At 62.2% G+C, this 327,011-nt stretch carries 309 protein-coding genes, 1 tRNA gene, 9 pseudogenes, 2 riboswitches and 1 other annotated feature; of the genes and pseudogenes, 177 read left to right on the top strand and 142 right to left on the bottom strand.

Annotated features, from left to right (window positions below):
- Positions 1–242 precede the first annotated feature (242 nt).
- Complete coding sequence (gene glmS, locus ILFOPFJJ_RS23890) at positions 243–2,069, top strand: glutamine--fructose-6-phosphate transaminase (isomerizing) (protein ID WP_173513016.1); 1,827 nt, start codon at positions 243–245, stop codon at positions 2,067–2,069.
- Positions 2,070–2,924: 855 nt separating this feature from the next.
- On the opposite strand, the pseudogene ILFOPFJJ_RS35195 reads toward glmS, so the two are convergent.
- A pseudogene (locus ILFOPFJJ_RS35195) lies at positions 2,925–3,087 on the bottom strand (IS30 family transposase); the annotation flags it as partial.
- A 153-nt stretch (positions 3,088–3,240) separates the two neighbouring features.
- On the opposite strand from ILFOPFJJ_RS35195, the pseudogene ILFOPFJJ_RS23895 reads away from it, so the two are divergent.
- A pseudogene (locus ILFOPFJJ_RS23895) lies at positions 3,241–4,002 on the top strand (efflux RND transporter periplasmic adaptor subunit); the annotation flags it as partial.
- On the opposite strand, the gene ILFOPFJJ_RS23900 reads toward ILFOPFJJ_RS23895, so the two are convergent.
- The 6 genes from ILFOPFJJ_RS23900 to ILFOPFJJ_RS23925 form a co-directional block, all read right to left on the bottom strand.
- Positions 3,888–4,553 (bottom strand): HWE histidine kinase domain-containing protein, encoded by a 666-nt coding sequence (locus tag ILFOPFJJ_RS23900; RefSeq protein ID WP_246299772.1) that lies wholly within the window; start codon positions 4,551–4,553, stop codon positions 3,888–3,890. The pseudogene ILFOPFJJ_RS23895 and the gene ILFOPFJJ_RS23900 sit on opposite strands and share 115 nt — an antisense overlap.
- Before the next feature lie 248 nt (positions 4,554–4,801).
- Positions 4,802–5,251: a pyridoxamine 5'-phosphate oxidase family protein gene (locus tag ILFOPFJJ_RS23905; RefSeq protein ID WP_173513017.1), complete on the bottom strand. Its 450-nt coding sequence runs from the start codon at positions 5,249–5,251 to the stop codon at positions 4,802–4,804.
- 397 nt (positions 5,252–5,648) lie between these two features.
- A complete protein-coding gene (locus ILFOPFJJ_RS23910; RefSeq protein WP_173513018.1) occupies positions 5,649–5,921 on the bottom strand; it encodes a hypothetical protein in 273 nt (90 codons plus the stop codon).
- Between the two features lie 106 nt (positions 5,922–6,027).
- The gene (locus tag ILFOPFJJ_RS23915) at positions 6,028–6,309 is read right to left on the bottom strand and encodes a hypothetical protein (protein ID WP_173513019.1); all 282 of its coding nucleotides are present in this window, start codon (positions 6,307–6,309) and stop codon (positions 6,028–6,030) included.
- A 345-nt stretch (positions 6,310–6,654) separates the two neighbouring features.
- On the bottom strand, positions 6,655–6,969 hold the full coding sequence (locus ILFOPFJJ_RS23920; RefSeq protein WP_173513345.1) for a hypothetical protein: 315 nt from the start codon (positions 6,967–6,969) through the stop codon (positions 6,655–6,657).
- A 1,199-nt stretch (positions 6,970–8,168) separates the two neighbouring features.
- On the bottom strand, positions 8,169–8,852 hold the full coding sequence (locus tag ILFOPFJJ_RS23925; RefSeq protein ID WP_173513020.1) for a LexA family transcriptional regulator: 684 nt from the start codon (positions 8,850–8,852) through the stop codon (positions 8,169–8,171).
- A gap of 898 nt (positions 8,853–9,750) precedes the next feature.
- On the opposite strand from ILFOPFJJ_RS23925, the gene ILFOPFJJ_RS23930 reads away from it, so the two are divergent.
- The 4 genes from ILFOPFJJ_RS23930 to ILFOPFJJ_RS23945 all read left to right on the top strand — a co-directional run bounded on the left by ILFOPFJJ_RS23930 (position 9,751) and on the right by ILFOPFJJ_RS23945 (position 13,251).
- Entirely contained in the window at positions 9,751–10,821 is a 1,071-nt protein-coding gene (locus ILFOPFJJ_RS23930; RefSeq protein WP_173513021.1) for a hypothetical protein, read from the top strand.
- Positions 10,790–11,254, top strand: a complete 465-nt coding sequence (locus ILFOPFJJ_RS23935; protein ID WP_173513022.1) for a hypothetical protein — start codon at positions 10,790–10,792, stop codon at positions 11,252–11,254. The genes ILFOPFJJ_RS23930 and ILFOPFJJ_RS23935 overlap by 32 nt, the downstream gene beginning before the upstream one ends.
- 501 nt (positions 11,255–11,755) lie before the next feature.
- Positions 11,756–12,271 (top strand): helix-turn-helix domain-containing protein, encoded by a 516-nt coding sequence (locus ILFOPFJJ_RS23940; protein ID WP_173513023.1) that lies wholly within the window; start codon positions 11,756–11,758, stop codon positions 12,269–12,271.
- Between the two features lie 359 nt (positions 12,272–12,630).
- The gene (locus tag ILFOPFJJ_RS23945) at positions 12,631–13,251 is read left to right on the top strand and encodes a hypothetical protein (protein ID WP_173513024.1); all 621 of its coding nucleotides are present in this window, start codon (positions 12,631–12,633) and stop codon (positions 13,249–13,251) included.
- Positions 13,252–14,464: 1,213 nt separating this feature from the next.
- Here the strand turns inward: ILFOPFJJ_RS23945 and ILFOPFJJ_RS23950 are convergent.
- On the bottom strand, positions 14,465–14,755 hold the full coding sequence (locus ILFOPFJJ_RS23950) for a GIY-YIG nuclease family protein (RefSeq protein ID WP_173513346.1): 291 nt from the start codon (positions 14,753–14,755) through the stop codon (positions 14,465–14,467).
- Positions 14,756–15,416: 661 nt separating this feature from the next.
- Here ILFOPFJJ_RS23950 and ILFOPFJJ_RS23955 point away from each other — a divergent pair.
- Together ILFOPFJJ_RS23955 and ILFOPFJJ_RS23960 are read left to right on the top strand one after the other, a co-directional pair.
- Positions 15,417–16,220, top strand: a complete 804-nt coding sequence (locus ILFOPFJJ_RS23955; protein ID WP_173513025.1) for a class I SAM-dependent methyltransferase — start codon at positions 15,417–15,419, stop codon at positions 16,218–16,220.
- 278 nt (positions 16,221–16,498) lie between these two features.
- Complete coding sequence (locus ILFOPFJJ_RS23960; RefSeq protein ID WP_173513347.1) at positions 16,499–16,876, top strand: VOC family protein; 378 nt, start codon at positions 16,499–16,501, stop codon at positions 16,874–16,876.
- 109 nt (positions 16,877–16,985) lie between these two features.
- On the opposite strand, the gene ILFOPFJJ_RS23965 is transcribed toward ILFOPFJJ_RS23960, so the two are convergent.
- Positions 16,986–17,288, bottom strand: coding sequence for a hypothetical protein (locus tag ILFOPFJJ_RS23965; RefSeq protein ID WP_173513026.1), 303 nt, complete (start codon positions 17,286–17,288; stop codon positions 16,986–16,988).
- Positions 17,289–17,458: 170 nt separating this feature from the next.
- Entirely contained in the window at positions 17,459–18,013 is a 555-nt protein-coding gene (locus ILFOPFJJ_RS23970; RefSeq protein WP_173513027.1) for a L,D-transpeptidase family protein, read from the bottom strand.
- Between the two features lie 508 nt (positions 18,014–18,521).
- On the opposite strand from ILFOPFJJ_RS23970, the gene ILFOPFJJ_RS23975 reads away from it, so the two are divergent.
- From ILFOPFJJ_RS23975 to ILFOPFJJ_RS23995, 5 genes are all read left to right on the top strand, one after another.
- Entirely contained in the window at positions 18,522–19,028 is a 507-nt protein-coding gene (locus ILFOPFJJ_RS23975; protein WP_173513028.1) for a BA14K family protein, read from the top strand.
- Positions 19,029–19,475: 447 nt separating this feature from the next.
- Positions 19,476–19,919, top strand: a complete 444-nt coding sequence (locus ILFOPFJJ_RS23980; protein WP_210267534.1) for a BA14K family protein — start codon at positions 19,476–19,478, stop codon at positions 19,917–19,919.
- A 133-nt stretch (positions 19,920–20,052) separates the two neighbouring features.
- Entirely contained in the window at positions 20,053–20,535 is a 483-nt protein-coding gene (locus tag ILFOPFJJ_RS23985; protein WP_173513029.1) for an SRPBCC family protein, read from the top strand.
- 159 nt (positions 20,536–20,694) lie between these two features.
- Positions 20,695–20,750: a sequence feature (sul1 is cis-regulatory element that is thought to sense ions involved in sulfur or methionine metabolism; They are found in Alphaproteobacteria), on the top strand.
- Between the two features lie 123 nt (positions 20,751–20,873).
- Entirely contained in the window at positions 20,874–22,358 is a 1,485-nt protein-coding gene (locus tag ILFOPFJJ_RS23990) for a SulP family inorganic anion transporter (protein WP_173513030.1), read from the top strand.
- A 242-nt stretch (positions 22,359–22,600) separates the two neighbouring features.
- Positions 22,601–23,410 (top strand): class I SAM-dependent methyltransferase, encoded by an 810-nt coding sequence (locus ILFOPFJJ_RS23995; RefSeq protein WP_173513031.1) that lies wholly within the window; start codon positions 22,601–22,603, stop codon positions 23,408–23,410.
- A gap of 442 nt (positions 23,411–23,852) precedes the next feature.
- Here ILFOPFJJ_RS23995 and ILFOPFJJ_RS24000 read toward each other — a convergent pair whose 3' ends face one another.
- Entirely contained in the window at positions 23,853–24,662 is an 810-nt protein-coding gene (locus ILFOPFJJ_RS24000) for a class I SAM-dependent methyltransferase (protein ID WP_173513032.1), read from the bottom strand.
- Between the two features lie 203 nt (positions 24,663–24,865).
- Between ILFOPFJJ_RS24000 and ILFOPFJJ_RS24005 the strand changes: the two genes are divergently transcribed.
- On the top strand, positions 24,866–26,164 hold the full coding sequence (locus ILFOPFJJ_RS24005; RefSeq protein WP_173513033.1) for a PQQ-dependent sugar dehydrogenase: 1,299 nt from the start codon (positions 24,866–24,868) through the stop codon (positions 26,162–26,164).
- Positions 26,165–26,215: 51 nt separating this feature from the next.
- Here ILFOPFJJ_RS24005 and ILFOPFJJ_RS24010 read toward each other — a convergent pair whose 3' ends face one another.
- Genes ILFOPFJJ_RS24010 through kdpF form a run of 6 tightly spaced genes read right to left on the bottom strand, consistent with a single transcriptional unit; the run spans position 26,216 to position 34,065 of the window.
- Positions 26,216–26,908: a response regulator gene (locus tag ILFOPFJJ_RS24010; protein ID WP_173513034.1), complete on the bottom strand. Its 693-nt coding sequence runs from the start codon at positions 26,906–26,908 to the stop codon at positions 26,216–26,218.
- A gap of 2 nt (positions 26,909–26,910) precedes the next feature.
- On the bottom strand, positions 26,911–29,601 hold the full coding sequence (locus ILFOPFJJ_RS24015; RefSeq protein ID WP_173513035.1) for a DUF4118 domain-containing protein: 2,691 nt from the start codon (positions 29,599–29,601) through the stop codon (positions 26,911–26,913).
- Between the two features lie 18 nt (positions 29,602–29,619).
- The gene (gene kdpC, locus ILFOPFJJ_RS24020; protein WP_173513036.1) at positions 29,620–30,189 is read right to left on the bottom strand and encodes a potassium-transporting ATPase subunit KdpC; all 570 of its coding nucleotides are present in this window, start codon (positions 30,187–30,189) and stop codon (positions 29,620–29,622) included.
- Between the two features lie 2 nt (positions 30,190–30,191).
- Positions 30,192–32,234, bottom strand: coding sequence for a potassium-transporting ATPase subunit KdpB (kdpB, locus tag ILFOPFJJ_RS24025; RefSeq protein WP_173513037.1), 2,043 nt, complete (start codon positions 32,232–32,234; stop codon positions 30,192–30,194).
- Between the two features lie 11 nt (positions 32,235–32,245).
- On the bottom strand, positions 32,246–33,955 hold the full coding sequence (kdpA, locus tag ILFOPFJJ_RS24030) for a potassium-transporting ATPase subunit KdpA (protein ID WP_173513038.1): 1,710 nt from the start codon (positions 33,953–33,955) through the stop codon (positions 32,246–32,248).
- Between the two features lie 23 nt (positions 33,956–33,978).
- Positions 33,979–34,065 carry a K(+)-transporting ATPase subunit F gene (gene kdpF, locus ILFOPFJJ_RS36515; protein WP_173513349.1) on the bottom strand — a complete coding sequence of 29 codons (87 nt, stop codon included), beginning with the start codon at positions 34,063–34,065 and terminating at the stop codon, positions 33,979–33,981.
- A gap of 443 nt (positions 34,066–34,508) precedes the next feature.
- On the opposite strand from kdpF, the gene ILFOPFJJ_RS24040 reads away from it, so the two are divergent.
- A complete protein-coding gene (locus ILFOPFJJ_RS24040; RefSeq protein ID WP_173513039.1) occupies positions 34,509–35,834 on the top strand; it encodes an MFS transporter in 1,326 nt (441 codons plus the stop codon).
- A gap of 323 nt (positions 35,835–36,157) precedes the next feature.
- Here ILFOPFJJ_RS24040 and ILFOPFJJ_RS24045 read toward each other — a convergent pair whose 3' ends face one another.
- From ILFOPFJJ_RS24045 to ILFOPFJJ_RS24055, 3 genes are all read right to left on the bottom strand, one after another.
- Complete coding sequence (locus tag ILFOPFJJ_RS24045) at positions 36,158–36,769, bottom strand: class I SAM-dependent methyltransferase (protein ID WP_173513040.1); 612 nt, start codon at positions 36,767–36,769, stop codon at positions 36,158–36,160.
- A gap of 344 nt (positions 36,770–37,113) precedes the next feature.
- A complete protein-coding gene (locus ILFOPFJJ_RS24050; RefSeq protein WP_173513041.1) occupies positions 37,114–38,871 on the bottom strand; it encodes an adenylate/guanylate cyclase domain-containing protein in 1,758 nt (585 codons plus the stop codon).
- Positions 38,872–39,391: 520 nt separating this feature from the next.
- On the bottom strand, positions 39,392–39,766 hold the full coding sequence (locus ILFOPFJJ_RS24055) for a VOC family protein (RefSeq protein WP_173513042.1): 375 nt from the start codon (positions 39,764–39,766) through the stop codon (positions 39,392–39,394).
- Between the two features lie 480 nt (positions 39,767–40,246).
- On the opposite strand from ILFOPFJJ_RS24055, the pseudogene ILFOPFJJ_RS36520 reads away from it, so the two are divergent.
- From ILFOPFJJ_RS36520 to ILFOPFJJ_RS24080, 5 genes and pseudogenes are all read left to right on the top strand, one after another.
- Positions 40,247–40,570 (top strand): annotated as a pseudogene (locus ILFOPFJJ_RS36520) (DUF4238 domain-containing protein); the annotation flags it as partial.
- A 146-nt stretch (positions 40,571–40,716) separates the two neighbouring features.
- A pseudogene (locus ILFOPFJJ_RS36030) lies at positions 40,717–41,292 on the top strand (DUF4238 domain-containing protein); the annotation flags it as partial.
- A gap of 260 nt (positions 41,293–41,552) precedes the next feature.
- Positions 41,553–42,011, top strand: a complete 459-nt coding sequence (locus ILFOPFJJ_RS24070) for an Rrf2 family transcriptional regulator (RefSeq protein WP_173513045.1) — start codon at positions 41,553–41,555, stop codon at positions 42,009–42,011.
- Positions 42,001–42,882, top strand: a complete 882-nt coding sequence (locus ILFOPFJJ_RS24075; RefSeq protein WP_173513046.1) for an NAD(P)/FAD-dependent oxidoreductase — start codon at positions 42,001–42,003, stop codon at positions 42,880–42,882. Before ILFOPFJJ_RS24070 ends, ILFOPFJJ_RS24075 begins: the two co-directional genes overlap by 11 nt.
- 117 nt (positions 42,883–42,999) lie before the next feature.
- Complete coding sequence (locus ILFOPFJJ_RS24080; RefSeq protein ID WP_173513047.1) at positions 43,000–43,392, top strand: VOC family protein; 393 nt, start codon at positions 43,000–43,002, stop codon at positions 43,390–43,392.
- 85 nt (positions 43,393–43,477) lie between these two features.
- Here ILFOPFJJ_RS24080 and ILFOPFJJ_RS24085 read toward each other — a convergent pair.
- Both ILFOPFJJ_RS24085 and ILFOPFJJ_RS24090 read right to left on the bottom strand, forming a co-directional pair.
- Positions 43,478–43,618: pseudogene (locus ILFOPFJJ_RS24085) on the bottom strand (class I SAM-dependent methyltransferase); the annotation flags it as partial.
- A 9-nt stretch (positions 43,619–43,627) separates the two neighbouring features.
- Positions 43,628–44,557 (bottom strand): LysR family transcriptional regulator, encoded by a 930-nt coding sequence (locus ILFOPFJJ_RS24090; RefSeq protein ID WP_173513048.1) that lies wholly within the window; start codon positions 44,555–44,557, stop codon positions 43,628–43,630.
- Between the two features lie 152 nt (positions 44,558–44,709).
- Here ILFOPFJJ_RS24090 and ILFOPFJJ_RS24095 point away from each other — a divergent pair, with 152 nt between their 5' ends.
- On the top strand, positions 44,710–45,588 hold the full coding sequence (locus ILFOPFJJ_RS24095; RefSeq protein ID WP_173513049.1) for an arginase family protein: 879 nt from the start codon (positions 44,710–44,712) through the stop codon (positions 45,586–45,588).
- 90 nt (positions 45,589–45,678) lie between these two features.
- On the opposite strand, the gene ILFOPFJJ_RS24100 is transcribed toward ILFOPFJJ_RS24095, so the two are convergent.
- Positions 45,679–46,446, bottom strand: a complete 768-nt coding sequence (locus ILFOPFJJ_RS24100; protein WP_173513050.1) for a helix-turn-helix domain-containing protein — start codon at positions 46,444–46,446, stop codon at positions 45,679–45,681.
- 94 nt (positions 46,447–46,540) lie between these two features.
- Here ILFOPFJJ_RS24100 and ILFOPFJJ_RS24105 point away from each other — a divergent pair, with 94 nt between their 5' ends.
- A complete protein-coding gene (locus ILFOPFJJ_RS24105) occupies positions 46,541–47,077 on the top strand; it encodes a peroxiredoxin-like family protein (protein ID WP_173513051.1) in 537 nt (178 codons plus the stop codon).
- A gap of 71 nt (positions 47,078–47,148) precedes the next feature.
- Here the strand turns inward: ILFOPFJJ_RS24105 and ILFOPFJJ_RS36265 are convergent, their stop codons facing one another.
- Positions 47,149–47,457, bottom strand: coding sequence for a DNA-3-methyladenine glycosylase I (locus tag ILFOPFJJ_RS36265; protein WP_312032734.1), 309 nt, complete (start codon positions 47,455–47,457; stop codon positions 47,149–47,151).
- Between ILFOPFJJ_RS36265 and ILFOPFJJ_RS24115 the strand changes: the two genes are divergently transcribed.
- The 5 genes from ILFOPFJJ_RS24115 to ILFOPFJJ_RS24135 all read left to right on the top strand — a co-directional run bounded on the left by ILFOPFJJ_RS24115 (position 47,353) and on the right by ILFOPFJJ_RS24135 (position 51,478).
- Entirely contained in the window at positions 47,353–47,928 is a 576-nt protein-coding gene (locus ILFOPFJJ_RS24115; RefSeq protein WP_173513052.1) for a TetR/AcrR family transcriptional regulator, read from the top strand. The two genes, ILFOPFJJ_RS36265 and ILFOPFJJ_RS24115, sit on opposite strands and share 105 nt — an antisense overlap.
- A gap of 61 nt (positions 47,929–47,989) precedes the next feature.
- Positions 47,990–48,919, top strand: coding sequence for a DMT family transporter (locus ILFOPFJJ_RS24120; protein ID WP_173513053.1), 930 nt, complete (start codon positions 47,990–47,992; stop codon positions 48,917–48,919).
- 173 nt (positions 48,920–49,092) lie between these two features.
- Positions 49,093–50,088 carry an NAD-dependent epimerase/dehydratase family protein gene (locus ILFOPFJJ_RS24125; RefSeq protein ID WP_173513054.1) on the top strand — a complete coding sequence of 332 codons (996 nt, stop codon included), beginning with the start codon at positions 49,093–49,095 and terminating at the stop codon, positions 50,086–50,088.
- 217 nt (positions 50,089–50,305) lie between these two features.
- Positions 50,306–50,818, top strand: coding sequence for a DUF1801 domain-containing protein (locus ILFOPFJJ_RS24130; RefSeq protein ID WP_173513055.1), 513 nt, complete (start codon positions 50,306–50,308; stop codon positions 50,816–50,818).
- Between the two features lie 207 nt (positions 50,819–51,025).
- A complete protein-coding gene (locus ILFOPFJJ_RS24135; RefSeq protein ID WP_173513056.1) occupies positions 51,026–51,478 on the top strand; it encodes a DUF1801 domain-containing protein in 453 nt (150 codons plus the stop codon).
- Positions 51,479–51,829: 351 nt separating this feature from the next.
- On the opposite strand, the gene ILFOPFJJ_RS24140 is transcribed toward ILFOPFJJ_RS24135, so the two are convergent.
- Entirely contained in the window at positions 51,830–52,324 is a 495-nt protein-coding gene (locus ILFOPFJJ_RS24140) for a MarR family winged helix-turn-helix transcriptional regulator (protein ID WP_173513057.1), read from the bottom strand.
- 143 nt (positions 52,325–52,467) lie between these two features.
- Here ILFOPFJJ_RS24140 and ILFOPFJJ_RS24145 point away from each other — a divergent pair, with 143 nt between their 5' ends.
- Complete coding sequence (locus ILFOPFJJ_RS24145; protein ID WP_173513058.1) at positions 52,468–52,863, top strand: Ohr family peroxiredoxin; 396 nt, start codon at positions 52,468–52,470, stop codon at positions 52,861–52,863.
- A 109-nt stretch (positions 52,864–52,972) separates the two neighbouring features.
- Here ILFOPFJJ_RS24145 and ILFOPFJJ_RS24150 read toward each other — a convergent pair whose 3' ends face one another.
- The 4 genes from ILFOPFJJ_RS24150 to ILFOPFJJ_RS24165 form a co-directional block, all read right to left on the bottom strand.
- Entirely contained in the window at positions 52,973–53,299 is a 327-nt protein-coding gene (locus ILFOPFJJ_RS24150; protein ID WP_173513059.1) for an antibiotic biosynthesis monooxygenase family protein, read from the bottom strand.
- Between the two features lie 63 nt (positions 53,300–53,362).
- On the bottom strand, positions 53,363–54,241 hold the full coding sequence (locus ILFOPFJJ_RS24155; protein ID WP_173513060.1) for an alpha/beta fold hydrolase: 879 nt from the start codon (positions 54,239–54,241) through the stop codon (positions 53,363–53,365).
- Positions 54,242–54,607: 366 nt separating this feature from the next.
- A complete protein-coding gene (locus ILFOPFJJ_RS24160; RefSeq protein ID WP_173513061.1) occupies positions 54,608–54,787 on the bottom strand; it encodes a hypothetical protein in 180 nt (59 codons plus the stop codon).
- Between the two features lie 535 nt (positions 54,788–55,322).
- Complete coding sequence (locus ILFOPFJJ_RS24165; protein ID WP_173513062.1) at positions 55,323–56,636, bottom strand: calcium-binding protein; 1,314 nt, start codon at positions 56,634–56,636, stop codon at positions 55,323–55,325.
- A 362-nt stretch (positions 56,637–56,998) separates the two neighbouring features.
- Between ILFOPFJJ_RS24165 and ILFOPFJJ_RS24170 the strand changes: the two genes are divergently transcribed.
- Positions 56,999–57,259 carry a hypothetical protein gene (locus ILFOPFJJ_RS24170; protein ID WP_173513063.1) on the top strand — a complete coding sequence of 87 codons (261 nt, stop codon included), beginning with the start codon at positions 56,999–57,001 and terminating at the stop codon, positions 57,257–57,259.
- Between the two features lie 337 nt (positions 57,260–57,596).
- On the opposite strand, the gene ILFOPFJJ_RS24175 is transcribed toward ILFOPFJJ_RS24170, so the two are convergent.
- The gene (locus ILFOPFJJ_RS24175; RefSeq protein ID WP_173513064.1) at positions 57,597–57,791 is read right to left on the bottom strand and encodes a hypothetical protein; all 195 of its coding nucleotides are present in this window, start codon (positions 57,789–57,791) and stop codon (positions 57,597–57,599) included.
- A gap of 930 nt (positions 57,792–58,721) precedes the next feature.
- Between ILFOPFJJ_RS24175 and ILFOPFJJ_RS24180 the strand changes: the two genes are divergently transcribed.
- Positions 58,722–59,246: a hypothetical protein gene (locus tag ILFOPFJJ_RS24180; protein WP_173513065.1), complete on the top strand. Its 525-nt coding sequence runs from the start codon at positions 58,722–58,724 to the stop codon at positions 59,244–59,246.
- 48 nt (positions 59,247–59,294) lie between these two features.
- Here the strand turns inward: ILFOPFJJ_RS24180 and ILFOPFJJ_RS24185 are convergent, their stop codons facing one another.
- Positions 59,295–59,711 carry a hypothetical protein gene (locus ILFOPFJJ_RS24185; protein WP_173513066.1) on the bottom strand — a complete coding sequence of 139 codons (417 nt, stop codon included), beginning with the start codon at positions 59,709–59,711 and terminating at the stop codon, positions 59,295–59,297.
- Between the two features lie 176 nt (positions 59,712–59,887).
- Between ILFOPFJJ_RS24185 and ILFOPFJJ_RS24190 the strand changes: the two genes are divergently transcribed.
- Positions 59,888–60,310: a hypothetical protein gene (locus ILFOPFJJ_RS24190; protein ID WP_173513067.1), complete on the top strand. Its 423-nt coding sequence runs from the start codon at positions 59,888–59,890 to the stop codon at positions 60,308–60,310.
- Positions 60,311–60,456: 146 nt separating this feature from the next.
- On the opposite strand, the gene ILFOPFJJ_RS24195 is transcribed toward ILFOPFJJ_RS24190, so the two are convergent.
- On the bottom strand, positions 60,457–60,861 hold the full coding sequence (locus ILFOPFJJ_RS24195; protein WP_173513068.1) for a hypothetical protein: 405 nt from the start codon (positions 60,859–60,861) through the stop codon (positions 60,457–60,459).
- A gap of 316 nt (positions 60,862–61,177) precedes the next feature.
- Here ILFOPFJJ_RS24195 and ILFOPFJJ_RS24200 point away from each other — a divergent pair, with 316 nt between their 5' ends.
- Positions 61,178–61,333 (top strand): DUF3309 family protein, encoded by a 156-nt coding sequence (locus tag ILFOPFJJ_RS24200; protein WP_173513069.1) that lies wholly within the window; start codon positions 61,178–61,180, stop codon positions 61,331–61,333.
- A 36-nt stretch (positions 61,334–61,369) separates the two neighbouring features.
- Here the strand turns inward: ILFOPFJJ_RS24200 and ILFOPFJJ_RS24205 are convergent, their stop codons facing one another.
- Together ILFOPFJJ_RS24205 and ILFOPFJJ_RS24210 are read right to left on the bottom strand one after the other, a co-directional pair.
- Positions 61,370–61,711, bottom strand: a complete 342-nt coding sequence (locus ILFOPFJJ_RS24205; protein WP_173513070.1) for a GFA family protein — start codon at positions 61,709–61,711, stop codon at positions 61,370–61,372.
- 274 nt (positions 61,712–61,985) lie between these two features.
- The gene (locus tag ILFOPFJJ_RS24210; protein WP_173513071.1) at positions 61,986–62,132 is read right to left on the bottom strand and encodes a hypothetical protein; all 147 of its coding nucleotides are present in this window, start codon (positions 62,130–62,132) and stop codon (positions 61,986–61,988) included.
- A gap of 657 nt (positions 62,133–62,789) precedes the next feature.
- Here ILFOPFJJ_RS24210 and ILFOPFJJ_RS24215 point away from each other — a divergent pair.
- Positions 62,790–64,147 (top strand): annotated as a pseudogene (locus ILFOPFJJ_RS24215) (terminase large subunit domain-containing protein).
- A gap of 172 nt (positions 64,148–64,319) precedes the next feature.
- Here ILFOPFJJ_RS24215 and ILFOPFJJ_RS36040 read toward each other — a convergent pair.
- The 5 genes from ILFOPFJJ_RS36040 to ILFOPFJJ_RS24235 all read right to left on the bottom strand — a co-directional run bounded on the left by ILFOPFJJ_RS36040 (position 64,320) and on the right by ILFOPFJJ_RS24235 (position 66,092).
- A complete protein-coding gene (locus tag ILFOPFJJ_RS36040) occupies positions 64,320–64,448 on the bottom strand; it encodes a hypothetical protein (RefSeq protein ID WP_269283084.1) in 129 nt (42 codons plus the stop codon).
- Positions 64,449–64,533: 85 nt separating this feature from the next.
- On the bottom strand, positions 64,534–64,713 hold the full coding sequence (locus tag ILFOPFJJ_RS24220) for a hypothetical protein (protein WP_173513072.1): 180 nt from the start codon (positions 64,711–64,713) through the stop codon (positions 64,534–64,536).
- Between the two features lie 592 nt (positions 64,714–65,305).
- Positions 65,306–65,539, bottom strand: coding sequence for a hypothetical protein (locus ILFOPFJJ_RS24225; RefSeq protein WP_173513073.1), 234 nt, complete (start codon positions 65,537–65,539; stop codon positions 65,306–65,308).
- Between the two features lie 160 nt (positions 65,540–65,699).
- Positions 65,700–65,873: a hypothetical protein gene (locus ILFOPFJJ_RS24230; protein ID WP_173513074.1), complete on the bottom strand. Its 174-nt coding sequence runs from the start codon at positions 65,871–65,873 to the stop codon at positions 65,700–65,702.
- 36 nt (positions 65,874–65,909) lie between these two features.
- Positions 65,910–66,092 (bottom strand): hypothetical protein, encoded by a 183-nt coding sequence (locus ILFOPFJJ_RS24235; protein WP_173513075.1) that lies wholly within the window; start codon positions 66,090–66,092, stop codon positions 65,910–65,912.
- A 126-nt stretch (positions 66,093–66,218) separates the two neighbouring features.
- Between ILFOPFJJ_RS24235 and ILFOPFJJ_RS24240 the strand changes: the two genes are divergently transcribed.
- From ILFOPFJJ_RS24240 to ILFOPFJJ_RS24270, 7 genes are all read left to right on the top strand, one after another.
- Positions 66,219–68,273 carry a portal protein gene (locus ILFOPFJJ_RS24240; protein WP_173513076.1) on the top strand — a complete coding sequence of 685 codons (2,055 nt, stop codon included), beginning with the start codon at positions 66,219–66,221 and terminating at the stop codon, positions 68,271–68,273.
- A 38-nt stretch (positions 68,274–68,311) separates the two neighbouring features.
- Entirely contained in the window at positions 68,312–68,935 is a 624-nt protein-coding gene (locus ILFOPFJJ_RS24245) for a hypothetical protein (protein WP_173513077.1), read from the top strand.
- A 4-nt stretch (positions 68,936–68,939) separates the two neighbouring features.
- Positions 68,940–69,338 (top strand): DUF6258 family protein, encoded by a 399-nt coding sequence (locus ILFOPFJJ_RS24250; RefSeq protein ID WP_173513078.1) that lies wholly within the window; start codon positions 68,940–68,942, stop codon positions 69,336–69,338.
- A 367-nt stretch (positions 69,339–69,705) separates the two neighbouring features.
- Positions 69,706–70,860, top strand: a complete 1,155-nt coding sequence (locus ILFOPFJJ_RS24255; protein ID WP_173513079.1) for an amidohydrolase — start codon at positions 69,706–69,708, stop codon at positions 70,858–70,860.
- 40 nt (positions 70,861–70,900) lie between these two features.
- Positions 70,901–71,173, top strand: coding sequence for a hypothetical protein (locus ILFOPFJJ_RS24260; RefSeq protein WP_173512524.1), 273 nt, complete (start codon positions 70,901–70,903; stop codon positions 71,171–71,173).
- 153 nt (positions 71,174–71,326) lie between these two features.
- Positions 71,327–71,896 carry a hypothetical protein gene (locus tag ILFOPFJJ_RS24265; protein ID WP_173513080.1) on the top strand — a complete coding sequence of 190 codons (570 nt, stop codon included), beginning with the start codon at positions 71,327–71,329 and terminating at the stop codon, positions 71,894–71,896.
- A gap of 175 nt (positions 71,897–72,071) precedes the next feature.
- On the top strand, positions 72,072–72,440 hold the full coding sequence (locus tag ILFOPFJJ_RS24270) for a hypothetical protein (RefSeq protein ID WP_173513081.1): 369 nt from the start codon (positions 72,072–72,074) through the stop codon (positions 72,438–72,440).
- Between the two features lie 41 nt (positions 72,441–72,481).
- Here ILFOPFJJ_RS24270 and ILFOPFJJ_RS24275 read toward each other — a convergent pair whose 3' ends face one another.
- Positions 72,482–72,778, bottom strand: a complete 297-nt coding sequence (locus ILFOPFJJ_RS24275) for a hypothetical protein (RefSeq protein ID WP_173513082.1) — start codon at positions 72,776–72,778, stop codon at positions 72,482–72,484.
- Positions 72,779–72,980: 202 nt separating this feature from the next.
- Between ILFOPFJJ_RS24275 and ILFOPFJJ_RS24280 the strand changes: the two genes are divergently transcribed.
- The 20 genes and pseudogenes from ILFOPFJJ_RS24280 to ILFOPFJJ_RS24370 all read left to right on the top strand — a co-directional run bounded on the left by ILFOPFJJ_RS24280 (position 72,981) and on the right by ILFOPFJJ_RS24370 (position 90,113).
- Positions 72,981–73,217: a hypothetical protein gene (locus tag ILFOPFJJ_RS24280; protein WP_173513083.1), complete on the top strand. Its 237-nt coding sequence runs from the start codon at positions 72,981–72,983 to the stop codon at positions 73,215–73,217.
- A 200-nt stretch (positions 73,218–73,417) separates the two neighbouring features.
- On the top strand, positions 73,418–74,368 hold the full coding sequence (locus tag ILFOPFJJ_RS24285; protein ID WP_173513084.1) for a hypothetical protein: 951 nt from the start codon (positions 73,418–73,420) through the stop codon (positions 74,366–74,368).
- 236 nt (positions 74,369–74,604) lie between these two features.
- Positions 74,605–75,600: a DUF5309 domain-containing protein gene (locus ILFOPFJJ_RS24290; RefSeq protein ID WP_173513085.1), complete on the top strand. Its 996-nt coding sequence runs from the start codon at positions 74,605–74,607 to the stop codon at positions 75,598–75,600.
- Between the two features lie 69 nt (positions 75,601–75,669).
- Positions 75,670–76,116: a DUF2778 domain-containing protein gene (locus tag ILFOPFJJ_RS24295; RefSeq protein WP_173513086.1), complete on the top strand. Its 447-nt coding sequence runs from the start codon at positions 75,670–75,672 to the stop codon at positions 76,114–76,116.
- A gap of 334 nt (positions 76,117–76,450) precedes the next feature.
- Complete coding sequence (locus ILFOPFJJ_RS24300) at positions 76,451–77,131, top strand: hypothetical protein (protein ID WP_173513087.1); 681 nt, start codon at positions 76,451–76,453, stop codon at positions 77,129–77,131.
- Between the two features lie 1,284 nt (positions 77,132–78,415).
- Positions 78,416–79,654 (top strand): hypothetical protein, encoded by a 1,239-nt coding sequence (locus ILFOPFJJ_RS24305; RefSeq protein ID WP_173513088.1) that lies wholly within the window; start codon positions 78,416–78,418, stop codon positions 79,652–79,654.
- Positions 79,655–79,855: 201 nt separating this feature from the next.
- Positions 79,856–80,722 (top strand): phage tail tip lysozyme, encoded by an 867-nt coding sequence (locus ILFOPFJJ_RS24310; RefSeq protein ID WP_173513089.1) that lies wholly within the window; start codon positions 79,856–79,858, stop codon positions 80,720–80,722.
- Positions 80,723–80,788: 66 nt separating this feature from the next.
- Entirely contained in the window at positions 80,789–80,956 is a 168-nt protein-coding gene (locus ILFOPFJJ_RS24315; protein WP_173513090.1) for a hypothetical protein, read from the top strand.
- 2 nt (positions 80,957–80,958) lie between these two features.
- A complete protein-coding gene (locus ILFOPFJJ_RS24320) occupies positions 80,959–81,282 on the top strand; it encodes a hypothetical protein (protein ID WP_173513091.1) in 324 nt (107 codons plus the stop codon).
- Positions 81,279–81,875, top strand: a complete 597-nt coding sequence (locus ILFOPFJJ_RS24325; protein ID WP_173513092.1) for a phage adaptor protein — start codon at positions 81,279–81,281, stop codon at positions 81,873–81,875. Before ILFOPFJJ_RS24320 ends, ILFOPFJJ_RS24325 begins: the two co-directional genes overlap by 4 nt.
- The gene (locus tag ILFOPFJJ_RS24330) at positions 81,872–82,474 is read left to right on the top strand and encodes a hypothetical protein (RefSeq protein WP_173513093.1); all 603 of its coding nucleotides are present in this window, start codon (positions 81,872–81,874) and stop codon (positions 82,472–82,474) included. The genes ILFOPFJJ_RS24325 and ILFOPFJJ_RS24330 overlap by 4 nt, the downstream gene beginning before the upstream one ends.
- Positions 82,471–84,099, top strand: a complete 1,629-nt coding sequence (locus tag ILFOPFJJ_RS24335) for a hypothetical protein (protein WP_376741446.1) — start codon at positions 82,471–82,473, stop codon at positions 84,097–84,099. The genes ILFOPFJJ_RS24330 and ILFOPFJJ_RS24335 overlap by 4 nt, the downstream gene beginning before the upstream one ends.
- Entirely contained in the window at positions 84,096–84,542 is a 447-nt protein-coding gene (locus tag ILFOPFJJ_RS24340) for a GNAT family N-acetyltransferase (protein WP_173513094.1), read from the top strand. Before ILFOPFJJ_RS24335 ends, ILFOPFJJ_RS24340 begins: the two co-directional genes overlap by 4 nt.
- Before the next feature lie 7 nt (positions 84,543–84,549).
- A complete protein-coding gene (locus ILFOPFJJ_RS24345; protein WP_173513351.1) occupies positions 84,550–85,899 on the top strand; it encodes a tail fiber domain-containing protein in 1,350 nt (449 codons plus the stop codon).
- 84 nt (positions 85,900–85,983) lie between these two features.
- The gene (locus ILFOPFJJ_RS24350; protein ID WP_173513095.1) at positions 85,984–86,649 is read left to right on the top strand and encodes a hypothetical protein; all 666 of its coding nucleotides are present in this window, start codon (positions 85,984–85,986) and stop codon (positions 86,647–86,649) included.
- 205 nt (positions 86,650–86,854) lie between these two features.
- Positions 86,855–87,016: a hypothetical protein gene (locus tag ILFOPFJJ_RS24355; protein ID WP_173513096.1), complete on the top strand. Its 162-nt coding sequence runs from the start codon at positions 86,855–86,857 to the stop codon at positions 87,014–87,016.
- A 134-nt stretch (positions 87,017–87,150) separates the two neighbouring features.
- The gene (locus ILFOPFJJ_RS24360) at positions 87,151–88,245 is read left to right on the top strand and encodes a hypothetical protein (protein WP_246299746.1); all 1,095 of its coding nucleotides are present in this window, start codon (positions 87,151–87,153) and stop codon (positions 88,243–88,245) included.
- On the top strand, positions 88,245–88,739 hold the full coding sequence (locus tag ILFOPFJJ_RS24365) for a hypothetical protein (RefSeq protein WP_173513098.1): 495 nt from the start codon (positions 88,245–88,247) through the stop codon (positions 88,737–88,739). The genes ILFOPFJJ_RS24360 and ILFOPFJJ_RS24365 overlap by 1 nt, the downstream gene beginning before the upstream one ends.
- Before the next feature lie 177 nt (positions 88,740–88,916).
- Positions 88,917–89,180 (top strand): annotated as a pseudogene (locus ILFOPFJJ_RS36525) (glycosyltransferase family 2 protein); the annotation flags it as partial.
- A gap of 57 nt (positions 89,181–89,237) precedes the next feature.
- Complete coding sequence (locus ILFOPFJJ_RS24370; protein ID WP_246299747.1) at positions 89,238–90,113, top strand: hypothetical protein; 876 nt, start codon at positions 89,238–89,240, stop codon at positions 90,111–90,113.
- 48 nt (positions 90,114–90,161) lie between these two features.
- Here the strand turns inward: ILFOPFJJ_RS24370 and ILFOPFJJ_RS24375 are convergent, their stop codons facing one another.
- Together ILFOPFJJ_RS24375 and ILFOPFJJ_RS24380 are read right to left on the bottom strand one after the other, a co-directional pair.
- The gene (locus ILFOPFJJ_RS24375; RefSeq protein WP_173513100.1) at positions 90,162–90,461 is read right to left on the bottom strand and encodes a HigA family addiction module antitoxin; all 300 of its coding nucleotides are present in this window, start codon (positions 90,459–90,461) and stop codon (positions 90,162–90,164) included.
- Positions 90,462–90,488: 27 nt separating this feature from the next.
- Complete coding sequence (locus tag ILFOPFJJ_RS24380; RefSeq protein ID WP_173513101.1) at positions 90,489–90,770, bottom strand: type II toxin-antitoxin system RelE/ParE family toxin; 282 nt, start codon at positions 90,768–90,770, stop codon at positions 90,489–90,491.
- Between the two features lie 120 nt (positions 90,771–90,890).
- Between ILFOPFJJ_RS24380 and ILFOPFJJ_RS24385 the strand changes: the two genes are divergently transcribed.
- The 4 genes from ILFOPFJJ_RS24385 to ILFOPFJJ_RS24400 all read left to right on the top strand — a co-directional run bounded on the left by ILFOPFJJ_RS24385 (position 90,891) and on the right by ILFOPFJJ_RS24400 (position 92,939).
- Positions 90,891–91,724, top strand: coding sequence for a lysozyme family protein (locus ILFOPFJJ_RS24385; RefSeq protein WP_173513102.1), 834 nt, complete (start codon positions 90,891–90,893; stop codon positions 91,722–91,724).
- A 120-nt stretch (positions 91,725–91,844) separates the two neighbouring features.
- Positions 91,845–92,096, top strand: coding sequence for a hypothetical protein (locus tag ILFOPFJJ_RS24390; RefSeq protein ID WP_173513103.1), 252 nt, complete (start codon positions 91,845–91,847; stop codon positions 92,094–92,096).
- Positions 92,089–92,427, top strand: coding sequence for a DUF1515 family protein (locus ILFOPFJJ_RS24395; protein WP_173513104.1), 339 nt, complete (start codon positions 92,089–92,091; stop codon positions 92,425–92,427). The genes ILFOPFJJ_RS24390 and ILFOPFJJ_RS24395 overlap by 8 nt, the downstream gene beginning before the upstream one ends.
- A gap of 263 nt (positions 92,428–92,690) precedes the next feature.
- Complete coding sequence (locus ILFOPFJJ_RS24400) at positions 92,691–92,939, top strand: hypothetical protein (RefSeq protein ID WP_173513105.1); 249 nt, start codon at positions 92,691–92,693, stop codon at positions 92,937–92,939.
- Positions 92,940–93,145: 206 nt separating this feature from the next.
- Here the strand turns inward: ILFOPFJJ_RS24400 and ILFOPFJJ_RS24405 are convergent, their stop codons facing one another.
- The 5 genes from ILFOPFJJ_RS24405 to ILFOPFJJ_RS24425 form a co-directional block, all read right to left on the bottom strand.
- On the bottom strand, positions 93,146–93,445 hold the full coding sequence (locus ILFOPFJJ_RS24405) for a hypothetical protein (RefSeq protein WP_173513352.1): 300 nt from the start codon (positions 93,443–93,445) through the stop codon (positions 93,146–93,148).
- A gap of 544 nt (positions 93,446–93,989) precedes the next feature.
- Positions 93,990–94,343, bottom strand: a complete 354-nt coding sequence (locus ILFOPFJJ_RS24410; protein ID WP_173513106.1) for a VOC family protein — start codon at positions 94,341–94,343, stop codon at positions 93,990–93,992.
- Between the two features lie 27 nt (positions 94,344–94,370).
- The gene (locus tag ILFOPFJJ_RS24415; protein ID WP_173513107.1) at positions 94,371–94,775 is read right to left on the bottom strand and encodes an SRPBCC family protein; all 405 of its coding nucleotides are present in this window, start codon (positions 94,773–94,775) and stop codon (positions 94,371–94,373) included.
- 108 nt (positions 94,776–94,883) lie between these two features.
- Complete coding sequence (locus ILFOPFJJ_RS24420) at positions 94,884–95,759, bottom strand: helix-turn-helix domain-containing protein (protein WP_173513108.1); 876 nt, start codon at positions 95,757–95,759, stop codon at positions 94,884–94,886.
- A 252-nt stretch (positions 95,760–96,011) separates the two neighbouring features.
- Entirely contained in the window at positions 96,012–97,430 is a 1,419-nt protein-coding gene (locus ILFOPFJJ_RS24425; RefSeq protein WP_173513109.1) for an alanine/glycine:cation symporter family protein, read from the bottom strand.
- Positions 97,431–97,613: 183 nt separating this feature from the next.
- Between ILFOPFJJ_RS24425 and ccoG the strand changes: the two genes are divergently transcribed.
- The 6 genes from ccoG to ILFOPFJJ_RS24455 all read left to right on the top strand — a co-directional run bounded on the left by ccoG (position 97,614) and on the right by ILFOPFJJ_RS24455 (position 104,137).
- A complete protein-coding gene (gene ccoG / locus ILFOPFJJ_RS24430) occupies positions 97,614–99,188 on the top strand; it encodes a cytochrome c oxidase accessory protein CcoG (protein ID WP_173513110.1) in 1,575 nt (524 codons plus the stop codon).
- Positions 99,185–99,679: a FixH family protein gene (locus ILFOPFJJ_RS24435; protein WP_173513111.1), complete on the top strand. Its 495-nt coding sequence runs from the start codon at positions 99,185–99,187 to the stop codon at positions 99,677–99,679. The genes ccoG and ILFOPFJJ_RS24435 overlap by 4 nt, the downstream gene beginning before the upstream one ends.
- Positions 99,676–101,961, top strand: a complete 2,286-nt coding sequence (locus ILFOPFJJ_RS24440) for a cation-translocating P-type ATPase (protein ID WP_173513112.1) — start codon at positions 99,676–99,678, stop codon at positions 101,959–101,961. The genes ILFOPFJJ_RS24435 and ILFOPFJJ_RS24440 overlap by 4 nt, the downstream gene beginning before the upstream one ends.
- Positions 101,958–102,116, top strand: a complete 159-nt coding sequence (ccoS, locus tag ILFOPFJJ_RS35205) for a cbb3-type cytochrome oxidase assembly protein CcoS (protein WP_173513113.1) — start codon at positions 101,958–101,960, stop codon at positions 102,114–102,116. The genes ILFOPFJJ_RS24440 and ccoS overlap by 4 nt, the downstream gene beginning before the upstream one ends.
- Before the next feature lie 178 nt (positions 102,117–102,294).
- Positions 102,295–103,725, top strand: a complete 1,431-nt coding sequence (gene gnd / locus ILFOPFJJ_RS24450; protein ID WP_173513353.1) for an NADP-dependent phosphogluconate dehydrogenase — start codon at positions 102,295–102,297, stop codon at positions 103,723–103,725.
- Positions 103,726–103,867: 142 nt separating this feature from the next.
- Positions 103,868–104,137, top strand: a complete 270-nt coding sequence (locus tag ILFOPFJJ_RS24455) for a hypothetical protein (RefSeq protein ID WP_173513114.1) — start codon at positions 103,868–103,870, stop codon at positions 104,135–104,137.
- 136 nt (positions 104,138–104,273) lie between these two features.
- Here ILFOPFJJ_RS24455 and ILFOPFJJ_RS24460 read toward each other — a convergent pair whose 3' ends face one another.
- Both ILFOPFJJ_RS24460 and ILFOPFJJ_RS24465 read right to left on the bottom strand, forming a co-directional pair.
- Entirely contained in the window at positions 104,274–104,579 is a 306-nt protein-coding gene (locus ILFOPFJJ_RS24460; RefSeq protein WP_173513115.1) for an ABM domain-containing protein, read from the bottom strand.
- Between the two features lie 223 nt (positions 104,580–104,802).
- Positions 104,803–105,864: a LacI family transcriptional regulator gene (locus ILFOPFJJ_RS24465; RefSeq protein WP_173513116.1), complete on the bottom strand. Its 1,062-nt coding sequence runs from the start codon at positions 105,862–105,864 to the stop codon at positions 104,803–104,805.
- 523 nt (positions 105,865–106,387) lie between these two features.
- Here ILFOPFJJ_RS24465 and ILFOPFJJ_RS24470 point away from each other — a divergent pair.
- The 10 genes from ILFOPFJJ_RS24470 to ILFOPFJJ_RS24515 all read left to right on the top strand — a co-directional run bounded on the left by ILFOPFJJ_RS24470 (position 106,388) and on the right by ILFOPFJJ_RS24515 (position 118,687).
- Positions 106,388–107,623 carry an ABC transporter substrate-binding protein gene (locus tag ILFOPFJJ_RS24470; RefSeq protein WP_173513117.1) on the top strand — a complete coding sequence of 412 codons (1,236 nt, stop codon included), beginning with the start codon at positions 106,388–106,390 and terminating at the stop codon, positions 107,621–107,623.
- Positions 107,624–107,907: 284 nt separating this feature from the next.
- Positions 107,908–108,816, top strand: a complete 909-nt coding sequence (locus tag ILFOPFJJ_RS24475; protein WP_173513118.1) for a carbohydrate ABC transporter permease — start codon at positions 107,908–107,910, stop codon at positions 108,814–108,816.
- A 52-nt stretch (positions 108,817–108,868) separates the two neighbouring features.
- Positions 108,869–109,753 carry a carbohydrate ABC transporter permease gene (locus ILFOPFJJ_RS24480; protein WP_269284618.1) on the top strand — a complete coding sequence of 295 codons (885 nt, stop codon included), beginning with the start codon at positions 108,869–108,871 and terminating at the stop codon, positions 109,751–109,753.
- A 6-nt stretch (positions 109,754–109,759) separates the two neighbouring features.
- Positions 109,760–110,845 carry an ABC transporter ATP-binding protein gene (locus ILFOPFJJ_RS24485; RefSeq protein WP_173513120.1) on the top strand — a complete coding sequence of 362 codons (1,086 nt, stop codon included), beginning with the start codon at positions 109,760–109,762 and terminating at the stop codon, positions 110,843–110,845.
- Positions 110,846–110,938: 93 nt separating this feature from the next.
- The gene (locus ILFOPFJJ_RS24490) at positions 110,939–113,413 is read left to right on the top strand and encodes a beta-mannosidase (protein ID WP_173513121.1); all 2,475 of its coding nucleotides are present in this window, start codon (positions 110,939–110,941) and stop codon (positions 113,411–113,413) included.
- A gap of 5 nt (positions 113,414–113,418) precedes the next feature.
- Positions 113,419–114,117: a D-lyxose/D-mannose family sugar isomerase gene (locus tag ILFOPFJJ_RS24495; RefSeq protein ID WP_173513122.1), complete on the top strand. Its 699-nt coding sequence runs from the start codon at positions 113,419–113,421 to the stop codon at positions 114,115–114,117.
- A 57-nt stretch (positions 114,118–114,174) separates the two neighbouring features.
- A complete protein-coding gene (locus ILFOPFJJ_RS24500) occupies positions 114,175–114,936 on the top strand; it encodes a sugar phosphate isomerase/epimerase family protein (protein WP_173513123.1) in 762 nt (253 codons plus the stop codon).
- A gap of 14 nt (positions 114,937–114,950) precedes the next feature.
- Positions 114,951–116,087: a Gfo/Idh/MocA family protein gene (locus ILFOPFJJ_RS24505; protein WP_173513124.1), complete on the top strand. Its 1,137-nt coding sequence runs from the start codon at positions 114,951–114,953 to the stop codon at positions 116,085–116,087.
- 180 nt (positions 116,088–116,267) lie between these two features.
- The gene (gene mgrA, locus ILFOPFJJ_RS24510; RefSeq protein ID WP_173513125.1) at positions 116,268–117,296 is read left to right on the top strand and encodes an L-glyceraldehyde 3-phosphate reductase; all 1,029 of its coding nucleotides are present in this window, start codon (positions 116,268–116,270) and stop codon (positions 117,294–117,296) included.
- 284 nt (positions 117,297–117,580) lie between these two features.
- Positions 117,581–118,687 (top strand): TRAP transporter substrate-binding protein, encoded by a 1,107-nt coding sequence (locus ILFOPFJJ_RS24515; RefSeq protein WP_173513126.1) that lies wholly within the window; start codon positions 117,581–117,583, stop codon positions 118,685–118,687.
- Between the two features lie 226 nt (positions 118,688–118,913).
- Here the strand turns inward: ILFOPFJJ_RS24515 and ILFOPFJJ_RS24520 are convergent, their stop codons facing one another.
- Both ILFOPFJJ_RS24520 and ILFOPFJJ_RS24525 read right to left on the bottom strand, forming a co-directional pair.
- Positions 118,914–120,731, bottom strand: a complete 1,818-nt coding sequence (locus tag ILFOPFJJ_RS24520) for a TRAP transporter large permease (protein WP_173513127.1) — start codon at positions 120,729–120,731, stop codon at positions 118,914–118,916.
- Positions 120,728–121,303 carry a TRAP transporter small permease subunit gene (locus ILFOPFJJ_RS24525; protein ID WP_173513128.1) on the bottom strand — a complete coding sequence of 192 codons (576 nt, stop codon included), beginning with the start codon at positions 121,301–121,303 and terminating at the stop codon, positions 120,728–120,730. The genes ILFOPFJJ_RS24520 and ILFOPFJJ_RS24525 overlap by 4 nt, the downstream gene beginning before the upstream one ends.
- A 359-nt stretch (positions 121,304–121,662) precedes the next feature.
- Between ILFOPFJJ_RS24525 and ILFOPFJJ_RS24530 the strand changes: the two genes are divergently transcribed.
- Together ILFOPFJJ_RS24530 and ILFOPFJJ_RS24535 are read left to right on the top strand one after the other, a co-directional pair.
- Complete coding sequence (locus ILFOPFJJ_RS24530; RefSeq protein WP_173513129.1) at positions 121,663–123,285, top strand: glycoside hydrolase family 43 protein; 1,623 nt, start codon at positions 121,663–121,665, stop codon at positions 123,283–123,285.
- Between the two features lie 127 nt (positions 123,286–123,412).
- Positions 123,413–123,781, top strand: a complete 369-nt coding sequence (locus ILFOPFJJ_RS24535; RefSeq protein WP_173513130.1) for an RcnB family protein — start codon at positions 123,413–123,415, stop codon at positions 123,779–123,781.
- Positions 123,782–123,897: 116 nt separating this feature from the next.
- Here the strand turns inward: ILFOPFJJ_RS24535 and znuA are convergent, their stop codons facing one another.
- Positions 123,898–124,902, bottom strand: coding sequence for a zinc ABC transporter substrate-binding protein ZnuA (gene znuA, locus ILFOPFJJ_RS24540; RefSeq protein ID WP_173513131.1), 1,005 nt, complete (start codon positions 124,900–124,902; stop codon positions 123,898–123,900).
- 150 nt (positions 124,903–125,052) lie between these two features.
- Here znuA and ILFOPFJJ_RS24545 point away from each other — a divergent pair, with 150 nt between their 5' ends.
- From ILFOPFJJ_RS24545 to ILFOPFJJ_RS24555, 3 genes are read left to right on the top strand one after another with little or no spacing between them, the layout of a single operon-like run.
- Positions 125,053–125,961 carry an ATP-binding cassette domain-containing protein gene (locus tag ILFOPFJJ_RS24545; RefSeq protein WP_173513132.1) on the top strand — a complete coding sequence of 303 codons (909 nt, stop codon included), beginning with the start codon at positions 125,053–125,055 and terminating at the stop codon, positions 125,959–125,961.
- Positions 125,954–126,781 (top strand): zinc ABC transporter permease subunit ZnuB, encoded by an 828-nt coding sequence (gene znuB, locus ILFOPFJJ_RS24550; RefSeq protein WP_173513133.1) that lies wholly within the window; start codon positions 125,954–125,956, stop codon positions 126,779–126,781. The genes ILFOPFJJ_RS24545 and znuB overlap by 8 nt, the downstream gene beginning before the upstream one ends.
- Positions 126,781–127,179 carry a Fur family transcriptional regulator gene (locus tag ILFOPFJJ_RS24555; protein ID WP_173513134.1) on the top strand — a complete coding sequence of 133 codons (399 nt, stop codon included), beginning with the start codon at positions 126,781–126,783 and terminating at the stop codon, positions 127,177–127,179. Before znuB ends, ILFOPFJJ_RS24555 begins: the two co-directional genes overlap by 1 nt.
- An 18-nt stretch (positions 127,180–127,197) precedes the next feature.
- On the opposite strand, the gene ILFOPFJJ_RS24560 is transcribed toward ILFOPFJJ_RS24555, so the two are convergent.
- The 4 genes from ILFOPFJJ_RS24560 to ILFOPFJJ_RS24575 all read right to left on the bottom strand — a co-directional run bounded on the left by ILFOPFJJ_RS24560 (position 127,198) and on the right by ILFOPFJJ_RS24575 (position 129,533).
- Complete coding sequence (locus ILFOPFJJ_RS24560) at positions 127,198–127,728, bottom strand: gamma carbonic anhydrase family protein (protein ID WP_173513135.1); 531 nt, start codon at positions 127,726–127,728, stop codon at positions 127,198–127,200.
- Positions 127,729–127,799: 71 nt separating this feature from the next.
- A complete protein-coding gene (locus tag ILFOPFJJ_RS24565) occupies positions 127,800–128,486 on the bottom strand; it encodes a fumarylacetoacetate hydrolase family protein (RefSeq protein WP_173513136.1) in 687 nt (228 codons plus the stop codon).
- A gap of 291 nt (positions 128,487–128,777) precedes the next feature.
- The gene (locus ILFOPFJJ_RS24570; protein WP_173513137.1) at positions 128,778–128,984 is read right to left on the bottom strand and encodes a hypothetical protein; all 207 of its coding nucleotides are present in this window, start codon (positions 128,982–128,984) and stop codon (positions 128,778–128,780) included.
- 309 nt (positions 128,985–129,293) lie between these two features.
- Positions 129,294–129,533, bottom strand: a complete 240-nt coding sequence (locus ILFOPFJJ_RS24575) for a DUF982 domain-containing protein (protein ID WP_173513138.1) — start codon at positions 129,531–129,533, stop codon at positions 129,294–129,296.
- A gap of 389 nt (positions 129,534–129,922) precedes the next feature.
- On the opposite strand from ILFOPFJJ_RS24575, the gene ILFOPFJJ_RS24580 reads away from it, so the two are divergent.
- Positions 129,923–130,354 (top strand): DUF4174 domain-containing protein, encoded by a 432-nt coding sequence (locus tag ILFOPFJJ_RS24580; protein ID WP_173513139.1) that lies wholly within the window; start codon positions 129,923–129,925, stop codon positions 130,352–130,354.
- Positions 130,355–130,375: 21 nt separating this feature from the next.
- On the opposite strand, the gene ILFOPFJJ_RS24585 is transcribed toward ILFOPFJJ_RS24580, so the two are convergent.
- A complete protein-coding gene (locus ILFOPFJJ_RS24585) occupies positions 130,376–130,615 on the bottom strand; it encodes a hypothetical protein (RefSeq protein ID WP_173513140.1) in 240 nt (79 codons plus the stop codon).
- Positions 130,616–130,962: 347 nt separating this feature from the next.
- Here ILFOPFJJ_RS24585 and dusA point away from each other — a divergent pair, with 347 nt between their 5' ends.
- A complete protein-coding gene (gene dusA / locus ILFOPFJJ_RS24590) occupies positions 130,963–132,102 on the top strand; it encodes a tRNA dihydrouridine(20/20a) synthase DusA (RefSeq protein ID WP_173513141.1) in 1,140 nt (379 codons plus the stop codon).
- A 289-nt stretch (positions 132,103–132,391) separates the two neighbouring features.
- On the opposite strand, the gene ILFOPFJJ_RS24595 is transcribed toward dusA, so the two are convergent.
- Positions 132,392–132,604 (bottom strand): cold-shock protein, encoded by a 213-nt coding sequence (locus ILFOPFJJ_RS24595; RefSeq protein ID WP_173513142.1) that lies wholly within the window; start codon positions 132,602–132,604, stop codon positions 132,392–132,394.
- 513 nt (positions 132,605–133,117) lie between these two features.
- Between ILFOPFJJ_RS24595 and ILFOPFJJ_RS24600 the strand changes: the two genes are divergently transcribed.
- Positions 133,118–133,699 (top strand): J domain-containing protein, encoded by a 582-nt coding sequence (locus tag ILFOPFJJ_RS24600; protein ID WP_173513143.1) that lies wholly within the window; start codon positions 133,118–133,120, stop codon positions 133,697–133,699.
- Between the two features lie 331 nt (positions 133,700–134,030).
- Here ILFOPFJJ_RS24600 and ILFOPFJJ_RS24605 read toward each other — a convergent pair whose 3' ends face one another.
- Entirely contained in the window at positions 134,031–134,684 is a 654-nt protein-coding gene (locus tag ILFOPFJJ_RS24605) for a hypothetical protein (RefSeq protein ID WP_173513144.1), read from the bottom strand.
- Positions 134,685–135,013: 329 nt separating this feature from the next.
- On the opposite strand from ILFOPFJJ_RS24605, the pseudogene ILFOPFJJ_RS24610 reads away from it, so the two are divergent.
- Positions 135,014–135,210: pseudogene (locus tag ILFOPFJJ_RS24610) on the top strand (molecular chaperone DnaJ); the annotation flags it as partial.
- A 287-nt stretch (positions 135,211–135,497) separates the two neighbouring features.
- Here the strand turns inward: ILFOPFJJ_RS24610 and uvrB are convergent.
- Positions 135,498–138,611 (bottom strand): excinuclease ABC subunit UvrB, encoded by a 3,114-nt coding sequence (gene uvrB / locus ILFOPFJJ_RS24615; RefSeq protein ID WP_173513145.1) that lies wholly within the window; start codon positions 138,609–138,611, stop codon positions 135,498–135,500.
- Between uvrB and ILFOPFJJ_RS24620 the strand changes: the two genes are divergently transcribed.
- The gene (locus ILFOPFJJ_RS24620) at positions 138,569–139,777 is read left to right on the top strand and encodes a DUF3137 domain-containing protein (RefSeq protein ID WP_173513146.1); all 1,209 of its coding nucleotides are present in this window, start codon (positions 138,569–138,571) and stop codon (positions 139,775–139,777) included. The genes uvrB and ILFOPFJJ_RS24620 overlap by 43 nt on opposite strands.
- A gap of 77 nt (positions 139,778–139,854) precedes the next feature.
- Positions 139,855–140,208, top strand: a complete 354-nt coding sequence (locus tag ILFOPFJJ_RS24625) for a DMT family protein (protein WP_173513147.1) — start codon at positions 139,855–139,857, stop codon at positions 140,206–140,208.
- Between the two features lie 196 nt (positions 140,209–140,404).
- Here ILFOPFJJ_RS24625 and ILFOPFJJ_RS24630 read toward each other — a convergent pair whose 3' ends face one another.
- Positions 140,405–140,995 (bottom strand): hypothetical protein, encoded by a 591-nt coding sequence (locus ILFOPFJJ_RS24630; RefSeq protein ID WP_173513148.1) that lies wholly within the window; start codon positions 140,993–140,995, stop codon positions 140,405–140,407.
- Positions 140,996–141,003: 8 nt separating this feature from the next.
- Positions 141,004–141,390, bottom strand: a complete 387-nt coding sequence (locus ILFOPFJJ_RS24635) for an acyl-CoA thioesterase (RefSeq protein ID WP_173513149.1) — start codon at positions 141,388–141,390, stop codon at positions 141,004–141,006.
- A 211-nt stretch (positions 141,391–141,601) separates the two neighbouring features.
- On the opposite strand from ILFOPFJJ_RS24635, the gene ILFOPFJJ_RS24640 reads away from it, so the two are divergent.
- The 6 genes from ILFOPFJJ_RS24640 (at position 141,602) to bigR (ending at position 148,127) form a co-directional block, all read left to right on the top strand.
- Positions 141,602–143,416: a methyl-accepting chemotaxis protein gene (locus ILFOPFJJ_RS24640; protein ID WP_173513150.1), complete on the top strand. Its 1,815-nt coding sequence runs from the start codon at positions 141,602–141,604 to the stop codon at positions 143,414–143,416.
- Positions 143,417–143,677: 261 nt separating this feature from the next.
- The gene (locus ILFOPFJJ_RS24645; RefSeq protein ID WP_173513354.1) at positions 143,678–144,178 is read left to right on the top strand and encodes a Kazal-type serine protease inhibitor domain-containing protein; all 501 of its coding nucleotides are present in this window, start codon (positions 143,678–143,680) and stop codon (positions 144,176–144,178) included.
- A gap of 267 nt (positions 144,179–144,445) precedes the next feature.
- The gene (locus ILFOPFJJ_RS24650) at positions 144,446–145,687 is read left to right on the top strand and encodes an extensin-like domain-containing protein (RefSeq protein WP_173513355.1); all 1,242 of its coding nucleotides are present in this window, start codon (positions 144,446–144,448) and stop codon (positions 145,685–145,687) included.
- A gap of 248 nt (positions 145,688–145,935) precedes the next feature.
- Positions 145,936–146,757: a sulfite exporter TauE/SafE family protein gene (locus tag ILFOPFJJ_RS24655; protein WP_173513151.1), complete on the top strand. Its 822-nt coding sequence runs from the start codon at positions 145,936–145,938 to the stop codon at positions 146,755–146,757.
- A 133-nt stretch (positions 146,758–146,890) separates the two neighbouring features.
- Positions 146,891–147,781, top strand: a complete 891-nt coding sequence (locus tag ILFOPFJJ_RS24660; RefSeq protein WP_173513152.1) for an MBL fold metallo-hydrolase — start codon at positions 146,891–146,893, stop codon at positions 147,779–147,781.
- 13 nt (positions 147,782–147,794) lie between these two features.
- Positions 147,795–148,127, top strand: a complete 333-nt coding sequence (gene bigR / locus ILFOPFJJ_RS24665) for a sulfite-sensing transcriptional repressor BigR (RefSeq protein ID WP_173513153.1) — start codon at positions 147,795–147,797, stop codon at positions 148,125–148,127.
- Here the strand turns inward: bigR and ILFOPFJJ_RS24670 are convergent.
- Positions 148,124–148,426 carry a hypothetical protein gene (locus ILFOPFJJ_RS24670; RefSeq protein WP_173513154.1) on the bottom strand — a complete coding sequence of 101 codons (303 nt, stop codon included), beginning with the start codon at positions 148,424–148,426 and terminating at the stop codon, positions 148,124–148,126. The genes bigR and ILFOPFJJ_RS24670 overlap by 4 nt on opposite strands.
- A 36-nt stretch (positions 148,427–148,462) precedes the next feature.
- Between ILFOPFJJ_RS24670 and ILFOPFJJ_RS24675 the strand changes: the two genes are divergently transcribed.
- Both ILFOPFJJ_RS24675 and ILFOPFJJ_RS24680 read left to right on the top strand, forming a co-directional pair.
- On the top strand, positions 148,463–149,389 hold the full coding sequence (locus ILFOPFJJ_RS24675; protein WP_173513155.1) for an ABC transporter ATP-binding protein: 927 nt from the start codon (positions 148,463–148,465) through the stop codon (positions 149,387–149,389).
- Entirely contained in the window at positions 149,386–150,147 is a 762-nt protein-coding gene (locus ILFOPFJJ_RS24680) for an ABC transporter permease (protein WP_173513156.1), read from the top strand. Before ILFOPFJJ_RS24675 ends, ILFOPFJJ_RS24680 begins: the two co-directional genes overlap by 4 nt.
- Positions 150,148–150,256: 109 nt before the next feature.
- Here the strand turns inward: ILFOPFJJ_RS24680 and ILFOPFJJ_RS24685 are convergent, their stop codons facing one another.
- The 3 genes from ILFOPFJJ_RS24685 to ILFOPFJJ_RS24695 all read right to left on the bottom strand — a co-directional run bounded on the left by ILFOPFJJ_RS24685 (position 150,257) and on the right by ILFOPFJJ_RS24695 (position 152,145).
- The gene (locus tag ILFOPFJJ_RS24685) at positions 150,257–150,958 is read right to left on the bottom strand and encodes a TIGR02281 family clan AA aspartic protease (RefSeq protein WP_173513157.1); all 702 of its coding nucleotides are present in this window, start codon (positions 150,956–150,958) and stop codon (positions 150,257–150,259) included.
- Positions 150,955–151,176, bottom strand: a complete 222-nt coding sequence (locus ILFOPFJJ_RS24690; protein ID WP_173513158.1) for a DUF1289 domain-containing protein — start codon at positions 151,174–151,176, stop codon at positions 150,955–150,957. Before ILFOPFJJ_RS24690 ends, ILFOPFJJ_RS24685 begins: the two co-directional genes overlap by 4 nt.
- Positions 151,177–151,356: 180 nt before the next feature.
- Positions 151,357–152,145 (bottom strand): adenosylcobinamide-GDP ribazoletransferase, encoded by a 789-nt coding sequence (locus tag ILFOPFJJ_RS24695; protein ID WP_173513159.1) that lies wholly within the window; start codon positions 152,143–152,145, stop codon positions 151,357–151,359.
- Between the two features lie 234 nt (positions 152,146–152,379).
- Here ILFOPFJJ_RS24695 and cobT point away from each other — a divergent pair, with 234 nt between their 5' ends.
- Both cobT and ILFOPFJJ_RS24705 read left to right on the top strand, forming a co-directional pair.
- A complete protein-coding gene (gene cobT / locus ILFOPFJJ_RS24700) occupies positions 152,380–153,396 on the top strand; it encodes a nicotinate-nucleotide--dimethylbenzimidazole phosphoribosyltransferase (protein ID WP_173513160.1) in 1,017 nt (338 codons plus the stop codon).
- A 261-nt stretch (positions 153,397–153,657) separates the two neighbouring features.
- Positions 153,658–154,071, top strand: a complete 414-nt coding sequence (locus ILFOPFJJ_RS24705) for a diacylglycerol kinase (RefSeq protein ID WP_173513161.1) — start codon at positions 153,658–153,660, stop codon at positions 154,069–154,071.
- Positions 154,072–154,095: 24 nt separating this feature from the next.
- On the opposite strand, the gene ILFOPFJJ_RS24710 is transcribed toward ILFOPFJJ_RS24705, so the two are convergent.
- Entirely contained in the window at positions 154,096–155,631 is a 1,536-nt protein-coding gene (locus ILFOPFJJ_RS24710; protein ID WP_173513162.1) for a sensor histidine kinase, read from the bottom strand.
- A gap of 154 nt (positions 155,632–155,785) precedes the next feature.
- Between ILFOPFJJ_RS24710 and ILFOPFJJ_RS24715 the strand changes: the two genes are divergently transcribed.
- From ILFOPFJJ_RS24715 to ILFOPFJJ_RS24725, 3 genes are all read left to right on the top strand, one after another.
- Positions 155,786–156,508, top strand: a complete 723-nt coding sequence (locus ILFOPFJJ_RS24715) for a thermonuclease family protein (protein ID WP_173513163.1) — start codon at positions 155,786–155,788, stop codon at positions 156,506–156,508.
- Positions 156,498–157,136 (top strand): uracil-DNA glycosylase family protein, encoded by a 639-nt coding sequence (locus tag ILFOPFJJ_RS24720; protein WP_173513164.1) that lies wholly within the window; start codon positions 156,498–156,500, stop codon positions 157,134–157,136. Before ILFOPFJJ_RS24715 ends, ILFOPFJJ_RS24720 begins: the two co-directional genes overlap by 11 nt.
- Positions 157,137–157,200: 64 nt before the next feature.
- A complete protein-coding gene (locus ILFOPFJJ_RS24725; RefSeq protein WP_173513165.1) occupies positions 157,201–157,689 on the top strand; it encodes an Lrp/AsnC family transcriptional regulator in 489 nt (162 codons plus the stop codon).
- Between the two features lie 9 nt (positions 157,690–157,698).
- On the opposite strand, the gene ILFOPFJJ_RS24730 is transcribed toward ILFOPFJJ_RS24725, so the two are convergent.
- From ILFOPFJJ_RS24730 to ILFOPFJJ_RS24740, 3 genes are all read right to left on the bottom strand, one after another.
- A complete protein-coding gene (locus ILFOPFJJ_RS24730; RefSeq protein WP_173513166.1) occupies positions 157,699–158,397 on the bottom strand; it encodes a DNA alkylation repair protein in 699 nt (232 codons plus the stop codon).
- Positions 158,394–159,263, bottom strand: coding sequence for an NAD(P)-dependent oxidoreductase (locus ILFOPFJJ_RS24735; RefSeq protein ID WP_173513167.1), 870 nt, complete (start codon positions 159,261–159,263; stop codon positions 158,394–158,396). Before ILFOPFJJ_RS24735 ends, ILFOPFJJ_RS24730 begins: the two co-directional genes overlap by 4 nt.
- Before the next feature lie 108 nt (positions 159,264–159,371).
- Complete coding sequence (locus ILFOPFJJ_RS24740) at positions 159,372–160,199, bottom strand: class I SAM-dependent DNA methyltransferase (protein ID WP_173513168.1); 828 nt, start codon at positions 160,197–160,199, stop codon at positions 159,372–159,374.
- A gap of 212 nt (positions 160,200–160,411) precedes the next feature.
- Here ILFOPFJJ_RS24740 and ILFOPFJJ_RS24745 point away from each other — a divergent pair, with 212 nt between their 5' ends.
- The gene (locus ILFOPFJJ_RS24745; protein ID WP_173513169.1) at positions 160,412–161,143 is read left to right on the top strand and encodes a DUF2270 domain-containing protein; all 732 of its coding nucleotides are present in this window, start codon (positions 160,412–160,414) and stop codon (positions 161,141–161,143) included.
- Positions 161,144–161,425: 282 nt separating this feature from the next.
- On the top strand, positions 161,426–162,130 hold the full coding sequence (locus tag ILFOPFJJ_RS24750) for an SDR family oxidoreductase (protein ID WP_173513170.1): 705 nt from the start codon (positions 161,426–161,428) through the stop codon (positions 162,128–162,130).
- Positions 162,131–162,155: 25 nt separating this feature from the next.
- On the opposite strand, the gene ILFOPFJJ_RS24755 is transcribed toward ILFOPFJJ_RS24750, so the two are convergent.
- The 4 genes from ILFOPFJJ_RS24755 to ILFOPFJJ_RS24770 form a co-directional block, all read right to left on the bottom strand.
- A complete protein-coding gene (locus ILFOPFJJ_RS24755) occupies positions 162,156–162,422 on the bottom strand; it encodes an usg protein (RefSeq protein ID WP_173513171.1) in 267 nt (88 codons plus the stop codon).
- Positions 162,423–162,646: 224 nt separating this feature from the next.
- Entirely contained in the window at positions 162,647–163,477 is an 831-nt protein-coding gene (locus ILFOPFJJ_RS24760) for an ABC transporter permease (RefSeq protein WP_173513172.1), read from the bottom strand.
- On the bottom strand, positions 163,474–164,277 hold the full coding sequence (locus ILFOPFJJ_RS24765; protein WP_173513173.1) for an ABC transporter permease: 804 nt from the start codon (positions 164,275–164,277) through the stop codon (positions 163,474–163,476). The genes ILFOPFJJ_RS24760 and ILFOPFJJ_RS24765 overlap by 4 nt, the downstream gene beginning before the upstream one ends.
- Positions 164,278–164,546: 269 nt before the next feature.
- Entirely contained in the window at positions 164,547–165,329 is a 783-nt protein-coding gene (locus tag ILFOPFJJ_RS24770; protein ID WP_173513174.1) for an ABC transporter substrate-binding protein, read from the bottom strand.
- Positions 165,330–165,723: 394 nt separating this feature from the next.
- Here ILFOPFJJ_RS24770 and ILFOPFJJ_RS24775 point away from each other — a divergent pair, with 394 nt between their 5' ends.
- Positions 165,724–167,907: an OmpA family protein gene (locus tag ILFOPFJJ_RS24775; protein WP_173513175.1), complete on the top strand. Its 2,184-nt coding sequence runs from the start codon at positions 165,724–165,726 to the stop codon at positions 167,905–167,907.
- 111 nt (positions 167,908–168,018) lie between these two features.
- Here ILFOPFJJ_RS24775 and mobB read toward each other — a convergent pair whose 3' ends face one another.
- From mobB to ILFOPFJJ_RS24790, 3 genes are read right to left on the bottom strand one after another with little or no spacing between them, the layout of a single operon-like run.
- Positions 168,019–168,531, bottom strand: coding sequence for a molybdopterin-guanine dinucleotide biosynthesis protein B (mobB, locus tag ILFOPFJJ_RS24780; RefSeq protein ID WP_173513176.1), 513 nt, complete (start codon positions 168,529–168,531; stop codon positions 168,019–168,021).
- On the bottom strand, positions 168,528–169,187 hold the full coding sequence (mobA, locus tag ILFOPFJJ_RS24785; protein ID WP_173513177.1) for a molybdenum cofactor guanylyltransferase MobA: 660 nt from the start codon (positions 169,185–169,187) through the stop codon (positions 168,528–168,530). Before mobA ends, mobB begins: the two co-directional genes overlap by 4 nt.
- Positions 169,188–169,199: 12 nt before the next feature.
- Positions 169,200–170,108: a DMT family transporter gene (locus ILFOPFJJ_RS24790; protein WP_173513178.1), complete on the bottom strand. Its 909-nt coding sequence runs from the start codon at positions 170,106–170,108 to the stop codon at positions 169,200–169,202.
- Between the two features lie 435 nt (positions 170,109–170,543).
- Here ILFOPFJJ_RS24790 and ILFOPFJJ_RS24795 point away from each other — a divergent pair, with 435 nt between their 5' ends.
- Positions 170,544–173,093: a methyl-accepting chemotaxis protein gene (locus tag ILFOPFJJ_RS24795; protein ID WP_173513179.1), complete on the top strand. Its 2,550-nt coding sequence runs from the start codon at positions 170,544–170,546 to the stop codon at positions 173,091–173,093.
- Positions 173,094–173,169: 76 nt separating this feature from the next.
- Here the strand turns inward: ILFOPFJJ_RS24795 and moaA are convergent, their stop codons facing one another.
- Positions 173,170–174,219, bottom strand: a complete 1,050-nt coding sequence (gene moaA / locus ILFOPFJJ_RS24800; protein WP_173513180.1) for a GTP 3',8-cyclase MoaA — start codon at positions 174,217–174,219, stop codon at positions 173,170–173,172.
- 277 nt (positions 174,220–174,496) lie between these two features.
- Here moaA and ILFOPFJJ_RS24805 point away from each other — a divergent pair, with 277 nt between their 5' ends.
- Complete coding sequence (locus tag ILFOPFJJ_RS24805) at positions 174,497–174,871, top strand: gamma-butyrobetaine hydroxylase family protein (protein ID WP_173513181.1); 375 nt, start codon at positions 174,497–174,499, stop codon at positions 174,869–174,871.
- A gap of 15 nt (positions 174,872–174,886) precedes the next feature.
- On the opposite strand, the gene ILFOPFJJ_RS24810 is transcribed toward ILFOPFJJ_RS24805, so the two are convergent.
- A complete protein-coding gene (locus tag ILFOPFJJ_RS24810) occupies positions 174,887–175,366 on the bottom strand; it encodes a MarR family winged helix-turn-helix transcriptional regulator (protein WP_173513182.1) in 480 nt (159 codons plus the stop codon).
- Positions 175,367–175,413: 47 nt separating this feature from the next.
- Between ILFOPFJJ_RS24810 and ILFOPFJJ_RS24815 the strand changes: the two genes are divergently transcribed.
- Together ILFOPFJJ_RS24815 and ILFOPFJJ_RS24820 are read left to right on the top strand one after the other, a co-directional pair.
- A complete protein-coding gene (locus tag ILFOPFJJ_RS24815) occupies positions 175,414–176,331 on the top strand; it encodes an alpha/beta fold hydrolase (protein WP_173513183.1) in 918 nt (305 codons plus the stop codon).
- A gap of 67 nt (positions 176,332–176,398) precedes the next feature.
- Complete coding sequence (locus ILFOPFJJ_RS24820) at positions 176,399–177,007, top strand: pyridoxamine 5'-phosphate oxidase family protein (protein ID WP_173513184.1); 609 nt, start codon at positions 176,399–176,401, stop codon at positions 177,005–177,007.
- Between the two features lie 54 nt (positions 177,008–177,061).
- Here ILFOPFJJ_RS24820 and ILFOPFJJ_RS24825 read toward each other — a convergent pair whose 3' ends face one another.
- On the bottom strand, positions 177,062–178,132 hold the full coding sequence (locus tag ILFOPFJJ_RS24825; RefSeq protein WP_173513185.1) for a GGDEF domain-containing protein: 1,071 nt from the start codon (positions 178,130–178,132) through the stop codon (positions 177,062–177,064).
- Between the two features lie 195 nt (positions 178,133–178,327).
- Positions 178,328–179,719, bottom strand: coding sequence for a class II fumarate hydratase (fumC, locus tag ILFOPFJJ_RS24830; protein WP_173513186.1), 1,392 nt, complete (start codon positions 179,717–179,719; stop codon positions 178,328–178,330).
- A gap of 521 nt (positions 179,720–180,240) precedes the next feature.
- Here fumC and ILFOPFJJ_RS24835 point away from each other — a divergent pair.
- Positions 180,241–182,139 (top strand): L,D-transpeptidase family protein, encoded by a 1,899-nt coding sequence (locus tag ILFOPFJJ_RS24835; RefSeq protein WP_173513187.1) that lies wholly within the window; start codon positions 180,241–180,243, stop codon positions 182,137–182,139.
- Positions 182,140–182,168: 29 nt separating this feature from the next.
- Here ILFOPFJJ_RS24835 and ILFOPFJJ_RS24840 read toward each other — a convergent pair whose 3' ends face one another.
- Positions 182,169–182,852: an HAD family hydrolase gene (locus ILFOPFJJ_RS24840; protein ID WP_173513188.1), complete on the bottom strand. Its 684-nt coding sequence runs from the start codon at positions 182,850–182,852 to the stop codon at positions 182,169–182,171.
- A gap of 222 nt (positions 182,853–183,074) precedes the next feature.
- On the opposite strand from ILFOPFJJ_RS24840, the gene rpiA reads away from it, so the two are divergent.
- The 5 genes from rpiA (at position 183,075) to ILFOPFJJ_RS24865 (ending at position 188,197) form a co-directional block, all read left to right on the top strand.
- Positions 183,075–183,770 (top strand): ribose-5-phosphate isomerase RpiA, encoded by a 696-nt coding sequence (gene rpiA / locus ILFOPFJJ_RS24845; protein ID WP_173513189.1) that lies wholly within the window; start codon positions 183,075–183,077, stop codon positions 183,768–183,770.
- 119 nt (positions 183,771–183,889) lie between these two features.
- A complete protein-coding gene (locus ILFOPFJJ_RS24850; protein ID WP_173513190.1) occupies positions 183,890–184,435 on the top strand; it encodes a DUF2059 domain-containing protein in 546 nt (181 codons plus the stop codon).
- Between the two features lie 164 nt (positions 184,436–184,599).
- Positions 184,600–185,991: a glutathione-disulfide reductase gene (gene gor, locus ILFOPFJJ_RS24855; protein ID WP_173513191.1), complete on the top strand. Its 1,392-nt coding sequence runs from the start codon at positions 184,600–184,602 to the stop codon at positions 185,989–185,991.
- Positions 185,992–186,198: 207 nt separating this feature from the next.
- Entirely contained in the window at positions 186,199–187,572 is a 1,374-nt protein-coding gene (locus ILFOPFJJ_RS24860; protein ID WP_173513192.1) for a class II 3-deoxy-7-phosphoheptulonate synthase, read from the top strand.
- Between the two features lie 229 nt (positions 187,573–187,801).
- Positions 187,802–188,197: a GFA family protein gene (locus ILFOPFJJ_RS24865; RefSeq protein WP_173513193.1), complete on the top strand. Its 396-nt coding sequence runs from the start codon at positions 187,802–187,804 to the stop codon at positions 188,195–188,197.
- 10 nt (positions 188,198–188,207) lie between these two features.
- On the opposite strand, the gene ILFOPFJJ_RS24870 is transcribed toward ILFOPFJJ_RS24865, so the two are convergent.
- The 4 genes from ILFOPFJJ_RS24870 to ILFOPFJJ_RS24885 form a co-directional block, all read right to left on the bottom strand.
- Positions 188,208–189,113 (bottom strand): hypothetical protein, encoded by a 906-nt coding sequence (locus ILFOPFJJ_RS24870; RefSeq protein WP_173513194.1) that lies wholly within the window; start codon positions 189,111–189,113, stop codon positions 188,208–188,210.
- 249 nt (positions 189,114–189,362) lie between these two features.
- Entirely contained in the window at positions 189,363–191,096 is a 1,734-nt protein-coding gene (locus ILFOPFJJ_RS24875) for a TadG family pilus assembly protein (RefSeq protein ID WP_246299753.1), read from the bottom strand.
- A gap of 1 nt (position 191,097) precedes the next feature.
- A complete protein-coding gene (locus ILFOPFJJ_RS24880) occupies positions 191,098–191,520 on the bottom strand; it encodes a TadE/TadG family type IV pilus assembly protein (protein WP_173513195.1) in 423 nt (140 codons plus the stop codon).
- Between the two features lie 416 nt (positions 191,521–191,936).
- A complete protein-coding gene (locus tag ILFOPFJJ_RS24885; RefSeq protein WP_173513196.1) occupies positions 191,937–193,859 on the bottom strand; it encodes an LTA synthase family protein in 1,923 nt (640 codons plus the stop codon).
- 267 nt (positions 193,860–194,126) lie between these two features.
- Between ILFOPFJJ_RS24885 and ILFOPFJJ_RS24890 the strand changes: the two genes are divergently transcribed.
- Both ILFOPFJJ_RS24890 and ILFOPFJJ_RS24895 read left to right on the top strand, forming a co-directional pair.
- On the top strand, positions 194,127–195,809 hold the full coding sequence (locus tag ILFOPFJJ_RS24890) for an NAD+ synthase (protein ID WP_173513197.1): 1,683 nt from the start codon (positions 194,127–194,129) through the stop codon (positions 195,807–195,809).
- 2 nt (positions 195,810–195,811) lie between these two features.
- Positions 195,812–196,636, top strand: coding sequence for a TolB family protein (locus ILFOPFJJ_RS24895; RefSeq protein WP_173513198.1), 825 nt, complete (start codon positions 195,812–195,814; stop codon positions 196,634–196,636).
- Between the two features lie 24 nt (positions 196,637–196,660).
- Here ILFOPFJJ_RS24895 and ILFOPFJJ_RS24900 read toward each other — a convergent pair whose 3' ends face one another.
- On the bottom strand, positions 196,661–197,677 hold the full coding sequence (locus ILFOPFJJ_RS24900) for a LacI family DNA-binding transcriptional regulator (protein WP_173513199.1): 1,017 nt from the start codon (positions 197,675–197,677) through the stop codon (positions 196,661–196,663).
- A gap of 97 nt (positions 197,678–197,774) precedes the next feature.
- Here ILFOPFJJ_RS24900 and ILFOPFJJ_RS24905 point away from each other — a divergent pair, with 97 nt between their 5' ends.
- The 3 genes from ILFOPFJJ_RS24905 to bluB all read left to right on the top strand — a co-directional run bounded on the left by ILFOPFJJ_RS24905 (position 197,775) and on the right by bluB (position 200,889).
- On the top strand, positions 197,775–198,968 hold the full coding sequence (locus ILFOPFJJ_RS24905; protein ID WP_173513200.1) for a phytanoyl-CoA dioxygenase family protein: 1,194 nt from the start codon (positions 197,775–197,777) through the stop codon (positions 198,966–198,968).
- A 73-nt stretch (positions 198,969–199,041) separates the two neighbouring features.
- Complete coding sequence (locus tag ILFOPFJJ_RS24910; RefSeq protein WP_173513201.1) at positions 199,042–199,863, top strand: SDR family oxidoreductase; 822 nt, start codon at positions 199,042–199,044, stop codon at positions 199,861–199,863.
- Between the two features lie 82 nt (positions 199,864–199,945).
- Positions 199,946–200,158: riboswitch (cobalamin riboswitch) on the top strand.
- A gap of 44 nt (positions 200,159–200,202) precedes the next feature.
- A complete protein-coding gene (bluB, locus tag ILFOPFJJ_RS24915; RefSeq protein ID WP_173513202.1) occupies positions 200,203–200,889 on the top strand; it encodes a 5,6-dimethylbenzimidazole synthase in 687 nt (228 codons plus the stop codon).
- Positions 200,890–200,994: 105 nt separating this feature from the next.
- Here the strand turns inward: bluB and ILFOPFJJ_RS24920 are convergent, their stop codons facing one another.
- The 4 genes from ILFOPFJJ_RS24920 to ILFOPFJJ_RS24935 all read right to left on the bottom strand — a co-directional run bounded on the left by ILFOPFJJ_RS24920 (position 200,995) and on the right by ILFOPFJJ_RS24935 (position 206,402).
- Complete coding sequence (locus ILFOPFJJ_RS24920) at positions 200,995–202,065, bottom strand: DUF2865 domain-containing protein (protein ID WP_246299754.1); 1,071 nt, start codon at positions 202,063–202,065, stop codon at positions 200,995–200,997.
- Between the two features lie 315 nt (positions 202,066–202,380).
- A complete protein-coding gene (locus tag ILFOPFJJ_RS24925; RefSeq protein ID WP_173513204.1) occupies positions 202,381–203,025 on the bottom strand; it encodes an acyl-homoserine-lactone synthase in 645 nt (214 codons plus the stop codon).
- Positions 203,026–203,180: 155 nt separating this feature from the next.
- Positions 203,181–203,918 (bottom strand): LuxR C-terminal-related transcriptional regulator, encoded by a 738-nt coding sequence (locus ILFOPFJJ_RS24930; RefSeq protein ID WP_173513205.1) that lies wholly within the window; start codon positions 203,916–203,918, stop codon positions 203,181–203,183.
- 171 nt (positions 203,919–204,089) lie between these two features.
- Entirely contained in the window at positions 204,090–206,402 is a 2,313-nt protein-coding gene (locus ILFOPFJJ_RS24935) for an NADP-dependent malic enzyme (protein ID WP_173513206.1), read from the bottom strand.
- A gap of 175 nt (positions 206,403–206,577) precedes the next feature.
- Between ILFOPFJJ_RS24935 and ILFOPFJJ_RS24940 the strand changes: the two genes are divergently transcribed.
- Entirely contained in the window at positions 206,578–207,423 is an 846-nt protein-coding gene (locus tag ILFOPFJJ_RS24940; RefSeq protein WP_173513207.1) for a UDP-2,3-diacylglucosamine diphosphatase, read from the top strand.
- Between the two features lie 137 nt (positions 207,424–207,560).
- On the top strand, positions 207,561–208,781 hold the full coding sequence (locus tag ILFOPFJJ_RS24945) for an MFS transporter (protein WP_173513208.1): 1,221 nt from the start codon (positions 207,561–207,563) through the stop codon (positions 208,779–208,781).
- On the opposite strand, the gene dgcA is transcribed toward ILFOPFJJ_RS24945, so the two are convergent.
- On the bottom strand, positions 208,733–209,716 hold the full coding sequence (gene dgcA / locus ILFOPFJJ_RS24950; protein ID WP_173513209.1) for an N-acetyl-D-Glu racemase DgcA: 984 nt from the start codon (positions 209,714–209,716) through the stop codon (positions 208,733–208,735). The two genes, ILFOPFJJ_RS24945 and dgcA, sit on opposite strands and share 49 nt — an antisense overlap.
- 203 nt (positions 209,717–209,919) lie before the next feature.
- Here dgcA and ILFOPFJJ_RS24955 point away from each other — a divergent pair, with 203 nt between their 5' ends.
- The 4 genes from ILFOPFJJ_RS24955 to ILFOPFJJ_RS24970 all read left to right on the top strand — a co-directional run bounded on the left by ILFOPFJJ_RS24955 (position 209,920) and on the right by ILFOPFJJ_RS24970 (position 214,067).
- On the top strand, positions 209,920–211,074 hold the full coding sequence (locus tag ILFOPFJJ_RS24955; protein ID WP_173513210.1) for an ABC transporter permease: 1,155 nt from the start codon (positions 209,920–209,922) through the stop codon (positions 211,072–211,074).
- A gap of 10 nt (positions 211,075–211,084) precedes the next feature.
- Positions 211,085–211,894 (top strand): ABC transporter ATP-binding protein, encoded by an 810-nt coding sequence (locus ILFOPFJJ_RS24960; protein ID WP_173513211.1) that lies wholly within the window; start codon positions 211,085–211,087, stop codon positions 211,892–211,894.
- Positions 211,895–211,991: 97 nt separating this feature from the next.
- Positions 211,992–213,362, top strand: a complete 1,371-nt coding sequence (locus ILFOPFJJ_RS24965; protein ID WP_173513212.1) for an MlaD family protein — start codon at positions 211,992–211,994, stop codon at positions 213,360–213,362.
- An 87-nt stretch (positions 213,363–213,449) separates the two neighbouring features.
- Positions 213,450–214,067: an ABC-type transport auxiliary lipoprotein family protein gene (locus ILFOPFJJ_RS24970; protein ID WP_173513213.1), complete on the top strand. Its 618-nt coding sequence runs from the start codon at positions 213,450–213,452 to the stop codon at positions 214,065–214,067.
- A gap of 60 nt (positions 214,068–214,127) precedes the next feature.
- Here ILFOPFJJ_RS24970 and ILFOPFJJ_RS24975 read toward each other — a convergent pair whose 3' ends face one another.
- Positions 214,128–214,406 carry a BON domain-containing protein gene (locus ILFOPFJJ_RS24975; protein ID WP_173513214.1) on the bottom strand — a complete coding sequence of 93 codons (279 nt, stop codon included), beginning with the start codon at positions 214,404–214,406 and terminating at the stop codon, positions 214,128–214,130.
- A gap of 90 nt (positions 214,407–214,496) precedes the next feature.
- A complete protein-coding gene (gene hemF / locus ILFOPFJJ_RS24980) occupies positions 214,497–215,408 on the bottom strand; it encodes an oxygen-dependent coproporphyrinogen oxidase (RefSeq protein WP_173513215.1) in 912 nt (303 codons plus the stop codon).
- A gap of 241 nt (positions 215,409–215,649) precedes the next feature.
- Between hemF and ILFOPFJJ_RS24985 the strand changes: the two genes are divergently transcribed.
- Together ILFOPFJJ_RS24985 and ILFOPFJJ_RS24990 are read left to right on the top strand one after the other, a co-directional pair.
- Complete coding sequence (locus tag ILFOPFJJ_RS24985; protein ID WP_173513216.1) at positions 215,650–215,910, top strand: hypothetical protein; 261 nt, start codon at positions 215,650–215,652, stop codon at positions 215,908–215,910.
- A gap of 190 nt (positions 215,911–216,100) precedes the next feature.
- Positions 216,101–217,282: an MFS transporter gene (locus tag ILFOPFJJ_RS24990; RefSeq protein ID WP_173513357.1), complete on the top strand. Its 1,182-nt coding sequence runs from the start codon at positions 216,101–216,103 to the stop codon at positions 217,280–217,282.
- Here ILFOPFJJ_RS24990 and soxR read toward each other — a convergent pair.
- The gene (gene soxR, locus ILFOPFJJ_RS24995; RefSeq protein ID WP_173513217.1) at positions 217,279–217,752 is read right to left on the bottom strand and encodes a redox-sensitive transcriptional activator SoxR; all 474 of its coding nucleotides are present in this window, start codon (positions 217,750–217,752) and stop codon (positions 217,279–217,281) included. The genes ILFOPFJJ_RS24990 and soxR overlap by 4 nt on opposite strands.
- Positions 217,753–217,832: 80 nt before the next feature.
- On the opposite strand from soxR, the gene ILFOPFJJ_RS25000 reads away from it, so the two are divergent.
- Positions 217,833–218,408, top strand: a complete 576-nt coding sequence (locus ILFOPFJJ_RS25000; protein ID WP_173513218.1) for an NADPH-dependent FMN reductase — start codon at positions 217,833–217,835, stop codon at positions 218,406–218,408.
- Complete coding sequence (locus tag ILFOPFJJ_RS25005; protein WP_173513219.1) at positions 218,405–219,643, top strand: MFS transporter; 1,239 nt, start codon at positions 218,405–218,407, stop codon at positions 219,641–219,643. Before ILFOPFJJ_RS25000 ends, ILFOPFJJ_RS25005 begins: the two co-directional genes overlap by 4 nt.
- Positions 219,644–219,660: 17 nt before the next feature.
- Here the strand turns inward: ILFOPFJJ_RS25005 and ILFOPFJJ_RS25010 are convergent, their stop codons facing one another.
- Positions 219,661–220,122 carry a tRNA (cytidine(34)-2'-O)-methyltransferase gene (locus tag ILFOPFJJ_RS25010; RefSeq protein WP_173513220.1) on the bottom strand — a complete coding sequence of 154 codons (462 nt, stop codon included), beginning with the start codon at positions 220,120–220,122 and terminating at the stop codon, positions 219,661–219,663.
- A gap of 469 nt (positions 220,123–220,591) precedes the next feature.
- Here ILFOPFJJ_RS25010 and ILFOPFJJ_RS25015 point away from each other — a divergent pair, with 469 nt between their 5' ends.
- The 5 genes from ILFOPFJJ_RS25015 (at position 220,592) to ILFOPFJJ_RS25035 (ending at position 227,702) form a co-directional block, all read left to right on the top strand.
- Positions 220,592–222,445 (top strand): ABC transporter ATP-binding protein, encoded by a 1,854-nt coding sequence (locus ILFOPFJJ_RS25015; RefSeq protein ID WP_173513221.1) that lies wholly within the window; start codon positions 220,592–220,594, stop codon positions 222,443–222,445.
- 249 nt (positions 222,446–222,694) lie between these two features.
- The gene (locus ILFOPFJJ_RS25020; RefSeq protein WP_173513222.1) at positions 222,695–224,560 is read left to right on the top strand and encodes an ABC transporter ATP-binding protein; all 1,866 of its coding nucleotides are present in this window, start codon (positions 222,695–222,697) and stop codon (positions 224,558–224,560) included.
- Between the two features lie 363 nt (positions 224,561–224,923).
- A complete protein-coding gene (gene petA, locus ILFOPFJJ_RS25025; protein WP_173513223.1) occupies positions 224,924–225,502 on the top strand; it encodes a ubiquinol-cytochrome c reductase iron-sulfur subunit in 579 nt (192 codons plus the stop codon).
- A gap of 14 nt (positions 225,503–225,516) precedes the next feature.
- Positions 225,517–226,797, top strand: a complete 1,281-nt coding sequence (locus ILFOPFJJ_RS25030; RefSeq protein ID WP_173513224.1) for a cytochrome b — start codon at positions 225,517–225,519, stop codon at positions 226,795–226,797.
- 32 nt (positions 226,798–226,829) lie between these two features.
- A complete protein-coding gene (locus ILFOPFJJ_RS25035; protein WP_173513225.1) occupies positions 226,830–227,702 on the top strand; it encodes a cytochrome c1 in 873 nt (290 codons plus the stop codon).
- A gap of 321 nt (positions 227,703–228,023) precedes the next feature.
- On the opposite strand, the gene ILFOPFJJ_RS25040 is transcribed toward ILFOPFJJ_RS25035, so the two are convergent.
- Together ILFOPFJJ_RS25040 and ILFOPFJJ_RS25045 are read right to left on the bottom strand one after the other, a co-directional pair.
- A complete protein-coding gene (locus ILFOPFJJ_RS25040) occupies positions 228,024–228,446 on the bottom strand; it encodes a VOC family protein (protein WP_173513226.1) in 423 nt (140 codons plus the stop codon).
- Positions 228,447–228,989: 543 nt separating this feature from the next.
- Positions 228,990–235,307 carry an apolipoprotein A-IV repeat region-like domain-containing protein gene (locus ILFOPFJJ_RS25045; RefSeq protein WP_173513227.1) on the bottom strand — a complete coding sequence of 2,106 codons (6,318 nt, stop codon included), beginning with the start codon at positions 235,305–235,307 and terminating at the stop codon, positions 228,990–228,992.
- A gap of 517 nt (positions 235,308–235,824) precedes the next feature.
- On the opposite strand from ILFOPFJJ_RS25045, the gene ILFOPFJJ_RS25050 reads away from it, so the two are divergent.
- Both ILFOPFJJ_RS25050 and ILFOPFJJ_RS25055 read left to right on the top strand, forming a co-directional pair.
- On the top strand, positions 235,825–236,193 hold the full coding sequence (locus tag ILFOPFJJ_RS25050; protein ID WP_173513228.1) for an Hpt domain-containing protein: 369 nt from the start codon (positions 235,825–235,827) through the stop codon (positions 236,191–236,193).
- 206 nt (positions 236,194–236,399) lie between these two features.
- Positions 236,400–236,720 carry a 2Fe-2S iron-sulfur cluster-binding protein gene (locus tag ILFOPFJJ_RS25055; RefSeq protein WP_173513229.1) on the top strand — a complete coding sequence of 107 codons (321 nt, stop codon included), beginning with the start codon at positions 236,400–236,402 and terminating at the stop codon, positions 236,718–236,720.
- 512 nt (positions 236,721–237,232) lie between these two features.
- On the opposite strand, the gene ILFOPFJJ_RS25060 is transcribed toward ILFOPFJJ_RS25055, so the two are convergent.
- Positions 237,233–237,859 (bottom strand): DUF922 domain-containing Zn-dependent protease, encoded by a 627-nt coding sequence (locus ILFOPFJJ_RS25060; RefSeq protein WP_173513230.1) that lies wholly within the window; start codon positions 237,857–237,859, stop codon positions 237,233–237,235.
- A 208-nt stretch (positions 237,860–238,067) separates the two neighbouring features.
- Here ILFOPFJJ_RS25060 and folP point away from each other — a divergent pair, with 208 nt between their 5' ends.
- The 3 genes from folP to folK are packed head-to-tail and all read left to right on the top strand — an operon-like array spanning position 238,068 to position 239,816.
- The gene (gene folP, locus ILFOPFJJ_RS25065; RefSeq protein ID WP_173513231.1) at positions 238,068–238,919 is read left to right on the top strand and encodes a dihydropteroate synthase; all 852 of its coding nucleotides are present in this window, start codon (positions 238,068–238,070) and stop codon (positions 238,917–238,919) included.
- Positions 238,920–238,933: 14 nt separating this feature from the next.
- Positions 238,934–239,305 carry a dihydroneopterin aldolase gene (gene folB, locus ILFOPFJJ_RS25070; protein WP_136505573.1) on the top strand — a complete coding sequence of 124 codons (372 nt, stop codon included), beginning with the start codon at positions 238,934–238,936 and terminating at the stop codon, positions 239,303–239,305.
- Complete coding sequence (gene folK, locus ILFOPFJJ_RS25075; RefSeq protein ID WP_173513232.1) at positions 239,292–239,816, top strand: 2-amino-4-hydroxy-6-hydroxymethyldihydropteridine diphosphokinase; 525 nt, start codon at positions 239,292–239,294, stop codon at positions 239,814–239,816. Before folB ends, folK begins: the two co-directional genes overlap by 14 nt.
- A gap of 66 nt (positions 239,817–239,882) precedes the next feature.
- Here folK and ILFOPFJJ_RS25080 read toward each other — a convergent pair whose 3' ends face one another.
- Complete coding sequence (locus ILFOPFJJ_RS25080; RefSeq protein ID WP_173513233.1) at positions 239,883–240,434, bottom strand: hypothetical protein; 552 nt, start codon at positions 240,432–240,434, stop codon at positions 239,883–239,885.
- 238 nt (positions 240,435–240,672) lie between these two features.
- Here ILFOPFJJ_RS25080 and ILFOPFJJ_RS25085 point away from each other — a divergent pair, with 238 nt between their 5' ends.
- Positions 240,673–241,527, top strand: a complete 855-nt coding sequence (locus ILFOPFJJ_RS25085; protein WP_173513234.1) for a cytochrome b/b6 domain-containing protein — start codon at positions 240,673–240,675, stop codon at positions 241,525–241,527.
- A complete protein-coding gene (locus tag ILFOPFJJ_RS25090) occupies positions 241,524–242,315 on the top strand; it encodes a molybdopterin-binding protein (protein ID WP_173513235.1) in 792 nt (263 codons plus the stop codon). The genes ILFOPFJJ_RS25085 and ILFOPFJJ_RS25090 overlap by 4 nt, the downstream gene beginning before the upstream one ends.
- Positions 242,316–242,356: 41 nt before the next feature.
- Here ILFOPFJJ_RS25090 and ILFOPFJJ_RS25095 read toward each other — a convergent pair whose 3' ends face one another.
- The 3 genes from ILFOPFJJ_RS25095 to ILFOPFJJ_RS25105 form a co-directional block, all read right to left on the bottom strand.
- Positions 242,357–243,424: a YcjF family protein gene (locus tag ILFOPFJJ_RS25095; protein WP_173513236.1), complete on the bottom strand. Its 1,068-nt coding sequence runs from the start codon at positions 243,422–243,424 to the stop codon at positions 242,357–242,359.
- A complete protein-coding gene (locus ILFOPFJJ_RS25100; RefSeq protein ID WP_173513237.1) occupies positions 243,421–244,917 on the bottom strand; it encodes a YcjX family GTP-binding protein in 1,497 nt (498 codons plus the stop codon). Before ILFOPFJJ_RS25100 ends, ILFOPFJJ_RS25095 begins: the two co-directional genes overlap by 4 nt.
- A 166-nt stretch (positions 244,918–245,083) precedes the next feature.
- A complete protein-coding gene (locus tag ILFOPFJJ_RS25105; RefSeq protein WP_173513238.1) occupies positions 245,084–245,620 on the bottom strand; it encodes a SixA phosphatase family protein in 537 nt (178 codons plus the stop codon).
- Between the two features lie 401 nt (positions 245,621–246,021).
- Between ILFOPFJJ_RS25105 and dksA the strand changes: the two genes are divergently transcribed.
- Positions 246,022–246,441, top strand: coding sequence for an RNA polymerase-binding protein DksA (gene dksA, locus ILFOPFJJ_RS25110; protein ID WP_136505565.1), 420 nt, complete (start codon positions 246,022–246,024; stop codon positions 246,439–246,441).
- Positions 246,442–246,602: 161 nt separating this feature from the next.
- On the opposite strand, the gene ILFOPFJJ_RS25115 is transcribed toward dksA, so the two are convergent.
- The gene (locus ILFOPFJJ_RS25115; protein WP_173513239.1) at positions 246,603–247,580 is read right to left on the bottom strand and encodes a flagellar biosynthetic protein FliO; all 978 of its coding nucleotides are present in this window, start codon (positions 247,578–247,580) and stop codon (positions 246,603–246,605) included.
- A gap of 373 nt (positions 247,581–247,953) precedes the next feature.
- Between ILFOPFJJ_RS25115 and cckA the strand changes: the two genes are divergently transcribed.
- Complete coding sequence (cckA, locus tag ILFOPFJJ_RS25120) at positions 247,954–250,566, top strand: cell cycle histidine kinase CckA (protein WP_173513240.1); 2,613 nt, start codon at positions 247,954–247,956, stop codon at positions 250,564–250,566.
- A gap of 170 nt (positions 250,567–250,736) precedes the next feature.
- Here the strand turns inward: cckA and ILFOPFJJ_RS25125 are convergent, their stop codons facing one another.
- Entirely contained in the window at positions 250,737–251,666 is a 930-nt protein-coding gene (locus ILFOPFJJ_RS25125) for a pseudouridine-5'-phosphate glycosidase (protein WP_173513241.1), read from the bottom strand.
- Between the two features lie 131 nt (positions 251,667–251,797).
- Positions 251,798–252,745 (bottom strand): carbohydrate kinase family protein, encoded by a 948-nt coding sequence (locus ILFOPFJJ_RS25130; protein WP_173513242.1) that lies wholly within the window; start codon positions 252,743–252,745, stop codon positions 251,798–251,800.
- Between the two features lie 267 nt (positions 252,746–253,012).
- Here ILFOPFJJ_RS25130 and recA point away from each other — a divergent pair, with 267 nt between their 5' ends.
- The gene (recA, locus tag ILFOPFJJ_RS25135) at positions 253,013–254,104 is read left to right on the top strand and encodes a recombinase RecA (RefSeq protein ID WP_173513243.1); all 1,092 of its coding nucleotides are present in this window, start codon (positions 253,013–253,015) and stop codon (positions 254,102–254,104) included.
- Positions 254,105–254,327: 223 nt separating this feature from the next.
- Positions 254,328–256,991: an alanine--tRNA ligase gene (gene alaS, locus ILFOPFJJ_RS25140; RefSeq protein ID WP_173513244.1), complete on the top strand. Its 2,664-nt coding sequence runs from the start codon at positions 254,328–254,330 to the stop codon at positions 256,989–256,991.
- A gap of 45 nt (positions 256,992–257,036) precedes the next feature.
- On the opposite strand, the gene ILFOPFJJ_RS25145 is transcribed toward alaS, so the two are convergent.
- From ILFOPFJJ_RS25145 to ILFOPFJJ_RS25155, 3 genes are all read right to left on the bottom strand, one after another.
- Positions 257,037–258,695, bottom strand: a complete 1,659-nt coding sequence (locus tag ILFOPFJJ_RS25145) for a SulP family inorganic anion transporter (RefSeq protein WP_173513245.1) — start codon at positions 258,693–258,695, stop codon at positions 257,037–257,039.
- Between the two features lie 135 nt (positions 258,696–258,830).
- Positions 258,831–259,589, bottom strand: coding sequence for an HAD family hydrolase (locus ILFOPFJJ_RS25150; RefSeq protein WP_173513246.1), 759 nt, complete (start codon positions 259,587–259,589; stop codon positions 258,831–258,833).
- A gap of 99 nt (positions 259,590–259,688) precedes the next feature.
- The gene (locus ILFOPFJJ_RS25155; protein WP_173513247.1) at positions 259,689–260,903 is read right to left on the bottom strand and encodes an NADP-dependent isocitrate dehydrogenase; all 1,215 of its coding nucleotides are present in this window, start codon (positions 260,901–260,903) and stop codon (positions 259,689–259,691) included.
- Positions 260,904–261,209: 306 nt separating this feature from the next.
- Here ILFOPFJJ_RS25155 and ILFOPFJJ_RS25160 point away from each other — a divergent pair, with 306 nt between their 5' ends.
- The 7 genes from ILFOPFJJ_RS25160 to ILFOPFJJ_RS25190 all read left to right on the top strand — a co-directional run bounded on the left by ILFOPFJJ_RS25160 (position 261,210) and on the right by ILFOPFJJ_RS25190 (position 268,170).
- Positions 261,210–262,040 (top strand): RNA methyltransferase, encoded by an 831-nt coding sequence (locus ILFOPFJJ_RS25160; protein WP_173513248.1) that lies wholly within the window; start codon positions 261,210–261,212, stop codon positions 262,038–262,040.
- Positions 262,027–262,824, top strand: coding sequence for a glutamate racemase (murI, locus tag ILFOPFJJ_RS25165; RefSeq protein WP_173513249.1), 798 nt, complete (start codon positions 262,027–262,029; stop codon positions 262,822–262,824). Before ILFOPFJJ_RS25160 ends, murI begins: the two co-directional genes overlap by 14 nt.
- 114 nt (positions 262,825–262,938) lie before the next feature.
- A complete protein-coding gene (locus ILFOPFJJ_RS25170) occupies positions 262,939–264,453 on the top strand; it encodes a helicase HerA domain-containing protein (RefSeq protein ID WP_173513250.1) in 1,515 nt (504 codons plus the stop codon).
- Between the two features lie 248 nt (positions 264,454–264,701).
- The gene (gene rpsD, locus ILFOPFJJ_RS25175; RefSeq protein ID WP_173513251.1) at positions 264,702–265,319 is read left to right on the top strand and encodes a 30S ribosomal protein S4; all 618 of its coding nucleotides are present in this window, start codon (positions 264,702–264,704) and stop codon (positions 265,317–265,319) included.
- A gap of 94 nt (positions 265,320–265,413) precedes the next feature.
- Complete coding sequence (locus ILFOPFJJ_RS25180) at positions 265,414–266,361, top strand: glutaminase (RefSeq protein WP_173513252.1); 948 nt, start codon at positions 265,414–265,416, stop codon at positions 266,359–266,361.
- 103 nt (positions 266,362–266,464) lie between these two features.
- Entirely contained in the window at positions 266,465–267,349 is an 885-nt protein-coding gene (gene ttcA, locus ILFOPFJJ_RS25185; RefSeq protein WP_173513253.1) for a tRNA 2-thiocytidine(32) synthetase TtcA, read from the top strand.
- Positions 267,346–268,170 (top strand): inositol monophosphatase family protein, encoded by an 825-nt coding sequence (locus ILFOPFJJ_RS25190; RefSeq protein WP_173513254.1) that lies wholly within the window; start codon positions 267,346–267,348, stop codon positions 268,168–268,170. Before ttcA ends, ILFOPFJJ_RS25190 begins: the two co-directional genes overlap by 4 nt.
- A gap of 61 nt (positions 268,171–268,231) precedes the next feature.
- Here ILFOPFJJ_RS25190 and ILFOPFJJ_RS25195 read toward each other — a convergent pair whose 3' ends face one another.
- From ILFOPFJJ_RS25195 to ILFOPFJJ_RS25230, 8 genes are all read right to left on the bottom strand, one after another.
- Entirely contained in the window at positions 268,232–269,545 is a 1,314-nt protein-coding gene (locus ILFOPFJJ_RS25195) for a multidrug effflux MFS transporter (RefSeq protein ID WP_173513255.1), read from the bottom strand.
- Positions 269,546–269,632: 87 nt separating this feature from the next.
- Positions 269,633–270,871 (bottom strand): multidrug effflux MFS transporter, encoded by a 1,239-nt coding sequence (locus ILFOPFJJ_RS25200; RefSeq protein ID WP_173513256.1) that lies wholly within the window; start codon positions 270,869–270,871, stop codon positions 269,633–269,635.
- Positions 270,872–271,336: 465 nt separating this feature from the next.
- Entirely contained in the window at positions 271,337–271,672 is a 336-nt protein-coding gene (gene grxD, locus ILFOPFJJ_RS25205; protein ID WP_173513257.1) for a Grx4 family monothiol glutaredoxin, read from the bottom strand.
- A gap of 137 nt (positions 271,673–271,809) precedes the next feature.
- A complete protein-coding gene (locus ILFOPFJJ_RS25210) occupies positions 271,810–272,052 on the bottom strand; it encodes a hypothetical protein (RefSeq protein WP_173513258.1) in 243 nt (80 codons plus the stop codon).
- 6 nt (positions 272,053–272,058) lie between these two features.
- Positions 272,059–272,292 (bottom strand): BolA family protein, encoded by a 234-nt coding sequence (locus ILFOPFJJ_RS25215; protein ID WP_057248940.1) that lies wholly within the window; start codon positions 272,290–272,292, stop codon positions 272,059–272,061.
- A 227-nt stretch (positions 272,293–272,519) separates the two neighbouring features.
- Positions 272,520–274,751, bottom strand: a complete 2,232-nt coding sequence (gene purL, locus ILFOPFJJ_RS25220; RefSeq protein ID WP_173513259.1) for a phosphoribosylformylglycinamidine synthase subunit PurL — start codon at positions 274,749–274,751, stop codon at positions 272,520–272,522.
- Between the two features lie 294 nt (positions 274,752–275,045).
- On the bottom strand, positions 275,046–275,639 hold the full coding sequence (locus tag ILFOPFJJ_RS25225; RefSeq protein WP_173513260.1) for an acyloxyacyl hydrolase: 594 nt from the start codon (positions 275,637–275,639) through the stop codon (positions 275,046–275,048).
- Between the two features lie 94 nt (positions 275,640–275,733).
- Positions 275,734–277,152: an aminotransferase-like domain-containing protein gene (locus tag ILFOPFJJ_RS25230; RefSeq protein WP_173513261.1), complete on the bottom strand. Its 1,419-nt coding sequence runs from the start codon at positions 277,150–277,152 to the stop codon at positions 275,734–275,736.
- 81 nt (positions 277,153–277,233) lie between these two features.
- On the opposite strand from ILFOPFJJ_RS25230, the gene ILFOPFJJ_RS25235 reads away from it, so the two are divergent.
- Positions 277,234–277,491 (top strand): DUF1127 domain-containing protein, encoded by a 258-nt coding sequence (locus ILFOPFJJ_RS25235; protein WP_173513262.1) that lies wholly within the window; start codon positions 277,234–277,236, stop codon positions 277,489–277,491.
- A 97-nt stretch (positions 277,492–277,588) separates the two neighbouring features.
- On the opposite strand, the gene ILFOPFJJ_RS25240 is transcribed toward ILFOPFJJ_RS25235, so the two are convergent.
- The 4 genes from ILFOPFJJ_RS25240 to purC all read right to left on the bottom strand — a co-directional run bounded on the left by ILFOPFJJ_RS25240 (position 277,589) and on the right by purC (position 279,901).
- Positions 277,589–277,996 carry a hypothetical protein gene (locus ILFOPFJJ_RS25240; RefSeq protein WP_173513263.1) on the bottom strand — a complete coding sequence of 136 codons (408 nt, stop codon included), beginning with the start codon at positions 277,994–277,996 and terminating at the stop codon, positions 277,589–277,591.
- Between the two features lie 55 nt (positions 277,997–278,051).
- Positions 278,052–278,723, bottom strand: a complete 672-nt coding sequence (gene purQ, locus ILFOPFJJ_RS25245) for a phosphoribosylformylglycinamidine synthase subunit PurQ (RefSeq protein WP_173513264.1) — start codon at positions 278,721–278,723, stop codon at positions 278,052–278,054.
- Positions 278,724–278,876: 153 nt separating this feature from the next.
- Positions 278,877–279,119, bottom strand: coding sequence for a phosphoribosylformylglycinamidine synthase subunit PurS (gene purS, locus ILFOPFJJ_RS25250; protein WP_173513265.1), 243 nt, complete (start codon positions 279,117–279,119; stop codon positions 278,877–278,879).
- Between the two features lie 17 nt (positions 279,120–279,136).
- Positions 279,137–279,901, bottom strand: a complete 765-nt coding sequence (purC, locus tag ILFOPFJJ_RS25255; protein WP_173513266.1) for a phosphoribosylaminoimidazolesuccinocarboxamide synthase — start codon at positions 279,899–279,901, stop codon at positions 279,137–279,139.
- A gap of 233 nt (positions 279,902–280,134) precedes the next feature.
- Here purC and ILFOPFJJ_RS25260 point away from each other — a divergent pair, with 233 nt between their 5' ends.
- Positions 280,135–280,449: a DUF1476 domain-containing protein gene (locus ILFOPFJJ_RS25260; protein WP_173513267.1), complete on the top strand. Its 315-nt coding sequence runs from the start codon at positions 280,135–280,137 to the stop codon at positions 280,447–280,449.
- Between the two features lie 100 nt (positions 280,450–280,549).
- Here the strand turns inward: ILFOPFJJ_RS25260 and ILFOPFJJ_RS25265 are convergent, their stop codons facing one another.
- A complete protein-coding gene (locus tag ILFOPFJJ_RS25265; protein WP_173513268.1) occupies positions 280,550–283,096 on the bottom strand; it encodes a sensor domain-containing protein in 2,547 nt (848 codons plus the stop codon).
- 85 nt (positions 283,097–283,181) lie between these two features.
- Entirely contained in the window at positions 283,182–283,736 is a 555-nt protein-coding gene (locus tag ILFOPFJJ_RS25270; protein ID WP_173513269.1) for an RBBP9/YdeN family alpha/beta hydrolase, read from the bottom strand.
- Between the two features lie 156 nt (positions 283,737–283,892).
- On the opposite strand from ILFOPFJJ_RS25270, the gene ILFOPFJJ_RS25275 reads away from it, so the two are divergent.
- Positions 283,893–284,708 carry a DUF2189 domain-containing protein gene (locus tag ILFOPFJJ_RS25275; protein ID WP_173513270.1) on the top strand — a complete coding sequence of 272 codons (816 nt, stop codon included), beginning with the start codon at positions 283,893–283,895 and terminating at the stop codon, positions 284,706–284,708.
- A gap of 100 nt (positions 284,709–284,808) precedes the next feature.
- On the opposite strand, the gene ILFOPFJJ_RS25280 is transcribed toward ILFOPFJJ_RS25275, so the two are convergent.
- From ILFOPFJJ_RS25280 to ILFOPFJJ_RS25310, 7 genes and pseudogenes are all read right to left on the bottom strand, one after another.
- Entirely contained in the window at positions 284,809–285,117 is a 309-nt protein-coding gene (locus tag ILFOPFJJ_RS25280) for a PilZ domain-containing protein (RefSeq protein ID WP_173513271.1), read from the bottom strand.
- 238 nt (positions 285,118–285,355) lie between these two features.
- On the bottom strand, positions 285,356–286,657 hold the full coding sequence (purB, locus tag ILFOPFJJ_RS25285; protein WP_173513272.1) for an adenylosuccinate lyase: 1,302 nt from the start codon (positions 286,655–286,657) through the stop codon (positions 285,356–285,358).
- A gap of 64 nt (positions 286,658–286,721) precedes the next feature.
- Positions 286,722–287,282, bottom strand: coding sequence for a hypothetical protein (locus ILFOPFJJ_RS25290; RefSeq protein WP_376741447.1), 561 nt, complete (start codon positions 287,280–287,282; stop codon positions 286,722–286,724).
- Positions 287,279–288,021 (bottom strand): annotated as a pseudogene (locus ILFOPFJJ_RS25295) (DUF2259 domain-containing protein). The gene ILFOPFJJ_RS25290 and the pseudogene ILFOPFJJ_RS25295 overlap by 4 nt, the downstream one beginning before the upstream one ends.
- Positions 288,018–288,695: a ribulose-phosphate 3-epimerase gene (gene rpe / locus ILFOPFJJ_RS25300; protein WP_173513274.1), complete on the bottom strand. Its 678-nt coding sequence runs from the start codon at positions 288,693–288,695 to the stop codon at positions 288,018–288,020. Before rpe ends, ILFOPFJJ_RS25295 begins: the two are co-directional and overlap by 4 nt.
- A gap of 84 nt (positions 288,696–288,779) precedes the next feature.
- Positions 288,780–289,781, bottom strand: coding sequence for a P1 family peptidase (locus ILFOPFJJ_RS25305; RefSeq protein WP_173513358.1), 1,002 nt, complete (start codon positions 289,779–289,781; stop codon positions 288,780–288,782).
- Positions 289,778–290,866 carry a branched-chain amino acid ABC transporter substrate-binding protein gene (locus ILFOPFJJ_RS25310; RefSeq protein ID WP_173513275.1) on the bottom strand — a complete coding sequence of 363 codons (1,089 nt, stop codon included), beginning with the start codon at positions 290,864–290,866 and terminating at the stop codon, positions 289,778–289,780. Before ILFOPFJJ_RS25310 ends, ILFOPFJJ_RS25305 begins: the two co-directional genes overlap by 4 nt.
- A 262-nt stretch (positions 290,867–291,128) precedes the next feature.
- On the opposite strand from ILFOPFJJ_RS25310, the gene ILFOPFJJ_RS25315 reads away from it, so the two are divergent.
- From ILFOPFJJ_RS25315 to ILFOPFJJ_RS25345, 7 genes are read left to right on the top strand one after another with little or no spacing between them, the layout of a single operon-like run.
- The gene (locus ILFOPFJJ_RS25315) at positions 291,129–291,656 is read left to right on the top strand and encodes a flavin reductase (protein WP_173513276.1); all 528 of its coding nucleotides are present in this window, start codon (positions 291,129–291,131) and stop codon (positions 291,654–291,656) included.
- 25 nt (positions 291,657–291,681) lie between these two features.
- Complete coding sequence (locus ILFOPFJJ_RS25320; protein ID WP_173513277.1) at positions 291,682–292,611, top strand: AAA family ATPase; 930 nt, start codon at positions 291,682–291,684, stop codon at positions 292,609–292,611.
- Positions 292,612–292,616: 5 nt separating this feature from the next.
- Complete coding sequence (locus ILFOPFJJ_RS25325; protein WP_173513278.1) at positions 292,617–293,939, top strand: vWA domain-containing protein; 1,323 nt, start codon at positions 292,617–292,619, stop codon at positions 293,937–293,939.
- Positions 293,923–294,255, top strand: a complete 333-nt coding sequence (locus ILFOPFJJ_RS25330) for an XdhC family protein (RefSeq protein ID WP_173513279.1) — start codon at positions 293,923–293,925, stop codon at positions 294,253–294,255. Before ILFOPFJJ_RS25325 ends, ILFOPFJJ_RS25330 begins: the two co-directional genes overlap by 17 nt.
- A 2-nt stretch (positions 294,256–294,257) precedes the next feature.
- Positions 294,258–294,965 carry an XdhC family protein gene (locus ILFOPFJJ_RS25335; RefSeq protein WP_173513280.1) on the top strand — a complete coding sequence of 236 codons (708 nt, stop codon included), beginning with the start codon at positions 294,258–294,260 and terminating at the stop codon, positions 294,963–294,965.
- Complete coding sequence (locus ILFOPFJJ_RS25340) at positions 294,962–296,578, top strand: NTP transferase domain-containing protein (RefSeq protein WP_173513281.1); 1,617 nt, start codon at positions 294,962–294,964, stop codon at positions 296,576–296,578. Before ILFOPFJJ_RS25335 ends, ILFOPFJJ_RS25340 begins: the two co-directional genes overlap by 4 nt.
- A 3-nt stretch (positions 296,579–296,581) precedes the next feature.
- The gene (locus tag ILFOPFJJ_RS25345) at positions 296,582–296,899 is read left to right on the top strand and encodes a TfoX/Sxy family protein (protein ID WP_173513282.1); all 318 of its coding nucleotides are present in this window, start codon (positions 296,582–296,584) and stop codon (positions 296,897–296,899) included.
- An 85-nt stretch (positions 296,900–296,984) separates the two neighbouring features.
- Here ILFOPFJJ_RS25345 and ILFOPFJJ_RS25350 read toward each other — a convergent pair whose 3' ends face one another.
- The 5 genes from ILFOPFJJ_RS25350 to ILFOPFJJ_RS25370 all read right to left on the bottom strand — a co-directional run bounded on the left by ILFOPFJJ_RS25350 (position 296,985) and on the right by ILFOPFJJ_RS25370 (position 301,952).
- Entirely contained in the window at positions 296,985–297,392 is a 408-nt protein-coding gene (locus tag ILFOPFJJ_RS25350; protein ID WP_173513283.1) for an NUDIX hydrolase, read from the bottom strand.
- Between the two features lie 11 nt (positions 297,393–297,403).
- Positions 297,404–298,921, bottom strand: coding sequence for a DEAD/DEAH box helicase (locus tag ILFOPFJJ_RS25355; protein WP_173513284.1), 1,518 nt, complete (start codon positions 298,919–298,921; stop codon positions 297,404–297,406).
- Between the two features lie 197 nt (positions 298,922–299,118).
- Positions 299,119–300,444 carry a M23 family metallopeptidase gene (locus ILFOPFJJ_RS25360; RefSeq protein WP_173513285.1) on the bottom strand — a complete coding sequence of 442 codons (1,326 nt, stop codon included), beginning with the start codon at positions 300,442–300,444 and terminating at the stop codon, positions 299,119–299,121.
- A 93-nt stretch (positions 300,445–300,537) separates the two neighbouring features.
- Positions 300,538–301,365 (bottom strand): ferritin-like domain-containing protein, encoded by an 828-nt coding sequence (locus tag ILFOPFJJ_RS25365; RefSeq protein WP_173513286.1) that lies wholly within the window; start codon positions 301,363–301,365, stop codon positions 300,538–300,540.
- A 119-nt stretch (positions 301,366–301,484) separates the two neighbouring features.
- Positions 301,485–301,952, bottom strand: a complete 468-nt coding sequence (locus ILFOPFJJ_RS25370; protein WP_173513287.1) for a peroxiredoxin — start codon at positions 301,950–301,952, stop codon at positions 301,485–301,487.
- Between the two features lie 311 nt (positions 301,953–302,263).
- On the opposite strand from ILFOPFJJ_RS25370, the gene ILFOPFJJ_RS25375 reads away from it, so the two are divergent.
- On the top strand, positions 302,264–305,650 hold the full coding sequence (locus tag ILFOPFJJ_RS25375) for a YhdP family protein (protein ID WP_173513288.1): 3,387 nt from the start codon (positions 302,264–302,266) through the stop codon (positions 305,648–305,650).
- A 129-nt stretch (positions 305,651–305,779) separates the two neighbouring features.
- Here ILFOPFJJ_RS25375 and tyrS read toward each other — a convergent pair whose 3' ends face one another.
- Positions 305,780–307,030, bottom strand: a complete 1,251-nt coding sequence (gene tyrS / locus ILFOPFJJ_RS25380; protein WP_173513289.1) for a tyrosine--tRNA ligase — start codon at positions 307,028–307,030, stop codon at positions 305,780–305,782.
- Between the two features lie 170 nt (positions 307,031–307,200).
- Between tyrS and ILFOPFJJ_RS25385 the strand changes: the two genes are divergently transcribed.
- Both ILFOPFJJ_RS25385 and ILFOPFJJ_RS25390 read left to right on the top strand, forming a co-directional pair.
- Positions 307,201–308,355 (top strand): anhydro-N-acetylmuramic acid kinase, encoded by a 1,155-nt coding sequence (locus tag ILFOPFJJ_RS25385; protein WP_173513290.1) that lies wholly within the window; start codon positions 307,201–307,203, stop codon positions 308,353–308,355.
- A 148-nt stretch (positions 308,356–308,503) separates the two neighbouring features.
- Positions 308,504–309,703, top strand: coding sequence for a GGDEF domain-containing protein (locus ILFOPFJJ_RS25390; RefSeq protein ID WP_173513291.1), 1,200 nt, complete (start codon positions 308,504–308,506; stop codon positions 309,701–309,703).
- Positions 309,704–309,773: 70 nt separating this feature from the next.
- On the opposite strand, the gene ILFOPFJJ_RS25395 is transcribed toward ILFOPFJJ_RS25390, so the two are convergent.
- Complete coding sequence (locus ILFOPFJJ_RS25395; RefSeq protein ID WP_173513292.1) at positions 309,774–310,451, bottom strand: alpha/beta hydrolase; 678 nt, start codon at positions 310,449–310,451, stop codon at positions 309,774–309,776.
- 223 nt (positions 310,452–310,674) lie between these two features.
- Here ILFOPFJJ_RS25395 and ILFOPFJJ_RS25400 point away from each other — a divergent pair, with 223 nt between their 5' ends.
- From ILFOPFJJ_RS25400 to sufA, 7 genes are all read left to right on the top strand, one after another.
- The gene (locus ILFOPFJJ_RS25400) at positions 310,675–311,841 is read left to right on the top strand and encodes a cysteine desulfurase family protein (RefSeq protein ID WP_173513293.1); all 1,167 of its coding nucleotides are present in this window, start codon (positions 310,675–310,677) and stop codon (positions 311,839–311,841) included.
- 151 nt (positions 311,842–311,992) lie between these two features.
- On the top strand, positions 311,993–313,462 hold the full coding sequence (gene sufB, locus ILFOPFJJ_RS25405) for a Fe-S cluster assembly protein SufB (protein ID WP_173513294.1): 1,470 nt from the start codon (positions 311,993–311,995) through the stop codon (positions 313,460–313,462).
- An 81-nt stretch (positions 313,463–313,543) separates the two neighbouring features.
- Positions 313,544–314,299 (top strand): Fe-S cluster assembly ATPase SufC, encoded by a 756-nt coding sequence (gene sufC, locus ILFOPFJJ_RS25410; protein WP_173513295.1) that lies wholly within the window; start codon positions 313,544–313,546, stop codon positions 314,297–314,299.
- A gap of 22 nt (positions 314,300–314,321) precedes the next feature.
- On the top strand, positions 314,322–315,599 hold the full coding sequence (gene sufD, locus ILFOPFJJ_RS25415) for a Fe-S cluster assembly protein SufD (RefSeq protein WP_173513296.1): 1,278 nt from the start codon (positions 314,322–314,324) through the stop codon (positions 315,597–315,599).
- A 12-nt stretch (positions 315,600–315,611) separates the two neighbouring features.
- On the top strand, positions 315,612–316,853 hold the full coding sequence (locus ILFOPFJJ_RS25420) for a cysteine desulfurase (RefSeq protein WP_173513297.1): 1,242 nt from the start codon (positions 315,612–315,614) through the stop codon (positions 316,851–316,853).
- Between the two features lie 119 nt (positions 316,854–316,972).
- Positions 316,973–317,353, top strand: a complete 381-nt coding sequence (locus tag ILFOPFJJ_RS25425) for an SUF system Fe-S cluster assembly protein (protein ID WP_173513298.1) — start codon at positions 316,973–316,975, stop codon at positions 317,351–317,353.
- Between the two features lie 91 nt (positions 317,354–317,444).
- A complete protein-coding gene (sufA, locus tag ILFOPFJJ_RS25430; RefSeq protein WP_173513299.1) occupies positions 317,445–317,837 on the top strand; it encodes a Fe-S cluster assembly scaffold SufA in 393 nt (130 codons plus the stop codon).
- Between the two features lie 133 nt (positions 317,838–317,970).
- On the opposite strand, the gene gcvP is transcribed toward sufA, so the two are convergent.
- Genes gcvP through gcvT form a run of 3 tightly spaced genes read right to left on the bottom strand, consistent with a single transcriptional unit; the run spans position 317,971 to position 322,353 of the window.
- Entirely contained in the window at positions 317,971–320,835 is a 2,865-nt protein-coding gene (gene gcvP / locus ILFOPFJJ_RS25435; RefSeq protein WP_173513300.1) for an aminomethyl-transferring glycine dehydrogenase, read from the bottom strand.
- Complete coding sequence (gene gcvH, locus ILFOPFJJ_RS25440; RefSeq protein ID WP_173513301.1) at positions 320,835–321,197, bottom strand: glycine cleavage system protein GcvH; 363 nt, start codon at positions 321,195–321,197, stop codon at positions 320,835–320,837. Before gcvH ends, gcvP begins: the two co-directional genes overlap by 1 nt.
- 16 nt (positions 321,198–321,213) lie before the next feature.
- On the bottom strand, positions 321,214–322,353 hold the full coding sequence (gcvT, locus tag ILFOPFJJ_RS25445; protein WP_173513302.1) for a glycine cleavage system aminomethyltransferase GcvT: 1,140 nt from the start codon (positions 322,351–322,353) through the stop codon (positions 321,214–321,216).
- A 141-nt stretch (positions 322,354–322,494) separates the two neighbouring features.
- A riboswitch (glycine riboswitch) is annotated at positions 322,495–322,582 on the bottom strand.
- Between the two features lie 161 nt (positions 322,583–322,743).
- Between gcvT and ILFOPFJJ_RS25450 the strand changes: the two genes are divergently transcribed.
- Together ILFOPFJJ_RS25450 and ILFOPFJJ_RS25455 are read left to right on the top strand one after the other, a co-directional pair.
- Positions 322,744–323,151: a hypothetical protein gene (locus tag ILFOPFJJ_RS25450; RefSeq protein ID WP_173513303.1), complete on the top strand. Its 408-nt coding sequence runs from the start codon at positions 322,744–322,746 to the stop codon at positions 323,149–323,151.
- A gap of 84 nt (positions 323,152–323,235) precedes the next feature.
- The gene (locus ILFOPFJJ_RS25455; protein WP_173513304.1) at positions 323,236–324,204 is read left to right on the top strand and encodes a DUF1775 domain-containing protein; all 969 of its coding nucleotides are present in this window, start codon (positions 323,236–323,238) and stop codon (positions 324,202–324,204) included.
- Positions 324,205–324,219: 15 nt separating this feature from the next.
- On the opposite strand, the gene ILFOPFJJ_RS25460 is transcribed toward ILFOPFJJ_RS25455, so the two are convergent.
- Positions 324,220–324,597 carry a hypothetical protein gene (locus ILFOPFJJ_RS25460; protein ID WP_173513305.1) on the bottom strand — a complete coding sequence of 126 codons (378 nt, stop codon included), beginning with the start codon at positions 324,595–324,597 and terminating at the stop codon, positions 324,220–324,222.
- Between the two features lie 1,337 nt (positions 324,598–325,934).
- Positions 325,935–326,010 (bottom strand) — tRNA-Ala (locus ILFOPFJJ_RS25465).
- Positions 326,011–327,011 lie beyond the last annotated feature (1,001 nt).

A 327,011-nucleotide genomic window follows, 5' to 3' on the forward strand; every position in this document is an offset into this window, starting at 1 on the left:
AAGCGATCCTCGACATCTTCGCACGGCCACCGCCGCTCCGATGCCCTCACTGTGAGATGCTCCTCACAGAACGCCGCAAGCCAAAGGTGCCAAAGTAGTGTTAGAAGCGCCGAACTACAAATTAGGCGTCACGAAAGTTCGGCCAACAGGCACCGAAGAAATCATTGCGTGTTCCTGATGTAGCCTTACTCAGGTGCGGCGTGTGAGTAGGCGATCGGCATGGAAGGAGCTCGGAGAGGGATATGTGCGGTATCGTTGGCATCGTCGGCAGTCAGCCGGTGTCGGAGCGGTTGGTCGATGCGTTGAAGCGGCTGGAGTATCGCGGTTATGATTCGGCTGGTGTCGCAACCATCGAGGGGGGCCGGTTGGAGCGCCGCCGTGCCGAGGGGAAACTGTTCAACCTCGAAGCGAAGCTGAAAGAGGAGCCGCTGGACGGCAGCATCGGCATTGCCCACACGCGCTGGGCGACGCATGGTGCACCGACGGAGCGCAATGCGCATCCCCATTTCACCGACGGCGTTGCGGTGGTCCACAACGGCATCATCGAGAACTTCGCGGAATTGAAGGATGAACTTGCTGCGTTTGGCGTCGAGTTCCGCACCGATACCGATACGGAAGTCGTGGCGCATCTCCTGGCGAAATACCATCGCGATGGGATGGGACGCCGCGAAGCGATGCACGCGATGCTGAAGCGCGTTACCGGGGCCTATGCGCTGGCCGTGCTCTTTGAGGATGACCCATCGACGATCATGGCAGCCAGAAACGGGCCGCCGCTCGCGATCGGCCATGGCGACGGCGAAATGTTCCTGGGGTCGGATGCGATCGCCTTGGCGCCCTTCACCAATGAAATCACCTATCTGATCGATGGCGACTGGGCCGTTATCGGCAAGGCCGGTGCGCACATCTTCGACATCGAGGGCAATGTCGTCACGCGCCCACGTCAGATTTCGATGGCTGCAGCGTATATGGTCGATAAGGGCAATCATCGCCATTTCATGGAGAAGGAAATCTACGAGCAGCCGGAGGTCATCTCCCACGCGCTCGGCCACTACATCAACTTCATTGAAAACCGGGTGACGACCGTTTCCGATGCCATCGATTTCGCCAAAGTGCCGAGTCTTGCGCTTTCCGCCTGCGGTACCGCCTATCTCGCCGGACTGATCGGCAAGTACTGGTTTGAGCGTTATGCGCGTCTTCCGGTCGAAATCGATGTCGCTTCAGAGTTTCGCTATCGCGAGATCCCGCTCTCGCCGCAATCGGCCGCTCTCTTCATTTCGCAGTCTGGCGAAACGGCCGATACGCTGGCATCGCTGAGGTATTGCAAGGAACACGGTCTGAAAATCGGTGCCGTCGTCAATACCCGCGAATCGACGATCGCGCGGGAGTCCGACGCGGTCTTCCCGATCCTCGCCGGTCCCGAGATCGGCGTGGCATCGACCAAGGCCTTCACCTGCCAGCTTGCGGTGCTCGCCGCGCTTGCTGTCGGCGCTGGCCGGGCGCGAGGCACGGTCAGCGAACACGAAGAACAGGCGCTGGTGAGAAGTCTTGCCGAGTTGCCACGCATCATGGGCGAGGTGTTGAACAGCGTCCAACCGAAGATCGAGCTCCTGTCGCGTGAACTGTCGAAGTGCCGCGACGTGCTCTACCTCGGCCGCGGCACCAGCTTCCCGCTGGCGATGGAAGGCGCGCTGAAGCTCAAGGAGATTTCCTACATCCATGCGGAAGGCTACGCGGCCGGCGAGCTGAAGCACGGACCGATCGCGCTGATCGACGAGAATATGCCGGTGATCGTCATCGCGCCGCATGACCGGTTCTTCGACAAGACCGTCTCGAACATGCAGGAAGTTGCGGCCCGTGGCGGACGCATCATTCTGATTACGGACGAGACGGGGGCTGCCGCGTCGAAGCTCGACACGATGCATACGATCGTGTTGCCGAACGTCGACGAGATCATCGCACCGATGATCTTCGCGTTGCCGATCCAGCTTCTTGCCTATCACACGGCCGTGTTCATGGGCGCCGATGTCGACCAGCCGCGTAACTTGGCCAAGTCGGTAACCGTCGAATGATCATCAGGCCGGAAACGGGACGGGAGTCCATGTCGGCTGTGACGGCCGCCGCCTTGTGCCAACGTCGACCGGCACCCCGGCCCCGGTCATAGACCTGCAACCGCTATGCACCTGATTGCGGCTGAGACCAAACCACGCTTCTTCAAGCCGCCGGGCTTCCTCCTAGCGTCGCCCCAGAAGCGGACCATCGGTGTTCGAATGCGCCTCAACGATCATCGGAAGGGCGCGTGCCGTCGACTCCTCTCTGACGCGCCATTTGCCAATCGCAGCAACTGCCCGACATGGACCGGTCCGGGGACGGGCGCGATCACGGCGCAGACAAATCAAAGCGGCCGCAGCCTGGCTGGGGGCCTACAAGCGTTAGTTATGGAAGATCGGAAACCGGGCGAGGACGCCATGACAAGAGAGCGGGATTGAAGTCGAGAGGTTGGCCTTCCTGAGCGCTTCCCCTATCGATTTGCTCCAAGCGCTCCGAGCGCGCGGGCAAGGCTTCGTTCGACTACAGCGATAGTGCTCAGCGGCTCACTCGCCGGACGTCCGCTGATCGTCGACAGTTTCGCGGGAGGCGGCGAGTTCGAGCAGATGCAGATCGATGCCGGCAAGGTCGCTCCCCTGAATCAACGCGATCTCGGCGACAGATCTACCTTAGGACACCCACCGAAGGCACGATTTTTCGATGGGTGAGAGCATAGCTTCCCAAATCCAGTCGCCCGAATATGCGCCCCGTACTCGGGACCACCGGCCTCGGAAAGCGGGTGGCAGAACATCGCCGGCGAGAGGGATACTCTAGAGACGCCCATAAAATGCCGTGGAGAGTGCAACACTGACGTGTGAACGGTAGGCATCGCCCGCATTTCACAAATGCGCCATGGACACCTCGGCAGGTGTGCGGTAACCGAGGCACTTTCGCGGCAGCGAATCAGATGGTGGTGAGGGCGACAAGCTGTTGTTTCACGGCGGACAGATCGGTGCTGCCAAGCATGAAGCGGCGGATGCGCTCGTTGGCGTTCTCGACGGACGTCAACGATTTTGAGCGGCAAGCTCGACGTAAACGGATGCCTGCTTCACAGCCGGCTTCTCCCACATTACGAAAGTGTAATGATCTCAAGCTGTTCGCCGCCGCGTCGATCTCTATCTTGGGTGAACGACCGCTTGAGGATCGAGAAACCAAATGAGCAAGGAAGCCGAGACCATGGAAGACGCAGCGGCGCGTGGCCTCGCGAAGTTCACCATCATTCCCGCTCCCATGAAGCCGCCTCGTCGAAAGCGCCGATCGCGTCGCTGGATCCTTGCGCCGCTCATGCTCGCCGCAATCGGCGCGGGCTACCACGCGTGGAGCCGAAATGGCGGTGAGCCGGCCACCGCGATGATCACGCAGGCCGTCATGCGCGGAGACATCGAGAACAGCGTCACCGCCGTCGGCACGCTCGACGCGATCAATTCCGTCGACGCCGGCGCACAGGTTTCCGGCCAGTTGAAATCGCTCCACGTGGAGATCGGTGACAAGATCGAGGCAAACCAGCTCGTCGCCGAAATCGACCCGGCCACCATTGAAAACCGCATCGAGATCGATCAGGCGGAACTCGCCAATCTGGAGGCCCAGCTCGTCTCGAAGAAGGCGCAGCTCGTGCTGAAGCAGGCGAATATCGAGCGCCAGCGCAATCTGGTCGCGACCAACAGCGTCTCGCAATCCACGCTTGACCAGGCAGTCGCCGACCATGCGGCGGCCGCCGCCGACGTTGACGCCATCTCTGCCCAGATCCGCAAGCAGAAGGCGACGCTTGCCGGCGACAAGGTCGATCTCGGCTACACAAAGATTTATGCGCCTGTCGCCGGCACGATTGTCGCCAACCCGGCCAAGGAAGGCCAGACCTTGAACGCCAACCAGACGACGCCGACGATCGTCACCATCGCCGACCTTTCGACGATCACGAGCGCATTGAACCGGCCCATGAATGCGTCGCGATATTCCTCGCCGGAGCGATCCGCGGCGGTGGTCTGGCGCGCGATCGCCTGGACCAGCGCGAGCAGGTTCTTCATTCGATGCCGGAGTTCACCCAGGAGCACATCCTTCTCGGCCTCGCGCTGGCGTCGCTCCGTGGCATCGACGATCGAGAGCAGCAAGGTGCGGCTGTTGTCGTCGGGATGGAACAGCCGGTGCGCACTGACGAGCATCGTCCTCGGGCCGATGCTCGGAAAGTCTTGCTCGACCTCATAGTCCACAACCGCCGTGCTCTTCGGAATGACCTCTTCGAGCAGGCGGCGCAGCTCGGGGATGTCCCACTGCCCGTTGCCGAGTTCATAGATGTGCTGTCCGATCGTCTCATCGCGGCTGACCTTGAAGGTCGTGAAGAAGGCACGGCTCGCGCTCTGGACGCACAGGTTCTGGTCCAGGACAAGCAAAGGATCGGGTACCGTGTCGACTATGCCTTGCGCCTGCACATGGCCATTGCGCAACAGGCGATAGAGGTCTTCCAGCGTCATCACCACCCCGCACGTTGACCTTCCTGGGGATATTACAACATGCCGTCAGAGGCATGCAAAGGGCGTTGTTGCCGGGCAGGGCGACAGAACGGGGCCCGATGGGCAGAATTGCGCGTCCGCGCTTTTCCTCATCCCGTGGTCTCTTGGACGCGGGATGGGACGGAAAACCGCTTCGCACTTTTCCTCATCCCGTGGTCTCCTAGGCGCGGGATGGACGAAAAACCGCTTCACACTTTTCCTCATCCCGCTCAGTCCGCCATCGCCGCCCGTCCCGTCATCTCCTCGATGTCGATCGAGTAGAAGACGTGCGGCGAGGCGCCGGCGATCGGCTGCTCGCCGGGCTTCAGGCCGCCGGGCTCCCACCAGTTGACGTGTTTCTCAAGCAGCGACCAGGCATGCAGGCGCTCGCGGTGCCATTGCTCGGTGTCCGGCAGTTCCTGGTAACGGCCGGTGATGACCACGCTCTTCCATTGGTCCTGGCCGGAAAACTCGTCGACCTCGATGCAGACGCAAGGATTGGCGCGCATCCACTCGATCTTCTGGCCGAGCATGGAGAAGCCATAGAGGCATTTGCCGGCGAGCGCATACTGGATCGGAACGATATAGGGCCGGCCCTCCCGGCAGCAGGCGAGCCGGCCGAGGCGGCCCGAGGCGACAAGCGCGACGCATTCCTGCTCGCTCATTTCCCTGACGAACATGAGATCCTCCTCGAACGACAGCGCCTCGCGTCCTGTCGGACGTACAGTGCACGACAGCAGCCTTTCCCGGGACGCGTTGCTTGCCGTCCACGGCAAAAACTTTAGGCGCTCACTGGGCTCGCGCCCTTGACACGGATCAAGGAGGGTGGGGCGAGGGACGTTATTTTTTTAGAGAAGGGCGCCGCTACAGGCTCGTGGCGGCGCTACGGCGCCGCGCTTCCAATCGGACGCGCAAAGATCGCTGTAGCACTTTGAATTGCCGCAAGATTTCCTAGATCGTTGAGGAATCATGCCGTGGCGGCCTGCATTAAAGGGCGTCGCATTCAATTGGAGTCACGCGACGCGCTTCATGCATCTCGTTGTCCCGATACCGCTGCACACTTTCGGGCGACATGCATCAGTAGCGGTAATATCCGTAGATCGGGCGAGCGCCGCGCTTGCACTTGATCTCTTCCTTGTACTCGTCGTCGTCCCATTTCCGCTCGATCTTGCACCGGCCGCGACGATATTCTTCCTTGTAGGCCCGGCGTTCATAGCGGGGTCCATCGTAATAGCCGCCCCCACGCCAGCGCCCATGGCCGCTTTCGTCCTTCCAGGGATCGGCAAACGCGTTCCCGGCGCATACAGTCAGTGCCACGCCGGCTGCGGCTGCGATGGTCAAAAACTTCATGGCTCGGGCTCCTTCGGCATTTATCCAGATCAACGCATATTTCGTTGCTTAGTTTCATGGATCGAACCTGAACGCCAGATGAACCTTGGCAACGCGCTGACGCGGCTCAAGAACGCCAGGAGGATTCGCCGGCGCGGTCCGACACGAGCTTCAGAGCAGGGGCTGTCTTCGTCGCTGATGGAGGCGCGGTGCCGGCCGGCTGCCTGGCCTCGACGTTCCCATGGCCGGGCTCCTGTTCGAGCGCGGCGGCGATCTTCTTCAGCATTTCCCTCACACGAAAGGCATGCCTGGCGGCAGCTTCGGCTTCGGTCGCGTAATAGGCGGCGCTCATCGCCTCGATCAGGTTCAAGGCGGCGAGATTGACGACGGCGTAGGTTTCGGCGCGCATTGGGGGCTCCAGAGCAATTCCAGGAAAGGTGTGAAGCGGTTTTCCGTCCGGAATTGCGTAGGTTGAGAGCAATTCCAGGAGAAGTGTGAAGCGGTTTTCCGTCCGAAATTGCGTAGGTTGAGAGCAATTCCAGGAAAAGTGTGAAGCGGTTTTCCGTCCGGAATTGCGTAGGTTGAGAGCAATTCCAGGAAAAGTGTGAAGCGGTTTTCCGTCCGGAATTGCGTAGGTTGAGAGCAATTCCAGGAAAAGTGTGAAGCGGTTTTCCGTCCGGAATTGCGTAGGTTGAGAGCAATTCCAGGAAAAGTGTGAAGCGGTTTTCCGTCCGGAATTGCGTCATCAAAGAATCTAAAACTGCTGGCGGTGATTGTGGGTTCCGACGAGGCGCTGGTTCATGCCGGTGCCACCGCCGGAAAATTCGCGCTCGCGGTTGAGCTCGAAGAAGGCGTCGTCGGTAAGCTCGGAGGCGGGCAGGGCCTCGCGCTGAAAGACATTGCCGTCCGCGCCGAGGTGCCAGGCAAGCGAAGCGAGGCTGGAATAGACGCACGCCAGAAAAGTCTTCAGCGCCTGCTGGTTCTCGGCATCGCTCGACCGGCGGAGATCGGCGGAAAAGAGTTCGTCGATGTGGCTGTGCAGGTGGGATCTGATCGTCAGGATGGACATATGGCCGCGCTCGGTCTCCGGTGTCCGACGACCGGGTGTGCCGGGCATCGATCATGTCGTTCGTGTTGAATGCAACATCGCGCACGACACGAATGGTGTCAACACGGAGCGTGTTGTTTATGGTGTTACCGACATGGTTTGTGTTTGAGGGGAATCGAGGGCGGTGGCGTCTCGCGGGAGGCAAAGATGGGTTGGGCATCCAGCGGTTTTCGGCGGGATTGAGTCTCTTGCGCCCAAGGACTTGGGCGCGCTGGATTCCTGTGACGAGCACAGGAATGAGGGGAGTTTTTGGCTGCGGCTGAAGCAGTTTCGCGCCGAAGGCTCGGCAGTTGGTCTCTCACGCCGTCGATCACGCGCACCTTGTTCCGGGGATGGGTGAAGGGACGTGCCGAGGGAATGAGGAAATTTGAAAATTGCTGTTCAAGACAGTCGGGGAGGCTCGGCCGTTGATGTTCGTTGGCCAACCCGGAACTCCCTCATTCCTGTGCTTGTCACAGGAATCCAGCGACGGCGCGTCCGCGCCGTGAACAAACATGTTTCAGCCGAAGAAATGGGAACCGCGTGAACTGATCTCTCGCGCCCAAGGACTTGGGCGCACTGGATTCCTGTGACGAGCACAAGGAATGAGGGGGAGATTTTGGCTACGGCTGAAGCAGTTTCGCGCCGAAGGCTCGGCAGTTGGTCTCTCATCACCCGCCGTCAATCACGCGCACCTTGTTCCGGGGATGGGTGAAGGGACGTGCAGAGGGAATGAGGAAATTTGAAAAGTGCTGTTCAAGGCAGTCGGGGAGGCTCGGCCGTTGATGCTCGTTGGCCAACCCGGAACTCCCTCATTCCTGTGCTTGTCTCAGGAATCCAGCCACGGCGCGTTGGCGCCGTGAACAACTCATGTTTCAGCCGAAGAAATGGGAGCCGCGTGGACCGAGTCTCTCGCGCCCAAGGACTCGGGCGCACTGGATTCCTGTGACGAGCACAGGAATGAGGGGGAGATTTTGTTTACCGCATTCTCACCCAGCGGTTCGATGCTGTTTGTTGCATCCGGTGCATGAGCCGCAGGGCCTGCGTTGTGATTTTCACTCGGGCCTAGCCCAAATTCCCTCATTCCTGTGCTCGTCAGGAATCCAGCCACGGCGCGTCGGCGCCGTGATTGAGCAGGTACGGAGGCGCCCGCTGCTGCGGCGGCGAGGGGCCCGTCCGCCTCACGCATTCCCGGCGAGTGCGATGTAGTGGACGCTGTGGACGGTGTTGGCGTCGAAGCGGAGTTCCTTCGGCGGGTTGAACTGCTCGAGCACCAGTTCGGCGCTGTTGTGGCGGACGAACTTCTTGACGTAGGCAAGCAGCGCGCCGTTTTCCTCGAGCCGGATCTGGGCGATCACATAGTCGCCGCGCTTCACCCGGCGGCTGGGGTCGACGAAGCAGACCTCGCCGTCCTCGTAGCGCGGAGACATGGAATCGCCGGAAACCGAGACCGCGTAGGCGCCGGAAATGTCCGAGAGGATCGGCGGCGCCATGACTTCGTACAACACATTGCCATTCATTAGGAATTCACCGTCCACTCCGCCTACGGCCTGGCCGAAGACGGGGATCTTTTTGCCCTGGCCGACGATCCGGGCGCCAACCTCGGCGTTCGGCCTGTCGACCCCCGCGGGCCTCGTAGGCGCGGCGCCGTTCACTTCGCGGCGGTCGCCGTCCAGCAGCCAGACCGGATCGACATTGAAGCGGCGGCCGTAGATCTTGGCCTCGGCGAGTTCGAAGTCGTTCTGGCCGTTTTCGTGGGCGCGGTAGGTCGAGGCGATGACGCCAAGCGCGTTCGCGGCGTCGGAGGCAAACCGATAGCCGGCCTTCAGGCGCGCCTCGCGCAATCTTTCAGCTTTGTCGCTCATGGCTCGCAGCTTTGTTGCTCATAACTCGGAAGATAGCGACACGAATAACACAAATCATGTTGACATGGCAACACGAGTAATGTCATTCATGACGAGGTGAAACGCAACCGGGAGGAGGGCGGTTGATGAAGGGCCGGCGTAAGATTTTACTGACCTTCGTCCGCTTCACGCCTTTCAAGGCGTTGGCCGCGCCCTAGATCAGTCTCGTGGGCATCCGCGCCAAGGATGCCCCAGGAATGTCCCAAGGGGGACTGGGCGGGGTTAGCAGAAAATCGTTTTGCGCCTATTCCTCCCGCCTTTGGGCTGCAGGTGCAGACGGAACCGCGTTGCACGTTCCTGCCCCGGGGTTTTCTTGGGTGCGGGGTGCGGACGCTTTCCCTGCACTCCGGGGTTCCCACGGGATGCGGGGTGCGGGCGGAAAACCGCTTCGCACTTTTCCTGCACCGGGGGTTCTCGTGGGATGCGGGGTGCGGGCGGAAAACCGCTTCGCACTTTTCCTGCACCCGGGGTTCCCGCGGGATGCGGGGTGCGGACGGAAAACCGCTTCGCACTTTTCCTGCACCCGGGTTCCCCTGGGATGCGGGGTGCGGGCGGAAAACCGCTTCGCACTTTTCCTGCACCCCGCGGGAACTGATCGCCGCTCTCCTCCCCGGCGATCAGCGCGAAGCCCTGTCGGCTGGTTTCAACCGACAGGGCTTCGCCTCCTGGATGGGGCGCCCGGGATGTGCCGCGCGGTCTCGGCCGGACGCGTGCGAGGGAGGTTCCGGCGGGCGGCGCGGTCCGACGGGGATTCGTGAACATGGATGGGTAGGCGCAGCGAATTCGGCGTCGCGGCGGGGGGTTCCGAGCGTCTCGGAAGATGCGGCGCTGCCGGTGAAAGGTGGAACAGGGAATGCGGATGAGCGGCATGCGGATCTCGGCGATCGTGGAGGCGCTGGTGACGGCGGGGGCGACGCCCGAAATGATCCTTTCGGCGGTCTCGGCCGCGGAGGCGCATTCGCTCGAAGCACTCGAGCGGCGCCGGGCCTCCGACCGCGCCCGCCAGCAGCGCCGCCGGCAGAGGGTGGCGCACGAGGCGATGGCAGTTGACGGGGCGGAAGGCGAGAGCGAGGCGGCATGTCACGGGACTGTGGGTGACAGCCACGTGACCGGCCGTGACGCGCCCCTTCCCGATAAAGAAAGATCCCCCGCACCCCCTAAAGAAATTAACCCAACCCGAAACCCAATTTCCGCTGGCGCGGTCCCTGCCGGTTCGATGCCGGCTGGTTCTCGGTGCCCTGACGTCCGGGGCGAAGCCGCCGGGATCCTCCCGGCCGGACCTCGGGAAGGCGAGCATCCGGCGGTGGGGCATGGGCAAGGCGGGGATGGGCAAGGCGGGTCTCGGGCGGCCGGGCATCGGGACGCTCTGCATTGCGGGGCCGAGGCCGCAGCTGCGGGCGCCGGACGCCGTGAAGGCGCGCATGGGCAAGCCGGACGTTCGGAGGCGAGGTGGGGCGAGGGCAAACGCGGCGAGGGCCAACGGGCCGAGGGCAAACGGGCCGAGGATAAGCGGCGGGCGACGCGGCTGCCGGAGAGGTTTATCCCCGATTGGGCTTTTGCCGCCGGCGAAGGTTTTGGCCCGGCGGAGGCCGAGGCCGAGTTCGAAAAGTTCCGCGACTACTGGAGCGCCAAGGCGGGGCGCGAGGCGACCAAGCTCGACTGGCTGGCGACCTGGCGCAACTGGATCCGCAATGCCGGTCGGCCAAGGCCCTTCGGCGGACGGGCGCCGCCCCGGGGCGGGCTCAGACCGAAAGGCGATTTCTGGGCGCACCAGGACGAGGTGCAGCGCGAACTGGACAGGGCGCTTGGACGGACATTGGGACGGGCAGGGGCATCGGGGCGATCAGGGGAATGGGGAGCGGCAGGCGATGACGACTTTACCGGCACGACTTTCGAGCTTGAGCGAGGAGATTGGCAGGCTCGCCGATAGGCTGCGGCCGGCGCCGCCGGAGCGCGTGGCCGAGTGCCTCGACGCACTGAAACGCGGCGGCATGGTGGCCCCCGCCGGCATCGCGCCTGCCGACTTCCTGCGCGAATACGTGCTCGCGCTTTCGAACGTGCCGGCCTGCGGGCTCATGGCGGCGATCGTGAAGCTGAAGCGCGGCGAATATGCAGCGGTCAGGCCCGGCTTCATGCCGGTGCCGGCGGAGCTTGCGGCCCTTGCCCGGCAGGAGGCGCGCGGCGCCAGGGAAGACATGGCCCGGGCGCGGGCGACGGCGGAAACCCTGCGGGCGCTCTCGAAGCCGCCGCCGCCCTCGCCGGAAAGCAAGGCGAGGGTGCGGGCGCTTCACGCCCGTTTTCGCGCGCAGGTGAGTGCGGATCGGGCCGAGGCCACGCCGCCTTCGGCCGGGCAGGGCCAATGATGGGGGTGCGCGCGGCTGCCGCCGCTCACACTTGGAACTGCATGTCTGTGACGAACACAGGGATGACGGAAACCCGGTTGGCTGCACGGAGAGCATTAACCGCCGAACAGTTCTCGGTTGGCTCGACCTTGCTCAGCCGTCGCCCAATCTCCCTCATTCCTGTGCTTGTCACAGGAATCCAGCGCGCCCAAGTCCTTGGGCGCGGGAGAATCTTGCGTGGAGTCGATCGGTGGCGCCGCTTTCGCAGCGTCGATGTTGCGGCCAGACGGCGTCATTCACGGCGCAGACGCGCCGTGGCTGGATTCCTGTGACAGCCACAGGAATGAGGGAGACCTGGGGTTGGGCGCACAAGACAAGTACGGGAATGAGGGCGGATAGGGCCTAGCGATGAAGTTCGGCCAGGCAGAAAACATTAGCCGGCGAAATAATTGGGCCCTTCAGGGGGCACGGAAACACGAAACGAGGCCGGAATCGCGCCGGCAGGGGAAACAGGAGTAAGCAATGACGAACCATTCGGAAGGGACACAGTCGCAGCGGGCGCGGCAGCAGCGGCACTACGGCGCCGTGCGCGAGCGGCTGATGCGGCCGGCGAACGCGGTCGTCTCGGCCGCCGCGGCGGCGGAGCTCGAAAGGCGGCTGGCGGCGCTTGCGACCGATAACGCGGCCAAGGCGCGCCGGATCGCGGCGCTCGAGACGGAGCTTGCGGACGCCGGGGCACGGCTCGTTGCCCAGGCGCAGGCGCTGCTCACGGGGCGGGCCGGGGAGGCCGAGGGCGGCGACCGCCGGCCGCCGGTCGAGGAGATCGTCGCCGCGGTGCTTGAAGGTTTTCCGGGGGTGACCTGGGAGGACATCATCAGCGTGCGCCGCGAGCGCCGGCTGGTCGAGCCCCGGCACGCCTGCATGCGCGCGGTCTACGAGGCGCGCAAGGATCTCTCGCTGCCGCTGATCGGCCGCATCTTCCGCCGCAACCACACGACCGTGCTCGGCGTGGTGCAGCGGCGGTCCGCCGATGCTTGAGGCGGGCGTGGTACCGGCGATTGGAGCAATTGTTTCAATGGTTTGCGCGTGGTTCCGGAGAAATCGAATCATGTCACCCCGATCGGGACGGGCAGCCGCAAAATTGTCTCACCCTGGCCGGATTTCCGCCGGCGCGAGGCGAGACGGAAAACCGCTTCACACTTTTCCTCACCCCCGCTTCTTTGGTGTGACGCGGGGTGGGACGGAAAACCGGAAACCACTTTTCCTCACCCCGCTTCTTTGTCGACGCGGGGTGGACGGAAAACCGGAAACCACATTTCCTACCCCGCTTCCTTGTCGACGCGGGGTGGACGGAAACCGCTTCACACTTTCCTACCCCGCTTGAAAGGACCCCGAAAATGACGAGCAAAGCCCAGAAACTCCGTGCGAAGCGCAAGGCGCAGCTTGGACGCCCGCGCAAGGCCAATGCCGAGCGCTTCGCCTGCGGCAAGATCCGGCCGGAATGGTCGAGGCAGGAGAGCGAGAAGGAGGCAATGGCGGTGGCGCTTGCCGCGCGCAAGCGCATGCACGGGCTCGACACGACGAGCGCCTTCGCCGGCTACACGCTCGGCCGCCTGTTCCTCGATGGTCGCATCACCGCCGAGCAGCGCGAGGCCGGCGACGACTATGCCGCGGCGATGGCGCGCTACTATCACCTGAACGGCATCCCTTACCCGAGCGTTCGCGCCCAGGCGCTCGACCGGGTGGCGGGGCATCCCGGCGAGACGAGCGAGGAACGCGCCCGGATGGCGCTGAAGGCGGCCGACCGGATGATGCGGCTCGAGGGCGTGCTTGCCGGCTGCGAGGAGGGCCGGCAGGTGAAAACGACGATCTTCAACGTCTGCGTCATGGACTACGAGGGCCTGCGGCTGATGCCAGAGCCGCAGCTCGCGTGGCTGAGGCGCGGACTGAACGCGCTCATCTTCGACAAGGGCTTGCGTGAATATGGGGAGGGCGGTGCTTCGTTTGAGCAGCGATAGGAATATATTCCCTGCAGATTGCGGCGCGGGAGTTCCACTCATCACGTCCAGAGCTGATCCGGCCAGCAATACAGATGCTCTCGTCCCTGTGCTCGTCACAGGGATGAGCGGCCCAGGTCGGCGGTGCGGGAGGCTCGGTCTCGACAGCCGTGGCGGCGTCGGATCGCCAAATGCGTATCGGGTGGCAGCCGCCGATCGTTCAAGCCCTTGCCTTGTCGGCATATCCGACGTCAATCACGGCGCCGACGCGCCGTGGCTGGATCCCTGTGACGAGCACAGGGATGAGGGAGTTCTGGGGTGGCCGCCCAACCAGCATCGACCGCCGAGCATTCCTCGGCTGGCTCGATCTTGCTCGGCCATGGCCGCGGTTGGCTCATTCCTGCGCGCATGCGGACGAGGGAGTGTGTTGTCATGGCTGACGAAAAAATGAAGGCGGTGCTCGGAGGGCTGTTGGCCGCCTGCGGCTGACCATCCGCACCTCTCGACGCGAGGATGTAGACATAGCCTTTCATGTTTCTCAGCTTGATTGAAGAATTCGGCATGAGCAAGCAGGAGTTGCTTGCGGCGCGCGTGCGCTGGTACGCGTTGCAGTTTGGCGGGCGCGAACCGCGCTGGCCAGAGAGATCATTCGGCCCGGCCCCGCGCCGGCGGCGCGGGAGACTCCCGCTTGATCAATGGCCCGAACGGCCGCGGCGTCGCGTCACCCTTCAGCCGACCGTCGTCCAGAGCCCCTTGCCTTGTTGGCATATCCGACGTCAATCACGGCGCCGACGCGTCGTGGCTGGATCCCTGTGACGAGCACAGGGATGAGGGAATTTTGGGTTGGCCGCCCAACCAGCATCAACCGCCGAACATTCCTCGGCTGGCTCGATCTTGCTCGGCCATGGCCGCGGTTGGCTCGTTCCTGTGCGCGTCATGCGGATGAGGGAGTGTGTTGTCATGGCAGGGGAAACGAAGGCGGGGAGTGTTCGGAGGTCGCTGTTGGCCACCTGCGGCTGACCGTCCGCACCTCATTCCTGTGCTCGTCACAGGAATCCAGCCGCGGCCCAAGTCGGCGGCGCGTGAGTTCCACTCATCACGTCCAGAGCTGATCCGGCCAGCAATACAGATGCTCTCGTCCCTGTGTCACAGGGATGAGCGGCCCAGGCGGTGCGGGAGGCTCTGTCTCGACAGCCGTGGCGGCGTCGGATCGCCACATGCGTATCGCGTGGCCTCACAGGCCGTGCAAATAGTGCGAGATGTCCTGCCATTCCGGATTCATGGCCTCGATGAGGTTCAGCTTCCACTGCCGTGGCCATTTCTTCATGGTCTTTTCCCGCGTGATCGCAGCCGTCAAAAGGTCGAATTCCTCGAACCAGACCAAGGTCTTGACGCCGTATTTCGATGTGAAACCGGGTGTGAGCTCCTGCTGGTGCTCAAGGAGGCGGCGGGCCAGGTCGCGAGTGACGCCTGTGTAAAGCGTGCCGTTTCGTTTCGACGCGAGGATGTAGACATAGCCTTTCATGTCTCTCAGCTTGATTGAAGAATTCGGCATGAGCAAGCAGGAGTTGCTTGCGGCGCGCGGGCGCTGGTACGCGTTGCAGTTTGGCGGGCGCGATCCGCGCTGGCTCATTGTTGGAGCGAGTCTCGCACGCGCCGCCGACGCGACGCGGCTGGATTCCTGTGACGAGCACAGGAATGAGGTGCGGATGGTCAGCCGCAGGCGGCCAACAGCGACCTCCGAACACTCCCCGCCTTCATTTTTCCTCTGCCACCACAACACACTCCCGCATCCGCATGACGCGCACAGGAATGAACCGACCCGGCCATGGCCGAGCACGATCGAGCCAGCCGAGGCATGTTCGGCGGTTGATGCTGGTTGGGCGGCCAACCCAGAACTCCCTCATCCCTGTGCTCGTCACAGGGATCCAGCCACGGCGCGTCGGCGCCGTGATTGACGTCGGATATGCCTAAAACGGGACGACCGGCCGGCTAAAGGGCGACGCGACGCCGCGGCTATTCGCGCCATTGATCAAGCGGAGTCTCCCGCGCCGCAGGTGCAGCGCCGGGCTGAATGACGTCTCTGGCCATCCGTCGATCGCCTGTCACGAAATCCCGATATTCCGGTTTCAGCGCTGCTGCATTGATTCCGCACGCGTTTGCAAACCACATCTCCGGGCGCACCCATGGTCACACAAGGAATGCGATACAACTCCGCCATTATCGACTTTCAAAGAAAGCGCGGGGGCGATTCCATCGCGTTTTTCGTGCCGTTTCTCACGCGCGATATGGACCTGCTCGACGTCGGTTGCGGGCCGGGCACGATCACGGCCGGCTTCGCCGATGTCGTGCGGACTGTTACCGGCCTTGACCTGGAGCCGAAAGCCATTGCCGCCGCCAATCAGATGGTCGCGGCAGCAGGCCATGCCAATCTGGGCTTTGTGGTAGGCGACATGACTTCGCTGCCATTCGAGGACGGCAGTTTCGACGCGGTGTTCTTCCACGCGGTGCTCTATCACCTCGGTGCTGCGAAACTCCGGAAAACGCTCGCGGAAGCCTTGCGGGTGCTGAAGCCGGGCGGGCTGATCGTCACGCGCGATGCCGATGCCGGCGGCAATGTCATCTACCCGGAGACGTCAGGCATCCTGCTTTCCCTGGACCTGTGGCAGCGCTGGTACGAGCACTCATCGATCGACGCCGTTTATTTCGGGCGGCGTCAGGAGGCTGTCCTGCGATCTCATGGTTTCGTGCCGGTCTGGAGCGGCGCAAGCCATGTCAATCACAGCGCCGATGCGCCGACCCGGCGGGAAACCGTTGAGGACGCGAAAAGGAGTCTCGAAAGCCTCTCCGAAGGCCTCGTTCAACGGGGTCTCGCCGACCGCCAGGAGATCGAGACGGCGCTCTCGGCCTGGGACCGGTGGGGCAGCGATCCGGATGCGGTCTACCTGCGTTGTCGATGCGAATGCGTCGCGACAGTGCCGCGCGTCTGATCAGGCGCGCAAGGGTCGCTGTCGGTCTTTGAACTGCACACATGCAGTAAAACCTTTGGCTGCGGCTCGATGACCTGCTCCCCGAACGGCGTGACAGGCGCAGCGCCCAAGGCTGTGGCCGACGTGTGAATGGCTTCGGAATCGATTGGCCCATCCCAGTCAGGTGTGTCTCGCGCGCCGCCGACGTAGCGCCGATTGTGGAATGCGAGCCTCAGCGCCCGTTGCGGACCATCGAAAATCAGTTAATGGATGGGGAGCTCATTGGAGGGTTTCTGATTGTGCGCCTGAATCAGGTGACAGTTACGATGCCGGACTTGGACGCGGGATGGCATTTCTATTGCACGCTGGGCCTCAAGCCCGTGGTTGACGCGCGTCCCCGGTATGCACGTTTTGTTTGCCCGGACGGAGAGAGCACCTTTTCCCTGGTTCAGGGCGAAGGCGGTGGCCGCGGAACAACCGTGTATTTCGAGTGCGAGAATCTGGACGCAACGGTCCGCGCTCTTCGCGACGTCGGCCTCCAGTTCGCAAGCGAGCCCGAGGATAAGAGCTGGCTTTGGCGAGAGGCCGAGCTATTCGACCCCGGCGGAAACCGAGTGGTCCTTTACTTTGCCGGACGGAATCGCCTCGATCCTCCGTGGCGCGTGTTCCCAAGGTGAGGCGACACGGACATACTTGTGACGAGGCTTCATCCTTGTGACAAGGTTTCCGGACGAAAAACCGCTACAGCCTTTCCCGGAATTGCTCTAACTACGCCCGGTCACCCGCTCAGGGAGCTGTCGGCGGGGGCGTGACTCCCAGGTAGTAATCGCCCTGGTGGCTACCCTGGTATTCGTTGGTGTAGCGATCGCGGGCCGCGCCGAGGTTGGCCGGCGGTATCCGCTCGACGTAGATGCTGCCGGTCGGCGCCGGATCGACGTAGATGACTTCCGGAGGTGCCGGCTCGACATAGACGCTGCCGGTCGGCGCACGATCCACATAGTACATGTCGGCAAAGGCCGGTCCGGCCGCGCCGAGAAGGGCTGCGGAGAGGACGAATGCAGCGGATGATGTTCTCAGGGATACTCTCATGGCATTGCTCCTGTTCCGTTCGGCATCCGGCCGCGGCACGTCCCTTCGGACATGCAAAGGCCGCTTCGATGCTGCGGTCGGAGGAATAACGCCTTATCGGTCAGACCGTTCCGACGGCTGCGAGAACTCCGGGGGGTTGCGGATAGGGATTCCGGCAAATTCCTGTTCCGTCATCCCGCAATCCGGATCGGCGTGCCGTCCGGCACCCGCGACCAGATTTCGCGCATTTCCTCGTCGGTGACGGCGATGCAGCCGTCGGTCCAGTCGAGGAAGAGGTGGAGCCGGCCGATGAAGCCCCAGCCATTCGGCAGGCCGTGGATCATGATGTCGCCGCCGGGGTTTTCGCCGGCGGCGGCGGCGCGGGTCTTGTCGGCTGCGTCGGGATAGGAGATGTGGAGGCTCAGGTGGTAGCGCGAATTCGGGTTGCGCCAGTCGATCAGGTAGTCGCCCTCCGGCGTCCGCCGGTCGCCCTGGCGCTCCTTGTGGCCCAACGGATTGCCGCCGAGCGACACACTGTATTCGCCAAGCGTCGTTCCGTCGCGCAGGAGCCGCAGGGTGCGCTCGGACTTGTCGACCAGCACTTCCTTTGCCTGGAGCTCGGGCGCCGCCATTTCGGGCGGGGTGCCGGAGCCGTGGTTTCCCGCCGAAAGCGTGTAAACGCCGGCGCCGGCGATGAGGAATATCGCCGCCAAAACCGTTTGCTTCAATGTCCGTAACACCGTCATCGAACGTCCGTTATCGAGAACTAAAAAGCGGGGTGAGGAAAAGTGGGAAGCGGTTTTCCGTTCCACCCCGCGCCAAAAAAAGCGGGGTGAGGAAAAGTGTGAAGCGGTTTTCCGTCCCACCCCGCGCCGACCATGTTTGCCTAAAGGATAAAAACATGCAGCAGTTCAAAGTGCTACAGCGATTTTGTGCGTCTGAAAGCATGCACGGCGCTGCACGCATCGCTATGCAACCTACGTGCCGGTTTCGCGTTGTTCTACTACATGGCGGCCGTCTCAATCGGTGCGTGTGATCGGCGCGTTTTGCGAGCGACAAAATCGCGATTTTTCGCGCCGGGCGACGCTCCACCGCGATTCGGCCATTATTGACAGGAATGATTTCCTGTTGCTGCATAATTGCTTGAACCGGAACAGGATTTCGGGACAGAATTATGCGGCAGGTTAAAGGTGCTGCGGCGTCCTTCGCGCGTCATGTCCGACGGCAGGCGCCGTAGAGGAAAAGGTGAAGCCAATGAAGAGGCTAGCAATCATTGCCTTGTCGCTGGCGACGGCGCTGACCAGCGTCCCGCCCGCCATGGCGTTTCCTACCATTGTCGTGCCGAAGATCGATGTTCAGGAGGCAGAGCCGGTCCAGTACAGGCGCTACCGTGGCGGCTATCGCGGCGGCTACCGTGGTGGTTATCGCGGCGGCTATTACGGGCATCGACGCCATTACGACGATGACGATGACGAATTGGGCTGGGCGCTCGGCGGGTTAGCGGCCGGCGCGATCCTCGGCGGCCTGTTGGCGCAGCCGAGGTATTACGGCCCAAGCTACTACGATCCTGGCTACTATGGCTCGGGCTACCCGGCCTATCGCCCGCGCTACTATGGTGCGCCGCGTTATTATCGCCCGGCCTATGGCGGCAATGCGCACACGCGCTGGTGCTTTGCGCGCTACCGGTCCTACAGGGCTTACGACAACACGTTCCAGCCCTATTACGGCCCGCGCCAGCCCTGCGTCTCGCCCTACTATTGACGGCGAGCCTGCGTGAGGCGATCTCAAGCGCCGTGCGCCCTTCCGGGCGCGCGAAGGTCTCGGTCGCGACGGTCCGAAGCTTTTGACGCCCGCGTCATCGAGCCGGAAGGAGCCTTGAAGCGCCGCCGACTTGCGGCGCTGCCGGATTCCGGTGATGAGCGCAGGAAGAGGGCGTTAGTGGCTGCGGCCGGGCAAAAAAACCGGCCACGCGGCGGACGGTAAATGGTCATCGTCCGCGGGCGGTTTTTACCGCACACCTCATTCCCGTTACTCGGCGCGTCGGCGCCTGAGCGAGTCCTTTGGCACCGGACGCGCGGCGCCATAGGGCGAGCGGGCGCTTTTCCGAATCGTGCGTCCTTTCGCCGGCAGATGGTATAAGGTGGCGCGTTGGATCATTTCCTCCATGAAAATCGTTCCCTCTTGAGAGAAGGGAAAAGGTGAAGCCCGTTGAAGATTGCAGCCACCATCGCGCTTGTGCTTATAACCGCCGCCTCCAGCGTGCCGCCGGTCGCGGCCCAGACGACGTGCATCGGCATATGCCCGCCGCTCAGGGGCGATTACGGAAAGACCTACCGGAACAACCCCGGGGGTCCCTCCCGCCACGAGCTCTTCATCGACCGGGAGTACCGCGACTTCCTCAACAGGCGCTATCCGAGCTATGGCGGACGCTTTCGCGGCCAGCGCTACGACATCGGCATCGGCCCGGGCGCCATCGTCGGCGGCCCGCCGCCCGCCGCGCTCGACCGGGGCCGCGTGCGCCAGCGGCTCCGCTACGACGCCACCGCGCATGCCCGCTGGTGCCGCCAGCGCTACATCTCGTACCGGTCGACCGACAACACGTTCCAGCCCTTCGACGGGCCGCGGCGGAGCTGTGACTCACCGTATAATTGAGGCTGGGTAGACAGCGCCGGAGTGTGTTGCCGCCGGAATCGGGCGAGGCCGTTGAGGGAAGGGCGCCTCGCTTGCGACCTACGCGTCTAAATCGACTGCGATTCAAGCGGTAGCTGGACGAGGAGAAAATCCGGTGACCAGCGAAAAGACTGAAGGATACGAGCTCCGGCTGGAGCGCCTCCTGGATGCGCCGCGCGCGAAAGTGTGGCGCTGCTGGACGGAGCCCAGGCTCCTAGAGCAATGGTTCGCGCCGCAGTCCTGGACGACCGAGGTGAAGACGCTGGAGCCGCGCCCCGGCGGCACGTCTCACATCGTCATGCGCGGCCCGAACGGCGAGGAGTCCGACGGCGTCGGCGTGTTCCTGGAAGCGGTTCCGGAGCGTCGGCTGGTGTTCACCAACGCCTTTGCCCCGGGCTGGATCCCCTCCGCCCAACCGGCGGTCGTTCCCTTCATGACCACGATCGTCGAGATGTCCGATGAAGGCGGCAAGACCCGCCATGTGGTGCGCGCCCTGCACTGGACCGAGGAGGCGCGCAAACAGCACGAGGAGAGGGGCTTTTATGAAGGCTGGCGACAGACGACCGGCCAGCTCGAAGCTCTCGCCCGGACGCTCTGAACCGGCCCCCAAGGATAACGGAAGGCCGCACACCACGGTCGCCGCCGAGCCGGGCCTGACCGGTAGCGCCGCTTCAATGTTGCCCGGATCAAGTCGATGCGGCAGCGCACAATGGCGGTTGTCCTTGACGGCTCATTTTCATATAAGGGCACCACTCACCACGGACCCGGTGAAACTCCGGGTGGCTCTTCTGGCCGCCGATCCGCCAGACAACGCAACAGCATCAAATCCAAGCAAGCCGGACCTCCCGCCTGCGGCGATAGAGAGTGTTACAGCGACCTTTGTGCGTCCGAAAAGACGCATGGCGCCGTAGCGCAGCACTTTTGCGAAGAAAAATCATGAAATTGACAATTGCCAGCTACAAACGCGAATGGTTCTCCAACATCCGCGCCGACGTCCTTTCGGGCATCGTCGTGGCGCTTGCCCTGATACCGGAGGCGATCGGCTTCTCGGTCATCGCGGGCGTCGATCCGAAGGTGGGGCTGTTCGCCTCCTTCGCCATTGCCTGTGTTTCCGCCTTCGCCGGCGGCCGTCCGGGCATGATTTCGGCGGCGACCGCCGCTACCGCCGTGCTGATGGTCACGCTCGTCAAGGAGCACGGCCTCGAATACCTCTTCGCCGCAACGCTGCTGATGGGCCTCATCCAGATCGCAGCCGGCTTCCTGAAGCTCGGCCGGGTCATGCGCTTTGTCTCTCGCTCGGTCATCACCGGCTTCGTCAACGCGCTTGCCATCCTGATCTTCATGGCGCAGCTTCCCGAACTCGTCGGCGTGCCGCAGGCGACTTATGTGATGATCGCGGCGGGATTGGCGATCATCTATCTCTTCCCCTATGTCACAAAGGCCGTTCCTTCGCCTCTGGTCGCGATCGCCGTTCTGACCGGCATCGCCTACTGGACCGGCATGGATATCCGCACCGTCGGCGATCTTGGCGAATTGCCCTCGAGCCTGCCGATCCTTGCCCTGCCTCACGTGCCGTTCACGCTCGAGACGCTGCAGATCATCTTCCCCTATTCGGTGGCGCTGGCCGCGGTGGGGCTGCTTGAATCCCTGCTGACCGCCCAGATCGTCGACGACATGACGGACACGACGAGCAACAAGAGCCAGGAATGCATCGGCCAGGGGGCGAGCAACATCGCTTCCGGCCTCATCGGCGGGATGGGCGGCTGCGCCATGATCGGCCAGTCGGTCATCAATGTCAGTTCCGGCGGGCGAGGGCGGCTCTCGACCTTCGTCGCCGGCGCCTTTCTCCTCTTCCTCATCCTCGTTCTCGACGATCTCGTGCGGATCATTCCGATGGCCGCTCTCGTCGCCGTCATGATCATGGTGTCGATCGGCACCTTCTCCTGGCGCTCGATCCTCGATCTCGGCCGCAATCCGCTGCCGTCCTCCGTCGTCATGCTTGCGACGGTCGTAACCACGGTCGGCACGCACGATCTGGCCAAGGGGGTGCTCGTCGGCGTGCTGCTCTCCGGCGTGTTCTTTGCCGGCAAGGTCGCGCGCCTCTTCCATGTGCGCTCGACGGTCGACGAGAGCGGGAAGGTGCGCACCTATCATGTCGACGGCGAGATCTTCTTCGCTTCGACCGAGGCCTTCATCGCTGCCTTCGACTTCGCCGAGCCGCTCGAGAAGGCCGTCATCGATGTCAGCGAGGCGCATCTCTGGGACATCACCGCCGTCGGCGCGCTCGACAAGGTGGTGCTCAAATTCCGCCGCCATAACGTCGCCGTCGAGGTCATCGGCCTCAACGAGGCGAGCGCGCATATGCTCGACCGGTTCGCCGTGCACGACAAGGGTGAGGGCGGGGCACTGACGGCGCATTGAGCGGGCCGGCAACGGAACCCACATGGCAGTCGCGGCCCTTCCGGCTGGAAACCGGCGATGGCTGGCAGGTGGGTTCCTGCCGTGCGTTTTTCTTTCTTCGGGCAGTTTCCTGCTTGGAAACGCACCTTCTCCGATCGCCGTAGCGCCGCAAGCGTCCGGCGGAGGGCTCCAATGGCCTGCGTACCTGGCGGTGTGGTAAGGTCGCCGTTCGGCCCATCTGGAGAGGCCATCTGGAGAGTGCCATGACGGGTGCATCGACGTTCAACGCCAGCACTGGTGAGGGTTATGAGCTGCAGATGGGGCGTTGGAGCCGCCGGCTTGCTGTTCCATTTCTGGCATTCGCCGGGGCCTCGAGCGGTGAACGCGTGCTGGACGTCGGCTGCGGCACCGGCAGCCTCACGTTTCTATTGTCCGAGCGGTCCGACCTCGAAGCGATCTGCGGAATAGACTACGCGCCCGCCTACATCGAGCACGCCGCCCGCAGCAATTCGGATCCGCGCGTCTCCTTCCGCGTCGGCGACGCATGCGCTCTGCCTTTCCCGGACGCGGCGTTCGACCGGGTCCTGTCGCTCCTGATGCTGCACTTCGTTTCCGAGCCGCATCGGGCCGTGGCGGAGATGCGCCGCGTCGCGCGGCCGGGAGCGACGGTCGCGGCCACCGTATGGGATGCACGCGGCGGCTTCGTGGCGGGTCGCATGTTCCTCGATACCGCGGCTGCGCTTGATCCCACCGCTGGATTGCTTCGGGCGCGCGCCTGCACGCGTCCGATGACCCGGCCGGGCGAACTGGAATCGGCCTGGCGTCAGGCCGGCCTTGCCGAGGTCGAGACGGCAGAGCTTGCGATACGCATGGAGTACTCTTCCTTCGACGACTACTGGGCGCCATACCTCGGCAAGGATGGGCCGGGTGCCGAATATGTCGCGACACTCGATGACAAGGCACGCATGAGACTGCGCGATGCGGTCCGTTCCGCTTACCTCGACGGTGACGTCGATGGTCCGCGATCCTACATGGCGGTCGCCTGGGCCGTGAAGGGAATCGTGGCGCCCTGAGCCTGCGAAGCGCGCATGTGCTCGATCGGCTCGCCGTGCATGATAAAGGCGAGGGCGGGGCGGCGCAGCGCCCCCTCATTCCTGTGCTCGTCACAGGAATCCAGCAGCGGCCAAGTCCTTGGGCGCGAAAGACTCCGCTGGATCGCCAGCGCTCGGCCGTTCCAGGCCCTATTCCACGGTCCGGCTTCCGATGTGTCCCCCGCCACGTCCAGGCGCTGAATGCAAGTCATTCACGGCGCGGACGCGCCGTGGCTGGACTCCTGTGACAAGCACAGGAGTGAGGGCGGGAGAGAGCACTGTCGGCCGGTACGGGAACGGGAGCTCTCCGCAGTTCCGGACGGAAGCTGGAATTGCTTACAGCGCCGCGCGTCCAACCGGACGCGCAAAGATCGCTGTAGCACTTTGAATTGCTGCATGATTTTGTCCTTAAATCGATTCCGATTTAAGGAATCATGCAGGAGGCCGGACGCTCCGCCATCACCAGCAGCAGGAAGGCGGCGAGGTCTCGCCAGCGGGTGAACCGGGGAACGGCGTCGCAGGCCTCGGGCGATGGCTGCGGCTCTTCAATTAGCCTGATCCGGAACCCGGCCGCGGCGATCGCGTTGAGGTAATCGCCGATCGTTCGGGGAAAGCGCGGCACGGCGAACGGCACGACCTCCTCGTCTTTCGGACGATCTCCGAAGCGCCAGTGCTCGGTGAAGCTGGTCCGGTCGAAATAGTTCGACACGCAGAGCGCCACCGTGCCTCCTTCGCGATCCTTCTCCCAATGCAGCCCTGGCGTGATGAAGCAGGGATGAAGAACACTGAAGGCAATGAAGCCGCCGGGGCGCAGCAGCCGATGGGCCTCCTTCATCGCGCCTTCGAAATCGGGTCCGTCCATCAACGCCATGGTGGAAAGGACGGCATCGAAGGAAGCATCGGGAAACCCTGTGTCGGCGCTGTAGGACGACACCCTGTAGCTGATCCCCAGCGGGTCGGCCTCTTCCTCCCGGCGGGCGTGATCGATCAGCCGTTCGGAAATGTCGATGCCGGTCAGCCGGGCTCCCATCCGTGCGAGCCGCCGCGTGTTCGTGCCCTCGCCACAGCCGAAATCGATGACGTCAAGGCCATCGAGCGGCGGCAGGAATTCCTGAAATGCAGGGAAGGTGAAGCGGTCGCGGTAAACGTCGTAGCCACCCCGGACATCGCGCGTCCACTGATCGGCATTCGCGTTCCAGCGCGCGGCCACTTCGGCGTGAGACCCATCCGTCATTGCGCAACCTCCTGCTGCATGATTCCTTAAATCGGAATCGATTCATGGGCAAAGCCATGCGGAAATTCAAAGTGCCACCGGTTACGTGCCAGGCGGAGGCAGCGCGCTCCCAATCCGGCGAAGTGTCCACAGAAACAATGCAGTTTGAGGATACCCACCCGCAGGCGCTTCGGGTAGCGTGCGCATCAGGATTAGGAGGATACATGGGCCTATCAGATATTTTCGGTCGACTGGTCGCACTGATCGGCGCCGTAGCAATCCGTTTGCGGCACCAGGACGGTGATTCTCTGGAACCGGCCTATGGCAGCGCACCGAAAATCCCGAGAGCCAAGCCGCAGGGCATTCCGACCCTGAAGATGCCGACAGCCAGGGGATGGACAGCGGAGCAAGTGCCGATTGCGGCGGCCGGGCTCAAGGTGAACGCATTTGCGGCCGGGCTCAAACATCCCCGTTGGATTCACGTGTTGCCGAATGGCGACGTGCTGGTCGCCGAGGCACTGAGCGAGCCGGGGGGCATCAAATCCGCCTTCGACTACGCCATGTTCAGCACAATGAAGCGCGCCGCCGCAGTGGGCGCAAGTCCGAACCGCATCACGCTGTTGCGGGATGCGGATGGCGACGGCGAGGCCGAGACACGTACGGCATTTCTCGAGGGACTCAATCAGCCGTTCGGCATGGCGTTGCTGGGCGATACGTTGTACGTCGGCAACACGGACGGGGTGGTTGCATTCCCGTATGCAGCGGGCGACACGCGTATCGGCGCGACGGGGCGAAAGCTGACGGACTTCAAGCCCGGCGGGCATTGGACGCGGAGCCTGCTTGCGAGTCGCGATGGACGAAAGCTTTTCATCGGCGTCGGTTCGCTCAGCAACATAGGCGAGCGCGGCATGGCGGCAGAGGAAGGCCGGGCCGCCATCCACGAGCTTGACCTCGAGAGTGGCGAGTGCCGCATATTTGCCTCCGGCCTGCGCAACCCGGTGGGCATGGCGTGGGAGCCAACGACGGATGCGCTCTGGACGGTGGTCAATGAGCGCGACGGCCTGGGCGACGAAACGCCGCCCGACTATCTGACATCAGTGCGCGACGGCGGCTTCTACGGATGGCCCTATTGCTACTGGGGGCAGATCGTGGACGACCGGGTGCCGCAGGACCCGGCGATGGTCGCAACCGCACTGACGCCGGACTATGCCTTGGGCGGGCACACTGCATCGCTCGGCCTTTGCTGGCTTCCCGCCGGCACTCTGCCCGGCTTCCCGGACGGTATGGTCATCGGGCAGCATGGCTCCTGGAACCGCAGCACGCTGCGCGGCTACAAGGTTGTCTTCGTGCCGTTCGTGAATGGACGTCCAGCCGGGCCTCCGCGCGACATTCTGACCGGTTTCCTTTCGCCTGACGAGCGGGCGTCCTATGGGCGGCCGGTTGGGGTTACCATCGGCCCGGACGGCTCGCTGTTGGTGGCGGACGATGTCGGCGATGTGATCTGGCGCGTGACGGGCGAGTGAGGCTGAACGCGCAACGGGTGCCGCGCAGCGCAGGGGGGCGTTGCGCGCTTGTCAATCTTCGTCGCCGATAAAGCGGTATCCAACGCCCGGCTCCGTGCGGATGATCCTCGGGTCGGCCGGATCGCGTTCGATCTTCCCACGCAGCTGGCCTATGAAAACTCTGAGGTAGTGCAGGTCTTCGCCGTGCGCCACACCCCAGACCGAGGTGAGCAGCGCCTTGTGGGTGACAACGCGGCCGGCATGCCGCGCGAGCATGACGAGCAGGTCGTATTCCTTCGGCGTCAGCCGCAGCGCCTTGCCGTCACGGCTCACCAGCCGCTTGACGATATCGATCGTCAGTCCGTCGGCAGCAAGGCTCGTTTGGCCGCCCTCCATCTGGATACGGTGGCGCAACGCCGTGCGAATGCGTGCGGTCAACTCGCCGATGCCGAAAGGCTTTTCGATATAATCATCAGCACCGAGATCGAGTGCCGCAACCTTTTCGCTTTCCCGATCACGCGCCGAAAGAATGATGATCGGCACATTCGACCAGGCGCGTAAATTGGTGACAACGTCCTTGCCGTCCATGTCCGGCAGCCCGAGATCAAGGATAATCACATCGGGTACGCACGTCGCGGCTGCCTTCAGCGCCTCGCCGCCGGTGATCGCCTCAACAACTTCGTATCCGGCAGCCCCGAGGGCAGGGCGGAGAAACCGCTGGATTTGCGGTTCGTCGTCGACCACCAGAATGCGCGCAGCCTTCATCGCTACTCCTTCTCCGGCAGCTGATGCTGGGCTGCGGGCAGGCGCATGGAAATGCGCGTGCCGCGCCGCCGGACTGCAGGGCTTTCGGCCTTGATCTGCCCACCCATCGCCTCAATGAAGCCCTTGGCTATCGCAAGCCCGAGCCCCGTCCCGAGCGAGCGGCCGTCCGGTTTTCCCTTCCGGAAAAACTTGTCGAAGATTCGTTCGAGATCGCCCGGCGGGATGCCCTTGCCGAGGTCGGTCACGGCAAGGACCAGCTCGTCGCCCTCGCGTCGGGCGTAGATGCTGACCGGCTCATCGCCACCGAAGCGGTTCGCGTTGTCGAGCACGTTGAAGAGCACCTGGCCGAGCAGCACGCTATCGCCGCGTATGAACGGCAGATCGGCGGAGATGCTCGTTTCAAAGACGCGGTCGGGGAAATACTTTCGCGCTCGCTCCACGGCCGAACGAACGATATCCGCGACATCGACCCAGTCACGCTTGGCGTTCACCGTTCCCGCCTCGACGCGCGTCATGTCAAGCAGGTTGGCGACGAAACGCGTCAGCCTCTCGCTTTCTTCCTCGATCGATTTCAGCAGATCGTCCCGACTTTCGGCGGGCATCCGGTTGCCGAGCTGTCGAAGGCTCGTCACCGCGCCGGTGATTGTCGCCAGCGGCGTTCTCAGATCGTGCGACATGGAGGAGAGCAGCGCGGCCCGAAACCTGTCCCCCTCGAGCTGCGCAGCCCGATCGAGGCTCTCGCGGGAAAGCCGCGCGCGATCGATTGCGATGGCCGCCTGGTCGAGGACCGGTGCGAGCGCCCGCTCCTCATCGGCGTCCAGTGGCCGGCCCTTTTGCAGGAAACCGCATACTCCGACAACACCGTGCGGACTGAGAAGCGGCCGGAACTGGAACGAGATGTTCGGCAGTGTTCCGGTGTCGTCGCCGGCTGCCTCGCTTTTTTCGAATGCCCAGCGTGCAGCCATCATGTCGGTCATTCCGAGCTCGGTGTCCGGCGGCCAGGCGGCCTTCAGGGCAATGTCGCCATCTTCCGGCACCAGAAGCACGGCGTTGCGCCTTAGCGTGGTCTGTATCTGGGTGACTGCGGCCCACAGCACATCCTCGGCATTGGCGGTACCGGAGAGCTTTCGGGAGAAATCATAGAGCGCCTGCATTGCCGCCGCGCGCCGCTGGGCCGCCTTTGCCTGGTCGCGCACGCGAGATGCCAGCCCGCCGGCAAGGATGGCGGCGGCGAGAAAGATGAAGAGGGCGAAGACCTCGTGCGGCTCGGCCACGGTGAAAGTACCGATGGGCTCAATGAAGAAGAAATTGTAAGCAAGCACCGACAGCAGTGCCGCCCCGATCGCCGCGATGTAGCCGGCATAAGTAGCCGAGATGAGCACCGCCAGCAGGTACAGAAGCGAAATATTTTGCAGAACAATGAAGCGCTCGATCAGCAACCCGATCACCGTGGCCGCTGCGGCGGAGGCGCCGGCGATGGCGAGCGCGCGCGCTGTATTCTTGGGAAGCGTCGGAAACCGCGGTCTCTTTGGCTTTTGAACCGGCTCATCCTTGTCGGTGACGAGGTGAATCCCTATTCCCGACGCCCGCGCCGCCAAGGCATCCGGCAGAGAGCGCCGGACAAGTCGAAGCGGGAACCGGTGGCGCCGCGTGCCGATGACGATCTGCGTCGCATGCTCCCGCCTGGCGACTTTGAGAATCTCCTCGACGAAATCGCTGCCTATGATGCGGCGCGTCTCCGCACCCAGTTGCTCGGCGAGCCGAAAGGTCTCGTCGAGCTGCCGCATCGCCTCGGTGTCTGCCACCTCATGGTCCGCCCGTTCGATGGAAACCACGATCCAGTCGGCGTTCAGGCCCGAAGCGAGCCGGCTTGCCGTCCTCACCACCTTGTCCGACAGCCGGTCCGGCCCGATGCAGACGATAAGCCTTTCGCCGGCCGCCCAGGGGCCTTCGATGGCGTTCTGCCGGAGGTAGTCGACCATCTGGTCGTCGACCCGGTCGGCGGTGCGCCTGAGCGCCAGTTCCCGCAGCGCCGTCAGGTTGCCGAGCCGGAAGAAACGGTCCACGGCGCGCTTGGCGTTGTCGGGCAGGTAGACCTTGCCCTCCTTCAGCCGCTCGATGAGCTCGGCCGGCGGCACGTCGACCAGAATGACATCGTCGGCGCGTTTCAGCACCGTATCGGGGATGCGCTCGCGCACCGGGACGCCGGCGATCTGGGCGACGACATCGGACAGGCTTTCCAGGTGCTGAATGTTGACGGCCGTCCACACATCGATGCCCGCGTCGACAAGCTCCTCGATGTCCTGATAGCGCTTTGGATGGCGGCATTCGCCGATATTGGTGTGGGCGATCTCGTCGACGACGATGACGCGCGGACGGCGGGCGAGCGCCGCGTCGAGATCGAATTCGGAAAAAGTGCGGCCGCCATGGACGACCTCGCGGCGCGGCAGCACCTCCAGCCCTTCGAGGAGCGCAGCCGTCTCGCCGCGGCCATGCGTCTCCACGAGCCCGATGACGATATCGGCGCCCTCTTCCTTCAGGCGCCGCGCCCGCAGGAGCATGGCATAGGTCTTGCCGACGCCGGGTGCGGCGCCGAGGAATACCGTCAGTTTCCCTCTGTTGCCCTGTTCCGCCAGCGCCAGCAGGGCATCGGGATCGGGGCGGCTCGTCAGCTCGCGGTCATTCTCGGGCATTCAACATCTCGAAGTCGCTCAGGCCCCGGACGCGTCCAGGGCGAGGTTCAGTTCTAGCACATTGACGCGCGGCTCGCCTATGATCCCGAAGAGGCGGCGCTCCGTTGTCCTCTCGACGAGAGAGGCGACGTCGGCTTCGGAAAACCCCCTTGCTTTCGCGACGCGGGCGACCTGGGCTCTTGCGAATTCCGGCGATATGTGCGGATCGAGACCTGATCCCGACGCCGTGGCGGCGTCGGCGGGAACATCGCTGCCGATGCCTGTGGCGCGGAGCCGTTCGATATCGGCGGCAACCCGCTCCTTGAGCTTGACGGATGTGGTGCCGAGATTGGAGCCGCTGGACGCACCGGCATTGTAGGCATCCGGGCCCGTCGCCGAAGGACGCGGCCAGAAATATTCTTCCGCGGCGAAGTTCTGGCCGATCAGGTCGGAACCGATGACGGCGCCATGCTTCAGGATCAGGCTGCCATTGGCCCCAGCCGGCATCAACGCCTGCGCAGCGCCGGTGATCGCCAGCGGATAGGCGAGACCCGTGATCGCAGGCAGGCCCAGGATGAAGACGAGGGCGGGGCGAAGTTGCTTGAACATGATCACACCAGATTGAGGTTGGAGACGACGACGTCGATGAGCTTGATCCCGGCGAAGGGCAGCACGAGACCGCCGAGGCCGTAAACCAGCAGGTTGCGGCGCAGGAGCGCGGCCGCGCCGACGGGACGGTATGTGACGCCCTTCAGCGCCAGCGGAATGAGCGCCACGATGATCAACGCGTTGAAGATGACGGCCGAGAGGATCGCCGACTGCGGCGAGCCGAGGCCCATGAGGTTGAGCGCGCCGAGTGCCGGATAGGTCGTCACGAACAGCGCCGGGATGATGGCGAAATACTTCGCCACGTCGTTGGCGATCGAGAAGGTGGTGAGAGAGCCGCGCGTCATCAGCAATTGCTTGCCGATCCCGACGATCTCGATGAGCTTGGTCGGGCTCGAATCGAGGTCGACCATGTTCGCCGCCTCGCGGGCGGCCTGTGTCCCGGTCTGCATGGCGACACCGACATCGGCCTGGGCAAGCGCCGGTGCGTCGTTGGTGCCGTCGCCGCACATGGCGATGAGCCTGCCGCCCTTCTGCTCCTTGCGGATATAGGCGAGCTTGTCCTCCGGCGTCGCTTCCGCGAGGAAATCGTCGACGCCCGCCTCGGAGGCGATTGCCGCAGCGGTGATCGGGTTGTCGCCGGTCACCATCACCGTGCGGATGCCCATGGCGCGCAGCGCTGCGAAGCGCTCCTTGATGCCGGGCTTGACGATGTCCTTCAGGTGGATGACGCCGAGAAGCCCGCTGCCGTCCGCCACCGCGAGCGGCGTGCCGCCGGTGCGGGCTATCCGGTCGACCGCCTGGCGGAACTCGACGGGGACCTTATCCTCAGTGAGGCCGGCGAATTTCAGGACCGAGTCCACCGCCCCCTTGCGCAGCCGGCGACCGCCATGGTCGACGCCGGAAAGCCGGGTTTCGGCGGCGAAGGGAATGATCGCGTCGATTCTCGCATCGGGCGCCCGCCGTCCGAACTCGCCGGTTGCGAGCGCGACGATCGAGCGGCCCTCCGGTGTCTCGTCCGCGAGACTGGCGAGCAGCGCCGCATCGGCAAGCTCCGCCTCGGTGACGCCCGGCACGGGCAGGAAATCGCTCGCCATGCGGTTGCCGAAGGTGATCGTGCCGGTCTTGTCGAGGAGCAGCGTGTCCACGTCGCCGGCGGCTTCGACGGCGCGGCCGGAGGTGGCGATGACGTTGAACCGCACCAGCCGGTCCATGCCGGCAATGCCGATCGCCGATAGTAGCCCGCCTATGGTCGTCGGGATCAGGGTGACAAGCAGTGCGGCGAGCACCGTGACCGAAAGCACGGTCGCGGAATAGCCGGCAAGGCCCCAAAGCGTGACGACGGCGATCAGGAAGATCAGGGTCAGGCCGGAGAGCAGGATCGACAGCGCGATCTCGTTCGGTGTCTTCTGCCGCTGCGCCCCCTCGATGAGGGCGATCATGCGGTCGACGAAGGTCGAGCCGGGCGCCGTGGTGATGCGGACCTTGATCCAGTCGGAAAGCACCTCCGTGCCGCCGGTGACGGCAGAACGGTCGCCGCCAGCCTCGCGGATCACCGGCGCCGACTCGCCGGTGATCGCGCTCTCGTTGACCGAAGCCACGCCTTCGATGACTTCGCCGTCGCCGGGGATCAGTTCGCCGGGCTCGACGAGGACGAGGTCGCCAACCTTCAGCATGGTGGCCGGGATCTCCTCCGTCTCCCGCCCCTCGGGGGACAGAAGCTTGCGTGCGGCGAGCTCCGATTTGGTGCGGCGCAGGAAGTCGGCCTGGGCCTTGCCGCGCCCCTCGGCGACCGCTTCGGCGAAGGTGGCGAAGAGCACCGTGAACCACAGCCAGGCGGCGATCTGGCCCGAAAAGAGCGGGCTTCCGCCAGCCGTGACGAGATCGCGGACGAAGATGAGCGTGACCATCGCCGCCACGACCTCGGTCACGAAGATCACGGGGTTGCGCACGAGCTGGCGCGGGTCGAGCTTGATAAAGGCTGCCTTTGCCGCCGGCAGAAGGATCGCCGGATCGACAACGCCCGCAGCCATTGCCTTCTTGGACATGGTGGTTTCCTTCAAAAGGTCTGGCCCGCGAGCATGGCGAAATGCTCGATGATCGGACCGAGGGCGAGCGCCGGGAAGAATTGCAGCCCGCCGAGAATGAGGATGGTGCCGATCAGGAGGCCGACAAAGAGTGGCGTGTCGGTCGGGAAGGTGCCCTTCGAGGCCGGGACGCGCGCCTTGGCGGCAATGGAGCCGGCGATCGCGAGCACGGGGACGGCATAGGCGAAGCGGCCGAGCAGCATCGCGACGCCAAGCGTCGTATTGTACCAGAGCGTATTGCCCGAAAGCCCGCCGAAGGCCGAACCGTTGTTGCCGGCGGCGGAGGTGAAGGCATAGAGGATTTCCGAAAGGCCGTGTGGGCCGACCGTGCCGATGCTGGCGACGGCCGAAGGCAGGACGGCGGAAATCGCCGTGAAGCCGAGGATTGCGAGGGGCAGGATGAGCACCGCGAACATCGCATATTTCATTTCGCGCGCTTCGATCTTCTTGCCGAGCAGCTCCGGCGTGCGGCCGACCATCAGGCCGGCGACGAAAACGGCGAGGATCGCGAAGACAATCATGCCGTAGAGGCCGGAGCCGGCGCCGCCGGGCAGAACCTCGCCGAGTTGGATGAGGAACATCGGAACGAGGCCGCCGAGACCGGTGAACGAGCCGTGCATGCCGTTGACGCCGCCGTCTGAAAGACCGGTTGTGACCGTCGCATAAAGCGCCGTCATGGCCTGGCCGAAGCGGACTTCCTTGCCCTCCATGTTGCCCTGCGCCGGATCGACCCCGAGCGCGGTGAGGATCTGGTTGCCGGCCGCCTCCGCCCAATAGACGACGCCGACGCCGACGATCAGGAAGGCGAAGGTAACGGCGATGAAGGCCCAGCCCTGGCGGCGGTTGCCGACGAGCTGACCGAAGGTGTAGAGCAGCGCCGCCGAGATCGACAGCATGGCCAAGATGTTGAGATAGTTCGATAGCGCCGTCGGGTTCTCGAAGGGATGCGCGGCATTGACGTTGAAGAAGCCGCCGCCATTGGTGCCCAATTGCTTGATCGCCTCCTGGCTGGCAACCGGACCGAGCGCGATCGTCTGCCTTACGCCTTCAAGCGTCGTCGCCTCTACGGACGCGCGAAATGTCTGCGGTAGGCCCATTGCCACGAAGGCGAGCGCCACGACGACGGCGATCGGCAGGAGCACGTACAGGGTCGCGCGGGTGAGGTCGACCCAGAAGTTGCCGACCGTCGACACGGCCGAGCGTGCGAAAGCCCTCGTCACGGCAAGCGCGATCGCGATGCCGCTCGCGGCGGAAACGAAGTTCTGCACCGTCAGGCCCGCCATCTGGCTGAAGTGGCTGAGCGTCGTCTCGCCACCGTAGTTCTGCCAGTTGGTGTTGGTGACGAAGCTGACGGCGGTGTTGAAGGCGAGATCCGGTGGCACATTGCCGAAGCGCTGCGGGTTGAGGGGCAGCAAGGCCTGGCATCTCAGGATCGCGTAGAGCGACACAAAGCCCGCCATGCTGAAGGCGAGCATGGACAGGGTGTAGGCGAGCCAGCCCTGCTCTTTCGCCGGATCGACGCCGGCGGCGGCATAGAGGCCGCGCTCGACGGGACCGAAAATCGGCGAGAAGACGTTGCGCCCGCCGGAAAGGACCTCAGCCATGTAAAGCCCCAGCGGCTTGATGACGATCAGGACGGCGAGGAAGAGGAGGCTGATCTGCAGCCACCCGATGATAGTCATGGGAAATTCTCCGTGGAGGCGGGTCAGAAACGTTCGGGCCGAACGAGCGTCACGAGCAGGTAGGCCGCGAGCGCAATGGCAACGGCGAGGCCGATGAGGGCTTCGAACATCGAACCCTCCTAGAGCCGGCTGAGCGTGCGCGCGTATACCGCAAGCACGACAAAACCGCCGATGCTGGCGGCAACGAAAAGAACGTCGGACATGGGCATTCTCCGATTGTCTGTGACATCCGGATGATGCTCCTGCCTCGGGTCAAATATCGATTGGGATCATTGGGCGGCCGCGTAAGGGAAAGATAAAGAGCCGCAATGGGCGCGGGAGCACAATTACGTGCGGGCGCGGACAGGTAGGGCGCCATTTTTCCGTGAAGTAATTGATCCGTGAAGTAGAATTTGGCGGTGACGAGAGCATCTGTCGCAAAGTCAGGAATTTCGGGGCGCCTTTACTTCCGCGGGCTCGCCTGCCGGAGCAATGCCCGGTTTTGATCGAGTTACTTTCGTGCTAGAGTAGCCGAAAAATTCGGGGGCCATGTCTTGAAACGGGAGGAAGAAACATGGCTATTCAGGTCCCGACGGATTTCCGCCGTGTGATCATTGCCGCGTCGGTTGGAAACATTATCGAATGGTATGACTTCTATATTTTCGGGAGCCTGGCCGCGGTTCTGTCGGTCAAGTTCTTCGAACAGTCGCACCCGGTCGCAGCTCTGTTGAGTACGATTGCGCTGTTCACCGCGGGCTTCCTGATCCGTCCGCTGGGGGCGTTTCTCTTCGGCTGGATGGGTGACAGGGTCGGCCGCAAATACACGTTCCTCATCACGCTGAGCGGCATGGGGCTCGGCACCGGCGCGATCGGGCTGATCCCGACCTACGAGGCGATCGGCCTCACCGCCGCGTTCCTTCTCTTCGGCCTGAGGATGATCCAGGGCCTGTGCCTGGGGGGCGAGTATGGCGGCGCCATCACCTATGTCGCCGAGCATGTGCCCGACGAACGCCGCGGCTACTATACCGGCTGGCTGCAGACTTCGCCGACGCTCGGGATCGTGGTGTCGCTCGCCGTGATCATCGCGACGCGCACCTATTTCGGCAACGAGGTCTTCGACGCCTGGGCATGGCGCGTGCCGTTCCTGGTGTCGTTCCTGCTGGTTGCGGTCGCCATCTACATCCGGCTGCAGCTCCAGGAGACGCCGATCTTCGAGGAGATCAAGGCCAAGGGGCAGATGACGCGCAATCCCTGGAAGGAAGCCTTCCTCAGCTCCAACATCAAATATGTCGGGATCGCCACCATCGTGCTGATCGGGCAGGGGGTGGTCTGGTACAGCGGCCAGTTCTGGGCCCTGTACTTCCTGCAGCAGGTTTCCAAGGTGGATGCGCTGAGCTCCTCCTACATCGTCGGCGCAGCGCTGCTCATCGCAACGCCGAGCCTGATCTTCTTCGGCTGGCTCTCCGACATCATCGGCCGCAAGCCGGTGATCCTCGGCGGCATGCTGCTTGCGGCGATCACCTACTATCCGCTCTATCTGTGGCTCGGAACCGTGACGCAGCCCGACAACATCAACTATCCGACCGCGATCTTCATCATCTTCATCCTCGTCTGCTATGTCGGGATGGTCTATGGCCCGGTCGGGGCGTTCCTGGCGGAATACTTCCCCGGCAGGATCCGCTACACCTCGGTGTCGGTGCCCTATCACATCGGCAACGGCTGGGGCGGCGGCCTGGTGCCCTTCGTCACCTCGGCGGCCTTCGCGGCCACCAACAGCATCGGCTACGCGCTGATCTATCCGATCGCGGTGCCTGCCGTGTGCTTCCTGCTCGCCCTGTACCTGATGCCCGAAACCCGGCAGGTCAGCATATGGAACCCGGTCGAGCCTAAAGTGGGGTGAGGCTCGGAATTGCGTGGACTGATGGAGAGGATGGCGGCCCCATCCTCTCCGGAGCCTTCGCCTCCTGACCGTATTACAGCTTTGGGGCAGCCGCGATTCTCCCGCGCCGCAGACGCGGCGCTGCTGGATTCCTGTGACGAGCACAGGAATGAGGAGAGTGGGGGTGTGGCAGAGCGAAAGAAGCTGGCGCGGAGTGTTCGGCGGCCGGTGCGTCGATGCAGCTATTCGAAGTGCGACTGCATCCTTTGCGGCGCTGTAGCGGCAGAGCAATGGCCGCCAACGGCGCGTTGGTTTTCGCTGTCCCGGCCGGCGGCCGCGTTGTCTCACCTCGGCCGGGCGCTGCCTTCGTACATGAAGGTCATCGGCTTTGGTCCGGCCATGTAGCCGGTCTCGACACGATCGATCCGAAAGCCGGCGCCCTCGATCATCGAGCGGATCGGCCGGTTGAGGTGACAGCCGCCGCCGATGCGCCGCCAGATCGGCGTGAGGCAATTCTGGCACCAGCGCACGCCGCGGTCGGGCGACAGCCCGTGTTCGACAAACAGCAGCGTCCCTTCCGGCCGCAGCACGCGGCGCATTTCCGAAAGAGCCGCGTCGGCCCCCGGAATCGTGCATAGCGTCCAGGTCGTCACCACCGTGTCGACGCTGCCGTCGTCGAGCGGGATCGCCTCGGCGGAGGCTTCGATGAAATCGACCCGAACCCCGGAATGCGGCGCGCGGCGAGCCATCTCCAGGAGGCTCGGGGAGGGCTCGAGCGCCAGGACTTCCCGGACCGTGGTACGATAGAAAGGCAGGTTGAGGCCGGACCCGGCGCCGATTTCCAGGACACGGCCCGCCGCCGCGCCGATCACCCGCCGGCGATAGGGGTGCAGGCGGTCGTTGCGCATGGAACGATCGCAGAGTTTCGGCAGGATGACGTCGCGGTAGATGCCCATATGCGCCCCTCCCGTTCCAATTCTCCCGCAGGTTCCGCCTTCTGACAAGCCGGCGCCCGCAAAGCCTGTCATAACCGGGCAAGAGCGCCGACTACGCCCAAACAGGACGACATCCGCCCCCGAGGCAGGGACACAGGCGTCCCTGCCAAAGCCAGTGTCAGAGAGGCGCGAGCCGCGACACATTTCCTTGGAATTGGCGTCCGCTTTGCGCCGATGTCGGCCGTAGCCGCTGCCCGCAAGCAGACATCTGCGGCGACCATGCTGAAGGCCGTGGTTGCGCCATGAACGGACGTTCTTGGCTCACAAGTTCATTTCGCGGATGCCACAGAGGTCAATCCAACCCGTCAATTCAGGCCGGCACGGGCAAGTCCCTCGATCAGGCGCGCCCGATCCTCGGCGCGGACGAAAGAAGATGTTGCTCCGACCGCGTCCCGTGAGATGTCAGGGACTAGCGACTTGAGCCGTCCGAGCAAGTCCGTGGCAGCCTCCTGGTTGTCCAGAAGTCCGGCACAGGCCGTGCCGATGATCAGCGGAACCGCGTGGCCGGACCGCAAGCGATGCGCCTCCCGTGCATAACTCAATCCAAGCTCGTAATTCGCGCCCTGGAAGTAAGCCATGGCGTAGTAGAACTGAAAGTCGCCGAGAAAAGCCTCGCGCGGGCTCAGTCTGAGGGCGTAGTCGATGCAAGGAATGGCGTCCGCCGCGCGGCCCCCGTTGGCATGCGCAAGTCCCAACTGGCCGTGTGCAAACGCGGAGTTGGGGTTGATCGCGACAGCCTGGCTGATCGCCGCCATCGCCAGGACATTGTCACGCGTCGCAAAGGCTATCATCGCCTGCGCAAGGTAAGCCCACGGTTCCTTATCGTCCGCGGCAATGGCTTGTTGGACGATATCCCTGGCAAGGGCCAGGGCGTGTCCCATGTGCTCCCATCCCTGGAACGCGCGCCACACCGTAATCCAACCTTTCATGGCGAGTGCCTGGGCATAATCGGGAGCCAGTCCGATTGCCCGATCGAGCAGGGGGAGCATCTTCCGGCTGCTCTCCTCAGACAACTGGGAACACAGGAACACCGCCCGCACGACACATTCCCAGGCATCAAGGCCATGATGCGGCTTGGGGCTTTCGCGGGCATGCTCTGCCGCCAGGAGTTCCGGCCCGATGCGGCCGACGACGCTTGCGGTGATTTCGTCCTGAATGACGAAGATGTCGCCGAGGTCGCGGTCGTACCTCTCGGCCCAGAGATGGGCTTCGGAGGCCGCATCGATGAGCTGCGCGGTCACCCTCAGGCGGTTGCCGGACTTGCGGACACTCCCCTCGAGAACATAGCGGATCCCGAGTTCGCGCCCGATGGCGCGCACATCCACGGGCTTTCCCTTGTAGGTGAACATCGTGTTGCGGGCGATCACGAAGAAGCCCTTGAGCCTGGATAGCGCGGTGGTGATGTCCTCAGTGAGCCCGTCGCTGAAGAAGTCCTGCTCCGGGTCGGCGCTCATGGCGTTGAACGGCAGCACGGCAATGGATGGTCGGTCCGGAAGTGCGGGCCTGGGCGATGCCGTTCGTGCGGTCGTCCCTTCCAGAAGGGGGCGGTACAGTCGCACCGGCCGCTCCATGTTCTTGAGCGCGCGTTCGCCGACGTACTCGTAGTCGCAGTCAAGCTTCCCCTGGAGGTGATCGTACGCCGTGCCGGAAATGCAAATGCCGCCTGGATCCGCCAAGGTCTGGAGGCGGGCCGCGATGTTGACGCCATCGCCGTAGAGATCCCCATCAACCTCGTGGATCACATCACCGAGATTGACGCCGATCCGGAAGATGATGCGTCGCTCCGTTGGGATATCGGCCTGGTTCTCGGCAACGCCCTTCTGGATGGCGACCGCGCACGCGACGGCATCGACGACCGAACCGAACTCCACGAGCGCACCGTCGCCCATCAGCTTGACAATACGGCCCTGATGCTCGGCCAGCAGCGGATCGATCACCTCCCGGCGCAGAACCTTCAGGGCCGACAACGTCCCAGCCTCGTCATGTTCGACGAGGCGTGAATAGCCGACGACGTCAGCGGCCAGGATCGCGGCCAGCCGCCGTTCCGCTCTTGCAGTTGCCATGGCTGTCTCTCCCTCAGGAGATCCGCCGGATGAAGCCCAGGCGATTGACGCGACATGCACCATCCGGCTGCCCGACACCGCGACCGTGCTGGTTCATGATACCACTGAGACGGCCATGTTGCGACGCTTCACGAGAGTGCCGCCTTCAACAGGAACAGGATCCGCGAAGCGGTCACTGCAAAGGTCTGTTGCGGTCCAATGGAAGGACGGCGTCATTCGAAGGAAGGTCCGTTTTCGGGACTTCGAACCCACTGGCGAGCTGAACTTGCCGAAGCGGTTTCTTCCGTCGTTGCCGGTGGGAACAATCGCTCCGTCTCCAATTCTCCGCAGGTTCCGGCTTCTGACAAGCCGGCACCCGCAAGGCGAGGCACAGCGCCGCGGGGCAGGCGGCTTGGCGGGAGGCGGACGTCCGCGTGGCCGCTGAAGTTGCCGCATGTCTCATCATACGGCTTGACGTTCGACGTGAGGGGCGGCCGCAAGTGGGCGAAGCCCGCTTGTGAACGTTGCCTCGATGGAAGGATCAGACCTCGGGCTCGTGGCAAACCACTTCGATGTTGTGGCCGTCCGGACCAATGACGAAAGCCGCATAGTAGTTCGCGTGGTAGTGCGGGCGCAGACCGGGCGCACCATTGTCTTTGCCACCCGCCTGCAGAGCCGCGCGATAGAAAGCTTCGACTTGCTGGCGATTTTCGGCCGTGAACGCCAAGTGAAGATGCGCCGGCTTCTCCTCGGTTTGGTACAGGCACAGGGAAGCCTTCCCCTTTGGGCTAAGCTCGACGCCGTACGAAGGCGGCCCCTCCGAGACCACAGCTACGCCGAGCGGTTCGAGTGCCCTGAGGAAGAACGCCTTGCTCGCCGCATAGTCGCTGACTCCGAATTTGACGTGGTCGAACATGAGTCCTCCTGAAGTGTGGGTCCTCGCGAGGCCTAACGCGGTTTGCAGGCATGGGCAAGCGGACGTGCCTACTGAATGTTTCCTTAAATCCTAGCCGATTTAAGGATAAAAACATTCAGCAATTCAAAGTGCTACATGTGGAGCCTCAACAGGTTGTCCTCGCCAGGGAGCGTTTCGGCGATAGCTGGAGCGACCTTCGTGTTGGCAACTTTGTTGCGGCGGCCGCGAGAACATTGAGGATGCGCTGGAATTGGCGGAGCACACCGAGATCTAAAAATGTGCGGCCTCGCACCTAGCGGGGTCGTCGTCTCGGCACAAGCAGCTATGCGCCTTCATTCTTGCCATTTGAGGGACTATGCAGACTCCTGACAGCAGCATTCGGCCTAGTCAACCTTAGCGATGCTTGTGCGAAAGGGTGACGCACGCCGACAGACACAACATGTTGCGTCTTCGGCCGAAGCGAGACATCATCCGGCCGCCATGCCCGCCAACAAGTCCCAGCACTTCGTACCCCGTTGTTATCTCCGCGCTTTCTGCGCGGACGGTGAAGGCGCAGCCATCAATCTGTTCAACATGGCCCGTGAGCGGTCAATCGAATCGGCACCGACGAAAGGGCAGTGCGCAAAACCATATTTCTATGGGCGCGACGGCGCCTTGGAGCGTGCGTTGCAGGGGCCCGAAGGTGAATACGGCGAGATTATGCGGCGCGTCGTCGACGATCCCCATGCCGCGACACAGGCAGACATTCGACGTCTCCACACCTTCATGCTGTTGCAGTCCTATAGGAGCGCGGCGTGGATTGAGGGCGAAATCCGGCTAGCGGAGGCGGAACGGGCGATGGTGGCCGACGAGGCCACACCGGAGTTACTGGAAAGCCTAGTTATTACGCACGAGATGGCCCTTCAGCTCGCGCTGAACGCTTTCAGGAACAGCACAGGACGGCTCACCTACAGACGCGAATCATCCTCAATCGGACGGCGGTGCCATTCTTCACGTCCGATGATCCGGTGGTTTACAGCAACCGCTTCCACTTGCAAAAGGACGTGTTGGGAGGTGCGGGTCTTGGCAGTCCGGGCGCCATGCTGCTCATGCCGCTGACGCCGCAGCTCCTGCTGTTGTCATTCGACCCGGCCATCTACCGCCTAGAGAAAAGGCTGGGCGAACTTGGCGTCATCGACCGTGTCGCGGACGTGGCCGCCTTCAACGACCTGCAGGCGGTCCGTGGTCATGCGAATCTCTATTTCCGGAACTGGAGCGACCGGGCGCTGGTCGAGTCGACTTATCATAAGGCCAGGTCGCGCCGCAGGGAGAAGTGGTATGACGTGGAAACCCTGCAGGAGACAGCTCCGGGCAGCCATACCTTTGTTGCCGTAGCGAGCGGCTGGATACATCACCCTGACCGCAGGGAAATACTTCATACGCAGTGCAACATACCCGCGCCCGCCGCGTGGCCTTTGTTGTTGACCTACACTGAGCACGCTCGCCGCGCCAGACGCGGCGTCGACCAGGCCAGTCTGTGGGAATAATCCCCACGAATGGGAAGCCCCTGCCAAAGACCGTCATTCTGCTACCGGCCCACGATTGGCAACCGAACCTCGACCCTCTGAACGTCTGTCATCATTAGTTCCTCACCTGAACCTGCTAGTCGGCTTACGGCCCCAATTCCGGTCAACCTCACTCCGTCGAACGTCTCAGATGGGTCATTTGCGGACGTATGCACGTCTCCAGCTGTCACGAGCCGCACGATCGCTTGCCATCCGCGACGACTCGTAATAATTAAAGTTACATGAAACGCGACAGCCGCCTCTCGTCCGTCCTCCACGCGCTCCTGCACATGGCCGAGCATGACGGACCCATGACGTCGGAGACGCTTGCGGAGTGCATGAACACCAATCCCGTGGTGGTGCGCCGCACGATGGGGCTCCTCAGGGAGGCCGGGATTGTGGCCTCCGCGCGCGGGCATGCCGGGGGATGGACCATCACGGCCGACCTTGGCACCGTCACGCTCCGCCAGTTGCACGAAGTGCTGGGCGAGCCTGCGATCTTTGCCATCGGCAACCGCAACGAGACGCCGGACTGTCTCGTCGAGCAATCGGTGAACGCCGCGCTGGACGCGGCCTTCACTGAAGCCGAGGCGCTGCTGCTCGACCGCTTTGCCGATGTCACCCTCGCCGATCTTGCCGCCGACTTTGCCCGTCGGCACGCGGAGCGGCGCGCCAGAAAAGGAGTGGGTAATGCAAAATGACGTGATCGTCGTCGGGGGCAGCTATGCCGGCATGGCCGCCGCCCTCCAGCTTCTCCGTGCCCGGCGCCGCGTCCTCGTGATCGATGCCGGGCTCAGGCGGAACCGCTTCGCCAGCCACTCCCACGGCTTTCTCGGCCAGGATGGCGTGAACCCCGCCGAAATCGCGGCGAAGGCGCGGGCGCAACTCAGCGCCTATCCGACGCTGACATGGATCGACGGCCATGCGGAAGCGGCCGCGGGGAGCAAGGATGCCTTTACAGTCACGATGGCGGACGGCGCGCGGCAGGAAGGGCGGCGGCTGCTCTTTGCCGTCGGCGTGACGGACAGGCTGCCCGAGATCGACGGCGTGGCGGAACGCTGGGGGCGAAGCATCTTCCACTGCCCCTATTGCCACGGCTACGAACTCGACCGGGGCCGGATCGGCGTGATCGCGACCGGGCCGATGTCGGTGCATCAGGCCCAGCTCATTCCCGAATGGGGCGAGGTGACCTTTTTTACAAATGGCGCGGTGACGCTCGATGCGGCGGCCAGCGGCGACCTGAAGGCGCGGGGCGTAACGATCGAGGACACGCCCATCACGCGGATCGAGGGCCACGCCGACGTCCTCCTTGCGGACGGGCGGAGCCTGTCCTTTGCCGGGCTCTTCACCGCCTCGCGCAACGCCCCTGCGACGCCGATTGCCGCGTCGCTCGGCTGCGAGATCGAGGAGACGCCGGTCGGCACGCAGATCCGCACCGATGCCGCGAAGGAAACGACCGTTCCTGGCGCTTTTGCCTGCGGCGACGCGGCGCGCACGCCTCACTCGGTCTCGCTCGCCGTCGGCGACGGAGCCTGGGCGGGCGCGCAATTGCACCGGTCGCTGGTGTTCTGATTTCGGTGAGGAGCGCCCGCGGTTCGGAACAAGGGGCGGGGCCGGGGCGTTAACCGGGCCTCCGTCGCGTTTGTAGCTTCCCTACAGTACCACGCGTCTTACTTCCGAGAGACCAAGATGGCCATCCACTTCAATCATACCATCCTGTCGGCGCGCGACAGCAAGGCGTCGGCGGAGTTCCTGGCCGAGATGCTGGGGTTGCCGGCGCCGCGGCGCTGGGGGCCGTTCCACATGGTCACGACCGACAACGACGCCAATCTCGACTATATGGATACGCAAGGCGAGATCGGACGCCAACACTACGCCTTCCTGGTCGGCGACGCTGAATTCGACGCGATATTCGATCGAATCCGCGCACGGAACCTCGAATATTGGGCTGACCCCGGCCAGCGGAGGCCCGGCGAGACCAACGACCACGACGGTGGGCGCGGCCTCTATTTCGAAGATCCGAACGGCCACCTGCTCGAAATCATCACGCGCCCCTATGGCAGCGGCGGCTGGAATCCCTGAGCCTGGCGTAAACCTAGCCGTCCTCGATGCCGACTATGCGGTCGAGCAACGCCTAACGGATGCAGCCTCGCCTTGCTCCAGGAAATCACGCAGCCCGCTTCACCAGCCGGAACACGATTTTGGTCCCGGTGTAGTATTCGAGCGCGTCGGCGAAATCCGGCGTCCAGCCGTCCTCGACGAAGGGGATGAAGCCGTCATATTCAAGCTCGCGCCCCGACACCTCGAAGCGCACCCATCACCGTTTGCCGGCGGCGCTGGCTGCGAGAGGTCGGCTTGTCTTGCCGAAGCGCTCCACGAGCCACTGGATGAAGGCCTTCAGTCTGGCGCTCTGATGCCTGCCGGGCGGATAGACGACATGGAACGGCAAGGGCGGGTGGCTCCATTCGGAAAGGATCTCGACGAGTTGCCCCGACTGCAGATAGGGCATGAGGAAGGACTTGAGGTTTTGCCCCACACCTAGTCCCGCCAGCATCATCGCGATCTGGCCATTGTCTTCATTGGTCGAGAACTGCAGATCGCTGACGACGTGTCTGCGGTCGGGCTTCATGAAGACCAGCGGCTTCATCCTGCCGTCGGCGTGGGAGAAGAAGCCGACCTTGGCGTGCTTGCTGTCGAGGTCCTCCGGCGTCATGGGCGTCCCCATCCGCTCCAGGTAGGCAGGCGACGCGCATGTGACGAACTCGGCATCGAAGAGGTGCCTTGCGACCAGGGATACATCGCCGATTTCCCCGGCGCGGATGGCGCAGTCGACGCCTTCTCCCATGATGTTCGCGGTTCGATTGCCAATGCCCAATGCGATGGAGACGTGCGGATACCGCCGATGGAAATCCGGCAGATCAGGGATCAGAACATTCTGCGCGAAGGTCGGGTGAGATTCGATGCGAAGATGTCCTCTGGGCGCAAGCTTCTTGCCGCGCACGGCGCTGTCGGCCTCGTCGACCTCCGCGACCAAGCGCGCGGCATATCGGTAGTATTCCTCGCCCTCCGGCGTCACCACGATGCTGCGCGTGGTCCTGTGCATCAGCCTTGTCCCGAGATGTCTTTCGAGATCCGTCACAAGTTTGCTGACGGTCGAGCGCGGCACCAGAAGCTGATTGGCGGCTCCCCGGAAAGACCCTGATTCAACGACCCGCACGAACGCTCGCATCGCAAGCAACTGGTTCATCGCGTTTCTCCAAGTATGGGAGATTGTCCACGTTCATGGACAGATATGTCACGGATGAGCCATTTTGTTTCCGATTTCAATCACCAGCTATGTCCTGCTTCGGCCAGAGCGCCGATCAGAACTCCAGACTTCTGACAGGAAAGAGCGAGACCATGACAATCGATCCGAAAAAAATTTTGCGCCTGAACCTGCCGCAATGGCAGGGTGGGGACCACCCTGACTACAGAACAGGCGCGCGTGTCCTCGCGGCGATCGCCCCGGAAGCGCCGGGACCGGAGGAAACGGTGGCGGTCCCCGAAGCCCGTGACGATGTCAGGCCGGTCGAGCAGGGCATCGTTTCCCGCCGGCCGCTTCTCGATCTCATTGCTGCCGCCAGCGCGGCGATCGACCGGCACAAGCCCGACGCCGTCGTCACCCTCGGAGGCGACTGCCTCGTGGATCTCGCGCCGATCGCCTATCTCAGCGAGCGATACGGCGACGATCTGGCGGTTCTGTGGGTGGACGCCCACCCCGACGTGATGGGGCCGCAGCAGTTCAGAAACGCCCATGCGCATGTCCTTGCCATGCTGATGGGAATAGGCGATCCGGATTTCGTGGCCTCGGTGCCGAGGCCGGTGAAGGGGGATCGAATCCTTTATGTCGGCCTGACCGAGACCACGCCGTTCGAAACCGACTTCATCGTGAAGCATGGAATGGCGCGTCTCAGTCCGGAAGATCTGGCCGGCTCGGCGGAGCCGGTGCTCGCGTGGCTGCGTGCCTCGGGCGCGACGAAGGTAGCGGTGCATTTCGACCTGGATGTGCTCGATCCCTCGCTCTACGACTTCCTTCTCTCCCAGGATCCCGCCGCCGCGCCGGATGCCTTCGAAGGCATCGCGAAAGGGCGGATGCGCTTCGAGGAGGTCGCGGGGATCCTGAGAGCAGTGGATGCCGAAGCGGACGTCGTGGGGCTGGCGATCACCGAATACATGCCCTGGAGCGCGATGCAACTGTCGAAGTCGCTGCAGACGCTCCCGCTTCTCGGCGAGCGGTAGACGGGGTACGTCACGGGCGGGGCCGCGAAAGCCCCGCCTGTCCATGCAATTCCGGCCGGAAAGCCGTTGCACACTTTTCCTGGAGTTGCCCTAAATGGAAACCGGCCTCTCGAGCGATGGCCAGTCTCCAAATTTGCGCAAGTAGGCGCGGGAGAATGCCGCAGCGCTGCCGAATCCGACTTCCCGCGCCACTGCCTTCACCTTGGCCCCCTTGGATAGCTTCCGCCGGGCAATGGTCAAGCGCCATCCCGTCAGATAAGCCAGTGGCGTCGTGCCGACCACGTCGCGAAAAAGAGCCATAAAATGGCTTCGCGACATTCCTGCCGCGGCAGCAAGCTCTTCGCTGTTCCAAGAGCGGGTCGGCGCATCATGCATTGCTGCCAATGCGCGGTGCAACGCGGGGTGGGACAGGCCCGCCAGCAACCCGGGTCGGGTGGCCCCGCGGTCAATTGCCGAGCGTAAAATAAGCAAAACCATCACTTCGCAGAGCCGATTGAGTGCCGCGCTCCGCCCGCAACGGGATTCCAGGGCCTCTGCCAAGAAAGCGGCTGTCGTGTCGCGCAGGGCCGGTATGTCGTTGATCTCGACCCGGACTTGATCCGGCAAGGCGTTCATGAGCGGGTTATGCGCACCCTCGAAATCGACGGCTACAGTCACGAGAACCGGCGGCTCGGGCGTTGCGTCGCCACGCACACAAAGGATGACTTCTTCTGCGGGGCCTCCGGGTGCACCTACGACAAACAGCATCGCTTGGCCGTCGCTGGCACGGGCCGGCTCTAACGAGGCCGCCAGCTCGAACATGTCGAAGAAGGCTGAGAGGCGATCTCTTTTCGGGTGGGAAATCAGATTTTCGATCATGTTTTTCGGACCAACGATTGCTTCAGGTATGGAAGGTTAAAGGCCCGACGTCAACGCAGCAGCGTCGGCAGCATCACACCAATGGAGTTAATCAATGTTAATCCCGAGAATGCCGGCCCCTGGCCTGACGGTCAGAACTCTCGATCATGGAACCTTCGATCTCGCCAGCGAAGCGCCCTCGCTCATGACGCTGGTGTGCTTCTACCGTGGCCTCCACTGCCCCCTGTGCGCAACGTATCTGAAGGAGCTTGATCGACTGACGCCATCCTTCGCGGAACGAGGCGTCAGCACAATCGCCATAAGCTCCGACGGCGAAGAACGCGCCCGGCAAATGGCGAACAAGATCGGTGCCGAGCACCTCCGCGTCGGCTACGGGCTCCCATTGGGCGTGGCGCGGCAATGGGGACTTTACGTTTCGACCTCGCGCGGCAAGACGTCTCTTGGTATCGAGGAGCCCGAACTATTCTCCGAGCCGGGGATCTTTTTGGTTAAGCCGGACCAAACGGTTTATTGGCTCTCCGTGCAGTCCATGCCGTTCGCTCGACCCAATTTCGCTGAAATGGTGCAAGCGTTGGATTTCGTGATCAAGAACGACTACCCGGCACGCGGCGAGTATACCGGCGAGGTGTGATCCTCGCCTGCCGCTATCCGTCCCCCGCTCACGTCGATGGCATTCGGACGCCGGAACGCAGCTCTGGCGCATTAGACCTCGTTTCGGATCGTGCAACCTTCGGCGTGATCATTGATCGGGCCCATCGCCTGCATGAAGGCATAAACCGTAGTGGGGTGGCCCGCCGCGAACCTTCGGGTGCTTCTCCTCCGGTGAAGCGCGATCAATGCATCGGAGGGATTGACAGACCTCATAAATAGGTAGATCGGTCTACATAGTGGTTTTGGAGAGACGACGTGACCGGGAAGACGCCAGCCAGGGAGCGCCTGCTGAACGCCGCAGCCGAGCTGTTCTATCGCGAGGGTGTCGGGGCGACGGGCATCGATGCGATAACCGCCCATGCGGGGGTCGCGAAAATGAGCCTCTACAACAACTTTTCGTCCAAGGCCGATCTCGTCGAAGCCTATATGCAGAGGCGCCTCGATGAATGGAGGGAACTCCTTCAGGAGCGGCTGAGCCATGCGGCGACGCCTCGGGAGCGCGTGCTGGCGGTCTTTGATTCCTATGTGGACCATGCGGCCCTTGCCTATGCGTGGGGATTTCGCGGATGCGGCCTCCTCAATGCTGCCGGGGAACTCGCCGTAGGCGATCCCGGCCGGGCGGTCGTCGCCTTCCAGAAGGAAGAAGTGGAGCGGCTGTTCAGGGAACATCTTCTCGACATGCGGCCGGCGGCCGGCACCTCGATCGATGAGACGGCGCAACATCTCTCCTTTCTGCTCGAAGGCGCGATGTCCCGCGCCGGCCTCGAGGGGAATGACGCGCGGCTGAAAACGGCGCGCAAGATCGCTGTCTCGATTTTGGAACAGCTATGACGTCGAGGTTCCCGCGACGTCGGGACCGTGCCTCCTGCCACCAGAAACCGGATCCCCATCGATGAGTGAAGCTGTTGCCACGGCCCCGTGCCGTCCGAGGAGCGGAATCTCGGCGATTGTCATCCTCGTCATCCTCGAGGCGGCGCTGGTGATTTCCTGGAGCGCGGGGTTCGTCGGCATCCGGTGTGCGATCGACCATGCTCCGATCTTCCTGATCCTTCTGTGGCGAAGCCTGTTGTCCGGGCTGATCCTGCTTCCCTTCGCGCTCGCGATGGGCCCGGCGATCCGGTGGAAGGACGCGCTTCCGCAGATGCTGTTCGGCGCGCTCGCCATGTCCGGTTATCTCGCCGGCTTCGCGCTGGCGATCTCCCATGGCGTCCCGACGGGTCTCGTCGCCCTGATTACCGACATGCTGCCGCTGGCGGTGGCGATATTGTCCTGGCCGGTTCTCGGGCAGGCGCTGACCGCGCGCCAGTGGTTCGGCTCGTTTATCGGTCTTGCAGGCGTTCTGATCGCTTCGGGCTGGTCTCTCGACATGGGTGACGTGCCGCTCTGGGCCTACGGCCTGCCTGTTCTCGGCACGCTTTCGCTGGCAATGGCGACGCTGCTTCAGAAACGCAGCCCGACCAGTTCCATGCCTGTCTATCAGAGCCTGTGCATCCAGTGCCTTTCGGCATCGGCGATCTTCGCCGTGTTCGCCTGGCACGAGGGAGGCGTTCTTCCGGTGCTCGACGCGGGCTTTATCGGCGGCATTCTCTGGCTCGTCTTCGTGGCGACGTTCGGGGCGTGGAGCCTCTACTACATCGCGCTTCGGAAATCGTCTCCGGCGCGGGTCACGGCGATCCTGTATCTGAGCCCGCCGGTGACGATGATCTGGGCCTGGGTGATGTTTGGCGAACCATTGTCCTTTGCGATGGCAGGGGGACTGGTCGTTTCACTGTTCGGCATCATCATCGTCGCGAGATCGCAGAAGCCGGGTGATGCGGTTTAGCCGCATGGCTCTGCAGGACGGCGCTTGCAACACGGCGTGGCAACAAAGAGCTTGGCATGGCGTGTTCGGCGGCCATTGTGCGTCCGATCGGACGCACGGACCCCGGTATCTTGAACTGCTGCATACACCCGAACGCATTGACAGCGGTGACCTGGGGCGGAACACTCCGGGGCATGGCTTCTGCTTTCATCATCGGCGGTACCGGACAGATTGGCATCGCGGTCGCCAGGCGCCTGGCGGAGGAGGGCTGGGCGGTGCGGCTCGGTTCGCGCACGCCGCCACCAGCTGAAGGCCCATGGCAGCACGTCCCTTTCGACCGCAGCGCTCCAGACGCGCTGAAGACCGCGATCGGCGACGGTGCGGATCTATTGATGGACTGCATAGCGTTCGACGAAGCGGATGCGGACGGACTGCTCTCGGCGCAGGCGTCCGTTGGTCACATTATCGCGGTGTCCAGCGCGAGCGTCTATCGCGATGAGCAAGGCCGCACCCTGGATGAAGCCGGTGAGCGCGGCTTCCCGCGTCTTCCTGTTCCAATCCGCGAAGATCAGCCGACAGTTGATCCGGGCCCCGGCACCTATTCCACCAGGAAGGCAGCCATGGAGAGGCGGCTCCTCGATCGCGCGCAATGCCGCGCCACCATCCTTCGTCCTGCGGCGATCCACGGGCCCTACAGCAAGCACGCGCGGGAGTGGTGGTTTGTGCGCCGGCTGCTCGATGGCCGGCAGCGCATTCCGTTGGCCTATGGGGGGCGAAGCCGGTTTCAAACGACCTCGGTCGCCGCAATCGCCGAGGCGGTGGTGTGGGCGGTTGCAGGAGACAGGCCGCCGATCCTCAACGTCGCCGACGCCGACGCGCCGACGGCTGCTGAAATCGGCCGCGCCATCATGGCCGCGATGGGGCGCAGTGCCGAGATCGTCGGGCTTTCCGACGAGCCCTATCCGCCATCCGCCGGAATGAGTCCGTGGTCGGTCGCAGGTCCTTTCGTCTGCTCGAGCCTCGCGCCGAACGCCGGTACCTATGCGCAGACCGTGCGCGATGCGGTCATCTGGCTTACCGAGGCGACACGCGGGCGAGATTGGCGAAGCGTCCTCCCGCAGCTCGCTGCCTATCCCTGGGACCTGTTCGACTATGAAGGCGAGGACCGCGTTCTGAGTGCGGCGCGATGACCGGCGCGAGCGGTTTCAGGCGGCTTCCGAAAGCAGGCGCCTTGAAGAACTCGGCCAATTGAGTCCACACTTTCAAGATCAGGTATGCCTGACCGTCTATCCGTCCACTGCATGTTTTCTTAAACGATCTAAGGATAAAACATGCAGCAATTCAAAGTGCTACAGCGTCCTTTGCGCGCTTCACAAGACGCGCGGCGCTTCAGGTGGAGTGAACGCAATGGCTGATAAGTCATCCGTCAAATCAACGAAGGCCGCAAAGACGCCGGCGGCTGCGAAGGCGGCCAAGACGGCCAAGACCACGGCAGCCAAGGACGCCGCGATGGGCGCGAAGCCGACGCTTCTGTCAGGCGGCAACCCTCAGATCGCCAAGGCCGATGGCGATGCGCCCGTGCAGGCCTATATCGCGGCGATGCCGGGCTGGAAAAGCGACGTCGGGCGCCGCCTCGACGCGCTCATCGTGCGCACGGTCCCCGGCGTGCTGAAGGCGGTCAAATGGAACTCGCCGTTTTACGGAGTCGAGGGCCAGGGCTGGTTCCTGAGCTTCCATTGCTTCACCAGGTACATCAAGGTGACCTTCTTCCACGGTGCGTCGCTCAGTCCCGTTCCGCCCGTCGAGTCCAAGGACAAGAACGTGCGCTACTTCCACATCCACGAGGATGAGGAGATCGACGAGGAGCTGGTGGCGCGCTGGATCCGGCAGGCTTCGGAGCTGCCCGGCTGGGTGCCGTAACGCAAACGGCTCAAGTGCTGACGGCAGCGCGGTTGCGTCTTCTCGGACGCACAAAGATCGCTGCAGCAAGAAATGCGGTGTCGATGCCGGACCGTTTCACCGTTTTCTTGAAACAGTGAAATGGTCTAACTCTTTGGAACTGCGCAATTCCGGACGGAAGCACACTTTTCCTGGGATTGCTGTGAAGCGACGGGGAGCGACAACAAGATGAAGAAAGCGACACCCATGGAGAATGGAAAGAGCAGCTTGAATGAAGGAGACGCTTCTCCCTCCGAGCTGATAAACGCGAGAATCGAGGAGCTGAGTGACTGGCGGGGCGAGACGCTCGCGCGGATCAGGATGCTGATCAAGCAAGCCGATCCCGAAGTGGTCGAGGAGTGGAAGTGGAGAGGGGTTCCGGTTTGGTCGCATGCCGGAATCATCTGCACCGGAGAGACCTACAAGGCCGTGGTGAAGATGACGTTCGCCAAGGGCGCCTCGCTGGAGGACCCGTCGGGCCTCTTCAACTCCAGCCTCGAAGGCAACACCAGGCGAGCCATCGATTTCCATGAGGGCGAGAAGATCGACGAAGAGGCGCTGAAGGCGCTCATTCGCGCCGCCGTGGCGCTGAACACGTCGGTACAGGCTGCGCGCTCCAGGAAGAAAACGAAGAGCGCTTGAGGAAGGATAACCCGAGGTGCGTCGCTCACGTTTCCTCCTGGTTCGCCTTGCTACCAGCGAGCGAGCATGATGGTGGCATCCCTGCGCTTGTCACGGGCAGGAGGTGTTGTGGCGCAACTTCGGATGGAAAACCGGTACGCAATTTTCCCCGGAACTAATTCGTTTTAGCTAATAGACATTGCAATTCTGATTATGCAAAGTGATTCGGCTACAACTTTGTAGCGTCGACCATTACCCAATCCTTTTCAGTAGCAATTTAGAGCAGAGCCCCTGATAGAAGACTGGGGGCTCTGTTTGCTCATGCGCGCGGGTGGGCCTGCCGAAGGGCTTATTGCCCGTCGCAAGGAGCAGTCACGGTTTTTCCGGGTCGCCCTGCGTGGCGCGCAGGAGATTGTCGCGCAGCCTCGCCACGTTCCTCTGCACGTTCTCAAGGTCGTCTCCGAGCCCGGTGGCGTCGATCAGCGATGCGGCGGCATCGGTTTCAAGAAGCTGGCGGCCGGCGGGTGTCAGGGTCACGCGCACCTGCCGCTCGTCGTCGAGATCGCGGCGGCGCCGGATGTAGCCGACCGACTCGAGCTTCTTCAGGATCGGCGTCAGCGTGTTGGATTCCAGAAACAGCTTTTCGCCGAGCTCCCGCACGGTCTGGTCATCCTCCTCGGAGAGCGCCTGCAGGGCAATGTACTGGGTGTAGGTCAGGCCGAGCTCGTCCAGGATCGGCTTGTAGGCGCGACCAAAGGCGAGGTTCGCCGAATAGATGGCGAAGCACAGGAAATTCGAAAGCTTCGGGCCTTTGCCGCCGGCCTGCGGGGATTGGGGCGGCGCCTTCGTTTTCTTGGAAGTGGGCATATTCACGGGTCCTTGTTGTTCGATCCAGATATAAATCGGATCCGATTAAATTGGAAGCGCTTGACATCGGATTCCGTTTCGCTTATTTAACTCGCATCCGAATGAATCGGATCCGATCAAAATTGAACAGAAAGGATTTCGCCATGACCGAGAAGCTTCTTTTCACAGGTAAGACCCACAACACCGGCGGCCGTGACGGCGGCACCCGCAGCAGCGACGGCAAGCTCGACCTCAGGCTGTCGCAACCGCATCCGGCTGCGGAAAACCTCTTCGGCGCCGCCTGGTCGGCCTGCTACATCGGGGCGCTGGAGCTTGCTGCCTCCCAGCGAAACATCAAGCTTCCGGCGGGTACCGCGGTCGATGCCGAGATCGATCTCAACGTCGACGATGGATCCTATTTCCTGCGGGCGCGCCTCAATGTCAGCGTGCCGGGTATCGAGCGCGAGCTCGCGCAGGAGCTGATCGAGGCGGCGCACGGGATCTGCCCTTACTCCAAGGCGACCCACGGCAACATCGACGTCGCCACGAGCCTGGTCTGACGGGCCAGGGCCGCCGCAATTCAAAGCGTTCCAGCACCGTGCGCCTGAAAAGACGCACGGTGCCGTCCGGCACACTTGACCGACAACTTGCCCGACAGGGGCGGACGGGTCAGCGAAGGCTCTGTTCGTCGACGAGAATTTGATGGATCTCGATGCGCTCGGGCAGCGCAATGAGGAATTCGGGGTCGCGGTCGAGGTGGTGGACCTCGGTCGGCTCGCCCTTGGTGAACGAGGTCATGGCCTCCATGTCGGCCCAGTAGGAGATCGTGGTGAACCAGATCTCCTCGTCGCGATCCTCGCGGAAGAGCTGAACGCCGAGCGCTGTCTTCTCGAGCGGCGGGATGCCCTCGGCGAGGATGTAACGCTCGTATTCATCGGCGACATCAGGGCGGGTACGGCCGCGCCAGATGCGGGCGATGGTCGGCTTGGTCGGCATGGCATTCTCCTTCGTGCAGGCAGGTGCCACAGCGCCCCGGCGCCGGCCGGGACGGCGCGGCAGTCAGGCGTGGTGACGGGTGAGAAAGTCGCGAACGAGCGGCAGCGCCGCGTCGAAATGGGTTTCCAGGAGCCAGTGGCCGGCCTCCTGAATCAGATGCAGTTCGGCATCCGGCAGATCGCGGAGATAGGCCCGGGCGGATTCGGCGGGCATGTAGCCGTCCTCCGGTCCCCAGACGACCGCCGTCGGCGGACCATGGTCGCGAAGGTACGCCTGATAGCGCGGGAACCAGGCAAGGTTCGCCTCCAGCTTCTCCATCAGCCCGACCGCCACCTGCCGGCGTACAGCGCTGTCCATCAGGGGCCAGTGCAGCTTCCATAGGTCGGGCGGGACCCGTGCGGCCACTTCTTCGGATACCTCGCCGACGAACTCGGCGCGGAAGCCTTCCTCGCTCACCGCCTTCTCGAGCGGGCGGTGCTTCTCATCGCTCTTGTCCGCCCACCAGGCCTTGATGGTCTTGTACTTCGGGCCAAGCACATCCTCGTAGATGTCGCCGTTCTGGATAATGAGCGCGGCGGTGCGCTCGGGATGGGTGATCGCGTGACGCAGGCCGATCTGCGAGCCGTAATCGTGGAGCCACAGCGCATAGCGATCGAGGCCAAGATGGTTGGCAACCGCCGTCAGCACGCCTTCGTAGGCGTCGAAGTCGTAGCCGAACGAGGCCGGGTCGGGTGTATCGCTGTAACCGAAGCTGGGCCAATCGAATGCCACGGTCCGCCAACGATCAGCGAGCGCCGGCATGAGGCGGCGGAACTGGTAGGACGAGCAGGGATAGCCGTGCGGCAGGAGCAGCACCGGCGCGCCGGCCGGCCCGGCCTCGCGCAGGAACAGGCGGTGTTGGCCGATTGTCTCATGGCGGTGTTCGACGAAGCAGTTCTGCATCGGGCTTCTCCGCTGGGTGCACCGGCCAAACGCATTTAGCCGGTCCCGGTTCCGAGCGGTTCGCCGGGCATACGGAGGAGCGGCAAAAAATCGTTGTCAGGCGTCAGCAAGCCGACCGTCGCGAAACCACCACCGCCGACGCGGGATGCAAGCCGGAAAACCGCTGCGCACTTTTCCTCATCCCGCAGTTTTTCAGACGCGGGATGCGAGCCGGAAAACCGCTGCGCACTTTTCCTCATCCCGCAGTTTCTTGGACGCGGGATGCGAGCCGGAAAACCGCTTCGCGCTTTTCCTCATCCCGCAGTTTTGAGACGCGGGATGCGAGCCGGAAAACCGCTTCGCACTTTTCCTCATCCCGCTTGGGGATCAGCCGCGTCTCTCGAGGAGCTTCTTCGCCGCATGGGCGGCGGCCTGCGCCTGGAGCGGGGAGGCAAATTGACCCTCGGCCGGATAGGTCACGCCGCGATAGGTGAGCACGAAGGCCCAGCGGCCGTTTGCTCGCTTCTCGACCTTGATGGTGGCGTCGGGCGTGTTGTCGGCGTTCAAAGCAGTTTCCTCGAAAATTCACGTCGCGTCGGGCAGGGCCCATTCGCGCGTAACTTGCCCATTCGCGGGCGAAAGGCAAGACGGGAAGGGGCGGCATGCCGCCTTCATCGATGCTCCAACAGTACGCTTACGCCGGGGCGCGGTTTTTCTTCGCCCGATTTTCCATTTCTTAAGAAGAACCCATCAAGTTACTGCATGATTTCCGAGGTCGCGGACGATTTAAGGAATCGCACAGTAATTCAAAGCTTTACAGCGACCTCTGCGCCTCGGGAGAGACGCGCGGCGCTGTAAGGCGACGTGAGTGTTCGGAGCACATGATGGGCTACGATTGGACCGGCGAGAAAACCCGGCGAATGAAAATGTTGCGCGCCTGCGCCTATGCGGTGCTCTGCGGCGCCGTTGCCGCCTTCATCGTCACGGCGGTTGTCCGATGACCAATGCGGTGCGGTGCGTCTTTCCGATGCAGCAGGCAATGAAAAACCCCGCCGAAGCGGGGTTTCGTCTGGTTATTGCATGTAGATGACGCAAGTCGGCTTCACAGGATGAAATAATCCTTCGTCAGCGTGACAGCGTCGTCGAGATGGATCTTGAGGTCGGCAACCTTGTCGCCGTTCACGTCGGCATAGATGTAGGTGTCGGATAGGTGTTTCTCGTAGCGAAGCTCCCCCGCGACACCCTTGAAGGCCGCCGTGCCGACGAAGCTGAACGTCTGGTTGCCCGTCAGTTTGGTGCTGGCGTCGATGGCCGAAAGATCGATCCTGTCCTGCTCGCTCGTGAGAAAGTCGTAGATCGAATCATAGGACGTTCCGGCGGATTCGCTCGTGGCCTTGAAAACGAACCGGTCGGCGCCGGTGCCGCCGTAAAGCAGGTCGCGGCCGGCGCCGCCATAAAGCAGGTCGTTGCCGGCATAGCCCGCCAGCAGGTCGTTGCCGGTGCCGCCGGTCAGGCCGTTGGCGACGGCATTGCCGTAGAGCTTGTCCGCGTAGCTCGTGCCGATAAGGCTTTCCACCTCGGAATAGATGTCGCCCCTGGCGTCGTTGGTGTTTGCCGCAGCGCTCGTAAGATTGGCGACCACGCCGGCCGTCGCACCCGCATAGGAGACGGTGTCGGTGCCGCCGCGGCCATAGAGCCTGTCCGCACCGGCGCCGCCGATGAGCGTGTCGTTGCCGAGCCCGCCGTCGAGCGTGTTGGCGCCGACATTGCCGGTGAGCACGTCGTTGTAGCTCGACCCGGTGAGGTTCTCGATCGAGGAGTAGGCGTCGCCCCTGGCGTCGTTGGTGTTTGCCGCAGCGGTGGTGAGATTGGCGACCACGCCGAGCGAAGCGCCGGCGTAGGAGGCGGTGTCCGTGCCGGTGCCGCCATAGAGTTTGTCTCCGCCGGTGCCGCCGATCAGCGTGTCGTTGCCGTCGTCGCCGACGAGCGTGTCATAACCGGCGTTGCCGTACAACGCGTCGCTTCCGGCGAAGCCCTGGAGGTAATCGGCTAAGCCTCCGCCTTTCAGCACGTCGTTGCCTGCGAGCGCCGCGCGTATCACGGCTATGTCGTCGCTGGTTGTGTCCGTTGAGTAGGCAGCGTCAACGATGCTTGCAACCGAGATGCTGGCGCCGTCCATGTACAGGACCGGGATACCGTTGTAGAAGACTCCGTAGCTCTTGACGGTTCCGCTAACCGGAACGCCATAGTAATAGACGAAGCCGCTGCCCCTGAACTCTTCCGCGCCATCGCTGCCATAATACGCGACGAAGACCGTGGAGCTGTAGCTGTATGCGTCTGCATACAGCACCCCTTCGAAGTCGATTCCGCGCATGTCCAGGCCGTAGCCACTATTCACCGTAATTGTGACACCCATTTATCGCCCCTCAAAGAACCCAATAAACCAGAGGGTTATGGGGTTTTCTCGCCCGGGGCAACCTTAAATTTAATAGATGATTAACTACACCAGCGGTGCGGCTGGCGGTCTCGGTATTCCGAATAAAGTCGAGCGGAAACGCGATGCCCGGAGTTTGGGACGTCCGCTTACCGGCAATCAGATCTCCGTCGTAGCGGGTGCATTCAGGTACTTTCTGGAACTTTTTCCTAGCACTGCCAGTTAACTCACTCCACGTCGTCATCAGACGCGGAAGGGATGCTGTAACGCTTTGAATTGCTGCATGCTTTTATCCTTAACCGGGAAAACATGCAGTAGTTCGTCGAAAGAATGCGAGCGTTGGCATGGATTTGCAGAAGGCAGGGATGGCCAGGCTGCTCTTGGCAGCCCCTGAATTGCGAGACAGTCCTTGGATGATGCAGGATCTCGTATTCCTGCATCTGTGCGAGGTGTACGAGCATGCGTGCCTGCGGCGCGATGCCATGCGATGCTCTCCCGAGAAAGACGATGAGACCCTGCTCCGGTTCGAGGAGGAGTGCAGAGCCCTGCAGGCTGCGGCAGTCGCTTACATCCGCGAGCAGCGGAAATTTTCCGGCATTGTCTGAACGGCGACGTCGATCAGGGGAGCAGCGTTGCGATCATTAACGCCGCGACGAGAGCGAATGCGGCAACCACTGCGATCCACTCGATCATCCTGGCACGCCGGACAGGAATCATTGCCAGTCCTCCGTACTTTTGGGCGCATGCACTGTTGCAGGCTGCAAGGAAACGTTCGGCGAGCAAAAATGTTCATGTCACCGCTGCTCGACACGGCAACACGGCGATGAAATCTTCCACGCTCGGCTGCGACAGACGACGCCACAACACGATCGGCCGGAAGCGCCAGCGTGCTTTCCGGCCGATTGCTATGCGGATTCAATTCAAGGACTGGCTGCGCGGCGGCTATTCCACCGAGCGCGCGGGGCCGAAGCGTTCCATGACGAACGAGGCCTGGACGGCGGGGCCCTGGACGCGGTCTGTCTTTTCGAGTTTTACCGTCGGCATCCCGGTCGGCGGCGTGCGCTGCCAGGAGGTGGCGAGAAACAGGCCGGCGCCGGCAACAAATCCTAAAGCAACATAGATCCAGTGATTACGCATGACTGAAACTCCTTCTGTCGGAAGGCAAATGCGTGGAGGGCTTGTCTGGTTCCCCCGGTATCGGTCCGGGAGCCATGGGGTTATCAAAGACTAAAATATATGCGCCGCACCGTCATTTCTTGGCATTACAAGTATAAATATCTATCGGCTTGCCGGTTTTTCTAGCCTCGCTCACGCGTTTTTTACCGGCAGGTCAGGCAATGGCTTCCCTGGGCACGCGCATCGGCTCGCCATCGGCCTCAAAGGCGCGATCGCTCTTCCGTCGCTCTGCTTGCGGAGATTTCCACCAGTATAATCATGCCCAAGCCCCTTGAGCATCGACCCGTTTTCGATTGAAGCAGAGGGCTTTGTCTTATGCAAGAAAATTATAATATACGTTCGTACAACAACGGCTTGAGCCGGATTTGCGTGCTCGCGGCGTGAGGCAATCCCACGGCGACCAAGGCCAGGGGAGGTGCGGGCTGCGGGGTCTGGGCGGGCAAGGCGTGAGCGGCGGCGGGCAAAATTGCTGTCGCTAAATGGGCGATCGGAAGCTTTGTCCTTTGCCGGCTCTTGCAAGGGCGAGGTGAATCGGATTATTCCGTAAATCAAGGATAGGAATTTTGTCCTGACACGGCGGCTGCTTCGGCAGCCGTTTCGATTCCGGCGGCTGATTGCCGGATGAGCTTATCAAACCATCGTCAAACAACGGATTACGGCAGCCGCCGCGCGTCTCACGCTGCGGCGCGGCGCCGTATGCGGCCGGTGATGCGCCTGAACGGAACAGCGACCTTGAGGCGTCCGAAAGGATGCGCGGCGCTGCGGCCCTGGCGGCATCACCGGCCGCCCCGCAGCCGCCCGGCCGATCGCAAGGCGCAAGACGCTTGAACGACGTTGACACAGAGGCGCGACGCGACGGCCGGGCGGGCTGCGGAGAACGAGGAGAAGATAATGACCGACTGGAAACGTTCGTTGGGGCAGGGTTCCCCGGCTGACAAGGTTGAACGGCGGACGCTGGCCGCGTCCAATGCCAGCTACATCAGTCCGGAAGATGCGAGAGCCTACGCGGAGAGTTTGCTTCAAGGTGCCCTTTACGGCCGGAAGGCCTACTCTCCGGAGGGGCTTAGGAAGCCTCTTGGAAGGCTTTCGAAGGAGCCATGGAGCGATGAAGCATTTACGCCCGGCCCCCGAGTGGGACTGAGTGGTCTGCAGAGAAATCTGGAGGACGCAAAAACGGAGCTGAAGCGCCTGCTGCCGAAGGTTTCGAACCATGACGGCGTATCCGCCTTGAATGGCATTATTTCGTCGATACAGGCGACGCAGGACAGGCTGGACGACGATGAGCGGAAGAGAGTCTACGAGGAACCGTATAAAAGCGAGCCTCAACTGAGAGGTGAAGAAGGGTCGCCTTGGGACAATCCAAACCGGATGCGCCCTATCTCTTTGCGAGAGGCACTTTCCAAATGGGTCGAATGATCCGGCCAAATGGGTCGAATGATCCGGCCAAATAGGTCGATGATCCGGCTACCGCAAATCCTCGAGTGCGATGAAGAGCGTGCCGAATTCCACGCGACCCTTGTCCGCGAGCGCATCGGGGAGCCGAAAATAGAGCTTCTCGGCGTGTGGCGATCCTCCGCCGACGAAAACCTCTTCGGACCTGTTGGCGAAGACGCAGCAGGTGGCGGGGTCGTCGGGCGTTGCGCCCACGCTCAAGCGGTAGCTCTCGCCCGACAGAAAGAACCGAATGCGGATATCGTGCTCGCCGACTTTGAGCGTGCAAAGGTCGCCGGTGCCGCACCAGCCGGTCGCGTGTACGAAACTCTTGTCGTATTTCTGAATCCACGCCTTGACGAGGTAGCGCGGGTCGCCGGTCTGACCCTCTGCCAAGGCCGGGGAGCCGCATAGGGTGGCCAAAGTGGCCGTGGCAAGAACCTTCAGCATGTTGCTGCTCCGTGACATTGCTGCGTGCCGAGTCCGTATCCAGGGGGTTGCGGGTGGTCGCGAGCTAATCTGAGTCGCGATTCTGGCGCAATTGTGGGTAGCGAAGCGCGAACTGTTGCACGTTCGTTCGCGGGAACTCCCGGCGGATAGAGACGGATGCAAAAGAGGCGGTGCAGATGATCGACGACGATTTCTCGAGCATGCCTTCGGGCGAAGCAATCAACGACGTTGTCGACGAGACTAATGTCGGTCCTACGTGTGCCGCGAAGGGCTCGCGGACCCGGCTCGGCGGAGCCTTCCTCGAGGCGGTGCAAGCGGATTTCGAGGCGCATGGGGTCGACGTGATCGCGCGGCTGCGCGAGGAGAAGCCGGAATCCTATCTGAAGCTCCTGGCCTCGATCCTGCCCAAGGATCTGTCGGCAAATGCCAACGCGCTGGACGAGCTTACGGATGAAGAGCTTGTGCGGCGCATCCGGATGCTCGATCAGACGATCCGGCCGCTGATCGAAGCGCCGGCGAAGGCCAGCGCGGCGCGAAAACCCGCGCGGACGCGGCGCCCCGCGGGGCGGTGCCCCGGATCGGAGCGGGCCCGGGGCTGAATCCTGCGGCAATTTCAAAGTGCTGCAGGGAGTCTTTAATGTCAGGCGGACGTGTGGCGCTGCGGGTGGATCTGCGCAGATTGCTTCAGGATTTCAGCCTTAACACGCAGGTAGGATGAGGTGGAGGCCACCTCATCCCGATTGCATCAGCGCACCGGCGAGACACCGGCCGGAACCTTGGCCTCGCTGCTCGAGAAGATGATGACCGCAAACATCAGGACGCCGGCGAAGGCGATGAGCGAGGAAATGGCGACGACAGGCTCCATCGCGGCGTTTCCGGAAAGCATCAGGTAAAGCGACGGGATCAGCACGGCGACGCCGAAGGTGTAGACGACATACTGGATCATCGCCAGGCGCTTCTCGGCCTTTCGCGGATTGAGCGCGTGGTAGACGCCGAAGAGCGCCATGGTGACCCAGCCGAGCAGGTTGGCGTGGGCGTGGGCGCCGGTTGGCGCGTGATTACCCGAAATCGACATGTGAAGGCCGATCGAGATGCCGGCGATCAGGAAAATGATGGCGGTTTTGAAAAAAAGATTTGCGATACGTGGCATTGGTTCTCCCCCTCTTTTTGCCGAAGGAATTTTAGCACGTTCTCAAGGGTCTGAGAACGAACCGATAAAAGGATCTTTGGCGCGCCGGCGCTGTTACCGATGTTACATCCGAAATAGCGCCGCGCGGCGAGCGGGCGAGTGGGATTTACCTGACCGCCGGGCGTGCGGTTCGCCGGAACTTATTGCTCCGGTAGGCATTCGTTAGGAATGACAACCATCCGCTGCGGCAGCGCGTCCGCGCCAATAATTGCCGCGGCACGTTGCATTGCTGCAGGAATTCGTCCGCGGGTCGAATCATGCAGCGGAGGACCGCGACATGCTTGGAACCGTACTTCTTGTTATTCTGATCCTGCTTTTGATCGGCGCCATCCCCACATGGCCGTATTCGAGCGGCTGGGGCTATGGCCCCTCCGGTATTCTCGGCATTCTGGTGATCGTGCTGATCGTCCTCCTGTTGATGGGCAGGATCTGAGCGGGGGAGGACAGGCCAAGGCGCGAGACGCGCCGGCTACCAGGTTGCGCCGTCGATCAGCCGGTGGGGGATTTCCTCCCAGACCGAACGGTCGAACATCCGCATGTTGACGCCCATGCGGGTGCCGTCGCGCCCGCGCGGCGACCAATGGGTCGTGCAGCCGCAGCGACCGCAATGGTGCATGGTCAGGCTCGCGTCGCCCTGGACGTAGCCGACGAGCGTTTTGTGCTCGTCGCTGACCGTGACGTCGTTCACAGGATAATAGCCCCAAAGCGCGCCGAGCCGGCTGCAGAGCGAGCAGTTGCAATCGCCGAGCGTCTCGGGGCGGCTGGGAACGGTGATGCGCACCGACCTGCAATGGCAATGACCTTCGATCATGGGAATGCCTCCTTCCGTGACCCGGCTCGTCCAAGCATTGGCCAGTGCCAGTGGAAGCGCAAGGGGCTTCGAAGATTTGGCGAAGCGAGACCGGGCATGGAACCGAGGCTGGGGCCCGGACGTTTTCAGGGCAAGTACGAAGGCCCAGCGCGGCCACGGCGCCCGCGTGTCCTAGCAGGCGCGCAAAGGTTGCTGGAACATGTAGATTGCTGCATGCAGCAGGCCGCGCCAGAGCCCCGTCCAGCCGGGCCTTCCCGGACGGGGTCCGTTCACATCATCGCGGGATCGACGAGGTGATTTCGCCTGACACGGCGGGGACAGCGCCTGTGCGGTATTGGGACAGCGCGAAATGGAGAACACCGGCGACAACCAGCGAGAAGGTGAGAGCGGCTAACGAAGCGCCAAGACCTGTTTTTACCATGCCATACCCCCTTCAAGGGCCACGTTTTCGGCCCGTTGTCTTCAGATCGTGACATGGAGTTATTCTTGTGGCGCCGGTCGCTCTGTTCCCCGAGTAACGCGAAACATGGTTAACGGGCGGTTTAAGACCAATTCGGCCGGCGCGTGAAATGCGCTGCGCGCGCGGCGCGTGAGCGCAGCGCCGTTTGTTGCGGCGTCCTTTGCGCGTCGAGCGCGCGGCACACGCGGGTGGCTTATTTTGTGGTGACGCCGTGGTCGGGAGCGCCTGCGCTCGACCAGCAGGAGCAGGGTTCGCCGGCCGGACCGGTGCCATAGTAGCACTGCGTCTGGCGGGTCGTGCATTGCCGCGGGGAATTATCCACGACGGCGGCGGCCACCTTGGGGCGGCGCGTGGGCGCGGGGGCGTCGGCGATCTCGGTGCACGAGGACGCCAGCGCCGAGAGGCAGAGCGTAATCAATAAGGTACGGCTGATTCTCATTCCGATGGAATTTCCACGCCTGATCGCCAAAGGCAAGAGCCAATAATGGAACAATGCGCGAACCGGCGGGGAAAAACGTGTCAAACCGATCCTGCGACCCCCTGACCGCAACGCCTGAAGCCTCGTCGCGCCCCGAGCCCTCCGATCTGCACGCGCTGCTGAAGGAGCAGGCTGTGCTGATGGCGGAGCTCGACCGCCGGCGGCGCACCAATATTCTCGCCGGCTACCGGCCCTATGCCAGGCAGCGCGAATTCCATGCGGCGGGTGCCACCTTTCGCGAACGCCTGTTCATGGCCGGAAACCAGCTCGGCAAGACGCTGGCCGGCGCGGCGGAAGCGGCGATGCACCTGACGGGGCGCTACCCAAACTGGTGGGTGGGCCGGCGGTTCGACAAGCCGATCGTGATGCTGGCGGGCTCGGAATCCTATGAGCTGACGCGCGACGGCGTACAGCGCTTGCTCGTCGGCCCGCCGCTCAACGAGGAGGACTGGGGCACCGGCTTCATCCCGAAGGCGGCGATCCAGGCGACCACGCGGCGTTCCGGCGCCTCCGGCGCGCTCGACAGCGTGACGGTGCGCCATGTCACGGGAAGCACCTCGACTCTGCTCTTCAAGGCTTATGAGCAGGGGCGCGGCAAATGGCAGGCGAATACGGTCGACTATGTCTGGTTCGACGAGGAGCCGCCGGAGGACGTCTATTTCGAGGGGATCACGCGCACCAATGCGACGCGCGGATCGGTTGCCGTCACCTTCACGCCGCTCAAGGGCCTGAGCAGCGTGGTGGCGCGATATCTCATGGAAAGTCGCCGGATCGCGAGGTCATCACCATGACGATCGAGGATGCCGAGCACTACACGGCGGAGGAGCGGCAGCGCATCATCGACAGCTATCCGGCGCATGAGCGCGAGGCGCGCACGAAAGGCGTGCCGGCGCTCGGTTCGGGGCGCGTCTTCCCGATGGCGGAGGAGGCGATCCGCGTCGATCCCTTCGAGATCCCGAAGCACTGGGTGCAGATCGGCGGGCTCGACTTCGGCTGGGACCACCCCTTCGCGGCCACGGCCTGTGCCTGGGATCGGGACGCCGACGTTTTTTATGTGACGAGAACCTATCGTGAGCGCGAGGCGACGCCGATCATCCATGCGGCGGCGCTGAAACCCTGGGGGCCGTGGCTGCCCTTCGCCTGGCCGCATGACGGCTTGCAGCACGACAAGGGCAGCGGCGAACAGCTTGCCGCGCAATATCGCGGGCAGGGACTGGCGCTGCTTCCCGACCGGGCGACCTTCGACGACGGCACCAACGGCGTCGAGGCGGGGCTTTCCGACATGCTGCAGCGGATGCAGACCGGGCGCTGGAAAGTGTTTTCCACCTTGACCGACTGGTTCGAGGAATTCCGCCTCTACCACCGCAAGGACGGCCGGATCGTCAAGGAACGCGACGACCTCATCTCCGCCTCGCGCTACGCGCTGATGATGAAACGGTTCGCAAAGGTGAAGACCGATGCCGCGGCGTGGAAGTTCACGGATCGGAAGGTGGTTTGAGGGGGATGCCGACGAAGCGGCGGATGAGGGATTAGCCCACAGGGAGTAGAGATCCACGCTTCGTTCGCGAAGCGTTCCTTCGGCGTTCGTAATTACTTGAGCCGAGCGTTGTGTAAGCGGCGAGCAACGGGCGTGGCGAACTGCGCAATCGCGGACGGAATTGCTTCCAAATCTAGTTTTCCGGAATGATTGGCGGCGTGGTGGGCGGCTGTGGCGCTTCAGGTTTGAACGCGAGGATGCTCACCACCAGAGCGATGAGGATGAGTATGAGCGCCAGAAACGCGATGCCTGCCTTGTCCATTTCCCATCATGGGGAACCGAATGTGAGCAAATCTAGGCATGATGGGCTCGCGGGACGCAAAAGCCTCGTTTTCAGGTCCAGCCTGTCATTGCGCCTGGGTCTGGGCAGCCGGCAAGTAAACCTTGGCGGCGGCGTGCTCCTCGCTGGTCAAGGATCCTGCGAGTAGAAGATAGCCTGATATGGCGACCGCAGAGAGCAGTAGAATGCTCACGGGCAGGCCCGTCGAAGCGTGATATTCCGGTCCTCGGTAGTCTTTTCCAGCCATGATAACGAACTCCACTCTTGCACATACGACAACGTGCCATCTGCGCGGCTGGTTCCGGCACGATGGTTGGTTATGGATAACAAAGGTCGAGGCTTTGTAACGCACCGGCATTATACCATGCCGGTCAGCGTACGGCCGGAGATTACGGGTGATGGGCAGCCATCTGCCGCCACAAGTTCACTATCTGTTCGTAGCTATTCCTGGTAACGCCAGGAATCAAGGAAACATGCAGCGGGGTGGTCGCCTTTACCGACATCACTGCGTCAAGCGATCGGACTGGTTGATTTGATCTGCCGTTGGCGGCGTTTTGTAGCCGGTAAAGATGGTAGGCTCCGGTCGGAAGGCCCAAACCACCATGATGCTTATCGTGACGAGGATCAGAGAGAAAACAAGACGATGTGGTGGAGCGCTGGGAATGCAGGTTTCAGCATTCGTCGCCGTTGTCAGGTCAGGCATCTCTGGCAAGGAAACGCGCGAGCGGCTTCTTAAGTCCTCGCGGGCCGTGCGGCTCAGGAATGGTCGCCGCATGGCAACACGAGTGGGAGCGTAGCATGTTCTTTGCTTGCCGTCCCTGACCGTGGTCGCGGCAGCCTCAAATTATCAATTGCACGATATGGGAGAAGGGCGTCATCGCCCACTTGCCGCTATCGTCCTTCGCCGTCTTGTAGATGATGAAGTCCCGGCCGACGGTGAACTTTCCGTGCATGGTGATCTCATTGCCGGTCGAGAGAATTGCTCGAAGTTCGTTCGTGTGGCGTTGCTCGATTTGGGCACTGATCAGATCGGCGAGGACCTGATCCAGAGTATCCGGTTTCGTATCGGTCATTGGAAGCCCCAGAGCGTGTTGCGACAGGCAGGCTGTTGATGGCGCCATAAATCGAGGCGGTAGGCAAGGGTTACGCGGTTTCTCGAACTATCGCCATCCCATTCACGAGGAGGCGGCCGATCGCTCGCCAGCCTCTCCGCAACCATTTCGCAACGGCCGTTCAAGGCGTCGGCAATCGTTCAACGATGTCGAAGCGCTGGCATGTGCTGGCTGCCGGCACGATATCGAGGCGATCACCGATCTTGTAGCCGTCCTCCGGGACGCCCAGTTCCACGGCCGCTTCGCATTGATAGGTCTTTCGGTTGTGCGTCCTGGTGAATGAAATCGTGCCCACCGTGACAGTCTTTCGCCGGCCGGGGTCCAAACCTCGTTATCTGACGGCAATCACCTCGTCACGTACGCTCGTGACCGTTGCGACCGAATGCGGGAAACTGTTCACGCGCCATGCCCAGAAGGCAAGGCAAAGCGCGAGAAAGATCGCGGCGCTTCCGCAGAACGCGCCGTAAACGGCAAGGCTTATCGCCTTCCGGTCTTTGTCAACAATCTCAGTCATTTGTGCCCCCGCAACCGATGCGCAAGCTAACGGCTCGCGCAGGCCAAGCGCGCCGAGGCGAAGCCCCATGCGCAGGCGCACCATCACAACACAAACTGGACATCCCACCGCCCGAAAGGTTCTCCGATGGCTGCAATGACCGATGAACGCCTGGCCCCACTGGTCAGCCAACTGGTGAAGGACTGCGAAGACTATCGCGATACGCTCGCGGTCGATCGCATCAAGGCGATGGAATATTACGACGGCACGATGAGGGACGTGCCGGCGGACGCCAACCGCTCGAAAGTGGTTTCGCGTGATTGCCGCGCGGCGATCAAGAAGGTGCTGCCGTCGCTGATCCGCACCATCCTCGGCAACGACAAGGTGGTGGAATACGCGCCCGTCAACGAGGGCGACGAGGCGGCGGCGGAACAGGCGACCGACTACATCAACTACATCGTCTTTCCCGAAAGCGACGGCTACGACGCCGTGCAGGACGCGGCGCACGACGCCTTGAAGCTCCGCAACGGCGTGATCCGCTGGTGGTACGAGAACAAGATTTCCGTCGCGGTCTCCACCCATACGGGGCTCGACGAGACGGCGCTCGTCCAGCTCGTCGGCGATGACTCGGTGGAGGTGCTCGAGCAGTCGCAGACGATCGAAAAGATCCAGACACTCGAGGGCGTGATCGAGCAGCCGAGCTACAGCGTGAAGATCCGCCGAAAGGTGGAGCGCGGCACGCCGCGGCTGGCGGCGGTGCCGCTCGAAGAGTTCATGATCCATCCGGACGCGCTCTCGATCGAGGAGAGCCCGATCACCGGCATTGCCACACGCATGCGCCGCTCGGATCTCATCGCGATGGGGCATGACCGCGACCTCATCGAAGGCCTGCCGGCCTCGACCGGCGATAGCGGCCGCGACGACGAAGAGTTCATCCGACGGCGCGATGCCTTCGCCGCAAGGGATGCGGTGCCGAAGGCGCTGGAGGAGGTGGATTATTACGAGCTCTACGTGAAGGTCGACGCGGACGACGACGGCATTGCGGAACTGCGACGCCTTGTCTTTGCCGGCGGCACCGGCGCGGAGAACCTGCTTTCGAACGACGAATGGGACGAGGTGCCCTTCGCCGACTTGATCGTCGAGCGGCGGCCGCACCAGCGCGAGGGCGGCTCCGTCACCGACGACATGGCGGAAATCCAGCGGGTGAAGACCGTGCTGATGCGCCAGACGCTCGACAATCTCTACTGGCAGAACAACCAGCAGCCGATCGTCCAGGAAGGGGCGATCGCCAATCCGGAAGCCGTGCTCAACCCGAAATTCGGCCAGCCGATCCGCGTCAGCCAGGGCATCGATGCGCGCGCGGCGCTCGGCTACACGATGGTGCCGTTCGTCGCGAAAGAGTCTTTCGCGATGCTTTCCTATCTTGACCAGGAGGCGACAGACCGCACCGGCATTTCCGACGCCTCGAGCGGGCTTGCCCCGGACGCGCTTCAGAACATGACGGCGCGGGCGACGGCGCTGGTCGAGCAGGCGGGGATCGGCCAGACGGAACTGATGGTGCGCACCTTTGCGCAAGGGTTGCGGCGCGTGTTCAAGGGGCTGCTCAGGCTTGTCATCAAGCACCAGGACCGGCCGCGCACAGTCAGGCTGCGCGGCCAATGGGCGAGCTTCGACCCGCGCCACTGGAACGCCGAGATGGACGCGACCGTCAATACCGGGCTCGGCGCCGGCACCCGCGAGCGCGACATGATGATGATCCAGATGATCCAGCAGCTGCAGGAAAAGCTTCTGATGACGCTCGGGCCGGACAATCCTTATGTCTCGCCGGACAACCTCTACAACGGCATTGCCAAATCGGTGGAGGCGGCCGGGCTGAAGTCGCCCGATCTCTATTTCACCAAGCCGACGCCGGAGGAGATTGGGCGGCGGATGCAGGCAAGCGCCAGCCAGCCGAACCCGGAAATGCAGAAGCTGGAGATGCGGGCCAAAGCCGATGCCGAGAGGGCGCGGCTTTCAGCGGAGAACGACCGGCGGAAGCTGGAGATCGACCGCGAGCTGAGGCTTGCCGAGATCCAGCAGAAGGGTGCTCTCAAGCGCTACCAGATTGACGCGGAGCTGAACCTGAAACGCCAGCAGAACGCCGCGGAAATGATGGGCGGCGAGCCTCTGGCGGCGGCGCATATTGGGGGGATCCCGGGGTGAGGAGAATTAGCGACTTAGACGACTTTTGCGAAGCGCCGATGGGAATCGGCGGCGCCCTAGAACTGCGCGATTTCGGCGAGGGGGCGAGAAGCCACTTACCGACGTGGGGCCGCAGCGAGAGCCGGCATAGCTGGGGCGGCACTGAATTTGCCCAGGCTCGGCCGCCTGCAAGGCGCGGCCTCCCGGCAAGAACGCCGGCGCAAGAACAGATGGCGGATCAAATAGGGATCCTCATGGGGCAGATACGACACCTCAACCCCAACGAGGCGTTTCTGGAGCCGCCGGGCGGCTCCTCTTCCATTCAGGCGAGAGACAATTTGCAGCGGCGGCTGGAAGAGCTTCAAAGAGCTCAGACTGTGGATCCCCGCACCGGGCTACCCATTCAACGCTACATCCTCGACCCGAGAGGCAACATCGCCTTCGAACCGCTGGGAGGAAGTACGGTACCTGGCGCAAATCCTGTCGATACACACACGCGCTATCCGAATGGCTCGAACTATCACAGAATGAACCCGCAGGGGCATGGCTCCAGAAAAACGCCGCATGGACATGGACACCTGTTGGGCACTGGTACAGGCAAGACGTATCAGGGCCCTTCGATTGACATTTGGGGTAATGTGGTGCCGTACAACAGCCCTGATGCACATTGGCCGATGAGGTAAGAGAATGAAGCCCGACGAATTCCTGAACACGATCTACCTCGGCGACCGCGCCTGCAAGACCATCATGCTTGATGGTTGGAAGAAAGAGGTCAAAATCCAGGTCGACGCCATATCGCGGGTTCGCGGAGAGACCTGGGATTTCTATACGGCCGAAGATATTGAGGATGGCTTCTTGGTGTTCGAGGGGGTCGATTACATCTCATTCGATCCGCCTGGCATCATTCCGAATGACGATTTCGGTGATATCGAATTCCTGGGTTTTGACGACGGCCGATTCACGGTGATGATCAGTATGGGTTTTTGTGACGAAGCTGGAGTTTATGGTTCCGTGAAAACCAAAATCCGGGCGAAGGCGGTGGCCATCGAGAAGCCGGGCGAGGAAGATGCGCGGATTCGGGACTAGATTGGCGGCTGCAATTATCGGACGAGGCGAGTGCGCCTCCGTTGACCGTCCGGGGGCAAATCCTTAATCACCAATACGGAAGCCGTGCCTCAACCCAAAATCGGTCAGAGACTGGCCTACGATCCGGGCGGGGCAATGTCATCCTGGTGCCGGGACGGAACTTAACGCCATCACAGCGGCAACGTCGGGCGGCAGGATCCGACCGGTACCCAGACTCTCGTTATCGTCGCAACGACGAGGAATATAACGAGCGTAAATCTGCCGCAGCGAGGAGGCGAACGCGGAGTGGCCGTAGTCCATGCAGCCGTGGCGGCATTTCGGCGGAGGCCCTCGTCATCGGCGGTGCGTGCATTCGGGGAGTTGAAACATGTTTCTGGGCAGCGGCGAGTTGGAAGAGATCACGGCGTTTCGGCGCGCACTGCATCGTCGGCCCGAGCTTTCCGGCGCGGAGGCGGAGACTGCAAGGTCGGTCGCGGCGGCGCTTGAAGAAGCCGGCGCCGACGAGATCGTCACCGGGCTTGGCGGACACGGCGTGGCGGCGATCTACCGGGGGACCGGCGAGGGGCCGACGGTGATGATCCGCGCCGAGCTCGACGGGCTGCCGATCGAGGAGGTCTCCGACCTGCCGCACCGCTCGGAGGTTATCGGCAAGGGGCACCTCTGCGGGCATGACGGGCACATGGCAATCCTGATGGCGTTGGCGAGGGGGCTCGGCCGCTTGCGGCCGGCGCGCGGAAGGGCGATCCTCCTGTTCCAGCCGGCCGAGGAGAACGGGGCAGGGGCGGCGGCGGTGCTCGCCGATCCGAAGTTTCACGCGCTGAGGCCCGACTTCGTGTTCTCGCTGCACAATTTTCCCGGCCTGCCGCTTGGTCATGTCGCGCTCGCCGAGGGGCCGGTCAACTGCGCCTCGCGCGGCATGAAGATCACGCTTTCCGGCAAGACGGCGCACGCCTCCTCGCCTGAGGACGGGATCGCGCCGACCTTTGCGCTGGCGAAGCTCCTTAGCGGCCTGACCGCGCTTGGTGCTGGCGGGGCGCTCGACGAGAATTTCACGCTGGTGACAGTGACGCATGCGAAGCTCGGCGAGGAGGCCTTCGGCATCAGCCCCGGCTACGCCGAGATCTGGGCGACGCTGCGCACGCTGACGGACGAGAGGATGGCGGCGCTGGTGTCGGCTGCGGAGGTTCTCGTCCGCAAGGAGGCCGAGGCGGCGAAGCTCAAGGCGACGATCGGCTACGAGGACGTCTTCCACCAGTGCAGCAATGCGGCGCCGGCGGTCGACGAACTCAGGCGGGCGCTCGACGAGGAAGGCGTCAGCCATGATCCGGGCGCGGGCGCGCTGCCGATGAAGGCATCGGAGGATTTCGGCCTCTTCGGCCGGGTCGCGCCTTCGGCCATGTTCTTCCTCGGCGCCGGCGAAAACCATCCGCGGCTGCACAATCCGGATTATGATTTTCCCGACGCGCTGATCGGCATCGGCGCCCGTGTCTTCATGCGCGCGATCCGCAACCTGGCGGGGTGACTGCAGGCAGCAAGATCGTCGACCCGCGAAAGGGGATGCAATGAGATATGCCGTCCGTAAGTTCGCCCTTTCGTTCGCGTTCGCCGTTGCCAGTGCTGTGGCCGCGCTTTCGGCCGAGGTCGGGGCGGCCACAGGAACAAATCAAACGCAGGACGACAGCCTGAAGGAATTCATGGGCGCCAATCCGGATTGCCTGGAGTTCAACGACCAGTGTTCTTTCTGTGCGGTGGTGAACGGCGCGGCCGAGTGCTCGACGCCGCAGATCGCCTGTGTGAAGCAAAAGATCCGGTGCACCAAGCGGGCGGACAAATAGGCAAGCGATGTGCCGGCGTCGGCTGCCGCCTTGACCGGCGTCCGGACCGGGCGTGAATATAGCGGTGCATTTCATCGGGAAAATGGACCGACGGTTCAGCTACCCCTGGGGTTCCCTGGAAACGGCTCAACTCATCTGCTCGGTCACCGAGGTATGGCAATGGCAGGAAAGACGGAAATCGGCGGCGGACGGCACGGGCGGTTCTGGAGGACGACGCCCTGGGCAATCGCAGTGCTCCTGTTGCTGCTGCCCTGGCTGGCGATGCAGTTCACCGATGAAGTGAACTGGGATGTGACCGATTTCACTGTCTTCGGCACGATGCTGTTCGGTGCTTGCGGCGCCTGGGAACTGGCGGCGAGGATGACGAGCAATAGGGAGTACCGGGCCGCAGTCGGCATAGCGCTCGCGGCAGCATTCCTCCTCATATGGATAAACCTTGCCGTCGGCATCATCGGAACCGAGGATAACCCTGCCAACCTGATGTATGGCGGAGTGCTCGCCGTCGGGCTCATCGGCGCCGTCGTCGCGCGTTTCCAGCCACGTGGAATGGCGCGCGCGTTGATCGCGATGGCGCTCACTCAGGCGTCGATCGCCGTTATCGCGCTGATCGGCGGATTAGGCTCCACGGGGGCGAGCATCGTCCTGGCCGGGTTCTTCGTCGCGCTGTGGCTCCTGTCGGCCTCGCTGTTTGGCAAAGCGGCGCGGGCGCAAGCTTCCGCTTAGGTTCGCCCCGGCTACCGCTTTCATCCTTTGCGGTCCGAGACCGCGGTACGAGGATCGATGAGTCATGTTTGGCGACGTGTGGCGTCGCTCATCTTAGCAAACAGTGACGAAACCAGCATCCCGCCCGTCTCCATATGCGGGCGGGGCGTGGGCTTCGCGCAACAAGGAGAGTTTTATGTATCCTTTCTTGATCAAACGGCGACTGAAGAAGGTTGGCCGCAAGCTGGGTAAGTCTATGTTCAACGACACCCTCAACCCGGATGAAGCCTATGCGGATCGCATAGCGCGAGACTTCGGCATCGAATGGCACGATGCCCGTGATGCGTACCATCAGAATCCGGGGTTCTGGGAAGAGTCCTACAAGGAAGATCCGGTGGGTTCCCCCGGCGGCCCGGCAATGGCACCGTCGGAGCGTACGTCTCGACTACCTGCCGCGACTGTACCACCCGACGGCGTCTCTTCACCGGAGAAGAGCGGCATTTGGGATAAGCTGTTTCCCGGCAGAGTTTCCCTCAGGCGGGCGCAAGACGACTGGCGCGAATGATGCCAATGCGGGTCACGGAGAACCGCACGCTTTTCCTCGAGCTAGACCCCGCGGGTGAAGCTCAGATAGGCGACAAGGCAAAGCAGCCAGAAGAGCGCACCGGCAAACTTGCTCATGGTGGAACTGAGAAGGAAGCGGCCGGACGGAAGGCGCTTGAAACCCAGCCAGTTGAAGGCGATGTCGTCAGTATAGATTTCTTCGACTTTCACTCTACCGAAACTGACCAGCGGCACGACGATGCGCGCCGTCCGATGCAGGAAAAACTCGACGATGAGAAGGTCGAGGATATCGAGGATGAGGCCGACGACAGCATCGAACGCGAAGCCGATTTTCTTCATGTTTCAGGGACCCATTGGCGAAATTGCCGGATACAAACTTGATGCTCCAGCGGTCGTCGGGTTTTGAGGAACCTCTCCACAAGGACGATGCTGCGCATGCAAATGGGTAGTCCAGAACAAAACAGGAATCAATCCTGCCGTGTAGCGATTTTTTGGCACGGGAGCGCGCACGGCGCGGATCCTTCACGGGAGGCAACGTGACATGAAACCAGAGGAAAGGGCTGCCGCGGCGCGGGCGCTCATAGACAATCCGCTGTTCGATCGGCTGATGGACGAATTGGAAGCGGCGGCGATCAACGGCTGCATCAATGCGAAGACTACAGACCACGAGACGCGCGCGGCCTTTGCGGCGGAGGCGCGGGCGATCCGGAATTTCCGCGGCAAGCTCAGGTTCCTGACGGAGCAAGCCGGGGCCGAGGGAACGAGCGCGCCGGCGTAACGCGTATCATGGGCGGCGCGCCCGATGGCGCTTCGCCGTTGGCCGGTTTTATTGTCGGTTTGATTCAGGAAACCGATGTAGCCGTTTGAATTATCTCAAGGATTTCGCGAAGGGGCGTCTGCCGTTTCGCCGAGGTCCCTCTCTTTAGCGCATTTTGGGCGAATCCCACTTCGCCTGAAAATGCTTTGAAAGGTCATTCCATGATGAACGATAGTGCCAACCTGCCTTTCGGCGGGAGCAAAACCGTTGACGGATCGCTCGAGCCTGCAAGTTTCGACGACCTCGATTTCCGGGAGTTGCACGAGGCCAATCCGGACGACGAGGGTGAAGAGGCGTGGGGCGCAACGACCACGGAATACGCCGATGAGGATGACGATCCTGACACCCAAGGCGACGAGCCGGGCCTCGATGACGAGGAGCCGGCCAACGAAGCCGAGGATCTGGTCGTGACGCTCAAGGGCGGCGAGCAGGTTCCGCTTGAGGAACTGAAGCTCGGCTACATGCGCGACCGCGACTACCGCCACAAGACCCAGGACCTTGCCAATGGGCGCCGGGCACTGGAAACGATGAGCAGCCGTGTCGCGGCCACCGCCAACGCCGTTGCCGAACTCATCGCCGGCCAGATCCCGGACGAGCCGCCGGAGGAACTGAGGCTCTACGATCCGCAGGCCTATCAGCGCCAATGGGCGCTGCACCGGGCGGGGCTGGAACAGCTCTCCCAGGTGATGGCGCTTGGCGATGAGCCGGCAAGCGTCACGGCGGAACTTCAGGCCGCGGCGAACGAGGAGAGGCTCGAGGCGGAGAATGCCAGGCTTCTCGAAGCCTTCCCCGAGACGGGACACGACGAGGGGCGGCACGCCTTCTTCGCCGATGCCTTCGAGACGGCGCGCGAGCTCGGCTTCTCCGACGAGGAGGTGCGCGAGGCTGTCGACCATCGGCTTTTCAAGCTGGCGCACTACGCCCGGCTCGGCCTCATCGCCGAACGCTCGCGGGCGAAGGCCTTGCAGAAAGTGGCCGCGGCCCCCGCCGCAGCGCCGCGCATGAAGGCGAGAAACCAGGCGCAGCGCCACCAGCGCCAAAGTCGCGAGGCGATGCAGCGGCTGGCAAGGACCGGCTCGATCCGCGACGCGATGGCGGTCGATTTCGAGTAGCCCGCTCGCAGGGAGTTTTGCACGCCCCTCATCCGGCCTGCCGGCCACCTTCTCCCCGCCTGCGGGGCGAAGGAGACGCGTGGCGGTGCCTCGCCCAATTCTCCCCGCGTGCAGGGAGAGAGGGTCGGGCGAGGGGCAAGCCGGGCTGACACCGATCATTTCAACGACATCAAGGCTTTTCCCGCGTGAACTCCACGCGCGGGCGGCCGATCTCATTTTCACAGAAGGACCAGAAAATGGCAGTTCTCACCAATACGTTCCAGACCACCCAGGCCGTCGGCAACCGCGAGGAGCTTTCCGACGTCGTATCGCGCATCACGCCGGAAGATACGCCGATCTACTCGCTGATCGAAAAAGGCAAGTGCACCACCTATCATCCGGAATGGGAGACGGACGAACTGGCCGCGCCAGGCGCCAATATCCGCGAGGAAGGCGAGGAATACGCCTTCGGCGCGATCACGCCGCCGACGCGGCTCGGCAACTACACCCAGATCATGCGCAAGGACTGGATCATCTCCGCCACGCAAGAGGTGACGGCGGAGGCCGGCAACGTGCAGAAGCGCAAGTACCAGAAGCTGAAGAAGGGCGTCGAGATCCGCAAGGACGTGGAATTTGCGATCGCCGACACCAATGCCTCCGTCAGCGGCGCCACCCGCGAGTTCGGCTCACTCAGCACCTGGCTCACCTCCAACGTCTCACGCGGCGCCGGCGGCGCCAATGGCGGGTTCAATGCAGCCACCGGCCTGACGGTGGCGCCGACCGACGGCACGCAGCGCCCGTTCACCAAGGCGATCCTCGATACGGTGATGCAGCAGGGCTACCAGAACGGCGCGAACTTCCGCCATGTCTCGGTCTCGCCCTATGTCAAATCCGTGTTCGTCACCTTCATGTCCGACAGCAATGTCGCGCCGTTCCGCTATGCGGTTTCGCAGGGCGGCGAGCGCAACACCATCGTCGCGACGGCGGACTATTATGAAGGCCCGTTCGGCACGGTGATGATCCATCCGAACCGGGTGCAGGCGGTGAGCGCCGGGCTCGCGCGCAACGCCTTCTTCATCGACACCGACATGCTCTCCTTCCTGTGGCTGCGCCAGATCCAGGAGGACCGCGACGTCGCCAAGACCGGCGACGCCGACAAGGGCGTCATCATCGGCGAGGGCGCGCTGAAGGTGCACAACGAAAAGGGCCTCGGGGTTGCTGCCGATCTCTTCGGATTGAGCGACGCAAGCTGAGCGTAGCGGACTACTCCCCGGTTCCATCACCCCTGTCCAACACAGGGGTGATCATTGCAGGAGATGCAGATGGACAAGAGCAACATCAGGAAGCGCATAAAGCTCCACTTCGATGGAGAGCGCTTAACGGCGACCGAGAACGGCAGACATGCTGGCTCCTGGGCTGGGGTGAGCGGCAAAGAGGGTCTTCAAAAGCCGAATTTGCAGCACTTAGGGAATGAGGGCCCGATACCCGAGAGTGTATATTCAGTTGGACAACTGCAGTATCCGCCGGAAAAGGGTACTTGGGATCGGTTGTGGGGGCGCATGCACCACGGTACTTGGCCCGGTCTTGAAGCCGCGTGGGGGAACTCAAGAGCATGGCTAAAGCACAAATCCGGCGAGAACCCGGTCTTCCACTACCGGGGCAAAGACGGCTTCTCCATTCATGGCGGCGCCGAGGCGGGTTCGGCCGGATGTATTGATCTCACGGATCAAATGGATAGCTTCGCAGACTTTTACAGAAAAACGGGGTAGTCCGCGGATCTGATCGTGTCCTACCCCAACTACGACCCAGCATCGGACCCGGCGATCCAGTTTATACTAAGAAAGCAGTCAAGAGAGCAGCCAGAGATGAGGAGTCCGAGCGAAGAAAATCGATGGGAACCGGATCCAGCGTCAGAAACCCGACGTCCTTTCGGCGGTCTTTCGCTAAGGGATGCACTCAGGATTTTTGAGTGACGTTCGGCCTTGGTGCCAGCAGCCGGCTGACGTGTGAATATTTTCCTTCTCTCCTTGCGGTTGTTCCCGTAATGTTCTATTGCTTGGCGGATTTCGCGTAATTTTTGATGTCGGGGGCTGCAGAGGGGGAATGAAGAACTGGTTGCTGGGCACCCTCTATTTTTTTGTCGTGCTGTCGATCCTGGGCGGTGTGGCTTTAGGTGGCGCGATGCTTTGGTCCTCCTATCCTTATGGATATGAGGACCAAAGCCGCGCGGCCATTTGCAAGAGAAGCGCGGGGACGGCGCCCGAATGTGCGATGTTGCCAGAAAGCGCCGAGAAGGTGCTTGATGCCTTGCTTGCCTGTGACAACGACTTCTTCGAAGTTTTGAAGGAGGAAAGGGCGGCATTCGGCCGCGTCCCCGAGATTGTCCACATCAACAGGTACGGTTATCGCCGAACACACGTCGCTTTCGCTAAACCGATCGAAGCCTATGGTCTTCGCCTGACCGCCTACACGCAAGTCGCCGTCGACTCGGACCACGGATGGGCGCCGACGCAGTACGCTTGGGGGTTTCAAGTAATAGCGCTGCCAAAGGACGTCGCAAAGGCGATAGAGTTGCGGCGCCCGCAAATCGAAAAATTCAGAGAATACTATGGCGGGTGGCTGCAGGAGAGTGCGTTTGGAGCGCCGGTCAGCTTTATGATCCATGCCCGCCCGGATGAGCTCTTTCCGGGAACGTATCTCGAATGCAACGCGGGAGAGGAGGCTTCGGCGAAGATGGGGAAACTACCCCGGGTTTCGAAGCTTTTCCAGGTTTATGGCATGTGAGTTGTCCAATTTCCGAGGAAGGCCCGTCCCGCGCTGTTACCGGCGTAGACATGTCGACGCTAATGTAGCCCCTCTCTTACGCGAACGCGACGCGCTTTAGTGTCCACGCGGCGTGCCGGGTTGTGAATATATTCACTTTCTTATCCTGCGTGTGTCATGAAATGTTCTATCCCGCAACGATTTTGTAGAGGGGGCGCAAGACGCCAGGAGAACGCATGAGAAACTGGTTTTTGCGCATCCTCTATCTATTTGCTGGCGTCTTCGGGCTATTCCTCGTTCTGGGCGTCATGGTCTTCGCTACAATCGATCCATACTCGGACGAGGACATGAGTCGAGGCGGCATTTGTGAAAGAAGCGGAGATGTGGCACCAGAGTGCGCCATGCCGCCCGAGGACCCGGATAAGGTGCTTGACGCCTTGCTTGCCTGCGACGCCGGCTTCTTCAAGGTCCTCGCAGAAGAGAGGGCGGCTTTTGGGCGGACGGAAATTCAGCCGCTCGCCTACAACATGCTCGATTCCGAAGAGCCACGAGCAACTTTCGTGAGGTTCCGCGAGCCGGTGGAGGCTTACGGACTCCACCTGATCGGTTACCTGCAGGAGATGGATCCAAGCAACGTAAGTTGGGGTTTTCATGCGACCGAGAAGCCGGCCGACGTCGCGAGGGCAATCGAAGCACGGCACCCGGAGAAGGGCAGATTCAGCCAGCATGGCAACTCCTGGCGGCCGGAGGTATCGACGGCCAACGCGCCCCGCCAATGGAATCGTTATCAGCCCACCGAGCGAGGCCCTTCTTCCCGGAACGAGCCTTTATTGCCACCGCGCCCGGGGGACGGGTGCGATGGAAGAATTGCCCGATGGTTTCGATCTGTTACTGTCGCAAGGATTGGCAACGAATTTTGTCCGAAGGTTCGACGCGTTCACTGCTGCTGTCGAGAAGACGATTTTCGATTTCGCGCGATAATTGCGGTAATCGTTGGCGTCAGACCTGACGATGGCATCGGGGCGAAGTGGCTCCCCCGATTGAGACGTTGGAATTGCCCAAGATAACAAATGTGCAGTGCGGCGCCACCGCCGGCATGACCGGCGGCATGAATGCCCCGCCGGCACATCGCTCCTTGCCCGGCTATGAATATTCTCCGCGCGACTCTTGCGTGCGTTCTCTGTTTGTTCTACAACAAAAGGGTTGCGCGTTGGACTGTCAAGCGGCTCGTGGCACGGAGGGGGCCGGGCGGATGTTCGTTCCTGGGGGGCATCCGATCTGAAAGACGGCGTCGGCACACTGGCGATGGTCGCCGCGCAAACGGAAATGGTGTCTCACGCGTTTCCTGTCGGCCAGGGCACGGGCGATAGCGAGCGCGGAAACAAGCAGTTGAATTCATTTGCGTTGAGAGGAGCAATGTTGTTCAGGAGTTTCATCGCGGCCCGGGTCGCTCTCGTCGCACTCACTTTCGCCGCACTCACTTTCGCCGCACCGGCCTTTGCCGCGCCGGACCGGCTGCTCGATGCGCTGCTTTCCTGCAAGCCGGAGTTTTTCTCGGTGCTGAAGGAGGAAAGGGCGGCGCTGGGACCGGTAAGGATCGATTTCGATGAAGGCGAGAGCAACTCGCCGCACGGTCCGCCGCGGGAAAACTACTACAAGCAAATGGCGATCTTCGCAAAGCCGATCGCGATAGGTGGTTTCCCGATTATCGGTTATTCTCAAGACTACTCTGTTCGAAAAGGCGAGGCGCTCTCCTGGTATAATGTGTGGCTTCACGTTGCTTGGCCGCGGGACAAAGTTGTCCAAGCGCTCGAGGCACGAACGGGGATCACATTTGAGGAATCACGATATTACGACTGGAGGAGCAACGAGGCGAGGGAGGACGGTCGTGTATCACCGGAGTTCGCAGTTTCGGAAATGGATACCCCGGAGGGGCAGTCGATTTTGATATGTGACAGTGTTGGTGCCAACGACACGGAGGTCTTGCGGCTCCCCGATATTACGGAATTGTTTGGAGCGCCCGAACTGGGCCCGCTGCCGCTCGGCGACGCCGACCGGCTGATGAAGGGGTTGCTTTCCTGTACGCCGGAATTCTTCGATTTGTTGAAAGCCGAACAAGAAGCCTTCGGAGCGGTGCAAATTAGCCGCATATCTAGATGGGGCAAGAGCAGCGACCCGATTGAAACGCGGGTAAAGTTTCAATCGATCGTGCACGCGTGGGGACTCGATCTCACCGGCTATGTCCAAAGGGTAGATCGATCGGGCGGCAGGGAGAAGATTTCGTGGGGATTTGAAACAGCAGAATGGGTGCTCAAGCTCGAGCATACCATCGCAAAGCGCACCGGAAGCGTACACGTGGAGGGACAGGGATGGATGTTGAACCTGCCCACGGAAGCAACAGGCTACACGCCTTCACAGAGCTTCGCTATCGGTGATGCAGGTATCGAAGAGGGAGGACTCTTGTTCTGTTCATTCAGCTCGGGTGATTTTCCCGCGGCCGCCCTGCCTGAGCCCTCCGATTTGTTCCTGACGGCGGCGCGGTAGTTCAGAAAACTTACTGGTGCGTAGCCGCAATTGCGGCCGAGAGTATTTCCTGGAACTCCAGATTTTTCTCCGATCAGCCGACGGATTCTTTCGACAGTTGTGCAGTGGTGGCGGGCGACTTCTCAGGTCCTGAGACGTCTGGACCGGCCGTCGGCGCCTGCTCTGGATTCGTCGTTTCAATCCAATTGCTAAGGTGAATGAATGACCAAGCGAAAGTTAATGAATGCCGAAAGAAGCCTGAATTGGATGGGCTTCCCAGTGCAGAGCTATTCGATGCGCGACGCAATGGAGGATTTTGATGATCGTCCGACCGTTGACCTGAGGTGGATGAAAGAACTTGGCAACCGGGATAGCGGTGGCTCCCGTCCCTTTGCGCCGGACCATAGGCGGCTCGTCGAGCCAATGGCGAAAGCGCCGATGGATTATCGAGGAGCGTTGACGGAAACGACGGCATTTGGCAAGCGGGCGCAATTGCCGGCCGATCATTTTCAGAAGTTGAAGCCCACCGACATATTATCGGACAATATAGCCGCTCGGCTGAAGCGCGATTTTCAGCAAAAGCTGAAGATGAGCGAGGAGCAAGCTGCCGCCATCGTCGGAAACTCCGACCACGAGAGCGGTGGCTTCGGGCGAACCTTCGGCAACCTATGGCAGAACGGGCGTGTAGATAAGGACGCGTTTGGCTATGCGCAGTGGGACGGCAAGCGGAAGAAAGACTTCTTCGAGTGGGCGAGAGAGCGAGGATTGGATCCGCACTCCTACGAAGCCAACTATGGCTTCATGGAGCACGAATTCAAGAAAGGTGACGAATTCGACAATGGCAAAGAGCGCAGGGCACTCGCCGACTTCTATACGGCCGGGAACGTTGATGGGGCAACTGAACTGCTGGCTCGAGGGTATTTGCGTCCCGCCGACAAGAAGCTGCAGCTGCGTAAACGCCAGGCGGCAGCGAGAAACGCAATGAAGCTCCCGGACTACCAGAACGATATCCCTTATGACCATCCGCCGTGGCGAACGCCGGTCCCGGCGGCCCGCCCGGACTTTGATGGCAAGCCCTGGCGATATTGAGCGCGCATATCGAAACATCGTTAGCAAGGCGGTTCTTCGGAGCCGCCTTTTTCATTGGAGAAAGCAATGTCCGAAACAAAGAAGCCGGTGCCTGTCCGGCTGACCTATGACGTCTGGCTCAACGACGGCGAGCGGACCTCCGCCGGAACCGTCGTATCCTTGAGCCTCGGCGAGGCCAAGGCGCTGATCACCAACGGCAAGGCCGAGCGGGCCGATCCGCTGCCGGGAGAGTGACCATGGTGATCCGCGACGGCGAATGGAAGCTGTTCGACTATGATTTTCAGACCGGCCGCTCCGTCTGGGTGATGGAGGACGGCAACAGGACCCATTGGCGGACCGACTATCCGGTCGAGAACCTCGTCCGCCAGAACGAATTCACGCGCAACGCCACTGCCGGCAATGCCTTCGGCGAGTGGACGAAGGTCGCCTCGATCCCGCTCAACCTGGCGCATTCCGAAAACCTGGTGCGCGCGCATTCCGAAGGCGACGACCGCTATGTGAAGCGGTGGCTCAATGACGGCGACAACCACGCCTGGCGCAGCTTCGAGGGACATCTATGACCATATCCGACTATGCGTCGCTCCTCGTCGACGCCGGCGACTATTCCGGCCGCGACGAGATTGCCCACCTTTTCCCGCGCTTCCTCGTGATGTCCGAGCTCAAGCTCAACCGCGTCCTGCGCGTTGCCGACATGGAGAAGACAGTGGCGGTGCCACTGACCGAAGGCGAGGGCAGCCTGCCGGCGGATTTCCTGGAGGCGCGGCAGGTGCTTGCCGGCGACGGCCGGGCGCTGCGGGCGCTGCCGTTGCAGGAGCTCAGCGGTCACGGGACATCCGGCGGTCCGCCGATCGGTTACGCGATTGTCGGCAGCGCCATCAACGTGCGGCCGAAGGATGGCGAGGACATCCGCCTGACCTATTACGCGAAGATCCCGCCGCTGACGGCCGCCGCGCCACGCAACTGGCTGATCGAAAAAGCGCCGGACGTCTATCTCTACGCACTGGTCGAGGAGATCGCCATCTGGGAGCGCGATGCCGCCAAGGCGGGTGCTGCCGAGGCACTGAAGCGCCAGGCGATGGCGGCGCTGGGGCTTGCCGACGAGCGCCTGCGCTGGGGCAATTCCGAAATCGTCATCGGAGGGCTGACGCCATGACGCTGCTGACCGTGATCAACGAAGTCTCGGACATCGTCTCGCTCGACCGCTTCGACAGCGTCTACGGGACGAACGATCCGAATGCACAGACGATGGTGGCGCTGGCCGAGGAGGCGGGCGCGGAGATCGCACGGCGCGCCGACTGGAGGCGGATGCTGAAGACGCATGCCGTTTCCGGCTCGCCGGAGATGCTGCCCGGCGACTACCAGCGGCTGGCGCCCGGAGGACCGGTGCGGGCGGCGGATGGCCGCTTCTTCCGGCCGGTGAGCAACGTCGCGCAATGGGCCGTCATCGCTGGCGTCGCCTCGGCGGAACCCTATTGTCACCTCCGGGGCAGGGAGATGCTTTTCTCGCCAGCCGCTTCCGCCGCCGGCGCGACGATCGACTACGTGTCGAAGAACTGGGTGCTCGGCGATCCCTACGAAGAGCGCGATACGTTCCGGGCCGACGACGACACTACGCTCTTTCCCGAGCGGCTGCTGAAGAAGGGGCTGATCTGGCGCTGGAAGCGGCAGAAGGGCCTCTCCTTCGAGGATAACCTTGCCGAGTTCGAGGCGGATCTGCTGCAGGAGATCAATGCGGACAGGGGGACATCATGACGGAAGTTCGCATGATGACAGTTCGCCCTGGCCGCCTGCCGCAGACCAACCGCGGGCAGGCGAGCATCGGCCGGCCGCAGACCTCGCAATCGGTGACCTTTCCGGCGCCGAAACAAGGTCTCGTGACCACCGCCGACATGGCGTCGCAGACGCCGGGCTCGGCGACCGTGCTTACCAATTTCCTGCCGACCCTTGCCGGCTGCAAGATCCGCGGCGGCTCACGCAAGGTCGGGCTTGCGGCCGACGGCGGCGCCATCCGCAGCGCCTTCAAATACAAGTTCGGCAGCAACGAGAAGCTGTTCATGGCGACGGCAAGCGCGATCTACAACATGACCGCGCCGGCCGCCCCGCCGGCAACGACGGCAGCGGCGGTGAGCGGGCTTACCGGCGGTGACTGGTGCGCCTTCCAGCACACGACCGCCGGCGGCTCGTTTCTCGTCTGCCTGAACGGCGCCGACACGCGCCGCATCTATGATGGTACCACCTGGACGGCGACGCCGACGATCACGTTTTCGGATGCGACGACCATGGCTCAGCTCAACTACGGCTGGCTGTTCAAGAACCGCGAATTCTTCCTGAAGAACGCGACGCTCGACGCATACTACCTGCCGGTGAACGCGATCGGCGGCGCGGCGGCCGTGTTCCCGCTCGGCGGGGTGATGAAGAAGGGCGGGTCGCTCATCACCGGCTTTTCCTGGTCGCTCGAAAGCGGCGACGGCCTCTCGGATCTCTGCGTCTTCGTTTCGACCGAAGGGGAGATCGCGGTCTATGCCGGCTCCGACCCTTCGAGTGCCAGCGATTTCGCGCTGAAGGGCGTCTACCAGATCGGCAAGCCGCTCGGAAAGAACGCCTGGATCCGCGTCGGCGGCGACGTGCTGATTGCGACCTCGGACGGGCTGACGCCGATGTCGCAGGTGTTTCAGCGCGACCGGCAGGCGCTGAGCCAGGTTTCGGTCTCGCGACCGATCGAGGACGACTGGCGGCAGGCGGCAAACGCCACCGGATCCGGCTGGACGCTGAAACCCTGGGCCGAGCAGAACCTGGTCTTCGTTGCCTTTCCGGACAACAGCGTGGTCAGCGACAGGACATTCGTCTTGAATGTCTTGAGCGGGCGCTGGGCGACGATCAGCAACTGGCGGGCCAACTGCTTCGAGACGCTGCAGGGTGGGCTCTTCTTCGGCTCGCGAGAAGGCTATTGCTGGCAGGGCGACACCGGCGGCACCGACGACGGGCTCACCTTTGCCGCCACCTATCTCTCGCAGTTCACGCCGGCCGGACAATTCGGCCAGCGGACGGCGGCGACGATGGCGCACATGTATTTCCGCGCCAAGACGAAGCCGAAGGTACAGCTCTTCGCCCGCGCCGATTTCGACCGCACCGCGCCGCCCTTCGACCGGGTGACGGAAGGCGACGCGGCCTCGCCGGAATGGGACGTTGGCCTTTGGGACGTGGCGCGGTGGGACGGCGTTTCGGAAGCGCTGCGCTACGATTTTCGCCAGAACGTGCGCGCCAGCGGCGACATGCTGGCGGTCGGCTGCGTCATCACCTCCGGCGGCGCGGTGAAACTCGACATCGAAGTGGACCTCGCCACGCTGCAGGTGTCCGCCGGGGAGGCGAGCGCGTGATGATCATCTGGGGCGGGGCGGGCGACCCTGCGAAGAATGACGCGATCGCCGGCTTCGTCGCCGCCCATATCGACGGCTGCGAGAGAGGCTTTGCCGACTTCACCACGCTCGGCGTGACGGAGGAGGGCAGGCTCGTCGCCGGCGTCGTCTACCACAACTATTCGCCCGAAGCGGGCATCATCGAGCTTTCGGCCGCCGCCACCAGCAAACGCTGGCTGACGCGCCCGGTGCTGAAGGCCATGTTCGGTTATCCCTTCGACGAGATCGGCTGCCAGATGGCGGTGCTGCGCGTCTCCGAGGAGAACGCCGGCATGGTCGGGATCGCCCGGCGCTTCGGGTTCACGAGCCACCGCATTCCCCGCCTTCGCGGGCGGGAGGAGGCGGAAATCATCTTCACTCTGACAGACAACGACTGGCGGGCGCATCCCGTCAATCGAAGGTAGGTGTGCTATCGGAAAGTCAAAAGCTCCCACGCCCCCCGATCCGAAGGCGACGGCGGCGGCACAGACAGCGACCAATATCGGCACGGCGGTCGCCAACGGATACATGGGCAATGTCAACCAGGTGACGCCGGACGGCAGCCTCACTTACAGCTATGCGACGCAGAAATGGACCGATCCCTTAAGCGGGAACGTCTACGATCTGCCCGTGGCGACGGCGACGCAGAAGCTCTCGGAGATGCAGCAGAAGATCAAGGATCAGAACGATGCGGCGAACCTCAATCTCGCAACGCTCGCCACATCGCAATCGAGCCGGCTGAACGACCTGCTCGGCAAGCCGATGGACATTTCGAAGGCCCCGGCCGCCGGCGACCCTTCGAAGCTCCAGCTCCCGCAATACCAGCAGTTTTCCGGCGGGCCGGAGCTTCAAACTTCAATCGGCAATGCGGGCAACGTCACGCGCAGCTACGAGACGGATTTCGACACCTCGAAATACGAGAATGCGCTGATGGCGCGGCTCAACCCTGAGCTCGAGCGTGACCGCGCCGCGCTGGAAACGCGGCTTGCGAACCAGGGCCTGCAGCCGGGGTCGGAGGCCTATAACCGGGCGATCGACGAGGCGAACCGGACGTCCAACGACGCCCGCATCGCCGCCGTGCTGAACGCCGGCCAGGAACAGACGCGGCTTGCCAACCTCGCCAACCAGAAGGCAAGCTTCGAGAATTCGGCGCAGGCGCAGGCCTACGGGCAGGCGCTGCAGAACGCCGACTTCGGCAACAACGCCAGGCAGCAGATGCACCAGAACAGCCAGTCTGCGACGGCGGCGAACAATGCGCTCAAGGACCAGAGCTTCAATGCCGAACAGGCGCGGATCAACGCGCAGAACACCGCGCGCTCCAACTATCTCAACGAGCAATATGCGCAGCGCAACCAGCCGATCAACGAGATCTCGGCGCTGCTTTCCGGCGCGCAGGTGACGAACCCGAATTTCGTGCCCACGCAGGGGCAGTCGATCCAGCCGGTCGACTATGCCGGGCTGGTGCAGCAGAACTACCAGAACCAGATGGCGTCCTACAACGCCCGGCAGCAGGCAGGCGGCAACCTGCTCGATTCCCTGCTGAGCTTCCTCCCCAAGTCCGATCGCCGCGCCAAGAAGAACATCGAGAAGATCGGCAGGCTCAAGGGGCACAGCCTTTATGAGTTCCGCTACAAAGACGAGGCGGACTCCGGGCCGAAGCATATCGGCGTGATGGCGCAGGAGGTGGAGAAGACCCGCCCCGACGCCGTGGTACGCGGGCCGGACGGCATGCGCCGGGTGGATTATGGCCGGCTTTTTGCGGCGGGGAAGGGGCGGAAGTAGATAGCCTTAGATTTCATCTCGCGTTGTTTGGGAACCGAACGCGGCCGCTCGTGCAGCGGTCACAAGTACTAGAAAGGACTTTCAATGGATATGGGACCGCGGCCGCGAAGAAGCGATACGCCGCATTTGTTCGATCTTCAACAAACGATTGCAGACGCCGTGCGGCAGTCGATGACCATCGGCAAGGCACCGGCGACGTCGATCGATTCATTGAGCGCAGCGATGGACGCGGGCTTCCTTGATGAAGTTCGATCCGGAAAGGTCTCGACGGCGGAAGTTCGTGAGCGGCAGCGCCAACAGGAGGCGCTGAGGTTCAAGCGTGATGAGGCGCTTCGACGCAAGCAGGCCGAGTGGCAAGAGCGGAAGCGCCGGGAGATGATGGCAAGATTTGAAGAAATCGAGCGGTTGGAGGAGCGAGATCGCGTTGCAGCGATGGGCAATTTTGCGGAAGAGGGTGAAACCATCGGTAGCGTTTTTGGAGCCGTCGTCGGGCCTCTTGCGGGTCTGGCGAGCGCACCTTTCGTGAGCCCTGCCGGCGCCACCGTCATCGGAGAGGCCGCCGGTGAGGTTGGAAGCCGCGCCGGTGGTGCTCTCGGTCGGGCGATCGGCGAAAAAACCGGTCGCGGCGGCCCGAGAAACTACCAAAACTTCAACCCGATGGGCGACTTTACCGGTGACTATCGTCGGCGACGACCTGCCTTCGCCTTACCGGTTCCGGCGTTGACGGACAGGCAGAGCCACCTTCCGTGATTTGCGTGCCCCCTGCTTCCAGCTTACGGGAGCCTTCCTGCGCGCATTCAGTAAACCGAGATACGGCAAGAAAACCATTGGCGGCCTTTTCAATGTTGCCTATGGTTGTGACTCGATTGGCGTTCGCGCGAAATGGGCCGAAGCGAACATGGAGAGCTCGTCGGCACGACTTGTCGCAACGGAGCCGACGTTCCCGGGAGGAGTAATGAAGCATATCTATGTTGGCGTTGTAACTTTTGTTCTTTTGCAGTCGGCTCATTATGTCTTGCAGTACTTTGGCCTAAGGTTGTCCAAAGGTAGAGCTGCCTTGCTTTGGGCATTTGTTGGCGGCTTCTCCGCGGTGCTCGTTCGCTGGCTTTCCGCATGATCCGACACCTTGGCGGCGTCGAAGATTGGCTCCGATAACTGCGGGGAGCGGCGAAGGTCACGCAGCCACAATCATCACCATTTCCAATCTTTTTGGCGGCCTCCCATCGGGGGGCCTTTTTCATGGAGGCTATCTTGCCAAGAACAGGCGGAGTCTATTCCCCACCAGCCGGTACCAAGGGGGTGCCGAACACGACCATCCAGAGCGTTCCCTATAACGCGCTGATCGATGATCTCACGGCCGACGCCAATGCCGCGCGGCCGATCACCGCGGGCGGAACCGGTGCCACCAGCGCCAGCGCCGCCCGCACGGCACTCGGCGCGCAGACGGCCAGCGCGGCGCTGAGTTCGATCGCCGGGCTCGCGACCGGCGCGGACAAGACGATCTACACGACCGCGGCGGACGCCTATGCGACGACGGCGCTGACGCCGTTCGGTCGATCCCTGATCGACGACGCGGACGCGGCGACGGCGCGATCGACGCTCGGCCTCGTCATCGGCACGAATGTCCAGGCGTTCGACGCCGGGCTTCAGTCGATCGCCGGGCTGACGACGGCCGCTGACCGCATGATCTATACGACGGCGGCGGACACCTATGCCGTCGCCCCGCTCACGGCCTTTGCCCGCACGCTCCTCGACGACGCCGACGCGGCGACGGCGCGCTCGACGCTCGGCCTTGCGATCGGGACAAACGTCCAGGCCTACGACACCGGCCTCGCGGCCATCGCTGCGCTACCTGTCACGAACGGCAACTTCATCGTAGGCAACGGAACCACATGGGTCGCCGAAAGCGGCGCAACGGCCCGCGCCTCGATGGGGGCGGCATCAACCGCGACGACCATGACTGCCGGCAACGGACTGACCGGCGGCGGCGACCTCTCCGTAAGCCGCACGCTTACATTGGGCACCCCGTCAAGCATCACCAACGACACGACGAATAGCGTGACCAGCACCAGCCACACCCACGCGCTGGGGTTCACGGCGGCGGAGGTTTATACGGGGACCACGCAGGATGCGACGAGTCTGCCGATTGGCCATGTATTGAGTGCGTCCACGAATACATGGATCAACCGTAACCAGAGCGTCGGCATTTACATCTACACCGGCCAAGCGATGAGTTACGTCACCCAATACTATTCTGGTTTGGGAGCTCAATTGGCGGGCACATGGAGGGCGAGGGGCGTCGTTGCCGGTAACGATCAAATTCAATTGTTCCAGAGGACCGCGTGATGACTGAAATCTCCTTTGGAAAGCCGTCGCTTAACGCTGTGTATTCTGTGTATGCGACTGCCGAACACGGCGTCTTTGTACTTGACTGCAATGTCACCGACGCATTCGGTGAGACCTACGACGCAGTTCATTGTTATCGACCGGACGACTCTTACGGTTTAACTCAGCTCGCTGGGCAGTGGCTCGCGGACAACCCGTCATTTCCCGTGCAGCCGTATGTACCTCCTACGCCGGCACAAATTCGTGCGTCCATGTCGACCCTTACTGCGCGGCAGCTTCGTCTTGGTCTTCTGCATGCTGGGATTTCTCCCTCCCAGGTGGATACTGTCATCAACGCTTTGCCCACGGGACAGGCAAAAGAGAGTGCTCTGATCGAATGGGAATACGCGACGACCTTCTACCGAATGCATCCGCTTGTTTCCACGATAGGTGCCGCGCTGGGGCTAACTGACGACCAGATCGACTTGATGTGGAGCGCGGCGCTCGGTCTTTGATCTATACCCACATGTCTTGCCCTCCGTCTTCCGCGACCCGAAACCGATGCGGGAATTCTTCAGCGCATTAAAAGCGACCATCTGAGCCGCTGACGACCGCATTGCCCGTCGCGGCTGGATTGAAAGATCTGCCAACGTCCGATAGTTTCCCCGCCTCTTCTCCCGGTGAGGTTGTTAATGCCCCGATTCTCCATTGTTATCCCGTCACGCAATAGAGCGGACCTCGCTCTTAGTGCCCTGCAGAGCGTTCTTGAGCAGGACTTCCGCGATTTCGAGGTAATTGTCTCTGACAACTCCGACGAAGACGAATCCAAGGCGCTCTTCAGGGCACTTCAGCCGTTTTCCGCGGATCCGAGATTTCGCTACATCAAACCGCAGCGCCCATTGCCGATGACGGCTCACTGGGAATGGGCAGTTGCCCATGCGACCGGCGAATACGTCGGTATCCTCACCGATCGCATGATCCTCCGGCTGTATACGCTTTCGACCGTAGACGCCGTGATCGCTCACGGCAGCCCTAAGCTTGTCGCTTACGAGAGAACGAATCTCATTGAAACGGGAACTTCGTTCGCAGTCCCGCAAAAAGGCAGCGGCGCAGCACCGCTTGTGACAATCCGGAAAACGGCGCCAATCATCGAGGCCTTCAGCCGTTCGGACTTCAGTCCGATGGACACTCCCCGTTTCCTGAACAGTTTTGTTTCGGCGGCGTTTCTTGACCAGATCCGATCAGAGTACGGCTCTGTGTTTACCGGCGTTGCGCCCGACTACGGCTTCCTCATGCGCGTGCTTGATCAGGTTGATGAATTTCCCTTCATCGAAACACCTCTCTTGATCAAGCATTCCGAAGACCGCAGCAACGGCAAGAGCTTCACGCACTATAACCTCGATAAGGCTGGCAACGACTTCATCGCCTTCTCGCGAAGCGAGCAAGGGGAGTTTCTGAAATTCTCACCGGTGCCGGACGACCTCGTTATGATCACGAACGTGATGATGCGAGAGTACGAAATCGGCCGGCATAACCAACGCCGCGGCCATTTTCCGAACTTTGAGAAGCAGGCCTTTTATAACGAAAGCATGCGGCATCTGATCGTGTTGAAGCGCGAGGGGAAGGACGTTGCACTGCTTCTCGATCGGATGGAAAAATACCGAGCGGAAAACGGCCTTTCTCCATACCGACTTAGCAGCCGTGAACGGCGCAAGCACATCCGAGCCAAGATCCACAGGGTGCTCGGGCTTTCGCCTCGGAAAGGGAAGCCCAAGGTCGATGGCCCGACATTTCCAACAATTATCGATGCGCTGCGGATTGAGGCCCAAGAGAGGCGAAATCGCCTCGTCCTGCTGAACGAGGAACTGGTCTCGTTCGGCCAAGGATGACGGACGGATTGCAACGAGCCGGAGGCGTTGGCCGATGGCGGACCTCGGCTAAGCTGCAACCTCGAGTTCTGGAATTTCGGCCAGTTCATCCTTCAAAGCTGCCGCCGCGATCTTCAGGTCATAGCTCGCCTGCAGGTTCAACCAGAATTCGGGAGTCGTGCGGAAGAATTTCCCGAGTCGCAGTGCCGTGTCCGTAGTGACAGCGGTCTGTTCGGCTGCGAGGCGCTCGATCCGCGTGCGCGGAACCCTGAGCTTTTTTGCCAGGGAGCCTGCGCTCATATTAAGAGGCACAAGATATTCCTCCCGCAGGATCTCGCCCGGGTGGACCGGCGGCAAAATGGAACTCATGGCTCAAGCCTCCGCAGTTCGTACTGTTCAATGGTAATCCACGATTTCAACATCTTCGGCGCCTGCATCGGTCCAAACGAAGCAGATACGCCATTGATCGTTGATTCGGATCGAATGCTGGCCTTGCCTGTCACCTTTCAACGCTTCCAACCGATTGCCGGGCGGGGAGCGTAGGTCTTCAAGCGCAGCAGCGCTTTCAAGCATCGTTAGCTTGCGAACCGCCGATCGTAAGATTTCCTGGGGAAATCCCTTCGGCGCTCTCCCGGATGCTACTGTCCTGGTCGTGGCGTCCTTGAATGAGCGGATCACAGGCTATCCCTGAAGAGATGTATCATATCGTGATACATCTCTAAGTCAATCTATTTGTATCGTCTCGTGATACATCTTCCGCTTACCTGTACAGCGGGCGTTCCTAAAGGAAAAATCAAAATGCACAAAACCGTGCCTCCCGGCGCGGCGATTCTGCTTGACTTTATTCGGGAGACCGAGGTCGGGCGGAAAGACCGCGCGTCTTATGACGTGATCTATGCCAACAAGCAGAAGAGGCTGAGGCAGCCGCTGACGACCATGATCTTTGGCGATGTGGTGGACGCGCAAAGGTCGTGGTCGAAAAGCCATGGGTCGAGCGCCGCCGGCGCCTATCAGTTCATGCGGGCGACACTGATCGGCCTGGCGAGGGAAATGCCCTCCGTCGAGGAAACGGACATCTTTACGCCCGATCTGCAGGACCGCCTCGGCTACCATCTGCTGAAGCGCCGCGGTTACCGGGAGTTCGTGGCCGGCGAGCTGTCGTTGGTCGAATTCGGCAGGCGGCTCGCGCAGGAATGGGCGTCGCTTCCGGTTCTGGCCGACACCAGGGGCAATGAGCACGAGGTGAAGCGCGGTCAGTCCTACTACGCCGGCGATGGTCTCAACAGGGCGCTGGTGAAGCCGGAGAAGGTCGAAGCCGTGCTGCGCGATGTGCTGGCCGCGGCGCGGCGGCCGGCGAGGCTGGAAGAGGAAGGGGCCGCACCGGTCGTGCCGGGCGAACCCGCGGCGGTTCCCATGCGCCCGCCGTCGAAGCGCAAGGCGGTGGCGAGGTCCGGGCGCTTCTGGACGTGGCTGCTGACGGCCGGGGGCAGCATCGTCACGGGCTTGAAGGAGTTGAATCTCGTCACGCTCGACTGGCGGGTGCAACTCGTCATCCTGGCGGTGATCATCGGCTTTGCCGTCTATGCCATCTCCTCCATGCCCGTCGTGCGCGAGGCGCTGGGCCTCGAATGATGATGTTCTGGGGAAAGATCCTTGGCGGCGGGCTCGTCCTCGCTGCCATCTCCTGGGCCGTTCTCGAAATCCGCATGGACGGGGCCCAAGCGGTGAGACATGCAATCGAAAGGCAAAACAATGAAGCAGCGGATCGCGCTGACGCGAAGCGTCGCGCTTATGACGCCTGCCTTGATTCTGGCGGGGTGTGGGATTTCCGGACCGGCCGATGTGACGGGCCTGAGGCGCGTCATCGGCACTGATCTCCTCGGTGCCCGCGGCGCAACGCCGGCCGACCAGCGCCGCATAGACCGCACGGTCGTCGGCCTTTGTGCGGCGGCCCTATGGACCAGCGCCGAATGCGGCAGACATGGAGAGCGCGGAGATGATTGACGGGAGCGTTCACCAGCAGCTCGGGACGCTGATCGCCGAAGTGAAGAACCTGCGCGAGGATTTTCGGCGATCGGAGGACAGATCGGAGACGAGCCGCGCTTCGATGAACCACCGCATGGATGCGCTCTTCGCGCGGGTGGGGACACTCGAAGGGGCGCTGTCGCTCGCCAACGAAGACATTGCCGACATGAAGCCGGTGACCGAGGACGTGCGGAAATGGAAGCTGATGGGAATGGGCGCGCTCGGCGTCATCGGCATCGGCGGCGCGGCACTCGGGGTGACGTTTGCGGACGCGGCGAAACGGGTGCTGATGCTGTTGCGCGGCGGGTGAAATCGCTCGTGGCGACGCGCTTCGGGCCACTGCATCCATCGGCTGTCCATCGGCGCGGGACGCGGCGTCGGGTCGTGCGGAAATGTGAGGGAGCAATACTCCAGGTTGCGGCGTCTTGCGACCAAGCGTAGAGCGAGAACAGCCGCCTGCACTGGTTCAACATGGTTGTGGATATCAGTCCCGGATGGTGTTGCTTCCCTGAAATTCCCGGGTGCGATCAACGCGACTGCGGTTACCTTTCTGCCCGGGGGAGGACCAAGGGGATGGTGACTGTCGCCGACATCAATCTGACGTGGGTGGAGAAGCGGGCGGACGCTTATTGCGCCAAGCTTGGTGAGCATGAACTGGGCATCGTATTGAAGCGCCACGCGCGCGGAGACTGGGCCTGGACGATCTGGCACTTCAACGGATCCGGCAGTGGCGATTTCCATCACGCCGGGACGCTCGATGCGGCCCAGGCCGAAGTGCTGGCGGGCGTGAAGGACTGGTTCCGACAGGCCGGCTTTTCCTAAAACAAGGAGGAAATGCTCTCCGGCCGGTGCGACCCACTGCCTTCACAAAAGGGGTGGCGGCGGACCGCTCATATCAAAGACTCCGCTGCGAAGCTCCGCGTGGATGCAGCGACTTTGTGGCGGGTGCGGATACGGGAGGCCTGTGCCCATTCTGCGCCGCCGACCTGCCGGGCGGGGGCTTTAGGGAAGGTTCCCGGCGCGCGAGATCAGTCGAAGTTGAAGAAATCGTAGCGGTAGCGCCGGCTGACGAGGCGCAGCGAGCGGTCGGGCTCAATCACGTAGGTCTCATAGACGGTGCGCCCCGCGCGATCGTTGAACTGGTGCGGCACGATGCTGCCGATCGGCGCCTTGGTGAGCCTTGTCCGCGGCTGGCCGCCATAGGTAATGCTGCCGGGTATCGGCTCAAGATAGGGCGAATAGCCGAATGTGGTGGCCGTGGCCGTGCAGCCGCTCAAGCTCGAAGCGAGCAGGATGGCGGACAGCAAGGTGGGCAATAGCGCAGCCAGGGGGATCTTCATGGCTCTTCCTCGTCGCTCGATATCGCCTGCGAGGTGCCGGCGGCCTCGCAGGCTGTCAATCACGCCTCGTCCTTTGCGCGTCTGACGACAGCGCCGCGCGTCTTATCGGACGCGCAAAAGTCGCTGTAGCACTTTGAAATGCTGCGTGTCTTTGTCCTTGAATCGAAGTCGATTCAAGAGACATGCAGTAGACGCGCGGCGCTGTAGAAGGGCAAGAGGCCCCGCGTCTTGCAAGGGCGTGGGGCCTCCTGCTGTCGAACTCACGCGGAGGTTGGACTCGCTATTGCTGCCGGTTCGGTTCATCATCACGGGGAACCCTCGCTGGCGAGGGGCGTTCTGGTAAAGCGCCTCGGTGTGCGCCGGAACGCGGTGCGAGAGGCGCATAGCTTAGTGATACTCGAGAGGAGAAATCGAGATGTCACCAGAGTGGCCAATGTTCATTCTACAGTGCATCGTCGTCTTCGGCCTCGTCAGCGCGCTGTTCATTCGGTTCGGCGAGTAGCGAGCGCCACTCGCCTTCCATCCGCGGTACCTACTGGGCCGACCAGACCGCCAGCTCGTATCCGTCCGGGTCGGCGAAGTGGAAACGGCGGCCGCCGGGGAAGGAGTAGATCGGCTTGACGATCTTGCCGCCGGCCGCCTCGACCCGCCGCGCGGCCTCCTCCAGGTCGTCTGCATAGACGATGACGAGCGGCCCGCCGCTTCTGACAGGCCCAAGCGTCGTGAAGCCGCCGGTCAGGCGGCCGTCGGCGAATTCGCAATATTCCGGCCCGTAATCGGTGAAGGTCCAGCCGAAAGCGCGGCCATAAAAAGCCTTGCTCGCCTCGATGTTCGCCACGTTGAACTCGATATAGTCGATGCGGCGATCGTTGCCCTTGTTGCTCATGTGCGCCCGGTTCCTCCTGTTCGTTGCTTACCGCTCGGATTCCATGATGGACTTGAGCGTCGCGAGATCCTTTTCAACGGCTGCCGCATCGGCGGCGAATTGCTCGTCGTTCATGTCCGGTTGCCGCAGCAGGGTGAACATAACCTCGGCACCGTCGCCGTTCGGCACCACGCGCAGTGCGTTGTGGACTTTCAGACCGTTCTCGAGCGTCACCAGGTGATCGACGACGCCGAAGTCGTTGTGCGGTGCAAAGCGCACACGGGCGTTGCCCAGCGGACCGGGTGCGATCCATTCGTCGCCGTCGCGGGTGAGCCCCGTTGAAAGCCCGGCCGCCCAAAGCGGCATTTTCTCGTGATCGGCCATGAATGCATAGACGTCGCGCCAGTCGCGCGCGATCGATATGTGGATGATCCTGGCGGCCATGGTTGCCATGCGTTCACTCCCTTTGGCGCGCTATCGCTAACACGTCCCGCAACTGCCGTCTTGAACGAAACGGCCAAGCGTCGCTGCGTCGCTTTTCAACAGCAGAACCATTTCAGATCAAACTTTTACAGCGCCAATCTCAACTTGTTTCCTGGAATTGCGCTGAGACAGTTGCCTTTGGATCTCGCGTGGCGTCAGGGAGGTAAGCTGCCTCGTCTCCCGGGTAAGATGGGCCTGATCCGCATATCCGGCATCCATCGCAAGCATCGCCAGCTCTCCTTGCGACCGATGTCGGCAGACGGTGAAGAAGCGCTGCAAGCGAAGGATGCGGTCGAGGGTTTTCGCACCGTAGCCGAAATATTCATGACAGCGGCGTCGAAGCGTGCGTTCGCTGAGGCCGGTTTTCCAAGCGATGGCTCGAACAGGATCGGCTGCCGCCCCGCGCACTTCGTTCAAATGCTCGATGCATGCGGCGATATCCGGCGGAGAGGGTTGAACAGCCGCCAGGCGGCATCGGAGCGCAGCGGCAAGAACGACGAACCGCTCCGAAGCGCCACGCGCCTCCCGCATCTTGGCGTCGATCTCCCTAGCCTCGCGTCCCCAAAAGAAATCCAGCGGTAGGGTCTGGCCGGTGATTTCATGAAGCGGCACGCGCAGCCAGGGTGCCGCCGCGCCGATCCGAAAACGGGCGCCGAAGATGATCTCGCCTGCAGTGATTTTCGGACAAGCGGCGACCCTGTCGGGGCCGACGACCGCCAGGCCGCGGGACGTCCAGATGATATCGGCGCAGCCGTCGGGAACGACGGCGATGCGCGGCGACTCTCCTTCGGCGAACTGGTGTATCCACAGGCACTTCAGATGGGAGGCAAGCGGGGCCGTCGCCGGTCGTTCGAGATAGACACCCGAGCTTTGGGCCAAGCGGAGACCGGGGGCGTAGCGCGAGCGCCGAGCTGTTGGCTCCTGCTGCGGCCTGCGGAATGTGATCCCGTTCATGACTTCCGATCCGACTTGACGCATTGAAATGGCGCTCGCGTTTCTCTCCTTGAGTGTCGCCGAAATCGGGACGGGCGGCAACGGCCGCCTGTCGGCGGCACCCTACAGGGGGAATGAAAAGGCGCGCCAGAACCGGCGCGCCCCAAGTTCTGGAGCGCCGTGCGTTCGAATGAACGCGCAAACGACGCTCTAGCACTTTGATTCCAGAGCATCTTATCCGCTTTCGGTGATTCCACCTGAAAGCGGGATGCTCTAGTCGCGCGACCAGATCTCGCGATCGATCTTGCCCTGCAGCTCCGGATAATCCGCCGCGTGAAACACGGGAGCGAGTCCCTGCTTGCGCTGATCGAAATAGTCCTTGGTCAGCTTGGCGATCGTCCCGGAAAGAAAAAGGATCGCGATGAGATTAATCGTCGCCATGAATCCCATCGTAGCGTCCGCAGCGTCGAAAACGGTGCCGATGCTCTGATAGGCGCCCCAGACCACCATCGCCAGCACGGCGCAACGCATGACAGTGACCCCAAGCCGGTTTCCGCCGCCGAGATAGGTCAGGGCGTTCTCGGCGTAAGAATAGTTGCCAATGATCGAGGTGAACGCGAAGAAGAAGATCGCGATCGCGATGAAATAGGTGCCGGCTGCGCCGATATGGACGCTCATCGCGGCCTGTGTCAGTTGCGTTCCCGTAATGCCGGAACCGGGTTCCAGCGTGCCGGAAAGCAGGATCATCACCGACGTCGCCGTGCAGATGAGAATGGTGTCGATGAAGACGCCGAGCGATTGGACGAAGCCCTGAGAAGAGGGGTGATGCGGCACCGGGGTCGCGACAGCGGCGATGTTGGGGGCCGAGCCCATGCCTGCTTCGTTGGAGAAGAGGCCGCGCTTGACGCCGTTGAGCGTTGCCGCGGCAACTCCGCCGGTGATGCCGCCGGCCGCTTCCTGCAGCCCGAAGGCGCTCGAGATGATTGTCCAGATCACGTTCGGCACCAGCGCGGCGTTCGCGATGAGCACATAGACCGCCGTCAGCAGATAGGCGACCGCCATGAAGGGAACGACGACCTCGGCGACGCGGGCGATCTGCCGGATGCCGCCAAAGATGACAGCGCCGGAAAGAATGGCAACGGCGATGCCGACGGTCAGCTTCGGAACGCCGAAGGCGCCCTGGACCGCATCGGCGATCGAATTCGCCTGAACCGCGTTGAAGACCAGGCCGAAAGTGAGGATCAGGCAGACGGAGAAGATCGTCGCGGCCCAGGGGGCATTGAGGCCGTGGGCGATGTAGAAAGCCGGTCCGCCACGGTATTGGCCGTCCTCGTTGCGCACCTTGTAGAGTTGTGCCAGCGCGCTTTCCGCATAAGCCGTCGCCATGCCGACGAGCGCCACCATCCACATCCAGAAAGTCGCGCCCGGTCCGCCAAGATAGAGCGCGACCGCGACGCCGGCGAGATTGCCGGTTCCGACACGAGAGGCGAGGCTGACCATCAGTGCCTGGAAGGGGCTGATGCCGGCTGCGTCCTTGGTCCCGCCACTGCTCAAGACCCGAAACATCTCGCCGAAATGAGCGATCTGGGGAAAGCCGAGCCGAACGGTGAAATAGATGCCGACCGCCAGCAGACCATAGATGAGCACGTAGCCCCAGAAGATAGTGTTCAGAAAGCCGATGATCGTATCCATGCGGTCCTCGCTCCTTGATGTTTCGTCGATCTGGAGATGGCGCGTCGGGGTTAAATTCCCGTTTCGGTGGGTTCGACGCATGTGCGGCATTACGGCGCAAACTTGACGCAGATCAAGGTTTCGGGCGCGTAGATCGGGCAAAACATGGCCCGATCAGTGAGATATCCCGGGAATTTCGCATAAATGCGTCCTCAGCCTGTCACCAAAGCTGCATCCGTCGAACGGCTCGAAGCCGAACCGGTCAATGCCGCGCATGTGCGCAAACCGCTTTACGAAAAGCGCCGGAAGATCTTTCCGAAGCGCGCCGAGGGCCGCTTCCGCCGGTTCAAGTGGTTGGTGATGCTGGTTACGCTCGGCATCTATTACCTGACCCCGTGGATCCGCTGGGATCGTGGGGAGCATGCGCCGGACCAGGCCGTGCTTGTCGATCTCGCCGCGCGCCGCTTCTATTTCTTCTTCATCGAGATCTGGCCGCAGGAATTCTTCTTCGTCGCCGGTCTGCTCGTCATGGCAGGCTTCGGCCTGTTCCTCGTCACCTCCGCGGTCGGGCGCGCCTGGTGCGGCTACACCTGTCCGCAGACGGTCTGGGTCGATCTCTTCCTCGTGGTCGAGCGCTTCATCGAGGGCGACCGCAACGCGCGCATGCGCCTCGACGCGGGGCCGTGGACGCTCGACAAGATCTGGAAACGCGCCGTCAAGCACGCGACATGGCTGCTGATCGGGATCGCGACCGGCGGCGCCTGGATCTTCTATTTCGCCGACGCCCCGTCGTTGCTCAAGAGCTTCGTCATGCTCGAAGCGCCGCCCGTCGCCTACATGACGGTCGCGATCCTGACGGCGACGACCTATGTCTTCGGCGGTCTCATGCGTGAGCAGGTCTGCACCTACATGTGCCCATGGCCGCGTATCCAGGCGGCCATGCTGGACGAGAATTCGCTCGTCGTCACCTACAACGACTGGCGCGGCGAACCACGCTCGCGCCATGCCAAGAAGGCGGCGGCGGCGGGCGAGGTGGTCGGCGATTGCGTCGATTGCAACGCCTGCGTCGCAGTCTGTCCGATGGGCATCGACATTCGCGACGGCCAGCAGCTCGAATGCATCACCTGCGCGCTCTGCATCGACGCCTGCGACGGCGTGATGGACAAGCTCGGGCGCGAACGCGGCCTGATCGCCTATGCGACACTCAGCGACTACGCGTCAAACATGGCGCTCGCGACGAACAACGGCGCGACGGCGATCGACCCGACGCGCGTGCGCCATGCGGACGGCGCCTTCGTCGACAAGGTGCGTCAATTCAACTGGCGCATCGTCTTTCGGCCGCGCGTTCTTCTCTATTTCGGCGTCTGGGCGCTGGTCGGCATCGGTCTGCTCTATGCGCTGGTGTCGCGCGACCGGCTGGAGCTGAACGTGCTGCACGACCGCAATCCGCAATTCGTGATCGAGTCCGACGGCTCGGTACGCAACGGCTACATGGTCAAGCTTCTCAACATGATACCGGAGCAGCGGACGATCATGCTGACGCTCGACGGCATGCCCTCGGCGACGATGCGGATCGCCGGACAGGCGCCGGGCGATGGTCGCCGTTTCGCGGTCGGCGTCGATCCGGACAAGGTCACGGCGCTCAAGGTCTTCGTCACCCTGCCGAAGGAAAAACTCGCCGAGGCGGACGAGGGATTCACACTGACGGCCGAAGATCCGTCCAGTCATGAACGCGATGTCTATGAGGCCAACTTCAACCGTCCCGGAGAAGCAAGATGACAGAGGAACAGAGCGCGCCGCGGGGATTTACCGGCTGGCACATGCTGGGCGTGATGGGGCTTTTCTTCGGCACCATCATTTCGGTCAATCTGGTCATGGCCTGGAACGCCAGCCGCAGCTGGAGCGGCCTTGTCGTCGAGAACACCTATATCGCCAGTCAGCAGTTCAACGGCAAGGTGGCGAAGACGCGGGCGTTCGCGGCAAGCGGCATCGAAGGCGCGCTCGTCGCCGAACCGGGCTCCATCCGCTATGCCTTGACCCGCAACGGCGAGGCGGACCGGACGGCGGACAGGGTCGTCGCGGTATTCAAGCGTCCGGTAGAGGAACATGAGGACGTGCGTGTCGAACTCGACCGCGTTGGCCCCGGCGCCTTCGCCGCCGCGCGCGCGTTGAAGCCGGGCCAGTGGATCGCCGACGTGACAGCGATGGCGGGAGAGGAAATCGTCTATCGCCAGGCCATTCGCTTCACGGTGCCGGGAGAGCGCAAATGAGCTGCTGTGCCACAGGCGTCGAAGGCGCACTGGACATCGAACGGGCCGGGCAGGGGCTGCCTGCATCCGAGGAACTATGGCTTGCGAGCCGCGCGCTTGGAGACGGACTGCGCCAGACCGATCTCAGCGTACCCGGCGTCCACTGCGGTGCCTGCATCACGACAATCGAGGGCGCGCTTCGCACGCGGCCGGAGGTCGTGCGTGCGCGTGTCAATCTTTCGTCGCGCCGCGTTTCGATCGTCTGGAAGGAAGAGGTCGCCGGCATTCGCAGCGACCCGCGCGCGCTCGCCCGCGCTATCCGGGATTGCGGCTATGAAACGCATCTTTTCGCCGCGAGCGAAGAGGAGGGCGACGTCCTCATCAAGCAGCTGATCCGCGCCGTTGCCGTTTCCGGTTTCGCGGCGACCAATATCATGCTGCTGTCCGTTTCCGTCTGGTCGGGGGCCGATGCTGCGACCCGCGACCTGTTTCACTGGATCTCGGCGATGATCGCCGCACCGGCGATGATCTATTCGGGCCGCTTCTTCTACCAGTCGGCCTGGAACGCGCTTCGACATGGCCGCACCAATATGGATGTGCCGATCGCGCTCGCCGTGACGCTCTCCTACGGCATGTCGCTCTACGAGACGATCGGCCATGGCGCGCACGCCTGGTTTGACGCTTCTGTGACCCTGCTCTTCTTCCTGCTGATCGGCCGGACGCTCGATCATATGATGCGTGGTCGGGCGCGCTCGGCGATCAGCGGTCTTGCACGGCTGTCGCCGCGCGGTGCAACGGTCGTCAACCCGGACGGCTCGCGTGACTATCGCCTGGTCGACGAGATCAGGCCCGGCGAGCGCCTGCTTGTTGCAGCGGGCGAGCGCATTCCGGTCGACGGGCGCGTGCTCAAGGGCGCGAGCGACCTCGACCGCTCCGTCGTCAACGGCGAAAGTGCACCGGTCGCGGTGAGTGCTGGTGACACCGTGCAGGCGGGCACGCTCAACCTCACCGGCCCGCTGACGCTCGAGGCGACCGCGGCGGCGCGCGACTCGTTCCTGGCGGAAATCACGGGGCTGATGGAGGCTGCCGAAGGGGGCAGGGCGCGCTATCGCCGCATCGCCGACCGCGCCGCGCGCTATTATTCGCCGGCCGTGCACCTGCTGGCGCTTCTCTCCTTCATCGGCTGGATGCTGGTCGAGGGCGATGTCCGCCACGCCATGCTGATCGCGGTGGCGGTTCTGATCATCACTTGCCCCTGCGCACTCGGCCTCGCGGTGCCGGTTGTTCAGGTCGTTGCCGCCGGCCGGCTTTTCCAGGGCGGCGTCATGGTCAAGGACGGATCCGCGATGGAGCGCCTTGCCGAGATCGACACCGTGCTGCTGGACAAGACCGGCACGCTCACCATGGGCGAGCCGCGGCTGATCAATGCGGGCGAGGTCGATCCCGCCGCGCTTGCGGCGGCCGCCGCACTCGCTCTCCATTCGCGCCACCCGATCGCAACGGCGCTCCACGAGGTGTCGGGCGCCGTGCAGCCGCTTGTGGGCGAGGTCCGCGAAATACCGGGCGCCGGCATCGAGGCAGAGACCAGCGAAGGCGTCTACCGCCTCGGCAGCCGAGCCTTTGCCTGCGGCGAGGCTGGTACGGCAGGCGGACAGGCGGAAGCGGTCCTGTCGCTCGACGGCCGTGAGCTTGCCTGCTTCCGCTTCGAGGACCGCTTGCGTCCCGCCGCGCAAGAAAGCGTCGAGGCGCTTGACCGCCTTGGGCTTACGACGGGCATCCTTTCGGGCGACCGCGAGCCGGTCGTCGCCGCCATTGCCCGCAGGCTCGGCATCGAGAGCTGGCGGGCGGAGCTTTCGCCACGCGGCAAGGTCGAGGCCTGTGCCGCTACCGCCGAAGGCGGCCGCAGGGTGCTGATGGTCGGCGACGGCATCAACGACGCGCCGGCACTGAGGGCGGCGCATGTTTCGATGGCGCCGGCGACCGCGGCCGATGTCGGCCGGCAGGCCGCGGATTTCGTCTTCATGCATCAAAGCCTTGCCGCCGTTCCCTTTGCCATCGAGACGTCGCGGCGCGCCGGCCGGCTGATCCGGCAGAATTTCGCGCTGGCGATCGGCTATAACGTCATTGCGGTGCCGGTCGCGATCCTTGGCTATGCGACGCCGCTTGTTGCCGCCATCGCCATGTCGACCTCCTCGCTGATCGTCGTATGCAATGCCTTGCGGTTGAAGGGGCTCGGAACCGCTTCGGTCCCGGCGTCGTCACCGCATGCGGCTGCCTTGCGACCGGCAAGGAGCATGCCGTGAAAACGCTCGTCTATCTCATTCCGATCGCGCTCTTCCTTGGCGGTTTAGGGCTTGCGGCTTTTCTCTGGGCGCTGAAGAGCGGGCAATACGAAGACCTGGAGGGGGCCTCCTGGCGTGTCCTCGATGATGGCGACGGCAAGCCTGAAAGAGAGTGATTTTACCAGGAGTGGCTTGTCGTAAATCGATTTGAGTGCCAAAAGAACCTCCGCCGCCGCATGTTCCATTCGCCCAATCCGCTCGCGGAGCGGGCTGAGCATGCGCAAAACAATATCGAGGGGCTATCCGCGCGTTGTTCCGACCACGGCGGCTCTTCTTTCCAACGGAGGCAATTACGTGTCACAGGCGGAAATCGGGCTTATCGGCCTCGGCGTCATGGGGTCGAACCTCGCGCTCAACATCGCTGAAAAGGGCAACAAGATCGCGGTCTTCAACCGCACGGTCGAGGCGACGCGCAAGTTCTATTCCGAAGCGGGCGAACTCAAAGGGCAGATTGTTCCTTGCGAGACGATCGAGGAGTTCGTTGCCGCGATCCGTCCGCCGCGCCCGATCATCATCATGATCAAGGCCGGCGAAGCCGTCGATCAGCAGATGGAGATCCTGAAGCCCTACCTCTCCAAGGGCGACATCATGATCGACGCCGGCAACGCCAATTTCCGCGACACGATGCGCCGCTTCGACGCCTTGAAGGGTTCGGACCTCACTTTCATCGGCATGGGCGTTTCCGGTGGCGAGGAGGGAGCGCGCCATGGTCCGTCGATCATGGTCGGTGGCACGGAGGAATCCTACCGCCGCGTCGAAAAGGTGCTGACCTCGATCGCCGCGAAATACGAGAACGACCCTTGCGTCGCCTGGCTCGGTGAAAACGGCGCCGGCCACTTCGTCAAGACGATTCACAACGGCATCGAATATGCCGACATGCAGATGATCGCCGAAATCTACGGCATCCTGCGCGACGGGCTGAAGATGAGTGCCGCGGAGATCGGCGAGGTCTTCGGTACCTGGAACAAGGGCCGGCTCAACTCCTACCTGATCGAGATCACCGAAAAGGTGCTCAAAGCCGCCGACCCGCTGACCGGCAAGCCGATCGTCGACCTGATCCTCGACAAGGCGGGCCAGAAGGGCACCGGCAAATGGTCGGTCATCGAGGCGCAGAACATGGGCATTCCGGCAACCGGCATCGAAGCCGCCGTTGCCGCTCGCAGCATCTCCTCGATGAAGGAGGAGCGTGAAGCGGCCGAGAAGATCCTCGGCCTGCCACCGGTCGGCGAGTTCACGGTTGCCGACAGGCAGGCTTTCATCGAGGATCTTGAAAACGCGCTGCTTGCCGCCAAGATCGGCGCCTATGCGCAAGGATTCGCGGTGATGTCGGCCGCTTCGAAGGAGTTCGGCTGGAACCTGCCGATGCCGACGATCGCGAAGATCTGGCGCGCCGGCTGCATCATCCGCTCGCAGTTCCTCGACGAGATCACCACGGCCTTCACCAAGGCTCCGGACGTCGCCAATCTGATCGTAACGCCCGCCTTCGCGGCGATGGTCAAGGAAACCGACGGGGCGCTCCGCCGCGTCGTTTCCGCCGCCGTGCTCGGCGGCCTGCCGGTGCCGGCGCTCGCCTCGGCGCTCGGCTATTTCGACAGCTATCGCCGCGGCCGCGGCACGGCAAACGTCATCCAGGCGCAACGCGACTTCTTCGGCGCCCATGGCTTCGACCGCGTCGATGGCGCGGATAGCCATCACGGCCCGTGGGGCAGCGGCCTGAACGCATAGCCGGATCGGCCTTCGCGGCCAAAGGGGGGCGACTTATCCGCCCCTCTTTCGATGCGGGCGCTGCAGTCCAGAGCTTTTGAAACGACGCAATTCCCCAGGGACTTGCTCTAAATCCCATTCAGAAAACCATCGATAAACCAGCATGAAATTGAGAGTGATCGAAGGCGGCAAGGCCAATGAATCCATGTCCGCCGATAGAGAGGCAAGCATTCGCGCCGAGGCGGAGCGGCGCATTGAGGCAACGGGCTACGAGCAATGGCGGGTTCGAAGCCTTGCGACCGGCGCGCCGATCCCGAGGCCGATCCAGTACCTGAAGATGCAGATCGAATTCGTCGCCGAGAAGCTCGAAGCGCTCAATCCGATTCCGGGTGATTTCACCGACGACAAATACCGGCCGGCCACCAGCACGTGAGGAGGCGCCTGTCGCGACGCCCATCAGCCGCGTCGATAGCGCGGACAGTTTGATCTGATCGGTTAAACCCATGCCGGCTAAGCGCAAAGCTCGCAGCTACGAGCCGATTTTCGGGACGCCGTCGCCGCAGGGGGCGTCACCTGGCTGGCGTGCTCTCGTAGATCGCCTCGCCGGAAACAGCATCCGTGACATCTATGCTTTCGCCCTGCACCTCGAGGGAGTGGCGGAACTTGTCGAGATTGCTGATCATTTTCGGCCGCGCCGCGATGATGTGATCGTAACTTTCCCACTCGCCGATCGAGCAGTAGGAACGGTCGCCGGTCTTGATGAGCGCCATTTTCCGCAAGCCCTCGAAATCGCGCCGAAGTTTACAGAACCAGTCCTCGAACTCGTCTTCCAGCCCCGGTTTCGTTCGGAATCGAACCACGTTGTATGCTGTCATAACACCCTCCCGGTTCGCATCTTTCAGAAGCGAGCATACCATTAATGGTGGAGGTTGTTCCATCACTCAATTTATCCGGGACCGGCTTGCCGCGACATCGCCAGCCGCGACATCGCCATTGTATGGTCGCCGGCCATGGAGTATCTGCCACTTCGGGCAATAACGCATCGAAGCGTGTAATCCCGGGGGTGATGGGCACAGGGCGGTCTCCAGGCCGTGGCGCCTAAAACTTCCGCGACTTCGACATGGGCCGCTGGAATTCCGGCTGGCTGAGGCTTTGCAGCGTTTCGGTCGGCTTGCCTTCGATGCGGCCGATCACGGCCCTGGCGAGTTCGCGGCCGGCAACCCGGATATCCTCGTACATGGTCATGACCTCCGGGCGCAGCCAGCGCAGGAAGTCGCTCGGCACCTTGGAGACCATGTCGACATCCTCACCGAGCTTTTTCCCTGCCGCCTCGATCCCGGCGATCAGGGCGATCGCGCCGGAGCCGCTGCCGGAAACGATGCCGTCCGGGGCGTCGACCGAGCGCATCAGTTGCTCGAAGGCGTCGCGGATCGCGACAAGGCTGTGATCGATGTTGACGTGATGGAAGCTCACGGCTTCCGCGCCGAAATCCCTGAGGGCGCGTTCGAAGCCGGTGCGCATGTGGGAATGGAAGGTCAGGTTCGGCGGCGGCTCCAGGAGCACCAGCCGGCGCTTGCCGCGCTCAGTGAGCCGGCGCACGGCCTCGTAGGCGAAACGTTCGTTGTCGAAGTCATGGAAGGGGTGGACGATCCCCATTTCCGTGCGGCCGTGGGTGGCGAAGGGCAGGTGGCGCTCGGTCATCAGCGTGACGCGCGGGTCGTGCGGTTCGGTCCGCGAGATGATCACCCCGTCGGCGGCACCGGTGTCGAGGATATAACGGATCGGTCCGAGCGGATCCTTCGTGGAACTGTAAGGGGTCACCACCAGATGATACTGCGTGCCGGCGAGGATTTCGGTGATGCCGACGACCATGGGGCTGGTGATGCCCATGATCTCTTCCTCGAGCGTCAGCACCAGGCTGATGACATTGGTCTTGCCGGTTCTGAGGCGCACGCCGGCGCGGTTCGGCTGGTAGCCGATCTGCTTGGCGACGAGGCGCACCCTTTCCTTGGTTTCGGCGCCGATATCGGGCGCGTCCTTCAATGCGCGGGAAACGGTGGTGATCCCGAGCCCGGTCATGAAAGCGATCGTCTTCAGCGTCGGCCTGGCGCCGTCCGGTGGTGGCGTTGTCGCTGGCTTGTTCTTCGTCTTGCCGTCCATTCCGTCACCAGCCCCGTTCTCCTGAGACCCATTGCGCGAACCATCGCTATCCGGACCTACTAGCCCGGATCCTCGACATCGATGCGACCACGCCTGTCCGCCCCGCTTTCCCGCCTTATATACGAAATGTAACGGGTGGCCATATTCGTCCGCGGCGTGTCGCGGATTGAAATCTGTAACGATACAGTTGCGATGTCGAGCTTTTTCGTTGCTGCGGTGCGAAGAATGTAACCATCTGGTTGAATCCCGCGTTCGCGACGCGACATGTTGCGTTTGCGAAGCTCACGCGAAACCAAGAATGGTGGGGCGTAATGCAAAGAGGCATGAAATCAGTAGTTTAATGTCGCTTCTTGATGGTGCGCACGGCTGCCTCTTGGGCCGATATCGCCCTGCGCCAGCGCGCTTATTATGCACGCATAGGACGTATAGAAAATTAAATCTGGAATTAACCGTTGTGGGTGTTGCGTCCGAAAATCGTTTGAACTAAGTTTTTACGGCAACGTTACAGTGAGGGAGGAGACTCATGAAATTGCGTTCTCTGGCTGCCGCTTTGGCGGCAACCGTCGTCTTGCCATTCGGCGCAGCCAATGCCGTCGATCTCGAGGTCACGCACTGGTGGACTTCCGGTGGTGAGGCCGCGGCGGTCGCCGAACTGGCGAAGGCCTTCGATGCGACCGGCAACAAATGGGTCGACGGCGCGATCGCCGGATCCGGCGGTACCGCCCGCCCGATCATGATAAGCCGCATCACCGGGGGCGACCCGATGGCTGCAACCCAGTTCAATCATGGTCGCCAGGCGGAAGAACTGGTGCAGTCCGGCCTGATGCGTGATCTGACCGATGTCGCTACGCGCGAAAACTGGAAGGAAATCGTCAAGCCGGCAAGCCTGCTCGAGTCCTGCACGATCGAGGGCAAGATCTATTGCGCGCCCGTCAACATCCATTCCTGGCAGTGGCTGTGGCTTTCGAATGCAGCCTTCAAGCAGGCTGGCGTCCCCGTGCCGAAGAACTGGGATGAATTCGTCGCAGCGGCGCCGGCGCTTGAAAAGGCCGGTATCGTTCCGCTCGCCGTCGGCGGTCAGCCGTGGCAGGCCGCAGGCGCCTTCGACGTGCTGATGGTGGCGATCGCAGGGAAAGACACGTTCGAGAAGGTCTTCGCCCAGAAGGACGAGGAAGTGGCAGCCGGTCCTGATATCGGCAAGGTCTTCAAGGCCGCCGACGATGCGCGCCGCATGGCGAAGGGCAGCAACGTCCAGGACTGGAACCAGGCAACGAACCTGGTCATCACCGGCAAGGCCGGCGGCCAGATCATGGGTGACTGGGCGCAGGGCGAATTCCAGCTTGCAGGCCAGAAGGCCGGGGTGGACTACACCTGCCTTCCGGGACTCGGCGTCAACGAGGTGATCTCGACCGGTGGCGACGCGTTCTACTTCCCGCTGTTGGAGGATGAGGAAAAGTCGAAGGCGCAGGAGCAACTGGCGTCGACCCTGCTGAAGCCGGAGACGCAGGTTGCCTTCAACCTGAAGAAGGGCTCGCTGCCGGTGCGTGGCGACGTGGACCTCGCGGCCGCCAACGATTGCATGAAGAAGGGGCTCGACATCCTTGCCAAGGGCAATGTGATCAAAGGCACCGATCAGCTTCTGTCGGCTGACAGCCAGAAGCAGAAGGAAGACCTCTTCTCCGAGTTCTTCGCCAACCCGTCGATGACGCCGGAGGATGCGCAGAAGCGCTTCGCCGAAATCATCGCGGCGGCAGACTGATAGCCGTCGATTGAAGGCCCCGCACATTGGCGGGGCCACCCCTCTTGCCATTCGGCACGACGAGTTCGCGCCGGGCACGCCTGTCGGTGTCTGGTTGGCGTCGGCGCGCAGGAGCATCCCGCTTTCGAGCCGAATTTCGGAACGCGGATAAGATGGTCTGGGATCAAGGTGTTCGGAGCGTTCGTTGTGCGTTCGGCTGAGCGCGCACCCGGGCAGGGGACGTCGCGGCGGTGAGGCGGTTGGCACCGTCCATCGAAAACATTTGCAGTTGCGGAGGAGCAAACATGACAGGCCAAACACGCGGCTCGGCTCGCCCGAATCAGTGGTTGCGAAACCTGAATGCGAAGATCGCCTCTATTCCGATGATCCTGACAGCCGTGGTCATCTTCCTCGGCGGCACGGCCTGGACAGTCCTTTATTCCTTTACGAACTCCAAGCTGCTGCCGCGCCTTTCCTTCGTCGGCCTCGACCAATATGAGCGGCTCTGGGCGGCGCCACGCTGGCTCGTCTCGATCGAGAATCTCGCCATCTACGGCGTCTTGTCGCTGATCTTCAGTCTCGTCATCGGCTTCGTGCTCGCTGCACTGATGGATCAGAAGATCCGGTTCGAGAATACGTTTCGAACGATAATGCTCTATCCCTTCGCCCTGTCGTTCATCGTCACGGGCCTGGTCTGGCAGTGGCTGCTTAATCCGCAATACGGAATACAGTCGATCGTGCGGTCGCTTGGCTGGACGAGCTTCAACTTCGATCCCCTCTACAATTCCGACATCGTCATCTACGGCATCCTGATCGCGGCACTCTGGCAGGGCACCGGGCTCGTCATGTGCCTGATGCTCGCCGGCCTGCGCGGCATCGACGAGGATATCTGGAAGGCTGCGCGGGTCGACGGCATCCCGATGTGGAAGACCTATGTCCTCGTCATCATCCCGATGATGCGCGGCGTCTTCATCACGACGCTCGTCATCATCGCGAGCGGCATCGTCAAGGTTTACGACCTGGTCGTGGCGCAGACGAGCGGCGGCCCGGGCATCGCCTCGGAAGTGCCGGCCAAATACGTCTACGATTACATGTTCCAGGCCCAGAACCTGGGGCAGGGGTTTGCCGCCTCCACCATGATGCTCGTGACCGTCGCCATCATCATCGTGCCGTGGGCGTATCTGGAATTCGGAGGAGGTCGCAAGCGTGCTTAATCTCGTCGACAACAACAGCACGGTTACCGAACACGAAGCGGTTCCCGACAGGATCTCGTCCGGTCCGCGCGGCGCCAAGCCGCGCCGGACGCTCTCTCGCCGCAACATCGTCGTATACGGCACGTTGATCGTGGTCGCTCTCTATTACCTGCTGCCGCTCTACGTGATGATCATGACGTCGCTCAAGGGCATGCCGGAAATCCGCGTCGGCAATATCTTCGCCCCTCCGGTCGAAATCACCTTCGAGCCCTGGGTAAAGGCTTGGGCCCAGGCCTGCACCGGGCTCAATTGCGACGGGCTTTCACGCGGCTTCTGGAATTCCGTGCGCATCACGGTGCCCTCGACGATCATCTCCATCGCGGTCGCGTCGATCAACGGCTACGCGCTTGCGAACTGGCGCTTCAAAGGGGCCGATCTGTTTTTCACCATCCTGATCGTCGGCGCCTTCATTCCTTATCAGGTGATGATCTATCCGATCGTGATCGTGCTCAGAGAAATGGGTGTCTACGGCACGCTGACCGGTCTCATCATCGTGCATACGATCTTCGGCATGCCGATCCTGACGCTCCTGTTCCGCAACTACTTCGCCGGCTTGCCGGAGGAGCTGTTCAAGGCGGCACGCGTCGATGGCGCCGGGTTCTGGACGATCTATTTCAAGATCATGCTGCCGATGTCGCTGCCGATCTTCGTCGTCGCGATGATCCTTCAGGTGACCGGCATCTGGAACGACTTCCTGTTCGGCGTGGTTTTCACCCGGCCGGAGTACTACCCGATGACCGTGCAGCTCAACAACATCGTCAATTCGGTGCAGGGCGTGAAGGAATACAACGTCAACATGGCGGCGACGCTGCTGACCGGCCTCGTGCCGTTGACGATCTACTTCATCTCCGGCCGGCTGTTCGTGCGCGGCATCGCCGCCGGCGCAGTGAAAGGATAAGCAAGCATGACCAGTGTTTCAGTCAGGGACCTGTCGCTGAACTTCGGCGCCATCACCGTTCTCGACAGGCTCAATCTCGACATCAATCATGGCGAGTTCCTCGTCCTGCTCGGCTCGTCCGGATGCGGCAAGTCCACGCTTTTGAACTGCATCGCCGGCCTGCTTGATGTCTCGGAAGGGCAGATCTTCATCAAGGACCGCAACGTCACCTGGGAGGAGCCGAAGGACCGGGGCATCGGCATGGTGTTCCAGTCCTACGCGCTCTACCCGCAAATGTCGGTCGAGAAGAACCTTTCCTTCGGCCTCCGGGTCGCCAAGGTGCCGCAGGCCGAGATCGACAAGCGTGTGGCGCGGGCCGCGGAAATCCTGCAGATCCAGCCGCTTCTGAAGCGCAAGCCCGCCGAGCTTTCCGGTGGCCAGCGGCAGCGCGTGGCGATCGGACGCGCGCTTGTGCGCGATGTCGATGTCTTCCTCTTCGATGAGCCCCTGTCGAACCTCGACGCCAAGCTGCGCTCGGAACTGCGCGTCGAGATCAAGCGGCTGCACCAGTCGCTGAAGAATACGATGATCTACGTCACCCACGACCAGATCGAGGCGCTGACGCTCGCCGACCGCATCGCCGTCATGAAGAGCGGCGTCATCCAGCAGCTTGCCGACCCGATGACCATCTACAACGCGCCGGAGAACCTTTTCGTCGCCGGCTTCATCGGTTCGCCGTCGATGAACTTCTTCCGTGGCGAGGTTGCGGCCAGGGATGGCCGTAGCGTCGTGCAGGTCGACGGCACCGCTTTCGACGTCACCGCCTATCCCGCGCGCACAAAATTGCAGCCGGGCCAGAAGGTCGTGCTTGGTCTTCGGCCGGAGCACGTCAAGATCGACGAGGCCGGGGCAGGCGATGCAGCGCATCAGGCGGTCGTCGACATCGAAGAGCCGATGGGCGCCGACAACCTTTTGTGGCTCACTTTTGCCGGTCAATCGATGTCCGTGCGCATCGCCGGCCAGCGGCGTTACAAGCCCGGCAGCGCCGTGCGTCTTTCCTTCGACATGGGCGTCGCGTCGATTTTTGACGCCGCCAGCGAAAATCGCCTTTAAGACCTGATATCGAGCCCGGCCACGTAGTCCGGGTTCGCAATCAACGAGAGCTACGCCGGCCTTCATCGCCCGGTCGTGAATGGATCGAAGGAAATGCCCGCTGAAACCTTGAACCGCGACGCCATCCGCATCGACTTGTCCGGTGACTGGCTGCTCGCCTCGACCGATAACAGCCACGCGCTCACCATTGCGCTTCCCGGCGACGTGCACAGCGCCCTTGAGCAGGCCGGCATCATCCCGGATCCCTATGCCGGCCGGAACGAGGCGGATGTGCAGTGGGTCGCGCAGAAGGACTGGGTTCTGGAGCGCACCGTCGTCATCGACGCGGACGATCTCGACGGCTGCTGGTACCTCGATTTCGAGAGCATCGACACGATCGCTACGGCCTTCGTCAACGATCGCTTGGTGCTCCAGGCGGAAAACTGCTTCCGCCGCTATCGCCCGGATGTGTCAAGCGCACTCGTCGTCGGCGAAAACCGCATCCGCATCGTGCTGCAATCCTCTATTGCCGAGGGCGCGCGCCGGCAGGCGGCACAGCCTTTCTACGTGCCGTATCATGAGGGCAACTCGCCGATCGCCAATGGCAACCTGTTGCGCAAGCCGCAGTGCCATTTCGGTTGGGACTGGAACATCGCCATCGCGCCGCTCGGCATCTACGGCTCGCTGGCGCTTCGCCGGTTGGAGACGGCGCGCATCGAGCATGTCACGACACGCCAACTCTGGCTCGCCGACAGTTCGGTCGACCTGCAGGTGACCGTCACGCTCTTTGCCGGTGAGCCGGGCATCGTGCCCGTTCATTTCGAGCTCGACGGCCTGCGGGAGCGCCTGGATTGTGCGGTCGCCGCCGGCGAAACCCGCATCACGCACGTCTTCACCGTCGCAGAACCCAGATTGTGGTGGCCGGCGGGCGGCGGCGAACAGGCGCTCTCGGTGCTCAACGTCGAACTGCCGGACGAGAGCGTGACGCGCCAGATCGGTTTCCGCACGATCGAGCTCGTCACCGACAAGGACGAGGCAGGCAGTCGCTTTGCCTTCCGCATCAACGGCCGCGATATCTTCTGCCGCGGGGCGAACTGGATCCCGGCGGATGCGCTGATGTCGCGAGTGACGCCGCGAGGGGTCGCGGATCTCTTGCAATCGGCTATCGACGCGAACATGAACATGATCCGCGTCTGGGGCGGCGGCTTCTACGAGCCCGACTGGTTCTACGATCTCTGCGACAGGCTGGGACTGCTCGTCTGGCAGGACTTCATGTTCGCCTGCAACCTCTATCCTTCGACGCCGGATTTTCTCGACAATGTCGCGGCCGAGGTGGACTACCAGGTCAAGCGGCTGTCGTCCCATCCATCGATCGCGCTCTGGTGCGGCGACAACGAACTCGTCGGCGCGCTGACCTGGTTCGAGGAAAGCCGCAAGGACCGCGACCGTTATCTCGTCTCCTACGATCGACTGAACCGCACGGTCGAGACGGCGATGAAGGCGGCGTGCCCGGAGGCGATCTGGTGGCCGTCGAGCCCATCGGTCGGCTATCTCAATTTCGGCGATGCCTGGCATGCGGATGGCGCCGGCGACATGCACTACTGGTCGGTCTGGCACGAGAACAAGTCCTTCGACAACTACCGCGCCGTGCGACCGCGTTTCTGCTCGGAATTCGGCTTCCAGTCCTACACCTCGATGCCGATCGTCCGGCAATTCGCCGAGGCACGAGATCTCAACATCGCTTCGCCGGTGATGGAGGCACATCAGAAGAACGCCGGCGGCAACGAGCGGATCGCCGGCACGATGTTCCGCTATTTCCGCTTCCCGAGGGATTTTCCGAGTTTCGTCTATCTGAGCCAGATCCAGCAGGGGCTCGCGATCCGGACCGCCGTCGACTATTGGCGTTCGCTGAAACCGCACTGCATGGGCACGCTCTATTGGCAGCTTAACGATACCTGGCCGGTCGCCTCCTGGTCGAGCCTCGACTATGGCGGCAACTGGAAGGCCATGCATTACATGGCGCGCCGCTTCTTTCAGCCGGTCGCCGTCGCCGCCATTCCTTCTGCGGACGGTAAGGAAGTCATCTTCTCGATGGTGAACGACACCGCCGAGGCGGTGACGATCGAACTTGAGACCTTCCTCGTTTCGCTCGACGGCGAGCGTCGCCCTCTGGTCGCCGCAGCCGGCGCCTGTTCGCCGGACCATGCCACCACGCTCGTCGCCGTCGCAACCGGCGAGATCCCGGAAGGGGCGCTCCTCTTCTGGTCGTTCGAAGCCTCCAACGGCATGCGCGGCGAGGGACATCATGTCCAGGGCACCTACAAGGCGCTCGATCTCTCGCCGTCCGGCCTGACGGTGGAGACCGTGCCGCTGCCGGACGGCGCGTTCGACGTGATCATCGCGGCGAGCGGTCTCGCGCTGCACGTGATGGTCGAGGCGGATATCGAGGGGCGCTATTCGGACAATGCCTTCGACCTGACCGCCGGCGAGACGAAGTCGATCCGCTTCACACCGAAGGTGCCGCTCCCCGCAGGTATCGTGCCGAGCTTCAGCGCCTACGACCTTGAATCCTGCCAGGGCAAGGGGTGATCCGGATGAAACGCAGCCACGTCAACGAAATCATCCGTGAAAGCGACGCCTTCATGCGCAGCCACGGATTCGTGCTGCCGCCCTTCGCCTATTGGTCGCCGGAGGAATTGAAGGCGCGGGTCGCATCCGACAGTCCCGCGATCTTCGAGGCGCGGCTCGGCTGGGACATTACCGACTACGGCAAGGGCCGTTTCGATGAATTCGGCCTCGTCCTCTTCACCCTGAGGAACGGTGCGGCGGCTAATCTCGGCACGGGCAAGGGCATGGTCTATGCCGAGAAGCTGATGATCACGCGTGCCGGGCAGGTCAACCCGCTGCACCGGCATGCGGTGAAGACGGAAGACATCATCAATCGGGGCGGCGGCACGCTGGTGCTGCAGATGTACAATTCGCTGCCCGACGGCTCGGTCGACGAGGAAAGCGACGTCGAAGTGGCGTGTGACGCGCGCCTCACCTGCCGGAAGGCGGGCGACCTCCTGAAGCTCGAACCCGGCGAGAGCGTCACGCTTCTACCCGGGAACTGGCACGCCTTCTGGGCGGAGGGAGGCGACGTGCTGATGGGCGAAGTCTCCACCGTCAACGACGATCTCACCGACAATTACTTCCGCGAGCCTGTCGGCCGCTTCTCCGCGATCGACGAGGACGAACATCCGCTCCACTTGCTCGTTTCAGATTACGACACCTGGCTGAAGGCAAGCGTTTGAAATGCCCGAAGTCGCTTCCAAGTACCCGTTCCTGCGCATTCAATGAGGAGAGTTTTGATGAAAGACGTCAGTTTCCAACTCTACAGCGCCCGCAATTTCCCGCCGCTCGCCGATGTGCTCGCGGCTGTCGGCGAAGCCGGGTATACCCAGGTCGAGGGGTATGGCGCACTTTACGCGTCGCTCACCGACGAGGAAGTCGCGGAGTTCAAGCGCGGTCTCGAACGCAGCGGCGTCACCATGCCGACGGCGCATTTCGGGATCGACATGCTGGAGCAGGAGCCGGCGCGGGTGCTGCGGATCGCCAATGCGCTCGGCATCAGGGCAATCTACTGCCCGTATCTGATGCCGGACCAGCGCCCGAGCGATGCGGCCGGCTGGCATGCCTTCGGCGCGCGGCTGCAAGCGGCCGGCAAGCCCTTCCGGGATGCCGGGCTCGACTTCGGCTGGCACAATCATGATTTCGAATTCCATGCGCTTGGCGACGGTTCGGTGCCGCTCGACCACATCTTTGCCGGCGGTCCCGATCTCTCCTGGGAAGCCGATATCGCCTGGATCGTGCGCGGCGGAGCCGACCCCTTCGCCTGGATCGCGAAATACGGCAGCCGCATCACGGCGGTCCATGTCAAGGACATCGCGGCGAAGGGCGAGAAGACCGACGAGGACGGCTGGGCCGATGTCGGCCACGGCACGATCGATTGGAAGGGACTGGTCAAGGCGCTTTCGGCAACATCGGTCAAATATTTCATTGCGGAACATGACAATCCCAGCGATTTCCGGCGCTTTGCGCAACGTTCGCTGGCTTCCATCCAATCCTATTGAGTGACGGAAAAATCATGAAGACGAAGGAACTTGGCGTCGGCATCATCGGATGCGGCAACATCTCCACCACCTATTTCAAGCTCGCACCGCTCTTCAAGGGCATCAGAATCGTCGCCTGCGCCGACATCAACCCGGCAGCGGCGGAAGCACGCGGCGCCGAATATGACGTGACGGCCCAGAGCATCGAGGCGCTGCTCACCAATCCGGAAGTGGATATCATCGTCAATCTGACGATCCCGGACGCGCATTTTCCCGTTTCGAAGGCCATCCTCGAAGCCGGAAAACATGTCTATTCGGAAAAGCCCCTGGTTCTGTCGCTCGAACAGGGCGAGGAACTCAAGGCGATTGCCAAGGCGAAAGGACTGACGGTCGGCTGCGCACCGGATACCTTCCTTGGCGGCGCGCACCAGCTTGCCCGCGATTATATCGACGCCGGCAAGATCGGGCGCATCACCTCGGGCACCTGCCACGTCATGAGCCCCGGCATGGAGATGTGGCATCCGAACCCCGATTTCTTCTTCCTGCCGGGCGGCGGACCGGTGCTCGATCTCGGCCCTTATTACATCGCCAACCTCATCAACCTGATCGGTCCGGTGAAACGCGTCGCCGCGCTTTCCTCGATGGCGAGCGAGACGCGCACCATCACCAGCGCGCCGCGCAACGGCGAGATCATCCCGGTAAAGACGCCGACCAACATCCATGCGCTGCTTGAATTCCAGAACGGCGCGACGATCACGCTTTCGGCAAGCTGGGATGTCTGGTCGCACCGCCACGCCCACATGGAGCTCTACGGCACCGAAGGATCGCTGTTCGTGCCGGATCCGAATTTCTTCGGCGGCACGGTCGAGGCAAGCGGGCGCGACAAGAACATCCGGCCTCTCGAAATGTGGGACCACCCCTTCGCGGTCAACAACTGGGATCACCCGCAAGGGCCGATCTCCAACTACCGCACGGCAGGTCTCGCCGACATGGCGAACGCCATCCTCAACGGACGCGATACACGCTGCTCGCTCGACCGCGCGCTTCACGGCGTCGACGTGATGGTGTCGATCCTGAAGTCCGGCGAGGAGGGGCGGTTCGTCACGCTCTCGACCACCTGCATGCAGCCGGCGTCACTCGGTATCGAAGAGGCACGCGCGCTCCTGCGTTGAGCGTGAGCAAGGCCCCCTCCCGGCCACCCTCCCCACAAGGGGAGGGAAGACCCTGCCGCACCGGGGTTCGAGGCGATCGAGCGCCGGTGCTCCGAGGCATACGCGATCAAGCTCCGCCCCCTTGTGGGGAGGGGGTGGGGAGGGGTATCAAGCCCCACCCGAAACGAAGGAACATCACACATGGCCTGGCAACCGGCGGAAAACCGATACGAGAAGATGAAATACAACCGCTGCGGCAGGAGCGGACTGAAGCTGCCGGCAATCTCGCTCGGACTGTGGCACAATTTCGGTGGCGACACGCCGCATGACCGCAAGGTGGACATGTGCCGCACCGCCTTCGATCTCGGGATTACCCATTTCGATCTCGCCAACAACTACGGTCCGCCGCCCGGATCGGCCGAAACCGCCTTCGGCGAAATCATGCGCACCGATTTCGCCGGTCTGCGCGACGAACTGATCATCTCCTCCAAGGCCGGCTATGACATGTGGCCGGGGCCTTATGGCGAGTGGGGCAGCCGCAAATATCTGATCGCTTCCTGCGACCAGAGCCTGAAGCGGATGGGCCTCGACTATGTCGACATCTTCTATTCCCACCGCTTCGATCCGGAAACGCCGCTCGAGGAGACCTGCGGCGCGCTTGATCATATCGTCCGCTCGGGCAGGGCGCTCTATGTCGGTATCTCCTCCTATAATTCGCAGCGCACCCGCGAGGCGGCGGCGATCCTCAAGGATCTCGGCACGCCATGCCTGATCCACCAGCCGAGCTATTCCATGCTCAACCGCTGGGTCGAGGACGACGGGCTCGTCGATACGCTTGAAGACCTCGGCATCGGTTCGATCGTCTTCTCGCCGCTTGCCCAGGGCATGCTGACGACGAAGTATCTGAACGGCATCCCGGACGACAGCCGCGCAGCGCAGAACCACTTCCTCAAGAAGGACTTCATTCGCCCGGCTATCATCGACAATATCCGCAAGCTGAACGGCATCGCCGAACGCCGCGGCCAGACGCTGGCGCAGATGGCGCTTGCATGGGTGCTGCGCGGCGGTCGCATCACCTCGGCTCTGATCGGCGCCAGCCGTTCGGCGCAGATCGTCGATTGCGTCAAGGCGCTCGAGAACGACACCTTCACGGCGGAAGAACTGGCCGAGATCGATCGCTATGCCCGCGAGGCCGATATCAATCTCTGGGCTTCGTCGGCCGAGCGCTGATCCAGCGAATGCGTTGATTTGCCTGGATTTTAGGCAATTTTAAACGGTCTCCGGCGTCTTGGACAAAAGTCGAAGATGGCGCCGGAAAACCGCTGCTGGACATGCATTAGTGAATATGTATGGTGCAGTGGTGCCGGTTCCGCTTGCGCGACATTTTCGTGTGCGCGGCCGGCAAAACGAGGAGAAATGAGCCCTCGACGCGCTGGAGCGGGCCGAGGACGAGTTCGACGGGAGATGTCGCGGAGAGCGGCCGCAACCGTCATGGCGGGAAATAGGGAGGAATTATGGATCGCCGTTCATTCATCAAACACGCGAGCATCGGCGGCCTGGGTGCGGCTGCCGCTACGGCGCTCGCATCGCCGGCCATCGCGCAGGCAAACCCGAAGATCAACTGGCGTCTTGCCTCGTCGTTCCCGAAGTCGCTCGACACGATCTACGGCGGCGGTGAGGTGCTGTCGAAATATCTTTCCGAAGCGACCGACGGCAATTTCCAGATCCAGGTTTTCGCCGCAGGCGAAATCGTTCCCGGTCTGCAGGCCGCTGACGCCGCTGCTGCAGGAACCGTCGAGGCCTGCCACACGGTTGCCTATTATTATTGGGGCAAGGACCCGACCTGGGCGCTTGGCGCTGCAGTGCCCTTCGCGCTCAACGCGCGCGGCATGAACGCCTGGCATTATCATGGCGGCGGTATCGACCTCTTCAACGAGTTCCTTGCGACCCAGGGCCTCGTCGGCTTCCCGGGCGGGAACACCGGCGTGCAGATGGGTGGCTGGTTCCGCAAGGAGATCAAGACCGTTGCGGACATGCAGGGCCTCAAGATGCGCATCGGCGGTTTCGCCGGCAAGGTCGTCGAAAAGCTCGGCGTCGTACCGCAGCAGATCGCCGGCGGCGATATCTATCCGGCTCTCGAAAAGGGTACGATCGACGCCGCGGAGTGGGTCGGTCCGTATGACGACGAAAAGCTCGGCTTCTACAAGGTTGCGCCGTACTACTACTACCCCGGTTGGTGGGAAGGCGGTCCGACGGTGCATGCCATGTTCAACAAGGCGGCTTTCGACGGCTTGCCGAAGAACTATCAGTCGCTGCTGCGCACCGCCTGCCAGGCGACCGACGCGAACATGCTGCAGAAGTACGATTTCCTGAACCCGTCGGCCATCAAGCGTCTCGTGGCTTCCGGCGCGAAGCTCAGCCCGTTCAGCGCGGAAATTCTGTCCGCCTGTTTCGACAAGGCGAACGAAGTCTATGCGGAGATGGAAGCTGCCAATCCGACCTTCAAGAAGATCTGGGACTCGATCAAGGCCTTCCGCGCCGAGTACTATCTGAACGCGCAGATCGCCGAATACAACTACGATACCTTCATGATGATCCAGCAGCGGAACGGCAAGATCTGAGCCGCGGTTTCATTGCTGAAATAAGGAAACCCCCGGAGCAGTGCTCCGGGGGTTTTCTCTTTTCTTCAATTAACGGAAGTCGGGTGAGTTTGCCCCTCACCCTGGCCCTCTCCCCGCATGCGGGGAGAGGGGACTGGCGGGCGCGGCGCGCGTCCTTCTCCCCGCGGGCGGGGAGAAGGTGCCGGCAGGCGGATAAGGGGCAAAAACCGGAAAAGCTTCTGCCGCTCTAGTTGAACGAAGGCGGCGCGCTGAGATCCGGCGCCGGCTTGTTCTGCTGGGCAGGTGCGCCGTTCTGCTGAGCTGGCGCACCGTTCGGCTGGGCCGGCTGCTGCTGGCCGCCGTCGAGCGGGCTGCCGCCCGGCAGTTGCAGGCCGCCCGGAAGGCCGAGACCGCCGCCGTTGTCGGGCAGTGTGAGCCCGCCGCCACCGGTTCCGAAGCCAGGAACCTCGATCTTGATGGTGGACGGATCGACGCCCGCGCCGCTTCCCTTGTAGTGCATGACCATCTGCGGGAACATGATCGTCAGCGCCACCATCAGGATCTGGATGCCGACGAAAGGCACCGCACCCCAGTAGATCTGCCCCGTGGTGACCGGTTGCGTCATCTTGCCGGTCACCTTGTCGAGATATGGCACCCTGGCCGCGACCGAGCGCAGGTAGAAGAGCGCGAAGCCGAACGGCGGGTGCATGAAGCTCGTCTGCATGTTGATGCCGAGCAGCACGCCGAACCAGATCAGATCGATCCCGAGCTTGTCCGCTGCGGGTGCGAGCAGCGGCACGATGATGAAGGCGAGCTCGAAGAAATCGAGGAAGAACGCCAGGAAGAAGACCAGCAGGTTGACCGCAATCAGGAAGCCGGTCTCGCCACCCGGCATCGCCGTCAGTAGATGTTCCACCCAGAGGTGCCCGTTGACGCCATAGAAGGTCAGCGAGAAGACCCGCGCGCCGATCAGGATGAACAGCACGAAGGCGGAAAGGCGTGTCGTGGCGGTGAGTGCCCCGCGGACGACATCAAGGTTCAGCCGCCCCTTGGCAGCCGCCATGATCAAGGCGCCGACCGCGCCCATGGCGCCGCCTTCCGTCGGCGTCGCGATGCCGAGGAAGATCGTGCCGAGCACGAGGAAGATCAGCGCCAGGGGCGGGATCAGAACGATGATGACCTGTTGGGCCAGCCGCGAAAGCGCATTGATCTTGAGCGCGCGGTCGATCAGAGCGACCACGTAGATGACCGCCACGCCGACCGTCGCGCCGAGTATGTCCGCGTTCTCGCCCTGCGTCGGAGAGAGGTAGACGTGCGCCGCATAGGCGATGCCGGCTGCGGCTATGAGGGCGATGATCAGCGATGTGACGCCCGAACCCAGCGTGCGGGCCTCCAGCGGCAACGCCGGCATCGAATCGCGCTTCAGGAACGACATCAGCAGGACGTAGCCCATGTACAGGCCCGTCAGCACAAGACCCGGGATGAGGGCGCCGGCATACATGTCGCCGACAGAGCGGCCGAGCTGGTCGGCAAGGACGATCAGCACCAGCGACGGCGGGATGATCTGGGCGAGCGTGCCGGAGGCGGCGATGACGCCCGAGGCGACCCGCCGGTCGTAGCCGTAGCGCAGCATGATCGGCAGCGAGATCAGCCCCATTGCGATAACCGAGGCCGCAACCACGCCGGTGGTTGCCGCAAGCAGTGCGCCGACGAAGATGACCGCATAGGCAAGACCGCCGCGGACGGGACCGAAGAGCTGGCCGATCGTGTCGAGCAGATCCTCGGCCATGCCGGATTTCTCGAGCACGATGCCCATGAAGGTAAAGAAGGGGATGGCGAGCAACGTGTCGTTGGACATCACCCCCCAGAACCGTTCCGGCAGCGCGTTGAGCAGCGGCCAGGAAAGGTTGATCGAATCCGAAAGCGGCGCAAGCTCAACGCCGATGATGAAGAACAGCAGGCCGTTCGCCGCGAGCGAGAAGGCAACGGGATAACCCAGCATCAGGAACACGATCAGCGATACGAACATGATCGGTGCCAGGTTGTCGGCAATGAATGCAATCACGGGCGCACCTCCGGACCTACAGCTTCGTCAAGCGGCGCGTGCGTCGGCACATAGGGGGTGGGATCGTCCATGTTTCCCGTCATGATCGCGATCTTCTTGATGATTTCAGAAACCCCCTGCAGGGCAAGCAGGATGAAGCCGATGAGCAGGATGGCCTTGGCCGGCCAGATGATCAGGCCACCGGCGCTCGAAGAGCCTTCGCCCGACAGGTAGGACATGCGGACGTAGGGTACGAGGTAGTAGAGCATGAGCAGCACGAACGGCATCAGGAAGAAGACGTGACCGAAAAGGTCGATCCGGTGCTGAACGCGGCGCGAGAAACTGCCGTAGACGACGTCGATGCGGATGTGCTCGTTCTGGCTGAGCGTATAGGCGGCAGCGAACATGAAGGCTGCGCCGAAGAGGTACCATTGCGCCTCGAGCCAGGCATTCGACGACATGTTGAAGATTTTTCGGATGACGGCATTGCCGGCGCTGACGAGCACGGCGACCAGAATGAGCCAGCCGACCGCCTTGCCGATATTCTCGGTGATTGTGTCAATCAATCGGCTGAAGCCGAGTAACGGTTTCATCAAGATCCTCCCCGCAGTGGCTGTTTTTATCTTTTGCCAAGCACAGCCACAGTGCCGATTTCAAGCCTCCTTTCAAGTCTGATGCCTGTTTTTCTAGGATAGCGGCGGGGTCTCAGACGAAAGTCGAACATGCGTCGGCAAAAAGTGCCCAAGAGTTAGGCACAAGCGCGTGGAGATCGCCGTTTGCTCCATACTGGCGCTCCACAGAATGGACACCGGTTTCGCCCATGCTCAGGCGATTCGGAAGCAGGACAATTCCGCCTGCTCCTTCCTGCACAGGAACCGGCGTGACGGGGCTTGAAACGGTTGGGAGTTTCGGGCTGGATGCGCACGCCGAGAATCTGGGGAGGATGCAAGACATGGCCGCGACTATCCGCAACCCGATCCTGCCGGGTTTCAACCCGGACCCGTCGATCTGCCGCGTCGGCGACGATTATTACATCGCAACCTCGACCTTCGAATGGTATCCGGGCGTGCAGATCCACCATTCGCGCGATCTCGTGAACTGGCGGCTCGTGCGCCGACCGCTGGAGCGGGCAAGCCAGCTCGACATGCGCGGCAATCCCGACAGCTGCGGCATCTGGGCGCCGTGCCTTTCCTATTCCGACGGGCTGTTCTGGCTGGTCTATACCGACGTCAAACGCTTCGACGGCAATTTCAAGGATGCGCACAACTACATCGTCACGGCCGAAGCCGTAGAGGCGACCTGGTCCGATCCGGTCTACGTCAACTCCTCGGGCTTCGACCCTTCGCTCTTTCATGACGATGACGGCCGCAAGTGGTTCCTCAACATGCAATGGAACCACCGCACGGAGAGCTTCGGCGGCGCGCCGAAGAGCCCGGCATTCGACGGCATTCTGCTGCAGGAATGGGACGAGCGCACGCGCCGGCTCGTCGGACCGGTCAAGAACATCTTCGCCGGGAGCTCGCGAGGGCTGGTCGAGGGGCCGCATCTCTTCAAGCGCAACGGCTGGTACTATCTGTCGACAGCAGAAGGCGGGACGGGCTACGACCATGCGGTGACGATGGCGCGTTCGCGCAGCATCGACGGGCCCTACGAGATGCATCCGAACGTCCATCTCATTACTTCGAAGGACCACCCGCAGGCCATGCTGCAGCGAGCCGGTCACGGCCAATATGTCGAAACGCCGGACGGTCAGGCCTATCACACCCATCTCTGCGGCCGTCCGCTGCCGCCGCAACGCCGGTGCACTCTCGGCCGCGAGACGGCGCTGCAGAAATGCGTCTGGCGCGAGGATGACTGGCTTTATCTGGAAAACGGCGGCACGGTCCCGGACGTCACCGTTCCGGCGCCGGGCCAGACAGGTGACGTCGCCGCGCCAAGAGTGATCGAGACCGATTTCGACGGGGCCGAGCTTCCCTCCGAGTTCCAGTGGCTGCGCACGCCTGTGGCCGACCGCATCTTCTCGCTGACGTGGCGGGAAGGGCACCTCCGGCTCTTCGGACGGGAAAGCATCGGCAGCTGGTTCGAGCAGGCGCTGGTGGCGCGGCGGCAGGAGCATCATTCGTTCCGGGCCGAGACCGTGGTCGAGTTCGCGCCGGAGACCTATCAGCAGGTGGCCGGCCTGACGCATTACTACAACCGGCACAAGTTCCATGCGTTGGGCGTCACCTGGCACGAAAAGCTCGGTCGTGTAGTCACGATTCTTTCCTGCCCCGGCGATTTTCCGCATGGCCGCCTGCAGTTCCCGGCGGGCAGTGGCGTCGCGGTTCCGGACGGACCGATCCACCTCTCGATGGAAGTGCGGGACAACGACCTGCAGTTCTTCTGCCGGGCAACGGAGCGCGATACATGGCAGGCGATCGGCCCGGTGCTCGATGCCGGCGTTGTTTCAGACGAAGGCGGCCGCGGGGAGCACGGCTCCTTCACCGGCGCCTTCGCCGGCATGTTCGCCTTCGACACCTCGGGCAGCGCACTGCCCGCGGATTTCGATCGGTTTCGTTACGACGCACTTGTCTGAGCGAATTCAATTTATAAGGAAACAATCATAAACGCCGATTATCATTACATAATTGTAATGCGGCGTTTCATATTCGGTTCAGGAAGGGAGTTCTAGTTTCGAGGGGCATAACGAAAGGAAGCCCCTCATGAAACGTCTCATCATTGCCCTAGTCGCCAGTTCCTTCCTGGCAAGCCCCATGGCTCTCGCCCAGCCGTCCGGATCCTTCGAGGTTGCGCAGGCGCATGACCGTTATCGGTCCAAGTCTGTCGACCGCCACGTACATAAACGCGTCGAGAAGACCGTTGAGAAGCGCGTGATCATCAAGAAGCATCGCTGGGCGCGTGGACACCGGCTGAGCCCGGCCGAGCGCCGTCATATGGCGTATGTCCGTGACTACCGCCGTTACAGGTTGCGCACCCCGCCGCGCGGTCAGCAATGGGTGCGCGTCGACAATGATTTCCTGCTGATCAGCCTTGCAACCGGGGTGATCGTCGGCCTTGCCGGCGCTTACTGAGACGGGAATGAAAGAAAGGCGGGCTTTGGCAGCCCGCCCTTCGCCGCCTTGGGAGGACGACTTTTGGATTTCGCAATTCCGGACGGAAACCGCTACACGCTTTTTTTGGAACTGCTTCAGCTCGCCGAAGCGAGGCAGGATTTCATCGAAGCGCCGATATTCTCCATCATCTGGAAATAGAGGCCCGGGCCTGCATCGAGCGTTGCCGCCTCAGGATCGAGCGTTCCGGATTTCGCCGGGGTGCCCTCGATGACGACATTGATCAGCTTCGGCTCGAACTGCGGTTCGGCAAAGACGCAGGTCGCGCCCAGTTCCTTGATCTTGGCACGGATCTCCGAAAGCCGTTCGGCGCCGGGCAGGACTTCGGGACTGACGGTGATGGAGCCGGCGACCCGGACCTTGTAGCGATGTTCGAAATACTGATAGGCGTCGTGGAAGACGACGAAGGGCTTGTCCTGGACCGGCGCGACCGTCTCCGCAAGATGCTTGTCCAGCGCATCCAGTCGTTGGTTGAGCTTGGCTAGATTGGCCTCGTAGGCGGCGGCATTTTCCGGATCTACTTCGGCGAGCGCCTTTTCGATCTCGGCGGCCATTGCCTTGGCGTTCATCGGATCGAGCCACATATGCATGTCGAACTCGCCTTCTGCATGGTCGTGCTCGTGGGCGGCTTCCTGTTCGCCGGCATGCTCTTCGTGTCCTTCGTGGGCCGCCTCCTCGGCGCCGTGATCTTCGCCTTCATGGCCCTCCTCGTCATGCGCCTCGAACGCACCGCCCTCGCGGAATTTCAGCTTCTCGAGGCCGGGCGCCTCACCGAGTTCCACCACCTTGGCGTTGCTGCCGAGCGCATCGAGCGGTTTGTCGAGGAAGGCTTCGAGTCCGTGGCCGACCCAGAACACCACCTTGGCCTCCTGCAGTGCCGCGGCATTCGAGGGCTTCATGTTGTAGGTATGCGGGGAGGCGCCGCCCTCGACGATAAGCGACGGTTCTCCGACCCCCTCCATGATCGAAGCGACCAGCGAGTGGACAGGCTTGATGGAAGCCACCACATTGGGTGCATCCGCCCAGGCGGGAGAGGAGAGAAGAACTGTGGATGCAAAGAGCAGGGCAGGCGTCGATTTCATCGGGGTCTCCGAGCTTAACAGGTTCAAAGTGTTACGCAGCCTTTGCGCATTGGATGTTGCGCAGCATCGCCATGTAATGTTATTACATCAATTGCGTTATGCTATAACGTGTGCGATAGCCACTGGCAACCATCAATCCGGAATTTTTTGATGCTGAATTTCCGATCGCCAGAAACGAGGCCGCTCGTCAGCCTCAACAACACCGGGGTCCGCCGAAACGGGCGATGGCTCGTGCGCGGCGTCGAGTTTTCGATCGGCCGCGGCGAGATCGTCACCCTCATCGGGCCGAACGGGTCGGGAAAATCGACGACGGCGAAGACGGCGATCGGCGTGCTGAAGCCGGACGAGGGATATGTCGAGCGGATCGGCGGGCTCAAGGTCGGTTATGTGCCGCAGAAGCTCGCGATCGACTGGACCTTGCCCTTGACAGTCGAGCGGCTGATGACGCTGACGGGTCCCTTGAAGGCACGCGAAATCGAGGAGGCGCTCGCCGCAACCGGCATGCTGCACATGGCGAAAGCGGAAGTGCAGCATCTTTCGGGGGGCGAGTTCCAGCGCGCGCTTCTTGCCCGCGCAATCGCCCGCAAGCCTGACCTGCTTGTTCTCGATGAGCCGGTCCAGGGCGTCGATTTCTCCGGCGAGATCGCGCTTTACGAACTCATCAAGCAGATCCGCAACCGCACCGGCTGCGGGATCCTGCTGATCTCGCATGATCTTCATATCGTCATGGCGGAAACCGACACGGTCGTCTGCCTCAATGGCCATGTCTGCTGCCGCGGCACGCCGCAAGCGGTGAGCCAGAGCCCGGAATATCTGAAGCTCTTCGGCCGGCGGGCAGCGGGCACGCTCGCGGTCTACAGCCACCATCACGACCATACGCACCTGCCGGACGGGCGCGTGCTGCATGCGGACGGCAGCATCACCGAAAGCTGCTTCCCGGGCGACGGTCATCATCACCATGAGGAAGGCGAGGACGTGCACGACCACGATCCGGACTGCGGCTGCGGCCATCACGCGCGGCTCCACGGCTACGAACAGCCGGAGAAGCGCGATGCTTGACGATTTCTTCATCCGCGCACTCGTCGCCGGCATCGGCATCGCCATCGTCGCCGGGCCGCTCGGCTGTTTCGTCATCTGGCGGCGCATGGCCTATTTCGGCGACACCATGGCCCATTCGGCGCTGCTCGGCGTGGCGCTGTCGCTGCTCCTCGAACTCAATCTCATGGTCAGCGTCTTTATCGTCGCTTCCGTCGTCTCGCTGCTGCTCTTGTTCCTGCAGAAGCGCGGCGCGCTGTCGACGGATGCGCTGCTCGGCATCCTCTCGCATTCGGCGCTGTCGATCGGCCTCGTCATCGTCGCCTTCATGACCTGGGTGCGGATCGATCTGGTCGGCTTTCTCTTCGGTGACATCCTTGCTGTTTCCGAGGCCGACATCGACATCATCTGGGGCGGCGGCATTCTGGTCGTCTTCGCGCTCGTCTATCTCTGGCGGCCGCTGCTTGCCTCGACCGTCAATCCGGAACTGGCGGAAGCCGAAGGCCTGCGACCCGAGAGGGCGCGGCTTTTCTTCATGTTGCTGATGGCGCTGGTGATCGCCATTGCCATGAAGATCGTCGGCATTCTGCTGATCACGTCGCTTCTGATCATTCCGGCGGCGACGGCGCGTCGCTTTGCCGGGTCGCCGGAGATCATGGCCGTGCTTGCCTCGGTGATCGGCGCGCTCGCCGTTGCCGGCGGGCTTTTCGGCTCGCTCCACTTCGACACCCCGTCGGGACCGTCTATTGTGGTTGCGGCGCTTGCGCTGTTCGTGCTGAGTCTCCTGCCGGTCGGCAGAAGGCTCGAAAGCGCTTCACATTTTCCGAACGGAGGACACCAGTAATGGCCACGCCGCAATTGACGAAAAACCAATCGCTGGTGATGGGAGCGCTGGCCCATTCAGAAGGCCCGATGAGCGCCTACACGATTCTCGACAAGCTGCGCGACCAGGGATTTCGCGCGCCGCTGCAGGTCTATCGCGCGCTCGACAAGCTGCTCGAATACGGCCTCGTCCACAGGCTGGAGAGCCTGAACGCCTTCGTTGCCTGCACCTGCCCGCATGACCACGAACATGATCGCGGCGTCACCGCCTTCACCATCTGCGAGGGCTGCGGCCAGGTGACGGAGTTCCACGACGAAGCGATCGAAGAGCGCCTTTCGGCGCTCGTGCGCGCGCAGAATTTCAAGACCGAGAAGACGACGATCGAAATCCGCGGGCACTGCGGGAGCTGCGCCGCCTGATTTGTGCCGGTGTGAGCGTCAGTCCAGCCGCGTGAACTGGGCGGCATAGCGCTGCCAGTTCTTCACGTAATGTTCGGCGGAACGCTTCAGCCGCTCGACCGCGGCGTCATCCAGCGTGCGGATCACCTTGGCCGGCGAACCGAGGATCAGCGAATTGTCGGGAAATTCCTTGCCTTCGGTGACGAGCGCACTGGCGCCGACGAGGCAGTTCCTGCCGATTTTCGCGCCGTTCAACACGGTCGCGCCCATGCCGATCAGCGAATTGTCGCCGATCGAGCAGCCGTGGATGATTGCCCGATGACCGATGGTGCAGCCTTCGCCGATCGTCGTCGGGAAACCGGGGTCGACATGGATGATCACGGCTTCCTGGATGTTCGTGCGCGCACCGATGCGGATCGGCTCGTTGTCGCCGCGCAGCGTCGCGCCGAACCAGATGCCGACATCCTCGCCGATTTCCACCTGGCCGATGACGTTGGCGTCGGGGGCGACCCAATAGCTGCCTTCCGCCGGCTTTTGCGGCCGCAGCGGTCCGAGTGCGAAGAACGGCATGCGTGTTTCCTTCCTGGCTACTGCATGTTTCCTCAAATCCCAGCCGATTCAAGGATAAAAACATGTAGGCGTTAGACTACGATGACCGAAAGCGCGGCGACGCCATCGACGCCGCAGGTGACGATGTCGCCGCGCCGAACCGGCCCGACGCCTGCGGGTGTTCCGGTCATGATCACGTCGCCCGGCGCAAGCGTAAAGGTCCCGGAAAGCTCGGCGATGATCTCGGGTACCTTCCAGATCATCTGTTCGAGATCGCCCTGCTGACGCAGTTCGCCGTTGACCTTCAGCCAGATGTTGCCGTTGACCGGATGGCCGATCGCTTCGGCCGGCACGATCTCCGAGACCGGTGCGGAATGCTCGAAGGCCTTGGCGGCCGCCCACGGCTTGCCGGCCTTCTTCGCCTCCGCCTGCAGGTCGCGGCGCGTGAAATCGATGCCGACGGCGTATCCATAGACGTGGTTGACGGCTTCCTCGACGGGAATGTCGGCGCCGCCGCTGCGCAAGGCGACGATCAGCTCCACCTCATGGTGCACGTCGGAGGAGCGCGGCGGGTAGGGGAAGTTCGCGCCCGGCGGCAGCAGGTTGTTGGGATTCTTCTGGAAGAAGAATGGCGGTTCGCGGTCGGGATCATGTCCCATCTCGATCGCGTGGGCGGCATAGTTGCGGCCGACGCAATAGACACGTCGGACCGGAAAGCCCACGAGGCTGCCGGAGATCGGCAGCAGCACGGGCGGCGAGGGCGGTATGACAGTTTCCATGAATCCCCTTCTACCGCGATTGACCCGGCAATGAAAATCGACCCTACCGCATGTCTCCTTGAATCGACCTCGATTCAAGGACAAAGACATGCAGCATTTCAAAGTGCTACAGCGACCTTTGCGCGTCTGATAAGACGCGCGGCGCTGTAGAGCAGACGCGCGAAACGCCGCAACGCCTTCGCGTGTCGATTGGACGCGCGGCGCTGCGGCGAATCTGGAGGTGAAGGTTAGCAGCCGGAACGGCTGCCGCAAAAGGCAAAGTATGCCGAGGGCTTGATGCGGTGGCTGCGATCAGGCGCAGCGCACATAGTCTCTAAGCTGGTCGCGGGTCAGAAACCGGCCGTCCGAGCGCGAATTGAGTTCCGGGTGGCTGTATTCGAGGCTGGGTACTTCGGGAAGTTCAAGGGCCTGGCGGACGGTCATGATGCCGATATCCTTGCGGCCGCTTTCGCGCTTCATGCTCACTTCGACTATGCGATAGAGATGGCTCTCGCTCATGGTGGCTCTCCCGTTTTATTTTTCCCTTTTGGTGTGGACTAAAGCTCTCCGAAATTGGTTTTTATGAGGCACCTCAGAATATAACCGCAAGAAATGAACGCTTCGCGACAGAAATCGGGCAGTTTCGCGAAGATTTCTGTGTCATTTCGAGATGCGCGGGAACGAAAAAGTAGTACATTTCCGCCTGTGGTCGCTTCGGTCGGAAACTAATCTATGCGCAGATAGGCCGGGGCCAAGTTACCGCGGAAACAAAGAACAACGTCTTCGCCAGTTCGCGCGATATCGTACACAACGCCGTGCGTCGATGCCTCAATGCGTCTCTAAATGCGCCTCCTTAGCGGCGGAAATAAAGAGTTTGCGGGCTTCTTCGACGGTACGGCGGCCAGCGATCGCAGCGCGACAGGCGCTGCGGGCGGCGACGTAGTAAGGTCCACGGTGGGGCCATTGGTCCGCCAGGCACCTGAGCGCGTCGGACGGTCCCTTGACCGTGCGCACGTCATTACCGGTCAATCCAAGTTCAATCGGATGGCTCCACAACACTTGATGCATGCTTCTCCTCCTTGAGATCATGGACAACAACGTCGTCAGCAGGGTCCCGGTTCCGCGCTCCTCGGACGCGCACCTTGAGCCAGGTGCTTCAATGTAGCGCAGGAATTACGGTTTGTCCGCTAATTTGCGGGCGTGTCCTTCCTTGGGGGCGCGACGTTCCCGCGGGGCGCGGGGCGCGTAGAATTCCTGGCCGAGGGGACTTCCTGCCGGCTGAGGAACTATCGGCCTTCACATGGGTTTTGTTTCGGCAAGCTCGGAGGGGAGCGCCTTGATGATTGCGCCGGACTTTGAGGAGCCGGAGCGGACTGCCCCCAATGAGTTATGCGTGGTGGATCGCGTGCCATGTTGACATGGCGCGCCGATATTCTGTCGCATTAGGAAAAGCAAAGATGTGGACGAAATCGCTTGTTGCCGAAATTCTCGGCGAACCGTCGCTGTCGCAGACCGCCGGCAGCAGTCTGGCACAATTCGAATGGAGGAACCGCGTCATCGTCATCTTCTCCGACCTGACGAACGAGAAGGCGGCGCGGCAGGAGAAGCTGCTTCTTGCCAAGCACCGCGAACTTGCACGTCATGATGTTGTGGTCCTGCGCGTGCGGGACGGCTGCGTCGTACCTCTCTACGGAGCCGGCGGCGACCTCGACGCACGCCAGATCCGTGAAGACCTCGACGTGAATGAGGTTCGCGACTTCACCGTCGTGGTCGTGGGAAGAGATGGATCGGTGAGACTTCACGCGAACGAGCCGAAAAAACCGGATGAATTCTTCGCTTTGTTCGAGGGAGGCAACGCGGCGCCGAACCGGCATGCGCCCGGGGGTTGAGGCGGAACGCGGCCGTGGAGGTCAATGCAACGTCCTTGAAACCGCTGCCGAGACGCCTTGCTTCATTTCGGCATCCAAGCGCATGGCCATCACATAGTCCTCGGTCAATTCCATCAGAGCCAGCGCGATCTCCTGCCACGTCCAGCCTTCGCTCTCGGCCAAGGCGATCAGCAGGTGGAAATCGTCATCCAGCGCGCGTTGGCATTCAAGGTCGCGGTCGGGATGATCGTGGCGGATGTTTTGTGCAAGCGCTTTAGGCATTGTTCCTCCTTACTCCGAAAAGGAACTCCGGGAGCATCCCCGTGGTTCCATCGTGGCGAGCCCTTTTCCTGGAGAATACGTGGCGGATGGCGGAATGGTTGCAGCTGCCGGCGCGCGGTTGGAAAAGCCGGCGACCCGTCACGCGAGCACCGGCAAGGTGCCCAAAGGAGTGTCGTTTACCGGCGGCAATCAGCGACGGCTGCAGTCTCGCTTTACCTGGATTTGCGCGGTATAAGACCTCGCCCTAATTCTGCACTGCCGCTCCGATATGGCTCCGGCCGCGACAGATCCGTCGCGGCGCCCCGGGGCATCGTGCGAACCGATGAGACGTGAGAGACTTGCCGTCAATGGCTGAAAATCCGGGAAAACCCCGATACTTCAAGGCGCCCATCTTCGCCGTGGCGCCCATGATCGACTGGACGGATCGTCACTACCGCTTCTTCGCGCGGCAGCTCTCGCGCCATGCGCTGCTCTATACGGAGATGATCGTCGCCGACGCAATCCTGCGGGGCGATCGCGAGAAGCTGCTCGGCCATGACGCCTCGGAGAACCCGGTCGCCTTGCAGCTCGGCGGCAATGATCCCGCGAAGATGGCGGAGGCCGCGCGGATCGGCGAAGCTTTCGGCTACGACGAGATCAACATGAATGTCGGCTGTCCGTCCGACCGCGTGCAATCGGGCACCTTCGGCGCCTGCCTGATGCAGGAGCCGGCGCTCGTCGCCGAATGCGTCGCGGCGATGAAGGCGGCGGTCAGGATCCCCGTGACCGTCAAATGCCGAATCGGCGTCGACGACCAGAACCCGGAACTGGCGCTGCGCGACCTCGTCGCCCGCGCGAAGGATGCCGGCACGGATGCCGTCTGGGTGCATGCGCGCAAGGCCTGGCTGCAAGGCCTGAGCCCCAGGGAAAACCGCGAGGTCCCACCACTCGACTACGGCCTCGTGCATCGGCTGAAGGCGGAGCACCCGAATCTTTTCATAGGCCTCAACGGCGGTCTTCAGACACTGGATCAGGCGCTCTCGCATCTGGATCGTCGCCTGTTGCCGCCCGGCGCGGCCAACGCCCCAGCCCTCGAAGCCGAAGCTGGGCAAGCGCTGGACGGCGTCATGCTTGGCCGCGCCGCCTATCACGACAGTGGCCTCCTGACCGCTGCCGACGGTTATTTCGCCCATCCTCTGACAGGTGCCGCGCCGGACCCGATCGAGCCAGACACCTTCTCCGATCGCCACCATCGCCTGTCGCTCGATTTCTGGGCTGGCGTGCGCGACGCGATGGCGGACTACGCCGCTACCCATATTGCCAGCGGCGGCCGGCTGATCCACGTCACCCGGCACATGGTCGGCCTTTTCCAGGGCTGGCCCGGGGCCCGGCGCTACCGCCAGATCCTTTCCGCCGAAGCCACGCGCAAGGGCGCCGGTCCGGAGGTGATCCACGCCGCCTTCGACGCCGTGTTCGAGGCCGCGACCGCAAGGCAGGCGGCGGAGTAGGGCGCGCCGGTCTCTTTTCGAGCCGACCTCTCCTCTCGTCTCTCATTCCTGTGCTCGTCATTCACAGCGCGTCCGCGCTGTGAATGACTCCGTTCATTGAAAGACGGATTCTCCCGGCGTTGCTCGCCTAAGTATCTCCCGCGCCCAAGGACTTGGGCGCACTGGATTCCTGTGACGAGCACAGGAATGAGGGAGCACAGGGCGCGGTCGCGCCTCCGTAAGCGCACCCAACAAAAAACGGCGCCTCTTGCGAAGCGCCGTTCTTCAAATTCCGTCGGAAACGTCCGGCTTAGAGAGCCTGGAGGTTGACGGCCTTCGGGCCCTTGCCCATGCGATCCGGCTCGGTGTCGAAGGCAACCTGCTGGCCGTCCTTCAGGGTTGCGAGGCCGGCGGCCTGAACGGCGGAGATGTGGACGAATACGTCCTTCGCGCCGCCGTCCGGCGTGATGAAACCAAAGCCCTTGTCCTGGTTGAAGAATTTTACGATGCCCTTGGTGGCCATGGAAGAAGTCCTTTTCCTTCAGTCTGTCTTTTTTGCCGCAACCCAACGCTTCAATATCACGTATCGGCTGCTGCAGGTAGTGCCCGCGCCCCCGGAGGGATGCGAACGGGTCGTCTTCAGTGCTATCGGCACTGAAAGGCGTCGAGTGGTCACGATATCGGGGAAAAGACGTCTACGATGCCGCTTGCGGCAGTCCCGGCGAATGGCCGGGCTCAAACGAAAGTCCAGTCTCCGGGATTGAAAACGCCCGAACGGTTTAGAAGTGGCAGTATTCGCGAAAAAAGGCAAGGGGAGAGTTTCCGGCTGCCGCGACACCGGCCGCAACGCCTTGCCTGCCGCCGTTTACGTGGTTTCCCTCGAAGGCGCGTCGATGAGGAAATGTCGTGGATTGCCTCTTTCTGACCACATTTTCGTCCCGACGCTCGGCTGCAACCGCCATGGGCTTGCTGCGGCCGCAGCGAACCGGTAGGTCTGAACCGGAAGGAATACGCAGTTGATGAACAGGTGCCCCGCGTGATCGATCCCTATGTCCTCCTCGGAATTGAGCGCGACGCCGACGAGCGGGCGATCCGGACTGCCTACCGAAAGGCGGTGAAGACCGCGCATCCCGACCGCGGGGGCGATGCCGAGCAGTTCGGCAAGCTGCAGGCGGCCTATGACCTGCTCAAGGATCCGGTGCGGCGCAAGGTCTATGACGACACCGGCTACGATCCGCAGCTAGCCGACCCCAAGGACCTCAAGGGCCTGATGATGCTCGAAACACTGGTCAACGATTTCATCCTCGACGAGCGCGAGCCCGGCAGCTTCGATCCCGTCGCGGCGATGCGGCGCAAACTCTCCGACGACATCGTCAAGAACCGCTTCCACATCCTCGAACTCGAACGCCACCGCTCGCGTGTGCGCAAGCATCTCGACCGCCTCGGCCGGCGGCCGGAGACCGACGTGCTCGGCTCGATGCTCCGCGCCCGCAGCCAGTCGATCGCCGAGGCGATCAAGAATGCCGAGGCGCAGATCGAGGCGATCGAGCAGGCATATCAGATGCTGGAGGGGTATTCGTATGAGCTGGAGGCGATCGAGGTGAAGGCGGCGGAGTAGGGCAGGGTCGTCTCGATTCAAACGCGGTAGAATCGTCCGTCTGGCTGCAGGAGCATGTTTCCGACCGCCGTTTCGTCTTGTGTCTTCGCGCAGTCGTTGCGTCGTTCGCTATGGCCCACTGCTTCAAGGCGGCCCTTCTTTTGATGAAATGCGATGCACGCTGGAGGGTGTGTTTCAAGACGGACAGCCGGGTGGTTACCGGACCAGGCCCGGCGTCAACTTCGGGACCCGCTCCAGCCGCTGCTTTTTTCGGAACGGTGATGAGCAAGTCGCGCCAGCCGTGATCGGCCGGCGCGACTTGCCTGTTCATCTGGCGTGGGCGTGGATCTCCCTAATCCTGATCGTCGGCGTCGCCGTCACCGCCGCCATTGCCGGGATCACGGTCACCGTCGTCCGGATCATCGTCGCCGTTGCCGGGGTCACGGTCATCGTCGTCCGGATCATCGTCGCCGTTGTCGGGATCGCCGCCGCCGTTGTCGGGATCATCGTCGCCGTTGTCGGGATCGCCGCCGCCGTTGTCGGGATCATCGTCGTCGTCGCCGGGATCATCGCCGCCGCCGGGACCGCCGCCACCGCCACCGGGACCGCCACCGCCGCCGCCGGGACCGCCACCGCCGCCACCGGGACCGCCACCACCGCCGCCGGGACCACCGCCGCCGCCGCCGGGACCACCGCCACCGCCGCCGGAGCCGCCGCCACCATCTCTATCGAAGCCTTCGGTGGAGGTCGTGGAGAAGGGGTTCCCAATAGCCGCCGTGGATAACGGCGGACATTGGTTGATTTGGTCGGTCGTCAGGATATCGGCTCTGTTCCGAGCCACGCAGCAGGCCTCGTAGTTCGCCTCTGTCAGGGGACTGCACTGATCAGCCGTGAGTATCGGCCCCTCGAGGGCTTGGGCGCGTGCGGTACCCGTTGCCGGTATTAAAAAACCGACCGACATCAGGGCCAGGCCGGTGCTCTTTAAAAGTACATCTCGGGTTTTCATGTTTCTCTCCCTAATTTAGTGAGCACTTAAATTCGCAACTCGCGGGAATGTTCCCTAAAAAATCAGGGGTTTTCGGAAACTCATGGCTGCGCGTCACTACCGGAGGTTTTCAGATGAATGAGAAGATCGCGTGCGCATGATCGCGCGTTTCTCACCCATGAACCGCGACGTGCTCGTCGATTCGAGATCGTCCGTGTTGCAGGCACAACATGGGGCCCTCGGTGCGGAACCGTGCCGGGGCAAGTGTTTTTGGAAGTAAGTTACAGATGTTCTCCCTCTTCCAGCGGGAGATGCCCGGATGGGACAGAGGAGGCGGCTCCGATTATCGGCGGCGCAGCGTTCATGCCGGCCGCCGCTCACGACCGCAGCTCGCCGACCCAAGAATCTTAAGGGTGTGATGCTGCTTGAGACGCTGGTCGACGACTTCATCCTCGACGAGCGCGGGTCCGGCAACTTCGATCCCGTCGCAGCGATGTGGCGCAAACTCTCCGACAATATCGCCAGGAACCGCCTCCATATCCGCGAAGATTATGCGCGGGCGTCGTTTGAGTTTAACAGGGCCAAGGAACAGAAAGAGGTTGCTGCTTCTTGTGCATACCGACTTTATCTTGACGACTCTGAAAGGCTTGCAAGCATGGAAGTACTTGATCCACCCACGTTGCTCCCCCTCATCGAGGAAGCGCTGGGAGCAGCGGCGGCCTTGCAGTAGTCTGCTCTTGATACCTTTGGCGCTGTCGACGGGGTGATCGTGTACGTACAGCCGACGCGCGTTTGCGGTAGATGCCTCGGGCTAAGGGGGAGTTGTTACTGTTACTAACTTCCCGGCCGCCCCGTTTTCCCTTTCGTCCGCCCCTTGCGTCGCTTCTCCTCCGCCGGATCCTCATAGGACCCCACACCCGGCTTCGCCCGGACCAGCGGCTTCTCCGGCACCTTCCCGGCCACCGGCTTTTCCGTCCGTCCAACGGTCATCTCGTCGAGCGTATTCTTGCGGAACAGCGATTGCTCGCGACCGGATTTGGCAGCGGGGACGGCCACGTCGCGGCCCATTTCGTCGAGGTCGGGTTTGCGGAAGAGGGGGCGTTCGGTGTCGGTGCCCGGGCCCATGTTGTCTAGCGAGGGTTTGGCGAAGTAGCTCCCGGATGCTTCGTCGGTGGTTGACGGGGCGGTACCCCCCTCTGTCCTGCCGGACATCTCCCCCACAGGGGGGGAGATTGCGCTGGGAGCGCCCTTGCTGCCTCGCTTGCCGCTCTCCTGCGACCTGGCCTCTTCTTTTGGTTTCCCTGTCGCGCCTTCGGCGCTCCGGGCCTCTTCCCGTGCCATCGGGTCGTCGAGGGCGGCTAGTTCCGCCGCCTTGAGGCGCTTGATCTCGTCGCGGAGGCGGGCGGCGGTTTCGAAGTCGAGGTCGGCGGCGGCGTCGCGCATCTGTTTTTCGAGGGCGTTGAGATGCGCCTGGAGGTTGTTGCCGACGAGGTGGCCGCCATCGGCAAAGCCCTTGCCGGAGATGCCGGAAATGTCGGCGCGGACGTGGTCGCGCTCGTAGACCGAATCGAGGATGTCGGAGATCTTCGCCTTCACCGATTCCGGCGTGATGCCATGTTCGAGGTTGTAGGCCATCTGCTTTTCGCGGCGGCGGGCGGTTTCCTCCATCGCGCGGCTCATGGAGCCGGTGATGGTGTCGGCATAGAGGATGACCTTGCCGTCGACGTTACGGGCGGCGCGGCCGATCGTCTGGATGAGCGAGGTTTCCGAACGCAGGAAACCTTCCTTGTCGGCATCGAGGATGGCGACGAAGCCGCATTCGGGGATGTCCAGGCCCTCGCGCAGGAGGTTGATGCCGACCAGCACGTCGAAGGCGCCGAGGCGCAGGTCGCGAATGATCTCGATGCGCTCCAGCGTGTCGATGTCGGAGTGCATGTAGCGCACCCGCACGCCCTGCTCATGCAGGTATTCGGTGAGGTCCTCGGCCATGCGCTTGGTGAGCACCGTGACGAGCGTGCGGTAGCCGGCGGCGGCGGTCTCGCGGATTTCTCCCAGCACGTCGTCGACCTGCGTCTTGGCCGAGCGCACTTCGACCGGCGGGTCGATAAGGCCGGTCGGGCGGATCACCTGTTCGGCGAAGACGCCGCCGGACTGTTCCATCTCCCAGCCGCCGGGGGTGGCCGAAACCGCGATCGTGTCGGGGCGCATTGCGTCCCATTCCTCGAAGCGCAGCGGCCGGTTGTCCATGCATGAGGGCAGGCGGAAGCCGTATTCGGCGAGCGTCGCCTTGCGGCGGAAGTCGCCGCGATACATGCCGCCGATCTGCGGAATGGTGACGTGGCTCTCGTCGATGAAGATCAGCGCGTTATCAGGAATATATTCGAACAGCGTCGGCGGCGGCTCGCCCGGCTTGCGGCCGGTCAGGTAGCGCGAATAGTTCTCGATGCCCTGGCAGGAGCCGGTGGCTTCCAGCATTTCGACGTCGTAGCGGGTGCGCTGCTCCAGCCGCTGCGCCTCCAGCAGCCGACCGGCGCGCTCCAGCTCGGCGAGGCGCTGCGTCAGCTCGTCCTTGATCGCCTTGATGGCGGCGTTCAGCGTCGGCCGCGGCGTCACATAGTGCGAGTTGGCGTAGATCTTCACCGACTTCAGGTCGCCGGTCTTCTGGCCGGTCAGCGGGTCGAACTCGGTGATCGCGTCGATCTCGTCGCCGAACATGGAGATGCGCCATGCGGCATCCTCCAGGTGGGCGGGGAAGATCTCGATCGTGTCGCCGCGGACGCGGAAGGAGCCGCGCTGGAAATCCATGTCGCGGCGCTTGTATTGCTGCGCCACCAGGTCGGCCAATAGTTGCCGCTGGTCGAGCCGGTCGCCGACATTCATCTGGAAGGTCATGGCCGTATAGGTCTCGACCGAGCCGATACCGTAGATGCAGGAGACGGAGGCGACGATGATCACGTCGTCGCGCTCGAGCAGCGAGCGCGTCGCCGAGTGGCGCATGCGGTCGATCTGCTCGTTGATCGAGGATTCCTTCTCGATATAGGTGTCCGAGCGCGGCACATAGGCTTCCGGCTGGTAGTAGTCGTAGTAGGAGACGAAATACTCGACCGCGTTGTCGGGGAAGAAGTTCTTGAACTCGGAATAGAGCTGGGCGGCGAGCGTCTTGTTCGGCGCAAGGATGACCGCCGGGCGTTGCGTCGCCTCGATCACCTTGGCCATGGTGAAAGTCTTGCCCGAGCCGGTGACGCCAAGCAGCACCTGATTGCGCTCGCCGGAGGTGAGGCCGTCGACGAGGTCGGCGATCGCCGTCGGCTGGTCGCCCGCGGGCTCGTAGTCCGATTGCATGCGGATGGCGATGCCGCCTTCGGACTTTTCCGGCCGGGCAGGGCGGTGCGGCGTCCAGAGCTTGCCGTCCTTGAACAGCGGGTTCCCGCTCTCGATCAGCTTGGAGAGCGCCTCGACGGTGGCGGTGACGCCGGAGCCTGCGGTCAACTTGTCGGCATCCTCCAGCGCGACATCGAGGCCGGCAACCGGATTGAGCCCGGCGGCGGCGCGCGTCTTCGGGTCGGTCGATCCGCCCATGGACGTGCCGCGGGCGGTCTTTCCGCTCACCGTTTTTCCGCTCACGCTGTCGGCGCGTTGCGCCTTCGCTCCGCGAGGGCCTCGCGTCAGCTCGGACGCCCGTTCGGGCTCGCGGCCTTCGGCCGATTCCTTCTTGGTAGCTGCCGCTTTGGACGCGGCAATTTCCACCTTTTTGCGATGCTTACCCGCCTTGGAGGCAACCTCGCGCTGGCTTTCGAAGGCGCTTGCTTCCGCCTCCGCCTCGAGCTGTTTCACCCAGTCGGAAACATTGCCTGACAGCGGCGTGCCGGAAAGCGGCGCCTGCGGGGCTTCTTCGAAACCGCTGGGTGCCGGCGGCTTCTTTCGGGGATCTTTCGGGGAATTTGCCATGGCCGGAATATGGACAGAGTCAGGTCGAAAGAAAAGGGGGAGTGAGTACAAAAGGGAAACGAAGCAGGTGTTTTTCCGGTGGCTTTGGTGGCCGCCGCATGCACGCGGCGATTGCGCCGCCACATGGGCTGTGCAAGATCGCTCGGGATCGGTTTCTGGAGGCAAGGGTGGAAACAACGCAGGAAAACACGGCCAGAACTGCTTTCGACGAAATCGCCCTGGCGCCGAGCGGCGAAACCCTGGCGAATGTCCGCGCCGCGGTGGAAGAATACAATGCCGCGAGGCTGCTTCACCAGGAGAAAGCGCGTCGGCGAAAATGGGGGATGCTTGGTCTTTACGCGGTGGCTTGTGCGACGGCGTTCTTTTCGCTCGATGAGCAGATCGCGGAGCAATACTTTGGCTTGATCTGCGTAACGGTGGTGATCGGGGGATTTGGCGTTCTGGCTTGGGCGCAGCATCCGGTGAGAAGGGCACGGCAGGCCTTGCGCGATCGAATTCTGCCGCAGGTCTTCGGGTTTGTGGGCGCCGTCGAGTATAGCCACGGTGTAAGGCCGCCGTTTTCACATGCCTTCGACAGCCTGAAGCTCGCGCTTTACGACAGCGATGATTACGGCGACATTATCACTGGCGTCTACGAGGGTACGAATTTTGCTGTTGCCGAGTTGAGCCTCCGCCACGGCAAGACGCCCGTTTTCCGTGGTGTCCTGTTGTGCGTGCATTTGAGCAAGGCCTTCCCCGGCCGGCTGATTGGAATCGAGCGTCCAAGCCTGCCGGAGCGTTTCGTCCGGGTCTTTACACTTGATCATTGGACCGTTGTACCGAGCGGCAGCCCCGAGCGTGACGGCACGCATGAATTTCGCTCCGACAACCCGGCAGCGGCCAAAGCAGTGCTGCGCGGGTCCCTGCTGAAGGCGCTGCAGCACCTTTCCGAGACGTGGCCGGCCGGTACCGTCCGCTTGGGGCTCGCGAGCAATGATTGCTTCCTGCTCATTCCGACGAAACACGACTTCTTCGAATTGCCTGACATCGGAGAGCAGATCGACTGTGAGCAGCATGTACTGCGAATGATCCGCGAACTTCTCGTACTGCTCGCGACCGCGAAACTCGCAGGCCAGATTGGTTGGGATGAGCTTTTACCCGGGGAGACCCTGGAAAGTGCGGATTGAGCACGGTGAGCCGCTTGCGGTGGCGATCTCGATCGGCTCATTCTCGGGCAAATGATTCGCGCTCTCCCGAGGTTTTCATGCCGTTCGCCATCAATCCCGCCTATGTCTGGCCGGTGCTGCTTCTGCTTGTCTCCAACGTCTTCATGACCTTTGCCTGGTATGGTCACCTGAAGTTCACGTCATCGCCGCTCTACATCGTCATCGTCGCAAGCTGGGGCATCGCCTTTTTCGAATACTGGCTGGCCGTGCCGGCCAATCGCATCGGCCATTCGGTCTATTCGGCGGCGCAGCTGAAGACGATGCAGGAGGTGATCACGCTCACCATCTTCGTCATCTTTTCGATTTTCTGGTTGAAGGAATCGATCGGCTGGAACCATGTCATCGGCTTCGCGCTGATCGCCGCCGGCGCCTCGTTCATTTTCAAGGGGTGAGGTCGGTTTGCAATGCCCCTCATCCGCCTGCCGGCACCTTCTCCCCGCAAGCGGGGAGAAGGGACAAGCGGCTCGCTCCCGATTCCCCTCTCCCCGCGTGCGGGGAGAGGGCTAGGGTGAGGGGCAGGAGCGCCTACGTTGGCGAAAGCGCAGACGGCTATTGGATGGCTCGTCGCGAGGCGGAATTTCGGCGCCATCAACTAAGCAGATCAAAAGCGCGATAGATCCAGATCAGTTGGTAGAGCAGGCCACCGACGAGGAAGATCGCATGAAACCGCCTGTTCGGCGTCCAGGCGGCGGCGACGCACAGGATGATGTAGGCCGCGTTGCGCAGCGGATATTCGAGGCCGTAGCTTTCGAAATGGGCTTTGCCCTTGAGCGCCGTATCGAGGAGGTCGACCGCAAAGGCGACTGCGAGGAAGCCGAAGAACCACGCCCGCCGCGACAGGAAATACTCCTCGTAGCCGGCATATTCGTCCAGCGAGGTCGGAAACAGCAGCACGCAGAGAAAGAAGTAGATGCAGGCGTAGAGACTGACAAAGAGGTAGACGCTGAAATCGATCACTGCGAGCGAATGCAGGTAGTATTCCCACCACCAGAAATGCAGCAGGAAAACGAACATGAACAGCACCCAGCCAAGGTGAATCCAGTAGACCTTGGTCTTGCCGGGGTGCTGGACGAAAAGTGCCACGCCGCTCAGGAGCCGCGCCAGACTGAGGCTGATGATCATGCCCATGACGATGCGAATATGGGAGAAGATCGCCGGATCTGGCGCGGGCGCATCCATCCGGTTGCCTATTCTTCCGGTACCGGCGTCGGCTTGCCGGTGGAATCGAGCGCCACCATCACGAAGATCGCGTCCGTGACCTTCTCCATGACATGGGAGAGGTAACGCTGTGCCCAAGCCTCCACCTTCAAAGTCATCGACGTGCGCCCGACCTTGACGATGTCGGTGTAGATGCACAGCGTGTCGCCGATCTTCACGGGCATGGCGAAGGCCATTTCCTTGACCGCCGCCGTTACCACGCGGCCCCTGGCGCGTTCGGCGGCGCGGATGCCGCAGGAGAGGTCCATCTGGGCCATGACCCAGCCGCCGAAGATATCGCCGGCGGCATTGGCGTCGCCCGGCATGGCGAGTGTCCGCAAGGTAAGCTCGCCGTTCGGCTTGATCGCGTCGGTCATTAGCTTGTCTCCCTGTTGTCGAACAAGATCTATCGCATGGCCGGCGGGCAGGGAAAGAGCACCGGCCGACAAATCCGCGTGGAGTGAGGCCGTCGTGAAGTGTTCAACCGTTTTCAAGTCGTTAATTGAGCACCGCGAAAATTAGTGATTCTTTGTTAGGGGCTTTGCAAAGACCTGCTCCTATCCTGCAGTCTCAAAGTGGAGGCTGGGGATGAGAAAATTTCGGATTTCGGCGCGTCTCTACGCGCTGGTCGGGTTCGCGCTGCTGACGATGGCGGCGGCGCTGACGTTTAGTCTCGTGCAGGCGCAGGACAGGCTCGTCGCAGAGCGCAAGGCCATGCTTGCCGCAATGAACGAGAACGCGATCACGGTGTTCGACGCCTATTTCAAGCAGGAGCAGGCCGGAACGCTTTCGCGGGAGGAGGCGCAGAAGCGAGCCCTCGAAGCGGTCAAGGCTATGCGCTATCAGGGCAGCGGCTATTTCTGGGTAAACGACATGCATCCAACCATGGTCATGCATCCGATCAAGCCTGAGCTTGACGGCGCGGACCTGACGGCCAACAAGGACCCCAACGGCAAGTATCTCTTCGTGGAATTCGTGAAGACGGTGCAGGCGCACGGCAAGGGTTTCGTCGACTACTACTGGCCGAAGCCGGGCGCCGAGGAACCGGTGCTGAAATATTCCCATGTCGCCGGCTTCGAGCCCTGGGGCTGGGTGGTCGGCACGGGCGTCTATGCCGACGATCTCGCCGCGATGTTCCGCGAGCGCGCCTGGCAGATGGCCGGCATTCTCGCTGCAGCGGCGCTGGCGATCCTGATGGCGGCGCTTGCGATCGTGCGCAGCGTCGTGCGGCCGGTCGAGAAGCTGAAAGTCTCGATGCAGGCGATTGCCGACGAGGATCTTTCCTCCGACGTGCCGGAAACCGATCGCGGCGACGAAATCGGCCAGATGGCCAAGGTACTGGTCGTGCTTCGCGATTCGGTGCGGGAGCGGCTCGAATTGCGCTCGCGCGAAGCGGAGCAGCAGGACAGGCTGAATGCGGAACGGAGCAGCAGCGAGGAACGCCAGCGTGCCACCGCCGAGGCGCAGGCGGATGCGATGGACACGATCGGCGCGGCGCTGGAGCGGCTGGCGAGCGGCGACCTGACTGCCGAAGTCGAGCAGATCGCTCCGGAATACGCCAAGCTGCGGAAAGACTTCAACACCGCTGTCGCGGCGCTTCGCGATGTCATCGGCGCCATCTCGCAGTCGACTGAAATCGTCCACGGCAGCGCCGGGGATATCTCGGAGGCAGCCAACAATCTGTCCCGCCGCACCGAGCAGCAGGCGGCGGCCCTCGAGGAGACCGCGGCAGCTCTCGACGAGATCACCTCGATCGTTCGCCATGCCTCGGACCGCGCCCACGAGGCGCGCGACATGGTCAACGAGACGAAGGCAAGCGCGGCGAAATCCGGCGGCATCGTTCGCAATGCGATCGACGCCATGGGGCGGATCGAAGCATCCTCCAGCCGGATCAGCCAGATCATCGGCGTGATCGACGAAATCGCCTTCCAGACCAACCTGCTTGCGCTCAATGCCGGCGTCGAGGCGGCGCGGGCAGGCGAGGCGGGCCGCGGCTTCGCCGTCGTCGCCCAGGAGGTGCGCGAGCTTGCCCAGCGCTCGGCCGGTGCCGCCAAGGAGATCAAGGATCTCATCAGCGCCTCGGTCAAGGAAGTGGGCGCCGGGGTGGAACTGGTGCGCTCGACCGGCGATGCTCTGATGGAGATCGAAACCCTGGTCAATCGCGTAAACGAGCAGGTCGCATCGATCGCGACGGCCTCGCGGGAGCAGGCGACGGGCCTACAGGAGGTGAACACTGCCGTCAACAGCATGGACCAGATGACGCAACAGAATGCCGCGATGGTGGAGGAAACCACCGCCGCAAGCCAGACGCTGGCGCAGGAGAGCCGCGAGCTCAAGGTGCTGCTCGAGAAATTCTGCCTGCAGGAAAGACATCGTCAGGCGGTTTATGGCAGGGCGGCCTGAGAGATAAGAAGACGTCTTGCAAAAACTGGCCCGCGTTCCAACGCGGGCTTTTTTGCATGCGGACGCGATCCTATCGGCGGTTGTATGCGAAGGCGCGCAACTCGCGGCACTTGACGTAATAGCGCGGGCCGGGTCAGATGCGGTGGCGGAGGGGATTGGCCGTGGCAGGTCGGTCGCTTGGGGCCCATTGATTCGATCCGGAGGGGATTACCTGTGTCGCTTCTCAAGCTTTTCATCGCTCGGCCGTCCGCTGTCATCCTGATGGCAATTGCCTTCCTTTCGGCCTGCACCGTCGTGGTGGAGGAACCGCGGCCCGGCCCGGGGCCAATCCGCCCGCCGGGTCCGCCAATGTGCACCATGGAATTCGCCCCCGTTTGCGGTGAGCGCGGTAACCGGCTCAGAACATTCCCGAATGCCTGCCAGGCGCGGGCCGACGGCTTCCGCGTGGTGCATCGCGGCGAGTGCCGCCCCGACAATCGTCCGCCACAGCAAGCCTGCACACGCGAATTTGCACCCGTTTGCGGTCAGCGTGGGCCACGGACACAGACGTTCCCGAATGCCTGTGTGGCGCGCGCGGAGGGTTTCCGGGTGATCGCGCCGGGCGAATGCCGCGGTGGCGGCCGTCCTCCGGAGCAGCAGTTCTGCACGCGGGAATTCGCCCCGGTCTGCGGTCTGCGCAGCGGGCGCATGCGCACCTTCCCGAATGCGTGCGAGGCACGCGCCGACGGGTTCAGTGTCATCCATGGCGGAGAGTGCCGCTGACGTCCTGTAAGTATCGTTGATCTGGATTTCAGGCCCGCAGTCGAATGGGTGCGGGCCTTTTCACGTATCGGCTCGCGGCGGTTCGTTGCCCTGATATGGGAGGTTTCCGGAAAGGCTTCGTTTACCGTGTTTCCATAAAGTGCGAACGAGATCCGGCTTTTTAAGCCGTGCGCCAGCTTGACGACACAGGCGGCAGCGACGGTTACGGCTGGGGCGGCGGCGCATCGACAACGCTTCGGCTTGTCGTGGATGAAGGCGGCAATGAGTATGGCGTATGTTTCTCTTCTCCATCGGCCGTTGACGGCGCTGGTGCTGGCCGCGTCCCTGGTCGCCTGCACGACCGACGTCCTCGCGCCTTCGGCCCGGGTCGACGGAGGCGCCCGCGTCAGCGCCATCGAGCCGGTGCGTGCCGATAGCCGCCCGCAGCAGGAAATGGCGGCGGCTTACCCGTCAGGTGAACCCGTTGCGGCGTCAACCGGGAGTGTCGTGCCCGCCGAGCCGAGCGCGCAGACGGAGCGCGGGCTGCCGATGATCGATAGCGAGCCGATGCCGACGGCGGAAGCGCAAACGGCAGGCGCCGGTCCGACGGCGATACCCGCCGAAGGCGTCAACATGGACGCGATGCTCGGGGTTCAGCCGGTCGTCGGACTTGCCGAGGAGCAGAGCAACGAGATTGCCGAGGGTAATGCCAGCCAGCCCGTGGTCGCCGGCATCGGTGAGGACAATATACGTCAACTCGGCGGATCCGCGGGGCCGGTGCCCGTATCCGAACCGAACGTCGATTACGACCCCGACCTGCCGCCGTTGATGCCGGGACAGATCCCGGCAGAGGAAGCGAAGCAGCCGCGTTACATGGAACGGCAACGGGTCGTCCAGCCCGCGCAGGAACCCCAGCAGGTCGCCCTCCTGCCACGCGCGCGCAATCCGCTTTCCGCGCCGGAATACACCGGCGAAATGCCACGCGCGGAGATCGCCTGCCGCCAGCGCCTGAAAAAGCTCGGCGTCGTCTTCCGCGATGTCGCGCGCATCAGCAACGGGCCGTCCTGCGGCATCGATTATCCGATCGAGTTGAGTGGCCTCTCCGGCGGTATTGGCGTGAAACCGGCGGTGAAGCTCAACTGCCAGGTGACCGAAGCCTTCGCCAAATGGGTCAAATACGAACTCGCACCGTCTTCGCGCTACCGCTACTGGTCCGGCGTCAAGACGATCAAGCCGCTCGGCGGCTACTCCTGCCGTACGATGAACTCCCGACGCGGCAATCCGATGTCCGAACATGCGCGCGGCAATGCCATAGATGTCGGCAAATTCATTCTGAAGAATGGCAAGGAGATCGACGTCCGCAGGAAGGGCTTCTTCGCCTTTCGTGAACGCGGCCTCCTGAAAGCCGTGCGCTCCGACAGTTGCAAATATTTCAACACCGTGCTTGGCCCCGGCAGCGACCCGTTCCACAAGGACCATTTCCACTTCGACCTGAGGACGCGCAAATCCGGCTATAGGCATTGCGACTAGAAAGCCGTGCGTTCAAGCGAGCGCATAAGGCAGCTCCAGCGACGATTGCAGGCGGAAAAAAAGAGGCCGGCGGGGAAGCCGGCCAAACCCGGAGAATAGGGGGAGACTCCGGAGTGCAAATCACGGGAAGCGAGGGCTTCACGCCAGGTCAAAGTGATTGAAAAGCATCACCGTTTCATGACAGTGATAGGCAAGCAGTCCTGATCCGGATTGTTCTTTGCCGGATTCCAGCCAAATCGAGTTTCTTCATGCCGCCAGTTTCGGAATTGATGATGTTTGCACTGGCGCTGGCGGCGGCCGGCGTCGTCGCCGGCGTGCTCGCCGGGCTTTTCGGTATCGGCGGCGGGGCCATCCTCGTGCCGGTCTTCTATCAGGTCTTCGGCCTGCTCGGTATCGATGACGCGGTCAGGATGCATCTTTCCGTCGGCACGTCGCTCGCGATCATCGTTCCGACCTCGGTCCGGTCGTTTCTGGCGCATTATCGCCGCGGCGTGGTCGATCTCGACCTGTTGCGCAACTGGATCGTGGCAGTGCCGCTCGGCGCGATCCTCGCTTCGGTGATTGCGGCCCATGTCGGCAGCGAGACGCTGCGTCTGATCTTCGCGGTGATTGCGCTCGCCTTGGCCTTCCGGATGATCTTCAACCGTTCGAGTTGGCACATCGGCACGGATCTGCCGAAGAATCCGGTCAAATGGCTGGTCGGAGTCGCGATCGGCATTCTCTCCGGCCTCATGGGGATCGGCGGCGGCGTGCTCAACAACACCTTCATGACGCTGCACAACCGACCGATACACCAGGCGGTCGCCACGTCCGCCGGCGTTGGCGTGCTGATCTCCATCCCCGGCCTGTTCGGCTATGTCTGGGCGGGGTGGGGCGAGGCGGGCCTTCCGCCGCTTTCGACCGGCTTCATCAACTGGATCGCGGTGGCGCTGATCATCCCCATAACCTTGCTCGTCGCGCCGCTCGGGGTGCGGCTTGCCCATGCCATGGACAGACGACAGCTCGAGGCGGGATTCGGGATTTTCATGGTGCTCGTCGCCATCCGGTTCTTCTACAGCCTCTACGGCTGAACGGAACGAAACGTCACGTCTTCAATGAGTTGTGCACTTGGCCACCGTCGCGCCGCCGGTGGCGTTTTGTTTGCTCAGGTCCACAATATATAATGTACTTAATCATATATTATATGACTTTATGGAGGCGATCATGCCTGCAAACCTCATTGCAAAACCGGAGGTCAAAGGCTTCTACGAGTGCCGGACGGGAAGCATCCAGTATGTCGTTTCCGATCCGGCGACGAAGCGCTGCGTGATCATCGACCCCGTGCTTGATTTCGACGAGAAATCGGGAGCGACGGCGACGGTGCAGGCGGACCTGATCCTCGACTACGTCACCGGCAACGATCTGACTGTCGATTGGATCCTGGACACCCATCCTCACGCGGATCATTTTTCCGCCGCAGCCTATTTGAAGGGAAAGACCGGCGCGCCGATCGCGATTGGCGCCGAGATCCGCCAGGTGCAATGTCTCTGGAAGAAAATCTACAATTGGCCGGAGTTGGCGGCGGACGGCTCGCAGTGGGATCATCTCTTCGCCGATGGCGAACGCTTTTCCGTCGGTTCCATGGAAGCCTATGTCATCCATTCGCCGGGACACACGCTGGCGTCCGTGACCTATGTCATCGGCGACGCGGCCTTCGTGCACGATACGATCTTCATGCCGGACAGCGGCACTGCCCGGGCCGATTTTCCGGGCGGGGATGCGCGTCAGTTGTGGCGCTCGATCAATGCCATCCTTGCCCTGCCGGACGAGACCCGCGTCTTTACCGGCCATGACTACCGGCCGGATGGCCGCGAAGCACGCTGGGAAAGCACGGTCGGCGAAGAAAAGCGCTGCAATGCGCATGTGGTCGGCCTGACGGAGGACGACTTTGTTCAATTGCGCCAAGCGCGCGACAAGTCGTTGCCGATGCCGAAGCTGATCCTGCATGCGTTGCAGGTCAATATTTGCGGCGGTCGACTACCGGAGCCGGAGTCGAACGGTGCGCGCTACCTGAAGTTTCCGCTGAATGCGCTGCTGGGCGCGGCGTGGAACTGACGGGAGAATGACGATGGGTACCGTGATGAAATTGCGAAACGTGCGCCCGGACATGAGCGTGCGGGCCGGTGAGGCGGCGGCGCTGTTGAAGACGCTCGCCAACCAGAACCGACTGATGATCGTCTGCACGCTTGTCGAAGGAGAACACTCGGTCGGCCAGTTGGCGGAGATGCTTGGCATCCACCAGCCGACCTTGTCGCAGCAACTGACGGTGCTGCGCGAGGCCGGCATCGTGGCGACGCGGCGCGACGCCAAGCAGATCTTCTATCGTCTCGCCGAGGAAAAGGCCTCGCGGCTGGTGATGGCGCTTTACGAGATCTTCTGCCGCGAGGGCCGGAAGCGTTAACTGCTGACCATCGGAATGCGCTTGCAGGCGGCTGCTGATCGGCCTTTTCGCGGCGGTGCTGATGCGGGCGAACGCTCGCCGCGATATTCATGGATGGGAATGACTTGCGCCCTGATGGCGCCAAACTGCCTGGCGCGTTGCGCAGCCAGGCGACGTAGCGGTTCGCTAACCGCTTTGTCGAAAGTGCCGCCCGCGCCTGCGATAATCGCCGCGAATGCGATCGGTTTGCGGTGTGTCGCAGGGAATTTTGCCCTGCATGGGCTGCAATTCCCTGCGAATTGGCCCATATAGAGCGGCATCCTGCCACTCCTGCACCATTTCCCGGATCCCTTCGCATGGCGCCCATCGTTTCCGTTTCCAATCTCTCGAAGACCTATGCATCGGGCTTCAAGGCGCTGAAGGGCGTCGATCTCGATATTGAGCAAGGTGAAATCCTTGCGTTGCTCGGGCCGAACGGCGCAGGCAAGACGACGATGATTTCGATCATCTGCGGCATCGTCAATCCAAGCGGAGGCGAGGTCACCGTCGGCGGCCACGACGTCGTGCGCGACTTTCGCCAGACGCGGGCAATGATCGGCCTTGTGCCGCAGGAACTTACCACCGACGCCTTCGAGACTGTGTGGAATACCGTCTCCTTCTCGCGCGGGCTGCACGGCAAGAAGCCGGATCCCGCCCATATCGAGAAGGTGTTGAAGGATCTGTCGCTCTGGGACAAGAAGGACAACATGTTGCGCGAGCTTTCGGGCGGCATGAAGCGGCGCGTGCTGATCGCGAAGGCGCTCTCGCATGAACCGCGGGTGCTCTTCCTGGACGAGCCGACGGCTGGCGTGGACGTCAATCTGCGCAAGAGCATGTGGGACGTCGTCAGGCGGCTTCGCGCTTCAGGCGTGACGATCATTCTGACCACGCATTACATCGAAGAGGCGGAAGAGATCGCCGACCGGATCGCTGTTATCAACGGCGGGGAAATACTGCTGGTCGAGGACAAGGCCGCGCTGATGACGAAGCTCGGCCGCAAGCAGTTGCGCGTCGATCTCGCCCAACCGTTGGACCGCCTGCCCGATACGCTATCCACCTACAACCTGACGCTCGAGGGCGACGGCAACTGTCTGATCTATGACTACGACACGAGCGCCGAGCGGACCGGTATCACCTCGCTGCTCGCCGCGCTTGCCGAAGCGGGAATCAGGCTCAAGGACATTTCCACGCGACAGAGTTCGCTGGAGGACATTTTCGTCGAGATCGTGGGGGCAGAGCGATGAACATCGAGGCAGTCAAGTCGATCTATTTCTTCGAGATGGCGCGTACTCGCCGCACCCTGCTGCAGAGCGTCGTGTCGCCGGTCATATCCACCTCGCTTTATTTCATCGTCTTCGGCGCGGCGATCGGCGCACGTATCCAGGAGATCGACGGCATCTCCTATGGCGCCTTCATCACCCCCGGTCTGATGATGCTGACGCTTCTGACGCAATGCATCGGCAACGGTTCCTTCGGCATCTATTTCCCGAAGTTCACCGGCACGATTTATGAAGTGTTGTCGTCGCCGATATCGATGGTGGAAATCGTGCTTGGCTATGTCGGCGCGGCGGCAACCAAGGGGCTCATGATCGGCACGATCATCCTGGCGACAGCCTCGCTCTTCGTCGATCTCTCGATCGCCCATCCCTTCGTCATGCTGTTCTTCTTCGTGCTGACGGCGGTGACGTTCAGCCTGTTCGGCTTCATCATCGGCATCTGGGCCAAGGACTTCGAACAGCTGAACCTGATCCCGATGCTGGTCGTGCCGCCGCTCGTCTTTCTCGGCGGCAGCTTCTATTCCATCGACATGCTGCCGCCGTTCTGGCGCGCGGTCAGCCATTTCAACCCGGTGCTCTATCTGATCAGCGGCTTCCGCTGGAGTTTCTTCGAGATTTCCGACGTCAATCCGATCGCGAGCGCCGTCATCATCGTCGTCTTCCTGACGCTCTGCATGGCGGTGCTGACCTGGATCTTCCGGACCGGCTACAAACTTCGTAACTGACGGTCGGACTAGAGCGCCGTGCGTTCAAGTGAACGCACAAAGGACGCTCTAGCACTTTGATTCTAGAGCATCTTATCCGCTTTCGTGATCCACCCGAAAGCGGGATGCTCTAGTCGCGCAGCCTGAGTTCGTCCGCGCGCATCTGGAGGAAGTCGAGGGTCGAAATGAAGCTCATGCCGAGAAGGCTGCGGTCGAGCCTTCCCTCCGCCGCGACCATTGCGCGGATATTCCGGCGCTCGATCGGGCCGATGGCGATGTCCGACAGAATAACCGGGGCAGCGAGCGCCCGGCCATTCGCAGTCATCACCGTCACGGTGTAGCTGAGGTTCGCCGGATCGAGGCCGATCCTTTCGGCGTCTTCATAGGTGAGCGCGACACTGCTCGCGCCGGTATCGACCAGCATGCTGACGCCGTGGCCGTTGATCCTGGCGTCGGCGGCGAATTGGCCGTCGAGACGGCGTTGCAGCACAACCTCCTGCTGCCCCTCGCTGTCGGTAATCACCATCGCCCGTCCGGGCATCAGGCCTGTCAGCAGCCTGTCTCCGACCGACCGCAGTTCGAAACGGTAGACATAGACGGAGACCAGCGCGAGGGCGATCAGGAACCAGATGAAGATCTGGCGCAAGCCTTCGCCCAGGCGTCCCCGGCTGCGCAGGATGCCGGCGCTGAGCAGCGTGGCGAGGGCGCCGAGCGCAACAAGGCGCCCGAAATCATCATTGTTGATGCCGAAGGTTTGGCCGCTCTCGTGGTTGATGATCAGAAGCGCAAGGCCGATCGCGAGGATTGCCAGCAAAAGTATCAGACGATTCATGCGCCGCTTCGTTCCCGCGCCATGCGCGACCGGCGTGTCTCGCGCCGCGGCTTGCGCTCCACCGTATCGAGCCGCGCGGGCAGGGCCGCCATGATGCTGTGCCGTTGCGCGTCGGTGTAGAGCGTCCAGGCACCGATCTCTTCACGCGTGCGGCCGCAGCCGAAACAGTAGCCGGTTCTTTCGTCGATCGAACAAACGAGAATACAGGGGGATTCCATGGTTCAGGGCTTACTCTGTTTTGTGCCGAAGTGGTTCGCTGCCAGTATCCCGTTTTCACTCGGACCTGCTGCATGTTTCCTAAATCCTAGCCGATTTAAGGATAAAAACATGCAGCAATTCAAAGTGCTGTCCTTTGCGCGCCCAATCAAGACGCGGCGCTCTAAAACAATATTGGCGTTTCAGATCGCCAGCGCAAGGGCGCCGAGAATGGCGATCTCGGTCAACTGCTGGGTCGCGCCGATCGTATCGCCGGTATGGCCGCCGAGTTTGCGGGACGCGATCTTTCCAAAGGCCTTTACGGTGAGCGCGAAGGCGGCAAGCGCGAGCAGCACGGCGATGGTGGGAACGCCGGCCGCATAGAACAGGAGCAGCGAGAAAAGAACGGCGGATCCGAGCGCTGTAGACGTCGCGCGCGGGTCGGGCGTACCGGCCGATGCGGCCACTCCGTCGCGGCGCGCAGCCGGCAGGCGCGACCAGTGCCAGACCATGGCGCCGCGGGTCAGCGCGCTTACTGCGAGGAGCGCGAGCCCCGCGTCGATCGGCCCGAGCAGCGGCAGGAAGGACGCGAGCGCCGAGACGCGCAGGCCGACGGAAAGGATCAGAGCCAATGCGCCATAGGTCCCGACGCGGCTGTCCTTCATGATCTCGAGCGCGCTTTCGCGGTCGCGGCCGCCGCCAAAGCCATCGGCGGTGTCGCCGAGACCGTCCTCGTGCAAGGCTCCGGTGACGAGGGCTTGCACTGCGATCACAAGGAAGGCGGTGAAGAGTGAACTCACGTGAAGCGCCATCAGAGTTGCCGCCAGAACGGCCGCGGGCAGGGCGATCAGCATGCCGGCGAAGGGAAAGGCGCGCACGACACGTTCGAGCCGCCCGTCATGATCCACGAAATGGCGCTGCGGCATGGGAATGCGGCTGAGGAAGGCGACCGCCCTCGCCACGTCGTCCCAGAGATCGCCGATATATGTCATTGCCCCTCCTGCGACCCCTCTGCAGCGCCGCGCGGCTTACGCGCAAAGGACGCTGTAGTGCTTCGCTGCATGTCTTATCCTTAAATCGACTAAGGAAACATGCAGCAGGCCGAATCGTCGCGCCTCGCCCGATCATGCTCCGGCGACAGCATCTGGCGCAAATGCCGTTGCCGGACGCGGTCCCAGGCTCTATGACGTGCGCCAACCGACGCTTCTTACCTGCAAGGATTCTCCATGAGTGCCAGCGGCCTTCCGTTCGATGACTTCCGCGAATTGTTGCGCAACCTGCCGGGGCCGGACTCGGCGGCGCTCGTGGCCGCGCGCGAACGGGACGGGCAATTGACGAAGCCGCCGGGCGCGCTTGGGCGTCTCGAGGAAATCGCCTTCTGGCTCGCCGCCTGGACCGGCCGCGCGCCGGCAGTCACCCGGCCGCTGGTCGCGATCTTCGCCGGCAATCATGGTGTGACCCGCCAGGGTGTGACGCCCTTTCCACCGTCGGTGACGGCGCAGATGGTGGAGAATTTTGCCGCCGGCGGCGCGGCGATCAACCAGATCTGCATCAGCCATGATCTTGGCCTCAAGGTGTTCGATCTCGCGCTCGACTATCCGACCGGCGACATCACGGAGGAGGCTGCCCTTTCCGAGCGCGACTGCGCGGCGACCATGGCCTTCGGCATGGAAGCGATCGCCGGTGGAACCGATCTCCTCTGCATCGGCGAGATGGGTATCGGCAATACGACGATTGCGGCTGCGATCAACCTCGGCCTCTATGGCGGCACTGCGGAGGAGTGGGTCGGACCGGGAACGGGTTCGGAAGGCGAGGTGCTGAAGCGCAAGATCGCCGCGGTCGAGAAAGCCGTGGCGCTCCATCGCGACCACCTCTCGGATCCGCTCGAACTGATGCGCCGGCTCGGCGGACGCGAAATCGCGGCGATGGCCGGCGCGATTCTCGCCGCGCGCATCCAGAAGGTTCCCGTAATCATCGACGGTTACGTCGCAACGGCGGCGGCGGCGATTCTCAAGGCCGCGAATCCATCGGCACTCGATCATTGCCTGATAGGCCATGTCTCCGGCGAGCCTGGACATATGCGCGCGATCGAGAAGCTTGGCAAGACGCCGCTGCTGGCACTCGGCATGCGGCTTGGCGAAGGCACGGGTGCCGCGCTTGCAGCGGGCATCGTGAAGGCGGCGGCCGCCTGCCACAGCGGCATGGCGACCTTCGCCCAGGCCGGCGTCAGCAACAAGGGGTGAGTGGTCCGCGGCGGCAAGGTGGCAAATCGATTCCGAATTCGTGGAATCCTGCGGCAGCCTTGTTCTTGGCGCGACCACGTGCCACCGTTGCTGTCGATTGGCCGTCCGGCTCGGAAAGCTCCATCCTGGAGGGCTTGATGCGAGCGGGCCGCTCTCCTATCCAAAGGGCATGCGATCGGCGGTGGGCCTTGACCCGGGCTGCCTTGCATTCGCCTCAATCGCAATGTCGTAGCTGCCGCAGTTTTGAGCTGTCGAGATAAAATGGACGTCAACAACACCAATCCCCGTAACGCCAAGCCCGGACCTGTCGGCAAGCACACCGGTATCCGGCACCTCTTTGCTGCCGCCAGCTATTCTCTGGGCGGTGCGAAGCGGCTGATCGGGGAGGCGGCGTTCCGGCACGAGCTCATCGCTTTTGCGATTGCCATGGTCGCCTTCGCCATCGCAGGCGCGACGCTGTTTCAGTACGTCGCGATGGCGATTCTCTTCCTGCTGATGATGGCCTTCGAGGCGATCAACACGGCGATCGAGGAGATCGTCGATCGCGTCTCGCCGGAAATCTCGGAAATGGGCAAGAACGCCAAGGATCTCGGATCCTTCGCCTGTCTCTGCCTGATCCTGGCCAATGCGGCCTATGCCTTTTACGTGGTGTTCCTGGCCGGATTCATGAACTGAAGCAGGCGCAGAGTGCGTAACCGATCAGGCGAAGCTCTTGCGGCGCCGCGCAGGGGCGGGGACATCCTCGACTGGCGGGAGGCTCTCGAGCACGCGACGCGGCGGGAGGATGGCGATCGCTTCCGTTCCTTCACGGAGCTTCGAACGCAGGATGAACTGGCCGTTGTGCTTGGCGAGGATCGCCTGAACGATCGGCAGGCCGAGGCCGGTGCCCTGTTCGGCGCTCTTGATCGCGATCGAGCCCTGACCGAAGGCGGAAAGCACGATCGGGATTTCCTCTTCCGGGATGCCCGGACCGTTGTCCTTGATCGAGAGATATTGTCCGCCGCCGGCGGTCCAGCCCACCTTGACGGTGACCTCGCCGCCCGACGGAGTAAACTTGACTGCGTTCGAAAGCAGGTTGAGCGTCACCTGGCGTATTGCTTTCTCGTCGATCCACACGGCAGGCATGCCCAGCTCGAATTGCTCACCGATGGTGATGTTCTTCGACCGGGCGCGGAGCTGCACCATGCCGATGCAATCCTCGGCGATGTCGACGAGATTTACCGCCTCCTCGTTGAGGTCGTATTTGCCGGCCTCAATCCGCGAGAGGTCGAGGATCTCATTGATGAGATTGAGCAGGTGCTCGCCGGACCGGTGAATGTCGGACGTATATTCCTTATAGGTCGGATTGCTGAGAGGCCCGAGCACTTCGGTCGACATGACCTCGGAAAAGCCGAGAATGGCATTCAGCGGCGTGCGCAGCTCATGCGACATCGAGGCGAGGAAACGGGATTTTGCGAGGTTGGCTTCCTCGGCGCGCCGACGGGCTTCGTCCGACATGGATTTCGCGACTTCCAGTTCCGCGATGAGGTCGTCCTTTTCCGATTGCATGGAAAGAATATAAACGTTGGCGCGGTTCATCCGGCCGGTCATGAAGAGGAGGAACACGAGCGAAAGCGAGAGGATGCCGGTGAGACCAATGTCGACGGGGTTGCCGACCGTCACCGACGAGAAGGCGAGCGCGCCGACAACCGGCAGGAATGTGTAGAGCAGGGCGTTGCGCAACAGGAAGGTGCCCATGGCGGTCGCCGCGAGCGCAACCAGCAGGGTGGTGCCTTCGAAGAAGCCGAAGCGGATATCGCCGCAGGAGGCGCAGTCCTGGATGGCGAAAATCGCCCAGCAGAGCCCCATCAGCACCTGGCCGATCAGGAAGCGCCGGCGCCAGACGACAACCTTATCGGGGCCGATATCCTCCCGCTTCGCCTTGCGCGCAAGGAATACCATGACCGCATGGGCCGACAGCGCCATCAGGGCCCAGGCGGGGATGCCCAAGTCGCCGGTAAGATAGACGCCGGTGGCCGCAATCAGCGCAACAAGCAAGGGCAGGGCGATCGCGCCATGCAGGACGGAGTCGATGTGGAGGAGAAGCATTTCCCGCTCGAAGCCGGACGGAGCGGACGAGCCGGTTTGCAGCCGCGCGCGCGTCGCCCGGACGGTCTTCGAAACGGCCTTGTTTCGATGACTGCGCGACTTGTCGACAATGATCTTATCTGTCGATGTGCTGACGACGATACTCATGCTCTTGATCGAGGGATTGTGTCCAGCTTGCAGTCTAGGATGCAATCCTTAAGAAGTTGCTGCCCGGCATGAAGGAATTGAAAACCATTGTGGCGCGATTGCGTTTTTCGGGAGGCGGAACGAAGTTGGCGGTGTCGAGTTTCGAGGTGCGTGCGTGAGACCAGGGAACCGGAAGTTCCGGATCATCAACGGCACGGGAGCAAAGCCCCCCGCGCCGGGACGGCGGTTCGGATTTGGCCGGCCAGCGGGTGCCTTGCCGAGAAAACGCGCCGATGGGCGAGGCGGAATGATCGGTGGTTGGATGTTCCTCCTTCTGCTCAGCATCGGCGCCTATTTCGCGGCAAAGCTACCTCCGCCGGAACAGACGGTGACCGGCGAACTGCAGGGCGCAGCCTCGGCAAGCGACGGCGACAGCCTGAGGCTCGACGGACGGCGCGTGCGGCTTGAAGGCATCGACGCGCCCGAAATCGGCCAGACCTGCCGGCGCGGTGACGTCACATGGGACTGCGGCGCCGAAGCGCGTCAGCGCCTGAGGGCGCTCACCAGCGGACTTGCGACCGCCTGCCGCCTGCATGGCCACGACCGCTATGGCCGCGATCTCGGCGTCTGCGAGGCGGGGCAGCGCGATCTCGGCCGCGAGATGGTTCTCTCCGGCTACGCGGTCAGCTATGGCCGGTACCGGGACGAGGAAGAGGTGGCACGAGAGGGCCGCGTCGGTCTCTGGGCCGGTGATTTCGTTCGGCCGCAGGCGTGGCGCCGGTCGCATGGTGGCGCGGAGGAGACGCCGCATGAAGCGAGCGACCGGCTGGATCTCGCTTTTCAATGGCTCGAGGAGCAGGCCCGGGCGATTTTCAGGAGGATCGTCGATGGCGGATAGTGGCGCGCGTCACCTTGAGGAACTGCGCGCAGCGATTGCCTCATGCCGCATCTGTCGCGACAGTCCGGCGCGTGGTGACGAACATCGGCTGCCGCACGACCCGCGGCCCGTGGCTGTCATTTCGGATTCGGCGCGGATATTGATCGCCGGCCAGGCGCCGGGACTGCGGGTGCATGGGAGCGGTCTGCCCTTCAACGATGCTTCGGGCGATCGGCTGCGGCAGTGGCTCGCCGTCGACCGACCGACATTCTACGACCCGAAGAAATTCGCGATCGTCCCCATGGGATTCTGCTTCCCGGGATACGACCGCCACGGCAGCGATCTCCCGCCGCGGCGCGAATGTGCGCCGCTCTGGCGGCAACGGGTGATGGACGCCATGCCGCAGATCGAGCTGGTGCTGGCGATCGGCCATTATGCGCAGCGCTGGCATCTCGGACCGGATTGTCCAGCGTCTATGACCGAGACGGTGCAAAACTGGCAGCGATATGTCATGCGCAACAGCGGCCCGGCCGTCTTGGCACTGCCGCATCCGAGCTGGCGCAACACGGGTTGGCTGCGGAGAAATCCCTGGTTCGAGACGGACCTGCTGCCGTTTCTGCGTGCCCGCGTCGCTCTGTTGATTGCCTGAAACAATTTTCTTTATTTTCACGAAATCCACGTTATGAAGGGAAAAATATTCGAGAGGACCTTTCATGGATCGCCTAGACCGCAAGATCCTGCGCCTTCTGCAGGAAGACTCGACTCTGGCCGTTGCCGACCTCGCCAAGAAGGTCGGACTTTCGACCACGCCTTGCTGGCGGCGTATCCAGAAAATGGAAGAGGATGGTGTCATCCGCGGCCGGGTCGCTCTGCTCGATCCGGTGAAGATCAACACCAAGGTGACGGTGTTCGTTTCGATCCGCACCAATTCGCATTCGATGGAATGGCTGCGCCGTTTCTCCGAAGTGGTCGCCGATTTTCCGGAAGTGGTCGAATTCTACCGCATGAGCGGCGACGTGGATTACCTGCTTCGCGTCGTCGTCCCGGACATTGCCGCCTACGACGCGTTCTACAAGCGACTGATCGCCAAGATCGAGATCCGTGACGTGTCCTCGGCCTTCGCCATGGAGCAGATCAAGTACACGACCGAACTACCGCTCGATTACATGGTGATCGACCAGGCAAAGTCGAGCGAGGAATAACCGCCCGCCTCAGGCCGGAATGCCGAACCGGGCACGCACGCGATCGCTTTGAAGTTCGCGCACGGCGTCCTTCCCGACCCACCTTGCCGCACGGCTGTCGCTTGCGGCGAGCTTTTCCGCCAGCGCGCCCGCCGGTCCATGGCAGGCGGCGCTGCGTTTGCCGATCTGCCGTAGCGCCCAATTGACCGCCTTCTTCACGAAATTGCGTTCGTCGCCAGCATGCGCCTCGATCAGCGGCAGCCAGGCGACAAGCGCGGCATCCGGCTCCTGCTTCAGGTGAACCGCCGCGGTCGCGATCATTGCGAAAGCGATGCGGCGGACGAATTCCCGCTCGTCGGCGGCGAATTCCGGAACGAGCGTCCGCTCGAAGCGGGCGGCGACAAAGAGGTCGGCGACGGTATCGGCAAGCTCCCAGGAGTTGCAGTCAGCCGCCCAGTCCCGCGCCTCTTGCAAGGCGAGCGCATTCGGGTCGGCCGTGAAGACCGCGAGGAGACGCGCTTCGCGGATGTCCGATTGCCAAAGCTCCATTGCCCGGCCGTGGTCGACCTCCACTTGCCGGGCGATGCGATGCAGCTCGACATTGGAGAGGCCGAGCGCGGTTTGCGTGGCGATGCCGAACCGCGCCATGCCGGCCACGTTTTCCTTCGAGCCGAGCGCCCGCATGTATTCGATGATTTCGCCAGCTGTCGACGAGGGCGAAATCGTCATTTTTCGAGACGGGCCAGCAAGGACGAGGTATCCCAGCGATTGCCGCCGAGCGCCTGAATGTCGGCGTAGAACTGATCGACGAGCGCGGTCACCGGGAGCTTGGCGCCGTTGCGGCGCGCTTCGGCCAGCACGATGTCGAGATCCTTGCGCATCCAGTCGACGGCGAAGCCGAAATCGTATTTGCCGGCATTCATCGTCTTGTGGCGGTTCTCCATCTGCCAGGACCCCGCGGCGCCCTTGGATATGACGTCGATGACCTTCTCGATGTCGAGGCCCGCCTTCTTGCCGAAGTGGATGCCTTCGGCGAGTCCCTGCACAAGGCCGGCAATGCAGATCTGGTTGATCATTTTGGTGAGTTGGCCGGCGCCGACCGGCCCCATCAGGCCGACCATGCGGGCATAGACTGCTATCACGGGCTTGGCTCTGTCGAAGGCGTCTTCGTCGCCACCGCACATCACGGTCAGGACGCCGTTTTCGGCGCCAGCCTGTCCGCCGGAAACCGGCGCGTCGATAAAATGCGCATTCTTCGCGTGGGCCGCCGCATAGAGCTCGCGGGCGACCTCGGCGGAAGCCGTGGTATTGTCGATGAAGACAGCGCCCGGCTTGATTGTTTCGAAGGCGCCGTCCTTGCCGATGGTAACGGAGCGAAGATCATCGTCGTTGCCGACGCAGGAGAACACGAAATCCTGGCCGTCGGCTGCATCCGCCGGCGTCGCAGCCGTGCGGCCACCGAACGCGGTCGCCCACTTTTGCGCCTTCTCTGCGGTGCGGTTATAGACGGTCAGTTCGTGTCCGCCTCGGACCTTGAGGTGACCTGCCATGGGGTAACCCATGACGCCGAGACCGATGAATGCGACTTTGGCCATTTCCTGCAGACTCCCATTTGCTTCGGAGCAGGTGTAACCGATGGCCGGCGTGCATAAAAGAGCCGGGATGCGTTCGCCGTCGCATCCGCTGGTTTCACGCCCCTCGTCTCAGGGCTTGAAGCGGGCGACCACCAGCTGCCCGGCGATCGGCTCGCCTTCCTCCATGCGCACCGTGATATCACCGATCTCGATGATTTCGAACCCGGTCGCCGTCAGGCGATCGCGCAGGTAGGCTTCCGAATGGGCGAAGCGCTGATGCGGACCAACCTTGTAGTCGCGGCCGGCGAATGCTTCCGCGGGAAGCGTTTCGCTGGAGAAGATCAGCAGACCGCCCGGAACGAGATTGTCGACGGCACCGAAGAACAGCGCTTCGAGCGCTCCCATATAGGGCAGCACGTCGGTGGCGACGATCAGGTCGAAGGGGGCTTCGTCGTTATCGTCCAGGAAATCGACCGCTTCGGCGACGTAGAGCGTCTCGTAGAGATCCTTTTCGTGGGCGATCTCGACCATGTTTTCGGACAGGTCGATGCCGGTGATGTCTTCCGCCATGTCGCGCAGCGCGCCGCCGGTCAGGCCCGTGCCGCAGCCAAGATCGAGAACGCGCTGGAAGGGTCCGAGTTTCAGAGCCTGCAGGCGCTGGCGAACGAGCAGCGGTACGCAATAATCGAGCTGATCGACGAGGACGTTCTCGAAGACGTCGGCGTGCTGGTCGAAAAGCGTCGCGACATAGGCGTCGGGTGCCTTCAACGGCGTTTCGCCGCGACCAATCGATGCGAGGCGAACGGCAGCGCCGCCGTGATCCTCCGGGTCGAGTTCCAGCACTTCCGCATAAGCCGCTGCGGCCGCGTCGAGGTTGCCGGACTTCTCCAGCGTAAGCGCGCGATTGTACGCCTCCGCCAGGGCTTCCTCGTCGATTTTCTTGCTCTGTTGCGTCATGGGCGCTTCTTACGACCGTCCACAGGCTTTGGCAATCCGCCTTTCGCCGTGCGCTCCTGAGATGACGACTCATTCATCGAACGGCGTGCCTGAAACAAAAAACGAATATTTAGCGTTCGGTAAAAAATGACAATGCGCAAGCTCGACGGGATTTATCCGCGGCTGGAAAGGAGTCATCATCCATTCAACAACGAAGACCGGAGGAAATGCCGATGTCCGCTGAACTGAGCCCGCTGACATTGGAAACGGAAACCGAATTGCCGGAGCGGCAGGGGCCGCCGCTGCCGCAGACGACGCAAGAGACGATCAACACGATCGTGCACTATTATCGCGGCGAAATGGGGCGAATGGCCGGATGGCGGGACCGCATCGACCGCACGTCGAACTGGGCGATCACCGTTGTTGCGGCGATGCTTTCCGTATCTCTGTCGACGCCGTCCTCGCATCATGGTGTCCTGCTGTTCGCAATACTGCTGATAAGTTTGCTGCTGTTGATCGAAGCGCGACGTTATCGCTTCTTCGACGTCTATCGTGCGCGTGTGCGCCAACTCGAGCGTGGTTATTTCGCGCAAATTCTTGCGCCGGAGGGGATGCCGAGCCTCAAATGGTCGGCCTCGATTGCAAAAAGCCTGCGCAAGCCGGCCTTCCTGATGAGTTACCGCGAAGCCGTCTATCGGAGGCTCCAGCGCAACTATTGCTGGATGTACCTGATCTTGCTTTTGGCCTGGGCGCTGAAGATCTCGTCGCCGAAGATTTCCTCCAACGGCGAACCTTTCGGCCACGTTCGTTCCTGGGCCGACGTGACTGAAAATGCCGCGCTCGGGCCGCTGCCGGGCTGGACGGTGATGATCGGGGTCGCGCTGTTCTACGTCCTTGTTCTTTACGCGTCGCTGCACAAGGAACATCACGAGGGCGAACTCGCTCACGGCGAGGTGCATGTCTGACAGTGCGCATAGCGCATCGATGATGTGTGCATTTGTTGCTGTCATCAGAAATTGTCGTTTGCGGTCAGCGAAAATGACTGCTTCAACTGCATCCGCTCTCGGGGCAGCTTCGGCCAGGGAAGCATGCTTGGTTTGAAATCAACGCGACTTTTGCGCGCCCGGCGCATGCCGGAGACTACGGCGTCGAGCATCCTATCGGACGCGCAAAGGACGCACTCTGAATGCTGCATGTTTCCTTGAGCCGGCTACGATTTAAGGAAACTTGCAATAAAGGACGAGAAGATGAGTGGAGAGAAGGTAGCGATCATCACCGCAGGCGGCTCGGGCATGGGTGCGGTTGCAGCGCGAAGGATGGCGGCGGAGGGATATCGCGTCGCGATCCTCTCCTCATCCGGCAAGGGGGAGGCGCTGGCGCGCGAACTCGGCGGCATCGGCGTCACCGGCTCGAACCAGTCGAACGACGACCTGAAGCGCCTGGTCGACTCGGCCTATGACACCTGGGGCAGGGTCGATGCGCTGATCAACTCGGCCGGCCATGGGCCGCGCGCACCCGTATTGGAGTTGACCGACGAGGACTGGCACAAGGGAATGGAGGTCTACTTCCTCAACGCCGTGCGGCCGACCCGGTTGGTAACACCGATCATGGTCGAGCAGAAATCCGGCAGCATCGTCAACATCTCGACCTATGCGGCCTTCGAACCAGATCCTTTGTTTCCGACGTCGGGCGTCTTCCGTTCCGGTCTCGCCGCATTCACGAAGCTCTTTGCCGACCGCTATGCCGCCGACAACGTCCGTATGAACAATGTTCTGCCGGGCTTCATCGACAGCCTGCCGGAGACGGAAGAGAGGCGTAACCGCATTCCAATGGGACGCTACGGCACGTCGGAGGAAGTCGCTGAATTGATCGCGTTGCTCGCGACCGATCGCGGCGCCTATATCACCGGCCAGAACATCCGCATCGACGGCGGAATCACGCGTTCCGTGTGACGCCGGCAGGAAACCATGCCGGCGCTCAGTGGAGAATGAACTCTCCCTTGAGCGCCCGCCATTCGCTGGCGGATATCAGCTTGCGATGCACATAGCGCACTGAATGCAACGGGCCGTCCAGTTTCTCCTGCCAGAACTTCAGGAAGTGGCGCATCTCCGGAAACTCCGGCGCGATGTCGTAATGTTGCCAGATATAGGTCTGGAGGAAGGTCGGATGGTCGGGCATCCGGTAGAGAATCTGGGCCGTTGTCAGGCCATAACCCTTGAGCTGCAGCTCCATCTCACTCGTCATCAGGACCTCACTTCTCGCAAAGGTGGTCTCTATGATGAAACGCTCGATCTATTAATCAAGTCTTAATATTCGTATCGAAATGAGATTTCCTGCGGAATAACAAAGGCTTGTCAGCACTCGCTGATCAGTGCTGCCAAGCCTTTGGAGGAGCGGTGATCCTGCTCCACACCGGCCTCGGGCAACGCGGAAGGCAGCCAAGAGACCGCTGCAGTGTTGGCGTTGCGCTATCGCTTCAGATGCCGCGTCAGTCGTGCCTCGAACCAGGCCCAGATATTGCGCAGCAATTCGACCATCAGCAGGTAGAGAACCGCTGCCCAGACATACATCTGGTAGTCGAAGGTGCGGGAGAAGGCGCGGCGCGTCTCTCCCATCAGGTCCAGGACGGTGACGATTGCAACGATCGCCGAGCCCTTGATCATCAGGATGATCTCGTTGCCGTAGGGGCGCAGCGCGACGATCATCGCCTGCGGCAGAATGATCTTGAAGAACGCGACGCGCTGCGGCAGCCCAAGGGCCGCGGCGCCTTCGTGCTGGCCGCGTGGTACGCTCTGGATGGCACCACGCAGGATTTCGGCCTGGTAAGCGGCCGTGTTCAGCGTGAACGTAAAGAGCGCGCAGTTCCAGGCATCCCGGAAGAACCACCAGATCCCCACCGCTTCGAGCTGCGGACGGAAGCTGCCGAGGCCGTAATAGACGAGGAAGAGCTGAGTGATCAGCGGCGTGCCGCGAAAGAAATAGACATAGGCATAGGAAAGCCAGGACCAGATCTTGTTCTTCGACATGCGCCCGAGTGCCACCGGCAGCGACAGGATGGCGCCCATGATGATCGAGGAGATCACGAGCGTCAGCGTGACGCCGAGACCGGACAGGAAACTCGGTCCGTATCGCGAGAATTTCTCCGGGTCCCAGCCGTTGACGACGGTGAGGAAGATGCCGACGGCAAGCGCAAGCCAGATGCCGAGCGTAACGCTGCCGATGAAGCGCGAAAGCGTATAGGGCTTAGGCGGCGCCGGTGGCGGTGCCTGCGGTGGAATCATGGTTTCGGCAATGCTCATCGGCTCATCTCCGCGCGTTTGGTCCAGCGTTCGAGCGCCGAGAAGGCGACGGATGAAACCATCGCCAGGACGAGGAAGAGGATACAGGCGATGCCGAAGAACTCGAACGCGTGCTTGGTGACGCGGGCGGCGACGCCCGTCTGGCGGAGAATGTCGGGCAGCCCGACGACCGAGACGAGGGCGGTATCCTTGAGCAGCGCCATCCAGAGGTTGCCGAGGCCTGGAAGCGCGATGCGCACGAGCTGCGGCAGGATGATCAGTCGCATCGTCTTGCCGCGATGGAAGCCAAGCGCATCGCCGGCCTCATATTGCCCGTGCGGAATAGCCTTGAACGCGGAGAGCAGCACTTCCGAGCAGTAGGCGGAAAAGACGACCCCGAGCGCAATCATGCCTGCAACGAAGGCGTTGATCTCCACCGGGCCCTCGTAGCCGAGGGTCGCAAGGAACTGCTGCACGAGGATCTGCATGCCGTAGTAAACGATGAAGAGCGTCAACAGCTCGGGCAGGCCGCGAAAGATCGTCGTATAGATGTTGGCCGCAAGGCGCAGCGACTTCTCGTTCGATTGCTTGGCAAGCGCGATGAAGAAGCCGACAACCAGCCCGACTGGGAGGGTGGCGATTGCGAGGCTTGCAGTGACAAGAAATCCGTAGGCGATCTCGTCGCCCCATCCGGCGTCGCCGCACGCCAGAAGCGTGCCGGAGCCGAACCAACGAAATACTCCGACCGGACCGCAGAGCGGATCGATGATCGATCCGATCCAGGCGAAAACGGAGAAAAGGGCGGCGAACAGTCCGCTCATGCCAATAAATTCCCCTTGCAGCGTTCTTTTTGGCGTCAATGACGCTTATTTTCGAAGGTTCTTGTCAAACAAAAACGGCGGAAGGGCAAGCCATCCGCCGTTGCATTTTTTGCATCAACCGAGATTTCCCCGGCATGATCGGCACGAAAATCGAGCCTGCTGCATGTTCTCCTCAAATCGCAGTCGATTTACGGACAAAACATGCAGCCATTCAAAATGCTACAGCAACCTGTGCGCCAGAAGAGGCGCACGCGCTGTGGTGTCGTCGATCAACTGCCGTAGACGTCGAACGGGAAGTACTTTTCGTTGATTTCCTTGTACTTGCCGTTTGCGCGGATGGCTTCGATCGCCTTGTTGAGCTTTTCGCGCAGCGCGTCGTCGCCCTTGCGCACAGCGATGCCGGCACCTTCGCCGTTGATGACCGGGTCGATCGGCAGCGTGCCGAGCAGCTTGCAGCAGGCGCCGTCCTCGGTCTTCAGCCACTCCGAAAGTACGACGACGTCGTCGATGACGGCGTCGACGCGGCCATTGGCGATATCGAGCTTGTATTCGTCGGCGGTCGGGTAGAGTTTCACCTCAGACTCCTTCATATGCGCTTCGGCATAGTTGGAGTGGGTCGTGGAACCCTGAGCACCGAGCGTCTTGCCAGCGAGTGCGGCCTCGGTCGCCTCGGTGATCGGAGAGTCCTTCGGAACGACGATCGCCGGCGGCGTGTTGTAGTACTTGTTGGTGAAGTCGACCTGCTGCTTGCGTTCGTCGGTGATCGACATGGAAGCGATGATCGCGTCGAATTTCTTGGCGATGAGCGCCGGAATGATACCTTCCCAATCCTGGGTCACGAAGGTGCACTCGGCTTTCATTTCTTCGCAAAGCGCCTTTGCGATGTCGACGTCGAAACCAGTCAACGAGCCGTCCGATTCGAGAACATTGAAGGGCGGGTAGGCGCCTTCCGTGCCGATGACGACCTTTTCGCCTTCTGCCATGGCGGTGCTGGCCATGAGCACGAAAACGGCAGCCGATGCGGCGGCTGCCAACCGTCTGGAAATACGCATGATTATCCTCTCTGTTGGCTGACACCCGGTTTTTTCTTGTTCGCGGATGCCAAATAGGGCCGGGGCGTACGCCTCGGTTGGCGGGATATTCGTACTTCTCCTGCAAAAATCAACTGGAAAGCGCCATGGCCAACCGCGAACGGGGGATCACGCGCCGCTCGCCCTTGGGAGGGAAGATGAACGGCCCGTTCAGCGGAGGTTAATGTAGCCTCCGATAGGCCTTGAAGCGGAACCGATCCGCGACTGCAGCGTTGCGAGTACGACATAGACGAACACAAAAAAGTCGGAAACCGCGGATCATGGCCCTTTAGGTGCAGGCTTGCGGCCGTGACAGGTCGACTGGACAGGACGCGCGGCAAGCTACGGGACCTCCCCAATAAGAGGAAGGAAGACAATGTCGATTCGATCCAGACTTTTCGCGACAGTAGCCCTGCCGGTATTCGCGGCGAGCTTTGCCGTTCAGCCGGCACTTGCCGAGAGCCTGATGGCGCCGTTCGAAATTGCTCAGGAGGGCGCGGAGGAGCCGTCGCCCGAGGAGTTGCTGCTTAAGAAGCGCAGAAAGCAGCGTGCGGCCGAAGAAGAGCCCCAGGGGCAGGCTGAGGAGCAACAACGCCAGGCCGAGGAAGAGGCCCCCGTCCGCAAGAAGCGCCGACAGCAGGCCGAGGAACAGCAACCCGCCGCTGAGGAGGCTCCGCGGCAGGCTGAAGAGCAGCAGGCTCCGAGGCGCAAGAAGCGCCAGCAGCAGGCTGAGGAACAGCAACCCGCCGCCGAGGAGCGCGCTCCGGAGCAGGCCGAGGAGCAGCAGGCTCCCAGGCGCAAGAAGCGCCAGCAGCAGGCAGAGGAGCAGCAGCCCGCCGCCGAGGAGGGTGCTCCGCAGCAGGCCGAGGAGCAGCAGACTCCAAGGCGCAAGAAGCGCCAGCAGCAGGCTGAGGAACAGCAGCCCGCCGCCGAGGAAGCTCCGCAGCAGGCTGAAGAGCAGCAGGCCCCAGCGCGCAAGAAGCGTCAGCAGCAGGCTGAAGAACAGCAGCCCGCCGCCGAAGAGGGTGCTCCACAGCAGGCCGAGGAGCAGCAGGCTCCGGCACGCAAGAAGCGCCAGCAGCAGCAGGCTGAGGAAGGTCAACCCGCCGCCGAGGAGGGCGCTCCGCAGCAGGCCGAGGAGCAACAGGCTCCCGCCCGCAGGAAGCGCCAGCAGCAGGCTGAAGAACAGCGCCAGACGGATCAGCCAGCCGAACAGATTGGTGAAGGCGAACAGCCCGCTCCTGGCGCGGAAGCCCCGGCGACGGCAGAGGGTACCGGCGAACGGCCGCGTGGCCAGCGTGCTCCGGAAGTGGTCGATGAGCGCACGGAGGAAGAGAAGGTCAAGATCGCCAAGGACCCGGCGGCGAGCGACGACACAGTTGTGCTTCCGGTCGAAAACGGTGCGGCCGTTCTCGACAGCGACAAGGATGCCGACAATGTCGGCGGCAACCGTGCCCGCGAGGCTCGGCGCAAGCAGCGTGAGGAATTGCGCGCCAAGGAAGAAAGCGTAGCGCCTCCGACCGACGATGCCGCAGCCCAGGCGAAAATATCGACCGAGGTCCGGGAACAGATACCACAGAGGATCGAGGCCAATCTGAACGAGGAAGGACAGCGCATCGAAGAAGCGCCGGTCTTCGCCGTGCCTGAGACGACCAACATCGTCAACAACACCGTGATCAACAACACGACGAACAATGTCACCGAGGTGGAAGTGGTTGAGGAGGTCGATGACCGCGTGATCCTCGGCGTTGGCGACCGCATTTTCGTCCGCGGTGACGACCGGCCCCGTCTGCGGCGCGATTCGGAGGAAACCTTCTACGACCAGCTGCCGCGCGACCGCGTCCGTGAGACCATCGTTCGTCCGGGCGGCTATCGGATCGTCACGGTCTACAACCGCTATGGCGATATCGTGCAGCGCTCGCGTATCGACCGCGACGGCAACGAATATCTGCTGATCTACGCGCCCGAGTACGAGGAGGATCAGGACCGTCCGGCGATCGTCGACGTCGGTTACGAACTGCCGCCGATGCGCCTCACCATTCCGGTGGAGGATTACATCGTCGACTACGCCGATGATCCGGACCGGGATTACTACGAATTCCTGTCCGAGCCGCCGGTCGAGCAAGTCGAGCGCGTCTACACGATCGATGAGGTGCGCAACTCCGCCCGCCTGCGCGACAAGGTTCGCCGTATCGACCTCGACACGATCCACTTCGAGACGGGCAGCGCCGAGGTGTCGATGTCGCAGGCCAAGACGCTGCGCGGCGTCGCGGATGGCATGTCGAAGATCCTCGAGAAGGATCCGGGTGAAACCTTCTTCATCGAGGGCCACACGGATGCCGTCGGCTCGGACCGCTCGAACCTGGTTCTTTCCGACCAGCGTGCGGAATCGGTCGCGGTGCTCCTCAGCGAAGTCTATGGCGTCCCCGCGGAAAACCTCGTGACCCAGGGCTATGGTGAGCGCTTCCTGAAGGTGCGCACGCAAGATGAGGAGCAGGAGAACCGCCGCGTGACCATCCGCCGCGTGACTCCTCTCGTGCGGCCAGTTGCTCAGCGCTGACGACAGCCTGCTGCCACTGCTTGATGAAACGGGGCCGGGAGACCGGCCCCGTCTTTATGTATGGCGCAGGAAACCGTGATGTCGCTGGAGAAATGAGTTCGGTCCGGAGGTTCAGCCCCGCAGCCCCGTAACCTTTTCGACGAAGTCGGCGATTGTGACCGTATCGTCGAGATCGAAGACCGGCAGGTCGGTGTCGGTCACCGGATGATCAGCGGCGATGGCGACGATATGCGGGTCGGTCGGCGCCAGCGGCTGGCGGTTGGCTGATTCCAGGCGGCGTGCTTCGATCTTCGGGATCGGCTCGCGCTTGTAACCTTCGATCAGTACGAGATCGCAAGGTGCAAGCCGCGCCAGGACCTCTTCGAAGGACGGTTCCGGCGCACCACGCAATTCATGCATGATCGCGAATCGCGTCGAGGAGACGATCGTCACCTCATGCGCGCCGGCCTCCCGATGGCGGTAACTGTCGGCGCCGACCTTGTCGATGTCGAAGTCGTGGTGGGCGTGCTTGATCGTCGAGACGACATAGCCGCGCCGCGTCATTTCGCTGACGAGGCGGACCATGAGGCCGGTCTTGCCCGAATTCTTCCAGCCGGCGATGCCGAATATCTTGGGTTGTTTCATTGTTTGCGATCCTTGAGGCGTTGCAGCCATCCTTCGGCCTCTCGAAGCTCTTCCGGCGTATTGATATTGAAGAAGGGGTCGAGCGGACCAGCCTTCGTGTCGACCATCGGAAAGTCTACCGTTGACGACGGATGGCGCGCAATGAAAGCGCGTGCGCGCAACTTGCTGTCGGTGCGGATCCAGGCTTCCAGATCATCGGCGATTGCGATCGGCCACAGCGCAATCAGCGGATGCATCTCGCCGTCGGAACAGGCGACGGCAATCCTTCCCTCCAGGTCGGGCGCGGCGGAAAGCCGGGCGACGAGGTCATCGGGGAAAAACGGTGTGTCGGCCGGCACTGTCAGCACGTGGGCAGCATGTGGTGCGGCCTGCGCGGCGTGGCGCATGGCGGTCAGGATGCCGGCGAGAGGGCCGAAATAGCCAGGCACCGTGTCGGCAACCACGGCAAGACCGGGAGGCAGGTCGATGCCGGGAGCGGCATTGAGGTTGAGCGCAATAACGTCCGCTTGCGGGGCGAGACGCTCGACGATGCGATCGAGCATCGTTCGGCCATCGAGCACGAGGCCCACCTTCGGCCTGCCCATGCGCGAGGACCGGCCGCCGGCGAGGATGACGGCGGGCGGGCGCGGCGGTGCTTCTGGCGCATTCATGGCCATCGACGCGTTCCTCTATTCGAGAGGGCCGGCAAGGGAGCGTTGGGCAACGGCCTTCCTGCCGCGCAGGCTCTCGCGATAGAATGTGTAGAGGCCGGAACCGACGATAACGGCGACCCCCGCCAGCATCCAGCTATCCGGCGTTTCCGAGAAGAAGAAAATGCCGATCGCGACCGACCAGAGCAGGCTTGTGTAGCGGAATGGCGCGATCACGGAAATGTCGCCGTCACGCATCGCGAGCACGATCGTCTGATAGCCGAACATCAGGAGAATGCTGGCAATGGCAATGTGGGTGAGCGACGTCGCCGACATTGGCTGCCAGCCCCCGAACGGCACGATAAGCACAGCGCCGACGAGCGTCGTAATCAGGGCCGTGGTGACCGTGATGAAGAGCGACGGCACGTCGCTGCCGATGCGGCGGGTGCAGAGATCACGCGTCGCGGTGCAGAAGACGCAGGCGACGACGGTCAGTGCTGCCGTGGTAAAGCCTTCCGGTCCGGGTCTCAGCACGATCAGCACGCCGACGAAGCCGATGGCGATCGCCGCCCAGCGGCGCCAGCCGACGGGCTCGCGCAGGAAGAGCGCCGCGCCGAGCGTCACCGCCAGCGGCAACGCCTGCATGATCGCCGAGGCGTTTGCGAGTGGTAGCTGGCCGAGCGCGGAAATATAGGTGATAGACGCCAGCGCCTCCATGACGATGCGCAGGATGATCGCCGGCCGCAGGATCGTTCTGATCGGGCGAAACGCACGGAAGTGGACGGCGATGACCAGCACCATCACCGTGGTCAGAAGGCCGCGAACGAACATGATCTGGCCGGTATTCATGGCGCCGGTCACGGATTTGACGAGGGCGTCGTTGCAGGCAAAACTGACCATTGCAAGGCACATGAAAACGATGCCGCGGAAATTGGCAGATGAATGCATTCGTCTTTCCTGGTGGCCTCGGCCGAGGCCAATGCCGTGCTTGGCGGGAAGAGGCGAATCCGTCTGGCGAGATGCGCGCCCCATGGCCAAGCATTGACCGTCCTTTCGCGCAAACTCAAGCATCGTTTGTACAAAATCGCCCCTCCACAGGAGCGGTGAGCCGTGCCGACGCAAGATTCCTGGCTAGGCGCCACCGTGCCGCGCTTCCGACGAACATTCGCTGAATCTTAAGTTTCGCTGCCTATCGTCCCGATGATTCCGCAATCCAATCGCATGAAGCGATCGGTGGAGACGGCCTTCAAATCTTTTTGCGCCGTTGATCCGCGACGTGCCCGCTGGAGCCTGGGAGGTGCTTCGCCGGCATTTCACACCGCTTCCGTCAAGAGAAGCCACCGTGCGGGCATGTTCCTCATAAAAAAGAACCCGGGGTCCGCAATGTCTATGATCGATCGCCTCTTACAGCGCCTGCGTATCGTCACAAAAGTCCTCCTCTTCGTGGTTCCGCTCGTGGCCCTGATCGCCGGGATCGGTCTCGTCGGTTTCTTCACCGCCCGCACGCTCAACGGGCATATGACCGTGACGCGCGAGACCATCAATAATCTCTCGGATTTTCAGGCGCTGCGCAGCGCGTTGCAGGCCTTCGCTGACAGTCCGAGCGAGGAAGCGCGCGATGTCCTCGTGAAGCAGATCGATGAGCAGGAGCAGGGCGTCAGAACACTGGAAGGGCTGTTGGCACGCGAGGCGGACAGGGCGCAAATCGCCTCTGTCGTCGCCCTTGGCTCTCAGATGCGCAGCCAGACCGACAAGCTCTGGTCGGTAAAGATCGAGCAGGACACGGCGACGACGTCGCTCGAGGCGGCGCTCGCCGACATGACCGAGAAGGGCAACGGCGCCTACAAGCAGATCGATATCATCCGGACGGAATCGGGAGAGAAGGAAGCCTTTGCCAAGGCGCTGCTCTTCGATGCGGCTGCCTATCAGGGCGTCGCCGAACGGATCAAGAAATTCCGGCTGCCGGTGACGATGGCCGTCAATCCCGATGCCAAGATCGACCAGGCAAACAAGCTGCTGCCGCATCTGCTGAAGCAGATCGGTGAAGCCGAGAAGATCGCCTCCGAAAAGGTGCAGAAACCGATCGGCGAACTCAAGGCGCAGGCGCTGAAGATCCAAGCGATCCTCGCAAGCGCCGAGGAAAACGAGGCGAAGAAGAACGCGCTCGTGCCGATCCTCAGCAAGCTCTCGAAGTACGAGGCCGATTTTGCCAAGGAAGCGGTCAAGAATTCGGACACCGCAGCCAAGCGCTTCGTCGGGATGGACGAGGAAATTTCGACACTCAAGACGCTGATCGCTTTGATGAGCGATACCTTCAAGGGGCTCGACAATACCCGCTTTCATATCAGCGAGTTGCACCGTTCGCTCGACGCGGCGAGTCGCGACCTCGTGATTGCCGATATCAACGGCGTGCGTGAAACGGCCCTCAAACTTTCTGAGCTCGGCGGCAAGAATGCAGCGCTCCGCGACCTGCCGGCGAAGCTTGGCCCCTCGCTCGACAGCATAGACAAGGGTACGGCCGCATTGATCGATGTCGGCGGCCGCTGGCAGGCCGCCAAGGGCGAGGCCGCGACGCTCGTCGCCGATGCAAGCCGCACGCTTGAAAGCTTCGTCAGCAGCGCGCAGGAAGCCGGGAAGCAGGACAGCCAGCGCTCGGCGACCGTCTCGATCATCGCCATGGTTGCCGGAACGCTGCTTTCCATCATCGGTGGCCTGATGCTGGTCGAGACGCTGCGCGGCCCGCTGAAACGCGTCACCGAAACCATGACTCGGCTCGCCAACGGCGACCTCGAAGTGGCGATCGAAGGCCGCAACCGCGGCGACGAAATCGGCGACATGGTGCGCTCGGTCGCCGTCTTCCGCGACAACGCACTGGAAAACGTGCGGCTGGAACGCGAGGCGGAAGCCGCGCGGACCCTGTCGGCCGCGGAGGAGGCACGCCGCTCGCAGGAACGCGCGCGCATCGAAGCCGAGCAGATGCAGGCGCTCAATGCTCTTTCCGACGTTCTTGCCCAACTTGCCGCCGGCAACCTCGAAGAAGGCATGGCGGAGGATCTGCCTGCGGACTACGTGATCATGGCACGCACCTACAACAACGCCGTCGAAGCGCTGCGTGCGACGCTGACGGATGTACGCCTCGTCACGGAGGAGATCACCGGCGGTACCGGCAATCTCTCGGCCTCGGCCGACGATCTTGCCCGGCGTACAGAGCAGCAGGCGGCGGCGCTCGAGGAAAGCTCGCGCGCGCTCCGTCAGCTCACCGAACTCGTCCGCTCGACCGCCGAAAGCGCGCGCAGCACGACCATATCGGTCGATGAGACGAACAACTATGCCCAGCATTCCGGCCAGGTCGTCGCCAAGGCGATCGATGCCATGGCGGAAATCAATCGTTCGTCCGAGAAGATCAGCACGATCATCGGCGTGATCGACGAGATCGCCTTCCAGACCAACCTGCTGGCGCTGAACGCCGGGGTCGAGGCGGCCCGCGCCGGCGAGGCGGGCCGTGGCTTCGCCGTCGTTGCCCAGGAGGTGCGCGAACTGGCGCAGCGTTGCGCGGGAGCGGCCCGCGAGATCAAGGGGCTCATCTCGGCAAGCTCCGCCCAGGTGCGCAGCGGCGTCGCGCTGGTGCAGGAGACAGGCGACGCGCTGGCGGTGATCAACGATCACATCGCCACCATTCACCAGCTCGTCAGCAATATCGAGGCTTCCGCAGCGGAACAATATACCGGTCTCAGCGAGGTCAATTCAGCCGTTCACGAGGTCGAGCTGATCACGCAGCAGAACGCTGCGATGGTCGAGGAGAACACGGCGGAAATCCACGGCCTGCGCCGGCAGGTCGAAGCGCTGAACGAGAAGATCGAGCGTTTCAAGACTGGCACTGGCGGGCTGAGCGATCAGAGGCAGCTTCGTTACGGCTCGACCTACGCTGCCTGACCTATGTTGAAAGCAGAAGGCCCCGCGGTCGCCGACGACGGCGGGGCCTTCTGGTTTTTCTGGTTTTGGGAAAGCGTCAGCCGCCGGTTACGCTCATGTGCCGTGCGACGGCCGGGCGGTTGTGTTCGCGATCGATGATGAAGTCGTGGCCCTTCGGCTTGCGGGAGATCGCCTCATCGATAACGCGGGAGAGATAGGCATCGTCGTCGGTGGTGCGCAGGGCCGCACGGAGGTCGGCGGCGTCGTTCTGGCCGAGGCACATATAGAGGGTGCCGGTGCAGGTGAGCCGGACACGGTTGCAGCTTTCGCAGAAATTGTGCGTCATCGGCGTGATGAGTCCTAGGCGGCCACCGGTCTCCACCACCTCGACGTAGCGGGCAGGGCCGCCGGTCTTGTAGGCAATATCCTTCAGCGTGAACTGGGCTTCGAGACGCTCGCGCATCTCGGACAGCGGCAGGTAGTGGTCGGTCCGGTCCTCGTCCACTTCCCCCATCGGCATGGTCTCGATCAGCGTCAGGTCCATGCCGCGCCCGTGCGCCCAGCGCATCAGTTCGGGAATCTCGGCATCGTTGAAGCCCTTGAGCGCGACCGTATTGATCTTCACCTTCAGGCCGGCTGCCTGAGCCGCGTCGATCCCCTCGAGTACCTTCGAAAGCTCGCCCCAGCGGGTGATCTGGCGGAACTTGTCGTGATCGCGGGTATCGAGCGAAACGTTGATCCGCCGAACGCCGCAATCGGCAAGTTCCGCCGCGAATTTCGACAGCTGCGACCCGTTCGTCGTCAAGGTCAGCTCGTCCAGGCGGCCAGCGTGTATCTCCTTGCCGAGTTCGCGCACGAGGAACATGATGTTCTTGCGCACCAGCGGCTCGCCGCCGGTGAGCCGGAGCTTGCGCACGCCCTTCGCAATGAAAGCGGAACAGAGCCGGTGCAGTTCCTCGAGCGTCAGCAGATCCTTCTTCGGCAGGAAGGTCATGTGCTCCGCCATGCAATAGGTGCACCGGAAGTCGCAGCGGTCGGTGACCGAAACGCGCAAGTAACTGATGGTCCGGCCGAAAGGATCGACCATCGGCGTCTTCGAGCTGTCAAGCGGCTGTGCGCCGGTTCTGTCAATGGCGGCAGTGTTCAAGGTTCTTCTCCGAGCGCTTCCAATGTCGGGGGCAAAAACCCTCGCGTCAAGGCGCATACTGTCGCAAATTTCGGTGAAGCGGCATTCGGTCCCAGCGGTATCTCCTTGATGAGGCGTATTTGCGCCCGAAAGGGCTGGGAAGATTGAAAATGTTTCGGCTTTTCCAGAATATTTCTCCTTTTCGGAGGTGGAGACCTGGTCAGCCGGGTGCACGAATCTGGTAGGTCCTGGGCCTGAACTGGGGTAGTGCTCAGCGGATGAATGCGGAGTGAGCATCATGAGTGAATTCTGGCCGACCGAGCTGCGCGTATCGAAAGACCGCCACCGCCTGACTGTCGCATTCGACGACGGCGCTTCCTTCGACCTGTCGGCGGAGCTTCTGCGCGTGCTTTCGCCTTCGGCCGAGGTGCAGGGACACGGGCCGGGCCAGCGGGTCACCGTACCCGGCAAGCGCAATGTCCAGATCATTTCGGTACAGCCGACCGGCAACTATGCCGTGCGCATCGGCTTCGATGATTTCCACGACACCGGCATCTTCACCTGGAGCTATCTGCGCGAATTGGGAGAGAAGGGTCAGGAACTCTTCGCCGCCTATGAGCAGGAGCTGGCCGAGAAGGGCATGTCGCGCGACAAATCGGAAAAGCCGCGCTGAGCGGCGTCGATGCGCTCAGTCGGCGTCTTCCTTTAGCAAGACGGCGATGATGCGCTCCATCGACTGCGCGACCGTCATGCAGTCCTCGATCGGCGAACCGGTCAGCGACTTCTCGATCAGCGCCGTCTGGATCTCCATTGCATCCTCTGTGAGCGTACGGCCGGCCGGCGTCAGCGAGAGCCGCAGCACGCGCTTGTCACGTTCGTCTCCCCGCCGTTCTATGAGGCCGCGCTTCTCCAGTTGCGGTAGCAGCATGCTCATGTTCGAGCGGCCGACGAGCAACTTGCGGGCGAGTTCCTGCTGCGTGATGCCTTCGAAGCGATAGAGATTGATCAGGATGTCGAGATGCGGCGGCTTGATGTCGAGGTGGACGAGCTCCCGCGTCAACGTCTGCTGCATCAATTGGCAGGCACGGGCAACGGCGACCCAGCTTCGAAAGCGCGGATGATCCCAGGGGAAGTGATGATGTTCTGTTGTCACTTGCTTTTTGTTCATCGTTGTACAATTATGTTCAAAATTGAACATTTCATGAGAGTTTCACTATGGCATCCTTCGGGATCAAGGTCATCCGTACCGCACTGAAGGCGGTGTCCGCCGTCTCACCCGAGGCTGCCGGCAGGCTCGCCTTCAGAATCGTCTGTCTCACGCCGGGCCGCAAGCCGAAAAGCGGCAAGGAGGCGGCCTTGCTGAAAGCGGCGGCGCCGATCATGGAGCACTCGCGGAAGGTCACTCTGTCCTTTGCCGGCGGTTGGGTCGTTGCCCACCACTTCGCGCGGCGCGTCGATCCGGACGGGCCGCGGATCCTGCTCGCGCACGGCTGGGGATCGCGCAGCGACTATCTCGCGACCTTGATCGATGGCCTGCTCGCAGCCGGGGCGGAGGTGGTCGCACTCGACTGGCCGGGCCACGGTGCGTCGCCGGGACGGTCGCTGACCATGCCTCAGGCGGTGAGGGCGATCGATGCGGCCTGGCGCCACTTCGATGGCTTCGACGTGGCAGTCGGCCATTCCTTCGGCGGCGCGAGCCTCGCCTGCGCGGCTGGCGCGGTCGTGTGCGACGTGCCCGCGCGTGTGCCGGCAAAAATGGTGCTGATCGGCGCGCCAAGCGAAATGACCTGGCTCTTCAATGGTTTCGGCAAAATGATGGCTCTCGCGCCGGCGGCCCAGGCGGCATTCGAGGGCATGGTCGAACGCCTCTCGGGACGCCGGGTCGATGCCTTTGATGCGGCCCGCATTCTCGGCATGCTGAGGAAGCCGGTGCTCGTCGTCCATGCGGAGGACGACAAGGAGGTTTCCGCCACCCATGCCCGCCGCTACGGCGCGGCCGGGCCGAACGTCGAGTTGTACTGGGCGAACGGCTTCGGCCATCGCCGCATCGTTTCCGCGGATCCGGTCATCGACAGGATCAAGGCTTTCCTTAACGAAAGTAAAAAAGGTGCTCACCTGAGAAGAATCGCCTGATGCTGTCATCAGGGCGTCATGCTATCCATCGAAAGCGCGTGCAAGAGCAAGCGTCACGGAGGATGAAATGACGGTCATCAGCACGGTCGAGGAACTGAAGGCACTCTACGGCGACACGAGCGAAGCATCGGTGGTCAAGGTGACGAAGACGCTGACGGCCGAATACCGGCAGATGATCGAGGCGTCGCCCTTTGCCGCGCTTGCGACCGTCGGGCCGGAGGGGCTCGATTGCTCGCCGCGCGGCGACGATCGATGCGTCGTCCGGATCGCCGACGAGAAGACCGTACTGATGCCTGATTGGCGCGGCAACAACCGCGTCGATTCTCTTCTCAATATTGTCCGCGATCCGAGGGTGGCGCTGATGTTCCTCGTTCCCGGATCGAATACGACGATGCGCATCAATGGCACGGCCGTCGTCAGCGTCGATCCGGCGCTGACCAGTTCCTTCGAGGTCGACGGCAAGCATCCTCGCAGTGTCATCGTGGTCACGATCGAGGAGGTTTATTTCCAGTGCGCGCGGGCGCTCATCCGTTCGCAGCTCTGGAACCCGGATCGCTTCGTCGATCCGGCATCGCTGCCGACGCCGGGCACGCTGCTGAAAGCCGCAAAGGCCGATTTCGACAACGAAACTTACGACCGGGAATGGGCCGGACGCGCCGCCAAGACCATGTGGTAAGCGCCGCCGATCATTCGAGGGCGCGGCAGAACGCGGCTTGCATGATCACGGCGCCTAGCGGCGATAGATCAGCCAGTTGCGGCCGGAATCCTTGCGCATTCCTTCCTCGAAGAGGACCGTCCGGTTTCGCCCGGCATTCTTGGCCGAATAAAGAGCGATATCGGCCTTGTTGTAGAGATCGACCGGATCGTCCGCTTCGGTCGCCATGCAGACGCCGACGGAGAGGGTGATTGGGCCGTAATTAACGCCGGTCCTGGAATTCTTGAAGGGCGTGCCGGCAAGCACGGTGCGGATTCGGTCGGCCGCCTGCAGGCATTCTTCCTGGGTGCAATCGCTGAGAATGATGGCGAATTCCTCGCCGCCGGTGCGCGCGACGAACGCCTCCCGCCGCAAGTTGGCGCGGATGACATTGCCGACGGTGGCAAGAATCTTGTCGCCGACGGGATGACCGAACGTGTCGTTGACCTTCTTGAAATGATCGATATCGGCGACGAGCAGGCCGGTGAAGTTACGCACATGTTCGCTGTTGTAGACGGCAGCCAGGGTGTCGTCGAAGGCCCGCCGGTTGGCAAGACGCGTCAGCGAATCGGTGTTGGCGATGCGCTTGTATTCATCGAGCTCCTGCCGGATGACCTCCATCTCGAAGGACTTCTGGACGACGTTCTGAACGCGCTCCTTGCCCTGGTTCATCGTGTCGACGGTCGCTTCGGTCAGGATGCCGATGGCGTGGCGCAGAATGTCGGCGCTCGCGGCGCTCTTGCTGGTCATGTTGAGATAGGCTTCGTCGAGAACCTTGTTGTAATTCTCGAGCGCATATTGCTCGTCCTTCAAGAGGTTGACGAGCTCGGTCAGCTTGGCGGCAAGCGTGTTATGCGCCCGCTCGATGCCGTTCGGATGGTGAATATGGCTGAAGTATTGAGCGCCGATCGCGTCCAGTTCTTCCTGCGTCGCCCGGCTGCCAAGCGCCGCAAGCTCCTTGGACAGTTGCGGGTTCGAGCCGAGATAGGCCTCGTAATAAAGCTCGTAGTTGCGCGGTATCGGCGCGACCCCCATCATCCGCATCGCGTGGGTGACCTGCGCTGCAATATCGGGCGTCGGCGTCTTGTTTGAGGTTGCCGTTTGCATATGCAAACCTCCTTAATTTATCCAATTCTAAATTCTGGTGATTTTTAGGGGGAAATGATTTGTGAAGTCTTAACAATTGCTTGAGCGCATCGAGACAATTCGACCAATTTCGGTCTGATGCGCCGAGTGCCGCGATATGCCGGCGGGGGATGTTGCCGCGGCGCCGTAAACAGGGGCCGCGGCAATCGACATCGATCAGGCAGGGCTGATCATCGTTTCCGGACGAACGATCGCGTCGAACTCTTCGTTCGTCACATAACCGCCGCCGACGGCCTCCTCGCGAAGGGTCGTGCCGTTCTTGTGCGCAGTCTTGGCGATCTTCGCGGCATTGTCGTATCCGATCTTCGGCGCCAGTGCGGTGACGAGCATCAGCGAGCGGTCGAGCGCCGCCTTGATGTTGTCTTCGCGAGCCTCGATGCCGACGATGCAATTGTCGGTGAAGGAGACCGCGGCGTCAGCGAGAAGCTGTACCGACTGAAGGAAGTTGTAGGCCATCAGCGGATTGTAGACGTTGAGTTCGAAATGGCCCTGGCTGCCGGCGAAGGTCAGGGACGCATGGTTGCCGAACACCTGCACGCAAACCTGCGTCAGCGCTTCGCACTGAGTCGGGTTGACCTTGCCCGGCATGATCGAGGAGCCGGGCTCGTTCTCCGGCAATGACAGCTCGCCGAGGCCGGAGCGCGGACCGGAGCCCAGGAAGCGGATATCATTGGCGATCTTGAAGAGTGCGGCCGCGGTGGCGTTGATCGCACCGTGGCTGAAGACCATCGAATCGTGGGCCGCGAGCGCTTCGAACTTGTTCGGCGCGGATGTGAAGGCGATGCCGGTGATCGCGGCGATCTCTTGCGCCACCTTCTCGGCAAAGCCGACCGGCGCGTTGAGGCCGGTGCCGACGGCAGTGCCGCCCTGGGCGAGCTCGCAGAGACCGGGCAGGGTCATCTCGATGCGCTTGATCGATGAGGCGACCTGCGCGGCATAGCCGGAAAACTCCTGACCAAGCGTCAGCGGCGTCGCGTCCTGCGTGTGGGTGCGACCGATCTTGATGATGTGGTCGAAGGCCTTCACCTTTTCCTCGAGCGCCTTGTGCAGGTGCTTCAGCGCCGGCAGCAGGTCGTGGATGACGCGCTCCGCACAGGCGATGTGCATGGCCGTCGGATAGGTGTCGTTCGAGGACTGGCTCATGTTCACGTGGTCGTTCGGGTGAACGGGCTTCTTCGAACCCATCACGCCGCCGAGCAGTTCGATCGCCCGGTTGGAAATGACCTCGTTCGCATTCATGTTCGACTGCGTGCCGGAGCCGGTCTGCCAGACGACCAGCGGGAAATGATCATTGAGCTGGCCGTCGATGACTTCCTGCGCGGCCTTGACGATCGAATCGCCGATTGCCGGGTCGAGGCGGCCGAGCGCCATGTTGGCACGTGCCGCCGCCTGCTTGACGATGCCGAGCGCCCGGACGATCGCGACGGGTTGCTTTTCCCAGCCGATTTTGAAGTTGCCGAGCGAGCGTTGCGCCTGAGCGCCCCAGTAGCGGTCGTTCGCCACTTCAATGGGGCCGAACGTATCTGTTTCGGTGCGGGTCGATGTCATCGTGATACCTGCCTTCGTCTGCGGTTCATGAAGCCGAGGCGAGAAACGTGTCTCAGCCGGTCGTTCCACCCCGGTGTGCCGGGCATCTCTCTGCCCCGGTCACACAAGCTTGTAAAGGGGCGGCAAGTGCATCGCAGCGCCTACAATCGTTTGAATTGTTGCACCGCGGCAATTGCTCTGCTTCCGGCTGTGTCGGCTGATCCGAGGGGTCGCGGTCGCAGGGGTTGTGACCTTTCCGTCACATTGCGCGTTTTCCTTTTGAGGGGACGACTGTGCCCCGGGAAATATTGAGACGCGCGCGAGGAGGGAAAAATGAAATGCGAATCAATTTTTTATGACGCTTCACGCATCTTCCGAGGGATGTGTTTTGGGACAGGTTTTGGCGGGTGTCGGCCGCGCGGGGGCCGGGCGTTTCCTTTTCATTCACCATCCTTTTCTATAAGTCGGGGAGCACGAGGGCGTGGCGAGAATCTGGCAGCGGTCGAATTCGGCGGCAACGCGATACGGGGATCTATGTTCTAATGAAAATTATCAAATCGGCAGCGATTGTGGCGCTCATGACCGGGTGTGCGGTTGCAACGATCGATGTGCAGCCGGCATCGGCGATCACCCTGATGGACTTCATCCGCGGCGGCAAGAAAAGAACGTCGCCGGAGCGCGCCCGGCCTGCCCAGCCGCTGCCGGGCGTAGGCATGATGGTGCCGCAGCAGATCGACCCGCGAACAGCTGCCAAACCGCCGCGCGTCACCGGGCCGCGGTACTATAGCTATAAGCCCGAACCGCTCCGCCGGATTGCCACGGACCGCTTGCTCGATCCTGTTGTCACCGGCTCGGTGCAGAACGGCGCCTTGCCCCCGATGCTGCGTCAGCCGCTTTCGGATGCGCGGCAGTTTCTTCCCGAAATCAACGTCCGCGCCACGGCCGATGTCGCGAAGGCGGTCGAGAACTACTATGGCGCACGGACGGCCTTCGTGTGGATCGATGGCACCGGCGTCAGCGCGCGCGCCAAATCGGCACTTTCCGTACTCGCGCAAGCCGCCAAGGTCGGCCTCGACCCGCAGGACTATGCGGTTGATGTGCCGTCCGACACCTTCGATCGCGGCGACATGATCGCTCGCGAAAAGGCGCTGGTGCAGTTCGAAATAGCGATGTCCGTTGCGACCCTGACCTATGTCCAGGACACGGTGCGCGGGCGCATCGATCCGAACAAGATCTCCGGTTATCACGACTTCAAACGCAAGAGCGTCGATCTCTTCGCCTTCCTGGACAAGCTGGCGGGAAGCGATGATGTCGCGGTGTTGCTCGAGAGCCAGAATCCCAAGAGCACGCAATTCCTGGCGTTGAAGGCGGAATTGGAACGTCTGCGCGCGCAGACCGATGCGACGCCGCGCGTGGAAATCGCTGCTGGTACGCTCCTGAAGCCCGGCCAAAGCAACCCGGAACTCGCCAATGTCATCGCCGGCATCAAGCTCAAGGCGTCCGAAACGCTGAAGGCTGAACACTCCGTCGTGCTTGCCAGCTATAGCGGGACCCCGGACTATACGCCCGAACTGGTGTCCGTCGTCGAAGCCTTCCAGAAGGAGCACGGGCTGAAGGCCGATGGCGTCGTCGGCCAGGCCTCGATCCGCGCGCTGACGGGCGGCGACACGACCGCCAGCAAGATCAACAAGCTCGAGATCGCGATGGAGCAGGCGCGCTGGCTGCCGGACGGATTGGGCAGCCGCTACGTCTTCATCAACCAGCCGGCCTTCACGGCGTCCTATGCGGACCAGGGTGTCGAGCAGTTCTCCATGCGCGTCGTGGTCGGTTCGAAGACGAACCAGACCTACTTCTTCCAGGACGAGATCCAGACAGTGGAAGTCAATCCCTACTGGGGCGTGCCGCAGTCGATCATCGTCAACGAGATGCTGCCGAAGCTGCGCAGCGATCCCGGCTATCTCGACCGCATGGGCTATCAGGTCGAGGTGGGTGGCCGCGTCGTCTCGTCGTCCGCCGTCAATTGGTATGCATCGACCTCGTCGATCGCAGTGCGCCAGCCGCCGAGCAGCGACAACGCGCTTGGCGAACTCAAGATTCTCTTCCCGAACGCCCATGCGATCTACATGCACGACACGCCGTCGAAGAGCTTCTTCAAGCGCGACCAGCGGGCGCTCAGCCACGGCTGTGTTCGCCTCGCCGATCCCCGCCGAATGGCGGCCGCTGTCCTCGGCGTCAGCATGGACGAAGTCGGCAAGGAGATTGCCACGGGGCACAACCGGGCTCTGCCGGTGCCTCAGAAAGTGCCGGTCTATGTTTCCTATTTCACGGCATGGCCGAACAAGGATGGCAAGGTCGAGTATTTCAACGACGTCTATGACCGGGACATGTACATGAACCGGGCATTGGAGGCGACGCGCAACACGCGACGCGCCGAAGGTTAGAAAGGGAAGGGCCGCGCGAGCGGCCCTTTTCATTTGGGCTTCCGGCCGATTACCGTCTCGACCAGATGTGGCGTCAGTTCATCGAAATGCTGGATGATGCGATCGGGCGAGAGGCTTTCGATCGGCACGTCGGAATAGCCGAACGGTACGGCGATCGACGGAACGGCAGCGTTGCGGGCGACCAGGATATCGTTGAGGCTGTCGCCGACCATCACCGCTCGTCCCGCGATACCGCCGGCATTCGCGACCGTCGAGAGGAGGTGCTCGGCATGCGGCTTGCGCACGGTGAAGGTGTCGCCGCCCGAGACGGCCGCAAATCGGTCGAGCAGGCCGAGCCCTTCAAGCAGGCGTCTTGCCAGCATCTCAGGCTTGTTGGTGCAGACGGCGAGCTTAAGCCCGGCATCCTGCAGGCGGTCGAGTGCGGCGACCAGCCCCGGATAGGGAACGGATGTCCCCGGCATCGAGCCGTGGTAGAAATCCACGAACTCCTTCATCTGCCAGACAAGGTTCTCTTCGCTGAGTGCCTTGCCGCGTAGCGCAAACGTGCGCTCGATCATCGCACGGGCGCCATGACCGACGAGATGGGTCAGGTCGGCATAGGTGACGGGCTCGACGCCGGCCTGCGTGACGGCGTGATTGAGGCTGGCGACGAGGTCCGGAGCGGTGTCGACAAGTGTACCGTCGAGATCAAAGACGACAAGGGGAGGAGACACTGGGAACCTCGCGTTGGCGGAAATCGTAATGCTCGGGTAGGCGAAGTCCGCAAGAAAAGCAATGGCGCGGATCAGCGCAGCCGGCTTCTGGATTCCGGCAGAGCTCTCTTATTTTGACTTTTGTTTGCGGCGGCGGGCGTGTAAGTGTCTCAGCGGAAATTGGACAGTGGCTGGCCTGCATCGGCCCTGCCATCTGCGCGATCATGAGGGAGCGAGTGGCGCATGGACGCCCGCCAAATGAAGATCAGGGCCGCCGCTGCGGCGCTCGAATATGTCGAAAATGGCATGCGGCTTGGAATCGGTACCGGTTCGACCGCCGAAGAGTTCGTCCGGTTACTGGGCGAAAAGGTTGCGTCGGGCTTTCAGATCGTCGGCGTGCCGACGTCCGAGCGCACGGCCAGGCTCTGCCTCGAGCTCGGCGTGCCGTTGAAGTCGCTGGACGAGCTGCCGGAACTGGATCTCACGATCGACGGCGCCGATGAGGTGGATGGAAAGCTTCGATTGATCAAAGGCGGGGGCGGGGCGCTGCTGCGCGAGAAAATCGTCGCCAGTGCCTCTGCGCGGATGATCGTCATTGCCGACGAATCGAAGATTGTCGACGTGCTCGGCGCCTTCAAGCTGCCGATCGAGGTAAATCCGTTCGGGCAGGTCGCGACGCGGCTGGCGATCGAGAAGGTGGCATCCCGGCTGGGATTGACTGGCGATATCGCCGTTCGTGCCTCGGGCGACGGCCCCTTCATGACCGACGGAGGACACCTCATTCTCGATGCATCTTTTGGCCGTATTCCTGATGCAGATGCGCTCGCGGCAGAGCTGAATGCCATCCCCGGGGTGGTCGAGCACGGGCTTTTCATCGGGATTGCGTCATTGGCGATCATCGCCGGTCCGGAGGGAGCGCGTACCCTGACGGCGTCCTGAGCCGATCCGACGCTTCGATGAGGCTTTGCGGACGGCGCAGAAAATAGGTTTCCGCACATATCTGCCTGGCGGCGGCAATCGGCCGGGCGACATGTGCCAACACAGGAGCATGGATAAAAATGAACAAACTCACAGGTCTTGCCCGCACGTTCGCAGCTGCTGCCGTCCTCGTTTCGGTTGCGGTTCCGGCAGTTCGCGCCCAGGACGTGTCGGAAGATCAGATCAAGGCAGCCCGCGCGACCATCGCTGCGCTTGGCGTGACCAACACTTTCGACAACATTCTGCCGCGTCTCGCCGAACGCCTGAAGAATACGCTGATTCAGTCCTCGCCCAACCACCAGGAACTGATCACTGCGACGGTCGACGAGAAGGCGCTCGCTCTTGCTGCCCGGCGGGCGGACCTGGAGCGCGAGGCCGCTACCATTTACGCCAAGACCTTCTCGGTCGAAGAACTGAACGCGATCACCGAGTTCTATGCCTCGCCCGCCGGCAAGAAGCTGCTGAACGACGGTCCGATCGCTTCCCGCGAGTTGCTGAAGGCAGCCGATATCTGGGCCGCCGGCGTTTCGCGCGACCTGACCCAGGAGGCGACCAAGTCGCTCGATACGACCATCGGCGGCGCACCTGCAGCCGACGCTGGTACCGCCGCGCCGGCGCAGCAGTAATGCCGCAAGGCCGGCGACAGATCGATAAAGCCCGGAGCAATCCGGGCTTTTCTTTTTTTGCGCCGCAAGACTATATCAATGGCGAAGGGTGAGGCGGGGTTCGTGCCTTCCATCCTCCGATCCGACATTTTCGACTGATACGATTTTCACACCAGGAGCTCGCCATGACCGCTTTCGACTATGACCTCTTCGTGATCGGCGGTGGTTCGGGTGGCGTCAGAAGCGGGCGGCTGGCAGCGGCGCTCGGCAAGAAGGTGGCGATCGCGGAGGAGTTCCGTTACGGCGGCACTTGCGTGATCCGCGGTTGCGTACCGAAGAAGCTTTATGTCTACGCTTCGCAATATTCGGAACATTTCGAGGATGCGGCGGGCTTCGGCTGGACCGTTGGCGAAAGCCGCTTCGACTGGGCGAAGCTGGTTGCCGCCAAGGAGCAGGAAATCACTCGTCTGGAGGGCCTCTACCGCAAGGGGCTCGCCAATGCCGGCGCCGAAATGCTTGATACCCGCGCCGAACTCGCGGGACCCAACGCGGTGCGGCTCATGGCGAGCGGCAAGACGGTGACGGCCGAGCGAATCGTGATTGCCGCCGGCGGCCATCCGAGCCCGCACGAAGCGCTTCCGGGGCACGAGCTCTGCATCAGCTCCAACGAGGCTTTCGATCTCGCCGAACTGCCGAAATCGATCCTGATTGCCGGCGGCGGCTATATAGCTATCGAGTTCGCCAACATCTTCCACGGACTGGGCGTTGAGACGACGCTGATCTATCGCGGCAAGGAAATTCTCTCGCGCTTCGATCAGGACTTGCGGCGCGGCTTGCATGCGGCGATGGAAGAGAAGGGCATTCGCATCCTTTGCGAGGATATCATCCAGTCGGTATCGACCGACGCGCAAGGCCGACGCGTCGCTGAGACGATGAAGCACGGCGAGCTTGTCGTCGACCAGGTGATGCTCGCGCTCGGCCGCGTGCCGAACACTGCGAGGCTTGGTCTCGAGAATGCGGGCGTCAAGGTCAATGAACGCGGCGCAATCATCGTCGATGCCTTCTCGCGCACGAGCGCACCGGGTATCTACGCGCTCGGCGATGTGACCGACCGCGTACAACTGACGCCTGTGGCGATCCATGAGGCGATGTGCTTCATCGAAACGGAATACAAGAACAACCCGACCTCGCCTGATCACGACCTCATCGCGACGGCCGTCTTCTCGCAGCCGGAGATCGGCACGGTCGGCATGACGGAAGAAGATGCCGCGCGGAAATTCGATGAGCTCGAAGTCTACCGCGCCGAGTTCCGCCCGATGAAAGCCACGCTTTCGGGGCGCAAGGAAAAGATGATCATGAAGCTTGTGGTCAATGCGGCCGACCGCAAGGTGGTGGGCGCGCATATCCTCGGGCACGATGCAGGCGAAATGGCGCAACTGCTCGGAATTTCGCTGAAGGCCGGGTGCACCAAGGACGACTTCGACCGCACGATGGCCGTCCACCCGACGGCGTCCGAAGAACTGGTGACCATGTATCAGCCATCCTACCGGGTCAGAAAGGGCGAAAGGGTCGCTTGAGCCGCTTGAAGGCGGCAAAGCGGCCGCCGATGTTTTCTGGTAGAATGGCTTTTCAAGCCCCATGTTAACGTTTATAAGCCGCATCCGCGAAGTCATCGGCTCGGGGCGGGCGCGACGGCTTGGATCATCGAAATCCGAATACCGGGCGGTTTGAATGCCGCCGGCGCTACGTGCGCGGGCCCCCGCGTCAGACAACAGGTGATGGAAATGGCACAGACTTGGACTCCGAACAGCTGGCGGCAGAAACCCATTCAGCAGGTGCCGGATTATCCGGAACTCGCAGCGCTCGAGGCAGTGGAAGCACGCCTGGCGAAATATCCGCCGCTGGTCTTTGCCGGCGAGGCGCGGCGTCTGAAGACTGCTCTTGCCAATGTTGCCGAGGGCCGCGGTTTCCTGCTGCAGGGCGGCGACTGCGCGGAAAGCTTCGCCGAGCACGGCGCAGACACCATCCGCGACTTCTTCCGCGCCTTCCTGCAGATGGCCGTCGTTCTGACCTTCGGCGCACAGCAGCCGGTCGTCAAGGTCGGCCGCATCGCCGGCCAGTTCGCCAAGCCGCGCTCCTCGGGCGTCGAGAAGCAGGGTGACGTGACGCTGCCGAGCTACCGCGGCGACATCATCAACGGCATCGAGTTCACGGAAGAGGCCCGCGTGCCCAATCCGGAGCGGCAGATCATGGCTTACCGGCAGTCCGCCGCGACGCTGAACCTGCTGCGCGCCTTCGCAATGGGCGGCTACGCCAATCTCGAAAACGTGCATCAATGGATGCTGGGCTTCGTCAAGGACAGCCCGCAGGCAGAGCGTTACCGCAAGCTCGCCGACCGGATCTCCGAGACGATGGATTTCATGAAGGCGATCGGCATCACCTCGGAAAACCATCCGAGCCTGCGCGAGACCGATTTCTTCACCAGCCACGAGGCGCTGCTGCTTGGCTACGAGCAGGCGCTTACCCGCGTCGACTCGACCTCCGGCGACTGGTATGCGACCTCCGGCCACATGATCTGGATCGGCGACCGCACCCGTCAGGCCGACCATGCCCATGTCGAATACTGCCGTGGCATCAAGAACCCGCTCGGCCTCAAGTGCGGCCCGTCGCTGACCGCCGACGGCCTGCTGGAACTGATCGACCTGCTCAATCCGGCAAACGAGGCAGGCCGCTTGACCCTGATCTGCCGTTTCGGTCACGACAAGGTGGCCGAGCATCTGCCGCGCCTCATCCGCGCCGTCGAGCGCGAGGGCAAGAAGGTCGTGTGGTCCTGCGATCCGATGCACGGCAACACGATCACGCTCAACAACTACAAGACCCGGCCCTTCGAGCGGATCCTGTCGGAAGTCGAAAGCTTCTTCCAGATTCACCGTGCGGAAGGCACGCATCCGGGCGGCATCCACATCGAGATGACCGGCAACGACGTCACCGAATGCACCGGCGGCGCTCGTGCGCTTTCCGGCGACGATCTTGCCGACCGCTACCACACCCATTGCGATCCGCGCCTGAATGCGGATCAGGCTCTCGAACTTGCCTTCCTGCTCGCCGAGCGCATGAAGGGTGGCCGCGACGAGAAGAAGATGGTCGTCAACGGCTGACCGGAAGAGTGTAGTGCTACGGCATGTGTCCTTAAATCGAGTGGATTTAAGGACAGGAACATGCAGAGATCAAAGTGCCACTGCGACCTTGGCGCGTCTGAAAAGACGCACGGCGCTGTGGTTCAAAATTTCTGAACGACCAGCGCGTCATCTGAATTTGACAGAGCCGGGCCAGCCGATAAAGCTGGCCCGGCTTTTTTTCGACTTGGAAATGGGGATGGGGGACAGAATGGAGACTCATGAAGGCGGCTGCCTTTGCGGCGCTGTGCGGTTCAAGACGCGCGGGAAGCTCAGAGAGATCATCTTCTGCCATTGCTCGCAGTGCAGGAAACAGACAGGTCTCTATTACGCCGCCACGAATGTGCAGAACAGCGACATCGATGTCGAAGGGGCGGACAATGTCACCTGGTATCGTTCGAGCCCGGAAGCGCAGCGCGGCTTTTGCCGGTCCTGCGGATCGGCGCTTTTCTGGAAAGCCGATGGACTCGACTATACGTCGATCCTTGCAGGCACATTCGAGACGCCGACGCGGCTCGAACCCGGCTATCATATCTACTGCGCGGACAAGGGCGATTATTACGAAATCGACGACCGCTTGCCGCAGTTTGCCCAAGGGCGCGGTTGACGGGACCAGCCTATGGAGCCGGTTCCGTGGCCGCCCGCTCGAAAGCGCTCGCCAACGCTTCGAACTTGACGGCCTGCCAGAAGACATACTCGTCGATCAACTGTTCACTCAGCCAGAACCGGCCCCGCGTGCCGTCATCAGGCCTGCCGATGAAGCCGGACTTTTCTGCGTTTGAAAACAGCCGGCGGACATGGGTGTTCGATATCAGGTAATGCTCGGCGAGCGTCGCCAGATTGACGTTGATCCAAACTTTTCCGTCGACCGGAACAAGGCTTGACGGGCGCGCCATCAGGTCATCGAGCAGTATGCCGCCAGACTCCGACCAGACGAAGACGGCAACCCCTTGTGGAGGCTGCGTCCATTTCCTGTCAGCGAGGAGGCGCCGGGCCGCAAGCGGCTGAGCACGTTCAAAAATGGCCATATCGGCCTCTATGCGTTCCACCCTGGTTCCGCCGTCCAGCAGGTCGAGCGTCGTCATCTGGCTCTTGAACCAGAGCTGCATCGCATGCTGGCTGATTTCCGTCGGCTCAAGCGGGCGCGTCCTCCTCGTCCGCCCGCCGTTGGTCGGGCGGAGCATTTTATAGGCGACCAATTCGGCAAGAAAGGCTGTCGCGGTGTTGCGGCTCGCACCGCCGGTATCGCGCATCAGCTTCAGCAAGCGTGCCGCCGTGACGCCAGAGTCGGGATTGTTGCGGTCGCGTTCGAGGTGGAGCGCATAGGCCGCGTGGGTCAGCATCCACTTCTGGTGGGCCGCCACCATGCGTGCGACGCGGGGGAAGAGGTCATTCACCGCTATCAGGTTGCGTGCACCGACCTGCAGGACCGACCGAAATTCCGGGTTCTGCAGCAATGCCTCCACCGTGAAACCGGGTGGGCTCTTTTGCTCGACGCTTTCCTTCCCCGCAACCTGCTGCATCTGCACGCATGTCCCCAAGGGCGCTGCATCGGAACATGGCAATCGACGCGTGTTCCGGGGCAACACACAGCTCGCTCTGGTCGTTCACTAGCATTCCTACCTTGCGCCGAACGTGCAAGTCCGTTGTTTTGTTCAGACGAAATTTCCGCACGCCACGCCCGCAGTGGCGGCAGTTTGCCGATCGACTGGCTGAACACGCATCACGTTCACGCCGGCCATGTCATCGCGGCCAGTCGCTGCCAATGCCTGTCATTGGACCAGAACCGGTCGCTGGCACTTGACGCCGGTGACGCGCACATCGGCCTCGCCGACACGGACGCCGACCAATAGCAGCAGGTTGTAAAGCAGCTCGTCGACGGGTGCAGTGACGGAGCCCAGCGTCTGCGCCAGTGCCTGCTGCAGCAATGCCGGCGTTGCCAGCGACAGAGGCCCCACATGGATCTCGGCGTTCAGGTTGTTGAGCAGGGTTTTGGTGGTCGAGGTGAGAATATCCTTCGTCGATACGCTCTTGATCGTCCGCGACACGACTTCGTTCGGGCTGAAGCTCAGGCGCGACGCCTGAAGGTTCTTGGATTCGACATGGGCGATGGCGTCAATCTTGAGGACGGTCGCATCCACGAGACGCGCAGGCGTCACCCTCGCATCGGAAGAGAAGCTCGCGAGGACAGTGGGGTCGACGTCGCCGATGGCGATTTCGGCGATGCCGGGCACTGCATCGACGACAACAGCCGCGTTCTCCGGCGTTCGGCCGTAACAGCGAATGTCCGACAGCTTCGCTTCCGCATGGGCAAGCTCCACATAGATCGGCAGCCGGATGCGGATTCCGGCGAGGGCTGCGAGACCATCGACCCCGATCTCGACGGCAAGGCGCGTCTGTGCCGTGCGCACGGCGGCTCCGGGGGCGCCCAGGCGGTGGCTCGGGGTTTCCACCGGCGGTTCGCCGATCGCGAGCTTGACCTTCGCCGACGCGATACCCGGAAGACCGGCAACGGCATCCAGGGCAACCTGTCGGTCGCCATTGGCGATCGCTGCGGCCGCGGAAACGAGCTGCAAGGCGCTGACCTTCATCGCCCAATCCGATCCGGCATCGACGCTCAGGCTCTTCTTCGGGTCGATATTGAGGACCTGGGCCAGCGTGAAGGTCTGATTGTTGTCGGCGGCGGCGAGTTCGATCGCTTTCAGAGCGGAGGTAACGGTGCCGGACAGACCCTGCACAAGTCTCATCGACGCGAGCAACTGCGGCATCGTCAAATCGGCCGTCAGCACGTCCTCGTAGGATGCAGCGGTCAGGTTCAGGCGGGTGGCGATTATCTTCAGGAAAGGCTGGACATCGATATCGGCATCGATCAGCGCTTCGTAGTCCATCACCTTGAGCGAGACGGTGGTGCCAAGCATCTGTCCGAGAACGGCGTTCAGCAAGCCGCCATTGAGGCTGGCAAGTCGGGACCCCACGGAAAAGGCCGCGACCTTGGAGCTGGCAGCGGTACCCGTGACGCTCAGATCCGGCGGGCCGCTGAACATCGCGGCGAGGTAGAGGTCTCCCTTCTTTTCGAGAGTGACCTGGACCGCGTCGGCGGGGACCGCGTCCTTCATGAAGCGTTGGGCCGCAGCGATTGCGGGATCGGGGACATACCGGCCGCGTACGATGGTCGCCACGCCCTTGGCCGCAGTCTCGACGTCGTTCGGCAGCACCTTGCCGTCGACCGTCATCAGGCCCGCGGATGTCGATACGGCGTAGTCGAGGCCGTTGTTCTTGAAGTGGGCCAGCACGGCGTCATCCGCCGAACCGACATTGGCGGCGGCGGCGATTGCCGCGAGGTCGGCCACGGATTGCATGTCCTGCTTTTGCAGCGTGAGATAACCGTAATCGACGCCAAGTGCCATGGACGTGATGACGAGCGGCATCACCAAAGCGGCCGAAATACCGACGTTAGCGTCTCTGGCTTTCATGAAGTGGCGCATCTGCGCTGTCCTGATCGGCATTTCAGATGCCTCCCACGCGTATTGTCGCGTAACGCTCGATCTGCTCGCCCGGCAGCGCAAAGGTGAAAAGACTCCAGATGGGGAGGTCGCTCGCGTCGTATTTGATCGTGACGGTGAATTGGTTGGCGTTGTTTTGGTCGTCGCGGACCGTCACGTTCATCTGCGAGGACTTGATGAACGTCTGGTTCATCGTTGTCGTGCGGATGTAATCGATCGCGAGCTGTTCCCGTTCCTCCTCCGAGAGGCCGGCGATCGCCGTGCGCGCGGCATCCGCGGCGATCTGCTGAATCGAATGCGCTGCGCTCAGATAGATCCCGTAGGCAATCAGGGTCAGCACACACATGAAAAAGAGCGGTGCTATCACCGCAAATTCTATCGCGGCAGCGCCCTCACGGCGGCCGAGTAGACGCTTGAGAACCGACATACCAGCAGCATCTCCCCAGTTGCGTACCTTCAATCTCCCTGCATTTTCAGGTTGCGCGTCAAACGTTAACTTAACTCCCATAAGTTGTACACCTCTCCGATGGTTCACGGAAAGTTTAAATTTTACGTTGAATTAGAGATAATGCATGTTGATGCGATGCGCCGCGGACAGGCCGCTCCGCAGAGGAACGCTAGTTGTCGGTCCATTTCCGCTGCGAACGGCAACGCTTGGACTGCGCTATCCTGTGACTGAGTTTGGCAAGGTCGAAACGCGGTGCGGCGATCTCGCGAAGCAGCACGTCATTGACTTGTGGTGAAGCACGACCAATTCGACCTCGGTCGCGAGAATGGCGACCGGCGAAAGCGTGAGAGGCTTCGTCAGCGGCCGAGGGAGATTGCGCCTCGGCCGTCGAGATCTCAGGAGCCCACGGGGAAGAGTTCGGCGTGGGACTTGAAGAAGCGTTCGGTGCTGTACCGCTTGCCGAACATCATGTCGTGCTGGAGGAAGCGGTAATCGCGCAAGGACGCGGGTATCTTCGGCTGCCGCGACCACTCGGCAATGTCCTTGCCGTTCTTGCGAACCACCATATAGCGGTCGAGGATGCGGTACTGATCGTAAACCTTACCGAGGAAGCCGGTGTAATAGGGGTGCTCGTAGCCGGCCTGCTTGAGGATCTGATAGGAAAGGAAGGCCGGGCTGATCGTTCCGATGTTCTTCTTCGGGCCGGTCTTGTTCGACCAGACGACGAGCGGCGTTTCATGCTGCGCCTTCATCTGCTCCTTCGTACCCTTGCGCGACGCCGTCACGTCGTTCATGTAACCGGTATTGGTGTAGACGGTGTTGAGCGGCGGCAGATGATCGCCGAAGAGCACGATGATCGTCTCGCGGTCGCGGTTCTTCGCCCAGTCCATCAGCATTTTCAGGCTGTCGTCCGCTTCCTTGATGCCCTGCGCATAGGTAGCGAGCACCTGGCGGTCACTTTCGGGGAGATTGCCTTCGACCTTGATCGTGTTCTTCGCATAGCGGTTCGGCTCATAGGGGCCGTGGCCCTGCAGTGTCACCGTAAAGAAGAAGAAGGGGTCCTCCATGGCATCCGCCTGGCGCATGATTTCCTTCGTCAGCGCTTCATCCGAAGCAAAGATGCCGCGCTTCTGCATCACCGGCAGGTTCTCTTCCGACCGGAACGTGTCGAAGCCAAAGGCCTTGTAGACGGCGGTGCGGTTCCAGAACCAGCCCTGGAAGGGGTGGATGGCGCGCGAGACATAGCCTTCGCTGCGGAAGAAGGTCGCCAGCGAGGGGATCGGGTTGCGGATATATTGCTGGTAGGGAATGCTGCCATAGGGCAGGAACGCATTCGAAAACCCGGTCAGCGCCTCGAATTCGACATTGGCGGTCATGCCGCCGAACTCCGGCGAGAAGACGTTGCCCACCTGCATCTCGCGGACCGTCGGCATCGGGTCGGGCGAAAGCTTCACATTTGGAAGACGGGTCGGATCCCAGAAGGATTCGCTCATGAGCACGATCACGTCCGGCTTTCCGCGATGCGTCGTTCCGGCAGGCGTCGGCTTGACCGGAATGCGGTCGATCGCATCGGCCATATAGCCCGCAGGCGCGTTGACATTGGCCATCGGCAGGTTGATCGCGAAGGCAAGCGCAAAGCCGTTGTGGCGATAGTTCTCGGTCTGGTCCCACATGATGGGAATGACCCTCAGCCGGTCGCGGATCCACGAGAATTGGTTGTAATCCATGATCTGCCAGAAGGCGATGAGCAGGGGCAGGGCGAAGGCGGCGCGAACGATACGCTCCTTGCGCGTCAGCTTGGGGAAGTTCCGCCACGCATAGCGCAGGAGCAGGCCGATAACGGCGACCATGGCGATCAGCCCCAGGACGACGCCAAAGGCGGTCCACGGCCGGTCTTTAACGAGAACCGGCATCAGCTCCATGATTTGCCGGCCGAAGAGAAAATCGGTCGGATAAAGCGGATCGGAGAGGAAGACTTGCTTCTGTTGGCAGACAAAGGCCGGAAGAACGGCGAGCGGCACGACCAACAGGCCCGCCTTGTGCTCGCGGCCGAACAGCGCATCGATTGCGAGCAGAACGAGGAAGAATGCCGCAACCGTCGTCCAGGCCGGACGCATGGGATCGATGAAATAGGCGACGGTATCGGCAATGGATTGGCGTACGATCAGCTCGATCGCGAACACAAGCGCTGCAGCAATGAAAAGAGAGAGGAACGCGCTGCGCGTGCCGGCCAGTGTCTTGGCGCTTCTGACGGAGGAGCCAGACCTATCGACATAGGCCTGGGAGCGTCTCGCGGCGGCGGAATCGATACTGGCCAAGAGCTTCTCCAATTTCATAAATCTTTCGTCCAACTGTCATACGACTGTCATCTTGAACGGGGGATGAATGGGTAAACCAGCTTGGTTGGTTGCAAGTTCCGCGCGCGGCAAAAGATCGTCGTCTCCCCGCGTAAGGGGCGGGAAACGCAGAATTTTTCGGAATTTTTAAGTTGATTGCGATTGGCTGTGGGTTTTTTGTCGCGGTATGCGATAGAACATGCCGTACGTCAGAAAGTATTCGCTGAGAAAAGACCGACAGGCCCGCTCATGACTGCACAGAATGCCGTTCCCTCGACGCTACGGATCGCCGTGGCCCAGCTCAATCCAACGGTCGGCGACATCGCCGGCAATCTGGCGAAGGCACGCGAGGCGCGCGCGGATGCGGCGCGCCAGGATGCCGATTTGCTGGTGTTCACCGAACTCTTCATCTCTGGCTACCCGCCCGAGGATCTCGTGCTGAAACCTGCGTTTCTGAAGGCCTGCTTGCAGGCTGTCGAGAAGTTCGCCGCTGAAACGGCTGATGGCGGGCCGGGCGTCGTCATCGGCTTCCCCCGTCAGGCCGGAGCGCTCCGCCATAATTCGATCGCCGTCCTGGATGGAGGCAAGATCATCGCGATCCGCGACAAGGTGGATCTGCCGAATTACGGGGAGTTCGACGAAAAGCGCGTGTTCGACGCCGGAGGAATGCCCGGTCCCGTCAACTTCCGCGGCGTGCGCATCGGCATACCGATCTGCGAGGATATCTGGGGCGATCTCGGCGTCTGCGAGACCCTCAAGGAAAGCGGCGCCGAAATCCTGCTTTCCCCGAACGGTTCGCCCTATTATCGCGGCAAGGTCGATGTCCGCCATCAGGTTGTCCTGAAACAGGTCATCGAGACCGGCCTGCCGATGATCTATGCCAACCAGCTCGGCGGACAGGACGAGCTCATCTTCGACGGTGCGAGCTTCGCCTTCAATGCGGACAAGTCGCTGGCCTTCCAGATGAGCCAGTTCGAGGAAGCGGTCGCGGTCTCGGAATGGAGGCGAGGCGAAGACGGATGGGCTTCGTCCAACGGGCTCAATTCGCGCATCCCGGAAAGCGAAGAGGCGGATTACCGCGCCTGCATGCTGGGCCTCAGGGACTACGTCAACAAGAACGGCTTCAAGAATGTCGTGCTCGGCCTTTCGGGCGGCATCGATTCGGCGATCTGCACGGCGCTAGCGGTTGATGCACTTGGCGAGGAGCGTGTGCGCACGGTGATGCTGCCTTACCGATATACGTCGCAAGAATCGCTGAAGGACGCCGAGGCCTGCGCCAAGGCGCTCGGCTGCCGCTACGATATCGTTGCCATCGAGGAGCCGGTCGAGGGCTTCCTCAGCGCGCTCTCGGATGCATTCGAGGGCACCGAATCCGGGATCACGGAGGAGAACCTCCAGAGCCGCACGCGCGGGACGATCCTGATGGCGATCTCCAACAAGTTCGGTTCGATGGTGGTCACGACCGGCAACAAGTCCGAGATGTCGGTCGGCTACGCCACGCTCTATGGCGACATGAACGGCGGCTTCAACCCGATCAAGGATCTCTACAAGATGCAGGTCTATGCCCTTTCGCGCTGGCGCAACAGTGCGGTGCCGCCGGGCGCGCTCGGGCCTTCGGGTGAAGTCATCCCGCAGAACATCATCGACAAGGCCCCATCCGCCGAACTTCGGCCGAACCAGACCGACCAGGATTCGCTGCCTCCCTATCCGGTGCTCGACGACATCCTCGAATGCCTCGTGGAGAAGGAGATGAGCACCGAGGAAATCGTCGCCCGCGGGCATGACGAGCCGACGGTCCATCGCATCGAACACCTGCTTTACATTGCCGAATACAAGCGCCGACAGTCGGCTCCGGGCGTGAAGATCACCAAGAAGAACTTCGGTCGCGACCGGCGCTACCCGATTACCAATCGCTTCCGTGACAGGGGGTAGTGATGCGCAGCTCGGTGGAGATCTTCGACATCGGCAGCGGCGAGACGCGCGTCGTCTGGCAGACCGAGCGGCTGGTCGAGGCGCCGAATTGGTCGGCGGATGGACGCTATCTCATCATCAACGGCGATGGCCGGCTTTATCGTCTTGCGCTCGATGGTTCCGAACCGGTTGAGATCGACACCGGCTTTGCCCGGGAGTGCAACAACGACCATGGTATTTCCCCGGACGGGCAAACACTCGTCATCAGCGACAAGACCGAATTCGGCAAGTCGGCGATCTACGTCCTGCCGATCGAGGGCGGTTCGCCCCGCTTGGTGACGCCGAACCTGCCGTCCTACTGGCACGGCTGGTCGCCGGACGGGCGGACACTTGCCTATTGCGGCATCCGTGACCAGGTCTTCGACATCTACACGATCCCGGTCGAAGGCGGCGACGAGCGTCGACTGACGATGGGCGAGGGCCGCAATGACGGACCGGACTGGTCGCCGGACGGGCGCTGGATCTATTTCAATTCGAGCCGCACCGGTCGCATGCAGATCTGGCGCATTCGCCCTGATGGCAGCGACGTGCAACGCATCACCGACAGCCCTTATGGCGACTGGTTCCCTCATCCTTCGCCTGATGGCCGGCATCTTCTGGTGCTTTCCTACGACGGCGATGTCTTCGATCACCCGCGCGACCTTGACGTCAGGCTGCGCCTGATGGACCCGGAAGGCGGCAATGCGCGCGTTCTGTTCGAGCTCTTCGGCGGGCAGGGGACGATGAACGTTCCGAACTGGTCGCCGTCGGGCGAGGCATTCGCGTTCGTGCGATATCAGCCCGAGTGACTCCCCCGCAGCATGGACGCCGCCTCAGGCAAGCGGCAGATTGTAAGGGGTGATCACCTCGACCGCGGAAAGGCGTTGGCTTCCGGAGGCGGCGGGGGTCGCTCCTCTCCCCATGATGGCGCGAAATGCCGTTCGCGCGTCCGTCCTCAGGTCGTGATGCAGGACGAAATGCACGCGTCCGTCCCTCAGGAGTTCCAGATTATCCTGATCGAGGTCATGAGCAATGAAGATTGAGCAAGTGCGGTCGAGCCGACGGAAAGCGGCGAGCACGGCCCGGTTTCCACTGATCGAATAGGCGGCGTTGATCTCGGGATGGCACGTTAGCGCCTCAAGGGCGAGGGCGCCGGTTTCCTCGTTCTTGCCGTAACCCTCGCTGATCTCGACGATGCCGATCGAAGGGTAGCGTGCGCGCAATATCCGGCGGAAACCAATCTCCCGTTCTTCCTCCCCGCGGAAACGGTTGCTCGAGATCGTGACCAATACGGTCGCCGCCTGATGGGCAAAGCGCTCGCCGATCAGATAGGCGGCGGTCTCGCCGGCCGCGCGGTTGTCGGCACCGGCATAGGCCGTTCTGGCGGAGTGGGGCAGATCTGTGACGAGCGTCACCACCGCAATCCTTGCGCTTTCGAGCCGTGCCACGGCAGCGGTCACCTCCGGCACATCCGGTGCCTTGAGGACGATGCCATCGGTGCCGCGCAGGCGGATTCGGTCGAGCAATTGCGCGATCTCCTGCGACCGCATCGTTTCCGCGAAATGAAAACGGCAGCGGAAGATCGTCGGCATGAAGGTCGTCGCTTCGCTCTCGAAAGCGCGTCGCACCGCCTCGGTAAAGCGCTCCGGCGCTTCCATGACCACGTCGATTGCGTATTTCCGCCCCTGGAGTTCCATGCCGGCCTGTTTCTCAAGATCGCGGATCGCCGCCTTGACGCGGGCTATCGTCTGCGGGCGAACGCCCGCCCGATCATTGAGCACCCGGTCGACCGTGGCGGTGCTCACCCCTGCCTGGAATGCGATATCCTTGACGAGAAACGGGTGCGCCACGCCAGGGCCTCCTGATGGTTTTTTGATGGATTCCTGCTCTATCTCGGAATTGGGCGATACGTATAGTCGGTAAAGTGGTTTGTGAGGAGAATGCCCGATGAAGACCGACAACACGGCGAGGAGGCGCGTCGAACACGTATGGCTGACGGAGGATTCCTGCGGTATCGAGGCGTTTCGCGTCGAGGTCGAGCGCCGCACCAACCCGGCCGACTATCCGCATGCGGCCGATTGCCAGAAGAACATCCTTATCTACGACAGCGCCAGCCTTATTGCCGCTTGCGCGACGGACGATGGCCGGCGCGCGGCCCTGGCGGAGATTTGCGAGGCCCTTGCAGAAGGACCGGGCGTTGCCGTGTTCAAGCTCGCCTTCGCTGATACGAGCGTCATAGATGAGGCAAGCCGCATCTTCGACGACATCATCGAGGAGCAACACCGCACCAACAGCGGCGGTGGAGACCATTTCGCCAAACCGGGCGCCAACGACCGGATCTGGAATTCGCTGGAGAAGCATTGCCTGCGCTCTCCCGAAAACTTCGCGGCCTACTACGGCAACGCGGTCATCGCCCTCGCCAGCGAGGCCTGGCTCGGGCCGAACTACCAGATGACGGCGCAGGTGAACCGCGTCAATCCGGGCGGGGCCGCGCAATCGGCGCATCGCGACTATCATCTCGGCTTCCAGACGTCGGCGGTCATCGAGCGATATCCCGCGCACGTGCACAAGCTCTCACCGGTGCTGACGCTGCAAGGCGCCGTTGCCCATTGCGACATGCCGCTCGAAAGCGGGCCAACCTTGTTCCTGCCCTACAGCCAGACCTATGTGCCCGGCTATCTCGCGCTCAAGCGACCGGAATTCAAAGCCTACTTCGACGAGAACCACGTCCAGCTTCCGCTTGAGAAGGGCGATGCGGTGTTCTTCAACCCGGCGCTCTTCCATGCCGCCGGCACCAACCGCTCGGCCGACATCAAGCGTGTAGCAAATCTCCTTCAGGTCTCCTCCGCCTTCGGACGCGCAATGGAAACAGTCGACCGCGAGCGAATGTGCGGCGTGCTCTATCCCGCCCTGAAGGCGCTCGCCGCCGACGGGAAGCTCTCAGTCGCCGAGATCGCCAATGCGATTGCCTCCTGCGCCGAGGGTTACTCGTTCCCGACCAATCTCGATCGCGACCCACCGCTCGGCGGCCTGGCACCGAAGACGCAGGCACAGCTGATGCATGAAGCTCTCGCGGCGGGTTGGGACACCGGGACCTTCGTGGAGGCACTCGCCGCGCAGACAGCGAAGAAAAAAAGCTGAGGAAGGCCCGAGAGTTAAGGCTTCGGCCGCTGCGGGTGGAGCCTGAAACTGCAATCTATCCAAGGAGGATTTCATGAGCACGGATTATGGTCGTCTCGATGGCAAGATCGCCATCGTTACCGGTGGCACGCAAGGGCTCGGCGCGACGATTGCCGCGCTCTTTGCCGAACGGGGCGCGACCGGTATCGTCATCTGCGGGCGCAATGCCGCGAAAGGCGAGGCGAAAGCGACCGAAATCAGCAAGGCGACCGGTACCAAGGTGGTCTATGTCCCGGCCGATCTCGAGCGGGTGGAGGATGCCCGCCAGGTGGTCGCCACTTGCGACCGGGAGTTCGGCCGTGTGGACGCACTGGTGAACGCCGCCGCGATCACCGATCGCGGCACGATACTCGACACGACGCCGGAACTCTTCGACCGCATGTTCGCGATCAATGTGCGCGCGCCCTTCTTCCTGATGCAGGAAACCGTGAAGATGATGCGGCGCGAGAAGATCGAGGGCACCATCGTCAATATCGGCTCGATGTCGGCCAAGGCGGGCCAGCCCTTCATCGCCGCCTATTGCGCGTCGAAAGGCGCCCTGGAGACGCTGACCAAGAACACGGCTTATGCGGTTCTCCGCAACCGCATTCGCGTCAACGGGCTCAACATTGGGTGGATGGCGTCGGAGGGGGAGGATCGCATCCAGCGCGAATATCATGACGCACCGGCGGACTGGCTGGAGAAGGCGGCGGCGAACCAGCCTTTCGGCAGGCTTGTCGATCCGGCCGAGGTCGCGCGCGCCTGCGCCTATCTCTCCTCGGCGGAATCGGGCCTCATGACCGGTTCGGTGATCTGCTTCGACCAATCGATCTGGGGCGCCTATGACGGCTCGCCGCATCCGTCGGCGCCGCTCTGATCACCATGCCGCTCTGCGTTTGCCAGGCGAAGGCGTCGCACAGGCGAGGCGTTCGCTCGTCTTGCCTTTCGCCGGCGGCTGTGTCCATATACGGCCGCCAGGTGCCCGCTGCGGCGGGAGAATCGGGAAGCCGGTGCAAGTCCGGAACGTGCCCAACGCTGTGATGGGGACGGTCACGCCAAAATAAGGTTCTGTTTTGTTGCAGGGCTTTGCCACTGAATCTTGAAGCGATTTGGGAAGGCGGCGCGGCTGGATGATCCAAAGTCAGAAGACCGGCCTGGCAAGATAGACCGGCCCCGCGCGGACGGCGGGAGGTTGTGCATTGTTGGGGATCGAACGATGCGACCTGACCCGATTGGCTGTCTTGCGGCGGCCGGAGCCTTTTCGCCGGACGAGCGTGCCGCCGTCTATCGCGCCATCGAAACACGCCGCGACGTGCGGGACGAGTTCCTTCCCGATCCGCTGCCCGACGAACTCATTGCCCGACTGCTTGGTGCCGCCCACAGCGCGCCTTCGGTCGGCTTCATGCAGCCATGGAACTTCGTGCTCGTCCGTCAGGAGGAGACGCGCGAGAGGGTCTGGAAGGCCTTCGAGCGCGCCAATGAGGAAGCAGCCCTTATGTTCTCCGGCGAGGCGCAGACGAAATACCGCTCGCTGAAACTCGAAGGTATTCGCAAGGCGCCACTCAGCATCTGCGTCACCTGCGATCGCACACGCGGTGGAGCGGTCGTGCTTGGACGAACGCACAATTCGCAGATGGACGTCTATTCGACCGTCTGTGCGGTCCAGAACCTCTGGCTCGCCGCACGTGCGGAAGGTGTCGGCGTCGGTTGGGTCAGCATCTTCCACGAGCGGGAGATCAAGGCGATTCTCGGCATACCCGAGCATATCGAAATCGTCGCCTGGCTTTGTCTTGGATTCGTTGATCGGCTCTATCAGCAGCCGGAACTCGCGGTAAAAGGATGGCGTCAGCGCCTGCCGCTCGAGGATTTGGTCTTCGAGGAAGGGTGGGGCATCCAAGGATGAAAACGCGCTTTGTTTCAACGGGATAAACGCGATACCTGCACCGTTGTGGGAGTAGGCAATGCGGTGTCGGCGGGCGCTCGAACACTGGATCTGCGGCAGAGCGATTCAATTGCCCTGGACCGGCTGGTAACCCGGACCGAGCGGGTTCTTGAGATCGATAGCGCTTTCCTCCTGCGGCAGGAACGCCGGGCCTACGACACGGACCTTGCTGTTCTTCGGATCGTAGGGCCGCTCCTGCACGGGCTTGGCTTGCGCCGAACCCGCGGCCGGCTTCCGGTCGCTGTTGATGGTGATGACTGACGGTTCGCTGCCCATCGTGCCGAGATCCGTAGCCGGACCTTTCGGGATCTGGCAGCCACAGAGCCCCGGTGCACCGACGTCACGCGCGCGATAGGCAAATGCGGTCGGCAACTCGGTATACGGCCTGCCGGTCGAGGCCGAGACCATCTGGTCACTCTCTTCCGTCGCGAGGGCGTGGTAGTAGAGTTCCGTCTCCGCACCGGGGCAGCGTGCCTGGCAAAGTTCGGCATCGCGCGCAAAATCTGCCGGCGTTGCATTTGAAGAGATCGGGAAAAAGGCACCGTCGCAGGTCCTCACGCACATGGTCCTGAGACTGCCGGCCGGCTCTTCGCTGAGCAACGGAAAATCCTGCATTCCGGCATCGTCGTTCAGCAGCGGGTAATCTTCACTGTCAGGTGGGAGATCCCGGAGGATGTTGCGGGGGAGATCGGTGTCGGCGCTGGCGAATTCGTCCTGCCCTTCGACCGGCTCCGCGCCCGCCTCATCCTGGCAACCGTTCAACTCCAGCGCTGCGAGAATGCGCCGGCGCGCGTCGCCCGTGTCGCCCGATATCAGCGAGCGGCGGTGCGCCTTGAGCCTTTGAAGATTATCCTCCATGCGGGCGATCGTCTCATCGAGCGCGGCGCATGCCTCGTCATTGTCGCCCCCGATCACGACGACACTGCCGGTGTTGCACTCCATGCGACGGCGCTCATTTTTTGCCCGACGGAGCTCGATGTTCTGGCGGGAGACGGCGCCGGTGAAATCGCGCAGGTTGGCTCTCGGGGTAACGATTGTCGAAAGATCGATCAGTCGTGCGTTCAGGCGTTCACAAACGGGCGAGGCCGACGCGCCGTCAGCCATCGCCAGCAGCGCCGGGAGCAGGAGCACCGCCATGCGTTTGAAGTTCCGGGACACGACACTCCGGGACACTGGCTCTCGTCTCTTTCTGCAATCCGGCGCGATCCTTTTCAAGGACGTCGGAAACTCCGTTTTCCCTATCATAAAGGGCTGCCGTGACAGTGCAACGTCAAGGCGGAGTCTGCGTTAATGACAACTGCAGCAAAAGAGAAGAGGTCCGGACCGCGGAGCGGCCCGGCTACTGCATGTGTCCTTAGATCGTAGCCGACCTAAGGACGAAAACATGCAGCAATTCAAAGTACTACGACATATTCTTGCGCGTCTGATACGACGCGCGGCGCCGTAAGTTCGTCAGGCGGCCCGTGCGGTTTCGAGCGACATCGGGCGCTCAAGCACGGTTCCGTCGATCGCGGCGACATGCTTCATGGTATCGAGCAGTTCCCGCGTCACTTCCCACGCCACGGCCACGGCATAGACGGAGCCGATCCGGTGCGGCTCGGCAATGCGTTCTCCCGGGCACCCCATGCGCCGGAACATCCTTTCCAGGAAGACATCGGTGACCGTGACGATGTGGCTGATGCCGGAGGCAAGACCGAGTTCGCCGACGCCGCACATGAGTTCTGCGGCGGCGACCGTCACCTGGTTCGACGAGCGGTCCTGCGAGATATCCGGATCGATGCAGAAGCGGCTCGATTCCCAGACGGAGGCGCTGCGGATTTCGGGATTGTCGCCGAGCAGGATCGGGAATGTATCATCCAGCATATTCGGCCCAAGCGTCGGCAGCAGCCGCAGCGATCCGCGCAATTTTCCGGTTTCCGGTGAGTACGACATTACATAGAGAGGGTTCGCCTTGTCGTAGTGGTCGATTTCCCACTCGCCGTCGGTCTTCACGTCCCATTTGAGGAAGTCATGGAACACGCGCTTGCGCAGCCGGAACATTTCGTCGATGGCCCGCGGGTGCTGTCCGCGAGCGTTGCCGTTCAGAATCCTGATCATCTTTCGCTCCATCGTTTTTGCGCGATGGGCAGATGCTGTCAGGCTCAAGTGACACATGTAACTGTCTATAGTGACAGTTTAAATGCGGATTTTTTCCCACTAAATTTGCGGGGGTTTGGTCCGAGGTCTGACGGGTAACCGTGTGACCGAACCCGTCAGATCGTGGGGATCAGAGCGTGGCGAACCGCCTGCGCCACGGCCTGTGTATTGGAGACGACGTTCAATTTGCGGCGCGCATTGGTCATGAAGAAGCGGACTGTGCGCTCGGAAATGCCGAGGATCGTGGCGATTTCCCAGTAACTCTTGCCGGCAGCCGACCAGGTCAGCACTTCGGTCTCGCGGCCTGTCAGGCGCATGTCGCGCTCATCGATTGCGCCTGCCATGGCGGCATGTTCCAGCATCGACGCATGGAAGAGGTTGGCGGCCAACTGGAAGTCGCGCAAATGGCAACGCCGGTAGGCGGACCATTCCGCCGGCGACATATTGGCGTTAATTGCGAGGAGCGCCATGCGTCCTGCGGGTGACGGCAGCGGCAGCGCGACGCCCTCGGTCGAAAGGCCGATTTCCTCGGCTGCGTGAAAGAGCGGTTCGCATTCGGGAAAGCGCCGCCGCGCGGTCGTCCATTCGACAGGTCTTACGCCGCCAAGCGCAAGCCGCAGGATTGGGTCGATCCGGTAGAGGCCCTTCGAGAGATAGATCTCAGCGGCATAGGCGCCGAAGGTGTGGTGCAGTCGGCAGACCTTCAGGCCGTCGGCAAGCGGCTCCGCTTCAAGGTATAACAGATGCGCGATCTTGAAGGTCCGGCGCATCAACGCAAAGAATTGCTCCGGTTCGGCGCAGCCCCCGTACTCCACGATGTCCAGTAGATCGAGGACAGCCTGTTGATCAGTCATGCCGCAACACCGAATCTTGTCCTGCAACAAGCATGGTAAGGGGGGCATGCTTTGTCTAGTGTAATATTTCGCAAACGCTGCAACTGCTACCCCCTCCTCAATCCAAGGTTGAATTTCGACTGGAGTAAACGCCGGACCGCCCGATTGGCGGCCCGGCGGAGTATCTGTCCGCTATACCGGATGGCTCGCCTCCACGACCGCAAGTGCGGCCATGTTGACGACGCCGCGCGATGTGACGGACGGCGAAAGAATGTGTGCCGGCAGCGCCGAGCCGAGCAGGATTGGCCCGACATGGAGGCTGTCCGTCATGGTCTTGACCACGCCGAGCGTAATGTTGGCTGCGTCCAGATTCGGGAAGACGAGCAGATTGGCTTCGCCGTTCAGCGTGCTGTCCGGCATCACGCGCTGGCGGAGGATTTCGGAGATCGCCGAGTCGCCATGCATCTCGCCGTCGACTTCGAGGTCGGGCGCGAGTTCACGCACGAGATGCAACGCCTCACGCATTTTCGAGGCGCTTTCGGAATCGCGCGAACCGAAGTTCGAATGTGACACGAGCGCTGCGCGCGGCGTGATGCCGAAGCGGCGGATTTCTCCGGCCGCCATGGCCGTCGTCTGCGCGATCTGCTCGGCGCTCGGGTTGTAGCTCACATAGGTGTCGGTGAAGAAGGTTGCACCGCGCTGCGAGATAAGCAGGCTCAACGCCGAGAAATCGAGAACCCCGGACCGCTTGCCGATGATCTGCGAAACGTCGCGCAGGTGCTTGCTGTAGCGTCCTTCGACGCCGCAGATCAGCGCATCCGCTTCGCCGCGCTTGACCGCAAGGGCGCCGATCACAGTCGTGTTCGTGCGCACGATCGTGCGGGCCGCTTCCGGGATCACCCCGCGGCGACCTACGAGGGCGAAATAGTCGTCGACATAGTCGCGATAGCGCGGGTCTCCCTCGGGATTGACCACCTCGAAATCGACATCCGGACGGATTCGCAGGCCGTAGCGCCGAAGACGCGTCTCGATGATCTGCGGACGGCCGATCAGGATCGGCTTGGCGGTGCCTTCCTCAAGCAGGACCTGGGCGGCACGCAGCACCCGTTCATCCTCACCCTCCGCGAAGATGACGCGGTTCTTCGTAGCGTTCTTGGCCGCCGCGAAGACCGGCTTCATGATGAATCCGGAGCGGAAGACGAAGCGGTTCAATTTATCGAGGTAGGCGTCGAAATCCTGAATGGGGCGGCTCGCGACACCGCTTTCGGCCGCCGCCTTTGCAACAGCCGGAGCGATGCGCAGGATCAGCCGCTGATCGAATGGCGAGGGGATGAGGTAGTCGGGTCCGAAGATCGGCGTTTCGCCCGTATAGGCGCGCGCGGCGACGTCGGAAGGCTCCTCGCGCGCCAGGCCGGCGATTGCCCGAACGGCCGCCATCTTCATCTCTTCATTGATCGTGCGCGCACCGCAATCGAGCGCGCCGCGGAAGATGTGCGGAAAGCAGAGAACGTTGTTGACCTGGTTCGGGAAGTCCGACCGGCCGGTGCAGATCATCGCGTCCGGGCGCGCCGCGCGCGCAACTTCCGGCATGATCTCGGGCGTCGGGTTGGCAAGCGCCATGATCAGCGGCTTCTCGGCCATCTGGGCGAGCAGTTCAGGCTTGAGGACGCCGGCCGCCGAAAGACCGAGGAAGACGTCGGCCCCACCGATGCTGTCGGCGAGCACACGGTTGTCGCTCTCCTGTGCGTAGACGGCCTTCCACTCGTCCATCAGCGCCTCGCGACCCTTGTAGACAAGGCCCTCGATGTCGTGGACCCAGATATTCTCCCGTTTGGCGCCGAGCGTGACGAGCAGGTTGAGGCAGGCGAGCGCCGCCGCGCCCGCACCGGAGGCGACGATCTTCGCTTCGGCAATATCCTTGCCCGCGAGTTCGAGGCCGTTCAGAACGGCGGCGGCGACGATGATCGCGGTTCCATGCTGGTCGTCATGGAAGACCGGTATCTCCATCTTCTCGCGCAGACGCCGCTCCACCTCAAAGCATTCCGGCGCCTTTATGTCCTCGAGATTGATGCCGCCGAAGGTCGGCTCCAAGGCCGAAATGACGTCGACCATGCGCTCGACGCTCGGCGCATCGATCTCGATGTCGAAAACGTCGATGCCGGCGAACTTCTTGAAGAGCACGGCCTTGCCTTCCATGACCGGCTTGGAGGCAAGCGGGCCGATGTTGCCGAGGCCGAGAACGGCCGTGCCGTTGGAAATCACCGCGACGAGATTGGCGCGCGCCGTGAAATCGGCGGCTGTCTCGGGATTGTCCTTGATGGCGAGACAGGGCGCGGCGACGCCGGGCGAGTAGGCCAGCGCCAGATCGCGCTGGTTGCCGAGCGGCTTGGTCGGCTGGATTTCAAGCTTGCCCGGGCGAGGATAGCGGTGGAAGAAAAGTGCCTGCTGGTCGATATCTCCGCTCGCCGGAACCGATTGGGATTTCGCTTTTTCGCCCGTATTCATGCCTTGCATTCCTCTTTCTTGGTCGAGGCCTTTTGGCATGAATTGCGGGCGGCGTACAGTTTTCGCCGCGGTTCTTTTGCGGCGCCCGGATTGTCGCAGCACAGCCCGTGTCATCTTCCTGAAACACGAGTCTGATTTTGACGGGTTCAAAAGGCTCAACCAAGACGAGGCTCGCATGACCGCGGCATCGGTATCCCAACAGAACTCGGTTCGGAAACTGCGGACGCTCTTCATCTCCGACGTCCACCTGGGCTCGAAGGCAGCCAAGACCGACTACCTGCTCGATTTCCTGCGCCATCACGAGGCGGAAACGATCATCCTCGTCGGGGATATCGTCGACGGTTGGCGCCTGAAGCGCAGCTGGTACTGGCCGCAGCCCTGCAATGACGTTGTCCAGAAGCTGTTGCGCAAGGCGCGCAAAGGCTCCCGCATCATCTACATTCCCGGCAATCACGACGAATTCATGCGGGATTTTCCGGGCGTGCATTTCGGCGGCATCGAGGTGGCGCAGCGTCACATGCATAAGGGCGCCGACGGGCGTAACTATCTCGTCCTGCACGGCGACGAATTCGACGTCGTGGTGCGCAATGCGCGCGTGCTCGCCTATCTCGGCGACTGGGCCTACGACATGGCGATCGCCATCAACATCGGACTGGCGGCGATTCGCCGTCGCCTTGGCATGCCCTATTGGTCGTTCTCCTCCTGGGCAAAGCTGCAGGTCAAGCATGCCGTGAATTTCATCGGCGAGTTCCAGAAGGTCGTTGCCGAGGAGGCGCGCCGCCACGACGCACAGGGCGTCATCTGCGGCCATATTCATCACGCGGTGATCGAAGAGATCGGTGACGTCCGCTACATCAACACCGGCGACTGGGTCGAAAGCTGCACGGCGATCGCCGAACATTACGACGGCAGGATGGAGCTTATCACCTGGCACCGGATGGGCGGCGGCCTGGCCGAGGTGGAAAGCTCGAGCGAGGCCGAAAAGATGCTGGCGCAGGTCCTCTCGCCACAGGCCGCCTGACCCTTAGAGGCGCGGGGCCGAATGCGAGGGCAAGTTTTCCCTCGCTTTTTTCCGAGACGCACCTGTGGCGAAAACTAGCTTATGGTGGGCGGCGACGCGGTTGTGCTAGAGATGACCCACAGCCATCAGGTCACTCCATGATTCCCTCATCCGCGCCCCCGAACGTGGGGCCTCCGCCGCGCAAGTTCGCGCTCCGCATAGCGCTGCTTTTTTGTGCGCCGTTGATCGTCAACGGCTTTGCCATGCCGTATTTTCCGGTCTGGCTCAGCACGCTGTCGATGACCGACTTCGAGATTGGCGTCGTTCTCGCCGTCCCGATGTTCATTCGCGTCATCACGGCACCGCTCGCGGGCTTGCTTGCGGATAGGATCGGCGAACGGGTGATCGTGCTGATCTGGTCAGCCGTCCTGTCGCTCGTGACGGCCTTCGTTCTTTTCTATGCGCACAGCTTCTGGCCCGTGCTCATCATCTACGCGCTGCAATCGGCGGTCTATTCGCCCTATGTGCCGATCGTCGAAGCGATCGCGCTTTCGGGCGTGAGGCGTTGGGGCTTCGATTATGCTCACATGCGCGTCTGGGGATCGGTGGCCTTCATCGGTGCGACCATGCTTGGCGGCTGGATGATCGGCAGATTTGGTGGTCCAATGGTGCTGCCGGCGATGGCCGCTGGCTTCGGACTTATGGTCCTGATGGCCCTTTTGGCGCCGCGGGTCGGCCGGCCGCGACGTCCGTCGCCGATCACGGCGCTGACCGAACCACCGCCGCAATCGCTGCGCCAGCCCGACCTGCAACTGCTCCTGATCGGCGTCACGATGGTGAACAGCAGCCATGCGATGCTCTTCGCCTTCTCGGCCATCTATTGGCAGCATATCGGCTACAGCGGCACGCAGATCGGAGCGCTCTGGAGCGCCGGCGTGGCAGCCGAGGTGCTGATGTTCGTTTTCGCCAAGGCCATCATCCGACGCTTCAGCGTCTGGGCGATGATCTTCTCCGGCTGCGGGCTTGCCGTCGTCCGCTGGCTGATCTTCCCGATGGACCTTGGCTTCTCCGGCTATTTCGTCCTCCAGTGTTTCCACGCCTTCACCTATGCGATCATGCATACGGGCATGCAGCACAAGCTGGTGGAGAGGGTCGCGGAAGAGCAGGAGGCTTCCGCCCAAGGCCTCTATTTCTTCTACACCGGCTTCTTCACGGCGATTTTCACGTTCTTGTCCGGTTATTTCTATGCCTGGTTCGGCGTCGACGGCTTCTATTCGATGTCGGCGGTCGCCTTCATCGGCTGCTGTTTCGCCTTTGCCGGCTGGTATCTTCAGCCCCAGAGGTTGGCCTCAGGCGGAAAGACGAGAGAAGCTTCATAGCGCAGGCCAGGCTTGCGATCTTCCGCAAGCAGGAGCGGACCGTCGAGATCGACGAAATCGGCGCCCTGAGCGACGAGCATTGCCGGCGCCATGGCAAGCGAGCTGCCGACCATGCAGCCCACCATGATCTTGAGCCCGAGCGCCTCGGCCGCGGCGCGCATGCGAAGCGCTTCGGTCAATCCGCCTGTCTTGTCGAGCTTGATGTTGACCGCGTCGTAGCGTCCGGCAAGGTTTTTGAGGTCATCGGTCCCATGCACGCTTTCGTCGGCGCAGACCGGAACTGGGCGCGTGATCGAAGCGAGCGCCTGATCCCGGCCTGCCGGCAGCGGCTGCTCGACGAGAGCGATGCCGTTTTCCGCGCAAGCTGCAAAATGGGCGGCGAGATTGTGCTCCGTCCAGCCCTCGTTCGCATCGAGGATGATGCGGCTCTCCGGCGCCCCTTGGCGGACGGCGCGGATGCGCGACGTGTCGTCCGCCGTGCCTACCTTTACCTTCAGCAGCGCGCGATGCGCGTATTTTTGCGCCTGCGCCATCATCTCTTCCGGTTCGCCGAGGGAGAGGGTGTAGGCGGTCGTCAGCGGGACGGGAGCGGAGATCCCGGCCAGTGCATAGGCGGGCGTGCCGCTTTGTTTCGCCTCCAGGTCCCAGAGAGCGCAGTCGACCGCATTGCGGGCGGCCCCGGGCGGCATGTCCTTCTGCAGCTCAGCGCGCGTCAATCCGCTCTCGATCGACGGACGAACCGCCTCGATTGCCGCCAGAACCGATTCGAGCGATTCGCCGTAGCGGGCATAGGGTACGCACTCCCCCCAGCCGCTTACCTCGCCGTCGCTGATCTGGCAGGTGATGACGCTCGCGGTGGTCTTCGAGCCGCGAGAAATCGTGAAAACACCGGCGATCGGAAAGTGTTGGACGGTTGTTGTCAGGAAATGTGGCATTGGATCTTCCCCGCCGGGCCTTATGGATGACATCACAGCCATCACCCGCTATGACGTTCTGCGTTTTAGAAGCGCATTGGACAGTGTATCTTTTCAGCCGCACAAAGGTCGCTGTACGACTTTGAATTTCTGCACGATTTTGTCCTTAAATCGAATCTGGTTTAAGGAATTGTGCAAAGGCCAACCGAGAAGACCAGGATCACGTGACGCGTTCCCCATCCAAGATCGCTGCAGATGTCACGCTCGACGAGGGCGCGAGGGAGCAAGGCAAGCGCTACGTCTTTAGCGGCAACTGGCGGCACGAGACAGCCGAGGCGATGGCCGCGAAGCTGAAGAAGCTTGGGCGTCCTTCCGGCGGGCGATATGAGTTCGATTTTTCGGGCATTACGGCGATGGATACGGCCGGCGCCTGGATCATCCGCCGGTTCATGAACGGCATTGCGGGCGAGGCCGGCGCGGACGTGCATTTCGCGAGCGGCGGCCAGCGTTATGTCGAGCTCGTGCAGGCTCTGCCGGAAAAGTTGCGCTCCCCGGAACGCGACACCACGAGACTTCCGCTTTTCCAGCGACTGTTTGCGCCGATCGGCGAGGTAACCGTGTCTATATGGACCGACACGGTCGCGGCGATGTTCATCCTCGGTTCCGCCGTCCGCGGCGCTCAGTTGAAGCTCGGGCGTCATGCGGGCGTCTCGCCCGCCGCAATCGTCCACCAGATCGACCGCATGGGCGTCATGGCGGTGCCGATCATCACGCTCATGTCGTTTCTGATCGGCGCCATCATTGCCCAGCAGGGCGCCTTCCAGCTCAGGTCCTTCGGCGCCGAGATCTTCGTCGTCGATCTTGTCGGCATCCTGCAGCTGCGCGAAATCGGCGTGCTGCTCACAGCGATCATGATCGCCGGCCGGTCCGGCAGTGCGATCACCGCCGAAATCGGCTCGATGAAGATGCGCGAGGAGGTCGACGCGCTGAAGGTTATGGGCCTCAGCCCCGTCGGCGTTCTGGTGTTCCCGCGCCTGGTGGCGCTCACCATCGTGCTGCCGCTCCTGACGATCATCGCGAATTTCGCGGCCCTGACCGGCGCGGCGCTCGTTGCCTGGAGCTATTCAGGCATCACGATCCCGACGTTCCTGGCGCGGCTGCAGGAAGCTGTCGATTTCTCGTCGGTGGCGGCGGGTATGATCAAGGCGCCCTTCATGGCGCTGATCATCGGTGTGGTGGCGGCTGTAGAAGGCCTCAAGGTCGGCGGCAGCGCGGAGTCGCTTGGGCGGCGTGTGACCTCGTCGGTCGTTAAATCGATCTTCGTCGTCATTCTTATCGACGGGTTGTTCGCCATGTTCTACGCGGCAATCGACTTCTGAGGCAGGCGGCATGGTTGAAGCGGCAATGGAAAAATCGGAGGAAGCGGCGGAGCGGCGCGAAGCCGTGCTTTCCGTTCGTGACCTGACGGTCGGTTTCGGCGATAATATCGTTCTCGACAAACTCAATCTCGAGGTGTTGCGCGGAGAGATCCTCGGCTTCGTCGGGGCTTCCGGTACGGGCAAATCGGTACTGATGCGCACGGTGCTCAGGCTTTTGCCCAAGCGGTCCGGTACGATCGAGATCCTGGGCGCCGAATACGAGAAGATGAGCGAGGCCGACCGCATCGCGCTCGACATGCGCCTCGGCGTGCTGTTTCAGCACGGTGCGCTTTTCTCCGCGCTGACGGTGCGCGAGAATATTCAGGTGCCGATGCGCGAGTATCTCGATCTGCCGCAGGATCTTATGGACGAGCTTGCACGGCTGAAAATCGAGCTGGTGGGCCTCGCGCCGGAAGCGGCGGAAAAGTATCCGTCTGAGCTCTCCGGCGGCATGATCAAGCGCGCGGCACTTGCGCGTGCTCTTGCGCTCGATCCGGATCTCGTCTTTCTCGACGAGCCGACCTCGGGCCTCGATCCGATCGGTGCGGCGGAGTTCGACGAGTTGATTGCCAAGCTGCGCGACACGCTGGGATTGACCGTGTATATGGTGACGCACGATCTGGACAGCCTGTTCTCGGTCTGCGACCGGATTGCGGTTCTCGGGAAGAAACGCGTTCTGGTTTCCGGCACGGTTGAGGATATGCTCGCCTGTGAGGAGCCATGGGTGAAGTCCTATTTCCGTGGCAAGCGGGCGAGGTCGATCGTTCGCGAGCATGAGTGATGCTCGCACGGCGCATGGTGGTGACAAGCTTCGGACAAGCCCGTTTGTCGAAGCAGTATGAATGAGCGGCTTGAAGTCGCGAAGGTAGTCGGAGCCAATGGAAACCAAAGCGAACTATGCCATTGTCGGCTTCTTCACGGTGTTCGTCATCGCGGCCGCATTCGGATTCGTCTACTGGATGTCGCAGTACGGCCGAAGCGGTGAGATGGTCGAGCTCGTGGTCAATATACCGGGCTCGGCCAACGGCCTGTCCGTCGGCTCACCGGTGCGTTTCAACGGCATCAATGTCGGCACCGTGCGCAACCTCGCGATCGACGCGAATGATCCGCGCTTTTCGATTGCCATCACCGAGGTTTCTACGGACGCGCCGGTGCTCAAATCCACCAAGGCTACGCTCGAAGTGCAGGGGCTGACCGGTGCCGCCTATATCGAACTCAGCGGCGGCAACAAGGGCGACGAGAACATCCTGAAGACCGCTATCGAAAAAGGGACGCAGGCGCACATCCTCGCCGACCAATCGAGCGTTACCAGCCTGCTTGCGACCGCGGACCAGATCCTCGACCGGGCGAACAACGCCATTGGCGACATACAGGGCTTCGTCACGGAAGTACGCGGTCCGCTCACCACGACGATCGGCAATGCCGAACGCTTTTCCAAGGCGCTTGCCGACAATTCCGGCGCGATCGACGACTTCCTGAAGAGCGTCGGGGAGCTCTCGACGACGGTCAGCGCCGCGTCCAAGAAGCTCGACACGACGCTTGCCAGCGCCGACGCGTTGATCAAATCGGTGGACCCGAAGAAAATCGATCGCATCGTCAGCAATGTCGAGCAGGTGAGCAACGACCTCAAGGCCGCCTCCGGCGGCGTTTCGGAGACGATCGCCACCTTCAGGCGAACCGTGGAAACCTATCAGGAGGTAGGCAGGAACGCCCAGCAGACGCTGAAGCGCGTCGATACGCTGGTCGCATCGGTCGATACCCAGAAGGTCGAACTGGTCGTCAACGACATCTCGGCCGCCAGCGCCGATGCTCGCAAGACCGTCGCCCAGATATCCGATTTTGCGGAGAAGATTTCCGCACGGCAGGAGGATATCGACCAGACGATTACCGATTTCACGGAGATGTCGAACAAGCTGAACGCGGCGTCGAACCGCGTCGACGGCATTTTGGTCAAAATCGATGGCTTCCTCGGCGATGCGGACGCGCCGTCGCTTTCCGCCCAAGCGCGTTCCACGCTCGAGGCATTCCGCAAGATGGCCGACAGCCTCAACGCACAGATTGGTCCCATTACAGAAAACCTGAGGCGCTTCTCGAATTCGGGGCTGCGGGACGTGGAGGCACTCGTCACCGATACGCGCCGCACGGTGCAGAGCCTGGAGAATACGATTTCAACCTTCGACAAAAACCCGCAAAGACTGCTTTTCGGGGGCGAAACGGTAAAGCAGTATGATGGCCGCACGCGACGGTGATTCGCGCGTTGATCGAACGTTGCAAGCGGCATGCACCCGACGGGTTGGGCTGGAAATTGCGCCGGAGTGGATGGGGATATTGGCAGTATGAATTTGCGGGGGCTGGTAGTTGTGCGTAGGGGGAGGGTGACCCGGTCCGCCGTAATCTTCTCATTGGCAATGGCACTCGCGGGTTGCGGCACGCGCGCAGCCGTCAACGACACGTTCAGTCTCGCATCGTCGCCCGTAGTCCCGGGACAGGCATCGACCAGCAGGCAGATTCTCGTGCCCGAGCCGACCGCGCTCCAGACCCTCAACAACGATCAGATCGTCATCCGGCTATCCAGATCGGAACTGCAATATCTCGCCAGGGCGCAATGGGGCGACCGGCTCCCGAGGATGGTGCAGGACAAGCTCGTCCAGACCTTCGACAACACCGGGAAGGTGGGGGGCGTCGGCAAGCCGGGCCAGGGCCTTGCAATCGACTACCAGCTCATCACGGAGATCCGGTCCTTCGAGATCTCCACAGAAGGGGCGGACACGGCGGTCGTCGAGATCTTCGCCAAGCTGCTCAACGATCGCGACGGCACTGTCCGGACGCAGCGCGCTTTCCGTGCCGGCGTGCCCGTGCGGGGCGCGAACAGCGCAGCCTTCGTCGCCGCCCTCGACGCAGCCTTTGCCCAGGTCGCTGCGGAGATCGTCAGCTGGACGCTCGCGTCCATCTGAACTCCAGTCCACGTCTTCGCCCCTCCGGCAGTTTGGTGATGGCTCGATCCGGGGCGGCGCTTAGCCCGTGCCGCCTTTCGAAAGCTCGATGTGGTTGATCACTTCGGCAACGCCCTCGACCGCCTTTGCCGCTTCCTCTGCGCGGACCATTTCCTCCCTGGTCGCCACCGTTCCGCCGAGCACTGCGGTATTGCCGGTGACAGTGACGGTAACATCAATGGCGTCCAGTCCAGGCGAGACCGCGAGATAATGCGCGACGCGGCGTTCGAGTTCAGCAGGATGCTCGGCCGGTTGTCTCTCCGGCTCGTTGCCGAAGAATGTCCGTTTCTTGAAAATCATGCGCCGATCCTTCTCTCTTGCGGAAAGAACGCCGGCCGCGGAGTTTTGTTCGCTCGGCCTTGTTCGACGCCCGCGGCGCTGCTGTTCGCGTCACGGCCAGCGCACGACCGGGGGCAGGGAGGAGAGAATCGATTCGACGTTCCCGCCGGTCTTGAGGCCGAAAATCGTGCCGCGGTCGTAGAGCAGATTGAATTCGACGTAGCGCCCGCGGCGAACCAGCTGCTCGTCACGATCCTCTTCCGTCCACGGGGCGTTGAAATTTGCCCGGACGATTTTCGGATACACGAGAGCGAAGGCCTTGCCGACATCGCGTGTAAAGGCGAAGTCCGCCTGCCAGCCGCCCAGTTCATCCGGCGAATGCAGCCAATCGTAGAAGATGCCGCCGGTGCCGCGCGGTTCGTTCCTGTGTTTGAGGAAGAAGTACTCGTCGCACCATGCCTTGAACCTCGCGTGATCGGCGACCGTGTGGCGATTGCAGGTGATTTCCATCGCCCGGTGGAAGAGCAGGGTGTCCGGGTCGGTCATGACGCGCCGGCGATCGAGAACGGGCGTGAGGTCGGCGCCGCCGCCGAACCAGTGGCTCGTCGTCACGACCATGCGGGTATTCATGTGCACGGCGGGGACGTTGGGGTTCACCGGATGGGCAATCAGCGAAATGCCGGACGCCCAGAAACGCGGATCCTCGCTGGCGCCGGGGATCTGTTCGCGAAACTCCGGCGAAAACTCGCCGTAGACGGTGGATGTGTGGACGCCGACCTTCTCGAAGACGCGACCCTCCATCATCGACATGCGGCCGCCACCGCCGGCTCCGTCCTCGCGCAGCCAGTCCTTGCCGACGAAGCGGCCCGGCGGCTGGTCGGAAAGCGGTCCGGTCAGTTCATCCTCCAGCGTCTCGAAGGCCGCGCAAATCGTATTGCGTAGGCTTTCGAACCAGGCTTTCGCCTCGGCCTTCTTGTCTTCGATGTCAGCAGGCAGGCCCTGCGGCAATTGCGGTCTTTCCATGGGAATTCATCTTCCATTCGCGGCCTTTCGCGCGGGAAAGCCGCCGATTCGAGTGGTTTCGCCACAGTTCATATTTTTGCCCAGATGGCAACGGCGCGACCTTACCAACAGACTAGCGCAGGAATAGGCCGAGATTAGAAACGATCTCGCCAATCCGGGTCGCCCGCGGCGTAGGACGGCTTCCGACGAGGGCTGGCAATCGCGCGGCAGTCATCCTATCTTCCCTGTAGAGGTATGGCCCATGGCAAAAATACCCGCAGGACCGCCGCTTGAAGGTTTGCGGCGTCAGATTGCCCGGCACCGCCGGGAGAACCCCACGCGGAGCGACAGGCTCTTCGTGCGAGAGACGTTCAGGCTCGAGCGAAGCGCCGCTCGCGCCAAGGCGCGCGAATGGTTCGAGACCTGGCCAAAGGCGGCCTACTGGACCGAGGTGGAAAGCTGGCGCCAGCTCGACGGCGATGAGATCGAGTTCACCATGCGCCGGCTGCCAAGCGCGGACTGATCGCCACCGAACTTCGCTTGGCATTTACGATGCCTCCGGCGGTTTTCATTTGCATGCCACGACCGCTGTGCGCCCGCGAAAATAAGCGGCACCCCGGGGAAACATGATCGCCACAGCGCAACCTTCGCGCTACAAGTGGAGGGCGTCTCGTCCGAGCCGCCCCGTCCTCATTCACCACCCGTTGTTTTCCATGCTCGTCTTTCGTTCGGTCGTCGTTCTGTCGGCAACGCAAATCATTGCCTGGGGCGCCATGTTCATGGCCATTTCGGTGACAGCCGCCGAAATGGCCGGCCATCTCGGCCTGAACCGGTCGAGCGTCTATCTCGGCCCGACCGTCATGCTGGTAGCGATGGCGTTGTGTTCGCCGCCGCTTGCCTCAATCTATGCGCGACATGGAGCGCGGCGGGTATTGGCCCTTGGCTCGATTTTTGCGGCGCCTGGACTTTGGCTGCTTGCGGGAGCGCAGGGACCGTTCTCCTACTTTGCCGCCTGGATGATCCTTGGCATGGCAGGTGCGGCGACCCTTACAACCTCCGCCCATGTCTTTCTCAACGAAATAGCGGGTGAGGGGGCCCGGCGCGCTATCGGTGCGCAGATGGTCGCCATGGCACTCGCGCCAAGCCTCGCCTGGCCTGCCACCGTCTATCTGGAGGCTCTGTTCGGCTGGCGCGGCACTTTCGTGCTTTATGGCGCGGTGATGCTGCTTGTCTGCGCGCCGTTGCATTTCTTCGCCCTGCCAAAGACTGCGGCAGGTGCCGGCGCGCTCAAAACCCCTCCGCCAGAGGCTTCCACCCGTCATCAAACAGGACACAACCGGCTCGTCACCGCGCTGATTACAGCCGCCGTCGCGCTGAACGGTTTCGTCACCTGGGGCTTCCAACTGGTGGTGATCGATCTTTTCCGGAGCTTCGCCGTGCCGGATTATCTCGCCGTCGGCTTCGGTTCGGCGATCGGTTTTATCCAGCTGTCGGCACGGCTTTTCGATTTCCTTGGCGGAAACCGCTGGGACGGCCTGACGACCGGCCTGGTCGCGGCAGCCGTCATGCCTCTCGCGCTGTTGGCATTGATTCTCGGCAATGGAGCCGAGTGGTCAATCATTCTGTTTCTCGCGCTCTACGGCCTGTCGAGCGGCGCCATGTCGGTCAGCCGGGCGACGATGCCGCTCGTATTCTTCACGTCAGGACACTATGCATCGGTAATGGCGCGCCTCGGTCTTCCCCTCAATCTCGCCTTCGCGGCAGCTCCGCCTTTCTTCTCGTTCATTCTGGGCGAAGCCGGAAACCGGTGGGCGCTCGCAATTGCGCTCTTCTGCTCCTTCGGCACGCTGGCAAGCATGGTCGCGCTTGATCGCATGAGACCGGCTCGGCGTTAATCCGCTCCATCCATCGGATCGATCAGACGCGGGCCTGCTCCTTCACCGCCGAGCATATCGTAAGGGTTGCGCAGGGGACACTCGCGCATCGAAAGGCAGCCACAGCCGATACATCCCGTCAGACGGTCGCGAAGCGCCGTCAGCTTCGCGATACGCTCGTCCAATTGATGCCGCCAGGTCATCGAAAGTTTCGCCCAGTCCTCGACCGTCAACGGCCGGTCGTGGGGCAAGACGGAAAGCGCTGATTGGATCTCGGCCAGCGGAATGCCGGTGCGCTGGGCGACCTTGATCACGGCCACGCGCCTGAGCACGGCGCGCGGATAGCGCCGCTGGTTGCCGCGGCTGCGGTTGCTTCTGATCAGCCCCTTGGTTTCGTAAAAATGGAGCGTCGACACGGGAAGACCGCTGCGTTCGGCGACCTCGCCGACGGTCAGTTCCCGCGCGAAATCACCGGTCCTGCCTTTTTCCATGGGATGCTATTGACCTCAACTATGGTTCAGGTTCTATAGCATGAGCTCCCTGATAGCGACAACAAGGAGCTGATACCCTCATGACAGAGAAGATGACCCTTGCCGTGATCTACGGCAGTGCGCGGCAGGGCCGATTCTGCGATACGGTCGCCAGTTGGCTCATCCGAGAAATTTCGACATCCAGCGTCTTCAGCCTGACGATCATCGATCCAGTGAGACTGAGGACCTCCCGCGGTACCGAGAAGGCGGCCGATCCGGCCGAATGGATGGAGCGAAAGGTCGCCGAGGCGGATGCCTTCATCGTCGTCACTCCCGAATACAATCACGGCTATCCGGCCGCCCTGAAGGAACTGATCGATTCGGTCTACGAACCGTGGCATGCAAAGCCGGTTGCCTTCGTTTCCTACGGCGGCGCATCCGGCGGCATCAGAGCCGTCGAGCAGCTCCGCCAGGTCTTCGGCGAACTTCATACGGTCACCATGCGCGACGGCATAAGCTTTTCGAAAGCGTGGTCGAAATTCGATGCGGCCGGAAACCTTTATAAGCCCGAGGAAATGCGCGCGCCGTTGTTCCTGATGATGGACCGGCTGACCTGGTGGGCCCGCACGCTGAAAAACGCACGCAAGACGACGCCGTACAGCGAGATCGCGGCATGAGCGGTCCAACCTTCCATGCAGCCCCTGCCGCGCAGGGGGTGCTTTCTGCCTCAACGAGGGCCCGCAATTTGACGCTTCTCTGCGTAAGCGCGTTGACGATCATGTCGGGCGCCACGATCTCCGCATCCTTGCCCGGCATCGAGGCCCGCTTCGCGGAAGTCGAGGGCGCTGCGCTCCTCAGTCGGCTGATGCTGACGCTCCCGGCGATCTTCATCGCCGGGCTCGCGCCCGTGGCCGGCGTCATTGCCGACCGGTTTGGCCGGAAGCGCCTGCTGCTTCTTTCGCTTGTCATCTTCGCGTTGGCCGGATCGTCCGGCCTCGTCCTTGACAGCCTTCCGGCCTTGCTCGTCGGTCGTGCGGTGCTCGGCATTTCCGTTGCGGGCATCATGACGACGGCGACTGCGCTGGTCGGCGATTTCTTCGAGGGCGCCGCACGTGATCGTTACATGGGATTTCAGGCCGCCTTCGTCGGCATCGGCGGCGCCTTCTTCCTGTCGGGAGGCGGCCTGCTCGCCGACCTCCATTGGCGCGGACCTTTCGCGATCTATTGCCTGGCTTTCGCGCTGTTGCCGGCAGTCCTGTCGCTCATTCCGGAACCGGCCGGGGCCGAGGTTTCCCGCGTGGCGGACGTCAAACCGGGACCGGGTCACGGCTTCGCGTTGCCGCTTGCCCTGGTGCTGCTGGCGGCGGGCCTGCACTTTGCGATCTTCTACATGCTGCCGACGCAACTGCCCTTTTATCTGAAAAGCCTCGGCATCGACCAGCCGAGTCGTGCCGGCATCGCGATCGGAGCAGGGCAGGTGGTCGGTGTCGCGGCGGCGCTTTCCTTTTCGCGGGTGAGAAGCCGGATCGGCCGGATGGGCGTCTTTGCCCTCGGTTTCGCGGCGCTCGGCGCCGGCTACCTTGGATTGGGAAGCGCCCAGTCCTATGCAGGCATTCTTGCCGCCACGGCGATAACCGGAATCAGCATGGGGCTGATGACGCCGAACCTTTCAGCCTCATTGCTGGCGATCGCGCCGCCGGCGCTGCGCGGCCGACTTTCGGGAGCCCTGATCGCCAGCATCTTTGCCGGTCAATTCATATCGCCGCTCGCAAGCCAGCCGCTGGTGCGCGGCTGGGGCTATGCGGCCGCCTTTACGGGCGCCGGCATATTGCTCGGCGCGCTCGCCTTGGTCTGCCTGGCAAGCCGGATGCTGCTCGTCGTCCGGCTGCGACAACAAGAGGACAGGGCATGATGCTTTTCGCGGCCCGGTCAGCCTGGCTCGGTTTGGCGGATGGCTTCGCCGACGATCATGGCGGCCGAGATGGCGATATTGAGCGAACGCTGGCCTGGCGCCATGGGGATGACAACCCGCCCGTCGGCGCGCTCGTGCACGTGATCCGGCACGCCGGCGCTTTCGCGCCCGAACAGCAGGAGATCGTCCGGGCGGAAGCTGAAGCGCGTATAAGGCTCCGCCGCCTTGGTCGAAGCCAGCACGAGGCGTCTGCCGGTGGTCGCCCGCCAAGCTTCGAAGCGCTCCCAGCTGACGTGGCGGGTGAGGGTGACGGCCGCGATATAGTCCATGCCGGCGCGCTTGAGATTGCGGTCCGAAAGATCGAAGCCGGCCGGTTCGATGATGTCGACCGCAAGGCCGAGACAGGCCGCAAGCCGCAGGATCGTGCCGGTATTTCCCGGAATGTCCGGTTGGTAGAGCGCGATGCGGAGATTATTCATGGGCTTTCACCGGAACGTGATGGGGCGCAGAAAAGCAGCGGGTTGTATGACAGTGAATTGCCCCACGATCCACCCATGGCTTTGCGGTTGAAGGATACATTCTACATCGCTGCTTTTGCGCTCGCTAATCTGTGCCGTATCGGCAACAGCCGATATGGCGATCACAAAATGGGCAAGAAAATACCCGCGACAATCTGGCGCGGGGGCGCGAATAGGTTTAAAGCTCGCTCATCTTCAACGCGAACCGATGGAGGCATGCATGCATATTCCGATGACGACACGCCTCTGGGCCGGGTCCTTCCTGGTCTGACCGGTTCCGCGCCCTTTCTTTCCATCGATCGATTGACGCGCGCTCCGGTTCTCCGGAGGTCGTAGCTCGCTTTGCGGGTCCCATTTCCGGTTTCGACTTTTCAAGATAAGAATGCGGGGCGACCCGCCTTCCTTCAAAATACTCTGAAGGAGCTCGAGAATGTTTGGCTGGTTTGAATCCCGCCTCAACCCCTATCCGGCGGAAGCGCCGACGCTTCCGCCAAAGGGCCTTTTTGCCTTCTGCTGGCACTACACGAAGCCGGCTGCTCCCTGGCTCGCGATCATGTCGGTCTGCACCATGCTGATCGCAATCGGCGAGGTGGCGCTGTTCCAGTTCCTCGGCAACATGGTCGATTGGCTCTCCAGCGCCAACCGTGAAACCTTCCTGGCGGCCGAAGGCGGCAAGCTCTTCTGGATGGCGGCGCTGATCCTCATCGGTCTGCCGGCTCTGGTCGCGATCGATTCATTCGTCATGCATCAGGTGCTGCTCGGCAACTATCCGATGATCGCCCGCTGGCAGATGCACCGTTACCTGCTGCGCCAGAGCATGACCTTCTTTGCCAATGAGTTCGCAGGGCGCGTGGCCACGAAGGTGATGCAGACGTCGCTCGCCGTGCGCGAGACGGTGATGAAGATCCTCGACGTCTTCGTCTATGTCGTCAGCTATTTCGCGACGATGCTGATCGTCGTGGCGGCAGCCGATTGGCGGCTGGTGACGCCGCTCGCCGTCTGGCTCGTGGTCTACATCTTCATCGTCACCTACTTCGTGCCTCGGTTGCAGAAGATCTCGAAGGAGCAGGCCGACGCCCGCTCGATGATGACGGGCCGTATCGTCGACAGCTACACCAACATCGCGACGGTCAAGCTGTTCTCACATGCGGGGCGCGAGGAAACCTACGCTCGCGCAGCGATGGACGAGTTCCTCGACACCGTTCACCGGCAGATGCGGAAGGTCACGCTGTTCCATGTGTTCGTCTACACGAACAACAGCCTGGCGCTTTTCGCGATCAGCGCGCTTGGCATCCACCTGTGGCTGACGAGCGCGATCTCGGTTGGGGCAATCGCCATCGCGATCGGCCTTGCGATGCGCATCAACGGCATGTCGCAGTGGATCATGTGGGAGGTGTCGGCGCTGTTCGAGAACATCGGCACGGTCTATGACGGCATGGGCATGATGACCAAGGCGCATGACATCGTCGACCAGCCGAATGCAACCATGCTGAAGGCCGACAAGGGCGCGATCAGCTTCGACAATGTTCGCTTCCACTACGGCAAGGCGAAAGGCGTCATCGACCGGCTGTCGCTCGACATCCGCCCCGGCGAGAAGATCGGCCTCGTAGGACGGTCGGGCGCCGGCAAGACGACGCTGATGAACCTGCTCCTGCGCTTCTACGACCTGGAGGCCGGCGCGATCCGGATCGACGGAAAGGATATCTCCACCGTCACCCAGGATAGCCTGCGCTCGCAGATCGGCGTCGTTACGCAGGACACCTCGCTGTTGCATCGCTCCATACGCGACAACATCGCCTATGGGCATCCGGAAGCGAACGATGCGGACATCATTGCCGCGGCGAAGAAGGCGAACGCCTGGGACTTCATCCAGGCGCTGGAGGACAACCTTGGCCGGCGAGGCCTCGATGCGCAGGTTGGCGAGCGCGGCGTCAAGCTCTCCGGCGGCCAGCGGCAGCGCATTGCGATCGCTCGCGTCTTCCTCAAGGACGCGCCGATCCTGATCCTCGACGAGGCGACATCGGCGCTCGATTCGGAAGTCGAAGCGGCGATCCAGGAAAACCTGTTCGCTCTGATGGCCGGAAAGACGGTGATTGCGATTGCACACAGGCTTTCGACGTTGACCGAGATGGATCGCCTGGTGATCCTGGAGGCCGGTCGGATCGTCGAAACGGGCTCGCATGACGAACTCGTGGCCAAGGGCGGGCTTTATGCCGATCTCTGGTCGCGCCAGTCCGGCGGCTTCATTGCCGACGACCTGGAGAAGGAAGAAGCGGCGGAGTGATCCGCCGCTCCATTGGCCCATTGGCAACAAGCGGTTAAAGCGGTTTTCTCGACAGCGCCGCGCGTCTCCGGCGCGCAAAGGACGCCGTAGCACTTTGAATTGCTGCATGTTTTTACCTTGTATCGCTACGATTCAAGGAAACAGGCAGCCGCCCGTTCGGGCGAATAGCCGTGCGAATTCACGTATTTGTAATGTAGCCGGCATCGGAAATCGTTTGCCGCCGTTTCACAACCACCTATATCGGGAAACATGCTGCGGGCCATCGTCACCACCTTTGAGAACTGGATCAAGCCGTTCGCGCCGCGGGAGAGCCTGCAGCCGCCAAAATCGCTGTGGGGATTCGCCTGGTTCTACGCAAGCCAGGCAAAGGGACCGTTCTTCGCCATGGCGGTGCTCGGCGGTCTGGTGGCGATGCTGGAAGCCGGGCTTTTCTATTTCGTCGGCCGGCTGGTCGACGTCCTCGACACTGTTCAGCCGAACGCCGGGTGGAGCGGGTTGATTTCCGCCAACGGACCGGAACTGCTCTTCATGCTGTTGACGGTGCTGGTGTTCCGCTTTCTCGCCGTCGCGCTTGCGGCACTCGTCGAGGAACAGGCGATCATCACCGGTTTTCTCAACCTTGTCCGCTGGCAATCCTATGTCCATGTCGCGCGCCAGTCGCTGACCTTCTTCCAGAACGACTTTTCCGGCCGCATCGTCACCAAGGTCTGGTCCGGCGCGCAAGCCACGAGCGACCTCATCGTCTCGCTGCTGCAGGTCGTCTGGTTCATCGTCATCTACACGGCCTCGACCATGGCGCTGATCGCGCAGCTCGATTGGCGGCTCGCTGCAATGGTGGCGTTCTGGATTGTGATCTTCCTTGCGCTTGCCCGTTATTTCGTTCCCCGGGTGCGCAAGCATGCCCGCGAGACGGCCGAGATGGCGTCGATGCTCAACGGTCGTATGGTCGACGCCTATTCGAATATCCAGACGCTGAAGCTCTTCGGCAGTGACGAGGAGAACGACCGCTATATTCGCGCCGGCTTCGATCGGTTCCAGGGAGCGGTGATCCCCTTCACGCGGTTGCTGACGGCCGTGCGGTCATGTTTGGCGCTGTTGTCCGGTCTGATGATCACGGCCATCGCCGTCTACTCGATCCATCTGTGGCTCGCCGGCTCAGTCAGTTCCGGCGCGGTTGCGTTCACGCTTGCGCTGGTGCTGCGCCTCAACATGCTGCTCGGCCGCATGATGTCGCAGTTCAATGCGATCATGCGCAACATCGGCACGATCCAGAATTCGGCCGAACTCGTATCGAGGCCGATCGGCCTCGTCGATCGGCCGGGCGCGCCGAAGCTCGTGGTGAGTCAGCCGGAGATCCGCTTTCAACATGTCACGTTTCACTATGGCAAAGGCAGCGGCGTCATCGACGATTTCTCGCTGGTGATCCAGCCGGGCGAGAAGGTGGGCATCGTCGGCCGTTCGGGCGCCGGGAAGTCGACGCTCGTCAACCTTTTGCTGCGCTTCTACGATCTCGAGGGCGGGCGCATTCTGATCGACGGCCAGGACATCGCCGCGGTTCGTCAGGAATCGTTGCGCGCCCAGATCGGCATGGTGAGTCAGGACACCTCGCTTCTTCACCGGTCGATCCGCGATAACATTCTCTTCGGCCGGCCTGGCGCCACCGAGGCGCAATTGATCGAAGCAGCGCGCAAGGCGGAAGCCTACGATTTCATCGTCAACCTGCAGGACCAGCGTGGCCGAACGGGCTTCGACGCACATGTCGGCGAGCGCGGCGTCAAGCTCTCCGGCGGGCAGCGACAGCGAATAGCGATCGCCCGCGTCATGCTGAAGGATGCGCCGATCCTGGTTCTCGACGAGGCGACCTCGGCGCTCGACTCCGAAGTGGAGGCGGCCATCCAATCGAATCTGGAGCGCCTGATGGAGGGCAAGACGGTGCTCGCGATCGCCCATCGACTGTCGACGATCGCCGCGCTCGACCGGCTCGTGGTGATGGACCGGGGGCGCATCGTCGAGGACGGTACCCATGCGGAACTGATCGCCCGCGGCGGGCTCTATGCCGACCTCTGGTCGCGTCAGTCGGGCGGTTTTCTGGCGCGGGAAGAGGCGGCAGAATAGGGCGGCCATACGCCGCCCGCCGACCGTCTGCGACACCGTGCCGGAAACCACCTGCGACCCCGTCAAGTCCTTGTGCCAATTGGTCGCGCTTTTCCCCGCGACAATCTGCCCACATGCCCTTGTCAAGGCTGGACATAATTTGCGATCAAGCATAGAACGCGCCCGATTGACGGGGAATCTGCGTGCAGTGTGTGCGCAGAATTTTCCGGGTTCTGGTGTTCGGTCTATGCTTGTCTCGGCAAGCCGGGTAGGGCGCCAGCGAGTTGCTAGGGCGTGGTTCCTCGGCTCGGGCGAAGGCCTGAACAGGAATCTCGCCGGGGCGGATGCGGTTTCCGCAACATTGCGTGAGAGGATGGTTTAGCCGTGAGCGAACACGACACTTCAAGCGAGACCTTGGGCGAGCCCACTCGCCGCGACTTCCTTTACCTGGCCACCGGCATGGCTGGCGTCGTCGGCGCCGGCGCGGCCGCCTGGCCGTTCATCGACCAGATGCGTCCGGATGCATCCACACTTGCGCTCGCTTCGATCGAGGTCGACGTTTCAAGCCTGCAGCCCGGAATGTCGCTGACGGCGAAATGGCGCGGCAAGCCGGTCTTCATCCGCAACCGCACGGACAAGGAAGTGGAGGACGCCAAGGCCGTTCCTCTGGAAGAGCTCAAGGATCCGGTTGCGCGCAACGCCAATCTTGCTGCCGACGCCGCGGCCAACGATCTTGATCGCTCCGCCGGCGAGGGCAAGGAAAACTGGATCGTGATGATCGGCTCCTGCACCCATCTCGGCTGCGTTCCGCTCGGTCAGGCGGGCGATTTCGGTGGCTGGTTCTGTCCCTGCCACGGCTCGCACTACGATACGGCCGGCCGCATCCGCAAAGGCCCGGCACCGGAAAACCTCCCCGTGCCGACCTTCTCGTTCGTTTCCGACACAGTTATCAAGATCGGTTGAGGGGACTACTGATAATGAGTGCTGATCATTCAACCTACACGCCAACGACGGGCATCGAGAAGTGGGTTGATTCCCGTCTTCCGCTGCCGCGCCTCGTTCACGACTCGTTCGTCTCCTATCCGGTTCCGCGCAACCTGAACTACGCCTACACCTTCGGCGCCATGCTGTCGGTGATGCTGATCGTCCAGATCCTGACCGGCATCGTGCTGGCCATGCACTACGCGGCCGAAACCTCCGTCGCCTTCGAGTCGGTCGAAAAGATCATGCGCGACGTCAACCACGGCTGGCTGCTGCGTTACCTGCACGCCAACGGCGCGTCGTTCTTCTTCATCGCGGTCTACCTCCACATTGCCCGCGGGCTCTACTACGGCTCCTACAAGGCGCCTCGTGAAATCCTCTGGATTCTCGGCGTCGTCATCTATCTCCTGATGATGGCAACCGGCTTCATGGGCTACGTTCTGCCTTGGGGCCAGATGTCGTTCTGGGGCGCGACGGTTATCACGGGCTTCTTCTCGGCCTTCCCGCTCGTCGGCGAGTGGATCCAGCAGTTCCTGCTTGGCGGCTTCGCCGTCGATCAGCCCACGCTGAACCGCTTCTTCTCGCTGCATTACCTGCTGCCCTTCATGATCGCCGGCGTCGTCGTCCTGCACATCTGGGCCCTGCACGTCACTGGCCAGACCAACCCGACCGGCGTCGAAGTCAAGTCGAAGACCGACACCGTTTCCTTCACGCCCTATGCGACGCTGAAGGATGCGCTCGGCGTATCGGTGTTCCTGATCGTCTACGCCTGGTTCGTCTTCTACATGCCGAACTTCCTCGGCCACCCGGACAACTATATCCCGGCTGACGCCCTGAAGACCCCGGCACACATCGTTCCGGAATGGTACTACCTGCCGTTCTACGCGATGCTGCGCGCCATCACCTTCAACATCGGCCCGATCGACTCCAAGCTCGGCGGCGTCCTGGTGATGTTCGGCTCGATCATCGTGCTGTTCTTCCTGCCCTGGCTCGACACGTCCAAGGTCCGCTCGGCCGTCTATCGTCCGTGGTACAAGCTGTTCTTCTGGATCTTCGTCGCTGATGCCATCATGCTCGGCTGGCTGGGCTCGCGCCCCGCAGAAGGCCTCTATGTCGTGATGTCGCAGCTCGGCACGCTGTACTACTTCGCCTTCTTCCTCGTCGTCATGCCGGTTCTCGGCCTGATCGAAACGCCCAAGCGCATTCCGAACTCCATCACAGAAGCGGTGCTGGAAAAGCAGAATGCAAAGGCGCAGCCGGCAACCGTGCGCGCCTGATCAGAACAGTGATTGATAAGGAACCCACAACAATGAAAAAGCTTGTTACAGGCATTCTGTCACTCGCTGTGGTCGCCGGTCTCGGCTTGGGCGTCGCCGTCGCCCAGGAACCGGCAGGCGGGGAGGAGCACGCCACCAGCGGCACGGCTCACTACCCGATCCACAAGCCGGAACAGCAGGACTGGACCTTTGCCGGCCTCTTCGGCCACTACGACAAGGGCCAGCTGCAACGCGGCCTCAAGGTCTACACCGAAGTCTGTTCTGCCTGCCATTCGATGGAACTGGTGGCATTCCGTACGCTGGAAGATCTCGGCTATTCCGACGCCCAGGTGAAGGCTTTTGCGGCAAACTACGAGGTCCAGGACGGCCCGAACGCGGACGGCGAGATGTTCAGCCGCAAGGCCATTCCGTCGGATTACTTCCCGTCGCCTTTCCCGAACAAGGAAGCAGCGGCCGCCGCCAACAACGGGGCCGCTCCGCCGGACTTTTCGCTGATCGCGAAGGCGCGCGGCATCGAACGCGGTTTCCCGCAATTCGTCTTCGACATGTTCTGGCCCTATCAGGAAGGCGGACCGGACTACATCCACGCGCTGCTGACCGGCTATCAAGAGCCGCCGGAGGGCCTCGAGGTCGCCGAAGGTACGCATTACAACCCGTACTTCGCCAACGCGGCAGCGCTCGCTATGGCCCAGCCGCTCTCCGACGACCAGGTCACCTATGACGACGGCGCGCCGCAGACCGTCGATCAATACGCCCGCGACGTCTCGGCATTCCTGATGTGGGCCGCCGAGCCGCACCTCGAGGATCGCAAGCGCACCGGCTTCATGGTCATGGTGTTCCTGCTGATCTTCACCGGCCTCATCTACCTGACGAAGAAGTCGGTCTACGCAAACAAGGAGCATTGATCCGAATCCGGCAAACGCCGGCTCGATCATCCGCGAAACCTAGAAGGCCCCGGTTCATTGATCCGGGGCTTTTCTTTTGCTTGCACGACATCCCGACATTGCCGGGCTCTCACCATTCTGGCGCATTCCCACACCCGGCCGCCAAGCCTCGGCGTGCAGCGATGGCCGGACCTGCTGCATGGTTCTTAAATTGGTATCGATTTAAGGATAAATCTTGCAGCAATTCAAAGTGTTACAGCGACCTGATCTAACCCCTTGAAATGACGTTCCGGACGGAGGACCGTTAAACACTTTTCCTTGAATTGCTCGAGCGTGCGGCGTTCAATCGGGTACTGTCCATTGCGGGTTCCAGGCGATCTCCCAGAGATGGCCGTCCGGGTCGTGGAAATAGCCCGAATATCCGCCCCAGAAGCGTTCTTGCGCCGGATTGGTGATGACCGCGCCGGCACGCTCAGCCTGTTTCATGATCGCATCGACCTCGACCTTTGATTTGACGATGTGCCCGATCGACACCGCACCGAGCCGTGTTGGCGTCGCGGTTATGTTCGCGTCCTTGGCAAGCGAAGCTGTCGGAAACAGTGCAAGGATCAGGTCTTCGCCCATGTGGAAGAAGACCACCGCGCCATCTTCGAATTGCTGCCCGACAATACCCTCCGTCGGCAATCCCATTCCGTCACGATAGAAGGCAAGAGACCTTTCGAGATCGCTCACGCCGAGGGTAAGGACTTTGATCCGCGGTTTCATGTCCACCTCCTGCACCGCCGCGCGTCGAGAGCAATTCCAGGAGCGTGTTTAACGGTTCCGTGAGGAATTGCCTCGCTTCAAGGAGTTAGAGCGTTCATCGCTTCAACAAAGTGCTGAACAGCTCTAATCGGACGCGCAAGGCCTCCCATGTAGCACCTGAATTCCAGCATCAGTTTATCCTTGAATCGGATCTGATTTAAGGGACCGTTCAAAATGCTTCGGGGAAGAGCCGTCTGCTTGCGCCGCTCAGTCATAAGCTTCTACGCGCCATAGAGATGGCGCGCTGCCGGTCTCACCTGATGCCGCGGCCCAAAAGAACGTCGCGTGGCGCGTACGCGACGATTGGGCTGGAGACCAATGCCATGGCAACATCCCCGGCGCTGAAGGAGCGATCCGCCTGAATTGCACGGGCATGGTCAACTCCGTGACACCGCATCGGTCGGCGTGTTCTGGCACCACCTCAGTGGCCGCTTGGGATATCACGGATAAGAAAACGGCCCCGTCTTTCGACGGAGCCGTTCTCATCAGGATTTTTTGGCCGGATCAGTTGAAGCGACCGGCCGCGTGGGCGAGCATCGTATAGACCTTGCCCGTATCGGACGTCAGATAGGTCTGCGTGATGCGCTTGTCCGGATCGTTCCGCGCGACATCGGCGAGCAGCTTCTCGAAATCGGCAATGTAGCGGTCTACCGCCGTCCGGAACTCCGGCTCGCGGTCGTACTTGCGCTTGATCTCGTCGAACGTCTGCTGTCCCTTGAGGGTGTAGAGCCGGCGGGTGAAGACATCGCGTTCGCCGCGCTGATAACGCCGCCACAGATCCACCGATGCGTCGTGGTCGATGGCCCGGGCAATGTCGACCGAGAGCGAGTTCAACGACTCGACCACATGACGCGGATTGCGGGTATCCCCGGCGCGCACCGCAGGCTGGCTTTCGGCCGGCCGCTGGCGTGCGGTGGACGGAGCTTCCTCACGTGAGGCTGCGCGAAGCAGATCACGCATCCACCCGCCACCTTCCTCGGTGCGGTCTTCCGCAACGTCCTGGCGCGCTGGCGGTTGCGGCCGCGTTGCCTGCTCCAGTCCAAGGCTTCCACGCAAAGCGGGAGCCGGAGCCGGGGCGGGAGCCGGAGCCGGGGCGGGGGCCGGCGCTGGAGCCGGCGGCTCGCGCCGCTCCTCCGCAACGGTTTGCTGCACGGCAGGGCGCGTGGCGGCGGGGGCCGGAGCATTCGAGACGGCCTGCTGGCGAACCGGCTGCGCGACCTCGAGCTGCGTGGAGGACTTGCCGATGATTTCGGAAAGCTCCTGCAGGGCCTTGATCTGCTCGGAGACGGCGCGCCGCATCATCGAGGCGTTCTCCTTTGCCTCTTCGGGCAGGTCGAAGGCGCCGCGCTTCAGCTCCTCGCGGGTCATATCGAGTTCCTTGCGGATCTCGCTCGCGGAGCGGCGGATATCGTCGGTCGCGCCGCTGAAGCGGTTGATCGCCTCGTCGATCGCCTGACGGACAGCTTCGCGCAATTGCGTGGCGACGCCGTCGGACTTCTTGCCGCTTTCGGCGAGCATGCGCTCGATATCGGACACCGATGCTCCAACGCTGCCGCGCAGGCGCGATGCCACTTCCTTCGAACGTTCCTCGGCATTTGCGAAGGCGCCTTCGATCGAGTGACCGGCGTCCTCGCCAGCCTTGGCGATGGCGCGGCGAAGGGCTTCCGAAGCGCTGAGCGCGCGGCCCTCGACCTGCGAGAGGGTCTTGTTGACGTCGGCGAACGAGGTCTCGACGCCGGAGCGCAAGGTATCGGCAATCTGTCGGGTCCGTTCCTCGGCGCGTGCGAAGACACCTTCCACCGAGGCGCCGGCTTCCTCGCCGGCCTGCGCCAAAGCGTTGCGCATCGCTTCGGCAGCCTCGTTCGCGCGCTGTTCGGTGCTCGAAAGCAGCCGGCCGACGTCCGAGAAGGACGACTGGATGCCGTTGCGAAGATTGCCGGCGACCTGGCCGGAGCGCTCTTCGGCACGCTGGAAGGCGCCATCGACGAAACCTTCCAGTGCCCGCATCGTGCGCTCGATTTCCTCCGAGCGCTGCACCAGGCCGACGGAAAGCGTCCGCAGCGCATCCTGACGCTCTTCAAGCGTGCTGACCAGGTTCGACTGGGCAGCCGCCAGCAGATCGGACGCCTGGCCGAGAACCTTCGAATGGTCCTCGAAGCGGCCGACGATCCCGCCGATCTGCGAGAGCGTCGAGCCGGCGATGTCGGACAGCTTGTCGACCCGGCCTTCGATGAGGCGCGTGGAACTGGACAGCATGTCGGAAGCCTGCCGCGTCGTTTCCGAGAACTTCGATGCCGTCGCCTCGAGGCGCTGATCCATGTCGCCGAGATTGCTGCTTGCCTGGTCGATGACGGTCGCGATCGCCGAATTGTTGGCGGCGAGCTGGTCGATGAGGCCCATCGCCGTCGACTGGAGACGGTTCTCGACCATCTTCATGGCCTTGGCCGTTTCTTCCGCGCGCAGCGTGATGGCGTTGAGCGTTTCGTCCGTCCGCTCGGTAATCGCATTGATGAGCGCTGCGTTTTCAGCACGCAGGCGATCCGCGCTTTCCTGGGTGAGGGCTGCAATCCGCTCGGCAGCCTCCTTGCCGGTTGCCGCATACTGCTCGATGACCGGACGTGCCTGTTCATCGAGGAGGCGAGTCAGCTCCTGCGAGCGGCCGGCGAGCATAGAATTGAGTTCGCGGGTGCGTTCGTCAAGCGTGCTGCGGATGGCCTGGCCGCGGGCATCGAGCGCCTTCTCCGCATCGGAAAGGCTCTGCTGGATGCCCTGGGCGTGATTCGCAACCTGGTTATGGGTGGAGGCAAGCCGCGCCGTTGCCGTGTCCGCGGCGTCGGTGACCGAGCGGACGAGATCGGCATGGCGGGCCGCGGTAGCCGATGCGGTCTGCTCGATCGAGGTCGCGAATTCGGCGTTGCGGGCGGCAAGCGCGTCGGCGAAATCAGCGCCGGCCTTGGACAAGAGGTCGGCCGAACGCGCAGCTTCCGCGTCGAGTTCCTGCGCCGCATTGCTTACCGCACCGCGCAAGCTGGTGACGAGGGCGGCGGCCTTGCCTTCGATCGTCCGGCTGACATTATCGAGGCCGATGTTGAGAGCACGGTCCATCGTGCCGAGCCGCTCTTCGATGCGACCGGTACCTGCCTCGATTGCCGTGGAGATGCGGACTGCCGCAGTCTCGCTGATCCGATCGATCTCCCCGGCGCGCTCGCCAAGGCTCTCGGCGATCCGCTGTCCGGCATTGTCGACAATGGCGTTGACACTGCCGACACTGTCGCGAATTCGCTCTTCGAGCGAGCCGAGGCTTGTTTCGATGCGAGCCCCAGTGTCGTCGACGATCGCGTTGACATTGCCGACGCTGCCGCGAATGCGCTCTTCGACGGCGCCGAGCCGGTTCTCGATGCGGACACCCGTATCGTCGACGATGCCGCTGACGGTGCCCACAGTGCCGCGAATGCGCTCCTCGAGCGAACCAAGGCTCGTCTCGATGCGTGCTCCGGTTTCGTCCACGAAAGCGTTGACGCTGCCGGCGCTGCCGCGAACGCGCTCTTCGAGCGAGCCGAGGCCGGCTTCGATGCGGGCACCCGTATCGTCGAGACGATTGTTGATGCTGTTGACCGAAATGTCGACGCGATTGGTGAGCGTGTCGGCCGCAATGCTGATCTGGTCGGCCGTCTCGGCAAGGCGCTCTGCGATGTTGCCGGTGGTGGAGCGCATGCGCGCGTCGAGCGCTTCGGCGCTGCGGTCGATGACGCCGGCAATCGACGTCTGGCGCTCCTCCAGCGACATTTCAAGCATGCTGGCGCTGGTCGCCAGCGTCGTCGCGATCGCCAGGGACTGATCGGACAGCAGATCCTCGAGCTGTTCGCGGCCCTGGCCGACAGCAAGGTTGATCGCGTGAATACGATCGTCGAGCGTCGCGCGGATCTGATCATGCGTCGTCGTGAGCGTGTCGCGCAGATGCTCGGTCTTGCCGGAAAGCGCCTGTTCGATTTCGGCGGCCTTGCCGGCGAGCGAGGCGGTCGCCTCTGACGTGCGGGCCGTAAGGGCTTCCGCGATTTCGGCGCTGGTACCTGCCAGTGCTTCCGAGATCTTGCCGACACGCCCGCTCAGATCTTCGGCGATGCGCGCGCTTGTGTCGGTCAGGGTATGGGCGATCTGGCTGACGCGGCCGCCAAGGTTCTCGGCGACTTCGGACACGCTCTGCGAAAGCTTGTTTTCAATATCGCCGACACGGTCGGTCATTGTTTCGGCAACAGCCATCGCGCGGAACGTCAGGTTGTCGGCGACGTCCTCGACGTGACGGCTGAGCGAGTCGGCCATTTCGTTGGCACGCGCCGACATGGTCGAGCTGATTTCAGTCGCCCGTTCCGAGAGCACGCTGTCGAGCGCTGCGGTCTGGCTGCCGAGCGTTTCGGTAATGGCCTGGCTGTGCCGCGACAGCACGCCGTCGAGCGCCGTCGTCTGACTGCCGAGCGTTTCCGTGATTAGCTGGCTGTGCCGCGACAGCGCGCCGTCAAGCGCCGTCGCCTGACTGCTGACCGTTTCCGTGATTACCTGACTGTGCCGCGACAGCACGCCATCAAGCGCCGTCGCCTGGCTGCTGACCGTTTCCGTGATTGCCTGGCCGTGCCGCGATAGCACGCCATCAAGCGCCGTTGTCTGGCTGCCGAGCGTTTCGGCAATCGCTTTGCCGCGATCGGAAAGGAGGTGTTCCAGCCGATCGGCAGTGCCGCCGACAGCGCCTTCGATGACGTCGAGGCCGGAGGCGAGCGCCGACGACAGGGCGGCGGTGCGTTCCGAAAGCGTGTTGTCGAGACGATGCTGGCTTGCCGCGATCGCGCTCGTGATCTCGTCGGTCGACCCGGTCAGCGTCTGTTCGATACGGGCGTGGGCGGATTGCAAACCATCGATGAAGGCCGATGTGCGCGAATCGAGGCCCTCGGTCAGGCGCTGTTCGCTCGTCGTCAGGGCATTCGCAAGCGCATCGGCGCGTTGGCCAAAGCCGTTCTCAATGCGCTCCTGCGCCTCGGTAAGGGCGCCCATGAGCGATCCGGTCTTTTCGGAAAGCACGCCGTCAATGCGGCTATGGGCGTTCCCGAGGAGATTGCTGAGTTCGGACGTGCGGTTGCCGATCGTCTCCTCGATGAAGTCCTGCGTCGCACCGAGTGCGGTTGCGAGCGTCAGCGACTGGTCGGACAGGGCGGAACCTAGCTTCTCCACGCTGCTGTCCAGGGCGCTGCCAATTGCCTCGGAACCGCCGCTGACGGTCTCGTTGATCCGGTGCAGGCTTTCCATCAGCTTGGTATCGAGCAGGCTTGCCCGCTTGTCGAAGGCGCTAGCGAACTCATGGAAGCGCTCGTCGAACGCTGTCGCCAAATGGCCGACGGTGGTCTGCAGCTTCTCCTCGAAGAAACCGCCGCGAAGGTCGAGATCCATGATCGCGTCGTCTGCGCTCGACTTCAGGCTCTGCCTGAAGCTTGCGCCCTTTTCGTCGAGGGCGGAGTTGAGCGAGGCGAGCATGTCGTCGAGCCCGCCGGAGATTGCCTGCTGGCCGACACTGAGGCTCTCGTTGAGGTCGCGGGTCCGTGCGATCAGCGTTTCATTGAGCTGGCGCGCGCGCTCATTGAGTGCGGCGTTCAGCTTCTCGGTATTGGCGTCCAGCGTCGAAGCGCGCGTTTCGAACTGGCTGAGCAGATGCTCGCCCCGTTTCTCAATCGTCTCGCTAAGCGCATCGAGCCGAGCATCGAATTCGTTGCTGAGCGCGACACCCGCAGTCGTCAGTCCCGAAAGGAGCGCATCGGTGCGGGTAGACAGCATCGTGCTGATGGTCTGCAGCGCGTTTTCTGATCTTTCGCTGAGGGTGGCGGCACGCGTATCGATCAGCGAGGCGAAGGCCTCGCCGGAAACAGCAATGCGCGAGGCGATGTCCTCGCTCGCCAGTTCCAGATCGTCCTTCAGCTTGGTGTGCGCACCGGCGATCGACGTGCGTATCCGGTCGGCATGTCCGATGATCGCTTCCCGCTCGAGCCCCAGTTCCTGCACCAGGGTGCGAACGCGAAGCTCGTTTTCGCTGTAGCTGCGCTCGAGCGCATTGACCTCGGAGTGCACGAGAGTTTCGAGCTCCGTCGCGCGGGCGATGGTCCGTTCGATGCCCTCGTTCATGGCCGAGACTTCGCGACGGACAGCTTGACCGACCGTCATCACGCGGTCCGCGGCCGTCGTTTCCGGTTCCGCCAGACGCAGGGCGACTTCCGCCATCGAGCGCGCGGCGTTGCGCAGGTCCTGCGCTCTCGCGATCATGATGGCAAACGAGAAGAACAGCATCACGGGAAGGGCGATGCCGACAAGTATAGCGATTACGCCCGGCGTGGCGGCGAGATCGGCGAGCGAACGGATCTGCCAGATCTGCGGTGCATAGAGGAGGTGGGCGACGGCGACGCCGGCGAAGGCCCAAAGCAGCGACACCAGCGCGGCGGTACGGATTGCCGCGCGGCTGGTGCGAACCTCGAGGGAACGCAGCATCGCGGCTGGCGACCGGCGCGTATCGTCATTTGCCGGCGAAAGCGGCGGTTGCTTCGGAGCGGGTTCGGGCGCGAGGCTGCGCACCGCCTTCGGCGCTTCCTGCTGCGCCTTTGGAGCCTGCGCCTGCTCGGATGGTGCGGCCGCCTGCTTGCTGGGCTCGGACACACTTTCCTCCGGTTCATCCAAGGAAGTCTTGTCACTCAGAGCCGACTTAAGGTCGTCAAAGTCGATTTTCAGAGCCGCTTCCAGTGCCTGGAACGCCTTCTCATCGATCGACTCACTGCTCTTTTTCGTCGCCATAGGGATACGCCTCACTACTATTGCCCGCCGATGGCCATCTCCGCGGCGCCAAACAGGCGATCCCGAAGACATCCGAAAACAGGGCGGTGACGGCAGGATATGCGCGTCACATCTGCGCAAGGCCCTGTCTGATCACCCATTCCATTGCCTCGATGGATAGCCGGAACTAAGGCCTCGCGGCACCGAGCACAGAGCTTATCCACCGGAAGAGTTGCCACTTTCGTACGCAAACACGTTCCTGACCGTATCGTAGTGACACATTAGCCAGGTTCTTACAATTAAGCGCAATCGGCATTCATTAAAATCCTAATGATTTCTTAACAAGACGGCCGCCTGCCTGTTGAAAAAGCCAAGGAAATCAGCCGGTTTAGCGAGCGTTAACCATTTCCTCAGATTCCTGCATCTATTGCGTCGCGGCTTAAGCCGATGGCAGCGCCGCCGGCCGATGATCCACGTGTGCGCGAAGCCGTGCAACACGCACCGGCGAAAGCGGCACCCAATAACAGGAAACTGGCCCATGGCGGCACTCAAGATAGCCTTCGAGACACCGGACAATCCGGGAAGCTCTCCCTCGCCCTGCAGAAAACCCATCGACTTCGCCCAACTCGGCAGGCAGACAATGGGGGACAAGGAACTGGAGATCGAAGTTCTGCAGCTTTTCGCGCGCCAGGCGCGGCAAGCGGTAAGCGAGATCGCCGGCGGCGACGCCGATCGGCGTATCCAGGCCGCGCATCGGCTGAAGGGTGCGGCACTTGCTGTCGGCGCCGCCGATGTCGCTGAGGCCGCCGCCGCGATCGAGCAGAAACCGGCGGACGCCAGCATTGCCGGCGCGCTCGGCGCTGCCGTGCTCGAGGCCGAGCTTTTCATTCTGAAGCTTTGCCGCTGACTCAAGTCCCTCTTTGTAGGACTTCCGTGTATTTGACGCCATTCGTGGCAGTGCCGACGAGCATGTGCCACGAGGCACGACCGGCTGTTGTTGACTGGCTGGCCAATTTGTTGGAAGAACGTGCCCTGAATTTGCGCCGTCGACCGCCTGTCGCTGCAGGAACTTGCGTTGGCGGCCAGTCCTGCCAATCCATTCCGGAAAGAGAAATGACAAAACTTACGATCGTAGCCTTTGACGGCACGCGCCACGAACTCGATGTCGAGAACGGCTCCACGGTCATGGAGAATGCGGTTCGCAATTCTGTGCCGGGTGTCGAAGCCGAATGCGGCGGCGCCTGCGCCTGTGCGACCTGTCATGTCTATGTCGACGACGCGTGGGCGGCGGCGGTCGGCGCGCCGGAGGCAATGGAAGAAGACATGCTTGATTTCGCCTATGATGTGCGCCCGACGTCACGGCTTTCCTGCCAGATCAAGATGAGTGAAGCTCTGGACGGGCTGGTGGTCCATGTTCCGGAGCGCCAGGCCTGACCCCCGAGCTTTTTGCAGCAGCCACTTCCGCTCAACGCACGACCGCAAAAAAAAATGCCTCGCTGGTCGCATCGACAAGCGAGGCAAGGAGGGCGTATCGCAAGCAGATGAGGGAGGGAACATCTGTTGCACCAGGACACGCCAGGAGAACCTGTTTTTGCTTCATTGCTTCGCGTTATATGAAAAACGCTTCAGCAACGACGCGAAACTCGAATAAGATCGTATACGAGCACAACGTCTTACTACCGATCCATAGCTAAACGTCCATCTCGTCGAGAGGTTGAACTTTAATTCTACCGCTCACTTCATGGTATGAATATAGCTGAGTCGGCGCCCCACTGCCATCGTTAGAATTCGCCAATAAAATACCGTGGGTTTTGCGCAGCCGCCTTGCGCACTTCCAGGTTATAGTCATCCTGTTCTTGGGGGCGAGTTTTTGCTTCTTGAACAAAGCGGCAGTCGCGCTTGTCAGTGGCGGCGTGAGGCGAGCGTAGAGCGGAGTGGGAGCGGCCTTAGCGCCGCTCTTTGATGCTTTCCAGCCGGTATTGCAGCAGCCGGATCATGCGGCGATCGAAGTTTGCGGCCTCCGTCCGGTCAAAGCGTGCCTGATCCTTGTCGTGGCTTTCGACTTCGGCTGCGCTTGTTCGAGCCACTTTGGCCTGCATGCGCTCGCAATCCGCTTCTGGCTTCAGCGCCATAAACGCCTTTTCCATCTGGCGCGCGTGATTACGGGCGATCTCTGCATGCCGCTCCTCGTGGCGCTTTATGTCGCTTGCCAGCGTGTCCCAAACCAAAGCGAGGTCGCGCCCTGCCTGCTTGCGATATTTCCAACGCGGCAGGATGATGCGCGTGCTGAGCGTTACGCGCGCGGTCCCGATGGCGCAACGCCCGCTGCGGCTGACATAGGTGATCGTGCCGCCGAACTTGATCCGTGTGGCTCCCGGGTGGCGCGCGCCCGTGCTTGTCATCACGGGGCCGGCCGCAGCAAGTGCCTTGTCGAGTTCGGCGGCCGTGCGGCCACCAATCGAGAAATAGGTGAAGGTCTTGCTGAACACAGTTTCTCCCGCGGCGCTGCCCAGCGGAAGGCCGACGAAGAACGCGACAAGCGCGGCTTTCAACGGAAAGCGTACTCGGTACATCGATGCGTGGTTCTCTTTGGTTGAACTTGGTTCAAGCTTGGGGCATAGCCAGCGTTAGCGCAACACAAATCGACCGGAGATGGCGTTCGGGGCGCTCGGAGTTACGTGAAGAAAGCTTCGCAACCATTTGATATTGAACAGGCTGAACTATTCTTGGTGAAGCCAGTGAATTATAGCGCGCTTCTCCGCATCGCAGGATCATGGGAACATGACGAACAATCCATTTCAGATGTCTCGTTGGCAATTGGCGCATGGACGCAGCCTCGAACTCGGAACGCGTGGCGTTTTGATGGCGATCATCAACGTCACGCCGGATTCCTTCTCCGACGGCGGGCATTTCGTCGACCCCGCCGCGGCCGTCGCCGCCGGACTGCGCTCGGTCGAGCAGGGCGCGGAAATTCTCGATATCGGCGGCGAATCCACCCGCCCGGACGCAGAACCGGTAACTGCCGAGGAGGAGCAAGCGCGCATCCTTCCGGTGATCGCTGGGCTCGCTCGCGAAACGAGGGCGATCATTTCCGTCGACACCTACCGCGCCGAAACGGCACGACTCGCCGTCGAAGCGGGCGCCCACATCGTCAACGACGTCCACGGGCTGCAGCGCGAACCGGCGATCGCGGATGTTGCAGCGGCAACGGGGGCAGGGCTCTGCATCATGCACACGGGCCGCGACCGGCAGAAGCTCGACGACGTCGTCGACGACCAGTTTCATTTTCTGGATCGATCGCTGCAGATCGCGTCCGAGGCCGGCGTCGCGCGGGAAAGGATCGTGCTCGATCCTGGTTTCGGGTTTGCCAAGGACACGAATGAAAATCTCGAACTGATGGCGCGTTTCGCGGAGTTGCATCGTTTCGGCCTGCCGATCCTGGTCGGAACGTCGCGCAAGCGCTTCATCGGTGCGGTCACGGGACGGGATGCGCCGGCGCGTGACATCGGAACGGCGGCGACGACGGCGCTTCTCAGGGCAGCGGGCGCTGCGATTTTTCGGGTGCATGATGTCGCAATCAACAGGGATGCACTGGTGATGGCGGATGCTATGCTGGCCGCAAAGAACAGCTGACGGGACATGAAGCCATGACTGCGACCTACATCATCACTTTGAAGAATTGCGCTTTCTTCGCCCGCCATGGCGTGCTCGACGAGGAGGAGTTTCTCGGACAGCGTTTCTTCGTCGATGCGGAGCTCGAAGTGGAGCAGGGCACGGCTCTCGCGGAGGACTGCATCGACGACACCGTGCACTACGGCATCGCCTTCGCGGAAATCGAGAGAATCGTCACCGGCCGTCGGCGTTACCTGATCGAAGCGCTCGCGCTCGAGGTCGCAAAGACGCTTTGCGCGCGCTTCCGCCAGATCCGGCGGGCGAAGGTTTCCATCCGCAAGCCGAACGCGCCGGTCCCGGGCGTTCTGGACTACGTGGAGGTCACGGTCGAGCATGTCGCGGAATAACCCCTGGCGGCATGCGACGCTCGGTCTTGGCGGCAATCTCGGTGATCCGCCACAGGCCATGGCGGAAGCATTGCGCGCGCTTGACGCGAGACCGGACTGCAGGATCACCGCGGTATCGCGGCTCTACAGAACACCGCCATGGGGCAAGACCGATCAGGCCTGGTTCTTCAATGCGTGCGCCGCGGTCGAGACGGTGCTCGATCCCGAGGCACTGCTCGACACCTGCCTCGATATCGAACGGGCGATGAAGCGGGTCCGCAAGGAGCGCTGGGGGCCGCGCACGATCGACATCGACGTGCTGACCTTCGATGGCGTGAACTCAGCGAGCGAAAAGCTGGAATTGCCGCATCCGCGCATGACGATGCGCGGTTTCGTGCTGATGCCGCTTGCCGACTTCGCAGCCGACCTTTTGATAGAAGGGCGAACCGTTCGCGAATGGCTGGGCAATGCCGATGTCACCGGAATTGAAGTGGCGGATGGCGACCCCGATTGGTGGCGCAAGCGCAACTGAATTTCTTAGGCAAATGAAAAAAGCCCGGCGTCAAGGCCGGGCTGTATGCAATTCATTTCAGCGTTGCTACTTGATCGAGCCGACCGCGATGTTGTCCATCTGACGGTTCAGGCTCACGCCGATGACCGGGACCATCGTCTCCTCGACCTTGACGGAAATCGTGATGTTCATGGTTTCCGCGTCCTGCAGCCGGGCGATCATCGCGCCATTGAGCTGCTTGCGGTTGATCCCGACCACGACCTTGTCCTTCGCAACGTTGCCGGAAACGACGTCGAGTCCCTTGCCGTCGGCGCCGTCGAGAAACTTGCCGGTATAGCCGTTGCCCTTCTGCGTGATCATCGCAGACATCGGCTGCTTGAAGACACCGACCCGGCAGAAACCGTCGAGCTTGATCCCGACATCTTTGCCCGATGCGGGTTCGCCGGTGAGGTCGCAGGTGAATTTCGTACCCTTGTACTTGCCGGCCACGATCTCGCCGGGACCTTTCCACTGGCCGGCTACCTTCTCGAAAAAGGCCTTGTCGCGGGCGCCGGACGACGCCGGCGCCGCAATGCCGACAGTGGCAGCAAGCGCGAAAGCGGCAACGCCGCGAACAATCAAAGAAGGGCGCGAGAACATAATCGATCCTTGATGGGTCAACGTCCGAAACTGGTAACCACATTTGCGCTGAAATGGTTAACGGACGGTTTCTTTGTGGCTCATTTACATGCCAGTTTTCTGGGTCCGCGCCACATGGAGGGACCGTTTGCGGCTCACGCGTGTCTCACCGGAAATTGCGGCATCCCCGCGCAGACGTGTTCTTGAAACTCCTTTGCCGCCTGTTACGTCATTGTCATATCGCGGGAGGGTCCCGAACATGGCGACAGCGATAGACAAGCAGCATGATGGCGCCGACCGACAGACGATCCGTCGGCATGGCATCGCGACGCGGATCACCCACTGGACATGGGCGATCGCGTTGTTCTTCCTGCTGCTCAGCGGCTTGCAGATCTTCAACGCCCACCCGTCGCTTTATATCGGCGAGCAGTCCGGTTTCGCATTCGACAACAGCGTGCTGTCGATCCGCGCCGTCAGGGGAGCCGACGGCGAAGTGCAGGGTGTGACGACCGCCTTTGGTCGGCGCATGGACACCACGGGTTTTCTAGGCGTCAGCGGGCCGGAGGATAGCCGTGCCTACCGGGCGTTTCCGGGCTGGCTAACGGTGCCCTCTTACCAGGATCTTGCGACCGGCAGGGTCGTCCACTTCTTCTTCGCCTGGCTGTTCGCCGCCACGGTCCTGTCGTGGTTGGTCGCGAGCCTCATCAATGGGCATCTGCGTCGTGATATCCTGCCAACCTTCTCGGATATCAGCGGCTTGCCGCGCAGTTTCGCCGAGCATCTGCGTTTCCGTTTTCATCATGGCCGCTCTTACAATGGTCTTCAGAAAATCTCCTATGCCGTTGTTCTTCTGATCTTTTTCCCTCTGATGATCCTCACGGGGCTGACGATGTCGCCGGGAATGAACGCCGGCGCGCCCTGGCTAACGGAAATCTTCGGCGGCCGGCAGACTGCGCGTACCATCCATTTCGTCGTCATGCTGTTGCTCGTCGGCTTCTTTGCGATCCACATCTTCATGGTCCTTGCCGCCGGGCCGATAAACGAAATCCGCTCGATGGTGACCGGACGGTATCGCATCGACCAGGAAGCGACAGAAGGAGGACCCGAACGATGAGCCGGATCATCATCGATCGCAGGCGGTTTTTGACCGGCGCCGGTATCGTCGCCTCGACGATCCCTCTGGTCGGGTGCGACGCGCTGGACGGCATGCTGTCGAACGGTGCGACCGTCCGCGAAACAATGGCCAAAGCGAATGACCTGACCTATCGCGTCCAGCGCTTCCTGATCGGTGCCGACAGTCTCGCCAAGGAATTTTCGGAGAGCGAGATTCGACAGGGGCAAAGGCCGAACGGCTCGACGGATCCGACGGACGCCACCTACGTCGCCCTTCGGGACGGAGCTTTCGCAGACTACCGACTGGAGATCGGCGGGCTTGTCGACCGGCCGCTGAGCCTTTCGCTCGACGAGTTGCGCAACATGCCATCACGCACGCAAATCACCCGGCATGACTGCGTCGAGGGCTGGAGTTGCATCGCCAAATGGACAGGTGTTCCTCTCGCCGCCGTCCTGGATGAGGCGAGGGTGAAGCCGGAGGCTCGCTACGTTGTGTTTCGATGCTTCGATACGATGAATCTCGGCCTCTCCGGGGAGGCCGCCTACTACGAGTCCATCGATATGCTGGATGCGCGCCATCCGCAGACGATCCTTGCCTATGGCTTGAACGGCGGGCCGCTCCCGATCGCGAACGGCGCACCTCTGCGCCTGCGCGTGGAGCGCCAGCTCGGATACAAGATGGCGAAATACCTTCGCTCCATCGAACTCGCCTCCGACCTCGCGGCCTACGGCCAGGGGAAGGGCGGTTTGTGGGAGGACCTCGGCTACGACTGGTACGCGGGCATATAGCCGAACAGGGGCCGCAACCATCTACCGCCAACTCCCTGCGATCAGCTCTCCGATCGTGACGCGCCGGGCGCAAGATCGGAAAGGAAATCACCGATTCCCGGTCGCTTCAGCGCGCGAAACGGCATGGGCCGGCAGAGGTCCATCGCCGCTATTCCGATACGCGCGGTCATCAGGCCGTTGATGACCCCCTCGCCAAGGCGCGCGGAGAGTTTGGATGCAAGGCCGTGGCCCAGGACCTGTTGGATAAGGCTGTCGCCGGCAGCAATGGAGCCGGTGACGGCAAGATGTGCAATGACGTCGCGCATCAGCCGCAGCATGCCGAGCGTGCCCGGCCGGCCACCGTAGAGCTCCGCCATCGTGCGGATCATACGGGCCGATTCGTAGAGGACATAACCGAGATCGACGAGTGCCCGCGGACTGACGGCGGTCACGATCGACACGCGCTTCGACGCCGCCAGGATAAGCCGGCGCGCCTCGCGGTCGAGCGGTGTCAGCAATTCCCGCTCGGCCAATTCAATCAGATGAGGACCGTCGATGATCTCGCCCTCGGTTTCGGCGAGTCGCGCCCGGCCTTTCGCCGTGCGGGGATTGGCAGCCAGCAGGTGGACAAGCCTTGCCGTCGCGGCACGTGCGGTCTCGGTGCTGGCAGGAGCTTCGCCAACATCTTTTTTCAACTGCTGTATCGCCGTGAGCTGCATCATCCCGAACAGTTCGCGCACGACGACGACCAGGAAGGCGAAGGTGCCGATCGCAACGACGGCGATTGCGCAGTAGCCGAGCCAATCCGCACGGGAAAAAAGATCGCGGAGCAGACGATCGACCCACAGTCCCAAGGCAAGCGAAAGCAGTATCCCCAATGCGCCCACGGCGACCTTGCCGAAGGAAAGCCGACGACGGCGCGGGCTTGCTTCCGGCAGGTTGAGTGCTTCGATCGCCGCAGTCGTCTCGATAAACGGGTCTTCGGCATCGGGCGTCATGACGATTTTGTCGCTAAAGCTAGCCGGCGCGCGCCGTTGCTGTTGCTGTCGCTCCGCGCGTTCGGCCTGCTCGTCAGGGTCGACGGAAAAGGCGGCGGGCTTGCGCCCGCGGTTCTTGAACTCGTCACTCATGCCAGGCGATCTCCGAGCAGGAACTGCATCGCACGGTCGAGCCGGATATGCGGCACCGAAAGTTTCAATCCGCCGCGCGTCTCTTCCAGATGCGGTGGGCGGAAGCGCACGAAATTCAGCTCAGGCATCGCGGGCTTCGCCTCCGCAGGTTTCGAAGTTTGAGAACGACCATCCGTCGCCTCGAAAAGAACTTCAGGATCTTGCGGTAAGTCTCCAGGAAATATCGCTGCCTTTCTTTCTCCATCGAACATTTCGCCATTGATCCTCTCGCCGGCGATCGGCGTGCCGACGATGACCGGCAACGCGTGACCATCATGGCTTACCGTCGCCTCGCGCGTCGCGCGGACGGATGCAAGCGCCATTACTTCAAGCCCTGCGCCACTCATACCGATGCGTTCCGCGGCGCGGCTGACGAGCCGGGCAGTGATGCGTTCGAGCCGGTCGTGGCTCTCGTGGTGCAGGTGGTCGGCCTTGGTAGCGGCGATGAGGACCCGATCGATCCTGCGCGTAAACAGGGACGAGAGCCAGGAATTGGTGCCTGGCCGAAAGCAGGCGAGCACGTCGGCGAGTGCCTGTTCCAGATCGCTCAGCGCTTCCTGCCCGCGATTGATCGCCTGCAGGGCGTCGACGAGCACGATCTGGCGGTCGAGACGGGCGAAGTGCTCGCGGAAGAACGGGCTTACGACATGGGTCTTGTAGGCCTCGTAGCGGCGCTCCATCATCGCCCAGAGCGACCCTTTCGGCGCCCGACCCGCGGGCAGATCGGGAAGCGGCGAGAAGGTCAGCGCCGGCGAGCCCTCGAGATCGCCGGGCATCAGGAAACGGCCGGGCGGCAGTGTTGAGAGGGATCGGTCGTCAGCCTTGCAGGCCTGGAGATAGGCCGTGAAGCTTTCGGCAAGCCGGCGGGCGCTGCCTTCGTCGGCTGCCGTTGTGGCGCCGCTCACCGATGCCAGCGCCAGCCATTCGCGCGATAGGCTCGCGCGTGTGCCGGCGCGCGCTCGCTGCACGGTGGTCTCGCTGAATTGCCGGAAATCCTGCGCAAGCAGGGGCAGGTCAAGCAGCCATTCACCCGGATAGTCGACAATGTCTATCGAAAGCCGCCCGGGCGAGAACATCCGGTTCCAGCCGCTGGCGCTTTCGTAATCAAGCGTGACGCGCAGCTGCGAAATCGCCCTCGTCGAATCCGGCCATACCCGATCTCTCACGAGGGCGGCGATATGGTCCTCATATTGGAAGCGCGGCACCGCATCATCCGGCTGCGGCTCCAGCCGCACCTTCGAGACCCGCCCGGATCGGATGGGTTCGAATACCGGCAGGCGACCGCCGTTCAACAAGTTGTGGACGAGCGACGAAATGAAAACGGTCTTGCCGGCGCGCGAGAGGCCGGTGACGCCGAGGCGGACCGCAGGATTGACGAGTCCCGATGCCCGATCGGCGAGATTGTCCAGCGCAATCAGGGCATCATCTTTGAAGCTGCTCAAAAGGGGCGCCAATTCTATCCGTTCCTCGGGATTGATCCGTCATTCAGCTTGCCGGCAACCATCAAAGAGCGCCGCATATATGTGCCAGCCGTCGTCGCGATATAGGAAATCTTTCCGCAAACACAACGCCGTAAGACTGATTTCGGCAATCGTCCTTCGGCTCGGGCGGGAGCTTTGGTCACGATCTACCCGATTCCTCCGGCGCGGCCAGCAACAGTGTCGACAGCGTGGCCAGCCACCTGACGCCGGCGCCCGGAGGTGCTGAAAAGTCGATAACCGCCAATCCCGCCGGCGGATAGCCGTCCGCAAGAACCCTGTCCGCAGCCTCGTCGCCGAGGAGACGACGAAACAGCTCCTCGATCATCGGATTATGACCAATGAGCATCAGCGAGGACAGGCTGGAATTTGCTTCGAGAAGCTCGGCGTAGACGTTCATCGATCCCGTATAGAGCGCATCGATGTAACGAAGATCGATGTCTTCGCCGAGCGTGCGACGGAACGGTTCGGCGGTCTGGCGACACCGCACCGCGGTCGAGCAAAGGATCAGATCCGGTCGGATGCCTTGATCGGCGGCGCTCTGGGCGATCAGCTCCGCCTCGGCATAGCCGATATCGTCAAGCGTGCGGTCGAAATCCCGCTGACCCGGCAGCGCCCAGCCCGAGCGGGCGTGGCGGAGAAGGAAGAGGCGAAATGCCGGGGCGACGCGATCTTGCATATATCATCCGGGGGCGGCCTGGGCGCCTGAGGTTGGAGGCATCTCTCTCGGCCGGGTCCAGACGCGAGTCCGGCGAGACGGGTACCTTGTCCCGCTGTCGCAGCAAAGATCAAGCCGTCGGCCTAGGTTTTTCGCGGATCGCAGCCCTCTTGAACTGACGCCCGAGGCGCACCAGATGTCGCAATCTGAAATGTCGCAGGCATCGGCCGGCGGTTCGCGGGCAGACCGGCCGAACGTAATCCGCGATCAAGATTTCGTGTGTAATTTTGATGAAATATTCGCCAGTTAGCCTGAAATGCAAGCATTGGTAAAATGCGGTCGAGTGTCTGGCACAAGGCTTGAATCGTAGCTTCCATAGGTCTATACACCGCCGCAATGAGATGTTCTTCAGGAGAATCGCGTTGAGTGAGAAGATCGATCTTAGTACCTTTGTTCTCTCCGAGGACGAGGAATTCATGAATGCCAACCACCGGGCGTACTTTCGTGCAAAGCTGAATGCCTGGAAAAATGATATCCTTCGCGAAGCCCGCGAGACACTGGACCACTTGGCAGAGGAGAGCGCCAATCATCCGGATCTTGCGGACCGAGCTTCTTCCGAAACAGACCGGGCCATTGAATTGCGTGCCCGGGACCGGCAAAGGAAACTGATCGCCAAGATCGATGCTGCGTTGCAGCGGCTTGACGAAGGCACCTACGGTTACTGCGAGGAAACGGGCGAACCGATCGGTTTGAAGCGTCTGGACGCCCGGCCGATTGCAACCCTCTCGATCGAGGCGCAGGAGCGCCATGAACGTCGCGAGAAGGTCTATAGGGACGAATGACGGATCCAGGATCTTCCTGATCTGAAAAAAACGGCGCGGTTTATCCGCGCCGTTTTTCTTTGTAGGTGCTCGGGCCAGGATAGCTTCGAGTAGATCCGGATCGTCCTGATCGCTCGCTGGCAAACGGGAAACGCCTCAGGCGTTTCCTTGCCCTGCCGTTCTCATGGTTTACGTCCGGCGGAAATGTCGGCGAGCATCCGTTGCATTTCCTCTTCGATCGTCGGCTCCGTGCGGATATTGTCCGGGGTACCACCGAGCAGGGGTTCCTGGCGGCCGCCCGCAGTCGGTCGGCTCCCGGCTTGCAGTCCTACCGAAGGCGCCAGCCGCTGCAGATCGCCGCTGATTTCCGCGTCGAGAATCCGCTCGAATTCCGAAACCCGGTCCGGTGTGGCCGGTTGGGCCGGCATCGCCTGTGTCTGCATCACCGGCGCGGAAGCCACTTGCGCAGCGCCCTGTTGCACTGGCGCCGGCTCCCGACGCGGTGCCGCTGGAAGCACCCGCTCGCGGGCCACGTCGAAAATGCCCTCGGCACGTTCTATGGCGGAGACGGCGGGACTCGCGGGCACGGGGGGCGAAACCCTGGCAGGCGGCTGTTGTTGGAGTGGTTGCGCGGCCGTCGCCGGTCTTTGCTCTGCGGCGAGACGGATCGGCGGCGCTGGCTCCACTCGGGGAGCCGCTTGCGGCTGCTCCTCGGCGCGCGCAACCTGCCGCTCCGGCACGGTAGCGGCCGCTTCCACCGGCATCGGCGTGGGCGCCGAAACGGGCCTCGGTTCAGGTCGGGGTGTCGCCTTCGGCACATCCGTGGCCTTCTGCTCCGCAGCCGGGCCGGCGCTCGCCTGTGCCGGCGATAGCTCCGGTGCAATCCGACTTTCGATGACAATGTCGGTGGGGCCGCCGATCATGATGAGGTGTTCGACGTCGTCGCGGCGTACAAGCACGAGCCGGCGGCGCGCGTCGACGGCCGCCGCGTCGAGGACGGCAAGCCTGGGCTGTCTGTTCTTACCGCCGCGCACAAATGGGGAGGAGGGTCTGTGGCGCATGATCCAAAGCACGGCGGCAAGGCACAAGAGCCCGACGGCAACGGCTGCGGCGGCGATGATGAATCGGCTGCCGTTGTCCCCGACAAAGGTTTCCATCATAGGCTGAACTCCTTCTGCCGTCCCCGGATGTCAATATTTGACGGCTTTTTTCGGGCCGGTACAAGCTTGCGTCCGACATTCCCTGTGAATTGACCAGGATGCTTCCGCAGAGACGCTTTTTGCTGTTATCTCTGATTGTTAAAGATGATTCCAGTTCGATGATCCGGACGCGGCAAAGGCATCTGCCGATTTCGCGAAACTTTGGTCGGACGCCGGCGACTGCATGATTCCTTAAACCGGAATCGATTTTGGGGATAGATTATGCAGCCATTCAAAGGATTGCAGCGAGCTTTGCGCGCCTGAACAGGAAGCGCGGCGCTGTTGTAGATGTACAGGGTGGTCGCGCGCGGCCGCAGCGGCAGGTGAGGACCCGATGACGAAATTGCGGCAGTCAGGTGACTACCAGATGCCGGTTGTTGACCGCGGCGTCCGGCCGGGCACGGTCTTGCGGATCATCCTGCTGGCGATTGTCCTCACCGCGTCGGCCGCCGCCTTCGTCGTCTTCAAGAACCAGCTCGAGAACGAGATCGTCCTTGGCATCCTCGGCGTGCTGGCGATGGTCGGCATATTTTTCCTGGTATCGTCGGTGATCGGTTTCATCGAGGTGATGCCGCAGACGCGTCCCGACGAGCTGGCGCGCGCTTTTCTCGATGCCCATGAAGATGGGACGATCGTCACCGACCGCAGGGGGCGCATCATCTATGCCAATGCCGCCTATGGCGCTCTGACCGGCGCAAAGAGTGCCGGCGGCATTCAGTCGCTCGAGACCATTCTCTCCAGAAACCGTGAAGCGACCGAAGCGATCTATCGGCTCACCAATGGCCTCCATGAAGGCAAGAAGGGGCACGAGGAATTCCGGCTGCTGAAGCCTCTCGCAAATGGTGCATCGATCGGTTCAGGCGCCCATTGGTTCCGCCTGAAGGCGCGCGTGCTGCCCCTGGAGGACAGCGAAAGGAATCCGCTCTACCTCTGGCAGATCGCCGACATCACGGCCGAGCGCGACGACCAGGAGCGTTTCTTCAAGGAGTTGCAGAACGCGATCGACTATCTCGACCATGCCCCGGCCGGTTTCTTCTCCGCCGGACGCAAGGGCGAGATCTTCTATATAAACGCCACCCTTGCCGATTGGCTCGGCATCGATCTCACGAAGTTTCAACCGGGATCGGTCAGCATTGCCGATGTCGTCGCGGGCGAGGGCCTCGCGCTCATTCAATCGGTCCAGGCGGAACCGGGCCTCAAGAAAACGAAAGTGCTTGATCTCGATCTGCGCAAGGCCAACGGGCAGAGCCTGCCGGTGCGCCTGATCCACCGCGTCTCGTCGACCCGCGACGGCGCGCCTGGCGAGAGCCGGACGATTGTCATGTCCCGTGAAGACGATGACGGCGATCAGTCGGCCTCGAATGCAGCCATGCGCTTCACGCGCTTCTTCAACAACACGCCGATGGCGATCGCCTCTGTCGATGGCGACGGACGGATCCTGAGGACCAATGCTCCGTTCCTGAAGCTGTTTGCAGGTGTCGTTTCACAGGACGACGTCGAGCGCGGCGCACTGATCGAAACGGTCGTGCACGAGTCCGAAAGAAACCGCCTTCAGGACGCGCTTGCGGCGGCAAAGGACCGGCAGGGCGATATCGCGCCGATCGACGCCTTGCACCCGAAGGACGAGGGGCGACATTTCCGTTTCTACGTCAACGCGGTGATCGACCAGAGCGATCAGGCGCCGGAGGAGGCCGCGATCATCTATGCGCTGGAGATTACCGAGCAGAAGGCGCTCGAGAACCAGATGGCGCAGACGCAGAAGATGAATGCCGTGGGCACGCTTGCAGGCGGTATCGCGCACGATTTCAACAACGTGCTGACCGCGATCCTGCTTTCCTCCGACCACCTCCTGCTTTCGGCGCGACCAGCGGATGCGACTTTCGCCGATCTGATGGAAATCAAGCGCAACGCCAATCGCGCCGCCGTGCTCGTGCGGCAGCTGCTCGCCTTCTCGCGCAAGCAGACGATGCGTCCGACAGTGCTCAACCTCACCGATGTCATCGGCGACCTGCGCATGCTGGTGGACCGGATGACCGGCACCAACGTCAAGGTCGAGGTCGACTACGGCCGCGACCTCTGGCCGGTGAAGACCGATCTCGGCCAGTTCGAGCAGGTGCTGCTCAACCTCGCGGTCAACGCGCGCGACGCCATGCCCAAGGGCGGAACGATCACGCTCCGGACACGAAATCTACCGGCAAGCGAGATTGCGGCACTCGGACGACGTGAGCTGCCGGAGGACGACTTCGTCATGGTCGAGGTTTCCGACCAGGGCACCGGCATTCCGCAGGAGATCATGGACAAGATCTTCGAGCCCTTCTTCACGACGAAGGAAGTAGGCAAGGGCACCGGCCTTGGGCTTTCTATGGTCTACGGCATCGTCAAACAGTCGGGCGGCTACATCTATCCGGAGTCGGAAGTCGGGAAGGGCACCACCTTCCGCATTCTGCTGCCGCGCCATGTGGAGGAAATCCGCGAGGAAGGGGATTCGACGGCAACCGAAGCGCCGATGCCGGCAGTCAGCAACCTGGTCGTGGCGGCGGCGCCCAAGGCGGAACAGGAACCAACGGATCTCACCGGCGATTCCGCCGTCGTGCTGTTGGTCGAGGACGAGGAGGCGGTCCGCCGCGGTGGCAAGCGCATGCTCGAAACGCGCGGTTACACTGTTCACGAGGCCGGATCGGGCGTCGAGGCGCTCGACATCATGGATGAGCTCAACGGCGCCGTCGATATCGTCGTCTCGGACGTGGTGATGCCGGAGATGGACGGACCGACGTTGCTGCGCGAACTGCGCAAGAAGTACCCGGACCTCAAGTTCATCTTCGTATCGGGATACGCAGAGGACGCTTTTGCGCGCAACCTGCCGGCCGACGCAAAATTCGGTTTCCTGCCGAAGCCATTCTCGCTGAAGCAACTGGCGGTGGCCGTTCGCGAGATGCTGGATTCCTGAGCGAGCTGATAAACTGGAGCAATCCAGGAAAGTCTTTAACGGTTTCCCGTTCGGAACTGCGTCGTCTCAAAGAGTTGGATCACGTCACTCTTTCAATGAAACAAACGATCTAACGGCGCTCATGAAAAAGGCCCGGTCCAGCGCCGGGCCTCCTTGTCAGCCAACTGAAGTCACTTCGCCGTCAGCGCAACTGCGATTTCGGCGGCCAGACGCGCATTGTTTTCGACGAGCGCGATATTGGTTTCGAGGCTGCGGCCTTCGGTCATGTGGAAAAGGTTATCGAGCAGGTAAGGCGTCACCGCCTTGCCGGAGACCTCGTCGCTCGCGGCATTGTCGAGCGCGCGGGTGATGTAGATTTCCATCTCTTCGCGCGGAATTTCGCTCTCTTCGGGAACCGGATTGGCGACAAGCATGCCGCCGTCGATGCCGAGCAGGTCGCGCATCTTCTGGAAATTGGCGATCGCGGCGGGGCTGTTCAGCATCAACGGACTCTTGATGCCGGAATCGCGTGACCAGAAGGCCGGGAAGGTCTCGCTGTCATAGGTGACGACCGGAACACCCCGGGTCTCCAACACCTCGAGCGTTTTCGGAATGTCGAGAATGGCCTTGGCGCCGGCGCAGACGACGATGACGCCGGTGCGGGCGAGTTCATCGAGATCGGCGGAAATATCGAAGCTCTGCTCCGCGCCGCGGTGAACGCCGCCGATGCCGCCGGTGGCGAAGACGCTGATGCCGGCGCGCGCGGCAGCGATCATCGTCGCGGCGACGGTCGTGGCACCGGTGCGACGCTCGGCGATGGCGAAGGCGAGATCGGCGCGCGACAGCTTCATCGCGCCTTCCGTCTTCGAAAGCGCCTCCAGCTTCGCGCTATCGAGGCCAATGTGGAGGACACCGTGGATTACGGCAATCGTTGCCGGAACTGCCCCCTGTTCACGGATGATCGCCTCGACGCTCCGGGCCATGTTGAGATTACCGGGATAGGGCATTCCATGCGTGATAATCGTCGATTCCAGCGCGACGATTGGCGCTCCGCGCGCCTTGGCGGCCGCGACTTCATCGGAATATTCCAACGGCAGGGACGGGGAGGAGGGCTTTGTCATGATCTTTCCCTTTAATCGCGATGTGTCGGGCTGAATCAGCCGGGATCGCGATCGCTTCTAACAAAGTTGGAACGAGGTGTGGCCGGCAAGCCGCCTGGACCTTTCCTCGCTCGGAGCTCGGCTGTCATTTCTCATGACAGCATTTGCGGAGCCGGCACAAGGGCCAGCGCCAGTTCGAGATTGCGCGCGGACATCTCTTCCGAGACGGCGGACGGCGAACGAAGCGTTATGTTGGCGGCGGCAATGCCGTGGCGCAGGCATCTGCCGAGATCGAGACCCGAAAGCCGCGCTGTCAGGAAGCCCGACGCCAATGCGTCGCCGGCTCCGGTGACGTCCGCAAGCGCCGGAAGGGCGGGCGGTACAACGAGGCAGGCCTCTTCGCGGTCGAAGGCGACAGCAGCGCCGCCGCCATGCGTCACGACGCCGCCTGCGAGGCCGGCCTCCCGCAACAGCGGTGGCCAGTTTTCGGGCTGGCCGGCGTCAGTTTCGGTCAGGGCACGTGCTTCGGCCTCGTTCATGAAGAGAAAATTCAGTCCCGTCAGACATTTCCTGAAGCGGATCACCTTTGCCGGCGACACGGCGATGCCGGCAACAAGCCGGCCGTCGCTGGAGGCCGGGCTGACCAGCGCGGCGAGCGTTTCTTCAGGCAGATTCGCATCCATCAGCACCAGGTCGCTTGCCGCCAATATTTCGCGCATTGCGCGCTGTTGCAGCCGGCGCGGCGAAAACAACTGGTAGAGATCCATGTCGGCAAGCGCGATGACGAGATTGCCGTCGTTTTCGAGGATCGCGGTATAGCTCGGCGTCTTCCGGTCGAGAAAGGTGAAAGCGCAATCGATCACACCCGCCGCGGCCGCGGCCGCCGCCACCATTTCGCCCGCGGCGTCGCCGCCACGCGGGCTGATCATCCGCACGCAGTGACCAAGGCGGGCAAGGTTTCTCGCCGCATTGAAGCCGCCGCCGCCTGCTTCCTCGAACCACCAGCCGGGATTGCTCGCGCCGGGAGCAGTGACGCCGCGGATGCGGCCGCGGCGGTCGATGTGGGCGCCGCCGAATACGGCGATTTCCCGTTGTTTCATAAAAGCTCCTCTTTGGGCTGCTTCAATCCAAAATCACAGGCGCGGCACGGTCGCGAATCGCACTGGCATCGCCAAACCTGACCGCGGTCCGGTATGGCCTGTGGAAATGTGGTACAATGTCCGTGAACAAGAATCGAACGCAACGAAAATAATCATTACCATTCAATTGGTTGCCACTCTGTTGCCAAAGCGGAACAAAACATGTACAAAAACTCCTGCGGCGGCTTCATTGCCTCGATAGCTCCAATAACCTAAAGGTGGGACCAAATGGCACAAAACTCTTTGCGGCTCGTAGAGGACAAATCGGTGGATAAAAGCAAGGCACTTGAAGCGGCTCTCTCCCAGATCGAACGGTCGTTCGGCAAGGGATCGATCATGAAGCTCGGCGCGAAGGACAGCGTAATCGAGATCGAAACTGTTTCGACCGGTTCGCTCGGCCTCGATATCGCGCTCGGCATCGGCGGCCTGCCGAAGGGGCGCATCGTTGAAATCTATGGTCCGGAAAGCTCGGGCAAGACGACGCTGGCGCTGCAGACCATTGCGGAAGCGCAGAAGAAGGGCGGCATCTGCGGCTTCGTCGACGCCGAACATGCGCTCGATCCGGTCTATGCACGCAAGCTCGGCGTCGATCTCGAAAACCTCCTGATCTCGCAGCCGGACACCGGTGAACAGGCGCTCGAAATCACCGACACGCTGGTCCGTTCCGGGGCGATCGACGTTCTCGTCGTCGATTCGGTTGCAGCCCTCGTGCCGCGCGCTGAAATCGAAGGCGAAATGGGCGACAGCCTGCCGGGCATGCAGGCCCGGCTGATGAGCCAGGCGCTGCGCAAGCTGACCGCTTCGATCTCCAAGTCCAACTGCATGGTGATCTTCATCAACCAGATCCGCATGAAGATCGGTGTCATGTTCGGTTCGCCGGAAACGACGACGGGCGGCAATGCGCTGAAGTTCTATGCATCGGTGCGCCTCGATATCCGCCGCATCGGCTCGGTCAAGGAGCGCGAGGAAGTCGTCGGCAACCAGACCCGCGTCAAGGTCGTCAAGAACAAGATGGCGCCTCCCTTCAAGCAGGTGGAGTTCGACATCATGTATGGCGAGGGCGTTTCCAAGACCGGCGAGCTCATCGATCTTGGCGTCAAGGCCGGCATCGTCGAGAAGTCCGGCGCCTGGTTTTCCTACAACAGCCAGCGCCTCGGCCAGGGTCGGGAGAACGCGAAACTTTTCTTGCGTGACAATCCCGATCTTCTGCGCGAGATCGAGATGGCTCTGCGGCAGAATGCCGGCCTGATCGCCGACAAGTTCCTGGAGAACGGTGGACCGGAGAGCGATGACGACGGCGACGCAGCGGCCGAAATGTAAGATCTGAGGCGGCAAGTTTTAAATAGAGCCGGTCGTCCCTCGGACGGCCGGTTTTTTGCTGCCGTCTGGACAGCGTGATAGACGGAAGATAAAAGCCTGTGGTTCCGGCGGCTGAGGGCGTTGGTGGGCGCGACTGTCACGGACAGACGCGGGGTTTGAGATGGCGGTGCGCGGCCCGAAAAGTGCGGTCGCGACCGGGAATGGTGCACAGATAGGACGCAAAATGAGCGGCGTGAATGAAATTCGGTCGATGTTTCTCGACTATTTCCGCAAGAACGGCCACGAGATCGTGCCGTCAAGCCCCCTCGTGCCGCGCAACGACCCGACATTGATGTTCACCAATGCGGGCATGGTGCAGTTCAAGAACGTCTTCACCGGCCTGGAGCAGCGCCCCTATTCAACGGCCGCGACCGCGCAGAAATGCGTGCGCGCCGGCGGCAAGCACAACGACCTCGACAACGTCGGCTACACGGCCCGGCACCACACCTTCTTCGAGATGCTCGGCAACTTCTCGTTCGGCGATTATTTCAAGGAACGCGCGATCGAGCTTGCCTGGAACCTCATCACCAAGGAATACGGGCTAGATGCCAAGCGCCTGCTGGTGACTGTCTACCACACCGACGACGAAGCCTTTGGCCTCTGGAAGAAGATCGCCGGCTTCAGCGACGACCGGATCATCCGCATTCCGACCAGCGATAATTTCTGGGCGATGGGCGATACCGGTCCCTGCGGCCCGTGCTCGGAGATCTTCTACGATCACGGCGAGCATATCTGGGGCGGACCGCCCGGATCGGCGGAAGAGGATGGTGACCGCTTCATCGAGATCTGGAACCTCGTTTTCATGCAATACGAGCAGATCACCAAGGAAGAGCGCGTCGACCTGCCGCGCCCGTCGATCGATACCGGCATGGGACTGGAACGCGTTGCCGCCGTCCTCCAGGGTCAACACGACAATTATGACATCGACCTGTTCCGCGCATTGATCGCTGCTTCCGAAGAGGCAACCGGCGTCAAGGCGGAAGGCGACCGGCGCGCAAGTCACCGCGTCATCGCCGACCATCTGCGTTCCTCCGCCTTCCTGATCGCCGACGGTGTGCTGCCCTCGAATGAAGGGCGCGGTTATGTGCTGCGCCGCATCATGCGCCGCGCCATGCGCCACGCACAGTTGCTCGGCGCGCAGGAGCCGTTGATGTGGAAGCTCCTGCCGGCGCTCGTCGAGCAGATGGGCCGCGCCTATCCGGAGCTCGCCCGCGCCGAAGCGCTGATCTCCGAAACGCTGAAGCTGGAAGAGAAACGCTTCCGCAAGACGCTGGAGCGCGGTCTGAACCTTCTTTCCGAAGCCTCGGCAGATCTTTCCGAAGGCGATCAGTTCAACGGCGAGACTGCCTTCAAGCTCTACGACACCTATGGCTTCCCGCTCGACCTGACGCAGGACGCGCTGCGCGCCAAGGGCATCACGGTCGACACCGACGCTTTCTCCGCAGCCATGGAACGGCAGAAGGCCGAAGCGCGAGCCAACTGGGCTGGGTCGGGCGAAGCCGCGACCGAGACGATCTGGTTCGAACTCAAGGAGAAGCACGGCGCGACCGAATTCCTCGGCTATGACACGGAGTCCGCCGAGGGTGTGATCCAGGCGATCGTTCGTGATGGCGCGGTGGTCGAGTCCGCCGCCAAAGGCGAGAGCATTCAGGTGATCCTCAACCAGACGCCTTTCTATGGCGAGTCCGGCGGCCAGATGGGCGACACCGGCGTCATTACGACCGAGACCGGCAAGCTGATGGTCACGGATACCCAGAAGCGGGGCGAGGGGCTTTTCGTCCACTATTGCGTCGTCGCCGAAGGCAGCGTGAAAGCCGGCGAGGCCGCGGCGCTGACCGTCGATCATGCGCGTCGCACCCGGCTTCGCTCCAATCACTCCGCGACCCACCTGCTGCACGAGGCGCTGCGCGAGGTGCTCGGCACGCATGTGGCACAGAAGGGCTCGCTTGTGGCACCGGACCGGCTGCGCTTCGACGTGTCGCATCCCAAGCCGATGACCGCCGAGGAATTGAAGGTCGTCGAAGAGATGGCCAACGAGATCATCGTGCAGAATTCGCCGGTGACGACGCGGCTGATGACCGTCGACGATGCGATTGCTGAAGGCGCAATGGCACTCTTTGGCGAGAAATACGGCGATGAGGTCCGTGTCGTCTCGATGGGGCAGGGCGTTCGCGGCTCGAAGGCAGGGAAGCCGTACTCGGTGGAACTCTGCGGTGGCACGCATGTGTCTGCCACGGGCGATATCGGCCTTGTGCGGATCGTTTCGGAAAGTGCGGTCGGTGCCGGTGTGCGCCGAATTGAGGCACTGACCGGCGAGTCGGCTCGCGTCTATCTCAACGAGCAGGATGAGCGCGTTAAGACGCTGGCGTCCGCGCTCAAGGTCCAGCCGGCGGACGTTCTCGGGCGGATCGAGGCACTGCTTGATGAACGGCGCAAGCTGGAGCGGGAATTGACAGAGGCGAAGAAGAAGCTTGCGCTCGCCGGCGATGGCCAGAACGGCTCGGCCGATGCCGCCCGCGACATCGCAGGCGTCCGATTCCTTGGCAAGGTCGTTTCCGGCGTCGAGCCGAAGGACCTGAAGAGTCTTGCCGATGACGGCAAGAAAACGCTCGGTTCCGGCGTTGTCGCCTTCGTCGGTGTTTCCGGCGACGGCAAGGCGAGTGCGGTGGTTGCTGTAACCGACGACCTCACTTCGAAGCTCAGCGCCGTCGACCTCGTACGCGTCGCATCCGCCGCACTTGGCGGCAAGGGCGGCGGCGGACGCCCGGATATGGCCCAGGCCGGCGGTCCGGACGGCAACCGTGCAGCCGAAGCAATCGAAGCGGTCGCCGTAGCGCTCGCCGGCTGAACGGATCCCGGATGAACGGAAGAAAGGGCGCTGCGGCGCCCTTTTTCATGCGCTCTTTTCACTGCGGATGCTCGCGAGCGCCGCCTGGACCGAAGCGCGCATGATGACGCGCGGCGGACGAACGTCGTGCTGGCGGAGCGTGCGGCGGACCTGCGACCTCGCACCGGTGATGATGAAACGTACGCCCGTCCGCTCGGCCTTCCGCAGCGTCCCCTCGATCACATTGGCGGCGGTCGAATCCATGAAGGGCACTTCCGAGCAATCGAGTATGAAATTCCGGCGCTGATCGGCGATCCGGTCGAGGACGGTGCCGACGGTCGCCGCCGAACCGAAGAAGAAGATGCCCGAAATCCGATAGATCACCGTATCAGGGTCATCCGCAATGGTAGGATGTTCCACCTCGCCATTTTCCTGCTTCATGGCCTCCAGCGGTTTTGTTTCTCCGACCGAGATGCTCTTTGCCATGCGGTCGATGAAGAGAACCGCGCCGAGGGCGAAGCCGATCACGATGCCTTCCGTGAGTTCGCGGAAGACGACAATGATGAAAGTCGCGAGAAGGACGACCGCGTCGCCGTAGGAGGATCGAAGGAGTGCCGTGAATGCCGGCTTCTCGATCATGTTCCAGGCAACGATGGCAAGCACGCCGGCCAGCGAGGCAAGCGGGATGTAGCTTGCAAGCGGCGCGGCGAGAAGCATGAACAGAAGGAGAAAGACCGAATGCAGCATGCCGGAAACCGGGCTCGTTCCGCCGGCACGCACATTGGTCGCCGTACGGGCGATCGTCCCGGTGACGCAGATGCCGCCAAAGAGCGCCGAGCAGACATTCGCGATCCCTTGCGCGATCAGTTCCATGCTCGAGCGATGCCGCCGGCCGGTCATGCCGTCGGCGACGACGGCCGACAGCAGTGACTCGATCGCGCCGAGCAGTGCAAACGAGACGGCATCCGGAAAGACGGCGGCTGCCTTCTCGAGCGATAAAGGCGGCAGCGCCGGCAAAGGCAGGCCACGCGGAATGCCGCCGAAGCGCGTGCCGATCGTTTCCGCCGGCAATTGCAGCAGAGCGACGAAGGCAGAAGCGGCAGCGACGGCGATCAGCATGCCGGGCCAATGCGGCCGCAGCTTTCGCAGCGCGAGAATGATGCCGATCGTCAACGCCGCCGTCAGAACTGCTGCCCAGTTGACCGTTCCGGCGGCAAGTCCAAGCGTCGCAAGCTTCTCGATGATGGGCCCTGGCTCGTGGCCGCTCAGAGTGAGGCCGAAGAGATCGCGCAATTGGCTAGCGAAGATGATCACCGCGATCCCGGCGGTGAAGCCCACGGTCACCGGATAGGGAATGAACTTGATGTACTTGCCAAGCCGCAGGTAACCCGCGGCAACGAGCATGATGCCCGACATCGCCGTTGCAAGCAGCAGGCCGTCGAGACCGTGCCTGGCGCCGGTTGCAGCCACGAGCACGATGAAAGCGCCGGCAGGGCCACCGATCTGGACGCGGCTGCCGCCGAGGAGCGAAACCAGAAAGCCGCCGACAATCGCCGTGTAGAGACCGCGATCGGGCGTCACGCCGGACGCGATCGCAATGGCCATGGACAGCGGCAGCGCGACGATCGCGACGGTCAGCCCGGCAAAGGCGTCCGCCTTCAAGCGAGCGCGACCGTACCCCTCTTTGAAGACGCTTACCGTTTTGGGGACGAGAGAATCGGGCATCGTCGAGATTTTTCCGGATCCCAATATTGGGGGCCAAGCGTGCTGGACACCATCAGACTATCTGAGTCGTTACGCCGGACAAGCAGACGCGATCGAGCGCTTGATATCCGCAGGATTTGTCCAATCGATCGATGCTTAATTGCTTTCGCGAATGATGCCCCAGCGCCGCAGGCCTTCGAGTACGCCGTCGGCATGGGAGCCGCGGGCGAGAAGGTGCCGACGCTGATGCGCAACCGCCTGCCGTAGCTCGGGGAGGGCATTCGCGACCACCACGCCGCGGACTTGCGGCAGGCAGAACATCTCGCAGTCGTTACCGGTGTCGCCGGCAACGACCACCTCGTCGAAGCTCAGCGAAAGTTCCCGGCATATCCAGGCAAGCGCGCCGCCTTTGCCGCCGGCACGGGGCAAGATGTCGAGGTCCCGGCTGCTGGAATAGATCAGTTTCACGTCCAGGCCGGCGCTCGCCAATTGTCCTGCAATGTCCCGGAGCCGATCTTCTCCGGCATCGGGCAGGTTCCAACTGGCCTTGTACCTGGATTGGTCCGCGTCTGCCTGGCGCCTTGCCCCTTCGATCGCCTGCATGATTGCCGCGACGGTGCTCGGATCAAGCGGCGGCCCAAGCTGCTCTGTGAAGGCGCGCAATTCGCGACGCACGAGTCCATCCGCTATTGTCGTGCCGACGCCGCCGATCATGTAGTCTGGTGGGGGCAAATCCTTCGCGTCGACGAGCGCGGCGATATCATCGACCATTCGCCCGCTGTTGTAGACGAGAAGCGGCCGGTCAGCCGGGCGAAGAGCCCACCACGCGGCGCGAAACCGTTCGGCCGCTGCAGCATCGCCGAGTAGCGTGCCGTCGATATCCGACGCCAGCAGCTTCACGCGCTTTTGTCGCATCTGTTCCACCGTTCGTTCTGTCTGATTTTAGCATGACAGCCCGGTACGCAAAAACCCGGCGCGAGGCCGGGTTCCTGAAGCGAAATCGGTGAGGCGCCCTTAGGCAGCCATCGCCTTCTTGAGGTTCTCGTCGATCTTGTCGAGGAAGCCGGTGGTCGACAGCCACGGCTGGTCCGGACCGATCAGGAGCGCAAGATCCTTGGTCATGAAACCGGCTTCGACCGTCTCGATGCAGACGCGCTCGAGCGTTTCGGAGAACTTCGCGAGTTCGGCGTTGCCGTCGAGCTTGGCCCGGTGGGCAAGGCCGCGAGTCCAGGCGAAGATCGACGCGATCGAGTTGGTCGAGGTTTCCTCGCCCTTCTGGTGCTGGCGGTAGTGGCGCGTAACCGTTCCGTGCGCTGCTTCCGCCTCGACCGTCTTGCCATCCGGCGTCATCAGTACCGAGGTCATCAGGCCGAGCGAACCGAAGCCCTGCGCAACGATATCGGACTGAACGTCACCGTCATAGTTCTTGCAGGCCCAGACATAACCGCCGGACCACTTCAGCGCCGAAGCGACCATGTCGTCGATCAGGCGGTGTTCGTACCAGAGCTTCTCCGCCTTGAACTGTTCGGCGAACTCCTCGTCGAACACCTTCTGGAAGATATCCTTGAAGCGGCCGTCATAGGCCTTGAGGATCGTGTTCTTGGTCGAGAGGTAGACCGGGACCTTGCGCTGCAGACCGTAGTTGAACGAGGCGCGGGCGAAATCGGTGATCGATTCGTCCAGGTTGTACATGGCCATCGCAACGCCGGCGCCGGGCGCATCATAGACGTCGTGTTCGATCGTCTGGCCGTCCTCGCCGACGAACTTGATCGAAAGCTTGCCCTTGCCCGGGAACTTGAAGTCGGTGGCGCGGTACTGGTCGCCGAAGGCATGACGGCCGACGATGATCGGCTTCGTCCAGCCGGGAACGAGGCGCGGCACGTTCTTGCAGATGATCGGCTCGCGGAAGATCACGCCGCCGAGGATGTTGCGGATCGTGCCGTTCGGCGACTTCCACATCTTCTTCAGCTTGAACTCCTCGACGCGTGCTTCGTCGGGCGTGATCGTCGCGCATTTGACGCCGACGCCATGCTTCTTGATGGCGTTGGCGGCGTCGATTGTCACCTGGTCTTCGGTCGCGTCGCGGTTCTCGACGCTGAGGTCATAATATTCGAGATCGAGGTCGAGATAGGGATGGATCAGCTTGTCCTTGATGAACTGCCAGATGATGCGAGTCATCTCGTCGCCGTCGAGCTCGACGACCGGATTGGCGACCTTGATCTTTGCCATGGATATGCCTCGTAGCTTTGCGGGACATCGGACGAGATGCCCCCGGTGGGAGAAATCCAGAGCCCTATAGCATTGTGAACCGGCAAGGCAAAGCATGCTCGGCTGAAACTTTGGATGGAGGAAGGACCGGTGTTTCTGTCCGTCGGATCCGGCGCCGGCTAACGCTCAACTCGGCCCGCAGTTGATTTCCATACCGCGGAGCGGCTCACATTATTGATAGCCGTCCTGCGAGCGGTGAACGGTGGCCTTTAAATTCTTGACCGATTGTGCGAGGGAAACGCCGAACAGAAGGCGAAGGCATAGGCAATGGCAGGTACCAACAGCGAGCGCGAACTCTTGACGGAAGGTCCCGCGATCATTCTCGCTTATCCGCAACTCGGCGAGAACATCGGCATGGTGGCGCGTGCCATGGCCAATTTCGGGCTGTCGGAACTGCGCCTCGTCAACCCGCGCGACGGCTGGCCGAGCGAAAAGGCGCGTTCGGCAGCAAGCCGCGCCGATCATGTCATCGATGGCGCCAAGCTCTACGGCACGCTCGAGGAGGCGATCGCCGATCTCAACTTCGTCTACGCCACCACCGCCCGCGACCGTGACGGCTACAAGCCCGTGCGTTCGCCGATCATCGCGGCGCGCACGCTGCGCCAACGATTCAAGGGCGGGGAGGCGGTCGGCATCATTTTCGGCCGCGAACGCACTGGCCTCACCAACGAGGAAGTGGCGTTGGCCGACGAGATCGTGACCTTTCCAGTCAACCCGGCTTTCGCCTCGCTGAACCTCGCGCAGGCCGTGCTGCTCATGTCCTATGAGTGGATGAAGACCGGCATGGAATCGGAAGACGAAACGTCCTTCCAGGCGATCGGGCAACGTCCGGCGACCAAGGAACACCTGCAAGGTCTCTTCGACCATCTGGAACAGGCGCTGGAGGCACGCAATTACTTCCGCTCCGCCGACAAAAAGCCGAAATTGGTCGAAAATCTCCGCGCTGTTCTGACGAGACCATCCTTTACCGAATCCGAAATCCAGGTGCTGCGCGGCGTCATCTCTTCGCTCGATCGGTTCACCCGCGAAAATCCGCGTGGCTCCGGTGCGCCGGCGGGGCGCAGCAGGAAAGTGCAAGGCGGCGGTGACAACGAGTGAACTGAAACCCATACTCGTCTTCGACAGCGGGATCGGTGGGCTGACGGTGCTGCGCGAGGCGCGCGTGCTGATGCCGGAGCGGCATTTCATCTACGTCGCTGACGATGCCGGTTTCCCTTACGGCGGCTGGGAAGAGGGGGCGTTGAAGGAGCGCGTGATCACGCTCTTCGGCGAACTGCTCGCCGCGCACCATCCGGAAATCTGCATCATCGCCTGCAACACCGCCTTCACCCTTGTCGGAGCGGATCTACGCGCGGCCTATCCGCAGATGACTTTCGTCGGCACGGTTCCGGCGATCAAACCGGCGGCGGAGCGGACGCGTTCGGGGCTGGTTTCGGTTCTGGCCACACCCGGCACGGTCAAACGCGCCTATACGCGCGATCTCATCCAGTCCTTTGCGTCGCAATGCCACGTGCGGCTCGTCGGCTCGGAAAACCTGGCGCGCATGGCGGAAGCTTATATTCGCGGCGAGAAACTCGACGACGAGGCAGTCCTAGCCGAGATCGCGCCATGTTTCGTCGAAAGGGACGGGGAGAAGACCGATATCGTCGTGCTCGCCTGCACGCATTACCCCTTCATGGCAAACGTTTTCCGGCGGCTGGCGCCTTGGCCGGTCGATTGGCTCGATCCGGCAGAGGCGATTGCGCGGCGCGCCCGTTCGCTCGTGCCGCTGCCGAACGGTTTCGAGCCGTTGAACGGCGAGGACCCGGCGATATTCACCAGCGGCAGGCCCGACTTCGCCACGCGCCGTCTGATGCAAGGCTTTGGACTGACGATCAGGTAAACATCTGTGGGTTTCGCCCATTGCGCCGAGCAAAGCGCCTGGAAGGGTGCTAGACGCTGATACGTGCCCACGGTTGTCCCGTTGGGGCAGAATGCATTCTTTGATGAGGTACGGATGAAAGTCGGCATCGACATGGGAACGACGTCCGAAGGGACTTCGGCCTCGCTCGATATCGAAGAGCTCCTGGCGACGCGCCTCCTGGTGCAGGGCAATTCCGGCTCCGGGAAGTCGCATCTCTTGCGGCGCCTGCTTGAACAGTCCGCCCCATGGGTGCAGCAGTGCATCATCGATCCGGAAGGTGATTTCGTCACGCTCGCCGACAAGTTCGGCCATGTGGTGATCGAGGGCGAGCGCACGGACGCGGAGCTCATCGGCATCGCGACGCGCATCCGCCAGCACCGCGTCTCCTGCGTCCTTTCGCTCGAAGGGCTCGATGTCGAGCAGCAGATGCGCAGCGCCGGCGTCTTCCTGAATGCTATGTTCGATGCCGATCGTGAATACTGGTATCCTGTTCTCGTCGTCGTGGACGAGGCGCAGATGTTTGCGCCATCGGTCGGCGGCGATGTCTCGGAAGATGTCCGCAAGGTGTCGCTTGGCGCGATGACCAATCTCATGTGCCGCGGCCGAAAGAGGGGGCTCGCCGGCGTCATCGCCACGCAGCGCCTGGCGAAGCTCGCGAAAAACGTCGCGGCCGAGGCCTCGAATTTCCTGATGGGGCGCACCTTTCTCGACATCGACATGCTGCGCGCCGCCGATCTCCTGGGCATGGACCGCCGCACCGCCGAGATGTTCCGCGACCTGAAACGCGGCTCTTTCGTCGCGCTCGGGCCTGCGCTGTCGCGTCGGCCGCTGAAGGTGACGATCGGCTCCGTCGAGACCTCCGCCCGCTCCACCAGTCCGAAGCTGATGCCGCTGCCGGAAGCGCCGCAGGACGTCGAGGACCTGATCTTCACGCCGGATCCCGAAGAGTTGACGCGGCCGATCGTGCGCCGGCCGGCTCCGCAGCCACGTCCGGCGACCGATATCCTCGCCGAACTGTCACGGCCACGCCCAGAGCCCTTGGCAACGGTCGAAATCAAACCTGCCCAGTCGGAAATGTCGCAGGAGGAGCGCGAAGCGCTGCTCGACAGCCTGTTCGCCGAGATCCTGGCCAATCCGGACGCGGCGTTCCGGCCGGACGCCGAACTCTTCCAGGACTTTCTCGTTCGTTGCCGTATCCGCCGCGTACCGGGGCCTGCACTTTCTTTGAGCGCCTTCCGCCGCAAGATGGCCGTCGCCCGGTCCGGCGTCGATGCCGAGACGGCTGCGACAGAGACATGGGCATCGGCGCTCCGGCTTGCCGACCGCGTAACCGAGGATCTGCAAGCGGTGTTTCTGATGATGGCGCAGGCGGCAGTGCGTGGCCTGCCGTGTCCTTCCGACGCGATGATCGCGCGGGCCTACGGAACCCATTCCGCCCGCCGCGCACGCCGGCTGCTCGGCTATTTCGAGGAGCACGGACTCGTCGTGGTGCACGCGGATTTCTCCGGCAAGCGCATCGTTGCTTTCCCCGATCTCGGGAGCGAAACCGCGCCGGGCGATGCAAACGGTCCGGATATCGGGAATGCCGAACGCACAGCCGCTGAGTAAGCGTTCTCGCGAAAGGCCGCATGCGTAAAACTTTCCGCTTTTACGTTGACAAATCAGCAATCGGTGCGTAAAGACCCGCCCAACGCCGGGCAGCGATGCCCGGTGTTTCATTTGACATGTCCCGTGGTTTCTTGCGTCCGCGTGATCGTAAGAGGCCTGTCAGAACTCCCAAAATGGGTTCAGAGGAGGGCGTGTTTCCTTGATCCGGCTTGGCAACAAGCCGGTGTAACTGATTGAAAGGAAATGCGATGAGCAAGCGCGAATCGTCCAAGTACAAAATTGACCGCCGCATGGGCGAAAACATCTGGGGCCGTCCGAAGTCCCCGGTCAACCGTCGTGAATACGGCCCGGGCCAGCACGGCCAGCGCCGCAAGTCCAAGCTTTCCGACTTCGGCGTGCAGCTGCGCGCCAAGCAGAAGCTGAAGGGCTACTACGGCGACATCCGTGAAAAGCAGTTCCGTGCGATCTTCGCCGAAGCTTCGCGCCGCAAGGGTGACACTCCGGAAAACCTGATCGGCCTGCTGGAATCGCGCCTCGACGCGATCGTCTACCGCGCAAAGTTCGTTCCGACCGTCTTCGCTGCGCGCCAGTTCGTCAATCATGGCCACGTCAAGGTCAACGGCGTCCGCGTCAACATCGGTTCCTACCGTTGCAAGCCGGGCGACGTCATCGAAGTCAAGGAAAAGTCCAAGCAGCTCGTTTCGGTTCTCGAATCCGTACAGCTCGCTGAGCGCGACGTTCCGGACTACATCGATGCCGATCACAACAAGATGGTCGCGACCTATGTCCGCGTTCCGGTTCTCACCGACGTTCCGTACCCGGTCGTCATGGAACCGCACCTGGTCGTCGAATTCTATTCGCGTTAATCCGGGGCTTTTGCCTTGAGCTTTCGAAAACCGCCCGGAGACGGGCGGTTTTTTTGTACGAAGATGCCGATCAATCAGTGTCGAGGAATGCCGCATGCCGGAGCAAAAAGCGCCGCAAGACCTGCAGGCGATCATCGATGACATTTACCGTGAACTGACGCCGCGCCTCGGCGAGGGCAAGGTGGCCGACTATATTCCGCAGCTCGCACGCGTCGATTCCCGCCGTTTCGGCATGGCAATCGTCACCACCGGCGGTGAGATATATCGGGTCGGCGATGCGGAGATGCCGTTTTCGATCCAAAGCATCTCCAAGGTGTTTACGCTGACGCTGGCGCTTGGCAAGCACGGCGAGAATATCTGGCACCGCGTCGGGCGCGAACCGTCGGGCTCGGCCTTCAATTCGATCGTGCAGCTCGAGCACGAAGGTGGCAAGCCGCGCAATCCCTTTATCAATGCCGGCGCGATCACCATCAGCGACCTTATCCTTGCAGGCCACACGCCCAAGGAGCTGATCGGCGAAATCGTGCAGTTCGTCCGCTATCTTGCCGACGACGACACGATTGTGATCGACCACGAGGTAGCGCGCTCGGAGACGGCAACCGGCTTCCGCAATGTCGCGCTTGCCAATTTCATGCGTTCCTTCGGCAAACTCGATCATCCGGCCGAGCATGTACTCGGCGTCTATTTCCATCATTGCGCATTGGCGATGACCTGCGCGCAGCTCGCCAAGGCCGGCCTGTTCCTGGCAGCCGGCGGCACGAATCCGTTGACGGGACATTCCGTCGTTTCGCGCCAACGCGCACGCCGCATCAATGCCCTGATGCTGACCTGCGGTCACTATGACGGCTCCGGCGACTTCGCCTATCGGGTCGGCCTGCCCGGCAAGAGCGGCGTCGGCGGAGGCATTCTGGCCGTCGCGCCAGGCAAGGCTTCCGTCGCAGTCTGGTCACCCGGGCTCAACGAGAACGGCAATTCGCTGCTGGGTTCGCTGGCGCTCGAAATGCTCGCCGCGCGCACCGGCTGGTCCGTCTTCGGTCCTTGATAATCCCTTTCAAAGCCGTTTTCCCTTGATCTTCGAGGCCGGACAGGGCAAGTGCTGGTCCAGGCTTCCGGGCGCCTTGCCTGCATATTCCGAGACCATTGCCATGGAACTTTCAGCATCGTCCCAGTACGACACGGTGAACATTGCCGCGGACGACGAAGAGACCGGGTTTGATGCTCATCCGCTTTTCGCGCGGATGCCGTCCTCGGTTTCCTTCAATAAGCTCCGCAAGCGCCTGCTGCGGCAAACCCGTCAGGCGCTCGACGATTTCGACATGTTGAAGGGTGCCAGACGCTGGCTCGTCGGCCTTTCCGGCGGCAAGGACAGCTACAGTCTGCTGGCTCTGTTGATGGATCTGCAATGGCGCGGTCTGCTGCCGGTCGAGATCATCGCCTGCAACCTCGATCAGGGCCAGCCGAACTTTCCGAAGCATATCCTGCCGGACTATCTGAGCTCGATCGGCGTCAAACACCGCATCGAATACCGCGACACCTATTCCATCGTAAAGGAGAAGGTGCCGACCGGCGCGACCTATTGCTCGCTCTGCTCGCGGTTGAGGCGCGGCAATCTCTATCGCATCGCGCGGGAGGAGGGGTGTGATGCCCTCGTCCTCGGCCACCATCGCGAGGACATTCTCGAAACCTTCTTTATGAACCTCTTCCATGGCGGGCGGCTCGCGTCGATGCCGGCTAAGCTTCTCAACGACGAAGGCGATCTCATGGTGCTGCGGCCGCTTGCCTATGCAGCGGAAGACGATCTAGCGAAGTTCGCGGCGGCCATGGAATTTCCGATCATCCCCTGCGACCTCTGCGGCTCGCAGGACGGTCTCGAACGCAATGCGATGAAAGCGATGCTTGCCGACCTCGAGCGGCGCATGCCCGGCCGCAAGGACACGATGCTGCGCGCGCTTGGCCACGTGAACCCGTCGCACCTGCTTGATCCAAAGCTTTTCGATTTCCAATCCCTTTCCCCGGAGCCCAAAGAATGAGCCAATCCGTCGACATCGCCGCACTCGCCAACCTTCTGCAGGAGGCGGCGGTCAAGGAAATTCTGCCGCGGTTCCGCAATCTTGGCGCCGGCGATGTGCGCATGAAGTCGGAGGCGATCGATCTCGTCACAGAAGGCGACGAAGCAGCGGAAAGGCTCATCAAGGCCAAGATCGATGCGATCGCGCCGGGCGCTGTTTTCATTGGCGAGGAGTCCGTTGCCGCTGACCCGGCACTGCTTGATAAGCTCGCCGATGCCGATCTCGCAATCGTCGTCGATCCGATCGACGGAACTTTCAATTTCGCCGCCGGCTTGCCGCTCTTCGGCGTCATGGCAAGCGTGGTCGCCAAGGGAGAGACCGTCGCCGGCATCATTTATGATCCGCTTGGCAACGATTGGGTCATTGCCGAGAAAGGGGCTGGCGCCTGGCTGTGCCGGCCGGACGGATCGCAGGAGAAATTGGCGGTGACTGCGGGCGTGCCGCTCGAGGCCATGGTCGGCGGTGCTTCGACGGCCTTCTACAAGGAAGATGACCGCCGGATCGTCATGGGCAATTTGGCCAGGGTCAGGATCGCCACCAGCTACCGTTGCGCGGCTCATGAATACCGGATCTTTGCCGGTGGTCATGTACACTTCCTGATGTACCAGAAGCTGATGCCGTGGGACCATCTGGCCGGCACGCTGATTGCCGAAGAGGCGGGCGCCTATGCGGCGCGCTTCGACGGCTCCCGCTATCTGCCTGCCCACACCAATGGCGGCCTGCTTCTGGCGACCGACAAGGAGAGCTGGGAAGCCCTGCGGCGCGAGGTTTTCACGGTCTGAGCGATTTCGCACGATCACAAAAAATGGAAAGGCCCGCCCGGATGGTCCGAGCGGGCCTTTCTTACATGTGGCCGCCGCCTCCGTGATCATGCGCCATGTCCTTGTCGCCGGGATGCGTGAAGAGCTTGCCGTTCTCCGCCCAAAGCGTGGCGAGAATGGTGAACAGGCCGAACAGCGCAAAGCCACCGAACAGGGGCTGCAGCGTGCCATTGAAGAGCTGGCCGACGGCAGCGCCGAGTAGTGTCCCGCCCGTGGTCGAGACGAAGCCGGTGATCGCGGTTGCCGTCCCTGCAAGGTGCCCCATCGGCTCAAGGCTGATGGCGGTGAAGTTCGTGGCGATGACGGCAAAGAACATCAGCAGGATCGAGAAAATCAGGTAGCTGATCGCGAAGGCCGGCGTGCCGACGAGCGACATCCCATAGCCGATTGTTGCAAGCAGCGTGAAGAGAACCATGGCAGCATGCGAGATGCGGCGCATACCGAAGCTTCGGACGAAGAAGCCGTTGGCGAAATTGGCAACTGCAATCCCGCCCGCCGTCGCTGCAAAAGCGATCGGCAGCCAATCGCCAAGACCGTAGACCTCTCCGAAGACCTGCTGAACGCTGACAATGTAAGCACAGATCACCGCGGAGAAAAGCGTAAGCCCGATCATGTAGCCGCAGGTTATGCGGTTCGTCAGTACCGTGCGGAAGCCGGAGAGGACGGCGCCGACCGAAAGCGGCAGGCGCTCCTCCTGCGGCAGGGACTCCTTCATCCGGGTCAGTGCCCAGATGAACAGGACGGCACCAATGCCGCCGATCAGGATGAAGATCCAGTGCCAGCTCGCAGAGACGATCACCAGTTGCCCAAGGGAAGGAGCGACGATCGGAATGATCATGAAGACGATCATCACGTACGACATCACTCGCGCCATTTCACGGCCGCCGAAACAGTCGCGAACGATGGCCATCGTCGTGATGCGGATGGCGGCTGCACCGACACCCTGCACGAAGCGCATCACGAGCAGCGCTTCGAAGCTCGTGGCCTGCGAGGCGGCGAACGAGGTGAGCGTGAAGAAGGCCAGGCCGCCGAGCAACACGATGCGCCGGCCGAAGGTGTCGGAAAGGCTGCCGAAGAAAATCTGCGACAGGCCGAATCCGAGCAGGAAGATGCCAATGACAAGCTGTGCGTCGTTCGCATTTGCGACGTCGAATGACTGACCGATGCTCTGAAGCGCGGGCAGCATGCTGTCAATCGCAAGCGCGACGCTGGCGGTCATGAGCGCGATCGTCACGATGAACTCGGCGAAGCCCATATGGATGCGTCCGGCGCCCGAGGCACTGTCGACATACGCGGCTTGTTGGGGAATGGAAGATTTTTCTGAAACGGAGGACATTGTTGAATATCCGTGAGAAGAGCTTGAGAGGAGAAATCGGACCGGCGGGTGGAGGAAGCGGCTGACGCCTCCACGCCGCGTTTCAGGCTAACCGGCCGGGTTGTGCGGTCTGAAAAGCAGGCCGCCCTCGGCGATCAGCACGAATGCGACGGCGAGAATGGCTACTGTGAAAAACCCCGCGGCAAGCGGCGTCACGGTGCCGTCGAAGGCCTGACCGATAAATGCACCGATGATCCCGCCGCCGATCGTCTGCGTGAAGCCCAGGACGGAGGACGCGGTTCCGGCCACATGGCCGAGCGGCTCCATCGCCATGGCGTTGAAGTTCGCCGCGATCAGCCCGAACTGGAACATCGTCGCTGCGTGCAGGATAATGAAGAGCGGCAACGGCAGCGGTCCCATCAGCGACACCGACAGCCAGATGAAGCTTGCCAGCGTGAAGCCCAGAAGTGCTGCGTGCGAGAGAGCGCGCATGCCGAATCGCTGAACGAGACGCGAATTGGTGAAGGAGGCGATCGCCATCATGCCGGCGAAGGCTGCGAAGACCGCCGGAAACCAGATCCCGAGACCGTAGATGCCGACAAGGATCTGTTGCGCCGAGTTGACGAAGCCGAAAAGTCCGCCAAGGAGAGCGGACGTCGCCAGCGTGTAGAAAAGTGCCAGCCGGTTCGTCAGCACGATGCGGAAGCCTTCCAGTATCACTGAAGCCGTGAAGGCGCGCCGGTTAGCCGGCGCCAGCGTTTCGCGAAGGCTGAGGGCTACGGGGACGGAGATCGTCGCTGCGAACAGCGCGATAACGACGAAGATCATGTGCCATTCGGAGAAGAGCATGATCAACTGACCAATGCTCGGCGCGATCACGGGAACGATCATGAACATCATCATGACCAGAGACATGATCTCCGCCATCTGACGGCCGCCATAGACGTCACGCACGATGGAGACAGTAATGACGCGAGTTGCGGCCGCGCCGACGCCCTGCACAAAACGAAGGAACAGGAGCGCCGTGAATGTGGGCACGAACACGATCGCAAGCGCGCAGAGGCCGTAGAGCGCGAGCCCGCCCAATAGCGGCCCTTTCCGGCCCAGGCGGTCGGATAGCGGGCCGAAGAACAATTGCGCAAAGCCCATGCCGATGAGGTAGGCGGTGATGACATACTGCCGATGGTTTTCATCGGCGACCCCAAGGCTCGCGCCGATTTCCTGCAATCCCGGCAGCATGATGTCGATCGAGATCGCGTTGATCGACATCAGCATCGCCATCAGCGCAATGAACTGGAACTTCGTCAGTCCCGAGAGGGTGGCGGTCTGATCAATGGGCCTGGTCATGTCACATGTCCTGCTGATGGCCGCGGGCGGGCATCGGAATCTAAAACTGTATTTGCCCTCCGAACGCGAGAGCACAACGCCTTGAATTTTCGCACTATTCGGACAAGAGCCGAGATTGACCCGAGCGATGCGATCGGTGCTTTCCGGATCATGCCTCCGGAACTGGCTGACGTTCGACGGCCAGCGTGGCACCGGCCGGCGTGTCGGTGGTGGTAGGACGCGCTCCCGCGTCAGAACGAGCCGCGAGCGGAGGTCCGGGCGAGCGGCACCCGCTCTGTGGCCCTTTGGTGGAACCATGCACGTCGCAGGGCAGCTGATGTCCGGCTATCCAGAACGCTTCCGACGACCGGAAATTTGCCCGCCCGCTCAAGAAGCACATTAGAAATTAGACAATCGAAATGGAGCGTCAGAATCAAAAAAGGCGGTCGCCCGCCTTTCCCGATATTTCAGAAGACGCCGCTCGGGTCAGGCGGCACCCTTCACGGAAACACCCTGTCCCTGAAGATGCGACTGCAATTCTCCGGCCTGGAACATCTCCCGTACGATGTCACAGCCGCCGACGAATTCGCCCTTCACGTAAAGCTGCGGAATGGTCGGCCAGTTGGAATAGTCCTTGATGCCCTGGCGAAGATCCGCATCGGCAAGCACATTGATGCCTTTGTAGTCGACGCCGATGTAATCGAGGATCTGGACAACCTGGCCAGAGAAGCCACACTGCGGAAACTGCGGCGTGCCCTTCATGAAGAGAACGACGTCGTTCGTCTTGACTTCGTTGTCGATGAAATCGTGAATTCCGCTCATTTTGTCTTCCTTCCTGCGCCGGCTTCAAGGACCGGATGTCGATTGGGGCTTAGATAGCATGCGTGCGGGTGATTTTCACCACCCAATCACAACAAATATTGATGGCCCCTCAAAATGTGGCTTCGATACCACTCGGCCTAGGCGGACCGGCGGCGCAGCTTGTTCCTGGCAGCCGCCGTGCGGCGACGGCTCACCTGTTTCTTCGCCGGTTTGCGCACGGCGGCTTCGATGATCTCCGCGAGCAGGCCGCCCGACGCGGCTTTCCTGGTCCGGCGCTTCGTCCGCTTCGTCGTGCTACGCCTTGCGCCGGTCTTCTTCAGGATCTCCTTCAGCGCGCTGTCAACGACACCGCTGACAAGCTCCTTGATCAGGTCCGCCATTCCAACTCACTCCGGCGCGCTGGTCTGGAGGGCGAGTGCGTGGAGCACGCCACCCATATTGCCCTTCAACGCGTTGTAGACCATCTGGTGCTGTTGCACACGGGTCTTGCCGCGAAACGCTTCGGCCACGACTTCGGCGGCATAATGGTCGCCGTCACCGGCCAAATCGCGGATCGTGACCTTTGCACCGGGAATCCCGGCCTTGATCATGTCTTCGATATCGCCTGGTGTCATGGGCATGATACGCCAACTCCCTTTTATTTTCTGCGCCGGCAGCACTGCCGGCGCCTTTCATGTTTTCAGGGAACCACGATTCAGGTGCGGAAAGCAAATGCTGAATCGGCTCGTTCAGGAAGTCTTCGCGCCTAAATCCCGTCGCGTGAAAAAGAATTCACGCACAGGCTTAGGTCATTGTGTTCATGCATATCGTTATCGCAAAACCGCTGCACACTTTTGCGCGACATGCATCAATTGTCCGGCGCAAGATCGCCGCCCATGTAATCGGGGAACCAGGATTCGTGTGCCGAGCACAGGTCCTTGATCGCGACCGCTCCTGCGTCACCGAGCTTGACGGCATCGCCACCGGTCTTGCCGATGACCGCGAGCGAAACGCCTGCAGCCTTCGCTTGCTCCTGCACCGCGTCGAAATTGCCGGCAGCAACGGTCACCACATAACGACCCTGGTCTTCGCCGTAGAAAACCGGAATGGGGTCATGCCCCGCCGGAGCATCGACCGTCGCCCCGATTGCGGACGCCATCGCCATTTCCGCCACCGCGAGGGCGAGGCCGCCGGAGGAGCAATCATGCACCGCCGTCACAAGGCCGGCCTCGATCAGACCCCGAACGAAATCGCCAACCTTTCGCTCATGCGCGAGATCGACATGCGGTGCCGGACCATCGGTGCGGCCATGGATGTCGCGCATGTAAACCGACTGCGCGATGTGGCTGCCCCAGCTTTCCGGCGCTCCGGCAAGCAGGATCGTCTCATCTGCGGCGGCAAAGCGGATGCGCGCCATCTTCGACCAGTCCTTGATAAGGCCGACGCCGCCGATGGTCGGGGTCGGCAGGATCGCCTGGCCGTTGGTCTCGTTGTAGAGCGAAACGTTGCCCGAAACGATCGGGAATTCGAGCACGCGGCAGGCTTCGCCGATGCCTTTGATCGCATGGACGAACTGGCTCATGATCTCCGGACGCTCTGGATTGCCGAAGTTCAGGTTATCGGTCGCGGCAAGAGGCAGCGCACCGGTTGCCGTGAGATTGCGCCAGCACTCGGCCACGGCCTGCTTGCCGCCCTCGAAGGGATCCGCCTCGACATAGCGGGGGGTCACGTCGGAGGAGAAGGCCAGCGCCTTCGTCTCATGACCTTCGACGCGGACAACGCCGGCGTCGCCGCCCGGCAGTTGCAGCGAATTGCCCTGGATCAGCGTGTCATATTGCTCGTACACCCAGCGACGCGACGAGTTGTTGGCGGAACCGACAAGCTTGAGAAGCGCTTCGGCGACGTCCGTCTGCGGGATGTCGTTGGTGGCGAGCGGCGAGGGGGCCGTTGCCGGCATCCAGGGACGATCGTATTCGGGTGCCTGGTCGCCGAGTTCCTTGATCGGAAGGTTTGCCACTTCATCGCCCTGATGCAGGATGCGGAAGCGCAAGTCGTCGGTGGTCTTGCCGACGATCGCGAAATCGAGGCCCCACTTGACGAAGATCGCCTTGGCTTCCTCTTCCTTGTCCGGGCGCAGCACCATCAGCATGCGCTCCTGGCTTTCGGAAAGCATCATCTCGTAAGCCGTCATGCGCTCTTCGCGCACCGGCACCTTGTCGAGATCGAGTTCGATGCCGAGATCACCCTTGGCACCCATCTCGACCGCAGAGCAGGTAAGGCCCGCCGCGCCCATGTCCTGGATCGCAATCACCGCGCCCGTCTGCATCAGTTCGAGGCAGGCTTCGAGCAGGCATTTTTCGGTGAAGGGATCGCCGACCTGCACGGTCGGGCGCTTCTCCTCGATCGACTCGTCGAATTCGGCCGACGCCATGGTCGCGCCACCGACGCCGTCGCGGCCGGTCTTGGCACCGAGATAGACGACCGGCAGGCCGACACCTTCCGCCTTCGAATAGAAGATCGCGTCGCTCTTCGCGAGGCCGGCGGCAAAGGCGTTGACAAGAATGTTGCCATTGTAGCGCGCGTCGAACTCGACCTCGCCGCCGACCGTCGGAACGCCGAAGGAGTTGCCGTAGCCACCAACGCCGGCGACGACGCCGGAGACCAGATGGCGGGTCTTCGGGTGGTCCGGCGAGCCGAAACGCAGCGCGTTCATTGCGGCGATCGGGCGTGCACCCATGGTGAAGACGTCACGCAGGATGCCGCCGACACCGGTCGCTGCTCCCTGATAGGGTTCGATATAGGAAGGGTGGTTGTGGCTCTCCATCTTGAAGACGACGCAGTCGCCGTCATCGATGTCGACAACGCCGGCGTTTTCGCCCGGCCCCTGTATGACGCGCGGCCCCTTGGTCGGAAGCGTCCGCAGCCATTTCTTCGAAGACTTGTAGGAGCAATGCTCGTTCCACATCGCCGAGAAAATGCCGAGTTCGGTGAAGGTCGGCTCGCGCCCGATAAGGCTCAGGATGCGATCGTATTCGTCGGGCTTAAGCCCGTGCGACGCGATAAGGTCCGGGGTGATGGGGCGGGTGTTGGAAATCGTCATCGTCGACCGTCAATCCTTCGGGCGGCGCGCAACCCTTCCAAAGGGACACGGCGCGTGTGAACCGCAACAGACACAACTGCATGTGTCCTCAAATCGCAGCGATTCAAGGACGAAACATGCAGCAACTCAAAGTGCTACAGCGACTTTTGCACGTGTGATAAGACGCGCGGCGCGCTGCAGGGGCGCTTTGCGGCTTCTTTAGCCTATGCTGCGGCGCGGCGCGACAGAAAAATAAGCTCGATCAACAGTGCGCCGGAACGGGCATCGGGAGCCGGCGGCGGGAAATTCGTGCTGTCAAAACTTGTAGCCGAGCATCAGGCCCGCACGTGTCAGGCCATCATTGGGGCCGTTGCAAAGATCCGCATTCGAGGCATGTTCAACGGTGGCCGAGAGATTCCAGTGGTCGTCGAAGCGGTAGCCTGCGGCCGCATATTCGCGAAACAGCAGACGGCAGCCGAGCTTCGGTCCGCTCGTGCCGTCATCATTCAAGTCACCGTCATGAACCGTGGCGCCGAGGCCGAGTTCGACGAAGAACCGTTCGGTGAGATCGGCATTCCAACTAAGGCCTCCGTAGACCTCGTTCACGCCGCTCGACGAGGTTGCGATCGAGGCGCCGGCATGTACGCGCGGCCTCAGGATCTTTTCAACAATACCGGTGGCGCTGTCGGCTGCGAAAGGATCAAAGAAGATCGTGAAGGACGGAAAGACGCCGCTTTCGTGATTGTCTCCGTTGCCAATCGACGCCGTCGCACCGAAACGCATCTCATCGAAAATGCCTTCCGCCGCCTTCGTTTGCGATGCCCCAGCCGCGAGCCCGGTCGAAAAGATCAAGGCGACGGCGAACTGGTAGACCCTGCCCCGACCGGCGAACGAGCGTGGACGCGTCATGCAGAAATCCTTCAAGCCGAATCAATCTTACGCAGCACACGGAACGACAGTAGATTGCCGTGGCTTGCGCGAAAGTCATCTTCAAAAAAGTGATTTAATCGAAACTGTCGTAACCGGTGCGGCCGCTGTCGAGCAGTCGCTTGAGGATTTGAAAGCCTCTCTGCACGTCGGACCGCTCAGGCGGCGAGGAGAAGCCGACGCGGATGCGGTGGAAGACACGGTCGGCGCGCCCCGCCTTGAACTCATCCTCGTCGTCGATGAGGACTCCTTCCTGCAGGGCCGCCTGTTTGAAGGTTCCCGAGAGCCAGGGGTCAGGCAGCTTCAGCCAGAGGAAGGGCACCCTCGGGTGGGAATTGAACTCGAAACCGGAGAAGACTTCGCGTGCCATCGCTTCGCGCGCGGTAATTTCCTCGACGGCGCGGTTGCGCAAGGCGGATGCGGCGCCTGACAGGACCAGCCGAGCGCAAAGCTCGGCGAGAATGAAGGGAAGACCGCCGCTTACCATCTTGTGCGCGATGCGGATCCGCTGGCTGAAATGCGGTGGGCAGGCGACCCAGCCGCCCCGCACGCCGGCAGCCACGGACTTCGACAGGCCTCCGACGAGGAAGGTCCGCTCCGGCGCCAGCTCCGCCATCAAGGGCAACCGATCGCCCGTCATCGAACCATAGACCTCATCCTCGACCAGCCAGACGCCGTATTTTCGCGCGATCTCCGCGACTGCAAGACGCCTGTCCAACGGCATGGCGACGACAGTCGGGTTCTGGGCGCTCGGCATGAGAAAGGCGAGTTTCGGATGTTGCTGGGCGCAGACGCGCTCGAAATCGTCCGGAATCAATCCGAATTCGTCGCCTTCCATCAGCGCTGTCCGCCGGCCGATCAGGCCCGCACTGCGGCTGACCTGTGAATAGGTCAAAGTCTCGAAAGCGATCCGATCACCGGGGGAGGTGACTGCCGAGATCACGGCGATGACTGCGGCATGAGCGCCGAGCGTCGGCACAATGCTTTCGGGCACGGGGCGGAAGTTGCCGCGTGCGAGCCATTGACAGCCAGCCTCGAACCAGTCGTCCGGGAAATTGCGGGCATAACTCGCAATGTCTCCATGGTGCTCGCGGCTGATGTCGCCCAGCAATTTGGCCAGAATGTCACCCTGGCCAACGTCCGGCGCAGCGGTGCTGTCGAAACGCAACTTGCCCGCCGGCGCATTGATCGGCCGCGTTCCAGCCAAGGACGTCGTCAAAGGATCGGCCTGTTCGGGCGGACGGCTTTCCGGGCGGTCGAGGACATAGGTGCCGCGGCCGACTTCGCCGCTGACGAGGCCTCGTTCGCGGACGATGTTGTATGCCCGGCCGATCGTGCCGATCGTCACGCCGATGTCAAAGGCAAGATTGCGCTGCGGCGGCAGCTTCGTCCCCACCGGCAGGGCGCCGCTGCCGATTGCCTGTTCAATCTGATCGGCGATCCGGGCGTAGAGGGGGCCTTGGCCCTGCTGTATATCGGGCAGCCAAGTTGTCATAGTGACAATTATCTATATTGCCTCAAGTACCGTGTCAATTATCTCAAGACAATGAGATCAATCCAGACAAAGGCATCTACAATGAGTGCAATTGATACAATTGAATCTCTACACGATCGAAGAGTGGATGTTATCAGCAGCGGCGATGAAAGGACCTTCAGCATCGCGGCGCCGGCGGGAGAGGGGGTATTTGCCAAGCTATGGTATCTCTATTGCTCCCTGGCAGCGAAACGGCGAAGCCGGCTCGCGCTGGAAGAATTGAGCGCATATCAATTGAAGGATATCGGCGTTAGCGAAGAGGAAGCACGCAGGGAAGGAGCCATGCCCTTCTGGCGGTAAAGCACTCCGCAGCGCCGCGCGTCCTTTCAGACAACTAAGCTCACGGTAGCGCTTTGAATTGCTGCATGCGGTGGCAGGCGGTCCGCGCCGCGCTCTGTTAGCTGCAGCCTTGCCCGCCGGCGGCCCAGCGCCGGACATCCGTCGTCATGCGCGCGCCCACCGGTTCGCTGAGAAGCGGACCGAAAGCCTGCAGGCGGGCAGGGTGCCCCTCTGCCTGGACGACGGCAAGCGGACGCGCCTCCGGCGACTTGCGCGGTACGATCAGGATGCGCGGGCGGCCGGAGAAGGAATTCAGCTCCGGTGCGAGGCGATAGGCCTTGAAGGCGGCATCGCCCGACTTGAACCAGCAGCTATTGGCACCGAGCGCCACGCGCTCCATCGTCGGGAGAGCCGCGGTGCTGGCAGCTGGCGCAGCTGGCGTCCTCGACTGGCAGCCTGCAACGAGCGCAAGGCTGGCAACGGCGCAGGCAAGCGCGGAGAAGCGTGCGAAGGAGATTGGATGCATCGGCGGTCTCGATCGTCGGTCGGTGGCGGGAGGCCGTCTTTTATCAGGGTGAAGGTTAAGCAGCGATTACGTCAAGGGCGGAGGCGAAAATGCCGCGGCCGTCCGAACCGCCGTGTGCCGCTTCAATCAGGTTTTCCGGATGCGGCATCATCCCAAGCACGTTGCCCTTCGCATTCATGACGCCGGCAATGTCGTTGATCGATCCGTTCGGGTTGGTGCCTTCGGCGTAACGGAACACCACCTGACCATTGCCCTCGATCGCTTCGAGCGTTTCGGCGTCGGCGAAATAATTGCCGTCGTGGTGGGCAACGGGGCTGCGGATGACCTGTCCCTTCGAATAGGCGCGCGTGAAATCCGTGTCGGCATTGGCAACTTCGAGCTTGACCTCGCGGCAGACGAATTTCAGCGAAGCATTGCGCATAAGCGCGCCGGGCAGGAGGCCCGCTTCAACCAGGATCTGGAAGCCGTTGCAAACGCCAAGAACCTTCACCCCCTGATCGGCCTTCGCCTTGATCGCCTGCATCACCGGCATCCGCGCGGCAATCGCACCACAGCGCAGGTAGTCGCCATACGAAAAGCCGCCCGGTATGACGATCAGGTCGACATCAGGAATTTCCGTTTCCGTCTGCCAAACGGTCACCGGCTTGTGGCCGGAGATCTTGGTGAGCGCCGCGATCATGTCGCGATCGCGGTTGAGACCGGGGAGTTGGACGACGGCAGACTTCATGGGACGTACATACCTTGCCTTGGCCTCGGCGCCTAAGCACTCCGAGGCGGTTTCAATGCGCAGTGGAAACGCTGGCTGTCAATCCGGCTGGAGCCGCTTAAAAGGACTTGAGGAGGCGACCAGCCGATCACCAGCGAAGCCATTCCCCCACCGTCAGGCGAGGGAGATGGTGTAGTTTTCAATCACGGTGTTAGCCAGCAGCTTCTCGCACATGGCCTTGAGGTCGGATTCCGCTTTGGCCTTGTCCGCCGTTTCGATCTGCAGATCGAAGACCTTGCCCTGACGAACCTGGCCGATGCCGTCAAACCCGAGCGCACCGAGCGCACCCTCGATTGCCTTGCCCTGAGGGTCGAGAACGCCGTTCTTGAGCGTCACGGTTACACGTGCTTTGATCACTTTGCTTATTCCCCGAATTACTTGACCAACACCGGACCGGAACCGCGCGGCGGCTCGTTTTCGTTGATGATGCCGAGGCGGCGCGCCACTTCCTGATAGGCTTCGACGAGACCGCCCATGTCGCGGCGGAACCGGTCCTTGTCCATCTTTTCCTTGGTTTCAATATCCCAGAGACGGCAGCTATCGGGAGAGATCTCGTCGGCAAGGACGATCCGCATCATGTCGCCTTCAAACAGGCGTCCGCATTCGATCTTGAAATCGACGAGCTGGATGCCGACGCCCAAGAAGAGGCCGGAAAGGAAATCGTTGATGCGGATGGCAAGCGCCATGACGTCGTCGAGTTCCTGCGGGCTTGCCCAGCCGAAGGCGGTGATGTGCTCTTCGGACACCATCGGGTCGTCGAGCGCGTCGGCCTTGTAGTAGAACTCGATGATCGAACGCGGCAGCACGGTGCCTTCCTCGATACCGAGGCGCTTGGCGAGCGAACCGGCGGCGACATTGCGCACGACGATCTCGAGAGGGATGATTTCCACTTCCTTGATCAACTGCTCGCGCATGTTCAGGCGGCGGATGAAATGCGTCGGAATGCCGATCTTGTTCAGATGGGTGAAGATGTACTCGGAAATCCGGTTGTTCAGCACACCCTTGCCGTCGATGACATCATGCTTCTTCTTGTTGAAAGCGGTCGCGTCATCCTTGAAAAACTGGATCAGCGTGCCCGGTTCCGGACCCTCGTATAGGATCTTGGCCTTGCCCTCGTAGATACGGCGGCGACGATTCATGGATTTTATCTCTGTTGGTTGGTGGCGCTCTTGGGTCGCGCAATTGGAATTTTCTCAGCGGGTCCATATCTGAAAAGAACGCATTTCACAATCGGCGTATCTTCCCATCCCCCGATTTAGATTAGGGTATCATGAAAGTCACCAAAGACGAAAACTTCGCATTGCACTTTCAGTGGTGTTTTGGTTTATGGCGATAACTGTTTCCGGCAAGGAATTCTGAGGGAGATTAGTTTATGACAACGATGCAGGATCGCGAGAAGGGCTTCGAAGCCAAGTTTGCGCTGGACGCAGAGCTGAAGTTCAAGGCGGAGGCGCGCCGCAACAAGCTGCTCGGTCTTTGGGCCGCAGGCCTCTTGAACAAGGCCGATCCGGAAGCCTATGCAAGGGAAATCGTCACTGCCGATCTCGAGGAACGTGGCCACGAGGATGTGGTACGCAAGCTCAAGGCCGATTTCGATGCAGCCGGCATCGCACAGTCGGAAGACGAAATCCGCTTGCGGATGCTCGAGTTTCTCGCCCAGGCGGTCGAGCAGCTTCAGAACGACTGATCTCGCAATCCGCGAAAGTGACGCGACGCCGCCCGGCAGCAAAAATCGGGCGGCATTTTTTATGCTAAGGCCTGTACATGCAGTAATTCAAAGTACTGCATCACCGCATCCTGCGGGCATCTGAAAATCCGCGCGGCACGTTAAAACCGCCTCTGGCAAACGTCTCGAAATCCTGCCGGTTCATTGGCTTCGCCAGCACGTAGCCTTGCAGGAAATCGCAGCCGAGATCGGCGAGAAGCGCCGCGTGGGCCCAGGTTTCGACGCCTTCGGCGACGACTTTGATATTCAATGAATGGCCGATGTCGATAATGGCGCGCACCAGCTTTTGCTGTTTGCTGCTTTCCGGGATCGGCCCCACCAGTGCACGGTCGATCTTCAGACGCGCCGGGTTGAGCTTCAGAAGCCCGATGATCGAAGCGTGGCCGGTACCAAAATCATCGATCTCTATATCTATGCCGAGGTCATTGAGAGCGGCGATCGTTTCTGCAACTTCATCCTCGAACTCGTCGAGAAAGATCGATTCGAGCAATTCGACCGACATGACGCCACGGGGGATGTCCATCTCCCGCAGGTCGGACACGAGCTGAGGGTCGCGCAAGCGGCGTGAGGAAATATTGACCGAAATCTTGGGAACGGCGAGCCCCTGCCGCTGCCATGCGCGGAAGTCGGCATAGGCCATTTCGACGACCATCCGGTCTATTGCGGCCAGAAGATTGATATCTTCCGCGACCTTGAGGAATTGCACGGGCGCCAAGACCCCGCGTTCCGGATGGTCCCAGCGCACCAGGGTTTCGACGCCCGTGATCTCCAGAGTGCGGGCGTCGAACTGGGGTTGGTAAAAGGGAACGAACTGCCTTTTTTCGAGGGCTTCGCGGAGCTCGTCACCGATCCGCTTTGCGGTCAGGATCTGGTTCTGCATCTCGTCGGAAAAGAGCTCGAACCGGTCCCGGCCAAGGCTCTTGGCGCGATAAAGCGCGATGTCGGCGTCCATCAGGAGCTGCCTGGGATCGGTCAACCTGGCTTCGTCCAGTGAGACGCCGATGCTCGCGCCAAGGCGGCACAATTGACCGGCGTAGGGGACGGGACGGCGGAAGGCCTGGATGATGCGCCCGGCAAGCTCTGCGAGCTGCGTTGTATCCCGGCCGCTGCGACACACGATGACGAATTCGTCGCCACCGATACGCGCGATGAAATCGTCTTTCTCGGCATGTGACCTCAGCAAGGTCGCCGCATGAACGAGCATTGCGTCGCCGGCCTGATGACCGAGTGTATCGTTGATCTGCTTGAAGCGATCCAGGTCGATATGAAGAATGGCGTTGACGACGCGCGCTTCGGTCAGGATCCGATCGAGATAGCGGCGGTTCGGCAAGTCCGTCAGATGATCGTGAAGCGCGTTGTACTCGATGCTGACGCGGGCAGCCTCCAGTTCGCAATTGCGCGCCTCGGCGAAGGATTTTGCCCGCCTCAGTTCCTCCTGCAGGGCGATGTCGTCGGTAACGTCCCAATTGGCGCCAACGAGCCTCCTCGCGCCATTCAGGTCGGTGTGGAAAGCGGCGTTCGAGCGGATATGGCGAACGACGCCATCGGGCCTTATGATTCGGAATGCGTTGGTGAAGGGCGTGCCGCTGGCAATCGCGTCATTGACGCGCTTGATCGCGGCGGCCTTGTCCTCCGGGTGCAGAAAGCTTTCCCAACCGGCAGACGAGGGCGCTTCGCCGGTGGGCTCAAGGCCATACATTCTGAACATGGCTTCGTCCCAGTGCGAAACGCCGGTATCCAGATTGTGCTCGAAGACGCCGATCCTCGAAATATCGAGCGCCAGTTGCAGGCGACGCGAAACTTCCTCGAGGCGGGCCTCCGCCTCCTTGCGCGCCGTAATATCGGTATCGGTGCCGATGATGCGGCACGGCTTGCCGTCGGCGTCGTAAGCGACCGACGCGCCCCGGCTTTCGATCCAGATCCAGCGCCCGTCCGCGTGGCGCTCGCGATACTGGAATGTGTTGAACCGGGCCTCGCCCGAATCCTGACGCTCGATGCAGGCAAGAACGTGCGCGCGGTCATCCGGATGGACGTTTTCAATCCATTTTTCCAGCGTCCCATCGACCTCTGCGTCATCCGCCAAACCACGCAGACGTCGCCAGGTCGAAGAATAGAACAGATTGCCGGTTTGGAAGTCGTGGTCCCAGACACCTTCCAATGCGCTGTCGAGGGCATATTTCCAGCGCGTTTCGTCCTTGCGTAGACTGCCGATTTCCGAAACCAGGCTGTCAACCGGGAGCATCGCCAGCAACGTCCTGGCGTCGGCTCCTCGCGCTGCAGGCAGAGAAACCCGCGAGACGAGCATGGAAAGCGTGGCGGACGCACCGAGAAACCGGACGACCGCCGGCTCTTTCGATTGCTGCGTTTCCTCGACGTGCACGACTGCTGGAAGATCTTCGCCATGAACAAACGCGGCAACTGGTGCGCCGGCAAGTTCTTCGGCGGTCCGCCCAAGCATCCGGAGCGCGGCGGCATTGGCGGCGCGTATCACATCGCCACTATCAACAAGAATGACGCCCGCCGGCAATTGATCCATTGCGGCCGGTGCCAAGCTGTCGTGTGTCGTCGGCCCACTGCCGGTATCGATTGGTTCCCGCGGCTCGGTCACTTATCCCGGATCCTGAGAGTTGCCAGCCGATCATGATGCGCAGCAATGAAATTCGGATTAATGCTGCGGGCGGTTTCCATGCCGCTTATGGCTGCAGCCGGCTAAGGAACTGGGCAAAGACCATCGTGCCCTCGGGCCACGGGCCGTGGCCGGATTCGGCATTGATATGCCCGGCTTCGCCGGCGTCGACCAGGAACGAGCCCCAGGCGTTGGCGATGTCTCCGGCGTGTTCATAGGATCCGAAGGGATCGTTGCGGCTTGCCACCATCAGCGACGGGAAGGGCAGCGGGTCGCGCGGGTAGGGGCCGAAAGTCATCAGATGCTTCGGGCGGATCTTGGGATTGGCGACGTCCGGCGGCGCGACCAGGAAGGCGCCCGCGATCTTCTTCGCGCAATGCGGCAGAGCGTGGATCGCCGTGGCGATGCCCAGGGAGTGCGCGACGATGACCACCGGCTTCTTCGTGGCATTGACTGCCTCGACCATCCGCGCCACCCAGTCCTCGCGCACAGGCTTCGACCACTCCGCCTGCTCCACGCGGCGCGCCGTCGAAAGCTTTCGCTCCCAGCGGCTTTGCCAATGGGTGGGGCCGGAGTTGGTGTAGCCCGGGACGATCAGGATGTCAGCTTCTGAAACCTTCATAATTGCCGCGATTTGGAGGTGAAAAGCGCCGAAGTCAAGGCGCAGGCGACAGAGGCTTCATTTTCTGTATAATCGAAATGCCGGTCGCGGTTGACAGCGGCTAGTTTCGCCGTTGTCGCGTCCGTGGCCGCTCTGGTTCGTTGAGGAGTGTGAGCCATGACAACCTTCCATGTCCTGTCGGGGGCGAATGCGAGCGTCTCGCATCCCGGTATACGAAAGATTGGCATTGCGGATGTGTTCGATGCGTTGCGTCTCGGCCTGAATGATTTTCGCGAGAAGCCGTCGCATTATGTTTTCTTGTGCTTGATATACCCGATCGCCGGTGCAGTACTGATAACCTGGAGCGCGGGCGCAAACATGCTGCCGCTGCTCTATCCGCTTGCTTCCGGCTTCGCCCTCATCGGTCCTGTCGCGGCAATCGGCCTCTACGAGATCAGCCGGCGCCGTGAATTGGGCATGGACGCCTCATGGCCGCACGCTTTGCGGCTTCATCGCTCGCCGGCGCTGCCTTCGATTCTGGCGGTCGCCGCCGTGCTGTTCGTTATCTTCATTGCATGGCTTCTGGTCGCCCAGGCGCTTTATGAGATGATTTTCGGAACCGTGCCACCGGCTTCCATTTCCGCCTTCTGGAACAGCGTTATCGGCACCGAAGAGGGCTGGAACCTCATTCTTATCGGCAACGCCGTCGGCTTCGTCTTCGCCGTGGTCGTGCTCTCGATCAGCGTGGTTTCATTCCCCTTGCTGCTTGACCGCGACGTCGGCGCCGTCGCCGCCGTCGAGACCTCGATCCGGGCGACGCTTACCAATCCGATACCGATCGCCTGCTGGGGTCTCATCATTGCAGCCGGCCTGGTGATCGGCTCGATTCCGGTCTTCGTCGGCTTGGCCGTCATCATGCCGATTTTCGGCCACGCCACATGGCATCTCTATCGGAAATTGGTGGAACCGGACACGACCGGCCGCCAAGCCTGAACGGGATGACCGTCAACAACGCGGTGACCTTGCATCGATCCAAGATCACCGCGATTGTTGTTGCGTGAGTTCATCGATCGCCGGCCCGAAACGGCGGCTGTTATTGACGGAAGAATTTATAGTAGGACGAAATCTGCGCCGCGGTGTTCGACGAGAGCTTGAGCTTGATGCCGATCTTGTCGCCGCGGTACCAGCGAACTATCCCAGTGAGAAAGCCAAGCTCCTCACTCTGGATCGTGACTTCCTGCCCGGTTTGCGCGCCGATGTCGAAGAGGAGCTGGAAGCAGATACCCTCGTCGGAAAGATCTCTGACAATCCCGTTGCTCGACCCGAATTTGCAGGTAACTTTGCCGGTTATCTTCGTCTGCGTGCGCGGTGATGTGCGCTGAACACTGTCCCTGTAAGTCATGGCTTCCTCGAAAACCCGATTAGACAGGTGCCGAGGCTTGCACACTACTTCTGAACAACTTGCTAAAATATCGCCCGCACTCGAACAAAATGCATCACATGCGGGCGTTGTCTTCCTACGGCAACGTCACCGTGTACGACGGGGCCAAGCTGCTGCCGCATGGAAAAGACATGCAGCAGTTCAAAGTGCTACAGCGTTCTTTGCGCGCCTGATAAGACGCGCGGCGCTGTCGTACGCATCAGCCAAAGACGCGTTTAAAGATCGTGTCGACGTGCTTGGTGTGGTAACCGAGGTCGAATTTCTCGCGGATTGCCTCTTCGGAAAGTGCGGCACGGACTTCCGAATCGGCCAGCAACTCCTCGAGGAAGTCCTTGCCCTGTTCCCAGACCTTCATAGCGTTACGCTGAACGAGCCGATAGGCATCCTCGCGCGAAACGCCGGCCTGGGTAAGCGCGAGCAGCACGCGCTGCGAGTGAACAAGGCCGCGGAACTTGTTCATGTTCTTCATCATGTTCTCGGGATAGACGAGCAACTTGTCGATCACGCTGGTCAGCCTCGCCAAGGCAAAATCGAGCGTGACAGTTGCGTCCGGCCCGATCATGCGTTCGACCGAGGAGTGCGAGATATCGCGTTCATGCCAGAGCGCAACGTTTTCCATGGCCGGCACGACGAAAGCGCGGACCATGCGGGCGAGACCGGTGAGGTTTTCCGTCAGCACCGGATTGCGTTTATGCGGCATGGCCGAGGAGCCCTTCTGGCCCGGGGAGAAATATTCCTCGGCTTCCAGCACCTCGGTGCGCTGCAGATGGCGGATCTCCGTGGCGAGACGTTCGATCGACGAGGCGATAACGCCAAGCGTCGCGAAATACATGGCATGGCGATCACGCGGGATCACCTGCGTCGAGACCGGTTCCGGCTTCAGGCCGAGGGCCTTTGCGACATGCTCTTCGACCCGCGGATCGATGTTGGCAAAGGTGCCAACAGCACCGGAAATCGCACCGGTCGCCACCTCTTCGCGCGCGGCCAGCAGGCGCTGCTTGCAACGATCGAATTCCGCATAGGCAAGCGCCATCTTGATGCCGAAGGTGGTGGGCTCGGCGTGAATGCCATGCGACCGGCCGATGGTGACCGTGTCCTTGTGCTCGAACGCGCGGCGCTTCAGCGCTTCGAGGAGCTTGTCGATGTCGGTGAGCAGGAGGTCCGTCGCACGAACGAGCTGCACGTTGAAGCAGGTGTCGAGAACGTCTGACGAGGTCATGCCCTGGTGGACGAAGCGGCTATCCGGCCCAACGAATTCCGCAAGATGGGTGAGAAAAGCGATAACGTCGTGCTTCGTGACGGCCTCGATCTCATCGATACGGGCAACATCGAACGTTGCCGCGCCGCCCTTTTCCCAGATCGTCTTCGCCGCATCCTTGGGGATGACGCCGATTTCGGCGAGCGCATCGCAGGCATGTGCCTCGATCTCGAACCAGATGCGGAATTTCGTTTCCGGCGACCAGATGGCCACCATTTCCGGCCGGGAGTAACGGGGGATCATGGGCTTCAAGCTTTCGTTCGACAGTGGAGGATGGCTGTGCCTCTATCAAAGATGGCGATCAAGCTCAACGCCGTTGGCGCACATCCGATCGCGCAAGCCAAAGACTGGCAGCGACAAGAGCGACAATACCGAGCGGCAGGTAGAGCCGAACACCCAGGACCAGAAACTGGTAGAGCGCGGCGAGCGACGTGAACAGGAACTGAAGGAGCCACGTGCGCGTTCCAGTGTCCGCATGCCATTGCGCATAGAATATCCGATAATCGAATGCGAAGAGGCACGCCGTCGTGCCAACCGTGCCCGCGATAAGGCACAGAAGAAAGGCCGCAAAACGGGTCTCGACCGCCCGACCGTGTGCCGAGAAACGTGCCGCAAACAGCGAGGGCGGCCAAGCCAGCAAGCCGCCGAGCGAATAAAGCAAGAGGATATCCGTGAGGTGGAAGGCCACCTCGGTTCCGCGCAGCCAAAGCGCCAGCCACGCAGATATCGCCATTGCCAAGGCCCACCCCGGAGCACCGATCAGCACTTCCCGCGTTTTGGGACGGGAGCGCACAAACCGCGATCGTTTCGACAGTGCGACATCCGAAAAGAGCGTTGACGATCGGGCGGCTCGCTCCTGGCTCGTCATTTGGGAAGCCGGACTGGCAACGCAATCCAGCGGCCATCGGTCGACCCCTCGAAGCCGAGCGATTTGACCAGGACCATCACCACGTGGACTTCGGATCCGTCATCATGGACGCGGGTCACGACGCCACCGATGCGATAACCCGTCGGGCAGCGGCGGCTTCCGGGATGCGTGCGTCCTCGTGCAAGACGTCCGTTGCAGGTTTCCCGGCCTTCTCCGTCATCGTCAGGCGAAAGCCTTTGACCTCCTTCAAGAAGCTGCTGCACACACCTTGCGGTTCGAAGCTCTTCTCCTCGAGCTTCAACTTATAGGTCTTGCGGAACGGTTCGTCGGCTGGGAAAGCATCGTAGATCAGCGTATGCGCCGCGCTGCTTCCTTCGGTTACAGGATTGTAAGCGGCCAAGATCCCGGGAGCATCCGACAGACGGTAAGCGTCTATCAGCGGCGCGGCACGGTGGTGGGCCTCGCGGCGCGCTTCATGCAGGGCGCCACCGTCTTTCTCGATCACGGCGCGGACAGGTGCACCGGGGAGAAAGGTGTCGTTGCGCGTATCGAGCACGTAGATCGTCGAATAGGGAAAGCCGGAACCGTCCTGCACGCCGTATTCCTCGAAGGCGAAGACATTGCCGTCGGGCGAAAATCCAATCGGCTGCAAGGCGGCGTAGTCGCCAGCGCGCGCGTCAGCGCCCGCAACCGTCGCGGTTGCCAGAAGCGTACCGAGGATTACCGCCGCCGTGCTCATCCGCGCGCCTGCTCCGCCGACTTGCGGATCGCCTCGATGGCGGCGCGATAGGTTTCGACGGAATCGCCCTTGAAGACGGCCGAGCCGGCAACCAGCACATTGGCACCGGCTTTGACAGGCAGCGCAGCGGTCTCCGGCGTGATACCGCCATCAACCTCGATCTCGATCGGCCGCTTGCCGACCATTGCCTTGATCCGGCGGATCTTCTCCTCGGTGGCGTGGATGAATTTCTGTCCACCGAATCCCGGATTGACCGTCATCACCAGAATCAGATCGACCGTATCCAGCACATATTCGATGGCGCTTTCCGGGGTCGCCGGATTGAGCGAAACGCCGGCCTTCTTGCCTAGAGACTTCACCGTCTGCAGCGAGCGGTGCAGGTGGGGGCCGGCCTCCGCATGAACCGTCAGGATGTCGCAACCGGCCTTGGCGAAGGCTTCGAGATAGGGGTCGGCAGGTGAAATCATCAGATGACAATCGAAGGTCGCATCCGTATGGGGACGCAGCGACTTGATCACGTCCGGGCCGAAGGTGATGTTCGGCACGAAATGGCCGTCCATGACGTCGAGATGAATCCAGTCGGCGCCGGCATCGACGACGTCGCGAACCTCCTGGCCGAGCTTGGAGAAGTTGGATGCCAGAATCGACGGGGCTATGCGAATGGGATGGGTCATGACAGGCTCCGATGTTTCCCGCGCCATAGCATCCCGGCGGTTCGCAAACAACATCTCGCGAAGCCTTGCGACTCGGCGCCTCCGCTATTGCGCCCAGGAAGGCATCAAGTCGTTCTCGGCCGCAACCGCATCGTGGACACCGCGTGCGATCGCACGCGCCATCGTCGAGGCGGCAGCCGCGCTGAGATCGATGAAATCCTCAAGCAGGGGCGCCTTCGCGCTCGCGCCAGTCGCGAGCGCGAAGACCAGGTCGCCGTCAAGCGGTGTGTGGGCCGGCCATAACGCGCGGGAAAAACCGTCATGAGCGGCGATAGCCAGCCGTTTCGCCTCCGCCTTGCTGAGGATCGCATCGGTGGCAATGACGGCGATCGTGGTATTCGCAGCGGCCGATTGCCTTTCACGGAACTTGAAGCGTGCAACCGCCGCATCCTCCGGCAGAGGATTGGGGTAACCGAGACCGCCGAACTCGCCATCCAGTTCGAAGGGGGCCGCCCAGAAATGGCGCGTATTGCCGATTGTCGCCGAGCCGAGCGCATTGACGGCGACGAGTGCGCCGATCGTGATGCCATTGGCCAGCAGCGTCGATGCCGAGCCGAGGCCGCCTTTGAAGGTGGCCGTGCGTGCGCCCGTGCCGGCACCGGCCGTCCCTGTCAGAAATGCGACACCGGCAGCCCGCGCGGCGTCGTAGCCGAGGTCGCGATAGGGCGAAAAGCGCCCCCAATCCTTGTCGCCGCCATTGACAAGATCAAAGAGAATTGCCGCCGGAACGATCGGAATGCGATGGGGACCGACGTCGAAGCCGCGTCCCATCTCGCGAAGGGCCGCCTGTACGCCGGAGGCGGCGTCCAGACCGAAGGCCGAACCGCCCGAAAGGACGACGGCGTCCACCGTCTGAACGGTGTTTTCCGGCGCAAGCAGATCCGTCTCCCGGGTTCCCGGAGCACCGCCCAGGACCTGGACCGCCGCCGTTGCCGGCTGCTCGCAAAGCACGACGGTGACACCGGACTTCAGCCGGTGGTCCTCGGCATTGCCGACCAGCAGTCCGGCGACATCTGTAATCAGGTTGTTCGGTCCCTTGCGCATCAGTCCGCACCGCCTGCGACCGTGGCAGCGACGAAGCGGCCGTCCCGCCACTCCATCAGCCTGTAAGGCGTGTCGGTCCTCTCGTGGCTGCCGTTGAATTTTATCGGCCCGAGGATCGTTGCGTAAGGCCCCTTCAGAAGCGCCTCGGAAAGCGCGCTGTCATCTTTGGCAGCCTGGTCCTTTGCCTGTTCAAGGAGCGACATGGCGGCAAAGGCCGGCAGGACATAACCTTCGGGTTCGGTTCCGCTCGCACGCATCGCCTTGGCGACGGCTCCGGCTTCGGCCGACCGAGACGCATCCGGAACAGTCACGGCAAGCACGCCGTTCTCCAGCGGCACGTCGAGGTCGGCGGCGTTCAGTACATCGCCGCCGAGCAGGGTTATCGGGACGTTTTCAGCCTTCGCGTCGCGCGCGATCACGGCGGTGTCGTAGCGGTCGCCTCCGGTAAAGACGTGGGTGGCGCCACTCTTCGCCAGTCGACGGACGAGGCCGACCTGTTGCTCCTGAGCCGGCCGATAGGTATCGGTGAACACGGGCGTCACCCCAATCTCGGCAAGTGCGCTGCGAACACTTTCGACGAGCTCCCGGCTGTGAATCGTCCCGTCGTCGATGAGCGCGAGCGGTTTGCCCTTCCAGTTTGCGACGATGACGTCGGTGACCGCCGCGGCTTCGGCCTTTCCGCTTGGCGCCAGGCGATAGAACGGCCACTTTTTCTTGAGCGCGTCCTCCATCAGGATGTCCGAGCGGACACTAAGGGTGATGGCGGGAATGCCGGCTTCGGCCAGTGCGGGCAGGGCGGCTTCAAGACTCTCCGTGCAGAGAAAGCCGATCGCGGCCTCCGCGCCGCTTCCCAGCAGCGCCTTCGTCAGCGCCTCGCCGCCGGCGGGATCACAGCTTTCGTTGATCGGGACAATCTGGCTTCCACGGTCATCTGCCTGAAAGGCGGCGCCATCAGCCATCTGCTTTCCGAGCATGGCGAAAGGCCCGTCTGCGGGAGCGACGACGGCAACCTTCAAGCCCGCCGCAAGGGCAGGGGAAGCCGATAACAATCCGGCGGTGACGAAGCTCGTAACAATCGATCGAAACATGTATTTTTTCCCGCAACGACGCCATGTTTTAAGGATGTGTTTCTTTCCGTCAAAGGAAAAGATCACACGCCGCAGCGCCGCGCGTCTATCAGGCGCGCAAAGATCGCTGCTGAACTTTGCGTCCCTACATGATTTTGTCCTTAAATCGATTCCGATTTAAGGAATCACGCAGCGAGAGCTTGTTATTCCGATCACGCCATCGCCATGCCGCTGATCCGCAAGAATCTCGCGCGGCCGGGTTTCATATTTTCCGTGAGAGTCTATGTATGTGCAAGACATCGATCCGGAGAGAGATGTGTTGGAGAAGACACGGCTGGACCCCATAAGTTATCGCAATGCGATGAGCCGCATGTCCGCTCACGTGCAGCTCATCACCTCGGCTGATGGGGGCGCGCGGCGCGGCGTCACGATCACTGCGTCCTGCTCGGTGTCCGACGAACCGCCGACGATTCTCGCCTGCCTCAACGCCGCAAATCCGCGCAACGATATCTTTGCGCGCTCCGGTGCTTTCGCGCTGAATCTTCTGGGTGCGCCGCACAGGACCCTGGCCCATGCTTTCTCCGGCCGTGATCAGCTCGACATGGAGCGGCGCTTCGCGCTCGGCCAATGGATGCAGCTCACCACCGGCGCGCCGATTCTTGCTGATGCAGTCGCCGCCTTCGATTGCCGCCTCATCGAGGCCAAGATCATGGCGACCCATCTCATCCTCTTCGGCGAAGTCGTCGACATGCGTCTCGGAGAGAAGCACGCACCGCTCATTTATGTGGACCGTGGATACCACACGCTATAAGTTTTTCCCCGACCGCGGAGGAAACATGGCGAAATACGAAACGGGAAAGCTGCCGCGATCCATCGATGAGACGATGGCGATGCTGGAGGCGCAGGACTACCTCGCCGGAACCGCGCTTGCGACGGTGCTTTTCCTGGCACTGAAAATGAAGCGCCCGCTGTTTCTCGAAGGCGAGGCAGGCGTCGGCAAAACCGAGATCGCCAAGGTCCTTGCCCGTTCCCTCGATCGGCCGCTGATCCGGCTGCAATGCTACGAAGGGCTCGACGTCTCGTCGGCCGTGTATGAATGGAACTACCCGGCGCAGATGCTGGAGATCCGTCTCTCGGAGGCGGCCGGCATGGTCGACCGCCAGAGGATCGAGGGCGATATCTTCTCCGAAAGGTTCCTCATCCGCCGCCCGGTGCTGCAGGCGATATCCGGCGGAACGGGACGGGCCCCCGTATTCCTGATCGACGAGCTCGACCGCACCGACGAAGCTTTCGAGGCTTTCCTTCTGGAGGTGCTTTCCGATTTCCAGGTCACCATCCCGGAGCTTGGAACGATTAGGGCGGACGAACCGCCGATCGTTATCATCACGACCAACCGCACCCGCGAGATTCATGACGCCTTGAAGCGACGCTGCCTTTATCATTGGGTGGACTATCCCAAGGCCGCGCAGGAACTCGACATCATCCGGCGCAAGGTGCCCGGCTGCAACGCCGCTTTGTCGCGCGAAATCGTCGCCTATGTCCAAAGATTGCGGGCGATCGATCTCTTCAAGAACCCCGGCGTGGCGGAGACGATCGATTGGGCGACGGCACTCACCGAACTTGACCGGCTGGCGCTCGATCCGGAAACGATCGCCGACACACTTGGCACGCTGCTCAAATACCAGGACGATATCGCCCGGATCGAGGGCGCGGAGGGGCGCAAGCTGCTCGCCGAGGTCAAGGCCGAACTGCTGGCGCAGGGCTGACCGTGATGGCGGGCAATCACGTCGATCGCACAGCAGTTTCGCCGATAACGTTGGGCGACGGCAAACTCGCCGACAATATCGTCTTCTTTGCCCGTGCGCTGCGAAGGGCGGGAATGAGAATAGGTCCCGCCGCCATTGCCGACGCCATCGATGCCGTGAAGCTGATCGGGATCGGCTCCCGCAGCGAATTCTACGCCGCCCTGCAATGCACCTTCGTCAAGCGCCATGAAGATCAGGCCCTGTTCGACGAGGCATTCCGGCTGTTCTGGCGCTCGCGCGATCTTGTCCAGAAGATGATTGCGCTCCTCTCGCCCGTGGCACCGGAGCGGCAGGGCGAACATCGGACCAGGCGCGCCGGAGAGGAGCGCCTCCGCGACGCACTCCTTTCCGGAAGGGATGATGCCCGTTCGCCGCGCGACGAACCGGACGTCGAGGTCGATGCTCGCTATACGGTCTCGGGTCGAGAGCTCTTCCGCAAGGCGGATTTCGCGCAGATGAACGCCGCCGAGATCGCCGAGGCCAGGAAGGCATTGTCGTCGCTGATATTGCCGCTGGATCGTGTGCGGACCCGCCGCTTTCGCCCCGCTCGCCGGCCGGTGCGCATCGACCCGCGCGCCACCATGCGCGACGCCATGCGCTTCGGTGGCGAATTGATTCTCCCGCGCTTTCGTGAGCCGCGCCTTGTCCATCCGCCGCTCGTCGTGCTTGCCGATATTTCCGGTTCGATGAGCCAGTACACGCGGATTTTCCTGCATTTCCTGCATGCGCTGACGGAACAGCGGCATCGTGTTCACACGTTCCTCTTCGGGACGCGGCTGACCAATGTCACGCGCCAAATGCGCAACCGCGATCCCGACGAAGCGCTGGACGAATGCGTGGCCGCGGTCAAGGATTGGTCCGGCGGCACGCGTATCGGCGAAACGCTTCATGAGTTCAACCGGCGTTGGTCACGCCGGGTGCTCGGGCAGGGCGCCATCGTCCTCCTGATCACCGACGGCCTTGAGCGCGATGATACAGCAGAGCTGGAAATCGAGATCGATCGTCTGCATCGCTCTTGCCGGTGCCTTATCTGGCTCAACCCGCTGCTGCGCTTCGACGGATTTGAGGCGCGGGCCCGGGGTGTGCGAGCCATGCTGCCGCATGTTGACGAATTCCGGGCGGTGCACAATCTTGAGTCCGTGGCCGAGCTGGTGAAATCGCTGTCCAGACAAGGTGCGCAAGACGCCGATCCGCGGCGCTTCCTGGTGCGAGAACGGCATGAAACAGCTGCGCTCGCAAACGATCGGTCCTGCTTGCTTGGAGAACCGGAACATGTCGACAGAGCGTAACGTCCTCGATCCGCTGGAGATCGCCGAAACCTGGTACCGTGGCGGGCGCAAAGTGGCGCTTGCCACTGTCATCGAGACCTGGGGCTCGGCACCGCGACCAGTCGGCAGTCATCTCGTCATCGATGACGAAGGAAACTTTCAGGGTTCCGTCTCCGGCGGCTGTGTTGAAGGCGCGGTCATCGCCGAGGCAATGGAGATCATCGAAACGGGAGCCCCGAAGATCCTCGAATTCGGCGTTGCCGATGAGACTGCATGGCGCGTCGGCCTTTCCTGCGGCGGCCGCATCCGGGTCTATGTCGAAAGAATTGAAGGCTGACGATGGAACGCTCAACCCTTCAGGCAATCAATGCGGCGCGGGCCGCGCGACGGGCGGCTGTCGTCGTCACCGATCTTTCGGACGGCACGAGTCAGGTCTTTCCGGAAGGAGCCAAATTCCCGCCGGAATGGGACAGCGTGATCGTGCAAGCGTTGCGTTCGGGGCGCGCGGGCGTTACGGCGGTGGAAGAACGATCGCTGTTTATCAATGTTCATCTGCCGCCGCCGCGCATCGTCGCCATCGGCGCCGTTCATATCTCTCAAGCACTTGCCGGTCTGGCTGCAGTTGCCGGATTCGACATGGTGATCATAGATCCCCGTACGGCGTTTGCGACGACGGAGCGCTTCGGTAACGTCGAACTCCTGGCTGAGTGGCCGGAAGACATTCTGTCTTCAAGGCCACTCGACCGCTACACGGCGCTTGCCGCGCTCACCCATGATCCGAAGATCGACGATTATCCCATCCGGGCGGCCTTGGAGGCGGGTTGCTTCTATGTGGGATCGCTCGGCAGCCGCAAGACCCACGCAACGCGCGTCGAAAGATTGACGCAAGCTGGCGTGCCCGCGGAGGCCATTGGTCGTATCAAAGCCCCGATCGGCCTTGATATCGGTGCGGCGAGCCCTGCCGAAATCGCTGTCGCCGTCCTGGCCGAGATCATCGAAGCCTTGCGCCGCCGTGATCCGGCTGGCCGGGCAGGAGGTGCAAGATGAAGTTCGGTCCGGTGCGGCTTGCCGATGCCAAGGGCGCTGTTCTTGCGCATGCGATGAAAACCGAAACGCTGAGACTGTCGAAAGGCCATCGCCTGGGCCAAGCGGACATCGCGGCGCTTGCCGAAGCCGATATGAAAGAGGTCATTGTTGCCCGGCTCGATGCGGACGACCTGCTCGAAGACGAGGCGGCTGCGCGGATCGCCGCAGCGATCGCTCCCGACCACCTGCGCTTTTCGCAAGCGGCGACGGGGCGGGTGAATATTCACGCCACCATTTCCGGTCTTTTCGTGGCAAATCGCGCCATCGTCGACCGACTGAACCGGATCGATCCGGCGATCACGCTCGCCTGCCTCGCCGATCACACGGCGGTCGCATCGGGCGACATGGTTGCGACGATCAAGATCATCCCGCTGGCGGTGCCAGAGCACTTCGTCGCGCAAGCCGAGGACATGCTGCGGGCCGAACCGGCCTTCGAGGTCAAACCCTTTGCACCGCGTCGGGCGGCACTGATTGCAACCGAGTTGCCGTCGCTCAAGCGCCAGGTCATGGACAAGACCCAGGCCGTTCTCGCCGCTCGACTCTCGCGCTCCGGGAGCCATCTCGTCGCTGAATGTCGTGTGGCGCATTCGGAGGGCGCCGTCGCTGCTGCCATAGCCGATCTAAAGTCGACTCATGATCTGATCATCGTTTTCGGCGCGTCTGCAGTCGCCGACCCGGACGACGTGATTCCGTCAGCGATCCGCCAAGCAGGTGGCGTCGTCGAACATGTCGGAATGCCGGTCGATCCTGGCAACCTTCTCGTTCTGGGCCGAATCGGCGAAATTCCCATTGTCGGGGCGCCAGGTTGCGCACGCAGTCCCAAAGAGAACGGCTTCGACTGGGTTCTCGACCGGCTGCTTGCCGGCGAATGGCCGAACTCGCAGGACATAACCGGCCTCGGTGTCGGCGGCTTGCTGAAGGAAATTCCGACGCGGCCGCAGCCACGGGAGCTAAGCATCAGCCCACCGCGTGGTCCGGCACGGATCGTGGTTCTGGCTGCGGGCCGGGCAAGCAGGATGGGTGTCAGCGGCGGACACAAGCTGCTGGCCGAATTCGACGGGGTTCCACTGGTGCGGCGCTCCGTGGAAACGGCGATGGCGGCCGATGCCGGGAAGGTCGTCGTCGTAACCGGATACCGCGAAGCGGATATTCGCGCTGCACTCGACGGCCTGTCCGTTACGCTTGTCTCCAATCCGGACTACTCCGTCGGCATGGCCTCGTCGCTGGTCGCCGGCGTGACTGCGCTTGGAACAGAGGCCGGCGGCGTTCTCGTGATGCTGGCCGACATGCCGGGCGTGACTGCCGATCATCTGTGCAAGATGATCGAAGTCTTCGACAACGAAGGGAGGCAAGCGGTCGTCCGTGCAGTTTCGGAAGGCCAGCGCGGCAATCCGGTCATTTTGCCGAGAGAGACATTCGCCGCAGTCAGGCAACTCGTCGGCGACGTCGGAGCACGGCATATCGTCGAGCGGTGCGGGCTTCCGGTCGTCGATGTCGAACTCGGCGAAGCGGCGCGCATTGATCTCGACACACCGGAAGCGATTATCGCCGCAGGTGGGGTTCTGAAGGAGTGAAGGATGGATAACGCGGCGATCGAGGAGATGTTCGAAACATTGGGGCCGGTCACGATCCGCCGCATGTTCGGTGGCAAGGGCATCTATTTCGAAGGTGTGATCTTCGCGCTCGAGGTCGATGGCGAAATCCTTCTGAAGGGCGACGCCGAATCAGCGCCGGAATTCGAGCGGGCGGGCAGCCGCCAATGGGCTTACGACGGTAAGGGGAAAACGGTGAAGATGCCCTATTGGAGCATTCCCGATGCGGCGCTGGATGATCCGGACGAGATGGCCCGCTGGGTGAGAATCGCTTACGCGGCGGCACTCAGGTCGAAGAAATAGGACATGACGCGGGCAACATAGATCATTTCATTGTTGAACCAATGAAATGATCCAACGCTTTGAAACTACATTTCCTGGAATTGCTCTAGCCGAGGGCCCGAACGGCATCGGCTGCGAAACGCGACAGCGGCTGGGGTAGGGCGGAAAGATCGAACCAGCCGATGTCGGAGAGCTTGTCCGGTTCGGTGAGATGTGGTTCGCCGGAAAAATCTTCCGTCACGTAGATGAGCGAAATCCAGTGCTGCTGGTCCGCTTCAATCACCTGCTCGCTGATGCAGAGAAAGCGGGTCGAGTGGATCGAAAGGCCGCTTTCCTCTTCCGCCTCCCGGCGCGCCGCACTTTCGGCGCGCTCCATATGGTCGACCTTGCCACCGACGATGTTCCAGTGGCCGGCCTCGGGCGCCTTGAGCCGCCGGCAAAGAAGGATCTTGCCGTCGCGTAGAATCGCGAGACCGCAGCCAACACCGGGGAAATCGACGCCGGGAAGAGCCATGAGGCCGAAGGTCAGGCCTTACCGGCGATCAGCATGAAGGCCGGGATATCGTCCCCGAAACCGATCGGCGTCGGGCCGTCGTCGTGATCGCGGCGATGCCGGTTGCGGCGGTCGCGATTGTCGTCGTTGGCGGCATTCTGCGCGCGCCCCGGCCGATCGTTGCGGCCATTGTGACCGTTGTGACCGCGCCCATTATCTGCATTGCGTTCCGGTTTCACTGCTTCCGCCCTTTCTGCAACTGGTTCGAGTTCAGCCGCACTATCGGCATGGGCGGTATCGGATCTATGTTCGGAACGGCCCCTGCCGGAACGTTCCACATCTTTTTTGCGATCCTTGTGGCGATCACGGCCGCGATCCTTGCGGCCGGTATCATGGCTTTCCATTGGTTCCGGAAGCTCGGAAAGGTCGCCGTTCAGCCATTCGACCTTCTGGCCGATCAGCTTCTCGATGGCGTCGGCGAACTTGGTGTCGCGTTTCGTGACGAGCGTGAAGGAGGCGCCGGAACGGCCCGCTCGGCCGGTGCGACCGATGCGGTGAACATAATCTTCCGCGTGAATCGGGACGTCGAAATTGAACACATGGCTGACGTCCGGAATATCCAGCCCACGAGCCGCCACATCCGAAGCGACGAGCAGCTTGATGTTGCCGTCCTTGAAATTGGCGAGCATCGCCATGCGCGAGCGCTGATCCATATCACCGTGCAGCGCGCCGACGGAGAAGCCATGGCGGTCGAGCGAACGGAAGAGATCGGCAACATCCTTCTTGCGGTTGCAGAAGATGATCGCGTTCTTCAATTCGTCCTGGGCCCGGATCAGGTCGCGCAACACGGCACGCTTTTCATAATCCTTGGCGTGCGCGGCGACGAACCGCTGGGTAACGGTGGTCGCAGTCGAGGAGCGGCGAGCCACTTCCACACGCTCCGGGTTCTGCAGGAAGCGATCTGCAAGCTTCTGGATTTCAGGCGGCATCGTCGCCGAGAAGAACAGCGTCTGGCGGGTAAAGGGAATAAGCTTCGCGATGCGCTCGATGTCCGGAATGAAGCCCATGTCGAGCATCCGGTCCGCCTCGTCGATGACGAGGATCTCGACGCCTGACATCAAAAGCTTGCCACGCTCGAAATGGTCGAGCAGACGGCCGGGAGTGCAGATCAGAACATCGGCTCCGCGCTCGAGCTTGCGGTCCTGTTCGTCAAAGGAAACGCCGCCGATCAAAAGCGCGATGTTGAGCTTGTGGTTCTTGCCGTATTTGTCGAAGTTTTCCGCGACCTGCGCGGCGAGTTCACGCGTCGGTTCGAGGATCAGCGTGCGTGGCATCCGGGCGCGGGCGCGACCCTTTTCCAGAAGCGTCAGCATCGGCAGAACGAAGGAAGCCGTCTTGCCGGTTCCGGTCTGTGCAATGCCCAGAATGTCGCGACGCTGCAGCGCTGGAGGGATGGCGCCAGCCTGGATCGGTGTCGGAATTGTGTAGCCCGCATCGGTAACTGCGGAGAGAACTTTTTGGCTCAGGCCAAGGTCAGCAAAATTGGTCAAAGGGGAAACTGTTTCCGTTCCGGTTCAATAGAACACTAATCGATCGATGGAAAACGCGCCATCACGTGGCGGCGCTCTTAAGCCGAAAGGCGCCGAAAGTCAAGAAATCCAGCACGTTGAAGTAGCGAAAGGTAAACGGGCGCGAATCTGCGCGTTTCTTGTCAAGCGGGAGGAGACAATGCTCGTCCTTGCTAGCATCAAGTCAGATAGCCAGCAAGCTTCGTGCCGGCACTGAGAAAACGCATTGGATCGACGGCCTGATCGTTCAAGCGGACTTCGTAATGCAGATGCGGACCCGTCGAGCGTCCGGTGCTTCCGGATTTGGCAATGACGTCATCCGCACGCACATGGTCGCCGACATTGACCAGGATCACCGACAGGTGGGCGTAGCGGGTGACGACGCCGTTACCGTGTTCGATCTCGACCATGTTGCCATATCCGCCCGTCGTGCCAGCGACAGTGACGGTCCCAGCGGCGGCAGTGCGGATGCGCGTCCCGGTCGATACTCGAAAATCGATGCCGGCGTGCAGCGCCAGCCGCCCGAGAAAGGGATCCAGCCGATTGCCGAAATTGCTGGTGATATCGCTGGCGGGCGCCGGATTTGCGAGCGGCAGTTTCCTGGCGGCTTCGCGGGTCCTCTCCAGTTCCAGAAGCGCGCTATCGAGTGCGGCAAGCGATTTCCCGAACGGCTCGTCGTTCTGCGGTTCGACGAAAGGGCCGCCGATCGCGGTTCGATCGATCCCGCTCGCGGAAGCAGCTGTCGTGCCGGCCGGCAGCGCGACGCCGGTGCGCTCGACGATCGTCCTGATGGCTTCGGACGCCCGGGCCGCGTCGCTTCTCAGGCGCTCCATGCGCACCATGTGATCCCGTTCAACATCTTTCAGCGAAAGCGTGACCTTGGAAAAGATCCGGTCCGCCCGGTCCGAGACTGTTTCCTTGTCTCGGCTTTCAGGCAGGAGGGGCGCATAGGTGAGGGCAGCAAGACGCATCGGCGTTGCGTTGGCCTCTCCGCGCATCCCCATGATTTCCTCGATTGCCTCGACACCGCCATGCGCATCTGCAGGCTTCTCGTAGGCGAGTGGTTCGACCACCGGGGGCACGTCAGCGCCGAGACCTTCGGAAGCATCGGCACTTCTTGCCAGAGCACCGAGCCTGTCTCTGCGCGACCAAAGGGCCGACTGTTGCTGCAGGAGTTTCTCGACTTTTTCCTCGACGACCTGCTGGTCCAGCAACTGCCGACTCGTCACCCGGTCCACCTGCGCCCGGAGCGCCGTGATTCGGTCTTCGTACTCGTGCTGCATACGAGCCTGCCGAGCGATCGTGCCGCCGATCAGGTCGTCGCGCAGAACCAGATAGGTGGTGGCCGCCAGATATCCGATGCCGAAAACCCCGACAACGGATGTGACAAGCGCCGCCATCCAGGGGCGAACGGTCATATGCCGCACCTTGTCGCCGCTCGCCAGAATCAGCACGTGGCTTCGCCTGCTTTTTCCGAAGGCACGACTTGCCGGACGAACAGACACCACATCACCCCCACCAGGTGCGAATTGCTTCGCATTGCTTGAGGGTGATTACACTTTATTAGGGTTAACAAATCATTGAGCGAAGCGTCTGGATCAGATGTTCGTAGACGATGTCATCGACCGGTAGAAGGACGGCGTCAGACCGGCCTCTGCGCGCGCGACATCGTTGAACGGAGCCTTCAGCGGGCCGCGAAAGTTCGCACGCACGAGTGCCTGGAACGTTGCGGCGGGATCCTTCCTTTGCCGGGCGCAAAGGAAGCGGAACCATTTGGCGCCGACTGCAACGTGACCCTTCTCATCCTCGTAGATAACATCAAGAACGGCAGCACTCTCGTGATCGCCGGTTTCCCGCATTTTCGCCTGTAAAGCCGGCGTGACGTCGAGACCGCGCGCCTCGAGTATGAGCGGCACGACCGCAAGGCGTGCGGTCAGGTCGTTGCGCGTATCGTGTGCGGCCTGCCACAGGCCGTCATGCGCGGGCAGATCGCCATAGTCCGCACCAAGGTCGTTCAGCCTCTGCCGCACCATGCGAAAATGTTTCGCCTCCTCGAAGGCGACCTGCATCCATCCGTCGAAGAAGGAATTGGGCACAGGTTCGGAAGCAAAGCGGGCGACGATATCGAGCGCCAGATCGACGGCGTTCAATTCGATATGGGCGATGGCATGCAGCAGGGCGATGCGCCCCTTCAACGAACCGAGCGAACGCCGCTTGACCTGCGTCGGGGGCGTCAGCAAGGGCCTGTCCGGACGTCCGGGCCGCTCGGGAACAGGACGATCTCGCGGCGAGCGCAACGACAGCTTTCTCGCCTGCCAACGTCGAGCCGCCTGCTGCGCAAGCTCGGTCTTGAGACCGAGGTCTGACGCGCGGATCGCCTCGACGGCAGCGCCCCGCAGGCTATGGAATTGCGGAAGGTCGGTCATCCGTCGCTCCTCATACTCCATGTTTCCTTAAATCGGAGCCGACTTGAGGATAAAACATGTAGCAATTCAAAGTGCTACAGCGAGTTTTGTGCGTCTGAGAAGACGCACGGCGCAATAGTTCAAAGCGCCTTTGCGGCAGCCAGAACCTCGCTCGCATGACCCGCAACCCTGACCTTTTCCCAGACCTGGTTGATCGTCCCGTCCGGATTTATCAGGAATGTCGTACGTTCGACGCCCATGTATTTGCGCCCGTAGAGGCTCTTCTCCACCCAGACGCCATAGGCATTGACGACGTTCTTTTCTTCGTCCGCCGCCAGCGTGACGGTCAGATTGTGTTTCTTGGCGAAGCGATCGTGCTGCTTGACCGAATCGGGCGAAAGCCCGATCAGAGCGACACCCGCCGCCGCGAATTCGTCTGCGAGGCCGGAGAAGGAAATCGCTTCCTCGGTACAGGCCTTGGTGTCGTCCTTGGGATAGAAAAAGAGCACCACCGGCTTTCCGCGAAGAGACGAGAGCGAGATCGAACCGCCGCCGTCGCGAGGAAGCTCAAAATCCGGGGCGACATCACCTGGTCCCAATCGTGCCATGATTTAACCTTTCTTACGCCAAGTTTTGTGGACATTCGGCAGGTAGGGCATATCGAAAATCGACGACCGCCGTCCAGCGGATTTGTGATAGATTTGACACGTGCCGGACGGGCTTCGTGGCTAAGCCGGTGTTCCGTCGTGTTAAATGGGGCGATGGCGGGCCTTTCCACAGCATCGGCAGGGTCGCGTGGTGACTTGGCTCCGCGAATTGTGATCTACATGGGCGAAGAAGAGGTCCGGCCCTTGGGCGCGGCGACTGACCTTACAGGGAAAAATAAAATGCCGCACTTAGGTGGAGGGCGCCCGCACCGATGAGCGAGATCCGCGGCGAAAGGGTTTGCTTTCGCAAGGAAGACATCATCGCGCTGCACGAGCTGCCTTCGGCGCAAGCCCATGAACCGGTTATCGTGCATGCGCCTCAACCGGGCGGCGCCTTGCGTCTTCTCGGTAAGATCGTACTGTGCTGCTCGCTTCTCACTTTTGTCGTCGTAGCATCGCTCATCGCCGTCATCGAAGGCGGCCTGGTCGACGGGCCGCTTAACGCGCGGGCGCGCACCGCGTTGAATGCAGCCCTCGGCGAGAACTACAATGCCGATGTCGAGAGCACCGTTATCCGGATGACGAGTGGCGGCGCGCTCGCCTTGAAGGCGCGCGGGGTCACGCTCAAGGAAAGCGGGTCGGGCCGCCACCTCGCCAGACTGGGCGCAATCTCGATAGCGCTCGATCCCTTCGCGCTGATGACCGGACGCATCGCGGTGTCGCGCCTCGAGGCGGAAGAAGGCCAGCTCGATACGGGCCTGTTGCCACGCGGCGAACCGATCGATCTCACCACGATCCGGATCGCCGATGTCGGCGATGCACTCGAGGAGTTGTTCGCGCAGGTCGACCGCATGTCGCGACTGACCGCGGGCAGGGCGACGCAAACCGTGCTGCTGTCCGATTTCAGCCTGTCGGTCACGGGAGCGCGTGGTCGCGTCGTTCCCGTCGAGGTGAAAACATTGGAGTTTACCCACGACCCCGACAGTTCCATGCGCGTTGATGGAACCATCGCGATCGACGGAGTAGACGCCCAATTGACCGCCAAGGCGCTCGGAGCGAATGGTCGCATCGGCGGCTTCGAGGGGACCGTCAGCGCTCTGCCGCTCTCTCCCTTTCTCCATCACGGCAGATCTGCGAACGAAGAGGCCTTCGGCATCGAGGCGTCGGCGGATGTCAGCCTGAAAGCCACGCGCGCGGCTGATGGTCAGAAGCCGGAATTGGAAGTCGGCGTCAGGACATCGCAAGGTTCGTTCCATGCCGGTGGCCTTGTTTCCGTTCTCAATCCGTCCGAACTGAATGTCTCCTATGACTTTGGCCGCGCCTCGGTCGAAATATTGCCGTCCGTCGTCAAGATCGGACGCTCGAGCTTTCCTTTTACCGGTGCCCTGATCGATCTCGACAAGGTTGCCGAGGCCAGCCAAAAGGGGTTCGCGGTCGACCTTCTCTTGAGGAATGCGAGTACGGACCCCGAAGACATCCAGGAGCACCCCCTTGCCTTCGACGCCAAGGCAAGCGGACGGTTCGAGGCTGGCAGCCACCGGCTGATTTTCGACCAGCTGGCGATTTCAAGCCCGCTCGGCTCCATGGCAGGTTCGCTTTCCCTCGCCTTCGGCAAGACGTCGCCGCAAATCAGCTTCGTCGCACTCAGCGATCAGATGCATTCCACCGCCGTCAAGCAGCTGTGGCCCTGGTGGCTCGCCAAGGGAGCAAGACGATGGGCACTCGGCAATCTCTTCGGCGGCACGGTGACCGACGCACGCATCGAGGTTTCGATACCGGAGGGGAGGATCGCCAACAGTAAGGGCGATCTAAGGCTCAACGAGGATGAGCTCAACATCAACTTCGCAATCGACGACTCGCGTATCAACATAGCCGGCGACATCCCGCCGCTTCGCGACACTTCGGGGCATTTCACGCTCAGCGGCGAGCGCGTAGTCGTGGACGTCAAGCAGGGCGCCGCCTATTTTCCGTCCGGTCGCTCGGTCGCCTTGAATGGCGGCGACTTCATCATTCCCGACGTCTACGCGAAGCCGCTGATGGCGGAAATGAAAATCGAGGTCGGCGGACAGGCCGACGCGATTGCCGAGCTTGTCGCCTACAAGCCGATCCGCGCGCTTCAGAAGACTCCTTTCGTGCCGGAGGATTTCACGGGGCCGATGACGGCCTTGGTCGGCGCCCGGTTCGGCCTGATATCGGATCAGAGGCCGCCATCGCCGCTCTGGCAGGCCGAGATGCAGCTTCAGGACGTGACGATCAACCGGCCCGTCTCCGGCCGTTCCATCGCCAATCTGGCGGGAACGATGCGGATCGACAACGCTCAGGCGGTTCTTCAGGCGGATGCCTTGATCGACGGTTCCAAGATGCGGATCGCCCTGACCGAACCGGTGGACAGCAAGGCGAACGTGAAGCGGACGCGCGAAATCTCCGGAACGCTCGACGACGCCGCCCGGCGGAAGATCGCTCCGGCCTTGTCCGGCATCGTCAGCGGGCCGGTCGGTGTCGACGTTTCGCTGGCGGAAGACGGCAGTCAATCCGTCAAGGCGGACCTCGGCAAGGCTTCGCTGTCGCTGCCGTGGATCGGCTGGAGCAAGGGAGCCGGCATCCCCGCAAAGACGCAATTCACGATCAAGGCAACCGATGGCGTGACGGAGATCGGCGATTTCGACATCGCCGGCGATGGGTTCGGCGCCGCCGGTAACCTGCGTGTTGATGAAGCAGGCCTTGCGTCAGCTCAGTTGAGCGGTGTGCGCCTTGCGAACGGAGACAATTTCGCCGTCACCATCGATCGGAGCAAGGGCGGTTACACCATTGGCCTGACCGGTGCGGCAGCGGATATCAGGCCGGCGCTGCTTCGAGCCAAGGCAGGATCCGGTTCTGCCGACAGCGGCAATATCAAGGTCAAGGCCCGGCTTGACCGGGTCACGGGCTTCAACGGCGAAGTCTTGTCCAATGTGAATTTCGTCTATTCCACCCGCGGGCAACAGATCGAAGACATCGACTTGTCGGCCTTGACCGGGAGCGGGCAGGCGGTGGTGGCCAAGACCGCCAAATCAGGCCCCGACAATATACTGGAGCTGACAACCGGCGACGCGGGGGCGCTGGCGCGCTTTGCCGATATCTATCGCAACATGCGCGGCGGCCTGATGAACCTGAGGCTGCGCGACCGTGGCGCACGTTCCTGGCGCGGCGCCGTTGATGTGCGGAAGTTCTCGCTGGTCGGCGAACAGCGGCTGCAATCGATGGTCTCGACGCCGGCCGGACAGGATGGCCGCAGTCTCAGTCAGGCAGTTCGGCGCGATATCGACGTGAGCACGGCGCGGTTCGAGCGCGGCTTCGCTCAACTCTTCCTGGATCAGGGCACGATCCACGTCGAAAGCGGTGTCCTGCGTGGTGTCGATGTCGGTGCGACATTCCAGGGAACCGTCCGCGATGCGCGGGACCGGATGGACATGACGGGTACATTCATGCCCGCCTACGGGCTGAACCGGCTGTTCGGCGAGCTGCCGCTGATCGGCGTCCTGCTCGGCAACGGCCGCGATCGCGGCCTGCTCGGCATCACCTTCAAGCTGACCGGGCAATTCACGCAACCGCAGCTTACGATCAATCCGTTGTCGATCATCGCGCCCGGCGTCTTCCGCAACATCTTCGAGTTCCAGTGAGGAAGCCGGCCGGGATCACGGTGCTCTTGCCCGAAGCAATCCGAAGCATCCAATAGGCAAAACGCAAGTGGGATGGGAGCGGCGCTTCCCATCACACTCAAGAAGGTTTTGGCGTCACCCCGATGCGGCTCAGGCCGGCCGCACGAGGATGTGCTTTTTCTTGCCGAGCGACAGCTTGATGACGCCGCCGGCGATGTCGTCATAGGAAATGACCCGACGTTCGTCACTGATCGCTTCGTCGTTGATTCTCACAGCACCGCCCTGGACGTGGCGCCGGGCTTCGCCGTTCGAGCCCGCAAGGCCGGCGCGCACGATGAGCGTCAGCAACCCGACGCCGGCCTCGAGTTCGGGTGCGGGGACTTCGATCGACGGAAGGTTCTCGGCAAGGGCGCCTTCCTCGAAGGTCTTACGCGCCGTTTCGGCTGCCTGCTCGGCGGCCGCCCGCCCATGCAGCATGGCGGTGATTTCCGTCGCGAGAATCTTCTTGACCTCGTTGACCTCGGAACCGCCGAGCTCCGCGAGACGGCCGATCTCCGGCATGGGCAAGGTCGTGTAGAGCTTCAGGAAGCGCACGACGTCCGCATCCTCGGTATTGCGCCAGTACTGCCAGAAATCGTAGGCGCCGAGCATATCTGGGTTGAGCCAGACGGCGCCGCTCAACGACTTGCCCATTTTGGCGCCGGACGCGGTTGTCAGAAGCGGCGAGGTGAGGGCGTAGAGCTGCGGCGTGCCCATGCGGTGGCCGAGATCGATGCCGTTGACGATGTTGCCCCATTGGTCCGAGCCGCCCATCTGCAGCCGGCATCCAGTCCGCTTGTGAAGCTCCACGAAGTCATAGGCTTGCAGGATCATGTAGTTGAATTCGAGAAACGACAGCGACTGTTCGCGATCGAGCCGCATCTTGACGCTGTCGAACGAAAGCATGCGGTTCACCGAGAAGTGGCGGCCGACATCACGCAGGAATTCGAGGTAGTTGATGCCAAGCAGCCAGTCCGCATTGTTGATCATCAACGCGTCCTTCGGACCATCACCGTATTTCAGGTAATTGGAGAAGACCGTCTTGATGCTAGCGATGTTGGCCGCAATCGTCTCGGGCGTCATCAGTTGCCGCGCCTCGTCCTTGAAGGATGGATCACCGACCATGCCGGTGCCGCCGCCCATCAGCGAGATCGGCCGGTGCCCGGTCGCCTGCAGCCAATGAAGCATCATGATCTGGATCAGACCGCCTGCGTGAAGGCTCGGCGCTGTGGGATCGAAGCCGATATAGGCAGTCACGGTTTCCGTACGGAACAGTTGGTCGAGCCCGGCATCATCGGAGGTCTGATGGATGAAACCGCGCTCGCTGAGCGTATGGAGGAAATCGGACTTGAACTCGGACATGACCTGTTTCTTTCGGCTGGGTAGGACGTCTGCGGGCGGCGTTTATCATTGTTTTATCGAAAGTGCACGTTTTTGGTTGGCGGGCATTTTGTTATGAACGCAGTGGCGGAACGAGGAATAGTGCCTGTTTTCTGCCGGCATCGATCAGGCAACCGCCGCGGAGGAAATCAATGGGAAAGCTCTTGACGGCAATTGGCCTGATGAGCGGCACGAGCATGGACGGCATCGACGTTGCGCTGCTCCGGACCGACGGTGAGAGTGTCGTGCAGCGCGGCCCCTCGGCCGGATACGCCTACGACGCGCGTTTTCGGGCACGCCTGAAGCAGGGACTCGATGAGGCGAAATCGATCGCCATGCGGGTGGAAAGGCCGGGGACGCTCGCCCAACTGGAACGCGACCTGACACTGCGCCACGCGGAGGCGGTCAGAACATTCCTGCATGAAAACAACCTCTTGCCGGAAGACATTGATGTAATTGGTTTCCACGGCCAGACGGTCCTGCACCGCCCCGACGAAGGGTTGACAGTGCAGATCGGCGATGGAGACTTGCTGGCGCGTGAAACACAAATCGACGTCGTCTACGACATGCGGGCCAACGACATGGTGCATGGCGGCCAGGGGGCGCCGCTCATTCCGGCCTACCACGCCGCATTGGCGCGCGGCTTGTCGGAGCGGCAAGAGGTCGGCGCGCCCGTCGTCTTCGTCAATATCGGCGGTATCTCCAACATCACTTTCATCGGTACCGATGGACGAATCGTCGCCTACGACAGCGGCCCCGGCAACACGCTGATCGACCAGTGGGTCGAGGCCCATGCAGGCATTCCTTATGACCAGGGCGGAATGATCGCGAGCGAAGGTGCCGTGCTCGTGGAACTTGCCGAGCGTTATCTTTCCCATCCCTTTTTCACGGCACAGAAACGCCGCTCGCTCGATCGAAACGACTTTGCGCCGCCCTCGGGCGCGGACGCAAGCCTGGAAGACGGCGCTCGCACACTCGCCCACGTGACCGCCGCGGCCATTCTGAGATCGGCCGCACATCTTCCCGAGGCGCCGGCGACCTATGTCGTCTGTGGCGGCGGCCGCCTCAACCCGATCATTATGAAGGATCTGACGAACCTTGCCGATACGGCGCATGCCCGGGTGCTTGCCGCTGAAGCGCTGGAATTGAACGGCGATTCGATGGAAGCCGAGGCTTGGGCTTATCTGGCCGTGAGATCGTTGCGCGGGTTGCCGTTGACCTATCCCGGAACGACGGGCGTCGATCGCCCCGTGAGTGGTGGTCGATTGGCGTCAAAGGTGATCGATGCCGACGCAGAGCAAGGGTGAAGGTACATCGAACGGCCACAACGACCGCTTCACACCTTTCCTTGTTCTGCTCTAATTATTTCTTCGTACACCGCCAGTAGGATACCTTTGGTGTGTGAGATTTGTGCGGATCCGTGATTCGCAATCGGAACTGTTCGGAAGCTATCGAATGGGTGGTGCGATTTCCCTTCTGGCGGTGAATTTCATCGTCGCCCAGATATTCGTGGTCGCATTTCTCATCATTGCGGCAAAGAGCCGCTCGGGCCGGCCGGCGATCTGGATAGCCGCCTGTTTCGCTATCGCCTCCTTGTCGGCGGTGTTTGAAGCCGTTCTGCCCTTCAGCCCGTTTCCCCGCATACTCGCGATCAGCGCTTTCGCCAGCGTCCTCGGCGGCTTCTGCCTGCTTCGCGTCGGACTCGGCCTGTTTTATCAGGTGCCGGTCAGGCCTGCGGCGCTGGCTGCTTTCTTCATCGCTTCGGTCATCGTCGATCTCCTGATCTACGACCTTCCGCGCGGCACCTTGGAGCACGCCTTTTTCTACCAGATGCCTTTCTTCTTCATTCAGGCGTGGTCCGCCTCGGCGATCGTCCGCTCGCGGCGGCGAACCTATGCAGACCGGATCCTGCTTGGGCTCCTGGCTTTGAGCGCAGCCTACTATCTCGTGAAGATCTACGCGGCGATTGCGGCAGGCGCCGGAAGAACGGCAGCCGATTATCTCACCAGCCCGTTCGCGCTGATCTCGCAGGCGCTCGGCGCCATGCTGATCGTCGGAACCGGTCTCGCGATGCTTGGCGTCATGGTCAAGGACATCATCGACGACGCTCGGGCCAGCTCCGAAATCGATGCCCTCTCCGGCCTCTACAATCGCCGGGGCTTCATGGAGCGTCTCGGTCCCATGCTGGAAAGGCGCGGTGCGGCCCATCCCGGCGCGCTCATCCTTACCGACCTCGATCATTTCAAGCGGGTGAATGACACCTACGGCCACCACACCGGAGACGAGGTGATCCGGCGATTTTCCCGCCTGCTTCTCGATCTGATGCCGAGCCGCGCCGTTGCCGGGCGTCTCGGAGGCGAGGAGTTTGCAGTGTTTCTTCCGCTGACGGGCCTCTCGGATGCACGTGTCCTTGCCCACGGAATCTGCGCGGCGATTGCATCGATGCGGATCGAGGGCCTGGCTGAAACGGTGACAGTCTCCGCCAGCTTCGGCGTCACGGCGGTTGCCGTAGGCGAGCCGCTCGAATTGGCCATGCAACGGGCGGACAAGGCTCTCTATGCCGCCAAGGCCGCAGGACGGAACAGGGTGGAGTCCGCCGAAACGCCGGCACATGTGGTGTCGCCCGCGGTCCCCCACTGGGTTGGCCGGAGCTAGACGCTACGCATTCTCAGCGATCCTCGCCCGCCGTAATGCGTGCAAGGAACGCTTCACCACCGTCGATCTGTCAACGGATGCGCTTGGCTGCCGGTTCCGGCGTCAATTCGCCGTTGAGACGGCGATCGAGATAATCCTCGCACTCAGCCATCAGGTTCTCGATCTGGCCATTGAAGAAATGATTGGCGCCGGGCACGGTCTTGTGCGTAATCAGGATGCCCTTCTGAGCCTTGAGCTTGTCGACGAGGCCGTTGACGTCCTTCTCGGGGGCTACCTTGTCGGAATCACCGTTGATGATCAGGCCGGACGAGGGGCAAGGGGCGAGGAACGAGAAGTCGTAGATGTTCGGCTGCGGCGCGACGGCCATGAATCCTTCGATTTCCGGGCGGCGCATCAGCAGTTGCATGCCGATCCAGGCCCCGAAGGAATAGCCGGCAACCCAGCAGCTCTTCGAATCGGGATGCAGGCTCTGGACCCAATCAAGTGCGGAGGCGGCGTCGGAGAGTTCGCCCGCGCCGTGATCGAACTCACCCTGGCTGCGCCCGATGCCGCGGAAGTTGAACCGGAGCGTCGTGAAGCCGCGCTTCTGGAACATGTAGAAAAGCTGATAGACGATCTGGTTGTTCATCGTGCCGCCGAACTGGGGATGCGGGTGCAGGATGATGGCGATCGGGGCGCTCTTCTGTTTCGAAGGCTGATAACGGCCTTCAAGGCGACCGGCTGGTCCGTTGAAGATGATCTCGGGCATTGGCTCTCCGGGAATGTTTCTGGTTCAAATCGCGGTTTCAGTGCCGATCTGTCTTGACGAAAGCAGTCAGGTTTTCTAAAACCTAGTTTAGAACCGTTCAAAACTTCGGTGCGGGCATTCCGCCATGTGCTTCGTCTCATAAGGCAAGCGGCGCGGAAAATTCAAGGAAAATGCAACGGCGCCGATTGTAACGGCCGAGCCACTTGTTCTAGCGAAGGAAACGATGTCGGGACCGCGCATTTATATGGACTGGAACGCCACGGCGCCGCTTCTGGCCGAAGCGCGCGAGGCTTTCCTGTCCGCGGTCGACCGCATAGGCAATCCGTCGTCTGTTCACGGCGAGGGTCGGGCGTTGCGCGCGCTTGTCGAAAGCGCGCGGCGTGACGTCGCTGCGCTTTGTGGCGCGCAAGCCGCCTCAGTCACCTTCACCAGCGGCGCCACCGAGGCCGCCAATATGGTGCTGACCCCGGATTTCCGCATGGGGCGGACGCCGCTCCGGATCGCCAAGCTCTACGCCTCGGCTATCGAGCATCCGGCAGTACGCGAGGGGGGGCGTTTCGCGCGCGAAGATGTTTGCGAGGTGCCGGTGACGGCTGCCGGCGTGATCGATTGTGCTGCGCTGCAAGCGCTGCTTGCTTCCCATGATCGCCAGACCGGGCTGCCGATGGTCGCCGTGATGCTCGCCAATAACGAGACGGGCATCGTCCAGCCGATCTCCCAAGTCGCGGCCATCGTTCGCGCCCATGGTGGCCTCCTGGTGGTCGATGTGGTGCAGGCGGCCGGTCGCTTGCCGTTGTCGATCGAGGCGCTAGGCGCGGATTTCCTCATCGTTTCATCGCACAAGATCGGCGGCCCGAAAGGTGCGGGCGCGCTCGTGGCGCGTGGGGAAGTCATGATGCCTTCGGCGTTGATCCGTGGTGGCGGACAGGAAAAAGGCCATCGTTCGGGTACGGAAAATGCGCCGGCGCTTGTCGGCTTTGGAGCGGCAGCCCGTGCTGCCGCCAACAACATAGAAGAGCGTATGGGCGCCATTGCCACCTTGCGCGATCGGCTCGAAGCCGAAATGCAGTCGTCCGCGCCGGATGTGGTCATCCACGGGCGCGATGTTTCTCGTATCGGCAACACGAGCTTCTTCACGCTTCCGGGTCTCAAGGCCGAAACCGGCCAGATCGCCTTCGACCTCGAAGGCGTGGCGCTTTCGGCAGGATCGGCTTGCTCCTCCGGCAAGGTCGGGCAGAGCCATGTGCTGACGGCGATGGGTTACGACCCCCGCCAGGGAGCGCTGCGTATTTCGATCGGCGAGGCGACGACGGAGGCTGAAATCGAGCGTTGCGCGACAGTGTTCGCGAAAGTGGCGGCCCGCCGTCGCTCGACCGGGCAGGCCGCGTGACGCAAGACGATGAACGAAATTGCGGAAAAGCAATTTTCCGCTTGGCAAACGGGGTGAAAAGCGCCTTTTAGCCATTACATAAGCGGTGCGCAAAGTTCGCATCGTATTGACAAGCTGCCGGACCTTGGATCCGGCAAGATTGGAGAACGACATGCCTGCCGTGCAGGAAACGATTGACCAGGTCCGTCAGATCGACGTGGATCAGTACAAATACGGCTTCGAAACGCATATTGAGATGGACAAGGCGCCGAAGGGCCTGTCCGAGGACATCATTCGCTTCATTTCGGCCAAAAAGAACGAACCGGAATGGATGCTTGAATGGCGTCTCGACGCCTATCGCCGTTGGCTCACGATGGATGAGCCAAGCTGGGCGCGTGTCCGCTACCCGAAGATCGACTTCAACGAAATTCACTACTACGCCGCTCCCAAGGGCACGACGGGGCCGAGATCCCTCGAAGAGGTCGATCCGGAACTGCTCAAGGTCTACGAAAAGCTCGGCATCCCGCTCAAGGAGCAGGAAATCCTTGCCGGCGTGCAGAAGTCGAAGATCGCCGTCGATGCAGTGTTCGACTCCGTTTCGGTCGTCACCACCTTCAAGGAAGAGTTGAAGAAGGCCGGCGTGATCTTCATGTCGATTTCGGAAGCGATCCGCGAGCATCCGGATCTGGTCAGGAAGTATCTCGGCTCGGTCGTTCCGCCGACGGATAACTTCTATGCGACATTGAATTCCGCCGTCTTCACCGATGGTTCCTTCGTCTACGTGCCGAAGGGCGTGCGGTGCCCGATGGAGCTTTCGACCTATTTCCGCATCAACGAGAAGAACACGGGCCAGTTCGAGCGCACGCTGATCATCGCCGAAGAGGGGGCCTATGTCTCCTATCTCGAAGGCTGCACGGCGCCGCAGCGCGACGAGAACCAGCTTCACGCCGCGGTCGTCGAGTTGGTCGCGCTCGACGAGGCCGAGATCAAGTATTCGACGGTGCAGAACTGGTATCCGGGCGACAAGGAGGGCAGGGGCGGCATCTACAATTTCGTCACCAAGCGTGGCGATTGCCGCGGGAAGAACTCCAAGATCTCCTGGACGCAGGTCGAAACCGGCTCGGCGATCACCTGGAAGTATCCGTCCTGCATCCTGCGCGGCGACGGTTCGCGCGGCGAGTTCTATTCGATCGCCGTGTCCAACGGTCACCAGCAGGTCGACTCGGGCACCAAGATGATCCATCTCGGCAAGAACACGTCGAGCCGCATCATCTCGAAGGGCATCGCCGCCGGCGTTTCGGACAACACCTATCGCGGTCAGGTTTCGGCCCACCGCAAGGCCGAGAACGCCCGCAACTTCACACAGTGCGACTCGCTCCTGATCGGCGACAAGTGCGGGGCGCATACGGTGCCCTACATCGAGGCGAAGAATTCGACCGCACAGTTCGAGCATGAGGCGACGACGTCCAAGATTTCCGAGGACCAGTTGTTCTACTGCCTCCAGCGCGGCATTCCGGAGGAAGCGGCGATCGCGCTGATCGTCAACGGCTTCGTCAAGGAAGTCATTCAGGAACTGCCGATGGAATTTGCGGTCGAAGCGCAGAAGCTGATCGGCATCTCGCTGGAAGGCTCCGTGGGCTAAGGCCTCGACCACCTATCGAAAAAAGCGCGCACGGGACTTGCGCGCAAAAAAATTATTCGCTTCCGAAGAGGACGATTGAAAATGCTTGAAATCAAGAACCTGCACGCACGCATCGCCGAAGACGGCACCGAGATCATCCGCGGGCTGAACCTGACCGTGAAGGCAGGCGAAGTCGCCGCCATCATGGGACCGAACGGCTCGGGCAAGTCGACGCTGTCCTACATCCTTTCGGGCCGCGAAGACTATGAAGTGACCGAGGGCGATATCCTTTATAACGGCGAAAGCATCCTGGAGCTCGATGCTTCCGAGCGTGCGGCGAAGGGCATCTTTCTCGCCTTCCAGTACCCGGTCGAAATCCCGGGCGTCGCCACCATGCAGTTCCTGAAGGTGGCAATGAACGAGCAGCGCAAGTATCGCGGCGAGGACGAACTGACGACGCCGGAATTCATGCGCCGCGTCAAGGAAGCCGCTGCCGAGCTCAAGATCGCTCCGGAAATGCTGCGCCGGCCGCTGAACGTCGGCTTCTCCGGCGGTGAGAAGAAGCGCGCGGAAATCCTGCAGATGGCGCTGCTGGAGCCGAATTTGTGTGTTCTCGACGAAACCGACTCCGGTCTCGACATCGACGCGCTCAAGGTCGTGGCCGATGGCGTCAATGCGCTGCGTTCGCCGGATCGCGCCGTTATCGTCATCACCCACTACCAGCGCCTGCTCGACTATATCGTTCCGGATACCGTCCACGTCCTCTACAAGGGCCAGGTCATCAAGTCGGGCGACAAGACGCTGGCGCATGAACTCGAAGCCAAGGGCTATGCGGATCTCATCGAGGCGGCAGCCTGACGCCTGTTGAAGGAGTGTTCGAATGAATATGCAACAGGCTATCAAGATGACGGCGGCCGAAACGGCGCTCGTCGATGCCTATACCGCGCAGATCGGCGATCTGCCGGGCGATGGGGCCGTGCTGTCGCTCCGCGATACGCTCGTTCATGAGCTGCGGACGGCCGGATTGCCGACGCGACGCATCGAGTCCTGGCACTATACCGACCTGCGCACATTGCTGCGCGCGGTGCCTGCCGCCGATGCGTCCGCCTTTGCCGACAGGGTCGAGGCCGTCGTTCCGGGCTCTTCCGTGCTTGCGGTTCGCAGCGGCCAGGCTGACCTCAAGAGCCTTCCCAGGGGTGTAACGGCACGATCCTATACCGAGAGCCTGCTCGACGGTTCGGCTGTGGTAGGCCTCACCGTGCTCGGCGCGGACGATGCCATCGGCCGGATCAATGGCGGGCTCGTTCGCGGCGGTCTCGAAGTCACGGTCGCCGAAAATGTCGAACTGGAAGCGCCGCTCGAGATTCAGGTCGTCCAGAGCCACGGTCAGGCGCACACGCGTTTTCCGGTGTTCTTCGGTGCCGGCTCCAAGGCGACGGTGATCGAGCGGCACCTGTCGACGAGCGCGGAAGCAAGCTTCGTTTCCACTGTGAGCGATGTGACGCTTGCCGAAGGCGCCGATGTGATCTGGATCATTCTGCAGCAGCAGGGCATGGCGGACACGCATCTCGGACAGATCCGCTTCGACCTCGGCAAGGACGCCAAGCTGCACCTCTTCGTCATCAATGCCGGCGGCAAGCTGGTGCGCCAGGAAATCCACGGCAAGGCGAGCGGCGAAGGCGCCGATTTGACGCTGCGCGGCATCAACCTGCTTGGCGGCGAGAGCCACACGGACGTGACCTTCACGCTCAGCCACGACGTGCCGCATACGACCTCGAGCGAGATCATCCGCAACGTCGTCTTCGACCGGGCGAAGGGCGTATTCCAGGGCAAGATCCTGGTCGCCAAGGACGCGCAGAAGACCGATGCGAAGATGTCGTGCAACACGTTGCTCTTGTCCGACGACGCCGATTTCTCGGCGAAGCCGGAGCTCGAAATCTTCGCCGATGACGTGCAGTGCGGTCACGGCGCAACGGTGATCGATATCGATCACACGCAACTCTTCTATATGCTCGCTCGCGGTATTCCGGAGAACAAGGCCCGCGCGATGCTCGTCAACGCTTTTGTGGCCGAGATCGTTGAAGAGCTGGAAGATGACGAAGAGCTGGTCGAGGCGCTCGAAGGCATAATCTCGGCCTGGCTGGAAAAACACGCCTGATTGGACAAAGACATGGAACACACGGTGCCGGTGCCGGCCTACGACGTCGAGACGATCAGAAAGGATTTCCCGATCCTTTCGCGGATGGTCTATGGCAAGCCACTTGTCTATCTCGACAACGGTGCATCGGCGCAGAAGCCCCAGCTCGTCATCGACGCCGTGGCTCATGCCTATTCCAATGAATATGCCAACGTCCATCGCGGCCTGCATTTCCTCTCCAATGCCGCGACGGAAGCCTACGAGGCGGCGCGCGAGAAGGTTCGCCGCTTCCTGAACGCGCCATCGGCTGAAAATATCATCTTCACGAAGTCCTCGACCGAGGCGATCAATACGGTTGCCTACGGCTACGGCATGCCGAAGCTCGGCGAGGAGGACGAGATCGTCATCTCGATCATGGAGCATCACTCCAACATCGTACCCTGGCACTTCATCCGCGAAAGGCAGGGCGCGAAGCTCGTCTGGGCGCCGATCGATGACGATGGCGCGTTTCACATCGATGACTTCGTCAAATGCCTGACGGAACGGACAAAGCTCATCGCCATCACCCATATGTCGAACGCTCTCGGTACGGTTGTGCCGGTGAAGGAAATCTGCCGCATCGCCCGTGAGCGCGGCATTCCGGTACTCGTCGACGGCAGCCAGGGTGCGGTGCATATGCCGGTCGATGTTCAGGACATCGATTGCGACTGGTACGTGATGACCGGCCACAAGCTCTACGGTCCGTCCGGCGTCGGCGTGCTCTACGGCAAGATGGATCGCCTGAAGGAGATGCGCCCCTTCATGGGCGGCGGCGAGATGATCGAGGAAGTAACCGAGGACCGGGTTACCTACAACGATCCGCCACATCGCTTCGAAGCCGGTACGCCACCGATCGTTCAAGCGATCGGCCTCGGCTACGCGCTCGACTACATGGAACAGATCGGCCGCGACGCGATCAGGGCGCATGAGGCGGATCTCACCGCCTATGCGCGCGAACGCCTGTCGGCGGTCAACTCGCTCAGGGTCTTCGGCGATGCGCCCGGCAAGGGAAGCATTTTTTCGTTCGAGATCGCCGGCATTCACTCGCACGACATTTCGATGGTGATCGATCGTGCGGGCGTTGCTGTTAGAGCGGGGACACATTGCGCTCAGCCGCTCTTGAAACGCTTCGGAGTCACCTCCACATGCCGTGCGTCTTTCGGCCTCTACAATACGCGGGCCGAGGTCGATGCGCTTGCGGATGCGCTGGATCATGCGCGGAAGTTTTTCGCGTAGGGCGGGACGGGGAAAAATATGTGCGGTTTTCCGCCCGTATCCCGTTCTGACTTGTTGAAATCGATCGTTCATGATTTTGGGTCAATCGATCCAAATCATGGTGATCCAAGGAGGCCGATATGAGCCTGGACGCAACGGAAGAAAAGATCGATGTCCGCGAGGGTATCGTGCATTCGGCCATCCCCGCCGAAGAACTGGCGCGCCTCAGCGATGACATCATCGCCGCTTTGAAGACGGTCTACGATCCGGAAATCCCGGCCGATATCTTCGAACTCGGGCTCATCTACAAGATCGACATCGAAGACGACCGGACGGTGAAGATCGAGATGACGCTGACGGCGCCCGGCTGCCCCGTTGCCGGAGAAATGCCGGGTTGGGTCGAGAACGCCGTCGGTGCCGTCGAGGGCGTTTCGGGCATCGAAGTGACTATGACCTTCGATCCGCCGTGGACGCCGGACCGTATGTCGGAAGAGGCGCAGGTCGCGCTCGGCTGGTACTGAGCCTCATATTGATCCGTTAAGAGACGGGCATTACATTAGATTCTGGAAGGCGCCGGGCCTTTACCCCGGCGACGTGAAGGAGAAGAAGCCGATGGGCTTTGCCATAATGAACTTGACCGATGCCGCCGCCGGCCGCGTGCGGTCGATCGTTGAGAATGCTGGAGGCGATGCCAAGGGCATCCGCGTCAGCATCAAGAAGGGCGGTTGCGCCGGCATGGAATATGCCGTCGATCTCGTGACCGAGCCTAACGGCAAGGACGACCTGGTCGAACATCTGGATGCAAAGGTCTGGGTCGCTCCCGAGGCCGTGCTTTACCTGCTCGGCACCCAAATGGATTTCGAAGTGACGCCACTGCGCTCCGGTTTCACCTTCAACAACCCGAACCAGACGTCCGCCTGCGGCTGCGGCGAGTCCGTCGAGCTGAAGCCGGCCGATCTGGCGGCGCTTGCGGCGAAGGGCGATGCCGTGGTTCGCGCGAACTAAGAGTTCACGCAACCGCTGGATTGAAAGCCCGGCTTCTCGCCGGGCTTTTTCGTTGCTGTTCGAAGCCGTCCTTGCTCGATAAGCTCGTCTCAGAAAGGGCGGGGTGTGCGAAGGCACACTCCGCCGCGTCATTTCATTCCGCCGCTTCCGCGTAACTTTCTATCGGCGGGCAAGTGCAGACGAGGTGACGGTCCCCGTACACATTGTCGACGCGGTTGACCGGCGACCAGTATTTGTCGACGCGGAAGGCGCCCGGCGGGAAGCAGGCCTGTTCGCGAGAATAGGGTCTGTCCCAATCGCCGACGAGGTCTTCGACCGTGTGCGGCGCGTTCTTCAGCGGATTGTTGACCTTGTCCATACGGCCTTCCTCGATGGCGCGGGCTTCCTCGCGGATCGCCAGCATCGCATCGCAGAAGCGGTCGAGTTCCGCCTTGGTTTCCGACTCGGTCGGCTCGATCATAAGCGTGCCGGCGACCGGCCAACTCATGGTCGGTGCGTGGAAGCCGCAGTCGATCAGACGCTTCGCGACATCGTCGACTGTTACGCCCGCGCTGTCGGCGAGCGGGCGCGTGTCGATGATGCACTCATGCGCGACGCGACCCTTTGCCGACTTGTAGAGCACATCATAAGCACCCTTCAGTCGCGCGGCGATGTAGTTGGCGTTGAGAATCGCCACCTTGGTCGCTTGGGTCAGCCCTTCGCCGCCCATCATCAGGCAGTAGCTCCAGGAGATCGGCAGGATCGAAGCCGAACCGAAAGGAGCCGCCGACACCGCGCCCTCATGCCCGTCCGTTTCCGGATGGCCCGGAAGGAACGGGGCAAGATGCGCCTTCACGCCGATCGGCCCCATGCCCGGGCCGCCGCCGCCGTGCGGAATGCAGAAGGTCTTGTGCAGGTTCAGGTGGCTGACGTCCGAGCCGATGTCGCCCGGCCGGGCAAGGCCGACCATGGCATTCATGTTGGCGCCGTCCATATAGACTTGGCCGCCGTGCTTGTGGACGATCTCGCAGACCTCGCGGACGTTCTCCTCGAACACGCCATGCGTGGATGGGTAGGTGATCATGCAGCAGGAGAGATTGTCCGCATATTGCTCGGCCTTGGCGCGGAAATCGTCCATGTCGATTTCACCGATGTCGCTGACCTTGACGACCACGACCTTCATGCCGGCCATCTGCGCGGACGCAGGATTGGTGCCGTGCGCCGAGGTCGGGATCAGGCAGACGTCGCGATGGCCGTTGCCGTTGGCGATATGATAGGCGCGAATTGTCAAAAGACCGGCATATTCACCTTGCGCGCCCGAGTTCGGCTGCATCGAAATCGCGTCATAGGCGGTGACGGCGCAAAGTTTTTGCGAGAGGTCCTCGATCATGTGGCGATAGCCGAGCGCCTGGTCCGCCGGAGCGAAGGGATGGATTTCGGAAAACTCCGGCCAGCTGATCGGCAGCATTTCGGCCGTGGCGTTGAGCTTCATCGTGCAGGAGCCGAGCGGGATCATCGCCCGGTCGAGCGCGAGGTCGCGGTCCGCGAGGCGGCGGATGTAGCGCGTCATCTCGCTTTCGGCGCGGTTCATGTGGAAGATCGGATGGGTCAGGTATTCGCTGGTACGCAGCAGCGGCTGCGGCAGGCGATAGCCCGGCTCGAACTCTTCCACCTTGAAGTCGCCGCCGAAGGCGCGCCAGACCGCCTCGAGCGTCACGGGCCGCGAGCGTTCGTCGAGGCTGATCCCGATCTTCGTGTTGCCGATCTTGCGAAGGTTCACTTCCTCCGCCACCGCCGTCTTCAGGATAATGCCTTGCAGCTTGCCAACCTCGACCGTGATCGTGTCGAAGAAGACGTCCGGCTCGACGGTGTAACCGAGCTTTTCCAGCCCCATGGCGAGACGCACCGTCTTCTGGTGGACGCTCTGCGCAATCGCCTTGATGCCCTTCGGGCCGTGGAAGACGGCATACATCGACGCCATCACCGCAAGCAGCACCTGCGCCGTGCAGATGTTGGACGTCGCCTTTTCGCGGCGAATGTGCTGTTCGCGCGTCTGCAGCGACAGGCGGTAGGCGCGGTTGCCACGCGAATCGATCGAAACGCCAACGAGGCGGCCGGGCATGGAACGCTTGTAGGCGTCCTTGACCGCCATATAGGCCGCGTGCGGACCGCCATAGCCGACCGGGACGCCGAAGCGCTGCGTCGAGCCGACAGCGATATCGGCGCCCATTTCGCCGGGCGATTTTAGCAACGCCAGCGCCAACGGATCGGCGGCAACGGCTGCGATCGCGCCTTGCTCGTGCAGTTTGGAGATCAGCGCCGTGAAATCACGGACGTGACCGTAGGTGCCCGGATACTGGAAGATCGCGCCGAAGACATTGGCAGCATCGAGATCTGCGAAGGGATCGCCGACGACCACTTGCCAGCCGAGCGGTGCGGCGCGGGTCTTCAGAAGGGCGATCGTCTGGGGATGGCAATTCTCGTCGACGAAGAAGGTTTTTGCCTTGGACTTCGCGACGCGCTCGGCCATCGCCATGGCTTCGGCGGCGGCCGTCGCCTCGTCGAGCAGCGAAGCGTTCGCGACATCGAGGCCCGTCAGATCGCAGACCATCGTCTGATAGTTGAGCAGGGCCTCGAGCCGGCCTTGGCTGATCTCGGGCTGATAAGGCGTATAGGCCGTGTACCAGGCCGGATTTTCCAAAATGTTGCGCTGGATGACCGGCGGCGTAATCGTGCCGTAATAGCCCTGGCCGATCAGCGAGACGAGTTTCTGGTTGCGGTTCGCCGTTTCACGCAGCTTGTCGAGCGCCTCGCGTTCGGTCATCGGCGTGCCCCAGACTAGCGGCGTCGTTTGCCGGATCGCCGGGGGAACCGTGTCGTCGATGAGGGCGTCAAGGCTCGGATAGCCGACGACCTTCAGCATCTCTTCCATTTCCACGGGCGAGGGGCCGATATGACGCCGATTGGCGAAATCGTAAGGCTTGTAATCGGTAAAGGTGAAGTCTTTCGGCATGCTCATCAGACGACGAGCTCCTTGTAGGCCGCTTCATCGAGAAGGGCGTTGGCCGCACTCGGGTCGGCGAGTTTCAGCTTGAAGAACCAGGCCGCACCCTGCGGATCGCTATTGACGAGCGACGGGTCGTCGACGATCGCCTGGTTGACCTCGATGATCTCTCCGTCGAGCGGACAATAGACGTCGGAGGCCGCCTTGACGGATTCGACGGTCGCGGCCGAATCGCCCTTGGCGAAGGAGGAGCCCGCTTCCGGCAGTTCCACGAAGACGAGATCGCCGAGTTGCCCGGCGGCATGCTCGGTGATGCCGACGGTCGCGACGTCACCTTCGATCTTCAGCCACTCGTGTTCTTCGGTGAATTTCAGCATTAGCGCGCTCTCCTGATCAGCGTTTGTAGGTTTGTTTGACAAAGGGCAGGGCGGCGACGGCAAGCGGCAGATATTTGCCGCGCACCTCCGCAAAAAGTTTCGTGCCGTTGCCGGCGTGGGCCGCGTCGACGTAACCCATCGCTATCGGGCCATCGACGCTGGGGCCGAAGCCGCCGGAGGTGACAGTACCCACCGCCATATTGCCCTCGGCATCCGCAAAAACCTTGGCCCCGCCGCGAACGGGTGCGCGACCTTCGGGCTTCAACCCGACGCGGCGGCGCTTGGCTCCATTGGCGAACTCAGCGAGGATGCGCTCAGCACCGGGGAAACCACCGGCGCGATCACCGCCCGCGCGGCGGCTCTTCTGAATCGCCCATTCGAGCGCCGCCTCCACCGGCGTCGTGCCGGTGTCGATGTCGTTGCCGTAAAGACAAAGGCCCGCCTCGAGGCGAAGCGAATCGCGGGCACCGAGGCCGATCGGCATGACGTCCGGATGTTCGAGCAGTCGTTGCGTCACATCGACGGCCGAGTCGACGGGGATGGAGATTTCAAAACCGTCCTCGCCGGTGTAACCGGAGCGGGAGATGATGCAGGCGACGTCGTGTAGATCGGCTTCCGCCACGTCCATGAAACGCATGGCGGCAACATCGGCCCAGAGCTCGCAGAGCACGGCTTCCGCGCGCGGCCCCTGCAGTGCCACAAGCGCGCGATCATCGAGCATTGTGACGTCGCAAGTATCGCCGAGACCGTTCTTCAGGTGTTCGAAATCCGCATCCTTGCAGGCGGCGTTGACAACAAGAAAGAGATGGTCGCCGCGATTGGTGATCATCAGATCATCAAGGATGCCGCCTTCATTGTTTGTGAATAGGCCATAGCGTTGGCGGCCCTCTGCCAGGCCGAGGACATCGACCGGCACCAGCTTTTCGAGCGCCAGCGCCGCGTCCTCGATGCGGCCGGACTTGGGCCGGACGACGACCTGGCCCATGTGCGACACGTCGAAAACGCCCGCTGCGGCGCGGGTGTGCAGATGTTCCTTGAGCACGCCATCCGGGTATTGCACCGGCATGTCATAGCCGGCAAAGGGCACCATGCGCGCACCGAGCGAGAGGTGCAACGCGTGCAGCGGCGTGTGCTTCAAATGGGAGATCTCTTCCAAATCCGGCCTCCAGGTCTGACGCATCTCGCGCCGGCTCACACTACCGGCGTCGAACGCCGACAATTTTGAGCCCCCTCTGTCCCTTTGCCTGAGATTGTTATCCCTTCGGCGAGCGTAAACGCTTCTCTCCAGAGTCCTACCGGCACCTTGCTGGTCCTTTGGCCTGAGAGTTTCCGGGGCGGTTGCTCCTTCGGCACCGGACTAAACCGGCTTCTCCCAACAAGATCGTTCCCAGATAACGGCGAAGCCCGGATTTTGGCAAGAGCCTATGTCGCGACCAAACACATTTTTGTCGCCGTGGCTTCATCATTGGCGATAGCGGCCTGCGGCAATTCGGCCTTTGCAATTCCTCCCGGTTGGGGGTAACCAAGAGCCGACCAAGAGGGGACTATGGCAAGGCGCGTGGATAAATGGCGGATTGCGGTGCGGGTGCTCGCCGCCTTTGCGCTCGTTTTCCTGTCTTTCGCCCACAAGCCGGCTCTCTCCAAAGCACCAAACCCGGCGGTTGCCGCCGATTATCTGCTGCCCGACGGCACATTCGCGGATATCTGCTTCGGCACGGAAGGCATCGATCATGATACCGGACAGGACAAGTCGTCCGGGATCGCGCCCATTTGTGAAGCCTGCAGGCTGGCCGGATCGGTGCTGCTGCCGGCGCCGCCCGAACAAGGCGCGCCCGCCGAAAACGGCAACTGGCTTGCCAAGACGCCGATCGGCAACGCCGAAGTGGCGCGTGCTCCCCAGCGGCTGCTGCCGCCGTCACGCGGACCCCCAACATTCGTCGTAACCTTCTCCTGACGCATTCCATTTTTCATCGGCCGCCGAGGCGGCATTGACCACGAAGGCCCGAGGCTAGAGGCCGCGTGGCTTGGAGATTACGACATGACCAAGACCAGATTCACCCTGCTTGCCGCCAGCCTCTCGCTTGCCGCCGCAGGCACCGCGCATGCGCACGCTACCTTCGAAAACGACAGTGCGCCCGTCGAAACGACATTCAAGGCTGTTCTTCAGGTCCCGCACGGCTGCGACGGCAAGGCGACGACGGAAGTGCAAGTGAAGCTGCCGGAGGGCTTTGTCTTCGCCAAACCGCAACCGAAGCCCGGCTGGGAACTGGAAATCGTCAAGGGCGATTATCAGAAGACCTATGACAATCACGGAACCAAGGTTTCGTCCGGACCGGTGGAAATTCGCTGGAAGGGCGGCGATCTGCCGGACGAGTTCTACGACACCTTCATCGTACGAGGCAAACTGTCCGGCTTCGACAAGGAGACGGTTCTCGCCTTTCCGACAACGCAGCTTTGCGGCACCGAGGGCAAAGTGGTTTGGGATCAGGTGGCGGCCGAAGGTCAGAACGCCCATGAACTCAAGAGCCCGGCGCCGACCATAACCGTGACGCTCGCAAGCGGCGAACATGCTCACGGCGGGCATGGCAAGCATCAGATGGCCGGCGGTCCGATCGAGGCCGGTGACCTCGAAATCTCCGGCGGCGCCGTCAAGGCGATGCTGCCCGGCGCAAAGGTCGGCGGTGGCGGCCTTGTCGTCAAGAACACCGGCAGCTCCGACGACCGGCTCCTCGCTGTCGAAAGCCCGGCCGCAGGGCGGGTCGAGCTGCATGAAATGCGGATGGAAAACGAGGTCATGAAGATGCGCAAGCTCGAGGGCGGGATCGCCATTCCGGCCGGAGCGACGGTCGAGCTCACGAGCGGCAGCCTGCACCTGATGTTCATGGAGGTGAAGAAGCCGTTTGCCGAGGGCGACACTGTTCCGGTGACGCTCACCTTCGAAAAGGCAGGCAAGGTCGAGTACGTGCTGCCGGTCGGCGCCGCCACGGGCGGCCACAAGCACAAATAGGATCCGGCTCGACCGTCAGACGCCCTGAATGAACCGATCGAGGATCGCGGCAATCTCGTCGCCGCTTTCCTTTTCGTCGCCGGCGGGCTCGTCCTGCCGGCTTCCCCGTTTACCGCCGCGCTCTTCGTTCTGCATGTATTCGAGATAGCAGCGCAGTGCTTCGGCCTGTGTCTGCTGCGGCGGGCGGCCGCCGGCGCTGATCAGCATCAGGCCGAGAGGCAGGGCGCCTTTCACCTTCGCAACCAGTTCCGGCGCGCTCTGTTCCTGCCGACGCGCCGAAAGCAGCGTGATCACCTCGTCGGTCGGGCCGTCGCCGCGCACCCGAGCGGATGGCTTGACGGCTTCTGCCGCGTAGGCGGCCGTTGTCGCGGAGATGGTGACGACCTGGGTCAAGATGTTCCGCCTCGTCAGCGCTCGATGCGCCTTCCTTCAGACCTCAACTATCCTTCTTCTGTGGCAGATTTCGCTTGCGAGCCGGTGAAATCGGGCCGGGGAATTTTATGCAAATCTTAACGTTTGCGGCTTTCGGCGCGGCCCGCGGAAAAAATACGTGACGCCACATGCGCGAGAACATGTCGAAGAACCGGCTGGCGATCCAGCCCGTTCTCACGACTACGGGATCTTCGTCTCAGCGAAGCTCTTGGGCCCTGTCCTTGCTCAACGGCGAGAGCGGCTCAAAGACTAAGGCGGAAGAGGTCGAGGGGAGGCGACCACATCCAGGTCGCCCGCTGCGATGGGCAGCCTCGTTCGCGAGCAAATCTTTTTCTATACCTTCGGTTGAGCAACATAGTACAATCACAGTCGCAATGAAAAAAGGACGCCAGATCCTGCGCAAATGCAAGAGCATCGGGGGACGTCACTCAGCAGGAAAGGACGAAGGGTCAATGCGCGTGATCGTGTTATTGCTAGCGCTCTCTGTACTGTGCGCGTGCTCGCAAACCGGAAGGTCCACCACCATCGACCGGTACGAACGCGGGGAGGGGGACTATTATCCGGGAATCGTTCCGCCGACTCCATTCTAGAAATATTTCCCGAACCTAAGGGAAAGTAGAGTAGCCGCAAAGGAAACCTCGTGAGCGGGTCTTTCTGCCCCGCTTTGCTGCGTCGATTGAATGGACGTGCACGCTCACTCCTGCCGCACGGGAGGGTGCCGGCAGACTGCGGAGCGATACGTCTCCGGCCAGTCATGGCTGCGCCGGTCGCTGAGCACGTGAAAGAATGGCTCGTGGTCACCGGCAGGGAATTGATCCCGCGCCAAGGCCGGAATATCAATGATCGTCAATCCGTTAGCAAAGGTACGAGGCCTATGCGCAAGATCCTGTTGTTGCTCGCAGTCGTGACTCTCGCGGCGTGCTCGAAGACCGTCCATGTCGGCGGCGAAGGGGAGTATTACCAGGGTATCGTCCCGCCGCGCTGATTGCAGCGGCCTCCTGCCTGCCGTTGACGGCGACTGGTCCGGGCGCTCACAGCACATATTCCTCGTAAACAAGATCAATAGAGATTGCGGATCGCGAACAACTCCGTCGTCAGGATTTGTGCGTGCGCGTCTTGCGTCTTTTTCCAAGGGAAGCGTCGATCGATGGCGCGGCCCGTTACCCGCCGGGCGGCCAGTCCCTGCACCCCCCCCCGCCAGAGTCTCGCCGAGATAGCCGCGCGCCTTGGCACGAGGCCGTCACACATGTCTTAGGTACGTCCCGTTACCTATGTCGCCGGGTCGGACAATGAAGCTTTGGTGGAGCCGAAGGGAGTCGAACCCTCGACCTCCGCAGTGCGATTGCGGCGCTCTCCCAACTGAGCTACGACCCCAGCAGTTCAAGTGTATAAGAGAATTCGGCGGGACGCGCCAGTGTCTTCGTGACCGCACGTCAAGGCATTAAATCTAAACGGATGATCGTGTTCTGGACGTGGCAGGAACTAGGTCATTAGGTCATGACCACGTCGCCTTAATCGATTTCCGGGCGACGGTCGCCAGCTCCGGATGCGGCTGTATCCCTCGCGCCCGCTCTCCGTGATGACAATCCCGTTGTTCTTCTGCAAAGCATTCCGGGCGCCGAAGCGCCCGGAAGGGATCGTCGTTTTTGCCTTGGCGACGGCGACTTGATTGATTGAGGGTGTCGCGTCCACCGATACATTGCCCCAGGGAGGTTTTTCCGGATTGGATTCATTGATTTTTTTCGACCGAATCCATTGTAGTTTTCCCTGGTCCAGCCAAAATCTGCCCTTGGGGCATAAAAAAGCCCGGCCTGATGCCGGGCTTCTGATCGCTCTCTCGATGATTATCGCGTGAGTTCGTGCGTCTTATAGAATGTTGTGCCGACCGCCGCCTTTTCGATGGCCGGGTGAATTCCCGCTGCCTCAAGCTGTCGCTTAGCGACCCCGATGTTAATCCCCCGTTCTCGCGCGTAGTGGTAGAGAGATGTAAATTCTGACTTAAAACAGTTGATCACCTCCGGGCGGACCACCTTCTGAGGACATCTGTTTCTAGGATTAATAGCGACGTCCGCTTCAATGAAGCCTAAACCAATAAGACCAGTCAAAGTCCGATCGGTGATCGCAAGGAGCTTTTGGGCTTCCCTTAAGCTCAGAGCCCCGTGATCGGTGAGACTCGTAAGTCTTGCGATCTCTCTGGCGTCGAACCTAAAAGCTTCGATCCCACGATCGCGGGGGTCAATCGCAACGACCGTTAATTTGCCGTCCAGCAATAGATCCAGGATTTCGGCGAATCTGCAGTTGGCTCGTCGAGCGGTTTTCGGTAAGCGGTGTTCTCAGGCCACGGGCTTGGTTTCTGGCTTGTCGGCGTAGGTCCA

Source organism: Sinorhizobium psoraleae (genome assembly GCF_013283645.1).
Lineage (GTDB): Bacteria > Pseudomonadota > Alphaproteobacteria > Rhizobiales > Rhizobiaceae > Sinorhizobium > Sinorhizobium psoraleae.

What these genes read in the sequence shown, in the direction of transcription:
- ILFOPFJJ_RS24155 (WP_173513060.1), bottom strand. Translation starts at nt 54,241, where the DNA reads ATGCAGAACTGCTTCGTCGAACACCGCCATGAGACAATCGGCCAACAC.
- ILFOPFJJ_RS24570 (WP_173513137.1), bottom strand. Translation starts at nt 128,984, where the DNA reads ATGAGCGAGAGCCATCTCTATCGCATAGTCGAAGTGAGCATGAAGCGC.
- ILFOPFJJ_RS24515 (WP_173513126.1), top strand. Translation starts at nt 117,581, where the DNA reads ATGGATCGCCGTTCATTCATCAAACACGCGAGCATCGGCGGCCTGGGT.
- ILFOPFJJ_RS24420 (WP_173513108.1), bottom strand. Translation starts at nt 95,759, where the DNA reads ATGAACGGGATCACATTCCGCAGGCCGCAGCAGGAGCCAACAGCTCGG.
- ILFOPFJJ_RS25055 (WP_173513229.1), top strand. Translation starts at nt 236,400, where the DNA reads ATGACAAAACTTACGATCGTAGCCTTTGACGGCACGCGCCACGAACTC.
- ILFOPFJJ_RS24485 (WP_173513120.1), top strand. Translation starts at nt 109,760, where the DNA reads ATGACCAGTGTTTCAGTCAGGGACCTGTCGCTGAACTTCGGCGCCATC.
- grxD (WP_173513257.1), bottom strand. Translation starts at nt 271,672, where the DNA reads ATGAGCGGAATTCACGATTTCATCGACAACGAAGTCAAGACGAACGAC.
- ILFOPFJJ_RS24300 (WP_173513087.1), top strand. Translation starts at nt 76,451, where the DNA reads ATGAAGAACTGGTTGCTGGGCACCCTCTATTTTTTTGTCGTGCTGTCG.
- ILFOPFJJ_RS24960 (WP_173513211.1), top strand. Translation starts at nt 211,085, where the DNA reads ATGGTTGAAGCGGCAATGGAAAAATCGGAGGAAGCGGCGGAGCGGCGC.
- gcvH (WP_173513301.1), bottom strand. Translation starts at nt 321,197, where the DNA reads ATGCTGAAATTCACCGAAGAACACGAGTGGCTGAAGATCGAAGGTGAC.
- ILFOPFJJ_RS24395 (WP_173513104.1), top strand. Translation starts at nt 92,089, where the DNA reads ATGATTGACGGGAGCGTTCACCAGCAGCTCGGGACGCTGATCGCCGAA.
- ILFOPFJJ_RS25230 (WP_173513261.1), bottom strand. Translation starts at nt 277,152, where the DNA reads ATGACAACTTGGCTGCCCGATATACAGCAGGGCCAAGGCCCCCTCTAC.
- ILFOPFJJ_RS24815 (WP_173513183.1), top strand. Translation starts at nt 175,414, where the DNA reads ATGGCATCCTTCGGGATCAAGGTCATCCGTACCGCACTGAAGGCGGTG.
- ILFOPFJJ_RS25015 (WP_173513221.1), top strand. Translation starts at nt 220,592, where the DNA reads ATGTTTGGCTGGTTTGAATCCCGCCTCAACCCCTATCCGGCGGAAGCG.
- purC (WP_173513266.1), bottom strand. Translation starts at nt 279,901, where the DNA reads ATGAATCGTCGCCGCCGTATCTACGAGGGCAAGGCCAAGATCCTATAC.
- ILFOPFJJ_RS25225 (WP_173513260.1), bottom strand. Translation starts at nt 275,639, where the DNA reads ATGACGCGTCCACGCTCGTTCGCCGGTCGGGGCAGGGTCTACCAGTTC.
- ILFOPFJJ_RS24925 (WP_173513204.1), bottom strand. Translation starts at nt 203,025, where the DNA reads ATGATCAGGATTCTGAACGGCAACGCTCGCGGACAGCACCCGCGGGCC.
- ILFOPFJJ_RS24810 (WP_173513182.1), bottom strand. Translation starts at nt 175,366, where the DNA reads ATGAACAAAAAGCAAGTGACAACAGAACATCATCACTTCCCCTGGGAT.
- ILFOPFJJ_RS23950 (WP_173513346.1), bottom strand. Translation starts at nt 14,755, where the DNA reads ATGAAAGGCTATGTCTACATCCTCGCGTCGAAACGAAACGGCACGCTT.
- ILFOPFJJ_RS24730 (WP_173513166.1), bottom strand. Translation starts at nt 158,397, where the DNA reads ATGACGATTTCGCCCTCGTCGACAGCTGGCGAAATCATCGAATACATG.
- ILFOPFJJ_RS24240 (WP_173513076.1), top strand. Translation starts at nt 66,219, where the DNA reads ATGGCTGCAATGACCGATGAACGCCTGGCCCCACTGGTCAGCCAACTG.
- ILFOPFJJ_RS25150 (WP_173513246.1), bottom strand. Translation starts at nt 259,589, where the DNA reads ATGCGACAAAAGCGCGTGAAGCTGCTGGCGTCGGATATCGACGGCACG.
- ILFOPFJJ_RS24265 (WP_173513080.1), top strand. Translation starts at nt 71,327, where the DNA reads ATGGCAATGGCAGGAAAGACGGAAATCGGCGGCGGACGGCACGGGCGG.
- purB (WP_173513272.1), bottom strand. Translation starts at nt 286,657, where the DNA reads ATGATCCCCCGTTACTCCCGGCCGGAAATGGTGGCCATCTGGTCGCCG.
- ILFOPFJJ_RS24285 (WP_173513084.1), top strand. Translation starts at nt 73,418, where the DNA reads ATGATGAACGATAGTGCCAACCTGCCTTTCGGCGGGAGCAAAACCGTT.
- ILFOPFJJ_RS24100 (WP_173513050.1), bottom strand. Translation starts at nt 46,446, where the DNA reads ATGATCGAAAATCTGATTTCCCACCCGAAAAGAGATCGCCTCTCAGCC.
- ILFOPFJJ_RS24595 (WP_173513142.1), bottom strand. Translation starts at nt 132,604, where the DNA reads ATGGCCACCAAGGGCATCGTAAAATTCTTCAACCAGGACAAGGGCTTT.
- ILFOPFJJ_RS24225 (WP_173513073.1), bottom strand. Translation starts at nt 65,539, where the DNA reads ATGACCGATACGAAACCGGATACTCTGGATCAGGTCCTCGCCGATCTG.
- ILFOPFJJ_RS25315 (WP_173513276.1), top strand. Translation starts at nt 291,129, where the DNA reads ATGTATGTGCAAGACATCGATCCGGAGAGAGATGTGTTGGAGAAGACA.
- ILFOPFJJ_RS24005 (WP_173513033.1), top strand. Translation starts at nt 24,866, where the DNA reads ATGGGCCTATCAGATATTTTCGGTCGACTGGTCGCACTGATCGGCGCC.
- ILFOPFJJ_RS25365 (WP_173513286.1), bottom strand. Translation starts at nt 301,365, where the DNA reads ATGACCGACCTTCCGCAATTCCATAGCCTGCGGGGCGCTGCCGTCGAG.
- ILFOPFJJ_RS24655 (WP_173513151.1), top strand. Translation starts at nt 145,936, where the DNA reads ATGCCGCCAGTTTCGGAATTGATGATGTTTGCACTGGCGCTGGCGGCG.
- ILFOPFJJ_RS24125 (WP_173513054.1), top strand. Translation starts at nt 49,093, where the DNA reads ATGGCTTCTGCTTTCATCATCGGCGGTACCGGACAGATTGGCATCGCG.
- ILFOPFJJ_RS23910 (WP_173513018.1), bottom strand. Translation starts at nt 5,921, where the DNA reads ATGAAGTTTTTGACCATCGCAGCCGCAGCCGGCGTGGCACTGACTGTA.
- folP (WP_173513231.1), top strand. Translation starts at nt 238,068, where the DNA reads ATGACGAACAATCCATTTCAGATGTCTCGTTGGCAATTGGCGCATGGA.
- ILFOPFJJ_RS24720 (WP_173513164.1), top strand. Translation starts at nt 156,498, where the DNA reads ATGGCGGATAGTGGCGCGCGTCACCTTGAGGAACTGCGCGCAGCGATT.
- ILFOPFJJ_RS24735 (WP_173513167.1), bottom strand. Translation starts at nt 159,263, where the DNA reads ATGGCCAAAGTCGCATTCATCGGTCTCGGCGTCATGGGTTACCCCATG.
- ILFOPFJJ_RS24890 (WP_173513197.1), top strand. Translation starts at nt 194,127, where the DNA reads ATGACTGCACAGAATGCCGTTCCCTCGACGCTACGGATCGCCGTGGCC.
- ILFOPFJJ_RS25290 (WP_376741447.1), bottom strand. Translation starts at nt 287,282, where the DNA reads ATGACGAGCCAGGAGCGAGCCGCCCGATCGTCAACGCTCTTTTCGGAT.
- ILFOPFJJ_RS24965 (WP_173513212.1), top strand. Translation starts at nt 211,992, where the DNA reads ATGGAAACCAAAGCGAACTATGCCATTGTCGGCTTCTTCACGGTGTTC.
- ILFOPFJJ_RS24045 (WP_173513040.1), bottom strand. Translation starts at nt 36,769, where the DNA reads ATGGGCATCTACCGCGACGTCATCCTGCCGAAACTCTGCGATCGTTCC.
- ccoG (WP_173513110.1), top strand. Translation starts at nt 97,614, where the DNA reads ATGCGTCCTCAGCCTGTCACCAAAGCTGCATCCGTCGAACGGCTCGAA.
- ILFOPFJJ_RS24505 (WP_173513124.1), top strand. Translation starts at nt 114,951, where the DNA reads ATGAAGACGAAGGAACTTGGCGTCGGCATCATCGGATGCGGCAACATC.
- rpe (WP_173513274.1), bottom strand. Translation starts at nt 288,695, where the DNA reads ATGACCCATCCCATTCGCATAGCCCCGTCGATTCTGGCATCCAACTTC.
- kdpF (WP_173513349.1), bottom strand. Translation starts at nt 34,065, where the DNA reads ATGTTCGAAGCCCTCATCGGCCTCGCCGTTGCCATTGCGCTCGCGGCC.
- ILFOPFJJ_RS24130 (WP_173513055.1), top strand. Translation starts at nt 50,306, where the DNA reads ATGGCTGATAAGTCATCCGTCAAATCAACGAAGGCCGCAAAGACGCCG.
- ILFOPFJJ_RS25210 (WP_173513258.1), bottom strand. Translation starts at nt 272,052, where the DNA reads ATGGCGGACCTGATCAAGGAGCTTGTCAGCGGTGTCGTTGACAGCGCG.
- ILFOPFJJ_RS25330 (WP_173513279.1), top strand. Translation starts at nt 293,923, where the DNA reads ATGTCGACAGAGCGTAACGTCCTCGATCCGCTGGAGATCGCCGAAACC.
- ILFOPFJJ_RS25040 (WP_173513226.1), bottom strand. Translation starts at nt 228,446, where the DNA reads ATGAAACCGCGGATCAAAGTCCTTACCCTCGGCGTGAGCGATCTCGAA.
- ILFOPFJJ_RS24530 (WP_173513129.1), top strand. Translation starts at nt 121,663, where the DNA reads ATGGCCGCGACTATCCGCAACCCGATCCTGCCGGGTTTCAACCCGGAC.
- ILFOPFJJ_RS24055 (WP_173513042.1), bottom strand. Translation starts at nt 39,766, where the DNA reads ATGTTCGACCACGTCAAATTCGGAGTCAGCGACTATGCGGCGAGCAAG.
- ILFOPFJJ_RS25020 (WP_173513222.1), top strand. Translation starts at nt 222,695, where the DNA reads ATGCTGCGGGCCATCGTCACCACCTTTGAGAACTGGATCAAGCCGTTC.
- ILFOPFJJ_RS24910 (WP_173513201.1), top strand. Translation starts at nt 199,042, where the DNA reads ATGAGCACGGATTATGGTCGTCTCGATGGCAAGATCGCCATCGTTACC.
- ILFOPFJJ_RS25335 (WP_173513280.1), top strand. Translation starts at nt 294,258, where the DNA reads ATGGAACGCTCAACCCTTCAGGCAATCAATGCGGCGCGGGCCGCGCGA.
- mobA (WP_173513177.1), bottom strand. Translation starts at nt 169,187, where the DNA reads ATGGCCATGAATGCGCCAGAAGCACCGCCGCGCCCGCCCGCCGTCATC.
- cckA (WP_173513240.1), top strand. Translation starts at nt 247,954, where the DNA reads ATGACGAAATTGCGGCAGTCAGGTGACTACCAGATGCCGGTTGTTGAC.
- ILFOPFJJ_RS24145 (WP_173513058.1), top strand. Translation starts at nt 52,468, where the DNA reads ATGACCGAGAAGCTTCTTTTCACAGGTAAGACCCACAACACCGGCGGC.
- ILFOPFJJ_RS25080 (WP_173513233.1), bottom strand. Translation starts at nt 240,434, where the DNA reads ATGTTCTCGCGCCCTTCTTTGATTGTTCGCGGCGTTGCCGCTTTCGCG.
- znuB (WP_173513133.1), top strand. Translation starts at nt 125,954, where the DNA reads ATGCTTGACGATTTCTTCATCCGCGCACTCGTCGCCGGCATCGGCATC.
- ILFOPFJJ_RS25180 (WP_173513252.1), top strand. Translation starts at nt 265,414, where the DNA reads ATGCCGGAGCAAAAAGCGCCGCAAGACCTGCAGGCGATCATCGATGAC.
- glmS (WP_173513016.1), top strand. Translation starts at nt 243, where the DNA reads ATGTGCGGTATCGTTGGCATCGTCGGCAGTCAGCCGGTGTCGGAGCGG.
- ILFOPFJJ_RS24180 (WP_173513065.1), top strand. Translation starts at nt 58,722, where the DNA reads ATGACCGACTGGAAACGTTCGTTGGGGCAGGGTTCCCCGGCTGACAAG.
- ILFOPFJJ_RS25125 (WP_173513241.1), bottom strand. Translation starts at nt 251,666, where the DNA reads ATGACAAAGCCCTCCTCCCCGTCCCTGCCGTTGGAATATTCCGATGAA.
- ILFOPFJJ_RS23990 (WP_173513030.1), top strand. Translation starts at nt 20,874, where the DNA reads ATGAAATTGACAATTGCCAGCTACAAACGCGAATGGTTCTCCAACATC.
- recA (WP_173513243.1), top strand. Translation starts at nt 253,013, where the DNA reads ATGGCACAAAACTCTTTGCGGCTCGTAGAGGACAAATCGGTGGATAAA.
- ILFOPFJJ_RS24695 (WP_173513159.1), bottom strand. Translation starts at nt 152,145, where the DNA reads ATGACATATATCGGCGATCTCTGGGACGACGTGGCGAGGGCGGTCGCC.
- ILFOPFJJ_RS24000 (WP_173513032.1), bottom strand. Translation starts at nt 24,662, where the DNA reads ATGACGGATGGGTCTCACGCCGAAGTGGCCGCGCGCTGGAACGCGAAT.
- rpiA (WP_173513189.1), top strand. Translation starts at nt 183,075, where the DNA reads ATGGACGCCCGCCAAATGAAGATCAGGGCCGCCGCTGCGGCGCTCGAA.
- kdpB (WP_173513037.1), bottom strand. Translation starts at nt 32,234, where the DNA reads ATGTCCAAGAAGGCAATGGCTGCGGGCGTTGTCGATCCGGCGATCCTT.
- ILFOPFJJ_RS24860 (WP_173513192.1), top strand. Translation starts at nt 186,199, where the DNA reads ATGGCACAGACTTGGACTCCGAACAGCTGGCGGCAGAAACCCATTCAG.
- ILFOPFJJ_RS25345 (WP_173513282.1), top strand. Translation starts at nt 296,582, where the DNA reads ATGGATAACGCGGCGATCGAGGAGATGTTCGAAACATTGGGGCCGGTC.
- ILFOPFJJ_RS24255 (WP_173513079.1), top strand. Translation starts at nt 69,706, where the DNA reads ATGTTTCTGGGCAGCGGCGAGTTGGAAGAGATCACGGCGTTTCGGCGC.
- ILFOPFJJ_RS24880 (WP_173513195.1), bottom strand. Translation starts at nt 191,520, where the DNA reads ATGTCGGTTCTCAAGCGTCTACTCGGCCGCCGTGAGGGCGCTGCCGCG.
- ILFOPFJJ_RS36265 (WP_312032734.1), bottom strand. Translation starts at nt 47,457, where the DNA reads ATGGGCGGTTATCGCATCGATGCCCGTCGCCCCGACACCCTCGCGATA.
- ILFOPFJJ_RS25160 (WP_173513248.1), top strand. Translation starts at nt 261,210, where the DNA reads ATGGCAGGTACCAACAGCGAGCGCGAACTCTTGACGGAAGGTCCCGCG.
- ILFOPFJJ_RS25310 (WP_173513275.1), bottom strand. Translation starts at nt 290,866, where the DNA reads ATGTTTCGATCGATTGTTACGAGCTTCGTCACCGCCGGATTGTTATCG.
- ILFOPFJJ_RS25005 (WP_173513219.1), top strand. Translation starts at nt 218,405, where the DNA reads ATGAGCGGTCCAACCTTCCATGCAGCCCCTGCCGCGCAGGGGGTGCTT.
- ILFOPFJJ_RS24850 (WP_173513190.1), top strand. Translation starts at nt 183,890, where the DNA reads ATGAACAAACTCACAGGTCTTGCCCGCACGTTCGCAGCTGCTGCCGTC.
- ILFOPFJJ_RS25000 (WP_173513218.1), top strand. Translation starts at nt 217,833, where the DNA reads ATGACAGAGAAGATGACCCTTGCCGTGATCTACGGCAGTGCGCGGCAG.
- ILFOPFJJ_RS24120 (WP_173513053.1), top strand. Translation starts at nt 47,990, where the DNA reads ATGAGTGAAGCTGTTGCCACGGCCCCGTGCCGTCCGAGGAGCGGAATC.
- ILFOPFJJ_RS24970 (WP_173513213.1), top strand. Translation starts at nt 213,450, where the DNA reads ATGAATTTGCGGGGGCTGGTAGTTGTGCGTAGGGGGAGGGTGACCCGG.
- ILFOPFJJ_RS25320 (WP_173513277.1), top strand. Translation starts at nt 291,682, where the DNA reads ATGGCGAAATACGAAACGGGAAAGCTGCCGCGATCCATCGATGAGACG.
- ILFOPFJJ_RS24170 (WP_173513063.1), top strand. Translation starts at nt 56,999, where the DNA reads ATGGATTTGCAGAAGGCAGGGATGGCCAGGCTGCTCTTGGCAGCCCCT.
- ILFOPFJJ_RS24135 (WP_173513056.1), top strand. Translation starts at nt 51,026, where the DNA reads ATGAAGAAAGCGACACCCATGGAGAATGGAAAGAGCAGCTTGAATGAA.
- ILFOPFJJ_RS23945 (WP_173513024.1), top strand. Translation starts at nt 12,631, where the DNA reads ATGACGAGCAAAGCCCAGAAACTCCGTGCGAAGCGCAAGGCGCAGCTT.
- bluB (WP_173513202.1), top strand. Translation starts at nt 200,203, where the DNA reads ATGCGACCTGACCCGATTGGCTGTCTTGCGGCGGCCGGAGCCTTTTCG.
- ILFOPFJJ_RS24175 (WP_173513064.1), bottom strand. Translation starts at nt 57,791, where the DNA reads ATGCGTAATCACTGGATCTATGTTGCTTTAGGATTTGTTGCCGGCGCC.
- ILFOPFJJ_RS23970 (WP_173513027.1), bottom strand. Translation starts at nt 18,013, where the DNA reads ATGACGGTGTTACGGACATTGAAGCAAACGGTTTTGGCGGCGATATTC.
- ILFOPFJJ_RS24640 (WP_173513150.1), top strand. Translation starts at nt 141,602, where the DNA reads ATGAGAAAATTTCGGATTTCGGCGCGTCTCTACGCGCTGGTCGGGTTC.
- ILFOPFJJ_RS24545 (WP_173513132.1), top strand. Translation starts at nt 125,053, where the DNA reads ATGCTGAATTTCCGATCGCCAGAAACGAGGCCGCTCGTCAGCCTCAAC.
- ILFOPFJJ_RS24400 (WP_173513105.1), top strand. Translation starts at nt 92,691, where the DNA reads ATGGTGACTGTCGCCGACATCAATCTGACGTGGGTGGAGAAGCGGGCG.
- kdpA (WP_173513038.1), bottom strand. Translation starts at nt 33,955, where the DNA reads ATGACTATCATCGGGTGGCTGCAGATCAGCCTCCTCTTCCTCGCCGTC.
- ILFOPFJJ_RS24930 (WP_173513205.1), bottom strand. Translation starts at nt 203,918, where the DNA reads ATGACTGATCAACAGGCTGTCCTCGATCTACTGGACATCGTGGAGTAC.
- ILFOPFJJ_RS24280 (WP_173513083.1), top strand. Translation starts at nt 72,981, where the DNA reads ATGAAACCAGAGGAAAGGGCTGCCGCGGCGCGGGCGCTCATAGACAAT.
- ILFOPFJJ_RS24195 (WP_173513068.1), bottom strand. Translation starts at nt 60,861, where the DNA reads ATGCCACGTATCGCAAATCTTTTTTTCAAAACCGCCATCATTTTCCTG.
- ILFOPFJJ_RS23905 (WP_173513017.1), bottom strand. Translation starts at nt 5,251, where the DNA reads ATGTTCGTCAGGGAAATGAGCGAGCAGGAATGCGTCGCGCTTGTCGCC.
- ILFOPFJJ_RS24945 (WP_173513208.1), top strand. Translation starts at nt 207,561, where the DNA reads ATGATTCCCTCATCCGCGCCCCCGAACGTGGGGCCTCCGCCGCGCAAG.
- ILFOPFJJ_RS24745 (WP_173513169.1), top strand. Translation starts at nt 160,412, where the DNA reads ATGTCCGCTGAACTGAGCCCGCTGACATTGGAAACGGAAACCGAATTG.
- sufA (WP_173513299.1), top strand. Translation starts at nt 317,445, where the DNA reads ATGGGCTTTGCCATAATGAACTTGACCGATGCCGCCGCCGGCCGCGTG.
- ILFOPFJJ_RS24335 (WP_376741446.1), top strand. Translation starts at nt 82,471, where the DNA reads ATGACGGAAGTTCGCATGATGACAGTTCGCCCTGGCCGCCTGCCGCAG.
- ILFOPFJJ_RS24875 (WP_246299753.1), bottom strand. Translation starts at nt 191,096, where the DNA reads ATGCCGATCAGGACAGCGCAGATGCGCCACTTCATGAAAGCCAGAGAC.
- ILFOPFJJ_RS24535 (WP_173513130.1), top strand. Translation starts at nt 123,413, where the DNA reads ATGAAACGTCTCATCATTGCCCTAGTCGCCAGTTCCTTCCTGGCAAGC.
- kdpC (WP_173513036.1), bottom strand. Translation starts at nt 30,189, where the DNA reads ATGTTCAAGCAACTTCGCCCCGCCCTCGTCTTCATCCTGGGCCTGCCT.
- ILFOPFJJ_RS25270 (WP_173513269.1), bottom strand. Translation starts at nt 283,736, where the DNA reads ATGAAGGTTTCAGAAGCTGACATCCTGATCGTCCCGGGCTACACCAAC.
- ILFOPFJJ_RS25425 (WP_173513298.1), top strand. Translation starts at nt 316,973, where the DNA reads ATGAGCCTGGACGCAACGGAAGAAAAGATCGATGTCCGCGAGGGTATC.
- ILFOPFJJ_RS24355 (WP_173513096.1), top strand. Translation starts at nt 86,855, where the DNA reads ATGAAGCATATCTATGTTGGCGTTGTAACTTTTGTTCTTTTGCAGTCG.
- ILFOPFJJ_RS24770 (WP_173513174.1), bottom strand. Translation starts at nt 165,329, where the DNA reads ATGCGTATTTCCAGACGGTTGGCAGCCGCCGCATCGGCTGCCGTTTTC.
- ILFOPFJJ_RS24740 (WP_173513168.1), bottom strand. Translation starts at nt 160,199, where the DNA reads ATGACGCAACAGAGCAAGAAAATCGACGAGGAAGCCCTGGCGGAGGCG.
- sufD (WP_173513296.1), top strand. Translation starts at nt 314,322, where the DNA reads ATGAATATGCAACAGGCTATCAAGATGACGGCGGCCGAAACGGCGCTC.
- purL (WP_173513259.1), bottom strand. Translation starts at nt 274,751, where the DNA reads ATGACGATTTCCAACACCCGCCCCATCACCCCGGACCTTATCGCGTCG.
- ttcA (WP_173513253.1), top strand. Translation starts at nt 266,465, where the DNA reads ATGGAACTTTCAGCATCGTCCCAGTACGACACGGTGAACATTGCCGCG.
- ILFOPFJJ_RS25370 (WP_173513287.1), bottom strand. Translation starts at nt 301,952, where the DNA reads ATGGCACGATTGGGACCAGGTGATGTCGCCCCGGATTTTGAGCTTCCT.
- ILFOPFJJ_RS24760 (WP_173513172.1), bottom strand. Translation starts at nt 163,477, where the DNA reads ATGAGCATTGCCGAAACCATGATTCCACCGCAGGCACCGCCACCGGCG.
- ILFOPFJJ_RS24210 (WP_173513071.1), bottom strand. Translation starts at nt 62,132, where the DNA reads ATGGTAAAAACAGGTCTTGGCGCTTCGTTAGCCGCTCTCACCTTCTCG.
- ILFOPFJJ_RS24095 (WP_173513049.1), top strand. Translation starts at nt 44,710, where the DNA reads ATGACAATCGATCCGAAAAAAATTTTGCGCCTGAACCTGCCGCAATGG.
- ILFOPFJJ_RS24725 (WP_173513165.1), top strand. Translation starts at nt 157,201, where the DNA reads ATGGATCGCCTAGACCGCAAGATCCTGCGCCTTCTGCAGGAAGACTCG.
- ILFOPFJJ_RS24470 (WP_173513117.1), top strand. Translation starts at nt 106,388, where the DNA reads ATGAAATTGCGTTCTCTGGCTGCCGCTTTGGCGGCAACCGTCGTCTTG.
- ILFOPFJJ_RS24270 (WP_173513081.1), top strand. Translation starts at nt 72,072, where the DNA reads ATGTATCCTTTCTTGATCAAACGGCGACTGAAGAAGGTTGGCCGCAAG.
- ILFOPFJJ_RS24150 (WP_173513059.1), bottom strand. Translation starts at nt 53,299, where the DNA reads ATGCCGACCAAGCCGACCATCGCCCGCATCTGGCGCGGCCGTACCCGC.
- ILFOPFJJ_RS24865 (WP_173513193.1), top strand. Translation starts at nt 187,802, where the DNA reads ATGGAGACTCATGAAGGCGGCTGCCTTTGCGGCGCTGTGCGGTTCAAG.
- ILFOPFJJ_RS25045 (WP_173513227.1), bottom strand. Translation starts at nt 235,307, where the DNA reads ATGGCGACGAAAAAGAGCAGTGAGTCGATCGATGAGAAGGCGTTCCAG.
- ILFOPFJJ_RS24010 (WP_173513034.1), bottom strand. Translation starts at nt 26,908, where the DNA reads ATGAAGGCTGCGCGCATTCTGGTGGTCGACGACGAACCGCAAATCCAG.
- ILFOPFJJ_RS25035 (WP_173513225.1), top strand. Translation starts at nt 226,830, where the DNA reads ATGAAAAAGCTTGTTACAGGCATTCTGTCACTCGCTGTGGTCGCCGGT.
- ILFOPFJJ_RS24870 (WP_173513194.1), bottom strand. Translation starts at nt 189,113, where the DNA reads ATGCAGCAGGTTGCGGGGAAGGAAAGCGTCGAGCAAAAGAGCCCACCC.
- ILFOPFJJ_RS24835 (WP_173513187.1), top strand. Translation starts at nt 180,241, where the DNA reads ATGAAAATTATCAAATCGGCAGCGATTGTGGCGCTCATGACCGGGTGT.
- ILFOPFJJ_RS23900 (WP_246299772.1), bottom strand. Translation starts at nt 4,553, where the DNA reads ATGACGCTGGAAGACCTCTATCGCCTGTTGCGCAATGGCCATGTGCAG.
- soxR (WP_173513217.1), bottom strand. Translation starts at nt 217,752, where the DNA reads ATGGAAAAAGGCAGGACCGGTGATTTCGCGCGGGAACTGACCGTCGGC.
- ILFOPFJJ_RS25280 (WP_173513271.1), bottom strand. Translation starts at nt 285,117, where the DNA reads ATGACTTACAGGGACAGTGTTCAGCGCACATCACCGCGCACGCAGACG.
- ILFOPFJJ_RS24330 (WP_173513093.1), top strand. Translation starts at nt 81,872, where the DNA reads ATGACGCTGCTGACCGTGATCAACGAAGTCTCGGACATCGTCTCGCTC.
- ILFOPFJJ_RS24705 (WP_173513161.1), top strand. Translation starts at nt 153,658, where the DNA reads ATGGACGTCAACAACACCAATCCCCGTAACGCCAAGCCCGGACCTGTC.
- ILFOPFJJ_RS24920 (WP_246299754.1), bottom strand. Translation starts at nt 202,065, where the DNA reads ATGGCGGTGCTCCTGCTCCCGGCGCTGCTGGCGATGGCTGACGGCGCG.
- ILFOPFJJ_RS24825 (WP_173513185.1), bottom strand. Translation starts at nt 178,132, where the DNA reads ATGCAAACGGCAACCTCAAACAAGACGCCGACGCCCGATATTGCAGCG.
- ILFOPFJJ_RS25420 (WP_173513297.1), top strand. Translation starts at nt 315,612, where the DNA reads ATGGAACACACGGTGCCGGTGCCGGCCTACGACGTCGAGACGATCAGA.
- ILFOPFJJ_RS24325 (WP_173513092.1), top strand. Translation starts at nt 81,279, where the DNA reads ATGACCATATCCGACTATGCGTCGCTCCTCGTCGACGCCGGCGACTAT.
- mgrA (WP_173513125.1), top strand. Translation starts at nt 116,268, where the DNA reads ATGGCCTGGCAACCGGCGGAAAACCGATACGAGAAGATGAAATACAAC.
- ILFOPFJJ_RS25275 (WP_173513270.1), top strand. Translation starts at nt 283,893, where the DNA reads ATGACAACCTTCCATGTCCTGTCGGGGGCGAATGCGAGCGTCTCGCAT.
- ILFOPFJJ_RS24990 (WP_173513357.1), top strand. Translation starts at nt 216,101, where the DNA reads ATGCTCGTCTTTCGTTCGGTCGTCGTTCTGTCGGCAACGCAAATCATT.
- ILFOPFJJ_RS25085 (WP_173513234.1), top strand. Translation starts at nt 240,673, where the DNA reads ATGGCGACAGCGATAGACAAGCAGCATGATGGCGCCGACCGACAGACG.
- ILFOPFJJ_RS24645 (WP_173513354.1), top strand. Translation starts at nt 143,678, where the DNA reads ATGGCAATTGCCTTCCTTTCGGCCTGCACCGTCGTGGTGGAGGAACCG.
- ILFOPFJJ_RS24755 (WP_173513171.1), bottom strand. Translation starts at nt 162,422, where the DNA reads ATGACGAGTGAGATGGAGCTGCAGCTCAAGGGTTATGGCCTGACAACG.
- ILFOPFJJ_RS24560 (WP_173513135.1), bottom strand. Translation starts at nt 127,728, where the DNA reads ATGCCGTTCTTCGCACTCGGACCGCTGCGGCCGCAAAAGCCGGCGGAA.
- ILFOPFJJ_RS25390 (WP_173513291.1), top strand. Translation starts at nt 308,504, where the DNA reads ATGGGTGGTGCGATTTCCCTTCTGGCGGTGAATTTCATCGTCGCCCAG.
- ILFOPFJJ_RS24690 (WP_173513158.1), bottom strand. Translation starts at nt 151,176, where the DNA reads ATGGAATCCCCCTGTATTCTCGTTTGTTCGATCGACGAAAGAACCGGC.
- ILFOPFJJ_RS25050 (WP_173513228.1), top strand. Translation starts at nt 235,825, where the DNA reads ATGGCGGCACTCAAGATAGCCTTCGAGACACCGGACAATCCGGGAAGC.
- ILFOPFJJ_RS24455 (WP_173513114.1), top strand. Translation starts at nt 103,868, where the DNA reads ATGAAATTGAGAGTGATCGAAGGCGGCAAGGCCAATGAATCCATGTCC.
- ILFOPFJJ_RS24260 (WP_173512524.1), top strand. Translation starts at nt 70,901, where the DNA reads ATGAGATATGCCGTCCGTAAGTTCGCCCTTTCGTTCGCGTTCGCCGTT.
- ILFOPFJJ_RS24090 (WP_173513048.1), bottom strand. Translation starts at nt 44,557, where the DNA reads ATGAACCAGTTGCTTGCGATGCGAGCGTTCGTGCGGGTCGTTGAATCA.
- sufB (WP_173513294.1), top strand. Translation starts at nt 311,993, where the DNA reads ATGCCTGCCGTGCAGGAAACGATTGACCAGGTCCGTCAGATCGACGTG.
- gor (WP_173513191.1), top strand. Translation starts at nt 184,600, where the DNA reads ATGACCGCTTTCGACTATGACCTCTTCGTGATCGGCGGTGGTTCGGGT.
- ILFOPFJJ_RS25170 (WP_173513250.1), top strand. Translation starts at nt 262,939, where the DNA reads ATGAAAGTCGGCATCGACATGGGAACGACGTCCGAAGGGACTTCGGCC.
- ILFOPFJJ_RS24710 (WP_173513162.1), bottom strand. Translation starts at nt 155,631, where the DNA reads ATGAGTATCGTCGTCAGCACATCGACAGATAAGATCATTGTCGACAAG.
- ILFOPFJJ_RS25340 (WP_173513281.1), top strand. Translation starts at nt 294,962, where the DNA reads ATGAAGTTCGGTCCGGTGCGGCTTGCCGATGCCAAGGGCGCTGTTCTT.
- ILFOPFJJ_RS25235 (WP_173513262.1), top strand. Translation starts at nt 277,234, where the DNA reads ATGAGTGCAATTGATACAATTGAATCTCTACACGATCGAAGAGTGGAT.
- ILFOPFJJ_RS23915 (WP_173513019.1), bottom strand. Translation starts at nt 6,309, where the DNA reads ATGCGCGCCGAAACCTACGCCGTCGTCAATCTCGCCGCCTTGAACCTG.
- cobT (WP_173513160.1), top strand. Translation starts at nt 152,380, where the DNA reads ATGAGTGCCAGCGGCCTTCCGTTCGATGACTTCCGCGAATTGTTGCGC.
- ILFOPFJJ_RS24200 (WP_173513069.1), top strand. Translation starts at nt 61,178, where the DNA reads ATGCTTGGAACCGTACTTCTTGTTATTCTGATCCTGCTTTTGATCGGC.
- ILFOPFJJ_RS24465 (WP_173513116.1), bottom strand. Translation starts at nt 105,864, where the DNA reads ATGGACGGCAAGACGAAGAACAAGCCAGCGACAACGCCACCACCGGAC.
- ILFOPFJJ_RS24985 (WP_173513216.1), top strand. Translation starts at nt 215,650, where the DNA reads ATGGCAAAAATACCCGCAGGACCGCCGCTTGAAGGTTTGCGGCGTCAG.
- ILFOPFJJ_RS24245 (WP_173513077.1), top strand. Translation starts at nt 68,312, where the DNA reads ATGGGAATCGGCGGCGCCCTAGAACTGCGCGATTTCGGCGAGGGGGCG.
- ILFOPFJJ_RS25060 (WP_173513230.1), bottom strand. Translation starts at nt 237,859, where the DNA reads ATGTACCGAGTACGCTTTCCGTTGAAAGCCGCGCTTGTCGCGTTCTTC.
- ILFOPFJJ_RS24385 (WP_173513102.1), top strand. Translation starts at nt 90,891, where the DNA reads ATGCACAAAACCGTGCCTCCCGGCGCGGCGATTCTGCTTGACTTTATT.
- ILFOPFJJ_RS25155 (WP_173513247.1), bottom strand. Translation starts at nt 260,903, where the DNA reads ATGGCAAAGATCAAGGTCGCCAATCCGGTCGTCGAGCTCGACGGCGAC.
- ILFOPFJJ_RS24410 (WP_173513106.1), bottom strand. Translation starts at nt 94,343, where the DNA reads ATGAGCAACAAGGGCAACGATCGCCGCATCGACTATATCGAGTTCAAC.
- ILFOPFJJ_RS25450 (WP_173513303.1), top strand. Translation starts at nt 322,744, where the DNA reads ATGGCAAGGCGCGTGGATAAATGGCGGATTGCGGTGCGGGTGCTCGCC.
- ILFOPFJJ_RS24905 (WP_173513200.1), top strand. Translation starts at nt 197,775, where the DNA reads ATGAAGACCGACAACACGGCGAGGAGGCGCGTCGAACACGTATGGCTG.
- tyrS (WP_173513289.1), bottom strand. Translation starts at nt 307,030, where the DNA reads ATGTCCGAGTTCAAGTCCGATTTCCTCCATACGCTCAGCGAGCGCGGT.
- ILFOPFJJ_RS24805 (WP_173513181.1), top strand. Translation starts at nt 174,497, where the DNA reads ATGAGTGAATTCTGGCCGACCGAGCTGCGCGTATCGAAAGACCGCCAC.
- ILFOPFJJ_RS24040 (WP_173513039.1), top strand. Translation starts at nt 34,509, where the DNA reads ATGGCTATTCAGGTCCCGACGGATTTCCGCCGTGTGATCATTGCCGCG.
- ILFOPFJJ_RS24235 (WP_173513075.1), bottom strand. Translation starts at nt 66,092, where the DNA reads ATGACTGAGATTGTTGACAAAGACCGGAAGGCGATAAGCCTTGCCGTT.
- ILFOPFJJ_RS24050 (WP_173513041.1), bottom strand. Translation starts at nt 38,871, where the DNA reads ATGGCAACTGCAAGAGCGGAACGGCGGCTGGCCGCGATCCTGGCCGCT.
- ILFOPFJJ_RS25090 (WP_173513235.1), top strand. Translation starts at nt 241,524, where the DNA reads ATGAGCCGGATCATCATCGATCGCAGGCGGTTTTTGACCGGCGCCGGT.
- ILFOPFJJ_RS24185 (WP_173513066.1), bottom strand. Translation starts at nt 59,711, where the DNA reads ATGCTGAAGGTTCTTGCCACGGCCACTTTGGCCACCCTATGCGGCTCC.
- ILFOPFJJ_RS24820 (WP_173513184.1), top strand. Translation starts at nt 176,399, where the DNA reads ATGACGGTCATCAGCACGGTCGAGGAACTGAAGGCACTCTACGGCGAC.
- ILFOPFJJ_RS24525 (WP_173513128.1), bottom strand. Translation starts at nt 121,303, where the DNA reads ATGAAACCGTTACTCGGCTTCAGCCGATTGATTGACACAATCACCGAG.
- ILFOPFJJ_RS24585 (WP_173513140.1), bottom strand. Translation starts at nt 130,615, where the DNA reads ATGCCTAAAGCGCTTGCACAAAACATCCGCCACGATCATCCCGACCGC.
- ILFOPFJJ_RS24750 (WP_173513170.1), top strand. Translation starts at nt 161,426, where the DNA reads ATGAGTGGAGAGAAGGTAGCGATCATCACCGCAGGCGGCTCGGGCATG.
- ILFOPFJJ_RS25375 (WP_173513288.1), top strand. Translation starts at nt 302,264, where the DNA reads ATGAGCGAGATCCGCGGCGAAAGGGTTTGCTTTCGCAAGGAAGACATC.
- ILFOPFJJ_RS24765 (WP_173513173.1), bottom strand. Translation starts at nt 164,277, where the DNA reads ATGAGCGGACTGTTCGCCGCCCTTTTCTCCGTTTTCGCCTGGATCGGA.
- ILFOPFJJ_RS24685 (WP_173513157.1), bottom strand. Translation starts at nt 150,958, where the DNA reads ATGAATCGTCTGATACTTTTGCTGGCAATCCTCGCGATCGGCCTTGCG.
- sufC (WP_173513295.1), top strand. Translation starts at nt 313,544, where the DNA reads ATGCTTGAAATCAAGAACCTGCACGCACGCATCGCCGAAGACGGCACC.
- ILFOPFJJ_RS24305 (WP_173513088.1), top strand. Translation starts at nt 78,416, where the DNA reads ATGGTCGCCGCGCAAACGGAAATGGTGTCTCACGCGTTTCCTGTCGGC.
- ILFOPFJJ_RS36040 (WP_269283084.1), bottom strand. Translation starts at nt 64,448, where the DNA reads ATGGACAAGGCAGGCATCGCGTTTCTGGCGCTCATACTCATCCTCATC.
- ILFOPFJJ_RS24190 (WP_173513067.1), top strand. Translation starts at nt 59,888, where the DNA reads ATGATCGACGACGATTTCTCGAGCATGCCTTCGGGCGAAGCAATCAAC.
- ILFOPFJJ_RS24390 (WP_173513103.1), top strand. Translation starts at nt 91,845, where the DNA reads ATGAAGCAGCGGATCGCGCTGACGCGAAGCGTCGCGCTTATGACGCCT.
- fumC (WP_173513186.1), bottom strand. Translation starts at nt 179,719, where the DNA reads ATGACATCGACCCGCACCGAAACAGATACGTTCGGCCCCATTGAAGTG.
- mobB (WP_173513176.1), bottom strand. Translation starts at nt 168,531, where the DNA reads ATGAAACAACCCAAGATATTCGGCATCGCCGGCTGGAAGAATTCGGGC.
- dgcA (WP_173513209.1), bottom strand. Translation starts at nt 209,716, where the DNA reads ATGCCACATTTCCTGACAACAACCGTCCAACACTTTCCGATCGCCGGT.
- folB (WP_136505573.1), top strand. Translation starts at nt 238,934, where the DNA reads ATGACTGCGACCTACATCATCACTTTGAAGAATTGCGCTTTCTTCGCC.
- ILFOPFJJ_RS24460 (WP_173513115.1), bottom strand. Translation starts at nt 104,579, where the DNA reads ATGACAGCATACAACGTGGTTCGATTCCGAACGAAACCGGGGCTGGAA.
- ILFOPFJJ_RS25215 (WP_057248940.1), bottom strand. Translation starts at nt 272,292, where the DNA reads ATGCCCATGACACCAGGCGATATCGAAGACATGATCAAGGCCGGGATT.
- ILFOPFJJ_RS24075 (WP_173513046.1), top strand. Translation starts at nt 42,001, where the DNA reads ATGCAAAATGACGTGATCGTCGTCGGGGGCAGCTATGCCGGCATGGCC.
- ILFOPFJJ_RS24940 (WP_173513207.1), top strand. Translation starts at nt 206,578, where the DNA reads ATGACCGCGGCATCGGTATCCCAACAGAACTCGGTTCGGAAACTGCGG.
- ILFOPFJJ_RS24295 (WP_173513086.1), top strand. Translation starts at nt 75,670, where the DNA reads ATGGACAAGAGCAACATCAGGAAGCGCATAAAGCTCCACTTCGATGGA.
- znuA (WP_173513131.1), bottom strand. Translation starts at nt 124,902, where the DNA reads ATGAAATCGACGCCTGCCCTGCTCTTTGCATCCACAGTTCTTCTCTCC.
- alaS (WP_173513244.1), top strand. Translation starts at nt 254,328, where the DNA reads ATGAGCGGCGTGAATGAAATTCGGTCGATGTTTCTCGACTATTTCCGC.
- ILFOPFJJ_RS23965 (WP_173513026.1), bottom strand. Translation starts at nt 17,288, where the DNA reads ATGAGAGTATCCCTGAGAACATCATCCGCTGCATTCGTCCTCTCCGCA.
- ILFOPFJJ_RS24435 (WP_173513111.1), top strand. Translation starts at nt 99,185, where the DNA reads ATGACAGAGGAACAGAGCGCGCCGCGGGGATTTACCGGCTGGCACATG.
- ILFOPFJJ_RS25200 (WP_173513256.1), bottom strand. Translation starts at nt 270,871, where the DNA reads ATGACCAGGCCCATTGATCAGACCGCCACCCTCTCGGGACTGACGAAG.
- hemF (WP_173513215.1), bottom strand. Translation starts at nt 215,408, where the DNA reads ATGGAAAGACCGCAATTGCCGCAGGGCCTGCCTGCTGACATCGAAGAC.
- ILFOPFJJ_RS24650 (WP_173513355.1), top strand. Translation starts at nt 144,446, where the DNA reads ATGGCGTATGTTTCTCTTCTCCATCGGCCGTTGACGGCGCTGGTGCTG.
- ILFOPFJJ_RS24675 (WP_173513155.1), top strand. Translation starts at nt 148,463, where the DNA reads ATGGCGCCCATCGTTTCCGTTTCCAATCTCTCGAAGACCTATGCATCG.
- ILFOPFJJ_RS24895 (WP_173513198.1), top strand. Translation starts at nt 195,812, where the DNA reads ATGCGCAGCTCGGTGGAGATCTTCGACATCGGCAGCGGCGAGACGCGC.
- ILFOPFJJ_RS24275 (WP_173513082.1), bottom strand. Translation starts at nt 72,778, where the DNA reads ATGAAGAAAATCGGCTTCGCGTTCGATGCTGTCGTCGGCCTCATCCTC.
- ILFOPFJJ_RS25385 (WP_173513290.1), top strand. Translation starts at nt 307,201, where the DNA reads ATGGGAAAGCTCTTGACGGCAATTGGCCTGATGAGCGGCACGAGCATG.
- ILFOPFJJ_RS23940 (WP_173513023.1), top strand. Translation starts at nt 11,756, where the DNA reads ATGACGAACCATTCGGAAGGGACACAGTCGCAGCGGGCGCGGCAGCAG.
- ILFOPFJJ_RS24205 (WP_173513070.1), bottom strand. Translation starts at nt 61,711, where the DNA reads ATGATCGAAGGTCATTGCCATTGCAGGTCGGTGCGCATCACCGTTCCC.
- ILFOPFJJ_RS24605 (WP_173513144.1), bottom strand. Translation starts at nt 134,684, where the DNA reads ATGAAAACCCGAGATGTACTTTTAAAGAGCACCGGCCTGGCCCTGATG.
- ILFOPFJJ_RS23920 (WP_173513345.1), bottom strand. Translation starts at nt 6,969, where the DNA reads ATGTCCATCCTGACGATCAGATCCCACCTGCACAGCCACATCGACGAA.
- ILFOPFJJ_RS25455 (WP_173513304.1), top strand. Translation starts at nt 323,236, where the DNA reads ATGACCAAGACCAGATTCACCCTGCTTGCCGCCAGCCTCTCGCTTGCC.
- ILFOPFJJ_RS24580 (WP_173513139.1), top strand. Translation starts at nt 129,923, where the DNA reads ATGTGGACGAAATCGCTTGTTGCCGAAATTCTCGGCGAACCGTCGCTG.
- ILFOPFJJ_RS25105 (WP_173513238.1), bottom strand. Translation starts at nt 245,620, where the DNA reads ATGCAAGATCGCGTCGCCCCGGCATTTCGCCTCTTCCTTCTCCGCCAC.
- bigR (WP_173513153.1), top strand. Translation starts at nt 147,795, where the DNA reads ATGGGTACCGTGATGAAATTGCGAAACGTGCGCCCGGACATGAGCGTG.
- ILFOPFJJ_RS24555 (WP_173513134.1), top strand. Translation starts at nt 126,781, where the DNA reads ATGGCCACGCCGCAATTGACGAAAAACCAATCGCTGGTGATGGGAGCG.
- ILFOPFJJ_RS24220 (WP_173513072.1), bottom strand. Translation starts at nt 64,713, where the DNA reads ATGGCTGGAAAAGACTACCGAGGACCGGAATATCACGCTTCGACGGGC.
- ILFOPFJJ_RS25010 (WP_173513220.1), bottom strand. Translation starts at nt 220,122, where the DNA reads ATGAATAATCTCCGCATCGCGCTCTACCAACCGGACATTCCGGGAAAT.
- ILFOPFJJ_RS25400 (WP_173513293.1), top strand. Translation starts at nt 310,675, where the DNA reads ATGTCGGGACCGCGCATTTATATGGACTGGAACGCCACGGCGCCGCTT.
- ILFOPFJJ_RS24350 (WP_173513095.1), top strand. Translation starts at nt 85,984, where the DNA reads ATGGATATGGGACCGCGGCCGCGAAGAAGCGATACGCCGCATTTGTTC.
- uvrB (WP_173513145.1), bottom strand. Translation starts at nt 138,611, where the DNA reads ATGGCAAATTCCCCGAAAGATCCCCGAAAGAAGCCGCCGGCACCCAGC.
- ILFOPFJJ_RS23925 (WP_173513020.1), bottom strand. Translation starts at nt 8,852, where the DNA reads ATGAGCGACAAAGCTGAAAGATTGCGCGAGGCGCGCCTGAAGGCCGGC.
- ILFOPFJJ_RS24140 (WP_173513057.1), bottom strand. Translation starts at nt 52,324, where the DNA reads ATGCCCACTTCCAAGAAAACGAAGGCGCCGCCCCAATCCCCGCAGGCC.
- ILFOPFJJ_RS24365 (WP_173513098.1), top strand. Translation starts at nt 88,245, where the DNA reads ATGACTGAAATCTCCTTTGGAAAGCCGTCGCTTAACGCTGTGTATTCT.
- ILFOPFJJ_RS25350 (WP_173513283.1), bottom strand. Translation starts at nt 297,392, where the DNA reads ATGGCTCTTCCCGGCGTCGATTTCCCCGGTGTTGGCTGCGGTCTCGCG.
- ILFOPFJJ_RS25260 (WP_173513267.1), top strand. Translation starts at nt 280,135, where the DNA reads ATGACAACGATGCAGGATCGCGAGAAGGGCTTCGAAGCCAAGTTTGCG.
- ILFOPFJJ_RS25395 (WP_173513292.1), bottom strand. Translation starts at nt 310,451, where the DNA reads ATGCCCGAGATCATCTTCAACGGACCAGCCGGTCGCCTTGAAGGCCGT.
- ILFOPFJJ_RS25190 (WP_173513254.1), top strand. Translation starts at nt 267,346, where the DNA reads ATGAGCCAATCCGTCGACATCGCCGCACTCGCCAACCTTCTGCAGGAG.
- ILFOPFJJ_RS24795 (WP_173513179.1), top strand. Translation starts at nt 170,544, where the DNA reads ATGTCTATGATCGATCGCCTCTTACAGCGCCTGCGTATCGTCACAAAA.
- ILFOPFJJ_RS24015 (WP_173513035.1), bottom strand. Translation starts at nt 29,601, where the DNA reads ATGCCCGAGAATGACCGCGAGCTGACGAGCCGCCCCGATCCCGATGCC.
- ILFOPFJJ_RS24290 (WP_173513085.1), top strand. Translation starts at nt 74,605, where the DNA reads ATGGCAGTTCTCACCAATACGTTCCAGACCACCCAGGCCGTCGGCAAC.
- ILFOPFJJ_RS23955 (WP_173513025.1), top strand. Translation starts at nt 15,417, where the DNA reads ATGGTCACACAAGGAATGCGATACAACTCCGCCATTATCGACTTTCAA.
- rpsD (WP_173513251.1), top strand. Translation starts at nt 264,702, where the DNA reads ATGAGCAAGCGCGAATCGTCCAAGTACAAAATTGACCGCCGCATGGGC.
- ILFOPFJJ_RS24625 (WP_173513147.1), top strand. Translation starts at nt 139,855, where the DNA reads ATGCCGTTCGCCATCAATCCCGCCTATGTCTGGCCGGTGCTGCTTCTG.
- ILFOPFJJ_RS25130 (WP_173513242.1), bottom strand. Translation starts at nt 252,745, where the DNA reads ATGAAACAACGGGAAATCGCCGTATTCGGCGGCGCCCACATCGACCGC.
- ILFOPFJJ_RS24165 (WP_173513062.1), bottom strand. Translation starts at nt 56,636, where the DNA reads ATGGGTGTCACAATTACGGTGAATAGTGGCTACGGCCTGGACATGCGC.
- ILFOPFJJ_RS24105 (WP_173513051.1), top strand. Translation starts at nt 46,541, where the DNA reads ATGTTAATCCCGAGAATGCCGGCCCCTGGCCTGACGGTCAGAACTCTC.
- ILFOPFJJ_RS24425 (WP_173513109.1), bottom strand. Translation starts at nt 97,430, where the DNA reads ATGGATACGATCATCGGCTTTCTGAACACTATCTTCTGGGGCTACGTG.
- ILFOPFJJ_RS24415 (WP_173513107.1), bottom strand. Translation starts at nt 94,775, where the DNA reads ATGGCAACCATGGCCGCCAGGATCATCCACATATCGATCGCGCGCGAC.
- ILFOPFJJ_RS25145 (WP_173513245.1), bottom strand. Translation starts at nt 258,695, where the DNA reads ATGCCCGATTCTCTCGTCCCCAAAACGGTAAGCGTCTTCAAAGAGGGG.
- ILFOPFJJ_RS24250 (WP_173513078.1), top strand. Translation starts at nt 68,940, where the DNA reads ATGAAGCCCGACGAATTCCTGAACACGATCTACCTCGGCGACCGCGCC.
- ILFOPFJJ_RS25240 (WP_173513263.1), bottom strand. Translation starts at nt 277,996, where the DNA reads ATGCATCCAATCTCCTTCGCACGCTTCTCCGCGCTTGCCTGCGCCGTT.
- ILFOPFJJ_RS23930 (WP_173513021.1), top strand. Translation starts at nt 9,751, where the DNA reads ATGAGCGGCATGCGGATCTCGGCGATCGTGGAGGCGCTGGTGACGGCG.
- ILFOPFJJ_RS24500 (WP_173513123.1), top strand. Translation starts at nt 114,175, where the DNA reads ATGAAAGACGTCAGTTTCCAACTCTACAGCGCCCGCAATTTCCCGCCG.
- ILFOPFJJ_RS24635 (WP_173513149.1), bottom strand. Translation starts at nt 141,390, where the DNA reads ATGACCGACGCGATCAAGCCGAACGGCGAGCTTACCTTGCGGACACTC.
- ILFOPFJJ_RS24775 (WP_173513175.1), top strand. Translation starts at nt 165,724, where the DNA reads ATGTCGATTCGATCCAGACTTTTCGCGACAGTAGCCCTGCCGGTATTC.
- ILFOPFJJ_RS24975 (WP_173513214.1), bottom strand. Translation starts at nt 214,406, where the DNA reads ATGATTTTCAAGAAACGGACATTCTTCGGCAACGAGCCGGAGAGACAA.
- ILFOPFJJ_RS24315 (WP_173513090.1), top strand. Translation starts at nt 80,789, where the DNA reads ATGTCCGAAACAAAGAAGCCGGTGCCTGTCCGGCTGACCTATGACGTC.
- ILFOPFJJ_RS24670 (WP_173513154.1), bottom strand. Translation starts at nt 148,426, where the DNA reads ATGCCGCTCTATATGGGCCAATTCGCAGGGAATTGCAGCCCATGCAGG.
- ILFOPFJJ_RS24375 (WP_173513100.1), bottom strand. Translation starts at nt 90,461, where the DNA reads ATGAGTTCCATTTTGCCGCCGGTCCACCCGGGCGAGATCCTGCGGGAG.
- ILFOPFJJ_RS24070 (WP_173513045.1), top strand. Translation starts at nt 41,553, where the DNA reads ATGAAACGCGACAGCCGCCTCTCGTCCGTCCTCCACGCGCTCCTGCAC.
- ILFOPFJJ_RS25095 (WP_173513236.1), bottom strand. Translation starts at nt 243,424, where the DNA reads ATGAGTGACGAGTTCAAGAACCGCGGGCGCAAGCCCGCCGCCTTTTCC.
- ILFOPFJJ_RS24320 (WP_173513091.1), top strand. Translation starts at nt 80,959, where the DNA reads ATGGTGATCCGCGACGGCGAATGGAAGCTGTTCGACTATGATTTTCAG.
- ILFOPFJJ_RS24310 (WP_173513089.1), top strand. Translation starts at nt 79,856, where the DNA reads ATGACCAAGCGAAAGTTAATGAATGCCGAAAGAAGCCTGAATTGGATG.
- gcvP (WP_173513300.1), bottom strand. Translation starts at nt 320,835, where the DNA reads ATGAGCATGCCGAAAGACTTCACCTTTACCGATTACAAGCCTTACGAT.
- folK (WP_173513232.1), top strand. Translation starts at nt 239,292, where the DNA reads ATGTCGCGGAATAACCCCTGGCGGCATGCGACGCTCGGTCTTGGCGGC.
- ILFOPFJJ_RS24790 (WP_173513178.1), bottom strand. Translation starts at nt 170,108, where the DNA reads ATGCATTCATCTGCCAATTTCCGCGGCATCGTTTTCATGTGCCTTGCA.
- ILFOPFJJ_RS25195 (WP_173513255.1), bottom strand. Translation starts at nt 269,545, where the DNA reads ATGTCCTCCGTTTCAGAAAAATCTTCCATTCCCCAACAAGCCGCGTAT.
- ILFOPFJJ_RS24575 (WP_173513138.1), bottom strand. Translation starts at nt 129,533, where the DNA reads ATGCATCAAGTGTTGTGGAGCCATCCGATTGAACTTGGATTGACCGGT.
- ILFOPFJJ_RS24475 (WP_173513118.1), top strand. Translation starts at nt 107,908, where the DNA reads ATGACAGGCCAAACACGCGGCTCGGCTCGCCCGAATCAGTGGTTGCGA.
- ILFOPFJJ_RS24660 (WP_173513152.1), top strand. Translation starts at nt 146,891, where the DNA reads ATGCCTGCAAACCTCATTGCAAAACCGGAGGTCAAAGGCTTCTACGAG.
- ILFOPFJJ_RS23975 (WP_173513028.1), top strand. Translation starts at nt 18,522, where the DNA reads ATGAAGAGGCTAGCAATCATTGCCTTGTCGCTGGCGACGGCGCTGACC.
- ILFOPFJJ_RS24935 (WP_173513206.1), bottom strand. Translation starts at nt 206,402, where the DNA reads ATGAATACGGGCGAAAAAGCGAAATCCCAATCGGTTCCGGCGAGCGGA.
- ILFOPFJJ_RS24565 (WP_173513136.1), bottom strand. Translation starts at nt 128,486, where the DNA reads ATGGAAACTGTCATACCGCCCTCGCCGCCCGTGCTGCTGCCGATCTCC.
- ILFOPFJJ_RS25325 (WP_173513278.1), top strand. Translation starts at nt 292,617, where the DNA reads ATGGCGGGCAATCACGTCGATCGCACAGCAGTTTCGCCGATAACGTTG.
- ILFOPFJJ_RS24495 (WP_173513122.1), top strand. Translation starts at nt 113,419, where the DNA reads ATGAAACGCAGCCACGTCAACGAAATCATCCGTGAAAGCGACGCCTTC.
- ILFOPFJJ_RS25030 (WP_173513224.1), top strand. Translation starts at nt 225,517, where the DNA reads ATGAGTGCTGATCATTCAACCTACACGCCAACGACGGGCATCGAGAAG.
- ILFOPFJJ_RS25115 (WP_173513239.1), bottom strand. Translation starts at nt 247,580, where the DNA reads ATGATGGAAACCTTTGTCGGGGACAACGGCAGCCGATTCATCATCGCC.
- purQ (WP_173513264.1), bottom strand. Translation starts at nt 278,723, where the DNA reads ATGAAGTCTGCCGTCGTCCAACTCCCCGGTCTCAACCGCGATCGCGAC.
- ILFOPFJJ_RS24440 (WP_173513112.1), top strand. Translation starts at nt 99,676, where the DNA reads ATGAGCTGCTGTGCCACAGGCGTCGAAGGCGCACTGGACATCGAACGG.
- dusA (WP_173513141.1), top strand. Translation starts at nt 130,963, where the DNA reads ATGGCTGAAAATCCGGGAAAACCCCGATACTTCAAGGCGCCCATCTTC.
- ILFOPFJJ_RS24080 (WP_173513047.1), top strand. Translation starts at nt 43,000, where the DNA reads ATGGCCATCCACTTCAATCATACCATCCTGTCGGCGCGCGACAGCAAG.
- ILFOPFJJ_RS23995 (WP_173513031.1), top strand. Translation starts at nt 22,601, where the DNA reads ATGACGGGTGCATCGACGTTCAACGCCAGCACTGGTGAGGGTTATGAG.
- ILFOPFJJ_RS24630 (WP_173513148.1), bottom strand. Translation starts at nt 140,995, where the DNA reads ATGGATGCGCCCGCGCCAGATCCGGCGATCTTCTCCCATATTCGCATC.
- ILFOPFJJ_RS24680 (WP_173513156.1), top strand. Translation starts at nt 149,386, where the DNA reads ATGAACATCGAGGCAGTCAAGTCGATCTATTTCTTCGAGATGGCGCGT.
- ILFOPFJJ_RS24490 (WP_173513121.1), top strand. Translation starts at nt 110,939, where the DNA reads ATGCCCGCTGAAACCTTGAACCGCGACGCCATCCGCATCGACTTGTCC.